The sequence below is a fragment of the Agarivorans litoreus genome (assembly GCF_019649015.1).
GTDB lineage: Bacteria > Pseudomonadota > Gammaproteobacteria > Enterobacterales > Celerinatantimonadaceae > Agarivorans > Agarivorans litoreus.
This window is the reverse complement of sequence record NZ_BLPI01000001.1, coordinates 2,297,129-2,758,501: the sequence shown is the minus strand read 5'-3', so window position 1 is coordinate 2,758,501 and position 461,373 is coordinate 2,297,129. Positions and strand designations below refer to the sequence as shown.

At 45.1% G+C, this 461,373-nt stretch carries 408 protein-coding genes, 6 tRNA genes, 3 rRNA genes and 1 riboswitch (2 of these 418 only partly in view); of the genes, 170 read left to right on the top strand and 247 right to left on the bottom strand.

Annotated elements, in window-relative coordinates; genetic code table 11:
• The 5 genes in view from K5L93_RS12770 to pilM are tightly spaced (at most 10 nt apart) and all read right to left on the bottom strand, a layout consistent with a single transcriptional unit that may run on beyond the window.
• Positions 1-1,749, bottom strand: partial view of a type IV pilus secretin PilQ gene (locus K5L93_RS12770; RefSeq protein WP_220720184.1) — the 5' portion only. The gene continues 324 nt to the left of window position 1, outside the view; only the first 1,749 of its 2,073 coding nucleotides appear in the window; the start codon lies at positions 1,747-1,749; the stop codon falls past the left edge of the window.
• Positions 1,750-1,759: 10 nt separating this feature from the next.
• Positions 1,760-2,284: a pilus assembly protein PilP gene (locus K5L93_RS12765; RefSeq protein ID WP_220720183.1), complete on the bottom strand. Its 525-nt coding sequence runs from the start codon at positions 2,282-2,284 to the stop codon at positions 1,760-1,762.
• Positions 2,284-2,880 carry a type IV pilus inner membrane component PilO gene (locus K5L93_RS12760; protein WP_220720182.1) on the bottom strand — a complete coding sequence of 199 codons (597 nt, stop codon included), beginning with the start codon at positions 2,878-2,880 and terminating at the stop codon, positions 2,284-2,286. The genes K5L93_RS12765 and K5L93_RS12760 overlap by 1 nt, the downstream gene beginning before the upstream one ends.
• The gene (locus K5L93_RS12755; RefSeq protein ID WP_220720181.1) at positions 2,880-3,455 is read right to left on the bottom strand and encodes a PilN domain-containing protein; all 576 of its coding nucleotides are present in this window, start codon (positions 3,453-3,455) and stop codon (positions 2,880-2,882) included. The genes K5L93_RS12760 and K5L93_RS12755 overlap by 1 nt, the downstream gene beginning before the upstream one ends.
• Positions 3,448-4,524, bottom strand: coding sequence for a type IV pilus assembly protein PilM (gene pilM, locus K5L93_RS12750; protein WP_220720180.1), 1,077 nt, complete (start codon positions 4,522-4,524; stop codon positions 3,448-3,450). Before pilM ends, K5L93_RS12755 begins: the two co-directional genes overlap by 8 nt.
• Positions 4,525-4,684: 160 nt before the next feature.
• On the opposite strand from pilM, the gene K5L93_RS12745 reads away from it, so the two are divergent.
• Positions 4,685-7,258: a penicillin-binding protein 1A gene (locus K5L93_RS12745; protein WP_220720179.1), complete on the top strand. Its 2,574-nt coding sequence runs from the start codon at positions 4,685-4,687 to the stop codon at positions 7,256-7,258.
• Here the strand turns inward: K5L93_RS12745 and oxyR are convergent.
• Entirely contained in the window at positions 7,255-8,145 is an 891-nt protein-coding gene (gene oxyR / locus K5L93_RS12740) for a DNA-binding transcriptional regulator OxyR (RefSeq protein ID WP_220720178.1), read from the bottom strand. The genes K5L93_RS12745 and oxyR overlap by 4 nt on opposite strands.
• Before the next feature lie 214 nt (positions 8,146-8,359).
• Here oxyR and K5L93_RS12735 point away from each other — a divergent pair, with 214 nt between their 5' ends.
• On the top strand, positions 8,360-10,906 hold the full coding sequence (locus K5L93_RS12735; protein ID WP_220720177.1) for an Ig-like domain-containing protein: 2,547 nt from the start codon (positions 8,360-8,362) through the stop codon (positions 10,904-10,906).
• 469 nt (positions 10,907-11,375) lie between these two features.
• Here the strand turns inward: K5L93_RS12735 and tuf (K5L93_RS12730) are convergent, their stop codons facing one another.
• The 37 genes from tuf (K5L93_RS12730) to rpsJ all read right to left on the bottom strand — a co-directional run bounded on the left by tuf (K5L93_RS12730) (position 11,376) and on the right by rpsJ (position 41,781).
• Entirely contained in the window at positions 11,376-12,560 is a 1,185-nt protein-coding gene (gene tuf, locus K5L93_RS12730) for an elongation factor Tu (RefSeq protein ID WP_220720165.1), read from the bottom strand.
• A gap of 66 nt (positions 12,561-12,626) precedes the next feature.
• The gene (gene fusA, locus K5L93_RS12725; RefSeq protein ID WP_220720176.1) at positions 12,627-14,720 is read right to left on the bottom strand and encodes an elongation factor G; all 2,094 of its coding nucleotides are present in this window, start codon (positions 14,718-14,720) and stop codon (positions 12,627-12,629) included.
• Positions 14,721-14,796: 76 nt separating this feature from the next.
• A complete protein-coding gene (gene rpsG, locus K5L93_RS12720) occupies positions 14,797-15,267 on the bottom strand; it encodes a 30S ribosomal protein S7 (protein ID WP_016404064.1) in 471 nt (156 codons plus the stop codon).
• 94 nt (positions 15,268-15,361) lie between these two features.
• Positions 15,362-15,736: a 30S ribosomal protein S12 gene (gene rpsL, locus K5L93_RS12715; RefSeq protein WP_016404065.1), complete on the bottom strand. Its 375-nt coding sequence runs from the start codon at positions 15,734-15,736 to the stop codon at positions 15,362-15,364.
• Positions 15,737-15,879: 143 nt separating this feature from the next.
• Entirely contained in the window at positions 15,880-16,155 is a 276-nt protein-coding gene (gene tusB, locus K5L93_RS12710) for a sulfurtransferase complex subunit TusB (RefSeq protein WP_220720175.1), read from the bottom strand.
• A 1-nt stretch (position 16,156) separates the two neighbouring features.
• Positions 16,157-16,516, bottom strand: a complete 360-nt coding sequence (gene tusC, locus K5L93_RS12705; protein ID WP_220720174.1) for a sulfurtransferase complex subunit TusC — start codon at positions 16,514-16,516, stop codon at positions 16,157-16,159.
• Positions 16,513-16,902 (bottom strand): sulfurtransferase complex subunit TusD, encoded by a 390-nt coding sequence (gene tusD / locus K5L93_RS12700; protein ID WP_220720173.1) that lies wholly within the window; start codon positions 16,900-16,902, stop codon positions 16,513-16,515. Before tusD ends, tusC begins: the two co-directional genes overlap by 4 nt.
• A gap of 3 nt (positions 16,903-16,905) precedes the next feature.
• On the bottom strand, positions 16,906-17,289 hold the full coding sequence (locus tag K5L93_RS12695; protein ID WP_220720172.1) for a RidA family protein: 384 nt from the start codon (positions 17,287-17,289) through the stop codon (positions 16,906-16,908).
• A 141-nt stretch (positions 17,290-17,430) separates the two neighbouring features.
• Complete coding sequence (gene rpoC, locus K5L93_RS12690) at positions 17,431-21,636, bottom strand: DNA-directed RNA polymerase subunit beta' (protein ID WP_220720171.1); 4,206 nt, start codon at positions 21,634-21,636, stop codon at positions 17,431-17,433.
• A gap of 82 nt (positions 21,637-21,718) precedes the next feature.
• A complete protein-coding gene (gene rpoB / locus K5L93_RS12685; RefSeq protein WP_220720170.1) occupies positions 21,719-25,753 on the bottom strand; it encodes a DNA-directed RNA polymerase subunit beta in 4,035 nt (1,344 codons plus the stop codon).
• Positions 25,754-25,978: 225 nt separating this feature from the next.
• Complete coding sequence (gene rplL / locus K5L93_RS12680; protein WP_220720169.1) at positions 25,979-26,344, bottom strand: 50S ribosomal protein L7/L12; 366 nt, start codon at positions 26,342-26,344, stop codon at positions 25,979-25,981.
• Positions 26,345-26,398: 54 nt separating this feature from the next.
• Entirely contained in the window at positions 26,399-26,893 is a 495-nt protein-coding gene (gene rplJ, locus K5L93_RS12675) for a 50S ribosomal protein L10 (protein ID WP_220720168.1), read from the bottom strand.
• Positions 26,894-27,134: 241 nt separating this feature from the next.
• Positions 27,135-27,836: a 50S ribosomal protein L1 gene (rplA, locus tag K5L93_RS12670; RefSeq protein ID WP_220720167.1), complete on the bottom strand. Its 702-nt coding sequence runs from the start codon at positions 27,834-27,836 to the stop codon at positions 27,135-27,137.
• A 4-nt stretch (positions 27,837-27,840) separates the two neighbouring features.
• Complete coding sequence (rplK, locus tag K5L93_RS12665) at positions 27,841-28,269, bottom strand: 50S ribosomal protein L11 (RefSeq protein WP_220720166.1); 429 nt, start codon at positions 28,267-28,269, stop codon at positions 27,841-27,843.
• A 124-nt stretch (positions 28,270-28,393) separates the two neighbouring features.
• Positions 28,394-28,939 (bottom strand): transcription termination/antitermination protein NusG, encoded by a 546-nt coding sequence (gene nusG / locus K5L93_RS12660; RefSeq protein WP_016404043.1) that lies wholly within the window; start codon positions 28,937-28,939, stop codon positions 28,394-28,396.
• Positions 28,939-29,316: a preprotein translocase subunit SecE gene (secE, locus tag K5L93_RS12655; RefSeq protein ID WP_016404044.1), complete on the bottom strand. Its 378-nt coding sequence runs from the start codon at positions 29,314-29,316 to the stop codon at positions 28,939-28,941. Before secE ends, nusG begins: the two co-directional genes overlap by 1 nt.
• A 54-nt stretch (positions 29,317-29,370) precedes the next feature.
• A tRNA-Trp gene (locus K5L93_RS12650) sits at positions 29,371-29,446 on the bottom strand.
• A gap of 186 nt (positions 29,447-29,632) precedes the next feature.
• Positions 29,633-30,817 (bottom strand): elongation factor Tu, encoded by a 1,185-nt coding sequence (tuf, locus tag K5L93_RS12645; RefSeq protein ID WP_220720165.1) that lies wholly within the window; start codon positions 30,815-30,817, stop codon positions 29,633-29,635.
• Positions 30,818-30,911: 94 nt separating this feature from the next.
• Positions 30,912-30,987 (bottom strand) — tRNA-Thr (locus tag K5L93_RS12640).
• Between the two features lie 4 nt (positions 30,988-30,991).
• Positions 30,992-31,066 (bottom strand) — tRNA-Gly (locus tag K5L93_RS12635).
• 37 nt (positions 31,067-31,103) lie between these two features.
• Positions 31,104-31,187 (bottom strand) — tRNA-Tyr (locus K5L93_RS12630).
• A gap of 42 nt (positions 31,188-31,229) precedes the next feature.
• A tRNA-Thr gene (locus K5L93_RS12625) sits at positions 31,230-31,305 on the bottom strand.
• 111 nt (positions 31,306-31,416) lie between these two features.
• Positions 31,417-32,379: a bifunctional biotin--[acetyl-CoA-carboxylase] ligase/biotin operon repressor BirA gene (birA, locus tag K5L93_RS12620; protein WP_220720164.1), complete on the bottom strand. Its 963-nt coding sequence runs from the start codon at positions 32,377-32,379 to the stop codon at positions 31,417-31,419.
• Complete coding sequence (gene murB, locus K5L93_RS12615) at positions 32,366-33,433, bottom strand: UDP-N-acetylmuramate dehydrogenase (protein WP_220720163.1); 1,068 nt, start codon at positions 33,431-33,433, stop codon at positions 32,366-32,368. Before murB ends, birA begins: the two co-directional genes overlap by 14 nt.
• Positions 33,430-34,383, bottom strand: a complete 954-nt coding sequence (gene coaA / locus K5L93_RS12610; RefSeq protein ID WP_220720162.1) for a type I pantothenate kinase — start codon at positions 34,381-34,383, stop codon at positions 33,430-33,432. Before coaA ends, murB begins: the two co-directional genes overlap by 4 nt.
• Before the next feature lie 69 nt (positions 34,384-34,452).
• Complete coding sequence (locus tag K5L93_RS12605; protein ID WP_220720161.1) at positions 34,453-36,657, bottom strand: GumC family protein; 2,205 nt, start codon at positions 36,655-36,657, stop codon at positions 34,453-34,455.
• A gap of 181 nt (positions 36,658-36,838) precedes the next feature.
• Entirely contained in the window at positions 36,839-37,084 is a 246-nt protein-coding gene (gene rpsQ / locus K5L93_RS12600) for a 30S ribosomal protein S17 (protein ID WP_016403503.1), read from the bottom strand.
• The gene (rpmC, locus tag K5L93_RS12595) at positions 37,084-37,275 is read right to left on the bottom strand and encodes a 50S ribosomal protein L29 (protein WP_016403502.1); all 192 of its coding nucleotides are present in this window, start codon (positions 37,273-37,275) and stop codon (positions 37,084-37,086) included. The genes rpsQ and rpmC overlap by 1 nt, the downstream gene beginning before the upstream one ends.
• Positions 37,275-37,685, bottom strand: a complete 411-nt coding sequence (rplP, locus tag K5L93_RS12590) for a 50S ribosomal protein L16 (RefSeq protein ID WP_016403501.1) — start codon at positions 37,683-37,685, stop codon at positions 37,275-37,277. The genes rpmC and rplP overlap by 1 nt, the downstream gene beginning before the upstream one ends.
• 11 nt (positions 37,686-37,696) lie before the next feature.
• On the bottom strand, positions 37,697-38,395 hold the full coding sequence (rpsC, locus tag K5L93_RS12585; RefSeq protein ID WP_016403500.1) for a 30S ribosomal protein S3: 699 nt from the start codon (positions 38,393-38,395) through the stop codon (positions 37,697-37,699).
• Between the two features lie 10 nt (positions 38,396-38,405).
• Complete coding sequence (gene rplV, locus K5L93_RS12580; protein WP_016403499.1) at positions 38,406-38,738, bottom strand: 50S ribosomal protein L22; 333 nt, start codon at positions 38,736-38,738, stop codon at positions 38,406-38,408.
• A gap of 11 nt (positions 38,739-38,749) precedes the next feature.
• On the bottom strand, positions 38,750-39,028 hold the full coding sequence (rpsS, locus tag K5L93_RS12575) for a 30S ribosomal protein S19 (protein ID WP_026959667.1): 279 nt from the start codon (positions 39,026-39,028) through the stop codon (positions 38,750-38,752).
• Positions 39,029-39,039: 11 nt separating this feature from the next.
• Positions 39,040-39,870 carry a 50S ribosomal protein L2 gene (gene rplB, locus K5L93_RS12570; RefSeq protein ID WP_220720160.1) on the bottom strand — a complete coding sequence of 277 codons (831 nt, stop codon included), beginning with the start codon at positions 39,868-39,870 and terminating at the stop codon, positions 39,040-39,042.
• A 12-nt stretch (positions 39,871-39,882) separates the two neighbouring features.
• Positions 39,883-40,185 (bottom strand): 50S ribosomal protein L23, encoded by a 303-nt coding sequence (gene rplW, locus K5L93_RS12565; RefSeq protein WP_016403496.1) that lies wholly within the window; start codon positions 40,183-40,185, stop codon positions 39,883-39,885.
• The gene (rplD, locus tag K5L93_RS12560) at positions 40,182-40,787 is read right to left on the bottom strand and encodes a 50S ribosomal protein L4 (RefSeq protein WP_016403495.1); all 606 of its coding nucleotides are present in this window, start codon (positions 40,785-40,787) and stop codon (positions 40,182-40,184) included. Before rplD ends, rplW begins: the two co-directional genes overlap by 4 nt.
• A gap of 15 nt (positions 40,788-40,802) precedes the next feature.
• Positions 40,803-41,438: a 50S ribosomal protein L3 gene (gene rplC, locus K5L93_RS12555; protein ID WP_016403494.1), complete on the bottom strand. Its 636-nt coding sequence runs from the start codon at positions 41,436-41,438 to the stop codon at positions 40,803-40,805.
• Positions 41,439-41,469: 31 nt separating this feature from the next.
• Positions 41,470-41,781: a 30S ribosomal protein S10 gene (rpsJ, locus tag K5L93_RS12550; RefSeq protein ID WP_014290685.1), complete on the bottom strand. Its 312-nt coding sequence runs from the start codon at positions 41,779-41,781 to the stop codon at positions 41,470-41,472.
• Positions 41,782-42,135: 354 nt separating this feature from the next.
• On the opposite strand from rpsJ, the gene K5L93_RS12545 reads away from it, so the two are divergent.
• The 4 genes from K5L93_RS12545 (at position 42,136) to K5L93_RS12530 (ending at position 46,022) form a co-directional block, all read left to right on the top strand.
• The gene (locus K5L93_RS12545; RefSeq protein WP_220720159.1) at positions 42,136-43,998 is read left to right on the top strand and encodes an ATP-binding protein; all 1,863 of its coding nucleotides are present in this window, start codon (positions 42,136-42,138) and stop codon (positions 43,996-43,998) included.
• A gap of 19 nt (positions 43,999-44,017) precedes the next feature.
• A complete protein-coding gene (locus K5L93_RS12540; RefSeq protein WP_220720158.1) occupies positions 44,018-44,515 on the top strand; it encodes a response regulator in 498 nt (165 codons plus the stop codon).
• Positions 44,516-44,766: 251 nt separating this feature from the next.
• Positions 44,767-45,126: an MmcQ/YjbR family DNA-binding protein gene (locus tag K5L93_RS12535; protein ID WP_220720157.1), complete on the top strand. Its 360-nt coding sequence runs from the start codon at positions 44,767-44,769 to the stop codon at positions 45,124-45,126.
• A 2-nt stretch (positions 45,127-45,128) separates the two neighbouring features.
• Entirely contained in the window at positions 45,129-46,022 is an 894-nt protein-coding gene (locus tag K5L93_RS12530) for an endonuclease/exonuclease/phosphatase family protein (RefSeq protein WP_220720156.1), read from the top strand.
• A 79-nt stretch (positions 46,023-46,101) separates the two neighbouring features.
• Here K5L93_RS12530 and argH read toward each other — a convergent pair whose 3' ends face one another.
• The 5 genes from argH to argC all read right to left on the bottom strand — a co-directional run bounded on the left by argH (position 46,102) and on the right by argC (position 52,032).
• Positions 46,102-47,979, bottom strand: a complete 1,878-nt coding sequence (gene argH / locus K5L93_RS12525) for an argininosuccinate lyase (protein WP_220720155.1) — start codon at positions 47,977-47,979, stop codon at positions 46,102-46,104.
• An 84-nt stretch (positions 47,980-48,063) separates the two neighbouring features.
• Positions 48,064-49,269, bottom strand: a complete 1,206-nt coding sequence (locus tag K5L93_RS12520; protein WP_220720154.1) for an argininosuccinate synthase — start codon at positions 49,267-49,269, stop codon at positions 48,064-48,066.
• 42 nt (positions 49,270-49,311) lie between these two features.
• Positions 49,312-50,226, bottom strand: a complete 915-nt coding sequence (locus tag K5L93_RS12515; RefSeq protein WP_220720153.1) for an ornithine carbamoyltransferase — start codon at positions 50,224-50,226, stop codon at positions 49,312-49,314.
• A 9-nt stretch (positions 50,227-50,235) separates the two neighbouring features.
• Positions 50,236-51,012, bottom strand: coding sequence for an acetylglutamate kinase (gene argB, locus K5L93_RS12510; RefSeq protein WP_220720152.1), 777 nt, complete (start codon positions 51,010-51,012; stop codon positions 50,236-50,238).
• 9 nt (positions 51,013-51,021) lie between these two features.
• Positions 51,022-52,032, bottom strand: a complete 1,011-nt coding sequence (gene argC, locus K5L93_RS12505) for an N-acetyl-gamma-glutamyl-phosphate reductase (protein ID WP_220720151.1) — start codon at positions 52,030-52,032, stop codon at positions 51,022-51,024.
• Between the two features lie 414 nt (positions 52,033-52,446).
• Between argC and ppc the strand changes: the two genes are divergently transcribed.
• The 3 genes from ppc (at position 52,447) to K5L93_RS12490 (ending at position 57,684) form a co-directional block, all read left to right on the top strand.
• A complete protein-coding gene (ppc, locus tag K5L93_RS12500; protein WP_246615046.1) occupies positions 52,447-55,086 on the top strand; it encodes a phosphoenolpyruvate carboxylase in 2,640 nt (879 codons plus the stop codon).
• A gap of 296 nt (positions 55,087-55,382) precedes the next feature.
• Positions 55,383-56,636, top strand: coding sequence for a hypothetical protein (locus K5L93_RS12495; RefSeq protein WP_220720150.1), 1,254 nt, complete (start codon positions 55,383-55,385; stop codon positions 56,634-56,636).
• A gap of 598 nt (positions 56,637-57,234) precedes the next feature.
• Complete coding sequence (locus K5L93_RS12490) at positions 57,235-57,684, top strand: hypothetical protein (protein WP_220720149.1); 450 nt, start codon at positions 57,235-57,237, stop codon at positions 57,682-57,684.
• A gap of 256 nt (positions 57,685-57,940) precedes the next feature.
• Here K5L93_RS12490 and metF read toward each other — a convergent pair whose 3' ends face one another.
• The 4 genes from metF to K5L93_RS12470 all read right to left on the bottom strand — a co-directional run bounded on the left by metF (position 57,941) and on the right by K5L93_RS12470 (position 63,202).
• Positions 57,941-58,843 (bottom strand): methylenetetrahydrofolate reductase, encoded by a 903-nt coding sequence (metF, locus tag K5L93_RS12485; protein WP_220720148.1) that lies wholly within the window; start codon positions 58,841-58,843, stop codon positions 57,941-57,943.
• Positions 58,844-59,029: 186 nt separating this feature from the next.
• On the bottom strand, positions 59,030-59,509 hold the full coding sequence (greB, locus tag K5L93_RS12480) for a transcription elongation factor GreB (protein ID WP_220720147.1): 480 nt from the start codon (positions 59,507-59,509) through the stop codon (positions 59,030-59,032).
• 66 nt (positions 59,510-59,575) lie between these two features.
• Positions 59,576-60,601 (bottom strand): substrate-binding domain-containing protein, encoded by a 1,026-nt coding sequence (locus tag K5L93_RS12475; protein ID WP_220720146.1) that lies wholly within the window; start codon positions 60,599-60,601, stop codon positions 59,576-59,578.
• A 273-nt stretch (positions 60,602-60,874) separates the two neighbouring features.
• The gene (locus K5L93_RS12470) at positions 60,875-63,202 is read right to left on the bottom strand and encodes a glycoside hydrolase family 9 protein (protein ID WP_220720145.1); all 2,328 of its coding nucleotides are present in this window, start codon (positions 63,200-63,202) and stop codon (positions 60,875-60,877) included.
• Positions 63,203-63,477: 275 nt separating this feature from the next.
• Here K5L93_RS12470 and K5L93_RS12465 point away from each other — a divergent pair, with 275 nt between their 5' ends.
• On the top strand, positions 63,478-65,769 hold the full coding sequence (locus K5L93_RS12465; protein WP_220720144.1) for a Tex family protein: 2,292 nt from the start codon (positions 63,478-63,480) through the stop codon (positions 65,767-65,769).
• A gap of 19 nt (positions 65,770-65,788) precedes the next feature.
• Here K5L93_RS12465 and K5L93_RS12460 read toward each other — a convergent pair whose 3' ends face one another.
• The 3 genes from K5L93_RS12460 to bioH form a co-directional block, all read right to left on the bottom strand.
• Positions 65,789-66,706, bottom strand: coding sequence for a putative metalloprotease CJM1_0395 family protein (locus K5L93_RS12460; RefSeq protein WP_220720143.1), 918 nt, complete (start codon positions 66,704-66,706; stop codon positions 65,789-65,791).
• Between the two features lies 1 nt (position 66,707).
• A complete protein-coding gene (locus tag K5L93_RS12455) occupies positions 66,708-66,941 on the bottom strand; it encodes a hypothetical protein (protein WP_016403471.1) in 234 nt (77 codons plus the stop codon).
• A gap of 67 nt (positions 66,942-67,008) precedes the next feature.
• The gene (gene bioH, locus K5L93_RS12450; protein ID WP_220720142.1) at positions 67,009-67,782 is read right to left on the bottom strand and encodes a pimeloyl-ACP methyl ester esterase BioH; all 774 of its coding nucleotides are present in this window, start codon (positions 67,780-67,782) and stop codon (positions 67,009-67,011) included.
• Between the two features lie 32 nt (positions 67,783-67,814).
• Between bioH and K5L93_RS12445 the strand changes: the two genes are divergently transcribed.
• Both K5L93_RS12445 and nfuA read left to right on the top strand, forming a co-directional pair.
• Positions 67,815-68,531, top strand: a complete 717-nt coding sequence (locus K5L93_RS12445; RefSeq protein ID WP_220720141.1) for a ComF family protein — start codon at positions 67,815-67,817, stop codon at positions 68,529-68,531.
• A 78-nt stretch (positions 68,532-68,609) separates the two neighbouring features.
• Positions 68,610-69,188 (top strand): Fe-S biogenesis protein NfuA, encoded by a 579-nt coding sequence (gene nfuA / locus K5L93_RS12440; protein ID WP_016403468.1) that lies wholly within the window; start codon positions 68,610-68,612, stop codon positions 69,186-69,188.
• Between the two features lie 51 nt (positions 69,189-69,239).
• On the opposite strand, the gene K5L93_RS12435 is transcribed toward nfuA, so the two are convergent.
• The 4 genes from K5L93_RS12435 to K5L93_RS12420 all read right to left on the bottom strand — a co-directional run bounded on the left by K5L93_RS12435 (position 69,240) and on the right by K5L93_RS12420 (position 72,065).
• Positions 69,240-70,148, bottom strand: a complete 909-nt coding sequence (locus K5L93_RS12435; protein ID WP_220720140.1) for a hypothetical protein — start codon at positions 70,146-70,148, stop codon at positions 69,240-69,242.
• The gene (gpsA, locus tag K5L93_RS12430) at positions 70,084-71,091 is read right to left on the bottom strand and encodes an NAD(P)H-dependent glycerol-3-phosphate dehydrogenase (protein WP_220720139.1); all 1,008 of its coding nucleotides are present in this window, start codon (positions 71,089-71,091) and stop codon (positions 70,084-70,086) included. Before gpsA ends, K5L93_RS12435 begins: the two co-directional genes overlap by 65 nt.
• Positions 71,091-71,567 carry a protein-export chaperone SecB gene (secB, locus tag K5L93_RS12425; RefSeq protein ID WP_016403466.1) on the bottom strand — a complete coding sequence of 159 codons (477 nt, stop codon included), beginning with the start codon at positions 71,565-71,567 and terminating at the stop codon, positions 71,091-71,093. The genes gpsA and secB overlap by 1 nt, the downstream gene beginning before the upstream one ends.
• Before the next feature lie 69 nt (positions 71,568-71,636).
• On the bottom strand, positions 71,637-72,065 hold the full coding sequence (locus K5L93_RS12420) for a rhodanese-like domain-containing protein (protein ID WP_016403465.1): 429 nt from the start codon (positions 72,063-72,065) through the stop codon (positions 71,637-71,639).
• Positions 72,066-72,317: 252 nt separating this feature from the next.
• Here K5L93_RS12420 and gpmM point away from each other — a divergent pair, with 252 nt between their 5' ends.
• The 3 genes from gpmM to K5L93_RS12405 are packed head-to-tail and all read left to right on the top strand — an operon-like array spanning position 72,318 to position 75,821.
• Positions 72,318-73,850: a 2,3-bisphosphoglycerate-independent phosphoglycerate mutase gene (gene gpmM, locus K5L93_RS12415; RefSeq protein WP_220720138.1), complete on the top strand. Its 1,533-nt coding sequence runs from the start codon at positions 72,318-72,320 to the stop codon at positions 73,848-73,850.
• 7 nt (positions 73,851-73,857) lie between these two features.
• Positions 73,858-75,045, top strand: coding sequence for a murein hydrolase activator EnvC family protein (locus K5L93_RS12410; RefSeq protein ID WP_220720137.1), 1,188 nt, complete (start codon positions 73,858-73,860; stop codon positions 75,043-75,045).
• Complete coding sequence (locus K5L93_RS12405; protein ID WP_220720136.1) at positions 75,033-75,821, top strand: divergent polysaccharide deacetylase family protein; 789 nt, start codon at positions 75,033-75,035, stop codon at positions 75,819-75,821. Before K5L93_RS12410 ends, K5L93_RS12405 begins: the two co-directional genes overlap by 13 nt.
• A 50-nt stretch (positions 75,822-75,871) precedes the next feature.
• Here the strand turns inward: K5L93_RS12405 and K5L93_RS12400 are convergent, their stop codons facing one another.
• The 8 genes from K5L93_RS12400 to K5L93_RS12365 form a co-directional block, all read right to left on the bottom strand.
• On the bottom strand, positions 75,872-76,105 hold the full coding sequence (locus tag K5L93_RS12400) for a YkgJ family cysteine cluster protein (RefSeq protein WP_220720135.1): 234 nt from the start codon (positions 76,103-76,105) through the stop codon (positions 75,872-75,874).
• A gap of 115 nt (positions 76,106-76,220) precedes the next feature.
• On the bottom strand, positions 76,221-80,519 hold the full coding sequence (locus K5L93_RS12395) for a pilus assembly protein (RefSeq protein WP_220720134.1): 4,299 nt from the start codon (positions 80,517-80,519) through the stop codon (positions 76,221-76,223).
• 424 nt (positions 80,520-80,943) lie between these two features.
• Positions 80,944-85,431 carry a pilus assembly protein gene (locus K5L93_RS12390; RefSeq protein ID WP_220720133.1) on the bottom strand — a complete coding sequence of 1,496 codons (4,488 nt, stop codon included), beginning with the start codon at positions 85,429-85,431 and terminating at the stop codon, positions 80,944-80,946.
• Entirely contained in the window at positions 85,431-85,826 is a 396-nt protein-coding gene (locus K5L93_RS20185) for a type IV pilin protein (protein ID WP_220720132.1), read from the bottom strand. Before K5L93_RS20185 ends, K5L93_RS12390 begins: the two co-directional genes overlap by 1 nt.
• Positions 85,827-85,830: 4 nt before the next feature.
• Complete coding sequence (locus K5L93_RS12380; protein ID WP_220720131.1) at positions 85,831-86,346, bottom strand: pilus assembly PilX family protein; 516 nt, start codon at positions 86,344-86,346, stop codon at positions 85,831-85,833.
• A gap of 3 nt (positions 86,347-86,349) precedes the next feature.
• On the bottom strand, positions 86,350-87,123 hold the full coding sequence (locus K5L93_RS12375) for a PilW family protein (RefSeq protein WP_220720130.1): 774 nt from the start codon (positions 87,121-87,123) through the stop codon (positions 86,350-86,352).
• The gene (gene pilV, locus K5L93_RS12370) at positions 87,111-87,629 is read right to left on the bottom strand and encodes a type IV pilus modification protein PilV (protein ID WP_220720129.1); all 519 of its coding nucleotides are present in this window, start codon (positions 87,627-87,629) and stop codon (positions 87,111-87,113) included. The genes K5L93_RS12375 and pilV overlap by 13 nt, the downstream gene beginning before the upstream one ends.
• Complete coding sequence (locus K5L93_RS12365) at positions 87,598-88,149, bottom strand: GspH/FimT family pseudopilin (RefSeq protein ID WP_220720128.1); 552 nt, start codon at positions 88,147-88,149, stop codon at positions 87,598-87,600. The genes pilV and K5L93_RS12365 overlap by 32 nt, the downstream gene beginning before the upstream one ends.
• A gap of 363 nt (positions 88,150-88,512) precedes the next feature.
• On the opposite strand from K5L93_RS12365, the gene K5L93_RS12360 reads away from it, so the two are divergent.
• The gene (locus K5L93_RS12360) at positions 88,513-88,935 is read left to right on the top strand and encodes a hypothetical protein (protein ID WP_220720127.1); all 423 of its coding nucleotides are present in this window, start codon (positions 88,513-88,515) and stop codon (positions 88,933-88,935) included.
• 20 nt (positions 88,936-88,955) lie between these two features.
• Complete coding sequence (locus tag K5L93_RS12355) at positions 88,956-89,330, top strand: acetyl-CoA sensor PanZ family protein (protein WP_220720126.1); 375 nt, start codon at positions 88,956-88,958, stop codon at positions 89,328-89,330.
• A gap of 48 nt (positions 89,331-89,378) precedes the next feature.
• Here the strand turns inward: K5L93_RS12355 and glpX are convergent, their stop codons facing one another.
• Complete coding sequence (gene glpX / locus K5L93_RS12350; RefSeq protein WP_220720125.1) at positions 89,379-90,386, bottom strand: class II fructose-bisphosphatase; 1,008 nt, start codon at positions 90,384-90,386, stop codon at positions 89,379-89,381.
• A gap of 71 nt (positions 90,387-90,457) precedes the next feature.
• The gene (locus tag K5L93_RS12345) at positions 90,458-91,063 is read right to left on the bottom strand and encodes a DUF4202 domain-containing protein (protein ID WP_016402261.1); all 606 of its coding nucleotides are present in this window, start codon (positions 91,061-91,063) and stop codon (positions 90,458-90,460) included.
• Positions 91,064-91,232: 169 nt separating this feature from the next.
• Here K5L93_RS12345 and ald point away from each other — a divergent pair, with 169 nt between their 5' ends.
• Positions 91,233-92,348 (top strand): alanine dehydrogenase, encoded by a 1,116-nt coding sequence (ald, locus tag K5L93_RS12340; RefSeq protein WP_220720124.1) that lies wholly within the window; start codon positions 91,233-91,235, stop codon positions 92,346-92,348.
• Between the two features lie 56 nt (positions 92,349-92,404).
• On the opposite strand, the gene K5L93_RS12335 is transcribed toward ald, so the two are convergent.
• Together K5L93_RS12335 and rpoH are read right to left on the bottom strand one after the other, a co-directional pair.
• A complete protein-coding gene (locus K5L93_RS12335) occupies positions 92,405-92,887 on the bottom strand; it encodes a DUF4357 domain-containing protein (protein ID WP_220720123.1) in 483 nt (160 codons plus the stop codon).
• Positions 92,888-92,985: 98 nt separating this feature from the next.
• A complete protein-coding gene (rpoH, locus tag K5L93_RS12330; RefSeq protein WP_220720122.1) occupies positions 92,986-93,834 on the bottom strand; it encodes an RNA polymerase sigma factor RpoH in 849 nt (282 codons plus the stop codon).
• Positions 93,835-94,179: 345 nt separating this feature from the next.
• On the opposite strand from rpoH, the gene cobA reads away from it, so the two are divergent.
• The 6 genes from cobA to K5L93_RS12300 all read left to right on the top strand — a co-directional run bounded on the left by cobA (position 94,180) and on the right by K5L93_RS12300 (position 102,803).
• Positions 94,180-95,028: a uroporphyrinogen-III C-methyltransferase gene (cobA, locus tag K5L93_RS12325; RefSeq protein WP_246615045.1), complete on the top strand. Its 849-nt coding sequence runs from the start codon at positions 94,180-94,182 to the stop codon at positions 95,026-95,028.
• A 10-nt stretch (positions 95,029-95,038) separates the two neighbouring features.
• The gene (gene nirB / locus K5L93_RS12320) at positions 95,039-97,588 is read left to right on the top strand and encodes a nitrite reductase large subunit NirB (protein ID WP_220720120.1); all 2,550 of its coding nucleotides are present in this window, start codon (positions 95,039-95,041) and stop codon (positions 97,586-97,588) included.
• Positions 97,589-97,599: 11 nt separating this feature from the next.
• Positions 97,600-97,944 carry a nitrite reductase small subunit NirD gene (gene nirD / locus K5L93_RS12315; protein ID WP_220720119.1) on the top strand — a complete coding sequence of 115 codons (345 nt, stop codon included), beginning with the start codon at positions 97,600-97,602 and terminating at the stop codon, positions 97,942-97,944.
• An 84-nt stretch (positions 97,945-98,028) separates the two neighbouring features.
• Positions 98,029-99,495: a NarK family nitrate/nitrite MFS transporter gene (locus K5L93_RS12310; protein ID WP_220720118.1), complete on the top strand. Its 1,467-nt coding sequence runs from the start codon at positions 98,029-98,031 to the stop codon at positions 99,493-99,495.
• A gap of 65 nt (positions 99,496-99,560) precedes the next feature.
• Positions 99,561-101,363, top strand: a complete 1,803-nt coding sequence (locus K5L93_RS12305) for a bifunctional protein-serine/threonine kinase/phosphatase (RefSeq protein ID WP_016402269.1) — start codon at positions 99,561-99,563, stop codon at positions 101,361-101,363.
• A 90-nt stretch (positions 101,364-101,453) separates the two neighbouring features.
• Positions 101,454-102,803, top strand: coding sequence for an MATE family efflux transporter (locus tag K5L93_RS12300; protein WP_220720117.1), 1,350 nt, complete (start codon positions 101,454-101,456; stop codon positions 102,801-102,803).
• A 400-nt stretch (positions 102,804-103,203) separates the two neighbouring features.
• Here the strand turns inward: K5L93_RS12300 and K5L93_RS12295 are convergent, their stop codons facing one another.
• The 5 genes from K5L93_RS12295 to ftsY all read right to left on the bottom strand — a co-directional run bounded on the left by K5L93_RS12295 (position 103,204) and on the right by ftsY (position 107,691).
• Entirely contained in the window at positions 103,204-103,590 is a 387-nt protein-coding gene (locus K5L93_RS12295) for a hypothetical protein (protein ID WP_220720116.1), read from the bottom strand.
• 96 nt (positions 103,591-103,686) lie between these two features.
• A complete protein-coding gene (locus K5L93_RS12290; protein WP_220720115.1) occupies positions 103,687-104,094 on the bottom strand; it encodes a hypothetical protein in 408 nt (135 codons plus the stop codon).
• 425 nt (positions 104,095-104,519) lie between these two features.
• Positions 104,520-105,479, bottom strand: coding sequence for a permease-like cell division protein FtsX (gene ftsX, locus K5L93_RS12285; protein ID WP_152783351.1), 960 nt, complete (start codon positions 105,477-105,479; stop codon positions 104,520-104,522).
• On the bottom strand, positions 105,479-106,156 hold the full coding sequence (ftsE, locus tag K5L93_RS12280) for a cell division ATP-binding protein FtsE (RefSeq protein WP_220720114.1): 678 nt from the start codon (positions 106,154-106,156) through the stop codon (positions 105,479-105,481). Before ftsE ends, ftsX begins: the two co-directional genes overlap by 1 nt.
• Positions 106,157-106,191: 35 nt before the next feature.
• Positions 106,192-107,691, bottom strand: coding sequence for a signal recognition particle-docking protein FtsY (gene ftsY, locus K5L93_RS12275; protein WP_220720113.1), 1,500 nt, complete (start codon positions 107,689-107,691; stop codon positions 106,192-106,194).
• 104 nt (positions 107,692-107,795) lie between these two features.
• Between ftsY and rsmD the strand changes: the two genes are divergently transcribed.
• Genes rsmD through K5L93_RS12260 form a run of 3 tightly spaced genes read left to right on the top strand, consistent with a single transcriptional unit; the run spans position 107,796 to position 109,977 of the window.
• Positions 107,796-108,410 carry a 16S rRNA (guanine(966)-N(2))-methyltransferase RsmD gene (rsmD, locus tag K5L93_RS12270; RefSeq protein ID WP_220720112.1) on the top strand — a complete coding sequence of 205 codons (615 nt, stop codon included), beginning with the start codon at positions 107,796-107,798 and terminating at the stop codon, positions 108,408-108,410.
• Between the two features lie 11 nt (positions 108,411-108,421).
• Positions 108,422-108,688, top strand: coding sequence for a DUF1145 domain-containing protein (locus K5L93_RS12265; RefSeq protein ID WP_220720111.1), 267 nt, complete (start codon positions 108,422-108,424; stop codon positions 108,686-108,688).
• Complete coding sequence (locus K5L93_RS12260; RefSeq protein ID WP_220720110.1) at positions 108,685-109,977, top strand: BamA/TamA family outer membrane protein; 1,293 nt, start codon at positions 108,685-108,687, stop codon at positions 109,975-109,977. Before K5L93_RS12265 ends, K5L93_RS12260 begins: the two co-directional genes overlap by 4 nt.
• Before the next feature lie 107 nt (positions 109,978-110,084).
• On the opposite strand, the gene K5L93_RS12255 is transcribed toward K5L93_RS12260, so the two are convergent.
• The 7 genes from K5L93_RS12255 to K5L93_RS12225 form a co-directional block, all read right to left on the bottom strand.
• Positions 110,085-110,675, bottom strand: coding sequence for a YhgN family NAAT transporter (locus K5L93_RS12255; protein ID WP_220720109.1), 591 nt, complete (start codon positions 110,673-110,675; stop codon positions 110,085-110,087).
• 90 nt (positions 110,676-110,765) lie between these two features.
• Positions 110,766-111,176: a phosphate ABC transporter substrate-binding protein gene (locus K5L93_RS12250; RefSeq protein ID WP_220720108.1), complete on the bottom strand. Its 411-nt coding sequence runs from the start codon at positions 111,174-111,176 to the stop codon at positions 110,766-110,768.
• 8 nt (positions 111,177-111,184) lie between these two features.
• The gene (locus K5L93_RS12245) at positions 111,185-112,363 is read right to left on the bottom strand and encodes a hypothetical protein (protein ID WP_220720107.1); all 1,179 of its coding nucleotides are present in this window, start codon (positions 112,361-112,363) and stop codon (positions 111,185-111,187) included.
• Positions 112,364-112,393: 30 nt separating this feature from the next.
• Positions 112,394-114,013 (bottom strand): methyl-accepting chemotaxis protein, encoded by a 1,620-nt coding sequence (locus K5L93_RS12240; RefSeq protein ID WP_220720106.1) that lies wholly within the window; start codon positions 114,011-114,013, stop codon positions 112,394-112,396.
• Positions 114,014-114,353: 340 nt separating this feature from the next.
• A complete protein-coding gene (locus tag K5L93_RS12235) occupies positions 114,354-114,599 on the bottom strand; it encodes a YecH family metal-binding protein (protein ID WP_016402283.1) in 246 nt (81 codons plus the stop codon).
• Between the two features lie 70 nt (positions 114,600-114,669).
• Positions 114,670-115,350, bottom strand: a complete 681-nt coding sequence (locus tag K5L93_RS12230; RefSeq protein WP_220720105.1) for a flagellin — start codon at positions 115,348-115,350, stop codon at positions 114,670-114,672.
• Between the two features lie 96 nt (positions 115,351-115,446).
• Positions 115,447-115,761: a putative signal transducing protein gene (locus K5L93_RS12225; protein ID WP_220720104.1), complete on the bottom strand. Its 315-nt coding sequence runs from the start codon at positions 115,759-115,761 to the stop codon at positions 115,447-115,449.
• 436 nt (positions 115,762-116,197) lie between these two features.
• On the opposite strand from K5L93_RS12225, the gene K5L93_RS12220 reads away from it, so the two are divergent.
• Positions 116,198-117,400: an ammonium transporter gene (locus K5L93_RS12220; protein WP_220720103.1), complete on the top strand. Its 1,203-nt coding sequence runs from the start codon at positions 116,198-116,200 to the stop codon at positions 117,398-117,400.
• A gap of 84 nt (positions 117,401-117,484) precedes the next feature.
• On the opposite strand, the gene K5L93_RS12215 is transcribed toward K5L93_RS12220, so the two are convergent.
• Entirely contained in the window at positions 117,485-118,990 is a 1,506-nt protein-coding gene (locus tag K5L93_RS12215; RefSeq protein WP_220720102.1) for a Ppx/GppA phosphatase family protein, read from the bottom strand.
• A gap of 53 nt (positions 118,991-119,043) precedes the next feature.
• A complete protein-coding gene (locus K5L93_RS12210) occupies positions 119,044-121,071 on the bottom strand; it encodes a methyl-accepting chemotaxis protein (protein ID WP_220720101.1) in 2,028 nt (675 codons plus the stop codon).
• Between the two features lie 234 nt (positions 121,072-121,305).
• Here K5L93_RS12210 and K5L93_RS12205 point away from each other — a divergent pair, with 234 nt between their 5' ends.
• The 4 genes from K5L93_RS12205 (at position 121,306) to K5L93_RS12190 (ending at position 126,017) form a co-directional block, all read left to right on the top strand.
• Complete coding sequence (locus K5L93_RS12205) at positions 121,306-122,571, top strand: esterase-like activity of phytase family protein (RefSeq protein WP_220720100.1); 1,266 nt, start codon at positions 121,306-121,308, stop codon at positions 122,569-122,571.
• Between the two features lie 153 nt (positions 122,572-122,724).
• The gene (locus K5L93_RS12200; protein WP_220720099.1) at positions 122,725-123,888 is read left to right on the top strand and encodes a GGDEF domain-containing protein; all 1,164 of its coding nucleotides are present in this window, start codon (positions 122,725-122,727) and stop codon (positions 123,886-123,888) included.
• Positions 123,889-124,009: 121 nt separating this feature from the next.
• A complete protein-coding gene (locus tag K5L93_RS12195) occupies positions 124,010-125,224 on the top strand; it encodes a M24 family metallopeptidase (RefSeq protein WP_220720098.1) in 1,215 nt (404 codons plus the stop codon).
• Positions 125,225-125,486: 262 nt separating this feature from the next.
• The gene (locus K5L93_RS12190; protein WP_220720097.1) at positions 125,487-126,017 is read left to right on the top strand and encodes an NUDIX hydrolase; all 531 of its coding nucleotides are present in this window, start codon (positions 125,487-125,489) and stop codon (positions 126,015-126,017) included.
• Here the strand turns inward: K5L93_RS12190 and K5L93_RS12185 are convergent.
• Complete coding sequence (locus K5L93_RS12185) at positions 126,014-126,451, bottom strand: PACE efflux transporter (RefSeq protein ID WP_220720096.1); 438 nt, start codon at positions 126,449-126,451, stop codon at positions 126,014-126,016. The two genes, K5L93_RS12190 and K5L93_RS12185, sit on opposite strands and share 4 nt — an antisense overlap.
• A gap of 98 nt (positions 126,452-126,549) precedes the next feature.
• On the opposite strand from K5L93_RS12185, the gene K5L93_RS12180 reads away from it, so the two are divergent.
• Complete coding sequence (locus K5L93_RS12180; protein WP_220720095.1) at positions 126,550-126,978, top strand: helix-turn-helix transcriptional regulator; 429 nt, start codon at positions 126,550-126,552, stop codon at positions 126,976-126,978.
• Positions 126,979-127,061: 83 nt separating this feature from the next.
• On the opposite strand, the gene recD is transcribed toward K5L93_RS12180, so the two are convergent.
• The 6 genes from recD to K5L93_RS12150 form a co-directional block, all read right to left on the bottom strand.
• Positions 127,062-129,125 carry an exodeoxyribonuclease V subunit alpha gene (recD, locus tag K5L93_RS12175; RefSeq protein ID WP_220720094.1) on the bottom strand — a complete coding sequence of 688 codons (2,064 nt, stop codon included), beginning with the start codon at positions 129,123-129,125 and terminating at the stop codon, positions 127,062-127,064.
• A complete protein-coding gene (gene recB, locus K5L93_RS12170; protein WP_220720093.1) occupies positions 129,115-132,831 on the bottom strand; it encodes an exodeoxyribonuclease V subunit beta in 3,717 nt (1,238 codons plus the stop codon). Before recB ends, recD begins: the two co-directional genes overlap by 11 nt.
• Positions 132,824-136,177, bottom strand: coding sequence for an exodeoxyribonuclease V subunit gamma (gene recC, locus K5L93_RS12165; RefSeq protein ID WP_220720092.1), 3,354 nt, complete (start codon positions 136,175-136,177; stop codon positions 132,824-132,826). The genes recB and recC overlap by 8 nt, the downstream gene beginning before the upstream one ends.
• Positions 136,178-136,287: 110 nt before the next feature.
• On the bottom strand, positions 136,288-136,683 hold the full coding sequence (locus K5L93_RS12160; protein ID WP_220720091.1) for a hypothetical protein: 396 nt from the start codon (positions 136,681-136,683) through the stop codon (positions 136,288-136,290).
• Between the two features lie 463 nt (positions 136,684-137,146).
• Positions 137,147-138,661 carry a YifB family Mg chelatase-like AAA ATPase gene (locus K5L93_RS12155; protein ID WP_220720090.1) on the bottom strand — a complete coding sequence of 505 codons (1,515 nt, stop codon included), beginning with the start codon at positions 138,659-138,661 and terminating at the stop codon, positions 137,147-137,149.
• Between the two features lie 78 nt (positions 138,662-138,739).
• Positions 138,740-139,156 (bottom strand): CBS domain-containing protein, encoded by a 417-nt coding sequence (locus K5L93_RS12150; RefSeq protein ID WP_220720089.1) that lies wholly within the window; start codon positions 139,154-139,156, stop codon positions 138,740-138,742.
• A gap of 310 nt (positions 139,157-139,466) precedes the next feature.
• Between K5L93_RS12150 and K5L93_RS12145 the strand changes: the two genes are divergently transcribed.
• Positions 139,467-140,237 (top strand): PEP-CTERM sorting domain-containing protein, encoded by a 771-nt coding sequence (locus K5L93_RS12145; protein ID WP_220720088.1) that lies wholly within the window; start codon positions 139,467-139,469, stop codon positions 140,235-140,237.
• Between the two features lie 98 nt (positions 140,238-140,335).
• On the opposite strand, the gene K5L93_RS12140 is transcribed toward K5L93_RS12145, so the two are convergent.
• Positions 140,336-140,896: a sugar O-acetyltransferase gene (locus K5L93_RS12140; protein WP_220720087.1), complete on the bottom strand. Its 561-nt coding sequence runs from the start codon at positions 140,894-140,896 to the stop codon at positions 140,336-140,338.
• 68 nt (positions 140,897-140,964) lie between these two features.
• Positions 140,965-141,411 (bottom strand): DUF192 domain-containing protein, encoded by a 447-nt coding sequence (locus K5L93_RS12135; protein WP_246615044.1) that lies wholly within the window; start codon positions 141,409-141,411, stop codon positions 140,965-140,967.
• Between the two features lie 17 nt (positions 141,412-141,428).
• On the opposite strand from K5L93_RS12135, the gene K5L93_RS12130 reads away from it, so the two are divergent.
• The 5 genes from K5L93_RS12130 to ilvA all read left to right on the top strand — a co-directional run bounded on the left by K5L93_RS12130 (position 141,429) and on the right by ilvA (position 147,347).
• Entirely contained in the window at positions 141,429-141,599 is a 171-nt protein-coding gene (locus K5L93_RS12130; protein ID WP_220720086.1) for a hypothetical protein, read from the top strand.
• A 318-nt stretch (positions 141,600-141,917) separates the two neighbouring features.
• Entirely contained in the window at positions 141,918-143,576 is a 1,659-nt protein-coding gene (ilvG, locus tag K5L93_RS12125) for an acetolactate synthase 2 catalytic subunit (RefSeq protein WP_220720085.1), read from the top strand.
• Complete coding sequence (gene ilvM / locus K5L93_RS12120) at positions 143,576-143,848, top strand: acetolactate synthase 2 small subunit (RefSeq protein ID WP_220720084.1); 273 nt, start codon at positions 143,576-143,578, stop codon at positions 143,846-143,848. Before ilvG ends, ilvM begins: the two co-directional genes overlap by 1 nt.
• Positions 143,849-143,884: 36 nt before the next feature.
• Positions 143,885-145,732 (top strand): dihydroxy-acid dehydratase, encoded by a 1,848-nt coding sequence (gene ilvD / locus K5L93_RS12115; protein ID WP_220720083.1) that lies wholly within the window; start codon positions 143,885-143,887, stop codon positions 145,730-145,732.
• A gap of 79 nt (positions 145,733-145,811) precedes the next feature.
• Positions 145,812-147,347, top strand: coding sequence for a threonine ammonia-lyase, biosynthetic (ilvA, locus tag K5L93_RS12110; protein ID WP_220720082.1), 1,536 nt, complete (start codon positions 145,812-145,814; stop codon positions 147,345-147,347).
• A gap of 124 nt (positions 147,348-147,471) precedes the next feature.
• Here the strand turns inward: ilvA and K5L93_RS12105 are convergent, their stop codons facing one another.
• The 8 genes from K5L93_RS12105 to K5L93_RS12070 form a co-directional block, all read right to left on the bottom strand.
• Positions 147,472-148,356: a PA4780 family RIO1-like protein kinase gene (locus tag K5L93_RS12105; protein ID WP_220720081.1), complete on the bottom strand. Its 885-nt coding sequence runs from the start codon at positions 148,354-148,356 to the stop codon at positions 147,472-147,474.
• 80 nt (positions 148,357-148,436) lie between these two features.
• The gene (gene rlmF / locus K5L93_RS12100; RefSeq protein ID WP_220720080.1) at positions 148,437-149,372 is read right to left on the bottom strand and encodes a 23S rRNA (adenine(1618)-N(6))-methyltransferase RlmF; all 936 of its coding nucleotides are present in this window, start codon (positions 149,370-149,372) and stop codon (positions 148,437-148,439) included.
• Between the two features lie 196 nt (positions 149,373-149,568).
• The gene (locus tag K5L93_RS12095; protein WP_220720079.1) at positions 149,569-151,977 is read right to left on the bottom strand and encodes a glycoside hydrolase family 31 protein; all 2,409 of its coding nucleotides are present in this window, start codon (positions 151,975-151,977) and stop codon (positions 149,569-149,571) included.
• Positions 151,978-152,116: 139 nt separating this feature from the next.
• Positions 152,117-154,366 carry a multiheme c-type cytochrome gene (locus tag K5L93_RS12090; protein WP_220720078.1) on the bottom strand — a complete coding sequence of 750 codons (2,250 nt, stop codon included), beginning with the start codon at positions 154,364-154,366 and terminating at the stop codon, positions 152,117-152,119.
• 438 nt (positions 154,367-154,804) lie between these two features.
• Positions 154,805-155,269 (bottom strand): GNAT family N-acetyltransferase, encoded by a 465-nt coding sequence (locus K5L93_RS12085; RefSeq protein WP_220720077.1) that lies wholly within the window; start codon positions 155,267-155,269, stop codon positions 154,805-154,807.
• Between the two features lie 86 nt (positions 155,270-155,355).
• Positions 155,356-155,760 (bottom strand): GNAT family N-acetyltransferase, encoded by a 405-nt coding sequence (locus tag K5L93_RS12080; protein WP_220720076.1) that lies wholly within the window; start codon positions 155,758-155,760, stop codon positions 155,356-155,358.
• A 377-nt stretch (positions 155,761-156,137) separates the two neighbouring features.
• Positions 156,138-156,575: a GNAT family N-acetyltransferase gene (locus tag K5L93_RS12075; protein WP_220720075.1), complete on the bottom strand. Its 438-nt coding sequence runs from the start codon at positions 156,573-156,575 to the stop codon at positions 156,138-156,140.
• 158 nt (positions 156,576-156,733) lie between these two features.
• On the bottom strand, positions 156,734-157,276 hold the full coding sequence (locus tag K5L93_RS12070) for a DUF1993 family protein (RefSeq protein WP_220720074.1): 543 nt from the start codon (positions 157,274-157,276) through the stop codon (positions 156,734-156,736).
• 68 nt (positions 157,277-157,344) lie between these two features.
• Here K5L93_RS12070 and K5L93_RS12065 point away from each other — a divergent pair, with 68 nt between their 5' ends.
• Positions 157,345-157,602: a hypothetical protein gene (locus K5L93_RS12065; protein WP_220720073.1), complete on the top strand. Its 258-nt coding sequence runs from the start codon at positions 157,345-157,347 to the stop codon at positions 157,600-157,602.
• A gap of 70 nt (positions 157,603-157,672) precedes the next feature.
• Here the strand turns inward: K5L93_RS12065 and K5L93_RS12060 are convergent, their stop codons facing one another.
• Complete coding sequence (locus K5L93_RS12060) at positions 157,673-159,028, bottom strand: DUF4397 domain-containing protein (protein WP_220720072.1); 1,356 nt, start codon at positions 159,026-159,028, stop codon at positions 157,673-157,675.
• Positions 159,029-159,470: 442 nt separating this feature from the next.
• On the opposite strand from K5L93_RS12060, the gene K5L93_RS12055 reads away from it, so the two are divergent.
• On the top strand, positions 159,471-161,777 hold the full coding sequence (locus tag K5L93_RS12055) for a glycoside hydrolase family 3 N-terminal domain-containing protein (RefSeq protein WP_246615043.1): 2,307 nt from the start codon (positions 159,471-159,473) through the stop codon (positions 161,775-161,777).
• Between the two features lie 62 nt (positions 161,778-161,839).
• Here the strand turns inward: K5L93_RS12055 and K5L93_RS12050 are convergent, their stop codons facing one another.
• The 5 genes from K5L93_RS12050 to K5L93_RS12030 form a co-directional block, all read right to left on the bottom strand.
• Positions 161,840-162,367 carry a DinB family protein gene (locus tag K5L93_RS12050; protein WP_220720071.1) on the bottom strand — a complete coding sequence of 176 codons (528 nt, stop codon included), beginning with the start codon at positions 162,365-162,367 and terminating at the stop codon, positions 161,840-161,842.
• A gap of 148 nt (positions 162,368-162,515) precedes the next feature.
• Positions 162,516-162,965 carry an inner membrane protein YiaA gene (gene yiaA, locus K5L93_RS12045; RefSeq protein WP_246615118.1) on the bottom strand — a complete coding sequence of 150 codons (450 nt, stop codon included), beginning with the start codon at positions 162,963-162,965 and terminating at the stop codon, positions 162,516-162,518.
• A 126-nt stretch (positions 162,966-163,091) separates the two neighbouring features.
• The gene (locus tag K5L93_RS12040; RefSeq protein ID WP_220720069.1) at positions 163,092-163,895 is read right to left on the bottom strand and encodes a DUF2145 domain-containing protein; all 804 of its coding nucleotides are present in this window, start codon (positions 163,893-163,895) and stop codon (positions 163,092-163,094) included.
• Positions 163,896-163,929: 34 nt separating this feature from the next.
• Positions 163,930-164,313: a hypothetical protein gene (locus K5L93_RS12035; RefSeq protein WP_220720068.1), complete on the bottom strand. Its 384-nt coding sequence runs from the start codon at positions 164,311-164,313 to the stop codon at positions 163,930-163,932.
• Positions 164,314-164,348: 35 nt separating this feature from the next.
• Complete coding sequence (locus tag K5L93_RS12030) at positions 164,349-164,654, bottom strand: hypothetical protein (protein ID WP_220720067.1); 306 nt, start codon at positions 164,652-164,654, stop codon at positions 164,349-164,351.
• A 113-nt stretch (positions 164,655-164,767) separates the two neighbouring features.
• Between K5L93_RS12030 and K5L93_RS12025 the strand changes: the two genes are divergently transcribed.
• Positions 164,768-165,508, top strand: coding sequence for a helix-turn-helix domain-containing protein (locus tag K5L93_RS12025; RefSeq protein WP_220720066.1), 741 nt, complete (start codon positions 164,768-164,770; stop codon positions 165,506-165,508).
• A 76-nt stretch (positions 165,509-165,584) separates the two neighbouring features.
• Positions 165,585-166,952, top strand: a complete 1,368-nt coding sequence (locus K5L93_RS12020; RefSeq protein ID WP_220720065.1) for an alpha/beta hydrolase — start codon at positions 165,585-165,587, stop codon at positions 166,950-166,952.
• 3 nt (positions 166,953-166,955) lie between these two features.
• On the opposite strand, the gene K5L93_RS12015 is transcribed toward K5L93_RS12020, so the two are convergent.
• On the bottom strand, positions 166,956-168,086 hold the full coding sequence (locus K5L93_RS12015) for a GGDEF domain-containing protein (RefSeq protein WP_220720064.1): 1,131 nt from the start codon (positions 168,084-168,086) through the stop codon (positions 166,956-166,958).
• A 287-nt stretch (positions 168,087-168,373) separates the two neighbouring features.
• Positions 168,374-168,706, bottom strand: a complete 333-nt coding sequence (locus K5L93_RS12010; protein ID WP_220720063.1) for a hypothetical protein — start codon at positions 168,704-168,706, stop codon at positions 168,374-168,376.
• Between the two features lie 364 nt (positions 168,707-169,070).
• On the opposite strand from K5L93_RS12010, the gene K5L93_RS12005 reads away from it, so the two are divergent.
• Entirely contained in the window at positions 169,071-170,636 is a 1,566-nt protein-coding gene (locus tag K5L93_RS12005) for an AbgT family transporter (protein WP_220720062.1), read from the top strand.
• Between the two features lie 403 nt (positions 170,637-171,039).
• On the opposite strand, the gene K5L93_RS12000 is transcribed toward K5L93_RS12005, so the two are convergent.
• From K5L93_RS12000 to K5L93_RS11990, 3 genes are read right to left on the bottom strand one after another with little or no spacing between them, the layout of a single operon-like run.
• Positions 171,040-172,989, bottom strand: a complete 1,950-nt coding sequence (locus tag K5L93_RS12000) for a DNA topoisomerase III (protein WP_220720061.1) — start codon at positions 172,987-172,989, stop codon at positions 171,040-171,042.
• A 51-nt stretch (positions 172,990-173,040) separates the two neighbouring features.
• Positions 173,041-174,186 carry a glycerate kinase gene (locus K5L93_RS11995; RefSeq protein ID WP_220720060.1) on the bottom strand — a complete coding sequence of 382 codons (1,146 nt, stop codon included), beginning with the start codon at positions 174,184-174,186 and terminating at the stop codon, positions 173,041-173,043.
• Positions 174,187-174,221: 35 nt separating this feature from the next.
• Positions 174,222-175,124, bottom strand: coding sequence for a LysR family transcriptional regulator ArgP (locus K5L93_RS11990; protein ID WP_220720059.1), 903 nt, complete (start codon positions 175,122-175,124; stop codon positions 174,222-174,224).
• 91 nt (positions 175,125-175,215) lie between these two features.
• On the opposite strand from K5L93_RS11990, the gene K5L93_RS11985 reads away from it, so the two are divergent.
• On the top strand, positions 175,216-175,827 hold the full coding sequence (locus K5L93_RS11985; RefSeq protein ID WP_220720058.1) for a LysE/ArgO family amino acid transporter: 612 nt from the start codon (positions 175,216-175,218) through the stop codon (positions 175,825-175,827).
• On the opposite strand, the gene K5L93_RS11980 is transcribed toward K5L93_RS11985, so the two are convergent.
• The 4 genes from K5L93_RS11980 to K5L93_RS11965 form a co-directional block, all read right to left on the bottom strand.
• Positions 175,824-176,369 carry a hypothetical protein gene (locus tag K5L93_RS11980; protein ID WP_220720057.1) on the bottom strand — a complete coding sequence of 182 codons (546 nt, stop codon included), beginning with the start codon at positions 176,367-176,369 and terminating at the stop codon, positions 175,824-175,826. The two genes, K5L93_RS11985 and K5L93_RS11980, sit on opposite strands and share 4 nt — an antisense overlap.
• A 27-nt stretch (positions 176,370-176,396) precedes the next feature.
• Complete coding sequence (locus tag K5L93_RS11975; RefSeq protein WP_220720056.1) at positions 176,397-176,927, bottom strand: hypothetical protein; 531 nt, start codon at positions 176,925-176,927, stop codon at positions 176,397-176,399.
• Positions 176,928-177,120: 193 nt separating this feature from the next.
• Positions 177,121-178,014 (bottom strand): DMT family transporter, encoded by an 894-nt coding sequence (locus K5L93_RS11970; protein WP_220720055.1) that lies wholly within the window; start codon positions 178,012-178,014, stop codon positions 177,121-177,123.
• A 129-nt stretch (positions 178,015-178,143) separates the two neighbouring features.
• Positions 178,144-179,490 carry a class II 3-deoxy-7-phosphoheptulonate synthase gene (locus K5L93_RS11965; protein ID WP_220720054.1) on the bottom strand — a complete coding sequence of 449 codons (1,347 nt, stop codon included), beginning with the start codon at positions 179,488-179,490 and terminating at the stop codon, positions 178,144-178,146.
• A 320-nt stretch (positions 179,491-179,810) separates the two neighbouring features.
• On the opposite strand from K5L93_RS11965, the gene K5L93_RS11960 reads away from it, so the two are divergent.
• Positions 179,811-180,086, top strand: coding sequence for a hypothetical protein (locus K5L93_RS11960; protein ID WP_220720053.1), 276 nt, complete (start codon positions 179,811-179,813; stop codon positions 180,084-180,086).
• A 167-nt stretch (positions 180,087-180,253) separates the two neighbouring features.
• Here K5L93_RS11960 and K5L93_RS11955 read toward each other — a convergent pair whose 3' ends face one another.
• Positions 180,254-180,865 carry a GNAT family N-acetyltransferase gene (locus K5L93_RS11955; RefSeq protein ID WP_220720052.1) on the bottom strand — a complete coding sequence of 204 codons (612 nt, stop codon included), beginning with the start codon at positions 180,863-180,865 and terminating at the stop codon, positions 180,254-180,256.
• A gap of 194 nt (positions 180,866-181,059) precedes the next feature.
• Here K5L93_RS11955 and K5L93_RS11950 point away from each other — a divergent pair, with 194 nt between their 5' ends.
• Positions 181,060-181,299 (top strand): GlsB/YeaQ/YmgE family stress response membrane protein, encoded by a 240-nt coding sequence (locus tag K5L93_RS11950; protein ID WP_220720051.1) that lies wholly within the window; start codon positions 181,060-181,062, stop codon positions 181,297-181,299.
• A gap of 64 nt (positions 181,300-181,363) precedes the next feature.
• On the opposite strand, the gene K5L93_RS11945 is transcribed toward K5L93_RS11950, so the two are convergent.
• From K5L93_RS11945 to K5L93_RS11920, 6 genes are all read right to left on the bottom strand, one after another.
• The gene (locus K5L93_RS11945) at positions 181,364-182,194 is read right to left on the bottom strand and encodes a carbohydrate ABC transporter permease (RefSeq protein WP_016401909.1); all 831 of its coding nucleotides are present in this window, start codon (positions 182,192-182,194) and stop codon (positions 181,364-181,366) included.
• A gap of 9 nt (positions 182,195-182,203) precedes the next feature.
• Positions 182,204-183,196 carry a carbohydrate ABC transporter permease gene (locus K5L93_RS11940; protein ID WP_220720050.1) on the bottom strand — a complete coding sequence of 331 codons (993 nt, stop codon included), beginning with the start codon at positions 183,194-183,196 and terminating at the stop codon, positions 182,204-182,206.
• A gap of 54 nt (positions 183,197-183,250) precedes the next feature.
• Entirely contained in the window at positions 183,251-184,510 is a 1,260-nt protein-coding gene (locus K5L93_RS11935) for an ABC transporter substrate-binding protein (protein ID WP_220720049.1), read from the bottom strand.
• Between the two features lie 86 nt (positions 184,511-184,596).
• Positions 184,597-185,700, bottom strand: a complete 1,104-nt coding sequence (locus K5L93_RS11930; protein WP_220720048.1) for an ABC transporter ATP-binding protein — start codon at positions 185,698-185,700, stop codon at positions 184,597-184,599.
• 319 nt (positions 185,701-186,019) lie between these two features.
• Positions 186,020-187,123: a helix-turn-helix domain-containing protein gene (locus K5L93_RS11925; RefSeq protein WP_220720047.1), complete on the bottom strand. Its 1,104-nt coding sequence runs from the start codon at positions 187,121-187,123 to the stop codon at positions 186,020-186,022.
• Between the two features lie 111 nt (positions 187,124-187,234).
• A complete protein-coding gene (locus tag K5L93_RS11920) occupies positions 187,235-189,316 on the bottom strand; it encodes a glycoside hydrolase family 52 protein (protein ID WP_220720046.1) in 2,082 nt (693 codons plus the stop codon).
• A gap of 563 nt (positions 189,317-189,879) precedes the next feature.
• Here K5L93_RS11920 and K5L93_RS11915 point away from each other — a divergent pair.
• Positions 189,880-191,007 carry an ISAs1 family transposase gene (locus tag K5L93_RS11915; RefSeq protein WP_220718649.1) on the top strand — a complete coding sequence of 376 codons (1,128 nt, stop codon included), beginning with the start codon at positions 189,880-189,882 and terminating at the stop codon, positions 191,005-191,007.
• 216 nt (positions 191,008-191,223) lie between these two features.
• Here K5L93_RS11915 and K5L93_RS11910 read toward each other — a convergent pair whose 3' ends face one another.
• The 7 genes from K5L93_RS11910 to ilvY all read right to left on the bottom strand — a co-directional run bounded on the left by K5L93_RS11910 (position 191,224) and on the right by ilvY (position 196,055).
• Entirely contained in the window at positions 191,224-191,733 is a 510-nt protein-coding gene (locus K5L93_RS11910) for a carbohydrate binding domain-containing protein (protein WP_220720045.1), read from the bottom strand.
• 42 nt (positions 191,734-191,775) lie between these two features.
• Positions 191,776-192,327, bottom strand: a complete 552-nt coding sequence (locus K5L93_RS11905; RefSeq protein ID WP_220720044.1) for a carbohydrate binding domain-containing protein — start codon at positions 192,325-192,327, stop codon at positions 191,776-191,778.
• A gap of 76 nt (positions 192,328-192,403) precedes the next feature.
• Entirely contained in the window at positions 192,404-193,141 is a 738-nt protein-coding gene (locus K5L93_RS11900) for a hypothetical protein (protein WP_220720043.1), read from the bottom strand.
• Positions 193,142-193,596: 455 nt separating this feature from the next.
• Positions 193,597-193,854 carry a ubiquinone biosynthesis accessory factor UbiK gene (ubiK, locus tag K5L93_RS11895; RefSeq protein ID WP_220720042.1) on the bottom strand — a complete coding sequence of 86 codons (258 nt, stop codon included), beginning with the start codon at positions 193,852-193,854 and terminating at the stop codon, positions 193,597-193,599.
• A 69-nt stretch (positions 193,855-193,923) separates the two neighbouring features.
• Positions 193,924-194,661, bottom strand: a complete 738-nt coding sequence (locus K5L93_RS11890) for a substrate-binding periplasmic protein (protein ID WP_220720041.1) — start codon at positions 194,659-194,661, stop codon at positions 193,924-193,926.
• A gap of 28 nt (positions 194,662-194,689) precedes the next feature.
• Entirely contained in the window at positions 194,690-195,163 is a 474-nt protein-coding gene (gene ybaK, locus K5L93_RS11885) for a Cys-tRNA(Pro) deacylase (RefSeq protein ID WP_016401925.1), read from the bottom strand.
• 10 nt (positions 195,164-195,173) lie between these two features.
• Positions 195,174-196,055: an HTH-type transcriptional activator IlvY gene (gene ilvY, locus K5L93_RS11880; protein ID WP_220720040.1), complete on the bottom strand. Its 882-nt coding sequence runs from the start codon at positions 196,053-196,055 to the stop codon at positions 195,174-195,176.
• Between the two features lie 214 nt (positions 196,056-196,269).
• Here ilvY and ilvC point away from each other — a divergent pair, with 214 nt between their 5' ends.
• From ilvC to K5L93_RS11860, 4 genes are all read left to right on the top strand, one after another.
• Entirely contained in the window at positions 196,270-197,751 is a 1,482-nt protein-coding gene (gene ilvC / locus K5L93_RS11875; protein WP_220720039.1) for a ketol-acid reductoisomerase, read from the top strand.
• Between the two features lie 871 nt (positions 197,752-198,622).
• The gene (locus K5L93_RS11870; protein ID WP_220720038.1) at positions 198,623-200,155 is read left to right on the top strand and encodes a KAP family P-loop NTPase fold protein; all 1,533 of its coding nucleotides are present in this window, start codon (positions 198,623-198,625) and stop codon (positions 200,153-200,155) included.
• Positions 200,156-200,230: 75 nt separating this feature from the next.
• Positions 200,231-200,641 (top strand): hypothetical protein, encoded by a 411-nt coding sequence (locus tag K5L93_RS11865; protein ID WP_220720037.1) that lies wholly within the window; start codon positions 200,231-200,233, stop codon positions 200,639-200,641.
• 465 nt (positions 200,642-201,106) lie between these two features.
• On the top strand, positions 201,107-201,886 hold the full coding sequence (locus K5L93_RS11860; protein WP_220720036.1) for a substrate-binding periplasmic protein: 780 nt from the start codon (positions 201,107-201,109) through the stop codon (positions 201,884-201,886).
• Between the two features lie 9 nt (positions 201,887-201,895).
• On the opposite strand, the gene K5L93_RS11855 is transcribed toward K5L93_RS11860, so the two are convergent.
• From K5L93_RS11855 to K5L93_RS11830, 6 genes are all read right to left on the bottom strand, one after another.
• The gene (locus K5L93_RS11855; RefSeq protein ID WP_220720035.1) at positions 201,896-202,309 is read right to left on the bottom strand and encodes a glycine zipper 2TM domain-containing protein; all 414 of its coding nucleotides are present in this window, start codon (positions 202,307-202,309) and stop codon (positions 201,896-201,898) included.
• Positions 202,310-202,520: 211 nt separating this feature from the next.
• The gene (locus K5L93_RS11850; protein WP_220720034.1) at positions 202,521-204,155 is read right to left on the bottom strand and encodes a methyl-accepting chemotaxis protein; all 1,635 of its coding nucleotides are present in this window, start codon (positions 204,153-204,155) and stop codon (positions 202,521-202,523) included.
• 509 nt (positions 204,156-204,664) lie between these two features.
• Positions 204,665-205,132 carry a carbohydrate-binding protein gene (locus K5L93_RS11845; RefSeq protein ID WP_220720033.1) on the bottom strand — a complete coding sequence of 156 codons (468 nt, stop codon included), beginning with the start codon at positions 205,130-205,132 and terminating at the stop codon, positions 204,665-204,667.
• Between the two features lie 351 nt (positions 205,133-205,483).
• Positions 205,484-206,599: a DNA alkylation repair protein gene (locus K5L93_RS11840; protein ID WP_220720032.1), complete on the bottom strand. Its 1,116-nt coding sequence runs from the start codon at positions 206,597-206,599 to the stop codon at positions 205,484-205,486.
• Between the two features lie 33 nt (positions 206,600-206,632).
• On the bottom strand, positions 206,633-207,049 hold the full coding sequence (locus K5L93_RS11835) for an HNH endonuclease (RefSeq protein ID WP_220720031.1): 417 nt from the start codon (positions 207,047-207,049) through the stop codon (positions 206,633-206,635).
• A gap of 60 nt (positions 207,050-207,109) precedes the next feature.
• Positions 207,110-208,144, bottom strand: coding sequence for an acyltransferase (locus K5L93_RS11830; protein WP_220720030.1), 1,035 nt, complete (start codon positions 208,142-208,144; stop codon positions 207,110-207,112).
• 172 nt (positions 208,145-208,316) lie between these two features.
• On the opposite strand from K5L93_RS11830, the gene K5L93_RS11825 reads away from it, so the two are divergent.
• The gene (locus tag K5L93_RS11825) at positions 208,317-209,723 is read left to right on the top strand and encodes a sensor domain-containing diguanylate cyclase (RefSeq protein ID WP_220721511.1); all 1,407 of its coding nucleotides are present in this window, start codon (positions 208,317-208,319) and stop codon (positions 209,721-209,723) included.
• 43 nt (positions 209,724-209,766) lie between these two features.
• Here the strand turns inward: K5L93_RS11825 and K5L93_RS11820 are convergent, their stop codons facing one another.
• Entirely contained in the window at positions 209,767-210,294 is a 528-nt protein-coding gene (locus K5L93_RS11820; RefSeq protein ID WP_220720029.1) for a DUF4136 domain-containing protein, read from the bottom strand.
• 417 nt (positions 210,295-210,711) lie between these two features.
• Here K5L93_RS11820 and tcdA point away from each other — a divergent pair, with 417 nt between their 5' ends.
• Positions 210,712-211,494 carry a tRNA cyclic N6-threonylcarbamoyladenosine(37) synthase TcdA gene (tcdA, locus tag K5L93_RS11815; RefSeq protein WP_220720028.1) on the top strand — a complete coding sequence of 261 codons (783 nt, stop codon included), beginning with the start codon at positions 210,712-210,714 and terminating at the stop codon, positions 211,492-211,494.
• Positions 211,495-211,860: 366 nt separating this feature from the next.
• Positions 211,861-213,495 carry a methyl-accepting chemotaxis protein gene (locus K5L93_RS11810; RefSeq protein ID WP_220720027.1) on the top strand — a complete coding sequence of 545 codons (1,635 nt, stop codon included), beginning with the start codon at positions 211,861-211,863 and terminating at the stop codon, positions 213,493-213,495.
• A gap of 69 nt (positions 213,496-213,564) precedes the next feature.
• On the opposite strand, the gene K5L93_RS11805 is transcribed toward K5L93_RS11810, so the two are convergent.
• Genes K5L93_RS11805 through K5L93_RS11795 form a run of 3 tightly spaced genes read right to left on the bottom strand, consistent with a single transcriptional unit; the run spans position 213,565 to position 218,363 of the window.
• Positions 213,565-216,636, bottom strand: coding sequence for an efflux RND transporter permease subunit (locus K5L93_RS11805; protein ID WP_220720026.1), 3,072 nt, complete (start codon positions 216,634-216,636; stop codon positions 213,565-213,567).
• Positions 216,637-216,647: 11 nt separating this feature from the next.
• Positions 216,648-217,769: an efflux RND transporter periplasmic adaptor subunit gene (locus tag K5L93_RS11800; protein ID WP_220720025.1), complete on the bottom strand. Its 1,122-nt coding sequence runs from the start codon at positions 217,767-217,769 to the stop codon at positions 216,648-216,650.
• 15 nt (positions 217,770-217,784) lie between these two features.
• On the bottom strand, positions 217,785-218,363 hold the full coding sequence (locus K5L93_RS11795) for a TetR/AcrR family transcriptional regulator (RefSeq protein WP_220720024.1): 579 nt from the start codon (positions 218,361-218,363) through the stop codon (positions 217,785-217,787).
• 166 nt (positions 218,364-218,529) lie between these two features.
• Here K5L93_RS11795 and rep point away from each other — a divergent pair, with 166 nt between their 5' ends.
• The 3 genes from rep (at position 218,530) to K5L93_RS11780 (ending at position 225,202) form a co-directional block, all read left to right on the top strand.
• Positions 218,530-220,557: a DNA helicase Rep gene (rep, locus tag K5L93_RS11790; RefSeq protein ID WP_220720023.1), complete on the top strand. Its 2,028-nt coding sequence runs from the start codon at positions 218,530-218,532 to the stop codon at positions 220,555-220,557.
• Positions 220,558-220,751: 194 nt separating this feature from the next.
• On the top strand, positions 220,752-221,852 hold the full coding sequence (locus tag K5L93_RS11785) for a protein kinase family protein (protein WP_220720022.1): 1,101 nt from the start codon (positions 220,752-220,754) through the stop codon (positions 221,850-221,852).
• Positions 221,853-222,127: 275 nt separating this feature from the next.
• Positions 222,128-225,202, top strand: a complete 3,075-nt coding sequence (locus K5L93_RS11780; protein WP_220720021.1) for an alpha-amylase family glycosyl hydrolase — start codon at positions 222,128-222,130, stop codon at positions 225,200-225,202.
• A gap of 164 nt (positions 225,203-225,366) precedes the next feature.
• On the opposite strand, the gene K5L93_RS11775 is transcribed toward K5L93_RS11780, so the two are convergent.
• Positions 225,367-226,107 carry a substrate-binding periplasmic protein gene (locus K5L93_RS11775; protein ID WP_220720020.1) on the bottom strand — a complete coding sequence of 247 codons (741 nt, stop codon included), beginning with the start codon at positions 226,105-226,107 and terminating at the stop codon, positions 225,367-225,369.
• Between the two features lie 527 nt (positions 226,108-226,634).
• Between K5L93_RS11775 and K5L93_RS11770 the strand changes: the two genes are divergently transcribed.
• Positions 226,635-227,825 (top strand): ROK family protein, encoded by a 1,191-nt coding sequence (locus K5L93_RS11770; protein ID WP_220720019.1) that lies wholly within the window; start codon positions 226,635-226,637, stop codon positions 227,823-227,825.
• A gap of 59 nt (positions 227,826-227,884) precedes the next feature.
• Here K5L93_RS11770 and K5L93_RS11765 read toward each other — a convergent pair whose 3' ends face one another.
• From K5L93_RS11765 to K5L93_RS11755, 3 genes are read right to left on the bottom strand one after another with little or no spacing between them, the layout of a single operon-like run.
• Positions 227,885-228,307, bottom strand: a complete 423-nt coding sequence (locus K5L93_RS11765; protein ID WP_220720018.1) for a DUF6691 family protein — start codon at positions 228,305-228,307, stop codon at positions 227,885-227,887.
• Positions 228,300-228,728 carry a YeeE/YedE family protein gene (locus K5L93_RS11760; RefSeq protein WP_220720017.1) on the bottom strand — a complete coding sequence of 143 codons (429 nt, stop codon included), beginning with the start codon at positions 228,726-228,728 and terminating at the stop codon, positions 228,300-228,302. Before K5L93_RS11760 ends, K5L93_RS11765 begins: the two co-directional genes overlap by 8 nt.
• 49 nt (positions 228,729-228,777) lie before the next feature.
• On the bottom strand, positions 228,778-229,074 hold the full coding sequence (locus tag K5L93_RS11755) for an ArsR/SmtB family transcription factor (RefSeq protein WP_220720016.1): 297 nt from the start codon (positions 229,072-229,074) through the stop codon (positions 228,778-228,780).
• Between the two features lie 154 nt (positions 229,075-229,228).
• Here K5L93_RS11755 and K5L93_RS11750 point away from each other — a divergent pair, with 154 nt between their 5' ends.
• The 4 genes from K5L93_RS11750 (at position 229,229) to K5L93_RS11735 (ending at position 235,449) form a co-directional block, all read left to right on the top strand.
• Positions 229,229-229,414, top strand: a complete 186-nt coding sequence (locus tag K5L93_RS11750; protein WP_220720015.1) for a YgaP family membrane protein — start codon at positions 229,229-229,231, stop codon at positions 229,412-229,414.
• Positions 229,415-229,500: 86 nt separating this feature from the next.
• Complete coding sequence (locus K5L93_RS11745; RefSeq protein WP_220720014.1) at positions 229,501-231,189, top strand: FAD-dependent oxidoreductase; 1,689 nt, start codon at positions 229,501-229,503, stop codon at positions 231,187-231,189.
• A gap of 55 nt (positions 231,190-231,244) precedes the next feature.
• Positions 231,245-232,264, top strand: a complete 1,020-nt coding sequence (locus K5L93_RS11740) for an efflux RND transporter periplasmic adaptor subunit (protein ID WP_220720013.1) — start codon at positions 231,245-231,247, stop codon at positions 232,262-232,264.
• 2 nt (positions 232,265-232,266) lie between these two features.
• Positions 232,267-235,449 carry an efflux RND transporter permease subunit gene (locus K5L93_RS11735; protein ID WP_220720012.1) on the top strand — a complete coding sequence of 1,061 codons (3,183 nt, stop codon included), beginning with the start codon at positions 232,267-232,269 and terminating at the stop codon, positions 235,447-235,449.
• Positions 235,450-235,510: 61 nt separating this feature from the next.
• On the opposite strand, the gene K5L93_RS11730 is transcribed toward K5L93_RS11735, so the two are convergent.
• Positions 235,511-237,835 (bottom strand): starch-binding protein, encoded by a 2,325-nt coding sequence (locus K5L93_RS11730; protein ID WP_220720011.1) that lies wholly within the window; start codon positions 237,833-237,835, stop codon positions 235,511-235,513.
• Between the two features lie 465 nt (positions 237,836-238,300).
• On the opposite strand from K5L93_RS11730, the gene K5L93_RS11725 reads away from it, so the two are divergent.
• Positions 238,301-239,935 (top strand): glycoside hydrolase family 13 protein, encoded by a 1,635-nt coding sequence (locus K5L93_RS11725; RefSeq protein WP_220720010.1) that lies wholly within the window; start codon positions 238,301-238,303, stop codon positions 239,933-239,935.
• 88 nt (positions 239,936-240,023) lie between these two features.
• Here the strand turns inward: K5L93_RS11725 and K5L93_RS11720 are convergent, their stop codons facing one another.
• Entirely contained in the window at positions 240,024-240,323 is a 300-nt protein-coding gene (locus K5L93_RS11720) for a DUF2498 family protein (protein ID WP_246615042.1), read from the bottom strand.
• A 79-nt stretch (positions 240,324-240,402) separates the two neighbouring features.
• Positions 240,403-241,293 carry a DMT family transporter gene (locus K5L93_RS11715; RefSeq protein WP_220720009.1) on the bottom strand — a complete coding sequence of 297 codons (891 nt, stop codon included), beginning with the start codon at positions 241,291-241,293 and terminating at the stop codon, positions 240,403-240,405.
• Between the two features lie 187 nt (positions 241,294-241,480).
• On the opposite strand from K5L93_RS11715, the gene K5L93_RS11710 reads away from it, so the two are divergent.
• From K5L93_RS11710 to yegD, 3 genes are all read left to right on the top strand, one after another.
• Complete coding sequence (locus tag K5L93_RS11710) at positions 241,481-242,356, top strand: AraC family transcriptional regulator (RefSeq protein WP_220720008.1); 876 nt, start codon at positions 241,481-241,483, stop codon at positions 242,354-242,356.
• Positions 242,357-242,372: 16 nt separating this feature from the next.
• Positions 242,373-243,275 (top strand): transglutaminase-like domain-containing protein, encoded by a 903-nt coding sequence (locus K5L93_RS11705; RefSeq protein WP_220720007.1) that lies wholly within the window; start codon positions 242,373-242,375, stop codon positions 243,273-243,275.
• A 467-nt stretch (positions 243,276-243,742) separates the two neighbouring features.
• Entirely contained in the window at positions 243,743-245,110 is a 1,368-nt protein-coding gene (gene yegD / locus K5L93_RS11700) for a molecular chaperone (protein ID WP_220720006.1), read from the top strand.
• Between the two features lie 4 nt (positions 245,111-245,114).
• On the opposite strand, the gene K5L93_RS11695 is transcribed toward yegD, so the two are convergent.
• A complete protein-coding gene (locus K5L93_RS11695) occupies positions 245,115-246,371 on the bottom strand; it encodes a sensor domain-containing diguanylate cyclase (protein WP_220720005.1) in 1,257 nt (418 codons plus the stop codon).
• 136 nt (positions 246,372-246,507) lie between these two features.
• Here K5L93_RS11695 and K5L93_RS11690 point away from each other — a divergent pair, with 136 nt between their 5' ends.
• Complete coding sequence (locus tag K5L93_RS11690) at positions 246,508-247,158, top strand: hypothetical protein (RefSeq protein ID WP_220720004.1); 651 nt, start codon at positions 246,508-246,510, stop codon at positions 247,156-247,158.
• Positions 247,159-247,218: 60 nt separating this feature from the next.
• Here K5L93_RS11690 and K5L93_RS11685 read toward each other — a convergent pair whose 3' ends face one another.
• Together K5L93_RS11685 and K5L93_RS11680 are read right to left on the bottom strand one after the other, a co-directional pair.
• A complete protein-coding gene (locus K5L93_RS11685; RefSeq protein WP_220720003.1) occupies positions 247,219-249,045 on the bottom strand; it encodes an ABC transporter ATP-binding protein in 1,827 nt (608 codons plus the stop codon).
• A 304-nt stretch (positions 249,046-249,349) separates the two neighbouring features.
• Entirely contained in the window at positions 249,350-250,243 is an 894-nt protein-coding gene (locus K5L93_RS11680; RefSeq protein ID WP_220720002.1) for a LysR family transcriptional regulator, read from the bottom strand.
• Between the two features lie 153 nt (positions 250,244-250,396).
• On the opposite strand from K5L93_RS11680, the gene K5L93_RS11675 reads away from it, so the two are divergent.
• The 8 genes from K5L93_RS11675 (at position 250,397) to K5L93_RS11640 (ending at position 256,887) form a co-directional block, all read left to right on the top strand.
• Entirely contained in the window at positions 250,397-250,753 is a 357-nt protein-coding gene (locus K5L93_RS11675; RefSeq protein WP_220720001.1) for a MaoP family protein, read from the top strand.
• Between the two features lie 36 nt (positions 250,754-250,789).
• Positions 250,790-251,695 carry a 30S ribosomal protein S6--L-glutamate ligase gene (gene rimK / locus K5L93_RS11670; RefSeq protein WP_220720000.1) on the top strand — a complete coding sequence of 302 codons (906 nt, stop codon included), beginning with the start codon at positions 250,790-250,792 and terminating at the stop codon, positions 251,693-251,695.
• Between the two features lie 30 nt (positions 251,696-251,725).
• A complete protein-coding gene (locus tag K5L93_RS11665; protein WP_220719999.1) occupies positions 251,726-252,748 on the top strand; it encodes a succinylglutamate desuccinylase/aspartoacylase family protein in 1,023 nt (340 codons plus the stop codon).
• A gap of 13 nt (positions 252,749-252,761) precedes the next feature.
• Positions 252,762-253,316, top strand: coding sequence for a mechanosensitive ion channel domain-containing protein (locus K5L93_RS11660; RefSeq protein WP_220719998.1), 555 nt, complete (start codon positions 252,762-252,764; stop codon positions 253,314-253,316).
• On the top strand, positions 253,309-253,734 hold the full coding sequence (locus tag K5L93_RS11655) for an ATP-dependent zinc protease family protein (RefSeq protein ID WP_220719997.1): 426 nt from the start codon (positions 253,309-253,311) through the stop codon (positions 253,732-253,734). Before K5L93_RS11660 ends, K5L93_RS11655 begins: the two co-directional genes overlap by 8 nt.
• A gap of 65 nt (positions 253,735-253,799) precedes the next feature.
• Positions 253,800-255,170 (top strand): magnesium transporter, encoded by a 1,371-nt coding sequence (locus K5L93_RS11650; RefSeq protein ID WP_220719996.1) that lies wholly within the window; start codon positions 253,800-253,802, stop codon positions 255,168-255,170.
• Positions 255,171-255,210: 40 nt separating this feature from the next.
• Positions 255,211-256,182, top strand: a complete 972-nt coding sequence (locus K5L93_RS11645; protein ID WP_220719995.1) for a magnesium transporter CorA family protein — start codon at positions 255,211-255,213, stop codon at positions 256,180-256,182.
• Positions 256,183-256,299: 117 nt separating this feature from the next.
• Positions 256,300-256,887 (top strand): P-loop nucleotide/nucleoside kinase family protein, encoded by a 588-nt coding sequence (locus tag K5L93_RS11640; protein WP_220719994.1) that lies wholly within the window; start codon positions 256,300-256,302, stop codon positions 256,885-256,887.
• Positions 256,888-256,937: 50 nt separating this feature from the next.
• On the opposite strand, the gene K5L93_RS11635 is transcribed toward K5L93_RS11640, so the two are convergent.
• From K5L93_RS11635 to K5L93_RS11620, 4 genes are all read right to left on the bottom strand, one after another.
• Entirely contained in the window at positions 256,938-257,075 is a 138-nt protein-coding gene (locus tag K5L93_RS11635; protein WP_220719993.1) for a hypothetical protein, read from the bottom strand.
• Positions 257,076-257,229: 154 nt separating this feature from the next.
• Positions 257,230-257,544 (bottom strand): DUF1840 domain-containing protein, encoded by a 315-nt coding sequence (locus K5L93_RS11630; RefSeq protein ID WP_220719992.1) that lies wholly within the window; start codon positions 257,542-257,544, stop codon positions 257,230-257,232.
• A gap of 302 nt (positions 257,545-257,846) precedes the next feature.
• On the bottom strand, positions 257,847-258,737 hold the full coding sequence (locus K5L93_RS11625) for an aspartoacylase (RefSeq protein ID WP_220719991.1): 891 nt from the start codon (positions 258,735-258,737) through the stop codon (positions 257,847-257,849).
• Positions 258,738-258,827: 90 nt separating this feature from the next.
• Entirely contained in the window at positions 258,828-260,006 is a 1,179-nt protein-coding gene (locus tag K5L93_RS11620; protein ID WP_016401987.1) for a XylR family transcriptional regulator, read from the bottom strand.
• Positions 260,007-260,289: 283 nt separating this feature from the next.
• On the opposite strand from K5L93_RS11620, the gene xylB reads away from it, so the two are divergent.
• The 6 genes from xylB to xylA all read left to right on the top strand — a co-directional run bounded on the left by xylB (position 260,290) and on the right by xylA (position 269,194).
• A complete protein-coding gene (gene xylB, locus K5L93_RS11615; protein ID WP_220719990.1) occupies positions 260,290-261,741 on the top strand; it encodes a xylulokinase in 1,452 nt (483 codons plus the stop codon).
• A gap of 134 nt (positions 261,742-261,875) precedes the next feature.
• On the top strand, positions 261,876-263,090 hold the full coding sequence (locus K5L93_RS11610; protein ID WP_220719989.1) for a XylR family transcriptional regulator: 1,215 nt from the start codon (positions 261,876-261,878) through the stop codon (positions 263,088-263,090).
• A 469-nt stretch (positions 263,091-263,559) separates the two neighbouring features.
• Positions 263,560-264,519 carry a transaldolase gene (tal, locus tag K5L93_RS11605; protein WP_220719988.1) on the top strand — a complete coding sequence of 320 codons (960 nt, stop codon included), beginning with the start codon at positions 263,560-263,562 and terminating at the stop codon, positions 264,517-264,519.
• A 27-nt stretch (positions 264,520-264,546) separates the two neighbouring features.
• Positions 264,547-266,550, top strand: coding sequence for a transketolase (gene tkt / locus K5L93_RS11600; protein ID WP_220719987.1), 2,004 nt, complete (start codon positions 264,547-264,549; stop codon positions 266,548-266,550).
• 197 nt (positions 266,551-266,747) lie between these two features.
• Positions 266,748-267,497: a substrate-binding periplasmic protein gene (locus tag K5L93_RS11595; RefSeq protein WP_220719986.1), complete on the top strand. Its 750-nt coding sequence runs from the start codon at positions 266,748-266,750 to the stop codon at positions 267,495-267,497.
• A 374-nt stretch (positions 267,498-267,871) separates the two neighbouring features.
• Entirely contained in the window at positions 267,872-269,194 is a 1,323-nt protein-coding gene (xylA, locus tag K5L93_RS11590; RefSeq protein ID WP_220719985.1) for a xylose isomerase, read from the top strand.
• Between the two features lie 57 nt (positions 269,195-269,251).
• Here xylA and K5L93_RS11585 read toward each other — a convergent pair whose 3' ends face one another.
• Positions 269,252-269,614 (bottom strand): GFA family protein, encoded by a 363-nt coding sequence (locus tag K5L93_RS11585; protein ID WP_220719984.1) that lies wholly within the window; start codon positions 269,612-269,614, stop codon positions 269,252-269,254.
• A 201-nt stretch (positions 269,615-269,815) separates the two neighbouring features.
• Here K5L93_RS11585 and K5L93_RS11580 point away from each other — a divergent pair, with 201 nt between their 5' ends.
• On the top strand, positions 269,816-270,661 hold the full coding sequence (locus K5L93_RS11580) for a DNA ligase (RefSeq protein ID WP_220719983.1): 846 nt from the start codon (positions 269,816-269,818) through the stop codon (positions 270,659-270,661).
• A gap of 6 nt (positions 270,662-270,667) precedes the next feature.
• Here K5L93_RS11580 and K5L93_RS11575 read toward each other — a convergent pair whose 3' ends face one another.
• The gene (locus K5L93_RS11575) at positions 270,668-271,204 is read right to left on the bottom strand and encodes a putative ATP-dependent zinc protease (protein ID WP_220719982.1); all 537 of its coding nucleotides are present in this window, start codon (positions 271,202-271,204) and stop codon (positions 270,668-270,670) included.
• Between the two features lie 120 nt (positions 271,205-271,324).
• Here K5L93_RS11575 and K5L93_RS11570 point away from each other — a divergent pair, with 120 nt between their 5' ends.
• A complete protein-coding gene (locus tag K5L93_RS11570; protein ID WP_220719981.1) occupies positions 271,325-272,065 on the top strand; it encodes a substrate-binding periplasmic protein in 741 nt (246 codons plus the stop codon).
• Here K5L93_RS11570 and thiH read toward each other — a convergent pair.
• The 9 genes from thiH to K5L93_RS11525 all read right to left on the bottom strand — a co-directional run bounded on the left by thiH (position 272,062) and on the right by K5L93_RS11525 (position 281,870).
• Entirely contained in the window at positions 272,062-273,174 is a 1,113-nt protein-coding gene (gene thiH, locus K5L93_RS11565) for a 2-iminoacetate synthase ThiH (protein WP_220719980.1), read from the bottom strand. The genes K5L93_RS11570 and thiH overlap by 4 nt on opposite strands.
• 12 nt (positions 273,175-273,186) lie before the next feature.
• Positions 273,187-273,954, bottom strand: a complete 768-nt coding sequence (locus K5L93_RS11560) for a thiazole synthase (RefSeq protein WP_220719979.1) — start codon at positions 273,952-273,954, stop codon at positions 273,187-273,189.
• An 11-nt stretch (positions 273,955-273,965) separates the two neighbouring features.
• Positions 273,966-274,169, bottom strand: a complete 204-nt coding sequence (gene thiS / locus K5L93_RS11555) for a sulfur carrier protein ThiS (RefSeq protein ID WP_016402001.1) — start codon at positions 274,167-274,169, stop codon at positions 273,966-273,968.
• Positions 274,166-274,951 carry a HesA/MoeB/ThiF family protein gene (locus K5L93_RS11550; protein ID WP_220719978.1) on the bottom strand — a complete coding sequence of 262 codons (786 nt, stop codon included), beginning with the start codon at positions 274,949-274,951 and terminating at the stop codon, positions 274,166-274,168. Before K5L93_RS11550 ends, thiS begins: the two co-directional genes overlap by 4 nt.
• A gap of 26 nt (positions 274,952-274,977) precedes the next feature.
• Entirely contained in the window at positions 274,978-276,504 is a 1,527-nt protein-coding gene (gene thiE / locus K5L93_RS11545; protein ID WP_220719977.1) for a thiamine phosphate synthase, read from the bottom strand.
• Positions 276,494-278,431: a phosphomethylpyrimidine synthase ThiC gene (gene thiC / locus K5L93_RS11540; RefSeq protein WP_246615041.1), complete on the bottom strand. Its 1,938-nt coding sequence runs from the start codon at positions 278,429-278,431 to the stop codon at positions 276,494-276,496. The genes thiE and thiC overlap by 11 nt, the downstream gene beginning before the upstream one ends.
• 107 nt (positions 278,432-278,538) lie before the next feature.
• A riboswitch (TPP riboswitch) is annotated at positions 278,539-278,653 on the bottom strand.
• Positions 278,654-279,042: 389 nt separating this feature from the next.
• Positions 279,043-279,585: a polysaccharide biosynthesis/export family protein gene (locus K5L93_RS11535; protein ID WP_220719976.1), complete on the bottom strand. Its 543-nt coding sequence runs from the start codon at positions 279,583-279,585 to the stop codon at positions 279,043-279,045.
• A gap of 14 nt (positions 279,586-279,599) precedes the next feature.
• Positions 279,600-280,787 (bottom strand): outer membrane beta-barrel protein, encoded by a 1,188-nt coding sequence (locus K5L93_RS11530; protein ID WP_220719975.1) that lies wholly within the window; start codon positions 280,785-280,787, stop codon positions 279,600-279,602.
• 186 nt (positions 280,788-280,973) lie between these two features.
• Positions 280,974-281,870 carry a 1,4-dihydroxy-2-naphthoate polyprenyltransferase gene (locus tag K5L93_RS11525; RefSeq protein ID WP_246615040.1) on the bottom strand — a complete coding sequence of 299 codons (897 nt, stop codon included), beginning with the start codon at positions 281,868-281,870 and terminating at the stop codon, positions 280,974-280,976.
• A 132-nt stretch (positions 281,871-282,002) separates the two neighbouring features.
• Between K5L93_RS11525 and K5L93_RS11520 the strand changes: the two genes are divergently transcribed.
• From K5L93_RS11520 to K5L93_RS11480, 9 genes are all read left to right on the top strand, one after another.
• The gene (locus K5L93_RS11520; protein WP_220719973.1) at positions 282,003-283,325 is read left to right on the top strand and encodes an isochorismate synthase; all 1,323 of its coding nucleotides are present in this window, start codon (positions 282,003-282,005) and stop codon (positions 283,323-283,325) included.
• Positions 283,318-285,048: a 2-succinyl-5-enolpyruvyl-6-hydroxy-3-cyclohexene-1-carboxylic-acid synthase gene (menD, locus tag K5L93_RS11515; RefSeq protein ID WP_220719972.1), complete on the top strand. Its 1,731-nt coding sequence runs from the start codon at positions 283,318-283,320 to the stop codon at positions 285,046-285,048. The genes K5L93_RS11520 and menD overlap by 8 nt, the downstream gene beginning before the upstream one ends.
• Complete coding sequence (gene menH, locus K5L93_RS11510; RefSeq protein ID WP_220719971.1) at positions 285,038-285,841, top strand: 2-succinyl-6-hydroxy-2,4-cyclohexadiene-1-carboxylate synthase; 804 nt, start codon at positions 285,038-285,040, stop codon at positions 285,839-285,841. The genes menD and menH overlap by 11 nt, the downstream gene beginning before the upstream one ends.
• Positions 285,825-286,670 (top strand): 1,4-dihydroxy-2-naphthoyl-CoA synthase, encoded by an 846-nt coding sequence (menB, locus tag K5L93_RS11505; RefSeq protein WP_220719970.1) that lies wholly within the window; start codon positions 285,825-285,827, stop codon positions 286,668-286,670. The genes menH and menB overlap by 17 nt, the downstream gene beginning before the upstream one ends.
• A gap of 217 nt (positions 286,671-286,887) precedes the next feature.
• The gene (gene menC, locus K5L93_RS11500) at positions 286,888-287,808 is read left to right on the top strand and encodes an o-succinylbenzoate synthase (RefSeq protein WP_220719969.1); all 921 of its coding nucleotides are present in this window, start codon (positions 286,888-286,890) and stop codon (positions 287,806-287,808) included.
• Positions 287,809-288,221: 413 nt separating this feature from the next.
• On the top strand, positions 288,222-289,214 hold the full coding sequence (gene xylF / locus K5L93_RS11495) for a D-xylose ABC transporter substrate-binding protein (RefSeq protein ID WP_220719968.1): 993 nt from the start codon (positions 288,222-288,224) through the stop codon (positions 289,212-289,214).
• A gap of 66 nt (positions 289,215-289,280) precedes the next feature.
• Positions 289,281-290,804, top strand: coding sequence for a xylose ABC transporter ATP-binding protein (locus K5L93_RS11490; RefSeq protein WP_220719967.1), 1,524 nt, complete (start codon positions 289,281-289,283; stop codon positions 290,802-290,804).
• A 5-nt stretch (positions 290,805-290,809) separates the two neighbouring features.
• On the top strand, positions 290,810-291,988 hold the full coding sequence (locus K5L93_RS11485; RefSeq protein ID WP_220719966.1) for a sugar ABC transporter permease: 1,179 nt from the start codon (positions 290,810-290,812) through the stop codon (positions 291,986-291,988).
• 67 nt (positions 291,989-292,055) lie between these two features.
• Positions 292,056-292,556 carry a hypothetical protein gene (locus K5L93_RS11480; protein ID WP_220719965.1) on the top strand — a complete coding sequence of 167 codons (501 nt, stop codon included), beginning with the start codon at positions 292,056-292,058 and terminating at the stop codon, positions 292,554-292,556.
• On the opposite strand, the gene K5L93_RS11475 is transcribed toward K5L93_RS11480, so the two are convergent.
• The 5 genes from K5L93_RS11475 to K5L93_RS11455 form a co-directional block, all read right to left on the bottom strand.
• Entirely contained in the window at positions 292,553-294,283 is a 1,731-nt protein-coding gene (locus tag K5L93_RS11475; RefSeq protein ID WP_220719964.1) for a putative bifunctional diguanylate cyclase/phosphodiesterase, read from the bottom strand. The two genes, K5L93_RS11480 and K5L93_RS11475, sit on opposite strands and share 4 nt — an antisense overlap.
• The gene (locus tag K5L93_RS11470) at positions 294,280-295,320 is read right to left on the bottom strand and encodes an extracellular solute-binding protein (protein ID WP_220719963.1); all 1,041 of its coding nucleotides are present in this window, start codon (positions 295,318-295,320) and stop codon (positions 294,280-294,282) included. The genes K5L93_RS11475 and K5L93_RS11470 overlap by 4 nt, the downstream gene beginning before the upstream one ends.
• 143 nt (positions 295,321-295,463) lie before the next feature.
• Positions 295,464-296,270 carry a CLCA_X family protein gene (locus K5L93_RS11465; protein ID WP_220719962.1) on the bottom strand — a complete coding sequence of 269 codons (807 nt, stop codon included), beginning with the start codon at positions 296,268-296,270 and terminating at the stop codon, positions 295,464-295,466.
• Positions 296,271-296,297: 27 nt separating this feature from the next.
• On the bottom strand, positions 296,298-296,669 hold the full coding sequence (locus K5L93_RS11460; RefSeq protein WP_220719961.1) for a DUF805 domain-containing protein: 372 nt from the start codon (positions 296,667-296,669) through the stop codon (positions 296,298-296,300).
• A 48-nt stretch (positions 296,670-296,717) separates the two neighbouring features.
• The gene (locus tag K5L93_RS11455) at positions 296,718-298,145 is read right to left on the bottom strand and encodes an ATP-binding cassette domain-containing protein (protein ID WP_220719960.1); all 1,428 of its coding nucleotides are present in this window, start codon (positions 298,143-298,145) and stop codon (positions 296,718-296,720) included.
• Between the two features lie 183 nt (positions 298,146-298,328).
• Between K5L93_RS11455 and K5L93_RS11450 the strand changes: the two genes are divergently transcribed.
• The 6 genes from K5L93_RS11450 to K5L93_RS11425 are packed head-to-tail and all read left to right on the top strand — an operon-like array spanning position 298,329 to position 303,349.
• Positions 298,329-299,456, top strand: coding sequence for a D-alanine--D-alanine ligase (locus K5L93_RS11450; protein ID WP_220719959.1), 1,128 nt, complete (start codon positions 298,329-298,331; stop codon positions 299,454-299,456).
• A 10-nt stretch (positions 299,457-299,466) separates the two neighbouring features.
• Positions 299,467-301,248 carry a bifunctional lysophospholipid acyltransferase family protein/GNAT family N-acetyltransferase gene (locus K5L93_RS11445; protein WP_220719958.1) on the top strand — a complete coding sequence of 594 codons (1,782 nt, stop codon included), beginning with the start codon at positions 299,467-299,469 and terminating at the stop codon, positions 301,246-301,248.
• Positions 301,232-301,744, top strand: a complete 513-nt coding sequence (locus K5L93_RS11440; RefSeq protein WP_220719957.1) for a DinB family protein — start codon at positions 301,232-301,234, stop codon at positions 301,742-301,744. Before K5L93_RS11445 ends, K5L93_RS11440 begins: the two co-directional genes overlap by 17 nt.
• Positions 301,745-302,533: an NRDE family protein gene (locus tag K5L93_RS11435; RefSeq protein ID WP_220719956.1), complete on the top strand. Its 789-nt coding sequence runs from the start codon at positions 301,745-301,747 to the stop codon at positions 302,531-302,533.
• Positions 302,530-302,964 (top strand): YHS domain-containing (seleno)protein, encoded by a 435-nt coding sequence (locus K5L93_RS11430; protein WP_220719955.1) that lies wholly within the window; start codon positions 302,530-302,532, stop codon positions 302,962-302,964. The genes K5L93_RS11435 and K5L93_RS11430 overlap by 4 nt, the downstream gene beginning before the upstream one ends.
• Positions 302,957-303,349 (top strand): hypothetical protein, encoded by a 393-nt coding sequence (locus tag K5L93_RS11425; RefSeq protein ID WP_220719954.1) that lies wholly within the window; start codon positions 302,957-302,959, stop codon positions 303,347-303,349. The genes K5L93_RS11430 and K5L93_RS11425 overlap by 8 nt, the downstream gene beginning before the upstream one ends.
• A gap of 29 nt (positions 303,350-303,378) precedes the next feature.
• Here the strand turns inward: K5L93_RS11425 and K5L93_RS11420 are convergent, their stop codons facing one another.
• The 4 genes from K5L93_RS11420 to K5L93_RS11405 all read right to left on the bottom strand — a co-directional run bounded on the left by K5L93_RS11420 (position 303,379) and on the right by K5L93_RS11405 (position 308,768).
• Positions 303,379-303,888, bottom strand: a complete 510-nt coding sequence (locus K5L93_RS11420) for a hypothetical protein (RefSeq protein ID WP_220719953.1) — start codon at positions 303,886-303,888, stop codon at positions 303,379-303,381.
• A gap of 694 nt (positions 303,889-304,582) precedes the next feature.
• A complete protein-coding gene (locus K5L93_RS11415; RefSeq protein WP_220719952.1) occupies positions 304,583-306,406 on the bottom strand; it encodes a sensor domain-containing diguanylate cyclase in 1,824 nt (607 codons plus the stop codon).
• 6 nt (positions 306,407-306,412) lie between these two features.
• Positions 306,413-307,381: an ABC transporter substrate-binding protein gene (locus tag K5L93_RS11410; RefSeq protein ID WP_246615039.1), complete on the bottom strand. Its 969-nt coding sequence runs from the start codon at positions 307,379-307,381 to the stop codon at positions 306,413-306,415.
• A 217-nt stretch (positions 307,382-307,598) separates the two neighbouring features.
• Positions 307,599-308,768, bottom strand: a complete 1,170-nt coding sequence (locus tag K5L93_RS11405; protein WP_220719951.1) for a multidrug effflux MFS transporter — start codon at positions 308,766-308,768, stop codon at positions 307,599-307,601.
• Positions 308,769-308,862: 94 nt separating this feature from the next.
• On the opposite strand from K5L93_RS11405, the gene K5L93_RS11400 reads away from it, so the two are divergent.
• Positions 308,863-309,801: a LysR family transcriptional regulator gene (locus K5L93_RS11400; protein WP_220719950.1), complete on the top strand. Its 939-nt coding sequence runs from the start codon at positions 308,863-308,865 to the stop codon at positions 309,799-309,801.
• A 27-nt stretch (positions 309,802-309,828) separates the two neighbouring features.
• Here the strand turns inward: K5L93_RS11400 and K5L93_RS11395 are convergent, their stop codons facing one another.
• On the bottom strand, positions 309,829-311,022 hold the full coding sequence (locus tag K5L93_RS11395; RefSeq protein WP_220719949.1) for a potassium/proton antiporter: 1,194 nt from the start codon (positions 311,020-311,022) through the stop codon (positions 309,829-309,831).
• Positions 311,023-311,169: 147 nt separating this feature from the next.
• Between K5L93_RS11395 and K5L93_RS11390 the strand changes: the two genes are divergently transcribed.
• The 4 genes from K5L93_RS11390 (at position 311,170) to K5L93_RS11375 (ending at position 316,662) form a co-directional block, all read left to right on the top strand.
• Complete coding sequence (locus K5L93_RS11390; protein WP_220719948.1) at positions 311,170-313,134, top strand: bifunctional 2',3'-cyclic-nucleotide 2'-phosphodiesterase/3'-nucleotidase; 1,965 nt, start codon at positions 311,170-311,172, stop codon at positions 313,132-313,134.
• A gap of 170 nt (positions 313,135-313,304) precedes the next feature.
• The gene (locus K5L93_RS11385; RefSeq protein WP_220719947.1) at positions 313,305-314,552 is read left to right on the top strand and encodes a methyl-accepting chemotaxis protein; all 1,248 of its coding nucleotides are present in this window, start codon (positions 313,305-313,307) and stop codon (positions 314,550-314,552) included.
• Between the two features lie 186 nt (positions 314,553-314,738).
• Positions 314,739-316,178 (top strand): MBL fold metallo-hydrolase RNA specificity domain-containing protein, encoded by a 1,440-nt coding sequence (locus tag K5L93_RS11380; RefSeq protein ID WP_220719946.1) that lies wholly within the window; start codon positions 314,739-314,741, stop codon positions 316,176-316,178.
• Positions 316,179-316,251: 73 nt separating this feature from the next.
• Positions 316,252-316,662, top strand: a complete 411-nt coding sequence (locus K5L93_RS11375) for a hypothetical protein (RefSeq protein ID WP_220719945.1) — start codon at positions 316,252-316,254, stop codon at positions 316,660-316,662.
• 23 nt (positions 316,663-316,685) lie between these two features.
• Here the strand turns inward: K5L93_RS11375 and trhA are convergent, their stop codons facing one another.
• Entirely contained in the window at positions 316,686-317,315 is a 630-nt protein-coding gene (gene trhA / locus K5L93_RS11370) for a PAQR family membrane homeostasis protein TrhA (protein ID WP_220719944.1), read from the bottom strand.
• Between the two features lie 323 nt (positions 317,316-317,638).
• Between trhA and K5L93_RS11365 the strand changes: the two genes are divergently transcribed.
• The 7 genes from K5L93_RS11365 to K5L93_RS11335 all read left to right on the top strand — a co-directional run bounded on the left by K5L93_RS11365 (position 317,639) and on the right by K5L93_RS11335 (position 324,771).
• The gene (locus tag K5L93_RS11365; RefSeq protein WP_220719943.1) at positions 317,639-318,787 is read left to right on the top strand and encodes an HIT family protein; all 1,149 of its coding nucleotides are present in this window, start codon (positions 317,639-317,641) and stop codon (positions 318,785-318,787) included.
• Between the two features lie 223 nt (positions 318,788-319,010).
• Positions 319,011-319,781: a hypothetical protein gene (locus K5L93_RS11360; RefSeq protein WP_220719942.1), complete on the top strand. Its 771-nt coding sequence runs from the start codon at positions 319,011-319,013 to the stop codon at positions 319,779-319,781.
• A 26-nt stretch (positions 319,782-319,807) separates the two neighbouring features.
• Complete coding sequence (locus K5L93_RS11355) at positions 319,808-321,778, top strand: hypothetical protein (RefSeq protein ID WP_220719941.1); 1,971 nt, start codon at positions 319,808-319,810, stop codon at positions 321,776-321,778.
• A 149-nt stretch (positions 321,779-321,927) separates the two neighbouring features.
• Entirely contained in the window at positions 321,928-322,263 is a 336-nt protein-coding gene (locus K5L93_RS11350) for a hypothetical protein (protein WP_220719940.1), read from the top strand.
• A 100-nt stretch (positions 322,264-322,363) separates the two neighbouring features.
• Complete coding sequence (locus tag K5L93_RS11345; protein ID WP_220719939.1) at positions 322,364-323,176, top strand: ion transporter; 813 nt, start codon at positions 322,364-322,366, stop codon at positions 323,174-323,176.
• Positions 323,177-323,415: 239 nt separating this feature from the next.
• Positions 323,416-323,649, top strand: coding sequence for a hypothetical protein (locus tag K5L93_RS11340; RefSeq protein WP_220719938.1), 234 nt, complete (start codon positions 323,416-323,418; stop codon positions 323,647-323,649).
• A 549-nt stretch (positions 323,650-324,198) separates the two neighbouring features.
• A complete protein-coding gene (locus K5L93_RS11335) occupies positions 324,199-324,771 on the top strand; it encodes a reverse transcriptase domain-containing protein (protein ID WP_220719937.1) in 573 nt (190 codons plus the stop codon).
• Positions 324,772-324,776: 5 nt separating this feature from the next.
• Here K5L93_RS11335 and K5L93_RS11330 read toward each other — a convergent pair whose 3' ends face one another.
• On the bottom strand, positions 324,777-325,877 hold the full coding sequence (locus tag K5L93_RS11330; RefSeq protein ID WP_220721412.1) for an ISAs1 family transposase: 1,101 nt from the start codon (positions 325,875-325,877) through the stop codon (positions 324,777-324,779).
• Positions 325,878-325,973: 96 nt separating this feature from the next.
• Here K5L93_RS11330 and K5L93_RS20065 point away from each other — a divergent pair, with 96 nt between their 5' ends.
• A complete protein-coding gene (locus tag K5L93_RS20065) occupies positions 325,974-326,996 on the top strand; it encodes a TIR domain-containing protein (RefSeq protein WP_373869975.1) in 1,023 nt (340 codons plus the stop codon).
• 280 nt (positions 326,997-327,276) lie between these two features.
• Here K5L93_RS20065 and urtE read toward each other — a convergent pair whose 3' ends face one another.
• From urtE to urtA, 5 genes are all read right to left on the bottom strand, one after another.
• Positions 327,277-327,972 (bottom strand): urea ABC transporter ATP-binding subunit UrtE, encoded by a 696-nt coding sequence (gene urtE, locus K5L93_RS11320; protein WP_220719936.1) that lies wholly within the window; start codon positions 327,970-327,972, stop codon positions 327,277-327,279.
• 11 nt (positions 327,973-327,983) lie between these two features.
• Complete coding sequence (urtD, locus tag K5L93_RS11315; protein ID WP_016403126.1) at positions 327,984-328,742, bottom strand: urea ABC transporter ATP-binding protein UrtD; 759 nt, start codon at positions 328,740-328,742, stop codon at positions 327,984-327,986.
• Entirely contained in the window at positions 328,735-329,931 is a 1,197-nt protein-coding gene (urtC, locus tag K5L93_RS11310) for an urea ABC transporter permease subunit UrtC (protein ID WP_152782985.1), read from the bottom strand. The genes urtD and urtC overlap by 8 nt, the downstream gene beginning before the upstream one ends.
• Positions 329,932-329,934: 3 nt before the next feature.
• Complete coding sequence (gene urtB, locus K5L93_RS11305) at positions 329,935-331,542, bottom strand: urea ABC transporter permease subunit UrtB (protein WP_220719935.1); 1,608 nt, start codon at positions 331,540-331,542, stop codon at positions 329,935-329,937.
• 156 nt (positions 331,543-331,698) lie between these two features.
• On the bottom strand, positions 331,699-332,928 hold the full coding sequence (gene urtA / locus K5L93_RS11300) for an urea ABC transporter substrate-binding protein (protein WP_246615117.1): 1,230 nt from the start codon (positions 332,926-332,928) through the stop codon (positions 331,699-331,701).
• A gap of 448 nt (positions 332,929-333,376) precedes the next feature.
• On the opposite strand from urtA, the gene K5L93_RS11295 reads away from it, so the two are divergent.
• From K5L93_RS11295 to menE, 9 genes are all read left to right on the top strand, one after another.
• On the top strand, positions 333,377-334,261 hold the full coding sequence (locus tag K5L93_RS11295; RefSeq protein WP_220719933.1) for an urease accessory protein UreD: 885 nt from the start codon (positions 333,377-333,379) through the stop codon (positions 334,259-334,261).
• Between the two features lie 20 nt (positions 334,262-334,281).
• Positions 334,282-334,584, top strand: a complete 303-nt coding sequence (ureA, locus tag K5L93_RS11290) for an urease subunit gamma (RefSeq protein ID WP_016403121.1) — start codon at positions 334,282-334,284, stop codon at positions 334,582-334,584.
• 22 nt (positions 334,585-334,606) lie between these two features.
• Positions 334,607-334,930, top strand: a complete 324-nt coding sequence (locus K5L93_RS11285) for an urease subunit beta (protein WP_220719932.1) — start codon at positions 334,607-334,609, stop codon at positions 334,928-334,930.
• Positions 334,927-336,633, top strand: coding sequence for an urease subunit alpha (ureC, locus tag K5L93_RS11280; RefSeq protein ID WP_220719931.1), 1,707 nt, complete (start codon positions 334,927-334,929; stop codon positions 336,631-336,633). Before K5L93_RS11285 ends, ureC begins: the two co-directional genes overlap by 4 nt.
• Before the next feature lie 11 nt (positions 336,634-336,644).
• Entirely contained in the window at positions 336,645-337,091 is a 447-nt protein-coding gene (gene ureE / locus K5L93_RS11275) for an urease accessory protein UreE (RefSeq protein WP_220719930.1), read from the top strand.
• Complete coding sequence (locus tag K5L93_RS11270) at positions 337,091-337,759, top strand: urease accessory protein UreF (protein ID WP_220719929.1); 669 nt, start codon at positions 337,091-337,093, stop codon at positions 337,757-337,759. The genes ureE and K5L93_RS11270 overlap by 1 nt, the downstream gene beginning before the upstream one ends.
• A gap of 26 nt (positions 337,760-337,785) precedes the next feature.
• Complete coding sequence (ureG, locus tag K5L93_RS11265; protein ID WP_152782974.1) at positions 337,786-338,421, top strand: urease accessory protein UreG; 636 nt, start codon at positions 337,786-337,788, stop codon at positions 338,419-338,421.
• Between the two features lie 23 nt (positions 338,422-338,444).
• A complete protein-coding gene (locus K5L93_RS11260; RefSeq protein WP_220719928.1) occupies positions 338,445-339,008 on the top strand; it encodes a HupE/UreJ family protein in 564 nt (187 codons plus the stop codon).
• A gap of 74 nt (positions 339,009-339,082) precedes the next feature.
• Positions 339,083-340,489, top strand: a complete 1,407-nt coding sequence (gene menE / locus K5L93_RS11255; protein ID WP_220719927.1) for an o-succinylbenzoate--CoA ligase — start codon at positions 339,083-339,085, stop codon at positions 340,487-340,489.
• Here the strand turns inward: menE and K5L93_RS11250 are convergent.
• A complete protein-coding gene (locus tag K5L93_RS11250; protein WP_220719926.1) occupies positions 340,459-340,668 on the bottom strand; it encodes a hypothetical protein in 210 nt (69 codons plus the stop codon). The genes menE and K5L93_RS11250 overlap by 31 nt on opposite strands.
• 285 nt (positions 340,669-340,953) lie before the next feature.
• On the opposite strand from K5L93_RS11250, the gene K5L93_RS11245 reads away from it, so the two are divergent.
• The 9 genes from K5L93_RS11245 to K5L93_RS11205 all read left to right on the top strand — a co-directional run bounded on the left by K5L93_RS11245 (position 340,954) and on the right by K5L93_RS11205 (position 350,379).
• Positions 340,954-341,337: a hypothetical protein gene (locus K5L93_RS11245; protein ID WP_220719925.1), complete on the top strand. Its 384-nt coding sequence runs from the start codon at positions 340,954-340,956 to the stop codon at positions 341,335-341,337.
• 49 nt (positions 341,338-341,386) lie between these two features.
• Positions 341,387-342,244 (top strand): LysR family transcriptional regulator, encoded by an 858-nt coding sequence (locus K5L93_RS11240; protein WP_220719924.1) that lies wholly within the window; start codon positions 341,387-341,389, stop codon positions 342,242-342,244.
• Positions 342,234-343,031 (top strand): LysR family transcriptional regulator, encoded by a 798-nt coding sequence (locus K5L93_RS11235; protein WP_220719923.1) that lies wholly within the window; start codon positions 342,234-342,236, stop codon positions 343,029-343,031. The genes K5L93_RS11240 and K5L93_RS11235 overlap by 11 nt, the downstream gene beginning before the upstream one ends.
• A 44-nt stretch (positions 343,032-343,075) precedes the next feature.
• A complete protein-coding gene (locus K5L93_RS11230) occupies positions 343,076-343,687 on the top strand; it encodes a tRNA-uridine aminocarboxypropyltransferase (RefSeq protein ID WP_220719922.1) in 612 nt (203 codons plus the stop codon).
• 116 nt (positions 343,688-343,803) lie between these two features.
• The gene (torE, locus tag K5L93_RS11225) at positions 343,804-343,974 is read left to right on the top strand and encodes a trimethylamine N-oxide reductase system protein TorE (RefSeq protein ID WP_220719921.1); all 171 of its coding nucleotides are present in this window, start codon (positions 343,804-343,806) and stop codon (positions 343,972-343,974) included.
• Between the two features lie 56 nt (positions 343,975-344,030).
• The gene (gene torC, locus K5L93_RS11220) at positions 344,031-345,212 is read left to right on the top strand and encodes a pentaheme c-type cytochrome TorC (protein WP_220719920.1); all 1,182 of its coding nucleotides are present in this window, start codon (positions 344,031-344,033) and stop codon (positions 345,210-345,212) included.
• Positions 345,213-345,225: 13 nt separating this feature from the next.
• Entirely contained in the window at positions 345,226-347,694 is a 2,469-nt protein-coding gene (gene torA / locus K5L93_RS11215) for a trimethylamine-N-oxide reductase TorA (RefSeq protein ID WP_220719919.1), read from the top strand.
• The gene (torD, locus tag K5L93_RS11210) at positions 347,695-348,312 is read left to right on the top strand and encodes a molecular chaperone TorD (protein ID WP_220719918.1); all 618 of its coding nucleotides are present in this window, start codon (positions 347,695-347,697) and stop codon (positions 348,310-348,312) included.
• A 378-nt stretch (positions 348,313-348,690) separates the two neighbouring features.
• Positions 348,691-350,379, top strand: coding sequence for an NAD-dependent malic enzyme (locus K5L93_RS11205; protein WP_220719917.1), 1,689 nt, complete (start codon positions 348,691-348,693; stop codon positions 350,377-350,379).
• Between the two features lie 488 nt (positions 350,380-350,867).
• On the opposite strand, the gene K5L93_RS11200 is transcribed toward K5L93_RS11205, so the two are convergent.
• The 3 genes from K5L93_RS11200 to K5L93_RS11190 all read right to left on the bottom strand — a co-directional run bounded on the left by K5L93_RS11200 (position 350,868) and on the right by K5L93_RS11190 (position 353,838).
• Complete coding sequence (locus K5L93_RS11200) at positions 350,868-352,160, bottom strand: TRAP transporter large permease (protein ID WP_220719916.1); 1,293 nt, start codon at positions 352,158-352,160, stop codon at positions 350,868-350,870.
• 25 nt (positions 352,161-352,185) lie between these two features.
• Positions 352,186-352,686 (bottom strand): TRAP transporter small permease subunit, encoded by a 501-nt coding sequence (locus K5L93_RS11195; protein ID WP_016403101.1) that lies wholly within the window; start codon positions 352,684-352,686, stop codon positions 352,186-352,188.
• Positions 352,687-352,764: 78 nt separating this feature from the next.
• Positions 352,765-353,838, bottom strand: a complete 1,074-nt coding sequence (locus K5L93_RS11190) for a TRAP transporter substrate-binding protein (protein WP_220719915.1) — start codon at positions 353,836-353,838, stop codon at positions 352,765-352,767.
• A 246-nt stretch (positions 353,839-354,084) separates the two neighbouring features.
• On the opposite strand from K5L93_RS11190, the gene K5L93_RS11185 reads away from it, so the two are divergent.
• From K5L93_RS11185 to K5L93_RS11175, 3 genes are read left to right on the top strand one after another with little or no spacing between them, the layout of a single operon-like run.
• Positions 354,085-355,518 carry a cache domain-containing protein gene (locus K5L93_RS11185; protein WP_220719914.1) on the top strand — a complete coding sequence of 478 codons (1,434 nt, stop codon included), beginning with the start codon at positions 354,085-354,087 and terminating at the stop codon, positions 355,516-355,518.
• Positions 355,515-356,138, top strand: coding sequence for a response regulator (locus K5L93_RS11180; protein WP_152782926.1), 624 nt, complete (start codon positions 355,515-355,517; stop codon positions 356,136-356,138). The genes K5L93_RS11185 and K5L93_RS11180 overlap by 4 nt, the downstream gene beginning before the upstream one ends.
• Before the next feature lie 22 nt (positions 356,139-356,160).
• Positions 356,161-356,352, top strand: coding sequence for a hypothetical protein (locus tag K5L93_RS11175; RefSeq protein ID WP_220719913.1), 192 nt, complete (start codon positions 356,161-356,163; stop codon positions 356,350-356,352).
• Between the two features lie 116 nt (positions 356,353-356,468).
• On the opposite strand, the gene K5L93_RS11170 is transcribed toward K5L93_RS11175, so the two are convergent.
• The 11 genes from K5L93_RS11170 to K5L93_RS11120 all read right to left on the bottom strand — a co-directional run bounded on the left by K5L93_RS11170 (position 356,469) and on the right by K5L93_RS11120 (position 371,482).
• Positions 356,469-356,699: a DUF2789 domain-containing protein gene (locus tag K5L93_RS11170; protein ID WP_220719912.1), complete on the bottom strand. Its 231-nt coding sequence runs from the start codon at positions 356,697-356,699 to the stop codon at positions 356,469-356,471.
• 38 nt (positions 356,700-356,737) lie between these two features.
• A complete protein-coding gene (locus K5L93_RS11165) occupies positions 356,738-357,715 on the bottom strand; it encodes a D-cysteine desulfhydrase family protein (RefSeq protein WP_220719911.1) in 978 nt (325 codons plus the stop codon).
• A gap of 57 nt (positions 357,716-357,772) precedes the next feature.
• Positions 357,773-359,452, bottom strand: a complete 1,680-nt coding sequence (locus tag K5L93_RS11160) for a flagellar assembly protein A (protein ID WP_220719910.1) — start codon at positions 359,450-359,452, stop codon at positions 357,773-357,775.
• Positions 359,453-359,764: 312 nt separating this feature from the next.
• Entirely contained in the window at positions 359,765-362,830 is a 3,066-nt protein-coding gene (locus K5L93_RS11155; RefSeq protein ID WP_220719909.1) for a S8 family serine peptidase, read from the bottom strand.
• 154 nt (positions 362,831-362,984) lie between these two features.
• Positions 362,985-363,644, bottom strand: a complete 660-nt coding sequence (locus tag K5L93_RS11150) for a hypothetical protein (protein WP_220719908.1) — start codon at positions 363,642-363,644, stop codon at positions 362,985-362,987.
• A 21-nt stretch (positions 363,645-363,665) separates the two neighbouring features.
• Positions 363,666-364,877: a flagellar assembly protein T N-terminal domain-containing protein gene (locus K5L93_RS11145; RefSeq protein ID WP_246615037.1), complete on the bottom strand. Its 1,212-nt coding sequence runs from the start codon at positions 364,875-364,877 to the stop codon at positions 363,666-363,668.
• A gap of 10 nt (positions 364,878-364,887) precedes the next feature.
• Complete coding sequence (locus K5L93_RS11140) at positions 364,888-365,646, bottom strand: flagellar basal body L-ring protein FlgH (RefSeq protein ID WP_220719907.1); 759 nt, start codon at positions 365,644-365,646, stop codon at positions 364,888-364,890.
• A gap of 753 nt (positions 365,647-366,399) precedes the next feature.
• Positions 366,400-366,515: ribosomal RNA gene (rrf, locus tag K5L93_RS11135) — 5S ribosomal RNA — on the bottom strand.
• 111 nt (positions 366,516-366,626) lie between these two features.
• Positions 366,627-369,514 (bottom strand): 23S ribosomal RNA (locus K5L93_RS11130).
• A 242-nt stretch (positions 369,515-369,756) separates the two neighbouring features.
• A tRNA-Glu gene (locus K5L93_RS11125) sits at positions 369,757-369,832 on the bottom strand.
• Between the two features lie 105 nt (positions 369,833-369,937).
• A 16S ribosomal RNA gene (locus tag K5L93_RS11120) occupies positions 369,938-371,482 on the bottom strand.
• The 16S, 23S and 5S rRNA genes sit together here with 1 tRNA gene alongside, the layout of an rRNA operon.
• A 631-nt stretch (positions 371,483-372,113) precedes the next feature.
• Here K5L93_RS11120 and K5L93_RS11115 point away from each other — a divergent pair.
• On the top strand, positions 372,114-372,650 hold the full coding sequence (locus K5L93_RS11115; protein WP_220719906.1) for a gamma carbonic anhydrase family protein: 537 nt from the start codon (positions 372,114-372,116) through the stop codon (positions 372,648-372,650).
• Here the strand turns inward: K5L93_RS11115 and K5L93_RS11110 are convergent.
• Positions 372,647-372,907, bottom strand: coding sequence for a DUF1488 family protein (locus K5L93_RS11110; protein WP_016400038.1), 261 nt, complete (start codon positions 372,905-372,907; stop codon positions 372,647-372,649). The two genes, K5L93_RS11115 and K5L93_RS11110, sit on opposite strands and share 4 nt — an antisense overlap.
• A gap of 93 nt (positions 372,908-373,000) precedes the next feature.
• Here K5L93_RS11110 and K5L93_RS11105 point away from each other — a divergent pair, with 93 nt between their 5' ends.
• On the top strand, positions 373,001-373,447 hold the full coding sequence (locus K5L93_RS11105) for a GNAT family N-acetyltransferase (RefSeq protein WP_220719905.1): 447 nt from the start codon (positions 373,001-373,003) through the stop codon (positions 373,445-373,447).
• On the opposite strand, the gene aroE is transcribed toward K5L93_RS11105, so the two are convergent.
• The 6 genes from aroE to znuC form a co-directional block, all read right to left on the bottom strand.
• On the bottom strand, positions 373,437-374,255 hold the full coding sequence (gene aroE / locus K5L93_RS11100) for a shikimate dehydrogenase (RefSeq protein ID WP_220719904.1): 819 nt from the start codon (positions 374,253-374,255) through the stop codon (positions 373,437-373,439). The genes K5L93_RS11105 and aroE overlap by 11 nt on opposite strands.
• Positions 374,256-374,346: 91 nt before the next feature.
• A complete protein-coding gene (locus tag K5L93_RS11095) occupies positions 374,347-374,736 on the bottom strand; it encodes a MaoP family protein (protein ID WP_220719903.1) in 390 nt (129 codons plus the stop codon).
• A gap of 113 nt (positions 374,737-374,849) precedes the next feature.
• Positions 374,850-375,788, bottom strand: a complete 939-nt coding sequence (hemF, locus tag K5L93_RS11090; protein ID WP_220719902.1) for an oxygen-dependent coproporphyrinogen oxidase — start codon at positions 375,786-375,788, stop codon at positions 374,850-374,852.
• A gap of 19 nt (positions 375,789-375,807) precedes the next feature.
• Entirely contained in the window at positions 375,808-376,383 is a 576-nt protein-coding gene (tsaC, locus tag K5L93_RS11085; protein ID WP_220719901.1) for an L-threonylcarbamoyladenylate synthase type 1 TsaC, read from the bottom strand.
• Positions 376,383-377,171 (bottom strand): zinc ABC transporter permease subunit ZnuB, encoded by a 789-nt coding sequence (gene znuB / locus K5L93_RS11080; RefSeq protein ID WP_152785446.1) that lies wholly within the window; start codon positions 377,169-377,171, stop codon positions 376,383-376,385. Before znuB ends, tsaC begins: the two co-directional genes overlap by 1 nt.
• A 3-nt stretch (positions 377,172-377,174) precedes the next feature.
• Positions 377,175-377,936, bottom strand: coding sequence for a zinc ABC transporter ATP-binding protein ZnuC (gene znuC / locus K5L93_RS11075; RefSeq protein WP_220719900.1), 762 nt, complete (start codon positions 377,934-377,936; stop codon positions 377,175-377,177).
• 118 nt (positions 377,937-378,054) lie between these two features.
• On the opposite strand from znuC, the gene znuA reads away from it, so the two are divergent.
• The gene (gene znuA, locus K5L93_RS11070) at positions 378,055-378,933 is read left to right on the top strand and encodes a zinc ABC transporter substrate-binding protein ZnuA (protein WP_220719899.1); all 879 of its coding nucleotides are present in this window, start codon (positions 378,055-378,057) and stop codon (positions 378,931-378,933) included.
• A gap of 28 nt (positions 378,934-378,961) precedes the next feature.
• Here znuA and hemN read toward each other — a convergent pair whose 3' ends face one another.
• From hemN to K5L93_RS11045, 5 genes are all read right to left on the bottom strand, one after another.
• Entirely contained in the window at positions 378,962-380,335 is a 1,374-nt protein-coding gene (hemN, locus tag K5L93_RS11065) for an oxygen-independent coproporphyrinogen III oxidase (RefSeq protein ID WP_220719898.1), read from the bottom strand.
• Positions 380,336-380,347: 12 nt separating this feature from the next.
• The gene (locus tag K5L93_RS11060) at positions 380,348-380,794 is read right to left on the bottom strand and encodes a DUF2489 domain-containing protein (RefSeq protein WP_246615116.1); all 447 of its coding nucleotides are present in this window, start codon (positions 380,792-380,794) and stop codon (positions 380,348-380,350) included.
• A 5-nt stretch (positions 380,795-380,799) separates the two neighbouring features.
• The gene (gene yihI, locus K5L93_RS11055) at positions 380,800-381,327 is read right to left on the bottom strand and encodes a Der GTPase-activating protein YihI (protein WP_220719896.1); all 528 of its coding nucleotides are present in this window, start codon (positions 381,325-381,327) and stop codon (positions 380,800-380,802) included.
• The gene (locus K5L93_RS11050; RefSeq protein ID WP_220719895.1) at positions 381,320-381,964 is read right to left on the bottom strand and encodes a methyltransferase domain-containing protein; all 645 of its coding nucleotides are present in this window, start codon (positions 381,962-381,964) and stop codon (positions 381,320-381,322) included. Before K5L93_RS11050 ends, yihI begins: the two co-directional genes overlap by 8 nt.
• A 109-nt stretch (positions 381,965-382,073) precedes the next feature.
• Positions 382,074-382,691 carry a c-type cytochrome gene (locus tag K5L93_RS11045; protein WP_220719894.1) on the bottom strand — a complete coding sequence of 206 codons (618 nt, stop codon included), beginning with the start codon at positions 382,689-382,691 and terminating at the stop codon, positions 382,074-382,076.
• A gap of 137 nt (positions 382,692-382,828) precedes the next feature.
• Between K5L93_RS11045 and yihA the strand changes: the two genes are divergently transcribed.
• Both yihA and K5L93_RS11035 read left to right on the top strand, forming a co-directional pair.
• Positions 382,829-383,464, top strand: coding sequence for a ribosome biogenesis GTP-binding protein YihA/YsxC (gene yihA, locus K5L93_RS11040; RefSeq protein WP_373869984.1), 636 nt, complete (start codon positions 382,829-382,831; stop codon positions 383,462-383,464).
• 261 nt (positions 383,465-383,725) lie between these two features.
• Positions 383,726-384,796, top strand: a complete 1,071-nt coding sequence (locus K5L93_RS11035) for a glycoside hydrolase family 43 protein (RefSeq protein WP_220719892.1) — start codon at positions 383,726-383,728, stop codon at positions 384,794-384,796.
• Between the two features lie 730 nt (positions 384,797-385,526).
• On the opposite strand, the gene polA is transcribed toward K5L93_RS11035, so the two are convergent.
• The 4 genes from polA to recQ form a co-directional block, all read right to left on the bottom strand.
• Positions 385,527-388,286 carry a DNA polymerase I gene (gene polA / locus K5L93_RS11030; protein WP_220719891.1) on the bottom strand — a complete coding sequence of 920 codons (2,760 nt, stop codon included), beginning with the start codon at positions 388,284-388,286 and terminating at the stop codon, positions 385,527-385,529.
• A 387-nt stretch (positions 388,287-388,673) separates the two neighbouring features.
• The gene (locus K5L93_RS11025) at positions 388,674-388,982 is read right to left on the bottom strand and encodes a DUF3630 family protein (protein WP_220719890.1); all 309 of its coding nucleotides are present in this window, start codon (positions 388,980-388,982) and stop codon (positions 388,674-388,676) included.
• Positions 388,970-390,391, bottom strand: coding sequence for a protein adenylyltransferase SelO (locus K5L93_RS11020; RefSeq protein ID WP_220719889.1), 1,422 nt, complete (start codon positions 390,389-390,391; stop codon positions 388,970-388,972). Before K5L93_RS11020 ends, K5L93_RS11025 begins: the two co-directional genes overlap by 13 nt.
• A gap of 26 nt (positions 390,392-390,417) precedes the next feature.
• On the bottom strand, positions 390,418-392,205 hold the full coding sequence (gene recQ, locus K5L93_RS11015) for a DNA helicase RecQ (RefSeq protein ID WP_220719888.1): 1,788 nt from the start codon (positions 392,203-392,205) through the stop codon (positions 390,418-390,420).
• A gap of 139 nt (positions 392,206-392,344) precedes the next feature.
• Between recQ and K5L93_RS11010 the strand changes: the two genes are divergently transcribed.
• The 3 genes from K5L93_RS11010 (at position 392,345) to rarD (ending at position 394,517) form a co-directional block, all read left to right on the top strand.
• Positions 392,345-392,809 (top strand): thioesterase family protein, encoded by a 465-nt coding sequence (locus K5L93_RS11010; RefSeq protein WP_220719887.1) that lies wholly within the window; start codon positions 392,345-392,347, stop codon positions 392,807-392,809.
• Positions 392,810-392,931: 122 nt separating this feature from the next.
• Positions 392,932-393,528, top strand: coding sequence for an AbiTii domain-containing protein (locus K5L93_RS11005; RefSeq protein ID WP_220719886.1), 597 nt, complete (start codon positions 392,932-392,934; stop codon positions 393,526-393,528).
• Positions 393,529-393,617: 89 nt separating this feature from the next.
• A complete protein-coding gene (gene rarD / locus K5L93_RS11000) occupies positions 393,618-394,517 on the top strand; it encodes an EamA family transporter RarD (protein ID WP_220719885.1) in 900 nt (299 codons plus the stop codon).
• Positions 394,518-394,713: 196 nt separating this feature from the next.
• Here rarD and uvrD read toward each other — a convergent pair whose 3' ends face one another.
• From uvrD to lptM, 7 genes are read right to left on the bottom strand one after another with little or no spacing between them, the layout of a single operon-like run.
• Entirely contained in the window at positions 394,714-396,888 is a 2,175-nt protein-coding gene (uvrD, locus tag K5L93_RS10995) for a DNA helicase II (protein ID WP_220719884.1), read from the bottom strand.
• A gap of 33 nt (positions 396,889-396,921) precedes the next feature.
• On the bottom strand, positions 396,922-397,641 hold the full coding sequence (locus K5L93_RS10990; RefSeq protein ID WP_220719883.1) for an HAD-IA family hydrolase: 720 nt from the start codon (positions 397,639-397,641) through the stop codon (positions 396,922-396,924).
• Complete coding sequence (gene xerC, locus K5L93_RS10985; protein ID WP_220719882.1) at positions 397,642-398,538, bottom strand: tyrosine recombinase XerC; 897 nt, start codon at positions 398,536-398,538, stop codon at positions 397,642-397,644.
• A gap of 6 nt (positions 398,539-398,544) precedes the next feature.
• Positions 398,545-399,246 (bottom strand): DUF484 family protein, encoded by a 702-nt coding sequence (locus K5L93_RS10980; RefSeq protein WP_220719881.1) that lies wholly within the window; start codon positions 399,244-399,246, stop codon positions 398,545-398,547.
• Complete coding sequence (gene dapF / locus K5L93_RS10975) at positions 399,243-400,073, bottom strand: diaminopimelate epimerase (protein WP_220719880.1); 831 nt, start codon at positions 400,071-400,073, stop codon at positions 399,243-399,245. Before dapF ends, K5L93_RS10980 begins: the two co-directional genes overlap by 4 nt.
• A 4-nt stretch (positions 400,074-400,077) precedes the next feature.
• Positions 400,078-401,331, bottom strand: coding sequence for a diaminopimelate decarboxylase (gene lysA, locus K5L93_RS10970; protein ID WP_220719879.1), 1,254 nt, complete (start codon positions 401,329-401,331; stop codon positions 400,078-400,080).
• Between the two features lie 28 nt (positions 401,332-401,359).
• Positions 401,360-401,488 carry an LPS translocon maturation chaperone LptM gene (gene lptM / locus K5L93_RS10965; RefSeq protein ID WP_016400069.1) on the bottom strand — a complete coding sequence of 43 codons (129 nt, stop codon included), beginning with the start codon at positions 401,486-401,488 and terminating at the stop codon, positions 401,360-401,362.
• Positions 401,489-401,562: 74 nt separating this feature from the next.
• Here lptM and cyaY point away from each other — a divergent pair, with 74 nt between their 5' ends.
• Positions 401,563-401,886: an iron donor protein CyaY gene (cyaY, locus tag K5L93_RS10960; protein WP_343212557.1), complete on the top strand. Its 324-nt coding sequence runs from the start codon at positions 401,563-401,565 to the stop codon at positions 401,884-401,886.
• Positions 401,887-402,012: 126 nt separating this feature from the next.
• Here the strand turns inward: cyaY and K5L93_RS10955 are convergent, their stop codons facing one another.
• The gene (locus K5L93_RS10955; RefSeq protein WP_220719878.1) at positions 402,013-404,487 is read right to left on the bottom strand and encodes a class I adenylate cyclase; all 2,475 of its coding nucleotides are present in this window, start codon (positions 404,485-404,487) and stop codon (positions 402,013-402,015) included.
• A 253-nt stretch (positions 404,488-404,740) separates the two neighbouring features.
• Here K5L93_RS10955 and hemC point away from each other — a divergent pair, with 253 nt between their 5' ends.
• The 4 genes from hemC to K5L93_RS10935 are packed head-to-tail and all read left to right on the top strand — an operon-like array spanning position 404,741 to position 408,775.
• Complete coding sequence (hemC, locus tag K5L93_RS10950) at positions 404,741-405,667, top strand: hydroxymethylbilane synthase (RefSeq protein ID WP_373869974.1); 927 nt, start codon at positions 404,741-404,743, stop codon at positions 405,665-405,667.
• 9 nt (positions 405,668-405,676) lie between these two features.
• Entirely contained in the window at positions 405,677-406,444 is a 768-nt protein-coding gene (locus tag K5L93_RS10945) for a uroporphyrinogen-III synthase (protein ID WP_220719876.1), read from the top strand.
• On the top strand, positions 406,431-407,606 hold the full coding sequence (locus K5L93_RS10940) for a uroporphyrinogen-III C-methyltransferase (protein WP_220719875.1): 1,176 nt from the start codon (positions 406,431-406,433) through the stop codon (positions 407,604-407,606). Before K5L93_RS10945 ends, K5L93_RS10940 begins: the two co-directional genes overlap by 14 nt.
• The gene (locus K5L93_RS10935) at positions 407,606-408,775 is read left to right on the top strand and encodes a heme biosynthesis HemY N-terminal domain-containing protein (RefSeq protein ID WP_220719874.1); all 1,170 of its coding nucleotides are present in this window, start codon (positions 407,606-407,608) and stop codon (positions 408,773-408,775) included. Before K5L93_RS10940 ends, K5L93_RS10935 begins: the two co-directional genes overlap by 1 nt.
• A 63-nt stretch (positions 408,776-408,838) precedes the next feature.
• Here the strand turns inward: K5L93_RS10935 and fre are convergent, their stop codons facing one another.
• The 6 genes from fre to trxA all read right to left on the bottom strand — a co-directional run bounded on the left by fre (position 408,839) and on the right by trxA (position 414,040).
• Positions 408,839-409,534, bottom strand: coding sequence for an NAD(P)H-flavin reductase (gene fre, locus K5L93_RS10930; protein ID WP_220719873.1), 696 nt, complete (start codon positions 409,532-409,534; stop codon positions 408,839-408,841).
• A gap of 4 nt (positions 409,535-409,538) precedes the next feature.
• Positions 409,539-409,811 carry a 2Fe-2S iron-sulfur cluster-binding protein gene (locus K5L93_RS10925; RefSeq protein ID WP_220719872.1) on the bottom strand — a complete coding sequence of 91 codons (273 nt, stop codon included), beginning with the start codon at positions 409,809-409,811 and terminating at the stop codon, positions 409,539-409,541.
• Positions 409,811-411,277 carry a 4-hydroxy-3-polyprenylbenzoate decarboxylase gene (ubiD, locus tag K5L93_RS10920; protein ID WP_220719871.1) on the bottom strand — a complete coding sequence of 489 codons (1,467 nt, stop codon included), beginning with the start codon at positions 411,275-411,277 and terminating at the stop codon, positions 409,811-409,813. The genes K5L93_RS10925 and ubiD overlap by 1 nt, the downstream gene beginning before the upstream one ends.
• Positions 411,278-411,306: 29 nt before the next feature.
• Positions 411,307-412,209, bottom strand: coding sequence for a hypothetical protein (locus K5L93_RS10915; protein ID WP_220719870.1), 903 nt, complete (start codon positions 412,207-412,209; stop codon positions 411,307-411,309).
• 38 nt (positions 412,210-412,247) lie between these two features.
• Positions 412,248-413,513 (bottom strand): transcription termination factor Rho, encoded by a 1,266-nt coding sequence (rho, locus tag K5L93_RS10910; RefSeq protein WP_220719869.1) that lies wholly within the window; start codon positions 413,511-413,513, stop codon positions 412,248-412,250.
• Between the two features lie 200 nt (positions 413,514-413,713).
• Positions 413,714-414,040, bottom strand: coding sequence for a thioredoxin TrxA (gene trxA / locus K5L93_RS10905; RefSeq protein WP_220719868.1), 327 nt, complete (start codon positions 414,038-414,040; stop codon positions 413,714-413,716).
• A 346-nt stretch (positions 414,041-414,386) separates the two neighbouring features.
• Between trxA and rhlB the strand changes: the two genes are divergently transcribed.
• Positions 414,387-415,673 carry an ATP-dependent RNA helicase RhlB gene (gene rhlB / locus K5L93_RS10900; protein ID WP_220719867.1) on the top strand — a complete coding sequence of 429 codons (1,287 nt, stop codon included), beginning with the start codon at positions 414,387-414,389 and terminating at the stop codon, positions 415,671-415,673.
• A 21-nt stretch (positions 415,674-415,694) separates the two neighbouring features.
• Positions 415,695-417,182 carry a guanosine-5'-triphosphate,3'-diphosphate diphosphatase gene (gppA, locus tag K5L93_RS10895; RefSeq protein WP_220719866.1) on the top strand — a complete coding sequence of 496 codons (1,488 nt, stop codon included), beginning with the start codon at positions 415,695-415,697 and terminating at the stop codon, positions 417,180-417,182.
• 3 nt (positions 417,183-417,185) lie between these two features.
• Here the strand turns inward: gppA and K5L93_RS10890 are convergent, their stop codons facing one another.
• Complete coding sequence (locus K5L93_RS10890; protein WP_220719865.1) at positions 417,186-417,980, bottom strand: transporter substrate-binding domain-containing protein; 795 nt, start codon at positions 417,978-417,980, stop codon at positions 417,186-417,188.
• A gap of 307 nt (positions 417,981-418,287) precedes the next feature.
• On the opposite strand from K5L93_RS10890, the gene purE reads away from it, so the two are divergent.
• From purE to K5L93_RS10870, 4 genes are all read left to right on the top strand, one after another.
• A complete protein-coding gene (gene purE / locus K5L93_RS10885; RefSeq protein ID WP_220719864.1) occupies positions 418,288-418,785 on the top strand; it encodes a 5-(carboxyamino)imidazole ribonucleotide mutase in 498 nt (165 codons plus the stop codon).
• Positions 418,786-418,796: 11 nt separating this feature from the next.
• Positions 418,797-419,873: a 5-(carboxyamino)imidazole ribonucleotide synthase gene (gene purK / locus K5L93_RS10880; protein ID WP_246615036.1), complete on the top strand. Its 1,077-nt coding sequence runs from the start codon at positions 418,797-418,799 to the stop codon at positions 419,871-419,873.
• 135 nt (positions 419,874-420,008) lie between these two features.
• Positions 420,009-421,082, top strand: coding sequence for a GGDEF domain-containing protein (locus tag K5L93_RS10875; protein ID WP_220719862.1), 1,074 nt, complete (start codon positions 420,009-420,011; stop codon positions 421,080-421,082).
• A gap of 52 nt (positions 421,083-421,134) precedes the next feature.
• Positions 421,135-422,034 (top strand): DMT family transporter, encoded by a 900-nt coding sequence (locus K5L93_RS10870; RefSeq protein ID WP_220719861.1) that lies wholly within the window; start codon positions 421,135-421,137, stop codon positions 422,032-422,034.
• Here the strand turns inward: K5L93_RS10870 and K5L93_RS10865 are convergent.
• Together K5L93_RS10865 and hemB are read right to left on the bottom strand one after the other, a co-directional pair.
• On the bottom strand, positions 422,020-423,327 hold the full coding sequence (locus K5L93_RS10865) for a YfiM family lipoprotein (protein ID WP_220719860.1): 1,308 nt from the start codon (positions 423,325-423,327) through the stop codon (positions 422,020-422,022). The genes K5L93_RS10870 and K5L93_RS10865 overlap by 15 nt on opposite strands.
• Positions 423,328-423,376: 49 nt before the next feature.
• The gene (gene hemB, locus K5L93_RS10860; protein ID WP_220721506.1) at positions 423,377-424,369 is read right to left on the bottom strand and encodes a porphobilinogen synthase; all 993 of its coding nucleotides are present in this window, start codon (positions 424,367-424,369) and stop codon (positions 423,377-423,379) included.
• A gap of 320 nt (positions 424,370-424,689) precedes the next feature.
• Between hemB and K5L93_RS10855 the strand changes: the two genes are divergently transcribed.
• A complete protein-coding gene (locus tag K5L93_RS10855; RefSeq protein WP_220719859.1) occupies positions 424,690-425,691 on the top strand; it encodes a LacI family DNA-binding transcriptional regulator in 1,002 nt (333 codons plus the stop codon).
• 6 nt (positions 425,692-425,697) lie between these two features.
• On the opposite strand, the gene K5L93_RS10850 is transcribed toward K5L93_RS10855, so the two are convergent.
• Positions 425,698-426,975: an NAD(P)/FAD-dependent oxidoreductase gene (locus tag K5L93_RS10850; RefSeq protein ID WP_220719858.1), complete on the bottom strand. Its 1,278-nt coding sequence runs from the start codon at positions 426,973-426,975 to the stop codon at positions 425,698-425,700.
• A gap of 35 nt (positions 426,976-427,010) precedes the next feature.
• Positions 427,011-427,748, bottom strand: coding sequence for a gamma-glutamyl-gamma-aminobutyrate hydrolase family protein (locus K5L93_RS10845; protein ID WP_220719857.1), 738 nt, complete (start codon positions 427,746-427,748; stop codon positions 427,011-427,013).
• A 335-nt stretch (positions 427,749-428,083) separates the two neighbouring features.
• Here K5L93_RS10845 and K5L93_RS10840 point away from each other — a divergent pair, with 335 nt between their 5' ends.
• Positions 428,084-429,061: a DUF2914 domain-containing protein gene (locus tag K5L93_RS10840; RefSeq protein ID WP_220719856.1), complete on the top strand. Its 978-nt coding sequence runs from the start codon at positions 428,084-428,086 to the stop codon at positions 429,059-429,061.
• A gap of 89 nt (positions 429,062-429,150) precedes the next feature.
• A complete protein-coding gene (locus tag K5L93_RS10835) occupies positions 429,151-429,396 on the top strand; it encodes a DUF6868 family protein (RefSeq protein WP_016400099.1) in 246 nt (81 codons plus the stop codon).
• On the opposite strand, the gene K5L93_RS10830 is transcribed toward K5L93_RS10835, so the two are convergent.
• From K5L93_RS10830 to K5L93_RS10790, 8 genes are all read right to left on the bottom strand, one after another.
• Positions 429,393-429,872 carry a DUF3299 domain-containing protein gene (locus K5L93_RS10830; protein WP_016400100.1) on the bottom strand — a complete coding sequence of 160 codons (480 nt, stop codon included), beginning with the start codon at positions 429,870-429,872 and terminating at the stop codon, positions 429,393-429,395. The two genes, K5L93_RS10835 and K5L93_RS10830, sit on opposite strands and share 4 nt — an antisense overlap.
• 11 nt (positions 429,873-429,883) lie before the next feature.
• Positions 429,884-431,110: an ABC transporter permease gene (locus K5L93_RS10825; RefSeq protein WP_220719855.1), complete on the bottom strand. Its 1,227-nt coding sequence runs from the start codon at positions 431,108-431,110 to the stop codon at positions 429,884-429,886.
• Positions 431,097-431,813: an ABC transporter ATP-binding protein gene (locus K5L93_RS10820; protein ID WP_016400102.1), complete on the bottom strand. Its 717-nt coding sequence runs from the start codon at positions 431,811-431,813 to the stop codon at positions 431,097-431,099. Before K5L93_RS10820 ends, K5L93_RS10825 begins: the two co-directional genes overlap by 14 nt.
• Before the next feature lies 1 nt (position 431,814).
• Positions 431,815-432,522, bottom strand: a complete 708-nt coding sequence (locus K5L93_RS10815; RefSeq protein WP_220719854.1) for a ZrgA family zinc uptake protein — start codon at positions 432,520-432,522, stop codon at positions 431,815-431,817.
• Between the two features lie 473 nt (positions 432,523-432,995).
• Entirely contained in the window at positions 432,996-433,814 is an 819-nt protein-coding gene (locus tag K5L93_RS10805) for a DUF2797 domain-containing protein (RefSeq protein ID WP_220719852.1), read from the bottom strand.
• A gap of 84 nt (positions 433,815-433,898) precedes the next feature.
• A complete protein-coding gene (locus K5L93_RS10800; RefSeq protein ID WP_220719851.1) occupies positions 433,899-434,615 on the bottom strand; it encodes a substrate-binding periplasmic protein in 717 nt (238 codons plus the stop codon).
• 61 nt (positions 434,616-434,676) lie between these two features.
• Complete coding sequence (locus K5L93_RS10795; RefSeq protein WP_220719850.1) at positions 434,677-435,621, bottom strand: chemotaxis protein; 945 nt, start codon at positions 435,619-435,621, stop codon at positions 434,677-434,679.
• A 35-nt stretch (positions 435,622-435,656) separates the two neighbouring features.
• The gene (locus tag K5L93_RS10790) at positions 435,657-436,532 is read right to left on the bottom strand and encodes a LysR substrate-binding domain-containing protein (protein ID WP_220719849.1); all 876 of its coding nucleotides are present in this window, start codon (positions 436,530-436,532) and stop codon (positions 435,657-435,659) included.
• A 104-nt stretch (positions 436,533-436,636) separates the two neighbouring features.
• Between K5L93_RS10790 and K5L93_RS10785 the strand changes: the two genes are divergently transcribed.
• Positions 436,637-437,254, top strand: coding sequence for a glutathione S-transferase family protein (locus tag K5L93_RS10785; protein WP_220719848.1), 618 nt, complete (start codon positions 436,637-436,639; stop codon positions 437,252-437,254).
• A gap of 43 nt (positions 437,255-437,297) precedes the next feature.
• Here the strand turns inward: K5L93_RS10785 and K5L93_RS10780 are convergent, their stop codons facing one another.
• Complete coding sequence (locus K5L93_RS10780; protein WP_220719847.1) at positions 437,298-438,293, bottom strand: NADP-dependent oxidoreductase; 996 nt, start codon at positions 438,291-438,293, stop codon at positions 437,298-437,300.
• Positions 438,294-438,416: 123 nt separating this feature from the next.
• On the opposite strand from K5L93_RS10780, the gene K5L93_RS10775 reads away from it, so the two are divergent.
• From K5L93_RS10775 to K5L93_RS10730, 10 genes are all read left to right on the top strand, one after another.
• Complete coding sequence (locus K5L93_RS10775) at positions 438,417-439,337, top strand: LysR family transcriptional regulator (protein WP_152785358.1); 921 nt, start codon at positions 438,417-438,419, stop codon at positions 439,335-439,337.
• A gap of 186 nt (positions 439,338-439,523) precedes the next feature.
• Entirely contained in the window at positions 439,524-440,633 is a 1,110-nt protein-coding gene (locus tag K5L93_RS10770; protein WP_220719846.1) for an ABC transporter ATP-binding protein, read from the top strand.
• Between the two features lie 18 nt (positions 440,634-440,651).
• Positions 440,652-441,698 (top strand): ABC transporter substrate-binding protein, encoded by a 1,047-nt coding sequence (locus tag K5L93_RS10765; RefSeq protein WP_220719845.1) that lies wholly within the window; start codon positions 440,652-440,654, stop codon positions 441,696-441,698.
• A gap of 23 nt (positions 441,699-441,721) precedes the next feature.
• A complete protein-coding gene (locus K5L93_RS10760) occupies positions 441,722-442,963 on the top strand; it encodes an ABC transporter permease (RefSeq protein ID WP_220719844.1) in 1,242 nt (413 codons plus the stop codon).
• Positions 442,964-442,965: 2 nt separating this feature from the next.
• Positions 442,966-443,823: an ABC transporter permease gene (locus tag K5L93_RS10755; RefSeq protein ID WP_152785353.1), complete on the top strand. Its 858-nt coding sequence runs from the start codon at positions 442,966-442,968 to the stop codon at positions 443,821-443,823.
• Positions 443,824-444,096: 273 nt separating this feature from the next.
• A complete protein-coding gene (locus K5L93_RS10750) occupies positions 444,097-444,825 on the top strand; it encodes a glutathione peroxidase (protein ID WP_220719843.1) in 729 nt (242 codons plus the stop codon).
• A gap of 71 nt (positions 444,826-444,896) precedes the next feature.
• Complete coding sequence (locus tag K5L93_RS10745) at positions 444,897-446,369, top strand: dihydrolipoyl dehydrogenase (RefSeq protein ID WP_220719842.1); 1,473 nt, start codon at positions 444,897-444,899, stop codon at positions 446,367-446,369.
• Positions 446,370-446,554: 185 nt separating this feature from the next.
• Positions 446,555-448,198, top strand: coding sequence for a GGDEF domain-containing protein (locus K5L93_RS10740; RefSeq protein ID WP_220719841.1), 1,644 nt, complete (start codon positions 446,555-446,557; stop codon positions 448,196-448,198).
• An 88-nt stretch (positions 448,199-448,286) separates the two neighbouring features.
• Entirely contained in the window at positions 448,287-449,480 is a 1,194-nt protein-coding gene (gene fabV / locus K5L93_RS10735) for an enoyl-ACP reductase FabV (RefSeq protein WP_220719840.1), read from the top strand.
• Positions 449,477-449,884 carry a GNAT family N-acetyltransferase gene (locus K5L93_RS10730; protein WP_220719839.1) on the top strand — a complete coding sequence of 136 codons (408 nt, stop codon included), beginning with the start codon at positions 449,477-449,479 and terminating at the stop codon, positions 449,882-449,884. The genes fabV and K5L93_RS10730 overlap by 4 nt, the downstream gene beginning before the upstream one ends.
• 688 nt (positions 449,885-450,572) lie before the next feature.
• Here K5L93_RS10730 and K5L93_RS10725 read toward each other — a convergent pair.
• Both K5L93_RS10725 and K5L93_RS10720 read right to left on the bottom strand, forming a co-directional pair.
• Complete coding sequence (locus K5L93_RS10725; protein WP_373869983.1) at positions 450,573-451,265, bottom strand: class I SAM-dependent methyltransferase; 693 nt, start codon at positions 451,263-451,265, stop codon at positions 450,573-450,575.
• Between the two features lie 110 nt (positions 451,266-451,375).
• The gene (locus K5L93_RS10720; RefSeq protein ID WP_220719838.1) at positions 451,376-454,543 is read right to left on the bottom strand and encodes an ABC transporter substrate binding protein; all 3,168 of its coding nucleotides are present in this window, start codon (positions 454,541-454,543) and stop codon (positions 451,376-451,378) included.
• 131 nt (positions 454,544-454,674) lie between these two features.
• Between K5L93_RS10720 and K5L93_RS10715 the strand changes: the two genes are divergently transcribed.
• Genes K5L93_RS10715 through K5L93_RS10700 form a run of 4 tightly spaced genes read left to right on the top strand, consistent with a single transcriptional unit; the run spans position 454,675 to position 459,081 of the window.
• Positions 454,675-456,456: a bifunctional glycosyltransferase family 4 protein/polysaccharide deacetylase gene (locus tag K5L93_RS10715; RefSeq protein WP_220719837.1), complete on the top strand. Its 1,782-nt coding sequence runs from the start codon at positions 454,675-454,677 to the stop codon at positions 456,454-456,456.
• 60 nt (positions 456,457-456,516) lie between these two features.
• The gene (locus K5L93_RS10710) at positions 456,517-457,422 is read left to right on the top strand and encodes a glycosyltransferase family 2 protein (protein ID WP_220719836.1); all 906 of its coding nucleotides are present in this window, start codon (positions 456,517-456,519) and stop codon (positions 457,420-457,422) included.
• The gene (locus K5L93_RS10705) at positions 457,419-458,243 is read left to right on the top strand and encodes a glycosyltransferase (RefSeq protein ID WP_220719835.1); all 825 of its coding nucleotides are present in this window, start codon (positions 457,419-457,421) and stop codon (positions 458,241-458,243) included. Before K5L93_RS10710 ends, K5L93_RS10705 begins: the two co-directional genes overlap by 4 nt.
• 28 nt (positions 458,244-458,271) lie before the next feature.
• On the top strand, positions 458,272-459,081 hold the full coding sequence (locus K5L93_RS10700; protein WP_220719834.1) for a hypothetical protein: 810 nt from the start codon (positions 458,272-458,274) through the stop codon (positions 459,079-459,081).
• On the opposite strand, the gene K5L93_RS10695 is transcribed toward K5L93_RS10700, so the two are convergent.
• The 3 genes in view from K5L93_RS10695 to K5L93_RS10685 are tightly spaced (at most 42 nt apart) and all read right to left on the bottom strand, a layout consistent with a single transcriptional unit that may run on beyond the window.
• Positions 459,082-460,008 (bottom strand): glycosyltransferase, encoded by a 927-nt coding sequence (locus K5L93_RS10695; RefSeq protein WP_220719833.1) that lies wholly within the window; start codon positions 460,006-460,008, stop codon positions 459,082-459,084.
• Positions 460,009-460,050: 42 nt separating this feature from the next.
• On the bottom strand, positions 460,051-461,157 hold the full coding sequence (locus tag K5L93_RS10690; RefSeq protein ID WP_220719832.1) for a DegT/DnrJ/EryC1/StrS family aminotransferase: 1,107 nt from the start codon (positions 461,155-461,157) through the stop codon (positions 460,051-460,053).
• Between the two features lie 37 nt (positions 461,158-461,194).
• A protein-coding gene (locus K5L93_RS10685; RefSeq protein WP_220719831.1) for a sugar 3,4-ketoisomerase crosses the window boundary here: on the bottom strand, positions 461,195-461,373 show its 3' portion. It continues 226 nt past the right edge of the window; only the last 179 of its 405 coding nucleotides appear in the window; the start codon falls outside the window, past its right edge — the gene reads right to left on this strand; its stop codon occupies positions 461,195-461,197.

Below are 461,373 nucleotides of genomic sequence, written 5' to 3'. Positions count from 1 at the left end.
TACTCGTAAGCTTAATACCGCTTTTTTGAAGGTAACCGACGTAGCGCCACTTGAGGCATTTTCTACATAAGGGATCTCACGACCCTGCTCAATGTAGGCAGCCTTCTGGTTAGCCGTGGTAATACGTGGGCTGGCGATCACTTCACCTTTATTTTCTTGCTCCAGCGCTGATAGCTCCAAATCTAGAATCTGGCCATTGGCTAATTTAGCCACTTGGAAGGCAATCGACCCAGCTGGATCCGCCACTGGTAAGTTAACGTTTAAACGATCATCTAAACTAGGAATGTTCCCTGCCAACACGTCATCAGCCCCTTCGAGGGTACCTGAGGTAATTCCCGTGCTACTACCTACCGAGCCAGAGTTAGTCACTCCCCAACGAATACCAAGCTCTTCACTCACATCATCGGTTACGGTAACCATGCGTGCTTCAATAACCACTTGCTTAACAGCAATATCAAGCTTCTTAACCATGGTTTTTATGTTATTTAGCGACTCTTCTGTATCTTTAATTAACAAGGTGTTAGTTCGTTCGTCAACGGCTACTGAACCTCGTTCAGATAACATAGAAGTTTGTTCACTCTTAAGTAATGCAGATAAATCCGAGGCTTTAGCGTAGTTAACTTCAATATACTCAGAATAAAGCGGAGCTAAATCAGCCACTTGCTGGGCACTTTCTAACTGCTGTCGCTCTTGCTCTGCCAACTCAGCAGCTGGTGCAATTAACAATACGTTATTGTCTAAGCGTTTATCTAAGCCTTTAACTTTAAGAATAATATCAAGCGCTTGCTCCCAAGGAACATCATCCATACGCAGAGTAATATTTCCGCGAACTGAATCAGTGGTAACTAAATTCAACTTGTTAAAATCAGCAATCAACTGCAAAACCGTACGCACTGGAATATCTTGGAAATTCAGGGAAATGGGTTTTCCTTGATACTCAACTTTGGCGCCTTCTTCGGTTTCAAGCTTCTTAACTTCAACTAAAAATAACTCACCTGATTGGTCGTAGCGGTAGTCAAATTCACCATCAATAGCGATTTTCAACTGAACTTTGGCATCATGTTTAAATACTTCAACACTCTCTACAGGAGTTGCGAAGTCATTCACATCCATGACATACACATTTTCTTCAGCGATGTCGGTATTATAAAAATCAACAATTAAGCTGTTATCTCGGCGCTTAATATCAGCCGCAATAGAGCTGTTATTAAGGTCTACCATAATCTGACCAGAGCCACCTTTACCGCGTCTAAAGTCTATGCCTTGCACCGTATTGATAGTCGCATGCTCTACACGACTGGCATTTTCGAATGCATCATCAACAGTACTTTGCGCCGCTGTGGCAGCCACTGGTAAAGCACCAAGCTTAACCAAAATTCGCTGCGACTCTTTACTCACTTGGTATGGAACTAAGCGCTCCAATGCAAGTACTAATTGTAAGCCTGACTCTGTTTGCAAACTCTGAACTTGCTTAACACCGCCACCATCAATGGGTAACGGATTAATTTTAAGAGCCGAACTAGCATTGGCCACATCAATCACAAGTTGATTTGGAGAGTACTCGAGATGGTCACTGACATTTTCGACGGGTCCATCAAACAGCAGTTCAATTTCAACTGCCCCCTTAACCATCGGATTAGTATTTAACTGAATAAGTTGAGCATTTGCCCATACCTGCGTTATGCAACAAAACACACCAGCCAACACTAAGCCGCTTTTGTATACTCCTTGCAGCATCTTTCCCTTCATGCCTATTTCCCTATTGATCAGCTTTCGAGAGCGAAAGCTGAGTAGTTCTTTCGTTCCAGCAGCCTTCGCCGTCTGAAACAACTTCTTGAATATCTAAACCTAGATCACTAACTTTAGTAATCACACCGTGATGCAATCCTAAATAGTAACCTTCTTTAACTCGATATAGCTCACCACCTGGCGCTTCAACAAGTGCCCAAAGACTGGGTCCGTCACCTAATATGCCTCGCATGGTCAAACTAGACAGCGAAAACTGTTCTAAAGCTTGTTTAGTTCGTTCAGCGTTTGGCGCTAAAGAGCATTCTTTCTCTGTGTTCAAAGCGGTATTAGCTGCTTCAGGAGCTGGGCTAGTAAAGGGGTTTCTCCGTTCACTCGCTTGATAAGCTAGGTGCTCAAAAGGTTTAATTTCAGGTACATCTTCTTTGATCGGAACTTTACGCGCCTTTACTTCCATTACGTATTGTTGCAAATCGTCCTTCGAACCTTCACAACCAAATAATGCAAGCAGAGTTAATCCAATAGCTAGTGCTCTCATTATTTCCCCTTAGCCGCCGGCTTTTCTTTGTAGCGGTAGGTTTTGGCTAGCATGGCCATGCTTAATGTCCCACCATCACCTTGTTTTTTCATGGTGATGTTATCCAAAATCACAATCCTTGGTAAAGCAGCAACAGCACTGACAAAGGCACCGAGTTGATGATAACTACCACTCACTTCTAATTTAATCGGAAGTTCAGTAGAAAATTCATGCTCAACTTCTGGCTCCCAGTTAATGCGACGGAATTCTAGGCCATTATCAATACCGATAAAACTAAGCTCATCTAACAAACCTGGGATTTCGTGCTTTTCAGGAAGCTGCTTTAGTAAAGAAGCAAAAGCTTTTTTCATTTCCTCAACTTGCTTTTGGTACTCAGGCAAGTTTCCTGCTAAAGCAGCTTTAACTTCAAATTTTTGGCGTAACTCTTGCTCTTTTGCCTCAAGCTGAACTAATTTGGTTTTTTCATCAGCGATCTGGTAATAGTAATAACCGGCGGCTATTAAGCCACAAACAACTACAACAAAGACGATTTTGGCCAGTTTTGGCCAAGTGCCAATACTTTCGAGATCTAGCTCATTAAGTTCTTGTAAGTCCATTACTTAGCCTCCTTTTTATCACTAGGAAGGCCTAGATTAACTGCGAAGTTCAGCTGGAATTTACTCAATTCCATGTCTGCTTGTTTACCAGGTAAAGCAACAATCGAACGAATGCTTGGCGTCCCTAGCCATGCACGTTGCTCAATATTACGCATCAAACTCGCTACACGATAGTTAGCTTCACTTTTACCATCTAAATTGATTGCAGAGTCTTTAAAGGCCAAACTGTCTAAGTACACTCCGGTTGGCGCAATCAAAGGCAAGTTATTAAATATCTTAGTGGGTATATTTCGACTCTCTTGCAGTGTTTGAATTAGAGCAATACGTTCTTTTAAACTTTGCTTTTGCTCTTTAATCTTACGAATTTCGCCAATTTGATGATCCAAAATAGCAATTTCTTTTTCCAAGAATTGATTTCGAGCATTTTGGCTGTCTTGTAAACCAGTGTAGTAGTTTTGCACCAATAAAAGCGCTAACACTGTTAGGCCAGCAGATGAAGCTAGAGCAAGCCAAAAATCACGTTTTTGTTTAGTTTTGACCTCTTCACGCCAGGGGAGCAGGTTAATGTTAGACATTATCAAAACTCCTTAAGGCCAACCCTAATGCAACCATATACTTCCCGCCTTCCTGACGAAGCCGCTCTCGATCAATCCCACGGTCAAATAAGCACTCATTAAATGGTTGTGCTTTAATCACTGGCATTTCTAAGTCGGTTTGCATCTGAAAAACTAGTTCATCAGATAAGGCACTACCACCACTTACTGCAATTGCGTCGAGAGATTTATAACCACTTGAGCTTAAAAACAGCGACACTTGACGGCGTACATTTTGAATAACACCACTAACAAATTGAGCAAACACATCTATTTCATAGTTTTCCGGTAAGCGGCCACTCACCTTCATCTCTTTAGCTTCTTCGATACTTAAACTATAGAAACTTGCTATTTGTTGGGTATATTGCGCACCACCAAAGTTTTGCGCTCGGTTATACACCACCTCACCTTTATCCAAAATGGCAAAGTTTAATGTGGTCTCACCAATATCGACTAACCCAATGATTTTATTTTCAGTGGGGTCGTCTTCTCGTTGACTTAACACGAAGTTCCAAGCTCGTCCCAGCGCGTGGGACTCCACATCTACAATCTTCGCCTCAAAATCGGCGTTTGCCAATACTTCGGCACGAATACTCACCGCCTCAGTACGGGCAGCACTGAGTAACACATTATTTCGATTAGGCTCACTTTCGTTAACGCCCAACACTTCAAAATCAAGACTAATTTCATCAATAGGAAATGGAATTGAGTTTTCTGCTTCAAGCTCAACTTGAGTCTCTAACTCTAATTCTGACAAACTACTGTCCATGTAGATTACTTTAGTAATTACATGACTACCTGCGACTGCGGTCGCCACCTGACGGCTGCGTGAGGATAGCTTTCGCTTTAATTCACGCAAAGATTCAGTAATCTCTTCCGGAGAAACAACTTGGTTATCAACTAACGCGCCTACCGGTGTCTCGACTTCAGCCACTGACTCAACTTTTAGACCTTTTGAAGATCTCGAAAGTAAAAGTCCTTTAATGGTGGAGGAACCAAAGTCGATACCTAGCAGAGCAGTCGATGTTTTTTTACCTATCCCTAGTACCATGACTCGCCAACTATCTTTTTTAAATTTAAACAGTTACCTGTTGTTGCAGAATAACGGGTTATTGATTTAGGTGCTAATAGTAATTAAGAAAGTTGTCGAAACAGGTCACAATTTGACGATATAATCGGCGATTCTTTAGATACAGAGTGCAAAATTCGGAATGAAATGGCTTAAAAGACTGTTATTTTTAGTGTTCTTGGGAACGAGCTTAGGCTTAGCAGCCGTCACCGCACTATATTTTTATTTTGCGCCACAATTGCCAGATGTCACAACATTGCGTGATGTCCAGTTGCAAACACCGATGCGAGTGTTTAGTGCTGATGGGGAATTAATTTCTCAGTTTGGTGAGAAAAGACGAATTCCTCTACAGATCGAAGAAGTACCTGAGCAAATGCTGCAGGCTTTTTTAGCAACAGAAGATGCCAGATTCTATTCTCATCCAGGTATTGATCCAATTGGCATTACTCGAGCAGCAGTAAACCTAATTGTTACCGGAGAAAAAAGCCAAGGCGCAAGCACCATCACCCAACAGGTAGCGCGTAATTTCTTTCTCACTCGTGAAAAAACTTACATACGTAAGATCAAAGAGATCTTCCTAGCGATAAAAATTGAACAAGAGCTATCTAAAGATGAAATTCTTGCCCTCTATCTAAACAAAATTCCTTTGGGTTATCGCTCATTTGGTGTGGGCGCCGCAGCTCAGGTTTACTATGGAAAAACCGTAGATCAACTAACCTTACCGCAAATTGCGGTCATTGCCGGTCTACCCAAAGCCCCCTCAGCGTTAAATCCAATTCGCTCGCCCGAGCGCGCTAAAGACCGCCGCCGCGTGGTTTTGGGCCGCATGTTAGAAACGGGCTATATCGATCAAGCAACGTTCGACGAAGCAAACCAAGCGCCAATCACCGCGACTTACCATGGAGCTGAAATTACTTTAGCGGCGCCATACCTAGCAGAAATGGTTCGTCAGCAAATACTTCAACAATTTGGTGAGGAAGCCTATACCTCCGGTATGGATGTTTACACCACCGTTACTGCAAAACGCCAAAACGCAGCGACACAAGCATTAAGAAGTAATCTAAAAAGCTATGACCAACGCCATGGTTTTCGTGGGGCCATTAACCAACTATGGAGCAGTGAAAAGCCTCAATTAGGCGCAGACGAAATAATTAAGCAGCTAAGTGCCTTTCCAAACTACGGCGAGCTTCGTGCAGCCGCGGTGACAAGTGTAGAAGATAAACAAGCCAGAATAATTGTAAAAGGCGGCTCTTTTGGCGTAATTGCCTGGGATGATATGAAATGGGCTCGGCGTTTTATAACTGATACTCGGCAAGGCCCTGCGCCAAAGTCTGCTCAAGAGATTCTTAATGTAGGTGATGTGATTTGGGTTGAGCCACTAGTAACTCAAGCAAATAGTAATGATGAAGTAAGCGAAGTAGCCTTAAGTAACGACGCAGAACAAAACATTAGTAACTACTCACTATCTCAATTGCCTGATGCCGGCGCAGCATTAATTGCTATATCTCCTTTAGATGGAGCGATCGAAGCACTGGTTGGTGGCTTTAGCTTTAATCAAAGTAAATTTAACCGAGTTACTCAGGCTAGTCGTCAAGTAGGTTCAAATATTAAGCCCTTTTTATACTCAGCCGCATTTGAGCAAGGCATGACCTTAGCAAGTTTAGAAAATGACGCCCCAATAAACCGTTGGGATAAGGCTATGGGTGTTGCGTGGAGGCCTAAAAACTCTCCTCCTGTATACGACGGCCCTATTCGCTTAAGAGTCGCATTAGCCCAATCTAAGAATGTCGTGTCTGTGCGATTAATGCGAGACTTAGGCGTAGATACCATTATTGATCATCTCGCTAAGTTTGGTTTCCCTAAAAACGAGTTGCCACGAAACGAATCACTATCGCTAGGTTCAGCATCGCTAACTCCGATACAAGTGGCCAGCGCCTACGGTTCATTTGCCAATGGAGGCTACCTAGTAAGCCCGTACTTTATTGATAGAATCGAAGACGGGGAAGGCAACATAATATTTCAACAGGTACCTAAGGTAGCTTGTGATAGCTGCTTTGAGATCATTGATAAAGCACCCAAACTTGAAGAACTGTTGAACCAATCAGGCGACCCGTTGAAGCAATGTGATATCTCTTTTGCCGATGAAAGCGATTTAGCACCAAGGATTATTAGTGCCGAAAATGCTTTCTTAGTCTCTCAGGCCATGAATAGTGCTGTTTGGGGTGGCGGTAGCTGGGCACATAACACCGGGTGGAACGGTACCGGCTGGCGCGCAGCCAAAGCATTAAAACGTCGAGACATTGCAGGCAAAACCGGTACTACCAATGATGCTAAGGATGCTTGGTTCTCCGGCTTTGGCCCCGACCTAGTGGTAACTTCTTGGATAGGCTTTGATGACTTTAACCGTGAACTTGGTGAAGCGTCGTATAATGCTAATTTAGACAAAAACCAAGTTACTGGGAAAGAGTTTGGCGCACGCACAGCTCTACCTGCTTGGATAGATTTTATGGAAGTAGGTTTAGCTGGTTTACCAGAGCAGGCTTGGCAAGCCCCACGAAATATCTCAACAGTGCGTATCGACCGCACCACAGGGTTACTGACGAAAGCCAGTGACCATACAACCCGTTTTGAATTTTTTGAAAAAGGCACCGAGCCAACAGAGTATGTAAAACAATCTGTTAACTCAGTGTTCGATAGCGAAGAAGAACTTTTTTAAACCAGCGCAGAATGCTGTTGAATTAGCTTAGCTAATTGATTAAAGCAGGGTCGTCGAACTGAGTTATTACGATATAACAAACTTATTCGACGACTCGGTTCTGGCGAGCTAAACCTCCTGTAGCAGATGCCACTTTGTTCCTCGGTGTCGGGAATTGCCAGTTTTGGTAACAAGGTAATCCCCATACCCGCTGCAACCATATGCCGCAAGGTTTCTAAGCTAGTAGCTTTAAAACTGGTATCTTCTTTTGCCCCAGCGGCAAAGCAATAGCCCATCGCTTGATCGCGCAGACAATGTCCATCTTCAAGCATAAGCACTTGCTCACCACTGAGCTCTGAAAGCTCCACTTCAGCTTGCTGTTGCCATTTATGGTTAGAAGGCATGGCCAACATTAATGGTTCATCAAACAAATCAATTGCACCAAAACGCTCCATTTCCGGAAGGTAGGCAAGTAGCAAACAGTCTAACTCCCCTTCTTCTAAACGCCGCAACAATACATGGGTTTGCTCTTCGTAAAGAAACAACTCCATCTCGCTAAATTCAGTGCGAATATGCGGTACTATCTTAGGTAACAAATAAGGTGCTACGGTGGGTATAAGGCCAACATGTAAGGGACCAGCCATGGGAGCTTGAAAGCTCTTGGCCATATCTTTGAGGCCTTTCACTTCCAGTAGAATAACCCGTGCTTTAGCTGCTAGTTCATCACCCGCATGAGTGAAAATAACTTTTCTAGATGTTCGCTCGATCAACAACAAGCCTAGCTCTTCTTCTAGCTTTTGAATTTGCCCACTTAAAGTTGGTTGGCTAACAAAACACTTCTCAGCAGCTTTACGAAAATGCTTAAGCTCTTGTAAGGCGACTAAATACTCTAAATCTCTTAAATTCATAACCACTCCCAAGATGAGCTCGTATCTTAACTGGAAGCAATAACAAGTGCTATCAACATCCAAAAACAAGTGATAAGTCGCTGCTTTTAAAAAACTTTGCAATTTGCTTCTCAATAAAGCGAACAGTAATGCCACTTGCTGCTTATATATGATATATAAGTAAATTATCAGGAAACCCGCGTACAAGGTTGTTGCGGTCAAGGAGGAATAGATAATGGTGTGGTTAAAACACTGCTTACTGATATTGATAAGTACTATGTTATTCGCATGTGGTGGCGACGGAAGTGTCGACCTAAGTGGTGGTGGGAATGACAGTGGAGGAGATGATGGAAGTGATGGGGGCTCAAGCTCTACTGCTTCGCTAGGGATCGCTCTTTATAGCTGTCCCGATGACATTGACACAGCATTAATTCCAAGTGGTTGTACTCAAACCAATACCGTGCCAAGCGACACAGACACTTACGTTGTTGTCACTCTCTCAAATTCCAGTTCTATAGCCAACGAGTTGGTCGGACTTAGTACTAGTAGTGCAGAGCTTAACGCAGAAACTATTCTTATTGGTGCTAATGGTGTGGGCCATACAACTATGAGTGCACGTACCGACGCAACAAACGCCGACTCTGTGACTGCTAGCTACAGCTACGACGATGAGAATGGTGATTCAGTCACCGTCACGGCGTCAGAGAATTACCAAGTGCAGATCAACTCTGGTACGGGCGGCGGCTCTAATGAGCTTTTGCTTAGCTTGTATGACTGTAACGACGTAGCTCGTGATCAAATTCCGGCTGGATGTAGTCCAACCAATAGTCTTTCAATTGAATCACCCATCACTGCTGTCGCTAGCTTAAGCTACACAGGCGGAACCCCGGCGAGTAATGAACTTGTTTCCTTGTCTACGACAAATGCAGATTTAAGTGCCGAGACCGTTTTAACTGACCAAAACGGCTTAGCTATTGCAACCTTATTTGCACAATTGGAAACCACCGGCGCAGACAGTATTGTAGCGAGTAATGACCAGCTTAGCGTTAGCGCTAGCGCTAACTATCAAGTCGGTCAAGCAAACTTAACGATGGAGCTAAGCTCCAGCCTTGCTAGCGGTGAAACATTAGGCTCTGACGCAACAGCTAGCTTTAGCGCAACAATTACCGATAGCGAAGGTGAGTTATACACAACACCAGTAGCAATTGGTTTTGCGTCTAGTTGCAGCAGCCTAGGGCTGGCAAACATCACAGATAGCGTGACCACCGTAAATGGTGTAGCAACGGCCATCTATCAGGCTGACGGTTGTAGCGGGAATGATACGATTACCGTAACTCCTAGCATTAGCGTGATAGACCCTCAAAATTACACTATTGATATTGCCACCACCAAAGCCAGTGGCATTACTTTTTCATCAGCCTCCCCACAAACAATCTTTTTGAAGGAGTCAGTCGGAGAAACCATCGCGGAGCTTAAATACGTGGTGACCGACGCAACTGGCAGCCCAAAATCGGGGCAAGAAGTTACTTTTGCTCTCGATTCAGATTTGCATGGGGTAACAATCAGTCCTTTAAGCGCTCAATCTAATGCCTCTGGAGAAGTTTTAACCCGTGTAACTAGTGGCAACATGTCTGGCTCAGTGGTTGTAAGCGCGAGTTTTACTGACCCCGATACTGGAGATATTATTTCAGCTACGTCAAATGCGCTTGCAATTCGAACAGGGCTAGCGTCACAGCAAAGTATGTCGTTATCAGCTTCCACGTTAGCCTTAGAGGCTTGGGGCGTTGATGGCGTAAATAGTACGATTACTCTGCGTGTCAGTGATGAAAATAATAATCCGGTACCAGATGGCACAGCAATTTTGTTTGAAAGTGACGGAGGCCAAGTTTCAGGCAATTGCATAACTAGCGGTCAGGACACAAACAGTAGTTGTTCAGTGAGCTGGGATAGTCAGAACCCGCGCCCCAAAGGTCACTTATACAACTTACCAGCTGGCAGCTGTAATGCGCCAGGATACATACCTGGTGACACTGTCAACACCCAAGGTAACAATCTCTATGGTGTAGGTCGAGCATCAGTCTTAGCCACTACAGTGGGTCAAGAGTACTATTCAGACGTTAACGGTAACCGCATATTCGATACTGGTGAGACTTTCACTGCACTCGGCGAAGCCTATGTGGATAGTAACGAAAATAATACTTATGACACAAGTGGCATCATAAATCATGACAGTGTCGACGTTGAAGAGCGATTCCGCGATTACAATCAGAATAATGAGTTCGACAACGCTACAGGTAGTAGTGATCCTTCAACCCCAGCGAACTCAGTGGTTGAGTTATTTAATGGCTTATCTTGTACAGTAGAAGCTGACGCTAGCGGAGCTTGCACCCGAGACTTAGTTGAAGTCCGAGATTCGGTTGTTCTTATCATGGCCACCTCTAGTGCTAACATTCTTATTTCGGATGCGACCAACAGTGTGCCTGTTAGCAGTGTAGATTTAACCGCTGTCTCTTCTCAAGGTCTAGTAATTACGGTTCAAGACCTCAATGGTAATCAGATGCCTGCTGGTACCACAGTATCTATCAGTACCAATAATGGAGAGCTATCTGGAGAAACCTCGTTTACTGTATCTGATGGGGTACGCCTGTGTGATTTAATTGGACTTAGCGTAATACAAGAAAGCAGCCCAAATAGTCGCACCGTTGGGACAATGACTGTCACTGTAACTAGCCCAGGAGAAGTCGTCACCTCCCGCTCTATAAGCATTATTGATGCGGGCTAAAACCTGCAATTAAAAGTCGAAAAATAACAAAGCTAAGTTTAGGCCGAACATGAGAATGTTCGGCCTTTCTTTTGCCTTTTGGCTAATTCGAAACTCACGTGTTCACGCGGCCTCTGACATAAGCTATCTAGGTGCTATTTGTAACAACCTTAAGTGACAGAGAGCCATGTGCGTCTCTTTCAATCAGGCGATTTAGGTTTGCTGAGCGAGCATTTGAAATTTTCTGAAGAGTACATATCTAATAGCAAAGTGATTAACGTCACTATTAGATCAGGAAGTTAGCTCGACTGTTATAATTGATATCCTTTATAAGCAAACTTAACTGACTACTTTTCTCATCACTATTCACAGCATTATTTAACTGCGGGCTGTTTTATTAGTTCCACCGAAGTTAGTCAATATCCCTCTGACTTTCACTAAAAACAAAAAAGGCCGCCTAAGCGACCTTTTTCTTGCTGTGCTAGTCTTCTTATTCGAAGATTTTAGCTACAACACCCGCACCTACTGTACGGCCACCTTCACGGATTGCGAAGCGTAAACCTTCGTCCATCGCGATTGGGCAAATTAGCTCTACAACAAATTTCAAGTTGTCGCCTGGCATTACCATTTCTACGCCTTCTGGTAACTCTACTGCACCAGTTACGTCAGTTGTACGGAAGTAGAACTGTGGACGGTAGCCTTTGAAGAATGGCGTGTGACGGCCACCTTCGTCTTTGCTTAGTACGTATACTTCTGCTTCAAACTTGGTGTGTGGAGTAATTGAACCAGGAGCTGCCAATACTTGACCACGCTGTACGTCATCACGCTTAGTACCACGTAACAAGATACCACAGTTCTCACCTGCACGACCTTCGTCTAGAAGCTTGCGGAACATTTCAACACCTGTACAGGTTGTTTTTGTAGTTTCTTTGATACCAACAATTTCAATCTCTTCTGAAACTTTGATGATACCGCGCTCTACACGACCTGTTACTACCGTACCACGACCTGAAATTGAGAATACATCTTCAATTGGTAGTAGGAATGGCTTGTCGATGTCACGCTCTGGCTCTGGAATGTAAGAATCTAGTGCTTCTGCAAGCTCAATGATTTTTGCTTCCCATTGCTCTTCGCCTTCTAGGGCTTTAAGCGCTGAACCTTGGATTACTGGAATGTCATCACCTGGGAATTCGTATTCTGATAGAAGTTCACGTACTTCCATTTCTACTAATTCTAGAAGCTCTTCGTCGTCTACCATGTCACATTTGTTCATGAATACGATGATGTAAGGTACACCAACCTGACGAGAAAGTAGGATGTGCTCACGGGTTTGTGGCATTGGGCCATCTGTAGACGCTACTACTAGGATAGCGCCGTCCATTTGTGCTGCACCAGTGATCATGTTTTTAACGTAATCGGCGTGTCCAGGACAGTCTACGTGTGCGTAGTGACGAGTTGGTGTGTCGTACTCTACGTGTGAAGTAGAAATGGTGATACCGCGCTCGCGCTCTTCTGGAGCGTTATCGATTGCTGCGAAATCTTTAGCTTCACCACCGTATACTTTTGCAAGTACGTTGGTAATAGCAGCTGTTAGAGTTGTTTTACCGTGGTCAACGTGGCCAATTGTACCAACGTTTACGTGCGGTTTTGAACGTTCAAATTTTTCTTTAGACACGATATGTACCTTCTTTTCCATTCCAATCTGCCTCACCCGAGACAGATTAATCATAGTTGAATTAGTTTACTTTGCTTCAACAATAGCATCAGCAACATTTTTCGGCGCTTCGTTGTACTCTAGGAACTCCATAGAGTAAGAGGCTCGCCCCTGAGTTGCCGAACGTAGATCTGTAGCATAGCCGAACATTGCAGACAGCGGCACCTTAGACTTAACAATCTTTAAGCCCGCAGCCCCATCGTCCATGCCTTCAATTATGCCACGACGACGATTCAAGTCACCCACTACATCACCCATCCAATCTTCAGGGGTTGTAACTTCTACTTTCATCATCGGCTCGAGCAGTACTGGATCAGCGTCCAATGCACCTTTCTTAAAGCCCATTGCACCGGCAATTTTAAACGCCATTTCGTTAGAGTCAACATCGTGGAATGATCCATCGAATAAGGTGACCTTAACATCAAGTAGCGGATAGCCAGCCAATACACCCTGATCCATCTGCTCTTTACAGCCTTTATCAACAGCTGGGATGTATTCTTTTGGAACAACACCACCAACGATTTCATTGACAAATTCGTAACCAGCACCTGGCTCTAGAGGTTCCATACGCAACCAAACATGACCGTATTGACCACGACCACCCGATTGACGTACAAACTTTCCTTCAACCTCAACCTTCTTACGGATTGCTTCGCGATAAGCGACTTGAGGTTTACCAACATTACAGTCCACGCTAAATTCGCGCTTCATGCGATCTACGATGATATCTAAGTGTAACTCACCCATACCAGAGATAAGGGTTTGTCCAGATTCTTCGTTAGTTTCTACGCGGAACGATGGATCCTCAGCAGCCAACTTACCTAAAGCTACACCCATTTTTTCTTGGTCAGCTTTGGTACGAGGCTCTACGGCAATCTGAATTACCGGCTCAGGAAATTCCATACGTTCAAGAATCACTTTACGGTTCATATCGCATAAAGTGTCACCCGTGGTTACGTCTTTAAGACCAATCGCGGCGGCAATATCACCAGCGCGAACTTCTTTGATCTCTTTTCGGTCATTTGAATGCATTTGCACCATACGACCTAGACGTTCACGTTTCTGTTTAACCGAGTTATACACCGCAGTGCCGGTTTCAACCGTCCCCGAATAAACACGCATAAAGGTTAGTGTACCCACAAATGGGTCGGTGGCAATTTTAAACGCAAGTGCCGCAAACGGCGCGTCGTCATCTGCCGGACAAGCAACTTCATTGTCCTTCTCGTCTGTACCTTTAATTGCTACAACGTGGTTTGGAGCAGGCAAGTATTCTACAACCGCATCAAGCACTGCTTGAACACCTTTGTTTTTAAATGCACTACCACAAGTCGCTAACACGATCTCATTGTTTAGGGTGCGCTTACGCAAACCAAACTTAATCTCGGCTTCAGTCAACTCGCCTTCTTCAAGATATTTATCCATTAACTCATCAGTAGCTTCTGCAGCAGCATCTACGAGTTCTTCGTGTAAAGCCTCTGCACGCTCTACCAAATGAGCAGGAATATCTTCGTAATTGAAGGTGGTACCTTGGTCTGCTTCGTTCCAGTTAATGGCCTTCATTTTAATCAGGTCAATAACACCAACAAATTCGTCCTCAGCGCCTATGTTCAACTGAATAGGTACACAGTTGGCACCTAAGCGATCACGGATTTGATCAATTACTCGTTCAAAGTCTGCACCAGCTCTATCCATTTTGTTCACGAATACCATTCGAGGAACAGAATATTTGTCAGCTTGGCGCCACACTGTCTCTGATTGAGGTTCAACACCAGATGAACCACAAAATACAACAACTGCACCATCTAATACACGCAATGAACGTTCAACTTCAATAGTGAAGTCAACGTGCCCAGGGGTATCGATGATATTAATACGGTGTTCGTCGTACTGGGCGTTCATACCACGCCAAAAGGTGGTAGTAGCCGCAGAGGTGATGGTAATACCGCGTTCTTGTTCTTGCTCCATCCAGTCCATAGTGGCTGCGCCATCATGCACCTCACCGATTTTGTGAGATAGACCAGTGTAGAAAAGGACACGTTCTGTAGTTGTTGTTTTGCCAGCGTCAACATGAGCAACAATACCAATGTTACGGTAGCGCTCAATTGGAGTTGTACGAGCCATTGTTATCCTCTTGCTAAGGAGTAATCCTTAGTCTCACATAGAAAGTAGCGCAGCTGCTAAGCAGCTGCGCAACCAATTACCAGCGGTAATGTGCAAACGCTTTGTTTGCGTCGGCCATACGGTGAACGTCTTCACGTTTCTTAACCGCAGAACCTTTGTTTTCGGCTGCGTCTAGGATTTCACCCGCTAGACGTAAAGCCATAGATTTTTCACCACGTTTACGTGCTGCATCTACCATCCAACGCATACCTAGAGTGTTACGACGTACTGGACGTACTTCAACAGGTACTTGGTAAGTAGAACCACCTACACGGCGAGATTTAACCTCTACCGATGGGCGCACGTTTTCAAGAGCAACTTCAAAAATTTCTTGGTGAGACTTGCCTGATTTATCAGCAGCAGCGTCTAATGCACCATATACAATTTTTTCTGAAATTGATTTTTTACCATCAACCATTACTACGTTGATGAACTTAGCCAGTAGTTCTGATCCGAACTTAGGATCTGGCAAGATTTTGCGTTGACCGATCACTCGACGTCTTGGCATTTTAATATCTCCGGTTTGCTTCAGGTTTCCCCAAAACGAATTTTAAAAAAACTTCGCTATAACTTAATGTTTGGCCTTACTTAACGGAGAGCCGTTATGACTTAGGACGTTTAGCGCCGTACTTTGAACGTCCTTGACGACGATCACTTACGCCAGCACAGTCTAATGCGCCGCGTACGGTGTGATAACGCACACCTGGTAAATCTTTAACACGACCACCGCGAATCAAAATTACGCTGTGCTCTTGTAGGTTGTGACCTTCACCACCAATGTATGAAGTTACTTCGAATCCGTTAGTTAAACGAACACGAGCTACTTTACGTAGTGCTGAGTTTGGTTTCTTTGGTGTGGTGGTATATACGCGAGTACATACACCACGACGTTGTGGACACGCAGCTAGTGCTGGTACGTTGCTTTTAGCAACCTTACTGGCACGTGGCTTGCGAACCAACTGGTTAATCGTTGCCATTCGAAATAGCTCCTGAAATTACATTTAAACATGTGAAAAAATCTACCCCAATTTTGGGGAGGCGAAATTTTATGCGCTTGCAGCTAAAGAGTCAAGGCTTGCGATGGTCACAAGCTTGATATTTTTGATGGTTGAGAGCTGTGTTACCAAGTCAGAGAGGGCGTGTATTGCTCGGTTAATGTTACCAAATCTTGGTAATCGATCAGTACGCTATCACAGACTTCAATACCCCGAGCACTCACATCGGCACTTAACACCGAGACTCTAGCGCTTTGCGCAAGAACCTTTAAACGCGTGTCATCTCGCAACCATGCGTAAACGGCATCTTCGATGAGTACTAGATGCCCACCGCTTTCAAGCTGATCAAGGCAGCGTTCATAGGGTTCACTTGCATAAGGATGTCGCATAATATGTAGCATGCTAAAACCTCAATATTGCATGAGCATGACAGCATTCTGAATAGAACTGTTTTGCTTGTTTAACTCTAACACTAATAGCCAGTTGTTCTAAAGAAAGGCCGCGTTCTTGTAATGATTGTTGATCAACGTAGATCTCTTCAACGTCATACAAATCTAACAAACCATAGGTAGGAAGCACATCTCGCTGCTTAATCTTAGTGGGATTTTGCCCTTTCAATAACTGATAAACCCCATCACCCTCAAAATACGCCACAATATCTTCCGATACAGCGGAGGCAGCAAGTGCGGCATCGAGCGCTTCTCGAGCTAAAGAATTGCCGTGTGGTGCGCGACTAAATACAAACACTAATGATTTGCTCACAGGTGCACCACTCTATCGCTACTTAACATAGCGGTAGCCATTTCGGCTAAACCAGACATATTAAACTCATTATGCATATTCGCCGACAATTGGTTTGCTGCAGCTGCTTCCTCACCAATAATTCCTCTGCGATATGCAGCAGCACTGCATACAAGAAGCGAACACGCGGATGCTTTTTTAATATCGAGCCAATGCTGATGGATATTTACTTCATCACTTGCTGGTAGAGATGTCGATAGGCCATTACTCACTCCATCCAGATAAAAAAACACCGTTTTTATCTGATGGCCGGCTTCAACTAACGCCTTGGCAAAGTTTAACGCCGAAGCACTCCCCTGCTTACCATACAAGGGGCTAGTAACAACCAAAGTATAGGTCAGGCTCATAAACTACTTAATATGCGCAATAGCTTCTACTTCAACCAACACATCTTTAGGTAAACGCGCCACTTCTACACAAGAGCGAGCAGGTGCACTTTCTGGGAAGTAACTCGCGTAAACATCATTAAAGGCAACAAAATTAGCCATATCACTTAGAAAGCAGGTAGTTTTAAACACTGTTGAAGCATCTGCGCCAGCAGCAGCTAATACCGCCATTAGATTCTCCATTACTTGTTTTGTTTGCTCGCTTATTCCGCCTTCCACAATTTCCATCGACTCTGGGTTTAGCGGGATTTGGCCTGAAGTGAATACTAACTCATCAATTTTAGTTGCCTGAGAATATGGGCCGATCGCAGCTGGAGCCGCCTCTGTAGATACAATTTGTTTGCTCATAAAATGCTCTGGATTTTGTTGTTTTAAAAATGGAGTCTGTGACGAACGACAACACTTGTCAAATATTTTACAGCGAGGTAATGAAACAGCGAACATTAAAAAAGGCAGCCAATGGCTGCCTTTTTGCTTTAGTAGAGTCTGCTACTCTGTATCACCGCCAGGGGCTGCATTTAATAGAGCTGCTAAGTTATCAGCGGCCTCATCTGCAGTAATTGGCGCTGGAGCTTCAGCTTTGTTACGGCGTTTCTCGTGGTAAGCATAACCAGTACCAGCAGGGATCAGGCGACCAACAATAACGTTTTCTTTAAGACCACGTAGTTCATCCTGTTTACCGCCCACTGCGGCTTCAGTAAGCACGCGGGTAGTTTCTTGGAACGACGCTGCCGAAATAAACGACTCTGTTGATAGCGATGCCTTAGTAATACCTAATAGCTCACGACGGAACACCGCAGGGCGTTTGCCTTCAGCAATCAACTGACGATTTTCGATATTCACACGGGCAACTTCTGCTTGTTCGCCTAGCAAGAAGCTAGAGTCACCAGCATCAAGAATCAAACACTTACGAAGCATTTGACGCACGATAGTCTCGATGTGCTTATCGTTAATCTTCACACCCTGTAAACGGTATACGTCTTGCACTTCGTTTACGATGTAGTTGGCTACAGGGCTGATACCACGCAAGCGTAAAATGTCATGTGGCGATTCTGGACCATCGGCAATAACTTCACCTTTAGCCACTTTTTCACCTTCAAACACGTTTAGGTTACGCCACTTAGGAATCATTTCCTCGTAAGCATCACCTTCTGCTGGCGTAATCACCAAGCGGCGCTTACCTTTGGTTTCTTTACCAAAACTAATGGTACCGGTAATTTCTGCCAAAATCGCAGGTTCTTTAGGTTGACGAGCTTCAAACAAGTCAGCTACGCGAGGCAGACCACCGGTAATATCCTTAGTACCGCTAGATTCTTGAGGAATACGAGCAATCGCGTCACCAACACCTACCTCAGCGTTATCTTCAAGGTTAACAATAGCCTTTGAAGACAAGAAGTACTGAGCAGGAATATCGGTACCAGCAATAAGAACGTCGTTACCAGAACCATCCACCAATTTCACCATTGGACGCATTTCTTTACCAGCGCCAGGGCGCTCGTTAGGGTCCAGTACGTGAATGCTAGATAGGCCAGTTAACTCATCAGTTTGGCGACTTACCGTTATGCCTTCTACCATGTCGATAAACTTAACTCGACCTGGTACTTCAGTAATAATTGGGTGAGTGTGTGGGTCCCAGTTAGCAACTGTATCGCCAGAGGCCACCGCTCCGCCATCAACCACTTCTAAGATACTACCGTATTGAAGCTTGTGGCTTTCTTTGGTTTGCCCCATTTCATCAATAATGGTTAATTCAGTAGAACGAGAAGTAACAACAAGCTTGCCTTCACTGTTGGTAACTACTTTAGCGTTGTGTAGCTTAATAGTACCTGCGTTCTTAACCTGAATGCTGTTCTCTGCAGCAGCACGCGACGCAGCACCACCGATGTGGAAGGTACGCATAGTAAGCTGAGTACCCGGCTCACCAATAGACTGAGCAGCAACAACACCAACCGCTTCACCACGGCCAACCAAGTGGCCTCGAGCGAGGTCACGACCGTAACATAGTGCACACACACCAAAGTCGTTTTCACAACTAATGACAGAGCGAACTTTCACGGTATCCACTGAGTTTTCTTCTAGAAGGTCACACAGTTTTTCGTCAAGTAGTGTTTTGTCTTTAAGCAGTACTTCGTTTTCGGTACCTGGCTTAATAACATCACCCACTAGTACACGACCTAGTACCCGTTCACGTAACGGTTCTACAACATCACCACCCTCAATATGAGGAGTCATGATGATACCTTCTTCGGTACCACAGTCAGTTTCGGTAACCACCAAATCCTGCGCAACGTCAACTAGACGACGGGTCAAGTAACCCGAGTTTGCCGTCTTCAATGCGGTATCGGCCAAACCTTTACGCGCACCGTGAGTTGAGATGAAGTACTGAAGTACGTTCAAACCTTCACGGAAGTTAGCTACAATCGGCGTTTCGATAATCGAACCATCCGGTTTAGCCATCAAGCCACGCATACCAGCTAGCTGACGGATCTGAGCTGCACTACCACGAGCGCCCGAGTCAGCCATCATAAAGATGCTGTTGAACGAGCCTTGCGTCTCTTCTTCGCCATCTTTGTTGATAACTGTTTCAGTAGACAAGTTATCCATCATCGCTTTCGATACTTTTTCGTTAGCCGAAGCCCAAATATCGATTACTTTGTTGTAACGCTCGCCTGCGGTTACCAAACCAGCTAGGAACTGCTCTTGAATTTCACTTACTTCGTCACTGGCTTCTTCCACGATGTCTTTCTTAGCATCAGGGATAACCATGTCATTAATACCTACAGAGGCACCAGACAAGGTTGCATAATGGAAACCGGTGTACATTAATTGGTCAGCAAAAATAACTGAGTGCTTAAGACCTAGTTTACGGTAACAGGTGTTTAGCAATCCTGAGATCTGCTTCTTACCCATTGACTGGTTAACTAAATCAAATGGCAAACCTGTAGGTACAATTAACCATAAAATGGCACGACCAATGGTAGTTTGCTTAATCTCAGTCTTTTCGATTTTAGAGCCGTCTTCGGCTACAACAACCTCGGTAATACGTACGTTTACACGTGCGTGAATACTGGCTTGTTTAGCACGGTATAACTTTTCTGCCTCTTTAGGACCAGAAAGGTACATACCTTCACCTTCAGCGTTAACACGTTCACGAGTCATGTAGTACAGACCCAATACAACGTCTTGCGAAGGAACGATAATAGGCTCACCGTTAGCTGGTGATAGTACGTTGTTGGTCGACATCATCAACGAACGTGCTTCTAACTGTGCTTCTAGGGTCAACGGTACGTGTACCGCCATTTGGTCACCATCGAAGTCGGCGTTATAAGCCGCACACACTAGCGGGTGTAATTGAATAGCTTTACCTTCAATTAGCACAGGCTCAAAGGCTTGAATACCCAAACGGTGCAAGGTTGGTGCACGGTTAAGTAATACTGGGTGTTCGCGGATAACTTCTTCAAGAATATCCCAAACTTCACCGCCTTCGCGTTCAACCATTTTCTTAGCAGCTTTAATCGTAGTCGCAAGACCACGCAGCTCTAGCTTGCCATAAATGAATGGTTTGAATAGCTCAAGTGCCATTTTCTTAGGAAGACCACACTGGTGTAGACGCAGTGTTGGACCAACGGTAATTACCGAACGACCTGAGTAATCTACACGCTTACCTAGCAAGTTCTGACGGAAACGACCTTGCTTACCTTTGATCATATCAGCCAAAGATTTAAGCGGACGTTTGTTAGAACCAGTAATAGCGCGACCACGACGACCATTGTCTAACAAGGCATCTACTGCTTCTTGCAGCATACGCTTTTCGTTACGCACAATGATGTCTGGAGCAGCTAGGTCTAATAGACGTTTCAAACGGTTGTTACGGTTGATTACGCGACGGTATAAATCGTTCAAATCAGACGTAGCAAAACGGCCGCCATCTAGTGGAACTAGTGGACGCAAATCTGGTGGAAGAACCGGCAATACGGTCATAATCATCCACTCAGGTTTGTTACCTGAATCGCGGAACGCTTCCATAAGCTTAAGACGCTTAGTGGTCTTCTTACGCTTAGTTTCAGAGTTAGTTGTTTGTAACTCTTCGCGCATTACTTCGATTTCTTGGTCAAGCTCTAAATGACGCAATAAAGCTAATACAGCCTCTGCACCCATTTTAGCTTCAAACTCATCACCGTACTCTTCAAGTGAATCAAGGTAGGTTTCTTCGGTAAGCATTTGACCGCGCTCTAAGCTGGTCATGCCAGGCTCAGTCACAACAAATGATTCGAAGTAAAGTACACGCTCAATATCACGTAAAGTCATATCTAGTAATAAACCAATACGCGATGGTAGTGATTTTAAGAACCAGATGTGAGCTACAGGAGAAGCTAGTTCAATGTGGCCCATACGGTCACGACGAACTTTAGACTGGGTAACTTCTACACCACACTTCTCACAGATAACACCACGGTGTTTCAAACGTTTGTATTTACCACACAAACATTCGTAATCTTTAACTGGGCCGAAAATACGGGCACAGAATAAACCGTCACGCTCAGGCTTAAAAGTACGATAGTTAATCGTCTCTGGTTTCTTCACCTCACCAAACGACCAACTGCGGATCTGATCTGGTGAAGCTAGGCCAATTTTAATGCCTTCAAACTCTTCGGTCTTGCTTTGTTGCTTAAGAAACTTAAGTAAATCTTTCACGTTTCTCTCCAGGTTGGAGTTAAACCTGGGGCGTTTCTAATGAAACGCCCGCCTTGCTTTTAATTCAGGTGAAGTCCTGTGCTTACAGCTCATCCAACTCAATGTTGATACCAAGAGAGCGGATCTCTTTGAGCAACACGTTGAACGACTCAGGCATGCCTGGCTCCATCTGGTGGTTACCATCAACGATGTTCTTGTACATTTTAGTACGACCGTTAACGTCATCAGATTTAACCGTTAGCATTTCCTGTAGGGTGTAAGCAGCACCGTATGCTTCTAGTGCCCATACTTCCATCTCACCGAAGCGCTGACCACCAAACTGTGCTTTACCACCTAGAGGTTGCTGAGTAACCAAGCTGTAAGAACCGGTAGAACGAGCGTGCATCTTGTCATCAACCAAGTGGTTAAGTTTCAACATGTACATGTAACCAACAGTTACTGGGCGCTCAAATTCTTGACCGGTACGGCCGTCACGTAACACGATTTGACCTGAATCAGGTAAGTCGGCTAAACGTAATAGCTCTTTAATTTCAGCTTCTTTAGCACCATCAAATGCTGGGGTAGCCATTGGCACACCGCCACGTAAGTTCTTAGCTAAAGTCATTACTTCTTCATCAGTGAAGCTAGCAACGTCAACTTTAAGCGCGTCATCACCTACGTTGTACACTTTCTGGATGAAGTCACGCAGTTTATCCATTTCGATTTCACGCTGAACTTTCAGCATTTCATCAATTTTTTCACCAACACCTTTAGCGGCTAAGCCTAAGTGGGTTTCAAGGATCTGACCGATGTTCATCCGCGATGGTACACCTAGTGGGTTCAAGCAGATGTCTACTGGGCGACCAGTTTCGTCATAAGGCATATCTTCACGAGGAACAATGGTAGAAATTACACCTTTGTTACCGTGACGACCAGCCATCTTGTCACCAGGTTGAATACGACGTTTAACTGCTAAGTAAACTTTAACAATCTTCAGTACGCCAGGCGCTAAGTCATCACCTTGGGTGATCTTACGGCGCTTAATGTCGAACTGTTTGTCGAATTCAGCTTTGATTTCGTCGTATTGCGCAGCAATTTGCTCTAGCTGCGTTTGCGCGTCTTCATCGCTTAATGCCGCTTCTAGCCACTCTGCAGGCTGCTGGCGATCTAAGTCAGCTTCTGACTTGCCAGCTGCAATCAATACAGATTTAGCACGAGCAAAGATACCGTCTTCAAGGATCTTGAATTCTTCGGTTAAATCTTTCTTCGCTTCTTTAAGCTGCATAGACTCAATTTCTTGAGCACGCTTGTCTTTTTCTACGCCATCGCGAGTAAAGACTTGAACGTCGATTACGGTACCAAATACAGAGTTAGGTACACGTAGTGATGTATCTTTAACATCAGACGCTTTCTCACCGAAGATGGCACGCAATAGCTTCTCTTCAGGGGTTAATTGTGTTTCACCTTTAGGGGTTACTTTACCCACTAAGATGTCACCTGGCTTAACTTCAGCACCTACGTAAACAATACCTGACTCATCAAGTTTGCTTAACGCTGATTCACCAACGTTTGGAATATCGGCTGAAATTTCTTCACTGCCAAGCTTAGTATCACGAGCGATACAGCTTAACTCTTGAATGTGAATAGTAGTAAAGCGATCTTCTTTAACTACGTTCTCAGAAATACCGATTGAATCCTCAAAGTTGTAACCGTTCCAAGGCATGAACGCTACGCGCATGTTTTGACCCAATGCCAACTCACCTAAGTCAGTTGAAGGACCATCTGCGAGTACGTCACCTTTAGAAACTGGCTCGCCAGCTTTAACCACAGGGCGCTGGTTGATACAGGTATTTTGGTTAGAACGGGTGTACTTAGTTAGCGTGTAAATGTCGATACCCGCTTCACCAGGAAGCATCTCGTCTTCATTTACTTTAACTACAATGCGGCTAGCATCTGCGTAGTCAACCGTACCACCACGTTTAGATACAACCGTCACACCAGAATCAACAGCCACCGCACGTTCAATACCAGTACCCACTAACGGTTTGTCAGCACGCAATGTTGGTACAGCTTGGCGTTGCATGTTAGAACCCATCAATGCACGGTTTGCATCATCGTGCTCTAAGAATGGAATCAACGATGCAGCAACAGAAATAATCTGTTGTGGACTTACGTCCATGTACTGAATTTGATCAGTAGGCATGTAGGTTGACTCACCCTTGTGGCGACAAGGAACTAAATCTGTTTCAAGTAATTTGCCATCGGCATCCGCTTCTGCGTTCGCCTGAGCGATCACATAAGTACCTTCATCAATAGCCGATAAGTAATCAACTTCGTCAGTGATTTGGCCTTCAATTACTTTGCGGTAAGGAGTTTCTAAGAAACCGAACTCATTGGTACGAGAATAAACCGCTAATGAGTTAATCAAACCAATGTTTGGACCTTCCGGAGTTTCAATCGGACATAAACGACCGTAGTGCGTTGGGTGTACGTCACGTACTTCAAAACCGGCACGTTCACGGGTTAAACCACCAGGACCTAATGCAGAAACACGACGTTTGTGTGTTACTTCAGAAAGCGGGTTGTTCTGATCCATAAACTGAGATAATTGGCTTGAACCAAAGAACTCTTTAACTGCAGCTGAAATTGGCTTAGCGTTAATAAGATCTTGTGGCATCAATGCATCTAGGTCACCAAGGCTCAAACGTTCTTTAACAGCACGCTCTACACGCACCAAACCAACACGGAATTGGTTCTCTGCCATTTCACCTACGCTACGAATACGACGGTTACCAAGGTGATCGATATCATCAACTTCACCGCGTCCGTTACGAATTTCGATTAGCGTCTGCATCACCTTAATGATGTCTTCTTTATCAAGTACGCCTGATACTGAACCATCTTCGCGACCAACGCGACTGTTAAACTTCATTCGACCAACTGTCGACAAGTCATAACGGTCGCTGTTGAAGAACAAGTTCTCAAACAGGGCTTCCGCTGCGTCTTTTGTTGGTGGCTCACCAGGACGCATCATGCGGTAAATCTCAACCAATGCTTCCAAGCGATTAGTTGAAGAATCTACACGCAGGGTATCAGAAATAAATGAACCCTGGTCTAGGTCATTGGTGTAAATAGTTTTTAACACCGTGTGGCCGGCTTGCGAAAGCGCAGCAATTAACTCTAGGTTTAACTCGCTGTTAGCCTCGGCAATTACTTCACCAGTCGTTTCGTCAACATACTCTTCAGCTAATACTTTATCAGCAAGGTACTCAACCGGTACTTCGATTTGCTCAACACCTGATTTTTCCAGCTGACGAATATGGCGCGCTGTTACTCGGCGACCGGTTTCAATCAGTACTTCACCGTTTAGCACAACGTCAAAGGATACAGTGTCACCACGTAAGCGGCTTGGCACAAGCTCCATCATCACTTTGCCGTCTTTCAATTCGAAAGTGGTAGTGTCGAAGAAGGTATCAAGAATTTCTTGCGTGGTCATTTCCAACGCGCGCAAAATAATTGAAGCAGGCAGTTTACGACGACGGTCGATACGGACAAACAAATTGTCTTTAGGATCGAATTCGAAGTCTAACCATGAACCGCGGTAAGGAATAACGCGAGCGTTATACAATACTTTACCGGAAGAGTGTGTTTTACCACGATCGTGATCGTAGAACACACCCGGACTGCGGTGTAATTGGGATACAATAACACGCTCTGTACCGTTGATAACAAAGGTACCATTACCTGTCATTAATGGGATTTCGCCCATGTATACTTCTTGCTCTTTGATGTCTTTAACCGTGCCAGCCGGAGCCTCACGATCAAATAACACTAAACGCAATTTAACGCGTAAGGGAGCAGAGTAGGTGACTCCACGAATTTGACATTCTTTAACGTCAAAAACCGGCTCGCCAAGACGATAGCTAACATATTGTAGCTCTGAATATCCTGAATAACTGGCAATCGGGAATACACTGCGGAATGCAGCTTCCAGCCCATACTCGCCTTCAGGATCGATCTCTATGAATTTCTCAAAAGAGTCAAGCTGTATTGAAAGCAGGTAAGGCGTGTCCACTACTTGAGGACGTTTTCCAAAGTCCTTACGAATGCGTTTTTTCTCTGTATAAGAGTAAACCATATGGTTCCTCAGCTCGCTGATAAGTGACCCACTCTGTCCGCAAAATCTGGGACAGTTCTTACATACCGTTTGTCATTGTCGAAGGGAATGCTTTCCCTAAGTTCTTTGCTAGACGCACCATCTAAAACGGTGATAAAAAAGACGGCGTCCTACAGCGCAAAAAGGCCGGTGGTTAAATAACCACCAGCCATAGCCTATAAAGGCTGCAATCTACTTATAGGTAGATTACTTAAGCTCAACAGAAGCACCAGCTTCTTCAAGAGCAGCTTTAAGAGCTTCAGCTTCTTCTTTAGATACAGCTTCTTTAACAGTAGCAGGAGCTGAATCAACAAGGCCTTTAGCTTCTTTCAGGCCTAGACCTGTAGCGCCACGTACTGCTTTAATAGCAGCAACTTTGTTTGCGCCAGCAGCAGTAAGAATTACGTCGAATTCTGATTGCTCTTCAGCAGCAGCACCAGCGTCACCAGCAACAGCAACAGCAGCAGCAGCAGATACGCCGAACTTCTCTTCCATAGCTTCGATTAGTTCAACAACGTCCATTACTGACATTTCAGCAACAGCTTCGATAATTTGGTCTTTAGTGATAGACATGACTCAAATTCCTAAATTCAATTAAATTTATAAAATAATGTAGCAACAAGCAAATTATGCTGCTTCTGACTCTTTTTGATCGCGTAGCGCGGCCAGAGTGCGTACCAGCTTGCCTGCAGAAGCTTCTTTCATAGTTGCCATTAACTTGGCAATTGCTTCTTCGTAAGTTGGTAGTTTTGCAAGAACGTTTACGTCTGCTAATGCACCTTCAAATGCTGCTGCACGTACTTCGAAATTTTCTTGCTCTTTAGCGAAGTCTGTAAATAGACGCGCTGCAGCACCTGGGTGCTCGTTAGAGAAGGCAATCAAAGTAGGACCAGTAAATGTCTCAGTAAGACACTCTAGGTCTGTGCCAGCTACTGCACGGCGAGCAAGGGTATTACGAACCACTTGCATAGATACGCCAGCTTCACGTGCTTTTGCACGAAGTGAAGTCATCGCATCTACAGTTACGCCACGTGAATCAGCAACTACTGCAGAAAGTGCACCTTTGGCAGCTTCGTTGACGCTAGCAACAATTTGCTTCTTGTCTTCGAGTCTTAAGGCCATTGGCTTTACTCCTGGATTCCAATACCAGATAAATCTGGTGTTTACTTCCCTCTAAATCATTAGATTTAGAGGCCTTTACGGTTTGGTTGTCCAGAATAAAAAATTATTCTTGGGTTTCCTCACCATCTACGTAGGAGATTAAGCTAGAAACTAGCACCTACGGTCTTGGATGAGGGCATAAGCCCTGACCCATAAATACAAAGCGCAAAATAATAGTATAAATTTTGCGCTTTGTAAATAATTAAGCTTGAGTATCTAAAGAAGTCACATCAATTGTTAAACCAGCACCCATAGTGGTTGATAGGCTAACTTTCTTGATGAATTGACCTTTAGACTGAGCAGGTTTCGCTTTTTTAAGAGCTACAACCAACGCTTCAAGGTTCTCTTTAAGCTTGTCAGCATCAAAATCGGCTTTACCAATAGTAGTATGGATAATACCGTTTTTGTCATTGCGGTAACGAATCTGACCCGCTTTAGCTAGTTTAACTGCGTCAGCTACGTTAGGAGTAACTGTACCCACTTTAGGGTTAGGCATTAAACCACGTGGACCTAGGATTTGACCTAGTTGACCAACAACGCGCATTGCATCTGGAGAAGCAATTACTACGTCAAAGTCCATTTCACCGGCTTTAACTTGAGCAGCCAAGTCGTCCATACCAACTACGTCAGCACCAGCTTCAGTAGCAGCTTCGGCGTTAGCGCCTTGAGTAAATACAGCAACACGAACGTTACGACCAGTACCGTGTGGTAGTACCGTAGCACCACGAACGTTTTGGTCAGATTTACGGGGGTCAACACCAAGGTTAACCGCTGCATCTACGCTTTCTAGGAACTTAGCTGACGCTAACTCTTTAAGAAGAGCAACCGCTTCGTTTACTGGGTATTCTTTTGTTGAATCAACTTTTTCGTTGATCGCACGCATGCGCTTAGAAAGTTTTGCCATCGTATTAGCCCTCTACAACCAAGCCCATAGAACGGGCAGAACCTTCAATTGAACGAACCATTGCCTCTACGTCAGCACCAGTCATATCTACTGCTTTAGTATTAACAATCTCTTCTAGTTGAGCGCGCGTTACTTTGCCAACTTTTTCTTTGTTTGGAACACCAGAACCAGACTTGATGCCAGCCGCTTTCTTCAATAAGTAAGAAGCAGGTGGAGTTTTGGTTTCAAAAGTGAAAGAACGGTCAGCATATACTGTAATAACTACAGGTACTGGTGCGCCTTTCTCAATTGAATCTGTTTTAGCGTTGAATGCTTTACAGAATTCCATGATGTTTACACCATGTTGACCTAGAGCAGGACCAACTGGTGGTGACGGGTTTGCGGCACCCGCAGCAACTTGAAGCTTGATATAAGCTTGGACTTTTTTAGCCATTTTAAATTTACCTTAATTTGGGTTCAAACGCCTTTCGCACTTGCGATTAGCTTCCCGATAGAACAAAGGGCAGCGGATTATAGTCGATCCCCTGCCCTAAAAACAACTGATTGTTTATTTTTTATCAGCCTTTCTCGATTTGTCCGAATTCTAGCTCTACTGGCGTAGCTCGGCCGAAAATCAATACAGATACTTTTACCCGGCTCTTTTCGTAATCCACTTCTTCGATAGTACCGTTGAAGTCGGCGAATGGGCCATCGGTAACACGAACCACTTCGCCTGGTTCGAATAGAGTTTTTGGTCTTGGCTTATCGCTGGTTTCATCCAAGCGATCCAAGATAGCTTTAGCTTCTTTATCTGAAATTGGTGCAGGGCGCTCTGCCGTTCCACCAATAAAGCCTAGTACCCGTGGCACACTTTTCACTAAGTGCCAGCTTTCATCATTTAGGTCCATTTGAACCAAAACGTAACCAGGGAAGAACTTGCGCTCACTCTTACGTTTTTGACCAGCGCGCATTTCAACTACTTCTTCAGTTGGTACTAGAATCTCACCAAAAGAATCTTCCATAGAATGAATTTGGATGTACTCTTTTAATGATTTAGATACGCGAGCTTCATAGCCAGAAAAAGCCTGAACCACGTACCAACGCAATTTGCGCTCTTCAGTCATTAGATACCTACCCCTGTAACAAAGGCAACTAGGCGAACCAATATCGCATCTAGACCCCACAAAATTAGAGACATGAATGCAGTAGCAGCTAATACAATCATGGTAGTTTGAATGGCTTCTTGACGAGTAGGCCAGATAACCTTGCGCACTTCCATACGCGACTCTTTAGCAAATTCGAAGGCTTGCTTGCCTTTATTGGTTTGCGATGCAATGCCTAAAGCAGCAATCACGGCAATCACAACACCGATTACACGCACCAAAATCGACATATCTGTATATAGGTAGTTACCTACAACAGCGGCGATTAAAATTAGAGCAGCTAATGCCCATTTTAGGCCATCTAACGACCCACTTTGGTTTTCAGTACTGGTACTCATCAAACAACCTACAAATAATCCCACAAAATCATAAATCCCTTCATATAGGGATAGTGGCAGGGGTGGAGAGATTCGAACTCCCAACATTCGGATTTGGAATCCGACGTTCTGCCATTGGAACTACACCCCTATAGCACGAAGCCCGACATTATAGGCACTTTGTTTCAAGATTGTAACCCTTGAATGTCGAAAAAACGCGACTAGGCAAACAATAAATTGCCCAGGTATTTATAACACCAGAGCAATACTTAAAGATCTTGCCTTTAAAAACAAAAAAGGCCGCTTACGCGACCTTTTTCTTGCTGTGCTAGTCTTCTTATTCGAAGATTTTAGCTACAACACCCGCACCTACTGTACGGCCACCTTCACGGATTGCGAAGCGTAAACCTTCGTCCATCGCGATTGGGCAAATTAGCTCTACAACAAATTTCAAGTTGTCGCCTGGCATTACCATTTCTACGCCTTCTGGTAACTCTACTGCACCAGTTACGTCAGTTGTACGGAAGTAGAACTGTGGACGGTAGCCTTTGAAGAATGGCGTGTGACGGCCACCTTCGTCTTTGCTTAGTACGTATACTTCTGCTTCAAACTTGGTGTGTGGAGTAATTGAACCAGGAGCTGCCAATACTTGACCACGCTGTACGTCATCACGCTTAGTACCACGTAACAAGATACCACAGTTCTCACCTGCACGACCTTCGTCTAGAAGCTTGCGGAACATTTCAACACCTGTACAGGTTGTTTTTGTAGTTTCTTTGATACCAACAATTTCAATCTCTTCTGAAACTTTGATGATACCGCGCTCTACACGACCTGTTACTACCGTACCACGACCTGAAATTGAGAATACATCTTCAATTGGTAGTAGGAATGGCTTGTCGATGTCACGCTCTGGCTCTGGAATGTAAGAATCTAGTGCTTCTGCAAGCTCAATGATTTTTGCTTCCCATTGCTCTTCGCCTTCTAGGGCTTTAAGCGCTGAACCTTGGATTACTGGAATGTCATCACCTGGGAATTCGTATTCTGATAGAAGTTCACGTACTTCCATTTCTACTAATTCTAGAAGCTCTTCGTCGTCTACCATGTCACATTTGTTCATGAATACGATGATGTAAGGTACACCAACCTGACGAGAAAGTAGGATGTGCTCACGGGTTTGTGGCATTGGGCCATCTGTAGACGCTACTACTAGGATAGCGCCGTCCATTTGTGCTGCACCAGTGATCATGTTTTTAACGTAATCGGCGTGTCCAGGACAGTCTACGTGTGCGTAGTGACGAGTTGGTGTGTCGTACTCTACGTGTGAAGTAGAAATGGTGATACCGCGCTCGCGCTCTTCTGGAGCGTTATCGATTGCTGCGAAATCTTTAGCTTCACCACCGTATACTTTTGCAAGTACGTTGGTAATAGCAGCTGTTAGAGTTGTTTTACCGTGGTCAACGTGGCCAATTGTACCAACGTTTACGTGCGGTTTTGAACGTTCAAATTTTTCTTTAGACATAATAGTCCCTCTGGATAAAGGTCATTGGTACAAAGCACCATTGGTTTACGCTTACCGACCGGTAAAAAGTAATAGGGAGACTAAAAAAGGAATGTGGTGCTGATAGGCAGATTCGAACTGCCGACCTCACCCTTACCAAGGGTGCGCTCTACCAACTGAGCTATATCAGCACTGTGGAGCGGGCAGCGGGAATCGAACCCGCATCATCAGCTTGGAAGGCTGAGGTAATAGCCATTATACGATGCCCGCATCAAACCTTTGGAAGACGACCTACTACCAAAATAAATGGTGGGGGGGGACGGATTCGAACCATCGAAGCTTTCGCGGCAGATTTACAATCTGCTCCCTTTGGCCACTCGGGAACCCCCCCACACTGTCACCTTTAATAAGGTGAAGCCTTACACTTAAGAGATGGTGCCGATTGCCGGAGTCGAACTGGCGACCTACTGATTACAAGTCAGTTGCTCTACCAACTGAGCTAAATCGGCATCGCTTAAGTGCTGCGCATTCTATGTAATGCATTTATTAAATGCAACAACCAAATGGAAAAAAAAACTAAGGATTGATGTGAACGCGCAAAAATCAGCCAGCGGGCTCAATTATTGGCCGCGTAGCGATACTTCACCGGCCATAAAGGCTTGATGTTGACCATCAATTTCAAGCAACAATTGGCCTTGTTTATCCACGCCTTTGGCGAGCCCTTTCAACTGCCGCTCCTCAGAAAAACGCAAACTCACCGCTTGATTGGCAAAAATATCATAGCGATTCCAGCGTTGCTGCAGTGCAGCGAAGCCCTGCAACCGAAATACCTCGAACATCTGATTCAAAGATTCAACAATAGCTATGGCTAATTCAGTGCGATTAATTGGTAATTTGGAATGACTTTGTAACTGCGCAAATGCTTGATCAATTAGTTCAGCCTGTAAACTTCCTACTTTAACGTTTACCCCCAAGCCCACCACTAAACTCACTTCACTGTTTGCATGGCCTTGTAGCTCTATTAATACCCCACCGAGCTTTTTACCTTGCAGGTAAATATCATTAGGCCACTTTAATCCTAGCTCTTTAAAACCGACATTTTCTAACGCCTCCACAATAGCGAGGCCTACCGCTAAGCTCAGTCCCATGGCAGCTTCAATACCATCTTGCAGACGCCACAGTAAGGACATACAAAGTTGACCCGCATAAGGCGTTTGCCATGCTCTACCTCGCCGCCCCCTACCTGCACTTTGATATTCAGCCAAAATGAGTTGACCGTGGTCAGTAGTATCTATGTGGTTCATTAACCATGCATTAGTGGAGTCTAACTGGTCGATAACTATAGGGCGATTTTGGGGAAGAGCTAGTTCTAGCCGGGCTGCGTTTAACAAAGAAAGTGAATCAGCTAAACGATAGCCTTTGCCCTTAACGCTATAAATGTCTAAACCAAGTCCGCTATATTGTTTGATATAACTAGCAACTGTGGTTCTTGATACTTTTAGTTGCTTAGCTAAACTTTCGCCTGAGCAAAACTCCCCCGGTGCCAGCGCTTTAATCAACTGATAAGGTTTACTCTCCTGCATCAGGCATTCCTAAAACAAGTGTTGGCTCAACCTCACCAATACTATTTATGAAGCGAACCTCCGGCTGCAATAGCACATCGAAACGTTGCCAAACTTGCTGGCGAATGTGACGACATAACGCAAGTAAATCAATCGCTTTTGCATTGGCTATATTTACTAAGACTAAAGCTTGATCTTGATGCACTGCTGCTCCGCCAACAGTATATCCTTTAAGGCCAAGTTGATCGATCAACCAACCAGCAGCTAGCTTAGACAGGCCGTTTGTAGCAGAGTAATTAGGCATATCGGGATAGCGACACAACAATTTAGCAAGCTGTTCGTTACTCACTAATGGATTCTTAAAAAAGCTCCCAGCATTTCCTAATACCTGTGGGTCAGGAAGTTTGCTAATGCGCATCTTACATACTTCATCAAAAATCGTCTGAGCACTAATATCTGCCTCTAGCTGCTTTAAACCACCGTATTCGCATTTGGCTTGCCAAGATTTATTCAGCTTAAAAGTCACGTGACTGATAATAACTTGGTCTTTTAAGGCGCTTTTAAAGATGCTATCTCGATAGGCAAACTGGCAATCTTCAGAGCTAATAACTTGTGTGCGGTTAGAGTGTATCGAATAATATTCAACCTCGGAACATACATCAGCCAGTTCCACTCCATAAGCTCCAATATTTTGTACCGGTGAGGCTCCTACCGTACCAGGGATAAGTGCCAAATTTTCTAAACCGGGCATTCCTTGTTCTACAGTCCATTTTACAAATTTATGCCAATCTTCACCCGCCGCTGCCCTAATAGAATAACTGTCAGCTGTTTCGCTCACTTCAATACCTCGCAGCTGGTTTAGCACCACTAGGCCCGCAAAGTCTTCAAGAAGCAGTAAGTTAGAACCTCCACCAATTACCATCCAAGGTAGCTGTTCAGCACGTATCCAACTCACCAACTCGCCAATATCGTTCGAATTTGTTAGCTCTACAAAATATTTGGCTTTAGCAGCCAAGCCAAAAGTGTTGTAGCTAGTTAAATCAACGTCGCGTTTAATAGCCGACACTACACTCATTTTCTTAATCTCACCCGGCTAACTTCATGGTTAGCACTTTTCTCTAGAATTAAATCTGCGCGCTCACGAGTAGGTAAAATATTCTCAATCAAATTAACGTAATTAATCGATGACCAAATTTTTTTAGCTACCTTTGATGCTTCAATGTCATCAAGCTGGGCATAGTGATGAAAATAGTTACTGGGGTGGGTAAATGCGCTGGCTCGTAACTTTTGAAAGCGTTCGATGTACCACGTTTCTAGTTGCTCGGGATCTGCATCGACAAAAATAGAAAAATCCAAATAGTCAGAAACAAATACCTGGCGAGGCTGGTTCGGATAATCACGTGCTGACTGCAGCACATTTAAGCCCTCCAAAATAACAATGTCGGGTTGCTCTACTTTAATCTGCTTGTCTTTTACAATATCGTAAGAGAGGTGGGAGTATACCGGTGCCGACACAGATTCTTCACCAGATTTTAACGCAGCTACAAAATCAACTAAGGCTTTTTGATCGTAACTTTCCGGAAATCCTTTGCGCTGCATTAAACCGCGCGCTTCAAGCTCTTCGTTAGGCAATAAGAAGCCGTCGGTTGTTACAATATCCACCTTAGGATGTTCTGGCCACCGTTGCAAAAGAGCTTGTAAGATCCGCGACGTGGTGCTTTTACCACCAGCTACACTACCTGAAACGCCAATAATATAAGGTACATGTTTTCCACTACCTAAAAAATTAGCTAATACTTCGCGGCGGTCTTGGCGCGCTTTAACGTATAAGTTGAGCAAGCGAGATAATGGCAGGTAAATATCAACAACCTGAGGCAAAGACAACGCTTCGTTGATGCCTCGAATGCGTTCCAGATCATCTTCAGTAAGAGTAAGCGGTACAGATTGACGGAGTGTTGACCAAGCTTCGCGTTCAAAATCTAAATAACTAAACGCATGCGGCGAGGTAGTGTAAGTTGCTGGCATGGGCCCTTCCTATATAGTGCGGCACAACCATATACCAAAACTAAATAACTCTCCAGCTTAAGGCAGGATTTAACCCTGTTTGCGAAACTTGTCTTCGTGTAAAGGAATGACTTTAGGGCTACGTTCAACTAGATGTACCGAAGGAAGGTCGTAGTCGTAAGCACGTTTATTGCGGGCGACTTTATTGAACACTACACCGGAAATTTCCAAGTCCATTCGCGCTAACTTGCTTAGCGCGTTTTCTATCGATTTACCATCGGTGCGTTCAGCTTGCACTACCAATAAGGTAGCATCAACCGACGGAGCAACCATTACCGCATCACTCACCTGCATCAATGGTCCAGTTTCAATAACAATCCGATCGTAATGCTGACGCAGACCCTTTAATAATAATTTGAACTTCTTCGATGCCAACAGCGAGGTTGAATGGCGGTCAATCAACCCAGCGGTAAGCACGTCAAAGCCCAATTGGTTATCGCGATGAATACACTGCGACACAGAATGAGTGCGCGCCAGCAAATGAGTTAAGCCCGGTTGCGATAATGGATAGTTTAAATAGGTAGAGACGGAAGCTCGACGCAAGTCAGCATCAATCAGCAATACTTTCTCTACATCACTACATGCAGAAGCTGTTTGAATGGTAATGCTCGTTTTACCTTCACCTTCTAGGGCTGAGGTAAACAATACGACTTGACCACGATTAGGTCGCATTTGTAGACGGGCTCGTAACGAGCGCAGCGGTTCCCCTAACCAAGGGTGAACGCCTTGCCTTAACCACTTGTTGCTTCGTACTTTTACTTTTGGGACTTCCGCGATGACTTCAACGTTGAGGGCAGTTTCTAGCTCATCTACAGTAGCGAAAGTGCGCGACATGGCTTGTTTAAGTAAGACAAAGACAACGCTAAGTATTCCAGCTAACATGCCTGCCAGTATCACGATAATCGCTTTCTTAGGTTTAATCGGTGACTCAGGGATCCGTGCGCTATCAACCAACTGTGCATAACCGCGATTAAAACCTTCTGCAGCCTCGGCTTCCTTAAATTTCTCAAGGAAAGTGTTATACAAACGAGTATTACTTTCGATTTCACGAGTAAGTTGGTTAAAACGGGTAGTTTTACGACTTAGGTCTTGATACCTCACCTTAGCTAAACGCAAGGATTCAGACAACGCAGCTTCACGTGCCACTGCAGACTGGTAGCTTTTCTCTATGCCAGAAATAATAAAATCGGTTTGGCTGCGCAGTTCAAGTTCAACCCGCGATATTTCTCCCGTTAACGACACCCTTTTAGGGTGCTTGGGTCCATAACGCTTAGCTAAATCAGCTTGCTCTAGTTCAAGCTCGATACGGCGTCGTTTTATATTTTGTACCATCGGGTCACGTTGGATTTCGCTTAAAGAGGTAAGCTTGTCCAAGTCACCTTTGGCCGTGCGTCGTACCAAATTCCATAGCGCACTGGCCTCACTTTTAATCCTTTGGGCTTCTAATTGTTGAGTAGTAAGCTGCTGCAGCTCTTTACCAATCAATCCAAGGATACCTTCTTGGTCAACCAGATTTTCTTGTTCGCGATACAGCTGTAATTCAACTTCAGAGCTTTGTAAGGCAGATTTCAACCTGTTCAGCTCTTGCAGCAACCAACCAATAGTTTGGTCGGTTGCTGCTTCACTGGAGCTACGATGGTACTCAATATACGCCTCAGCAACGGCAATAGAGACTTGTTGAGCCAGTAATTTGTCCCAGCTTCTGAAACTTATCTCTACTAGACGACTTTTAGGTAACGGGGTTACCGATAAGCGGCTTTTAAAAACCCTCAAAATCTGGGCTTCGCTGGGCGAATTAGCGGCACTAAACTGTGAGCTATAGCCAAGAGTAATGACCTGCCACCAGTAACGCCAAGGCGCGATCGGTTTGCGTAAAAATTCGGGATGATGCTGTAAATCTAATTGATGAATAACTGCGAGAGCTATCCGTTCAGAGCGAAGTATTTCAGTTTCGGTATTAAAGTAAGCTTCTGCTTGAGTATCAAAATTGTAAACATCTTCAACAGCAACCATTTTTGCTTGGCTGTAGCCGATCATTAATTTTGAAGAAGCTTGATATAAAGAAGGCAGTGCTTTTACGTACAGCATGCTTAGCAGCAATGTCATCATTACTGCCAATATAATGCTTAATTTTGCTTGCCACAAAGTAACAAAAAGATGACGCAAATCGATTTCTTTGCTCTCTCTATTTTGTGGCGACTTCTGCTCTTCCATGAACCTAAAGGTGGACTCCATTAGCCAAATCAATTTCCTACAACTGAATGATACTGCCAGCTCGGCGGGCTACATGCAATTAGGAAATATTGGAATTGTCGGTAGAACAAATGCTCCATGCTGCAAAAAGCAATAATAATATAATTATTATTAATAAACGAAAAAAGGCTCCCACTGGGAGCCTTTTTCATAGTTTTAAAGCTTAGGCTTTAACTACTACGTCTACCAAAGTCCAAGACTTAGTCTTAGAGATTGGAGCACATTCTCTGATGGTAACTACATCGCCTTGAGCGGCAACGTTAGCTTCATCATGAGCATGTAGCTTAGTAGTGCGTTTGGTGTATTTCCCGTAAATAGGGTGTTTAACCTGACGCTCAATAGCAACAACGATAGACTTGTCCATTTTGTCGCTAACTACTTTACCTTGCAATGTACGGATATCGCTCATTACGCACCTGCCTTCTGATTCAGAATTGTTTTCACACGCGCGATATCGCGACGTACGTTTTTAAGCAAGTGAGTTTGGGCTAATTGACCAGTACTTGCTTGCATACGCAAGTTGAATTGCTCACGAAGCAGGTTTAGTAGCTCAGCTTTAAGCTCTTCAACACTTTTATCTTTAAGTTCGTTCGCTGTCATTACATCACCGTCCGCGTTACAAAAGTGGTGCTAATAGGTAACTTACGCGCAGCAAGCTCGAAAGCTTCGCGAGCAAGACCTTCTGAAACGCCGTCCATTTCATACAGAACTTTGCCTGGCTGAATTTGGGCTACCCAGTATTCCACGTTACCTTTACCTTTACCCATACGAACCTCAAGAGGCTTTTGAGTAATCGGCTTGTCTGGGAATACACGGATCCAGATTTTACCTTGACGTTTAATGTGACGAGTCATCGCACGACGTGCTGCTTCGATCTGACGAGCAGTAAGACGGCCACGACCAGTCGCTTTAAGACCGAAGTCGCCAAAAGACACGTTTTGTCCTTTGCCTAAACCACGGTTACGACCAGTGTGTTGCTTACGGAATTTAGTACGTTTTGGTTGTAACATTCCCGGTTCTCCTATTTAGCGTTGCGCTTGTTACCGCGCTTCGGCTTAGAAGGAGCTTCAGGTGCTGCAGCCACTGGCATTCCGCCAAGTACTTCGCCTTTAAAGATCCAAACTTTAACGCCGATGATACCGTAAGTAGTCAACGCTTCTGAAGTTGAGTAATCGATATCAGCACGTAAAGTGTGTAGCGGTACACGACCTTCACGGTACCATTCAGCTCGAGCAATTTCTGCACCGCCTAAACGACCACTAACTTGAACCTTGATACCTTTAGCGCCTAGGCGCATTGCGTTTTGTACGGCGCGCTTCATCGCACGACGGAACATAACACGACGCTCTAGCTGGCTAGAGATAGAGTCTGCTACTAATTTAGCGTCTAACTCAGGCTTACGAACTTCTGAGATATTGATTTGCGCAGGTACGCCAGCTAATTTAGCTACGTTCTTGCGAAGTTTTTCAACATCTTCACCTTTCTTACCAATTACAACACCTGGGCGAGCAGTGTGAATAGTTACACGAATGCTCTTAGCAGGACGCTCAATAGTAATGCGAGATACAGAAGCGCTTTTCAATTCTTTAGTTAAGAATTGACGCACTTTGTGGTCGCTGTAAAGGTTATCTGCGTATTCACCTTTATCGGCATACCAGGTTGAATTCCATGGTTTTACGATACCTAGGCGAATACCATTAGGATGTACTTTCTGACCCATTGCTTATCTCCTAGTTATCAGACACAACCACAGTGATGTGGCTGGTACGCTTGATAATACGGTCGGCTCGGCCTTTAGCACGAGGACGAATACGCTTTAGAGTTGGACCATCATCTACGAAGATTTTGGTGATTTTCAACTCATCAATATCAGCACCTTCGTTGTGCTCAGCGTTAGCAATGGCAGATTCTAGAACTTTCTTAACAAGTCCTGCTGCTTTTTTGCTGCTGAATTGCAACGTAACAAGTGCTTTTTCAACTGGTAGACCACGTACTTGATCTGCAACCAGGCGAGCTTTTTGCGCAGAACCACGAGCAAAACGATGTTTAGCTAAAGCTTCCATAATTTAGACTCCTACTTCTTCTTCGCTTTCTTATCAGCAGCGTGGCCGCGATAAGTACGAGTTGGCGCAAATTCACCCAGTTTATGACCGATCATTTCATCGGTAACAAATACTGGAACGTGCTGACGACCATTATGGACAGCGATGGTCAAACCGATCATTTGTGGAATGATCATTGAGCGACGAGACCAAGTTTTCAATGGTTTCTTGTCCCCGCTTTCCACCGCTTTCTCTACCTTCTTCAACAAGTGTAGGTCAATGAATGGACCCTTCTTGAGAGAACGTGGCATGGCGATTCCCCTTATTTCTTAGAACGACGGCGTACGATATATTGATCCGTACTCTTGTTTTTACGAGTTTTGTAACCTTTGGTTGGAACACCCCATGGAGTAACTGGATGACGGCCACCAGATGTACGACCTTCACCACCACCGTGTGGGTGATCAACTGGGTTCATTACCACACCGCGAACGGTAGGACGAACACCACGCCAGCGCGTTGCACCAGCTTTACCAAGTTTACGTAGCATGTGCTCAGCGTTACCCACTTCGCCTAATGTAGCGCGACAATCAGATAAAACTTTACGCATTTCACCGCTACGTAGACGTAGAGTTACGTATGCACCATCACGCGCAACGATTTGAGCGTAAGCACCAGCAGAACGTGCCATTTGGGCACCTTTACCAGGCTTCATTTCAATCGCGTGCACAGTAGAACCTACTGGCATGTTGCGCATTGGCAAACAGTTACCTGCTTCGATTGGTGCATCAACACCAGTCATTAGCGGAGTGCCTGCTTTAACACCTTTAGGTGCCAAAATGTAACGACGCTCACCGTCAGCAAACAATACAAGTGCAATGTTTGCGCTACGGTTTGGATCGTATTCTAGACGCTCTACTTTCGCAGGGATGCCGTCTTTGTCATTACGTTTGAAGTCAATCAAACGGTAGTGTTGCTTATGACCACCACCGATGTGACGAACGGTAATTACACCGCGGTTGTTACGACCACCAGACTTAGACTTACTTTCCAATAAAGGAGCGTAAGGCTTGCCTTTGTGCAGGTCTTGGTTAACCACTTTAACAACGTGGCGACGACCAGCAGATGTAGGCTTACATTTTACAATAGCCATTTAAGATACTCCTTACTCTGCGGCACCGGTGAAGTCGATGTCTGCACCTTCAGCTAAGGTTACATACGCTTTCTTCACGTCGTTGCGGCGACCAAAACGTGCTCCGTGACGCTTAGTTTTACCTTTTTGGTTCAAGGTAGTAACACCAGTCACTTCAACTTCGAATAGTTTTTCAACTGCAGCTTTGATTTCTGCTTTAGTAGCGGTTTTCACTACTTTGAATACGATAGTGTTATCGGCTTCAGCAGACATAGTGCTCTTTTCAGAGATATGTGGAGCTACTAGAACTTTCAACAAACGTTCTTCGCTGATCATGCTAACCACTCCTCAATTTGTTTAACTGCATCAGCAGTTACCAACACTTTATCAAAGGCAATCAAGCTAACTGGGTCAATACCAGCTACGTCACGTACGTCTACTTTATATAGGTTACGTGCGGCCAAGAATAAGTTTTCGTCAACTTCAGGAGTAACGATTAATACATCGTTAAGATCGAAGTCTTTTAACTTAGCAACTAACTCTTTAGTTTTTGGCGCTTCAACAGCAAATTTCTCAACCACAATCAAACGTTCTTGACGAACAAGTTCAGACAAGATGCTGCGGATTGCGCCGCGATACATTTTCTTGTTAACTTTTTGGCTGTGATCTTGTGGCTTAGCTGCAAAGGTTACCCCGCCGCTACGCCAAATTGGGCTACGAATAGTACCGGCACGAGCTCGGCCTGTACCTTTCTGACGCCATGGTTTCTTACCACCACCTGATACTTCAGAACGTGTTTTTTGAGCGCGAGAACCCTGGCGAGAACCTGCAGCGTATGCAGTTACTACCTGGTGAATCAACGCTTCGTTAAAGTCACGTCCGAAGGTAGTTTCGGAAACTTCAAGAGCGCTTTGCGCGTCTTTCAATACCAATTCCATTACTATCTCCTAACGTTACGCTTTAACAGCAGGTTTAATGATCACGTCGCCATTGGTAGCGCCAGGTACGGCACCTTTAACCAAAATTAGGTTACGTTCAACATCAACACGTACAACATCTAGGTTTTGCGTAGTTACACGCTCAGCACCCATATGTCCGGCCATCTTCTTGCCCTTGAATACTTTACCTGGGCTTTGGTTTTGACCAATAGAACCAGGAGCACGGTGGCTCAAAGAGTTACCGTGAGTAAAATCTTGGGTAGCGAAGTTCCAGCGTTTAACACCGCCTTGGAAACCCTTACCTTTAGAAGTACCAGTAACGTCTACTTTTTTAACTTCATTGAACAAGTCAACTTTTAGCTCATCAGCTACATTAACTTCTTCACCTTCACCGTCTGCTAGACGGAATTCCCACAGGCCGCGACCCGCGTCAACACCAGCTTTAGCGAATTGACCCGCTTCTGGCTTGCTAACACGACTTGCTTTTTTAGCGCCGGTGGTCACTTGCAGAGCACGGTAACCGTCGCTGTCCTCAGTGATAACACGAGTAACGCGGTTTGGCTCACATTCGATTACGGTAACTGGAATAGAAGCACCATCTTCAGTGAAGATGCGAGTCATTCCAACTTTACGACCGATTAGACCAATCATTGTAAAAACCTCTTATTAAACAGACTCAGGCTTAGCCCAAGCTGATTTGCACATCTACACCAGCAGCAAGGTCAAGGCGCATCAAAGCGTCAACTGTTTTATCAGTTGGCTCTACGATGTCTACAAGACGTTTGTGGGTGCGAATTTCATACTGGTCACGCGCGTCTTTGTTAACGTGCGGAGATACTAGTACGGTGTAACGCTCTTTACGAGTAGGTAGTGGAATAGGACCACGAACCTGAGCGCCAGTGCGTTTTGCAGTTTCTACGATTTCCGCAGTAGATTGATCGATCAGACGGTGATCGAATGCTTTCAAGCGGATTCGAATTCTTTGGTTCTGCATTGACAGAGCTCCAAATAAAAAATAAAAGAACCTAACACACACCAACGACATCCGGTTCCAATATCTGGGGATGGTAGTGCATGCGACGAGTAACGTTTGCTTCCAAATCGGAAGCACTGTTAGTAGTTAACTGTTTAACCAATTAACTGATGAATTGCCGAAACAACTCAGCCACTAAATTAGTGAGCCGCGGTATTATACTCAAGGGCTATTAAAAAACAAGCTAATCTACAAATTTTGTTCATTCACTAACCAAATCACTTTCGCACAACGCTGCGAATCTTTAAGCAGCTCGCAAAACCTTAGCGCTTGTAAGCCTATAATATTCAACAACAAGCATTTAATAGAGCTAGTATGAATACTCAGCATAGCTTACTGATCGTTAGTCAACACTCTTGGCCAAAGCAGCTGGAGCATGAAGATGCGCCATGGATCTACTGGCAAGCTAAAACTTTTCCTAATTCTCAGCAACTCTCAAAACACCAGCTTGCGCTTGTCGTTGTAGACATAGCCTTACTGCAAAACGTCGCCAACAAATCCAGCCTGCAGCACTTGCTTAATCTTCCTACAACAGAAACCGCTAACGTGCTGTTTTATGCCGACAAGCTACCTAGTGCTAAACAATTATGTGAGTTAGTGAATCAGTTCACGCCGATGCATATCCTCTCTCCGGAAAACTCAGACAATGAGTTAATTGAACAACTACGGTTGCACTGGCCAATTGCCGAACATCACCAGCAGCAACGTTGGTTAGAAAAACAATTGGCCGAGCATGTAGCTCAGTTTCGCGCTAACTTTTTTGACTACACCTCACTTAGCGACCAAGAGCTATCCGACCAAGTTATTTCGGCACTGTATGCCTTTTTTAAGGATAACGATGAAGACCACTTGTGCCGGACTTACAGTGCCAACCATTTACTCACCCAAGAAGGAAAGGCCAATCAGTTTTTATGGTTTATTGCCAAAGGCGAAGTGGTTTTAAAGAAACAACAAGACCAACAAACCTTAGAAGTTGCCCGCATGCAGGCTGGGTCATTGGTAGGCGGCATGTCCTTTGTGACCGGTGAACTCGGTTTTACTAGCGCAGTGACCACCATGCAAACCGATGTGATTAAGTTAGATAGGGTCACGTTTGCCAAGGTATTGGATTCTAGCAGCCACTTACTGCCTTTGTTTACCAACTTGTTGTTGCGGCACTTTAATCGGCGTCTACAAAAAAGCATTCATACTAAACTTACCTTACAAAGTACGCTCAACTCTTTAGATTCTGCCCACGAACAACTCATAGAAAAAGAAAAGATGGCAGTGCTCGGTCAGCTCATCTCTGGCATTGCTCATGAACTAAATAATCCGGTTGCAGCCATTACTCGCGGCAGTGACACAATCGCGAAGCAATTGCCTAAAGTACTTAACAGCCCGCTTAGCGACCCACAGCAAGCGTTGGGCCAACAGCTACTTGAAGCCGCTTTTACCCTAACTCCTATGTCTACCAGCGAAATTCGTCAGCGTAGCAATAACTCAATAGATTTATTTGGTGATGCCATCACCGCCAGAAAGGCAGTAAGCATAGGCTTAGATAGACCAGACTTTAGACAACAGTATTTACAGTGTGCAAGTACCTCCGATAACGTGGAGTTAATTGACGCCTTATCTAGCTTCCACCAAATTGGTAACTTCTTACGTAATATTCAAGTTTGTGCGGCCCGTATCGCAGAGCTAGTTAAAGGTTTAAAGCACTACGCCGGACAAGACCCGGAGCAACCGGTATTGGCCGATTTAAATGAAGGCATAGCCGAAACGCTAGTAATCTTAGAAAACCGCTTACGCGGCTTCGAAGTAGAGTGTAACTACGGTTTATTGCCCGTTTATCGTTGCCACCCCATCGCCTTACAGCAAGTTTGGACTAACCTTATCGCTAACGCTTTAGATGCCATGGAGAGTAGAGGCAAGCTAAGTATTAGTAGTCAATACGTAGAAGCATCACCTAGCTATATCTCAATTATCATCGAAGACACTGGCCCCGGAATAAAACCAGAGATTATTGAGAAAATCTTTCAGCTAAACTTTACCACCAAGCGGGAAGGTAATTTTGGCCTTGGCATAGGCTTAACCGTTTGCCAACAAATAGTTACACAACATTTAGGCAGAATTGAAGTGGAATCTGAGCTAGGACAATTTACCCGTTTCATTATTACCTTACCCTTAAACCAACAATAGGACTTAGAGGAGTCAAACCATGGAACAACTACTGATTTTGTGTGTTGATGATGAACGCGAAGTATTGGATAGCGTTCTTCACGACATAGCCCCTTTAAGCCCACCATTTACTATTGATGGCGCCGAAAGCGTTGCTGAAGCACGCCAAGTGATTAAAGACTTTGAAGCGCAAGGCGGTAAGCTAGCCTTAATTCTTGCCGACCACATCATGCCCGATGAGTTAGGCATCGATTTCCTCATAGACCTCAACCACGCTAGTACCAGTGAATCAGCTAAAAAAATCCTATTAACTGGGCAGGCTGGCTTGCACGACACCATAGAAGCGATTAATCGAGGTGGACTAAATTATTATCTCGCTAAGCCATGGTCAGAAGAACAACTGCTTAGCATCATTAAAGAAAAGCTAACCGATTTTGTGATTGAGTATTGTGATAACCCTATGCCCTTTGCCCAAGTACTAGACGGAGAGCGGATCTTTAGTCATGTGAACCAACACCGCTTAGATCTAGGTAATTAACAAAATGTCAGTAGAGAATACTTACTGCTTAGAAAGATTCGTTTAATGGCTTTATTATAAAAGTAGGATTCTAGAGTTATACCAATCACGCTAGGTAAGTGATTAAAAATAACGCAGCAAAAATACTCGAGAATAAGGCAGGATTTTTCGCTAAGCAGTTATTCTACAATCAAAAATTCTAACGCAGTTATCGAGTATTTTGACCAGATAGAATGAACAGTTACTTAGTACGATTGGTATTAGGCAAAGTTATGGATTACCAACAACTAAAAGCGTATTTAATGGGCAAACCCGAGGTTACCCAAGATTTGCCCTTTGCCCCCGATGTGCCGGTATTTAAAGTTCGCGGAAAAATGTTCGCTCTAGTTGCTTGGAAAGACGGCGTAATGAATATGAACTTAAAATGCCAACCCGAGCAAATCGATGCGCTGACCGATATTTATCCCGCGATCACTCGCGGCTATCACATGAATAAACGCCACTGGCTAACTCTTTATTTTGATGGAAGTGACGCCGAACACGAAGCCTTGCGCTTAATTGATAACTCGTTTGAGTTGGTAGTTAAAGGCATGAACAAACAGGCTCAGCATCAACTGCTAGGTATAAGCTAATCGTGACTCAGCAGGTAAGGTTACTCTTTAAGCTATTGCTATTTAGCCTGATTCTGGCGCTATCTGCATGCTCCAGCAATGATAATAAGGCTGCCAGCTCAGTTCCCTTAAAAATCGCTTACTGGCCACACCCTGAGGTTAGCACCACACCTTTACCACAACTTAAAGTGGCTACGCTAAACCTTGCCCATGGGCGTAAACATGCACTCAACCAGCTATTGGTGAGTGGCGATACCACCAAGAAAAATTTGTTAAACATAGCCACTTACTTACAACAACAAAATATCGACATTGTTGCTTTACAAGAAGCAGACGCAAGTTCACCTTGGTCTGGCGGCTTTGACCATGTTGCTTACCTTGCTCAACATGCTGGCTATCGCTGGTATGCACACAGCATTCACAGCAGCAGTAAGTTGGCTAGCTACGGCACCGCGATACTTTCCAAGTACCCTATTAGTGAAGCGCTTGCGGTTCACTTTGCACCTAGCCCCCCCACCACCAGTAAAGGCTTTACCCATGCACGCATAAGACTTAACTCTGAACAAATCCTTGATGTGGTTTCTGTGCACTTAGATTTTTCTCGCGCCAGTATTCGCCAGCAACAGCTTGAACAACTCAATCAGCAACTAAAAGATACGGTAAATCACACCATTATTATGGGCGACTTTAATAGTGAGGGGCAGCTAGACACCCCCGATGAAGTAAACCACTTTCTTCAACATAGTCCTTACCGAGCATTTGAGCTGGGTAGCAAAGCCTTAGCCAGCTATAAAAACAAACGCTTAGATTGGATTTTTCTATCTAAAGACCTAAGTTTTATTGACTACCAGGTTGGACCAGACAGCTTATCTGACCATCGCCCAGTAATTAGTCTCATTCAAACTCCCGCACTATAAACGGCAATAGAAACGGCACGATAAACGGCAATAAAAAAGCCTCGCTAGTGCGAGGCTTTGGCAACACTAACGCTGACCCTTAAGCCACGTTTTGCTTATGAATAAGCGTGCTGCTATCAATGATGAACTCTAAAGCAACTTCATCACAAGCATGCTGACGAGGACAAATATCGCAGTCTTTCATCACTTTTTCTGGCAGCATGTTTTTAGAGGTTGGGCTAAAGCCTAACTTCATGAAGAATTCTGGCACACGAGTTAGTACAAACACCTTCTCGATTTCCATCTTCTTAGCTTTCTTCATTAGGTGCTGCACCATAGCTCGGCCTTGGCCTACACGTTGCGAACCAGGATTTACTCCTAGTGAACGAATCTCAGCTAATCCGGTATCGTAAAGATACAGCGAAGCACAGCCGGTAACTTTTCCAGCTTGCTCGCTAACCGTGAAGTCACCAATTGCCTGCACTAGCTCAGGGCGAGGACGAGGCAAGTTTTCACCGGCTTGTGACCAGTAGTTCACCATCTCTTCGATATTGTCTAAGTCGGTCATGCGGGCAGAGCGTACGTACAAACCTTTTACATTACGTTTTGATAAACGTACTTCGGCTTCGGTTAGAGCATGTTCTACTTGCTCTGGCGCTACGCCACCTAGAGCTTGGCGCTTCGCAAGAGTAGACTCTAACGACAGGTTTGGATAAACGTCGTCTTCAATCTCTGGTGCTAGCTCTTTAAACTCTGCCAAACTTAGTTCTTCTAGCGGCACACCTTTTTCAATGGCTTTAACTACCGCAATACCCACAATATGGTGAGCCTCGCGGAATGGGATGCCTTTAGCCACTAGATAGTCGGCAAGCTCGGTAGCGTTTGAATAACCACCCTTGGCAGCTTCTGTAGTGGTTTCTTCGTGCACATTCATATCATCAAGCACTAACTCAGCCATAGCTAAGCAGTCGCCCCAGGTATCTAAGGCATCGAACAAGCCTTCTTTGTCTTCCTGCATGTCTTTGTTGTAGGCCAAAGGCAATGCTTTTAGAGTCATCATAATGCCTGACAAAGCGCCGTAAACTCGACCAGTTTTACCACGAATAAGCTCTAGCGCATCGGGGTTTTTCTTTTGTGGCATTAGTGAAGAGCCAGAAGTCACCTGGTCAGACAAATCAAGGAAGGCAGACTCACCAGAATTATAGAAGATTAAATCTTCAGCCATGCGGCTTAAGTGAATCATGCTAATAGAAGCAGTAGAAATAAGCTCAACCACGTGGTCGCGATCCGATACCGAATCTAAGCTATTACGTGTTGCCCGGCGAAAGCCTAGATCTTTAGCAATTTGCTGGCGGTCCATTGGATAAGCGGTACCAGCCAAAGCACCACAACCCAGCGGACATACATCTAAACGACTTAACGCGTCTTGCAAACGCGAGTAATCACGCTCAAACATTTCTACATAGGCCATTGCCCAGTGAGAAAAAGTCACCGGTTGGGCACGTTGTAAGTGAGTGTAACCTGGCAGAACGGTGTCTTGCTGCTGGCGCGCAAATTTAACCAGTTTTTGTTGTAGCTTGTCTAAATGCTCAAGAAGCTCAACCCCTTGGCTTTTACACCACAACTTTAGATCGGTGGCAACTTGGTCATTACGGCTGCGGCCGGTATGTAGCTTTTTACCTAAATCACCCACCCGTTGAATCAGTTGAATCTCAACCCAAGAGTGAATATCTTCGGCATCGCTACCCAAAATTTGCTGTGGGTTTTCGGCAACTTGCTTACCTAAATCTAATAACGCGTCTTCAAGTTTGCTTTGCTCATCTTGTGTGAGAACGCCAACACTTAATAAGGCCTTAGACCAGGCAATAGAACCCGTTATGTCTTGCTCCGCTAAACGGTAATCAAAACGTAAAGAATCATTGAACTGCTTAAATCTGGTATCTGCAGCTTGGCTAAAACGCCCACCCCACAATGCCATTTTACTCTCCATTTATTATTGCAAAGACCTCAGAGCAACTTGCCTCTGAGGTCTAAGTATTCCTGCTTATTACTTCTGCCAATCTTACTTGCTATTTAAAGCGCGGATCCGGCTGGCTAGAGAGTATAAACGAATAAAGCCTTCAGCGTGCTTTTGATCGTAAACTTGGTCTTCACCAAAGGTAGCAAACTCTTCCGAGTACAAGCTATTTGGCGAACGTTTTTGCACAGCAACTGCTTGGCCTTTATAAAGCTTAATCACTACATCGCCATTGGCATCAGCTGCCATCGCTTCTGACGCGGCAATCAGTGATTTACACAGTGGCGTAAACCAACGACCGTCGTATACCAAGTGTGCCATTTCTTGACCCACTTTCTCACGCCATACCCGTGAAGTTTTATCTAACACTAATTCTTCAATCGCACGCAGTGCGGCAACAATCACCGTGCCGCCAGGAGTTTCGTAACAACCACGAGACTTCATACCAACAGTACGGTTCTCAGTAATATCAATACGACCAACACCATGAGCAGCGGCAATATCGTTTAGCTTCATTACTACTTGGTAAGGGCTTAATGCTTCGTCGTTAACTGCAACAACACGGCCTTTTTCTACTTTAAGGCTTACGTATTCTGGCTCGTTTGGTGCATCTACTGGATCAACGGTTAAGGTCCAAACACCTTTGCTTGGCTCGTTCCATGGGTCTTCTAGCTCGCCGCCTTCGTGCGAAATATGCCATGCGTTAGCATCACGGCTGTAGATTTTGGTGGCTGAAGCAGTCGTCGCAATGTTGCGCTCGGCTAGGTAGTCCAGCAAATCTTCACGGCTTTCCATGTCCCACTCACGCCAAGGCGCAATTACGGTTAGTTCTGGTGCTAGCGCAGCAAAACAGCTTTCGAAGCGAATTTGGTCATTACCTTTACCAGTACAACCATGACATACCGCGTCGGCGCCAACTTTACGGGCAACTTCTACTTGCGCTTTAGCAATAATAGGGCGCGCCATTGAGGTACCTAACAAGTAAGTCCCTTCGTATACTGCACCAGTAGCAATGGTTGGGTAAATGTAGTCGGCTACAAACTCTTCTTTAAGGTCAACGATGTAACATTCAGATGCACCAGAGGCTAAAGCTTTCTCTTCTAGGCCTACTAGCTCTTCTTCGCCTTGGCCAACATCGGCACAAAAGGCAACAATTTCACAGTTGTTGTAGGTTTCTTTTAACCACGGAATGATGGCCGAGGTATCTAGGCCGCCTGAGTATGCTAATACTACTTTTTTGATATCTGACATTTGATAATTCCTTGTTTAACTCAGCCTAGAGCTGAACATTCACTAACTTAATAAACTTACTAGTACGGCGTTTTGTGCATGCATACGATTCTCGGCTTGATCAAAAATCAAAGATTGAGGACCGTCCATCACTTCCGAAGTAATTTCCAACTCGCGATGAGCAGGTTGGCAGTGTAGCACGTGGTTAATACCACATTGTTGCATCAAATTCTGGTTAATTTGATAAGCCATAAACTTATCTTTTACTGATTGCAGTGGCGTATCGTCGCCCATCGATACCCAAGTATCACCATATACTACGTCGTAGCCTTTAATATCTTCAACGGTATTGGTCACTACAATTTTTCCGCCATGCGCTTTGGCTAATTGATTGGCTTTTTGTACTACTTGCGCATCTGGGCTTGAGCCTAGTGGGCAAACTGCAGCCACTTCCATACCTAAGATAGCGCCGCCTAACAATAATGAATGCGTCACGTTGTTGCCATCGCCTAAGTAAGCCAGCTTAACTTTACTTAAATCAGAGTAGTGTTCGCTAATGGTTTGGAAATCAGCCAAGCCTTGGCAAGGGTGGTACAAATCACACAGTGAGTTGATAATTGGTACCGACGAATGCTCACGCAAAGTTTGTAGGGTTTTATGAGAGAACACTCGCGCCACAATCGCATCAGCCCAACGGGTAATGTTAGAGGCAAAATCTTTCACACTTTCGCGCTCTCCCATCGCGCCATTTTGCTGGTCTAAATAAACCGCATGGCCGCCTAAACGATTAATGCCAATATCAAAAGTTACTCGTGTACGTAATGATGGTTTTTCAAACAAGGTTACAACACTTTTACCCGCAAGGGTTTGCCCATAATCTGCGGGTGTTTTTTTAATTTTAGCGGCCAGCTCAAGCAGCCCTAAAATTTGTTCTTGAGTTAGATCCTGCAAGCTTAACAGGTGTTTAAAATCACTCATCATCTTTCCTTAAACGGTAACCTGAGTCCCTACCGACTCACCTTTATATGTTTGTCCAGCTAACAAGCTGGCGAGTTTCGCAGGATCTTTCCATGACGCTAGCGAAACTGGTGTTTGTAAAAATTCGGCAGCCTCTAGAGCCGCTTTAACTTTTACCGTCATGCCATCGGTAATCACTCCATCGGCAATCAATTTGTCAGCCAATGCGCTATTTAGCTCAGCCACCAGCTGTTTATCTTGGTCGAGTACGCCGACCACATCGGATAATAACACCAATTGGCCATTCAGCAATTTACACACCGCTAACGCAGCTTGGTCGGCATTCACATTGTAAAGTTCGCCGTCTTCGCCAATACCAATTGAGCTGATTACCGGCACGTGGCCCAGCTCAATAAGGCTATTTAATAAAGCGGGGTTGCCTAAAGATGCCTCGCCTACATGGCCTAAACGTGCATCCATTTGGCTTACTTTACAAGAGCCTGCATCACTTAAACACAAGCCCACTGCCGACAAACCTGCTTTTAGCGCTTGCGCTAGCAACAGCTTATTACTGGTACCTGCTAAGGCCCCCACTACATAAGGAATCTGCTCTTTAGGTGTGATGCGCAAGCCGTCTAACTTTTCTGATACAAAGCCGGTTTTAGCTAATACATCTTCTACTACTACGCCGCCGCCATGCACCAATACAATGGGTTGCTTAACCTGCTGCAAAGCAGCAAACAAATTATCTAAGGCTAGGCTGTTATTTAAAACGGCACCGCCTAACTTAATCACTAATGGTTTCATTGCCTGCTCCTAAACCAGTGACTCAGTAAGGGCAAAGCCATTACGAATATTCAAACACTGGATAGCTTGGCTAGCAGCACCTTTTAATAGGTTATCTTCAGCCGACACCACAATTAAGTCTTCACCTTGTTGTTGCCAAGCCACATCAATAAACGGAGTATTTTCTACTTTGGCAATAGAGGGCCACTCACCTTCCAATATGCGCACAATGTTTTGGCCTGCATACGCTTGCTGATAAGCCGCGTTTACTTGCTCTTCGGTGGTGCCTGCTTTTAGCACCACATTAATGGTGGCTAAAATACCGCGTTTAAAGTTACCCAAATGTGGGGTGAAGATCACCGGATGACCTAAGTGGGCGGCAATTTCTGGTTGATGGCGGTGATTAAACACCCCATAAGGCGCTAGACTCACTTCGCAGAATGAGCTAGTTAACGAGGCTTTGCGCCCTGCACCACTTACGCCACTGGTAGCATTAATTACTGCTTTGTTGCTTGGCTCAATCAACCCAGCTTCAACTAATGGCTTAAGCGCGGTTAGTGATGCAGTTGGGTAACAACCCGCTACTGCAACTAAATCGGTTTGCTTAATTTTCTCGGCATTCCATTCAGCTAAACCGTATACCGCTTTTTCTAATAACTCAGGGAATTGGTGAGTAAAACCGTAGAATTTTTCATAAAACTCTGCGCTTTGAACACGGAAGGCACCAGACAAATCAAAGACCTGACAACCTGCATTTAAAAATGCTTCAGCTAAATCATGACTGACTTCGTGAGCAGTGGCTAACAAAACTATATCAATATCAGCAAAGTTTTTGGCGATATCAGCCACAATTAACGGTTGCACAGGCGCATCAACCACGCCGCGTAATTTGCCGTGCAGAGTAGATAACGCCTTGCCTGCGTCGACACTTCGCTCTGAAACATACAACCCGGCAAGTTCTAAATTCGAATGGCGACTTACATAGCCTGCCAACTCTGCTCCGGTGTATCCACTTGCACCAACAATCGCTGCCTTTAACATCGTTTCTTGTTCCCTTGAAATCTTATGGCATAGTGTTATTTATTGAGCTGCATTTTACTGACCAAATGAACAAAATGTCACGCTTGTCAGCTCAAAAAAAACTAGCTGTCTTTAATATAAACGGAGAATACCACAGGCAATTCTTTATGCAATAAAAATGAATTTTTATTTATTGTTAAATTTACGCATATAGGTTAAAAAGTAAGCCAAACAAAGTTGCTGTTATTAATATTTGAGTAACAATCTACCGATAGCAGCTTGATCCGAAGCAAAGGAATCGGCGTTATCTGTAATTTAATTACACGTATTTTGACTATATGCTCGGTCTTAGGTATGTTTTTGCCTTAGGACTAGGGTAATTTAGTAAAAAAATTTCAATAATCGCTAGCAAACGCAAACAGTGAAGGAAAGACAATGAGCCAGAATATGCCTCAGGAGATTAACGCCTCGTTACGAGGAAATGTGAGTCTACTCGGACAACTACTTGGTAACACAATCAAGAGCCATATGGGAGAAGCGTTTCTAGAGAAAGTAGAAACCATACGCCAGCTAGCTAAGGCCTCACGTAATAACGATGATGAGGCGCGCGAGCAGTTATTGGAGCTATTGCGTAACCTAAGTGATGACGAGCTATTGCCGGTAACCCGTGCCTTTAGCCAATTCCTAAACTTGGCAAATATCGCCGAGCAATTCCACACCATTTCACGTAACTGCGAAGGCAGTACCTGTGCCCAAGATCCTATCGACCAAGTTTTCAACAAACTAAAGCAAGAAAACTTAAGTGAAGCAGAGATCCACCATGCAGTGGCACAACTAAATATTGAGCTGGTACTTACCGCGCACCCAACCGAGGTGACCCGTCGTACCCTAATCAACAAACACGTTGCCATTAATAACTGTTTAGATTGGTTAGAACTCGACTTACCAGATCAAGAGCGCAGCCAATTGCTAAGCCGCCTAGAGCAGCTAATTAACCAAGCGTGGCACACCGACGAAATTCGCCAGCAGCGCCCTACTCCGGTAGATGAAGCTAAATGGGGTTTTGCGGTAATTGAAAACTCACTATGGCAAGCCGTGCCAGACTTTGTGCGCCAGTTAGACAAAAAACTTGGCCAGCACTTTGATATGCGCATGGCCTTAGATGCAGCGCCAGTAGTGTTCTCCTCTTGGATGGGCGGCGACCGTGACGGTAACCCATTTGTGACTTCTAAAGTAACCGAAGAAGTATTGCTGTCTAGCCGCTGGGTAGCCGTTGACCTTTACTTAAAAGAAATTCAAACCTTGGTTAGCGAATTGTCGATGAGCGATGCCAACGAAGCCTTGCTTGAGCAAACCGGTGACCAAAACGAACCTTACCGCGCCTTATTAAAAGTATTGCGCAGTGAGCTGCAAGAAACTCACGACTACCTTACAGCCAAGCTAAAAGGCCAGTACACCGAAGCGCGCGATATTATCACCAATACCGAGCAGCTACGTGAGCCACTAGAGCTTTGTTACTACTCGCTACAAGACTGCGGCATGGGCATCATTGCCGACGGTACCTTGCTAGATCTACTACGTCGTATTGCCTGTTTTGGCATCAACTTACTACGTTTAGATATTCGCCAAGACAGTGGCCGCCACGAAGAAGTGTTCTCAGAAATCACTCGTTACTTAGGCATGGGTGACTATGCACATTGGAACGAAACCGATAAGCAGCACTTCTTATTGCAAGAGTTAAACTCTAAGCGCCCACTGTTCCCTCGTGATTGGGAGCCTAGCGAAGCAGTACAAGAAGTACTAGACACCTGTGCAGTAATTGCCAAGCAAGAGCGCGAAGCCTTAGGCATTTACATTATCTCTATGGCGAGTGAGCCATCTGATGTATTAGCCGTACAATTGCTACTGCAAGAAGCCGGTTGTCCGTTCCGCTTGCCAGTTGCGCCTTTGTTCGAAACCCTAGACGATTTGAACAATGCACCCGCTACCATGAGCAAGCTATTATCAGTTGATTGGTACCGCGGTTACATCTCTGGCCAACAACATGTAATGATTGGCTACTCAGATTCAGCTAAAGACGCCGGGGTATTAGCAGCATCGTGGGCGCAATACCGCGCTCAAGAAGCGCTGGTATCTATCTGTGAAGGCCATCAAATCAGCTTAACCTTGTTCCATGGACGTGGCGGTACTATTGGTCGTGGTGGCGCGCCAGCGCACGCAGCCTTGTTATCACAACCTCCAGGCTCACTAAAAGGTGGCTTACGGGTAACTGAGCAGGGCGAAATGATCCGCTTTAAGTTCGGCCTACCTAAAGTTGCCATGGATAGCCTAAACCTCTACGCCAGCGCAGTATTAGAAGCGAACTTGATTCCACCCATGGAGCCAAAAGACGAATGGCGCGAAGTGATGGATCAAATTGCCGAAACCTCTTGTGAAGCCTACCGTGGCATTGTTTGGGGTGAAGAAGAGTTTGTGCCTTACTTCCGCTCGGCTACCCCAGAGCGCGAGTTGGCTAAACTGCCATTGGGCAGCCGCCCAGCCAAGCGTCGCTCAGACGGTGGTGTAGAAAGCTTACGTGCTATCCCATGGATTTTCTCATGGAGCCAAAACCGCCTATTGCTGCCAGCTTGGTTAGGTAGCGGTGCGGCATTCGAAGGTTTAATTAAAGAAGGTAAAAGCGAGCTGCTAACCGAAATGCGCGCGTGGCCATTCTTTGATAACCGCTTAGCAATGCTAGAAATGGTATTTATGAAAGCCGATACTTGGCTATCAAAAATCTACGACGAGCGCTTAGTGGAGCCAGAGCTACAGGAGCTAGGTGAAAAGCTTCGGGTTAAGTTAGAAGGCGCTAAAGCGGCCATTGTTTCGCTAGCACCAGACAACAAGCTATTGGCTAATCAAGCCTGGGTGGTTGAATCACTTAATCTGCGTAATCCTTACATCGATCCTTTACATGTATTACAGGTTGAGCTGCTAAATCGTTCTCGCGCTAATGAGGAACTTTGCCCAGTAGTTGATCAAGCCTTAATGGTAAGCATTGCCGGTATCGCTGCGGGTATGCGTAACACCGGTTAAATACATACCTATTTAACTGTAGCAACCCCGCTTTATGCGGGGTTGTTTGTTGTTATACCAATCACACTAAGTAAATGGTCAGAAATAACGCAGGAAAAACACTCGAGAATAAGGCAGGATTTTTCGGTAAGTAGTTATTCTACAATCAAAAATCCTAACGCAATTATCGAGTATTTTAACCAGTTAGAATGGTCAGTTATTTAGTACGATTGGTATTAGGCTAAGCTAATAGCTTACTTTACAGGGTACTTTTGCTGCTTGGCAGCGTTGGCTCATTGATAGCTAGGATGTCTTCAATGCAACAATACAAAGGGTGGTTGTTTCTTGCCTCGCTGCTACTTTACTTACTGTATGCCTTTGGCGTAATTGGCATTAGTTTAGCCACCGCAGTAACCTGGGCTGCCGCCTTGCTGTACTTACCTCAACTTAGCAAAGCCATTCGCATTCAGGCGGGTTGTTTGTTAAGCATTGGCATCGTATTGCTATTGATTGCAGCCAAGCAAAATACCTTGCTAAGTGCCTCCGACATACTCTCAATAAACCTTCCCTTGCTGGCGATGTTTAGCGCGGTATCTTTTCTCGCCTTAGCCAATCCAGAGAATCAACAAGACCCTTTACCTATTGGCAAACGCAGCATTGCCTCAACCGCGCTCGGCATGAACTTGCTGGGTGCGGTAATCAATCTATCGATTGTATTCATTGTCGGCGACCGCTTGGCCAAACAACAAGCTTTAGCTAATGCTCAGCAAAAAGTATTAATGCGCTGCTTTTGTGCCGCGGCTTGGTGGTCTCCATTTTTTATTGCCACTGCGGTTTCCATTACTTACGCCCCCGGTATGCAATGGTTAGATGTACTGCTGCCGGGCGCTTTAATGGCGCTAATTGCCTTGGCATTTACCACTGCCGAGGTATCGCTAAGAGAGAAAGACAGTTTTGCTGGTTACCCCTTACGTCGAGAAAGCTTAACCATTCCCTTTGTGCTCGCCACCAGCGTGATAGCTTTGCATTTCGCCTTCCCCGATTTCAGCATAATTTTAATGATTACCTGCCTAGCACCGATTGCAGCCTTAAGTTTTGCCAAAGGGAACTCAAAAGTGCTCATTGCCAGAAACTTTGTTAGCCATCGCTTATCTAATGTTGGCAGCCAGTACGTGCTGTTTTTAGCTGCTGGGGTATTCTCGGCGGGTATTAAAGCCTTATTACTGGCCTACCCAGAAACCTTAAGCTTGCACAACGTTGCTTTTACTCACCAAACCTTTGCTGTAGTGCTGGCAATGATGATCGTGGCCTGCATGTTTGGCATTCATCCAGTTATTAGCATTTCTTTAGCCAGCCCTTTGTTATTGCCGCTTAACCCAGAGCCAAGCCAACTTGGCTTTTTGTTTTTAAGCTCTTGGGCTATCTCCACCGGCAGCAGCCCGCTATCTGGCGTAGGCCTAACCATGATAGGCCGCTACCAATTCTCCACCAGCCAAATACTTAAAAACAACTGGTACTACGCCCTAATCATGTGGCTGATATGCTCTGGGGTAAATGCGCTGTTGATGTAACTGGGGTCGTGGCCATGTCGTTAGTTCGTTTGCATTTGACGTAAGCTTGAGCGTTCAACTTCTAGTTCACGATGTGGCATCTAGAGTCAAACTCATTGTTGCCCCTTTATGTGTTAGCTATAGAGTAAAAGCTTTCGCCTGCGGCGACGTCATTTTTCTTTGACGAGCAAAGAAAAACGAAGCAAAAAGAAAACTCGCCCTGCATTTTCTTAGGCCCTCCGTTGCGCATTCACAAGGGAGTTGAAGTAACTCGCTACGCTCAAACAGACTTCAACTCTGCTCCCTTGTTCATTTGCGCTACTCGGCGAAGATAATGGGATTGAAAAGCACAATCTTGGCTATCAAGTTTGTGAAACGCTCTTGCCCCGAAGTTAGCTAGAAAATGCCATTGCATGTTAAAGCTTTTACCTACTTATCTTTATTTAATTAGCTTATCAAGTGTATAAACACTGCCATTTAAACGTGTAAATGAATGCCTGCCTCTATAAAACCTTGCACTCTACAATGTTGGATTTATCATTACTGTAGTTGTTGTTGGTGGTGGCTAATGTATAAGTATAAAGTCAAAACTAACTTGTTTATTTTTTAGAGTGAAATCATGAGAATTATTTCAATACTTTTTGTTGCCTTGCTTGGCGGCTGTGGGATGCCACCAGAAACCGCAGAAGAATTTAGAAACTCTAAATATCCGCCGCTGACATTTAAAGTTAATTTAAGCGTTACTGAAGTTTTTCAATTACTAATTGATGAATATGCAAAATGCTACCAGGTTAACCATTCGACGTTACTCCCTATTGGCGATGCTTTTATTAGCTCTGATGAGTCTAAAACAGTTGAAGTCAGTCAGTTATCTGACCACCATTATCAAATTGCAGTAAGGAGAGAGGTTAACCTAAATAGTTGGTACGAAAGGATGATTGAGTTGCAAGGGAACAATGAGGTGCAAACGGAAATTACCGTTTACCAACTACCAGTTTACAACTCGAAAAATAAGACAACAATAGAACTATTCCTGTCAGGAGATAAAGTCTCAATTTGTGAGAATTAAATACAATTAAGTAAACATCATCACCAGCAAAAATATCGATGATGATGTTTATCTGAAGCACGGTTTTTGGCTCAAAAGTTAGTCATCATTCTTCGTTTGACCCATTTATGTCCAGCTCCGTGCTGATGGGGCAGAACACCGTAATGCAGATCTGTCCAATAGTTTTTTTGAAGACAAGCTACTTTTATTGACCGCCCTCCCCGATACAAAAAAGCCTAGCATTGCTAGGCTTTTTATCTCTCAGCTGTATTAGTCACTAAGCAGGTACGGCTTCAGCTGGGCGAACACCTAAGGTGTGGCAAATGGCATACGACAACTCCGAGCGGTTAAGCGTATAGAAGTGAAAGTCTTTCACTCCTTCGCGCGATAATACTTTAACCATTTCAATGGCTACACTGGCGCCGACTAGGTTTCGAGTAGTTTGGTCATGCTCTAAGCCAGTAAATTGATTGTGTAGCCATTTTGGCACTTTTACATTGGCAAAAGAGGCGAACTTTTTCAGGGTATTGTAGTTAGATACTGGCAAAATACCGGGTACGATTTCCCCTTCAATGCCAATGGCTGCACAGCGGTCGCGAAAGCGCAGGTAGCTTTCTACATCAAAGAAAAACTGGGTAATGGCGCGGTTGGCACCGGCATCCATTTTACGCTTTAAGGCCAGCAAATCAGCTTGGGCACTTTTTGCTTCTGGGTGAATCTCTGGGTAAGCCGCTACCGAGATATCAAAATCAGCTTCTTCTTTTAACAAAGCCACCAAATCGCTGGCGTACATTTGCGGCTTGGCGGAACCTTCTGGTAAATCACCTCGCAGTGCCACAATGTCTTTAATGCCACTGTTCCAGTAATCGCGAGCAATTTGGCGCAACTCATCGGGCGTTGAGTCGATGCAGGTTAAATGTGGTGCTGCCGCTAAGCCTGTGCGGTCTTTAATTGCTTTAATCACTTTGTGAGTGCGGTCTCGAGTACCGGAGTTTGCGCCATAGGTTACTGATACAAACTTAGGCTTTAAGGTTTGCAAACGCTCGATAGACGACCACAAAGTTTGCTCCATGGTCTCGGTGGTTGGCGGGAAGAACTCAAAGGACACGTTAATATCGCGGTTAAGCTCGCTTAAGCTTTGATTGAGTGTTTCGATTTGTTGCGCGTTGTGAAATCCCATTGACCTTCTCCGTTAAAGACTTTTAGACGTCTATACCGCTAGATACTAAAGAGAAGATTATTTAAGTCAACGCGATTCATCTTAAACATAGCTTTAAATGAATTATTTTCAACATGGGGATTTTAGCCGCTAACTACTGGTTAAATATGCATTAAGACAAATAGTTAGCTAACAGAATTAGCTCCGCTACTCGAAAGGAGTGTATTGAATAAGGTTAATCCACCACTCTTTAGTGCCAGAGGGCGTTTTTACAAACACATCATCGTCTACTTGCTTGCCGATAAGCGCCCGTGCCATGGGAGAGTCGATAGTGATGTAACCCAGCTTTGGGTCTATTTCATCGGTGCCTACAATGCGGTAGCGAACGATATCGCCTTCATCGTTTTCCAGCTCGACCCATGCGCCAAAAAATACTTTGCCGTTTTGTTGAGGGTGATGGTCTACTATTTCTAGCGCATCTAAGCGCTTGGTTAAGAACCTTAGTCGAGAATCGATGCGGCGAAGCTCTCGCTTACCTTCTTTGTATTCGGCGTTTTCTGAGCGATCACCCAGTGCTGCGGCTTCGGATACTGCTTGAGTTACTTGAGGGCGTTTAACCTTCCACAAGTACTTTAATTCTTTATCGAGTTTATGCCAGCCAGGGCGAGTGATTAGATTGGTTTTCATAGCTATTTAGTTAAGTCTGCCTAAGCCGATTATAAACGACTTAGGCAATAAACTCGCAAGCTTTAACTAGAGAGTATGTACTTGGGTGGTTTCTCGTTTCACCAATTCAACCGGAGGAATACGGAAGTTGTTGCTAGCACCACCATTTAGCATATCCAAAATGGTTAAGGCGGCAGCATAACCGGTATCAAATATGGGTTGGCGCACTGTAGTTAAAGGCGGAATGAAAAACGCCGAGCCAGGAACATCATCAAAGCCAATCACCGAAACCCGCTCTGGCACAGGTCGATTAGCTTTATATAGTGCTAACATTGCGCCATGTGCGGTTAAATCGTTGGCAGCAAAAATAGCACTAAATTGGCGCTTATTAGCCAACAGGCGTTGCACCGCTTCAAAGCCACCTTGTTCACTAAAGTCACCTTGCTCTACTAGCTGCATTTTCACCGGTAAACCCGCATGTTCCATAGCTTGGCAATAACCATTGTAACGCTGCTGGGCATCGGGGTGACCTTCTGCACCGCGAATATGAACGATCTCGCGATGGCCTAACTGAATAAGGTGATTAGTAGCCATGTAAGCGCCCACTGAGTTTTCAATCTTAATTGAGCGCAGTCGTGCGGCTTCTAGATCACGGCCCAGTGCAACAATCGGTCGCTTTTTAGAAAACTCAACGATTTGTTCGTCTGCTAAGCCACCGGTAACAATAATGATCCCATCCACAGAGCGCGATAACAGCAGCTGCATCGACTCCATTTCTTCTTCGCTATTCCAGTGGCCGGTTACGATAATATGCGAATAGCCCTGAGCCAGCAGAACTTCCTCAATACCTCTTAAAATTGAAGAATAAAATGGGCTGTCGGGATGTTGTACCAGTACCCCAATGGTCATAGTACGGCTACTAGCGCTGGCTCCTGTTTGCTGGCCAGGTTTATAGCCTAGCTCAACCATAGCAGCTTGAATTTGTTTACGTTTTGCATCAGACACATAGGTGGTTTGATTCATAAACCGAGATACGGTGCTAGGCGATACCCCAGCCAACGCGGCGACATCATAAACGGTTGAGCGTTGCTCCAATTTATTTTTATCTTTCACATTGATTCTCTGACAACTAACACGAGTTCGCATTTTACCTTTCCTCTGTGCTGCCAAGCTGAATTTAGCAGGCCAGAGAGGTAAAACTCCTGATACCACTATATACACCAACTCGGCCAAGAACTTGTTTTCAATGATATTGAGCGTTAGAACGCCGTTATAGATCACATTATCAGTGACTAACTGCCCCCAAGCATCAGTAATTACTTAATTTTTTGAAGCAATAAAGGCCGACATAATGTCGGCCTATGCTAATTGTTTATTACAATTTTCTTACTTAAGGCGGTGCTCATCCAATACTGTGGTAACCCAAACTAGGGGGGCATTCCAGTTGATGGTGATCTCATTTAAGGTCCAGGCACCAATCTCATCGGCAAAACAGGTTTGGCCAATACAGTTGCCTTTAAGGCCGGCTGCTACGGGGTCACTAAAGCTAATAGAGTTAGGCCCACCCGATAAGGCACCTGGTGCTGGTTTTGGTGAGTTGGCGTCGGCTTGATGCGCCCAAAAACGGTGGTGTGGATTCTTAAGAGGATTGCTACCATATCCGGTAATGTATGACTGATCTAGCGGGTTTCGCCCTAAGATGTAATCCATAGCATGCGCTAAAGTTTGCATGTACTTGCTGTCGCCACTGTAATCACTTGCATAGCTTAGGAATATGCCGCGATTCACCAAGTTTGAGTTAGAACCCCATGGGTATTGTTCGGCACTATAAGGGATGTGGTAACCCTCTTTGGCCATTAATGATGAATACGCATCGGCCGTAGCAATTATCTTAGCGCGCGCTTTATCACGAGTCGCTTGGTCTAGCTTGCTAGGTACTAAGGCTAGGCTTAAGGTTCCTGCAGAGCTTAAATCTTGCCAGAACAAATCCCCTTTGGCGGTTTCGTCACCCACTGGCGCAGCTAAAAATGCTGGAGAAGCTTTAGCTGCCTCTAAGAACTTAGCGTCGCCAGTTGTGATAAAGAGCTCTGCCGCTGCCCAATAAAATTCATCGGCTAAATCAGTATCACCATACGGGCCTGAGCCAGTAAAGTTATCGTAGGCATATACTTCTGGGTGCTTGTTAGCCGCTTGCCAAGCACGGTTTGCCGCAGTTAAACACTGAGCAGAAAAATCAGCATCGATGTCTTTCCAAATACGCGCACATTGTGCAGCTGTTGCCGCAAGGTTTAAAGTTGCCGCAGTGCTAGATTGGCCCACATAACGCTTTTGGGTATCTTTGTGAGGCGGTAATGGCATACCTGTCCACTTTTCGTCAGCCACCTTATGGAACGCCATACCAGAGGCATCAATTTCGGTGAGCTTAAGCGAGCGAATGTTTTCTTGTTGGTTACCCACAGGCACCGATACTTTGCTGCCTTCTGGGATTTGCATCGCCAACATGAACTCCATGTTCCAGCGCGCTTCATCCAATAGATCGTTTACACCATTACCCGCTTCTGGCATTGGTTGTTTACCATCAGCAAAAGGTTCGCCAGCACCATCAATAAATTGCGAGCGCTCGTAAAGGTTCATTAAGGTCCAGGTACTAATGCCGCCGTTTACCACATATTTACCGTGGTCACCTGCGTCATACCAACCGCCGGTGAGGTCCATGTCAAAATCACAACCTGGCCACTTGTTCCCTTTGTCGTCGGTTTTATCAAAACAACTCACTACATCTGGAGCATGCCCTGCTGGACGCGCCAAGTTTGGTCGCTGTACAAACTCTTGCTTAATCTCTACACCGCTACGGTTTTGGTAGAAGTAAGCTAAGGCATCATGTTTTAACTCGCTGTAGATATCATCAGCAATTTTGAAAGGATGGCTAGTTTGACCATCTACATCTAACACCAAGTTTTCATGCTTGGTCGTTAAGGCAGAAAAGTCTGCTTGATGCACTGTTTCGCCAGAGGCCGCATTCATCCCAAATACTTTGGTTTTACCGGTAAGTAAGTGATTGCCTTCGGCATCTTTTACGCGCCAAACCCGCGGTTGTTGCTCTTCACTGCTAATTACCGCAATCTTTTCGGCTTTAGGATAAAAGCCAATTTGGTTTAAGCGAATGTTAGGAATTTTGTTTACGATAACAAAAGACTTACCTTTCACCGATATATCGCTAAAACACAATACCGCTTCTTTTTGGGCTCCTAGCTGGAACTGAAACTCGGTTTTAGCATCACTCTTTTGATCTTGAGTGAACTTGAAGCTAAAGGCTTTTGGCTCAGTGCCAATCTCTAATACTTGATTAAAGTATTGCGTATATGGTGCACCATTATGCTGAATAAGTGCGGTAAAGGCGGTGTCTTTGTTGGCGCGCGCCACAAAGTCGATGGCATAGTCTTGGCCTTCTTCCAAACCAAATCCGCGCTGGCCTAAAATTACATCCCATGGGTTAGAGCCGGCACGCTTAATGTCCATGCAGGCTTCGCCGTCTTTGGCCACTAATTCAGCACCGCTTGACCACCAGCCGGTGGTGCCATTGCTAAAATCAGTATTACTAAGCATTTCATTACTGGCCGCAAGTGCCGGTGCACTCATTAAACTAGCCAATACAATGCTTTGGCTAACACGGCTTAAACTTACATTGAAAAGAGTCTTGTCGCTCGCGCTCATTTCGCTCTCCTTGAACTGAGGCATTAAAATCATCCTCACTCTAATTCAGTAACTGAATAATGTTTATGGCTTTAGCTCACATAACTATGACCAACAGCCTGCAACAAAACGTATCTATGAAGTGCTTATGAAAAATTTGTCACGCTGTGAAACAGTTTTCACGCTATTAAGTCTCTACATATTATTTTTTCTGCTTGATGCCTATTTATAAGCGAATAAGATAGAGGACACTTTTTCTGCTGCAACAAGCAGCGCATCTAAAATTACATAAGCCCATGCAAAATTTAGAACAACAAATTGCTACAGATATCAACGCACAAGCTCAACAAGTGAGTGCCGCCATTAAGCTTCTTGATGAAGGGTCAACGGTTCCTTTTATTGCCCGTTACCGTAAAGAAGCCACCGGCGGATTAGATGACGGGCAATTACGCTTGTTAGAGCAACGTTTAAGTTATTTACGTGAGATGCAGCAACGCCGTATTGCAATACTCAAATCCATTGCTGAACAAGACAAACTCACACCGCAATTAGAACAAGCTATTAATGCAGCGAGCAGTAAAACAGAACTAGAAGATCTCTACCTTCCTTACAAACCCAAACGCCGTACTAAAGGGCAAATTGCTATTGAAGCTGGCATAGAGCCATTAGCAGAGCTTTTGCTAAGCCAGCCAGATACCAGCCCAGAAAGCCTAGCCGAAGATTTTATTAATAGCGAAGCAGGCTTTGCCGACAGCAAAGCGGTATTAGATGGCGCCAAGTTCATACTGATGGAGCGCTTTGCCGTGCAAGCCCCACTGCTAGCGAAGCTTCGTTTATTCTTACAACAAAATGCCGTGGTAAAGGCGGAGGTTATCGATGGTCAGCAACAAAATGGTCAGAAGTTCCAAGACTATTTTGACTACCACGAAGCCATAGGAAAAATACCTTCTCACCGCGCTTTAGCCATATTGCGAGGGCGCAATGAAGGCATACTCAACCTAAGCGTAGAAGTTGAGCAAGAGGACGGGCGAAACCACCCTGCTGAGCAAATGATCCGCGACTATTTTGCTTTAGCCCCTAAAGGGCATGCTAGCGACCGCTGGATAGCCACCGTGGTGCAATGGACCTGGCGAGTAAAACTAAAACTACAACTAGAAACAGAATTGCTCAATCAACTGCGTGAGCGTGGTGAAGACGAAGCAATTAGTGTGTTTTCGCGCAATTTAAATGACTTATTGATGGCAGCGCCTGCAGGGCCTAAAGCCACCTTAGGTCTAGATCCAGGCTTGCGTACTGGTGTTAAAGTAGCGGTGGTTGACGCTACCGGTAAACTGGTCGCCTACGACACCATTTACCCTCACGCGCCACGAAACCAATGGCAAGACTCACTCAAAACGCTAGCGAGTTTAGTGGCTAAACACCAAGTTAAGTTAATTAGTGTGGGGAACGGCACTGCCTCGCGTGAAACCGATAAACTGGCCGCTGATCTCATAAGCATGTTGCCACCGCAAGGTTTGCAAAAAGTGATGGTGAGTGAAGCAGGTGCCTCGGTGTATTCTGCCTCTGAGCTAGCAGCGCAAGAATTTCCAGAGCTGGATGTTTCAATTCGCGGCGCGGTGTCAATTGCTCGCCGCTTACAAGATCCCTTAGCCGAGTTAGTTAAGATTGAACCCAAAGCGATTGGTGTTGGCCAATACCAACACGATGTTAGCCAAAGCAAGCTATCACAACAATTAGACAGCGTAGTTGAGGACTGTGTAAATGCCGTGGGTGTGGATGTAAATATGGCTTCGGCACCACTACTAAGTTTTGTGGCAGGTTTAAACTCCACCATAGCGCAAAACATTGTGGCCTACCGCGATGAGCACGGTGCGTTTAAGTCACGCGCAGCCATCAAAAAAGTGCCTCGTTTAGGGCCTAAAGCCTTTGAGCAAGCGGCGGGTTTTTTACGGATTAACCAAGCGAAAAATGCCTTAGATGGATCAGCCGTTCACCCCGAGGCTTATCCCGTAGTACAGGCCATTGCTCAACATAGCCAGTGTGAAGTTAGCCAGTTAATTGCCAACGGTGAGCGCTTAAACAAACTCGACCCAAAACAATTTACTAACGATAAGTTTGGTCTGCCCACAGTAACCGACATTATCGACGAGCTTAAAAAGCCTGGTCGCGACCCTCGCCCAGAGTTTGCAACCGCCACCTTTAAAGAGGGAGTAAATACCATTAGCGACCTAAAGCCGGCCATGCTGTTAGAAGGAGTTGTTACCAATGTCACTAACTTTGGTGCCTTTGTTGATGTTGGCGTGCATCAAGACGGTTTGGTACATATCTCCTGCTTAGCCAATCACTTTGTGAAAGATCCACATCAAGTAGTTAAAGCCGGCGATATCGTTAAGGTAAAAGTGCTGGAAGTAGAAGTACAACGCAAACGCATTGCCCTTAGCATGCGCTTAGATGAAGACGTCCGTTCTACCCCATCTACAAACAAAACAAAACCAACACCCAATAAGCCTCATTCGGCCACAAAGCCGCAAGCTAGTGCGCCGATCAATAGCGCCTTTGCAGATGCGTTCGCCAAAGCGAAAAAATAAATTAGAGCAGAGAAATAGATTAAGCTTGTAAACTTAGTTGAGATTGCGGCCTAAAGGCCGCAGCACTGCTATAGCGCTGTTCAATGGTTTGATTACGCTGCGCCATTTGCTGTGCGATATCGGGGTAGCGTTGCTGCAAAGCTCGAGCATTTTGCTGCTCTCGCGCTTGCTGAGTGGGTTCAAATTCGGCACCTTCGGCAGCAATGGCGCCAAAGGCTGAAGGTTGTTCGTCTGATGCCAGCAAACCAGGCGGTTGTGCATGATTAAGTTCGCGCTGTGCTTCGGCGGCTTTTTGTTGAGCCTGTGCGGCCACTTGCCGATCTTGCGAGGAAGGCTCTGCGGGTGCTAACGCCGCCCGTTGTACCTGCTCCATTTTAGCAATGGTAGCTTGTGGGTCGTCGGGGATTTCACTCACATCGATAGACACTTCACCGCCTACCGCATATTGCTTTCCATCTGGGCCACGTTCAAACTCAAAAGAGGCGGCACTGGCGTATTGCCCGCCTACCGCTTGATGTTGCGCTTCGTGGGTGCGGACCTCTTGGTCGCGCGCACTTAGCTCATCAACTTTCTTCTGTTCGCTTTCGTTAAGCTCATTTTGGCCTTTTTGTCTGGCACTGGGTTGATCTGACCCCGACTGTTCTTGACTGCCTTTTTGCTCGTTTTGTTTACCCTGCTGCTCGCCTTGTTGCTCGCGACCTTGCTGTGCTTCGCGTTCGTTAATCTTAGCTTGCTGTTCTTGAACCTGAGGATATTGAGCCGTGGCTTGTGGCTTGTTACGGTCTTTCTCAGTGCCTACCTCGGGCTCTTTGGCAAAACTAGCCACTTCTTTGGGTTGAGCTATCACCTGACGCAACTGATTATCGCGACGGGCTGAATCCGTAGGCGGAGTTAAGGTATTGGGGAAAACATTAGGCAAGCTAACATTGATATTCATACTAGGCCTCTACATCCAGTAAAGTGCCTAACATTTTAGATTCGGTTTGTATCACCTTAGCGCCAGCTTTAGCATAAAGCTCAGCTTGGCTAAGGCTCACCATGGCATCAACCACTTCGTTTTGCTGTGGTTCACGTTTTGCCGCTACTTCAGCAAGGGTTTGAGCACTTTCACTAACCTGCTGATTTGCGTTAGCAATAATTTGAAAACCGCTACTTGCCGCGCCAATTTGCATATGCCCTCCGCTTAGTTAGATGCTAGCTCGATCATAGTTAGCCTTAATTCTAGCAAATTGCTCACTTTTACACCACTATGCTGCGCGCGAAGCTGAGTACTTTTTCAGCAAATAGCTGCTTCTCAGAGATAAATGGTGCATGTGAAGAACTAGCAAATAAGTATTGAGTTGCCGCGGGGTGAAGCTCGGCATGTTGCTGCATAGCGGCCTTTGGTACCAGCGCATCGCTACGACCATATAGCTGTAACCAAGGCATTGAGATTTGCGCTAATTCATCACGTAAGTCTTGGCTTTGCAACAAAGCCAAGCCCTGTTCTAAAGCGCTAAGCTGGGGCAAAGGCCTAGTTGCCAGTAGCTCTCGAAGCTGCTTGATATCTTGCTTAGCTTGAACGCTCCCCATGGCTTGGATGGCCAAAAATTGCTGTAAGGTTTTCTTAAAATCTTGCTGTAAACCACTGGCAAAACCATCGAGCACTTTTGCCTGAATTCCCGGCCACTCCGATTTAGCAATAAAGTGGGCCGAGCTGGCCACAGTAATTAAACCAGCAACCTGCTGAGGCTGGTGAATAGCTGCATACTTTGCCACTAAACCACCTAAAGACCAGCCTAACCAAATGGCCCGCTCGGGCACCTGAGCACTAATAGCTTGCACCATGCCATCTAAGCTAAGCGGCTCAATAGCAGGCGAGTAGCCAAAGCCGGGTAAATCCACCAGATATACGCTGAATTGCTCGGCCAATAGCTCGGTTATAGGCTGCCAAACAGCACCGTTTAAGCCCCAACCATGAATAAGAATGAGCGCAGGGCCTGAGCCATGACGTTCAAAATGCAATTTACTCATCTACACTTAACTACTGATCAAAAAGGATGCTCATGTTAACTAGATTTCACGCGGCTTTAAACTCCCGCTTAGTTTTGTCTGAACACTGTGATTTTTGTTTCCAAAGTAAGAGGCTCGATCAGGCTTGTTGCGAGAGCTGCCGCACTCTACTGTTAACGCCAAACCAACACCGTTGTGAGACGTGTTATTTACCCTTAGCAGAGCCAGGAATATGCGGCGAGTGCCAAGGCAACGTGCCTTTTTACGATCAAGTATTCTGTTTAAGTGACTACCAATGGCCGATAGAGCCGATGATTAAAGCCTACAAATATGCCAAACAGCAACATTTGGCGAAGCCCTTAGGCCAACTTATTTGGCAGCATATTCAACACACTCAAGCTCCCATACCAGAAGCCTTTTGCCCAGTGCCCTTACATTGGTTTAAGCAGTGGCGGCGTGGTTTTAACCAAAGTGAGGTTTTATGTAAGCAATTGGCAAAGCACGCAGCTAAACCAATGCAAAAGCCGTTTACGCGCAAACATTATGGTTCAAGCCAGGCAGGGTTAACCCGCCGCCAGCGACAAAAAGCCTTAGCCGCCAGCTTTAGTTGCCAAAATACGCTTAACTATAAACACTGGGTAATAGTTGATGATGTTGTAACAACCGGTAGCACCGCTAACGTGCTAGCTAGGCAGCTTAAAGGTGTCGGCGCTGAACGAGTCGACATCTGGGCCATTGCCCGCACTCCAAAACCCTCACAACGAAGATAAGCTCTCGCAACACTAGCAGAGCGGTTTAAAAAGCCGTACAATAATCCCTAGTATTTTAGTCAGGTATCGAGGAAGCAGATGGTATCGATCTCAGAAACAGCGCAACAACACTTTGTTAAGCTGCTAGAACAACAGCCTGAAGGCACCCATATTCGTGTATTTGTGGTTAATCCTGGTACACCAAGCGCAGAGTGTGGTGTTTCTTATTGCCCACCAGAATCGGTTGAAGAGGATGATACCGCACTACAATTCGATGGTTTTAAAGCCATGGTAGATACTGCTAGCGCGCCATTTTTAGAAGAAGCTGAAATTGACTTTGTGACCGACAAAGTGGGCTCGCAACTTACCCTTAAAGCACCTAACGCCAAGATGCGCAAAGTAGATGATGACGCTCCACTGATTGAGCGTGTTGAATACACCATTGAAACTCAGGTTAATCCTAACTTGGCCTCACACGGTGGTAAAGTTAGCGTGATGGAGCTAACCGAAGAAGGCGTTGTTGTATTGCAGTTTGGCGGCGGTTGTAATGGTTGTAGCATGGTAGATGTTACGCTAAAAGAAGGCATCGAAAAGCAGTTGCTTGAAGCCTTCCCAGGTGAACTAACCGGTGTAAAAGATGTCACTGAGCACCAAGCCGGTGAGCACTCTTACTACTAGAACACTGGTTACTACTATTAGCAAAAAAGGTAGCTTAGGCTACCTTTTTGTCTATGGTGTTATTAACTGCCAATCGGCTACTTTGCTTTGTAAAAAGCCCGACTGTTGATAAGCCTGAGTGATAACCCCTTGGCGTTTTAATTCTGTTAACCCCATCTCTAAAGCCAAAAATACCCGGCGATTATCAATTGCTGACCGACTAATCACAAAGCGTCTCGAGTCTTGCAATGCAAGCTTAATCCCCGGCAAAGGTTTTAGGCTTACACCAAAGGCTTGTAAACTCATATCATCGCTGGCTTGAAAAGGGGCGAGTAAAGCATCTGCTCTGCCAATATCAACCATTTTTACTTGGCTCTGCCATTTAGTGGTATGAATGCGGTGATTAAAACCCAGCTGTTCTAAAGTACTCCAGTCTACCGACCATTGCTTGTTTGACACCACTTTTAAGCGTTTTATCTGCGATAGAGTTGGTGTTGCGCCCTGCAACAAAGGGCTACTGTCCTTGAGGTATAAACCCACTTCAAATTGCCCTTTCTCCACTACCGGCTGAGTTTCTAATAAATTTGGGTGTGCGCTTATATCACGAGTAAACATTGTTGTTGCACTTGCAACCACGTCCCCATGAGTTAACAAACGCATGGTGCGTTGATAGCTGTCTACCTTACTGAAATAAATTGGTTCCTTCCAACCACCAAGGCGCAGTGCTTGTATAAACAAAGCGACCTCTACCACATCTCTTCGGCTATGAGCCCCTGAAAAATCTTGGATGGAAACCGGATCGCGGCCAGCAAGGAATAACAAATAGTCTTGATAAACATCGGAGGGAACAACAACTTTAATGGCAGCAGCATCGGAAATACTGCTCACCAAAAACAAGGCTAAGGCGACTAAGGCCTTATTCGTCTTTTTGCGACCTTGCCAAAAGATCCATAGCGGCAGTTTGCACGGATTTGTTTTCATAAAGTACTTGATATATTTGCTCTACAATTGGCATTTCAACACCAACTCTTTCAGCTAACAAGTAAACTTCTTTAGTATTGCGGAAACCTTCAACAACTTGACCAATTTCTTGCTCAGCTTGTTGCTTGTTTTTGCCTTTACCTAAAGCCAGACCAAATCGCCGATTACGACTTTGATTATCGGTACAAGTAAGCACCAAATCACCAAGACCAGCCATACCCATAAAGGTCTCGGTATCAGCGCCTAAGGCTTTACCCAAACGAGTCATTTCACGCAGCCCTCGGGTGATTAAGGCCGTTCTTGCATTTGCGCCAAAGCCTAACCCATCGGCCAAACCAGCGCCAATCGCAATAACATTTTTAACTGCGCCACCAAGCTGCACGCCAATAATATCGTTATTGGTGTACACCCTAAAGCTTCGCTCACAGTGCATTACCTTTGCCAAATAGCGCACAAACTCAGCATCTGAAGAAGAGGCAGAAATCGCGGTAGGCAAACCTGCTGCAAGTTCTTTAGCAAACGTTGGCCCAGAGATCACCGCCAACGACACCTGCTCACCCAAGACATCAACAGCAACCTCAGACAATAAATGTCCGGTATTCGCTTCTAAACCTTTGGTTGCCCAGGCTACTCGTGATTGTTCGCTTAACATAGGCTTTATCTGACGCATTACATCAGCGAAGGCAAAACTAGGCACTACCACCAGCAGGTTGTCACTTTGCGCAACCGCAGTGGCTAAATCAGCTTCTAGTTCTAGGCTTTCAGGGAAAGCAACTCCAGGCAGGAAATCTTGGTTTTCACGGGCTGCATCAAGTGCAGCCACATGCTCAGGCTCATGACCCCATAACACGGTACGTTGTCCATTTCGGGCAATCGCAATTGCCAACGCGGTACCGTATGAGCCAGCGCCCAATACGGTCATAGTCGCCTTTGAGTTAACCATTAAGCGTCAGCTTTAGCCGCTTGTTGCTGTTCTGCTTGCTGTTGTACATAGTTAGCAAACAAAGCATCAAAGTTAACAGGCGCCAAGTTAATTTGTGGGAAAGAACCACGGTTAACTAGGTTAGATACCGCTTCACGTGCATAAGGGAAAAGAATATTAGGGCAGTAAGCGTTAATTGCGTGAGCAAGTTGAGGCTCTGGCATGTTACCTAGAGTGAAAATACCACCTTGGTGAACTTCACATAAGAACGCAGTTTGCTCGCCAACTTTAGCAGTAACAGTAAGTGTTAAAACCACCTCAAATACGTTATCAGCGAGTTTGTTGCTAGTAGTGTCTAGATCAACCTTAACTTCTGGTTTCCACTCTTGTTGAAAGATTTGCGGAGAGTTAGGTGTTTCAAAAGAAATATCTTTTGTGTAAATACGTTGAATTGCAAATTCTACTTGTGGTGCTTCAGTGGTAGCTGCTTCAGCCATGATAATTACCTTTAATACATTTATTTAAAATTGCTTAATCGCTAGAGCGCTAGCCATTAAAACTCGATCTTACTTCTTAGTGATCGGTAGGTTTGCTGATTTCCAATCGGTCATGCCGCCGCGTAGGTTATACACTTTCTCAAAACCGCCTTTAACCAGAGCGTTAGCCGCTGAGCCTGAACGCATCCCTGTTTCACATACAACGATAATGGGGTTGCCCTTTAAATTTTCAATAGGCTTAAAGTTATTAGCCTGTATTTGGGTTAAAGGAATGTGACGTGCGCCCGCAATATACCCTTTTTTGTACTCGTCGTTAGTACGAACATCCACCACAACTGCATCTTCTTTATTAATGAGCAATGTCGCTTCGTGATTGCCTACCGAGGTAACCTTCGACAGCATTGGTTGGATAAAAGTGTAGATAACGGCACCGAACAAACCGACCCAAGCGAATGAAATGATAGGGTTATTTCCGACAAATTCGACAACTTGCTGCATAGTATGACAATTCCAGTTAAGCAAATAGTTAGTGATATTGGGGCGAGAGTATACACCTGAGCGAGAAGAATAGCAGCTCTCAAGCGCGCCAAAGCTCGCAAATTGACCTAAGATTCATACACCAGAACAAATCTGAGCAAAAACAACTAATCTCGGTTGATTTGCGCTCAATCAGGTGACTCGAACAAAAAATGTAGTAATATTTCACTAATTCGTTTTTCACTTAAACATTTACCGATTGAGGAAATTGCAATGTCTGCAAGCAAAAAGCCTTTAGCACTCGTTATTATGGACGGCTGGGGCTACCGCCAAGACAGCGCCAACAACGCTGTAGCAAACGCCAACACACCAGTATTAGACAACCTTTGGGAAACTGCTGCTAGCACCCTTATCTCGGGTTCGGGCCTAGATGTAGGTTTACCAGACGGACAAATGGGCAACTCAGAAGTTGGTCACACTAACATCGGTGCTGGTCGCGTTGTATACCAAGAACTTACCCGTGTTGGTAAGTCAATTACAGACGGTGACTTTTTCACTAACGAAGTATTAGTAGGTGCGGTAGATAAAGCCGTAGCTGCCGGTAAAGCCGTTCACATCATGGGTCTACTTTCTCCAGGCGGTGTTCACAGCCACGAAGATCACATGCTAGCTGCGATTGAATTAGCCGCTAAGCAAGGCGCAAAAGAAATTTACTTACACGCTTTCTTGGACGGACGTGACACTCCACCACGCAGCGCGCAAGGCTCAATTGAAAAGTTCGATGCAAAATTTGCTGAAATTGGTACCGGTCGTATCGCTTCTTTAGTAGGCCGTTACTACGCAATGGACCGTGATAACCGTTGGGAACGTGTAGAAGAAGCTTATCAATTGCTTACCGAAGGTAAAGCTGAATACAGCTACGCTAACGCTACTGAAGCACTAGCAGCAGCTTACGCGCGTGACGAAAACGATGAGTTTGTTAAGGCATCAGTAGTAGGCGAAAGCGCAGCCAGCATTAACGATGGCGATGCGGTATTGTTCATGAACTTCCGTGCTGACCGTGCCCGTGAAATTTCACGTTGTTTTGTTGAGCAAGACTTCACTGGGTTTGAGCGCGCTAAAGTACCTGCATGTACCTTTGTTACACTTACCCAATATGCAGCGGACATTAAAGCTCCTTGTGCTTATGGCCCTACAGACTTAGTGAACACACTCGGCGAGTGGCTAGAAAAGAACAACAAAACGCAACTGCGTATTTCTGAAACAGAAAAATACGCCCACGTGACGTTCTTCTTTAACGGCGGTAAAGAAGAAGCCTTTGTAGGTGAAGACCGCGAGCTTATTCCTTCTCCAAAAGTAGCTACTTACGACCTACAACCAGAAATGAACTCGGAAATGCTAACCGACAAGTTTGTAGCTGCAATCGAGAGCGGCAAGTACGACGTTATCATTTGTAACTACCCTAACGGCGACATGGTTGGCCACACTGGCGTATACGATGCTGCAGTTAAAGCCTGTGAAGCCGTAGATAAGAGCATTGGCCGTTTGGTTGAAGCACTAGATAAAGTAGGCGGCGAGTGTTTAATCACAGCCGACCACGGTAACGCCGAGCAAATGGTTGACCCAGAAACGGGTGGCATTCACACAGCTCATACCAACCTGCCTGTACCTTTCATCTACTACGGTCGCGAAGCAACCCCAGTTGAAGGCGGTCGTTTAAGTGATATTGCCCCAACAATGCTAAGCTTGATGGGCATGGAAACTCCAGCAGAAATGACTGGCAAGGTATTGATGAATTTGAAATAATGGCTTGATGAAAGAGCCTATTTCAGCTTCGAAACAAGGCGCTAACAAGCGCCTTATTCGCCTGTTTAACGCCAGCCTTATTGCTGGCGTTTTGCTATTGCTCTGCCCGCCACTTCATGCCAACGAACAACAACAGTTGCTCGAGGTTCAACAGCAACTCAAACAGCAACAACAACAACTTAAAAAGCGCAAAAGTGACATAACTAAGGCGCAAGAGCAGCTAAGACAATATGAGTTGGCTCTAGCAGACTCCAGTCAACAACTGCGCAAACTTAACAATCAGCTTTCCCACTCCAAAATAGAACAACAAAATATTCAGCAGCAAGAGCAACAGCTAGAAGAAAAACTAGCTCAACAGCAACAAGCACTTAAAGCACAAATCAATAGCGCTTATCGCTTAGGTAATAGCGATTACATGAAGATGCTGCTGAACCAACAAAATGCCGCAGATTTAGAGCGGATGTTAAGCTACTACCAATATTTAGCCAAAGCCCGCAGCAAGGCCTTAGAGCAAGTCAGCTTCCAGCAACTAGAGTTAAGCAAAGTTCAAAGCCAACTGGCCGAGGTGCAAAAGCATTTAGAAGGCTTAGTCGCTCAGCAAAAACAAAAGCTGGACCAGCTACAGTCTCAACAAAATCAACGTAAGCAACAACTCGCTAAACTTAATAAACTGCAAAATACTGAGCAAAGCCGTTTAGAGCAGCTACAAATTAATGAACAGCACTTACAGCAAGTGATTAGTGACCAAATAGAACAGCAACAGCAACTTGCCCTCAAACAAAACTTAGATAAAGCGCCTCTTACTGGCCTCGCCAAGGCAAAAGGCAAACTTCCTTGGCCGCTCAAAGGCAAAGTACTGCACAGTTATAACAGTAAAAATCAGGGGCAAACACGCTGGCAAGGCATAGTGATCGATTCTCACCCTGGTACGAATGTGAAAGCAGTGGCTTCTGGTAATGTTGTATTCGCTGATTGGTTGCGTGGTTATGGCCTGGTCGTCGCTATCGATCATGGTGAGCAATACCTAAGTTTTTACGGCTACAACCAAAGCTTAAACGCGGAAATTGGTGAGCGAGTAAGCGCTGGCCAAACCGTGGCTTATGCGGGTAATACTGGCGGCCAAACGACCAATGCCTTGTTCTTCCAGATTCGCCATAAAGGGCAAACCCAAGACCCCAGTAAATGGTTAAAATAATTCTACTTTGCCTAGGTATGCTGGCAACAAGCTCAGCCATGGCTGCGCAGTTAAGCATCATCATTGATGATGTCGGAAATAGTGCTCGCGACTTTGCACTACTAGACCTACACCCCAATATTACCTTATCGGTACTTCCATCAAGCCCTTATGCCAAAGAGATTGCCGAACAAGCTCAGCAGCAGCAACGCGAAGTAATGTTGCATCTACCGATGCAAGGCAGCGGCACCATTGCTTTAGGCCCCTATGGACTACCCGATAATTTAGAAGAAGTAACTTTTAAGCAACGTGTAGAAGCAGCTATTAATGACTTTCCAGAAGCAACCGGCTTAAACAACCACATGGGTAGCCAACTCACCCAGCTGCCCACAGAAATGCATTGGTTAATGCAAGTACTGGCTAAACAAGAGCTATTTTTTGTGGATAGCCGCACCCACTTAGCCAGCATTGCCCAACAAACTGCTAGGGTGTATCAAGTGCCCAATTTAAAGCGCCATGTATTTCTAGATCACCAAGACAACCCAGTGGCCATTGAACGCCAATGGCAAAAGGCCCTAAGCCTTGCTCGAAAATATGGTCATGCAGTGCTAATCGCTCACCCCAGACCACACTCGGTGGATTTACTTAATCGGCTAAGTTTGCCAGAAGATGTGCAACTAGTTGGGGTAGCCCAACGCCTAGCTTTATTAGCACCAGAGCTCGAGAGTGAACCTAGCATTCGTTTAGTGGGTTCAGAAGAGCCGATTGTGCAGCCTGTGCACAACAAACAGCTCTAGGCAGTTGCATTAAAGCAAGCAGTACAAAGCCTTAATACCAAGCAATATTATTACGCGGTTTGCTTTTCTAAGTAGATGAGATTATCCATGGCTTGTTGCTGGGTAGTTCCACACAGCCACTCAACAGCTTTAAAATCACTGCAAACCTTAGGTCGCTCAGCTTTACCAAAGATAGCGCATAAATTATCAGCATTTAAATGAACACATCGCTCACCCGCTGCTTTATTTAATGAGCTAATAGATGGCGCAATGCAACAAGCACCGCAGCCTAAACGACACTGCATAACAGGCTCTCCAAAAAAGGGCGGCTAGTGTAGCAAAACACGCCAACATAAATCGACGTTTATTTGAACAAAAAAGCAGCCCTAGAGGGCTGCTTCTATTACGCTTTGCGGCTTACTAGTGTAAGCGGCGTAAACTTAATCGACCGGTTGGCGAGGTAAAGTCGTCAAAACACAACATGGTACCGTTACTTAAAGTAATGCAGTTTTTCTGATTAATCGAGCCATCGTGAACTGAACCATCACTAGGTAAGTTGGGATCAATAATTACTCCTGGCGAAGAAGGAATACCATCTTCCACCTTTTGATGGGAGCTATCATTATTAATCGTGTCGTTAGGATCGTTGGGATCAGTATTACCCTCGGTACCAGTGTTCCAGGTTCTGCCAGTATGTAAATTCAACTCCATATACCAGCCACTACCGCCAGAGGCACAAGTATCAGTATTGGGTAGCATAGTGGTAAAGCTAAGTTTATTGGCGAGCAATAAACTGTTACTTACCTGCCGTTCACCGTAGTTATTGGTATTGTTACTCTGGGTATTCACAAAATCCAAATACCAGCCGCTATGGGTATTCCAATCAATTGGATTATTGCTTAACAAGCGATTACTTGAATCCTCTTCGATAATGGCTTGCCGCAACAAACTCGCGTCATAAACATCTTCTCCACTCACTCTAGAGCGCTTAGAATTTACGGCTTCGCCGTTTAAACGATCCCAAATGACATAGATGCTTTGAGTATCTTGATCATCGGCATCGTTATCATCTACTTCGATATACTTACCCGTTCCAAAGGCTACTAACACACCTTGATTCAAGCCCATTGGATGAGCGCCAACCGACGGTTTGGTGGTAATTGGCTGCGCTTGATATTGCATGCTAGAGCCAACTAAGCGTTTGCTTGGGCTAGTTGCAGAAAACAATGGCGGCTTAGACCCAGCACTTTGAATGGTAGCGAGCTCCCAGTTGCTGGCTCGAGTATCGGATACATCAAATGCCCACATGTTTCCAAATAAGTCACCGACATAAATGCGATCGGCAACACCGTTACCCGTTAAGTCGACCACGGCGGGAGAAGCCAATGCGTTTGGCCGACCTTGTCCAGTAGGGTCCCCTGAGCTGCCCACTCCAGTGCTTAGCGCGGCAATTAAACTGCCGTCTTTTAGGTCGGCAACATATAGAGTTGCTTCATCATCTGCAGCGTTATAGCCATTTGAAAAAATCACTCCAGTTGTACCGTTGGCCAACTTAGCAATAGTAGGCTGCTCACGGCTATAACCTAGGCTTTCAAAGCCGTTGGTGGAACTATCAATTTCCCACTTAATGCTATTCTTAGTTGGCCAATTCATATTGGTAACATCTAATGCGTATAAGCCCTTCACGCCGGTGCCCAAAGTTCCCACTACAGTGGTTTTATCCGATTCATCGGTGTAGCCGGTAATAGCTCCATCGACAAAATACTTGTGAGTGTAAGTACTGCGGGTAAGGCTATTTAGATGTTGATAAACTTGGCTGGGTAAATAGGCCATTAGCTCCTTGCCCGTTTTAGCATCAACCACATGCACCATGCCATCGTTTGCTCCAAACACCAGCACTGGTTTATTCACTTTGTGGCCAGTAGCGAGATCCACATAATAGGGAATGGAGTTGATGACATCACCCAATGCAGTAGCGCGTTTTCGCATGGAAAACTGCAAGTCACTTTGCTCATAAGTGCGCTCACCTCGCAGGTAATTCACTACCGCCTGAAGATAATCTAACTTCAGAGAATCTGAGCCTGTTTGCCCTGCCAGCAAGGCGGAGATTTGCGATTGGCTAAAACCAATAGCGGAAGGCTGTAAACTGTTTGGTGCTGTAAACTCAAAGACCTCGCCGGACTCACCATTACGAGAGAAAATGGTACGCTGTTGATGAGGTATTGCATCAAGTTCTTTGGCTACGCTCCAAGTCTCAGTAGAGCTAAATCCACCTCCACTGGCCGCTTTAAATGCCTTTACATCGCCACTCCAGTATTCCCCATCAAATGACGATTGATACAAAAATGAGCTACTGCTTAAAAAATTGTTATTAAACACCGGAGGGCTAGCCGACTGGCTGCCACTGGCTATTTTCTCTAAGGCTTTGCCAATTTGCGCGCCTAGTTGCCCAGCGTTAGTTACCGGGAAATAGTTATCTGGCTGACCACTTTCTTCTTCGTCCCATTCGCCGTCATCGGGTATGCCGTTGTTATTGGTATCGGTAAAACCGCCCCACTTTGCCGCATACCAAAGCGGCGAAGGCAATAAGGTCGCAGCCTCAGAGCTTGAACTAGGAAAGAAATTCCGTTTACGAATTAGCGGTAAATCTGAGCTGTTGTTGCTAGATTCCCGAGAGTTATTTGGAAAAGCCGAATCATTTTGTAAAGGTGTATCTAAGTAATAAGTACGCTTATTTCCACCACGATCTTTCACATCTAAATAGATACCATCTTTGTCAGTACCGGAAATAACGTAACCAGCGTGTTGGTCAATACTGCCCGCGGCATAAATTGAATCTAAAGTTAATTGAACACCTAAGCGCTTACTACAAGTGGCCTCATTATCGTAGGCATTCTCACACAGCTGTTTTACTTCGTAGTGGTACTTCACGATCATGTCCATCTCGTGATCAGCACCTTGTTCAACATCCTCAAAGTTAATCCTAAAGGTTCCTTTTGTGGGAGAAAACTCTTCTACGTAGTAATCAACAATGGCATTTGTTGGCTGAAAATCCCCTTTATTGGTACTAATACAACTACCACTAGCACAGCCGCCTACCGACTTAGCAAACGGAACAATGATGATGGTTTCTCCGTCTACTTCAACTTCCACCTCAGGCAGTGGAGAAGATACAGCCACCACTGTGGTTTGAATATTTTGCTTACCCGGCTTGTTGGGGAAGATATCGGTTTTGTGACCATAATGCGCCACTGCAGCTACTGCATAACTGCCCTCTTTTGTTGGCTCTTGAGGAGAGAGGCCTCGAATCTCCGATAAAGTATTAACTTTTTTTGCAGTGGGTGCACTAGTGGTACCGGTAGTATCACTAACCGATTCACCAATGAAATAATCACCACCAATATTTTCGTATTTTGAAATATTATCTAACAAGTTTTTAAGGTGAAATCCGTCAAGTAGCGACCCTTGATAAGAACCTGCGTAACTTGGGTGAGCGTTAGGGATTTCATCAGAATCATAAGACGGGCTAATATCGCTAATCACCAAGTTATAGGGTGCTGCGCAATACTCTCGATGAGCAAAAGGATCGTCCCACTTTGCAAACGGCAAGCCTAGTTGACCATCGATAGTACCGCTGCCGCTTGAATATGAGCGACTAGCAAAACCTTCGCCGTGGAAATAACGTAAGCTTTCGTACAACATCTCGCCAATAGGGTTGCCCCATGAAGTACATTCGCCATTACGAATTGCACGATCGGTAATCCAGCCACAGCCATACTCATAGCTGCCATATTTAAAACCATAAATACGTAATTTATTGATTGTACTTACAATGCCGTTTACGCTGGTTTTAAACTGCCCGGTATTACTGATTAACTCGTCGCCAAAATGGGATACCGCTTTGCGCAAAACCCCACCTGATAAGTTTTTGTCGTAACTACCAGTAATAAGCCCAAACTCGATACTGCCGTCTTCGCCATAGTCATGCAGTAAGCCGGTAGGTTTGTATTGTTTGTTGGGATACTCTTTGCAGTTCGCCTCCAACTTGCCTTGTACACATACCTCAACCCTAATTTCATAAGATTCGCTGTAGCTCCCGGCTAGTACCGGACGCTCTGTAGTCGCCCATTCCCATATCTCACTGTTCTGGTTCTTTTTGATTCTTAGCTCCGGGGCACCGCCATCAGACCAAGACGCAGTGCCAAAAAAGTGCTTACGATTGCTATTAGGCTGAGACAATGGGGTGTAGTTATCGATGCGGTAACCATTCACCGCTTCCGAGGTATAACTTTTACCCCATGAGTGAGCATCCTGCGGAATGAATACCCGTTCCAATACCGTTGTGCCTTCACTGTCTATTGCTCTATAGCCGCCATACAGTACAGTGCGCAGAACATCCATACGTGACATGGTGAGGTAATTGAGAAAATCGCCACTCCACTCTCCTGAGCCAGTGCACGCTTTGGTATTGGCGTTCGCCTCAACGCCAGGGGTAAAACGTTTTTGCGAAGAATTATAGGTGTAGCAGCGCTCACTATTGAAGTAACCCGCATAGTCTACAAGCAAGGGGTTGTAGTTAATATCTAGGTCGTTATTGCCACTTAAGTCAGTAGCATCGTTATAAGCTTCATAGTAAAGGGTATGGTCCCTTCCCATTACCAACATCACCATTGGTGAAGGGGATGTTGCGACATATAAGGGGCTATCAGCCAGATTCAACTGGGCAGCTTTAGTTGCTAATGAAATAACACTTAGCAACAAGCCCATAGTCAAAACAAGGCAAGTAAAACGAATATATTTTTGCGCAAACCTGCAGCAACGCACTTGCGTAAATAGTGTGGCGAGAGTACTCAAAATTTTGCTTCCAACAACGTAGGCTGCAGTTACCTCAAACTGACTTGATGCAACAACTAACAACCATAGAAAACCTGCTGAAATTTTAATCTTTAAACAATCGAATTTTAGTGAAGCCCTAGACAATTTAAATTAGTAATATGTATAAAAAACATATATTTAAATAAACTGCCAACTAAAATATATAAAGGTCATATAAAGAACATAAAAATGCCCCCGATAGTAAATATCAAATAAAAAGGGAGCTTTATAAAGCTCCCTTTTTATTATCTGATTTCCTACCCAGACCTTAGTGTAAGGTTCTTAAACTTAAACGCCCTGTGGGAGATTGGTAATCGTCAAAACAAAAAACCGCCCCCGTACTTAAGGTTACACAGTTTTTGACAATAATTTCGTCGTCAGCATTACCGCTGTCTGGCGGAACAATAATTGTGGTAGGTGGTGAAGGAATACCATCTACTTTTTGATGTGACGAATCATTATTGATGGTATCCGAGGTGTCATCTGGGTCGGTATTGCCATCGGTGCCGTGATTCCAAGTAATACCAGAGTGTAGATTTAGCTCCATATACCAACCGCTACCACCAGAGGCACATATATCTTCATTGGGTAACAGCGTGGTTAAACTTAACTTATTGAACAACAGCAGGGTATTTGTCACCTGTCGCTCGCCGTAGTTGTTAGTATTGCCACCCTCAGAGTTAACCAAATCGAGATACCAACCCTTATGAGTCCCCCAATCTATTACATACTCAGTTAACAGTCGGTTTTTAGCGTCCTCTTCTATAATAGCCTGCCTCAATAAACTGCTATAGACCTCTTCACCGTCTACAGTTGAACGCGAATCGGAAACATAAGAGCCATTTAGTTTATCCCAAATAACATAAACCGATTGGGTAGCCTCACCAAGAGTATTGTTATCTGAATTTTCGATGTATTTACCTGTACCAAATGCCACTAGCACACCTTGAGAGAGACCATAGGGATGTGCACCTACAGAAGGCCGAGTAGTAATAGCTTGAGCAGTATGACTTAGTCCATCTAACTTAGTTGGGCTAACAGCTGTAAATAATGGCTTTCCATCGGTAGTGGCTAAGTCCCAATCGGCAGAGCTGCTACCAGTTAAATCAAATACCCACATATTACCGAATAAATCACCGGCATAAATACGATCAACGACACCATCACCGTCTTTATCCACTGCTGCTGGGCTTGCTAATGCATTAGGTCGGTTTTGGCCAGTAGGATCTTGGGCGCTTCCTACACCGGTTTTTAACGCTTTAATTAAGCTGCCATCCTCTAAATCGGCAATAAATATCTGCCCTTCATCATCGCTAGAGTTATAGCCATTAGCGAAGATCACCCCCACTTTGCCATTAGCCAGTTTAGCAATTGTTGGTTCTTCTCGGGTATAACCGATACCGGAATATCCAGTTGTGTCAGTGTCAATCTCCCATAAAATTTTATTTTTATTGGGGCTCGACATGTCACTAACATCTATCGCATACAAGCCTTTAAATCCGGTGCCTAAAGTACCAACAACGGTGGTTTTAGTCGTATTGCCACTTTCTTCACTAAAACCAGCAATCCCCCCATCGACAAAATACTTATGATTATAAGTACTTTTGGTTAGGGCATTTAAGCCTTGGTAAACCTGGCTTGGCACATAAGCCATGATTTCTTCACCAGTGGCAGCATCTGCAATGTGAACCATACCGTCATTGGCACCATAGACCAACACGGGTTTCTCTACTGCATGGTCATTGACCAAATCAACATAATAAGGCGTTGAGTTGATCACGTCTCCTAAGGCTGATGCTCTAGTGCGCATGCTGTAGGCTAAATCAGCTGCTTCATAGGTTCGCTCACCACGTAGGTAGTTGATTACTGCCGTTAAGTAAGCCAACTTAACCGCATCGCTGCCAGTTTGGCCGTCCAATAAGGCATTAATTTGCGATAAACTCAGTGAATTAGTAGCGCCATTTAGCGAATTTGGCACCACAAAATCAACAATTCGATTGCTCTCATTGTTGCGGGTATAAATAACTCTAGAGCTTGGCGTGACAGCATCTAACTCTTCAGCAGTACTCCAAGTTGCGGTTGTACTAAACCCACCAGCATCAGCGGCAGCGAAAGCTTTTATATCTCCGCTCCAATACTCACCATCAAAAGTAGATTGATAGAGAAAAGCACTAGCATTTAAAAAAGTATTATTAAACACTGGTGGATTAGCCGATTGTTCACCACTAGCAATTTTCTCTAATGCTTTGCCTATTTGCGCACCAAGCTGACCAGCGTTTGTCACTGGGAAAAAGTTATCAGGCTCTCCGCTTACATCATTATCCCACTCGCCGGCATCTGGTACTCCGTTACTATTAGTGTCATTAAACCCGCCCCATTTTGCGGCATACCACAACGGAGATGGTAAGTATTCTGCCTCACTTGTAGCGCTAGGGAAAAAGTTCCTAGTACGTTGATAAGGCAAAGGCTCTAGTTTTTCACTAGCGCTACCCGTTATCCTAGAATTATTTGGGAACGCACTATCATCTTGTAATGGTGTATCTAGGTAGTAATCCGTTGCGTCTTGTCGCGACCTCCCTTCACCATCAAGACCAAAATTCTTTTGAACATCGAGATAAATACCGTCTTTATCTGTACCTGCAATCACATAACCAGCATGTTGTCTAAAGCCAGTGGCAGTAAAAGTGGTTGCAAGCGACAGCTGTACACCAGTTCTTTTAGTCTCTCCTGGACAATGATTGGCGACATTATAGATAGGGCACAAATCATCGACTACTTCGTATTTGTATTTCACAATCATGTCCATTTCATGATCAGCACCCTGCTCAGCATCTTCGTAGTTGATGACAAATTCGCCTTTTGTCGGTTCCGATTCAAGCACATAGAAATCTACGATAGTATTAGTAGGTTGGTACGCGCCTCTATCTTTCACCGCAGTAGTCTGGTAATGCCCACCAACGGTTTTTGCAAAAGGCAAAATGGTAACTTCTTGGGCGTCGTCTCCAACCAGCACTTTAATCTCAGGTAAGGGGGAAGATATTGCTACAACGGTAGTATCGATAGCCTGTTTGCCGGGTTTATCACTAAACATATCTGTTTTATGCCCGTAATAAGCAGCCCCAGCGACAGCATAACTTCCTTGCTTAGTAGGCTCTTGTGGCGACAAGCCGCGAATATTGGCAAGTGACTCAACAACCTTAGCTGTAGGCGCAGTGGCAGTACTTAATAAACCGGTAACATCATCTGTCGATTCACCAATAAAATAGTTGCCACTAATGTTCTCATTGCTACTGCTCGATATAGTATTTAACAAATTCTCAAGGTGAAACCCGTTGAGCGCAGTAGTGCTGTAAGTTCCCGTATTAGAGTTATTTTCAGGAAAACTTACTACCCCTGGTAGCTCGTCAGAGTCGAATGAAGGGCTCAAATCACTAATCACCAAATTGTGAGCGGCAGTACAATAGGGTCTTGTTACCCCGTTAATCTCATCGTAAGGTTTGTCCCATGTAGCATAAGGCAAACCAATTGCTGCATCGATAGCTCCACTTCCAGAAGAATACTCAGGGCTGGCGTAACCTTCGCCATGAAAATAACGCAAGCTTTCATAGAGCATTTCACCAATCGGGTTACCCCATGACGCGCATTCTCCACTTTGAATCGGGCGATCATTAATCCAACCGCAACTCGTACTGACACCATCAACCTGATGGTTTCGAGGATAACTCTTGCTTCCATAGTCAAAACCAAAAATTCGCAAGTTATCAATCGTACTAACAATGCCTGTTACGTCTGCTTTAAACTGGCCGGTAGAAAGTTCGATTTCATCAGAAAAATCTGATACGACTTTACGCAGTACACCACCAGAGGCATTTTTATCAAAACTACCGGTAATTAAACCAAACTCAATACCGCCATCTTCTCCATAGTCATGCAGTAAACCGGTAGGTTTATAACTGCTTTGCACAGGCGCTTGCTCGCTTTTATATTCTCTACAATTATCTTCAAGCTTAGTTTCTACACAAACGGCCACTCGTACTAAATAAGAAGCATAATCATCAAATGGGTCACCATCATCCAGAACGGGTCTTCCTGTTGTAGCCCACTGCCAAATATCTTTATCTAGGTTTTGCAAAACTCTAAGCTCTGCTGTGCCTCCATCGGACCAAGAAGCTGTGCCAAAAAAGTGCTTGTTGTTGCCGGTAGGATTGGAATAAGGCGTGTAATCTTCAATCTTAAAACCATTGACAGCTTCAGAAGTATAACTCTTGCCCCAAGAATGGGCGTCTTGCGGGACAAAAGCTCGCTCTAATACCGTGGTTCCATTGTCATCGGTACTACGGTAGCCACCGTAAAGAACCGCTCTCAATACATCCATGCGCGACATGGTAAGGTAGTTTAGAAAGTCACCACTCCAACCACTGTTACAGGCTTTAGTATTGGTATCTGCTTCATCTCCAGGAGTAAACATGCCACTGCTATATGAATAACATCGATAACTATTAAAGTAACCAGCATAAGTGATGCTCGTTGGCTTGTAGTTTAAGTCTAAATCACCATCTCCGTCTAAGTCAGTAGCATCATTATAGGCTTCGTAATAAAGGGTATGGTCACGCCCCATCACCAACATCACCATAGGAGGCGGAGTGGTTGCTACATAAAGAGGTGCATCTGCTAGATCTAAGTCACCGGCCTGCGAAACACCGATTAAAGCAGAGAAAGTTAGAGCGTAAAGAGAGGGTTTAGTCAGATTAATCATTACCAACAGCCCCCCGTAGTGGGTTCTTTAAGACCAGTACTGGATAGACTCAAGCTTCCACAAGAGTCCCCAGTTTGAGAGCCTTTAGGCGTCGCAGTAAGCTTATAACCAGAAGAACTAACATTATCGGCTGTCAGTGTATAAATTTCGTTAAATTCGTTGCTAGGTGTGTAGATGCTTAAACTGGTTCCGGTAGCTGCGCTGGCATAACTTAAATGCATTGCATAATAGCTTTCCATTTGCTGAGCAGCTTCAACTAAGGTTCTTTTTGCTTCTTCTCGTTTTGTGCTTTGTACATGACTTAGGTAGCTGGGATAAGCAATACCAGCAAGAATGGCTACGATGGCAACGGTTATCATTACCTCTAACAGGGTAAATCCTTTTACTTGTTTCACTTCCTTACTCCATGAACGCTACGTAAGATTGTAGATAAGTTACCGCACCACCTTCGCCTTCCGCTTTAGAAGTAATACGTAAAAAGCGACGTTTAGGTACTTGAACGCCCAATACCAAACCGGAATCAACACCACCATCTTCGATAATGTAACGAGGTGAGCCAGCCAGTAAATTTCCGCCCGCATCTGTCACCACTGTCATTTTGTTGGCCGCGCTCCAATTGTTTTCGTCTTGCCACCAGGTATCAGAGTTAAAGGCTGGTGCCACTAGGTTGTTAGGAGTATCTGGGTTGAGCAGTGCATCGCTATGATAGGCTTGTTGGCGAACCACAAACTCCGCTTCATTAACGCCGGAAGTTGCGCGAGAAAAACTCATCGAGTGATCTTGGTGCACAGCGGAACTTTTACGGCCACTCGTCACCTGTTGGGCAATAGCGATACCAATCATCGCAATAATCACAACCATTATCAGGGACATGATTAGCGCCATGCCTTGTTGCTTAATATTATTCAAAGGCATAAATTAAGTTCCCATATTTAATAACAACACCGTTTCGCTAACAGCTTGTCGGATACTTCTATCATTTACTGCAACGGTTTTATCTAACACTTGGTAACTGTTGGTATTGCTTAAGTTACCCATCGATACTTCTTGAGAGACCAATAAGCCTACTTTAACGCGATTGATTTCATTCCAATCCGAGACTTCGGTGGCTGTGTAATACTTAAATTCACTGTCATCTACACTTCCGTATAGTACTTGCAAATTATCTATGCTTTCGTCGAATATGGTATCGCCACTTGCGTCGCGGCAAACCAATTGGTCACTAGTAGAAATAAAGAACACCAAGGTTGTTACCGTATCCGCCGCCAACTCAGAGCCGTCACAAGTATACATACTGGCATTTGGTGCAGCGGCTCCATAAAAACGAAAGGCAATAACATCAGTATCTGCTTTTGCGCCAGCAAAGGTAGTTTGGTCATTTAAACCTTGCACCATTTGAGCTTCATCCCAAGTAAAGCCAAAACTATCGGCGGTTGAAACCAGCGGCAATAAGGTATTTTGGTAAAGTTGGTTATAATCTCGAAAGCCTGCTTGTTGCAAATAAAGACGCAAGGTTTGAATGCTCATCCGATTTTTACTCACCAATAAGTGGCTTGCTCGAGTGGCCTCATAACTTTTTTGGTCACCAATTAGCGCGGCATACAACCCCCCCACCACAATCAGAGACAATACCAAGGCGATCATTAACTCAACTAAGCCAAAACCCGCTTGTTTACCCATCACCTTACCCATACTGCAACCTCACTACATTGGTGACCAGCACCACTGGTATCTGCAGAGCAATCAGAGGCACCTGCACCAGATAGATTGGCATCCCAAGTCATTTTCACGGTCACTAAGTTATTAGCATGTTGAATAGAGAAACGAAGCTGAGGAATGTAAGCCGAGTGACTAATAAACCAGTCTCTAATTTCATAAGCAGCAAACTGCTCTCGAGTGCAGGTTGTAGACGCAGCAAGACAATTTTCACTGGTTGGAACAGCACCATCGCTCAAGTTATCGGCATTAAATTCGTTATCAACAGTAGCCTCAGGCATGGCACTAAAGCGCTGCACAATATCAAGCATGGCAATGTTAGCCGTTTGCGCAAAACGGGCTTGATGGGCAGTATTTACCGACTGCACTTGCAAAGCCGCATGGCCAAGTAAACCAATAGCCACAATAACTACTGCTATCAGCAGTTCAATTAAGGTAAAGCCTTGTTGCTTAGTTGCAGTAAGTCGTTGATGGCGAAGCATATTCAACCCTCCCCATACGTGTAATGCTAATACGTTGATCGTCATAATCATTAGAGGGGGCACACACTGTCAACTCGCCCGCTGATGCATGACCAGTTGGGAAGAAGCGCACTAAGGTACTACCTGCCACAGAGGGGCTATATTTAAGCTCGGCAGATTGCGGCTTTGGGTGAGCAACAATAATCTGTTTTTCTGGATGACTACTGTCTAAACTACCATCTCTATTTGTATCAACATAAACTAACCAACCTTTGTTGGCACCCCAGGCTGCTTCACAACTCGTGCCATTAGTTGTGGGACAAACATAAGTAGAGAGGTTGTTTCGAATAGCTTCCTGCTGGGCCACAATTAAACTATTGGCCAATAGATCACGAGTGACCTTTTGTTTATTGTCTTGCATCAAGCCCTGCAAAGAAGGTACGGCAATCACCAACACTATTACCAAAATTGCCACAGCAATCATTAGCTCAAGCAGCGTAAAGCCTTTTGCAGCATAGCCTTGTTTGGAAATACCAAGCATTGCTTATCATCCATAACAGCAATAATCACAGCAAATAATGTAAAGTAAATCACTCACTCTACAAGTAACAAATTGATGAGACTATAAAGTAAAAAAATCAATAAATTAGCAGTCCATTTTGGCAAACATGTCAGGTATACACAATAAGCAGGACAGCAATAGTTGACAGATATCATATTTCCTACTAGCACGGCTGTAACGCGTGGTTGACAGCAAATTATATGACAATCAAATACTTAATCAGAAGCGGTAACTTTGACAGAAAAGTTGACTAACAATATCTTGTTCAGCTCACTGAAAAATGTTGGTTTGCGCGGGTAAAATGTGTAATCTAAATCCACCGACAATCAAGCAACTTACTTTATGAAACCTCAGTCTGTTCCTAGCTACGTTGATGACAATTATGTAAATAATGTTGTTGGCGAGTGCGTTAGTTTCATGAAAGGTAATGCACCGTGGTGGGTGCAGCAGTCGTGTTTAGATTGTCGTGAATCAAAGCAATTATTGCATCTGTTTTTGGTTGCATTTAGTACTTGGCGAAAACGTCGGGCACAGCCTAATCATAAGCGAAACATTGAGCCAAATAACCTATTTGACTTAGGTCCGCTAATTTATGACTTAAGTTACACCCTTAACCAATTAGCCAATCAAGACAGAGACTACCTTAACGAAAATTTAAAAAACGCCATTAAACTTATTCACCAAGATGCTCAGCATTTCTTGAAAAACTGGCACAGTCTCGATATTGAGCAAATCACCGATACCCCACTCTCTCAAGTTTCTTAATACATATAGTCTAAGGTTTTATGCGTTTATCTTTTCAAGCTATTGAAAACTGGCAACAATGCGCCAGTGATTTATCAAAAATATCAGCCAACCTTGAGTCTTCTCAATGGCAAAAATGGCAACAAACCGGTCAATTGTTTTGTTGTACATTTAATCAACGAGTGGTGGCATATTGTGTTGTAAGTTGTAATAAACAACAGTTGTTAGTGCAGCGCTTTCAGGTGCGAGATGTTACCCAACGCCGCGGCATAGGTTTGTTTATGTTTCAGCAATTATTACAGCTAGCTGCTCAACAAGACCTTGGTTATTTGGTTTTCCCCCATAGTAATGATCCTGCTGTTCTAGGCTTCTATCGCCACCTTGGTTTGAACAATCAGTTCACTTTTCAGCTATAAAAAAACCAGAGCAATGCTCTGGTTTTTAATCAATTCACTCAATATTAACTATAAAATAATCGACTTTAAGTTGTCGTTTTTACGGTCCAAGTAATGGGTTGATTGAATCTTGCGAATAGTACGCGTTTTACCACGAACCAATAGCGTTTCGGTGGTGGCAATATTACCTTGGCGATTAATACCTTCCAGTAAATCACCTTTGGTAATACCCGTTGCCGAAAATATCACGTTGTCGTTTTTGGCTAAGTCATTTAACTGTAATACGCTGTTTACTTGAATATCTTCGGCTTCACAGCGACGAATCTCTTCTTCACCAATGGCGCGATTTTCTGCTGTATCTTCTTTTACTTGGTGACGTGGAATTAAACGGCCTTGCATATCGCCACCTAAAGCGCGAATTACCGCCGCCGAAATAACCCCTTCTGGCGCTCCGCCCACACAGTACATCATGTCAACTTCACTAAGTGGCATACACGATAAAATCGATGCAGCGACATCCCCATCAGGAATAGCAAATACACGAACACCTAGTTTTTGCATCTCAGCAATCACCTTGTCATGACGAGGCTTAGCCAGGGTAATCACCGTCATATCGCTCAACTCTTTACCCAAGACTGACGCAACCATTTTAATATTGTGCTCAAGCGATTGGTTTAAATCGATGCAACCTTTGGCTTCCGGTCCAACAACCAACTTTTCCATGTACATATCCGGTGCACGTAAAAATGCGCCTTTTTCGCCTACGGCAAGCACGGCAACAGCATTGTTTTGACCCATTGCGGTCATACGGGTGCCTTCAATAGGGTCTACCGCAATATCTACACCTTCACCACCGGTACCAACATGCTCGCCAATGTAAAGCATCGGAGCATCATCAATCTCGCCTTCGCCAATAACCACTTCGCCATCAATGTCGATGTCATTGAGCATAATACGCATGGCTTCAACAGCTGCGTTATCAGCAATATTTTTATCTCCACGGCCCAACCACTTGTAACCAGCTAATGCTGCGGCTTCGGTCACGCGGGAAAAACGAAATGCCAGATCTCTTCTCATCAGATACGCCTAATCAACTAAAAATCGTGACGAATACTAGCACAAGATTATGTTTTATTCAGCCTGAAAAACTAGGCTAAGGCCTGCTTTACCAAGCTTAGTGCTTCGTCAGACAAATCTAGTGCGAGTGCTGCTTGCTGGCCTTGTTCAGACATTTTTGCCCAGGTTTTTTGCACAATGCTAATCACTTTCTCTTGAGCATGTTTATTAGCAAATTCAACAAAGTAGTACTTTAAGAACACTAAGCAAATAACATCTTCAAGGGCTTGGGTAAGCGGGTTACGCTTTAGCTTTTCTTTGCGTAATAAACTGGCAGTAGCATCGATGAGGGTTTCGTCTAAATTGTGCTTACGCATTATTTCTGCACACAGTTCAGCGTGTTTTTTACCTAAATCACTACGCCATTTTAAGTAGCCCGCTCGGCCTTCTGGGTAATCACTTCGTAATGATAACCAACGACCAATATGCTGAGCGCGAGCGGCAATTTGTAATTCTGCTGGAGGCGCTAACATAAAATCATGTAAGCAATTAGACATGCGCTTGCCATACAAAAATTCTTTGGCATGCTCGGTTCCTAACTCATCTATCTCCTTATTAGGGTCATTTAAGTTAAATTGATCAATATCGTTTAAAACCTGATTCAGAATATTTTGCTGCATGATTTGCGGTTTTCCCATAACTTTGTTTTATCCTTTAACAAGGGCACAACATATCCTACCGAAAAGCCAAAAACAACACAGACGGTTACACCAAAAAACAATTGCATTATCAGCGCATTTAACTATATGTTAATAATCAGAGCGGCATATATGACCAATATACATATATTAAAAGGAGTTAATCGCTATGCTGATTGGTGTACCTAAGGAAATAAAAAATCACGAATATCGTGTGGGAATGACACCCGCTAGTGTCAATGAGTTAGTTCAACATGGCCATCAAGTGATTGTTGAAACTCAGGCTGGTGCAGGTATTGGCTTTAGTGATGCTGATTACCAAGCGGTCGGCGCGAACATTTCAAACACAGCCGCGGAAGTATTTGCCGCAGCGGAAATGATTGTGAAGGTTAAAGAGCCACAAGCCGTTGAACGCGCAATGTTGCGTGAAGATCAGTTATTGTTCACTTACTTGCACCTTGCTCCCGACCCAGAACAAACTCATGATTTGATAAAATCTGGCGCAGTTTGTGTGGCTTATGAAACAGTGACCAGCCCTCGGGGCGGCCTTCCTTTGCTGGCGCCAATGTCAGAGGTAGCGGGCAGGATGGCGATTCAAGCAGGCGCACTTGCCTTAGAAAAATCTAAAGGTGGTCGCGGTGTATTGCTGGGTGGCGTACCAGGGGTAGAACCCGCTAAGGTTACCGTAATTGGTGGCGGTATGGTGGGTCGAAACGCTGCACAAATGGCAGTGGGCATGGGTGCAGACGTCACCATACTCGATCGCAGTATTGATGTGCTACGTAACATTGATGCTGAATATCATGGCCAACTAAAAACAGTTTATTCCACCGCCAGTAGCATCGAGCAACATGTACTAGAAGCTGATTTGGTGATTGGTGGCGTATTATTGCCTGGCGCAGCTGCGCCCAAGCTAATTACCAAAGACTTAGTTAAGCGAATGAAAGCAGGTAGCGCAATTGTTGATGTAGCCATCGACCAAGGAGGTTGTGCTGAAACCTCTAAGGCAACCACCCATCAAGATCCTATGTATATTGTGGATGATGTGGTGCACTACTGTGTAGCCAATATGCCTGGTGGCGTAGCCCGTACCTCAACCATGGCTCTCAACAACGCGACCTTGCCGTATATCATCACCTTAGCCAATAAAGGTTACAAACAAGCTTTGTTGGATGATGAGCATTTGCGCAATGGCTTAAACGTAATGCATGGCAAGTTAACGTGTGCCGAAGTGGGCGACGCCCTAGGCATTGAAACGGTCGAGCCTTTAGAGCTGCTGGTCTAAGTCACAAAAAAAGAGCGCTTTGGCGCTCTTTTTTCTATTTGCTTAGGTCACAAACCTTAACGCTTTTTACCATAGCCGCGGTCTTTAAGGCTACGCCCCCATTTATCTAGCCAAGCATCTAAACCACTGCGAGCGTTACCTGCGATTAAGCAAGCGGCGGAGCTGGGACTAGAGAATTGATAATCACGCATAAACTCGTAACCATCGCCTTGCCGGCACAGCACGGTATCCTCAAGTAACTGCTCTCGTAATGCTAACACCGCGGGGCGTAATGAATCAGCACCGCCACCATTGGCTGTTGAGCCCTTAACAACTGTAAAGCCTGGCTTATTTTTAGCACCAGTAGGGTAGCCATGTGCAACCGCCTGCTTAACGCTAAAAGAATACTCTGCCGAAATAGTATGCGCGCTACTTTCAACCACCAATTCACGTAAAGATAGCAATTGCTGATACAGCTCTATAGGTAAAATTGCAGCGGTTTTTCGGCCATCACCATCAATAACAAAATTAACTTTAGAAAGTTCGAATGGACCGTCCATGTCAGACCAAGTTTTAGAAAGTTTGTGCAAATTTAACACAGGCAAGCGGCAGATTTGAATATAAAAAAACCTCGCTGGGCGAGGTTTTTAATAAGTTTTTATTCCATGGCTGCTTTGAGCTTCTTCATGGCATTTTTTTCTAACTGCCTAATTCGCTCCGCAGAAACTTGGTAGTAGTCCGCTAACTCTTGCAATGTTGCCTTGTCTTCATCTAACCAACGACGCTGAACAATATGTGCATTACGCTCATCTAGCGTATTTAAAGCAGCACGTAAGCGATTAGCAGCGGCAACTTCCCAATTTTCTTTTTCAACATACTGGGCCACGTCAGAAGACTTATCTTCTAAATACTGAATCGGCGCAAAGCTGCCTTCACGCTCATCATCATCGGATGCTAAATCAAAGGCTTGGTCTTGGGCACTCATACGAGATTCCATTTCCAATACGTCTTTGGTGCTCACACCTAGGTTTTCAGCCACCATATTTACTTCATCGTTACTAAACCAGCCTAAGCGCTTTTTAGATTTACGAAGATTAAAGAACAACTTACGCTGTGCTTTGGTAGTAGCAATTTTTACCATGCGCCAGTTGCGCAGTACATATTCATGAATCTCCGCTTTAATCCAATGCACAGCAAAAGACACCAAACGAACACCCACATTAGGGTCAAAACGTTTTACGGCTTTCATTAAGCCTACATTGCCCTCTTGGATTAAATCGGCTTGCGGCAGGCCGTAACCTGCATAGTTTTTAGCAACATGCACTACAAAACGTAGGTGCGACATAACTAGTTCGCGAGCAGCTGTTAAATCACCCTCTTCATGGAGACGAGTAGCTAGCTCTTTCTCACGCTCAGGCGTGAGCATATCAGCCCGATTCACTGATTGAATATAGGCTTCAATGCTCCCTTGCGGGACTAACGCCATAGATGCATTTACTTGATCCATATCAACCTCTAAATATTACTCGGTCAACGAGTCTACCATAGCCTTTTCGCAAGATCTAACCCCCAATACTGCAGGCTGTAGGGCTTTGCGCAGCCTCACTTGTTTCCAGATATATGACGCATTAAATCAGAGTTAGTTCACATTTTTAAGCACTTTCTAGGTGCGCAATTTTACCAAATAGGTGCAAGTTATCCCTTAAGGAGTATAGACAGTTGAAGCTCAATAAAAATTTCAAAAACCTTTAACTGATTGATAAAAAATGATTTTAATCAAGTTTTAGTGTTTTTTTTGCTACTGGCACCATGATTGCGTCATAGCTGGCATAAGTAATTGCGAGACAGTGATATGAGCATACAAAGAATTAGCCAACATCCTAAAACGAGTCAAAAGCAGCCTATTGAAACAGGCATGGTTGACTTAGTGGGTGCTGGCCCTGGCGATCCAGAGCTGCTCACCTTAAAGGCCTTACGCAGCATAGAACAAGCAGACCTAGTGTTATATGACCGCCTAGTAAGCGAAGAAATCTTAGCGCTTATTCCTAGCAACACTAAAGCTATTTACGTAGGTAAAGCCAAAGCCAATCACTGCATCCCGCAAGAACAACTTAATCTATATATGGTAGACAAGGCTAAACAAGGTTTACGCATTTGTCGCCTTAAAGGTGGAGACCCATTTGTATTTGGTCGCGGCAGTGAGGAACTCATTGTTTTACATGAACATGACGTTCCTGCTCGGGTTATTCCTGGTATTACTGCAGCATCTGGCTGTACTAGCTACGCGGGCATTCCGCTTACTCACCGTGGTTTAGCCACTGGTTGTAGCTTTATTACTGGCCACAAACAAGATGGCAAATTAGATATCGATTGGGCCCAACTGGCGCAACTCGACCACACCTTAGTGTTTTACATGGGGCTGAGCAGCTTGCCTGAAATCAGCCAACAGCTACAACGTTTTGGAAAGAGTGCAAAGACACCTGCTGCATTAATAGAAAAAGGCTGCCAAAGCGATCAACGCGTTGTTACCGGCCAATTAGACCAGTTACCTACGCTCGCCAGTGAACATCAATTGCAATCCCCTACATTAATTGTAATCGGTGAAGTGGTATCACTGCGCGAGCAACTCAACTGGCTAAGTAAGTTAGACGCGAACCAGAACCAATTTGAATTAGAAAATAGCGCCGCTCTAAGCGCATAGGAGAGAGTACATGGAACGTATCATCGTTGTTGGTAACGGCATGGTTGGTCACCACTTTATTGACCAACTGATACAGCAAGACAAGTTAGGCCAAGTTCAGGTAACCACTTTTAGTGAAGAGTCGCGCTTAGCATACGACCGCGTGCAATTATCAAGTTACTTCTCGGGTAAAACCGCAGACGACTTGATGATGACCTCTCCTGAATACTATGACGAACATGGCGTTCAATACTTTGTAAACGACAAAGTTGTTGAAGTATTGCCTGAAGAAAAGATTGTGGTTACCGCTAGTGGTCGCCGCGAAAGCTACGACAAATTGGTGCTAGCGACCGGTTCTTACCCATTTGTTCCGCCAATTCCTCGTCCAGAGGATCAAACGGCACAAGAAAACATCTTGGTATACCGCACTATTGAAGATTTAGAAGCCATGACCAAGTCAGGCAAAAACTCAAAAGTAGGTGTGGTTGTAGGTGGTGGTTTACTTGGCTTAGAAGCCGCTAAAGCACTTAAAGACCTTGGTATGGAAACTCACGTTGTAGAATTTGCACCTCGCTTAATGGCTGTGCAAGTGTGTGACGGTGGCGGCGCAATTCTTCGCTCTAAAATTGAAGAGCTTGGGGTACAAGTTCATACCGAGAAAAATACCAAAGAAATTGTGGCCGGTGAAAACACTCGCTACCGCATGAACTTTGCAGACGGTAGCAGTTTAGATACCGACATGATTTTGTTCTCTGCGGGTATTCGCCCACAAGATCAGTTAGCACGCGAAACCGGCCTAGAGCTTGGTCCTCGTGGCGGCATTGTGATTAATAATCATTGTCAAACGTCTAACCCAGACATATACGCGATTGGTGAATGTGCCTTATGGGAAGGCAAAATTTTTGGCCTAGTAGCCCCTGGTTACAGCATGGCTAAAGTAGCCGTCGACCATATCGCAGGTGAGCAAACTAAAGCCTTTGAAGGTGCAGACATGAGCACCAAGCTTAAGTTAATGGGTGTAGACGTAGCCAGTATTGGTGACGCACATGCCAACACCGAAGGCGCCCTAAGTTACAGCTTGAGCGACGAAGCCCGTCAAGTGTACAAAAAAGTGGTTACCAACGCCGCTGGCGACCGTTTGTTGGGCGCAGTATTAGTCGGTGATGCCGACGATTACGGCAACTGGTTACAATTGTTCTTGAACGACATGCCATTACCAGTAGCACCAGAGTACTTACTGGTACCTTCATCTGAAGAAGGTGCAGCTTCGGCGATGGGTGTTGATTCACTGCCAGACAGCGCACAAATTTGTTCATGTTTCGACGTAACCAAAGGGCAAATTTGCCAAGCAGTACGCGACGGCGCAACCAGCATGGCTGATATTAAAGCCACTACGGGTGCCGCAACCGGCTGTGGTGGTTGTAGCGCATTAGCCGTTCAAGTGATGAACGCAGAACTAGAAAATCTAGGTGTTGAAGTTAGCAACGACATTTGTGAGCACTTTGCTTATTCACGTGCCGAGCTAGCCGACATTGTACGTGTTAAAAAAATCAAAACCTTTGAACAGTTGCTTAAAGAATACGGAACCGGTCACGGCTGTGAAATTTGTAAACCTGCCATTGGTTCAATCTTGGCGTCTTTCTGGAATGACTACGTGCTTACAGAGGACCACATTGCCCTGCAAGATACCAACGACATCTTCTTAGGTAACATGCAAAAAGATGGCACCTATTCGGTAGTACCTCGAGTAGCTGGCGGTGAAATCACTCCAGACAAGCTAATTGCCATTGGTGAGGTGGCTAAAGAATTCGACCTATACACCAAAATTACTGGTGGCCAGCGGGTTGATTTATTTGGCGCACAACTGCATGAACTACCAAAAATTTGGGGCAAGTTAATTGATGCTGGATTTGAAACGGGCCACGCCTACGGTAAAGCATTACGAACAGTAAAATCCTGTGTTGGTTCTACTTGGTGTCGTTACGGTGTGCAAGACAGTGTTGGCATGGCGATTCTGCTAGAAAACCGCTACAAGGGCCTACGCGCCCCGCACAAAATTAAGTTTGGTGTGTCAGGGTGTACTCGTGAGTGCGCTGAGGCACAAAGCAAGGATATTGGTGTTATTGCAACAGAGGGCGGTTGGGGTCTGTATGTTTGTGGTAATGGTGGTATGCGCCCTCGACACGCCGACTTATTCGCTACCGATTTAGACGATGTAACCCTAATGCGCTACATCGACCGCGTATTAATGTTCTACGTACGCACTGCCGACCGCTTACAGCGTACCTCGGTATGGTTAGAAAACCTTGAAGGCGGCCTAGCTTACCTAAAAGAAGTGGTTATCGACGACAAACTCAACATTTGTGAAGAACTCGAAGCAAACATGAATCACGTAGTGGAAAGCTACCAGTGTGAGTGGAAATCTACGATTAATGACGAGAAGAAACTGCAGCGCTTCAGCCAGTTTATTAACGCCGACGAGCCAGACAACAACCTGCAATATGTTCGTGAGCGTGGCCAACGTCGCCCAGCTACCGAAGAAGAACGTATTCAAACCATTGAAATTGTAGAAGCACCCTAACAAGGAGAGTGATGATGAGTGAATTAGCTACAGCAACTTGGACCGAAGTTTGTCGCAAATCGCAGCTTAGCCCAGGAACCGGTGTTTGTGCCTTAGTAAATGGTAAACAAGTCGCCATTTTCTGGGAAGGAATTAGTGACCAAATATTCGCCATAAGTAACTACTGCCCATTTGGCAAAGTAAACATGTTGTCTCGAGGCATTATTGGAGACTTCAAAGGCGAGCTAATGGTGGCGTCTCCCCTTTATAAACAACGTTTTAGTTTAAAAACCGGCCAATGCCTAGACGACGACAGCGTTACTATTCCTACCTTCCAAGTGAAGGTGGAAGGTGACAGCATCAAAGTCGCCGCTTAATAAAAAAACTTAATAAAAATAATACTAAACCACGCCGTTACGGCGGCGTGGTGGGTACCGCTTTACCTTTTTTGAGACATAATTATGAGTGCAGAGAGATTTAACCTTTTTTCCTTTAGCGGAAAAATGAAGATACTTCACATGAGCTGGATGGCTTTTTTCATTACCTTTTTGGTGTGGTTTAACCACGCGCCATTAATGGGTAGCATCGCAGCTAGCTTAGGCTTAACATCCAGTCAAATTAAAACCCTACTTATTCTCAACGTAGCCTTAACCATTCCTGCGCGAATTGTTATTGGCATGTTTACCGATCGCTTTGGTCCGCGCCTTACCTACTCTACCCTGTTGGCAGTATGTTCTATTCCTTGTTTCATGTTTGCCTTTGCCAATAGCTTTGAGCAAGCCGCTATTGCTCGTTTCTTATTGGGCTTTATTGGCGCTGGCTTTGTAGTGGGTATTCGTATGGTATCGGAGTGGTTCCCAGCTAAAGAGCTAGGTACTGCAGAAGGTATTTACGGTGGTTGGGGTAACTTTGGGAGCGCAGCAGCTGCGATGTTACTACCTACACTAGCCATTGTATTTGGTGGTGAAGATGGCTGGCGTTATGCAGTTGGCCTTACCGGTTTAATCAGCTTAGTGTTCAGTGTTATTTACTACAAAAACGTAAGCGACACGCCTAAAGGCTCTACCTACTTTAAGCCAAAAAATGTTGGCGCAATGGAAGTAACCACCAAAGGTGACTTTGTATTGCTGCTAATAATGAAGGTTCCAATGTACGCCACCCTTGCTTTGTTAGCATGGAAACTGTCTCCAGCAGGCGTAAAAATGCTAAGCCAAGAAGTGGTATATTCGTGTTACGCAGGCCTAGTAGCTTTATACGTTCTGGATTTTTGGAAAACTTACCAAGTAAATAAAAACATCTTTGTTAAGCCAGTTCCAGAAATTGAACAATACAAATTTAAGCAAGTAGCGGTATTAAACGTATTGTACTTCGCAACCTTTGGTTCAGAGTTAGCGGTAGTCTCTATGTTGCCATTGTTCTTTAGCGAAGTATTCGCATTAGACATGGTTTACGCGGGTTTACTCGCCTCAGCTTATGCCTTTATGAACTTAGCCTCTCGCCCAGGCGGCGGTTGGATTTCGGACCGATTTGGTCGTAAGAAAACCTTATTAGTATTAACCGCTGGTTTAGCCCTAGGTTACTTTGGCATGGGCCAAATTGACGGAACTTGGCCACTATTCCTCGCAGTAGCAATGGCAATGGCATGTTCATTCTTTGTACAAGCGGGTGAAGGCGCAGTATTTGCCGCGGTACCGCTAATCAAGCGTCGCTTAACTGGTCAAATTGCCGGTATGACAGGTGCATACGGTAACGTGGGCGCAGTATTCTACTTAACCGTGTTAAGCCTAGTAAGCTACCAAGCGTTCTTCTACGTGATTGGTGCCACTGCGGTGTTAGGTTTTATCGCCTTATTGCTTCTAGAAGAGCCAAAGGGCACTATTGCTGAAGTAGGCCCAGATGGCGAAGTAACGCTAATCAACGTTAGCTAAGCCAGCCCCGTATAGCGGCGTGCGCCTTAATTGGCCACGCTGCTTACCTCAAGGAAGCGATCTTAGTGTTAGAAGAACAACAAACTGCAGCGGCCACCCCAGCCAGCAGTAACCGAGTTAGTAACAGCGAAAAAGCATCCTCTGAAGCTAGCAACAAGTTGGAGGCGTCTTTTGGAGGCGCCTCCATTCCTGGTCCTAAACCAGAAAACCAAGATGCATGTGTCGCTAAAATCCCCGAGCCATGGACCCGATACTACAAAGGTGTTGTTGCAGTGCTGGCCGACGGTTTAAGCAGTGCAGAACATGCCAAAATGGCCGCCCAAATCTCGGTTACCCAATTTGTTGAAGACTACTACGCAACCCCAGAAAGCTGGTCGGTAAACAAATCTACCGCTCAAGTCGCCAAATCGCTGAACAATTGGCTATTCCAACAAGGTAAACAAACTGGCTCTTACGCCTGTACCTTATCAACACTAATTATTAAATCGCGGGTCGCCCACCTTTTTCATGTGGGTGACAGCCGCATCTATCGCTTTCGCGCAGGCAAACTACGCCAACTAACCCGTGACCATGTACAAATTCGCGGTAAACAAAAAAACCACCTCACTCGTGCTATGGGTGTGGATTCTAGCCTCGAGTTAGATTATTCCACTCGTACTGTAGAGACTGGCGATATCTTCATGCTAACCAGTGATGGCGTGCACGATGCGCTAAGTGAACAGCAACTGGTTAAGCTACTACAAGCTAAGTTTTCAAGCCTAGAAGAACAAGCCAGTGCCATTGTTAATGCTGCGGAATTAGCAGGCAGCGACGACAATATTAGCGCCATGCTAGTAAACGTTGATAACGTGCCTGAAGCAGAGCTTGATGAAAGCCGCGCACAGCTGCTGCATTTGCCTATTCCACCGGTAATGTCGGTTGGCAATAAAATCGACCAATACCGCGTTAGTGAGATCCTGCATACCAGCCCACGTAGCCATGTGTATTTAGTCGAAGAGCTAGATCAACAAGGTAATAGCAATGGTCGAGTACGTATTCTTAAAGCGCCCGATGCCAGTATGGCCGACGACCAAGAATACTTTGCTGGCTTTGCCCGCGAAGAGTGGGTTGGCCGCGTAGTTAGTAATCCTTATATCATGCGCACCTTCGAGCCTATTGGTACTCGCCGCTTTCGTTACTTAATCGCCGAATACGTTCCAGGTATTACCCTTCGCCAATGGATGGATAAACACCCTCACCCACCGATTCAGCAAGTGGTGCGCATGCTGCAAAAACTGGCAAAAGCCTTGCGGGCCCTACGCCGTTACGAAATGGTGCACCGCGATCTTAAACCCGAGAACATTATTATCACCGCCGACGACCAACTCAAACTGGTCGACTTTGGCACAGTGCAATCGGCCGAACAACTTGAGCAAGATGAAAAAAACACCACGCCGGTTGGCTCGGTGCAATACATCGCACCAGAGTATTTAGTGGGTGAAACGGGTCGCCATCGTAGCGACATTTTCTCGTTTGCGGTGATTGCTTACGAAATGCTCTCTGGCAAGTTGCCCTACAAACAAGCCAGCCGTGAGCAAATTGCTCAGCGAAATTACAGCGACTGGCACTATCAAAACATTCAGCATTTCCGCAACGACATGCCTGACTGGTTAGACGCCGCCTTAGAGCAAGGCTGCCACCCTAAACCGCAGCAGCGTTATCAGAGCTTGTCGGAACTGATTCATGACTTACAACATGCCAATCCCAAGCTTAAAGCCAGCTATCAAGCCAAACCCTTGATCGAGCGTAATCCGGTGCGTTTTTGGCAATCAACCACCTTATTTTTGCTGCTAGTGGTGATATGGCAGTGGGCCAGCCAACTTAATTAACTTTCATAAATATAAAGTTGATTTACATAAAGGCCTAGTGACTAGGAAGTGCCTAGTATAAGCGCAATTTCTTGCTAGTTTGTGGTCAGCATGTCGTCTACTACCCAGAGTAAAACCCTACAAAAAGGCCTGTTTGGAATGGCCTTGCCTATTTTTGGCGAATTCATGCTGAACATGTCGGTACCGGTATTTGACGCGCTATTCCTTAGCCAAGTATCTGATCAAGCCGCTGCTTCGGTAGGTGCAGTGATGCCTTGGTTCTCAATGGCCATTGTATTTTTCTCGGCCACTGGCATCGCTGGCGCAAGTTTGGCGTCGCAGTACATGGGCAAACAAAACTATCAACGGGCTAATTTGATTCTAGCCGGCTTGATAATACTCGGTGTACTAGCAGGGCTACTCTGCGGGCTATTCTTTGTAAGCCAAGCCAGCAACATTGGCCAATGGATGAGCCTTCCCCCAGATATGAGCTTATTAGCCGCCGAATACTTGGTGCTTGCTGGAGCAGGTGTGGGCTTTATGGGTTTACGCATGACCCTAGCCAACATCTGCAATAGCTATGGTCAATCTCATTGGAACACCATTTCCGCGGCGCTCATGCTGGTCACCAATATTATTGGCAATGGCGTGTTGGTATTAGGCTGGTTTGGCGCAACATCAATGGGCGTGACCGGGGTAGCTTTAGCCAGCTTAATTGCTTGGTTACTAAGCCTTAGCTTTAGTTTGTTAGTGGTATTGCTGTTAATAAAAGTGAAGCTGCCCTTAGCCCAGGCGATTAAACAGCCAGCTCTTAGCCTTAAACCTATTCTAAAAATTGCCGTACCTTCGGCGCTCGAACCTTTCTCTTACCAAAGCTTTGTGATGGTCATGAACTTAATGATTGTCCAGTTTGGCGAAACCTCGCTCACCGTGCGTATCTACGCACTAAACATATACGTTTATTGCACCATGATGCTAGTCGCCATAGGCATTGCTAATACCATGTTAGTGACCCAACTTGCAGGCGCCGGCCACTTTGAGCGTTGCCACCAACAAATGCGCCAAGGCATGCGCTGGGGCTTAATAGCGGTGGCTATTGTTGCCAGCATTATCTTTATCTTTCATCAAAGCTTACTGGGTTTATTTACCAGTAACCCTGAAGTACTCGCCCTAGGCGTGGTGGTATGTTTAATTCACAGCCTTAACGAGCCACTAAGGGCAATTAATATAATCAGCGGCAATGTATTGCGCGGTTGTGGTGATGCAGTGTTTGTTACCGGCAACGCCATCGCGGTGACTTGGCTATTCTCAGTACCACTGGCCTACTTTACTGGGGTTTATTTAGGTTATGGTTTATATGCGGTGCTTCTTGCAGGCATGGTAGACGAGTTTCTACGTAGCCAAATAAACTGGCGCCGCTGGAAGAGCGATAAATGGAAGCGTAAGTTAGCACCGGACTAGTAAGAGTTAACACCTTTAACTGTGGCAAGCGATAGCGAGTCTAGCCCAGCTGTTCTTTACTGGGCAAGGTAAGCTAAACTTGTTAGCTGTAAAGTTTGAGCCATGACTATGGCGCCCCTAAAACCAATGCAACCCAATAGTCTTTGCAGAAAATAGAAACTAACAAGCCTACTATAGATAAAAAACAAAATAGTCCAATTAGCCACCATACCCCGTCATTAGTCCATTGATACTGGATTTGTATATATGCCCCCACCGCGCAAAGGATACCAATTACAACGCTAACTACAAACAGTACGGGACGTTTCCAAACAGCTTCTCTCGGGCTGTAAACTCTCCTTGTCCAGCTTTCAAATTTGATAACCATGCTCATCATCAATAATTGCCGCTAACGCTACTATCATGTTGCAAGTTTCCGAGGCTTAACTTGATATGGTTTATAACCTTTCGACTGCCAATCCTCGTAAACAGTTTCAACTAACGTTTTATTAGAAGTAAAGTGAACATCACTTTCATGACAGACTTTAATTTGGCAGAGATCTGCTTCAATAAAAAAGTCACTCTCTCCAACCTTTAAAATGCCTTTCTTTTCATTCAATGCCATGTATTCGTAGATATCATTAACTTCAATTTCAGTATCTTGCCACATTTCGTCAATATCTAAATCGCATCCCAAGCCAAAAGAGGTCTTCACTTTTGTCACGTCATGCTCAAGTAGCAATTCGCAAAGAAGTTTTACAACAGCTTGGATTTCATCTGTTGAGAGTACTCGAGTTCTAATATCCATTTGACCTGCAACATAATGCTTCACTAATGGGCTGGCGAAGCCAGTCCCGTGGAGGCCGCGGTCTCTTTCGCGGCCGGAGTGTAATTGCGTGACTTGTTAGGAATACGTTTCACGCAATCTCAAGTCCAAGTTGCGAAACATAAACACCAAGGTGCTCTTTACTCCCTCTAGTTCCTTGCTATTAAGCTTATGATTGATTGTCACTTTATTGATGCCATCAAACCCATTTGCGTTCTCTTGGTTGAGACTGAGCTCTATAACTCCTGGATGAAACTCAACCTCTAGAGCGTCTATGTTTGCTGCGTGAATAAAGTCTCCATGCAGTAAGTAAACGGTACCAGAGTCCTCTTGAGGGTCTTGCTCCATGTATCTCTGAAGTTCAAAGAAGTACTCACTGGCCCGGCCTTGACCAACCTGAATGGTTACCACATCGGTTCCATCTTCGTCCCAAACCGGGTCACCACCGATTAGAGCCTTATCTGCGTCAAAGACCAACTGCATCAATAAGTATTCCTCTTATCTTACATTCTAAAATAACCAGATTATCACCTTTTCTAAGCTACATCAGTCACCTACTTCGTAAAATAACAAAAACATCAGCATAAAAGGATGCGAGCAGCTGTGGAAAGAAGGATATACAAATACTAAGTATATAGTCACAGTATCTTTACTGACTAAAAGATAGAAACGTTAAGGGTAATTAGATTTTTCAGGAGAGTTGCGCAGGCGCACTGAGTAACGAAAGATAAAAATAATGCAGGGCTATCTTTCTTTTGGCTTCACTAAGCTTTGGTCGTTAAAGCTTATGACGTCGCCGAGAGGCGAAACGTTATACAGCAGCCAAAGGTAACAGCTTATGTTAGCTGTCTTTTGGTCATTAAAACCGCTTGAAAAGAACAGACAAGTTTATTGCTTGCCTGCACACAGCACTAGCTCGGCTCTATCTGCTTAATATGGCGATTTACCGAGAACCACGATGCGCCTAAACCCAGCAAAGTTGCAAATAAGATTAACCAGCCAAACTCTTGAATGCTTAGACCCGAGAGGTAAATGTCTTGTTGGTACAACAAACCGATTTGCTGCAGGGCGTACTCGGTCCAAATAAGCAAAATATTACACAATACCCAAGCCATTAAGCCGCCTACAATGCCAAACCAAAATCCGGTATATAAAAACGGCCGTTGAATAAAGGCGTCGGTAGCGCCGACCAACTTCATAACTTCTATTTCGTTACGACGATTAAGAATGTTTAATCGCAGGGTATTACTTACAATTAAGGCCACTGCGGTGAGCAACAATATAATCAGCAGCCAAGCAGCTTGCTGCAGCATGCTTACAATGGTGTCTAAACGTTGAAGCCATTCAACATCTAAACGGCCTTCTTCAACCAAGCTATGCTCTTGCAAACTGTCGAGTAAGGTTTTTGCAGCGCTAGCGGAGCTGTACTCGGCACTTGGCAGCACCAGTAATACATCGGGCAAGGGGTTTTCTGGTAGTAAAGCGAGTACGTCTTCAAAGCCGCTGTTGGCTTGAAACTCGGCCAAGCCCTGTTGCTTGGTAACCAGCTCTACCGCAGCCACTTGCTGCATGCTGGATATATTTTTTTGCAATAAATCGCGCTGTTGCTCGGTAACATTTTGTTTTAGAAACAAACTGATTTGAGCGTCACTTTTCCAGTAGGCAGTAAGCTGTTGCACATTTTTAGTGGCCAAATAAAAGCTTGCTGGCAAAGCCAAACAAACGCCGATTACCGCTAAAGTAAGCATTGAGCTAGCAGGGGTGCGCCAAAGCTCGCCTAAGCTGGCAATACATTGCTGTAAATGGCGTACCCAAAACATCATAAAGCGTACCGGAAACGCGACTTTCACCTGCGGTTTAGCGCCAGCCATTACTGCACCTCCTCGGCTTGTGAGGCATTAAGCAACTGACCATTTTTGAGAATAAGTCGCTGATAGTGCATTTTGGCGATTAGGCTTAAATCGTGACTGGCGATAAGTACCGCTACCCCCACACGATTGAACTCTTCGAATAAGCGGAAAATCTCTAAAGACAGTGCCGGGTCTAAGTTACCGGTGGGCTCATCGGCGATCAAAATGGCTGGTTTGTTGACTACAGCGCGCGCAATGCCTACTCGCTGCTGCTCACCACCAGAGAGAATAACCGGGGTGCAGTTGGCTTTGTCTAGCAGCCCCACTTTATCGAGGGCAGCGGCAACACGGCGTTTAATATTGCCCATGCTATAGCCTTCAATGACTAAAGGCAGAGCAACGTTATCGAAGACCGTGCGATCCATTAGCAGTTTGTGATCTTGAAAAATCACCCCCATTTGACGGCGAAGATAAGGGATCTTTCGATGAGTAATGCGACTAATATCGTCGCCATTTACCCATACTGTACCGTCGCTGGGGCGCTCCATAGCGGTGATAAGTTTGAGCAAGGTACTTTTTCCTGCGCCAGAGTGGCCGGTTAAAAAGGCCATTTTTCCCTGTTCTAGTTGAAACGAGACTTTTTGTAAGGCTCGCTGACTACCTGGATAAATTTTACTTACTTGCTCAAACCGGATCATTCCTAGACCTTTTTTACTGTTTAGGCAGCGTTTAACTACGCCTCTTCACTCTCTTCGCTGCTAAATAGCGCATCAACAAAGGGTTGTGACTCAAACTCGCGTAAATCATCAATGCCTTCACCCACACCAATATAACGAATAGGCAAAGCAAACTTGTCGGCTAAGGCAAAAATTACCCCACCTTTAGCTGTGCCATCTAACTTGGTAAGTGTTAAACCCGTTAAGCCCACCGCTTGGTTAAATAAGTTAGCTTGGCTAATGGCATTTTGGCCAGTGCTGGCATCAATAGTTAACATAATTTCATGAGGAGCGGCATCGTCGAGCTTTTTCATTACTCGTACAATTTTCTTCAACTCTTCCATTAGGTGCGCTTTATTTTGCAAGCGACCTGCTGTATCGGCAATCAATACATCTACATTTCGTGACTTAGCTGCTTGAAAAGCATCGAAAATTACCGAAGCACTGTCGGCGCCAGTGTGTTGTGCAATTACCGGGATCTGGTTACGCTCACCCCACACTTGCAACTGCTCTACCGCTGCGGCGCGGAAAGTATCACCCGCGGCCAACATCACCGATTTACCCTGACTTTGATATTGTTTGGCAAGCTTACCGATGGTGGTGGTTTTACCCACACCATTAACCCCAACCATTAAAATAACAAACGGTCCGTCGCTACTATCTAAATCTAAAGGCGCTTCAACTTGATTAAGCATGCTAGCCATATCGAGTTTTAGTTGCTGGTATAAGGCTTCACCATCTTGTAGGTCACTACGTTTAACGTGACTGGTGAGGTTTTCGATAATCTTTAAAGTGGTATCAACGCCAACATCTGCCACCAACAACTGTTCTTCTAATTCTTCAAACAGCTCATCGTCGATCTTTCGCCCTTTAAAGAGAGAAAAGAAACCCCAACCAAAATTCTTACGGGTGCGCCTTAAGCCAGCACGCAAACGGGCAAACAAGCCCATTTTTTTCACTGGCTCAGCAGCTTGCGACGCTGCGGCTAGCTCGGCTTCTTGTTCAGCCAGTGCCGCTAGTTCGGCCTCTTGTGCTGCTTGGGCTTCGCGCTCTGCTTGTGCTTCTCGTTCTGCTTGAGCCTCACGTTCTGCTTGAGCTTCACGCTCTGCTTGGGCTTCACGCTCTGCTTGAGCTTCACGTTCTGCTTGAGCTTCACGTTCGGCTTGGGCTTCTCGTTCTGCTTGCGCTTCACGCTCTGCTTGCGCTTCACGCTCTGCTTGTGCTTCGCGTTCTGCTTGAGCTTCACGTTCTGCTTGGGCTTCGCGTTCTGCTTGGGCCTCACGTTCTGCTTGAGCTTCACGTTCGGCTTGGGCTTCACGCTCTGCTTGTGCTTCGCGTTCTGCTTGGGCTTCACGTTCTGCTTGCGCTTCGCGTTCGGCTTGGGCTTCACGTTCTGCTTGCGCGTCTAACTCAGCTTGCTGAGTATCTTGTTGTTCTGCGGCGGGATCGCTTGATTGTTGTTGCTCGTCATCTTTTTTTCGGCCAAACCAAGAAAATAGGCCCTTCTTTTTTGCCATTACTGCAAAACCTTTTTTACCAGTAAACGACGTTGGCTGTTACAATGCCAACGTCCAATCAATATTGCTCGGATATTATCACAGTTTCTCAATGGTCTAAGTAAATGGCACGGCTTTCCTCAAGAAAACATTCAAATCAAAGTAATAAATCTCATAATGGCAGTGGTCAGGTACGCATAATTGCTGGTCAATGGCGCGGGCGAAAGCTCAAGGTACTGAATAGCCAAGGCTTACGCCCTACTACCGACCGAGTTAAAGAAACCGTATTTAACTGGTTAAGCCCTTATTTGCACAACAGCCATTGCTTAGACCTTTTTGCTGGAAGCGGCAGCTTAGGTTTTGAGGCCTTGTCGCGTTTTGCTAGTTTTACCACCTTTGTGGAGAAGGATGCGCAAGCCGCTAAACAGCTTAAGGCCAATTTACAATTATTAGAACTTAACAGCGAGCAAGCAAAGCTAATAAACCAAGATGCCTTGCAGTGGTTAAAGCAAACACCAAGCGAAGCCTACGACATTGTATTTATTGACCCGCCGTTTCGCTGTGACCTACTTGCGCCAAGCTGCACGATGTTACATAACAATGGCTGGTTAAAGCCCGACGCCCTGGTTTATATTGAGTTTGAGAACGAAGCCAACGAGCCAAAGTTACCTGCAAACTGGCACTGCATAAAAGAAAAACAAGCAGGCCAAGTAAGCTACCGTTTATACCAACTAACTTAAGAGCGCTATTTATGTTTATTAAAATTGGCAAACTGTTTATGGCAGCCATGTGGTTAGCGATGTTGCTCAGCCCGATTATTTTTGTTCCACCCTACAATTGGATTTTACCGTTAGTGGGTGGTTTTTTGTTATTGTTGCACGGCGTTCAACTGTTATCTATTCGTGGCACTTTGCTTGAAGCAGGCGTATTGAAGAAGGGTGATAACTTACAAATTTTGTTCTTCGGCTTTTTTGCTATGTGGCAAATTCATAAACGTATGACTGGGAAAGAATCTTGATTACACGCCAAATATTAGTAACGAGCATTTGCCTACTAAGCCTACCTAGCTGGGCGATGAACGTTACTGTAATTAACGATGCCGAACATCAACGCAGTGAAGCTTGGACTCAAGTATTGCCCTATGCCTATTACACCGAGAACCTCCAGTGGGGGGTAGGTGCAGGGATTGGCGCTGCTGGGCACATTCAGCCAAGCTCGAGCGTAGTGGCAACCGCCACTGTAACCACTAATAACAGCTGGATGGGCTTTTTGTATACCGGTGATTATCAAATGCCTTTTGCCGATCGGATATTTTTTGATACCACCTTGTATCGCACTAATTTCACTCATGATCCGCAGTTTATTAATGGTAATCCAGACTATGTGGGCGAGCGTGCAGGTAGCAACGACTCAAGCCAAAACAACCATGTTTATACTCATAGTCAAGGCCAAGAATACCGTTTTAGATTTCGTTATTTGCTCCCATTGGGCCACGGTAAAAACTCAGCAATTCATACCTTTCGCGTGAATCGCGGTGAAGTAATGGAAGGCTATGAAGCTGGCGCAAAAGAATGGAACCCTCTCACCAGTGGGCGCACCATTATTCAAATCGAGCCTTTTTATTGGAAACAAGACGTTAGTGAATACAACCAACTGCAAGATTCTAATACCTCGGCGGGTCTTACCCTTGAGCTAGAATACGATAATCGTAATTACCATCAAAACCCAACGGCAGGCAGCCGACAACGTTTTGATATTACCCGCGATTGGGGAGATAGTGAGCGTTCTTCATGGACAATGTGGGAATTTTCGGCCTCTAAATACATTAGCTTGCCAAAAGCCAGTTGGGCCCAGAGCCAAGTGTTAGCCTTTGGCTTTGCCACCTCTGATACGCCAACTTGGAACCACAGTTCTTATAACAATGGCGAGCAACAATATCATCGTCCCGCATGGTTTGCCGGTTCACGCTTAGGTGGAATGGACAGGCTCAAAGGCTATGAAACCGCCCGTTACCATGATCGCTCGATGATTTACTACTCTGCCGAATACCGCTTTACGCCTAACTGGAATCCGCTGCCAAAGGTGCCAGTTATAAATTGGTTTAACGTACCTGCTTGGTACTGGGTCGCCTTTGCTGAACTTGGCCGGGTTGCTGACGAATACAACTTATCCACCCTACATCAAGATATGAAATACAGTGTAGGTGGCAGCCTTAGGGTAATGTTAGAAGGGGTGGTGTTGCGTGGAGATTTTGCCACCAGTGGCGATGACAGTACTTTTCGTTTAGGTATTAATCACCCCTACTAGGGTCTGATGATCTTTCGCTATTAAATATCGTTAAAAAATCAACAGGCTCTAATACACTTGCGGATTACCAACTTAAAGCTGGAATCCGCAAGGCTAACCATTCTGGTTTATAGTGATTGCCAATAATCGGCTATTCCATCAAGGAACATTTGCACCGCCAGCATAATAAGCAACATACCCATTAAACGCTCCATGGCTTTTAATCCTTTCTCACCCAGCAGTTTTAAAAGCACCCCACTAAATAAGAAAATCACTACGCTAATGCCCCAAGCAATGAGTAGCGCAAAAGACCAGTCTAGCATTCGGCTTCCATCTTGATTTGCCAGCAGCATTAACGATGCAAGCACCGAAGGCCCAGCAATCATGGGGATTGCCATCGGCACCAAAAAGGGCTCTTCACCGGCCGCCAGGCCAGCAACACCACCGGGCTGAGGGAAAATCATCTTCAAGGCAATAAGGAATAAAATTATCCCGCCAGCAAGGCTTACCGCTTCTTGTCGAAGATTTAAGAAACCGAGGATTTGCTCACCAGCAAACAAAAAGGCAAACATAACAGTAAGGGCAAACACCAGTTCTCGCAGTAAAACGATTCGCCGACGTTTTGGGTCAAGATGTTTGACCATGCTAAGAAACACAGGAAGGTTTCCTAGCGGATCCATAATCAAAAACAACATCACTGCTGCTGATAACATATCCATTGGCTAACTCACTAAATAACGACTACTTTGTCTAAGAAATAAAAAAGAGCCAGAGCATAACACCCTGACTCTTTTATAGCTTAGCTTTATTTACGGTTTGTAAACGACTTTTACAGCATCGGTTACATCCGCTTCGTCAACATAAGCTATAGCAGCCGCATTGCCAGCGACTTCTGATACCGCTACTGACGGAGACGCTGCCGTTTTAGGCGGCTTAGCTTTACCCGTAAAGATTAATTTTGACCAATAAGCTTGAAGCTGGGCTTCACTTTTACCGGTTGCCGCATCGTGAAAGCTAGCACGTAATGCGTCGCCTTCTTTATACTCAATCACCACCGGTGGCGTGCCATTAGGTAGCTTTTTAAGCTTGCCCAAAAACAGCTTTTTCACTTCCGCTTTTGATAAAGCGTCAGGGCCAGCTGGGTTTGCAATCACTACCGGAGCAGCCAAGCTACTAAGACTAAATACGCTCAAAGACAGAGCCAATAATAGTTTTTTCATGACTCCTCCTAAAATACGCCATCGAATACAATGCTGTAAACCGTAGTGCTATCTTCAGTTGCACCAGCCACTTTACTCGCTAATAAACCATTGGTATCGCCAAAGCCATTGACTAAGGTAGCGTCAAACTTAACCGCCAAATTCGATAGTAAGTCATAACGCAGGCCTAAAGAGTAAGAGGTACGTTTACCGTTGTAGATAAATGAAGAGTCTACAGGTACTAACGAACCACCGGGGCCAACAGGTAACTGAACATCCACGCGCTCATCATCATCCTGGGTTTTCATGCCGGCAACCGTGCCGTAAGGCATAGCTTTGCCAAAACGATAAGCCAAAGTGAGATAACCAGAATCTACATCAGAATAACCACCATCTACCGTTGCACGCGTAGCTTCCGAGACCACTAACAATGAACCATTGTCGTAGCTAAACCCAAGCCCTAAGAAGTCAGATTTATTTTTATCTTCAAGTACTTGAGCATCGGGTTGGTTGGTTGGCGACACCGTGATTTTGGTTACGCCGTATACCGCACGCAAGGTAAAGTCATCAATCGCCCAAGTTAGGTTAGCCCCAAAAATATCGTCGTAGTCTGTACCATCTTCTTCCGACTGTCCCCAAAAGCCCTGCAGAGTTAGGGTTGAGTTATCAAACTCAAAGTCGTAGCTCCCATCAACACCAACAAAAGAGTTAAATGGTACAAAACCATATACTTCTTCTGGTGGACGTGCCCACGGCTGAGCGTAACCCACTTCTAGGTAGTCTGAGTACATATACATAGGTAAGCGAAGTTTACCGCCACGCACTGTAATGTAGTTATCAAAAGTATGTTTTAAGTAAGCCCATTCAACATCTGGGCTAAAGTCATCTTCACCACGAGCCACCAGCTGCACTGTCACGCTGGTGCTATCAGCTAGAGCAAAGTCACCCTGTAGGCCCACCAAAGTAAGATTATTAAAATCGTACTCGTCAGTAGACCCAGCATAACCTAGGTTATTGTTAGCTTGATTAATACCAACGCTATAGAAACCGTTAAAACTGATCCTATCGAAGGCACTCTCTTGATTTTGTTCTCTTAGAACCTGCACCTCTTGCTCGAGATCATTAACTCGTTGCTCGAGGGCTTCGTCTGCCATTACAACGCCACTCAATAAGCATATTGGTAACACCTGCCACGCCCTTAAATCCATGGGGCCTCTCCTTTCTTTTATAGTTTTTATTTACACTTTAAATTGGCTAATAACTTCGCTTAATCGCTGAGTTACTTGCCTTACATCTTCGCTGACGTTGTCTATTTCGCTAGAACTTTTCGCCACCGCGAGAGATATTTGTTGAATATCATTCACGCTATTATGAATAAGATCAGAGGTTTTAGTTTGTTCTTCTGTAGCTGCTGCAATTTGTTCGTTCACCGCATGAATCGATTCCACCTTCCCGGTGATATCCATTAGTGATTTACCCGCTTGGGCAGATTGTTCAACACTTAAACCGGCTTGTTCAATACCACGATTCATAGCCTCTACAGCTAAACCAGATCCCTTTTGTAGCTCTTCTAGTACTTGCTGAATTTCTTGAGTGGAATCTTGGGTGCGTGAAGCAAGGGTGCGCACTTCATCGGCAACTACCGCAAAACCGCGTCCTTGCTCACCAGCACGTGCTGCTTCAATAGCGGCATTTAGGGCTAATAAATTGGTTTGCTCTGCAATGCCACGAATCGCATCTAAAATCACACCGACATTGCTGGTATAAGACTCAAGCTGATTAATCGCTTGTGCGGTACCGTTAACCTCTTCCGCTAAGTCGTTAATTACTGAAATGGTATTTTCTACAACTTGATTACCCTCTTGCGCGGTACTGTTAGCCGAAGAGGCCTCTTGAGAAGCTTGCGAGGCAAAATCAGCAATATGGTGCACACTGGCGGTCATTTCTTGAATTGCCGCACTTACTGCATCTACCGAGTGATTTTGAGACTCAATACTACTCGCGGTGTGTTTACTGGTTTCCATTAGGCGAGTAGATACATCTTGAAGAGCTTGTACGGTTTCGGTAGTAGTAGCAATGCTAATTTGCATCTTACTAATAAATTGGTTGAACCAATAAACCAGCGTGGCTATTTCGTCTTTACCGTCGTAATCAACACGAACAGTAAGATCTCCTTCACCTTCGGCGATTTCACGCAACGATGAAGTTACTTGGGCAATCGAATTAACAATACTGCGAGTGGTCATAATGCCGACGAAGATCACCACGACAATGGTCGCCACACCCAAAATAATACCGGTGGTTACCGCAGACTTAGAACTAGAAATGGTGCCATCTATGGTTTGGTTAAAGGCTTTCTCGGTATTCATCCGCAACCTAGCCAAACCTTCTGTTAGCTCTTGTAACACAGCAGCTGAGCGCTCAGCCTTAGCGGGTAAAGTGGCAAAGTCGGCACTGCCATCAACCAAGCTCATGGCAATGCCTCTAGCTTGGCCATAATACTTATTTTGTAGACTTTGCAATTGCTCTAGATCTTGCCTCGCACTCGGCAGTATTTTAATTAGCTGGTTTAGCTTATCGTTCAACAACTGATTTTGTTCATCAGCTGCATCTAGTGATTCTTCTTCACCGGTAGTTACTGCTGTTTGTAGCAATTGGTCTACGTTGTATAAGGTGTTTTGTGCAACCGTTGCGGTATCTAAAGCAGGAAAATACTGGTCTCTGATTTGCTCAATATTAAACTGGCTTTGTTGCTGAACTTGCATATTGCTTACCAAATAGACTGCAAACCCAACAACAGCAATTGCTGCTAAGATCCCAACCTTATGGCTTATCTTTAGACGTCTAGCCAAATCCATTTATACCACTCCATGTAAATACAAGTATCGATAACTTATGTATCGGCATCTTTAACTGAATGTTTAAACAACATCTCTGCTGTTAAATATATCCAAAACAATTAAAACATACGTTTAAACATTGTTAGAAATCTTATTAGGGTAAACAGCTTATTTCGTTCCGACTAAAAGCCTAGGCGCATAAGAAATTATAGATGTTTATTTCAGGCAAGGCGGGGAAACAGTGAAGAAAGATAAATTAAACACTATAGGGGCGATAAATAGCAAGTAATATCAGCTATAGCTAAATTATTAGTCGTTTATGTATAAGAAGGGCCTGAAGCGGCCCATAAAAGGCAGGTTATTTGTGAGAACAGATCTTTGATTCAGCAGTAGTAAAACCTTGTTTTGCTTCGATGAATTTACCGCGCTCTGCTAAAAACACGATTAATTGCTGGGCGTTCATGCCTTTTTGACGACAAGTATGGTACTCACTGTCTTCACCAAATGTTTCTTTCATTAGCGCCTCTAGAGAAGCTGAAGTGAAACTGCCACCTTGCTCCAACATCAACTGCATCACTTGATGCCCGTGAATCGACTGACTCATTATTACCTCCATTAAAAAACGGCGTTCACTTTACCAGTGCCACGCCGTTTTTTCGTTGCGTTAGAACAAGCTAAATAAGTTTCTCAATGTTCTTGGAGGCCAATTGTTGCTGATAAGACTGAATAGAACTTTGTAGCAAGACATCATTTTGCGCCTGCTGAGAAGTAGATTGCGCATAATTGGTATCTAAAATACGTGAACGCGCCGCGCTTTGTGCTTCAATAGCGGCTTGGGTAGAGCGATAAGCAGACTCTGCGGCATTGCTAGAAGCGCCTAGCTCAGCTTGATTGGCATCGGTAGTTTGCTGCGCTCCCTGCAACGCGGCTTGAGCTGTAGCAGGATCGTTAAGGTCAACGTTATCTACGCCAAGATCGGTGGCGTTGGGAATAGCCGCAGTATTGGCATCAACTTGAGCTTGCAAGGCGGCAATATCATCAGAGTTATAAATACCATTACCACTTTGTACAACTAAAGCTTGGTTCTGCTGCAATAGCTCGGTAGTGCCCTGAAGTTGAGCTGACTCTATATTGTTAATGCTAACTTGGTTTTGATAGATATTCGCGTAAGCTTCTTGCTCGCTAATACCAGTGGTTAAGCGATTAGAAATCTGTAAACCTGCAGGATCATCTGCCGCGGTATTAATACGCTTACCCGAAGCAAGCTTTTCATCTTGCTCTTCTTGGCGTTTCTTCGCTTGATCCATATAAAAATCGGATGGAGAAACGGAGCTTGAAACCTGATTGATAGCCATTGGATATCCTCAACGAAAGATTTACTAGAGTAGCCATCCTAGCTGTATACTTTTTAAGCATACCATTAAGTGCCAATAATCGCATCTTTTTGAGCGCTATTTTGTGCTTTTTTCTTGCTCGCAAGACCAGCAATAATCGAAGCTTCCTGGATTAATTTCTTGGCACTTATTACACGCCCACTCTGCAACGTTATTGACTTCATAGTCCTTAACTGCTTGCTTGGCTTTCTCCCACTGGGCTAACTCTACCATTAGCGTTACCTGTACAACGTCCATAGGCAGCTCACCAGCCGCCGCCATGGCGTACTCTCCATCAACACGACTCTCAATACCCATTTTGCTTAACATACCTTGTAGCAATCGCGCTTCTACAAAGTTGGCGGCTCGATAAAACTCATGCCATTGGCTCATTTATTCTCCTTAATAGCTACCACTAAGTGCTCAGTATAGGTGAGTTGCTTGTAGTATTGCTTGCTAACACAAAAACTTAGGCATTAATCCTTTTTTAAATAGACCTAGTGAGCGGGCATATTAGCTCAGCGCTCTTAGGTTTTTTGTTGACTAAACCTCAGCTTAAAAAGGCTCACTTAACAGCATGATGAGCCGCGCCGATCTAGCACCAAAATATAGCGATATCGCACCAATTTAGAACACAACCTATATAAATCAGATAAAATACCGCACCATTTTAGAGCCGAAACATGTAACCCTATTGTTATCATCAGGTTAAAACCCTTTTATTGCATCAACTTAGTGCTTGCCCACTATATTTATTTAACAAAAGGCCTGAAAATTGCTTCTTTTTGGCGCAAACCATATTAAAAGAAACAATTAGGGAGATTTTTTAATGGATAATATTAGTGACGCTATCGACGTATTGTCGCAAAGCGCAAACACTTTATTCATTCTGCTAGGTGCCATTATGGTTCTAGCCATGCACGCTGGCTTTGCCTTTTTAGAAGTAGGTACAGTTCGCCATAAAAACCAGGTAAACGCCTTAGTTAAAATTATCACCGATTTCGCATTTTCTGGTGTGGCTTACTTCGTTATTGGTTACTACTTAGCTTACGGTAGCCACTTTTTTAATAGTGCAGAAGTACTTGCTGAAGGAAACGGCTACGAGCTGGTGAAGTTTTTCTTCTTACTTACCTTTGCTGCTGCTATTCCAGCCATTGTTTCCGGCGGTATCGCGGAGCGTGGTAAGTTCTACCCATTCTTAATTGCTTCGTCATTGATTGTTGGTTTGGTATACCCGATTTTCGAAGGTATTATTTGGAACGGTAACTTTGGCTTCCAAGATTGGTTAGAAGCGCAGTTTGGCGCAGCCTTCCATGATTTTGCTGGCTCGGTAGTTGTACATGCAATGGGGGGCTGGTTAGCCTTAGTAGCCATCAAGATTCTTGGTGCGCGTAAAGGTAGAAAGCCGGGCGTAGCATTTGCACCCTCTAACATCCCATTCTTAGCTTTAGGTGCTTGGGTACTTACCGTTGGCTGGTTCGGCTTTAATGTAATGTCTGCCCAAACTATGGATGGCATTAGTGGCTTAGTTGCGGTTAATACCTTAATGGCCATGGTTGGCGGAACCATTGTGGCGCTGCTTGTTGGCCGCAATGACCCAGGCTTTGTTCACAATGGTCCATTAGCAGGCCTAGTGGCAGTTTGTGCAGGCTCGGACTTAATGCATCCTATTGGCGCTTTAGTGACAGGTGGCGTAGCAGGTGCACTATTTGTTTGGGTATTCACTTGGTTACAGCAACGCTCTAATTTAGATGACGTATTAGGTGTTTGGCCACTTCACGGATTGTGTGGTGTTTGGGGTGGTGTTGCCGCGGGTATCTTCGGTAGCCAAGCATTAGGTGGTTTAGGTGGCGTATCGCTAATCAGCCAGATCATCGGTAGCCTTGCTGGTGTTGCTGTAGCTTTAATCGGTGGTGTGATTGTTTACGGTATTGTAGACAAAGTTGCAGGCTTGCGTCTTTCTGAAGAAGACGAATTCCACGGCGCTGACTTAGCTATTCACAAAATTAGCGCAACTAACAAAGATCGCTAATAAAAAGGCCGCACTGCAGTGCGGCCTTTTCAACACCTAAAATGCAGTTCTGGTGACATTTACCTTTGAACTGCATTTTGCTTTTTAGAGCTCAATGATATCGAGTTTGTAATCTATCTGGCTCAAGTATTGTTGCTCATTTTCTAAATCTGCGCGGGTTAAAGGATTGTTTTGCAGCCATGCCTGCTCCAATAACAAGCTCATTTGTTGTCCAGCAGCTCTAAATTGCAACTCAGGCAGGGTTTGGCGGCGTTTACCACGGTTAAAAATCACCGATAAGCGAATGATCAAACACGCCTTAAGCAAGTCTACGTTTTCCATCGGAAACTGCTTAACTGGAATGCGCTTACGATGAGCCAACACCAAGGCAGCAAGCTGCTGTTGCTCTAAACGAGAAAAACCGGCCAAATCCACATGCTCAACAATGTAAGCACCGTGTTTATGATAGTCACTATGTGCGACATCTAAGCCCACCAAAAAGAGCTGTGAAGCCCAATTCAACAACTTGGCGGTTTCTACTTCATCTAAAGACCAAGTTTCGGCAACTTGGTTTAACAATAGCTGGCAAGTACTGTCTACCCGACCACTAAACTGAGCGTCTACATGGTAACGCTCAGCTAGCTTTTGCACACTAGCAGGGCGAATATCACTGTGTTCTAAACGGCCTTTTAACTCATACAGCAAACCTTCACGCAAGGCCGATTCTGCCGCATGCATAGTATCAATATTTAACGCTTGAAATAGAGCCCGTAGAACGACTACGCCACCCAAGAATACTGGCTGACGCTCTAGTGACAGCCCTTTTAAGGGTAAATTGCATTCGCCTGCTTCAAGGTAGCATTCAATAATGGCATCTAAACCCTTGAGCTGAATTTCACCATCACAAAATTGGTTCTCTGAACACACTTTAGCCACTGCTTTAATGGTGCCTGAAGCACCTAAGCACTCATTCCAGGTGTGCTCTAAGAAATCATCAGCCACTGGCAGCAGCTGTTGTGAACAATAGACACCGGCTTTAAGTAAACGGTTTTTAGTGACTCGACCACTTTTAAAGAAACGCTTGGTGATAGATACACAGCCCATATCTAAGCTTTCTTTGAGCTTTAGTTCCATGCCTTCACCTAAAGTGACTTCGGTACTACCGCCGCCGATGTCAATGACCATGCGCGGGCCATTGGTAGGTGCCATGTAATGTGCCACACCTAAATAGATTAAACGCGCCTCTTCTTCACCGGAAATAACTTCAACAGGGTGGCCAAGGCGTTGCTCAGCAGCTTGCAAGAATACATTGGAGTCAATGATGCTACGCAGGGTTTTGGTGCCAACCACTCTAACACTGCCAGGTTTAAATTCACGAAGGCGCTCACCAAAACGGTCTAAACATTCTTGGGCACGGTTCCAAGCTGCAGCGTCGAGGCTGCCGTCATCTTGCAGACCCCAACCTAAACGCACCATTTCTTTCACTTTATCGCGAACTTTAAGTTCGCCGTCTTCCCAGTCAGCAATAATTAGATGAAAACTATTGCTGCCTAAATCTAGAGCTGCCAGCTGTTGAGTTTTAGGACTCAACAAACGCGATAAATTGAACATAAACTAACCTCAGCGAGTCACTCGCAAAAGACCGAGCCAAAAGGCTCTTTAATTTACTTCAATATAAAGCGTTTTAACATAGTTTCTATGTCATTTACCTGTTGCTGTAGGGCTTCACTCGATTGAGCAACTCGCTCTATTTGCTCGAAATTATCCTCAGCCACTTCGGCAATCACATTGACGTTACGGGTAACTTCGCTGGCCACATGATGCTGCTCTTGCGCGGCAACACTAATTTGGTCGGTCATTTCACGCATTTGGCTCATATCGGAACGAATGGTCATGATCGCTTCACGTGATTTCTCGGCTAACTCTTTTGACTGACTCATTTGCTCACGACTAGCAGCCATTGCGTCAAATACCTGAGTTGATTCGCGTTGCAATGTCGTAATCATTGCCCGCACTGACTCAGTGCTTTTAGTGGTTTGACTGGCTAAACTACGCACTTCGTCGGCCACTACCGCAAACCCTCTGCCTTGCTCACCGGCTCGCGCAGCCTCAATGGCCGCATTGAGTGCGAGCAGGTTAGTTTTCTCAGCAATTCCGTCGATCACCTCAATAATTGATCCAATTTGTTTACTGGCATCTGCTAGCTTATCCACTTGGCCAGAAGTGCTTTGCAGCGCATCATCCAAACTATCTATCATCTCGATGTTTTGATTCATGACTTGCTGGCCTTGATCAATATTGTTTTCAACGGACATAGACAACTCGCGGCTGCTTTCGGTGTTTGAAGCCACCTCTTTAATCGCAGATTCCATTTCAGTCACGGCAGTTGCCACGCTACTCAACTCAGCGGTTTGTTTATCAAGCTTGGTTTTCACCACACTCGATGCCTCTTTATTTTTGCTCGACACATCACTAAGTTGGTGAGCGGCACTTTGAATTTGGCTAAATACATCTCGAGCCTGTTCAATCATTCGGTTAATGGCCGCCACTAAGACCGCAAACTCTCCTGAATAGGTGCCTTTCATGGTTTGGCTATAATCCCCCTCTGCCAATAACAAAATATGTGATTGAGTGTGCTCCAGAGGCTTACGAATCAAACTCGCTAGCCAATATGCAACAGCAATGGCAAAAACAATCACTAAAGGCACAACAACCGCAGTTATAGAGCGCGCATTAAGAATTAAACTTCGTCCCTGCTCACTGGCGACATCACTTTGCTGATTAGCTAAATCAACTATCTTAGTAACAGTTGAATCTAAACCAGAAAGCTGGCGATTAATGTCCGTTGTTTGGATGGTAATATTTGCAATGGTTTCTTGGCTATCTACGTAGCGCTCTACAATACCACTTGGATCGTTCACTTGGCGGTTAAACTCAGCGACCAAGTCTGCGACTTGAGGATCTGCCAAGCCTTCAACCTCATCAATTAACGAAGAAAAATCGTCGTTAAATACACGGTTGTTATATTGAATTTTTTTAACTAAATCGGCGATTTTTAGCGGGTCTCGAGTATTTACCATATTTGATAGCAAAAACTCCATCAAGCCAAACCGCTCCATTACCATGGTGAGAATATCTTCAATATACGAGTCTTCAGCAGCTGCAGGACTGGCAACTTTAGTCACTATTCTTTTCAGATCTGCAAGGCGAAATAAAAACTGGCTCAGGTCATCCCGCACTTTTTCATCTTGTTGCAAGTAAGTACTTTGCAACTGCGCTAATCGCTCACCTTGAGAGGTCAAAGTATCTTCTACATTGCCAACGTCGCTTAGATGTTGAGACAAGCCGCTAATATTGAACTTTTGGGCATGAGCTTCTAATTCTGACACATAGTGTTCAAGACCATTTAGAGATTCATCAGCTTGGCTATTAATGTTTTGCAACTCATCTAAGTCACTGGCCTTCTCCAAACTTAACAACAAAATACCTGCTCGAAGCGCTTGGCTGCCTACCTGGTTTGCAAGCAACTGTGTTCTTGCACTGTTTTCTGTAAGCGTACTGAAACTTGAGTTAATTTTCTGGGCCAACAAAAAAGCTGCCCCCCCGCCCATCGCTATCACCAAGGTGAGAACGGCAAACCCTATATATAAACGATGAACAACCGAGATTTGATTGATACTTTTTCCCAACATGCCTTGCTACCTTTTCCCAAAAGCTCGCTAATTCCCGTACTAGTAAGACTAGTAAGGATTTTCTTGATTATCTTTTTTAGTCGTTATTGTGCGAAGTTCCGCACATCAAAAAACTGTAAGCCATTATTAGTTTTGGCTTTTTTAGCTCATAGTTCGCACAAAAAAATGCGTAATAAAAGATTAACCTGATGTTTGTATTATTTTTTTATAAAACATCATAGCAAGGAAGCAAACATGAGCCCACGGCTGATTCTCCCCCTCTCTCTACTCTTGTTAACTAGCCCGCAAATATTAGCTAAAGATGAAGCATCTTCAGCAGCTTTGCCTTACCAAGTGTTAACAAGTATGGAAAACGGCACCGAAATCCGCAATGGTGGATACGGTTCTGCCATGACCGCCCATCCGCACTTGGCTGATCATTTTTATGCACTTACCGATCGTGGCCCCAATGCCAAATACCAAGGCCCTGAGGGTAAAGGCAAGATTTTTCCAACACCAGAGTACACGCCGCGCATTGGTTTATTTAGCTTTACCAATGGTGAGGTAAACCAAGTAAAAGAAATCTTGTTAAAAGACCCAAATGGCACGCCAATTTCTGGCTTACCAAACCCCAAAGGCATGGGCGATACCGGTGAAGTGGCCTACGCTAACGACAAGTCGGTACTACAAGCCGATCCTTTTGGTTTAGATAGCGAGGGTTTAGTTGCCTTAAAAGATGGCAGCTTTTGGGTGAGTGATGAATACGGTCCACATATTGTTCATTACAGTGCCACTGGTGTAGAACTAGAGCGTATAAATCCCTTTGGTACCGGAACTGGTGGCAGAAAGCTACCTGCGGTATTGGCGAATCGTCGCGCGAATCGCGGAATGGAAGGTTTGGCAATTAGCCCAGACGAGAAAGTATTGTTTGGCATTATGCAGTCGACACTTTACAACCCAAGTAAAAAGGCTATCAGCAATAAAAACCTCACTCGCATCGTGAGCTTTGATATTGCTAGTGGAAAAACCCAACAATACCTTTACCAACAAGAAGCAAATAACCTTTCTAACTCAGAAATTGTCGCCTTAAACCAGCAACAGTTTTTGGTTATTGAACGTGACGGTGGTTTTGCCGGTGCTAGTGGTAAAAAACAGGCCAAATACAAGCGTATTTATCAAATAGATTTAAGCCAAGCCACCGATGTAAGTGGCGACGTAGACGCCGAGCTGGGATTAACCTTTGCAGGGAAAACCCTAGAGCAAATGAGTTGGCAAGAACTCGCACAACAAGGGATCAAGCCAGTAACAAAAACCTTGGTAAATGATCTATTGGTAGATTTACCTAGCCCCTACCCACACGACAAACTTGAAGGCTTGTGGCTGCGCACCGACAATCAGTTAGCGGTACTTAATGATGACGATTTTGCCGTAACCGCTAAGGGCGAGCATGTTATCCAAAAGATACTACCGGCGAATCAAACTATCGATCGCAATACCTTATATCTGTTAAAAGGCCGATAAGCCAAAACGCCCAGAGTACTTTTATAGGTGTTCTGGGTTTCTTATATTTAATGCTGGTTTTTTGCTCGAACAGCACCGTCTTCAGAACATTCAATTTGTATAAATAAAACAGCCATCTACACTATGGGTGTAGCAGAAAGGAATCGCTCGTTAATGGTTGTTGATGGACTCACCTATTTTATTTTAACCACTTTAGTCACCGTAGTGTCAGCTATAGTGCTGACCCTCATTCGGATATTTCATGGGCAAAAAACCGCGCTAGATTGTTGGATTATGGCCTCCTACACTCAAGTGTGTGCCTTACTAATAGTGCTGTTATCTAAAGAGCCATCAGCCACCGAAGTATTACTACAAAGTATCTTATTTGTCGGCTCGTTCCTGCTGATTGTAGCTGGCCATCATAACTACTTAAAACAAGGCTTTAATCGCAACTTTTTGTCGATAGCGCTGTTATTGTATTGCGCATTAATGTTTTATTTTATCTCGATTGAGCCTTCTAGCCAGTCACGCATCACCATTTTATCGAGCACCATAGCACTATGCTGCTTCTATTGTGCTTACCTTTACTTTCGTTATTGGTTTCAGCAACGCAATCATGCCTTGTGGTTAGTCATTGGCTTGTATTTGTTCTTTGGTACTTGTTTACTGCTCAGGGTTTACATCACCATGCAACATACGCCACAAAATCAGGGTTTATTACTTGGCGTGCCTACCTTACTCTCGTTAGCCATATTCGCCGGAAACGCACTGCAAACTTACGTGTTTTACTTTTTACTGCATTGGCGGCAAATCATCCAGCTAGAACAGCTGGCTAATTATGATATTACTGGTGCCATGCGCCGCAGTTACTTTTTAAAACAGTTAGAAAAAATGACCAAACGCGCGCAGTTTTCTGGTGGTGAAATTAGCGTTGTATTTATCGATTTAGACCGCTTTAAAAGCATTAACGATGACTACGGCCACGACAATGGTGACTTAGCCTTAATGCACTTTTCAGAGATAGCCCTAGATAACCTGCGTGTCGGCGATTTATTTGGCCGTTTTGGTGGCGAGGAGTTTGTAATAGCGCTGAACGGAGCCAACGCGCAGCAGGCTAATGCACTAGCAAATCGGATCCGCATTCAACTCAATCAGCAAGCGCTAAAAACCAGTAAAGGCAAGCTCTACATGAGTGCCAGCTTTGGCGTAGCCTCAAACTTAAAAACTCAAGATCTCTCCAAACTGATTAAACAAGCCGATGAGGCAATGTACCAAGCCAAACGCCAGGGCGGGAACAAGGTCAAGGTGTATGCTCTAAATGAAAGCACCAGCAGCTAGTTGAAATATTTCACTACTTTTGCCTGTCAATTCCACTTTACCCGCTAAGCATTTCACCATACTCTTTAGTAAACCCTAGATAGCGCGACTATCTTAGCTAATCATGCAACAAGGAAAAACAATGACCATAGGGGTAGGTGGCAGTTCAGCCAGTGAACAATTGGCAGCATTAAGCAATATGTGTAGCGACATAAGTGGAATTAGTCAGGCCGAGTACCAACAGCGCCAGCAACGAGCATGTAAGTTAATGCAGCAACAAGGCATAAGCGCTATTTACTTAAACGCTGGCACTAACTTGTATTATTTCACTGGATTAAAGTGGAGTGCCAGCGAGCGCATGGTAGGAGCGTTGCTAACGGCCGATGGTCAACTGCACTATATTGCTCCGTGTTTTGAGCAAGACTCTTTAAACGACTTCATGCTTATTGATGCCCCCTTCCACGGCTGGCATGAACACCAAAGCCCTTATCAGTTGTTTTCAACGCTATGCTCGGATCTAAAACTTAGCGGCACCATTGCAGTTGACCCTAGCGCCGCGTTCTTTTTGGTAGACGGTCTGATTAATGCGAATCCTGAGTTAAATTTTGTAAATGGTGATGTAGTCACTCAAGCTTGCCGCGCTATAAAATCAGCCGCCGAAATTGCCCTGTTGCAACGAGCCAAAGACATGACAATGGAGGTGCAAAAAGCTGCAGCTAAAATTTTACGCCCCGGCATTAGCACTAACGAAGTGACCGAGTTCATCCACCAAGCCCACCAAAAGGTAGGTGCTAGCGGGTCATCTTTTTGTATTGTGCTATTTGGCCTAGCCAGCTCATTTCCACATGGCGTAAAAGAACCGCAAATCTTGCAAGAAAACGATTGGGTACTCATTGATACCGGCTGCCTATTGCACGGTTATAACTCAGACATAACCCGCAGCTACGCTTACGGTGAAGCTACAGAACAACAACGCAAAGCTTGGCAAAGCGAACATAACGCACAACAGGCTGCGTTTAATGCAGCGCAACTTGGCGCTAGCTGCGCCAGTGTAGATGCAGCCGCTCGCCAATCGCTAGAAGCGGATGGCTATGGGCCAGAATATGCCTTACCTGGCTTACCACATCGCACAGGGCACGGTTGTGGCCTAGATATTCACGAAGGGCCTTATTTAGTCGCGGGCGATGAGACCGCATTAGCTCCAGGCATGGTGTTTAGTAACGAGCCGATGTTGGTGATACCCGAACACTTTGGCGTTCGCTTAGAAGATCATTTTTATATCAGCGAATCAGGGCCAGTTTGGTTCACTCAACCAAGCCCAAGCATTGATGACCCTTTTGGCTACCAAACAGCTTAAATAAGCGCTACCAATAAGCCAAGCAGCTTAGCTTAGCCACTTTTAGTTTTAGGGCTAGGGTGGCTGTTACGAAAATCAGCCTCCAAAAAATTAGTATTCTACAAAATAAGGTTCAAAGGCCTTTCCGCTCGATTCATTAATACTTTTTAAGGCTTTAACCACCAGAAATTGATAAATTTGTATTTAAATTTTCAGTTTTTTACAAATACAATTATTTGCCGCTGCAGTAAGCTAAGTTTTTTGGCGCTAAAAGGATCCCGCTATGCAACAGCAAAGCCTACTAAAATGGCATTGTTTTGAGGTAACTCGCGAGCAGCAACGTCTGCCTAATCAACAGCAAAAAACCATTACCACACTTCGCCACCCTGGTGCAGTGGTAGTGCTAGCGATTAATGATGCGGGCAACATTGTTATGGAGCGCCAGTATCGCACTGCCATTCAAGACTGGTTGGTGGAACTCCCTGCTGGCACCATAGAGGCCGATGAACAAAGCGAGGATGGAATACTAGCCTGTGCTAAGCGCGAGCTGCAGGAAGAAGTTAATCTCGTCGCCAAGCAATGGCACAGCCTAGGTAAACTATATCCGGCGCCGGGCTTTTGTGACGAGATACAGTATTTGTTTTTGGCCAAGCAGCTTTCGCATCAAGCAGGTCAATGCGACGAAGATGAGTTTATTGAAGTATTTGAAATGAGTATTGAGGAGTTTGAGTTAGGCATCGTTAATGGAACCATCAACGATGCCAAAACCATTGCTTGTTATAGCCGCGCTAAGCTTGCGGGTTTACTCGACTAAACGCTAGTAAGCAGTTTACTGGCTTTGTTAATTGGAAATAACTTGTCATACGCCAGGTTATAAAAGTATGCAAAAAACAAGTAATAGATGATCATGGCTGCATCCATAATCAGCGCGTCTAGCAAACTAACATTTAGCCACCAAGCCATTACTGGAATAGTGATAACTAACAAACCCAACTCAAAACCAAAGGCATGGAAGATGCGTTGCTTTTGGCTTTTATCGCTGTGCCCCTGGCGTTTAAATAAAAAAATATCAAACCAGCGATTGTAGAAATAGTTCCACGCTGTAGCGATAACCGAAAAAAACAAACCCATCGCGCCAGAATGCATTGGGTCTACCCCAAACAGCACAGCCAGCAAAGGCATAGCTCCTAATAGGCCAACTAACTCAAAACCTACGGCATGGCGAATTCTATCGGATGTTTGTCTCATGCTTATCTCCCGTTCGATTCAATAAGGCTATTTTATCGGTATACGATTCCCTATACTGGAACAAAACACATCGCATTTTCCGCAAACAGGGAAAAGTTATGGGCAGCTCTGATCTAGACAGCATTGCCACAGGCAGTTTTGAATTTAAAGATATAAACGAGCGCGAATATCGCTTTATGCAAATCGACCGGATCGAGTCATTGCTAGCCTATTGCAAACTTAACCGTAATCAACTGGCCAAGCTAAGCGGCATTTCAAAAAGCGCCCTTTACAACAAGCTGGATAAAGACGGCAACGCTAACTTTAGCCTGATTGAATTGTTTAAAATTGCCAAAGCGTTAGATCTGAGTGTGGTGTACATATTACCGCTATCTCAACATGAGCGTGATTTAGTGAAAGGGCCACCCGTTCCCGCCAGTAGCCTGCGCTTTGTTGACGATATGCTGGGTGCGCGGCGCGACGAACTAGAGTTTTTACACGGCGTGCATAAGCTGTTTAAGGAATACATTCAACAACGTAAAAACTGACAACAGCAGTGTTCAACGAGCAGCTAAAGGCATTTAGCAATCTCAGGACGTCAACACACGCCCTGCCAAACCCTTTGTTTAAATCACTCGTTAACCCTGCCCAAGCGCTCTACCAAGCCCGAGCGCCGCTGGGTTTTATTCCGACATGCAGCACTTATGCTCTCAGCATCGGCATATAAACTAAAAGTAGTTTTTGCGCGGGTGATTGCGGTATACAACAACTCTCGATTTACCAAGGCTTGGGTGGCCGGCGGCAGCAACATACACACCTGTTTAAATTCGCTACCTTGGCTTTTATGTACCGTCATGGCGTAAACACTTTGGTGAGCAGGCAAGCGACTAGGTAATAACCAGCGCAAACCATTGGCGGATTCAAAAGCCACCATTAGCTGGCCACTTTCATCTTGCGCACAAATACCAATATCACCGTTATATAGTTGCTGCTCGTGGTCGTTTTGTTCAATCATCACTGGCCTACCGGCATACCACACGCTATCGGCATGTTTTGGCAGCGTAATAAAACCTTGCTGGTTTAGCCGTTTCTCGATGCGTTGATTAAGCCCAGTCACACCCAAATCACCATTACGAAGAGCAACCAATAGTTGAAACTGATGAAACTTGGCAAATACCTGTTCCATCGGTAAACCTTGGCGCAACGCTTCTAAATAGGGCTGATAAGCCTTAGCACTTTGCTCTAGCAAATCTTTATAGCTGTCTTGATTTAGCGTTTGATAGGGTAAGTCTTCGCGACGTGATTCCAGCAAAGCCATGGTTTGTTTAACTTGGCCTTGGTTTACCGCTGCCGCCAACAAACCGATGCCCGAATGCGCATCAAAGCGATAGCTTTTACGCAACAAACACAGCTTATCAGCTATCGGTAAAGGTTGCTTAGCTTGCCAAGCACTTAAGTTAAAACCACTGCTGGCTTGCAAATTATCCAGCAAAGTTTGGCTGTATCCCTGCTCAATAAAGGCACATAAATCCCCCAATACTGCCCCCGCCTCTACCGAAGCCAGTTGGTCCTTATCCCCCAACAATATAATTCGCGCCTGTTTAGGCATGGCCGCCAATAGCTTCACCATAAGTGGCATATCAATCATCGACGCTTCATCCACCACCAATAAATCTAAAGCTAAAGGGTTGTCGGCATGATGACGAAACTCCGCCCGCCCAGGTATAACACCCAATAGGCGGTGAATAGTTGAAGCTTGCTCAGGGATAGTTGCGATAGTTTGCTCGCTTGCATTAAGCTGCTGTTTTGCGCCGATAATAGATTCACTTAAGCGCGCGGCAGCTTTACCCGTTGGTGCAACCAACTGAATGTTTAACGCCGCTTTTCCTGCACTTAGTTGTAAATCTTGTAATAAGGCGAGCAAGCGCGTCACAGTGGTGGTTTTGCCGGTGCCCGGCCCACCACTAATCACTAGCCGAGGCTGGTAACAAGCTTGTAAGGCTGCCAACTTCTGCCAGTTTATCTTGCTAGCATTAGCCATTTTAGCGACTAGGCTTTGCAGTTCTGATACTTGTTCAATGCCAGCGAGTTTGCTTAAGAACTCGGCATTATTAAGCAAGTTCGCGTCACTTACATCCAAATATTGCTGGGCATATAAAGCCATCTGTTGCGGACTATAAGCGGCTTTAGCCTGTAATAGCATTTGCCAGTTAGGGCTAAACAATTGCTCCACTTGCTGTTGTATTTGGGCTAAGGGGTAATCACTGGTAAGTGAGTTTTCACCGAAGTAATCGGCAATTTGCTGCTCATAGTTCCAGTATCGATACAGATATAAGCGCCCATACTGCAATACCAATGGCTTAGCATCTCTGGATAATTCGGCTTGCATTACTGCCGCTGAAGACCCAAGTTGCACTTGCCAAAATTCAGGCTCAAGCGCGCCTGCAAGTGGGCAAGCGCCCAATTGTTCACAACGCTTGGCTAGGTTAGGCATATCGATACAAACATGGCCAGCTTGTAATTCATTACTTACCAGCGCGGCTGCCACCATCAAAACATCGGCCTGTTCGCTGCTTGCAAACGACTTAGCAAAGTGAAAATCTAAGGCGCTGATTTGTCCCTGCTGTTTTAACTGTTGGAGCCAATCAGTAATGCTTAGAAGGCTAATATCATTAACCAGTAAACTAGTCATCATTCGCCTCCACATGATTTAACTGCACTAATGTTTGATTAAGATCTTGCCCGGCAAATAGCTGATCAAGGTACTCAATAAATTGCGGATCTGGTCGGCTAAAATACACGCCATTACGCTGCTCGTTTTGACCGGTTTGGCTAGTTAACTCACCAGCCATTCCACGCAAAAATAAGTAATAAACCCCGCCAAAGTGCTGCTCATAGTCGTAGTCAGGTATTCGTTGCCCCAACCAACGGTGTAAAGCCAAACTGTACAGCTGATATTGGAAATCGTAGCGATGCTCAACCATAGCATCCATCATTGCCTGTTGTTGGTACTCACTTACTTCTGCCCCCAGATAATTCGACTTATAGTCCAATACGTAATAACGACCATCATGTTGATACACCAAATCGATAAAGCCCTTTAACATGCCTTGCACACTAGCAAAATCCAAAGGTTTAGCTTGGCGACTTAATGGGTCGAAATATTGAATGAGCTGATTAACTTGATTGGCTTGTAGGTCTGCAATTGGCAAGAAAAACTCCATTTCGACCAAGCGTTGCGCTGGGCTTAGTTGGCTTAAACTGTAAGCAGCAGCGCTCCCAGCATCATCCAAAGGCGTAGCACACACTTGTTGGAACATATCAGCCAATGGCGCTAACCATAACAACTCGCCTTGGGCGTCCAACTGATTATAACTAGAGGCCTGCAGTAAGGGTGCAATAGCCAGCTGAATACTCGCTAAATCGGCTTGAAAATCCACTTCTTCAAACAATAAGTGCAAAAAAGTACCAGCCTCTGCGCCACGAGGGAAATCAAAAATAGTCAGCGTTTGCGGCTGTTCAACTTGGCTTGGCTCAGCACTTAAACCTTCTGCTTCATCTAGCCATGCCATGTCGCTACTGGCATCAAAGCCTGCGCCATGACCTTGCTGGCGACTAAGCGCAGAGTAACTGGTTAGCCACCAATTTCGATTAAGCTGGGTAGTAAATTGCTTAGCAGCAAAACTTTGCTGCTCTTGGTTTAGCGGGCTATATGGCGCAAGTGTTTGCTCACTCACTGTTTGCCAACTCATGCAGGGAAGCTGAGCCAAATTGTCCAAAATAGCGCTAAGCGCACCAGCAGGTTGTGGCTGATTTTGTTGCAACAAGTAGCCTAGGGCGCTTTGATGCACGTCGGTATAACCTTTTTTGGCGTTACCTTTTTTCAGATCTGCCACACCTAAATAACAGCAATACACCGCTCGCGTCACCGCTACATAAAGTAAGCGCAAGTCTTCGGCCAAACGCTCTTGGCTGGCAGCCTCCATAGCTTGCTCACTGCCATTTAAATCGAGAATAAAGCGCTCGCCTTGGTGATAAAGCGCCTCGCTCGCTTCGCGATAAGCCAAAATAAACGGCAACATCACAATCGGATATTCCAAGCCCTTACTTTTGTGAATAGTGACAATTTGCACCAAGTTCGCGTCACTTTCTAAGCGCAGTTGTTGATCGTCGGCATTGCCATCGGGTTCGAGTAGTTGTTCGGCAAACCAGCGCATTAACGCTGCTTCACCATCCAACTCGGCGCTCTGGTTTTGCAGTAGCTCAGCTAAATGCATCAAGTTGGTAAGTAAGCGCTCACCATAGTTATCGTTTTGGCTGATCCAGCGCTCGCTAATGCCACGTTGGCTCATCCAAGAATAAAACATTGCCAGTACGCCTTGTTTATACCAAAGCTGTTGGTACTCGCTGTACTCTTGGGAATAGCGTTGCCAGCTGCGCTCGTCGGTATTTAGCTGGTCCAACTCGCTTAAACCTAAACCTAAGATTTTACAGGCTAAAGCTGCGCGCAGTTTTCGGTCGTTGTGCGGTTCTTGGCAGGCTAATAACTGCAAATAAAACTGATAGGCTTCGGGGCTTTCAAACACACTATCGCGGTTAGATAAGCTGACACTGGCAATGTTTTGTTTAGCCAATGCCGCAGCCACTTTTTCGCCTTCACGGCGAGTGCGCACTAACACCGCGATATCGCCCGCTTGCACTGTTTTTCCACTATCACCCAGAGTTGCACGCCCTTGTTGCCCAGCTTCTAACAAAGTCTGTATTTGCTGGGCACACTGTTGAGCCTGACCAACAAGATAATCTTCGCCGCGCACAAATTCTGCATTTTGCTGATACAAAAACTGCATGGCTGCCTGTGGCTCGCCGTTTATAACTAAACCACTCAGCTCTGCTTTAGCCGCATTCACTGGGATGAACTCAATGGCATCGTCAAAAATAAATGGCCGAGCATGGCACTCAAACAACTTATTGCATGCGTTCACCATCGCGCCAGTAGAACGCCAATTGGTTGGCAGGTTGTAACGTGCGGTAACCTTGTTGCGCGCTTGCATATAAGTGAAAATGTCGGCGCCGCGAAAACCATAAATCGCCTGCTTAGGGTCGCCAATTAGCATTAACGCGGTATCGGGCCTATCAATATACAGCTGAGAAAAAATCTGATATTGCTGAGGATCGGTATCTTGGAATTCATCAATCATCGCGACGGGATAGAGCTCGGCGATTTGCTTGGCTAGCACTTCTCCTTGAGGTGCATTTAGCGCCTTGGCCAAACCCGCCAATAAATCATCAAAGCTCAACAGCTGTTGTTGTTGCTTGAGTTCACTAAAACGCTGACGGATTTGCGGCAACAACTGGGCTAACAGCAAGTTTTTAATGTTTTGTTCTTCATCAAACAAGGTTTCTATTGCGTTAAACGCGGGGTGTTGCGGCGGCGTACCTTTAGCTTTTACGCCATTAGCTAGATTCTCTGGCGTGAACTTAGCCAAAGCTTCGCGCAATGGTTTGCTTAAAAAGTCACTGTCGGTTGCGGCGTCTGCAAACTGGTTAATTAAGCCCAACCATTTTTCGACCGAAGCTTTACGAAACTTATTGCCATTTAATGGCGCGGTTGCAATAAGTTCAGCAATCTCTGCCGCTGCAGGTTTCCAAAGCTGTTTAAAGGCATCAATGCGATTAATTTGTTGCGCAAAAAAGCGTTCTAAATCTTGCTCTTGCGGCACTCCTTGTAGCTCAAAATGGCTTTGATTTAGCAAGCCGCCCAACTCTTGATGTAAGTCGTAAGGGCTGGCCCAGCATTGCACTATTCGACCCACCAAAGGCACCGATAAGGGATAAAAGCGCTGACGCCAACAGTCTTGCACCGCTTGCAAACGCAGATGAATTTCATTGGTAAGAAACTCCATCTCAAAGGGCAAGCCCGATTCGAAAGCATGTTGCTTCAACATGCGTTGGCAGAAACCATGAATGGTAAACACCGCCGCCTGGTCCATGTTTTGTTCAGCCAACAGCAAACGTTGCGCCGCCTGCGGGTGGTCGTTAACCTCATCTAGCAGCTGACTAATAATGAAGTCATCGCTTTGGCCTCGTAAAAAAGCAATTCGCGCTTGATGAATTTTCTCGCGAATTCGCCCTCGCAGCTCCTGCGTAGCCGCTTCGGTAAAGGTAACCACCAATATCTGCTCAATAGTGAGCGCTACGTGCTCTCCAGCTTGGCTAAAAGCTTGCTCTGGTTGACGATAATGCCCTAGCAACAAACGCAGCACCAAAGCGCCAATGGTGTAGGTTTTCCCCGTACCAGCACTAGCTTCAATAAGCCGAGAGCCATTCAAGGGAAAGGTGAAAACATCTAAGTTATTATTCATCGCGCCGCTCTGCTGAGTAGCTTGGTTTAGATTAGACACCAGCAAACTCCTCTAGATGAGCTAACAAAGGTCCAAGCAAAGCTTTAGCGCTAGCTTCGAACTGCGGCCAAATGGCTTCTAAATCACTTATCTGGGCTTGAATATACGGATCTGCGCCTTCTGCCTGAGCAAACGGCCCTCCGTTAAACTGATTGCGTGCCGCCCGTCTTGCTTTATCTAGATTGGCCTCGCTGTACTCAATACTGCCGGTTTTCTTGTCTTTACATTGGCTTATCCACTGCCAAGCGCTTTCGATAGGTAGCAATATCGGCTGGTGTAAACCTTGTTGTAAGTGGCTTAGCCAAAGCGCTAAATACTCTTTTGCTTGTTCGGCACTTAATGGCAAAAGCTGCCAAGCCCCTTTACGACCAAGCACATAAGAGCTAAGCGCTTGCTCAGGTAAACTGGCGTGAAACACTAAGTGCCACAGCCAAGCAGCAACCAAATCTTTACCCCGAATACTGCCCGGTCGATAACTCACTAAACCTTGTGCGTATTGGTGTTTCAACCAAGCCGACAAACGACACTGCTGCAAACCATCTTCAAGCGAATACTCTAGTTCTAGTGCTAGCTGCTGGCGCTTAACGAGCCCTCCCGCGAGTAAGGGAAATAGGGCATCGGCCAAAGGTTCAAGATCTTGCCATTGCTGCTCAAACGATACCTCTCCAAAACCACCATGTGGCAAGCTACCGGCAGCATGTAACAGCGCAAATTGCTGCTTTTTATCTGCCTTGTTAAGTTGCTGTTCGAGTAAATATTGCTTCATAGAGAAACCCGCTAACCCTTCTACTAAAAAGGGTTCGGTTTCTTCTAATTGCTCACTTAAGCGCGGAAAACTCACTTTTAAGCGCCGCTGATAAAAATAAGCGATGGGCGAGCGACTAAAGGCAAGCAACTCGTCCATTTCAATATCCGCTATGTAACCTTCATTGATCAGCGCTTCTTCTATAGGCTCGGGCGCTTTGCTTTGTTGCTGGGCAGCCACCGCCGGCACCCAACGCTGCGCATAACTAAACTTATCGCTTTGGCTTTGATAATACTCGCTCGAGAAGGGTTGCAAGGGATGCTCACAACTAAGATGCGTTAACAAACGCTTGGCTGATTGATCCACATTTAGTTGTTCATCACCTTGTAGCACGCAGCTTTGGCCAATGTAATCACATAGCTCTGCTACCAACACCGACGGCGTTTGTTCACTGTTATCTTTGGCGCTATGGGCAATATAAGAGACATATAAGGTATCTTGGGCGGCCAGCAATGCTTCTAAGAATAAATAGCGGTCGTCATCTCGGCGGCTACGGTCGCCACGTTTAGCAGGATTTTGCGCCATTAAATCAAAGCCCATGCTAGGCACGGAGCGCGGATACTCACTGTCATTCATGCCCAATAAGCACACCACCTTAAATGGTATGGCACGCATTGGCAGTAAGGTACAAAAGTTAATTTGCCCTGCCAAAAAACGTTGACTACCACGCTGCGCATTTAGCTGATTACGGCAATAATCCAAAATGAGTTCTGGGCTGATAAGCTCCATAAAACCGCTACTGCGGCATTGCTCTACGAGGTTTTCAAACAGCTTATGCAGGCGCAATTGCTCGGTTTCGTCATCACTATCAAAGCTGTAAATATTGCTGAGAAGATCTTGTAAACGCAGTCGCCATTGCTCGGCGTTAACCGCACTCAACAACTGTTGTTCTAGCAACATTAGTTGGTCTATAAAGTCGGCTAGCTTGCCCACTGCTAAGGCAATTTTCCCTTGCACCTCATCGTAGGCTAGCACCCCTTGATGTAAACCCGCATCACTGGGCATCGCATAACCCAACAACATCCTCTTAAGGCCAAATAGCCAGGAGTGAGTTTCATCTTCTGGGGCCTGCCAGCGGCTGCGGTCACTGCCATCTAGCCCCCAACGCACCCCTGCTTCTCTCACCCATTGGCGCAGCGACTTAAGTTCGTCTTCTGCCAATTCAAAACGACGCATAATCGCCGGTACTTCTAATAACGCTAAGAGCTCTGCCGCAGACTTACGTTTTTGTGGTAGCGCCAATAGCTCCAAAAAGCTTAACAAAACAGGGTTTTCTTGAGTGGCACTGCGATCTGAAATAGCAAAAGGCAAGCGCGTTTCTGCACTGGTGCTGCCAAACACTGCCTGAATCATTGGCCCATAACGATTTACATCGGGCACCATTACAATAATATCGCGAGGGTTTAGTTCTGGGTTTTGCTCAAACATCGCCAGAAGTTGATCGTGTAATACTTCTAGCTCTCGGCGAGGGCTATGGCAAAGATGCAATTGCACACTGCAATCATCAGGCTCGATCTGGCGCTTGTGCAAACTGTTGTCAAACTTCTGATAATCAATGGGGTCTTGCAGCTTTAAGATATCGTCTTGAACCATTGCCAATAAACTTGGAGCCTGCTGCTCATTTACATTACTGGCAAAAATGTCGGTTTCTTGCTTATTTAGCGGGTGCAACAATTCAATGTAATCACGGCCTAACTTGCCCATAGACGCCAATAAAGGATTTCCTACTTGGCTGATATCGGATTGTTGTTTTAGCAGGGTGCTAACGTCTCGAACATCGCCCCAGTATTGCTCTGAAGGATTGGTAAGGAATAGATGAATTTCACAATGTAATGCTAAGGCGTCTAGGGCTTCAACATAGGCTGGCGGCAAGGCTGATATACCAAAAATAAACACCTGCTCGGGCAAACCTTCAGGCGCGGCACTGGCCACTCGCAACTGTTCAACAAAGTCGATATATAAGTTGCCCCGGTGATAAGGGGAGTCCATAGCGCTTACCGTGTCATCTACCAAGTCACGCCACAGTATCGGCTGCCAAGGCTGACTTTCGCTCACCTCGTTTAAGTCATCACCCGCTTCCCATGCACTGGTCCATTCGCTGCGATACACCAAGTATTGGTCGTAAATATCTGCAATTTTTTGTGCCAGTTGCCAAAGCTTACGACTGTCAATGTCCTCACTTTCTTGCTCACCCAACAGATAGTGCTTCAAGGCGTTAAATGCTGGCTCTTGCAAACGTTGTGGCAACAAGCGCATTAATCGCCAACTCATGGCTTCTTTATTAAAGGGACTTTGCTCGGGAACATCTTGCAGAACTAAGTGAAACATTTGCCAAATAAAGCTAGCAGGCAGCGGAAACGCCACATTTGCCACAATGCCTTGTTGTTCGGCTAACTGCAGTTTTAACCACTGCGCCATGCCAGGGCTTTGTACCAAGATCTGCTGTTGAGTAAATGGGTTTTCTGGCGCTTGCAAGGCCATCACCTTACTCAATAAAATTTGTAAGGTATCTAAATGATTACTTTGGTAAAGATATAACAAGAAGGCTGTTCCCTTGAACGAAGCAGCCTTTATTGTGCCAGAAAAAAACGCTTAAAAAAGTGTTGCTTAAACGATTTTCACTGGATGGCAGTAGTTAGCTGAACAGCTAACTACTTAGAGAAGATAATGCGACGCAGCGCAGAGTAGTCGAAACTGGTGTAACCGCCGTAACCGTTGCGTGCAACAAACATATTGTCGGCTTCATCACCACTAGGAAGTTTAAATTTGGCACCACTATGAGTAATAGCTACGTACTCATTTGAAACATAATAATATTTGTTATCGGCTTGAATAAACGCCAACTCACTCAGTGGCATAAACAGCGGTTTTCCTTGGCTATCTAAGGCAACAATGCGTTGTTGCAAACTGCCATCGGAGTTTTGGATTTGTAAATCTTGCATTTGCATCCATTGGGAATCGCTGCCAGATTGCAGCCAAATTCTTACATCTTGCGCATTGGCGGTACCAAACAATAGAGAAATGCCAATCACCATCCATTTCATCATAGTATTTCCTTCCTTCTTTTGAAGTGCGATAAGCTCTTTGCATACGGCCTATTCGCGTGCACTTTAAGTAGCAGTTTCACCCTTGTAAACGCCTGTTTGACATTTTTTCGGTCAAGGTCATATTTCTAACCTTACTGCCTTTATTTTTTATAATTTTATTATTGCTCTAATCAAGCGCCGAGCTGCGCCCTTCCTGCTAAGCGCTATCTATAACTCTGTGTTTATACCTTATATTGTACTTGAAAAACAGAAGCTTATGAAAACGTTATCTCCACGTCATTCTAATAAAGTGTCAATAATTTGAACACTAACAGCTATACAATTATCAAGCCATTTTGTTGTAGCAAAATGTTTACGTTAAGACAGAATGCCAGCTAAGCCCCGCCAACACTGAGATAATTCGTAATCAGGTGAGTGATTTATTAATCAATAGAGAAAGGAGAAATTCGACAAAATACAAACACTAGGCAGACAAACGCTTAAGTAAGCGATCCATTGCCCGATAGCTTAGAGCTTCCACAATATCGTTGCGTTGAATATCTTTTTGCTGCTTAAGATCGGCAATGGTTCTGGCTAAGCGCCAAACGCGATGAAATGCGCGAGCAGATAAACCTAATTGACTAATACTGCTTTCTAAAAACTCACTATTTTCAAGGCTTAAACTGGCATGCTGGTGAAGCTCTTTACCAGAGAGTTGGCTATTTAACTTACCACTACGCTCCAACTGCAGCTTGCGCGCGTTAATCACCCGCTGTTTTATCTGGGCACTAGACTCCCCCTGAGCATGCTGAGTTAAGCTGCCTTTGGGTAACTCAGCCACCTCAACACTTAAATCAAAGCGGTCTAAAAACGGCCCCGACAGCTTACCAAGATACTTTAAAATCTGATCGGGATTACTGCGTAGCTGCTGACCTTGATAGTAACCACAAGGTGAAGGATTCATTGCTGCCACCAACTGAAAGCGCGAGGGGAAACTTACCTGCAAAGCAGCACGAGAAATATGCACCTCACCCGACTCAAGCGGCTGGCGCAACGCATCTAAAGTACTACGAGCAAACTCTGGAAGCTCATCCAAAAAAAGTACACCATGATGCGCTAAGGTTATTTCGCCGGGCTTAGGGTTTGAACCACCGCCCACCAGTGCTACCATTGAGGCGCTATGATGCGGGCTCCGAAAAGGCGGAATGTACCATTGCTCTAGCTCTCGTTGCTGGGCGCTTACCGAATTAATTGCCGCCACCTCTATGGCTTGTTGCTCGGTTAAGCTGGGTAATATGCCCGGTAAGCGACTCGCTAACATGGTTTTTCCGGTACCGGGAGGTCCCATCATGAGTAAATTATGTGCGCCGGCGGCAGCTAGTTCTAAAGCACGTTTTGCCAGATGTTGACCTTGCACTTCGCTCATATCTAAGAGGCTTTCGTTACACTGAGGCTCAATAACCTGAGAGTCCTTCAGGTTAAAAGCACTTTGACCATTAAGACCAGCACTTAACTGCTGCAAGCTGGCACTGCCATGTACTTTAGCCTCTGGCACTCTAACCGCTGCGTCAGCATCTTGCTCGCTAGTCACCAAAGTTAAGCCCTGCTGGCTTATGGATAAGGCGGTAGCAATTGCCCCGCTCACCGGGCGAATGGCACCCGATAAAGCCAACTCACCGCAAAACGCCATGTCAACTAAACAAGCTAGAGGAACATCACCAGCAGCGGCCAAAATACCAATAGCAATTGGCAGATCAAAGCGACCTCCACTTTTGGGAACATCTGCAGGCGCTAGATTTACGGTAATGCGTTTTGCAGGAAAGGAAAAGCCACTATTGAGAATCGCGCTACGAACTCTATCTTTAGCTTCTTTCACCGAGGTTTCAGGTAAACCTACAATAGAAAAGGCTGGCAAACCATTGGCTAAATGCACTTCTACAGTCACATTTAAGGCTTCCATGCCCACTAAGGTACACGTTTTAACTATCGCTAAACCCATGTTATCTCCAGCTCTTAATAACAACTTACATAGTAGTAGTTATTTGCCAAAGTTGTTATTAAGTGACTGAAATTAGGTTTATTGTTTTACATTAAAGCATTGTTGCTGTTGTTGATGAAGTGCCGCTAATACCGCTTTACGCTCAATTAAACCGAGCAATTTTCCATTCTCAACAACGGGGTAACTTTTAGGTTTGTTGTCGGTCATGGTTTTTGCCAAATCCAGCACGTTTTCATCTGGACCAACACTCAGTACTTCACTGCGCATAATGTCTTTAACTAAAGCACTTTGATCGCAGTAGTAACCAGCTTGCAGCATTTGAGTTACGCAGTCTAGCTCCGATAACCAACCAATTAATGTGCCTTTAGCGTCAACCACTGGGGCACCAAGCTGGTGTGAATTAGTCAGCAGTTCGCTGGCCTCGTTAATGCTTTGCTCTTCGGTAAAACTCAAGAATTGAGCGCGCATGTAGTGTCTAACATTAAGCTGTTGCATAAGACCTCCTTCAAGGGCCTTTAAGATTACAGCTCAAATATAATACAAGCCAAGACAGATAAAAAATGGCTTATAACTATTAGATTGATAGGCGGCTTGCCACTTAACACCTCCTTGCTACTAACACCTCTTTCAGCAAGAAGAAAAACTAATCACCTAAGCCCGGCTGGAGAACATGTCAGAAAAGTTTACACAATACATAAATCGTTATATCAACACCTCCTCTCACACCATGTCATATAAGGCCTCAAGAATAAGGCATAACTCTTGCTTATGCAGGCCAGACAATTAAACATGGAAAACAAAGTTAATGAAAAAGCTAGTAAAAACAATTGCATTTAGTAGTCTACTTGCATCTTCTCTATTCTCTTTAACGGCTAATGCAGGTGTAATCGGCGTTTTTGGTAACAGCTCATCACAAGCAATAAGCATTGCAAACAACCAAGGCCACACCGCCGAACTTATCTCAGACTACTCAAACCTATCAAACTACGATGTTATTTGGGGATTAAATAGCAGTAATTCTGGCCATTCTTCACAGCTAAGCACCTACGCTACTGACATAGAGAACTATGTGATGAGCGGCGGTGTTTTTATGTATCATGATCGCTACGTGTCTAACACGAATAATGTATTGCCTGGTGCCGATAATTTTACATTTACACGCAACTTAAGCACCAATATCGATTTGGCCCAAGCTAACGGAGTAGCAGGTGCGGTAATCACAGATTCTACTCTAGACGGCGGCAACTCTTCGAGTCATGGTTATGTGGCAGAATCATCTATTGATCGTGCTTACACTGCCATCTTTGATGATGGAACTGATGGAAACTTAGTTGATTTTAGCTTCGAACTTGGCTTAGGCGATATCTATTACTCAAGCATCCCGTTGGACTATTACCTTTCTGGTTCTCGAGCATTTGCCACCATCTATGCTCCGCAAGTTATTAACTACGTAGTTTCTTTAGCTGAAGAGAATACTGGTAACGCCCCAGCTGTGGTATCGGAGCCAGCTACCATTGCCGTATTTTCCTTGGGTTTATTTGGTTTAGCCGCGCGCCGCTTTAAATCTCACGCTTAAGCTCCCTCGCGATATCAAACCAGCTACAGATTTAATCTCATTTGTAGCTAGTTTGATTGTCGTATAGCCCATCAAAAATAAGCTCAGTTATAGTTACTCTAGTCTTCGTGCTCGGGAATATCTCTCACGTATTTAGCCGGCACGCCGGCTACAACTGTATTCGCAGCCACATCTTTGTTAACCAAGGCTCCAGCGGCAATCACTGCGTTATCACCAATGCTTACGCCGGGTAGAATATTCGCCCCCATGCCAATCCACACGCGATCGCCAATAGTTACCGGTAAAGCCCGCTCTAATCCCTCGGTGCGCTGCTTAACGTTTAGCGGGTGAGTTGCAGTAGAAATATTCACAGAAGGGGCCAGCATCACATCATCGCCGATGGTGACAGGCGCACCATCAAGTATCACACAGTTATGGTTAGCATAAAAATTCTTACCGGTGGTGATGTTATAGCCGTAGTCGCAGAAAAAATCTGGCTCTATCCAAGGATCGAGACTGTTTGGCAACAGCTCGGCTAAAACCTCGGCGCGCAGGTCTTCTTCCGGGTGTAACAAATTAAGTTCGTAACATAGAGACTTAGCTTGGTTACGCTCTTCAACCAACTCTCCGTCAAAGGCTAAATACAACTCTCCAGCTAACATCTTTTCTTTTTCTGTCATGCTTACCTCTTCGAGAAACTGGCCGCCACTAGGACAAAACTGCAGCGAAATGTTTTATTTTCAGTAAGTTATTCTACAGGTTTAATCACTACTTTATCTCCGACTTGGATTGCATTTTTGGCAAACCAACCTTGATTCATCTCCCAAGCGTACATCACTTGAAAGCGCGATTTAGTTAGTTTGTCATCATTCGCTTGCATCTGAGTGATTTCGCTAATAGAGCCATCTTTGCGGATAAAAGCGACATCTAAAGGGATCACAGTATTTTTCATCCACATTTGAGCTTGTTTGCTGCGCTGAAAGTTAAACAACATGCCGCAATCGTTACACAAGTGCAGGCGATGCATTAAACCCAAGGCGCGCTGTTGATCACTGTAGGCATATTCCACCGTGTAGTGCTGTTGATTGACCTCCACCGCCACCGCTGGAAATTTCTCACTTGGCGTTGCAGCCCCCACATTTTTGGTGACAACCAGTAAAACCAATAGGACGTATTTATAAACGGATACATTCAAAGTTACAGGATTCCCAGGTGACTAAAACGGCGCTAAGTAAAACCATGTCAGATAAACAACTCACTAAGCAAGCCACCACTTTACCTTGCTTAAACGCAAATCAACGAAAAAAGTGCAATAATTTTAGCCAAATGAGCAATGAACAATCTGCTGTATATGCAAAATTTATCACCACTCAAAACAAATAAAACAGAGCATACAACCAATAATGAAACAAAATACAGATTAAGAAACCTTAAATTGTTTATTAAACGTACCGCAGGCAGAACAATTAGCAGCCAATGTGGACTTGAATCACATTTTATCCTGTGATACTTGTTAGCCAATGCTTTAGGAAAGTTTTAAATATGTCTCTTTCAGTTGCTCTAATTATTAGCGTCGTCCTTGTGGTGATTATTCTATCACCTCGCGGGGATGCGTTGTTGTAACTGAAACAAGCACACAACATCAAACCCCCGCGCTGCAAAGCTCGGGGGTTTTTTGTTAACGGTGGAAAGGAAGTAGTAATGAATGGTGCGCAACAAATTGTAGCGACTCTGAAACAACAGGGCGTTGAACAAGTATTTGGTTATCCTGGCGGGGCAATTATGCCTTTATACGACGCTCTCTACGACGGTGGTGTAAAGCACATGCTTACTCGCCACGAGCAAGGTGCGGCAATGGCAGCGGTGGGTTATGCCCGCGCAGGAGCAACTTCGGGCATAAAAGTTGGTGTATGTATCGCCACTTCTGGCCCTGGCGCTACCAACTTAGTCACCGGCCTTGCAGAAGCGCAGCTAGACTCCATTCCACTTATCGCGATTACTGGGCAAGTAGCCCAGCCTGTAATCGGTACCGACGCCTTCCAAGAAGTAGACGTATTAGGTATGTCGTTATCAGTCACCAAACATAGCTTTATGGTGACCGACGTTAAAGAGCTTAAACGCACCATAGAACAAGCTTTTGAGATTGCCACCAGCGGCCGCCCAGGCCCAGTGCTTATAGATGTGCCTAAAGATGTGCAATTAGCCGAAGTGGAAGAAAGCCTCGCTTACTTGGCTGCTGCCAGCGCTCCTGTAGAACCTGCCGCAGAATTAATTAGCCAAGCCAAGCAACTCATTGCCAGCGCTAAACAACCTATTGTATATGTGGGTGGTGGCGTAGGCATGGCCAATGCTGTGACTGAGTTACGTGAGTTTTTAAACTACAGCAAAATCCCAAGTGTGAGCACGCTAAAAGGGATTGGAGCGATCACCGAAGAACAACCTTACTACTTAGGCATGTTAGGCATGCACGGCACTAAAGCAGCCAACCTAAGTGTTCAAGAAACTGACCTATTGGTGGTGATTGGCGCGCGCTTTGATGACCGCGTTACCGGCAAGCTTGATGAATTTGCACCAAATGCCAAAGTGATTCACCTAGATGCTGATGCCAGCGAATTTGGTAAACGCCGCACCCCAGATGTTGCACTAGATAGCGACTTAAAGCTAACCCTACCCAAGCTACATTGCCAAACCGAGATTGATATCTGGCAAGAAAAAGTGGCACAACGCAAACATGATTTTGCTTGGCGTTATGATCACCCAGGCGGGCATATTTTTGCGCCAGCTATGCTTAGCGACTTAAGCAAGATGGTGGATAAAAACACCGTGGTAGCTTGTGATGTTGGCCAACACCAAATGTGGGTAGCCCAACATATGCAGTTTGATGGCCCTGAGAATCATTTATCAAGTGCAGGCCTAGGCACTATGGGCTTTGGTTTACCCGCAGCCATTGGCGCGCAGTTTGCTCGCCCTAACGACACCGTAATTAACGTCTCTGGTGATGGTTCATTCATGATGAATGTACAAGAACTCACCACCATTAAACGCGCTAAGCTGCCAGTAAAAATGCTGTTAATCGACAATAACCGCTTAGGCATGGTTCGCCAGTGGCAAAACTTATTTTTTGATGGCCGCTTTAGTGAAACGATTCTTGATGACAACCCCGACTTTGTAAAAATGGCCTCGGCTTTCGATATTCCCGGCGAAACCATTAGTAACAAAGTGGATGTACACGCAGCCTTGCAACGGATGCTAGACAGCAAAGGCCCTTACCTACTGCATGTATTAATTGATGCTGAAGAAAACGTATGGCCATTAGTGCCACCCGGTGTGGCCAACGACAAAATGATGGAGGACTGCTAATGCAACATTCACTAACCATTTCTACTCGCCAGCAAGCAGATGTACTTGAACGTGTATTACGACTGACACGTCACCGTGGTTTTTTAGTACAATCTATGCAAATTGAGCAGTCCAATGACCAAGAGCAGTCTGGATACCGTATTGAACTTAGTGTGACAAGTGAGCGTCCAATAGAGCACCTTACTAATCAATTAGTGAAATTGTTTGACGTTGAGCAAGTGCAATTAACCCAATTACAAGCAGTGGCTTCGCCAAAAGCGGCCATTGCCTAAACAAATAGCAAACACAGATTAACGGAGTAAACCGCAATGCCTAAACTGCGAAGTGCCACCACCACCGAAGGCCGTAATATGGCTGGAGCGCGCGCCCTTTGGCGAGCAACAGGAACCAAAGAAGAAGATTTTGGTAAGCCAATTATCGCAGTGGTGAACTCATTCACCCAATTTGTGCCGGGCCACGTTCATCTAAAAGATCTTGGTCAATTGGTTGCACGCTCTATCGAAGGCGCAGGCGGTGTTGCTAAAGAATTCAACACCATCGCTGTAGATGATGGTATTGCCATGGGCCACGGCGGCATGCTTTACAGCCTACCTTCACGCGACCTAATTGCAGACTCCGTTGAGTACATGGTAAACGCCCACTGTGCCGACGCCATGGTGTGTATTTCTAACTGTGACAAAATCACCCCGGGAATGCTGATGGCGTCGATGCGCTTAAACATTCCAGTTATCTTTGTTTCTGGCGGCCCAATGGAAGCCGGTAAAACCAAACTTAGCGACCAAATCATTAAGCTCGACTTAGTTGACGCCATGGTAATGGGTGCCGACAAAAACGTATCCGATGAAGACAGCGACAAAGTAGAACGTAGTGCCTGCCCAACCTGTGGGTCTTGTTCTGGTATGTTTACCGCAAACTCAATGAACTGTTTAACCGAAGCGCTAGGTTTAGCCCAGCCAGGTAATGGTTCAATGCTAGCGACTCACGCGGATCGTGAAAAACTGTTTGTAAATGCTGGTAAGCGCATTGTTGATTTGTGTAACCGTTACTACCAGCAAGACGACGAAAGTGTATTGCCGCGCTCAATTGCGACTCACAAATCTTTTGAAAACGCCATGACCCTAGATATCGCCATGGGCGGTTCTACTAACACCGTATTACACTTGTTGGCAGCAGCCCAAGAAGCTGGCGTAGATTACAATATGGACCACATGGATGAGCTTTCTCGTAAGGTTCCTCAACTATGTAAAGTGGCGCCATCTACCAACAAATACCACATGGAAGATGTACACCGCGCTGGCGGTATTATGGGTATTTTGGGTGAATTAGACCGTGCAGGTTTACTAAATCGTAACGAACCGAATGTAATGGGCGAAACCTTGGCTGATACCTTAGCCAAGTGGGACATCATGCAAACCCAAGATCAGGCAGTAAAAGAATTTTACCGCGCTGGCCCTGCAGGCATTCGCACCACTAAAGCCTTTAGCCAAGATTGCCGCTGGGATGACCTAGACGACGATCGCGCCGAAGGTTGTATTCGCAGTTTAGACAACGCCTTTAGTTTAGAAGGTGGCCTTGCTGTACTAAAAGGGAACCTAGCGCAAGACGGCTGTATTGTTAAAACCGCCGGCGTAGACGACGATAACCTAGTGTTTAAAGGCCCTGCCCGTATTTTTGAAAGCCAAGACGACGCAGTTGCCGGCATTTTAGACGGCACCGTACAAGCTGGCGAAGTAGTATTAATTCGCTACGAAGGCCCTAAAGGCGGCCCTGGCATGCAAGAAATGCTTTATCCAACCTCTTACTTAAAATCGATGGGTTTAGGTAAGAAATGTGCCTTGATTACCGATGGCCGCTTCTCTGGCGGTACCTCTGGTTTATCCATTGGCCATATTTCACCAGAAGCTGCGAGCGGCGGTGTGGTTGGCTTAGTTGAGCAAGGCGATATTATTGATATCAACATTCCTCAGCGCAGCATTGTGTTAGAAGTAAGTGATGAAGAACTGGCTAAACGTCGCGCCGCCATGGAAGCCAAAGGCAGCGATGCTTGGAGCCCAATTGGTCGAGTACGTGAAGTAAGCACCTCGCTGAAAATGTACGCCCACTTCGCCACCAGCGCCGACAAAGGTGCGGTACGCGATAAAAGCAAGCTAGATTAAACCGCGCGTCTTGCTTGTATAAACAGCCCGGTTCGCCGGGCTTATTTTTTATGTTGTCGCCAACATGTATAGGTAATTTATGATGCAACACTTGCCTAGTGCTAACGAATATCTTCGCCGTATATTGCTCTCGCCAGTCTACGAAATTGCCCAAGTTACCCCACTACAGGGTATGCCTAAGCTGTCGCAGCGCAGTGGCAATAATATTTTGCTGAAACGCGAAGACCGACAAAGTGTGCATTCGTTTAAATTACGCGGCGCCTACAACAAAATAGCCCAACTTAATCAGCAGCAGCGTGAGCGCGGAGTGGTTGCAGCATCGGCTGGCAATCACGCCCAAGGCGTGGCTATGTCGGCACAGCGACTTAACATTGCCGCGGTGATTGTAATGCCCACCACCACTCCCGATATTAAAGTGGATTCGGTACGCGCCATGGGCGCTGATGTACGTTTGGTGGGCGACAGCTTTGATGAAGCCTACCAATACTGCAAACAACTGGTTGAAGAACACGGTTACACACTGATCCCTCCTTTCGATGATGTAGACGTGATTGCCGGCCAAGGCACTATTGGCAAAGAGCTACTTGAACAAGACATGCACCTAAATGCGATATTTGTGCCGGTAGGTGGTGGCGGTATTGCCGCTGGTGTGGCGGTATACATTAAACAGCTAATGCCTCATGTGAAAGTGATAGGCGTAGAAGCCGAAGATTCCGCCTGTTTAAAAGCCGCTTTAGCTGCTGGGAAACCCACTCCCTTAGAACGGGTTGGGCTATTTGCCGACGGCGTAGCGGTTAAATTAATTGGCAGCGAAACCTTTCGCCTTTGCCAGCAATACCTCGACGATGTAATTACCGTAAACTCCGATGAAATATGCGCGGCAGTAAAAGACATTTTTGAAGATACCCGCGCCATTTCTGAGCCCTCTGGTGCACTGGCTCTGGCTGGCTTAAAAGCCTATGCCCAGCAGCACAAACTTGAGGGTGAGCGCTTAGCTGCTGTGCTATCTGGCGCTAACATGAACTTTCATAACCTGCGTTATGTGTCTGAGCGCACCGAGCTTGGTGAGAAAAAAGAAGCAGTATTAGCGGTACGCATTCCAGAGCGCCAAGGCGCTTATTTAGAGTTTGTTGAACACTTGGGCGGGCGAGTCATCACCGAGTTTAACTATCGTTATGCCAGCGAGCAACAAGCCAGCATATTTGTTGGCATTAAGGTGAGCAATAGCGATAAGGAGCTACCAGCACTGTTAGATAAGCTGGATAGCAGCGGTTATCAAGTGGCTAACTTAAGTGACGACGAGCTTGCTAAGCAGCACGTGCGTTATATGGTAGGCGGGCGACCAGGCACTCAGTTAAAAGAAAAGCTTTATAGCTTTGAGTTTCCCGAACAGCCGGGCGCCTTGCTTAAGTTTTTACGCACCCTTGGCCCCCATTGGAATATCACCTTGTTCCATTACCGTAACCATGGTTCGGCCTATGGTCGGGTATTAGCCGGGTTTGAATTACAAGAAAGCGACCAGCAAGCCTTTGGTAAACACTTAGAGCAGTTAGGTTTTGATTATCGTGACGAAAGCGATAATACCGCTTATCAATTCTTTCTGGCGCATGAGTGAGCGTAGGCTATATAACTCATTCTCACTGCAAGCCGAGCAAAACTATGCGGTAGAAAATTGGCTCATCAGCTACTGTAACTGCGCACAGGTAAATATTTAAACCCTGAATAACTGGGTAGAAACGCTAATCTGCCCAGTTAAACTTAGTTTCATCAACGCCTTGTTGAGCTTCTTTTAGCCTCTCTTTGCGGGCTAGTGCTTCTTCTCGGGCGGCATCTATTTCTTGCATAATGGCTGCAATATCGGCCACGGTATCTTGTTCTACAAATTTGCCGCTCAGCTCGGTGTCGGCAGTCAGCTCACCTTTTTCAAACAAGCTCCACATCTCTTTGGCGTATTCAGTCTTGGCTAAAGCTGGTGCAAATTGGCTGTAATAGTCACGCATGTTGTTTATATCGCGGGTCAGCATCCATTCAGCATTGTTGTTGGCGGCGGCATCTACTGCTTGGGGCAAGTCAATTATCACTGGGCCGTAGGCGTCCACCAGCACATTAAACTCAGATAAGTCACCATGAATAAGCCCCACACAAAGCATCTTTACAATGTAAGAGATGACTAGTTGATGATCTTCAAGCGCTTGCTCCTCACTCATCATCACGTCATTTAAGCGCGGTGCCACATAGCCTTCATCATCGGTGACAAGCTCCATAAGCAATACGCCATCAAAACAGCCATAGGGCTCTGGCACTCTCACCCCGGCAGCCGCGAGCTTATACAAGGCATCTACTTCAGCGCTTTGCCACACTTTTTCTTGTTGCTCACGACCAAAGCCCGAGCCTTTTTCCATCGCCCGAGCCCTGCGGCTATTGCGAACTTTACGCCCTTCGCGATACACCACCGCTTGCTTAAAGCTGCGCTGGCTAGCTTCTTTATATACTTTTGCGCAGCGGATCTCGTCGCCACAGCGCACTACGTAAACCGACGCTTCTTTGCCGCTCATTAGCTGGCTTTTCACTTCATCAACTAAGCCGTCATCAACTAAAGGCTGGATTCTTTTAGGCGTTTTCATTTATCTCATTTATTAAAAATCGATCGTTTATATAAGCATATTTGCCAAGCCACTTAGCAAAACATAAATCAAACTCTATGTTACAAAGAGGCTAGCCATTGCTTCTGTTGTTCTGGCGAATGATAAGACCACGCAACAAAGCGACTCACCTTGTTGCCTTGCCCCATTTTAATGGTTTCATATTGGCTCACTTTGGCTTGTTTAAGCGCTTGGTATATCGCCCTCAAGTTTGCCTCTTTCGATACTAAGCTGGTAAACCACAACACTTGTTGCGAAAACTGCTGGCTCTCTGCCACCATGTTTTTAATAAAACTCAACTCTCCACCTGGGCACCACAACTCATTGCTTTGACCACCAAAGTTTAGCTTTGATTTGTTTTTAGCATTAGCCTTTAAATTAGTTTGTTTTCTTTGGCTGCCCTTTTGGGCATCTGCAGCCGAGCGGTGAAACGGCGGGTTACACATGCTAAGCTCAAAACGCTCGTTCGCTTGCACAATGCCTTTAAAAATCGCTTTTTTGTTGCCTTGTAAACGCAGCGTGATATTTGCTTGTAAATGCGGATTAGCCGCTAAAATACGCTCTGCTGATTGTAAAGATGCTGCTTCGATGTCACTGCCCACAAATGACCAAGCGTATTCGCTAACCCCAACCAAAGGGTAAACACAATTCGCTCCCACTCCTACATCAATACAACGCACTGGGCTGTTTTTAGATAGGCTGCCACCTAAAGAATTAGCCAATAAATCGGCCAAGTAATGAATGTAATCGACACGACCCGGAATAGGCGGACACAAATTGTGTTTTGGAATTTCCCAACCTTTCACCCCATAAAAGTGCTGTAACAGTGCCTTGTTTAAACAGCGCACCGCTTCTGGGTCAAAAAAATCTACCGATGCATCTCCATATTGGTTTTTGGCCACAAAGCGTTTTAACTCGGGACATGACGCTATAAGCGCCGGGAAATCGTAACGCTGTCGGTGTTTGTTACGCGGGTGAAGTTGGCTTTTAATATTCAAGCAAGCACTCTTAATAAAGAAAATTGGGCTGTAAGCCTTAGCCTTACAGAAAGCCCAAACATTATAATGGGAAGCTAGATCGAAAGCTTGCTGTGATTATATCGAACTTCCAATATCAGGATCGCTTTTATTACTTCGCTTAAATCTGACCTTAACTAATAGGCAAGCAGGAACTTTTGCTTATTAGCTTTATCAATCACTCAAACTCAAGCAACCATTCGCCGCCTTGGCGAACGTCTACTTGCTGAGCGGGCAATAGAAAACCACTTGCGGTTTGCTTGCCTAACTCAATAGCCTGATCATTAAAATAAGCGGCCTTTATTGTTTTAGTTTTAACTAGGTTAGCTAACTCTAGCTGATAAGACTTTACACTTGGAGCATCTTGATACTGCCCTTTGGCTGGGTGAATGCGCACTCGTAAGCTATCAGTAAGTTCAGCACTAAACTGAGTTTCCTGAGTTGCTTGCTGTTGATAGGCGATAGTTACACCGTCATCTTCAATTAACTGACCTTTGGCTTGGCCACTGTCATCCAGCACCACCAGCAAATCCATTGCGTTGTTGTCACTGGCTCGAGGGATGACCTTGCCAGCTTTAACAAACAGCGGCAGACGATAAATCTCGTCGATATAGAGTACTTGCTTGAACGACTGGCCGCGGCTGCTGATCATCTGTTTACTGCGGTAGTCATACCAAAAGCCTTGCGGCAAATAGGCTTGCGTGCTGCGGGCGTTATCTTCGGCTACCAAAGCCACCAATAAGGCATCGCCCACTAACTTCATTGAGCCATTTCTTCTTGCTTTAGGATCTTGCTGGTAGCCATAAACTAAAGGGGCAACAACGGCTTTTCCTTCGCGCCACGCTCTGTGTGCAAGGGTGTAATAGTATGGATTTAAGGCATAACGCTGTTTAACATTAAACAAGTTGCTGGCGGTATCGCCAATTCTATCTGGCGCAGTTTCTTTGCAGTTACACAAGTTTTGAGTGTGTGGTCTTACCGGTAAATCAGTGAATAACGCCGCAGCAAACCATTGAGTATATTGCTCATCCCAAGCGGTGCCATGAAAGCCGCCAATGTCTGAACCAAAGTAATCAATGCCCGACAAACTCATGTGCATTTGCGCATTAAAGTGGCTACGTAAGTTAGCTAAATTAACCCCTATATCACCCGACCACATCGCTACGCCATAAGCTTGGCTGCCAGCTGTACCAGAGCGGCTCATGATGAACGGACGCTGCTGGCGCTGATTGCGTTGATAACCCTGATAAATACTGCGACTCCACAACAGGTTATACAAGTTATGTACACTTTGGTGGTCATGCTTTAGTTCGCCATCGATATTCACCCCGGCATACCAAGCTTTACGGTGGTAGAGCTCGGGCTCACCTAAGTCGGTCCAATGAGCAATCACGCCATCATCAATTAGCGCTTCACGGCGATAGTCATGCCAGAAGGCTGCGCCTTTCTCACTGGAGAAATCTAGCATGCCGCCCTTACCCCACCATGGATTGTCTTTTATATAAGCGGGCTCCATGCAAGGCGGCGCGCAACTGCGGGCTAATGCGCCTGCGTGAGCCAGTGAATAGTACTCATTAAGCTCACCACCAATATACGGTTCTTCAATAGCCATCACACCAATACCGCGCTGCTTTAATTCAGCTATTTTTTGCTGATGATTAGGGAAGTTTTTTTCGTCCCAAGTAAGTGAGCCCATTTGAGTATGTTTAGAGTTTTGTTTAATTCCGCCAAACCACTGCAGGTCGAGCACTACACCCGAAAGCGGAAATTGTGCTTTATGTAAGCTAGCCAGTTTACTGTCTAGTTCTTGCCAATTATCAAAACCGTATTCCGACAACCACAAGCCAAACATAGCTTTTGGCGGAACCGGCGGCTTGCCGGTCAACGCTAAGTAACGAGAGCGTAAATCAGCTAGGTTTTCACCGGCAATCAGAATGATTCGCGCTCGCTTACCCTTGCCTTGGATAGAATATGGCGCTTTTGTGAAATCAAATACCAAGGGCTGAACGTGATCAAAAAACAAGGCTAAGTTTTGTTTGCCCTCGCCCAATAAATACATAATCGGAATTTGGGTATTGCCTACCGCACCTTCACCCTGATACACCATAGCATTGCCCATGCGGTTGCCCGGAATACGCTTTCGGCCTAGCCAATCGCCGTCGGCATTACCTTGAGTATTGTGCTGCTGCCCAAGGCCGTAAATCTGTTTAATTCCAGCTTCACTTAAGCTTAATTTCCAACGATCTTTATTTTGTGATTCTAAACATATACGGCTAAGCGCCTGCTTGGAATGCGCAGCGTCTACTAGGGATAAACAGCGACCTTGTTCAACAAGCCTCAGTTGATACCAGGGGCTAGATAGGGGCTCGATAACAGAGAATAAAGGAAGCGCTTCGCGGTGCGAGGCTTCCAGCATTAAACTTGGGTGAAATACAGCATCACTGTTATCACCAACACTAATAACAACGGTATGTTCATCCAGCTTATTAGCCTGCCACAAGCTTGATGCGGCATGTACCTTAACAGTGAATAAGCAAGTTAACAGCAAGCCAACAACATGCAGCGGTAAGTAACGATATCCCAGCATTGTTCATCCCTAAACTAAAAAAGATCTTAGCCAGAACTGTAACAATAATTACTCGATTAATAATTAAAGTAATCAACAGGATGTGAACTGGGTAAGCCGCCCTGACAAAAAAGTATCTGCTGAGCGATTTTAGCGTAAGCTATTGATTTAACTGCCTCTTCAAACGCTGCACCACTTCTGCAGGTACCACCGCTTGTAACTGCAAAATACATAGCTGTGCCTTTCTATCTTTATGCCTTACCTTCATTTCGCACAAGGCATATAAATGCTGTGGATTACGTCCAGTATCGTAGGCTTTGTTTAATACTTGCTGCGCTTTAGCCAAGTCAAAAACTTCTACAGATAAGCCGTAAACATACCAATAATGAGCATTACTTGGCTCTAGCTCTGTGGCTTGAGCAAAATAGCTCACCGCTAGCTGCGCCTTTTTTTGCCTGAGTAAACTTAAACCCGTGCTGTAGGGAATGGCAGCACTGGCAGGCTGGGCTAAACGCCCTTGCTTAAGTACATTAAATGCGGCCGTTTCATTGCCTAAATGGCGATATAAATCGGCTAAATTAACGTAGCTGTAGGCAAAGTAGGGCTCTATTTTAATTGCTTGTAAATAGCTAGCTTCCGCCTCACTAAACTCGCCAATAGCAAGATAAACACCAGCTAGATTGTTCAATGCAAAAGCACGGTCGGCATTGAGTAATTGAATCTCTTGGTATTCCTTAAGTGCTGGCCTTAATTGCTGTTGCTGCTGCTTAGTTAAACTTGCCCAGCCTTTAACCAAGCTGGCAGCAGTTTCACTTCTTACTGCTAGGGTTGAGTCATCCAGTAGAGGGGACAATAAGCGCCAGCGCTCTGCAATCGGGTAATGCCGAGCACTACTTACAGCCCCTAAACGAATCAGCTCGTGCTCGCTGCTAACAGCTCGCGCAGTGGCAATCACACTATTACGCCCCGGAAACTGCGCCAGTCGCTCCAGAGCAGAGGCGCGAATAATGCTGCTTTCTAAGGGGTTTTGCGCCACGTATGCCAAGGCTTGTTCAGCAGAGGGTAAACCTTGGTCGGCGGCAAAAAATGCTTCAGAGAAATGATTGTTATCTAAGTAGTTTGATTTAGGAAACCATTGCCGCTGCCATTGAAGCGCCCAACTATTGTCTTTATCTTGGTGGCAGGAAATACACACATTTGGGGTGCCAATCGCCTGACTCAGATCGGGGCGCGGGACTTGCCAACTATGGTCTCGCCGCGGGTCTACCTGCATGTAAGTAGTGGCAGGCATATGACAAGAGCTGCACATTGCAGCTTCGCTACCCTCAGGGTGAAAACTATGCTTCTCTGCGCTGTATTCAGAAGCTACATGGCACTGCGCGCACAGTGCAGGTTCTGCCATTTTTAATTGCCCAGAATGCACATTATGACAATTACTGCAGCTTACTCCAGCATGCTTCATTTTTGACTGCTGAAATGAGCCCCAAACATACACTTCATCGTATATCTGGCCATCATCATGATAGAGCTCGGCGCTTATCAAGCTGGGCTGATAGCGATCGAGCAAAGATCCCGCCACGTAGTCATTGCTTTCGCTTATTTGCAAACGGCGGCTGTGGCACTGTTCGCAGACTTTAAGTTGCTGGCTTTGTTGGTGGCTGGCAGCGCTCAAAGTAGATTCACCAGCTTGGTAAGTCCATTTACTCACCGCCGCTTGTAGAGTACGAGAAAAGCCACTGTACTGGCCTAAACTGGCTAGTACAGCTTGCTTATTTTCACTTTGAGTCCATTTGATGTGGTCGCTGGCAGGGCCGTGGCAGGCTTCGCAGCCAACGTTGATTTCAAACCAAGTGGTATTGTAGGTATTGCTGCTGCCGTCGTAGCCCTTTTGCAAACTAGTTGAATGACAATCTGCACACATATAGTTCCAGTTCTGTCCGGCATTGGTCCAATAAAATTCATCTGTTTTTTGTTGATTGGGATATAGGTGAAACCAACGTTGGCCACCTTGTTGCTCGCTTCTGGAGTCCCAAGCAAAGGGAATGAGCTGCACGCGACCATCGACAAATTCCACCATGTATTGTTGCAGCGGTTCAAAGCCAAAGGTGTAAGTTATTTGGTAATCGGAAAATTTACCGTTAGGCCCCTCAATATTGACCCAATATTCAGCGCCTTTACGAAAGAAGCGGTTGGTTTTACCTGCAAACTCTAGGCTGGCATTGGCGAAGTCGCCTAGTATCGATTGCTCATCGGCATGGCGCATTGCCATATCATGATGAGAGCCCTGCCATTGTTGATATTGTGCTTGATGGCACTCTATACAGTTATTGGTTCCGACATATTCAGCCGCCGATATACATAAGCTTACACCTAGCCAAACAAATACAAGCCCAAACAGCCCCTGCCTCATGCCTACCCTTCTCCAAAACTATCGATTATCCAGTCATTAAACTTTGCTAGTACCAAGCTAAAATTACTTATCAAATCAAATATCTAGCAAGGTATAACTAAAAGTGTAGCAAGTCTTGAACAAATGACGTCACAGAGAAGGGCTAAACCACAGATAACTTAAAGAGACTTAAGGCTAGGGCCTGTTGATCTTTGGTGTTGAAATTTTATTCAAGATAAGCCGGCTTTAATCGCGGCGAACACTTTGAAACCTAATGGGCTAAGTGAAAAGCGTTCAACGAAGAGTAAAGTTCACTTATCTGAACCCTTCGGGCAGCATTTCTTAGCCATTTATTCAGTGTTAGCGAGTGATTATTAAGCCCACTTAACTTCACACTCACTGCCTTGCCTAAATGGCTAATAAATTGCTGTAAAAACCATCAGCAAAGATCAACAGGCCCTAGATGGACGCCAAGCTTTTGCTCATAAACTTACTGTAAGGATCAAGCTGGTAGTTGGCAAAAGGGCCGCAAAACTCAAAACCAAAAGACTGGTAGAGTGCCCACGCTGGAGCAAACGCGGCCATAGCGCCAGTTTCTAAACTCAGTTGCTGATAACCACTTTCTTGGGCATCTTTAAGAATATGTTTTAGTAGCCCAGCAGCCACGCCTTTACGTAAATGTTTGCTGGCAGTGCGCATAGATTTTAGCTCTGCATGCTTGGCGTCAAGCTGCTTTAAGGCGCCACACCCTGCTAGCTCATCTCCCAACCAAGCACACCAAAACTTCACGCCCTCGGCCTGCAAACCGCTCACATCCAATGCATGAACACTCTCTATTGGAGAGTGGCGCAACATGTCTTGATGGTGCTCTTCTAGCAATGCAATGACTTGCTCGCCTGTTACATCGTTTAAGCGTATATCCACTGACTATTTCCTAATAACTCAACAAGCCATTAGCATTGAATATATAGGCTTAAATTTCAATCCAATTAACAGTAAGGCGCTGCTGTTTAGCGTTCCATATAGAGGTTTGGATCAGAAATTTGGTTAAACCCAAAACCACGATATAGCTCATGAGCATCTTTAGTTGCGAGTTTAAATCGGCGTACATTCTGCAATTTAGGGTGAGCCATAATACGGTGCATCATGGCTTTGGCTAAGCCTTTGCCTCTATGCTCCTCCAATACAAAAATGTCGGCTAAATAAGCAACGGTTGAATAGTCAGAGACAACTCTGGCAAAAGCTACTTGCTGCTGTTTAAGGTCAAAAGCGGCAAAACACATGGAATTATCAATCGACGTTTTAACAGCTCCTTTAGAAATCCCCTTCGCCCAGTAAGAGCTCACCAACACTTCATGAATAAGTGCTAAATCGAGCTGTTCTTTGTTAGTACCAACATAGTATCCCTGTTGCATGCTCAGCCTTCCCTGATTAACCCACCCCACATTGATTGGCGTAAATCTAGTCAGCAATAAGCCAAGCCTCAAGCCCCTCAGGGTAACGTTTGGTAACTTTGCCAGCTGCATTTGTAACAATTTGGTAACATTATTTCTAAACACTTACAAGTTAAGGCTTTAGGGCATGCAAAAGAAAGATAAGCAAGATCGACCAAATACTCACTTATGCTAAAAGTGTGATTTAGATTGGTACTCTGCAGCGCTTTAACATCGGTTTAATGCAACTAGCTTCGATAGCTTAAGGGCAAGAATAAAGAACAAAACGCCGCAGAAAGCAGCGTAAAGTAGATATTAAAGACAAGTCGCAGCAACAGGCGACTTCAACATAAGATTTGTTAGTTTTGAGGAAGCAAATAGAAGTTTGGTTGCCAGCGCTCCATGTGTATTTCTGGATGAGCTAACTCGGTAAAACCAAACTGCTGATAAAGGCCATGTGCGTCTTGGGTCGCTAACTTAAAGCGGCGAATCCCTTGGAGCTTGGGGTGAGCCATAATGCGATGCATTAATGCCTTAGCCAAACCCTTACCTTGGTGTTCTTCTAAGACAAAAATATCGGCTAAATAGGCGAAGGTGCTGTAATCGCTAATCACCCGAGCAAAACCAACTTGCTGTTTTTGATAGTTATAAACAGCAAAACACAATGAATTATCAATGGATTGTTCAACCGTAGCGCGAGGGATACCTTTAGCCCAGTAAGACTTGGTTAATACACTATGAATCAGCGAGATATCTAACTCTGCTTGGTTAGTACTTATAAAATAATCTGGATGCATTGACGAATGTCCCCCTGATTGTTCTTACGCCTCTTAATCTCAAATAATCTACCGATTGTATTACGCTAACACAAGGTTTTAAGGTGTATTTGTTGCGCTTTACGAAATAATCATTAGCCCATTACCAAATCACACATTTTGTTTTTGAAGTAACTGTTTTAAAAGCTAAAACCTACAGGGTATTGATGGTAGCCATCAAAGTGTTGTTTACTCAAAGACATACCCTGCTGGCGTAAAATCGCATAGCTCACCGTGTAGTGGAAAAAGAAATTTGGCAGCATATATTGTTGCAGGTATTCACTTGGACTTAGCGATAATTCAGCAAACCCAGCCTGAGTAGAAATACTGCTCGGGGTACTTTGCTCAAATTGTTCAGCCTTTAACTGCTGCAAACACCTTACACTGCTGTGCAATTGGCGCTGCAAACTCTGATAAGAAATAGCCTCTGGGCTAAAGTTTTCGATTTCTCGGCCTGCTAAAGGCAAGCAACAACGCAGACTAAAAACAATGGCGGTGCTAATTTGTTGCCCCAATGGAAACATGTCGTCGGCAAGTTTAGCGGCTAATAACTGAGCTTCGCCTAAGCCCTGCTTCTTGGCAAATAACTGCATATCACTAAGCAGTAAATCAAGCTGATTTAAATAGTGTAAAAATAGCGGTACCGATAGCTGATAGAAATTATGGTGCTTACAATCTGTCATGCTGTAATCCTTATACTAAGCCTATGTTATAAAGGGGGTAAACTGATTAATAAAGGCAGAGTATAAACTTGTCGATTTGTAAGCGCGTTAAAAAAGCTGTAGCGAAACTCACTGTAGAGCAACAGCGAGTATGGATTGTTTCGCGTCACGATAGCTTAAGCCATCAAGATATTTATCCGCTCAGTGAATCAGATTTAGTGGGTAAAAACTGGCAACAACGTGGCTTTTCCAAGCATTACATAAACCAGATAGAAAGACTAAAACGCGGTGCTTTAATAGAAGTCCCTCAGCATACTCATTTGGTAACTATCATTCGAGTTAAATAGTTGCGTTGCCATGTCAGCCAAACCAGAAAAGGGCCTTACGGCCCTTTTTCTTTACTTAAAAACTATGTTTTTATGGTGCCATAGTATCTACATTTAACACCAGGTCAGTAAAATCATCAGTTGCCACAGCAGAGTAAACACCACCATTTTCAATGGTAGCCATAGTTTCAATCGCTGGCGAGTAAGTCATATCACTAGCGAGGATCACTGCGAAGGTATAAGTACCGCCAGGCACATTTAATACAGCGTTATCTTTGAAATCCACACCAGCCAGCACTACTGTGTCGGCGCTAAAGTTACCGTCTGCAGATGCATGAATATCAACAAGGCCTAAGTCACCTGCGGTTGGACTTGCATGCACTACACGGACTTTTGAGTAAAGCGCTACCGAGCGTAAGTCTTCACTAATTACCAATGGTTCGATGGTGCTATCAGTAACCGCGTTTAGTTTACCTACCGCATAGATACTGGTTTCGGCGCCCGCATCCAACATCACTCCTGGGGCATCAATTACCACTAAGCTGTTGTCTGCGCTGGCAGCAACACTTAAGTCGTAGCTGGCTGCAGGTAAATCACCACTGCGAAACTCTTTAAAGGCAATACCTGTGAATCCAGCCACTTGAGCACCGCTCGCCAATACATCCACCATTGGGGCATCATCTACAGCATGAACCACACGAATATGACTAGTCTCACCCATGTCTCGTACAACAGATACGGCACTGCCATCGGCCAACAACACATTTACTGGCGACACCGAGCCCATGTCGCTGTTTGGCACAGCCGTTAACATCAAATCGCTGCCACCAGCTAGCTCCACCTCGCCGCTATCAAATACCACTGTTTTGCTTCCAGTTCCGGTAATACGGATCCGGTAGGTATCGGCAGGTACGGTTACTGGTAAATCTGCGCTATCAACTTTAAATTCTAGGTTAGTAATTGCCGCGGCTTCGTTAGTAATATCAGCAGCAGTGGTCAAGTAAATATCCACCCCACCAACGTCTGGGTGACCATGCAATACATCGAGGCGTACGCTAGCTGCATCCACCGCGTCGCCGCTGCGGCTTAGCACTACAGGCTCGATAGAAGCCGCATAGTTGAGCGCAATAATGTCGTATTGCATGTCTGGCGAGAACTCTAAGTTTGCAGCTATCACCTCAGCATTATCACCCGGTAGTATGGCATCAACACTAATATCATAACTACCCGATGCTACTGGCACCCAAGCGCTGCCTTGACGGTAATCAACCATGCTCAAACCAGCAAAGGTTTCACCATTGGCTTTAACTTCTACCAATGGCGCATCAGCGCTAGCGTGAGTAACACGAACTGAAGACATTGGGGTTTCAACGTGATCATCATCACTACCGCAAGCGGCAAGTAACACGGCCGAACCAAGTAGTAATCCAGATTTAGCAAGTTTCATGTTCTTTTCCTTAAGTATCTCTGTAGTGGTATCAGCTTGGAAAACGCCAAAGAGACCAAATAAGATCACAAGAAAAACTGAGGTTTTTTCAAAATAGACAGAAATCGTTGAAACATGAAATCGAGAAGAACAAGCATAAGATATTGAATTTTAAATAATTTAACCAATTCTCACCTACAACTAAAAGCCCCAAAATTGTTATGGAAATGTTGCAGGTTGATAATTTAACCCAACAGACATTCTGAACGACTTACCGCGCTTTTTTTATTTGCCGCACTTATCTAAAAATATCTCCGCTTATTAAATCTGTTGTTGCTTTAACGAAATACAACAGCTGATAGGCGCGAATGTTAGCTAGCCCTCAAAAGCTCAAGCAACTTTCATGAAACCGCTTACTTTGAGATGAATAAGCCGCTAATTTAACTACTATAAGCAACATAATATGGATACTCAGCAAGCGATGATGCACAGCAACGCGCTAAACACTGAGCCACCGAATAAACCACAAGTTAATCAAAGGATCAGACGCATGTCGCAGCCTTACACCAATCCTTCGCTCAGCGTAGCCGAGCGAGTAGAGAACCTATTGTCGCTAATGAGCGTGGAAGAGAAAGTGGGCCAAATGCTGCAATTGCCCGCCAACATGCCAGAAAACCTCGACAAGCTTGAGAGCTGGAATGTGGGCAGTTATTTACACTGCACTGGCACAATGGTTGAAGAGCTACAACAGCGCGCCGCCAATACTCGCCTTGGTATACCGCTTATTTTTGGTATTGATGCTATTCATGGCCATTGTTTTGAGAACAACGGTACAGTATTTCCTACTCAACTGGCATTGTCTTGTGCTTGGAGTAAACAATTAAGCCAAAGCATGGCACATGTTACTGCAATAGAAACCCGCGCCTGTGGCCTGCATTGGACCTTTTCACCAGTATTGTGTGTAGGCCGTGATAGCCGCTGGGGCCGCATAAATGAAACCTTTGGTGAAGATCCATGGTTAATTGGAGAGCTGGCCGCTGCTGCAGTGTATGGTTACCAAGGTGATAACTTAGCCTCACACGATACCATCTTGGCCTGTGCCAAACACTATGTTGCCTATGGTGAAGCAACTGGCGGCCGCGATGCTTATGAAGCAGAAGTCTCACCTCGCAAACTTCTTTCACTATTTTTGCCGCCTTTTGAAAAAGCGGTAAAAGAAGCCAACGTTGCCACATTAATGGTGGGTTACCAGGCTATCGACGGCGTACCTTGTAGTGCCAACAGTTGGTTACTGCGCGAAGTGCCTAAAAACCAGTGGGGAATGGACGGCTTTATTGTTACCGATTGGGATAACATTGGTTCACTACACGACAAACAGCGGGTAGCTGAAGACCTACGCCATGCTGCAAAAATCGCGGTTGAGTCGGGTAATGACATGATCATGACCACGCCGTCATTTTATCAACATACCATCGACCTAGTTAAAGATGGTGAGCTAGATATTGCCTTAATCGACGACGCGGTATCGCGTATTCTTAAGTATAAATTTGAATTAGGCTTATTTGACGACTTTCGTTACACCGACCTCAGTAAAAAAGCACAAGTATTAGGTAACCCAAACCACTGGCACAAAGCACTAGAAGCCAGCCGCCAATCGCTAACCTTATTGCAAAACAACGGCATTTTGCCGCTGTCAGATGCTTCTAAACCTAAGATTTTATTATGTGGCGCTAACGCCGATGATGTTGTGGCGCAGCTGGGTGATTGGTCATTTGGCTCTATGCAAGCGGGCGCAGCCGATGATAGCTACCACCAAAAAGACGCCATAACCTTACGCCAAGGTTTACAAGCTGCTGCTGATGCAGGACGTTGCGAACTAAGCTACGTACGCGGTGCAGCACCAGCCGAAGCTGAGTTTGAAGAAATAAGCTGTGCAGTAAGCGCTGCCAACAACAGCGACATCATCGTTGCCTGTGTTGGCGATACACTTAGCCAGCATGGCGAATTTCACGACCGCGCCGATCTAGATTTAAGTGGTCAGCAACAAGCGATGCTAGAAGCTCTTAAAGCCACTGGCAAACCGCTAGTTGTGGTATTTATGGCCTCTAAACCACTTACCATTGGCTGGGTAAAACAACACGCCGATGCCATTGTTTGTGCCTTTAACCCTGGCGCGAAAGGCGGCCAAGCCCTTAGCGAACTGCTATTTGGCGAACTAAACCCTAGCGGTAAACTCACCATTAGCTTCCCGCAACATGTGGGTCAATCGCCGGTTTACTACAACAAATATGAAGGCTGGCACGCCCGTCTATCGGAGCGCACCAATAACCAAGAGCGTTATATTGATATGCCCTTGTTGCCTCTATTTAGTTTTGGTGAAGGCATTAGCTACAGTGAGTTTAGCTATAGCGATCTCGCCGTTAGCACACCTTGCTTAGCCGCCAACAAGGATCTAAGCCAAGGAGAGGCATTAAAAGTTTCGGTAAACATCAGCAATATTAGCCAACGCTCAGGTGTAGAAATTGCGCAGTTATATATTCATGACTGCGCCGCTTCGGTCACTGTTCCAGTGTTACAGTTACGTGGTTTTGAGCGAGTAGAGTTAGCACCAGGAGAAACGCAACGAGTGGAATTTAGCGTGCCCTTTGCTGATTTAGCCTTAATCAACGCGCAACTACAAAAAGTGGTAGAGCCAGGTGCATTTAAAGTATTTGTAGGGCCTTCGTCAAAAGCAGAAGATTTGCTCTCAGCCGACTTTAAAGTAGCGTAAATCAAAGCCTGTTAACGCAAAGCCTTCTAATACAAAGCCTCTTAAGCTAGCTTGAGAGGCTTTTAAGCATCAGGGATCTGCAATAGTAAATCTGTCACGCCAAGGTCGATTCCACATTGACTAAGCAAAGTAGAGACTTGACCACGGTGATGGGTTTGATGATTAAAAAAGTGCAACACCAACAACTCAAAAGGCTTTTTCTGCACCTCACCTTTGCTATTTGTGTAACTTAATCCCTGCTGCAAATACTCGGGGCTTAGTTGCTCTGCAAAAGCTATTATCGCCATGTCCACGGCAACCCTTGCTTGCTCTAAGCTGGAGAAATCTTCGTAGATAATCTCATTTAAGGCTTTAGGGCGAGGTAATGCTGCTATGTCCGTTAAACTACTAAATCCTTTGGGATGCTTAGCAAAACGCTGTAACCACAAGGTGTCGCCCACTAAAATATGGTTTAGCGTGGCAAAGATAGAGCCAAAAAACGCTTTTCTATCCTGCTTTAGTTGCTGCTCGTTGAGTTGAGCAGCGCAAGCATATAGTTGGCGATTCATTACTTGATTGTATTGCGCCATTAGCGCAAAAGCAGTGCTCATTGTAATTCCTTTAAATGGCAGCTAAGCAAACAATAGTTTTTACTCGTGGTTCGCAGTGAAAGTTGTCCATAAGCCTATAATGCTGACTTAAGCGCTGTTCATCAAATTCAAGGTTTAATAAACAACGCCTAAAAGCAGTGACTCAAAACTAGTGCTCCTCTTCTAACTCAGCTTCAAGCGCTTTGCTTGGTTCGTCGTCTGCAAAATAAGCCATGTCGCGGGTATTCTTTTGTACCGCAATGGCGGCAAACAAACACAATGCGTAAGCCATGGCATAGAAGCCCTTTTCACTTAAGGCTAACGTTGCGTTGAATAAGCCAATACTTAATAGCGCAACAGCTGCAGCTAATGAAAACCAGCTTAGGCCGTAGTAAATCGCAGTGACTTTAATGCCTTCAAGCTTGTCACGTACCGATTTCTGTAAAGACACCGAAGAAAACAGTCCAAATAACAACAAGGTAAAGTAGTACCCTTTTTCGTTTAGCTGCATGTCGGCATTCCACAAACCTATCAGATAAGCGCCTGCACCTAGCATCAACGCGGCCCATGAGGCACCAATAAAGGCGGAGGTTGGTTTTGCTAAAGATTGCGCTTTCATATCGTCATTATTCCTAAAGTTTAACGGTGCAGAATTACTATCCAATTGATTAATATAACCTAATTCTTTTTCTACTTGGTTCATATTCGTTCTCATATTGAATTTATTAAGATCTTGGTCAATCAATTAAAGTAAAGGCTTATAAGCATCATGTTGATAAAGGACTACCGAGTGCTCCAATAATTGCTTCTCATCTAAGTAGCGCGCAATGCTAGTAAAAGTGGCTGTTTGCGGCGTACCATCGTGATCTTTGGTGGTTACTTCGTCTAAAAACAAACCACCCATAAATAACTTAAAACGGTTTACCTTAATCGGCTGTGGGTTAAAGTCTGATTTAGCCAACCACTTCAGCTCTTCTCGGTCAGTGGTATCAAATATGCTGGCATTCAACATATCCAAGGTGTGCTCAGTACAATTTTGAAACTGTCCGTCGAATGGGTTCGCCAATACCGAGTAATTTGGGTTGTGTACTACATGATTACCGCCATTGTTTACTAGCGCTAATAAGCCAGCTTGTACTTCTTTATTTGGAATAATAATGCCAGCTTTTAAGCTGTGAGCTCCCCAGAAAAAGTCCACCGGATAATCGGTGACCAAGCTACTGTGGCCTAAATCCCCTTGGTTTTGGTACAAGTTATAAATTGCATAACCTTTGGTGGTCTCGCCAGAGTCGAGTGTAATGTTTGAGTACACAGCCAAGGCGGTGTGAGTAAATTGCACGCCTTTGGGTAAATCTTCCTGCGGGCGACCTACTCGCCCAATAATGAATACGTTGGCTCGGTGTTTAGCAGCATACTTTTCTACTTCTTTAGAAAACTTAGCAATGGCTTCTGGCTGATGCTTGGCATCTTCCGCTGGCGCGCTGCCAGCGTAACTACCCACATTAAATAAAATAGCAGAGGCTAAAATTAATAATTTAATCGCTTTCATAGTAAAACTCCTTTTTAACAATGGCTAAAGTGAATTAACGGATAAGAATGAACTCGCCAATTTCAAGCGGGACAGGAGCACCAACTGAGTCCGCCGCTACCGCAGCGCTAACCGTTGCGCCACTGCCTACCACTGCAACTGAAGCCATAGGTGCAGCAATTGGCAGAGCAACTGGACCACTAAGATCTTCAGCGACAGACACTCCTGTACTGCCAGCTACAGCAGCCGTGCTGCCTACCACCATTATTGGCATGGTTACCGCCGCTACGGCTACCTGACCACTGCCTTTTAGCCCTGTGGAACCCGCTAAGGCCGAATGCTTGGCTGATTGGTTAAAGTTCTGGCCCGACTCGGTAGCGACAACATTTAAGCTAGTAAGGGCGATAGAGGTGATTAAAAGTGATTTCCATAATTTCATTTGATAATTCCTTTGTTGTAACAATTAACAGCAGATTAGTGGGCAGCGCCAACAATAACTTCGTCGCCAATTTCAAAAGGCACTGGCACATTGGCTTCTTCAGCAATATGTTGCGTACCACTGGCCACACCGCGACTTACTTCTGCTACGCCACCACTTACCAACATAACCGGAGTAGCTACCGCGCTAACCGCAACTTGACCACTACCAGCTGCTCCAGCTGAAGCTGCCAATGCAGAATATTTTGCAGATTGACTTAAGTTCTCGAGAGACCCAACCGCTACAGCATTCAAGCTAGTAAGGGCGAGAGAGGTGATAAAAACTGATTTCCATAATTTCATAATAATTCCCTGCTGGTTAAGTTCGCATTAACCATAAAGTCCAGGAAATTCAGTGTAAACGGCGCTGTATTATGTTTATTATGAATAAACACTAAGTATAGTATTTGTATACCATGAGCCAGTTAAAGCAGATCCGCGACACCCTCAAACAAGTTTTTCGCCAACAAGGTTTAACCTATAAAGACGTTGCTCAGCGCTTAAATATGAGTGAAGCCAACGTAAAGCGTATGTTCTCTACCAATAGTTTCTCTTTAGAGCGTTTAGAAGAAATGTGCCACATTGTGGAACTCAACCTGATTGACTTGTTTCTACTGGCAGACCAAGAAAAAGAGAAACTTACCCATTTAACACGTGAACAAGAGCAAGAGCTTATCGACGACCATAAACTGTTTTTGGTGGCGGTATGTGTGCGGGATTCTTGGACCTTCGATGAGATAATTCAGCGCTACGACTTAAGCGAACATGAATGCATTCGTTTAATGGCGCGCTTGGATAAACTTAAAATGATCCAACTGCTACCAAACAATGCCTATAAGCTACTTATCGCTCAGGATTTTCGCTGGCTGCCGAATGGCCCGCTAGAGCGCTTCATGGAACAAATTGTACTGGCCGAGTTTATGAATTCACGCTTTAACGGCGACGATAGCTTCCGCTTTTACCTACGTGGGCACTATTCACAAAGCTCTATTGAGATTATTTTACGCAAACTTAATCAACTAACTAAAGAAGCCGCTACGCTCAACCAGCAAGATGCCTCGTTACCCTTAGATAAACGCCGCCATACCGGCATGTTGTTAGCGCTGCGGCCTTGGGAGATTTCAATTTTTGAAAAGCTGGAGCGGGATGCTAATTAGGCTAGTTAAAGCCAGCGCATAGACATACACTATTTAACACTATCACCCAAGGTGAACCACAATTTAAGGATGAGTAATGCTTTGTTTAACCGACCTTTTTCGCAAACCCGCTAGTTTATTGCTAGGGGTTGTAAGCTTGGGCATTAGCTCGTTGAGCATGGCACAAGGCTTCACTGAAAACTGTGTAAACATTAATTCTCAGCAGCAGTTAATTGAGCAATACATTGAACAAGCTCCCTATCGCCAAGCCCTTCCAAGTAAAACCGCTACCTTTTCTTATTCTCAAGAGCAAAGCTACCAAGCCTATTTAGATTATGCCCAGAACCTGATTGCTCAACGCAACCCTCGGGCAATGATGAGCTGCCCGCTCTCTAGCCAAAGCTATCAGTTACTCGCCAAGCAACAACAGTGGTTAGGCACGCCAAAAGTGCTACAGCTTATCGCCCCCTTTGAACTTAGCCACACCGATAACAGCAAAGCCGTGTTGCTCATTCACGGCTTAACCGACTCACCTTATCATTTTCACGATTTAGCCTGGCATTTTTACCAACAAGGTTACGATGTAAGAACACTGCTACTTCCTGGGCATGGCACTGCACCTTCAGATTTAGTCAAAGTTACTTATAAGCAATGGCAGCAAGCGGCTGACTATGCCATTGAGCGCACAGCAAAAGATTATCAGCAGGTTTATCTAGGCGGATTCTCTACTGGCGGAGCGCTAATTCTTAACCACCTTTTGGAACAACCAGACAATCAATCAACCATTAAAGGCGTGATGTTGTGGTCTCCTGCCTCGCAAGCCAGCAGCGACGTAGCATGGATGGCAAAATATGTTAGCTGGTTAAGCACGTGGTTAGATAAAGAAGGGGACATCGATTTTGCTAAATACGAGTCTTTTCCCTACAACGCTGGCGCTCAAGTTCATGGCTTAATGAAACGCATCAACAAGCGCTTGGCAAAAACCGACACGGTTCCAAATATTCCCTTGCTAGTTGTTGCCAGCGAACACGACCAAACCATTAGCACCGCTGCTACCCTAGAACTATTAGGCCAATGGCAAAGCAAACAAACTGGCGCAGCTAAGTCTGCCAATCATCTCGTTTATTATGGGGAACAAAGCAGTATTCCAAAAGCGCTTAACAGTAAGGTAATGGTAGAGTTTCCAAGTTGCACCACGGCCTCTTGTTCAGCAGTAAAAGACGTTGCCCATACGGCTACTATTAATGCACCAAGTAACCCACATTATGGGGAAAATGGTCACTACCGCAATTGCAGCCATTACTTAGCCGATCTGCCAAGCTACCGCCAGTGTAAACAAGCTAAGAGCGTGGTGAAAGGTGAAAAAACTGAGTATAACTTAGCGCAATACCCCTATTTACAGCGCTTAAGTTACAACCCCTATTATCAGCAAATGCTTCGCAGTATAGATAAGTTCATGCAATAACAACTATACCTGTACGTCTGCGGGCATTTGCATGCCTTCCGGAAGCTGGTAATGATTATGCACTTGATATTGATTGCGACCACTGCGCTTGGCAATGTATAAGGCTTTATCGGCGTACTTACACAGCGATGAAAAGTCATGATCGATTGCCGAACTGGCCACTCCAACGCTACAGGTAAGATACATAGAACTTAAGGATTCTGGATGGGCAATATGCAGCTCTTCCAGCTGTTGTACAATTTTCTGCGCTAAACTGCGGGCTTGCTGCTCAGTCATGTAACCTGCCAATACAAACTCTTCTCCGCCCATTCGCCCTACCACCAATTCATGAGGTTTTGCTAGAGCATTCAGCAGTTTTCCAAAACGTTTTAAGGCTTGGTCTCCCATCCCATGCCCCATACTATCGTTAAGCAACTTAAAATAGTCTAAATCGCAATACAAAACCGAAAAGGCGCGTTGACCACTTTGAGCTAACAAAGCTTCAGCTTTTTCATCAAAGGCGTGGCGCCGCAAACACAAACTCAACTGATCGACCTCGGCAATGTATTTTAACTGCTTACGTTGATTAATTAGTTGATTAAATACGCCCACACGGTGACTAAACAAAATCAACGATACTATCGAGCTCATACCTAAACCAAAGGCAAAGTGTACTACCGTGTTAGTGTCTTGCTCCATTTGCACTACCAATGTTGACCAACTAGCAGCAGCTACCAATAAAGCCATAAGTAACAGGGTACGTTCTACCATAAAGCCCCCCATTGCCACGACGACCAACATCAAGGTACTACTTTGAATAATGTCCTTAGTAAGTGCCATGTGGGTTAAAGAGTTCGCCAGCATTAATGCCACCACCACCAAATGCAAAGCGGTCGTCGCCGGATTGACAATGTTGGGCAAATAACGAGTACTCAAATAAATCGTCAAGCTAGAAGCGAAAGCCATACTTGCCAGTACCCAACGTTGAAACGGCTCATCAATAATCAGAAGATGAGAAAGCCCAAGAATTAAGTACACAGTGCTCACCACATAAGCCAAGCGCAGGCTTTGCGGCAGTGCCAGCTCTTGTTGCTGTTGATATTTTTCTTTGCTGTAAGGCTGAAACAATCCTAAATTTTTGAATTTCTCTAGCAATCTATTAACTCCGATAGCTCACTGGTGCCTAGTATAAACTGTAGCAATGAATAAGCTTTCTACTTGGTAAAACCTTACCACTGGTAAATGGATTGCGGAGCTTAACCGAATCAGCGACTAGGCTGAACATAACCTAGTCAATAACTTAAGAAAAATATCAAATTTGGTTGTACAGCCTCATTTTTTTCTACTTTGTCGCCTAGAAGCGACAACTTTTAAACGAAAACCCTGCTGCGGGCGTGGATTGAGCAAGTTTTCGCCAAGCCTTTAATAAGCCTAAACCATGACTAAATAAACCAATGCTCATGCCTAACATTGGCCAAAAAAAACCACCATGCCCCTCCAGTTAGCCAATCAATCAAAAACAACATGCAGCTAATCGAAATAAAACTACCGGCATGAATTTTAAAAGCTAAGTGTTTTTTCCATTGCGCGCGTCGCTGTTGTTGCTGCTGTTGCCACAACTTGAGTGCAGCTTCGGTTTGTTTGGCATCCAATCCAGATTGCTCCGCAATATCAAACAGTTCAGACTCACTAACACAATTTTGTTGGTCTTGTTGCTGGCGTAAGGCCAAAGCAATAATTTGTTCTAACTGTTGCGGCGAATAGCTATTGTTCATGTTGGTGTCCTAGGCTTTATATCTTTAAGTAAACATAACGCGCCAGCTTATGCCCCTCTGTGTTTTGTGACCAAGTGTTTAAATCCCTGATAGAAGGTTATATTGATGGATAAGCAACACCAAAAAAGTGACTGCAAACAGTTGTCCTGCAGAACAAACCGAGACAAAAAAAATAACAAAAACAAGTTAAACAAAGCATTAAACTGCAATTTTGTATAAAATAGGATTTATTAACTTAAATCAAAGCAAATAGAAGCCTCATTCTCTATGCTGATTTGATGAGTTTATTTTTTGGTCACTTTAGGTGATTAATCACAACGAAAACTAACTAAACCGGAGAGTTTAGAAAAACCTAGAGGTATATATGAGTTCTACCACTACCAGTGAGCCAGCCCCAAATAAGGGTGGTATCGCACGCTTCTTAGACACGATTGAGCGTGTAGGTAACAAATTGCCCGATCCAGCAATGTTATTCCTTGGATTGATGTTTTTTGTATGGCTACTTTCAGCCGGCCTATCTTATATAAGTTTCAGCGAAATTGATCCTCGCAATAGCGAAACCATTTTTATTAACAACCTACTTAGCGCCGAGTGGCTTACCACTTGGATGACCAGCATGGTAAAAATCTTTACCGGCTTCGCCCCATTAGGCGTAGTGCTGGTTGCAGTGTTAGGGGTGGGCGTAGCTGAGCGCTCTGGTTACATTAATGCAGCCTTAAAAGCGATGTTAAAAGTAACGCCAGCCAAAATGATTACTCCCGCAGTAGTATTGATTGGCGTTATTTCTAGTGTGGCTACCGATGCAGGTTACGTAGTGGTTATTCCGTTAGCTGGGGTAATTTTCCACGCTATGGGTCGCCACCCTATTGCAGGTATCACCGCTGCCTTTGCCGGTGTATCTGGCGGTTTTTGTGCTAACTTCATCCCTTCAGGTTTAGATCCTTTACTTCAAAGCTTTACTCAAAGCTCGGCGCAATTGTCAGATCCAGACATGATGGTTAACCCGCTAAATAACTGGTTCTTTGCTTCTGCTTCTTGTTTACCGATTGTGGCTACCATTTGGTACATCACCGATAAAATTGTTGAACCGCGTCTACAAAAAAATAGCCCGATATCCAGCGATCTAGAAGTCGCTTCCGACATGCATTCTACCAGCAAGCAAGAAACCTTCGCGTTTCGTGTAGCAAGCTTGGTAATGCTAGCCTTAATCGGCTTATTGGTTGCAGCAGCATGGGGAGAAGGTTCAAGCTTGCGTGACGCGAACGGTTCGCTCACCAGCTTTAGCGCCCCCATGATGCAAATCATCGTGCCTCTCATCTTCATCTTCTTTGTGATCCCAGGCGTGGTATTTGGCTACTTAAATGGGAGCTTCAAAAACTCTGACGACGTAGTGGCAGCCATGTCTAAAACCATGGAAACCATGGGCCACTACATTGTTATGGCCTTCTTCTGCTCTATGTTTGTATGGGCCTTTGGCCAATCTAACATTGGCGTACTTATGGCAGTGAAGGGCGCCAACTTCTTGCAAGCTATTGGTATGGGCGCGCCCGCAACCATTGTAGGCATGATTGTGTTGGTGGTTTTAATTAACTTAGCAGTGGGCTCTTCATCAGCTAAATGGGCATTAATTTCGCCAGTTCTAGTGCCAATGCTAATGCAAATGAACATCTCACCAGACTTAGTGCAGGCCGCTTACCGCGTGGGTGATTCTAGCTCTAACATTATCACTCCCTTAATGCCTTACTTCCCATTAGTGGTGGTGTATTGTCAGAAATACGTAAAAGGTACCGGGATCGGCACTTTAGTGGCAACCATGTTGCCATACTCTATCGCTCTGGCTGTATTCTGGACCTTGTTCCTACTAGCTTATTGGGCACTAGGTTTACCATTAGGACTTGGTGCTAGCTACATATACCCTGCGGCTATGTAATGGCAAAAAAATTCTACATTTGAAACTAAAAACGCGCCCAAAGGCGCGTTTTTCATTAGGGTCTGTTGATCTTTGGTGTTGAAATTTTGTTCGAGATAAGCGGGCTTTAATCGCGGCGAGCACTTTGAAGCCTAGTGGGCTAAGCAAGAAGTGCTTAACAAAGAGTAAAGTTCACTTATCCGAACCCTTCGGGCAGCATTTCTTAGCCATTTATTCAGCGTTAGCGAGTGATGATTAAGCCCACTTAACTGCACACTCACTGCCTTGCCTAAATGGCTAATAAATTGCTGCAAAAACCATCAGCAAAGATCAACAGACCCTAACTACTCTCAACAAAATTGCTTCTTGCCAAGCGCTCCAAACCTAGATGAGATTCACCGTTGAGCAATATAAAAAGCTGCCTCTAAGTGGCAGATTTAGCGTTAGTTTTGCTACGAGAACCCTTTTTATAAGCCTTGGTACTGCGTTTTTTGCGGTAAGGCTTTTTACCAGCAGGCTTGGCTAAACCGGCAAAAGCCTGTGCGTTAACACTGGCACTTTGCTCAACCAATTGGCTCAGCTGGCCTTGCATGCCTTGCATAAAACCTTGGTAGCTTTGGGCTTTTTGACTAATGGCATTAAGCTGGGTTTCCCAGTGGACGGTCATGTCTGGCCAAGTGCACAATGCAGGCAGCGCATTGATTAATGCCTTGCCACTATCACTAGCATGAATTTGTTTAGCTTGGCGCAGTAAAAAACCACGCTTGAATAACAGTTCAAGAATGCCTGCTCGCGTAGCTTCGGTGCCTAAGCCATCGGTATCTTTTAACACCGCTTTTAAGCTGGGATCTTGCACGTATTTAGCAATGCCGGTCATAGCCGCTAGCAAGGTGGCATCGGTAAAGGCTTTAGGAGGATGGGTTTGTTTATCTAGCACTTTGGCATCCACACACTGCAGCACTTGTCCTTGCTTTAGCGGCGGCAGAGTAGCCATGTCTTCTGCCGACTTTTTCTGGGGAAATAATGCCTTCCAACCTAACTCTTTAATCTGGTTAGCGGTGGCTTTAAAGTGCCCATCGGCAATAACAATATTGGCCTCGGTATGGGCGTACTGATAATGCGGATAAAATTGCAGTAGGTATTGGCGGGCAATCAGCTGATACACATTGCGTTCGGCCTCTCCTAATTTCGCCACTGCACAACGTTTTTCGGTAGGAATAATCGCATGGTGGGCGTCAACCTTGGCATCATTCCAAGCCTTGCTGCGTTTTGTTAAATCGGCGTCTACACAGGCCTTTTCTAAGTGCTGACTATTAGCCTGAATAGCAGCCACTACCTTAGGCGCTTCGGCATGATGCTGCTTGGGTAAATAACGGCTGTCGGAGCGAGGGTAAGTAATTAGGTTATGTCGCTCGTACAAACCCTGGCATATATCCAAAACTTGTTTGGCGCTATAAGCAAAACGCTTGGCTGCATCAATTTGCAAACTGGATAAATTGTAAGGCAGCGGTGGCGCTTGTTGTTTATCTTGCTGTTTAAGTGATTGCACCAAGCCCGCTTGCTGATTCACCCGTTTAACCACATGCTCAGCTAAAGGCCGGCTAAGCACCCGCCCTTCATCATCTTGATAAGGCTGGCAAGCTTCGCTAGGTTGCCACAGCGCGGTAAAAGCTTCTGCTTGCTCGGTGTGCAGATGGGCTTCTACTTGGTAATAGGGTCGGCTAACAAATTCGGCGATCTCTTGATCACGCCGTACCACTAAACCCAAAATAGGGGTTTGTACTCGCCCAACCGACAATACTCCCGAGTAACCTTGCTGCTGGCCTTTTAGGGTATATGCGCGAGTTAGGTTAATACCATATAACCAATCGGCGCGAGAGCGCGCCAACGCAGAGGTAGAAAGGGCTGAGAACTCTTGATTGGATTTTAGCTGTTTTAAGGCACGACTTACTGCCGCTGGGTTTAAATCACTAATCAACAAGCGCTGGCATTGCTGTTTAAGTGCCACTTTGGCTTTGCAGTGTTCAATTACTAAATCCACCAGCAATTGGCCTTCACGGTCAGGATCACCAGCATGCACAATACTGCTGGCTTGTTTCACTAAGCTTTTAATCGCTTTAAGCTGCGAGGCAGTTTTAGATTTGGCTTTCCACTGCCATTTGTCGGGGAAAATAGGTAAGTGTTCTAAGCGCCATTGTTTAAATTTAGCGTCGTAATGTTCTGGTTCGGCTTGCTCCAACAAGTGACCAATGCACCAAGTTACGCAATCGCCATTGGCCAGCTGAATATAGCCATTCTGCTTTTGTTGGGGTTTAGGCAATACCGCGGCGATGGCGCGGGCAAGGCTGGGTTTTTCGGCAATATATAAACGCAATGGACTACAACAACTGTGATTTTATACAGTTATTGTAGTCACTTTTAACACTTAGCCAAGCATTTGTTGGCTAAGTTTGAGGGTAGCAGCCACATTTTTAGCAGAGACAAATAGGTTTTGCTCGGCTTCGCTTAATGCTTGAGAAAGATCGCAAGGCCCAGGCACTACCGAAAATACCGCATCAATGCCGTGTTCATGCACCACTTCATAACCGGGCAACATCGCCCCCGCTAAAGCAATCACCGGCACGTCAAATTGCATGGCTATTTGCGCTGCGCCATAGGGGGTTTTACCGGCAATGGTTTGGCTATCAATTCGCCCTTCACCGGTTATCAATAAATCCGCCCCTTCTAAACTAGCCGCTAAGTCCACGGCTTCGGTAACAATTTGCACACCGGGGCGTAATTCTGCCTGCATGAAAGCTAATAAGGCCGCGCCCATACCACCAGCAGCGCCACTGCCAGCAACATGCATAATATCAATGCCAAATTGGCTAAATACTACCGATGAAAAGCGGCCTAAAGCTGCATCAAGCTGACGAATCATCTCGGGGGTTGCGCCCTTTTGGGGGCCAAACACCGCACTAGCACCGTGTTCACCACACAGTGGATTGTCTACATCACAGGCTACTTCAATATCTACGTCGGCAAGGCGTGGATCTAAGCCCGAGATATCAATGCTTTCTAAATCAATTAACTCGGCACCACCACGTTTTAAAGGCTTGTTAAATTTGTCATAAAACTGCGCACCTAAGGCTTGCAACATACCTACGCCAGCATCGTTAGTTGCGCTGCCACCCAAACCAATAATTAACTTGGTTGCCCCAGCATCTAAGGCAGCGCTAATCAGCTCGCCAGTACCATAACTAGAGGTTTTGCGCGGATCTCGCAAGGCTGGTTCAACAAGATGCAAACCTGAGGCTGCGGCCATTTCAATCACCGCGGTTTGTTTATCACCTAATACACCAAAAAAGGCTTCTACAGGATTACCCCTTGGACCGGCGGCCAACACTGGCATGATTTGCCCATTGGTGGCATCAACCATGGCTTGTACGGTACCTTCGCCGCCATCGGCCAAGGGGACTTTGCAATATTCGGCATCGGGGAATACTTGCTGGAAGCCCTGTTCTATCATTTCGGCCGCTTCCATGGCGCTTAGGCTTTCTTTAAATGAATCGGGCGCAATTACTATTTTCATCGGCTTTCCTTTTCAATCTGTAGGCTGGCTGCAAGTTACTGCTGGGGCAGACAATTTTGGGTATAACTGCGGATCTGCTCACTCAGTTGTTTCATTAACTTACCTGCTAATTGCCAGTGATGCCAGTACAACGGCACCCTAACTTGTAGGCTAGGTGTAAGGTTAATTAAACTGCCATCGTCCAGATGTTTAGCCACTTGCAAGCTTGAGTTAAGGCTATAGGCTCCACTGGCTAAAGCCAGCTCCATAAAGGCTTCAGAAGAGCGTACTGTATGGCAAGGGTATTGCCCCGGACTTAAAGAAAAATGCTCTAACAAAAATTGAATATGCATATCATCGTGCTGGTCAAACGACATGCCCGGTGCATGGCTTAAACTGTCTCTGTTCACTCCCTTTGGAAAAAATCGCTGCACAAAATCAGGTGTAGCCACACACAAATATTCCATGTAGCCCAAAAAATGACTATCACTGCCAGCAACGGGAGTAGCATGGCTAGTTACGCAAGCCAGCACTTCGCCACTGCGCATCCGCTGCCAAGTACGCGATTCATCTTCCACGTATAAATTCATCTCTACCCGTTGCTGCTGCAAAATAGGTGTAAGTGCCGGAATTAGCCAGCTAGCAAGGCTGTCGGCATTTACCGCTAAAGGCAAGGCCTGCACCCGAGTTTCCCCCTCGCTCAATTGATTAACTAGCTCGGTTTCTAGCTGTACCACGCGCTGATAATGCCCCAGCAGTTGCTGGCCTAACTCTGTAGGCATAAGCGGCTGAGAGCGAATTAACAACGGTTGGCCCACTTGGCTCTCTAGTGCTTTAATCCGCTGAGAAATAGCCGACTGGGTAAGATGCAAACGTTGAGCGGCGCGCTCAAAACTCTGCTCAGTTAACACCGAGTCCAAGGCTTTTAACAACTTATAATCAATATCACCCAGCTTCATTAGTAAAACTTATTTAGCATTAAAATTATTAGATATATTAAAGCAGCTCTTATGGTTATAGTCCTGCCATTGTTTTTAACGAGCTTAACTCATGATTGCGACTTACTTCACCGGCCTTAGCTTAATGGCCACTCTGATCATGCCCATCGGTATGCAAAATGCGTTTGTACTAAACCAAGGCATTCGCCGTCGCCATCACTTGTTAGTGGCGAGTTTTTGCTCTTTGGCCGATGTGTTTTTTATGTGTTTAGGGGTGTGGGGCGGCGCCAAACTGTTTAGCGCCTACCCTTGGTTGCTGTACACCATTAGCATACTAGGCGCCGGCTTTATGATGATGTATGGCTTTCAGTGTTTACAACGCGCTTGGAAAGGTGAGAGCAGCTTGGAGCAAGGTGAAGCCAAACATGAACTAAAAGCGATTATTCTGGCCTGCTGCGCCTTTACCTTTTTAAACCCCCATGTCTACATCGATACAATTGTCATCTTGGGTGGATTTGCCGCTAACATTAGTGTGGAACAGCGACCGATATTTGTCGCCGGCGGAGTGAGTGCTTCATTTTTATGGTTCTTTGGTTTAGCGCTACTAGGAGCCAAATTAGCCCCTTGGTTAGCCAAACCGCGCGCCCAGCAAGTTATCGACAGCTTAATTGGTTTAATGATGTTTGGTTTAGCCATTTACTTGCTCAAGTTTGTATTTGGCTAAATCTGATAATTCTCCCGCTTGCCAATGTCGTAGTGCATTGGCTGGCGACATTTCTGGTAAGCAATATAAATAGCCAAGGCTGCAATACTCAATAACAACAAACCACGCAAGCTTAACCAAGGGCTAAAACGCAATAGGTAGTCAACAATTAACAAGGCGCCTAACCAACGAAGCCAGCCCAGTTGAAAACAAAAGCTCTCTTTAAATGCCAAGGCACTTATCACCAAGTAGAAACAAGCCAGCGCGGCATGAGAAAGCACTGGCCAATGCCACAAGTAAAATGCCATTGCTAACCATAGCCCCAGCCACGCAGCCCCTTGCACTAAATAACGAATAGCTTTGCTATATAAGTGTAAATTAAAGGCTTGTAATGCAATGGCTGCAGCCAATAACCACAAGGGCTGCCACATTACACCAAGCACCAAGGCTTGATAGGCCGCAGCAGCAAAACTAAGACACAGCAATAGCCAACCAACACGATAGAGGCTCACGCTAATTTTATCGATAGTATCTAGCTGTTCTTGATGCCCTACATCGGCCATGGTGTACTCCTTTACCCTACTAACGGCTTAATGCCTACTTAAGTCTCTGGCTAAAATTAGCGCCAAGCCAATAATTTGCAGAAACAAAGCTAAGTTACGTAGGCTAGAGATCCAGCCCATTTGCTCGGTGTAATCATCCATCAAATCGAGATTTTGCAAATACCAATTATCAATTCGATTACGTTGTTGATCTTGGGCTTTAGCGATTTGCTCATCTAGCTGCGGAAGGTTCTCTAGATCAAGAGAGGGCAACGATGCCATATCTAACCAATATTTTAAATCGTTTTGCAGCAAAGCTTGAACTTGGGACGGAATAGTTTGCTGATTGTGAGCAGCACTGGTGAGTAAACTTAAAATAAGCTCTCGTTTGCGTTCTAAGGCATCTATTTGCAACCAAGTTTGTCGAATTAAATTATCGTTGGCGGTTTGTTGCTGTACCAATTTGTGAGCGTCTTGGCTGACTCGGTCGATATAAAAGTTGGTCATTAGCGCAGCCACCACATTGAATAGCAATCCAATAGAAACCAACACTTGTGTGCGTGTGATTGACCAAGCCATAACCCTTCCCTTCGCCACTAAGAAGCTCAAGCTAAGATACAACAAGCACCTCTGCTAGCTGCCCGCTTAGTTGCTTGGCTACCTTGTTAGTTTAAACCTATCAACTAAGACCAGCTTTAAGCGGTTTGCATTTCTTACCTTCGCTTGAGCTTAAGTATGGTTAGGGCTTTGATTTATTACTAGGGTCTGTTACTTAGCGCAATTTGGATTTACGCGCGGCAAACACTTGTCGAGGTGAAAAGCCGGTGACTAAAGCGGTGCCTAGCAGGATAACCATGGTGCCAACTACTGTGCTCCAGCCAATGCTTTCTTGCAAAAACACACTGCCCCAGAAAATGCCAAAAATAGGAATTAAGAAAGTAACCGTTAACGCCGACGATGCACCAACATCACTAATTAGGCGATAGTAGAGCAAGTAAGCCACTCCGCTACACACCACGCCTAAAAACACTACCGACAACAACAAAGAACTGCTTGGCGTTTCAACGACCGGAAAAAACAACAAAGTGGGCAATACCAAAATGGTTGACGCCCACATGCCACCATGGGCATTAGCAAAAGGCTCAACCGATTTAGCCGAGTGTGCATAACTACTGGCAATGCCATAACACACGGCAGCGCCAATAGAGGCAGCAATGGCCAATTTAGCGCCAGGCTCAAGGCTGGCGTTATCAAACCCCACTAAAATAGCCACCCCCACTACACCAATCAGTAAGCCACAGACCTTTTTCACCGGTAGCGCTTGGCGCAGCCATAGGGCCGAGATTATTGCTCCCCAAATCGGGGCGGTGGCATTAAGAATAGACAACAAAGAAGCCGACAAGGTTTGCGCGGCATAGGCCAGCAATAAAAATGGCAGGGCGGAGTTGAAAAAGCCCAAGATGAAGTAGTGCCGCCAGTGCTGCATAAGCTGCAGTTTCTTTTTTAAGAAATAGCCCACAACCAATAAAAACAAGGCCGCAAAACCCACCCGCAACTCAATCAGCATGGCAGGGCCAAGCACTGGCGCGGCAATGCGCATAAACAAAAACGAACTTCCCCAAATCGCCGAGAGCAACAACAAGCGAATAACACTGGCTAGTTCCATTTAGCTTCCCTAATCCTTAAATCAAAAATGCAGTGTGCAACAAACTAAAATAACAAGCGACCCGATAATTGCTCACAACAACAAAAAAAAAGCCACCCAAGGGTGGCTTTTAGCAAGTAAGCAAACAGCTTAGCGAGCGGCTTTAATGTGATCCGCAATTAAGAATGCCAACTCCAAAGCTTGGTCTGCATTTAAGCGTGGGTCACAGTAGGTGTGGTAACGCTGGGCTAAATCATGTTCAGTGATCTGGAAAGCGCCACCGACACATTCGGTCACGTTGCGGCCAGTCATTTCAAAGTGAACACCACCCGCGTAAGTGCCTTCGGCTTTATGAATTTGGAAGAACTGCTGAACTTCACGTAGTACGTCATCTACGCGGCGCGTTTTGTAACCATTTGGCGCTTTAATGGTATTGCCGTGCATTGGATCAGAGCTCCACACCACGTTTTTACCTTCGCGCTCAACCGCTTGAATTAACGCAGGTAAGTGGTCTGCCACTTTATCTGCGCCCATACGTACGATTAAGTTCAAACGACCCGCTTCGTTGTTCGGGTTAATAATATCGATAATGCGTAATAGCTCTTCTGGGTCAGTAGTAGGGCCGGCTTTTAGGCCAATCGCATTTTCTACGCCACGTAAGAACTCGATGTGAGCATGGTCGATTTGACGAGTACGATCGCCAATCCATAACATGTGTGCCGAACAGTCGTACCACTTACCAGTAAGGCTGTCACAACGTGTTAAAGCTTGCTCGTAAGGAAGCAACAAAGCTTCGTGTGAAGTGTACAAGTTGGTTTCACGCAACTGCGGCGCAGTAGCTGGGTTAATACCACAGGCGCTCATAAAGGCCAGTGACTCTTCAATGCTGCTAGCTAATGCTTCATAACGCTCACCTAGTGGGCTTTTCTTAATGAAGTCCAAGTTCCATTTATGTACTTGGTTTAAATCAGCTAAACCACCTTGAGCAAAGGCACGTAACAAGTTCAAGGTTGAAGTTGATTGGTTGTAAGCGTCGATCATACGCTGCGGATCAGGCACACGACTTTTCTCGTTAAAGTCGATGGCGTTGATAATGTCACCACGGTAAGAAGGCCAGCTTTCACCATTAATGGTTTCCATGTCTTCACTACGCGGCTTTGCAAACTGGCCGGCAATACGGCCAATTTTAACCACCGGTTTTTGACCACCAAAGGTCAAAACCACAGCCATTTGCATTAGTGCTTTAAAGGTATCGCGAATATGACTGGTACGGAACTCATCAAAACTCTCAGCACAATCACCACCTTGTAGTAAAAATGCTTCACCCTTGGCTACTTTGGCTAAGTCTTCACGTAAAGCGCGCGCTTCACCAGCAAAAACTAGCGGCGGCTGACCAGCCAAATACTTCTCGGTTTGTTGAAGCTTTTCTTGATCAGGGTAAGTGGGTAATTGTTTTACTGGTTTGTCTCTCCAGCTTGAGGGTGTCCATTGCGTCATGTTGCGTTCCCGAGAGTGCTCTAAAAAACTCCCATAATAGGCATTCTAGAGCGCATGAAAAGCGCTAATTTTAGTTTTTTTATGCAAGCCTAATTTTTTATGACTTCACTGCAGCAATAAATCGTAGATTACCATCGCCAAAACCAACTGAAACAGTTCACATTTTCATACAAACCTACACTTTCTATCATAGAAGGAGCTTGGGGTATTCATCATATTTTCAATAAGATAATAGCTTTCACGATACCTGTGAATTAAACATCAACAGCCTTAAGAAACGTAGCCAAAGTAGCAGGAGTAACGAAAAATAGGGCGTACAAGTGGTGACAAAGACAGCCAAGGTTGCTGAAAAGACATGGATTAAATTTGAGAAAGCAATTACAAACTCTGAAGACTTGCCAAATAGCAGCACTCAACAATTAGCTGGTTGCAAACCTTCCACCTTAACATCTATCTCAGTTAGTACCTCCTTACATACCATTTCTAAAATTGCAGAAGGCATTGGGAAAGAAGCAGCGAAGCAAGGCTTCACCTCATCAATCTCAACAATTAATGAGCTAAACCACAATGCTTGCAATCAAGTAATCGACGATTAAATCATCAATATCACAGTCACCCTCAGCAAAACAAAATAGCTCCAATTAACGATACCGAAGATATCAGTAGCGCTTATAGGCAAACAAGCAGCTGGCTAGACACATTGCTTAAAGCGGTTAATCGATAGCCTCTGTAAAAAGTCTTTCAGCATTTCACTCCTGCTGGCTTAAGCCCTTGGCGAATAGCACGCTAGCTTGTGTTGTAAGCTCCGCTTCACCGTGGGCCACTCATGATTAGTGATTGAAAACACCACCGTGTCACGATAACACCCTTGATCATCCACACTATGATTACGCAAAACGCCATCTTGCTTGGCACCTAAACGGGCAATCGCGGCGCGCGATACTTGGTTATGCCAGTGGGTTCTAAATTCTACTGCAATCGAATCTAGCTGCTCAAACGCGTAGCCTAACAGCAGCAACTTACATTGGGTATTCACCGCCGAGCGCTGGTAACTTTTAGCGTACCAGGTATAGCCAATTTCCAAGCGTTTATTCACCACATCGGCATTGCAAAAACGGGTTGCACCAATCAATTTATTTGAGGGTTTATCCAGCACTACAAAGGGCAAAGCCACACCTTGCTGCTTTTGCAACAAAGCATTATCTAAATACGCATCTATATTGCTGGCGTTAGGCACGCTGGTATACCACAACTCACTCAAATTGCCATCGGCTTCGGCGCTGAGTAAGGCATCACGATGGCTTGGCAATAAAGGGCTAAGCAATACATCTTTACTGGCTAACTCGGTTTCAATTAAGTAAGGCTGTTGACTCATTGGGCATTCCAAATGGGGTACTTAGTACAACTCAGATTAATACGCAAGCAGATGAATAGAAAGCAAAAAGCGTGGTTAAAAATCAAACTACAGGCGCTGTTGTTTTGACTACACTTAAGCGTAGTGATTGCAGCATGGTTACTCTTTATTGTTGGCTGCAACAAGCAAACTTTCACAACAAACTAAGGATCATTATGGGCATCATTATTTGGTTACTGATTGGCGCGGTAGCGGGTTGGTTAGCTGGCAATATTATGAAAGGCGGCGGCTTTGGTATTGTAGGTAATATTGTGGTGGGTATTGTTGGTTCGGTAATTGGAGGCTTTGTCTTTGGATTACTGGGCTTTGGCAGTACCAGTATGTTGGGTTCGCTGATTACCGCAGTAGTGGGCGCAGTGATATTGCTCTATATCGTGAGCATTGTGAAAAAATAAGCCGCAAAAGATGAAACAAAAAAGCCAGCTAACAAGCTGGCTTTCATTATTACTTAAAATTTGTTTAACCTTTCACAGCACCTGCTGTTAGGCCGTCGATCAACTTACGAGAAGTCATCACAAACAAGATCATTAATGGTACTACCGCAATGGCGGCACCGGCACAAATTGCCCCCCACGGTACCTGACCTGTACCTTGCAGCGCACGTAGTGCTAGCGGCACGGTAAACATCTTCATGTCATTCATTACAACCAATGGGCCCATGAAGTTGTTCCACTGACCAATAAAGGTAATAAGACCAAGCGTACCAAAGGCAGGTGTAATAAGTGGAACCACTACACGCCAGTAAATAGCAAACTCGTTACAACCATCCATACGAGCCGCTTCAATTAGCTCTTTTGGAATCGCACTTGAGATGAACTGACGCATCATAAAGATACCCATTGCACCACAAGCCATTGGAATGTAAAGCGCACGTGGTTGGTTCATCCATTCCAGCTTAGACATGATCAACGCGGTTGGAATCATGCCCAAGAATGGAGGTAATAACATGGTGCCCATAATCAAAATGAACATTAAGTTACGGCCTTTGAACTCAAACATGGCAAATGCATAACCCGCCAACGAACAGAAGAATAAGTTCAGTATTGTAGTAATTAAGGCTACGTAGAAACTCAAACCAATGTTGTGCCAAAAGTACGGCAATGCGTCTAACAAAATACCCACGTTGTTAATGAACTCTCCACCAAACCACACTGGGGGTGGCACCGACAAAATCGATGAGTTGGTATGCGTTGCAAATACAAACATGAAGTAGAACGGGGCCAACATGATGATTGAGCCCATCCCCACGATGAAATAAGCAATAATATGGCTTTTAGTTAATTTATTCATAATTCGGTCCTACTTCTTCTCACCGAGCAATTTATTGTTACCCCAGGTGAGGAAGGCAATCAGAGCAAACAGAATCCAAGAGATAGCTGATGCAGTACCAAAGTCACCCTCTACGAATGCGGTAATGTACATGTGCATTGCGGCAGTTTTACCTGCTTGCTCAATACCACCCGTACCACCGGTAATAATGAACGGTTCTTCAAACAACTGCAGGTTACCAATAATGGTTAAGGTTACCGCGAAGAACATCATCGGCTTAAGCATAGGCACAGTGATGTACCAGAATTGTTGCCAACGTTTAGCGCCATCCACAGTGGCCGCTTCATATAAATCTTTTGGAATGGTTTGCATTGCAGATAAGTACAATACGGTGTTCCACCCCACATAGCGCCAGAACACTACGAAAGCAATCATCGTTTTAGTATATTCAGGACGGTTCCAATCAATATTGGCCGTCGGGAATAACCAAGCCAAAGGTTGAATGTCGCCTACTGTCCAGTTACCTGCTGAAGTGAACAGCATGTTAATCATGCCGAAGTCACGCGAGAACAAGGTAGTAAATACCAAGGAAATCGCTACCGACGAGGTAATGAAAGGCAAGAAGTACATACCCACTACCGTATTACGGCTGCGTTTAAAGCTGGTATGTAAAAAATAAGCCAATGGAATAGCAACAACGTGCTGGGGGATACCCGCAGCCAAGGCTATCCAAATAGTGTTATAAACAGACGTTTGGAACCAACCATCGGTTAAGGTAAAGGTAAAGTTCTCGATACCTACCCATTCCATAGCACCTAAACCAGCTGCCGGCTCCCAGTAATGAAACGATAGAAATAAAGAAAACAGTAAGGGAAATAACCCAAACACAGCAAAAATAACAAAAAATGGACTGACAAATAAGTAAGGAGCCCACTTATAGCCACTAGCATTTAGTCGCTGCTTTAGGGTCCGCTTTCTAATTTTAACTACTGGTGGTCTTACGGCAGACTCGACAGAAGACATCTTTAACTCCCGACAAAAAGAAAGAGAGGGAGGCCAGCTCCCTCAGTGTTAATATTAACGTCTAGCGCGACGTTTGATTTGTTTTGCAGCGTCAGCTAACACAGTGTCAATGTCAGCGTCACGCTCAAGTACAGCTTCTAGAGCATCATTGATGATTTGCTCTGCAACTGGATCATGCTTGTGTACGTCCATTGCTGGAATACGGTCAGCAGCTTCTTTCCACTGAACACGTGCAACTTGGCCACCTAAGTACTCAATTGGTTGATTAACAAAATCATCGTTTTGCGCTTCAACAAGAGCAGGGAAAGCGTCTAAGTCACGGAATGCAGCAATTTGCATTTCTTTGTTCATAGTCATGAATTTAATGAATTCCCAAGCCGCTTCTTTGTTTTTAGCTTTCTTAGGAATAGCGTAGAACGAACCACCCCAGCTTGCGTATGCGCCAGCAGGTAGTTGAGATGAACGCCATAGACCTTTACTGTCTGGGGCAATCCAACCATTTAAGTGGCCACCTAACCAAGCACCCATCATTTGAGAAGCGATAGTGCCGCGACGTAGACCTTCGGTCCACTCTGAGCTCCATGCACCCACTTGAGCATCGATACCCGCTTCACGAACTGCTTTAGCTAAACGGAACGCTTCTTTAAAGCGGTCAGACTCAACAGTAATCGTGTTGTCTGCATCAAAATAGATACCTTGGCCATCTTTTAATCCACTACGGATTACAATGTCTTTAATATCTGTTGCACTTGAAACAAGGTAAGAACCTGTCGCTTCTTTAATTTTTTTACCCGCAGCAATGTAAGAATCCCAGTCCTTAGTTAACTCTGCGTGAGTCACACCCGCTTTTTCCAAGATGTCTTCACGGTAGAACAACGCACCAGGACCGATGTCCGCAGGCATTGCAGCTAAGGTACCACTACCACCGGTAGCTAAAGGAATAGTAAATTTAGAGAATAGTTTTTCGTATTGCTCGGCGCTGTAAGGCGCTGCACGTAGATCTTCCAAGCCACCAGAAGCTGCAAAGCGGCCAATGTAACCATATTCAATACCCATTACGTCAGGCAGGTTACCGCCAGTGGCTAGAGCAGTGGTCATTGCATTGTGGTGGTCACCATAAGCAAGTGATACTAATTTGATTTCTACTTCTGGGTGAAGCTTTTTGTATAGCGGAATTGCAGAGTTTACCGCTTGGTCAAAGCTTGGGAATGAAGCAACTGTTAAGGTAGTTTTTGCCCATGCTGACGTTGCAGTTAACGCCAGCGTAGTGCCTAGGGCTAACGCTACTGTTCCAAGTTTCTTTTTATTAAACATCCTATTCTCCTAAGTACATGAACTTTATTATTATTCAATGTCGCAATTGGCTAGTGCGCCTACGCTTTTTCAAGCGCTGGGAGTAACTAGTTCATTTTTGGCAAGATTGCCTTTCCGGTTTCATTACTAAACAAGTGGATCCGCGAAATATCGAAGAACAACTCCACTTTATCGTCCATATCAGCGTTTACATCGTCAGCAATTGCCACTTCAGCAATAAAGCGTGCACCATCTAGCTCACATTGCACGTGGTAGGTAGCACCTAAAAGCTCGACGCCGATAACATCAGCTTTCACGCTACCAATGGTTTCTGATTCAATAGAACGTTGATGTAGATACAGGTCACTTGGACGAATGCCCAAGGTACATACTTGGTTGTCTTCGCTGTACATCGCTGGTAAGTCGATGTGTTGGTCAGAGAATACCAAGCTTGATACTGTGCCAGCCTTCTTGATGGTTGCTGGGATCATATTCATTTCTGGGGCACCAATGAATGAAGCCACAAATTTGTTAGCTGGCTCTTCAAAGATTTGTTTTGGTGTACCCACTTGTTCAATGTAACCGTCTTTAAGAATCACGATACGGTCGGCCAAAGTCATCGCTTCAACTTGATCGTGGGTTACATAGAGGGTAGTCGTGCCTAGCTTGTCGTGCAGGGTTTTAATCTCAGCACGCATAGAGCCACGAAGTTTGGCGTCTAAGTTAGATAAAGGCTCATCAAACAAGAATACTTCTGGTGTACGTACCATTGCGCGGCCCATTGCCACACGTTGACGCTGACCACCGGATAACTCTTTAGGTTTACGTTGTAGTAGCGGTGTTAGCTCCAACATGTCTGCCGCGTATTTAACACGCTTAGCAATCTCATCTTTTGCTACGCCGGTCATTTTCAAACCAAAGGCAATGTTTTGCTCAACGCTCATGTGTGGGTATAAGGCATAGCTTTGGAACACCATGGCGATGTTACGTTCCATTGGGTGTAGGTCATTAACTAATTCATCAGCGATGAAAATTTCACCTTCTGAAATATCCTCCAAGCCAGCCAGCATTCTTAGCGTTGTTGATTTACCGCAACCAGAAGGGCCAAGCAAAACCACAAACTCGCCATCATTAATGTGCAAGTCGAAGCTTTTCACTACTTCCGTTTTACCAAAACGTTTTTTCAAATTATTAAATGTAACTGCTGCCATGATGTTTCATTTCCATAAGTTTTAATGTGGAGAGGCGTTAATATGAGCCAACAGATTCGCTCCGTTTCAAATCCCATGTAAGCGCTTTCTTGGAATCAACTTTAGCTAAGCCTGAAAAGGTCTTCAAACGAATAAAGGTTAAGATTTGAGGCCTGTCATAAAAAAAGCCAGTATCATGACAAATAGCAACAATTAAACTATAAAACATAATATTTACTGGCTAAAACCGCTGTCTTTGCGCGATAAAGCGACCAAAGAAAACTCATTTATATGCCTTAAGAAAGGCTTTCATAGTGTGAAAGACTACGTCAGAGGGGGTTCACGCAAACTTTTGTCTGTATTGGTTAGGAGTCATCTCCATCTCCTGCCGAAACAAATAGTATAAATAGTGCTGATTAGAGAATCCTGCGGCATCGGCGATGGCATCCACCGAAGAAGTGGTTGAAGTCAGCTGCTGCTTAGCAAATTCCATACGTACTTGATGTAACTGCTGGTGTACCGTTTTACCAAGAACTTGCTTGAATCGTGTTTCAAGAGTTTTGCGAGATACCGCACAATAGTCGACAACTTGCTCTACTTTGATCCGTCGATGAAAATTGCTATTCAAAAAAAATAGTGCCTTAGTGATCAATGGATCCATTTGAGTAGCATTATCAGCAGAAGCGCCACTCACTAACTCAGTAGCGGGCACCAATACTTCACGTGCTGGCTTACCTTCGATTTGTTCTTGCAGCACCGCTAAGGCCTGTTCACCAATTTGCCGGATAGGCAATACCGCAGAGCACAAAGAGATAGGTGATAAAGCGCTTTCAGTAGGGTCAGCATCAATACCAATTAATGAATAGTGCTCGGGTACACTGATGTTTTGATCATTGCATAGGCTGGCAAACTGCCTGGCCTGAGTATCAGATGCGGCTACCACACCCACTGTACTCTCTGGCTTCACCAATTCAGGTACCGTTAACTCTACGTATTCAAGGCGGTATTTAAGGGCGATTTTAGCGAGAGCAAATTTACGCTCTTTTACCCATGGTGCAGTAAATGCTGGCACCCCGCTAAAGAAGCCAACTCGGCGAATACCTTTCGCTAAAAACGATTGTACGATTAACTCGACAATGGCGAAGCTATCGGGGCTCACTCTGGCTAAGTGAGCTTGTGAGGGAAGGCTTAAACGCGAACCAGAGATAGCCACTAAGGGCAGTGAAAGTTTTTCACAGAAGGCGGCTACACCGGGCTTATCAAAATCGGCAATCACCCCACAAAAGCGATCAAGCTTCACTAAGTTGGCTTCTGAAATAGTCATTACTTCTGGCTGCATCCAACGAGCCATAGGACTAGGATTATGCGTAATGCCCTGCAATATTTCTCGGTCATAGGGATGTTTAACATCCAGTAATAACAGTACAGCGTTATTGTTACGCATTTTAAGGCTCCTTTGCTCCCCACTAGCCGCCAATACCAGTATAAGAGTATTAGTACCTACAACTTGGCTTAGCGGCTAGCGCTAAGCCAAGAAAATTTGCGGTGGTACTAACTATTCGTTCAACCACAAGATGTTGGTCACACAGCGCGGATAATACAAACTACCAATAGGTTTGCCCGAGCTAAACTGATCACAACATGCATGCTTGCTTGCACCTAATGTTTGCCAACGTTGATGAGCGGCATCGGCCTCTATGCTATTGGCTAGGTCTATGTTTAATACTTTACGCGCAACGTATTGGTTTAAATAAATTTTACTAACCCAAGAGTTATCGGCGGTAGATGAGAGCTTCCATGCGCCATCAGGGTACAAGCAATGCTCATCGTTTAATATATATTTTAGATGCGTTTTAAGTACTTTAATGTATTCCCCATAAGGGCCTTGTTCTGACACAGCCTCTAGCAAGCCCATTTCATAAGGGTAAACTAAGGCTTCAATAGCTGGAATAATCGCGCTGGTAGAGTGGCCATCCAGCACTGCAGGTATATAGCCGAGTTGCGTATCAAAGCTGTTGCTTAACTTATCGGCGCAACGTTTAGCCGCAGCTAGGGCGGTCTCTGCTTGCTCGCTTTCACCCAGATCTTGCAACACCTTAGCTATGGCTAAATAGGCCGCCCAGCTCTTACCTGCTAGGTAAATATTGCCACGCGCTTGGCCTAAACTGTGATCAAGTGAATCGTAGGTGGTAATCTCGCCGCCTTGCTCGGTGCGAGCCGACTCAAAGCTCATGATACCGTCACGTAATTCAGCATCAGGGTGGTCGCGATTAAGCAAAGACTGCAAACAATCGATTAAAGTACCGCGCTGCTCGGTGGCAAAGCCTTGGTCATTGGTTTTACTAATATAAACACCACAACACAATACCCAGTTAGTTAACTGCTCGTAAGTCATGTGGCTAAAGCACAAACGATCTAAACCGGCAACCTCGTAAGAACTTTGACCTTTTGGACTCCAGTTATTCGATACACCCATATCATGCGTAAATGAGATACCACCTTTATAGTTCTGCTCCGGATTAGCTGGGTCAAAGATTTCGTCATAGAAACTATATTGCTTGAGGAATTGCTCTAGGGTGTTTTTCACCGTCCACGGGTTTTGCTGCATCTCAAAAAACAGCATATCAACAGTAAGGTCGAGGGTGTTCATCATTAAATACTCGCCTTCATTCACTACCCACACAGACTCTGTTCCATCAAATAACCACTGGGTAGAACCGTAATAACTGCGAGTAGCATGCGCTAACAAGAACTGCTGATGACTATTAAGCTTACTAGCACGTAGCTGCTTGTCTGAGGCTTCAGCTATCGCTGCATAACTGTCAAAGTGCTCTAGGCCGTAAGCAAGCACATCGGTTAAGCCAGTAAAATGCTGGGTGTAGTAATATTGCATTGCACGGTTAAAAGTAACATTTCCACCCAAGTAAAAACCTAGCGCTAAACGCAGCGTAACTGTTTCACCGGCTTTCACGTCAATCATTACCCCCGCAGTGGGGCCTAACATAAAGCAGTCATTATTTCCGATTTTGCTCAAGGCACTTTGCACTGAAAAGTGGCTAAAAGCACGTGCGCCCGAGCTTTGCGTGGCAATACCTATGCTGTCACGGCAGGTTACCCCAATCATGCCATTGTCATCGCCATCTACTAGCTTGTTCCAGCGTAACTCGTCACCTTGCAGGGCAAAAAAACCGGTCCAGTCTTTATCGGAAGTATTATTAAAACTAAGCTCCACATATACCGCAGGACAGCTAGCTTGCTTAAGCTTTTTGTGTTCTGCCAAGCTAGGATCAGGCACTTCAAAAAACGGACTCAACACCTTAAAAGAAATACCCGGTGCGGCAAAAGTATCACTGCCCCAAGCATAATCACGCTGGATATCATCAAATAAGCGCTCAGTTAAGCTGGAAGTGTCGTCTTTTTGTACATAACGCTCGCTTTGGTCGTTGGCGCCTTTATAAAATGGAAACGCATTAACTACGCCTTCACCATCTTGATAACCCACATATACGTTACCGGCAAAGGGCGCACCTAACTCCAGCCCCATTCCTCCATGCTCGCCAAACTCCCCTATTGTAAAACTCGCTAATGCGCCCATAGGCGAGTGATGTGCATGAAAAAACTGCTGATTTTGTTCCATAATAACTCCCAAGGAATAAAGGCGCTGGCAAGCTAAATTACACCAATTACTTTACATAATTAGCGAAATCCGAGCATTTTAGCGACCAAGACTATTAAAACTGCTAGCGCCAACAAAGTGAAAACAGTGTAAGCGCTTTCATGAAGTTTAATCTACCCAAGCTAGATAAGTGATTCAAAGAAATAAACAACAAGATTTGAGGCCTGTCATAAAAAGCCGAGGCTTTATGACATTAGGAAATAGCAGAGTAAAAAAACGTAAATCCATGTGGTATATCAAACACCATAGGAGCATTAACTTCACAGGGGGAAAAGAACCATCGAATCAGCACGCTGGCAAGAAAGGTCTCTTATACCAACCACACTAAGTAAGTGATCAGAAATAACACAGGAAAATGCTCGAGAATAAGCCAGGATTTTTCGATAAGTAGTTACTCTACAATCAAAAATTCTAATGCAGTTATCGAGTATTTTAACCAGGGCGAGATCATGAACGCTTTCGCCCTTTGATTTGACGCCGATCGCCGTCTGTGATCATATGCTCTCTTTTTGGGAGCCCTCACCATGCACATCAAATCGTTTCAGGAACACTTTAAGCCCGTCGAAGACCCTCGCCAAGGAGCCAAGGTGCGTCACCCGCTGTTCGATGTGTTGTTTGGTACCTTGTGTGCGGTGATTTCCGGCGCAAAAGGCTGGCACGATATTCGTGAATACGTGCTTGGCCACCACGACTGGTTTAGGGACCACGGGCTTTTTAAACTCGGTGTTCCTGTCGATGACACCTTTGCCCGGATCATCTCAAGCGTTGAACCTGAACAGTTCAGAGAGAGCTTTCTGGTGTGGATGAAAGCGGTACATGAACTAACTGAAGGCAACGTTGTTGCTATCGATGGCAAAACGCTCCGAGGCTCCTACAATCGCGACGAACGCAGTAGCGCCATCCACATGGTCAGCGCTTATGCGTCAGCCAATAAGTTGGTTCTCGGACAGCTAAAAACCGACAGCAAGAGCAACGAAATCATCGCAATCCCGGAACTGATAAAGATGCTTGAGCTGCGTGGCGCACTGGTCACCATTGATGCCATGGCATGCCAGACCAAGATCGCTAAAGCCATTGTTAAGCAAGGTGGTCACTACCTGCTGGCGGTAAAGGGCAATCAGAGCAACCTGGCAAAAGCGGTACAGGCAGCATTCAGTAAGCAGCGCGGGCAATCACCTGACGCACAAGAGCTTCAGACTGAAACAGGTCGGGGACGGATAGAATCCCGAATCAGCCACGTACTCAGAGCAGATGCGCTGGAAGGCGATTTCAGTAACTGGTGCAGCCTGAATACCATTGCTATGGTTGAGAGCTATCGCACCGAAAAAGGCAAACCGACCAGCCTTGAGTACCGTTACTACATCAGTTCTAAAGAGATGACAGCGACGCAAATTGCCACTGCTGTTCGCGAGCATTGGGCCATTGAAGCGATGCACTGGGTGCTCGATGTCAGTTTGCAGGAAGACGCCTGTCAGATATTTAAAAAGAACGCAGCGGAAAACCTAGCTTGTCTGCGCCATATGTCATTGAACATGCTGCGCTCTGAGCCGACTAAGGCCAGTATTCCGACGAAGCAGAAGCGCTGCTGGATGAAAACTGAAAACCTCGAGAAGGTGTTGGTCGCCGGGTTCTCAGCAATGGCTGATAGCTAAGTTTCGACGCAGACAATCGGTCAAAAAACATTCATGCGCTTGCCCTGGTATTTTAACCAAGTTAAGAGCTTAAATAGAGAAAAAAAACCCGCAAAAGATGCGGGGAGGACACTAAATTACAGGCTAAGTAATAGCTGTTGCTAAATCAGCTATTACCTAAGTTGTCGGAGTTTGCTTTTGGGATTATTAGCAAGGTGCCTGCAGTGATGTTAAATCTTAATCCGCACTCTTTAGGCGAATATTTTTAAAGCTATAAGTCACACCAGGTTTACCGCCACCAACAAAAAATGCAAAGGCTGCCTTGGAGTCACTTGCTGGCGCTTTAAAACTTAAATTGAACGTTTGCGCACTTGGATTTACTGATAACTCTTCAGCATAGTAAGTGGCATAATCACCGGAGTCTTTTTGCACAATAATAGTTAATGGGCTTTTCTCAGTAGCGGTTACTTCAGCAGTAATATTGTATGTTTGGCCTTTTTCCAACTTTACTCTTGGACGCTTAAGCTGAATATGCCAAGGGTTACTGGCTTTATCATTAACGGTTACCGTAGCGGTTTCACCATTAAAACTAAAACTGCCAGAGCCATCACCCCACCCATCATCACCCGCATTAACTTGGTCCCATCTATTCCCACTGTCCAAATTAATATCTAGGCTTGCTGCTGTTACACCTGTTGCAAGGGTGAATAATCCGGCTGCTAGGGCTAAGGATTTAAGTAATGTCATGGTTTATTCCTTTACTGTTAACGCTGTCTAATTAAAAAATGACTAATAGGTGGAATTCAATTTAATGTCACTAAGGCTGTAGCTAACTCCCGAGTCGCCTTCGCCAAACATAATAGAGAACGTTCCCTTCCTTTCATCACTAGGCATGGTGAATTCATAAGTGTAGAGTTTGCTTTCAGTACCAACTAATTCGGTACGGTAAAAATAGGTTATGTATTCACCGTAGTTTTGCTGAACAGCAATCACCATATTGCTTGGTTCGCTGGCCGAAGCCTCAACACTTAATTCGTATTTCATATCTTCCAATAAAGCAACTGGGCGCTTTAATTGGACATGCCAAGGGTTACTGGCTTTCTTTTTGATTTTAATATTGGCCTGTTCATTCGCTAAACTGAAATCTGCAACACCATCTCCCCAGCCTTGTAAGCCTGCGCTCACTTTTTCCCAGCCTTTGCCGTTGTTAAGGGTGTAGGTGACCATCATTGGAATTGCGAACTGATCATTTTTGCCGGTGCTATCAGAGCTTTCGGTGCTGGCACAGGCCGCTAGAAAACAACTTGCAACGGCAGTAAAAAAAACATAAAAACCTTTCATTTTCATATTCCTTATGAGCCATATATCCATAAAACGCGCACGGTAATGCTACTGTGCGCGTTCAATCTAGCTGATACTATTCACAATCCCACACAACGGCACCCTCTGGCGCAGTAGCTGATTTACTCAAAGCGACTTTACCTATTTCATAAGTAACTGAATCATTGTTACGAATATCAAATCGGAACAAGTCGTCTACTTTGGCGATATCAAAAGTGTCGCTTGCTTGGAAGCAGCTCATTGGCACTGCGATTGTGTTAAAGCCAGCAGATTCTATTGCAGCAAGGTCTGATTGGTTAAAATATTTCACAGTACGATTTAAGTAACCAGTACTATTATCGCCAAGCTGACTTTGCATAATAAGTTGGTGGCCAGTAGAACTTGGATCACCCGCGACAATTACAGACAAATCAAATGTTAATAAGCCTGCTGCATATTCGGTCAAATCCATCTCGGCAGCGTCGCTACCCACAACAAAATAAACTTCACTACCAGCAGGGTTAGCTGCAGCTACAGTATCAATGTCCCAAGCATACGAGCTATCAGCAGGGTTAGTGGTAGGTGCGGCTTTAATTGCGGCCATGTCAGTATTTGCTGTGCCCCGTGTTAACACTGTACGAGCATAACTATCGGTGTTTGAGCCAATAATAACGCTCAAGCCTTCTGCAGGATTACCATCAGAAATAATAACAAGTTCGTCACCCACTGGTGGCTCTACTGGTGGCTCTACTGGTGGCTCAATGGTATCGGTACAACCTGCTAGTGCTACTGCGCCAGCCAACATCGTGATTTTAAAAATTGCGTTTTTACTCATGCTCATCTCCCTGTGAATTTGCTAAGGCAACAGGTCTGTATTCCTTGTGCCCATAGAAATTATCCTAGGGTTGGCCAGCAGCTAAAAAAACGATAATGATCACAATGTAAGCGCTAACACGGCACAAAATTCAATATCAATGAGTACATCAACAAAAACCTGAAAACAATGAAACAAATGTCAAAACCACCATCGGAAACATAACGCATTGTTTTAAAAAAATTTTTTATTTAACAAATGTGTGAAATCATTAACCATATTGATATTTAATCATCAAAAACCCTGAATAATGTAGGAATATAAATTCACAATGCATTTACTAAAAATCACAGTATTCGAAGGGTATATTTCGCAACTTTCATAGTGTGAAATAATTTTCATAAGCTCAAAACAAAATCAAGAAACAAAAAAAGCAGAACTAATAGTTCTGCTTTATCAATAAGTTAATAGAATTATTATTTAGTGTTTACGCTTAGTTTTTCTTCTAATTCCGCGACTTTTTGCTCTAAGGCAGTCAGTTTTTCACGAGTGCGCAATAGCACTTGAGTTTGTACATCGAAGTCTTCGCGATTAACCACATCAAGTTGATTCAACTTTGCCTGAATGACTTGCTTTATTTTACGCTCAAACTCATCGCCCGCATTTTTCAATCCTGGCGGTACCATATCGCTAACTTGTTTAGCAATCTCTTCTATCTTGGCCGGGTTAATCATGGTTATCTCCTTTATTTGGCCTCATTGTATAGAAGCTATTTTATTGGCTCAAGCGGAACAAAATAGTACTTAGTGGTAATTAGCCAACGTACCGTCTAGAGCAAAAATGTTATCTAACACCCCTCCTTCCCTTAAGCTAACTAACGCTTGTCTTAAGCGCTTTGCTTGCTCCTTTTGCACGGACGAGCGCGACCAATACAAATGCCCATAACGCGTAGCTAAATGATAAATAGGTGTTATGCGCTCCGGCTCAATATGTAATTCATGCAGGGCGTAGTTAATCGCATAATTAGTGGCAACCATCACATCTATACGCTCTAGCAGCAACATTTGAATGCCTTGGGCGGTATCATTAAAGCTAACCCTTTCAATATCTGGGTTATCGTCAATATCTGGGCCATAGGCTGAACCACGAATCACTCCAACTCTTTTCCCTTTTAACTTATCAATGCTATCTATCGGCTGCCCTCCCGCATTGGCAATAGCAACCACTTTAACCGTGACCACCTTGCCCAAATCCACGGCTATCTGCTCAGCCTTAGGGCTAGCAAACATTACCGCAAAATCAGCAGTGCCAGATTTAATTTCCTTGATCACTCTTGGGTAAGGGCGCATTTCATTACTAAAAGAAAGCCTAGCTTCGGCAGTAAGTGCGCGCGTAAATTGAACCAATAAACCCTGTTCATGCAACTCAGCGTTTTTAAAACCCCAAGGCTTCACCATGCTGGTTGAAAACTTGGCAGGTGCAAGCTCTGTGGCTAACACATTCCAATTCACAATTAACAGTAAGCAACACAGTAGCCGCATCCAAACCCTTATATAGTCATATCGCCTGTTATTGGCTAAGTTTAGCAAACTGCGCTCCCAACACAGTTTGCAACACACTGGCTTTAAGTTGCAAAGACAATCCTCGTTTACCAGCACTGACCACTACTTCAGCAAATTGCTCGGCACTACTATCAATAAACGTAGGCAATCGCTTTTTTTGACCAAAGGGGCTAATGCCTCCTTTAACGTAACCCGTGGTCCGCTCGGCAATTGGCACTTCTGCCATGCGCATCTTCTTAATGCTAGCCGCTTTCGCCAGCGCCTTTAGATCAAGTTGGCCACTTACCGGAACTATCGCCACCACCATGTTTTTGGGGTTACTGTCGTCACAGGCCACTAAGGTTTTAAATACCAGCTCTTCGGCTAAACCCAATTTTTCAGCGCTGGCTTGGCCAAAATTGGCTTGCTGCGGGTCGCTCTTGTATTCCAGCAACTGAAAGTCTTGTTTAGCTTTTTTAAGTTGTTGTACTGCGGGAGTCATTGCTACTACCTTAATTTCGTGCGGCTATTTGCCAAAATCGCTGCATCAGCGGTTCGTGCAACCTTCTTGATAACATACAGATCCCCAAATCAAAAGGTTCAAGCTCCACCCCTACAGCAATACTTTGAATACGCTCGCGAACTGGGCTGTTATCTACCACTACCTCTGGCGCAATACCCACTCCACTGCCCAAGGCCACCATGCTCACAATCGCTTCATGACCAGCAACCTTGGCATACACATTAGGGGTAATACGCATCGCTTTAAACCAATGATCAATACGCGCTCGCGCTGGGCCATGCTCCGGCAAAATAAAGGGGACCTGATCCCAAGGAATAGGGTTACGCTCTAACAACTTACGCACATTACACGACACGGTAGGGCCAATAATCGATAAAGGAATTTTACTAATACTGGCAAAGGCCATGTTTAAGGGTAACTGCTCTGGCCGCGCCGCAATTGCAATATCGACCTCACCATTGGCTACCTTATCTACCGCCATAGCTACATCACCGGTGGCCAACTTAATGTCGGCATTCGGGCAAGATAAACGGTACTTATCTAAAATGTCTGGCAAGTGGCTATAACTGGCAGTAACCGAGCAATATAAGGTGAGTTCACCAGCCAACTCGCTAGACTGCAAAGACAAATCCATTTGCAACATACGCCATTGCTCTAACCAATTTTCGGCAAAGCTACGAAAGCGCTGCCCCGCTTGCGTGAGGTGCACGCTACGTTTATCGCGAGTAAACAAGGCACTGCCTAGCTCATCCTCAAGCCGCTGAATTACTCGGCTTAAAGTTGACGCACTCACATGCATAGACTGGCTAGTTTTAGCAAAGTGCAAGCTGTGGCTTAAATGCAAAAACAGCTCTACGCTTCGAACATCCACGGCATACTCCTTAACTAATGCAGGAATTCACTATTTCATTTTCTGCAATACAATATCCCAAAATCATCATTTTACGCAATGCGCCTTTCGGTTTATATTGAGCCCATCACGAGACAGGTATAAAGAAACGCACTCAAAAAAGAAGTGCATCGGGATCTCGTAAACACAACAACACCATCATCATTTGATTAACGCTATTTTTACGGAGTCGAACATGGCTAATTATTTCAACACCCTAAGCCTACGCCAAAAGCTAGAGCAATTAGGTAAATGTCGTTTTATGGATCGCAGCGAATTTGCTGATGGTTGTAACTTTATTAAAGACTGGAACATCGTTGTAGTGGGTTGTGGCGCTCAAGGCCTAAACCAAGGTCTAAACATGCGTGATTCTGGCCTAAACATTTCTTACGCTTTACGCGATGCTGCCATTAAAGAGAAGCGTGCTTCTTTTGTTCAAGCAACCGACAACGGTTTTAAAGTAGGTACTTACGAAGAGCTTATCCCACAAGCGGATATGGTTCTTAACCTTACTCCAGACAAGCAGCACAGCAACGTTGTTGAAACTGTAATGCCACTTATGAAGCAAGGTTCTACCCTAGCTTACTCACACGGCTTCAACATTGTTGAAGAAGGCATGCAAGTACGTGAAGACATTACCGTAGTAATGGTTGCACCTAAGTGTCCAGGTACTGAAGTACGTGAAGAATACAAACGTGGTTTTGGTGTTCCAACCCTAATCGCTGTTCACCCAGAAAACGACCCACAAGGTAACGGCCTTGCGATTGCTAAAGCTTACGCTTCTGCAACCGGTGGCGACCGCGCTGGTGTTCTAGAATCTTCTTTCGTAGCTGAAGTAAAGTCTGACCTTATGGGTGAGCAAACCATCCTTTGTGGTGTGCTACAAACTGGTGCCATCTTAGGTTACGACAAAATGGTTGCCGAAGGCATTGAGCCAGGTTACGCCGCTAAACTTATCCAGTTTGGTTGGGAAACAGTAACCGAAGCACTTAAGCACGGTGGCATTACCAACATGGTAGATCGCCTATCTAACCCAGCTAAAATCAAGTGTTTTGATCTAGCCGAAGAACTTAAAGACCTAATGCGCCCATTGTTTGAAAAGCACATGGACGACATCATTGAAGGCGAGTTCTCATCAACCATGATGAAAGATTGGGCCAACGACGACGTTAATTTGCTTAAGTGGCGTGAAGAAACTGGCGAAAGCGGTTTTGAAAATGCACCAGTATCAGACGTAGAAATCACTGAACAAGAATTCTTCGACAAAGGCATTATCTTAGTTGCCCTAGTTAAAGCCGGTGTTGAACTAGCATTCGAAACTATGGTTGCTGCAGGCATCATCGAAGAAAGTGCTTACTACGAGTCACTACACGAAACTCCGCTAATTGCTAACACCATTGCCCGTAAGCGTTTATACGAAATGAACGTAGTAATCTCTGATACTGCAGAATACGGTTGTTACCTATTCTCTCACGCTGCTGTGCCACTATTGCGCGACACCGTGAACAACATCAGCCTAGAGTACATTGGTAAAGGTTTTGAAGAGCAAAGCAACGGCGTTGATAACGCTCGCCTTATCGAAGTAAACGAAGCGCTACGTAGCCACCCTGTAGAAATCGTAGGTAAGAAACTTCGTGGCTACATGAAAGACATGAAGAAAATCGCCGTAGGTGGTTAATCTTCTTGCTTTTGGCTAATGACGATTAGCTAATGGTGGATGTAAAAAGCCCTGAGCAATGCTCGGGGCTTTTTTGTTTTCTATTATTTGGCATTAGCTAAAATGCTTTCGCGTTCAGCCTATCTGGAGCCAAGACGAACCCCGCACAACCAATACGCCACGATGTGTAACCAGAGTTGCAATCTAAAAGCAGAGCTTTCGCCTGCGGCGACGTCATTTTCTTTGAACAGCCAAAGAAAACGAAGCAAAAGAAAGGCTGCCCTGCATCTTCTAAAAACCTGCGTTGCTCACTCACTAGGGCGTTGAAGCAACTCGCTACGCTCACACAGGCTTCAACTTATTTCCCTAGCTCATTTCCGCTACTCGGCGAAGATGATGGGGAAGCCCCCACTTGAATAGTTATTGAGGTTTCTTTTATTGAATGGATTTGTGATTAATAATTCTTAACTTCAAATGCGTGCATTTAGAGCTCTTGATTTCGCTAAGCTAAATATATTTTAAGTATCTGTTATAAAAGCGCCGCAACACAAAGCGTCATCTCTTTTCATACCTTCATTATCGCTGAGTAGCGCAAGTGTCTAAGTGATAAAGTCGAAACCTGTTTGAGCGTAGCGAGTTTTTCGACGCACTTAGATACGAGCAACGCAGGAAGAAGATAATGCAGGGCGAGTTTTCTTTTCGCTTCGTTTTTCTTTGCTCGTCAAAGAAAAATGACGTCGCCGTCAAGGCGAAATCTGCACAACCAGCTAACCCAAAAATCAATTATTACTCAGAAGAAAAAATTTGTGGAACCACCATTAACTAGAAAGTAAGCCACAAATATGCAGGCTTATGATAACTTTACTCAATAAGAGTTTACGGAGTGGGTTAAGTGGCAGATAAAAAATATAACTTTGATTGGAGTACCCCTTTAATAAAGGAAAATGATGAAGAGTTTTCTGCCGACAAACTTAACCGCGCTACTTACGCTGAATTTCTAACCCAGTTTCTCCTTGCCCATTCTTCCACAGGCTACGTGCTCAATCTCAACTCTAGTTGGGGTACAGGAAAAACCTACTTTCTAAAACGCTGGCAAGCATCTATCCAAGAAACGCACCCCACGGTTTATATCGATGCTTGGAAACAAGACTTCTCTGAAGATCCAATGATGACGGTAGTCGCTTCTATTACCGCTCAACTTCGCGACCAATCACAAGATAAAGATGAACAAGCAATAAGAAAAATAGGAAGTAAGGTGTGGGGCTTTTGCAAACACGCCGCGCCAGAGATAACCAAAGCCTTAATCAAAAAAGCCAGTGGTGTAAACCTAGACGAAGTAATAGAAAAAGGCACTAGTGGCAACTTCACCAACAGCCCCGAATTTACCGATGCAGCGGGTAAAATCGTCGCAGCCATGTTTAAAGACCACGAACAAAAACTCAAAAGCATCGACGATTTTAAAACCAGTATCACCGCCTTTATCGATGCAGTAAAAAGCTGCTCAGGTAAGCAAAACCCTACTTTTATTTTTGTGGATGAATTAGATCGCTGCCGCCCCTCTTATGCGGTGGAAATGCTGGAAGTCATTAAACACTTCTTCGATATGCCTGAAATTATTTTTGTTGTGGCTACCGATACCGAACAATTACAACATGCAGTTAAAGCCGTTTACGGTAACGGCTTTGAAGCGGGTGTTTACCTAGGACGCTTTTTCAAACGTCGCTGTACGCTAAAAGAACAACCACGCTTAGAATTCATCTCCAACCACCTTACTTATTTAACCAACGAGCAAACAGATGAGTTCTTTCCAAAAATATGGCCGCAATTAGATGGCGATAAAGACTACTTTTTCGAGTTGTTAGCTTCCATATCAGATATCTATGTTTTGCCTCTACGAGAAACTGAACAACTAGTTGATAAAATTCTCGCTATCCTAGTCAACCTTCGTGATGACAAAATCGACTTATTGCTACTTGCTTCACTAATGATTATTCATGACCATTATTACGAGTACTACGAATGCATAATGGAAAATCGTTTGATGAAAGATAGCAAATTTGAACTCCATAGTTCTGACTCTATTCTGCGAGCATTAGAAGGCGCTCGATTAACAAGCAACATTTCAATAGAAATTGACGCTTCTAATACTTTTCCAAATTTAAAAAAGGTAATTAATAAACAACCTTACCCCATTGATTTTGAGTCTAAACGCTACCCTGTGAACTATAGGACTTTATTATCACAAGAAATCGCGGCTCTCATGGGAAAAAATAGTCAATTTGAACAATCACTAGACAATGCCATTATCAAAAAATCTCCCATACAGGCTTATTATATGACGGCCGTGGAGATCCAAAATGTTATACCAAACCACCAAAAGACAAAATATAGGGATTGGATCGAGCTAGCCACGAGCTTTGAATAACACCGATGCTAGACGCATCAGTCCCATCATCTTCGCCGAGTAGCGCAGTCAATCAGCGATAAAGCCGAGCATTGTTTGAGCGAAGCGAGTTGCGCAGGCGCGCTGATTGATGAGCAACGCAGGATACAAGAAGATGCGGGGTGGCCTTTCTTTTGTGTACTTTTCTTTGGCCACGCAAAGAAAAGTACATCGCCGTCAAGGCGAAACCTGCACGACCAACGCGCCATTATATGTAATCAAACTTGCAATCTAAAAGCAGAGCTTTCGCCTGCGGCGACGTCATTAAGCTTTGAGCGAGTGAAGCTTAACGAAGCAAAAAGAAAGCTCGCCCTGCATTATCTTCTTCCTCCGTTGCTCGTATCCAAGTGCGTCGAAAAACTCGCTGCGCTCAAACAGGTTTCGACTTCATCACTTGGCCACTTGCGCTACTCAGCGATAATGGAGGAACTAAAAAGCAGCTCCGAGTTATGCTTTAAGATCATTTAAACTAGGTGTTAAAAGTACTCTTTTGATGTTGAAATCCAACTCTAATCAAATATTCCGCGGGTGCCCCAAGTAAGGTAGCGATGAAAACAACAACACGGAACAATCCCCATCATCTTCGCCGAGTAGCGTAAATAAACAAGGGAAAAAAGTTGAAGTCTGTATGAGTGCAGCGAGTGACTTCAACGCCCTTGTGAATGTGCAAAGCAGGATTTAGAAAGATGCGGGGGTCTTGGTTATTTGCCGTCAACGTTCACTAATAGCCCAATTAGCCTGTAGTATTTAGTCAGTTGCTATCACTATAATCTTCATCCATTAATATTTTTTCCTCATCAACACAATTGAAATCACTAGGGTGAACCGAATCATAAAATTTGTGCCACAATTTAGATGTCAGTTCAGCAAACCTATTTTCATATAAATCAAGAATTCAAGGTATTGCCAGCTTAACTATAAGGGATACAACGTTTGAGGATTGCCGCTTATTGCTACTTGGCATTGCTTTGGTTTTGCGCTGAGGTCTCAGCGCAAGAGCTAACGATTGCCACCGGAGAACATCCACCTTTTACCTCTCATTACCTAAACGACCATGGCTTCATTAACGCTGTCATTAAAGCTGCGTTTAAAACCAGCAATATACATGTTGAGTACCGTTATTTACCTTGGCAACGCGCTTTAAGCGCTAGCCAAGCTGGAACCTACTCTGCTACGTCTTACTGGGCAAAAAAACAACAAAGAAACAGCCATTTTTTGCATTCTGATCCATTGTGGTACGGAGGAAGTATCTTAGTAAGTTTGTCCAAAAATGGCGAATATAACAGCTTATCCTCACTGCAAGGGAAAGTGATAGGGGCTGTAAGAGGCTATACCTACTCTGAAGAATTTTGGCAATTGGGCAAAGAGCAAAAATATGAAATACAAGAAGTAAATTCTGACTTACAAAACCTTAAAAAGCTCCTCGCAGGCAGAATCGATGCCTTCATCATTGATAGTGTAGCCGCCTCTGCGCTAATAAAAAACCAGCTAACTCCCCACCAACAAGCCGCAATATCAGTGTCCAAGAACTACATTATTACCGCCAGTGTGCACTTGCTGATTTCCCGCAAAACTCATCGCGCAGATCTATTATTGAAGAGTTTTAATAAAGGGCTGCAACAAATTGTTAGCGACGGCACCTACCATAAAATTAGCTTACGTTATCCGATGATAGAACACGGCTTACTGAAGCCAGTTACTGGCTTAAAATAAAACTAATAATTAGGGTAATACATTAATCCGCTCACGCCCATTAGACAGGTTCTCCACCACTACTTTGGCGCCAATTGGCTGGCGTTTAGTTTTGGTTTCCAAAATGAATTTTTCACCGTCGTCCATTTGAACAACATATTGATAATGCAACTCTTCGGTTTTTGTTACTTGGTGCCCGGCTGCACCACCAGCTACCGCGCCAGCAACAGTGGCTACAGTTTTACCGCGGCCGCCGCCAACTTGGTTGCCTAACAAACCGCCAATGGCTGCACCACCTACTGTCGCTAAACCGCTAGATTTAGTTTTAGAAACCGTTTGTTCGCTAATCACTTCCCCGTGAGAGGTGCGCAATACGGTAATCGGCTCAGAGGCACAACCTGCAAGAACAAAGCTACAAAAAAGCAATAAGATGAAGTTTTTCATGGTGTTAAGAGTCTCGTTTTTTTGCCGATTATACCCAAGCAAAAAACCAAGAAAGGCAAACAATAATCATATTTAGCTCACCTAAGCTCAAAACAACAGCAAGCTATTACAACAGTTACAACAAAAAAGCCCAGCAACTTAGCTGAGCTTAACTTCTTTGCCATCAAGGGCAATGACGGCAGCAATTACGCTAGCTACGCATAGCCTGTTATTACTGGACTTTAAAGGCGCTAGTCACTTGATGCAAGTGCACCGCCAAGCTTGAAAGCTCTTTGCTAGCCGCTGAAATTTGCTCGGCACTCACTGCGGTATGTTCGGCAACTGAGCTAATCGCCACTACATTTTCTTTAATATCATTGGCTACTTGAGTTTGTTCGTATAAGGAACTAGACACTCGCTCGCTCATATCGCTAATGATATTAACTCCTTGGTTCATGCCATCAAGTGCAGTCTTCACTTGCTCCATTTGAGCCACACTTTGATCAACATTGGTTTTGCTTTGCATCATCACCTTAACCGCATTTTGCGAGCCATTTTGTAAACGCTTAATCATTGATTCAATTTCGCCAATTGAGTCTTGAGTTCGCTTAGCTAGGGTTCTAACTTCATCGGCTACCACCGCAAAACCACGGCCTTGGTCGCCGGCTCGGGCAGCTTCAATGGCAGCGTTTAGCGCCAGCAAATTTGTTTGTTCGGCAATGCTGCTTATAACAGTAAGGATTGAGCCAATATGCTCACTCTCTTGCTCTAAACCTTGAATAACTTGGGCGGCTTGCTCTACATCGTCGGCCAATTGGCTTACCGATGCACGCGCCGCCACTACGGTACCAAATCCTTGGTTGGCTTGATCCATGGTTTGCTTCGTTTGAGCAGAGGTATTATTGGTATGCTCCGCAACATCATCTACCGATACACTCAGCTGCGATACCGCTGTAGCGACTTGGTCGATTTCGGCAGCTTGTTGCTTGAGGCCTTTGCGGGAACTGTCGGTAATCACTGAGAGCTCTTCCGACGAACTTGATACTTGGCTTACCGCCGAAGCCACTTCTTGAAGACTAAGATCAAAGCTGTCGAGCATATTGTTGAAGGCCTTGCCCATGGCACTCACTTCCTGCCCGCCGGATTCAGCTGCGCGAACAGTAAGATCTTTGTTTTGTGCAACTTGCTGCATTACCGCTAGCAAACCTTGCACCGGCTGATAGATACCTTTACCTATTACCCAAGCACCGCCACCTAATACCACTAAGGTTAAAAGCCAATAAACTAGTGAAGAAAGTAACTTTTGCTGGAAAATAGCATCAACATCATCAACATAAATGCCAGTAGCCACAAGCCAGTTCCAGCCTTCAATACCTTTGGCATAGGTAACCTTATCACTTAATTCCGTTTGATTAGGCTTGTTCCATTGATAGTTAACTTGAGCAACACCATTGGCGTTAACTTGCTTCCACATCTCTTGAATGAGATACACGCCATTGGGATCTTTAACTTGAGACCAATTGGTGTTTTCTTTTTCTAAATTAACCCCGTATGCCAGCATTTTCATGCTTTTATCTACAACAAATAGGTATTGACCACCTTCATAACGTAAGCCTCTAACTAAAGATAAAGCTTGGCCTTTTGCCTCTTGCTCGCTTAATTTACCGCTTAAGAAAAGCTGGCGATAGTATTCAACACTGTCAGTGGTAACTTCAACTAACGCTTTTAATTTGTCGATACGATCATTTAACAAGCTGCGTTTAAGTTCTTGCATAGAAAGAAGCTGTAAAGCCACTAATACCGATATGGCTAAGCCCACCAGCATATAAAGTTTTTGACGAATAGAGAAAGATTTAAAGTATTCCATTACTTACCTTGTTTAATGTTGTCATCTTTACCGAAAATCGAAGCAGATAGGCTTCAAATCGCACCTTTTAAACGATGCTTCAATAGCTTGGCGGCATTCTAATGACATAATCAAGGCATGAAAACTCAATAGTAATATAAACCATTCACATGATTACTTATTGCACCAAATGAGTATAAAAAACAAACGAGAAAGTCATTTAGCGCCTCGAGTTACCAAGCGCCAACAGACTCAATGCAGTTTATATACACATGATTTGAAAACTTTTAGTAAACGCATGGGCATGTAGCCTCTTTAGTGTGTTAACAACACTTGTCTCACCCTTAGTGGCATGACTAAAAGCATCTCACCACCAATCGATGAGCAATATTAATCAAACGACCTTTGTAGTGAGCTAAAGGGTGAGACGCAGGAGCGGTTAACTTATTTGCCATTTATCTGCAAATATTTAAGCCTTGCGCATTAGCAAGGCTTAAATACCAATGAGTCATGCTTTTCATCGGTAGCAGCTATTTTGCGCTTAACTCAAACCAGTTAATGTTAAACAAATAGCCTGATGAACCTTTAAAGTTAAAACGTAAGGTTTGCGCACCGGCTTCTAGCTTAAGGGGATTCTCTAGAGTAACCCAGTTTTGCCAACCGCCTGTTCCTTTTACCTTTACCGTGGCTTTTTCGGCGTTATTCGCTAATACAACAAAACGCCCGCCATCTGTATCGCTGGCTACTCGCACTGCAAAAGTATACTCGCCCGCAGCGGGTACATCGATGGCATATTCCACCCAATCGCCATTTTCAATATAACCGACATTATTGCCACCATCAGCATCAGCTGTAGGCTCTGTTTGTACCCCTTGCTGCTGGCTAAAATTTTCGGCCTTTACTTTTATTGCAGCATTAGCCACCGTGCTTAGGCTAGCCATGGCAACCAGGGCCGATGTCAGTAGTAGGTTTTTAATATGCTTAGGTAATACGCTCATAGATTTGTTCCCTCATTATCTCTATCAAATTATGTTCTACGACCAAATGTCGACATGGCTTGATACTGCACTAAGCGAATGTTCAAAATTCGGCCTAAGACCCAAATTACCCACATTTATTTCAACAGTTAAATTTATTTAATAGAGATTATGTTAGCGCTCACACTCGCTGCTTAATTTAGTAAACGCTTATAAGAAAACTACATAGAAATTGATCAAGAATACCGCAGGAAGTTTGGGACGATAACAGCAATTTACACCAGTGAAATTCGCCGTGACTCCCGCCCAGATAGTATAATAACTAAAGCGCTCTAGTGAAAACGAGTCTGCTTTAATTGCAGCACTCATACTTTAAGTATTAAGCGTGAAGGCTAATCGTGCCCGCTCTTGGCCATTAATATGAATAGCAACAAAATGCTCACCTGGGTAATAGCAACGGGTAGAAATTACTTTAAAAGAATGGCTTTTCTCCATCGCAAACATTTCGCCTTGAGCTAAGCTCACGTTTTTTAGCTTAAATACCTTTGCTGCGGTATTGCCGTTAGCCTTCATAAAGTGAATGGCGTAATCCAGCACAAACTTTTGTTGAGGTTTTTGGGCTCGCAAGGCCACGGCAAAGCTAAGAGTTTCGCCCATTGTTAGCTCACTATTGAGCAATACAAACTCCTCAATATCTACCTGTGGCTCAGCGGTATAACCTAATAATGGAAAACTTTTAGGGTGGCCCTGCTTAACTAAGCTTCGTGTGGCATGTTTTATTAACCACTGTAGATCGGCATTTGCACCTTTTTGCCACACTTGGCAAAGATCCAGAACTAACTCTGGATGGTCTTTAGCGATGTCATTTAGATTATTTGCCACTGAACGACGAACATACAAACTACTATCATTTTTAAGCGCTTCGAGGATCGGTAAAATTGGTGCGGGGTCTGCGATCAACTCTTTTAGTTGCGCTCCCCAAGGAAGGCGCGGCCTACAACCTTCGCTCGCTAAGCGTCGCAAGTGTTCATCGTCACTGGTTGTCCAAGCAAGTAACTGCTCCCAACTTTGTTCAGGATACTTTTCAATAAATGGACGAATAGCAAATTCCGCACTAAATAATGGGCTTAATGCAGCCAAAGCCTTAAAGGCATGCTGAGGATGCGCTATTCCGGCCACTGCAACGTAGTCGGTGACCGGCCAAATAGCAAAACCGCGTAGGCTGTCGTCTGGGTCACCGCGATCCCAATGATGCGGTAGAGCGGTGAGTAATTTGCAGGTTTGTGAAAAGTCTTCAGGCAGAGTTTGTTGTAATACCCCAATAATATGATTAACCCGCTGCTTAAGTTCTAACTCCTCTAAACCATCAAGAGCTAAATCAACAAATTGTTCACAGTCGAACTTGGGATAGACCGCCACAATCCCTTTGGCAATGCGCTGCACCGCAGGTTCTGCGAGGCCGTTTTTCATTAGCATTTGTTCAGTCATGTTGCTCTCTTAAATTGATGCAGCTTGAGCAGTTTAACGCCATTGCTTCTCAGATTTATTAGACTTGCCCATATTGCACAGGTCACACAGCACTTGTAGGTTATCTAGCTCCAGTTCTAGCTCGGGATACAACGAACGGGGCTTAATGTGATCCACATGTAAAGTCGCTCCATTGTCTGCGCCTCTACCGCAACAAGCACAACGGTTTCCATATTGACTTAGGGCTTTATAACGTATATCTAACCAAGCTTGACTGCGATAAAAATCACTCGCTTTACCAGTAGCTTCTGGAACATCACTGGCATTAGTAAAGCTTATTGGTTCTTGATCGGGGCCATAGAGCATAACCAAGGTATGGGCACTTTCTGGATATTTTTGAAACCATTTTCGAATGGCTCGCATCGCTCCCGATTTAGTTTTATACGGCTTTCGCTGTACCTTATCGTTCACCCTAAAACTTACGCTATACACCACTGGCCTCTACAAATACTAGTTTAAAGCTATTCAACATTAAGGCACCAACCAGCGGGTTAGCGACGAGCGAGTTAGCAGCCAACTTAGCACAAAGGCGAGCCCCAAGGCAGCAGCACTAATCACCACAAGTGCAATGCTAGAGTGGCCAAACCATTGATAAATGCCATAGTCGGGATTACGCACCGGAATTAAAAACAAAGGATGGACTAAATAAATCCCAAAGCTGTATTTTGAGATAGTTTTAATAAATGGCCTAAAGCCTTGTGGCACTCGCTCGGCGTAAGCTTTTATTAATACAAACAAGCTCATGGCAATCACCGCAGTATTCAAGCTTTTATAACCCATGAATACACTGCTGTATTCCCCCTGCTGCCAAATATAAAAGGCACTGCCTAATACATTAAATGCCAGCATCGCCCCACCGGTTGCCAACCAAAACTTCAAGTGGGCTTGCTGGTCGTTATTAAACAAATACCAACCCATTATTAGGTAACCGCTATACAAAATAATGTTTTGACGTAATGGCGTTTCTACTTTGAGCCAGTGCATTAAAGTAAGCACTAACCAAGCGGCTAGTAGCAGCAAAATACGTTGTTTCTCCATCTTATAAAGTAGGGGAGCAAGCAAGGGAATCACGAAATAGAGAGGGATGAAGTCGTAAAAGAACCATAGGTGATACCAAGTATGCTCGTTAGGCGAATGCTCCAACAAAGTCGCTGTTGCTTCCCACGACCAAGCCCCTTCTTGATAACCGCCAACAAAAGCATAAATCACCGTCCAAGCCAAAAAGGGCACTAGCACCTTGGCCAGTCGCCTTGGTAAATAATGGGCTGCATTAAATGGCCGCTGATCCGACATCAGCAAAGCACCACTGATCATAATAAAAATAGGTACCGCCCAACGGCTAATAGCATTAAGAGAAATAGCAGGAAGCCACTCGTGCCAAGCCAGTTCAGGCACCATATCTCGATAAGGGCCAAGTACGTGAATACCCACTACCGCTATGGCAGCGATAAAGCGTAAACACTCTATATAAAATAGCGACGGTCGAGCCGCTTGATTATTAGTCATTAGAATATTAACCTTTTTGTTACTACAAGGGCGACCCGCAGCAGTTTGGTTGCCTAAGAATTACATTAACTTTACACTAAGATCTTGAATAAAGGCCAGTTTGCAAGGAGCACAGGTGCCCATATATAGTCCATGGAATGACAAACGTAAGTTTGTTTTTGGCTTATCTTTTATGCTGTTGTGCGCCTTTTGGCTAACCTCATGGTTAAGCTACCAAGTTGCCCATACTTCACTAAGAGAGCAAATTGAATCTAATCACCTGCCGTTAACTAGCGATACCGTTTATTCGGAAATTCAACGAGACTTATTACAACCGATCTTTATTTCATCATTAATGGCGCAAGATACCTTTGTTCGCGATTGGGCGATTTCCGGCGAAAATGACGCTCAACCAATGATTCGTTATTTGGACAACATTCAACGGCGCTACCAAACGATTACTAGCTTTTTTGTTTCTAGCCACAGTGGCCGTTACTACCATCCCTCTGGAATAGTAAAAACCATCTCCAAAGACGATCCAGATGATGCTTGGTTTTATCGCGTCAGCCAATTACCCCCTTCCCAAGAGTACGAAATCAACATTGACTACGACACTGCAGACCAAAGCAGAACAACAGTTTTTGTAAATTACAAAGTATTCGATTTTGAAGAAAAGTTGATTGGTGTAACCGGGGTTGGGCTTAACATCGAGTTTGTAAAAGAGCTTATTCAAGTCTACCAAACACGCTATCAACGCAGCGTTTACTTCATCGATGCCTTAGGCAATGTCACCTTAAGTGGCGCTAACTACCAAGGCCCTAGAAACATTAGCTTGCGCAAAGGTTTAGCCTCTCAAGCAGCCTCATTACTTAGCGGAGCTAAAAACAGCTACCGCTTTAGCGAAGACGGTCAACAGCACTATTTGAATGCTCGCTATATCCCAGAATTTAATTGGTACCTAATTGTTGAACAGCAAGATGTTCCAGCGATTCAAGATCTAAAACACACGCTTTGGATAAACTTAAGCATTAGCCTGCTAGTTACGGTTTGCATGTTAATTGTGGCTAACTTTACCCTAGGCCGCTATCAACGCCGCTTAGAAACGCTGGCATCCACCGACAAATTAACCGGTATCTATAATCGTCAAACCTTTGAAGGTCGCTTAGAGCAAGTTATAGATATTCAACACCGAGCCAACAGCCCCTGTTCCATCATCATTTTCGACATCGACCACTTTAAGCAAGTTAACGATAAGTATGGCCACTTAGTGGGTGATAAAGCCTTAAAAAAAGTAGCCGAAATAACCCGCCAGTATATTCGCCAATCGGACATTTTATGCCGTTGGGGCGGTGAAGAATTTATTGTTTTGCTGCCTAACTGCGATGCATTAGCAGCCCTAGAAGTGGCCGAAAAGATCCGTTTAGCCGTGAATCAAAGCGAACTCGATATTGATGGCAACTTACTTACCATGAGCATTAGCTGTGGTATTGCCCAAATAAAAACCCATGAGATCCTTGCCAGCCTATTGGTCGATCGCGCCGATAAAGCGATGTATCGCGCCAAGCAAAATGGCCGAAATAGAAGTGTATTAGCAGAATAAAACTTGCCCGCTAAATAGGCTATTTAGCGGGTGTTTTAATCTATTAGTTGGCTTTGGGCGGGTAGTTTTCTAACATCAAGGCGACTTGTTCATTGATGAACTTAGCACGACTTTCTGGCCCCATGGTTTCACGTAGTTGGCTTTGTGAAATCGAACGCCAAACCAATGTCTTGGTTTTTGGGTCAAAAAACTCTACCACCAGTTTTCCGTACTTACGTTCCTTATAACGGTCGGGTGAACTCACCCCTATTGCACCATGACGGCGACCTACACCTATTGAGAATGAACCGCCATAAGATTCTAGCTCAGTAGCCACATCAACCCGATAATCAACTAGCATGTCGGCCTCTTCCACCGCTACGGCTTGCATGCCTTTAGCTTGTAATTGAGTGGTTAATTCTCGCTCAATGCGTTGACCATCAATCGTCACCACCGCATCTTCTGGCATAGGCGCAAAGGCAAAATCTTTGAACTGAGAGAAATCTTGATCAACGTTGTAATCTAGCGCTGGTTTTACCGTGCATGCAGCGGCCATAAAAGACAAACACGCAATCGAAAAAATTCGAAACATAGTTCACTCCAAGTGCTTATAAGCACAAATTTCAATACCTTAAATCTAACACAAGTACGCCAATTTACCCCACCCCTTATTGCTGTGACTAGGGGCTGTTAATCTTTGGTGTTGAAATTTTGTTCGAGATAAGCGGGCTTTAATCGCGGCGAGCACTTTGAAGCCTAGTGGGCTAAGCAAGAAGTGCTTAACAAAGAGTAAAGTTCACTTATCCGAACCCTTCGGGCAGCATTTCTTAGCCATTTATTCAGCGTTAGCGAGTGATTATTAAGCCCACTTAACTGCACACTCACTGCCTTACCTAAATGGCTAATAAATTGCTGCAAAAACCATCAGCAAAGATCAACAGACCCTAATGCTTAAACAAGCACCTTGGCTTTGCTATAATCGACGCCGTTATTTTTATAGTGGTTTATCATGTCTCAATTTGAACAACGCTTTGGCGGCATTGCCCGCCTTTACGGTCGCTCGGCGCTCAACACCTTCCAACAATCCCACGTATGTGTAATTGGCATTGGTGGTGTCGGCTCGTGGGCAGCAGAGGCTTTGGCTAGAAGTGGCATTGGTAAAATCACCCTGATAGATCTCGATGACATCTGCACCACCAATACCAATCGTCAGATCCATGCGATTACTAACACTGTTGGTCAGTCAAAAACCGAGGTAATGCGTCAGCGTATTTTGCAGATCAACCCAGAGTGCCAATGCCTAGAAATTGAAGATTTTGTCACTAAAGATAACCTTAGCGAATACATCACCAAAGACTTTGATTATGTGATTGACGCCATTGATAGCGTAAAAGCTAAATCAGCCTTAATTGCTTACTGTAAACGCAACAAAATCAAACTCATAACGGTAGGTGGCGCAGGCGGGCAAATAGATCCTACGCAAATCCAAATTACAGATTTGGCCAAAACCATTCAAGATCCTCTAGCAGCCAAAGTCCGCAACGAGCTGCGTAGATTCTACAACTTCAGCAAAAACCCAAAACGTAAGTTTGGGGTAGATTGCGTGTATTCTACCGAGCAACTTATTTACCCAAGCAGTGATGGTGAAACCTGTATGGCTAAGCCCGACGCAGGCGGTAGCATGCGCATGGATTGCAGCAGTGGCTTTGGTGCGGTCACTCACCTCACCGCGAGTTTTGCCTTTGCAGCGGTGTCTCGAGTGCTGAAAAAACTGGCCAGCAAAAGCAACTAAAACGTCTAAACAATATTCACTAAGCCTTAAAAAACTAAAGGATTACCTCGTTTTTTTAGCTTGCTGTTCTATGCTTAAGTCACTAGGGGCTGTTTATCTTTCGAGCTGATTTTTGCAGCTGTTTGTGGCTTATTAATACAAGGCAGAAGCTTTAATGTGTAGTGAGCCTACATGAGAAGCTGATAACGCAGTAGAAATAAGCCACAAACGCTCCCCGAAGGGTTCGGCTAAAATCGTTTTATGCTTTGTTAAGGCGTATTTACCTAGAATGCTAGGCGACACACGCCTCGCCGCGCTTAAAACGATTTTGTCTCGAACAAAATTTAGCCGCGAAAGATAAACAGCCCCGAGCAAAGGAGAGCAAAAATGTCTTGGGATAAAACCAGCCTACGCTTCAAAATACTGTCGGTTCTTGTTGCTTCGTTAGTGCTGCTTATGGCGGTAGCCATATACACAGCGCTGCACCTAAGAGAAACCGCAAACAGCTTTGATAAACTCACCCGTAACGAAGTACATCTTGAAGAAGTGGCTCTGCTGTCCCACATAGCATTTAAAACTCAAATCCAAGAATGGAAAAACGTGCTTTTGCGTGGTCACGACCCTGAGCAAAATAAAAAATACTGGGACCGCTTCCAAGAAAAGCAACAACAAGTACAAGAACAAGTGCGGCAACTCGTTAGCGAACTAAAACAAGCTAACTATCCAGAGCTTGTCATTATTGCCGAAGAATTTTTAACCTCACATAGAAAACTAGGTTCAGCCTACGCCAAAGGTAAAGCCGAATACGAAGCTGCAGGCTTTGATTTTAAAGTTGGTGATAATGCGGTAAAAGGCATTGATAGAGCACCGTCAAAATCAATGGCGCAGCTTAGCGACCAACTTAAATCGATAACCGCCGTATTGGTAGAGGAAAATACTGAGCGAGCTCATCAAGTGAGTAATATTAGCTTCATTATCATTGGTATTAGTAGCTTACTCGTTATTGTGGTCAGCTTCTTATTTATGGAGAAGCAATGCATTAAACCCATCAACTCATTGGTTAAAGACATCGACGTATTAGCCAATGGTAAACTCAACATTAAAGTGCATCTTGAACGCGGTGACGAACTTGGCAAGTTGGCCAGTGCCACTCGAAAACTACAACAGTTTTTGCTCAGCACCGTATCTGATTTAACTCAATCAGGGGAACAATTGCATAACTCATCCAACATGTTAAACAACATGTCAGAAGATCTCGCGAAAGGAACTCACCAACAACGTGAAAGTTCTGATTTAGTGGCCACTGCCATTCAAGAGATGTCGCACTCGGCCAACGAGGTATCGCAAAATGCCGCCAATACCGCCGATACCACCCATAATACCGACTTAACCGCACACAATGGCGCCGCAGCGATGAAGCAGGTGATAGCCAGCATCAATACTCAAGTTGCTGACATTAGCCACGCTGGTGAGGTGGTTAAAGATTTAGCCGCCGATGCCAATAACGTGGGTGCGGTTCTAGCTGTAATTAAAGGTATTGCCGAGCAAACTAACTTGCTGGCACTTAATGCGGCCATTGAGGCAGCGCGCGCCGGTGACCAAGGGAGAGGCTTTGCCGTAGTAGCCGATGAAGTAAGAACCTTGGCGCAAAAAACTCAACAAAGCACTAGCGAAATTCAAAGCATTCTCGAGAAGATTCAAGGTGGTGCTAACAACGCAGTAACCGCCATGGAGCAGAGCCAAAGCCGAACCGACGAAGTTGTAGAACAAGTAGAAACAGCAGAAAGCTTGTTGTCGGAAATTGTTACCTCTATAGGCAGCATTAACGAAATGAACTTACACATTGCCTCTGCCGCAAAAGAGCAAACTACTGTTGCTGGCGAGATTGCTTCTCTGATTGAGCGTATTGCCGATGTGGCCGCGCAAAACTCTCAGCAAGTGGATGAATCTAATCAAATTAGCGGTCAGCTCAACCAACTGGCCGATGACTTTAATCAGCAATTAAAACGCTTTGAGTATTAAGCTATTTGTATCGCGATTATAAAAAAGCCCAAGCAATTGCTTGGGCTTTTTACTAGCGACAGTGTTGGCTTAGTCGGCCACCGTATCACCCACCAAGTGATCAACACTTGGCACAGGTTTATGGTTTGCGCCTAAGTAAGAGTAAATCACTGGTAATACGAACAAGGTAAATATCGTACCAATAGATAAACCCGCACAAATAACCATACCAATATCAAAGCGCGCTGCAGCACCTGGACCAACAGCAAGCAGCAATGGCACCAAGCCCGCCACCATTGAGATGGTGGTCATCAAAATTGCTCGCAAACGAATTCGAGCAGCATGACGAATCGCGGTGATCTTATCTTCACCTTTCAAGATTTGACGCTCTTTAGCCACTTCACACATCAAAATACCGTGTTTGGTAATCAAACCGACTAAGGTAATCATACCAATCTGAGTATAGATATTGAGTGAGGCTAAGCCCCAGCCCATCATCAGCAAGGCACCACAAATCGCTAGCGGTACCGACACCATAATCACAATGGGGTCGCGTATGCTTTCGAACTGCGCTGCCAACACCAAGAAGATAATCGCCAATGCTAAACCAAAGGTGGCATACAAGGCCGAACCCTCTTGCACAAACTGACGAGATTCACCTTTGTACTCAAAGCCATAACCCTTAGGTAAAATCTCAGCAGATTTTTGCTCTAAGAACTTAAGCGCATCTCCCATGGTTTGGCCTGGCATTAAGGCCCCATTTAAGGTTACCGAGTTAGTTTGGTTCATTTGTAGTAGCGAACTTGGCTGACCGGTTAAGTCCCATTCAATTAAATTAACCAGCGGTACCGGGCTACCATCAACGGTTTTCACATAGAACTGGCCAATTGCCTCAGGGCTTAAACGGTCTTCGCGCTTAACCTGAGGAATCACCTCATAAGAGCGACCATCATAGTTAATGTGGTTGATGTAACCATCGCCCATTAAAGTACCTAGTGTGCTGGCGATGTCGGCCATTTTCACCCCATAGGCACCGGCTTTATCACGGTTAACTTTAATATCTAAGGTGGCCGTTTGGAACTTAGTATCTAAGTCGGTAAATACAAAGTAACCACTTTGCATAGCAGCTTGTTGTAGCTCCTGCGCTAGGCCCACCAAAGTGCGGTAATCACCGGTACCTTGCAATACAAACTGCACCGGGAAACCACCACTGGCACCGGGTAAAACCGGCAGCGGGAACGAAGCTACCGATACACCAGCGATGTCGCCAGTTTCGGCTTGAATCGCTTTAACCAGCTCATCTTGGCTCATGGTGCGATCTTCCCACAAAGTGGTGTTCAAGAAGCCTAAACCCTGAGTCGCACTAGGTATACCCGCCAAAGTAAATGCACTGGCAATATCGTCCAAAGCCATGCCTCGTCGGCCCACTTCGGTGGTGTATTGATCCATGTAATCAATGTTTGCACCGGCTGGGCCATTAGTCATAATCATCGCTGCACCTTTATCTTCGGCAGGTGCGAGCTCGGAAGGAATAATCTTAAGCAATGGGTACAAAGAGCCCATCACAATAATGGCGAAGATCACCACTACAGGGCGGTACTTTAATACCCCACCAACAAGTTTGTCGTAGCCACTGTCTAAACTATCTAGGAATTTATGAACGCCTACTTCAAAACGGCCCGGATTAGGGTTGTGCTTAAGCAGTACCGAACACATCACCGGCGATAGCGTTAAGGCAACAAACCCCGACACTACAACCGCTCCGGCAAGGGTAAGGGCAAACTCTGCAAACAATACGCCGGTTAAACCTTCTACCATGGCGATCGGCGAGTAAACTGCTGCTAAGGTAATGGTCATCGAAATTACCGGCAAGGCAATTTCTCGGGTACCAACAATGGCAGCATCAAAGGGTTTCATCCCTTGTCGAATATGCCGATCAACGTTTTCCACTACCACAATGGCATCGTCCACCACCAAACCAATAGCCAACACCATGGCCAGCAAGGTGAGTAAGTTTAGCGAGAAGCCTAGGGCTTGCATCGCCAAACACACCCCAATCAGCGATAACGGAATCGCAATAACCGGAATCAATACTGCCCGCAAGTTACCCATGAACAAGAAAATCACTACCACTACAATAATGGTGGCTTCCACAATGGTAGTAAGTACTTCATTGATCGATGATTCAATGTATTCCGTTGAATCATAAAGTACTTTCATGCCCATGCTATCTGGAAGGTTAGCTTCTAGCTCTGGCAACATTTCCGTAATCAATTTTGCAACGGTTAGCGGGTTGGCGGTGGGTGTTGGGTCAATCGCTACTACAACCGCCGTTTGTGCATCGGCTTTCGCTCGCACGGTTTCACGGGCAGAGCTTAGCTCAAGTTCAGCGACATCGTTTAAGCGAACAATGCCACTTTCACTGCGCGCAACAATCAACTGCTCAAACTCAGCACGGGTTTTAAGATCAGTATCTGCTTCCACGTTATATAAGAAGAAGCGGCTTTTAGCCTGACCTGGTGCTGACCTAAAGTTATTATTTTGTAAGGCGCTAACCACTTCTGCCGCAGTAAGTTTATGGTTTGCCAATTTTACTGGATCTAACCAAACCCGCATTGACAATTGCGGCCCGTAAACATTGGCCTTGGCAACGCCCGTTACCGTAACCATTTGCGGCTGCACATTACGGTTTACATAATCAACAATTTGCGCCGCTTTTAGCTCATCACTGCTAAAGGCGATGTACATAATCGAAGTACTAGAACCAGTTGAGCGCGAAATATTGGGATCTAAGGCTTCACTGGGTAAACGCGCACGTACTGCGTTTACTTTAGCCATAATCTCCGACAGCGCGGCATCTGGGTCGGCACCTGTCTTCATGTAAGCCGTAATGGTACTACTGCCCATAGAAGAGTTAGATTCCAAGAAATCTAAGTTATCCGCCTCGGCAATCGACTGCTGCAATGGCTGGGTAATAAAACCCTGAATAACTTCTGCAGGTGCACCATAATAAGCGGTGCTCACGGTAATAACCGTGTTGGTTAGCTCTGGATACTCACGAATTTGCAGCTTAAATACTGATTGAATACCAATAATCAGCAGCAGCAAACTTAAAGACAGCGCTAATATCGGTCGCCGAATAAAAATATCGGTAAATCTCATGACCTACGCTCCTAATCTTTTGGCAAGTTTTGGTCGCGTTGTACGAAGCTATCTTCAACAATACGAACCAGCGCCCCGTTGCGTAAACGCACTTGGCCAGAAACCACCACTTGCTCCCCTGCCTTCACGCCTTTATCGATAACCGCAACATCGCCGCGACGTTCACCCACCGTTACCGAGCGCTGTTTAGCTATTAAGGTTTCGCTGCCGTCGTCTGCAGTTGCTCTTTCTAACACGTAAATAGATTCACCGTACAAGGAGAACGAAATAGCCTGCTGCGGCACCACAATTTGATTAGGCTTAACCGCTTGCCAAATACGTACACTAGCGTACATGCCAGAGCGCAAAAGCCCTTCAGCATTAGGAATGGTAGCCTGTACCTGAATCACACCACTTTGTGGGTCAACGGTTGGTTCAATGGTGGTGATCTTGCCTTTAAACCACTGCGCAGGATAAGCATCAGAGTTAAGCTCAATCTCGGTACCAACATTAATTAGCGATATATCTTTTTGCGGCACAATAAAGCGCAGCAACATATGATCGAGGTTCTCTAAACGAGCAATGTCATCACCCGCTTGCAAGTATTGACCAAGGTTGATTTGGCGAATGCCCATTACACCGTTAAACGGAGCGCGAATATCGCGGCGCTCAATGGTGGCTTTAAGAGCTTCAATATCACTGACCAAGGCAAGGTAGTTAGCTTCCGAATCATCAAACTGGGTTTGCGAAACCGAACCACGCTCCAGCAAGGTTTTATTACGCTCCATTTGGCGCTTAACCGCCGGAAGCTTAGCCTTAGCACTAGCTAGGTTAGCTTTTTCAACGTCCGCTTCTAGGCTCACTAATAGCTCACCCGCTTTTACCGTATCACCCGATGAGAAATGAATTTTGGTCACTAAGCCCGCTACTGAGCTACTAATATTCACACCTTGGTAGGGCTCAATAAATCCAATTGATTCAATCGCTGGCTGCCAGTCTTCCGCATTCGCCATAGCGACTTCTACTGGCATTTCTGGCACCGGACGATTAGCCATAAATTCGGCAATCATCTTTTGCTTAAACAAGTAAAATCCAAACACACTGCCAAACAGAATCACTGTTATGACTAGCATGATTGCCATCCATTTTTTCATTTCCCACTCCAATCACTAAGGGTGTATGGTAATAGCATCCCAGCTAGCTAAAAGCGCGGCATCCATGTCTTGCTTTGTAAAATTCACTTCTCGCAGTTGAGAAAAGCGACAAATTTCGAGTATTTGGCCAAAGGCCAAGGCGTATAACATTTCACTTGGTAAAGGTTTAAAGCAGCCTTGCTCAACCCCTCTACTAAAAAAAAGTTTTACTGGTTTAAATAATTCTTGGATAAGCGCTCTATGGCGAGCATTTTTCGGTAAGGTTTCTAAATGCACCCACAAGCGTTGAACGTTTACATTCTCTTGATGGTAATGTAATGCATTTAGCCACAAACAACGGTGACTAGCCTGCAAGCTTTGCGACTCATCAACACCGGCTAAAAATGCCTCAGCAAACAAGCGTAAATTACGCTCATGCAGCTCCGCCATCAATTCGTCTTTGTCTTTAAAATACAAATAGATAGTGCCAGTGGCTACTTTTGCTTGCTTGGCCACACGATGAATAGACACCGCTTCAAGCCCTGATCTATTAATCAGCGCCTCAGCAGCCATCAATATACGTATACGTTTATCTGAAATCATAAAAATGAACATTTGTTCAGTCTTTTCGCGATTATATTCCTCATCAAAAAACAATCAATGAATAATTGTTCATTTTACAAAATCTTACCTTTGTTAAAGAATATGAAAGCAACAAGGCAGCGTAGATCAGCCCTCTATGATCGGCTAGAATGCACGGCCCGTTTAGAAGGAAAGCTTCGTGAAGTTAAATCCCGCACAAGATAAAGCCGTTAGTTACGTCTCTGGCCCCTGCTTAGTATTAGCAGGAGCGGGCAGTGGTAAAACACGGGTTATTACCAACAAAATTGCCCATTTAATTCAAAACTGTGGCTATAAAGCCAAAAACATTGCCGCGGTAACCTTCACCAATAAAGCCGCCCGCGAGATGAAAGAGCGGGTTGGTCAAACCATGGGACGTAAAGAAGCACGGGGATTACGGGTATGTACCTTCCATACCTTGGGTTTAGACATTATTCGTCGTGAATACCGCAGCCTAAAGCTAAAACCCAACTTCTCGTTATTTGATGACCAAGACCAAATGGCCTTGCTTAAAGAGCTCACCGAAAAACAGCTCGAAGGCGACAAAGACTTACTCAAGCAACTGCTAAGCTGCATCTCTAACTGGAAGAATGATTTGGTATTACCGGCGCAAGCGGTGGCAAGAGCTACTGGCCAAAGCCAGCAAGAGCAATTGTTTGCCCACATGTACCAAGCCTATCAGCGTCAGCTTACCGCCTATAATGCACTAGACTTTGATGACCTAATTTTAATGCCTACGCTACTGCTCACTCACGACGCAGCAGTGCGCAAACGTTGGCAAGATACCATTCAATATTTATTGGTAGATGAGTATCAAGATACCAATACCAGCCAATATCAATTAGTAAAATTAATTACCCAAGAACGCGCCTGCTTCACCGTGGTGGGTGACGATGACCAAAGCATTTACTCTTGGCGCGGGGCTCAGCCTAAAAACCTGATGCAACTGCAAAAAGATTTCCCCGCTTTAGAAGTGATTATGCTGGAGCAAAACTATCGCTCAACCCAGCGGATATTAAAATGCGCCAACATCCTTATCGAAAATAATGAGCACATTTTTGAGAAGTCGTTATTCTCCGAGTTAGCCTATGGCGAACCGCTTAAAATCCTCTTTGCGAAAACCGAAGAGCAAGAATCAGAACGCGTAGTGGCCGAGCTAATTGGTCACCGCTTCATGAATAACGCTAGCTATAAAGATTACGCCATTTTGTACCGCGGAAATCACCAGTCTCGATTGCTCGAAAAAACCTTAATGAACAATCGGGTTCCCTATAAAATTAGTGGTGGTACTTCGTTTTTTGCTCGTGCTGAAATCAAAGACATCATGGCCTATTTACGGGTACTGGTGAACCAAGATGACGACAACGCCTTGCTGCGTGTCATCAATACGCCACGTCGCGAAATTGGCCCAACTACCTTAGAAAAAGTGGGCACCTACGCCAACGAGCAACAAATCAGCTTGTTTGCAGCCACTACCCACATAGCAATGACCAGCATTTTACCCACTCGGGCCCTTAATGCAGTAAATCAATTTAGTGAGTGGCTATTAGCATTAGCCGAGCGCGTTGAGCGAGGAGACGCTCAGCAAGCTGTACGCGACATGATCCGTGATATTCACTACGAAGATTTCCTCTACGAAACCAGCCCTAGCCCTAAAGCCGCTGAAATGCGCATGAAGAACGTCTCTGAGTTATTTCGCTGGGTGAGTGGCATGCTCGAGGGCGATAATGACAACGAACCCATGACCCTGCCGCAAGTGGTTAATCGGCTGATTTTACGCGACATGATGGAACGTGGCGAAGAAGACGAAGAAAGTGACCAGGTTCAATTAATGACCTTGCACGCCTCAAAAGGTTTAGAATTTCCTTACGTGTATCTCATCGGCATGGAAGAAGGTTTATTGCCCCACCAAAGCAGTATTGATGAAGACAATGTAGAAGAAGAACGTCGCCTTGCCTATGTAGGGATTACTCGTGCCCAGCGCGAACTCACCTTCACCTTAACTAAAGAGCGTCGCCAATTTGGTGAGCTTATCAAACCAGAACCAAGCCGTTTTTTATACGAACTGCCACAAAACGATTTAGTGTGGGAGCAACGCCGTAAAAAAGAAACCGCAGAAGAACGCCAAGAAAAAGGCAATAAGGGTATTGCCGCACTGCGGGCAGCATTAAACAAAAACAACAGCTAACAGCACACTCTTCAATAGCCGTCATCGTTCACTCACATTTAAGAACAACGATCTTAAATGTGATCCTGCGCTAATTCCCTTCTATAGGCGCATATTATTTGTGATCGAAACGGTTTTCATCCCACAAAATCCGCTTACTCAGGCCTTTTATGAGAATAAACTCACAAAGTAGAATACAAGGATGGAGAGCAAGGATGAATGCAATTGTTGAACAACGCCAACAGGCGCAACTGCATTTTCAACAAGGTGAGCAGAATATTGTGGTGGGAGACCCGACAAACTGTCCACTGCCTCCCGAGCAGTTAGCCTCGTTAGAATTAGACTCTCCTTATGTTGTTGAAGTGTTTAACGGTGGTTTAACCGCTACGGTTATCCACTTATGCATAAATGGTCGCCATTACAATTTAAAGAGGCGTCGCCCTCAAGCTTTAGTGCACAACATTGATGGCGAAACATCCTTCCTTAACGAAGTGCAGCGCCGTCGTGATATTCAAGCATTAAAAGATCAACCAGTTACCGCTAAAGCCTACCAACACATCGTTGCTACTTTGTATGCCGATTACCGTTTAGGTTTCATTTTGTCACCTTGGATAGACGGCAAACCAATTTGCAGTTTTAGTCGTGAAATTTTTCGTCAAATTTTTGCTACACAGTTTGCATTAGAACAAGCGGGTTTAATGGAATGGGACATGTCACCAGGCAATATTTTGTATGACGGTCGCCACATTCACCTATTTGATTTTGGTTATATGTACCCCTTCGACCCCCTTGAGCACTATAACAGCGATGGTCTAAGTGCCCCCGAATTTCATGCTGTTGAACGTCTTGAAACGCGCAATGTATTTGGTTACCTGTTGCGCTATCAAGACGTGATGACCGCTGCAGACCAACTAGCGGTATATCGCGAGCTAAAAGAAGCCGCATTAGATATCTATACTCAAAAGCTCATTTGGCTAAAACAAAACTATGCTCAACCTGCAATTATCCAATGGCAAACAGAAATTATTGAACGCTGGGAATATGCGTTAGACAACGAGCGCTCACTGAAAAATCTATTTATTGCTGAAAGCTTCCGCTCCCACTGTTTAGACATTGCCGACGACATTAGTGGCAAGAGTTGCACCCCAATGACCTTAAAGCGCATCGACAAAGTCATCACCATGGCTGCCACTGTCTACTTACAACTTCAAAACAACGGCGCGCTGTTGTTTGACAACGCAGAGCTAGAGCAGGTCGACCTAATCAAAAAATACCAAGATTACCGTCAACTAGCGGCCCAGTACCAACAGAAATAAATCCTACAATTCAAACCGTTAAGCTTTATTTACAAAGGCATCAACTTATCTTGATGTCTTTGTGATGACAGGCTCACACTTCTATATATTTTTTATCCTGCGCTTATGTTTTTTCTCTAACATTGCTATAGCCATGGCCAGCAGAATGATCTGCGCTGTGGTCGAACAACTATAACAATGATTAAAAACCACTAGCGTTGAGCGAATTTACAAAATTTTCGCCATAACCGGGTGGTTAAAAATACAGCAAGAAAAACAGTATAAGGAAAGGATCCATGAACAAGTTAACAATCGCTCTCGCGGGGGCGACGTTGCTGTCTGCGCCTGTGGCAGCCGAATGGAACTTTAGGGGTACGCCAAACCAATGGCAATCCACTCCCCTTGCGGTAGTTTCAGGAACCGAATACACCACTTGCCAAAGTTTTGGTAGCAATGATCCACGTTTTAAAATCGATCGCTTTGGCGACTGGAACGAAGCTTACCCAAGCGCAGATGTGCGCGTAGACGCCAATAAAAACTACGAAATTCGCTTCTTTAGCGACAGTAAAAACATCACCACCACAGAAGTAGCCACTTGCGGAGATGTAGAGCCACCAGAGGATAGCTGGTTCTATCGCGGTACTTCCAATGGTTGGGCTGCCACAGCCATGACCAGCAGCGATAACCTAAACTTTTGTACTACCCAGAGTTTTGCTAACGATAACCCACGTTTCAAAATCGACCATTATGGCGATTGGAACGAAGCTTACCCAACAGCAGACTTTATAGTAACTGGCAATGCTAGCTACCAGATTTGTTTTAACGCCGATTCAAAACAAATCACCGCAACGCCAACCACGACAGAAGATACTCAAGCTCCTACAGTAAGCGCTAGTCCTGCAGCGGGCTCTTACACCCAAGCTCAGCAAATCAGTTTGAGTGTGAGTGATAATCAAGACAGCGCACCCAATATCTACTGCACTACCGATGGCTCAATACCTACTCAAGCTTCACCGCTATGTAACAATGCAAGCTTTACTGCTAGCGATGTAGTAAGCGACGGGGTAGATTTAAACTTGAAGGTATTTGCGGTTGATGAAAGCGGTAACTCCGCAGTGAGTATTTTTGATTACACCATTAGCGACGCCCCAGCAGATACTTGGTACTTCCGCGGCACACCTAATGGTTGGCAAACCACTCTAATGGCCAGCAGCGACGGTAATAACTACTGCACCACGCAAAGCTTTGGCAGCAACAATCCGCGTTTCAAAATTGATCATTTTGGCGATTGGACCGAAAATTATCCAAGCGCTGATGTATTAGTAGACGCTAACTCTACTTACCAAATCTGTTTCAACGCCAACACCAAAGCAGTAAGCACCGTTAAACAAGGCTGCGAGCCTAACTGTGGTAGCAACAGTGAAACCTTAGGTGCGGTTTACTCCGCAGAAAGCACCACCTTTTCAATATGGTCGCCAGAGCATAGCAATGTAAAAGTGGTGGTTGATGGAGTTGAACACACGCTACAAGCAGTGCCTGATTTTGCCGGTTACAGCCAAGTTTACCAAGTAACCGTTGCAGGCGACTTGCACTTAAAACCTTATACCTTCCTTATCAATGGCGTTCAGGTTCGCGACCCATACGGGAAGATGTCACAACCTGGTACTGGCGATTACGAAGCCATTAACATTGTGATGGACATGTCGCGCACCGAGCCAGTTGGCGGCTGGGCTGCTCGTCCTGCCTTAATTGAACGTGAAGATGCAGTGATTTATGAAGTGCACGTACGCGACTTTACTATCGACTCAAGCTCGGGTGTAAGCGCGGGTAACAACGGTAAATACTTGGGCATGGTTGAAACCGGCACCACAATTAATGGTGTTAAAACCGGAATTGACCACCTAAAAGAGCTAGGCGTAACCCACGTACAACTATTGCCAGTGTACGACTTTGCCACCTGTGATGGCCTGCCAGACAGCGACCCTTGTTACAACTGGGGTTATGACCCACGCAACTTTAACATTCCAGAAGATCGCTACTCAGCCGTTCCAACTAACTATGAAGAGCGAGCGCGTGAGTTCAAAACCATGGTGAACGAGTTCCACAAAGCTGGGATTCGAGTCATTATGGATGTGGTATACAACCACACCTTTGATGATGAAATGTTTGAGAATATTTCTGCTCAATACTATACCGCCAGCGACTTGTCTGGCACTGGTAACTCGATTAATGCAGATGTACCAATGGTAAGCCGCATGATCCAAGACTCTTTAGAGTATTGGGTAGACGAATACGGCATCGACGGTTTCCGCTTCGACTTAATTGGTATTTTTTCTTATCAGGAAGTTGAAAAATGGGGGCGCCACTTAAACGATACCTTTGCAGACCGCAAGTTATTGATTTATGGCGAACCCTGGAACGGTTACGCAACAGATCCTCTAGAAGGTCAGCGAGTTCGTTACGGTACCACTCACCATCTAGTTGATGAAAACATTGGGGTATTTAATGGCGCTTTCCGCGAATCATTAAAAGGCTCAAATGACGATACTCGCACTGGTTACATGTTTAATAATGTAGCTGCTGCTGAATCTGGCTGGGCGATTTACGATGGTTTTCAAGGTTCGCCCTACAATCCCAACGATGGTCGTAACAGCACTTGGTTCCGTAATTACGCGGCCGATCCAGAACAAAGCATCAATTACATTTCGGCCCACGATAACTTTGGCCTTTGGGATAAGGTGTATTTAAGTACTTCAAGCAATGTGCAGCAAAATAGCTCGCATCAGGTGATTAGCTTTAATCCACCTAGCGATTTAACCTACCCTAAACGAGTGGTTAATTTTGGCATGGGCATGATACTTACCAGCCAAGGCATACCTTTTGTGCATGCCGGCGACGAGTTCCTGCGCACCAAAACCAATAACCAGCAAATTAGTAACCCATCAGCTTGGAACTATGGCGCCCATGGCGGTACGCATAATACCTACAACGCACCAGATAGTTTCAATGCAATTCGTTGGTCTAACAAAGCAGATAACATCGCCACCTTTAATTACTTTAAACAACTTATTGAATTGCGCCGTAAACATGCGGGCTTGCGCATGAATACCAGCCAAGAAGTTGCACAGTACTTAAATGTTAGCCGCCCGGACCAATTTGGTGGACAGGTGATAACAGGCCACATCACCGACCCTAGCGACAGCCATAACCTGTTTATTGTGTATAACAGTGGGAATAACCAAACGGTAAGTTTACCTGCAGGTAGTTGGACTAAGGTAGCCGATGCCAATGGAGCCGTTAACACTAGCAACGTGTCAGGTAGCACCGTGGTAGAAGGCACCGCAGTTACCATGTTTACTCAAGCCAAATAAGTAACACTAGCCCTTAACACTCAAAGCCCAAGTGATTCACTTGGGCTTTTTACTTAAAAAACAGTTTAAAATAACCAGCTAAAAAACAATAAAAATCAAGGAGATAGATCTAACCATGCAATAGAAAAATAACGATCCGGATTTGCTTGGCTAAGCTGTCTATTCTAAATATTACGGGAAGCATGATCATGACCCTCATGGTCCTGATGCTCATAAGACTTTTTACAATTACGCAAAGCGGAGTTAAATCGCCGTAAAAAGTTTGGATGGAGCGCTAGCCATGCCGTTGAGAAATAACTACTTAAATCTGCTTGGCTAAGGTGTCTGATTTCAATGTTGCGAGTAACGTGACCATGACTTTTCTCATATTCATAGATTTCATCGGGCCCCACAATCGCGTCGATGCGCCCTAACTGCAGCAGCTCAAATAAAATGTGGTAATCATGTCGAGCATGTATATTGGGGTAATCGTGCTCGATTAACCAATTATGCATTGCGGATTTATACAATACACCTATCTTTAATTCTTTCATCGCTGCACTGTGTAGCTCTACATCCACTTTATTCACGCTAAATAGGCTGCGATAAGTAACAATCAAAGGCTCGCTTGCGGTTGCAAAACGGTCTCTTTCGGCAGTACGATTTAAAACAAAAACACCATCAAACTGGCCTGATTTGAATTCTTTAATTGCACGCCCAATCGGTCTTAGGTCAAGCTCATAGTCTTGTTCTATTGCGGTTAAGCTACATTGCATTAAGCTAACCATAGAGCCACTAACAACATCATGTTCTAGTTCTTGATAAGGCGGTAAGTGATGAGTCACCAAACGCAAGGTATGAGCATGGCTCCATGATGAAGCCAATAAAAACAATGCAAACCAGCACCACTGTATACCTTTGTACACAAAAAAATCCTTATGCTTATTAATGCGGCCTATTAATCCTAACCGTTAAATGCGCGCATACTTAATGAATCGTTTCGCGTGTCGGTTTTTCATAACGTGACCGCTACCACGCTTAAAAAATCTGTTAATAGAACAACCAAGTTTCGTAATTTCTTGTAACAAGTTTAACGCATAAACTTTAATCAACTTGAACATATTGCAAATAAATTGAGCTTTAGGGGTAATTTGTTTAAGTGCGAAGTGAACGCCGTTCTCTTCAGGCCTGGTAATGTTTCCTTGCATTACTAGTAGCATTTTCCTTTCCTTTCTGGATGAATTACCAAGCCCCGCCTTTTATGGCGGGATTTTTTTGTTGAAGCGCAATGTTATTTACAATATCGTCATTATACTCTTTGGCAGGTTTAGCTCAGCCCTTGACAAGGAATTTAGATAAGCGTGACAGATCTAACAAATCCCCAAGAAAGAGATTCTTATTCCCTTTAAAACGCGTATTTTTGAAATGGAAGTAGTTACTTAGCCGATTTAGCATGAAAAAAATCACCGACACCGAACTTATAAGAAGTGCCAACCGCCGAGACATTATTCAAACTCTGCGCATCCATGGTGAGCTTGCACGTGTAGAAATTGGCGAACACACCAAATTAAGCCCCGCTACCATTACATCGATCACCTCTGAGCTAGTTCAACAAGGAGTAATGATTGAACAGAGTGTTGTACTAGAACCCAGCAGTGGGCGCGGGCGGCCAAAAGTAAAACTACAACTTAACAACCAAGCTGCATTTTACTTAGCGATAAAACTATCGATTAATGAAGTACGTTTTATGCTGGGTAATACATCGGGCGCCATAGTGGCTCAGTCTACCCAAGCCATGTTAACTGTCACGCTAAATCAAAAACAGCTGGTTGATGCCTTATCTAAAGCCATCGAAGAATTTATTCAACAGCATGAGATTAAACACAGTTTATTACGTGGCCTAGGTTTAGCTGTACAAGGGGTGATAGAAACTGCAGGTAAAGGCATATTGTGGAGTCCCGCTGTAAAAGGCAAGCAGCTAAATTTAGTTGAGCTGTTGCAGGAAAAAATCCAATTACCGGTATATATTGCCAACGACGCAAACTGCCTAGCGGTTGCCTTAACCCAGCTACCTAAATACCGAACATTGGATAATTTAGTCGCTATCCAGCTTGGTTATGGTGTGGGTATGGGGCTAATTGTTAACGGCGAGCTTTATCAAGATGCCAGCGCAGCCACTACCGAATTTGGCCACACTAAGTTTAGCCTAAACGGCCCGCAATGCCGTTGTGGTGGTCGAGGCTGCATCGAGGCCTATGTAGGTGATTACGCCATTTACCGCGACGCAAGTGCCATTTACAACTTGCCACCCACAGACATGCTGCACCCCTCAGAAAAACAGATGCTCGAACTAAACCAACTGACCGAACAAGACAATCCAGCAATGGCGCAGATTTTCTCCCAAGCTGGTACCGTTTTGGGTATGGGTCTTGCGAATATCATGGCGCTATTTAACCCGCAAAAAATTGTCATATCCGGCCCAGGTATTCGCGCTTATAAATACATGAGTAAGTCGATGCATAGTACGCTAACCGACAACCTCCTGCCCTACCATAAAACTGAAAATGTGGTTGAAAAACACGACTGGGATGAAGACATGGCAGGCCTTGGCATGATAACCATTATCCAACAGCATACCGACTAACCAACTTTTCTAGCCAAAAGGGGGCTTTAAGCTCCCTTTTGGCTTTAGTAGCACTTAGTTTAAGCGCGAGAGAATAGACGTTTGCTTAAGTAATGCCCCAATAACATGCTCAACAAGAACCAATAAATAGCGGCTTCACCCCGCAGCAAACTCGCCACTGCGGGCCCTGGGCAAATACCTACCATACCCCAGCCAATACCAAATAGTACCGAGCCACCGATCAAACGCTTAGTAATAGCCTGATTGGTTGGCACACAACGATACTCATCACCATTAATAGCGCGTCCTCTGGGTTTTATAATCAGGTGGTAAAATGGTGTAAATACCAATAGTGCTCCGCCAATAACAAAAGCCAAGCTTGCATCCCAAGCACCAAATACATCTAAAAAGTTAAGTACTTTATTGGGATCTACCATTTGCGAGATATTCATTCCCAAACCAAATAACAGCCCTGTAATCAAACCAACTATTATTTTATACATAACCTGCTCCTAAATAGGCGCTCACTCCAACCACGAGAGCGGCGGTTATCATAAACACCCCAGTGGCAACTATCGAACGAGGTGAAAAGCGACCAATACCACATATACCGTGCCCACTGGTACAGCCATTAGCCAACTGAGTACCTACACCAACGGCAAGCCCGGCAAACACTATCCACGCTAGAGAGTAATTTGGCAGTACAGGCACGCTAACACCAAGAGGCTGAGTCACCAATACGCTGGCAGCCATGGCTCCAACAAATGCAACCCGCCAAGGCCATTCACTTTTGGCTGCACCAAAAATTCCTCCCAATACACCGCTGATACCTGCGGTTCTGCCACTTAACAGTAATAATAGAGACGCAGACAAGCCCAAAAGCATGCCCCCCAACAGGGCGCTCCATGGGGTAAAATTACTCATAAATAACTCCAAACGTTTAAATCAAAAAATAGCTTAAGGCGGTCGCAGCTTAACGACAAAATTGTTGTTGTAAGCTATTCAGCAGTTGCTTGATACGCGGGTCAGCAAGACAATAATAGACGTTTTGTGCTTCTTTGCGCACTTCCACTAAACCACTTTCTCTTAGCACCTTTAGATGCTGAGAAAACGCTGATTGGCTGTTCTGGCTGAACCGACGTAATTCAGTGACGCCCATTTCACTATCACTTAGCAAACACAATACTACTAGGCGATCTGGGTGAGCGATGGTCTTTAGTAGTTCACTCACCAACTTTGCATTTTCTCGCATAACCAACACATCTTGCATACAGCCCCCTTGTTACTTGCCGCCATTATACAAAGCACAATAAATTAGTCAAATCTAATTTAGATTAAAATAATTTAGATTAATTTATATTAGCTGGTTGCGAATTAGATTTTACTAATATATAGTGATGACAGACTTAACAAGGAGAACGATCATGTCATTAGAAAATGTTGTTCGTATTTTTGCAGGAGCGATGGTGCTACTTTCACTGGCATTAACCCAGTGGGTTCACCCAAACTTTATTTGGTTTACGGTTTTTGTCGGTTTTAATTTGATTCAAAGTGCAATCACCGGTTTTTGCCCAGCCGCGATGGTATTTAAGCGCCTAGGGTTTAAGTAGTAAATCATTGATATAAATCATCTTTATAATTAGTTTTTGTTCTGCCATTGAGCAGCGCAGCTATAGTTAAATTTTTGGAGTTTGTTATGCGTAAGATTGTTATCGTAGGTGGTGTTGCTGGAGGCGCATCCGCGGCTGCCCGAGCTCGCCGCTTAAGTGAAACCGCCGAGATTGTTATGTTAGAGCGAGGCCCGTTTATTTCTTTTGCGAACTGCGGCCTGCCCTACCATATTGGTGGTGATATCGAACAACGCGATGCATTATTACTGCAAACTCCGGAGAGTTTTAAAGCCCGATTCAACGTTGATGTAAGGGTGATGAATGAAGTCATCAGCATTGATCGAGAAAATAAAACGGTCACTATTCGCGATCTGCTAAACCAACAAGACTACCAAGAAAGCTACGATGCTTTAATATTAAGCCCTGGCGCGGCCCCCATTGTACCGCCACTTCCCGGCATTCAAAACAATCGCACATTTTCACTGCGCAATATTCCTGACATGGATAAAATTATTGCTAGCATCGACACCAACAAACCTAAACATGCCACCGTTGTGGGTGGCGGTTTTATTGGTATCGAGATGGCCGAAGCTTTAATTCAACGCGGTATAAGTACCAGCCTGATTGAATTATCACCACAGGTTATGGCCCCTGTAGACCCAGAAATGGCCAGCCCTTTACATCAAGAGCTTCGCCACCACGGGGTTGACCTTCATTTAGGTGTTGCGTTAGAAGCGGTATTTCCATCAAACCATGAGAAAGAGGATGAATTAGCCAACCTTGATCCTCAAGCCTTGGAGTTACGCCTAAGTAACGGGGACATACTAGAGACTGAATTACTAATTATGGCAATTGGGGTTAAACCCGAAACCACATTGGCCAAACTCGCCGGACTTGAGCTAGGCGAGCTAGGTGGTATTAAAGTAAATAGTCAATTACAAACCTCTGACCCGGCTATTTACGCAGTGGGTGATGCGATTGAAGACCCTGATTTTGTCACCGGGGACGCTGCGCTAATCCCACTGGCAGGCCCTGCCAATCGTCAAGGCCGCATGGTCGCTAATAATATCTTTGGTGCTAACGAGCACTATCAGCGCAGCCAAGGCACCGCTATTTGTAAGATCTTCGATATTGCCGTGGCCTCTACCGGCTTAAATGAAAAAACCTTAAAGAGAAAGGGACTTGATTATCAAAAAGTATACCTGCACGCGGCCAGCCATGCGGGTTACTATCCTGGCGCACATCCGATTAATCTCAAGCTATTATTTCATCCGCAAAGTGGTTTGATTTATGGTGCTCAGGCAGTGGGTAAAGACGGTATAGACAAACGTATCGACGTACTTGCAGTAGCCCAGCGCGCCGGAATGACAGTATTTGACTTACAACATCTAGAACTGACTTATGCTCCACCTTTTGGCAGCGCCAAAGATGTGGTTAACCAAGCAGGCTTTGTTGCGGCCAATAGTATTGAAGGCACAACTCACTTGTGCCACAGCGAAGAGCTTAATCAGCCCACTGATCAGCAGCTCATTTTAGATGTGCGTAACCCTGGTGAGCTAGAAAAACTAGGCGCAATCCCTGGCGCGATAAACATTCCGGTAGACCAACTACGTGACCGCATAGCTGAGCTACCTAAAGATAAAGAAATTTTAGTTTATTGCATGGTGGGCTTACGTGGCAATGTTGCCTATCGCCAACTGGCTAATCATGGCTTCAAGGCTAAAAACTTAAGTGGTGGTTATAAAACATGGTTAGCCAATCAAGCAACTAAATAGCATTAAACCGGCGCTCTATAACAGCGCCGTTTTTTTACCAGGAGGGTAATCAATAATGCAAACTCTAGTCACTGTTTTTCTTGGCCTGCTATTGTTTGCAGCCAATACCGCTGGGGCAGCACAAGCTGAGCTCGAAAACTTCACCGTAAGCTCACAAGCGATCCCGATTACCGTTGAGCTAGATGCCGTTATTGAAGCGGTTGACGCCGCAACACTAGCCGCACAAACATCAGGCAGAGTGCTTAAGCTCTATTACGACGTAAATGATTTTGTTGAAAAAGACTCGGTCATTTTAGAAATCACGAGCACTCAACAATCTGCCTCTTATGCTTCGGCTAATGCCCAGCTTAGTCGTGCTATTGCACAAAACAACGAAGCCCAACGTCAATGGCAACGACTGCAAAAACTTTACCCCCAAGGGGCGGTGTCAAAGGGTCAGCTAGACCAAGCAGAAACTGAAGCCAAGGCGGCCCAAAGCGCCGTTCACGCGGCAAATGCAGCATTAATTCAAGCAAAAGAAACCTTAGATTACACGGTAATTAGAGCACCTTTTTCCGGCATTGTGACCCAGCGGCATGTGCAGTTAGGCGAAACCATTTCTCAAGGTCAGCCACTATATTCTGGCTACTCATTAGAGAACATGCGAGCGATTGCTCATATTCCGCAGCGCTATCTTGATGTGATCAATAGCGATACCCAGTTTTTTGTTACACTTGCCGGGCAAACAGAGCTGCAGTCAAACAATTTCACTATTTTCAGACATGCCGATCCGCAGTCCCACTCGTTTAAAATTCGCCTCAACCTGCCTACAGACAATGCCGTTATGTACCCCGGCAGCTGGGCCAAACTGGGTTTTAGTTATGGCCAACGTCAGCAAATATGGGTGCCCCGCTCCACGGTGCTAGAACTTAACGAACTGAGTGCCGTCTACTTAAAAACCAGTCAAGGTTATCGTCTTAATCAAGTGCGCTTAGCCGATACTAACGCAGACCAAGTTCAAGTGCTTTCGGGGCTAGAAAATGGTGATGTCATTGCGTTGTCAGCCTATCAAGCAATGCTAGATAAGGAGCAATAGTCATGGGCATAGCTGGACGCATTGGAGAGCGTTTTCTGCACTCGCCAATAACCCCATTGTTAGCCTTAGTGGGCTTATTAATGGGGATATTTTCGGTAATCATCACCCCCAAGGAAGAAGAACCGCAAATTGATGTGACTTTTGCCGATGTTTACATCCCATTTCCGGGTGCAAGCCCCAAAGAGGTTGAGCATTTAGTCACCCTACCTGCTGAAAAAATAATATCAGAGTTAAATGGTATCGACACTTTGTATTCCTTCTCTCAACCTAATGGTGCAATGCTCATTGTGGTGTTTGAGGTAGGCGTTAAGCGAAACGATGCCATTGTCAGTTTATACAATCAAATCTACGCTAATTTAGACAAATTACCTACCGGCGCAGGTGTTGGCCACCCCTTAATTAAACCACGAGCGATTGACGATGTACCCATCGTAAGTCTGTCCCTTTGGGACGAGAGCCAGCAACTAAGTCCCTTCGAATTAACCAAAGTTGCTCACACTCTAGAAACCGAACTGAAACGGATCCCAGGTACTAAAGATGTGTACACCTTGGGCGAGCAACCGTTAGTTGCTTCAGTGCGCATTGATCCGGTCAAACTAAATGCTTATGGTGTTGAGTTTAAGCAAATCGCTCAGCAGCTTCAGGCAAATAACCTGCAATCAGACTTGGTTGAGCTAATTCAAGACAATCAAGTGATCAAAGTGCAAACTGGACAGTTTTTACAAACCGCCAGTGAACTAGAAAACTTGGTAATTGCAGTCCGCCAGCAACAAGCGGTATACCTCTCAGATGTCGCAGAGGTCAGCCTTAGTGCCGAGCTGCCCAGCCAAAGCGTGTGGCTGGTAAACCAGCAAGGTAGCTTCCCTTCGGTGACCATTGCCATTGCCAAACAAGCCGGTACAAATGCGGTGCAACTGGCTGAACAAATTGAACAGCGCATCAATCAACTAGACAACGTGTTGATCCCTCATCAAGTGAGCCACCAGCTTAGCAGAAACTATGGTGCCACCGCAGCAGACAAAGCCAATACGCTGATAGCTAAACTCATTTTCGCCACTGCCGCAGTGGTACTTTTAGTATTAATTACCATGGGCTGGCGCGAAGCAGTAGTGGTAGGCATTGCCATTGTAATTACTCTAGCCATTACTCTTTTTGCCTCTTGGGCGTGGGGCTTTACCTTAAATAGAGTGTCGCTTTTTGCGCTTATTTTCTCCATTGGCATACTCGTTGATGACGCCATTGTGGTGGTAGAGAACATCCACCGACACATGGGGCTAGCGGCCAATGACCCAAATAAACCCGATTTATTAAGCATTATTCCACAGGCAGTAGATGAAGTTGGTGGACCCACTATTTTAGCCACTTTTACGGTAATAGCCGCCCTGTTACCCATGGCCTTTGTCTCCGGCTTAATGGGGCCTTACATGAGCCCTATTCCGATTAATGCCAGCCTCGGGATGCTTATTTCCTTGTCAGTTGCCTTTGTGTTGTCACCTTGGCTCAGCGCCAAGCTACTGAAAAGTAGCGCCCATGGCGGAGCTGAGCCATCAAAAGAATCTAAATTACAGCGTCTCTTTGAAGGCCTAATTGGTCCGTTTCTGGATAAACAACATGGCCGAAAAGCCCGTGGTTTATTGTGGTTAGCAGTAATACTCATGATAATCGCAGCAATTGCCTTGCCGCTAAATAAGCTGGTGGTAATGAAGATGCTGCCCTTTGATAACAAATCTGAATTTCAGGTAATGGTCGATCTGCCAGAAGGGCGCAGCTTAGAGCAAAACCAACGCTTATTACTCGAGCTTAGTGATTACCTCATGACAGTACCTGAAGTTGCTGATTTACAACTGTATGCCGGCACTACCGCTCCGATAAACTTTAATGGTTTAGTGCGCCACTACTTCATGCGTAACAGCCAAGAACTCGGAGATATTCAAGTAAATCTGGTTGATAAATCGGAACGAGATCGCGATAGTCACAGCATCGCTAGTTCTGTACGTAAACAATTACAAGCAATAGGCTTACCTTATCAAGCCAATATTAAGGTGGTAGAGGTACCGCCCGGCCCACCGGTTTGGTCGCCCATCGTAGCGGAAGTATATGGCCCTAGTGACGAGATTCGCCAGCAAGCCGCCAATGCCTTGATGCAGCATTTCCATAATACCCCAGACATCGTTGATATCGACATCATGCTACCTGACCCACAAAGCCAATGGCGGGTAACTATAGATCGCTCTAAAAGCTCACTACTAGGGATTAACTATAGCGACATTGTAGAAGTAATTAGCACTGCCGTTGGCGGTAGCGATGTGAGCTACCTACATAGCGAGCAACAACAATACCCAGTGCCGATCCGCTTGCAGCTACAAGAGGGCGATAAACTAGATTTAGAGCAAGTGCTTAATCTACGTTTAACTAACCTACAAGGCCAAGCAATACCTTTAAGTGAGCTAGTGAGCATTAAACAGGGTACCATTAACTTACCAATCATGCATAAAAATGCCATTCCCATGGTTATGGTCATGGCCGACATGGCAGGCGAGTTAGACAGTCCATTATATGGCATGTTTGATATGGCGCTAAGTGCTGAAGAGGCAGGCTTACCCTTTGCTCAACATTATATAAAGCAACCTGACGGGCTAAGTGACATTGCAATTTTGTGGGATGGCGAGTGGAAAATCACCTATGAAACATTCCGCGATATGGGCCTAGCTTATGCGGTAGGTATGATCATGATTTATCTATTAGTAGTTGCACAGTTTCGCTCTTATTTAGTACCGCTGATTATTATGGCTCCAATTCCACTAACCATCATTGGGGTGATGCCTGGACACGCTTTGTTAGGAGCACAGTTTACTGCTACCTCGATGATTGGCATGATTGCATTAGCGGGGATCATTGTGCGAAATTCGATTTTACTGGTCGATTTTATTAATCAGCAAACCGCTGCAGGCATGCCATTTTCTAAAGCAGTAATTAGCTCGGGTGCGGTAAGAGCCAAGCCGATAATGTTAACAGGCTTAGCCGCTATGATTGGCGCATTGTTTATCTTAGACGACCCAATTTTTAACGGGCTAGCGATTAGTTTAATCTTTGGCATATTGGTGTCGACCTTGCTCACCTTAATCGTGATTCCGGTTTTATACTTCGCCTTAATGCGCAAACACCAGCCAAGCGAAATAGCTTAAGCTTTACTCATAAAAAAGCCCGGTGTAAACCGGGCAAAAAGCTGAGACGCATAAAAACAATTTACTGCGCGTTTACCGTAATATCTTTGGTAGCGCTATTGAAGTTGATGCGATAAGTAGTGTTGTCAGACACTTGGTAATCCGCATTTGGATACGCTTCTGTCCAGTTACCACTATCTATTTTAAAGCGTGCTGGCGCTTCTTCACCATTAAAGCTTTGAACGGTGTAGTACAAACCACTAGCACTATCGTAATCAAGTTGAGTTGTCCCCCAAGCATTTGGCGTACCGCGGAAGTACCATACTTCGTCGCCGCCATTGTCAGGGTTTCCGCCAACACAGTTAGTTGCAGCTACCCAGCTACCTTGGGCATAACACAATACATCGCCTGTAGTATTTAGGTCTGCGCTTTGATTGGCGCCACTATCATTAAAGATAATGTTTAAGCTGCTTAGCTTAGTGCCAAAGTCGTGACAGTAGTAAGCACCTTTTTGCACCATTGCCACACCTGGCCATTGCGCATTAGCAACCGAGGTTTCAGCTGAAACCGACCAGTAGTAAAGTGTTGGATTACTAAAGCCAGCTTGGTTGTCGTAGCAAACTTCTGTGCCACCTACAGGATCTGGATTCGAGTCGCTAATGTCAAAGCCACAAGCCTCTAGGCTGCTCCAGCTACCGTCTTTATAACAACCGGCACCCGCTGCAGTTAAGTCAGCCGTTTTATTAGCGCCGTTGTTGCTGAAGATAGCATTGATACTGGTAAGTGAGACCCCTAGATCATGACAATAGAAATCGCCGTTCTTCTGCATGGCTACACCAGGCCATGTTGCATTGGCAAGGCTGCCAGCAGGCTGTGCTCCCCAGTAGTACAAAGTAGGTAAGTTTTCCGATGTACAAATAGAGCTAGCCGCTACTGGGGTAGCTGGCTCTGGGTCAGTTCCACAGTTAGAAGTGCATGGGCAATCAGCACCAGTACAAACATCACCAATTTTTGCACCAACATGAATTGCTGCAGCTTGGTCGCCGCCCACAGTAAAGTTAGCTTGACCACCACTCACCGTAATCACCGATTGGCCGCTTGAATCAGCAGCAGCGTTACATTGGCCAGTGCTCTCATCAAAGTTAGCTTCGATAATGTTACAGTACTGCCCGTCTGGCATGCCTGTATCAAAGCTTTGATTAATTGAGCTACCGGAACGTTTGTTGATAACAACAAAACCTAAACCGCCACGACCGAAGGCTATTTGGTCGTTACCACCTTGCCACCAGTTGGTAATACTCCACTCACCAGCAGTATGGTTACGGAAACCCACCATGTTAGCAATGCCGCGCCACTTGTGCTCACACACCCAGTTGCCGCCGTCAAAACCACAAGCATTACCAGTATGTACGCCGCTGCTAGGTGGACCTGCATCAAAGTCACCGTTGAAGTAGTAACCCGACATGATTTTTGGGTAACCATAAGGGTAGGCTAGCGCAAAAATATTCGCTAAGAAGTAGCCGTCACCTTGAACACCATGCCAGATTGGGCCACCTGGATTATGACGCTCTTCATCGTGGTTGGTCACAAAGGTCACCGCATCGGCGCTAGATAGCTCCATTTGGTTGCCTAAATCAGGTAACCACGCAATATTGCTATCACGAAAAGCAGGACCTAACTTACGGGCAAATTCAAACTCAGTAACATCACCAATGTAAGTATATTCGCTTGGACGAACTGGCTCGCCTGGCGCGCCAATCACTTCTTGGAAGATGTAAGGGTTACCGTTTAACTTGCCTTTAATCGCGGCAATATCACCTGCCGGGATGTGCTTGGCTGCATCAATACGGAAACCTGCTACGCCCATACTTATCGCATCATTCATGTAATCTGCAATTTTTTGGCGCACATACTCTGAGCCAGTTTTAAGATCATTTAGCCCCACCAAATCACAGTTTTGTACCTGCCAGCGATTTCCGTAATCGATATCACTGGTACAAGAATTAAAGTCATTTGGTCCGTAAGGTACTTCAGGGAAGTTTCTATCGTAAGCTGCCATGTGGTTAATTACGGCATCTACGTAGATATCTACCCCAACGTTTTTACAACGCTGTACCATATCTTGGAATTGACCACGGCTACCACTGCGTCCTTCAAAGGAATAACTAACTGGTTGGTAGCGGCTCCACCACGCGCCAGCGTTGTGAGATTTAGTTGGAGGTGAGACTTGCACCGCGGCAAATCCTTTTGGTCCTAGGAAGGTTTCACACTCTTGTGCAATGTCTTCCCATTTCCATTCGAAGAGGTGTACAAAGGCGGTCCTAGGTGCCGCCGTGACGCTGGACGCATAGCCCAACGCCGCACCAGCTAGCAGAGCGCTAGTGGCGAGTTTGCTGAATTTTCTCATTGTTACTTTCCCATGTAATCTTAGAGCGTCTCTTTAAGACTCAACTCATCACCACTCTTTGGTGTTTTGCGATGAGGGGCAGACTAACCACTGGAAAGAACCACAAGTAAAACACAACCTTAACTATCCATAGTTAATTTACCGCTTTTTTAATCTACGCTTAATTTTTGAACGATGAAGATAGGTACTCACTTATTGAGCATCGGCTCACAAAGATCTTTGTTTTTGGTTAATGATGTTTGACAGCGATCAAAATTCAAACAATTACCCTTCTATTAAAGATCTTCAATCCCCCTTGCAAACTAATCATCTGTAAAGAAAACACTCCGAACCAGCTTATAAACAGCCTTACAGGCGGCATAAACACTGAGCTTAATAATGATTAGCATTAAAAATAGCAAACTATTCTAATCAAATAAGAGGGTTTACAATGCAAGTAATTCGTAGCAGTAAAAGAATTTAATCATGAACCAACAATGGTGGCATTCGGCGGTTGTTTATCAGGTTTACCCACGCAGTTTTTGTGATAGTAGCGGCGATGGCAACGGCGATTTAAAAGGCATTATTAGCAAGCTAGATTATCTGGAAAAGCTGGGCATCGACCTTATTTGGCTATCGCCTGTTTATCTTTCTCCAATGAAAGACAATGGTTACGACATTGCCGACTATCAGGCCATAGATCCGCGCTTTGGGAACATGAACGACATGCGCCAGTTAATCCATCAAGCTAAACAGCGTAACATCGGCATAATGATGGACTTGGTACTTAACCATACCTCCGACCAACATCATTGGTTTAAGCAAGCAAAACAAAGCCGAGATAACCGCTACCGCGATTATTATATTTGGCGAGACCAAACTAATCAGATCCGCTCCATTTTTAGTGGCCCTGCCTGGCAATATGATCCCGTCACTAGCCAGTATTACTTTCACCTGTTTGCCGATGCTCAGCCCGATCTCAACTGGGAAAACCCAGCCGTAGCAAAAGAAATTCATCAAATGATTTCTTGGTGGGTAGAGCAAGGCGTGGCGGGCTTCCGTTTAGATGTGATTGATTTAATTGGCAAACAAATTGACCAAGGTATTACCGAGAATGGTCCGCGTTTACACCCGCTATTGCAGCAAATGCATCAAGCTTGTTTCAAAGATAAAAAGCTGGTGACCGTGGGCGAAACTTGGGGGGCCACACCCGAGATAGCCAAGTTGTATTCCGATCCGCGTCGCGAAGAGCTGTCGATGGTATTTCAGTTCGAACACGCCGCCCTAGATTGGCACCCCGAACATGGAAAGTGGCAAGTACAAGATTTTGATTTAGTTGCCTTAAAGAAGGTGCTTAGCAAATGGCAAACCGCCTTTGATGGCGATGGCTGGAACGCCTTATTCTGGAACAATCATGACTTACCACGCATTGTTAGCCGCTGGGGCAATGACGGAGAATACCGCGAAGCCAGTGCCAAGTTGTTTGCAACGCTGCTGCATGGCATGCAAGGCACCCCGTACATTTATCAAGGCGAAGAAATCGCCATGACCAACGTACAATTTGACGAGTTAAGCGATTACGATGACATAGAAATTAAAAATAGTTACCAAGAAAAAGTGGTAGAGCAGCAAAGCTTAAGACATCAACAATTTATGCAAGGTGTCTATCAAAGCGCCCGTGATAATGCCCGCACTCCCATGCAGTGGGATAACTCTGACAATGCTGGCTTTAGTTGTGGGCAGCCGTGGCTCAAGCTTAATCCCAACTATCAGCAAATAAATGTTGCTGATGCGCTTGCCAATCAACACTCGGTGTTTTATCACTACCAACGCTTAATCGCACTGCGAAAATCCAGCAAATTTAGCGATACCTTAATCTACGGCAGTTACCAATTATTATTGGAAGAGCACCCTCATATATTCGCGTATATTCGCCAATATCAGGAGCAAAGGCTGCTAATTGTCGCCAATGTCAGCCAACAAACTCAAGCCTTGAGTTTAGATTACAAGCTTGCAGAAGTGGTGCTGGATAACCTTCAGCCGGAGGATGAATCAGAAGTAGATTTAGCTCAGCTTAACTTAGCGCCCTACCAAGCCATTATCTATTTGCTAGCGGATTAATTAGCGATACAAAGACCAGCTAAGCCATTGCCTTTACAATACTTAGCGCCTTAACAGGCGGTAATCGATGCGCTAAATAGCTAAAAGCTTATTCGCTAAGGGTGTATTGCTCTGATAGGCGATGACACAGCCATTTGTACAAGTTAAAAGCTTTTGGGCTATTACTTGTAGGTAATAAATCATCGTCTAAAAAGGCTTCACCCTTAAAGGTAAGCACATCACGCTGTTGTGATACTTCGCGAACTTCTATTCCAGGAATATAGTCTTCGTGCTCGCGCAGTAGCTGATTGGCCAGATCAATCAAATCTTGTTGGCTTATTGCTTGTTTAGTCATCACACCATGAGTATTTGGGTAAATATGAATTTTAGCATACACAGATGTGGCCACTTACCCTAGCGTCAAGATCAAAACTTGTGGCGCTTTTCTCAGCTTAAAAAACTGAGATAAAACGCAATAAGCCAAGTAGCTAAACCGCTTGTTTTTTACCGCGCCATTGTTGTATCAATAAGCCACTAATAATTAACACTAAACCTAAGTATGTTGCAGGCTCTATCACTTCGTTCAAAAAATAGCTGATAAAAAACAGCGACAAAAATGGCGATATAAAAATCAGGTTGCTGATACGAGCAGTATTGTTAGTAAATTTTAATGCCAATACCCAACAAACAAAGGCAATGCCCATTTCAAACAAACCTACATAAGCCGCGCCCAGCCAAGCCTTTGCATTAAAGCTGGGTAAGCCATCACTCCACCAACAATAGGCTAGTACCATTGGCAGGCTAAAACAAAAGGCCACCAGCAAACTCGCCACTGGGTCGCCAGAGTTACGGGTATTAATAATCCAATAGCCTGCCCACAACAAGGTGCTAAACAGTGCCAGCAGAACGCCTAGCACACTGTCAAATTGCATGCTGAGCAAATCACCACGGGTCGCAATTACTAACACCCCAAAATAGCCTAAGGCCATGGCAAGCAGATCTTGCTTACGCAACTGCTGCTTTAAAAAGGGGACCGCCAGCAAAGCTAAGGTAATTGCCCAGGTATAATTAAGTGACTGAGCTTGCTGAGCAGGCAATAAGTCATAGGCTTTGAACAGTACTAAATAATAAAGGAAGGGATTTATAGCACCTACCAGCAAAAAGAAGCCGGGTCGCTGCTTAGCGTAGCTTAACGCTAAAGGCAGTTTGCGTTGCCATAACAACACACCACTTAACAGCAAAATTGAAGTTACTGAAGCCAGCAATACCAATTGAATGGGGCTTAACCACTGCAGCGCTAACTTAAAAGCAGTGGCCACCGTAGACCACATTAACACTGCACTTATGCCAAATGCATAGGCTTTAGTTTGTGTATTCATTATTACTTTACTATTTCCGACCAAGGGGCTCAGTGTATTCGGCATAACTGGCTAGAACAAGCCTTTAAAGTTTCAACGTGTGCGGCGAAATGCTTGAAGAATTAAGCTTAAGCAATGCGCAAGAATGGAAAAGAAAATAACTCACAAACTGGCTACACTGATTTGAAGTCAAGTAATTGAGTCCAACATGGCAAGCCAACAACAGCGAATCAATACGGTTAAAAGACAAGTAGAACAAACTCTTGATAGCCAACTGGATATTGATCAGCTGGCTGCCTTAGCCTGTGTTTCACGCTTTCATTTTTGTCGACTATTTCATGCCTATGTCGGCGAAAGCATTTATGCTTATCGCAAGCGTTTGTTGCTAGAGCGTTCGTTAAATCACCTAAGGTTTAGTCAACAACCCTTAGTCGATATCGCCAGTCAAAGCGGCTATCAAAACCAAGCATCCTTTAACAAAGCGTTTAAACAACAGTTTGAGCAAACACCGCTTCAAGTAAGAAATCAGGGCTGGCTTCCGCCTTCTCCAGAACAATCTAACAAGCTTACCCCTAAAGCTGTTAGCCAAGTTGAGGTAATCGATCTCGCGCCACAAGCGGTATTGTGTTCACGCGAACGAGGTCCTTACGCGCAGGCTGCCCCCAAAGCCTGGCGCCAGCTATTTAGCACTTGCAATAAAGTGGGTTTAGATACTCAGCAAAGCACTATGATTGGTGTCTCCTACGATGATCCTAAGGTTACCCATCCGGAGCAAGTGCGCTTTGATGCTTGCCTAAGTTTACCCATTGAACAAACAAACCACGCCCGCTTGCCCTGCACTTCACAACTTGCCGAGCTGGGTATTCAACAAATCACCTTAGCAGGCGGTAAGTTCGCTAAGCTGCGCCACCACGGAGGCTACGCCAGCATCGCTAACAGCTATCAAGTGCTGCTGCGCGACTGGCTGCCGCAGTCAAGCTATCAGCTTCGAGACGCCAATTGCTTAGAGATCTACCACCATAAAACAACCGATAGCGTCCCGGAAAAAGCCCTAATAACAGACCTTCTACTGCCCATTAACTAGCCAAAGGCAAGCACCCATGACCTCTTCAATTGATTACGCCAGTTTTAGTGAGTTTAGCGACCCCAAAAGCTATTTGTCGCAACTGCCAAATTGCCAAGCGGATATCGCCGAACTGGTTAAGTGCGTGCAAAACAACTTGGTTCATCCCTATTGGTTGCAACACTACCAACTCAACCCAGATTTCACCCAGCGCCTAGACGAAATGCAAACTCGCAGCGTGCAGCAAAAGCTAAAGCGCTTAAGCAATACCGAAGGGCCGCTGCTTGCGGACAAACCTGCTAGCCAAAGAATGCTTGGGAACTGTCGAGATTTTGCCTTACTGCTCTGCACGTTATTACGCGCTCAAGGTATTGCAGCGCGCTTGCGTTGTGGTTTTGCCGCCTACCTCGGCATGCACCCTTACGAAGACCATTGGATATGTGAGTATTGGCAGAACAAGCAACAACGCTGGATAAAAGTAGACGCCCAGCTTGATGCCAAGCAACAAGCCCTATTAAACATTAGGTTTGATCCACTAGACCTGCCAGATGAGCAATTTATTTACGCAGGCTCTGCCTGGCAATTATGCCGACAAGAACCAGAACGTGCCCAGCAGTTTGGCATTTTGAGCATCACTGGCTGGCCATTGCTGCAAGGCAATTTACTGCGCGACATATTTGCCCTAAGTAAAATCGAGTTGCTTGCCTGGGACAGCGGCTGGGGACTCAACAAACACTATTTTGAATACAGCCAAGTCCCCCAAGAGCTAAGTCTTCTTGATCAACTGGCAGGGGCAAGTGCCAACTCACAGGCAGTTCAAGCTTACACACTTAGCCAGCATTCATCGCTAGCTCTCCCCCAAGATTGGCAATGGCAACAGGCACCCAGCATCCAAACCTTGTTGCAACAAGTAGCAAACCCAACAAACACGATAAGCTAACGCCGCTATTTAGTTTAGTGGCCTGTAATAGCAACACCCCTTTCACCGTTGAAGCTCAAGTCCCATATTGCCGCTGCTCTTTAAACACCCCTGCTTGCTATCCGCTAACGCTTAATAGAGAGCAGATAGCAAAGCGAGAGAATGTAAGCAGTTAGTCTTTCAAAGCTGCATTGCCTCTAGTGAGCGCAGACAAATGCCAGCTTATGTCGAAGTTAACCAAGCCTCTACCCTTCTGGTAGTTTTAAACAACCACAAATACAGGCTAATTTCCGCCAGAGCGCATCTTGCCTATCAAGTTATTGACGGCAATAACTACTTACGATAGCAATCAAGAAAACTATCTATTTACCATAATTAATGCTGACTTAAACGAGTAACCCCAAGGCTTACAGTGGCAGAAACGCTATACTCAAGACCTTAATTTTGCTACTCTGCGCGACCTTTTTTGCAGGTATAAGGCGTAGCTTATGAGTCATTTAATTGCAGGTTTCGATTTTGGGACTTCTAACTGTGCAGTCGGTGTAATGCAGGGAGAACAAGCGCAATTAGTTAGGCTTCCCGAGCATGGCAATTATATGCCCTCTACCTTATTTGCTCCCCAATCAGAGATGATTTGCGGCTGGTTATATCAGCAACTAGACACCCAAGGTAAGGCCCAGGCTTATCAGCAAGCACGTACTAACCAGCTAAGTGCTAGCTTACGCGCCTTAAAAGAACTCAAGCTAGATGGTTACGATGAACACCTAAGCTTTGGCCAACAAGCGCTAACAGAATACCTAGTCGATCCCGCCGATTGTTATTACGTACGTTCCCCAAAGTCATTTTTAGGTGCCAGCGGTATTCGCGAGCGTCAACAACAGCAGTTTGAAGATATTGCCGCCGCCATGATGTGGCACATAAGCCAGCAAGTGAAACAAAGCAGACAGGCCGACATGGCTAAAGTGGTGATTGGTCGCCCGGTTAACTTCCAAGGTTTAAATAGCGAAGTGAGCAACCAACAAGCCATTAGCATTCTTAGCAATGCCGCCCATTTTGTAGGCTTTAAGCAGGTAGAGTTTTTGTATGAGCCGATGGCCGCTGGTTTAAGCTATCAACAGCAATTACAGCAAGAGCAGCGAGTATTAGTCATCGACATCGGCGGCGGAACTAGCGATGTATCGATGCTAATTATGGGCCCAAACTACCTAGCCACACGCGATCATAAAGAATTAGTGCTCGGATACAACGGTGAACGGATTGGCGGAAACGACTTCGACATCGCGCTAAATTTTGAAACCCTGATGCCTAGCCTTGGTGCCAAACTAAACTTAGCCAGTGGCCAGCCAATGCCAATAAAACCCTTTTGGGATGCTGCTGCCATCAATGACTTCCCTGCGCAAACCCGCTTCTACGAAAAAGATACTCGCTTGTTATTGCAGCGCTTACTTAAAGAGCCGCAATTAAGCTCCCTAAGAGGTTTATTGCGTTTAAGCGAAGAGCGACAAACCTATCAATTAAGTGCCTGCGCCGAGCGAGCCAAAATTGCGTTAAGTGAAGCGAGTACGACTACTGTGGATTTGTCTTACTTACTGGAGCAACTAGAAGTAAACGTCAGCCAAGAGGCTTACCAGCAGGCAGCTGAACGACTGCTTAACAGCATTGCAGCACTTAGTGACGATGTTATCGCGCAAGCAGGTTGCCAACCCGAAGCAATATTCTTAACTGGCGGCAGCGCTAATTCACCCATGATTAAAAACTTCTTGGCCAAACGCTACCAAGCACCTTTAATTAGCGGGGATAACTTTGGTAGCGTAACCAGCGGCTTAACCTTGTGGGCCGACCATATCTTTGAATAAGTACCTATAGCTCATAAACTTGCGGGGCTAATTCCACCCGGTTTTTGCCGCGCTCTTTGGCAATATACAAAGCGCTGTCGGCCCGAGCAACCAGCGCTTCGGGGCTAGAATCATAGCTAGTTAACATTGCCAAGCCCATGCTAACGGTGGTGCTAAATTTATGCTCATCTTTAGTCACTTCAAGCTCGGCTAAATGCTCTCGGACTCGATTGGCTATTAGTAGTGCCTGCTCTTGCACTGTATTAGGCAACAATAACAAAAACTCCTCTCCGCCCCAGCGACATAAATAATCACCATTGCGCAGCACCTTAAGACTCTCGATGGCAAATACGCGCAAGGCTTCATCGCCAGAAGGGTGACCAAAGCGATCATTAATTTGTTTAAAGTTATCGATATCTAACAAAATACAACACAATGGGTGTAGCGAGCGCTTACTGATGGCAAACTCTTCGGTAAGAGTCTCGCTCATAGAACGGCGATTCATTAAACCCGTCAGCGGGTCATGGTTAGCTTGAAACTCCAAACGACGCTGATCATGATGTTGTTGCGTCACATCCATCATCACTGACTGCACCGCTGGTTTGCCATTCCAACTCACTACCGCTTCACTAATGTGCAACCAAGTAGACGTTCCATCCCGGCATACATACTCGGTTACCAATCTGTTGCTCTCAACCTCGCCTTGGATTAGTTGTTCATGCAGTTGTATCGCTTTGGGCTGATTTCCCTCAGGAATGAGTGACAGTAAACTGTCTAAAACTAACACCGCTTCAGGGCTATCATAACCTAGAATATTGGCCATCGCTTGGTTGCAATAAAGCGGCTCGAAAAAGCGGTGTACCACAATCCCCTGCAAAGAAGACTCTGTTAATAAACGATAACGTTGCTCACTTTGCTGTAGCTTTTTCTCCGCGGCAATTTGTGATGAAAAATCCACTAGAGTAATTTGTAAAGCAGGTTTACCCTGCCATTCGGTGAGGTGATCAATAGTTAACACCGAGAATTGCTCACCGTCTCGATTATAGTTTGCGTAGACTCTTACTTTAGGCCTCGCCTGACCACTCATTACTGCCTCGTAAGCGCTAATCGCTTCGTCGCGATCATCTTCAGCTATTAGATCCAGTAAAGAGGGCAAGGCCATAATATCTTCAGCACTATCGTAGCCGAACATCTGAGCATAGCGTTCGTCAGCGAACAGCGGCACAAAGTCCCGGTGGATCACGATTCCGTAATAAGCACTAATGTCAGAAACTTTGCCCATGCTTAACCATATTCAACTAAGGTAACTTAAGCGTAGTCAGGCAGGCTTATGAACTCAACTGTCAGTGGCTAACTACCACTAAATTAATAGTGCTGTTACATTGCTACTAGCTTTGCGATAAACCTGAGGAAAACCAATGAGAACCCTGTTAACAGTCGGCTTGTTAATACTCGGCCTAAGTCATCTCACCCTAGCCAGTGCTAATGAGTCTTCAGCCATGCTTGAGTCAAATTCTCCACAACTAAATATGCAATTACAGGTAGAAGTAGTAGGGATTGATAAAGCAGCGGCTCAGGCATCACAAGCTTTACGAGACATCGCCGATAGCGTTAATCAACTTGCTAGCAATCCAAAACTTAGCCCAGAGCAGCAACAGCACTTTCAGCAAACCCTTAACGCGGTAGAGCAGCTAAGCCAGCAGTTAGATAGCAGCTTGAAACAACTGCCCGATACCGTAGCGCAAAGCACCAAACCCATTGTGAACTTAGCTGATAAGTTATCCAGTGAAGTGCAGTTTTGGGTAATGATCATCTTAGTCAGTTTAGTGATAATCATTATTGTCGCTTTGTTAGCAATCTACTTTAGTGTGCTGGCACCAACTAGCCGAGCAGTGCTTAGCGCCACCGGGCAACTTAACCAACTGGCCTCTAGCTTAAAAATAACGGCAGAGTTAGTCGAGAAAACCGCCGCTCAAAATCAACATTTGCTGGAGCATTTAACGCCAGCACCACAGCGATTTAGCCAGCGCCAGCGCCAGCGCCAGCGGGCTAAAGCTGCTATTAAATAACTAACCTGTACAACAAAAAAGCCAGCATTTCTGCTGGCTTTTCGACACAAGCGATCAGGCTTAGTCACCCAAAAAACCACCGGTTTGATGCGCCCATAGCTGACTGTAAATACCATCACCCTTGATTAACTCGGCATGGCTACCTTGTTCTACAATCTCGCCTTTATCTAGCACGATTAAACGGTCCATGGCGGCAATCGTTGATAAGCGATGAGCTATTGCAATCACCGTTTTACCTTCCATCAGCTGATTCAAGCTAGTTTGAATTGCCGCTTCGACTTCCGAGTCCAATGCCGAGGTGGCTTCATCTAAGACCAAAATAGGCGCATCTTTTAGCAGTACCCGAGAAATCGCAATTCGCTGACGCTGACCGCCCGAAAGTTTAACCCCGCGCTCACCTACATGGGCATCGTAACCAGTACGGCCGTCTTGATCGCTAAGGCTTAAGATAAACTCGTGGGCTTTAGCTTGCTTGGCCGCTTCAATCATTTGCTCTTCACTTGCGTCAGGACGCCCATACAATATATTGTCGCGCACTGAGCGATGCAGCAAGGAAGTATCTTGCGTCACCATACCAATTTGCGCCCGCAGGCTATCTTGGCTCACTTGGCTAATATCTTGATCGTCGATCAAAATAGCGCCGCCTTCCACATCGTGAAAGCGCAGCAATAAATTAACCAAGGTGGTTTTCCCAGCTCCCGAGCGCCCCACCAAGCCAATTTTTTCACCCGCTTTAATTTGCAAGTTAAGCTTATCAATCACGCCGCTTTTTTCACCATAATGGAAACGAATATCACGGTAATGAATGCGGCTTTCGGTCACTTTAATCGGCTTAGCATCTTTTTTATCGGTAATGGTTTGCTCGGTGGTTAGGGTAGTCATGCCATCGGCCACGGTACCAATATTTTCAAACAAGGAACCAATTTCCCACATAATCCACTGCGCCATGCCATTAAGACGCAATACCAAGGCAATCGCTACTGCAATTGCACCTACCGATACATCACCTAGCGTCCAGAGGTAAATAGACAAAGCTGCAATACCAAAGGTTAGTAGGTAATTAGACAGTTGTACCGAGAAGTTAAGCCCTGTCACCAAGCGCATCTGTTTATGTACCGTCACCAAAAATTCGTTCATGCCTTCTTGGGCATAATCGGCTTCTCGCTGACTATGCGAAAACAGCTTTACGGTCGCAATATTCGTATAGCTATCTACGATTCTGCCACTCATTAACGAGCGGGCATTGGCCTGCTCAGTAGATATGCGCTTTAAACGCGGCACAAAATAAAACTGCACCCCAATATAAACCGATAACCACACTAGCATAGGCCAAATTAGTCGAATATCTGCTTGCGCCACCAATACCACCATGGCGGCAAAATAGACCAAAATGTACACCATCAGGTCGAGCAACTTCATCACTGTTTCGCGCACTGCGAGTGAGGTTTGCATAACTTTAGTTGCCACTCGCCCGGCAAAGTCATTGGCAAAAAACGACACACTCTGGCGTAACAAATAACGGTGAGCCGACCAACGAATCGCCATCGGGAAATTACCCAGCAAGGCTTGGTGAATCAATAAAGAATCCAGCAGGATCAGCAGCGGCATTACCACCAGCAAAGTGAGCCCCATCATCCATAAGGTTGCAGCCTCTTCACTAAAAAAGGTAGCAGGATCTTTAGTGCCCAACCAATCAACCAATTGCCCCATAAAGCCAAATAAGGCGACTTCACAAATGGCAATTAACGCTGCGATAATCGACATAAATAACAATGGTCTACCCATGCCTTGGCAGTAATGACGGCAGAACTGATACAAGCCTTTGGGTGGCTGTTCAGGCTCTTGTTTTGGGAAAGGAACGGTGAGCCGTTCAAAAAAGCTAAACATCTGGATATTCCTTGCAATAATGCTTGGTGTTACAACGAATTGGTTGGTGTTTGTACTCTAGCCTACTTTAGCGTCGTTGCGCAGCCCAATAGAGCAATAAACCCCAAATAAGAAAGGAGCGGCGGGTAACCTCATAGACAGAAGATAGCAAGTTAAGTGGAATAAAGCGCTGTGACTAAAACAGCAGGTTTACCACTAACTCTATGTCTCTCAGCCAGCGACATTCCAACATTTAGCTGCTGCATTAAGGAGATCCAACACAAATTAAGCAAGCTCACTGTAGCCAGCCTAATCAACAGAGTGCTTATTCCGCTGGCGGATTTTCTCCTGCTTGCTGCAATACGAAAGGACTGGTGGGTTCGCTGTTATCGAGTAATTTTTCTACTTGCTTAATTTGCGCTAACGCGGGTGAATCTTTGCGATAACTAAAGTAAATAGATCTTATCCACGGCTCAGAGCCTTCCACCAAATACAGCTGCTCACCTTCGACAAAAGGCGCCACTATCGAAGCTGGTAAATAACAAGCACCACTTTTTTCCAAAATAAAATCTAAAGCAATACGCCCAGTTGAAGTGCGTAAAAATGGTGGTGGCATTTTACTATGACGGGCCGCATGCTCTGACGCAAACCGGGTCCCCCAATCTACATAGACGTAGCCCTTGTCTAGGGCTTGCTGCTGATTTTGCACCACCGTAGAGACCATCACCAATTCAAGCTCAGCAACTTTACTGCAGTTTAATTCTTCCGACTTTAAAGGATCTAAGCCCACTGCAATATCAAGCGTACGCTCTAATAAGGCTCTCTGCATGTGCTCGCGCCCCAAGGTTTCGGCACTAAAAGCATAACCATCGAACACATCCGTAATAAGGCCTAAACAATGTTGCAAATAAGCATCCCATACATTGGGAGTACCGGCTAAAGCTAGCTGGATGGCATGCGCTTTAGTTAACAGAAGCTCGGCTTTAGATTGTTCCAGAGTACGTACCATATTCTCGGCATAGGCAATCAACTTCTCGCCAGAACTGGTAAGCTTGATTGCATTACGGTCACGGATAAACAGTTGGGTATCAAAAAAGCTTTCTAGCTGTTTAATGCGGGCGCTAACAGCGGCTTGAGTAATATATAAGTTCTCTGAAGCACGTCCAAAATGCTTTACCTTGGCCACTTCCAAAAACGTGCGAAATACTTTTACATCCATCTATTTACTTCTCCTCAGCTAAACTGAGGTTAACAAACAAATTTTGTTGTTACGACAAAAACAATTCGTTTTCTTGTTTGGTCAATAATCACTAACTTGCAGCCAACTTATCCCGCTGCCTAAACAGCCTTATTTCTCAGTTGGAGTGACCTCATGAATATCGATTTTCGCTTTGGCAACAAACGTTTTTATGACGACAAGCGCTTTAAACGCGGTTTTAGTAAATCTGGCGATTTCACCTTGATGGAATCAGAATTACTTAGCTTATACGGCGAAACCATGCGTGCCCTAGATGCTGGAGAAATTCTCCCGGAAGGAGAGCAAGAGAAACGTTTTTTATTAGTATGTAGCCAACAGATAGAGCCAGAGGGTAGACTAGAGAAGATATGGATGAAGTACAAAAAATTGGCACAAACTCGTCGTCGCTTTCACACCTTAAATAGTCGCGGTAAACCAAGCGCTGATAATTTCCAAAGTGAAGATGACACATTTATTATTGAAGATGACTAAGCAACTCACTGAACTTTTAACTACTAGGACTAAATTATGCGTATAGCAATTTTATCTCGAGGCGAAAACCTCTACTCCACCCGCCGCTTAAAAGAAGCTGGTGAAGCTCGTGGGCACCAAGTAGACATTATCGATACCTTGCATTGCTATATGGATATTACCAGTAGCAAACCCACTGTTCGTTATAATGGTGAAGTTTTGCCAAGATATGATGCGGTCATTCCGCGTATTGGCTCATCAATTACCTTTTATGGCACGGCTGTCGTTCGTCAATTTGAAATGATGGGCACCTTTTGCGTTAACGAGTCGGTGGCCATTAGCCGCTCACGCGACAAGCTGCGTTCGCTACAGTTACTGTCACGCAAAGGTATTGGCTTACCGCGCACGGGTTTTGCGAGCAAGCCTGATAAAATTCAAGATGTCATCAAAAACGTAGGTGGCGCTCCGCTGGTAATTAAACTGCTAGAGGGCACCCAAGGCATAGGCGTTGTGTTAGCCGAAACCAACAAGGCAGCCGAAAGCGTGATCGAAGCCTTTATGGGTCTAAAAGCCAACATTCTAGTGCAAGAATTTATTAAAGAAGCGGGCGGCGCCGACATTCGTTGTTTAGTGGTAGGCGGTAAGGTGGTTGCAGCAATGAAACGCCAAGCGGCAGAAGGCGAGTTTCGTTCAAACTTACACCGCGGCGGCGCAGCAAAATTAGTGCGCTTAAGCAAAGAAGAGCGCGCCACCGCGGTTAATGCGGCTAAAGCCATGGGCTTAAATCTATGTGGCGTAGATATTTTACAGTCAAACAATGGGCCAGTAGTGATGGAAGTGAACTCTTCGCCAGGTTTAGAAGGCATAGAAACATCCACCAAAAAAGACATTGCCGGTATGGTATTTGAATTTATCGAAAAAAACGCTAAACCTTTCGCAACTAAAACCCGTGGTAAAGGCTAAATAGCCAAGTATTAAATAAAGAGGCAAACCATGATTATCGCTGGAACGGAAATAAAACCGGGAGAGCAAAAGCAGCTCGAGATCTCGGTGGCTAAGTTGTACACAGACACCAATATTTCGATTCCAGTGCTAATTACCCGCGCCAAACGAGCCGGCCCAACAGTATTTATAAGCGCAGCAGTGCATGGCGATGAACTAAATGGCATAGAAATTATTCGCCGCTTAACCCGCTCACCAAGCTTTAAAATCACTAAGGGCTGCTTAATTGCTGTGCCAATGGTAAATATTTATGGGGTGCTAAATCAAAGCCGCTATATGCCAGACAGACGCGACTTAAATCGTTGTTTTCCTGGCTCGGAAAAAGGCTCGTTGGCTGGACGTTTAGCGCATATTTTCTTAAATGAAATCGTTGCCCATTGCGATTACGGGATTGATTTACACACCGGCGCGATTCATCGCTCAAATTTGCCACAAATCAGGGCTAATTTGAAAGACCCTGAAACTAAACTCTTAGCCGAGGCCTTTGGCGTACCGGTACTATTAAATGCCGATTTACGTGATGGTTCGTTACGTGAAGCGGCGGTAAATATCAATACTAAGATCCTGCTTTACGAAGCCGGAGAAGCGCTGCGCTTTGATGAGTTATCGATTCAAAGCGGGGTAAAAGGCATCCTAAAAGTACTGTCACATTTAGGTATGGTTAAAAAGCGTCGTAGCACTAAAAAAGCTGCGCCATATATAGCCTACAGCAGTTCGTGGCTGCGTGCCTCAGCCAGTGGTATTGTAAATGAATATGCCCAGCTGGGTGATTTAGTCGAGGTAGGTGATATATTAGCCGAGATTAATAGTCCTTTTGGTGAGCTAATTAATAAAGTAACCGCAAAACGCTCAGGCATTGTGATAGGCAAGCAAAACATCCCCTTAGTACAAGAGGGCGATGCCATGTATCACCTTGCGTATTTTGGCGCGGAGCAAGATGAAGTGGCCGAACAGATTGAAAACTGGCAAGAGTCTATTAGTCCTGCTAGCAGTACTGTTCATCATCCTCAATAGGAGAGGCTAGGTAATGAGCATTAATAGCTTTTTGATAATTGTTGTCGCATTTGCGATTTTTTATGTCACTCAAAGCAAAGTTAATACACTGGTGCTTAACTTCGGCGCGGCACGCAATATTGCTAAAACAAGAATTCACTATGTTAGTTGGGTACTGCGCAGTGTTCTAATATTAGTATTAGTAATGGTGGTTAGCCTTATTGGTGATTTGGGTTTTAATGATTTTGGGGTGTTTTTATCCTCGGTATTTGCGGTTGTTGGTGTAGCCTTATTTGCCCAGTGGTCGATTTTAAGCAATGTTACCGCCAGTATTGTGGTGTTTTTCTTTTTCCCTTACCGCGTTGGCGATCACGTAAAAATCTTAGATGGAGACAACTCGGTTGAAGGCCGTTTAGAAGAAATCACCTTGTTCCATGTGATTCTACTGGCCAAAAATGGCTCTAAGCTCACCTTTCCCAACGCCATGGTTTTTCAAAAAGCGGTAGTAATAGGTGAGCACCAACCTACTCGCGCGGTGGAGGCAAAGCCTAAATTACAAGGTAATGAAGAGGAAGAAGTCAGTGAATAAACTGGTAATTGGCAATCTAGAAACCTGTAATCTGCCAGATTTAGGCATTACCGATTTGCAAGTTAGGGTAGATACTGGCGCTAAAACGTCGGCGCTACATGTGGATAATCTTGAACGAAAAAAAGTAGATGGCAAACCACACATTAGCTTTGATTTACACCCTGATATCTATAACCTTGAACGGGTTTGCCGTTGTAGCGCGCCCATTTATGACACCAGAAAAATCAAGTCATCCAATGGTGACGTAGAACAGCGCTATGTTATACAAACGCGCTTTCAACTGGGTGAGCTCATTTGGCCGATTGAAATAACCTTAAGCAACCGCCAAGATATGACCTACTTAATGCTATTAGGTCGACAGGGGATGGGCGATAAAGTGTTGGTAGACCCCGCTCAAAGCTTCTTGGTAAATAACTAATACTAACTAGCGACATAATGAGGAACACCAACACCCAGTAATTTGCAATAACAAGGACATCGTCAATGACCAGCGAAAACTTAGCAAGCTCCAACCAACAAACTTTTGATGGTCATCATGATGCGGCGCTTCGTCGTGTTTTGGACATTCTGGAACACGAATTACCCGTAACTGAACTCAGCTTTATTAGCCAATATGACAATGCCATATTGGCTAACTTGCTTGAATCGTTGCCCGACAACTACCGCCAACAAATCTGGCCTCACTTAGCAACCGAGCGCTACTGGGACATATTGCACCTAATGCAATATGAGACCGTTAAGCACTTGTTCGAACTCTTTAATCAGTCGCAGCTAAACGCCTTACAGCAAACCATTAACGACACTGAAATCGTTGAATTTGCTGACTTTCTTCCAGAATCAATGGTGGAGGTTTATCTTGAGCAACAAGATGAGCTTAGCGCGGCACAACTGCAAGATGCACTAAGTTACGACGATGAACAAATTGGTCGTTATGTTGATACCCACATATTGCGTGCTCGCCCCAACTCAACAGTGGCTCGCATTAAACAACGCTTAAGCGCCCAAACCGACAAACATGTGGCGGTATATTTGGTGGATGCCCAAGGGCAATTTCAAGGTGCTTGCAGCTTGACTGATATAGCCAACGCCAGCGACAACATTCGACTGAGTGAACTTAGCCAACATATCGAAGTTTTTGACCACCAACAAATGCTGGCCGATGTATCCTTATCACTGAATGTGGTACCTGGCCATGCTTGGAACCCAGTACAAAAAGACGGAAAAATTGTAGGCGCCATTGCCTTATCAAACATTGTGCAATGGCTACAAGAACGCAGTTTAGATGTGGCGATTATTGATACACCATCGGATGAAGAAGATCTGTTTACCCCGGTACCTACCGCGGCCAAAATGCGGGCGATTTGGCTAACCACCAATTTAGCCACGGCATTTTTGGCCTCATGGGTAATTGGCTTATTTGAAGGCGCGCTCCAACAGCTAGTAGCGCTGGCGATATTAATGCCGGTGGTGGCCAGCATGGGCGGCATTGCAGGCAGCCAAACATTGGCGGTCGCCTTGCGCGGTATAGCGCTTAATCACTTACAACAAAGTAACCTAAAACTATTACTTAACAAAGAGTTAAAAATTGCCGCATTCAACGGCTTAGCCTTAGGTCTAGTCATCGCGCTTGTGGTTAGCCTGTGGTTTAAGTCTGCTGCCTTAGGCGCGGTTATCTTTGTAGCCATTGTGCTTAATAGCTTAGCTGCAGCAGCGTCTGCCACAATGATCCCATTTATACTGAAAAAGATGAAAATAGACCCAGCCGTTGCTGGCTCGGTCATTTTAACCACTGTCACCGACATTGTCGGTTTTGTGGCTTTTCTTGGCCTAGCTTCACTATTACTCATGAACTAAGCCAACAACACCAGTGCAGTACAACCCCTAAGGGCACACTATGATTAGAACTTGGTTAAGCCAAAAGGACGAAACTCCTCAGCAAGGTGATGAGCAACAAATTGGCAAGTGGTTAGAGCAAGAGCAAGGCAATATCTGGATAGACATTAATTTGAGTAGCTTTAGCCATGCCAAAGCAGAGCAATTACTTAAACGCTTTGACTGCCACCCCTTAGCAATCATCGATACTTTTCGCTCTCGCCACCCGCCTAAAATAGAGCTCTTCGATCAACAAATCTTCATGCTTTATCGAGGCATTCAACGCTGCATCGGAGATTTAAAATTTGAACATATGCAGCTGGCCATGTTTGTAGGCAAAAACTATCTGATTACCCTGCATGATGGCCAATCGCAAGGCATAGAAAACCTCTTGCAACAGCCCTTTCATAAATATCTCCAGCACCCTCTAAGTTTAGCTAGCCGGATCATGCACAGTGCTTCAACTTTATATTTAAACCAATTACTCGAATTTGAAGATCAACTGAGTGGGTTAGAAGAGCAATTAAGTAGCCATGGTGACGACCAATTACTCGGCACCATTACTCGCTATAAAACTGACATTCTTCGGCTCAACCGAATTTTTAGTTACCACCTAAGCCTAAGTAAAAAGCTGCTGCATCTAGAGCAAGAACAAAGTGTAAACGACATAGCGATCGATCAACCGGTGCTGCAAGACTTGCACGAGCGCTTCGAACGATTGCATAGCCTTAGCAGCATGTATTACGACATTTGCGGTGATTTAGTGGATGGTTACTTATCGATAAGTTCGCACAAACTTAACAACACCATGCGGGTATTAACCTTAATTACCGCCATCTTTGTCCCTTTAAGTTTTTTAGCCGGCATTTACGGAATGAATTTTGAAGTGATACCCGAACTTCATCACCCAAACGGCTACTTCATTTTGCTTGGAACAATGCTGCTAATTGCAGTATCACTAATTGCCGTATTTAAATGGAAGCGCTGGTTTTAACCAGCCCCACCCGCAGTTAATTAGCAAATTAATGATTAACGTTAGCAATAGAAAAGCAACTTTCAGTCTCAATTACATGGGCTTCTCTGAGGCCTCTAATTAAATTACGGAACGATAATGAAACGACTAATTTTGGTAACGTCACCTCCGGCCAGCGGGAAAACCTACATATCTAAACAACTAGCCAAAGCGCTTAAGCACGTTGTGTACTTAGATAAAGACACCCTCATTGTGTTATCACATCAAATTTTTAAACTCGCAAATGTCGAGGTGAACCGCAGTTCCGAGTTCTTTGAGCAACACATACGTAACTATGAATACCAGGCCACTCTAGCACTCGCCATGGAAGCCTTAGACTATGACGATATCGTTTTAATAAATGCGCCATTCACCCGAGAAATTAGAGATACGGCCTATATCGACAACTTAAAACAGCAGCTGCTAGAAAAAAATGCACGACTTACGGTGGTTTGGGTAGAAACCGATGTGGAAGTCGTTAAACAGCGAATGATTGAACGAAACTCACCAAGAGATAGCTGGAAGCTAGCTAATTGGGATGAGTACATTGCAGGCGTAGACTTCTCTATTCCTCATTGTATCGACAACCCAGAGGTAGTAGATGACTTGTTACTATTTAAGAATTCAAATCAGCAACAATATCAACAATCGATGCACGATATCTTACAGGTTTTAGAAGCCAGCTAGATCTTACGAGTAAATGCTAAAAACCCGCTTCAAGGCGGGTTTCTTGTTATTTAGTTTAACGAAACACATACTCGCTTATTGTATGGCATTGCTGCCAATACCGCACTGGCCATTACCAGCAACACTAACAGCAAAAACTCTACGATTAAGTTCGCCGACACGCCTTCACGCAGCCCCATTTTCAGCATAATCACACCTAGACCGGCGTAAAAAGACAACCTTACCTATCACGCTCTACACCATAAAAAACAAGGGTGAAAACGAAACATCTAGCATGGGAATAGTGCTAATCACACTCGCCATTGAGTAAACCCGCGCAGTTATTCAGTATTAGCGCTACACTTAACGATCCCACATCACATCACAGTGTTTTTTAGCCGCTGAGCTTAATAGCTCAATTAAGGGCTGAGCACGAGTATTTAAGCTAATCGCAGGTTCTAACTCAGCATCGTTCTCATTAGCTTGAGATTGCTCTGCTTGAGCCTTAGCCGCTAGCTCAAGCCCAGCTTTTAACTGGCTTAATGCTTCGGCAACATCTTCGGCCCGTATCGCTCCCGGCACACTGCCACTGTGCCCCATCATTTTTAATAACGCTAAACCAATATCGCCAAACATGGTGACATTTGCATAAGCTTTGCAGCTGAATGTAATTAACATGGCCATTTACCTATTAATAAACGAAGACAACACTAGCAGCATAAAACGAATCGCTTAGGCTTTCTTTAAGCTAAACGACATAGTTGCCACAAACCAAAATTAAAAGGCTTACGGTCTCTTCTTGGTCTGTGCCCCATGCTTGAGACTAACAAGAAAGGTATCGAATCAGACCTCTGCACACTTACGCTTGATTTGCTAAACCATTCAATAATAGCGGATGGGTTCTTGGAAAATCGTCACAAAATAAATCCGCGATAAAGCAACTCACAACAGCGCCAAATTAGCGCTCTTGTTAAGCGGTGTTACTCAAGCTCCAAATACACTTTATCCAGCAAGGACATGGCTAAATCGTTATCGTAATAAGCCGCTTCGTTAATAAACGCTGGGTATACGGTTTTCTCGCCTTGATAACAAATGTCTTCGCCCATAAAGGTTCTAAAAATGGGGTCACCAGGATTAATTGGCTGGTAGTCATTGTCTTGCACATTGCTGTGCACCATCGCTAGTCGTTCACCCTTGTCGTTAAGCGGCAGTTTAATGCTATCGAGATACAAAAAGGCCTCTACTTGTTTGGGAAGCTCGGGTAAATCTTGTTGGTTATGCAGCTCGACAAAATCAAGAATATGCCCGGTCATTTGCTCCATTTGCTCCAACACATCTTGGCGCAATACCGATTGCGGCTGCGGCCCTACCTCAATTAAAACGCCGTATTTACCACAACTTGCGAGGAAGCGATGATTACTCATATCCTCTTCCGGCTCATCCAGAAACACCACAGCTTCTGGCATCCGCATAGTGACGTAAGCGGCAAGTTGTTTGTAGAAAGACGTCTGCTCTAACAAGATAAGGGTAGGTCCCATGTTAGAGGTAGTGTTGTGCAAGTCGATAACCAAATCCATGTTCGGTTTTGATTTAGGGCCAAGCTGCTGGTGCAGCGCTTTAGCGCGTGATTGCTCATAATTGGCCAAACTAAAATCAGCTAGGTTAGTAGCGCTAAATTGGCGATTTAAATCGGCATCAATGTAGCGTTTGTTTTCACCATGCGCTTTAGGGTTGGCAAATACAGTTTCTACTTTGAGGCTAGGACGGGCAATAAGTTGAGGATGTTGCTGCCATTTATTTATTAAGTACACCCCACTAAATTCATTACCGTGGGTGCCACCTACAATGGCAACATTATTAATCTTCGACAAGTGCAGCTCTCCTTTTATACCAACCAGCAAACAGCCTTGAGCTTAAAAGGAAATGCGCTTTGACTCAAGCCAAAGCGCCGTTGCTGCTGACTATTCTTCTTGCTCTTGTTTACTAATACGGTAAGCCTTAGGCGTTAACTCTAAGTCTTTCTTAAATACCGCATACATGTATTGCAAAGAAGGGTAACCACATAGCTCCGCAATGTCGGAGGTGGAAAGCTCGGTATTACGCAACAAACTCATGGCTTGTTCTAACTTAGCACAGTGAATTTCTTGATGAACCGAGTGGCCAATATCATCTTTAAAACGCTTTTCTAGGTTTGAACGCGAGACTTTTACATAATCTAATACTTGCTCAACCTTAATGCCTTTACAGGCGTTATGGCGAATAAAGTGCATTGCTTGAATAACGTAAGGGTCTTTTAGCGCTTTGTAATCGGTAGATTGGCGCTCAACCACTTGCTCTGGGCCTACCAGCTCACGTACTTTACGTAATTCTTGGCCTTGTAGTTGGCGGTGTAATAGCTTGGCCGCTTGGAAGCCCATTTTACGACAACCTTGCGCCACCGAACTCAAAGATACTCGGCTTAAATGGCGAGTTAAGTCTTCATCATCAATACCAATAATCGACACTTTGTCTGGCACGATGATCCCCAAGTGATCACACACTTGCAGCAAGTGGCGCGCTCGCGCATCAGATACTGCAACAATGCCTACCGGCTTAGGCATAGATTGAATCCAATCCGCCAGGCGATTCATTGCATACTGCCAAGACTCAGGGGTGGTTTCCATGCCGCGATAAACCGCACACTCGTAACCATCACCTGCTACCAATTGTTGGAAAATAGCTTCACGCTCCATCGCCCAACGGTTGCCCTCATTAGGCGGCATGCCGTAGTAAGCGAAATACTCCAAACCCTTGGCTTTTAAGTGCTCATAAGCTGAATTAACCAAAGCACGGTTGTCGGTAGCCACGTAAGGAAAGTCAGGGTATTGCTCTGGGTTTTCGTAAGAGCTACCCACAGCCACCACTGGCACACGCAGGCCAGTTAGGGCTTTTTCAATTTCTGGGTCGTCGAAATCGGCAATAATGCCGTCGCCTACCCAATGTTGTAGCTTGCTGATCCGACAGCGAAAATCTTCCTCTAGAAATATATCCCAATCACATTGTGATGCCTGTAAGTAGTCGCCAATACCTTTAATAATTTGGCGGTCATAAACCTTATTTGCGTTAAATAACAATGTAATTTTGAAACGTTTATCAAACATGGGGGCTCCTAAAAGCACGCGGCCGATCAATATTTAATTTAATATCTAAAAAAAATTAACGAAGCGCCACTGTGAAAAATCGTAATGTGATTATGATCATGCACATTTCAAACGAAACTGTGAACTCAGGCACGCCATGGAAAAACGCTATTCCTCTGGTAATTTTCGTAATTGAGCCAAGTTTCCAATCCGCGGCAGGATGAGCTCATATTTAAAACACTTTTGCTGCCGCTTAATTACAGTGTAGTTTCGCCGAGCAGCTCGCGTCCAATAAGGAACTTCTATGTATATCGGTATTGATTTAGGCACCTCTGGAGTAAAAGTTGTGCTGCAGGCTGAAAACGGTGACATTTTAAGCCAAGCCACCGAAAGCTTAACAGTATCTCGCCCTGCACCGTTGTGGTCTGAGCAAGCTCCGCTAGACTGGTGGCAAGCCACTCAAGATGCACTTAGCGCATTAAGCAAACAACACTCGCTAGCAGACGTTAAAGCAATTGGCCTAAGTGGCCAAATGCATGGCGCTACCTTACTGGACGCCCAAGGCGAAATTTTACGCCCAGCCATTTTATGGAACGACGGCCGCAGTGCAGCTCAGTGTGAAGAAATCGAGCGCGTAGTGGCTAATTCTCGCGATATCGTAGGCAATCTGATGATGCCAGGTTTTACCGCGCCTAAACTACTTTGGGTTAAGCAAAACGAGCCGGAAATTTTTGCCAAGGTAGACAAGGTACTGCTGCCTAAAGATTACTTGCGTTACTTGCTGTCGGGCAACTTTGCCTCTGATATGTCAGATTCGGCCGGCACCATGTGGTTAGACGTAGCCAAGCGCGACTGGAGTGATGAAATTCTAGCGGCCACTGGCCTTAGCCGTGAACACATGCCTGAGTTATTTGAAGGCAGTGAAGTTACCGGTAACCTTAAAGCAGAACTCGCCGAGCGCTGGGGCATGCCCGCCGTGCCATTAGTAGCAGGTGGTGGCGATAACGCAGCAGGCGCGGTAGGTGTTGGCATCACTAAACCAGGCCAGGCGATGTTGTCTTTAGGCACCTCGGGCGTTTACTTTGCGGTAAGCGACGGCTACCTAAGCAACCCCGAATCAGCCTTACATAGCTTCTGTCATGCCTTGCCTGGTGCTTGGCACCAAATGTCGGTCATTCTTAGTGCCGCTTCATGTTTAGATTGGGTAGTTAACTTAACCGGCCAAGCAGACGTACCTAGCATGTTAGCCGCCGTAGAAGCCGCGCCAGAAAGTGATAACCCAGTGTACTTTTTACCTTACTTATCGGGCGAACGTACTCCGCACAATAACCCAGAAGCCAAGGGCGTATTCTTTGGCATGACCCATTCAACTGGCCCATTAGATTTATGCCGCGCGGTCTTAGAAGGCGTGGCTTACGCCTTTGCCGACGGCTTAGATGCATTGCATGCAACGGGCTTAAAACCAGAAGAAATTACCTTAATTGGTGGTGGTGCGCGCAGTCAGTTTTGGCGTCAAATGCTGGCCGACGTTTTTGGCCAAGCAGTAAGCTACCGCTTAGGCGGCGAAGTAGGCCCAGCACTTGGTGCTGCCCGTTTAGCCCAACTAGGAGTAACCGAGAACCCAGATCTAGCCGCCATTTGCCCAGTGCCAGAGCTAGTTGAAGTTCACCAAGTGAATGCCGAGCGCCATGCTGTTTACGCTAAACGCCGCGAAACTTACCAAGCGCTTTACCCAAAACTAGCACCACTTTTTTAAGCAATAAACCCAACGAACAGCCATAGCCTTGCTATGGCTGTTCTGCCAACTAAGTGAACACATCTGATAAATCCGCATTTATCACATGTGCTCACCCCGGCCCATTGAACGTAGTAATACGGAAGACAAATACTATGGCAAACAACTATCGCGTAGCGCTTCTTTTGAACGCTAACATGGCTTACGACCGAGGCATCATTACCGGCATATCGTCATTTGTGAAAAATGGTGCTCCTTGGAGTTTGTTCATCGGAGAACAAAATCTATTTTCGGTGGACGATTTTAGTAAGTGGCAGGGTGACGGCGTAATTGCCGACTTTGACCACCCAGAAATTCGCGATGCGATTAAGTCTCGAAATATTCCAGTAGTAGGCATTGCCAGTAGCGAAACCGTAGCCAATACCATGCAAGATTACCCGGTGGTGATGTCTGACAATAAACAGATCATCAATATGGCGGCACGTTTCTTAAAAATGCGCCGTTATACCCATTTGGCATTTTGTGGTTACCCCAACCGCCCCTTTAATGACTGGTCGGCCAACCGCGAGCAGCTGCTGCGCGATTGGTGTGAGCGTAACCAATGCGCCTATAGCCAGTTTAGCGCTAAAGACAACATTGATACCTGGGACAGTGACTTACAGTGTTTAGTAGATTGGCTCAGCCGCCTACCTAAGCCAGTAGGGATCATTGCTGCCAACGATGTGCGCGCTCGCCAACTGAGTTACGCCTGTCAGCAGGCTAAAATAAACATCCCCGAAGAAGTCTCTATCATGGGGATCGACGATGACGAGCTAAACTGCACTTTAAGTTTACCAACTCTAACTTCGGTTCGCCAAGGTACCCGAGCCATGGGCTATTTAACTGCCTCGCTTCTGCAGCCGTTAATGGATGGCAAAAACTTGGTTAAACGCCACCACTTTGTGCAACCTGAACGGGTTATTGGCCGCGATTCGACCGACTTTTTCCATTTTAAAGACAACCTAGTACGGGGCGCCTTAAGCCTTATTCGAATTAACCAAGGCAATATTAAGGTAAAACAAATTCTGGCCGAACTAGGCTGCTCTCGTGGCGCCATCGACAATAAATTCCATGAAGAGTTAGGCATGTCGCTGCACGCTTACTTGCTGGATACACAGCTTAATTTGGCGCTAGAGCTATTGGTGGATACCGAGCAAACCTTAAGTGAGATAGCTAAAGTGGTGGGCTTTAGTAGCCCGCAATATTTGTCTTGCGCAATTAAGAAACGCTGGAACATGACTCCAGGCATGTTGCGCGAACAAAAAGGTGTAACAAACCGAGAGCTAGCTCCACTAATTGAAGATACCGAAGAGTTAATCGAACAAGCCTAGTTTCATCAAGCTGGCATAATTAGCTGCCACTATAAGCGAGTAAGCGCAGTGATAGCCTAGCTTGTTGAGTCATTACGCTATTCCAGAGCACAACCAAGAGCTGAGGGTTTGGTAAAAACGTAACCCAACAGATCTGGTGAAGATCAAAAAAACATCATCACTGTTATTAAAACTCTGCAGTGGTGATGCGTTTCTTTTTTCAACAAATCAGCGCACCATGCAAGGGAGTGTGACAACAACATGAAGCTTGCGTGGCCCAATTCAACAAAATGCTTAATAAAGCGTGATCTGGATCAGGGCTGCGAAAATTCAACATTAGCGCTAAAAAAAGCGTAATTGCGCTTAATTGCCAGTCTGGCACTTTAATACGGACATGAAGCTTAGCTTTGGTCAATGACCTTCAACCAATAATGAAGGCTCGCCAAACAAGCCGCACAATTAGTTTTCATTACAAGGGTCTATACATCTTATGAGTTCTCTACTTACACAGCTAAAACAATACACCACGGTTGTTGCCGATACCGGCGACTTAGACACAATGCGCAAATTCTCACCTGAAGATGCCACCACAAACCCATCGTTAATTGTTAAGGCCTTAGGTTTACCTGAGTACTCAAGCCTACTTAAAGACGTAGCCGACTGGGCCAAAACCCAATCAAACGACCAAGCCGAACAAATCGAAATGGCTGCCGACAAACTGGTAGTAACCATTGGTTGTAAGGTACTTGAGTTAGTACCGGGTCGTATTTCTACCGAAGTAGACGCACGTTTGTCATTTGACACCGAAGCCAGCATTGCTAAAGCACGCCGCTTAATTGAGCTTTACCAAGCGGCCGGCATTAACAAAGAACGTGTATTGATTAAGTTAGCCTCTACTTGGCAAGGTATTCGCGCCGCCGAGCAACTAGAAAAAGAAGGCATTAACTGTAACCTTACGTTGTTGTTCTCTTTTGCCCAAGCCCGCGCTTGTGCCGAAGCTGGCGTATTCCTTATCTCACCTTTTGTTGGCCGTATTCTTGATTGGTACAAAGCTAAAGACGCTAACGCAGACTTTGCTGGCGCTAAAGATCCGGGTGTTATCTCGGTATCAGAAATCTACAGTTACTACAAAGACCACGGCTACAACACTGTAGTGATGGGCGCAAGCTTCCGTAACATTGGCGAAATTGTAGAACTTGCCGGTTGTGACCGCCTAACCATTGGTCCAGCCCTACTTGAAGAGCTAGACCAAACCGAAGCGCAACTAGAGGTTCGCCTACAAGATAAAGGTGTTAGCAAAAACCGTCCTGCAGCAATGACCGAAGCAGAATTTTACTGGGCGCATAACGAAGATGCCATGGCAACGGAAAAACTGGCAGAAGGTATTCGTGCCTTTGCAGTTGACCAAGTGAAGCTAGACAACATGCTAATTGAAGCGCTGCAAGCTTAAGATTTATTAATTATTAGGAACTAGAAGATGACTCACCCTCGTCAACAATACGCTAACGCAATCCGCGCTTTAAGCATGGACGGTGTACAACAAGCTAAGTCGGGTCACCCTGGCGCACCTATGGGCATGGCAGACATTGCCGAAGTACTATGGCGCGACCATTTAGCGCATAACCCTAGCAACCCAAGCTGGAGCAACCGCGACCGCTTTATTTTGTCTAACGGCCATGGCTCTATGCTGTTGTACTCGCTACTTCACCTAAGCGGTTATGCTTTGCCAATTGAAGAACTTAAAAACTTCCGTCAGTTACACTCTAAAACGCCGGGTCACCCAGAATATGGTTACGCTCCTGGTGTTGAAACCACTACCGGCCCACTAGGCCAAGGTATTGCTAATGCTGTGGGTATGGCACTAGCAGAGAAAATGTTAGCCGCGCAATTCAACCGTGACGGTCACGATATTGTTGACCACTTCACTTACGCCTTTATGGGCGACGGTTGTTTGATGGAAGGTATTTCTCACGAAGTATGTTCATTGGCCGGCACCCTAGGTTTAGGTAAGCTAATTGCGTTTTGGGATGACAATGGCATCTCTATTGACGGCCACGTTGAAGGCTGGTTTAGCGATGATACTCCGGCACGTTTTGAAGCTTACGGCTGGAACGTAGTTCGCGATGTTGATGGCCACGATCCTGAACAAATTAACGCAGCCATTGCCGCGGCTAAAGCCGACATGACTAAACCTACGCTAATTTGTACTAAAACCATTATTGGTTTTGGTTCACCAAATAAGTCTGGCTCGCATGATTGTCACGGTGCACCACTAGGTGATGAAGAAATTAAAGCGGCTCGCGAATTCTTAAACTGGCCACACGCCGCGTTCGAAATCCCAGCCGATGTTTACCAAGCTTGGGATAACAAAGCGAAAGGCAGCGAGCAAGAAAAAGCTTGGAACGACAAGTTTGCCGCATACAAAAAAGCCTACCCAGAGCTAGCTGCCGAATATGCACGTCGCGTAGAAGGCCAGTTGCCAGAAAACTGGAAAGCTGAAACTCAAGCTTTATTGCAACGCTTGCAAAACGAGCCAGCAAACATTGCTAGCCGCATGGCGTCTAAAAACACCCTTGATGTAATTGGTAAAATCTTACCTGAATTACTGGGTGGTTCTGCCGACCTTGCACCATCAAACCTAACCTTCCACGCTAGCTCTAAATCAGTAAGCGCAGAAGATGCCTCAGGTAACTACTTACACTACGGTGTACGTGAGTTTGGTATGTCGGCAATGCAAAATGGTATTGCTTTGCACGGCGGTTTTGTTCCTTACTCAGCCACCTTCTTAATGTTTATGGAATACGCCCGCAACGCGGTACGTATGGCAGCATTAATGAAGCAACGTTCTATTTTTGTTTACACCCACGACTCAATTGGTCTTGGCGAAGATGGTCCTACTCACCAACCGGTTGAGCAAGTGGCTAGCTTACGTTTAACACCAAACATGGAAACATGGCGTCCTTGTGACCAAGTTGAATCAGCAGCGGCTTGGATCAATGCAGTAGAACGTATTGATGGCCCGAGTTCGTTAATCTTCTCTCGCCAAAACCTTGCTCAACAAAAACGTAGCGGTGAGCAACTGGAGTTAATTAATCGCGGTGCTTACATTCTTAAAGACTGTAGTGGCACCCCAGAGCTTATTCTTATCGCCACTGGCTCAGAAGTAGAGCTAGCCGTTGAAGCCGCAGCCAAGTTAAGCGAGCAAGGTAAGCAAGTACGTGTTGTATCTATGCCTTGTACCGAGCGTTTCGACAAACAAGATGCTGCTTACCGCGAAGCTATACTGCCAAAAGCTGTTCGTGCTCGCGTAGCTGTTGAAGCACTACAAGCCGACTTCTGGGGCAAATACGTTGGCCTAGATGGCGTAACTGTAGGTATGACAAGCTTTGGCGAATCGGCACCTGCTGGGGAGCTCTTCAAACTATTTGGCTTTACTGTAGAAAACGTAGTAGACCAAAGCTTAAGCTTGCTCAATAGCTAAAATTTTTACCTATCGAGCTAAAGGCGTTGATGATTCAGCGCCTTTTTTTTCATCTTCAAATGATGTTAATTGACAAGCAAAGCCGAAAAAGTAAGACTCAACTCACCAAACCAAAGTATTTGCTCTAGCTAAACAGCTGATCTTAAACAGCTGTCTATACTTGTTATTACAATTAAACAAAACTTAAAAGGATAGTTTTGCAGCTACTTTCAAGGGTGCTTATAACGTTTACCGTTAGCTTGCTTGTTTCCCAAGTTCAAGCCGCTCCTTTACGTTTAGTTTATCCAAATTTTCCTCCTTATACTTATGCCAGTGATGAACAACCAGCCGCTGGTAATTTTCTGGTCGAAAAAATCATGCAAGTGTTGGAACAGCCATACAAAATGGCGCCGGTACCCAACTACAAACGCGCACTTAACGATGTGCAATATGGCGTAGCCGATGGTTTTTTCTTTGCATCTCAGAACAGCCAACGCGATGCTATTGCCGAGTTTTCTAAGCCCATTGTTTACAACAATTGGAGTTGGTTTTTCCGCTATGACAGCTATTTCGATCCAGACGCCAACGACTTTAAGACCGATGTAAAAGTAGCCTCAATTGAAGGTACCAACACCTTACGCTGGCTTAATACTCATCACTTCAAGGTTGTTGGCAAGCAAAAAAATGTCGCGAAACTTGCGCAATTACTGTTTGACCTAAAGCGCATAGACGCCGCATTTTTGTCGGCCGATGTATTTAAAAGTAGCCATGTTCATCCCAACCTAGTCAGTGGTGAATACATTGAAGTTGTGCAGCGCTCCGCCCCCTTTGGTATCTACATTTCCAAGGTTTACTTGGAACAACACCCAGGCTTTATGCAGCGCTTAAATCAAGCTATTAGCCAAGTGCAAAACAAATACTTAGACAATACTTACTCGTTGTCGGGACTAAAGCGCAACGCTGATTAAGTGCCCTTATACACTCAATAAATCAAACACTCGCAACGAATGGCTGCAATTAACTCATACCAGCATTTACCGCTAGGCGAACATGGGTTTCATGCCATACAAGATAAGATGAATAGCTTTTCATCCAGTGTTTACCGCTATAAACCTCCACTTAAAGCATTATGAAATTTCACACACCCGCAATGTTTTTGCAGAATTGAAGAAAATTCCTGAATAAAGCTTGGTTTAAAACGCGAGTTAGCGCACGAAAAGTAAATAGCTGAAAAAAGTCTGCATTTTTCATAATTGAGAGAAAGCTAAGCAAGGCTAACAATAAGCTCACAGAAGGAGATTGGTTCTCCGATGAAAACGCATTCTTTTTTAGGAGTAGTTCCATGGCTCAATATTTTGACCAGTTTGAAAAAATCGCATACGAAGGACCAGAGTCCACTAACCCACTAGCGTTCCGTCACTACGACGCGAAAAAAGTCATCATGGGTAAAACCATGGAAGAGCACCTACGTTTTGGCGCTTGTTACTGGCATAATTTCTGCTGGGATGGTTTTGATATCTTCGGCTCAGGCACTTTCGACCGTCCTTGGCAGAAGCCTGGTAACGCGCTTGAAATGGCTAAGATGAAAGCTGACGTAGCCTTCGACTTCTTCTCTAAGGTAGGCACACCTTACTACTCGTTCCACGACGTAGACGTAGCTCCAGCAGGTAACTCTATTAAAGAGTACGCTGAAAACATGAAAGTAATGATGGACGTGCTTGCTCAGAAGCAAGACGAAACCGGCATGAAACTTCTTTGGGGTACAGCAAACGCATTCTCAAATGCACGTTACATGTCTGGCGCTGGCTCTAACCCTAACCCAGAAGTATTTGCTTACGCTGCGAGCCAAATTTTTACTGCTATGAACGCAACCAAAATGCTAGGTGGTGAAAACTATGTATTATGGGGCGGCCGTGAAGGTTACGAAACATTGCTAAATACCGATCTACGCCAAGAGCGCGAGCAGCTAGGTCGCTTGTTCCAAATGGTAGTTGAGCACAAACACAAAATTGGCTTTACCGGCACAATCTTAATTGAGCCAAAACCAGCCGAGCCTACTAAGCACCAATACGACTACGACACAGCCACTGTATACGGCTTCTTGAAGCAGTTCGGTCTTGAAGACGAAGTGAAAGTAAACATCGAAGTTAACCACGCAACTCTAGCGGGTCACTCTTTCCACCACGAAATTGCGACGGCTATTTCACTAGGCCTATTTGGTTCTATTGATGCTAACCGCGGTGATGCGCAACTAGGTTGGGATACTGACCAATTCCCTAACAGTGTTGAAGAGTGGACACCGGTAATGTACGACATTCTGCGCTCTGGTGGCTTTAAAGATGGTGGTTTGATGTTTGATACTAAACTACGTCGCCAAAGTATTGATCCAGCTGACTACTTCCACGGCCACATTGGCGGTATGGACACTTGTGCATTAGCACTTGAGAAAGCAGCTAGCCTAATTGAAAGCCAAGAAATCAGCAATATCGTTGCAGATCGTTACGCGGGTTGGAGCGGTGACCTAGGTAAAGCCATTATGACTGGCGATTACAGCCTAGAAGCTCTAGCAACTCAAGCCATTGGCGACAACATTGATCCTAAACACGTATCAGGTCGTCAAGAAGAGCTAGAAAACATTGTTAATAAACACATTTTTAGCAAGTAATACCTAGTACAATTGCTTATTTGTATTAAGTTAGCCGACGCTTAGCGTCGGCTTTTTTTATTTTGGTTCAGTAGACAACTCCGCACCTTTTACCAAACTCACCGTTAAGCTCAATGGGTCGACGCCTTCCAAACAACCCGCATTTACCCGAGTAAGCTCTGGCGCAGATCGCGGGTTGTGGAAAGTATAAATGCCGCAGTATTTACAAAAGTAATGCTTAGCTATTTGGGTATTCCACTGATACAAACTTAAGGCCTGCTCACCTTGCAACAGCTCAAAACTGTCTTCTTCCGCGGTTAGCATTACAGCTCCCTTACGCTTACACAAACTGCAATTACAACGCAGCGCAGACTCTAGACTGGTGCGTAGGCTAAATTTAACCGCACCGCAGTGGCACTGGCCTTGATAATGTTGAGCCATTTTCTTCTCCTTGCTACTAAAGGCAAACATAAACCGAACCGTTTGGGCGTAGTCACAATAAAGCCCAACTAAATAACCTGAGCTCGGGATAAAGAAGTGACGATAACTCTGCAACCCAGTACTTAATCTAGCTTCATGTTTCTAGCGAGACACCTTAAATTGCACTACCATTAATAACAATTAACTCACTAAAGGTGAAATATGGATCGTTCGTTTAGCACCAAGCTTAGCCTATGTATGCTTTTTTTTAGCTCGTACCCGCTATTAGCAAAATCTCCGCAACCACCAGCACTGGTATTAGCTAGCGATTACCAGCAGGATTTAGACCTGCAAGATTACTGGGTATGTGAAAAATACGATGGCGTAAGAGCCTATTGGGACGGCAAGCAATTATTTAGTCGAGCGGGCCACCTGATTAACCTTCCCAGCGCCTTAAGCAAGCAACTACCGGAGGTGGCGGTAGATGGTGAGCTTTGGTTAGGCAGAGGTCAATTTAGTGATTTAGTCAGCCTAATCAAACAACAGGATGTGAGCTTGAACAAGTGGCTGGAAGTTCAATTTATAGTATTTGATTTACCCCACCACCCTGGTTCTTATCAGCAGCGCTACCGTCATTTGCAAACCCTTAGCAGTGCAAGCAACTTTATGCGTGTGCCAGCTTATCGCGCCTACCCTGGGCGACCAAAACTAGAACAGCAATTGGCTAAAATCAGTGCCGAGGGTGGCGAAGGACTAATGCTGCGCGACCCTAAATCGATGTACCTTCCAACGCGCAGCAATGCGCTAATAAAATACAAAAGTTACCAAGACGCCGAGGCTAAAGTGATTGCCTATAGTGACGGCAAAGGCAAATACCGAGGCATGCTTGGGGCTTTGGTCGTTCAAGACCAACAGGGCCGGCAGTTTAAAATAGGCAGTGGTTTAAGCGATCAATTGCGCGCCGATCCACCACCTATCGGCAGCTTGGTTGAGTATCGTTATAACGGGCTCACTGAGCATGGCAAACCCCGCTTTGTGCGTTTTGTTAGGGTTCACCAAACCTTATAATTGAGGCTATTTCAGGTTTTTGTTGAGCTCAACATCGACCAAGTAATCACCTTCTAGCCAGTTACGGCCAATCAGCAATTTGTAATGCATTTTGCTGCGATCGCGTAAATTAACATCTACGGTTTTTGCCTGTCCTTGCCAAGCAATCGCCAAAGCAACTTTATAGCGAATTTCTAAACCTTGAGAGTTGCGCACCGCTGCAACATCGGTAATTAAGGCTTTACCTTGGTGCTTTTCACCATGTTCGTTCTCGGTGGTAAACTGCAAATACTTGCCTATATTCTTACGCATCAGTGGCCGCACCACCGACTTCTGTTCGGCCTCGCTGTAATCAGCAGGATCAATATTTTCCCCGTCGATAACTCGCATATCTTCTGCATGCAAAGAAGTGCTAGCCGCTCCGGTATCAATTCGAGTTAAAAAGCTTAAGTTGGCTTCTACTACTTTTACATGCTCGGCGGCGCCTACTGTTTGCTTCTCGGCCATTGCGCAACTTACTACAGCAAGTGCTAGCGTTACGGCTACCAGTAATTTCTTTAACACATTCCACCTCTTATATTGTCACGAAAACAGCACACTAATGGACTAATTACGGCTGTTTAAAGTCGCATACCTTAGCATGATTATCTATAATTTGCCGTAAGCTCAAGGATGAGGACTCTCATGAAGTTACTCGCAGTTTTCTTACTAATTATTAGCTCTGGCCTGTGCCAAGCGAAAACCATCGAAATACAAGGTTTTGTTTTTCCTCCTTACATCATGCTTAACGATCAGGGTAAAGCCGAGGGCATTATTGTTGAATTAGTTCAGCGAAGTTTAGACAAACTTAATGTTGAAGCCGACTTTCAAATCAGCAACTGGGCACGCGCATTTGCTAAAGTAAAAAGCCACCAGAGCCAAGGCTTAATTCCCACCATGCGAACCGCTGATCGTGAGGCTTATTTCTACTACCCCGACACAGCATTTTTATTGCTAGACCAGCATTTAATCGCACAAAGCTCATGGCAAGAAAGCCGCTTTTCCGGTGACTACGCAGAGCTCGACGATTACCGCATTGGCAAGGTGCGTAATGCCCGCATATCACCAGACTTTGACCAGGCACTTAGCGAGCAAGTATTCGACGTAGAGAAACACAATAGTGTAGAAGGATTGGTGAAATCATTATTGCGTGGACGGCTAGACATGATTGCAACCGACAGCCGACAAGCTCAGCTAATTGCGACTCAGGAAGGCCAGGCCGAAGCAATTAAGCTGATTAAACCGGCCTTGGGACAAGTACCGGTGTATCTAGCCTTTAGTAAGCAACAAGTAGATCAAGAGTTTGTAGAGCGATTTAACCAACAACTTAAGCTGCTACTTGAGCAAGGGGCTCTAGAACAGCTAGAAGCAAAATATTTGCATTAGCCTAGTACCCGATCCCAATCTTTCCACACCACTTGATAACCAGCTTGCTTTACCGCTTCGGCGACCACTTCTGGGCGGCGTTCATCGCTGATTTCAAATTGTTCTAAGGCTTTCTGGCTGTCGTCTGCATAACCACCAGGTTGAGTGCTCGAAAATGCACTCATGCTGGTAATGCCAAGTGGAATTGCATGATTGCGGAAGTGCTCAGACTCACGGGTAGATAGCGACAGCTCAACATCTGGGTTAAACAAACGGTAAGCACAAATTAGTTGGACTAGTTGTTTGTCGGTCATCACCGATTTTGGCTGAAAACCGCCTTCACAAGGGCGCAAACGAGGAAAAGAAATTGAAAACTTACTCCGCCAATATTTGCGCTCTAAATATTGCAAATGAGCAGCCACGTAAAAACAGTCACTGCGCCATTCATCCAAACCAATTAGTGCGCCAATGCCCATTTTGCGAATACCGGCTTCACCTAAGCGCTCTGGAGTTGCAAGGCGAAAATCGAAATCGCGTTTTTTACCCTTAGGATGAACCTCGGCATAACGGTGGCGATTATAGGTTTCTTGATAGACCATCACCGCATCTAAGCCAAGGCTAATCAGCTCTTGATACTCGTCTTGTTCAAGTGGCTGAACTTCCATAGAAACATGAGAAAAACGCGCTTTAATTCTTGGCAGAACTTGGCGAAAGTAATCCATACCCACTTTACGTTCTGACTCACCGGTAACCAATAATATGTGGTCAAAGCCAAGCTGCTTAATAGCTTCTAGTTCAGCGTCTAACTGCGCCATATCTAAGGTGACGCGACGAATCTTGTTGCCCATAGAGAAGCCGCAATAGTCACAGACATTGCTGCACATATTGCTGAGATATAAAGGGATATAGAATTGCTGAGTTTTGCCAAAGCGCTGCTGGGTTAAACGCATGCTGCGCTGCGCCATAGGCTCAATATATGCTTCAGCAGCCGGTGAAATAAGCGCCTGAAAATCATCAAGGTCCAACTTATCTTTGGCCAGCGCGCGCTCTACATCAGCAGCGGTTTTACTGTTAATCGCTAAATGAACAGCAGCGTTATCGTATTGGGCAAGTTGCTCGGCAAAACTCATGATGTTCTCTATTTACAAAGTATCTAAAAAAGCCGTTAACGGACTCGATGCCTCGGCGTGACGAAGCTCTGCGCCTAAACCCGCAAGGTAAGCGCTACGCCCAGCTTCAACCGCTTGAGCAAAGGCTTTAGCCATGGCCACCGGATCTTTTGCCACGGCCATCGCGGTATTAACCAACACCGCATCTGCACCTAATTCCATAGCCAGTGCAGCATCTGATGGCGCTCCAATTCCCGCATCAACCACTACCGGTACATTGGCTTGCTCAATAATAATCTCTAAGAAATCGCGGCTACGCAGACCTTTGTTGGTGCCAATAGGCGCGCCTAAAGGCATCACTGCAGCACAACCAACATCTTCAAGGCGTTTGCATAATACTGGGTCAGCATGTACATAAGGCAACACCACAAAACCTTGCTCCACTAGCTTCTCTGCTGCGGCTAAGGTTTCGATAGGATCGGGCATTAGGTACTTAGGATCTGGATGAATTTCTAATTTTAGCCAATTGGTGCCCAGGGCTTCTCGGGCTAATTGGGCAGCAAATATTGCTTCTTCTGCGTTACGTGCCCCCGAGGTATTAGGCAATAGGTTCACCCCTGCTTGAATAAGCGGAGCCAGAATATCGTCTTGCTGATCTTGCGCATCGACACGTTTCATCGCCATAGTAACCAGCTGGCTACCGCTGGCTTGAATACTTTGGCTCATTAACTGTGGGGTCGCAAATTTGCCAGTGCCGGTAAACAAACGGCTGGTAAAACTCTTATCTGCAATCTTTAACACAAGGCTTCCTCTTATCCGCCAGCAATGGCGCGAAATACTCTTACTTTGGCTTGGTCTGCCAGCTTGGTGCTTGCCCATTCGCTGCGAGTCACAATGTTGCCATTAAGCACCACCGCAATGCCTTCGGGTGCTTGCTGGTGTAATGCCAATAGCTGCTCAATGTTGAGCTCAGCATCAAGCGACTGTGCTTGACCATTAAATTCAATATTAATCATGATATTTGTTTATCTTTTCCACATACCGGACAGTTTGCATCGGCGCTCACTTTAAGGTGAAACCATTCAAGGCTATGCGCATCAAAGCTGGAAAAACGACCGAGTTGGGCAGAAGGAATGCCCGCAATCAACTTAATCGTTTCTAAGGCTTGCAAGCTACCAATGGTGCCTACAACTGGACCAAGAATACCGGCATTACTGCAGTTGAGTTGCTGTTCACTGGCATTAGGAAACAAGCAGTGATAGCAGCCTTGCTTTGCCTGGCGAAAATCAAACACCATTAACTGTCCATCAAAGGCTACCGCCGCTCCGCTAACTAGTGGCACTTTGGCCTTAACACAAGCTTGGTTTACCGCATAACGGGTAACGATGTTGTCACTGCAATCAAGCACTACATCGGCTTGAGCCACTTCCATGGCCAGCAACAGCTCATCCATTTTACGGTTAACGGTTCGCACCTGAATGTTTGAGTTTAGAGCTTGCAAATGCTGCTTAGCCGCCACGACTTTAGGCTGTTTAATATCGTCTTCTCGGTACAAGACTTGGCGCTGTAAATTAGAGCTGTCTAGTTCATCAAAATCTGCCAACACTAATTTGCCAACACCAGCCGCAGCCAAATACAAAGCGGCAGGCGCGCCCAATCCGCCCATGCCAACCAGCAATACCTGCGCACTCTTTAACTTGAGCTGCCCCGCTTCACCAACATCCTTAAGTAACAGATGGCGGCTATAACGAAGAACTTCTTGATCGCTTAAGGTTGATTGCTTGCTGGTTTGGCTCATAGTGCTTCCTAATGCTGACTGGCTATTTATTGGCTAACAATGGCTTCTAGCTCAGCAACTGCCGCAACCGGATCGGCTGCTTCGGTAATTGCCCGTACCACTGCCACACTGCCCACACCACATTGCCAAACTTGTTTCGCTCGAGGCAAGTCGATGCCTCCAATGGCTACCAAGGGATAGTCTTGCATCAACTGAGCATAACGGCTGAGTTTAGCTAAACCTTGCGGCTTAGATGGCATATCCTTGGTTGTAGTAGGGAAAATGTGTCCAAGTGCAATATAACTTGGTTGCAGCTGGCTAGCACGTAGCAATTCAAAATAACCATGGGTACTAATGCCCAAACGCAAACCTGCGGCAGCAATTTGTTGCAAGTCGGCCACTTCTAAATCTTCTTGGCCTAAATGCACACCATAAGCACCATGCTTAACCGCCAGTTGCCAGTAGTCATTAATAAACAAACGCGCTTGATGTTGATGCCCTAAATCAATGGCCCGTTTAACATCAGCTTCAACCTCAGCATCAGCTTTGTCTTTAATCCGTAGTTGAATGGTTTTAATGCCCATATTTAACAAGCGCTCAATCCATTCAACACTGTCTACAACAGGATAAACACCCAGCTGATTAGTGTCACAGCGCGCAAAAGGCACAGCCTCTGGCCAAGACTCGCTTAAGCCAAATTGCTTACCCAATTCGGTTTGTGCCGACTCTACCCGAGGGAAGTTTACCCGCTCTATAGGCCAACCAAGATGGGCTAGATTGCCACGTCCAGTAACTTGCTTTAGGCCTTGATAAACATAGGCTTTAGCAATCACCAAAGCGTCTTCCATGAAAAAATCATGCGCTAAGGCAGAAGCTAAGGCAGAGGCTAAAGTACAGCCGGTACCATGGGTATGCGGTGCGTCAATCAACTCGCTCGACAATACAATTTCACGCTGGCCGTCGGTGAAGTAGTCCAAAGCTACTTTGGGGGTTAACGCTAAGTGCCCGCCTTTAGCCCAAACCGCTTTAACGCCCTGCTTAAGCAAAGCTGCACAAGCTTGTTTTAGCTCGGCCACACTGTTTAACGCCACGCCACTTAAGGTTGCTAGCTCTGAGGCATTAGGTGTTAGCACATCGGTTTGTGCCAATAGTACCGGTAAGGCTTGCATTAGGTCATCCAAGGCTAGGTTTGCCCCTGAACTAGCAACTAACACTGGGTCACACACCACCAACGGAGGCTCGGCCCAAGTCGCCTTGTAAGTGGCAATTTTATCTGCCACAACACGCACTAATTCTGCACTGCCCAGCATGCCAATTTTAATCACTTTGGCGGGATTAGTAGCCGCAAGCGCATCTAGCTGCGCCGCTAACAATTCAGGCGAAGACGGCTCAATCGCCGTTACTCCCTTAATGTTTTGCGCAGTAATAGCAGTTACTGCGGTAGCGCACTCCACCTCAAGATCATGGGCAGTTAACAAGTCAGCTTGCAAGCCTGCACCCGCACAACTATCGCTACCTGCGATAGTCCAAATTTGCGGGCGCAAACCTTCAGCGGTTTCCAGCTTAAACTTCATCGCTGGTCTCGGCGCGCAGTGGCGAGTGGTAAATCTCGGCACCTTTGTTTCTAAATTCAGCAGATTTTTCTGCCATCCCCTCGGCCACAAAACCTAAATCGGCCAATGGTTCGTCAATCATCTTAATTTCCAAGTCTTTGGCATAATCACGCACTTCTTGAGAAATTTTCATTGAGCAGAACTTAGGTCCACACATTGAACAGAAGTGAGCCACTTTAGCCGACTCTTGCGGTAAGGCTTCATCGTGGTAGGCTCTGGCAGTGTCTGGGTCTAAGGCTAGGTTAAATTGGTCTTCCCAGCGGAACTCGAAACGCGCTTTACTCATCGCATTATCACGAATTTGCGCGCCAGTATGGCCTTTGGCTAAATCAGCCGCGTGCGCAGCGATCTTGTAAGCAATCATGCCTTGCTTCACGTCTTCTTTGTTAGGTAAACCTAAGTGCTCTTTAGGGGTTACGTAACACAACATGGCACAGCCAAACCAACCGATCATTGCCGCACCAATACCTGATGAGAAGTGATCGTAGCCAGGAGAGATGTCGGTGATTAATGGACCAAGCGTATAGAATGGTGCTTCATGACACTCTTCTAATTGCTTTTCCATGTTCTCTTTAATCATTTGCATTGGCACATGGCCAGGGCCTTCGATAATCACTTGAACATCGTATTCCCAAGCCACTTTTGTTAGCTCACCTAGGGTTTCTAACTCAGCAAACTGGGCTTCATCGTTGGCGTCGGCAATCGAACCAGGACGCATGCCATCACCTAGCGACAGTGATACATCGTAGGCGGCACAAATTTCACAAATCTCACGAAAACGCTCATACAAGAAGCTTTCTTTATGGTGGGCTAAACACCACTTAGCCATAATTGAGCCACCACGCGACACAATACCAGTAACTCGCTTGGCGGTCATTGGTACGTAACGCAGCAATACACCGGCGTGAATCGTGAAGTAATCCACCCCTTGCTCGGCTTGCTCAATCAGTGTGTCGCGGAACACTTCCCAAGTAAGGTCTTCGGCAACGCCGTTCACTTTTTCTAAGGCTTGGTAGATAGGCACGGTACCGATTGGCACAGGAGAGTTACGAATCACCCATTCGCGGGTTTCATGAATATAACGGCCAGTTGATAAATCCATCACCGTATCGGCGCCCCAACGGCTTGCCCATACTAGCTTTTCAACTTCTTCTTCAATCGAAGAGGTTACCGCTGAGTTACCAATGTTGGCGTTCACTTTAACCAAGAAGTTACGACCAATAATCATTGGCTCGGCTTCGGCGTGGTTAATGTTAGACGGAATAATCGCCCGACCGCGTGCCACTTCATCACGAACAAACTCACCAGTGATGTGCTCTGGCAATGAAGCACCAAAGGAATGGCCTTTTTGTTGCTCGGCTAACAGCTCCTCACGGATTTTGTCGCGGCCCATGTTTTCACGAATAGCAATGTACTCCATCTCTGGGGTAACGATGCCTTGGCGAGCATAGTGCAGCTGGGTGACAGTTTTGCCTAGTTTAGCTTTGCGTGGCGTTGGTAGGTTTTCGAAACGAATATGATCAAGGCCTTCATCTGCCAAGCGCTGCTGCGAGAAGTTAGAGCTTAAACCTGCTAACTCTTCAGTATCGCCACGCTCTTCAATCCAAGCTTTACGCAGTTGTGGCAAACCTTTATGTACATCTAACTCTGCGTTTTCGTCAGTGTAGATACCAGAAGTATCGTAAACACGTACCGGCTCGTTAGGCTCAAAGGTAGGTTCTTCTTTGGTGCCGCCAACTAAACTGTCAGACAGATTAATTTGGCGCATGGCTACTTGGATATCGTCACGACTTCCCTGAATATAGATTTTTTCTGAATTTGGAAAAGGTTGGCCTTGCAGGTTATTAATGTATTGTTCTGCTGCAGCTCGAGTTTCGCGTCTTGACATGACTGGCCTCTAAATAAAAATTTAAGTAATGAGGCTTGTCGGATGTAGGAAAAGTAACCAAATGTTAGACCAAGAGTGCATTTTTACACTAGTGGTAACAGAAGGAATTGATTACTTATCTTGTTCCCTGCGCAGGCATTATCCTGATCAAGTTATACGGATCCCACACAACGTAGCTTAGCTAACCGTGGTCTCAGCCTTTCGGCACTCCGACAAGAGAGCCGAGTATAGGGCTGATAAAACTAAACCACAATAGTGATATTAAGAAAGCCAATGATGATATTCGCTATTTTGCTTAAAACTAGACTAGGGTCTGTTGATCTTTGGTGTTGAAATTTTGTTCGAGATAAGCGGGCTTTAATCGCGGCGAGCACTTAGAAGCCTAGTGGGCTAAGCAAGAAGTGCTTAACAAAGAGTAAAGTTCGCTTATCCGAACCCTTCGGGCAGCATTTATTAGCCATTTATTCAGCGTTAGCGAGTGATTATTAAGCCCACTTAACTGCACACTCACTGCCTTGCCTAAATGGCTAATAAATTGCTGCAAAAACCATCAGCAAAGATCAACAGACCCTAACAATTAGATAGGCATTTGGCCTAAGCCAACAATGGGGTTAGAAGAAACTTTGCGGAATATTAAGAACATCACCAGCAGAAACACGATCTTCAAGGCTCACTCGCTCGCGCTCATCGGGGGTGGCGCCTTCTGCTTGAATCGTGATTTTGCTTTTACCGGCCCGCTCAGTAAACCCACCAGCAAGGGTAATTGCACGATTTACCGTTAAGCCAGGTTGATAAGGGTAGGCGCCGGGGCGAGCAACTTCACCATTAATAAAAAAGGGGCGGTATTCAACCATGGTAACTTGCACCATCGGGTCGACTAAATAGTCACCCTTTAGGCCATTTTGAATACGTAGCTGCAATTCAGTAAGCGTAAGACCGCGTACTTTTATTTCACCCAAAAATGGGTAACGAATAAAGCCATCGTCAGATAAACGGGTTTCCAAGCTAAGCTCAGGTTCACCGTAAACACTTACTCTGAAGGTATCGCCAGCCGCCAAACGGTAATTACTCACCGTTTCTGCATGTGTAGAAAAACACAGCACGCCGACTAATAAAACTAGTCTTAATTTAAGGCGCGCAATGTGTTTTCGCATAACTTAATCCTTGATCATAAACTCAGTCTCAATTTAAGACTGGTAACTTGCTTATCATAGGTAACGGCCTGAAGCGTAGAATCTTTATCTCTCCATAGCTGCCAGAGTGAAATTTCTAGCCAACGACGGAACTGGTAACTTACGCCAACTCGGCCTTCATAAATTTTATCTTGGCGAGTAATGCCCTGATAATCATTATTGTCGTACCCCACGGTTAGGTAAGTGGCCAAGCGCTCTTGCCAGTAATGCTCCCAATCTAAGGTGATATTGGTATTGTCGATAACATCGCCGCCTTGCTCCGGTGCCTTGGCTTGGCGTCCCCCTTCAATACTGAAAGTGGAGTATGAACGAGGCGACCAATCGGCAGCTAACGACCAACTTAAATCGCTAAATTTTTCACGCTCTCCTTCTTTAAAATCACGTTGCTGCCAACCAACTTTTGCCCGCCCTTTAGTTTTTCCGGTAATCGCCCAGTCTCCACCAACAAAACCCAGTAAGTCGTTAAAGTCTCGACTGGCACCGCCAGGCTCAGTGGTTTTGTAGTCGCTTTTTCCCGCTTTAAGTTCAGCCAACAAACGGGTGGCCGACGATACTCGATAAAAGAAACGTGCGCTGCCGTCGAGAGCATTGCGATCGCGATACTGGGTAACTTCGCGAAAGTTTTGGTAATCCAGCTGGCGAGCATTGGCTTCTAACTCAATCTGCGCCGTTGCACTCTTAGCGCCAAATCCATATAAACCATGGCCCCAATGCAAGTTATATTGCACAGGTTCGTCAATTACACCACCTACACCCGCAGAAATACCTTCACCACGTTGATCATGATTACGACGAAAATCGTAGCGTAATTTAGCCCGATGACGCGCGCTAAAGTCCCATTCGCCGTTTAAACGTAAGTGGTGATCGATAAAGTTATCTTCTGAGCTGTCAAAATACTCGCCCCACACCAAGCGATATGCTGCATAATAAGTGCTTTTTTCTTGTTCAGAAATCGCCGCAATGGCTGGCGAAACGATGGTTCCCCAGGAAGATATTTGATTGCTATTACTGTTAGTAAGGTTACTGTCGTATAAACCCATTATTTCAATACTGGGTACAATTCCTACTCCGTCTGCACTATACCACTTGGCAGGCTGCATGTCGGCCAAACTTGGGCCTGCAATTGCTAGGGCTGGCAGCAAGATGGTCCCTATCTTGCGCATCGATAATCCTCCAAAACATCTGTAGCTACCTTAGCAAAGGCCAAGGACTAGGCTCAACGCTTTTTATCCACCTGGCGTAGATTAAATGCGAATATTGTGTGTCATTTGGCGATAAGGCTTTAGCAGCTGTTGATCTTTCGAGCTGATTTTCGCGAGCAAAACTTTACCGCGAAAACTCAACAACCCCTAATAATGAAACTGCAAACCAAGACTAAACAACAAGGCGATAAAAAAACTTAGTTTGGCGGTGAGCTGCAATTGCTTGTCCAATAGCTGATGCTGGCGCTCCAGCATAACGGTTTTAGTTACCTTCATAAGAGCTAAAGCAGGCAACAAACACAACCAAGCGAAACTAGCGCTACTTTGCCAAATAACAAAGCTGGCAAATAACAATAAAGCCAGCACCACTAATACTAAATGGTAACAACGGGCATTACGCTCACCTAAGCGCACTGCCAAAGTCAGCTTTCCGGCAGCCTTATCAGGAGCAAAATCACGGAGATTGTTTATGTTAAGCACCGCCGTGGCTAACAAACCATTGGCTGCGGCTATCATCAGTACCGGCCAGCCCAGAGTTTGCGTATGCAAATAATAAGAGCCCAATACTCCCAGTAAGCCAAAAAACAAAAATACACTTATATCGCCAAAGCCACGATAACCGTATGGCCGAGCTCCCATGGTGTAGGCCATAGCCGCAACAATCGACAGCCCACCCAAGCCCATAAACCCTAACCAAGCCTGTAGATTGCTGCCCAAACTTACTGCCAGTAGCGCAATACCACTTAACACTGCCAGCAGGGCAACCAGCGTAATTGCCCGAAACATTTGCTGCTTAGTCAATAATCCAGCTTGAATCGCGCGAGCCGGGCCCACTCGAGTGTCATCATCAACACCACTTACCGCATCGCCATAATCATTGGCTAAATTGGAAAGAATTTGCAGCAACAAGGCCGTTAGCAAGGCCAGCAGCAATACTGGCCAAGCAAAGCGTCCCTCAGAATATGCCAGTGCAGAACCCAAAATTATCGACGCGCTCGCTAAAGGCAAGGTGCGTAAACGCGCCGCATGAAGCCATGATTTCAAAGTAATATTCAACATTAAGATAAGAACTTAGCGCCTATTATTGCTCAGCATCAAGGCTGAGCCAAATCTGACTATAAACTTGTAACAAAAACAGCTACATTGAACCAGTGTCATTGAGCAGGAATAGTTAAGGTGAGACTCACTGCTAGCCAGTTTAAAAATGCGATGGACCAGCTTAGGCTATTGCCGCAGCAGGGGTTTCAGCAGGTTTGTATAAAGCTGCCAAAGCTCGAGCTTCTCGCCTGGCTTAACCAACAACAACACACCACCCGCGGTTACTGGAAAAACAAACGCCAGCAACAAGTTGCCTTTGTGGGTGCGGCTAAGTCGGTACTCGATTTGGAGCAACTGCAATCGGTGTGTGACCAACTAGACCCACACAATAACCAGCTGCGCTTTTATGGCGGCATTGCCTTTGCTCGGCAAAGCGCCCTGTGGTCAAGCTTTCCGCATCGCCGCTTTATTCTGCCCCGCTTTGAAATTCGTTGTGACGGCGAATATACCCGGTTGTTCATCAATGCTAATTTTGAACATCAACCAGAGCTAGAGTATCAGCGCATCGAAAAGGCCTTTGCTGCCTTAAAACCAGTACAAGCCCTGCAACACACACAACTTAAAGCCTTGTCTCGCCAAGACCAACCCAGTCGCGAACAATGGCAGCACTTGGTTAAGCAAGTCACCAGCGAAGATTTTCAACAACACACCGCCAAAGTGGTGCTGTCTCGGCAAACCAATTTGCAACTAAATGCCGAAATAAACGCTTTTTCTTTGCTACAACAATGGCAACAAAAAGAACGGAACTGCTACAGCTTTTTATTTCAGTTTGATGGAGTAACTAGCTTTTTGGGCTGCAGTCCCGAGCGTTTGTATTCTCGTGAAGGCAGCCAATTGGTCAGTGAAGCCTTAGCCGGCACTGCGCCGCGTGGAGAAACTAGCGAGCTAGATGCTCAACTGGGCGAACAGCTATTAGAAGACGCCAAAAATAAGCTAGAAAACCAACTGGTAGTGGATGATTTAACCCGCCGCTTAAAAGAGCTAAGCCTGCATGTGCGCACCTTAGATAATCTAGAATTGCTAAAGCTAGATAGAGTGCAGCATTTAAAACGGCGGATTCAGGCCCGCATTAGCCCTGCCTTAGATGACCGCTCGTTATTGCAAGCCTTACACCCCACCCCTGCAGTAGGTGGCTTGCCACGTTCTTCTGCGGTGCAATATATTCTTAAAAACGAAGGCTATGCCCGTGGCTGGTATGCTGGCGCAGTAGGCTGGTTAAGCGGTGCGCAAAGCGAGTTTTCGGTGGCCATTCGTAGCGCCTTAGTTACTCCGCAACATTTAAGTACCTTTGCTGGTGCAGGCATTGTGGCAGGCTCACAAGCCGAGCAAGAATGGCAAGAGCTTAACCACAAAATCGCCACGGTATTGCAGCTGGTAGATAAGGACCTACTCCTTGATTAAAAACATTAACATTGCCTGGGCTGAGTGCTTAATAGAAGATTGCATTCGCCACGGCATTGAACACTTTTGTATCGCCCCCGGCTCTCGCTCTACGCCATTAACCCTAGCGGTGGCTAAACACCCTAAAGCCACTAGCCATTGCCACTTTGACGAACGCGGTTTAGGCTTTTTTGCTTTAGGTTTAAGTAAGGCTCGCCAGCAAACTGTCGCCATTATTACCACCTCGGGCAGTGCGGTTGCTAACCTTTACCCGGCGGTGATTGAGGCAAAGCAATCAAACATTCCATTGTTAGTGCTTAGCGCCGATCGGCCACAGGAGCTGGTTGCTGTTGGAGCTAATCAAGCCATTGAACAGCAGGGAATATTTGCCAACTACCCGGTATATAGTGGCCAACTAGCCGAACCCAGTGTTGATGCTTCACTCGCCAATATGCTTAGCGAGCTGGGGCATGCCTTAGCGCTGCAGCAACAAACACCTGGCCCAGTGCATTTAAATTGTCCTTACCGTGAACCCTTCTATCCTGAACAAGCTAAACAAGATTTAACTGCGCTTTATAAGCAACTTGAAGCTTGGATAAACAGCGGCTCGCCCTATTACCAACAACATCCTAATAGCTCCCAGCCTGTCGTTAGTCAGCAGTGGTCAGAGCTAGTCGAAAAGTCCAAAGTATTGGTAATAATAGGCCAGCAAACCGCCGAGCAAAGCCAAGCCATTATAACTTGGGCGCAGCAAGCAGGCTGGCCAGTAGTAGTCGATTGCCAAAGCCATTGGCAAACCGCACAAGAGGGTGCTGGGCTGATTCAACACGCTGAGTTATTACTCGCCAACTCGCGATTTACCGAACAAGTACAAGCCGAACTGATAATTCAGTTTGGCGGCAAGCTGGTGTCGAAACGCCTCAACCAATGGCTGGCCAAGAGCTCAGCAAAGTATTATTTAATTGATCAATCAGCGCAGCGGGTAAACCCCGGCCAAAGTATCCAGCAGCGCTGGCAATGCAGCGCCAAAGCTTGGCTACACGCTCATCCGGTTAAGGCAAGCCCCACTAGCCAACAGTATCTAGAGCGATGGACCCAAGCTCAACAAGCCATTAGCGAGGAGGTTAATGCTGCCTTACTCGATTACTCCGAGCTGGCAATATGCGCACAAATTTCGGCACAGCAAAAACCACAATCAGCCTTGTTTATGGGCAATAGCATGGTCGTGCGTTTGTTTGAACTACTTGGCCAACCTTGCCAAGCGGAGCATTACTTTGCCAACCGCGGAGCGTCGGGCATTGATGGTTTATTAGCCACCAGCGTAGGAATTGCCGAAGGTCTGCAACAAGCATGTACTTTAGTGATTGGCGATACCTCGTTATTGCATGACTTAAACTCCTTAAGCCTTGCCGCTAATAGCCAGCAAAATCTAGTGATAGTGCTGTTTAATAATAACGGCGGTGAAATATTTAACCTATTGCCTGCGCTATCAACAGGCCCGCAGGATCAACAGCTAAGCAAACAGTATTATCAGTTACCTCATCAGGCCGACTTTGCCGCCGCCGCAGCCACCTTCAATTTAGCTTATCAACAGGTGGTAAATTTCGAACAATTCGGCCATGCTTTTGAGCGTGCACAGTACCAAGCCGGAGCCAGCTTGATTGAAGTCTGCTTTACTCCAGGCGATGCCAGTGCGCGTTATCAATCTTTAATTAGTCAGGTAGCCAGCCACGATGCACTTTAGCGTTTATGGACAAAGCCAACATCCCTGTTTAGTTTTTTTGCATGGATTTCTAGGTAGCGGTAGCGACTGGCAAGCGCAAATTGCAGTGCTTAGCCAGCACTACTATTGTGTAACCGTAGACATTGCCGGCCATGGCATGAGCGCCCAGCAGCGGCTTAAACCACGCAATGCCTTTAAAGATTTTAGCCACCAGCTCACCGCATGCTTAAAGCGCCTTAAAATCGCCCATTACCATTTAGTGGGTTACAGCCTAGGAGGCCGCTTAGCGCTGCAACATGCTTTACTCGCCCCCAAAGGTATTGAACGATTAGTTATCGAATCTGCCAATACTGGTTTAAGTGATGAAGATGCACGCCAACAACGTTTAGTGCACGACAACCGTTGGGCAGACCGCTGGTTAACAGAGCCCCTGGATACGCTAGTCAACGAATGGTACCAACAAGCGGTATTTGCCAACCTTAGTAGCGAGCAGCGGCAGCAGCTTATTCAACGCCGCCAACATCAAGACCGCCAGGGCATTGCCGCAACGTTGCGCGCAACCAGCTTGGGTTTGCAGCAAGATCTGAGTCGGCAGCTTGGTCAATTAAAAATGCCGCTAGATTTTATTGGTGGAAGCCTAGACAATAAATACCAAGCGCTAGCCAAACAGCTACAACAAGATTACCCACGCCTTAAATGTCACATCATTGAAGGCGCTGGGCACAATTGCCATTTTGAACAACCGACACTGTTTCTCGAACAACTGTCCAGTGTCCTAAATAATGATAGAGAAGAGAATGACCCAAATAGATAGCTCAGCAGTAACTTGGCAGGATGCCGACAATGGATACGAAGATATTCGCTACCATAAGTCCGCCTGCGGCATCGCCAAGATCACTATTAACCGCCCGCAAGTTCGCAACGCATTTCGTCCTTTAACGGTTCAAGAGATGATGCATGCCTTAAATGACGCCCGCATCGACCCAGAAGTGGGTGTGATTATTCTTACTGGCGAAGGCGAACTGGCTTTTTGTTCTGGCGGCGATCAATCGGTACGTGGTGATTACGGCGGCTATAAAGATGACCAAGGGACCCATCACCTAAATGTATTAGATTTTCAACGCCAAATTCGTACCTGCCCTAAACCTGTGGTAGCCATGGTAGCCGGTTACGCTGTAGGTGGTGGCCATGTATTACACATGATGTGTGACTTAACCATTGCCGCCGACAACGCCAAATTTGGCCAAACTGGCCCTAAAGTAGGCTCTTTTGATGGTGGCTGGGGAGCCAGTTACATGGCGCGCATAGTCGGCCAAAAGAAAGCGCGCGAGATTTGGTTTTTATGCCGCATGTATGATGCGCAAGAAGCACTTGATATGGGCTTAGTGAACACCGTAGTGCCGTATGCAGATCTTGAAAAAGAAACCGTGCAGTGGTGTCGTGAGATGTTGCAAAACAGCCCTATGGCTTTGCGCTGTTTAAAAGCTGCACTCAATGCTGATTGTGATGGCCAAGCTGGTTTACAAGAACTCGCGGGCAACGCCACCATGCTGTTCTACATGACAGAAGAAGGCCAAGAAGGTCGTAACGCCTTTAACGAAAAACGCCCGCCTGAGTTTAGTAAATTTAAGCGTAATCCTTAACGGCAATGGTGAAGGGCAGAATCCTCGTATGCTTTAGCGAGTATTCTACCCCACTCTTCATTTAACCTAGTCCACTCGCACCACTCAACCAGCTTAAAAACACCCACTAAAGCATAATAATAAATCGCATATTTGCTATTGCGACTGCTCTGTACAAAGTGATAGATTTGCAGAGTGATGAGTGCTTCATCACTTCTAGTATTTGAGAGGTCTCAGCATGCTCTGTAACTGGCAAAGTGCTACCTTAAGTCGCTATACCCAAGCATTTGTTGACCCCATACAGCTTGGTTCTCTAAAACATAAGCAACGCCAAGGTCTTTACCTCGAAATTCGCTTTCGTGATGGCCGCTTGGGACGTGGAGAAATAGCCCCACTACCCGGATTTAGCGAAGAAACATTAGCGCAAGCAGAGCAGCAAATTACCGACTACTTACAAGGGCATGTTCAGCGTAAGCTGTATCCAAGTGTTGCCTTTGGTATCGACTGTGCGATGGCAGGGCTACCACTAAGTACTCCCATTGTTTCTGGCTACCCGCTACTTAACGGCGATTTCGCTCACTGCCAACAAATTCTGGACTCTCAATCTGGTCATCTAGCCAAGCTTAAAGTGGCTCGCCAATCCCCCAAACAAGATCTAGAACTAATTCAACAATTACAACACAGCTATCCTGATTTACAGCTACGTTTAGATGCAAACCGAGGCTGGATATGGAACCAAGCTATTTTTGTTTTAGAGAGTATCGATCTTAGCCGCATCGACTATATTGAAGAACCGCTAATGAATAGCCAACAATGCGAGTTGTTAGCTCAACGCACTGGCGTAGGCATTGGCTTAGATGAAACCCTACAAGACAGCAGCTACCGCTATCATTACTTCGAAGGTTTGCGCTGCTTAGTCATTAAACCGAGTTTACTTGGCCCTTGGCGAACCTGTGCCAGCATTATCGACCAAGCACAAGCTAACCAAGTAAGTTGTGTGCTTAGCTCAGCTTACGAAAGTGCGTTAGGTTTGCAGTGGATCAACGCCATCGCCAAACAATACACCCCAGGGCAAGCTCCAGGTTTAGATACGCTAAAGGCATTTAGTGAGCAAGCGGCTCAAATTGAGTTAATCGGCGAGTTTCAACATCACAGCTAATGTGAGCTTTACCTGCGTTTTAAGTGAAACTAAAGCTTTCACTTAAATCTCTTTGTGGAAAATGACAATATCTTTATTTTCAGCAGCTTATTACAAAAATTTCAAATCTTCTTCCACCGCCCTTTTATTAATTTTATTATCAAATTAATAAAATATAAGTAAAAGTGTGACTCAACTATAGTGCCAAGTTTTAGTAATTCTTAAAAAACGCCCGCCAAAGGAAAACGTTTTCTTGAGACTTGTCACATAATGACATTTAATGTGAATAAACATTATAGCTGTACAAAAAAGCATCATTGGTGAGTATCCAAATTGAGCCTAATCTGGTTGACGAGGAATGAGTTTTTGGGATTACCTCTACACCCTACAATTAGCTAAAAATAACAAAAAGCTATATAGCAAGGAGCCAAAACATGAAAAAGCTGATCACTCTATTGTGCACAGTCGCGTTAGCCGTTTCCGCCCCAGCATTTGCCAAAACCGTAAAAATCGGCTTGGCCATCGATGATCTTCGCCTAGAGCGCTGGCAAAAAGACCGAGACTTTTTTGTTGAGAAAGCCGAAGAACTTGGTGCCAAAGTGTATGTTCAATCGTCCAACAGTAATGAAACCGCCCAGATTTCTCAAATTGAGAACATGATTTCTCGTGGCGTAGACGTACTAGTGATAATTCCCTATAACGGAAAAGTATTGTCTAATGTGATCGCCGAAGCTAAATCTGAGGGCATTCAGGTACTGGCTTATGATCGCCTAATTAACAATGCCGACATCGATTTTTACTTATCTTTCGATAACGAAAAAGTAGGTGAACTACAAGCCGAAGCATTAATTAAGCACAAAGCCGATGGCAACTTTTTTCTAATGGGCGGTTCGCCAGTTGATAACAACGCGAAGTTGTTCCGCCAAGGGCAAATGAACATCCTACAGCCACTGATCGACAAAGGTGATATTAAAGTAGTAGGTGACCAATGGGTTGATGGCTGGTTAGCCGAGAATGCCCTAAAAATCATGGAAAATGCCTTAACTGCTAACGACAATAACATCGACGTAGTTGTTGCCTCTAACGACTCTACTGCAGGTGGTGCTATTCAAGCATTAGACGCACAAGGGCTAGCTGGTAGGGTATATATCTCTGGTCAAGATGCCGATTTAGCCGCCAGCCGCCGCGTAGTAGCCGGTACCCAAACCATGACCATTTACAAGCCAATTAAACTGCTCGCCACCACTGCAGCAGAGCTGGCAGTGCAAATGGGCAACGGCCAAATGCCAGAGTCGAACTCTAGCTTAAACAACGGTACTAAAGACGTACCTTCTTACCTACTTACGCCAATTCCTGTAGATAAATCGAATATTGATCAAACCGTGATTGCCGACGGCTTCCACAGCAAAGCAGACGTATATCAGTAAGCGCTATTTACTACGCAGTAACAAAAGGGCGGGGCCATCGCCTCGCCCTTTCTATTAGGAGTTAAGATGAGCCAAAGCAGCTTATTGATGATGTCTGACATCGTTAAAAAATTCTCCGGAGTGATTGCGCTTAATGGGGTAAGTTTCAACTTAGAACGTGGCGAAGTTGTCTCGCTTTGCGGCGAGAACGGGTCTGGGAAGTCCACCTTAATGAAGGTGCTAACCGGCGTTCATCCCCATGGTAGTTATGAAGGACAAATTATTTATAAAGGCGAACCGCTTGTTTCGCGCAATATTCGCGATAGCGAGGCAAAGGGCATTGCCATCATTCACCAAGAGCTCACGCTGGTTAAAGAGCTGTCTATTTTAGAGAATATTTTTCTTGGTGCCGAAATCACCAGTTATGGGGTACTTGATCACAGTGCCATGTTTAAGCAAACCGAAGATTTGCTTAAACGGGTAAAACTAGATGTTTCACCCGACACGCTTATTCGAGAATTAGGGGTTGGCCAACAGCAACTGGTAGAAATTGCCAAAGCCTTATCTAAAAAAGCCGAAGTATTAGTGCTGGATGAACCTAGTGCGCCTCTAACAGAATCCGAAACACGGGTGTTGTTAGACATTGTTAAACAGCTACGCAGTGAAGGCGTAAGTTGTGTTTACATCTCTCACAAACTCAATGAAGTAAAAGAGATATCTGACCGAATTTGCATCATTCGCGATGGTGAACATATCGGCACTCAAAACGCCAACATCATGAGCACCGACGACATAATCAGCATGATGGTGGGCCGTGAACTTAAACAACTGTTTCCTCGCGAAGAGCATCCTATTGGCGAAGTGATCCTCAAGGTTGGGCCGGTTAATGCCCAATTAAGCAAGTCGTCCAATCTTAAACAAGTAGACCAAGTGAGTTTTAGTCTACGTAAGGGTGAGATTTTGGGCGTAGCTGGTTTGGTGGGTTCGGGCCGTACCGAACTTATGCAGTGTTTATTTGGTTCTTACGAAGGCATTTATCAATGCCCTGTGGAGCTAGATGGAAAACCGATAAAAATTCGCCACAATCGCGATGCTTTAAATCACGGCATTGCTATGGTGCCCGAAGATCGTAAACGCCATGGCATTGTGCCAATTATGGGAGTAGGCCAAAACATTACCCTAGCCGGTTTAAACATGTTTAGTGGCTTAGGCCAAACCGTCAATGAATCAGCTGAACAAACAGCCATTGAACAATCCATTCAACGCCTTAAAGTAAAAACAGCGTCCCCAGAGTTGGCCATAAAAAGCCTAAGTGGAGGCAACCAACAAAAAGCCATTTTAGCCAAATTCTTATTATTACAACCGCGTATTTTGATCCTTGATGAACCCACTAGAGGCATCGATGTAGGGGCAAAATATGAAATTTATAAGTTGATGTATCAATTGGTTAAACAAGGGATCAGCATCATTATGGTGTCCTCCGAATTGCCGGAAGTATTAGGCATTAGTGACCGAGTATTAGTGATGCATGAAGGTAAATTGAAAGGCCTTCTAGACAATCAAAACCTGAGCCAAGAAATGGTGATGGACTGCGCGTTGGCCGAGGAGTAACAAACATGTCTAGTCAAGAAACAACCATCAATAGCACCACAAACAAGGTGAACTTGATGAGTAATTTAAAGAAAATGAAGTTACAAGTATTGGTGATGTTTGCCGCTATTGCGGTAATTATGCTGTTTTTCTACTTTGCCACCGAGGGCAGCTATCTTACCCCACGTAACATCTCTAATTTACTACGCCAAACGGCCATAACCGGGATACTCGCTATTGGCATGGTGTTTGTGATCATCTCGGCAGAGATTGATTTATCAGTTGGCTCAATGATGGGCCTATTAGGCGGCGCAGCTGCCATTATGGATGTGTGGTGGCAATTGCCTTTACCACTCACCATTGTGCTTACTTTAAGTGCTGGCTTTTTACTCGGCCTGTGGAATGGTTGGTGGGTAGCCTACCGCAAAGTACCATCGTTTATTGTTACCCTAGCCGGCTTACTGGCCTTTAGGGGGATTTTAATCGGCATTACTGGCGGTAGCACGGTTGCTCCAACAACCCCAGATATGGGCATTATTGGCCAAAGCTACTTGCCAGACATGTTCTCACTAATCACCACCGTAGGTGCGCTGGCAGTCTTTTTTGCTTGGCAAGGAAAACTGCGTAAAACTCGCTCGGAGCACAAACTAAGTAATAAGCCCGTCACTGGAGATATATTCAAGTTTGGCCTGATTGCCATCTTCGCCCTAGGCACGGTATTACTATTAAACGACTACCGCGGTGTTCCTACTCCAGTATTATTGCTGGTAGTGCTGATGTTTGCCGCTGCCTTTATGGCCAAGAAAACCGCCTTCGGTCGCCGTATTTACGCTATTGGTGGCAACCTTGAAGCCAGCCGTTTATCTGGCATCAACGTTGAGCGCACCAAGCTATCTGTATTTGCAATTAATGGCTTATTGGTGGGCGTGGCGGGCTTAATTTTGGCTTCACGTTTAGGCGCGGGTTCTCCATCTGCTGGTAACATTGCTGAGTTAGACGCCATTGCGGCCTGTGTGATTGGCGGAACCAGTTTAGCCGGTGGGGTGGGCACAGTATTTGGCGCAGTGATGGGCGCATTTATTATGGCCAGCTTAGACAACGGCATGAGCATGATGGATGTACCAACATATTGGCAATCCATCATCAAAGGTAGCATCTTGCTATTAGCGGTTTGGATGGATGTAGCCAGTAAGAAGCGCGCTTAAACTGATAATTTACCTAATAAAAGCCGGCCCTAGCCTACAAAGCAAAAGGCTGGCTTAGCTAACAATCTTGGCTAAACTTAAACATTATCAACTAGCCAACATCTCTATGAGCACAGAACCACTTCACGGCGACTACCAGCTATACCTGCTCGACAATTTACTAATTGCCAGCGCTCAAGGCGCGTGGAATCAAGCTGTTAGTGAGCACTTTGCTGAAGACTTTAAACGTATTGGGCAATCACTATCAGCACCTTGGGCACATTTAGTATTGTTAGAACAATGGGAATTAGCTGTGCCGGAGGCAGAGCTGGCAATCAGTGAACTACAGCAATGGTGTATTCAAACTGGAATGAGCCATGTTGCGCAAGTATTTAGCTTTTCGCCGCTCAAACAATACCAACTTAGGCGGATGCTACCTGCGGAACAACATTATACTAAACAGGTTTTTGTTGAAGTCACTAGCGCAACGCAATGGTTAAACCTACAAGGCTTTAAGGCAGCTAAAAATTTCGAGCTAACAAACAATAAACCCCAGATGATGCAACGCCATTTTGATAGGGTGGCCTAACCTATTGCAGAAGGTTCATCTAGAGCATAATAACTAAATTGATTACGGCCATTAGACTTGGCTTGATACATCGCCGCATCGGCATTACGCACTAATAACTCTGGGTCGTTGCCATCTGCTGGGTACATACTAATACCTACGCTGGCATAAACTGGCTGAATATGCACCCCCAAACTAATTTCCTGAGCCAAGCGGCGTAGCACAGTGCCAACCACTTCATTGGTCTCTTCAGGCTCGGAAATTGACTCTAGAGCCAGCATAAATTCATCACCAGCAAAACGGGCTACCGAATCCCCCGAGCGAATGGAATCGCGCAACACCATTGCGACCTGTTTTAACAAGAGGTCACCCGCTTCATGGCCCAAATTATCATTAACTTGTTTAAAATTATCCAAATCAATGAACACCACTGCGAGGCTATGCTGTGCTACCTCGGCACGATGAATTGCAGCACGCAGTTGCTCTAAGAATAAACTGCGGTTTGGCAACCCCGTTAAACTATCGTGACTGGCCATATAGCGTAGATTAATCTCATTATCTTTAAGCTCAACTATTTGTTTGTTAATTTGCCGCGACATCGCTTTAAAGGTATTGGCCAATAAACCAATTTCGTCCTTTCGCTCACTAGGCAATAGTTGCGCAGCTGGTAGCTTACCTTTAGAAAATGAGTTTACCGCTATCACCATATTACGAATAGGCTGAGACAACACCTTGGCAAAGAATAATGAGGTGAATAGCCCCAGTAAGCTTAAAGCTAAACATACCTTAATCATTGAGCCTGCAAGGGAATCAATAATATGACTTAGCGTAGGTAAAGGGCTAGCCAATCCAAGCACCGCCATTTTAGGGCTAGACTTTGGTCCATAAAATAATGGAGTAAAAGACACTGCTCGCTCATACTTGTAGACTGCAGAGGGGTCCAGTACAAAAGTAATTGGCTGCAAATCGCTAAATAGCACCTCCATCTGCGGAAAGTCACGCTGCATTAAATAGCGGTGGCCAAAATGAAAACCAAACTGTTTATCAGGATTAGGATTAACTAAGTAATCGCCTTTTTGGTTGGCTAAGTAGATGGCAACCCCTTCAGGTAAATCGGCCTGCATTTGGCTAAACAAACGCGTCAAGCCCACATTCACCACCACCAAGCCAAGGGCTTTCCCCTCTACATATACCGGCGAAGCAATTTTTAAGGTAGGTTGATGCAAGCCCAGTTCGACGCCTTTCTCATTATGAATGTCTACATCCGACAAATAGCTTTCGCCTACATTTAATCGCAATGTGCGGAAAACATAAGGATAATGAGCTTTTTCTTCTAAGCTCGCATCGGGAATAGAGACCAAGCCATCACTCAGTCTATCAACTCGAATTAATTCACGACCAAAGTTGTCGGCGCCAATAAAACGCAACTGAAAATAAGAAGGATTTAAATTGAGCTTTTGCTTAAAAATATCCTTCAGCTGCTTAGCAAGTTCATCTTGATTAGAGGCGCCAAAATAACCCACGGTTTGAGGAATAGAGCTTAAAAACAATACATCTTTGGTTATTTCTTCAATGCTAGTTCCAAACTCCCGAGCTAAGATCTGAGTGGTGGTTGCTAATTCTCGCTCTGCGCTTTCGGCTAACAACCCGCGGCTCTCATGGTAACTAACCGCAGCAGTAACCACCGAGGCCAAAATACCAAAGCCGGCAAACCAAAGTCCAAAACGCAGAGAAATTGAATTGATCATGGCAAACTCATCATTTGCAAGGTTTTGCCGCTAAGAATGTTTTCCCAAAACTCACTGCGCAGCTGATGATCTTCCACCTCCTCTAACCAAATGATTTTGTCTTCAGCAACCGAGCGGTTATCTTGCACAATGGTATTCGCTAAGCCTTGGCGCTCGGTAAGTAACTGACTAACCCAAGGCTCTAGGGTGAAATCAATCCATTTATGGGCGAGATCTTTATTTTTAACTCCGCTAGACAGTGCCCAGCAATCTAACCATGCTAAGGCTCCCTCTTGGGGAATAACATAACTAATATCGGCTCCAGCATCTTGTAACTGCTTAAGTTGCTGGGCGCCATAGTTAGCAAATACTAAAGCGACCGACTCTTGATTATAAAACTCAGAGGCTTCTTCTGGTGAACTATAAAAAGTAAGCGCATTACGCCTAAGCGCCAACAATAATTCGGTGCTTTTGTTAAATTGCTGGTTAGATTGTTGAAAAGGGTTATCAAGGCCTTGCACCATACCAGCTAAAGAATAGTTGTGGGCACTCCCATTGTATGCCAGCACCTTACCTTGATATTGTGGGTCCCACATGATTTTCCAACTGGTAGGCGGCTGCTCAAAATAGTTTTTATTGTAGATGAGGCCCATCTCAGAATAGGTATAGGGAATAGCATAAACCAGCCCATCGCGAGTGACTCCAGGGATCTCTTCTAAAGTAGCAAACCGCGGTAACTGTTTGGCTATATTGCCGATGGCCTGGGGATTTAAAGGCCTAGCCAGTTTGGCATCAATGTAGCGCTGTAACTCGGCAGTATTTACCGCAAAAACATCGTAGTTCTCGCCGTTTTTATGGCCCATTCTCAGCCACATTTCATCATCACTGGTAATGTAGCTGACTTTAACTTTAACCTTATAACGCTTTTCAAAGTCAGCCACCATATCAGCATCGGCGTAACCCGGCCAAGCGAGTACACGCAAATCCACTTTTTCTTGCGCGAAGGCAGCATTAAACCAAGTAAAAGCCAATAAAACGATAGATAATAGTCGCAACATTCCCTGTTCCCTAATTCCCTAGGAGTCTTGTTAAATTTCATTAACAAGACCAACAAGTATACGATCCTTGATTAATTTGTGAATAGAAAACTTATTTAGCATCGGCAGAGATGAAACAATTCAAAGAGTTTTCAACAAATCTTCTATGCTCTGAATCCTAGTGCGCGCCCCAATGTTTCGAAGTATTGCAACGCACTATCACCTATCAGCAATAGATGCCGATCATCGGGATAGGCTCCTTGTTTGGCTAATTCAGTTTGCTTGGTACCACTCACTAAGTAGCTGTTTTTGATATCGTTACGACTTTGAATCCATGCTTCAAACGCCCGCGCCATCATTTCTGTAGGCAAGCTAAAATAACGCAGCCCGAGTTGCTTATCTAAGGCCACTGAGCGGCTTACATAAGGATGTAGATTTTGCCCTTGCTCGCTTAAAAACACCGCAGCAAACAGCTGATCAAGTAACTGGTTTAAAGCATGGGGATGCTGCTTATCATCGGCCAGCCAGCGAGTCGAAGCAAACTCGTTGCGCTCGGCAGGCTGGCAAAATAATTTTGCGGCCATGTAGTTGTCGAAAGCATGCCACCACTCATGAGCTAGAGCGCCAGCGCCAGCATTTTTAGCAAGTGCGAGAGTTTTACTCGCAGGGGCATAGTGAGCTTGAACATTAGCTTGACCACCGGTGCCAAAAGCCAAATTTAAGCTACCTCTTAAACCTAGTGCGACCGGAGGCAAATTAAGCAAAAATGCCAAATCGGCTAAGGCATCAAAGATTAGCTCTGCAGCACGTTGTTTCTCTTGTTTATTAACCCAAGCGCCTATCGCTAAACCAGCAAAGCCAAAAGTATGCTTAATATCGACAAAGTCTACGCTATCACCATGGCGGTAATCAGGGCCACGCCGATAGTATTGGCGATTTAGCCCTACACCACTGGTTTCATTTGCATGCATTTATTGGCCAACACCACATAGTAAACGTTAAACAGCTTGAGCTTTAGGGTTTTCCCCATAAGCATTGGCTGCACTTTCGCTGTCAGACAAAAAGAAAAATAACAGCACTAATACGCCAATAATTGGCAGGAATAATATAAACAACCACCAGCCACTGCGCCCGGTATCATGTAGCCTACGCACCGCCACCGCCAGAGAAGGCAGCAAGACCGCCAAGGTATAAATACTGCCCAATACCCCTAAGCCAGATTCAAGATTAACGGTTCCGGTAACTTGGTCAATTAAACTTAGTATCACTCCGATGATGCTGTTGAAAAGCACAAACATCCAATATTCTTTGCGTCGAGCGCGCCCATTAAACACCAAGTATTTTTTAAGAACCGCTATATACCAACTCATCTTATTACTCCTGTGGACTAGAGATTAATTTGCAGCATAGTGCCACGCTCAAAGCGTACTTAGATGCACCGCGCCATCGGTAAAATCGATAAAGTGTTTAATGCTCGGTAAGGCATCATCTTGATGGTGAGTAACATACACTAGCTGACTAAGATTGTGTTTAGCCACCAACTCTAAAGCCTTTAACACGGTATTACGTTGTAAAAAATCTAAGCCTTGGCAAGGCTCGTCCAACAATAATAGTTGCGGCCCTTTCACCAAGGCGCGAGCAATAATCAACAAACGCTGCTGCCCATAAGACAAGCTTTTAAAGTCGTGTTTTTCTAAGTGAGCCAAACCAAATAGTTGTAACCATAAACGTGCTTGTTCAAGCTCAAGTTCACTGGCTTGTTGATAAACACCAATAGAGTCGTACAAACCCGACAACACCACTTCAAGGGCGCTACAGTTGACCCGATACTGTAAATGCAAGGCGGCCGATACCATGCCAATATGCTGCTTAACTTGCCAGATGCTTTCACCGCTACCACGGCGAAACCCCATCACCTCTATTTGGTTACTGTAACACTGCGGGTGGTCACCAAAAATCAGATTCAACAAGGTGCTTTTTCCACAACCGTTGGGGCCACGAACTTGCCAGTGCTCGCCGCGCTGTATTTGCCAATCTAAGTCACTAAACAATGTCTCACCGGCATAACTCACCGAGCCTTGAGTAATCGCGAATAAGGGTGTAACCGGTTCTACTTGCTGAAATTCGCGCAAGGCCTGCACAATAGCCAAAGATTGTTGCTCAGCTTGCTGTACCATTTGCTGACGCTCGGGATGCTGTAGCCATTGCTCAATGGTGAGTTGCTGGCTTAAGCCTTGTTCATCAAGCACCGCTACGTGACTAATTGAGCTAGGCAACTCATCATCACGCGAGCTAATAATCAATAACTGACACTCTTTGGCTAGTTGTTCAAGCAGAGCGAGTAATTGCTGTTGGTGGCGGAGATCTAAGCCGGCAAAGGGCTCGTCTAAAATTAACAATTGTGGTTGCTTAATCAGTGCTAAAGCCAGCATCAGGCGACGCGTTTCGCCCGTTGATAACAAACGAAAACCGCGCTTAAGTAAATGTGTTAAATCACACTGTTGGCTCACTCGCTCAAGTAAACGCGGCTCGCAACAGCCAGCTTCAAGCAACGCAAGTACTGTGTGCCCGCTATCTATTTGATCGGTGAACTCACTGTCATCGTCGGCGAGCTCGCGTTCAAGCAAAGCCTGTTGCTGCTCTAAAGAGACTAAAGCAATACGCTGCGGTTGTTGGCTGAAGGTGGCCCGCTCGGCTACTAAGTCTCCCACCAACCAAGCACCCAACAAAGATTTACCACTACCACTGTGACCAAAGATCGCCCAGTGCTCGCCAGCTTTTAACTCCCAGCGTTTTATCGCTAACTGATGCTGACCAGCCAGTAAGTGTAAATCTTCAATAATCATTCAGCGCAACCATCCGAAAGTCTTACATTTATTGGTAACTATTCTCGCTTAGACAGGAGCTTTATAACACCGCATTGAGTCATTAATTGAATGAACTAGACTGAATTTAACGGAGATTGAATTATTTATCGCAATACACAGGTCTGTTAGTACAGATAAAAAGCAAAAGGAAGTGCCGTTACTGTGACTGAACAAACAAATACCAAACCCTCTGCACCTTACGTATCCCCCGGTATGCCGGCCTTGGATATGAACGGAAAAACCACTTCTTTCTTTGAATTTTGGCCAACTTGGGCAGTATATATTCCTGTGGTATTACAATGGATAGCCTTGGGCATTCGCCATCGCTCGTTTACTTTACCACTAATAGCCAACCCTAAGTTGCCGCTAGCAGGCATGGTAGGTGTAGGCAAAAGCGAACTGTTGGCTCAAGCTACCCGGTCATGCGACGATGCTGTCCTTGCCTGGATGAAGGTCAATCGCACCGGCGCACCTTTAGCACGTCAAGTAGAAGACTTATTAGAGCAAATGCAACAACGCGGCCTCGAGTTTCCAGTTGTAGGTAAGCCAGATATTGGCTGCCGTGGTGCGGGAGTAAAGTTACTGCATAACCGTCAAGAGCTGCAAGATTGCCTAGAAAACTATCCGCTTAATGCAGCCATGTTGATTCAAAAACTGGCCAGCTATGAAGCCGAGGCAGGCGTGTTCTTTGTACGCCACCCCGACCAGCCACAAGGTAAGATTATTTCTTTGGCATTAAAGTACACGCCTTATGTAGTGGGTGATGGCCAGTCCACTCTAAAACAGTTGATTCAAGCAGACCCTCGCGCTAGCGAACTGCAACACCTCTATTTAAGTCGTCATCACGACAAACTAGACAGCATTATCGATCAAGGCCAACCCTATAAATTGGTGTTTTCGGCCAGTCATTGTCGTGGCGCTATCTTTCGCGATGCCAATGACTTAATCACTCCAGAATTAAACCAAGCGATTAACCAAATAATGGCCGATTTGCCCGAGTTCTATTATGGACGAATGGACATTAAATTCGCCGACATCACCCACTTACAACAAGGAACCAATCTGGAGATTGTCGAAATAAATAGCGCTAGCTCTGAATCGCTGCATATTTGGGATCGCAAAACTCCCTTTCGCGAAGCCATGCGCTCGTTATTGTTTCAATACAAAACCTTATTTGAACTAGGTGCTGCCAATCGCAAACGTGGTTATCGACCACCTAAATTTAAAGAGCTGCTAGTACGCTGGAAACATGAGCGTGAACTCACTGCTTGTTATCCAGAAACGGATTAAGGAGTAATCCATGCAGGAAAAAAATAATCCATTTAGGCTGAGCATGCGCCCACAGTGGTTAGCTAGAGTGATAGAAAAGATCTTGGGCTTAAGCACTTTAGCCAAGTACTACGATGCTGCTCCTAAGTTTGTAGATGACAGCCAAACAGCACAACAGTTTTTGCGTCATACCATGCGCCGCTTAGATTTCTCGCTACTCGCCAACAACCCTGAGGCACTTAAAAATGTGCCGCAAGAAGGTCCGCTACTGATTGTGGCTAACCATCCTTTGGGCGGCTTAGAAGGCGTAGCAATGAGCGAATTATTGCTACAAGTGCGCCCCGACTTAAAAGTGCTCACAAATGAACTGTTAGCCAATATAGAAGAGTTTCAAAATCTGTTTATTGGCGTAGACGTGCTCTCACAGCAAGCCGCCAAGAAAAATGCCCGCGGTATTCGCATGTCTTGCCAGCACTTATCTAAGGGGGGAGCATTAATGATTTACCCCGCTGGCATGGTGTCAGCCATCAATACCGAAACGGGTCAAATAGAAGATCGCCAGTGGAACAATTTGGTTGGGCGTTTAGCCAAACGTTATAAGGCGCACGTATTGCCTTGTTTTGTTACAGGGCGTAATTCCAAGTTGTTTTATCTCGCTGGTTTATTGCATCGCCGTTTACGTACAGCCCTTCTACCAAGAGAACTAATAAACAAACGTGGTCGTGAATTTACCATGCAAATTGGCGAGGTTATTGACCCTAAAGATTATCAAAACTTAAGTAATGAACAAGCCGTTACCGATTACTTGCGGGTAGCGACTGATTTACTGAGTTTACCTAACAATAAAAAAGCTAAAGCTGCGCCCAAGCACCCGCCGCTGAACTTAGTTGAATGTTTGCCTAATGGCCGCCAAGAACTACGTAAGCAGTTAGATACTTTAGAAGACTGCATCTTAGTCAGCCACCGAAACTTTAGTGTGTATTGCGCCCCCTACCCACGCTTAGGGCCGATTATGGATGAGATAGCCTTGGCGCGCGAAGTCACCTTTAGAGCTGCTGGAGAGGGCACCGGGAAACACTTAGATAGTGACCAGTTTGACCCTCATTATTTACACTTATTTGTTTGGGATAACGACGCCCATTGCTTGGTGGGGGGCTATCGCTTGGGCCAAGCCAACGAAATTGTTGAGCAACATGGCATCAATGCTCTTTATAGCCGCTCACTATACGATTTTGACCAAGCCTATTTAAAACGCATGGGCGACTGTTTAGAAATGGGCCGCTCCTTTGTGGTGCCTAAATACCAGCGCCATCCTCGAGCGCTCGATTTGCTGTGGCAAGGCATTGGTCACTACGTGGCAGAAAACCCGCAATACCACACCTTATTTGGTTGTGTGAGTATTTCCCAAGAGCATTCCGAGCTGGCTCAAGCCTTTATCTCAGATTCGATGATTTCGGCGTTTCGCGCAGAGCAGCGCTACCTAAACGATGTTAAGCCGATTGTGCCTTTAAAGGTGAAAGGCAAAGTATGGTCGAGCAAGGTACTCGCATCGCTTAGCAATATTGCCATTCTGAATAAACTGGTAGGTCAATGTGAACCGGGTAAATCGATCCCCATATTGCTGCGCCACTACTTAGCGCTTAATGGCCGCTTTGTTTGTTTTTCGCTGAACAACAGTTTCAACCAATCGCTAGATGGACTCATTATTGTTGATTTAAGAAAAACCCCTGAGAAATATTTACGTCGTTACCTCGGTCAAACTGGTAGTGAACGCTTTTTAAATAAATGGAGAACCAATGAAGCAGCTGCGTGAAGCTACCGTAGAGGCACTTCAACAAGTGCAACAATTAGTTGAAGCGAGTGATGGAGCACTCTACAACCAGCCCTCTGTTCACAGTGAATCAGGCATTGGCCGCCATGTACGACACATTCTAGATCACTTCCTAGCACTACAACATGGTTTAAATAAAGGCAGTATTGATTACAACTCGCGCCATCGCGACAGCGATATCGAGAATAACCCAAGCTTAGCCTTACAACTGATCAATCAGTTGTGTAACTGGTTCCTTCACCCACAATCCAGCATTGATGAACGCCCGATTAAGGTGGAATCAGAGATTTCCTTGAAGCAGCAACAAAGCATGCAGTTTGATAGCAGTTTAAGCCGCGAACTATGCTACTTAATTAACCATACCGTACACCATGTTGCGTATGCCAAATTAGTGGCAAAAGAGCTGGGTTTATCGATAGACAATAACATGGGCATCGCACCTAGCACTGCGAGTTACCTGCGCCAACAAGGCAACTAAATGTGTACTGTTAGTGTATTGCGCCTTGGCCAACAAACCGTAATTACCATGAACCGTGATGAAGCCCGTCATCGCCATGAAGCAGGCATAAAGCAACAGCATAATGGTGATACGGTATTGGTTTACCCCGTTGATGGACAAGCTGGTGGTACCTGGTTTGGCTTTAACAATCATGGGGTTGTATTAGCGCTATTAAATCGTTACCAAGATCCACAGCACGCAGGTGCGCCCACACGCGGACAAATCATTCCCCAAGCCTTGGCGTTAGGCAGTAGCCAACGCCTTGAGCAACACTTAGCTACGCAAGATTACCAGCACTTCAACCCTTTTGATCTATTAATGATATCAGCCAATGATTGCCAGCACTTTTCTTGGAGTGGTAAACAGCTTAGCCATCATCATCTTAGCGACAAGGCCATTCAGCTCAGTTCATCCGCCTTAAATACCCAACAGGTATTGGCTAGCCGAAAACGCCGCTTCCAACAATGGCTGAAACATAAACCTAGCTCTGCCGAACGAGTACTTAGCGATATTCACCTGCAGCAATGCCAACAGAACCGCAGCCACTCGGTACTTATGGACAGAGATGAAGCCCACAGCAAAAGCATTTGCCAAGTACGCCTAAGTGCCCAAAATAGCGAATTTGATTACTACCCAGAAGCTAGCCTACAAGCGTGGCGACAGCAACTTAGCCAAGCTACTCAGCCCTTAGATGCAAGCTTACTAGAGAAACAACAACGCCAACTTTCCATCATCCGTTCTAATTTAATCGACGAGGTAACCCTATGAAAAAACTAATGCTCGCCTTACTATTTGTCTCCGGATACAGCTTTGCTGCAGATCCCATCTATACCTCTTGGTTTAATAACCTAGCCATCAAAGGTTACGATAGTGTGGCTTATTTTACTGAAAACAAACCAGTAGAAGGCAAAGAAAGCTTTGAATATGAATGGCAAGGCGCAACCTGGCGCTTTAGTAGCGCAGAAAACTTAGCCATGTTTAAAGCCGAGCCAGAAAAATATGCGCCACAATACGGTGGGTACTGCGCCTATGCGGTAGCCAAAGGCAAAACAGCCAGCATTGAACCAGAGCAGTTCACCGTGCTCGATGGCAAGCTTTACTTAAACTATAACGCCAGCGTGCAGCAAAAATGGACGGCTAATCGCGATGATTTCATTGTTAGTGCCGACAAAAACTGGCCAGCAGTGCTAAATGATTAATAACTACCGCAAGCTAGTTAACCGACTTAGCCCTTGGCAAATCGCCTTACTTGCAGCCTTGGTGTATGGCGCTTGGGCTGCCTTTGTGAATAGCGAACACGGTAACCAAGTTGCCTTAAAAGCGGGCTTAGTTCAGGGCAGTTATGCTTTTGTATCAACCTGGTTAATTAGCTTTATCGCTAAATCAATGCTGGCTTATTGGGGTTATAGCCAAGCAATGCGTTGGTCGGCGATGTCGGTATCTTGGTTAGTCATGCTGGCGATCCCAGTCTTGTTACATACTTGGCAGAAAACACCCGATTTATTAGAAGCCATTCTGCCTGGCCTGGCTATCGGTAGCCTCTACCTTTGGAGCTATTGCCAACAACTACAAGAACCCGCTTAACCAAACAATTTGTTCTTGTGATTTCAAGGCTAATGACCCTCTTTACCTGAGTGCTCAGCATGCTGCTCATTGGTGGGTGGCACAGCGCTTAAATAAGCGTAATCAATCTTATCTTGCTCTTCTTTGGCGCGGCGTCGTTGTATTTGATATTGCTGTAAGCGCTTCACTTTCGTGTTTTGTGGATTGGTCCAAGCGACATATACCAGTAAACCTAGGCTCATCATACTGGCCGCACTAAACAAAGCCACTATAGAAGACTCCACCAAACTGGTTGCAAAGATCATATTTAGGATATGCACAACCGCAATCCCGGTAAGTAACAAGCGGCCATGTAAACTGTCGTGCAGCAAGGAGTAACTAGCGAGTAAGCTAAGAAACAGCAGCACCAAAGCAAACTCAAACCGTAACGGAAAGATCCAAACTCGCTGGATTATATGATAATCAGAAAAGCCGCCACTAAAGGCGGTCGCCAAAAATGCCAATAAAGCACAAGCAACATAGGCACTGATCGCCAGTTTAAGCATTCTTGTATGGCTCATATTCAAGTCCTTAATCCTTGTTGGCCATGTTTATATTATAAAACATAATTACCGACTTACTGACAAATGAACAATTAACAATGTAGCTGGTGAAAATTCTATGGCTATTCTGTGACATCACCAGCGAATACCAGCAGCAACTCCGCAGCCAGTGCGGTTGGGCAAAGAGCCATGCCCGCCAACACAACAATACCTAAATACTCAGGGTCTGTTGATCTTTGCTGATGGTTTTTGCAGCAATTTATTAGCCATTTAGGCAAGGCAGTGAGTGTGTAGTTAAGTGGGCTTAATAATCACTCGCTAACGCTGAATAAATGGTTAAAAAATACTGCCCGAAGGGTTCGGATAAGCGAACTTTACTCTTTGTTAAGCACTTTTTGCTTAGCCCACTAGGCTTCTAAGTGCTCGCCGCGATTAAAGCCCGCTTATCTCGAACAAAATTTCAACACCAAAGATCAACAGACCCTAGTGAGAACAATGCTTAAAGCCAGAACATTGAGTATGCCTTGGTTCATGGTATTTCTCCCTACAAGCGGTAAGTACAATCACCATTGTGGAGAAAACAAGCACCAATAAATGCGACCCACTTCACCGCTTGGTAGGGAGAAATTAAGATCCTCTTTAACTTTGATTAGGAACAAACCAGGGCTCGGTAGCTGCCAGAAAAGCTTATATTTTTGAACTAACGCAGCACTTAAACATCCAGATCTAACACTGCTTGATTACGCCCCTGATGTTTTGCCTTATACAAACACGTATCGGCAAGCTCTAACAGCTTGGTAGGGTCAATAACATCATCAGGTTCAATTAAAACGCCGCCGACACTAATTGTTAATACCGAGCTTACTTGCGAATCTGCATGCTCAATTTGTAATTTGGCAACCTCTTTAACCAGCCGCTCAGCCATTTTGGGCAGCTCGTCTTGGTTGGCATCAGAGACTAAGATGGCAAACTCTTCACCACCGACCCGCGCCACACAATCTTCACTACGCTTTACCACTTCGTTCAGAGCTTTGGCTACTAGCTTTAGGGCTTCATCACCTTGCACATGTCCGTAGTGGTCGTTATAAGCTTTAAAGTAATCGATGTCGGCCATTAGCACTGCCAACTGGGATTTGTGCCTTCTGGCACTGGTTACAGCGCGGTTTAATTCTCGCTTAAACGGCCTACGGTTAACCAAACCTGTTAGTTCATCGGTTTCAGCTAGTACCTGCAAGCGTTCATTCACCTGCAGCAGTTCGTTTTGCAGACGATTCATTGCCTGATCGTTTTTTTCATTAATTAACAAACCACTAATGGCAGCGGCAAATTGACTTAACAATACAACTTGGTAATCATCCCAAATTGCGCAATAGCTCAAGCTCACACAATTCAGTAAACCAAAAGCCTTATTACCATCACTTAAGGGAATACCTACAAAGGACTTAATTCCGTAGTGAGTAAGTAGCTGATATTCGGCGGGGGCTTGCCGTTTAAGCTTTTCCACATCGTTTACAACTATAGGCGCTACACTCACCAAACGCCGCTTTAGCTCACTAAGTTGGCTTAAGTCCACCGGCTCTATAGGCGCTAAATGCCCAGGCACACTCCATACATCGCGATAAATCGCTTGCTGGCGCTCAAATTCCAAAACCACCACCCGCTCTACTGGGAACAAACTGCCTATGGCTGAGGTGGCTCGCTGTAACAATGCTTTTGAATTACTGGATGTTTGATTTAAAAAAGACAGGGATATCTCGGATAGCAATTGATTGGCCTCGGTTTGCCAATTAAGCACCGAGGTGCGTTGTTCAACGGTTTCTTCTAACGCCTGCCGGTGCTGATGCAACTGCTGCTCGGCTTCTAAACGGGCATTTAAGCCACGTTGCAAACGTTGTTGTAGCTGTTGCATGGAGCTGGCCACTAGGCCAATTTCATCATTACGTTTTAGTAGCTTACTAGGCAACTGAACAATCTGCTGCTCTTCGGTAAATATCTGATCGGCAGCCTCGGCTAAACGTCGTAAGTCGCCTGTCACAATACGCCCCACAAGCAATAAAATAATCATGCTCATTAAAAAGGTTTTTAAGCCATTGGTTAGCAATATAACTAAAGCTTGGGCTTTTATATCTTGCTTGATCAAGGATAAGTCTAGGCCAACCGTAAGTTTGCCCAGCGCAGTGCCTTGGTGGTCGAGTGAATAAACATAAAATTTCTGGCTTAAGTCTGCTTCACCAACGCCCGAAGCCATACCTTCGTCGGTTGAGAAATGAACCGATGACACGTATTGCTGCCGAACAAAACCTTGCAGCAAATCATCCAGCAGCTGGTAATCAATTTCCCATACTGCTCGCTCTATCGCGCTCAAGTTAGCTTGGTTGTATTCATCAACCCACTGCTCAGCGTTTTTAACTGCGCCAGAAAAATTAAACGCCAGTTGCACCGCCACAGATAACAAAGCAAACAAGGTGCTAGCGCTTACGATTAAAATAACTAATCGTTTGGCAATAGGAGTGCGAAGTTTAAAAGCCCCTTTCATAACAACCTACTCAGTAAACTGAAAGCTAAGCGGATTACCGGCTTCTAGCAACAAGTTCTCAAACATCACGGCATCCCAGTTTTTTTGTTTTACTGTATCAAAAGCCTCTGTCCCTGGCTGCAACATGACAAACAAGGGAATATTCACTTTACTTGGCAGTGTTTGTCCTTGAATATGCCGGTGAATCAAGCTCAGTCCCCAACCTGCAGCGGTAAAATGGCCACCTGCCAAGGCGCTAATTTCTCCCTGTTCACGCATTAATAGGGCTTGTTGGGAGGTATTCACGGTGCCAACAATCACATCTCTACCTGGTTGCTTTCCTAATTCTTTAATCGCTTTAATACTACCAAAAGCCATGTGATCATTAGCTGTCCACAGGTATTTCAAATCGGGGTAACGTTTCAGTAAAACTTTGGTTTGTTGGTAGCTTCGTTGCTCATCCCAATGGCCATAAATAACTTGCTTTAAGTCAATACCGGCTTGATGTTGAAAAAAATCGGCAGCACCGGCGGTACGCTCTACTGAGGCAGGGGTGGTTTTATCTCCCGAGATAATTACCGCTTCACCAACCACTTGTTCGGCATTTAAATACATGGATTGGGCCGTTTGATAACCCGCCCACAAATTGTTAGGCACGATGCAAGACAGCAAGTAATGTTGCCAATGGGGGTTATTATTACGAAGCTGTTGTTGTTCGACACTCACATCATTAAGCAACACCAATACATAAACCGGTTGTCCTTCTAGCAGACTAAGCATACGTGGCAAGGCTTGCTTCTCATTCACTAGCATGAGGTAATCGGGCAGCCGCTGATTATTGATCATCCATTCGATGTGCTTAATCATTGAGTAATGATTACGCTCTCCATGAAAAGTACGGTAATCAAGCGCTAAACGCTTAGCGGCAGCATTAGCAAATAAATCTACGTCTTGCCAAAAGCTTTCTTCAGCTTTACCGGGGTTTATAAAAACCACCGACGCTTTTCCCCAAGCTATAGGACAAACCAACAACAAAAGTAGTAGGATTTTCACGTGCTAACTACCAACGCGACTAAATTTCACTTACTTAAAATATAAACCACCCGCCAGATTTAGCGCGTCTAGTTAGCTAAAAAAGCCGCTTAAGTGAAAATAAAACTAAAAAAGCGCCAACTAGGCGCTTTTTAAAAAATACTACTGCTAATTCAACTAGCTAATTACTGGTTTCAAACCGTAAGCCACCTTTGCAAATGGCTAGCGTCATGGCCGCAAATGGCAGCGCCATTAACAAGGCAAGTTGCTCGGTATTGGCTAAACCACTTACACCTAAGATGCCCACTAAACTTGCAGAACCGGTCATTTGTACAAAGCCCAATAAAGCAGAAGCCGTGCCCGCTTTGTCACCAAAAGGTGCCAAGGCGCTACCGGTTCCCACCGCAATTAACAGACAAAAGCCAATGCTAGAGACAAATACCGGAGCCATAAACGCCAGCGGATGCAATACTTGCTGGCCTAGTACTAAGGCAATGGCCGCGCCTGCCATTAAACTTGCGCCAAGCCAAAGGCCTGCTGTTTGACCAATCTGTTTAATGACTTGAGGGGCCAAAAACGCAGCTACAATGTTAATGGCAGCGTTGCAGCCAAACCACAAGGCATAGTCGGCACTAGAGAGCTGCATATCCACCATTAAACGGCCAGCAGATTGCGAAACATAACCAATAATCATCGCCATGCCCAGCATCACCAACAAGGAATAAAAACGAAAGCTAGCCACCGCAATAACCGAATAATAACGACTAAAAGAATATAAGCGCCCGTTAAACACCTTAGCTTGAGGTTTAGTTTCTTTTAAACCAAATAGCAGCACCAAAAATACCACCAGCGCAAATGCCACCATAAACCAAAAGTTTGCTGCCCATGACCACCAATGGGTGAGCACGCCACCTAACAAGGGTGCCAATGCGGGGACAATGCAAATCACACCGTTTAAATAGCTAAATATATTTTTTGAGCGCTCGGCACCAAATACATCACGTACCCCAGCAAATGCCGCCACCGACAAACAGCTAGCGGCAATACCTTGCGCTAAGCGCGCTAGCATTAACAGCTCATAACTACTGGCTATCGCCGCCAAAGCAGAGCTTGCCAAATATAACAGCGCACCTACCAAAGCCACTGGCCTACGGCCATAGCGGTCGGCCAATGGGCCCACTAACAACTGGCCAATACCAAAGGAAAACAAAAATACCGGAATAGCTTGAGCAATCCATGCCACTGGCACATCAAAGGCCTGTGCCATTTGTGGAATAGCGGGTAAGAAGATATCAATCGCTAAAGGTGAGAACAGCACCATTAACATGAATAGGGGTAAAGGCTTCGACATAACATGCTCCAAAAACTAGGTGGGCATTGTAAATCCTGCGATTTATGAATCATAATGATAGTTTAGGTTCACTCATAGTCCTCACAGGAATATCATGTCTCAGCAATACGATCTTAATCTACTGCGAGTTTTACTCACCTTGCTTGAACAGCGCAGTGTTTCAAAAGCGGCAGATAAGCTATTCCTCACCCAATCGGCAGTGAGTAAGCAATTGGCAAAATTGCGTCAACAACTAAACGATCCCTTATTTATTCGCCACGCCACTGGCTTGAGCCCAACCCCAAGGGTGCGCAACCTAGAACCCAAATTGCGACAGTGGCTGCAAAGCGCTAATGAAATGATTGAAGCAGAAGGCTTTGAGCCAGCACTTAGCCAACGAAACTTTCGCTGCTGCCTTAATGAAACCTGTTTTGCCACCTTATTACCGCGTTTTTTTGGCAAGCTTATGCAACAAGCGCCAGGCCTAAAGCTAGATACTCACCGACTAGAACCAGGCAGTATCGACGGTCTGCAAAAAGGGGAATTTGATTTAGCTATTGTGGCTCGCGATAACGACGAGCGCACGCCTAGTCATTTTCATGTTAAACAATTACCCGCTCAAATTAATAGCTTTGAGTTATTTAGAGATGACCATGTTTGTTTAGTGAGAAAAGGCCACTCAGCCTTAAATCAACAATGGGATTTAGACAGCTACATGCAACAAGCTCATTTAAGCTGTGAGTGTGAGGTTGGCGATCGTTGGTTATTGCACTCGGTACTTGCAGAGCAAGGGCTGCATATTGAAAACAGCTCCCTTACCGCCGATTTTTTTGCCGCGGCTCTGCTCTGTCAATCTAGCGACTTGGTGTTTACCTGCACCCGCAGCTTTGCCCAGCAAGTGATAAAGACTCACCAACTAGAGTTGCTGCCTTTACCGGTTTACATGGCTCCGTTTAGCTACTTGCTGGCTTGGCCGCAACACCTAGAAAACGACCCCGCACACCGCTGGCTGCGAGAGCTGATTATCGAGCATTGTCATAAAACCACACCTTAGCGCCTGCGAATATTTAGTTAGGCTGGCCTACGATTCGCTTTGATTGAGCTGGAGTTTTTTCGCCAACGGTTCGATAGCTGCACCTTGAATAAACACCGAATAAAGCACTACAAAAAACACCATGTGCATCATCTCTAATGCACCTTCTACACCGGCAGCGGCGGGGATCAACGCAAACACAATCGGAGTAGCCCCTTTTAAACCAATAGATGAAATAAACAAACGCTTCTTCCAAGTGGCTTGGCGAAATGGCAGATAACAAAGTTGCACCGCAAGAGGGCGTGCCACCAACATCAAAATAGCGCTTGGAATGGTAGCCACCCACAATACATCTAGTAATTGTTGCGGGAATATTTGCAGCCCTAGAATAATAAACATCACTGCTTGGGCTAACCAAGATAAGCTATTAAAAAAGTGTTTATTCACCTCTTTACCACGCTTCAAGCCATTACCAATTACCACACCGCTCACGTAACAAGCTATTAGCACGTTACCGCCAGCTAACTCACTGCCATAAGTAGCTAAGATAAAACAGGCCAATACAAACACCGGAATTAAGCCATATTCTTGCAAGCTAATTTTACGTAGCGCCAACACACATACCTTGCCCACAATAAAGCCAATCGCTAAGCCGCCAATGACTTGAATTGCCAAAGTTTGGCTAATCTCCATAGCCGATACGCCGCTGTCAGGTGACAAAGACAACGCGGTAAGAATCACCACCATAATTAGCGCCACCGGATCGTTAGTGGCTGATTCAAACTCCAACACCGTATCGGTACTTTCTTTTAGTTTGAGCTTTTTCGATTCTAAAATTGAGAACACCGCAGCAGCATCGGTAGACGACACCACCGCAGCAAACAGCAAGCAATAGACAAAGTCATAATCAAATATTAGGTAAAAAATAGCGGCAAAAATAATCGAGGTTAACACCACCCCCAGCGAAGATAGCACTCCGCCTTCTTTATAAGCGACTTTAATACTCTGTAAAGGCGTATTAATACCGCCTACAAATACAATGATGTTTAAGGCAAAAGACCCCACCAGCGAAGTAACCGCCAGATTATCGTAAACAAAATTGAATTCGCCATTACCAATGGATAAACCCACCCCCATAAAAATCAGCAGCGAAGGAATACCTAAGGTGCGCGAAGGGTGATGTAATAAGATGCCAATAGCTATAAGACTAGCAAGGCCAAGTAAAATCCACTGATAGGGCATAGCGTCTCCGAATTTTTTGCCTATTTTATCATAGCTAAGACCATGAATTATTATTGAAAAGTATCTTTATTTTGCTATTGAGAGCGCCACCTTGCACCGCTCTGCTATGGTTTACTTTATTGTTTACTGTTTCCAAGCGGAGCCACCATGAATAGTTTAAAAATACTCCTTTTCACCTGCCTATTTATTAGCACCTATAGCTACGCTCACGACTCCACAATTAAACTAAGAATCATCGAAACCACTGACATTCACGCCAACATAATGGACTTTGACTATTACAAGGATAAACCCTCCGCCAAAATAGGTTTAGTGCGTACTGCGACCCTCGTTAAACAAGCCCAAGCAGAAGTGGACAATAGCGTGCTGGTAGATAATGGCGACCTGATACAAGGCAGCCCAATGGGCGACTATATTGCTGACCGAGGGTTAACTGGCCAACAAGTTCATCCGGTTTATCAGGCGATGAACAACCTCGATTACGATGTAGGCAATATAGGTAATCATGAGTTTAATTATGGCTTGGACTTTTTAGACAAAGCATTAGCGGGCGCTGCCTTTCCCTACATCAATGCTAACGTAATCCGCAGCGACAACCAGCAAAACTACTTTAGCCCCTACCTAATAAAAGACTACAGCTTTAAAGATACAGCCGGTCAAAGCCAAAACCTCAAGATTGGCTACATTGGTTTTGTTCCCCCACAAATTATGATTTGGGATAAAGCCAATTTAGAAGGCAAGGTAAGCGCGCAAGACATTAAACAAAGTGCCGAACGTTGGGTGCCAAAAATGAAGGCCGAAGGCGCCGATATTATTGTCGCCATTCCCCATTCAGGCCTATCTACCGATCCTTACAAGGTCATGGCCGAAAACTCGGTTTACTATTTATCTGAAGTCGCTGGCATTGATGCCATTGCCTTTGGCCATGCTCATACGGTGTTCCCCGGCAAAGGCTTTGATAACTTGCCAGGTGTAGACAACCAAAGCGGCACCATTAATGGGGTGGCGGCAGTAATGCCGGGGCGTTGGGGCAGCCATGTTGGCATTATCGACTTAGAGCTACAGCATACCCAAGCAGGCTGGCAGGTGACTAAAAGCCAATCCACCAACCGAGCTATCTTTGACAGTGCCAATAAAAAATCTCTGGCTAAGGCTGATGCAGCCATGGTGGCCGCTGTAGCAGAAGATCACCAAGCCACCCGTGATTTTGTCAATCAGCCTTTGGGTAAATCTAGCGACGTAATGTATAGCTTTTTAGCCTTAGTTCAGGACGACCCCACCATTCAAATTGTTAACTTAGCGCAAACCGACTATGTAAAAACCTTGATTCAAGGTGACCCCGATTTAGCCGATTTACCGGTGCTTTCGGCCGCAGCCCCCTTTAAAGCAGGTGGGCGTAAAAACGACCCTAGCAACTATACCGAAGTAGAAGCCGGCGAACTCACCTTTAGAAATGCCGCCGATTTATATTTGTATCCCAATACTCTGGTGGTGTTAAAAGTGACCGGCGCAGAAGTGAAAGACTGGCTAGAATGCTCGGCTGGGCAGTTCAACCAAATAGACCCAAACCAAGCCACCCCGCAAGCGTTAATCAATTGGGACGAGTTTAGAACCTATAATTTTGATGTGATCGACGGTGTTACTTACCAAATTGACGTAAGCCAAGCCGCCCGTTTTGACGCAGACTGCAAACCACTCAACCCAGAGTCTGAACGTATCAAACAACTTCACTACGCCGGCAAAGCGATTGACCCAAGCCAAGAGTTTTTAATGGCAACAAACAACTACCGCGCCTATAGCGGCGGTTTTGCCGGCACCGGCGAAGACAAAGTGGTGATTCAAGCACCCGACGAAAACCGCAGTGTATTAGCCAACTACATTAAGCGAGTAAGCAAGGAAAAAGGGCAAATTAGCCCTAGCGCAGACAACAACTGGCGCTTTAGCCCTCTTGAGTCAAAAACAAAAGCCAAGTTAAACATTTTCTTTGAAACCTCACCCAGCGACAAAGCTGCCGCATTTATCGCTGAGAAAGCCATTTATCCCATGCAAAAACTTTCTGTAGATGATGTTGGTTTTGCCCTTTACCAAATAGACCTACAAAGCCAACCTTAAACCTCCACTCCGCTGCGCCCACTACGCAGCGGATTTTTGCTCACTAAGATCTTCTCAAACCACCAAGAAAGCAAAAAATTCACTTGTTGTTCAACAATATGTGAGGAAAGTTGAGCGCCAAATTCAAAAGTATGCGATTGTAGCGACAGACGGGTTCACGGAGGACTAAAATGGCAACACTGTCGTTTAAATTAAAACTACTTATTAGCATCACCCTATTATTTATCTGCGTGCTTACTAGCATGTTGATGTTTGGTAGCGCTTCACTTAGCGCCGAACAAGCCGCTGCTGCCACTCAGCTAAATGCAACTGAGCTACAAGCTCTGTTTGCAGAAACAGCAGCAGAAGCTCGCGGCACCATGATCTTAGTGTCTGCCGCTGTGGTTATCATTGCGCTGTTTATTGTGTCGCAATTGGTGCAAGGTTTCTTAGAGCCTTTAAGCCAAATCACCCGTCGGATCGGTTACCTAGCCGGAAATGATGGCGATTTAACCATGAAGCTAGATGTGCAAAAACACCAAGAACTGGTAGCCATGGCCACCCAGTTTAACGCCTTTACCGAAAAACTACGGGTAATGGTAAATCAACTACAGCAGCAATCAACTCAGCTTACCAATGGTTCACAAACCCTGGCTAAAAATGCCGAGTCGGCGGGTGAAGCAAGCCGCTTACAACGCAATAACACCGACAGTGTAGCCGCCGCTGTGAATGAAATGTCGTCGACAGCTAGTGACGTAGCAGAGCTGGCCAATGGCACCGCAACCAACGCTCAAGAAGCAGAGAAACAATTAAGTCAAACTCAACAAGAATTCCAAAGCTCTGTTGAACAAATTCGCGATATCTCTGGCAGTATGGAAGGCATTAGTGAGCGTATCACCCAAGTAGCAGGTCGTAGCCAAGACATTAACAGCATCTTGGAGACCATTCGTGGAATTGCCGAGCAAACTAACTTACTAGCACTAAACGCAGCGATTGAAGCCGCACGTGCCGGTGAACAAGGCCGAGGCTTTGCGGTAGTAGCTGACGAAGTAAGAAACCTAGCAGGCAGAACCCAAAGCTCTACCGAAGAAATTAACCAACTGATTCAAGCACTGCAAAGTGATGTGAATGCCACAGTAGACTTAATTAGCACCAGCCGAGAAAAAGTGAATACCACCGCGGTAGACACCGAGGCTAGCTACGAGCAGTTACATAAAGTGGTAGAAAGCATTGCCGCCATTAACGATAACGCAGCTCAAGTTGCTACTGCCGCACATCAACAAAGCCATGTGAGCGAGGATATTAACCGCAATATTAATGGCATTGGCGAAGCCGCAGGCGTGCAGAATAGTTTGGCCCACGATATCGAAAGTATTAGCGCTGAATTGTCGCAAGTGGCAAAGGCGCTTGATACTCAGCTATCAACACTAAAAGCCTAATCTGCGCTTCATCTCGTCAAAGGCTGCCGTGGCAGCCTTTTTATTGCCTTCAAAACCTAAACCACTCCAGCTCACGCTTGCTCCATTTATTTAAAAGCCTTAAGCACTCCGTTAACTAAACCACACATTCACAGCTGCAGCTGAACTACACTTGATCTAGGCCTTGTTTGAAGAAGGACTGATATCATGACCATGACCTTACAGTTTCTTGGTGCTGCCGAGGAAGTAACGGGCTCTTGTCACCTACTTAGCGTAAATGATAAACAAGTGCTACTGGATTGCGGACTAATTCAAGGCGGTAAAGCCGACGCCATGCGCAACTACCAAGCGTTCCGATTTGAGCCTGCACAAATTGATGCGGTGATTCTTAGCCACGCGCACATAGACCATTCAGGCAGAATACCGCAGTTGGTAAAATCTGGTTTTAATGGTCCAATTTATACCCATAAGGCCTCGGCTGAACTGTGCGCCATTATGCTAAAAGACGCCGCTATGCTGCAGCAACGCGATACCGAACGGCTTAACAAAAAGCGTTTAAAAAAAGGCCTAGAACCCCTACAAGCCTTATTTGATGAGCAAGACGTAGAGCAAACTATCCAGCAATTTAAGCCGCTTAATTATGGCGAAAGCATCCAGATACTTCCTCAACTTACCCTACAACTCTCTGATGCAGGGCATATCCTTGGCTCGGCTATTGTTGAGTTATGGATCAACGAAATAGGCACCCGTAAAAAAATTGTCTTTAGTGGTGATTTAGGTCGCAAAGGCATGCCTATTTTAGATGATCCTGAAATCATCAAAGAAGCCGATTTAGTGTTAATGGAAAGCACCTACGGCAATCGCTTACACCGTAGCTGGCAGCAAACCATCGATGAACTGGAGCAAATATTTGCAGCGGCAATTAGCGGTAGCCAGGGTAATATTCTATTGCCTGCTTTTTCGGTAGGGCGCGCCCAAGAACTGCTCTATTTATTTCACCTCTACGCCAAGCAATGGGACCTTTCGCGCTGGAGAATTTGTTTAGATAGCCCCATGGCTATCGAAGCCACCAAGGTATATATCAACAATTACCCGGTGATGGATGACGATTTTAAGCGTTTTACTCGGCAGCATCCGGGAGAGCATCCACTGCTATCAAATGTAGAGTTTATTCAAAGCACCGAACAATCCATGGAGCTTAATGACATAAACCAAGGCTTAATTATTATTGCGGGTAGTGGCATGTGTAATGGCGGGCGTATTCGCTGCCACCTAGAGCACAACCTATGGCGCCCCGAATGCGATGTTATTATTTGTGGTTATCAAGCCATTAGCACACCAGGTCGCATGCTAGTAGATGGGGCTGACTATCTCACTATTCGCGGCAAACCGGTTAAAGTTGCCGCCAAGCTACATACGATTGGCGGGCTTTCCGCTCATGCCGACCAAGCAGAGTTGATCCACTGGTACCAACAATTCGATAACGCTCCTCCGCTAATACTGGTGCATGGAGAGCAGCAAGTACAACAAGATCTGCTGGCAGCCATTCAAGCCTCACTATCCCAACCAGCAACAATGGTCGCCGCCCAACAAGGAGACAAATTGGATTTAAGCGCCTTGCCAAAACTGGTTTGGCTAGGAGAGTAAAATCACCTAAGCATTTGACCACCCAAAGCTTAACTGATAGAAAAGTAACTAAATGTATTTGCCTGGTACAAACATGAAATTATCTATTTTGTTACTGCCTTTATTATTAACCAGCGGTTTACTGCATGCCCAAGATGCAATAAATCCAGATTCGCTAATTGGTTTGTGGGGAAGCTCTGAAGATCAAGGCCAATCCATTTGGGGTTACGACCAGTACAATGCCGACGGCACCATTAACAGCTGGGGAACCTTTCCCGACAGCATTGCTGATTTTAGAATAGATGGCCGTTACGAGATTTCTGGCGAGTTGGGCACGACGATTTGTTTAACCATTAGCCGAACATCCCACCCAGACATATTGCCAGTTGGTACACAATGGTGTGACCAAATCATTTCGATTAGTGAAGATGAATTTGTCTACCAAGATCCCGATGGCGAACAACATGTGGTTTATCGCCAAAAGGTAGGCGAGGCATATTATTAATATCAAGCTGACTAAGTTAAGCGCTAAACGATATAGCCGTAAACCGTAGCAAAATGGCAAGCACAACCTGCGACTACAAAAACATGCCAGATAGCATGGGTGTAAGGTTTATGTTTAGCCACATAAAACAGCGCACCAACGCTAAACAACACTCCGCCTGCAGCTAATAGCCACAAACCTTCGCCCGCAATATGCTGATACATGGGATAAGCTAACGCCAAAGACAACCACCCCATCGCCAAATAAGTACTCAGTGATACTTTGGGAAAACGGGTGCCTGTGAGCAACTTAAAACCCACGCCAAAAGCCGCTAATGTCCAAATTACAATCATCGAAATTAGCGATAACCAACCGTCAAAAGACACCAGCAATATTGGTGTATAAGTGCCGGCTATTAACAGATAAATCGCTGAGTGATCAAACAGCTTTAAGCCAGCCTTCCAGGCGCTATAGCTAACCGCATGGTAAAGAGAAGAGGCCAAAAACAACAAGACTAAAGACCCGCCATAAATACTTACAGCCACCACTTCAGTTAGGCCTTCGGCTTTGCTCAGTAACATAAACAAACCCACCACAGAGATAAGCAAACCAATCAGGTGAGAAACTACATTCAGTAATTCTTCTTTCGCGCTGTAGTGCTTTGCAGCCTGCATGTTGTTACCTAAATTTAACAAGTCGCCGACCAGCTTATTATTTCAGCGTACACTTGTACACTGAAAAATTGTAATGCTTTTATTACAAGCTGGTTCACTTTAACCAAAGCAGCGCTTTTAAGGCTTAAACTCACCTTGTTAAGCCTCAGAAAGGCTTCCACTTTTAGAGTTTTACTTTCCATTTACATGCAAAGACCAAGCGCTGCCAGTTTTTGTTTCAAGCAAGCAGCATTAATCCGCGCGTCGCAAGTTCATCACCTATAATCAAATAGCCGTGCAAGTCTTACTCATTTCTTTTTGGATTAAGCAAACAAGGATCGTCAATGAGCAAACAGTTACCTCTTGCCTTAGCAAAATCGCTTGCCTTAAGTGAAGATCTTGACCAGCTTCAATTTCATCACTTACTAGAAAACATTAGCCAAGATCCGCAACTAAAACAGTTTGCTCCAGACGGCGTTTGTCAAATTGACCCACGCAACGGTAACTTAGTGATTTATAACTCTGCCCGCGCTAAACGGGTTCACACTACAGCGCAACCTACTGCAGTTAAAGAAGATGAGCATTGCCCTATTTGTGAAGGCTTAAGCGCCGATATTCTCGATATAGCCGAGCACAGCGAGGGATTTACTTTTATCAACAAAAACCTCTACCCCATTTTTCACCCTATCGAAGATATTCCTTTAGAAAACGCCGACTACTTCCTCCACCAAGACCCAGAACACCAAGGCCGTGCATCCTATGGTTTTCATCTATTGCAATGGACTTCTTCACTACACGATAAAGATTGGCATAACCTACCATTCTCCGATGCGCTGATTAGCTTTCAGCGTTTAGCAAACCTAGAAAAGAATCTGTTATGCCAACCCACCGACTTTATGGCGCGCTCAGAGACCAAAGTGAATCAAGACGTAGTAAGTGGCTACGTGTCTATTATTAAAAACTTTGGCGCTACGGCCGGTGCATCTTTAGTGCATGGCCACCAGCAAATCGCCTATAGCAATATTTTGCCGCAGCACTTTTTCAATAACTTGCGCTTTAGAAAACGCCACAACAAATCCTTTAGCCGCTACATGTTAGAAGAGAACCCCAGCGAATTATTGGTAAAAGACTATGGCGAATTGCAGCTAATCGTGCCGTATTTTATGAAGCGACCTTTAGACATGCTGCTAATTGTGAAAGACAGCGACAAACGCTACTTGCATCAGCTCAACAGCATAGAGCAGCACCAATTGGTGGAAGGGATGCAGCAAGCCATACAAGCTATTCTTCATCTCATGGAGCAAATGGGCATTCCGCCTGCTTACAACATGATTATTAACAATGGGCCAGGCTGTGGGTTATATCTTGAGTTTTTACCTAAAACTCAAATGATGGGTGGTTATGAGCAAATAGGCTTATTTGTCTGCCAAGCTAATGCTGCCAATTCAGCTGAGTTGTTGCGTCAGCACATTAGCCTACCCAAAGAGAAGTGACAAAATTTTCCACTGCATAAATACTAATGCAGCGCTCAATAATACAGCCCTAAAATCAATCAAAAGTCATATAAATCAAAGCAATGACATTTTTTTGAATATTATAATAATCTTTAGTTTAAGCGCATTGTTAGTGTAATATTCTTCCCGCAAAATCTGCGCACATGGGCGTTTCGCGTCCATTTTTTGAGTTAACTAGACCAATTGCAGTAGCGAGAACAGAATGGAAATATCTCACCCAACCACCATTAGAGTGGGCAATAAAGATTATGACTACAACATCATTTCAGTCACAAAAATATACGGTGGAGCAAAAGTTTATAACGACGGCACCAACATTTATTTAGAAGATGAAAATGGCAAAGTTGAAACCATGGGCATCGACTTTAAGCCCGATATTCCACCCTCAACGCGGATGATTTCAACCCTATGGGGCGAAGACAAAAAAACCAAGAAAACCTTTCGATTTGGGTATTACATTCATTCCAATGATTTCTTAGGTTACACCACGAACCAACAAAGCATAAATGCTGCTAAACGGATTATTCCGCTACAAGGATTTGCCGCAAAACTAGAAAAATGGAGCACATTCATTATTGGCATGTTGGCGATACTGTTTGCTTGGAACGCCTTTTGGGCGGGCGCTGGCATTAGCCACTATGGCATATTGTCCTTTTTTACAGCCATCCCCTATGTGTTACTTGATACTCCGTACTTAATTGCCAACTTTTCTGATGTTGCACACAGTAACAGTGTTAGCTATGGCTGGGCATTTTTAGGGCTAATTGTCGGATTTGTTATTGGCAAGCTAACGATTGGGTTAACTGTTGGTCGTCTGCGCAGCAAACTACGTCTGGCATTTGGTGGTTCATTAGAAGAACAGCTTCCTAAGATTTTTGCCAAAGCAAACCAAGCCGTTGCAGCAACGCCTAGTTCTGAAAACACAAGTGCAGAACCGAAAACCGACGCCGACGGCTACCAAACTCTTATTTAAACCAAGATATCGTTTAAGGAACTAACATGTCTTTTGAACATGGCTCACTCGACTTAGGGATCCGCAATCCCTTCCGCTTTGAAGGCACGCTGCGTGCCATTCGAGGCGGCATCACAGCGCTGCTAGGTTTACTCTCATTATTAAACGTAGCAAGTGCAGTACAAACCCACCCAATTACTGGGTGGACCTTCGCCATCATCGGCTTTGTGTTAATGGCCAACGGCCTATGGACACTAGGGCGTGGCTTAATGCAGGTAATGCGTTTTTACGTGGGACGCTCAGCGCCTACTTCACTGTCTTATAACCATGCAACGTCTGAACAAGATAGCGCACGACGTGAACAAAATGACGTTGCCTACGACCAGCAGCAAATTGAATCAATGTTGGTGGGCAGTAAAAACTACACCTTTAAAGAACCCGTGGGTTTAGTAGCCAGAATGCTGCACACCCTGTTCCCCAAAATCACCTTTGTGCCTTACCCAATTCAAAACTTGGCGCAGCGCATTGTTGGGGCATTAGTACAAACCTTGGTGGCGCTATTTGCTTTTGCCATTTTAAGCTTTGTTACTTCGGTGGGTTTAGCTGGCGATAAAGCCACTATCTTAATGCCATTTTTTGCCTTTACCTTACTCTGCTACGTAGCCTTAGTATGGTTTAAAGCTGGCCGCCCACTTAACCGCAGCTTAGGTCGTGGTATCGAAACCGTAAGCGCTTTTGGCTTTGTTAAAATGGTGGCGGTATGTGTAAGTGTGCCAGTACTGGTTAATATGCTTCTAGGCAAACTCTTTGCTTACGAGCTAGGCCAATACCAAGATGTTATTGCCGCTCAACTACGTGGTTTAGAGATAGAAGCAGAGCTAAGCGAGGGCATGACTTGGGCAACCCAAATGCTAGATTTGGCCTACAACAGCTATAGCAACTCTACCTGGTTGGGTTTAATTTTTGTATTTGCAATCATTAGCTGTGGTTTAGTTTTAGGATTAACCGCCTTACGTGCCAAACAAGCTAACCCAACGACCGAGATCACCGACAAACTGCCTCGCACCAGCGAAGTAGGCGCTCGCCCAATGGATATATTCAACGAGTTTACCCACCAAGTGATGGAGCGCCGTCGCTACAAAAAGGTGCCAAACCGTGTTTATAAACCTTTGAGTGCTCGTCAAAATCCTAACAATGGAGAATTTGATGGCGAACTGATTCAAGAAACTCAACCAAAAACTGTTGAGAAAAACGACGAACCAGTAAGCAAACAAATGCGTATTGCTTCAACCAGTTTGGCTCAGGCTTTACTGCTAATCGCCAGCTTATTGGTGTTTTACGCACTCACTCCGCTAACCACTTACACCAACTTCTTCGACGGTGTGGTGTTTGAGCTACTGGATGATGAAACCGGACCAGCATTTGTTCAAACTACCATTGAAAGCTTCTTTACCATTCTTACCTTGTTAGTTGCTGCCACCATTTGTGCCATTTTTGGCCGTTTGCTTAGCAACCTAAGCCATCCGTTTTGGAGCGAAATTCAGTTTGAATCAAGCTTGGTTTACTTCAAGTGTAAAGGCACGGTAAAAGAAGATACGCGCACCTTTGGTAAAGGGTATAACGACAGCACTAGCCTAGAAACCAGCGTGTTCACCTCAACCATTCAGCCACGTTTGTTTGTAACTCGAGTCATTAGCTCTACCTTTGCTGGCATTGGTAGCACTAACTTAATGTTCCCTCGCCATATTATGACCATGCATGGTGACGAGAACTTAGCCGACGAACTTCATCACGAACTAATGCACAGCATTGGCAACCGCGCAGGCACCGCTGCTATGAACGACGAGCAGCGTAAAGTAGTAGATGAATACAATAGCTCTAACCTACAAATGAAAGCAGAATCGGCCCCAGAGCGCTTAGCCAACCGCAGCAGCGAGCTAAGCCTAGATGCGCCCAAAGCTCAAGCCGCACTAGCGCAAAAAGAAGACCATGAGGCAGAAACTAGCTTAGAAAACTAAGTTTGTTTTGCTAAACCTAAAAAAGCCGCTTTGTTTAAAGCGGCTTTTTTGCAGCCTAATTTGCTAAGCAATCATAAGCATCTACTCTGGCTTGAACTGCAAACACTTTTCGCTAAAATGCTCTCTTTAAACTCACACAAGGATCTAGTGTGGCCGCTTTCAAAACCATAGTCTTTATTCCACTCTTTACTCTATGGCTAGCCGCTTGCCAAAGCCCCCAACAAACAGCCTCAGTTAATGAGCAAAAATACCCTAGTGAACACTACAAGCAATACGGCTTAAACGATTTTCAAGCGCGCCAAATGTCGATAGTGGGTGTGCCGCCGCGCTACGCCAGTCGCTATTTAGAAGGGGCATTTACCTTTTCAGATATCAAACATTGCCTTAGCACAGCCGAAAAGCACAACATCGACCTTAAACTGCAGTTCGACAACGTACTGGTAGCCTACAATCAATGCCAAGAGCTTTATCAACAAACCCATTAATAGCGCTTAACACGCTAATCTTCATCTTGAATGCTTGAGTTAACGGCCAAGGTTGCTGCAAAATCACTTACAGTATTTCTTAACACTGCAGTAACAAACATTGACCACAAAAAGCCAAAACCTACAAAGCCAATTTGAACGCCTTAAAAGTAACAAGCTATTTGAGTTGTTTGTGATTTCAGTGATCTTGGTCTCCGCCCTGCTAATTGGCGCAAAAACCTACTCGCTGCCACCTAAAGTTATTACTGCCACCATCATACTCGACTACCTCATTACCCTGTTTTTTGTGGTCGAAATTAGTATTCGCTTTATTGCCGAGCCCAATAAAAAGCACTTCTTTAATAACTTCTGGAATGTCTTCGATACCCTAATTGTATTGGTAAGCCTAGTCCCTATCGAAAACTCTGAACTAGCCGTAGTTGGTCGCCTAATTAGGGTATTTAGGGTACTGCGAATGGTGTCTATTATTCCCGAGCTGCGTATTTTGCTTACCTCGCTGGTTAAAGCCCTGCCGCAACTGGGTTACGTAATGCTGCTAATGTTCATCATTTTCTACATTTACGCCGCCATTGGTAGCACCCTGTTCGAAACCATTAACCCAACACTGTGGGGCGACATTGCCATTTCTATGCTCACCTTGTTCCGAGTGATGACCTTTGAAGATTGGACCGACGTAATGTACGAAACCATGCAGGTATACAGCCTAAGTTGGATTTACTTCCTTAGTTTTATCTTCCTGTCGGCATTTGCCTTTCTTAATATGGTGATTGGCATTGTGGTAAATGTGATGGAACAAGAACACGCTAAAGTACGTGAAGAAAAAAGCCTCGCCGAAGGCACCAACGAGCCGAGTCTGCGAGAACTACAGCAAGAGCTAAGCGAGATAAAAGCGCTGATTAAGCAGCAAAAATAGTAGCGTAATAAGCGAGCTTAAGGGCAGATAAGCCCTTAAGCCTTGTTGCTCCAAGCAATAATACCAATCGTACTAAGTCACTGTTCATTCTACCTGGTTAAAATACTCGATAACTGCGTTATTTCTGATCACTTACTTAGTGTGATTGGTATAAAAGCGAACAAACATCAAACAAAACCTTGCTCCAAGCTCAACGATAGTTAATGATAACTATTCGCAACAAGTGTTTGGACATAACCATGAAACATCACTCTGCAACACCACCAAGGATCCAGTTAAGCCTCTCGGTAGATAAGCTACAACAATTGCTTGCTCAGGGAGCAATTTGTATCAATGACTTGGCCGATATACAGCCAGAAGCTAAGCGCGTGCTATGGAAGCTTTGCCTGCAAAACTGCCAATCCGGCGCCTGTGAGCGGCGAGCAAAAGCGGTGAATGATGAAGAAAGGCTTAAGGTTAAGAATGTAGACTAAATTAAATGATTAGCTCTAAGCTGATAAATAATTTGGTTTTAATTAACGCGTTAGTGCTCCTCTACGTGTTAGAGCTCACTCAAAACTAATCTTAATAAACCTATGTACCCATAATTTTTCTACTTTTCTGAACAAAGCACTGTGCTTATAGACATATAAATAGTGATTCCTTTTATCCACAAAGGCTTGCATTCTTTGTGCTGATGTTTTTGTTATTTTTCGAGCTAGGTAGCTGATACAGCTTAGGAAAGGTGATAATCTGGGTTTTATCAAATGTATGATAAGAGGAAGAATCCCCTGTTTAAACAAGGAATTTTTCCTCTTAAGAAGCTGTTAGCACGATCCAAAATTCACTACCAAAATTTGAACATGTTGTGTACGCTGTGCTTGGTTTCAACCCAAAATGTCTGAAGTTGTTACTGCTTCGGACTTGGAACTCCGGGTAACATATGCTCGGCTACAACTGTATCTGATGTTATCGATTTGCTCGATGGCTCAAATGGCGCAAGGTGATTGGGTTGAAACCATTTATTAAAACTAGTTATTTCGATGAGTAACCTTTTTAACAAGTTACTATTCAGTATCGCATCCTTTGAACCTGAAAAAGTTTCAAACAACGGTTCGCACAATTGGAAAAATCCAAAGCTATCTCCATTTTTAACGAGAGATGTTGAGATCGCTAAAGAGCGTTTTATTGGGCTTAAAAGTGACAATGATGTTGCTAACATACTTGAAATCCCTGTTGGTCAACTTCTACACATTCTCTACTCTCAAAACCCAAACTATGAATCATTTACCATCATAAAAAAATCTGGAAAGAAAAGGGTTATTGATAGCCCAAAGAAGTCTATAAAAATACTACAAAACAAAGTTAGGCCATTAATTGAGGCTCACTATCGTGTTAAAAAACCAGTTCATGGATTTGTAGGAGGTGGCAAAAGTATTATTACCAATGCTGAACAACATAAGAAAAAGAATTATGTTCTCAATGTTGATCTTCAAGATTTCTTCCACTCAGTAAATTTTGGTCGCGTACAAGGGATATTTAGAAATACTCCTTTTAATATGGGGGGGCCTGCAGCCACAGTATTGGCTCAATTACAGGGCGGGAGCATACTTTGATGGATTTATAACCCAAAGAAGACTCTTGCCCTATAATCATCGTTCCAACCCGCTTTCTTCAGCTTCACTTTTTGGCTCGGCGCACCACATTCGCATTGCTTGAGCATATTCATCACAAAACGTCTAGATAACGCAATGTTTTCAACGGCACCATCTAAAGTAATACGAGAGCTATCTTCTTTAAAAACAACATCTAAAACATAATGTTGGCTGTTCTCAATCCGCCAATGCTGGCGAATATAATGGCCCAGTAGTTTGTGGTTTGGCGACAAAGAACTAATGTAGTAAGAGGTATCTACAGTACCTTTACCATTGATCACACGATGGCGTTCCACTGCTATGATGCTTCTTATCGTCGGCCATTTCTTCGCCAATTCGTCGGGCAATTTGGCCTTTATCTGAAATACGTATCGCTCTTCGCTGCGACCATGTTTTTTCTCTTTGACCTCGGTGACTATTTTCTCTTTACCTGCATCAAAAATCGCTTGGAACTGCTCCACAACAGCCGCTCTAAGCTTGGGCTGATTATTCTTAACCTGGACAACAACATGCGCTTGTTTTTCTTTGATTTTTTCTAGTGTTTCACGCTGGCAATGCAGTGCATCAACCGTGACAACACTACCCTTTACATTAATGACATCAAGCATTTGACGAACAATGCTTATTTCACCATTTTTAGTCTCAGTCGGCTTTTGGCTTAGAACGAGGCCACGCTCGGTGTCGTAAGCCGTGACCAACTGCAATGCTGTTTTCCTGTCGTTACGATAGGAGCCCCGTAGAACCTTTCCGTCAAAAGCGATAATGGGTTTGTTCTGAGTAGTTCGTTGTTCGTTAATCCAAAGAGCCAAAGCTTCAAGCAAAGATTCCGCAACAACGGAACGCAAGATGCGAGCTATCGTGTGTCTTCGAGGGATGCCATGCTCGAATGGTCGATATTTTCTTAACCAGTCGAGTTTTTCTTCTCCAAAAAATTCAATGTCTTGCCAACCTTCGCATCCCGATGCGATAGCGCTGATCACAAGGAACATAACATCAATAAGGTTGTGTTTCTGGTTGATGTCCGATCGAGTATCTTCTACAACAGATAAGTGTTCAATAAGGTTCAAAATGACTGTGCTGCTGAGGGTTTGGCACAATTAGATCATATTAGTTAACAAAGTGCGATCCCGCCCTGGGCTCAATTATGCACTCACAATGGTCGTTTGCCACAAGGCGCAAGTACCTCGCCTATTTTGTCAAATTTAGCTGCTACATCACTAGATAAAAAGCTTGTTCAAATAGCTAAAAAGTTTCACTTAACGTACACAAGATATGCTGATGATCTTACATTTTCTAGCAATAAGCCGTTTCCAAGTATCTTAGTTGAACGCAAAACTCAAGATAACGGACAAGATAAACATCGCGTTGGAAAGTTACTAGAACAGGTTATTAAAGATGCTGGTTTTGAAATTAGCCATGATAAAACAAGACTACAACACAAGTCTCAGCGACAAGAGGTTACTGGGCTGGTTGTAAACGAGGGCGTTAATGTAAACCGTAAATTTGTTAGAAAAACACGCGCCATGATAAACGAGTGGGGTAAAGATTTACGAGCTGCAGAAATTCGTTTTATTAAACACAGATACCATGTGACTGACTCTGAAATTAATATGGAAAATCTCGATGGTTCTATTTATAAACGAGCAATTTATGGAAACCTAAGTTTCATCAAGATGGTTAAAGGTGAAGAGCACTCTCCATATTTAAACTTATGTAAGAAAGTGCTAGAGCTAGAGAGTAATCCTCCTGAATTTATAAAAAAGTTAAAAGGTGTATTCGATATGTACGATATTTTTATCTGTCACGCTAGTGAAAATAAATCTGATGTGGCTTTACCGCTACATGCTGCATTAGCAGAACGAGGGATAAATGCATTTGTTGATTGTTTTGAAATTAAATGGGGTGATTCCCTTGTTGCTAAAATCAACACTGCTTTACAGAAGTCTAAGTATGTAATTGCTGTTATATCTGAAGAGTCGGTAAAAAAATCATGGCCTATGAAAGAGTTAAATGCAGTGTTGTCATCTGAAATAGGTTCCGAACAAACGAAGTTACTACCTCTAATGGTCGGTGATGACGAATCTTTATTAAAACAACTGCCGTTATTGGGAGATAAACTTTTTGTTAATTTTGATGACAACATTGAGGAAATAGCAGGAAAAGTAGATTCGTTACTCCGTGGATAATAGTGCTAACAAGTTACTCCAAGCGACACATTTTGCTACGCCGTTTTTGTGCAAGTGTTGCAAGCTATAATTTTTGCACAAAAACACTACACAAAATGTGCGCCTGAGTAAGGCGTTAGCTCCAACTATTCCATACTTCCGCTAATCCGAAATACCTTTGCACAAGTGACAACTCAAACACGTTTTGTCCATCAACCAGTTAAGGTGTGAATACAGGCTATCAGCACGAACAAAAAAAGCCGCTCTACTGAGCGGCCATATCATTAACGCGAGTTAAGATCTAAACACTCATCCAACGTTTCACATCGGCTTCATCTACTTCGTCTTTGCTACCCTGCAATACCACATTGCCGCGATCTAATACGGTGTAGTTGTCGGCAAGCGCTACCGCAAAATCAAAATACTGTTCTACTAATACAATCGCCATTTCGCCGCGATCGCGCAGTAGTGCCAATACCTTTTGGATGTCTTTAATAATTGAGGGCTGAATCCCCTCGGTAGGCTCGTCTAGCATCAATAACTTAGGGCGCATGATTAAAGCACGCGCTATCGCTAATTGTTGCTGCTGACCACCCGATAAATCTCCGCCGCGGCGCGCCAGCATTTGCTTTAGCACTGGGAACAAACGAAAGATTTCGTCGGGAATAAAACGCTCCGATTTAGGCAATACCGAAAACCCAGTTTTAAGATTCTCCAGCACCGTTAGTTGGCCAAATATCTCACGCCCTTGCGGTACAATCGCAATGCCTTGTTTAGCACGTTGCGCCGCCGACATTTTGCTAATGTCTTTACCGTTAAACATAATGCTGCCGGCGCTAATGCTTTGCTGACCCGCTAGCGCTTTTAGCAGCGTGGTTTTACCCACACCGTTACGCCCGAGTACACAGCTTATTTTGCCCAGCTCGGCACTTAGGCCTACATTGTAAAGCGCTTGGCTAGCCCCGTAATGACTATCTACTTTAGAAAGTTCTAACATTCCTTCGCCTCCTAGCGCCCTAAGTAAACTTCGATGACTTGCTGATTTTGCTGCACTTGCTCAAGGGTGCCTTGGGCCAATACCGAACCTTCGTGCAATACCGTTACTGGGCAATCTAGCGCTTTTACAAAATCCATGTCGTGCTCTACCACCACTAAAGAGTGCTTTTTAGCTAGCTCTTTAAACAGCTCGGCGGTGAGGGCGGTTTCTTCGTCGGTCATACCGGCGGCGGGTTCATCAATGAGCAATAACTGTGGCTCTTGCATAATTAACATGCCAATCTCTAGCCACTGTTTTTGACCATGCGACAAAGAGCCAGCTAACCATTCTTGCTTATCTGCTAAACGAATCAGCGCCAAGGTGTCGCCAATTTGCTTGTTGTCGCTAGAAGACAATTTATGCATCAAAGATTCAAACACACCACGGCGTCCGGCCAAGGCTAATTCGAGGTTTTCGAATACTGTTAGGTTTTCGATTACCGAGGGTTTTTGAAACTTACGACCAATGCCAATATTGGCAATTTCGGCTTCGTCGTGCTGGGTTAAATCGATATCGTTATTAAAAAATACCGTGCCTTCATCGGGGCGAAGCTTGCCAGTAATTACGTCCATCATGGTGGTTTTACCGGCACCATTGGGGCCAATAATCGCACGCATTTGGCCAGGCTCTAAAATTAACGACAAACTATTTAAGGCTTTAAAACCATCGAAGCTTTTGGTTACACCATCTACATACAAGATGGTGTCTTGAGGAATATGTACACTACGCATTTACTGCACCCTCCGCTGGATCGGCTTTTTTCTCGGTTGCTGGAGTTGGCTCAGTTACAGCAGCAGTGCTTACTTTAGTTGCTGCTCTTTCTTGCAACTTAGCTTTGATACTGCCATACAAACCCACCACGCCTTTTGGTAACCACAAAGTCGTTACCACAAACAAGGCGCCTAAGAAGAACAACCATAGTTCTGGGAATGCACCGGTAAACCAAGACTTACCAAAGTTAACCAGCAGCGCACCAAATACCGCGCCAAACAGAGTGCCTCGGCCACCAACGGCTACCCAAACAATACTTTCGATGGAGTTAAGCGGCGCAAATTCACCCGGGTTAATAATGCCCACTTGCGGCACATACAAAGCACCAGCTACGCCAGCTAACATTGCCGAAACTACAAACACAAACAGCTTAAAGCGCTCTACGCGGTAACCGATAAATCGGGTACGGCTTTCGCTGTCGCGCACTGCAATTAATACTCGACCAAGTTTTGAATTCACAATCCAGCGGCACAATACATAAGCGCCGGCTAAGGCTAGTGCACTTAAGGCAAACAACACCGCACGGGTTGAATCTGCTTGCAAGCTAAAACCTAGAATGTCTTTAAAATCGGTTAAGCCGTTGTTACCACCAAAACCCATGTCGTTACGGAAAAATGCCAACATCAGCGCATAAGTAAGGGCTTGGGTAATAATTGACAAGTACACACCGGTTACACGTGAGCGGAAGGCTAAGTAACCAAAGATAAAGGCCAAAATGCCCGGTGCCAAAAACACCATCAACATAGCAAAGGGGAACATATCAAAACCCAGCCAATACCAAGGTAATTCCGACCAATCGAGGAATACCATAAAGTCTGGCAATTCTGGGTTAGCGTATACACCACGGTCACCAATTTGGCGCATTAAGTACATGCCCATGGCGTAGCCGCCCAGTGCAAAAAAGGCACCGTGACCTAAACTCAAAATACCGCAATAACCCCACACTAAATCCACTGCAATGGCGAGCAAGGCATAACATAGGTATTTACCCAACAAAGTTACCCAGTAAGAACTAAGGTGCAAAGGGTTCTCGGGGCTAAGCGCCAAACTCATTAACGGCACCAAAATCGCCGACAATAACAAAGCCAGCAACATGGCGTTGCCCACTTTGTCTTTCACTAAAAATCGAACTAATACAGATTTAGGCATGCTTTAGTCCTCCACCGTACGACCTTTCAAGGCAAACAAGCCTCGAGGACGTTTTTGAATAAATAGAATGATGAACACTAGAACCAAGATTTTGGCTAATACGGCACCGGCAAACGGTTCCATTAGCTTGTTAGCCACACCTAAAGTAAGTGCGCCAATCACTGTGCCAAATAGGTTACCCACGCCGCCAAATACCACTACCATGAAGGAATCGATAATGTAGTTTTGGCCAAGGTTAGGGCCTACGTTAGTTAACTGACTTAATGCCACACCAGCAATACCGGCAATGCCAGAGCCTAAACCAAAGGTCATGGCGTCTACCCAGCTTGAACGAATGCCCATAGAGTTAGCCATTGGGCGATTCTGAGTTACCGCACGCATTTGCAAACCAAAGAAGGTTTTACGCAAAATTGTCCACAGTAGTGCCACTACCATAAAGCTGAAGATGATGATGTAGAGACGGTTGTAGGTAAGAGACAATACGCCGTTAATTTCTAGTGAGCCGCTCATCCATTGCGGGGTAATTACCGCTTGGTTTAGCGGACCAAAAATACTGCGAACCGCCTGCTGTAGAATAAGGCTTAAACCAAAAGTGGCTAATAGTGTTTCTAGCGGGCGACCGTATAAGAAACGAATCACGCCACGCTCAATTAATACACCTACCAAACCAGACACTAAAAAGGCGGCAGGAATTGCCACCAGCAACGACCATTCAATGTTGTTTGGCATTAATTGCTGCACCACATAGGTGGTGTAAGCACCCAGCATGATCATTTCGCCGTGGGCCATGTTAATCACGCCCATCACCCCAAAGGTAATCGCAAGGCCTACCGCTGCCAACAACAGTACCGCACCTAAGCTCAAACCAAAGTAGATGTTCTCGGCCACGCTGTTTATTTGTAACAGCTGATCATTGGTAGCAATGGCTTTATCAATGGCGGCTAGTACTTTAGGCTCTTGCTCGCTAGCTTGCTGCTTAACTAATACGTTACGAGAGGCAGGATCTAATTGACCTGCCAGTAGCTCGGCCGCAGCTAAACGCTTGGCGGTGTCGCCAAATTGCAGATTAATAATCGCCTGCATTTCTTTTAGTTTGGCAATCACATCTTTGTCTTGCTCAGCAACCAAACGCTGCTCGATTAGTGGTGTGTATGATTGGTCAGCATCATTCATTAACGAGCGAATGGCTGCTATACGGTCGGTAGCTTGTTCAGCATTTAAGCCAATAAGTGCTAAACCATTGCGCAGTTGCCGACGAATTTTGTTGTTAACGGTAATTTTCTTAATCTTAGATTTTTTAACCGTGCCTAAATCAGCGCCATCAATCACTGAACTTAAGTGATAAACACCGCCATCTTCAGCCGCTACTACTACTTTTTTATCTGATTTTTGGTAGTACAAATTGGCGCTTAATAAGCTTTCGAAGATCAAACTATTACGTTTGTCTCCGCTAGCAATTAGCTGTTCAATAGCTTGTTGTTTTTGACTATTTTTTTTTGCAGTTAAGGCCTGCACTGCCTGCTCCCAATCACTTGCTGCAGCTGGTAATACCCAAAGCATGAGTAAAACACCGGCCAACAAGCGTGCAAAGCGAGATATGTATATGCTCAAAACAATCCCTACTCTTGATTGATTCAATACAAAAAAGGCGCTACCGATATTACTCAGCCGCGCCTTTTAAAAAGTGCCCGTAGGCACTTAGCTGTTTACGCGTACCTAGGTTCTATTTGTCTTTTGGGCTGTTGAGCTCAAAAGCGCAACAGTTCCTTAGTAGTTTTGACCAGAACATTGGCCAGTTTTAATATTGAAGTTGCCACACTTAATTGGGGCAGTCCAATCAGCAACAATAGTAGCCGATTCAGTTAGGTGGTCTGTCCAAGCATCACCAATTACGCCGCCGCTTGTTTGCCATACAGTGTCGAACTGACCATCAGCTTGAATCTCACCAATAAGCACAGGCTTAGTTAAGTGATGGTTAGTGTTCATTACTGCATAACCGCCAGTTAAGTTAGGCACAGTGATACCGTACATTGCTTCACGTACAGGGTCGGTGTCGGTAGTACCGGCTTTTTCAACGGCTTCAGCCCACATTTGGAAACCAATGTAAGTGGCTTCCATTGGGTCGTTAGTTACACGCTTGTCGTCGCCCGTGTAGGCTTTCCAAGCTGCAATAAACGCTTCGTTTGCTTCGCTGTCTGCACTTTGGAAGTAGTTCCAAGCCGCTAAGTGACCAACTAGAGGGGTTGTATCAAAACCAGATAGTTCTTCTTCACCTACAGAGAAAGCAACAACTGGGATATCTTCAGCCGAAATACCTTGGTTAGCTAGTTCTTTGTAGAAAGGAACGTTGGCGTCACCGTTAATGGTTGAAACAACCGCTGTTTTCTTACCTGCACCACCAAATTTCTTCACATCAGAAACGATAGTTTGCCAATCAGAGTGACCAAATGGCGTGTAGTTAATCATGATGTCGGCGTCGCTTACACCTTTAGACTTCAGGTAAGCTTCTAAGATTTTGTTAGTAGTACGTGGGTATACGTAGTCGGTTCCGGCTAAAACCCAACGCTCTACTCCTTCTTCGTCCATTAGGTAATCAACCGCTGGAATCGCTTGCTGGTTTGGCGCAGCGCCAGTGTAGAATACATTTTTAGAGCTTTCTTCACCTTCGTACTGAACAGGATAGAAAAGCATACCGTTTAGCTCTTCAATTACCGGAAGAACAGACTTACGAGATACCGAAGTCCAACAACCGAAGATAACGTCTACTTGCTCTTTATCCAGTAGCTCACGTGCTTTCTCGGCAAATAAAGGCCAGTTAGATGCTGGGTCAACCACTACAGGTTCTAGCTTCTTACCTAATAAACCACCCTTTTTGTTTTGCTCTTCAATCATCATAAGCACGGTGTCTTTCAGTGTTGTTTCACTGATAGCCATGGTGCCTGATAACGAGTGCAATACGCCTACTTTAATGGTTTCTGCGGCTTGAGCTGCATTCATTGAGAAGGCAAGTGCTACACCACTTGCAACCGTTGCGATCTTCTTCCATTTGCTATGTTGTGTCATTGCTATATTTCCTATTTTTTATAGTCCTTTAGAGCATGCGGTACCTCATGCAATGCTAAACAAGCTAGAGCATCGACTATGCCAAGTAGAAAATAATAATTAAAAACAATAACTTACATAAATAATACATGTGTCATTAATAATTCTACGCACAAAACATGAGCGTTTGCCTCAAATAAACGCACCAAAATGATCGTACAATAAACAAACACCAAAAAAACGCACCATTTTGGCCATTACGCACCAAAATGATCCACCGCAAGCTGCTGATTTTACGTTATTTTGAATAGGAGCCGCTCTTAGGTTAGCTCGATAAAACTGGTTTAGTTCTTGCTCTATTAAGCAGAGAAAAATCACTCCCAGCCATCAAAGAAGGATAACAGTGAGTCAGCAAGAGCAAACCGCATGCAGCAATTCGCACGCCCCCATTAAGCAAGGTTGGGTAGCCACCCTTGATTTGGGCTTTGCCCCTATCGCTAATAAAACTCGCTTAACCTTAAATCAAAGCCAAGGACCATTGCGGGTACAACGCCCTTTTCACCCAGAACTGGCAGCACCAGATTGTTGCCATGTGTATTTATTACATCCACCCGGTGGCTTAGTGGCGGGCGATCACCTGCTGATGAATGTGGAATGTTTGGCTGGCAGTAAAGTGGTACTTACTACCCCAGCATCAGGCAAGTTATACCGCTCTAACTTGGCCCGCCAACAGCAACGCCAAGAGCAGCGATTTCATTTACAAGACAACAGCAGCTTAGAGTGGCTGCCGCCAGAGACCATTGTATTTAATGGCGCGCAAGGCCGCTTAGACAGTCACTTCATGTTGCAAGGTAATGCTCAACTAATCGCTTGGGAAATTACCTGCTTAGGCCGTAAAGCCAGTGACGAAGACTTTGACCACGGCGAGTTGATGCAATCTATCAAGGTGTATCGCGAACAGCGCCCATTGCTGATTGAGAATACCCGCATCGATAACGCCAATACTGCTGCTAACCCAGCAGCCTTGGCTGGCAAACACGTATACGCCTGCATGTTAGCCACAGTAGATTTGCTCAGCGAATTAGCCCAAAAGCAGCTATTAGAAGATTTACGCGAACAACTAGCGTGTGCAGAGGTGGGCATCACATTAGTGCGCAGCCTTATCATTTTGCGCTATTTAGGGGATAACGCTGAACAAGTAAGGCAAGAGTTTGAAGCGGCTTGGGCGCTTATTCGCCCGGTTACCCTAGGCCACTCAGCGGTACGCCCCCGAATTTGGAATACTTAATTTAATACTACGAGGCAGACATGGAATTAACCCCAAGAGAGAAAGACAAGTTATTGCTGTTCACCGCCTTTTTGGTCGCCGAGCGACGTAAAAACAAAGGGCTAAAACTGAACTACCCCGAAACCGTGGCTTATCTCTCGGCCAGCATCGTAGAAGGCGCGCGTGAAGGGCGCAGTGTTGCCGAACTAATGAGCTGGGGACGCACCTTGCTAAGCCGTGACGACGTAATGGATGGCATTGCTGAAATGGTGCACGAAGTACAGGTGGAAGCCACCTTCCCCGATGGCACCAAACTGGTCACCGTGCATAACCCAATCCCTTAGGCAACGAGTAGAGGAACAGCAAATGATACCCGGAGAACTAATCATTGATGATGGTGACATTGAGCTAAACCAAGGTTTAGCCACAGTGACCATAGATGTTGCCAACAGTGGCGATCGCCCAGTGCAAGTAGGCTCGCACTACCACTTCGCCGAAACCAACCCAGCCCTGCATTTTGACCGTAAAGCCGCTTTAGGTTTTCGTCTTAATATTGCCGCCGGCACCGCAGTACGTTTTGAGCCAGGCCAAAGCCGCCGCGTAGAACTGGTTGCCTTAAGCGGCAGGCGCGAAGTATACGGCTTTAGAGGGGAAGTAATGGGCAAACTAAGTGACGAGGAACAAGCATGAGCAAAATGGATAAACGCGCCTATGCCGAAATGTTTGGCCCAACCGTGGGTGACAAAGTACGCCTTGGCGATACCGAGCTAATCATTCAAGTTGAAAAAGACTACGCCCAATACGGCAGCGAAGTAAAATTTGGTGGTGGTAAAGTAATTCGTGATGGCATGGGGCAAAGCCAAGCTAGCTGTGCCATGGTGCCAGATACCGTGATTACCAACGCCCTTATTTTGGATCACTGGGGTATTGTAAAGGCCGACATCGCACTTAAAGACGGTCGTATTCAAGCCATTGGTAAAGCGGGTAATCCCGATATTCAAGACAACATTGATATCGAGATTGGTGCCGGTACCGAGGTAATTGCCGGTGAAGGCCAAATTGTGACTGCCGGCGGGGTCGACTCACACATTCACTATATTTGCCCACAGCAAATTGAAGAAGCCTTAATGTCGGGCACTACCACCATGTTAGGGGGTGGCACCGGCCCCGCAACCGGAACCAATGCAACTACCTGTACCCCTGGCGCCTTTCACTTAGGCAAAATGCTGCAGTCGGCAGATTGTTTCCCAATGAACCTAGGCTTTTTAGGCAAGGGCAACGCTAGCCTACCGCGTCCATTAGAAGAACAACTAATGGCCGGCGCCATGGGCTTAAAACTGCACGAAGATTGGGGCACTACTCCGATGTCTATCGACAACTGTTTAACCGTTGCCGAAAACTACGACGTGCAAGTGGCCATTCATACCGACACCTTAAATGAATCAGGTTTTGTAGAAGATACTATCGCTGCCTTTAAAGGCCGAGTCATTCATACTTACCACACCGAAGGCGCAGGCGGCGGCCACGCTCCCGACATTATTACCGCCTGTGGTTTAGATAATGTGTTGCCATCGTCTACCAACCCAACTCGCCCCTACACCATTAACACCGTAGACGAGCACTTAGACATGCTAATGGTATGTCACCACCTTGATCCGGCTATTCCTGAAGACGTGGCTTTTGCTGATTCGCGGATCCGTAAAGAAACCATCGCCGCCGAAGACATCTTGCACGATTTAGGCGCATTTTCGATGATCGCCTCAGATTCGCAAGCCATGGGCCGAGTAGGCGAAGTAATCACCCGTACTTGGCAAACCGCCCACAAAATGAAAGTGCAACGCGGTTTATTGCCAGAAGATAAAGAAATTGGCTGCGATAACTTCCGTGCTAAACGTTACATTGCCAAATACACCATTAACCCGGCCATAACCCACGGTATTGCCCATGAAGTAGGCTCGGTTGAAGTGGGTAAACTGGCAGATTTAGTATTGTGGAAGCCTGCCTTTTTTGGCGCTAAACCCTCGTTAATTATTAAAGGGGGCGCGATTGCTGCCGCACCAATGGGCGACCCAAATGCGTCGATCCCTACGCCACAGCCAGTACATTACCGCCCAATGTTTGGCGCTTACGGCAAGGCGATGAGCGAAACCCGCGTCACCTTTGTAAGCCAAGCGGCTTTAGATGCAAAAATTGATGAAACCTTAGGCCTCACTAGTCGCCTTGTGGCTTGTAAAAATACCCGCAGCATTAAAAAGCAAGACATGGTGCACAACCACTACCAACCGCACATGGAAGTGGACTCGCAAACCTATGAAGTACGTGCCGATGGCCAATTGCTTGAATGTGAACCCGCTGCCGAGCTACCACTCGCTCAGCGTTACTTTTTATTTTAAGGAGAGAATGAATGTTAAAGGTGTATCAAACCCTCCATCACTATCACGGCCCGGTGCATCACCAAGTGGTATTGAGTTACGAATTGCGTAAAAAAGCCCGCATTAAGGCGCAAACCGAAGCCAAACAAGATATCGGCTTTTTCCTTGAGCGTGGCCAAGTGCTGCAAAATGGTCAAAAGCTCGAAGCCGACAATGGCGAAGTGGTTGAGATTAAAAGTGCCGACGAGTTGGTAACCACCGCCTATAGCGATGACCCACTAATGTTCGCCAAGGTGTGCTACCACTTAGGCAACCGCCATACACCGCTGCAAATAGGCGAAGGTTGGGTGCGCTTTCAACCCGACCACGTATTGCAAGACTTAGTGGAGCTTTACGGGCTACGAGTAGAACAGCACCAAGGGCCTTTTGACCCAGAAACCGGTGCTTATCACAGCCACTTGCCAGGACATAGCCACTAATGACTAGCATGGCGCAACTTCAGCTAATGCGTTTGGTTAGCCCCAGCTTACCGGTAGGTGGTTTTGCCTATTCGCAGGGTTTGGAATACGCCATCGAAAACGGCTGGGTGAATAACCCTCAGCAGCTAAAAAGCTGGATTAGCGGTTGTTTAGAGGCAGGGCTAGCCTGCCTCGACATTCCGATGCTGGCGGCACTTTATCAAGCCTGCAAAGCGCAAGACTTTGCTAAGTTTGAGAGCCTAAATTTAGAACTTATTGCCAGCCGAGAAACCCTTGAGTTGGAGCTAGAAGATGTGCAAATGGGTAACGCCTTACGTACCTTGCTTAGCCAACTCGATGAGGCAATTACCGCCCCGCTCAGCCAAGAATCGATGAGCTGGACTAGCATGTTCGCTTTGGCAGGTGTGCATTGGCAAGTAGCGCTTGATGAATTAGCCGATGGCTACCTATGGACTTGGCTAGAAAACCAATTAGCGGTAGCCGGTAAAACCCTACCGCTTGGGCAAACTGCCTGCCAAAAATTATTGAGTGAGTTACTGCCACTACTGCCACCGGCACGTGAATCGGGACTCACTCTACCTTTAGAACAAATTAGCGGGTCGTTACCAGCCTTAAGCTTGGCTAGCGCCCTTCACGAAACCCAATATTGTCGGCTGTTTCGCTCTTAGCGTAGCCACAAAAAAGAGGAACTATAATGAGCATAAAACAAACCTTACGTGTAGGTGTCGGCGGCCCGGTTGGCTCAGGCAAAACAGCCTTACTTACAGCGCTATGTCGCGAACTAAAAGACCGTTTCAACCTAGCGGTTGTGACCAACGACATCTATACCAAAGAAGATGCCCAATTTTTGCTGCGCAACGATGCCCTCGCTGAAGACCGCATTTTAGGTGTAGAAACTGGCGGCTGCCCACACACCGCCATTCGCGAAGATGCGTCGATGAACCTAGCGGCGATTGCCGAGCTTAATCGCCGTCATCAAGGCTTAGATTTAGTGCTAGTAGAAAGCGGCGGCGATAACCTAAGTGCCACTTTTAGTCCCGAGTTAAGTGATTTAACCCTTTACGTAATCGACGTAAGTGCCGGAGACAAAATCCCCCGTAAAGGTGGCCCAGGCATTACCAAATCTGACTTATTGATCATCAATAAAACCGATTTAGCCCCACACGTTGGTGCCTCGCTAGAAGTCATGGATCGCGACGCTAAAAAAATGCGCGGCGAACGCCCATTTGTATTTAGTAACCTTAAAACCAGCGAAGGCTTACAAACCATTATCAACTTTATTATTGAGCAAGGCATGCTAGAAGAATCTAGCCCTGCTACTGCCAACTAGTTTTAAATTACAAGGAACCTACCATGAAAAGACTACTTACTTTGGCTGCAGGCCTACTCATTAGCTTGCCCAGCTTTGCCCACGAAGGACATCACCATGGCTTAAGTGAAGGCTTGTTACACCCACTTACTGGCCTTGACCATCTAATTGCCTTAAGCCTAATTGGTTTATTAGCTAGCCAAACTGGCAAACTTAAGTTGAGCTTGGCGCAAAGTGTATTTGCGTTGATTGTGGCAGCGGTTGTTGCCAGCATGGGTTTTGTACCACCAATGTTAGAGACAGGCTTAGCTATTTCTCTACTGGTTATGGCGGTATTAGTGGCTAAGGTATTGCCAAAAGCGGCTAGCCTAGCGGGTTTAGCAGTATGTTTAGTGGCAGCCTTACACGGTGCAGCCCATGGTAACGAAGTGCCTGCTGGCGCAGACATGAAGCTATTCTTTGCAGGCTTTATTGCTAGCTCAATTGCCCTTATTAGCGGCGGTTACTTGCTAGGTAAAGCTGTGCAAAAATCGACTTACGGCCAAAAAATCACTCGCACTATTGCTGGTTTCGCTGGTGCCTTTGGTGTAACTGCACTGCTTGCATAAGCCCCACAAAAACTGCGCCGCTGGCGATATTTGCCAGCGGCGACAAGCTTCACAATTTGCGGCATAATGCTGCTATGAGCGCCCATTCTTTGTCTACCCACGCACTGCAACTGCAAAGCCAACTTCGCCCAGAACATATTGCCCTGAGCATTGGCCAACAGCAGCTTAGCTATCAGCAGCTTTATGTCATGGTAAAAGCCACGGCTGAACAGTTGCGTCTGCAAGGCGTAACACAAGGCTCAAGAGTGTGCTGTTTTGGCGAAGATCCACTGCGTATGCTGCTGTTGCAGCTAGCTAGCTTGGAGCTAGCCTATATCTTTTGCCCACTTAATCATCATCACCCGCTCCCGCAATTACAGGCTTTAAGTGAAACCGTAGACTGTCAGTTTTATTGGAGTGATTTAGATTACAGCTTACAGCACGCGAAGCGAGTAGAGTTTAACCCGCACCAAGAGCTTAGCTGCTCTGCCGGTATTGAGCTCGACAGCGAAGCCCCAATCAGTATGGTGTTTACCTCCGGCAGCAGTGGCCCGCCTAAAGCTGTGGTGCACTGCTGGCGAAATCACTACTACAGTGCTCAGGGCTCGCAAGCGATGATCCCTCTCAAGCACCAAGACCAATGGTTATTATCTTTACCGCTTTACCATATTGGCGGCCAAGCCATTGTATGGCGCTGCTTGTTAGCTGGTGCGCGCATCGTTGTGGCACAAAACAAAGGGCGAGTATTTCCGGATTTACTGGGTAGCAACACCACCCATGTATCATTGGTGCCTACTCAACTTTATCGGCTACTCACCCAAGCAAGATTTTGGGCGCATAGCCTTAAGCTCAAACACATCTTAATTGGTGGCGCAGCTTGTAACGACAGTTTATTGGAAGAAGCCATTAGCCGCGGCTTTCAAGTTTATAGCTCCTATGGCAGCAGTGAAATGAGCTCGCAAATCGCTACCCGCCATCACCGCTTAGGCCAAAGTGCTTATCAAATTTTGCCGCATCGCCGCGCCAAGATACATCAAGACGAGATTTACCTACGCGGTAAAACCTTGTTCTTGGGTTACTGGAAAAACGGCGAAATTTTAAAAGCCTGTGAACCTGACGGCTGGTTTAACAGCGGGGATAGAGGGTTAATTGAAGGTGCGCACTTACACACACTAGGGCGTAGCAATAATATGTTTATTTGCGCCGGTGAAAACATTCAACCGGAAGAAATAGAGCTGGCATTATTGCAACACCCAATGATCAATCAGGCGGTGGTAGTGGCACAACAAAACAATGAATACGGCCAATGTCCGGTGGCGTTTATTAACGCAGAACAAAAGCTAAGTAAGCAGCAGCTGAATCTGTTTTTACGTCAGCAGCTTGCGGCGATCAAACTACCGATCGCCTATTTTGAATTACCGGCTCACAACTCGCTGAAACCTTCGCGCAACGAGTTGAGCACATTGGCTAATCACAAGTCTAGTTGTTGTGACCAGTGTTGAAGTTCAGAAATGCTAATCCAAGATTGTTGATAGGCGTGTTGTAAGGCACTGTGTTGCTGCTCTTTAAGGCTTAAGTGTGAGTCAGGAACAAAGCAGCATGCTCCTTTTAAAAACTGTTCTCTTTCTGCTAAGTAACGGCTTAGCAAGCCGGTATTGGCGAACGCTTGTTCTGTTCTCATAAGCACTCCTTACGACTAAAAATAGCTAGCGCTTAGAAGCTGAAGAGCCAAAGAAAATCACTCTCAACAACTTCGTAAAGTAGTCGACCAACAATTGGAAACAACCACTTAGCTTACATTTAGCATGCATTTACCCCCTCAACAAGCACTATTTCGCAGCAATTGATCAAATTAGCTTAGCCCGTCACGATATCACCACCAAGCTGTCGATAAAGCCACTAAACAGTAGTTTATCTTGCAAATAGCTGACTATAGAATCCTGAGTATTCAATATTAGAGGTAAAAATGAAAATTACAGTATTTATTGCTAGCGCACTTTGTTTGGTAGCACTTTCGAGTAATGCCAATCCCGAGCTTGGGGTAATGGTGGGCAGTGACAATGGTATTAGCGCTCAATTTAATGATATTCGAATGAGTCTAGGGCTTAACGATTTCTCTTTAAGTGGCGATAAAATCATTGGTTTTCCTGAGCAACAATACTTTTATTACGGCTTTGGCGGTAAATGGAGTGATAACAACCGGCATAAGTTAGGCGCTAGAGCGGTGTTTGGGGCGCATACTGTAGTTGATAAGTTTCGTTTCTTTGCCGAGCTACAACCGATTGTGTATGTAGTTGACGACTTTGAGGTTAAGCTCGAGGCCAGTGCAGGTGTTCGCTACATGTTTTAACAGCTCAGCTATTCTCTGCTAGCCTTAAAAGATACTAAGATCATGGCCTATGAGAATGCAGCACACGGATATTGGCTTGCTCAGTCGGTTTGTTAAAGCCTATGAGCAACGCCACCATTACCCAGAGATGACCAGTTCTAGCAGCAGAAGAAAGATTTTTTCTGACTTAGAGCAATCATTAAACTGCACGCTATTCGACCCCGATTACCGCCGCTTAAACGAACAAGGCCAGCAACTTTACCAACGCGCTAAACAGTTGCAACAGCAACTAGATAACTTTCTGCAAAGCCCGGTAGATAAAGTACAGCCTCAACAAATCTTTATTGGTTTGGATGAATTTGTACCTAGCCAGAACTTGTTACAATGCTACCCACGCTTTATTAGCGAGCTTTCACTGCAACAACTAAAATTGGTGCAATTAACTAGCGGCCAACTCCAACAGCAATTAGTAAACGGTAATATCGACATTGCATTGCGGGTGGCTCAGCAGAGCAAACCGCCTAAAACTCATTCACGCCGCTACTGTAATTTAAGTTTAGCTCTGGCCTGCGCCGCTCGCCATAGTTTAAGTAAACATCAGCAGCTCAGCGTAGAGCAGTTACAGCGCCATCGCCAACTCTGTTTAAGCCATTTGCCCTCAGAGCTACAACTTAATCGCGTAAATTGCTGGCAACTGAGTCACCGCGAAATGCTGCACGATTTGCTAGTACTAGGAATGGGCTGGGCGATCGCTCCACGCCATTGGTTGGAGTCCAGTTTTCGTAATGGCAGCTTAATAGAATTACACTTAAGTAATTACTTCTCACCGACCAAGCTGGAAATAGAAATCCTTTGGTTAAACAGTCAACACAACAGCCAAGTCGCGCAATGCTTAAACCTATTAAGTTTGAGTGCCTATGATGGATGAACAAGCCAAACAAGCAGCCTTAGAAGCCTTTGTTTGCCTCGCCAAACATGGCAATTTAATAAAGTGTGCCGAGCAACTTAAGTGCACCGAGATACAGGTAATACAGCGGATTGACCAACTAGAAAAACAACTCGTCTGCTGCTTGTTCAACCAACACGCGGCACCTTTTCCACTAAGTTCAGCAGGACTTGCCTTAATAGAGCAGGCTGAGTTAATAGTAAGCCGCTATCACGAACTACAGCGCCACTGCCGCCATTTACAACTAGGCAAGAGCCTCAAGTTAAGCATTAGCTATCAAGCCTGGTTTCCTAGTCCGTGGCTTACCTTGTTAGCCAACCAATTACAGCGCTTTGATCCCTTACTGGATTTGCATTTCAGCGGTAATAGTCAGCAACATGTTCACTTTAGCTTTTCTGCACAAAGCCAACAGCACAATACTCAAGTGCTTAGTTGGCGCCCAGCCAAGTTGATAAAAGTAGCTCACCCTAAGTTGGTTAATCATCAGCAGCGCTTTGATGGCCATTTAAAGCTGTTTGATATTCGCGAGCCTCAGCAAAATAATTTGTTTATTGGAGAGACCTTGTTGCTGGATGCGCTAGAAGCCGCTTTAGGCTGGGCAATTTTGCCACAAATAAGTGTCGAATCTCGGCTCGCTGAAGGGCAGCTAAAGGCTTGGCCAGATTTACTGGTAGAACTGCCAACTTACTTGCACTTGTCACATCATTGTCCGGATGACATCCATAGCTGGCTGCTGCAACAACAAGCAGAGTATTGTGAATTACCCTAAACAATCGCTTATAATTGACACGCCTTTATTAACCTAAGAAATCCATGAGTCGAGTTCGTTGCCATCGCTGCTTGCGCCCTCAAAGCCACTGCTTATGTGCAGATATCCCCAGTTGTTCACATCAGCATCCGGTAATTATTTTGCAACATCCCAGCGAGCAACAGCACGCCAAAGGCACTGCGCATCTTGCTTGCTTGGCTCTCGACAATGCCAAGATAATAGTAGGCGAAACCGCGACGGATTTTGCCGAGTTAAAGCAACAAGTTGAGCTAAACCCGGATCAATTTTTACTCATCTATCCCAGCGAAACTAGCCAAGCTATTGAACATAAGATGAATAGCTCAAATATACGCCCTCCAGTAACGGACTCCACCACAATTTTGCTTCTTGACGGCACTTGGCGAAAAGCCAAAAAGCTGTGGCACCTTAACCCTTGGCTGCAGCAATTAGCGCAATTTCACTTCGACCATGCTCCCAAAGGCCAATACAAAATACGAAAAACATCTGTCGATAGCGGCTTATCTACTATAGAGGCCATCGGATACGCTCTTAATCAGTTAGAAATGTTTGACCCCACCCCTTTAGTAGAGGTTTTACATGTTCTGGCAAACCAACAACTCTCAGCCATGCCTGCGGCGGTAAAAAAGCGCTACTAATTTGCAGTGGCTCAATGACACAGATAAGCACAAAAAACAGCCGTAAAACTGGTCAAGCTTACCTATCAAGACTACGTTAAGTTTAATACATAGCATTAATGTAGGAGCGCTTTAGCATGTCTAAAAATAATGTGGTGGAAGACAACCCCAGCAGAATGGATGAATGGAAAGTATTTTTATTTATCGCTGTTGTGCTTTTTCCTGTTTTGGCAGTAATAACAGTGGGTGGTTATGGCTTTATTGTGTGGATGTTACAGCTAATTATGGGCCCTCCTGGACACGGCTAATAACTAAGCTCCTCCTTTTTAACGATTAATCATTCGCAGCAATGTGAGACACCACCATGAAAAATATGCTGAAGAAATTTTGGTCAATAGTGAGCAAACCAAGTGTGCATTTAAGCTTCGGTTTTTTGACTATTGGCGGATTTGTTGCCGGTATCATTTTCTGGGGCGGCTTTAATACCGCACTAGAAGCCACCAATACCGAAGAATTCTGTATTGGCTGCCACGAAATGGCCGACAACGTTTATGTTGAACTGCAAGACACGGTGCACTGGAAAAACAATTCAGGTGTACGCGCCACCTGCCCAGATTGTCACGTACCCCATAATTGGACTGACAAAATCGCTCGCAAAATGCAGGCATCGAAAGAAGTGTACGGCAAAATTTTTGGCACCATCAGTACCCGCGAAAAGTTCCTAGAGAAACGTGGTGAACTAGCCCAGCACGAATGGGACCGATTCACAGCCAATAACTCTTTAGAATGTAAAAACTGCCATAACTACAACAGCATGGACTTTGCCTCCATGTCTGAGCGCGCCCAAGTGCAAATGAAAATGGCCGCCGAGCGCGACCAAAGCTGTATTGATTGCCACAAAGGGATTGCCCACGAACTACCAGAAAACATGAATTCCGGCGAAGGCACCCTAGCCAAACTCGAAGAGATGGCGACATCGGGTTACAAAAAAGGCGAAACTTACTACAGCGTGCGCCAACTGCCAATGTTCACCAATCAAGAGCTCAATGAAGAGGCAGGCCAACTTAATGCAGCCACGGCAGTGAAAATTATCGAAGTGAAAGGTGATGCCATAAAAGTAGAAATAGACGGCTGGCGCAAAACTAAAGGTTTTGGTCGAGTACTGTTTGAAGACTTTGCCATGAACATTAACGATGGCTTCTTAACCAAAGAAGTGGCTCAAAACGACAGCATATTTAAAAAAGGGGAAACCAAAGAGGACGATTTAACTGGTTTGCCATGGCAAAAGGTATCGGTAGAGCTATGGATGCGTAACGGTTCACTTACCGACTCACGCGATACCCTCTGGCAGTTTGCCAAAACCACTTATGACACAGCCTGTAGTGTATGTCATACCCAGCCTGCCGAAAATCACTTCGACACCAACACCTGGCCAGGTATGTTTAACGGTATGTTGTCGTTTGTGAATTTAGACGGTGATACTCAAGCGCTGGTATTGAAATACCTTCAAAAACATTCATCAGATTTTTCTGACGCTGGCCACTAACAAGGAGATTAACATGGCAATTACTCGTCGCGGTTTTCTCAAAGGCATTTTAGCCACCAGCGCTAGTACTTTGATCGGCCCAAGTTTATTGGCAGTATCTAGCGATGCTGCCGCTGCTGAAACAGTCGGAAGCTGGAAGGTTTCAGGCTCACACTGGGGCGCGTTTCGTGCCCGCGTGTATGCAGGCAAAGTGCAACAAATAAAACCCTTTGAAGCTGATAAATACCCCACCGAAATGCTCAAGGGCATTAAAGGTATTTTGTATAGTCCTTCTCGTATTCGCTACCCAATGGTGCGCTACGATTGGTACCTAAAACGCAACAAAAGTGATACCTCGCAGCGCGGTGATAATCGCTTTATTCGGGTCACTTGGGACGAAGCTCTAGACCTGTTTTATCAAGAATTAGAACGCGTACAAAAAGACTATGGCCCTTGGGCCTTACATGCCGGCCAAACCGGTTGGCGTCAAACCGGTCAAGTTCACTCCTGCGGTAACCACATGGAACGCGCCGTTGCCATGCATGGCTTCTCAGTCAAGAAAGTAGGCGATTACTCTACCGGTGCAGGGCAAACCATTATGCCCTATGTGCTAGGTACTACCGAGGTTTATGCGCAAGGTACTTCTTGGCCTTTGATTCTCGATAACAGTAAAACCGTGGTGCTTTGGGCCACCGATTTAATGAAGAATCTGCAAGTAGGTTGGGCCTGTGAAACTCACGAATCCTTCGAGTACTTAGAGCAACTCAAGGACAAGGTGGCGAACAAACAAATTAGAGTGATTAGTGTTGACCCAGTCCGTACTAAAACCCAAAAGTACTTAGACTGTGAACAGCGCTATGTAAATCCGCAGGCCGATGTGCCATTCATGCTTGCCATCGCCCACACCCTTTACAAAGAAGAGCTTTACGATAAAGAATTTCTCAATACTTACGCCCTAGGTTTTGAAGACTTTATTCCTTATGTCACTGGCGAATCTAAAGATAAGGTAGAAAAAACTCCAGAATGGGCCGAAGCCATTTGTGGCGTGCCCGCAGAAGAGATCCGTGAATTTGCTCGCTTGCTGGCAAGCGACCGTACTCAGATTATCTTTGGTTGGTGTATTCAGCGCCAGCAACATGGCGAGCAACCTTATTGGATGGGCGCGGTTATCGCAGCCATGTTGGGACAAATTGGTTTACCGGGTGGCGGTATATCTTATGCTCACCATTATAGCTCTATTGGCGTTCCTTCTACCGGTGCTGCAGCTCCTGGCGCGTTCCCACGTAATCCAGATAAACCTAATGAGCGGGTCCACATGAACCAAGACTTTAAAGGTTATAGCAGCACCATTCCGGTAGCACGCTGGGTTGATGCGATTATGGAACCCGGTAAAGTGATAAACGCCAATGGCGCAAAAATCACCTTACCCGACATCAAGATGATGGTGTTCTCTGGCTGTAACCCTTGGCATCATCACCAAGATCGCAACCGCATGAAGAAAGCCTTTCAGAAACTAGAAACTGTGGTCTCGGTAGATTTTACCTGGACCGCCAGTTGCCGCTTCTCAGATATTGTATTGCCAGCGTGTACCCAATGGGAGCGTAACGATTTAGATCTCTACGGTTCTTACAGCAACCGCGGCATTATTGCCATGCACAAATTGGTTGACCCACTGTATCAATCTAAAACCGATTTTGAGATTTTCACTCTACTCACCCAACGCTTTGGTAAGAGTAAAGAATACACCCAAGGTAAATCCGAAATGGAGTGGGTGAAGCAACTTTATGATGAGTGCGCCGCGGCCAATAAAGGCAAGTTTGATATGCCAGACTTCATGACCTTTTGGCAAGAAGGCTGGGTAGACTTTGGCAAAGGCGAAAACTGGACCCGCCAAGCCGATTTCAGAGAAGATCCTGAAATTAACGCTTTAGGCACCCCGTCTGGCTTTATAGAGATATTTAGCCGCAAGATCGATCGCTACGGCTACGACGATTGCCAAGGCCACCCAATGTGGTTTGAAAAAGCCGAACGCTCGCACGGCGGCCCTGGCTCAGAAGAATTCCCCATTTGGCTGCAATCTTGTCACCCCGACAAACGCCTGCACTCGCAAATGTGTGACTCAGAAGAGTTTCGCGCGACCTATGCGGTACAAGGCCGCGAGCCATTGTATATCAACCCAGAAGATGCCAAGAAGCGGGGTATTAAAGATGGTGATTTAGTTCGAGTGTTTAACAAACGTGGGCAACTGCTGGCTGGCGCAGTAGTGTCTGAAGACTACGCCAAAGGTGTTGCCCGCCTGCAAGAAGGTGCTTGGTATGGCCCGGTGGATGAAACCATAGGCTCACTCGATACCTATGGCGATCCTAATACCCTAACCATGGATATTGGCAGCTCGCAATTAGCTCAAGCCACCAGCGCAAATACCTGTTTGGTTGAATACGAGAAATTCACCGGTAAAGTACCTGCGGTAAGCGCCTTTGGCGGCCCTAAGGAGATGTCGTAGATGACAATCGCTGCTAGCGTTAGCCAAGAGAACGAAATTCGTGCCAGCATCTATTGGTGGTTTGCAACGGTTTTTACCAAAGAGCTGGATAAGCAACAACTTGCTTCGTATACCTCTGGTGAAGGAGCACAGTTGCTTAAGCAATTAGCAGACACGGCCGAGCTAAGCTCGGCTGTTACCATGATTAAAAATCATTTAGCAAAGTTGAGCGCCTTTAAACACCCAGAGTTAGAACTCGCAGCAGACTTTTGCCAGCAGTTCTTAAGTGACAGCAAAGTAGGTGCACCACCTTATGCCTCGGTTTACCTGTCGGCCAACAAGCTTATGTTTCAAGAGCCGCATGAAAAAATGCGCGCCTTGCTAGTAAGCCAAGGGCTGCAAGTTGACCCTAATTTTAATGAGCCAGCGGATCATCTTGCTATTCAGCTCGATTACCTTGGCAATTTAATTTTGCGCGAAGCACCAGCGCAGCAACAAGCTGATTTTATTAATCAGCACCTGCTGTGTTGGTTGCCACTATGGCTTGATACCTTACGCAAGGTTAGTAAAGGCGGCTTTTACCAAGGCTTTGCCGAATTACTCGTAGGCTACTTAAAATTAGAGCTTAGCGAGTTATAAGTTAAACGTGACTAGCTAGTCGCTCACTTAAAGCCATTACTCTTTATATGGCTATAGTAAGTCCTGTTGCCCACTGTCGATATTTCATACACTTAGCCGAGCAAACGCCATCAAGTTAACATTTTCACAACATTTATCTCGCATTACAGGCAAACTATTTTATAGTTAAATTAAGTCGGTTGTCGCTTCTAGATGCTCGGGCGGTAATACCTCAACTGTTAGGCGTTACGCCCCTCCTATCTTTTAGCGGTGCCGGCTGGCCTATTTCTAAGGCCCCATAAAGCAACAATTTATCTCCATTGCTTTGGTATAGTTCATGACCTAAACACAAATCTGTGAAAAAATACCGCTTCTTAGCCGCAGCAGATGAGCTTTACCATGGATGATAAAAAACGCCCGCTCTATATTCCTTACGCAGGTCCAGCATTACTTGAAACCCCCTTATTAAACAAAGGCAGCGCCTTTAACCAAGAAGAGCGTATTTTCTTCAATTTAGAAGGGCTGTTGCCAGAGACCATCGAGAGCATCGATGAACAAACTGAGCGTGCTTATCTGCAATATCAAAGCTTTACTAATGACTTAGACCGCCACATTTACCTGCGCAACATTCAAGATACTAACGAAACCTTGTTTTACCGTTTGGTAGAAGATCACATCAGCGAAATGATGCCGATTATCTACACGCCTACCGTGGGTGCGGCCTGTGAGCAGTTCTCTAATATTTACCGCCGCTCACGTGGTTTGTTTATTTCTTACCCTAACCGCCACCGTATCGACGAGCTGCTAAACAATGCCACTCGCCACAATGTGAAAATCATTGTAGTGACCGACGGCGAGCGGATCCTCGGCTTAGGCGACCAAGGCATCGGCGGCATGGGCATTCCTATTGGTAAATTATCACTGTACACGGCTTGTGGCGGTATCAGCCCAGCTTATACTCTGCCAATTGTGTTAGATGTAGGCACCGACAACCAGCAACTACTCAATGACCCCATGTATATGGGCTGGCGCCATCAACGAATTAGCGGCGATGAATATAGCGAATTTGTAGAATTATTCATGCAAGCGGTTAAAGTCCGCTGGCCAGATGCGCTGATTCAATTTGAAGATTTCGCCCAGAAAAATGCCATGCCTTTATTGCAGCGTTACAAAGATCAATTCTGCTGTTTTAATGATGATATTCAAGGCACCGCCGCAGTAACCGTGGGTTCTTTATTGGCAGCCTGTAAGGCAGCTGGATCTAACTTAGCCGAACAGCGCGTTACCTTTGTTGGCTCCGGCTCAGCAGGGTGCGGTATTGCCGAAGCGATAGTGCGGGCGATGGTGGAAGAAGGCATTAGCGAAGCGCAAGCCCGCAGCCAAATCTTCATGGTTGACCGTTGGGGCTTGTTGCAAGACAACATGCCTAATCTACTCGACTTCCAACAAGCTTTGGCGCAATCAGCCGATATTCAGCAAAAATGGGGACTTAATAGCGATGCTTTGTCGCTGTTAGACGTAGTGGAGCATGGCAAGCCTACGGTACTTATTGGTGTATCTGGTGCACCAGGCGTGTTTACTCAGCAAGTGATTGAAGGCATGCATCAGCACTGCAAGAAACCTATCGTATTGCCGCTATCCAATCCCACCAGCCGGGTTGAAGCCTTGCCTGAAGACATACTGCGCTGGACCAATGGCGAAGCCTTGGTAGCGACTGGTAGTCCGTTCTCGCCGGTGAAGTTAGGCGAAGAGACCTTCCCTATCGCCCAGTGTAACAACAGCTATATTTTCCCAGGTATTGGCTTAGGCGTACTAGCCTGTCAGGCCACCAGAGTGAGTGACGAAATGCTCATCGCCAGCAGCCGCGCCTTAGCCGAATGCTCGCCATTAGCTAACGATGGTGAAGGAGCCTTACTGCCACCGCTTGAAGAAATTCAGCTAGTGAGCAAGCACATCGCTTACGCGGTAGCCAAAACGGCCATGCAACAAGGCTTAGCGGTAAACACCACCGACGAAGTGCTAATGCAAACTATTGAAGCAAGCTTTTGGAAACCTGAGTATCGCCACTACAAGCGGACATCGTTTTAAGAATGCTACGGCTCAAATCATATCACCAAGGACTAACTAAATGAGTATTGAGCTTCACTCGACGCTATTAACGATGTGAGGGGGGGTATTCTTAGTATGCTTTGCTCTAATGTTCGCTTTCTTCATCACTGTACACAGTCAATTTTTCAAGCTGCTTAAATTATTTACGCACTGGCTTCCCTGCCGTCTACAAGGACTTAGGGGAGCCAAGCCTTTTTAATTCAAGTATAAAAAATCAAACCAGAGTCCTGAAGTTCATTTTCAAGAAGGAATATGCGCTACTAGATAACCATCAAATTGAAACATTAGGAAATCGATTACGAAAAACATATAAGATAAGCTTTATCTTGGTCTCTACCATGTTTCTGGCGTTCTTCTTAACAAGCTATTTAGACTCGATTATTCCTACTTACTGAAAAATCGTTGACTTGCTCTTCCATTTAAAAGCCGCCTCAAAGGCGGCTTTTTACTATCTGTAGCTATAGCGTTTACATGCCAAAGCCGTAGAAGTCTGGGAATACCAATATCGAGGCTAATACCAATATCTGCAAAATAATAAATGGCACCACGCCTTTGTAGATATCGGTAGTTCGCACCTCAGGCGGGGCAACACCTTTGAGATAGAACAGACTAAAGCCAAAGGGCGGTGTGAGGAACGAAGTCTGCAAGTTCATCGCAATTAGAATCGCAAACCAGGTTAAATCAATACCCAAAATCTCGGCTACTGGGTACAACATAGGCACCACAATAAATGAGATTTCAACAAAGTCGATAAAGAAGCCCAAAATCAAAATCACAATCATGGTTAAGATTAAGAAGCCCCATTTCTCACCCGGTAAGCTAGTCATCACTTTTTCAATAACTTCTTCACCACCGGTGTAAGAGAACACCATAGAGAAGGCCGTTGCACCAATGAAGATAGCAAATACCATCGAGGTAACTTTTACCGTTTCTATAGCGGCTTCGTAGATAATTTTCCAAGAAAACTGGCGGTAGATTATCGATAAAAGAATTGCACCAATGCCGCCAATAGCAGAAGACTCGGTTGGCGTAGCAATACCGTAAAAAATCGAGCCAAGTACTGCAATCATTAGGGCTAAGGGTGGAGCAATGGCTTTAAAGGCATTCCAACAAGGTTGCACGCCATGACCTGCAGCTTCATCTTTAGGTAAAGCAGGAGCGGCTTCTGGGCGAATAAACGATACGCCTAGAACATAGATGATGAAGGCGCCTACCAATACTGCGCCAGGCAGTAGTGCAGCTTTAAATAAATCACCTACCGGCACGCCCATTACATCACCAAGAATAATCAAGATGATAGAGGGAGGAATAATTTGTCCAAGCGTACCCGAGGCACAAATTACCCCGGTGGCTAAACGCTTATCGTATTTATATTTGAGCATTACTGGCAAGGAGATAACTCCCATTGCCACTACAGACGCACCTACCACACCGGTAGACGCGGCAAGCAGCGCACCCACCAAAATAGTGGATACCGCCAAACCACCACGCACCCGGCCAAACAATTGGCCCATGGCTTCAAGCAGCTGTTCAGCAAGGCGGGTTTTCTGCAATACAATGCCCATGAAAATGAACAGTGGTACAGCCATTAATACCGAGTTTTGCATGATGCTCATTATGCGATAAGGCATAAAGGCAAATAGATCGATACCTTCGGCAAAGATACCAAAGACTAGTGCAACACCGCCAAATACAAAGGCGACTGGAAAACCAGTGAGCAGCATTAGCAAGGCCACGAAAAACATGACAATCCCAATCATGACAACTTCCTTTTCTTGTTATGAGCTAGGCGTTATTTCGCAGCTGAATGAGGTTTTTGAGTAACATTCCAAAGCCACTTATGGCGAGGCATATAGCCGAAATTGGAATCATTGATTTAATTATCCAGCGGTAAGGTAAGCCACCCGGATCGCCGCTGGTTTCTCCTAAGTTGTAAGCTTCTAAGGCAAAGTCGTAACCGTACCAAGCAATCAAGCCACAAAAAGGGAACAAGAAAAATACGACGCCTAGGCTGTCAATCCAAGCACGTTTACGCGCCGCTAACTTGTCGTAGATAATATCTACCCGCACATGGCCTTCGGCCTGCAGCGTAGAGGCAATGCCTAATAAAAACATGGCTGCAAACAAGTGCCATTCTAACTCTTGCATACCAATAGAACTGGAGCGAAAAAAGTAACGCATGACTACGTCATAAAAAATGTTTACTAACATTAGCAGCATTAACACCGCGGTGAGGCCTGCTATACCCTTGGAAAATCCATCTACCGCTCGTTGCAAACGCAACATCCCTAGCCTCCCAAGCAAAGTAATTGCTTTTTTGGTTTAGCTGATGGAGCTACAGCCAAGCTGCAGCCCCATTCTCTACTACAAACCTTCAGTACTGTTTAAGTAACCTTGTTCTGAAATTGCAGTGTAGGCACGAACTTGTTTCATGTATTGCTGTTGTGACTCAATGATCTTAGCGGCCATTGGGTCTGCAGCGGCTTTCTCTTTTAACAAGTCATCATTTGCGGTTTTAAGCGCTTTGATAACTTCGGCAGGGAAAGTTTTAACCTGAATGTTCGGGTACTCTTGCAACATGGTTTGCCAGTTCTTAGCACTTTCTGCGTAAGAATGAATGAACATGTCATAGGCAGCTTTACGCATTGCTACTGCTAGAATTGCCTGTAAATCTTCTGGCATTTTTTCGAGTTTTTTCTTGTTAGCAATAAACATCAACTCGGTAGCTGGCTCGTGCCAACCCATGTAGTAGTAAGGGGCGATTTTGTGAAAGCCCATGCGTAAATCTAGAGAAGGCCCAACCCACTCAAGAGCGTCGATAGTATTACGCTCAAGTGCAGTGTATAACTCACCTGGCGGAATGTTTACTGGGGTAGCACCTAACTTAGCTAATACTTCACCGGCAAAACCTGGAATACGCATTTTTAGGTTTTGTAGGTCTTCAACTGAGTTAATCTCTTTACGGAACCAACCGCCCATTTGCACCCCAGTGTTACCGCCAGGGAAAGGTACCAGGTTATGCTCAGCGTAGACTTGATTCATCAAGTCTTGGCCGCCACCATACTGCAACCACGCGTGTTGCTCTGGTGCATTCATACCAAATGGCATGGTGGTGAAGTAAAGAGTGTTTGGCACCTTACCTTTATAGTAATAAGATGCGGTGTGGCCTAAGTCGTACTGGCCACTTTTAACCAAATCAAATACCCCAAAAGGCGCTTTGTGTTTGTTTGAAGAGTCAACGCGGATCTTTAAGCGGCCGTTAGACATTTCATCGGCCATTTTCACCATGTTTTTTACTGCATCGCCAAAAACTGGGAAGTTAGGGCCCCAGGTTTCAGCCAGTTTTAGTTTGTATACTTTGTCGGCAGCTACGGCAGCCGAACTAAACGCAATAATCGCAGAAGCCAGCAGGGTTTTACTGCAGAGGGACTTAAGCATGTTGTTCTCCCTTTCGTTGTAAGTTCCATTGTTGGTTAGATGTTTTAAATGTAAACCAACTGCTTAATGGTCACCCTTAATGTTAGCGAGTTGTTACAATAAAACCTATCCGGCAATACACGGTTTTTTTCTACGTAAGATCACGTACAGGCTAGACTTTGGTATAATCGAGAGCCAGATCACTATTTTTGAAAAATCGCATAGATTAACATATAGTTAACATTCTCTTAGTTAGGCCGTCACGAGATGTGGTCCCTCAAATTTAAAATTATCCTGTTATCTATTGTTCCTTTGCTTTGTGTTACCGCCCTCATTGCCACCTTGGTTTTTAAACAATCTTCCATCCTCACTGAGCAACAATTAGCGCTGATTAAAGAAAACATCATGCGCAGCAAAACCTTAGAGCTGCAAAACCACATAGACCAAGCTTTTGCCAGCATTCGTGACATATACGAGCCTGCAGCAGCCGACGATGAGAGAGCCAAACAACAGGTAAGAGAATTGCTCAACCGTTTACGCTTTGCCGAAGACGGTTACTTCTTTGCTTACACCCTTAAAGGCGTTAACTTGGTTCACCCTATTCAGCCTGAACTAGTGGGGCAAAATTTATGGGACTTTAAGGATTCTGAGGGCACCTACCTCATTCAAGACTTAATTGCACAAGCCAAAGCAGGCGGCGGTTTTAGTAACTATTTGTGGGAAAAACCCAGCACCGGAAAACGCACTAAAAAACTGGGTTATGTAGTAATGCTAGATAAATGGCAATGGATGTTTGGCACTGGCGTGTACTTAGATGATGTAGATGTCGAGCTAGCAAAGCTTGAAGCACAAACCCAAAACAACATTAATCGCACTTTTATTTGGTTATTCATAATTACCACCATTTCGGGGATTTTAATCGCCTTTTTGGGGGCATCTTTGAATATTTCAGAGCACAAGCTGGCCGACAAGAAGCTCAAAGAACTCACCCAACGAATTATTGATTCACAAGAACAAGAGCGCCAAAGGGTATCGCGCGAACTGCATGACGGTATTAACCAATTATTGGTTTCCATTAAGTATCGCTTAGAAAGCGCCACAGAATGTAACAGCACCCCTAGCTCGGTCAGTGACAGCCTCAACCAAGGATTACATACCATTAACGAAGCGATTGGTGAGATACGTCGTATTTCAAAAGACCTACGCCCCAGCGTACTGGATGACTTAGGTTTAGCCGCCGCATTAGGAGGTTTTTGCCAGGAATTTGAACACCGTACAGGAATAGATGTGTTTTTAGAGTGCGACATTGATAATCTAAACCTTCCATCTACTGTGGAAACAACCTTCTATCGGATTACCCAAGAAGCCTTACAAAATGTCGAAAAACATGCGCAAGCAGATACAGTAGACATAGTGCTAAGCCAGCAAGCTAAATTGTTAGTGATGAAAATTAGGGACAATGGCACTGGTTTTGTAATGGGCAAAAAGGTACGACGCCATTCGATAAAAGAGCTTACCCGGCGCCCAGAGCTGGCCAGTAGCGGTTTGGGTTTACGCAATATTTTTGAACGGATTGCCCACATCGATGGTCAAGTAGATGTAGATAGCAAATTAGGAGAAGGGACACTGATCACCATAAAAGTACCGCTATATGAAGTAGAGAAAACCTTACCCGCCACAATTCAAGAGCAAACGGTATGACCTCAATTCTATTGGTGGACGATCACCCCTTAGTACAAGACGGCCTCAAAATGCGACTAGAGGCTAACCCTGGCTTTTCCGTTGTAGGTACAGCCGCTGACGGCGAGCAAGCGCTTACCATGGCGCAACAACTGAACCCAGACATAGTATTAACCGACATTAATATGCCCAAATTAAATGGCATTCAGCTGTTAGAGGCCCTTTCCGAACAAAGCCCTAACAGCAAAGTGGTGATGTTAAGCATGCACGACAATAAAGAATATGTGCAAAACGCCATGCGTAATGGCGCTAAAGGTTACTTGCTCAAGGATATTGCGTCTAGTGAACTAATTAGCGCTTTGGAAGCAATCGCCAATGGCGGGCGCTACATTAGTGCTGGTGTGTCGAAGCTGTTATTTGATAACGAGCCTAGCGCTAGCAAAGCGAGTTTAACCAAACGCGAACAGCAGGTATTACGCTTACTGGCCACCGGTTGTGGCAATAAGAAAATCGCTGATAGCCTGTCGATAAGCATTCGAACCGTAGAAACCCATACTTTAAAAATTCGTAGAAAGCTGGAATTAGATAGCAGTGCAGCCATGATTAAATACGCCATAGAGCACTATGGTAGCGATAGTTAATTAAGCACTTTAAGGGGCAAGCTTGAATCAATCCGTAAAAATTAGGCCACAGTTTGAAGAGCCGCCAGTTACCCAGCAGCCAAAGCAGCAAGTTCACTTCGTGAGTGGGTCTTGTAAAGCAAGCGCCAGCAATACTCTCGCTTGCGACTTTAGCACCACCCTAGAGCTGGCTTTGCGTTGTTTAGAAAAACACAAAAACACAACTAGCTACTAGCGCAGTATGACATCCTATTGGCTTATAAGCTCCGTTCGATCGACAGCTTGTTCTACAGCTTCCAGTAACAAGGCAGATTGGCTCTTGGCCTAGCCTCAATGCCAATAAACGCTATGCTAGCGCAGCATGACATCCAGTTGGTCTACAAGTTCTACCCAGTCAGCATCTTGCTGCACCGCTTCTAATAAAAAAGCAGCCTGAGTGGGTGTCCAAAAAGCCGCTTGATGCAATGGCACTTCACTCGGTATCGGGGCATGTTCTGCCACAAACTCAGCGATGGCATTAATTGAAGGATCTAAACCAAGCTGGGCAAACAAGTCACTTAAGGTGTGAATAGCAGATTCCATCACTTACTCTCCTTTCTCTTATTTGAATTTAGTCGGCATTAAGATAACAAATCATCAGCATAAGCGAACAATGCGGGTGTTCCACCGGTGTGCCAAAACAATACGTTTTGATCAGATCTATAAGCCCCTTGACGCACTCTAGCAATTAAACCCGCCATCGCTTTAGCGGTATAAACTGGGTCTAATAAAATGCCCTCGGTTTCAGCCAGTAGCATAATCGCTTCGCGTTCTGCGTCGCCAATTATGCCGTACCCTTCACCGAGGTAGTTGTCATCCAAACAAACCTCATTAGCGGTAAAACTCTTATCCAAGGCAAATTGTTTAGCCGCACTATTAGCTAAGTCGGCAATAGTTTGATTAAAGCTTTGCTGCTCATGGTTTAGCTTGTCGATATTAATGCCACGCAAGTTTACATCTAAACCTAACTCAGCCTTAGCCAACATTAAACCTGCCTGGGTTGCACCTGAGCTAGAAGCAAATACTATTTCATCCAGCTCTTTGATTTGCTGATGTAGTTCATGAAGTGCGGCTGCAAACCCCAAGCAGCCTATGGCATCTGAGCCACCATAAGGAACAACATAGGGCTTCATGCCTTTTTGCATAAGTTGTTGCGCTAGCTCTTCAATGCCTTCGCCTTTACGCTGTTGGCCGGCCCAAATAATGGTTGCTCCGAAAAGCTTGTCTAACAACACATTACCTTGAGCGAGGGTTGGTGCGCTGCCACCTAGCAACAAATAACAGGGTAAATTAAGCTTAGCCGCAGCAGCAGCCGTTTGACGGCAATGGTTAGATTGAGCAGCACCTGCGGTAATAATACAATCAGCTTCTTTGTGCAAAGCGTCACCTAACAAAAACTCTAGCTTGCGCACTTTGTTGCCGCCTAAAGCCAAGCCACTTAAATCATCTCGCTTGATATAAATTTGCGGACCTTCAAGATGTTCTGACAGATTACTTAAAAGGTGAACAGGTGTAGGAAAGAAGCCCAAGGACTGCCTAGGCTGATGTTGCCAGTTCATGCGAATTCCCTTTTGCTAGGTTTATCTTACTTAAGCCTTTAAAAGAGAAAAGAGCAACTATTTTTTCCCTGGGGTTAAGGGCGTAAAGGTGATTTTACCGTTTTCATATTTAGTTTCTGTGGGGCCGTATTCACGGTTAGTAAATAACTTATGACCAACAATATCTAAACGCACATTAGGATGAAGTTCTTTTTTTACCGTAAGCCTAGCATTGGAAAAGAACTTATCTTCCATCTGTTGATTGTAATCTAGTGCAAAATCAATTTGAACCAACTCCTGACGAGTGTGATGCAGCGTTGCCGAGAGCTTGTCTGCCATGCCCGCTTCGCGATCTTCCTGTTTAGTTGAACCCAACTTCATTTGAGCGTCGAGTACCTTGCTCAGTTTTTCGTGTAAGGTGTGCTTGATATTTTTTAAGCTACGCCGCTCTTCTTGAATATCATCAAAATCACCAGAGATAGTAAGTTGCGTAGCTGTGCCTGCAGTGGCACCTAAAACCACTGCGCTAATTTCCCCGCCTGCTTCAATGGAACCTCCCACTAAGGTGCCACGAAGTCCGCTAGCATCACTCACCGTTACTTTACCATCGGTTTCTATTTTACTATGCAGTAGCTGACTGGTAATAGTGACATCTTTAGCTGCGTTGATATGCGAGTACTGAACAAAAGTAGCATGTAACTCGCCTTTCGCATTAATACTGCAAGAGTAGTTTTGGTCTCCTTCCATCAGTCGATGGCCAATCACACCCTTACCAACCACTACATCGCCACCGGCGGTGATGTTAGCAGATTCAACAAAGCCATTAATGTGCACATCGCCCGATGCTTTCACTTTCATGCCCTCACCAACATTACCGGTAATTAGCACGCTACCTGCAAAATCTACATGGCCATAAGTAACGTCTACACTTTTTATCGACAAAACATCGTCAACCTTCATGCCATTTTCTATTTCTAGAGGCAGACCGGTTCTATCGGCCAGTAACAAGTTAGCGTCATCTACTGCTATTGTGGTGCCTTCACCCACAGTAAAGGGAATTTCGTGTCCTTGTTTGAATGGCAGTTCTTCACCACAAACATTTTTCCCCGCTTTACCGTGAGTATGAGGATGACGCCGCATCAACTCAACACCTGGCTCTACCGTTTCCAAATTACCTAAATCGCGCATGTCCACACGACCATCTTCGGTTTCTTTAGGCTTTAATAAACGTTCTTTCGGGGTAGCGACAAATCGTTCAAAGCGGCTGTCTTCACCATCTACAGATTGACGCCCAAGGGCAACCACTTTCTTAATTTTCACGCCAGGATCGGCTTGTTTTGCCGCAGCTAATAAGGCCAAAGCTCGTTGCTTTTGCAAGCCAAACACCACACCGGCTTCTTGCATCGCGCTAACTAAATCTCCCTGAGAAATAGGGTTACCACCATAAGCAGCAGTAATAGTGGCTCGAGCTACCATTTTATCTTCTGAAACGTCGATAATCACTTCGGCATTGCGAATGTTGGCTAACTTAACAAAAGTCTGCCCCCATTGTTGAATTAAATCTGGAGATTCACGTAATTCGGCGAACTTAGCAACGGCGTCATCTATCGCCTCTTCATCAACTAAGTAATCACCAAAATTAGAGCGAAGAATTAAAGCCTTCACGTCGCTAACGCTTACGTGTGATTCTTGAGGTGTTATCTCAATTAGTGCCGCTAATTTATCTTGGGATAAACGTAAACAGCTTAACTCCAGCATTCAATCCCCTTAATTTAATCCCTAGCTGCCATATAAAAAATACCTAAGACAGCGCTTTCAAACTCATTATGCCTTGCAGCAGCTTGTTAACCAATACTAGCCTAAGCTTTAGTTTTCAACTAATTGAGCTTGATCTGAATTTATTTATTTGAATGATTACCCTACCGTAAAAAGCGGCCAGCAGAAACACATTAAGTAATTTGTATGTCAAATATGAGGCTTATTTAAAGGTACTGCGATAAACAAAAAACCGCAAACCAACGGGTAAGTTTAGCCTTGTTCCTAGAGCGAACAAGGCTGGCAAACAAAAGGCTAGTCTTTAAGTAACTTATAATTTAACACTTGGTTAGTTAAGTCTTCTGTGGTGATCGGCTCCACACTTAAATTCAAACCCGAGGTATCTTCCGTCACCAATATCGGTGTTACATCATTTCGTACTGGATATGCACCACACAACTCACCTTCGTCGCAAATACTGTAATCATTGTCATGATCACTGCCCACTGTTAACTCATATTCACCAGAAAGCACCTCGGCGAAGCTAAAGCTAAACTCACCATTATTCATGTTTACCGATTGCTCATAGTAGCTGGTGCCGGTTTCGGGGTCAGACAACAAAATATAAACCAAACCATTATCGCCAGCCTGTACATTGCTCACGTTCATTGAGACAGCTAGGGTAAGTTCACTGCCATTAGATACGCTAAACACCACACTGGCGCCATAATTGCCATCGCTTAAACCGTTACGGTTTACACTAAGTAAGTAATCTCCAAGGCCGTTTGCATCTACATTTTGCGGGCTTACCGTTAACCAACTAGCATTGCTCTGGACACTGTTCACCGACAAACTCACACTGCCAATAAGCTCTACGCTAACTTCAGCACTATCCTCTAAAAAGCTTAAACTAACTTGATTAGTGCTCAAACTTAAAGTGCTTCTATCTGGCTGGTCAGCATCTAATTGCGAACGTACTGCTTTTTCGGCATTAATTAAGCCAAAACCGTAAAACTGATCGAAACCATCACTGCCAATGTCATCGCTCATATCACTCTGAGCAAGCAAGTTCATCACATCATCAGTATTAAGTTCTGAATTTAGTTGACGCATCAAGCCAATAACTCCTGCCACATGTGGCGCGGCCATACTGGTCCCGTTCAAGTACTGGTAACTGGCAGAATTACTACTGCCATTTTCTGCCACATAAGTGCTATAAACGCCATCTCCGTAACCATCACCATTTAAGTCGGCACTGCCATCTCCACCTGGCGCAGCAACATCTATGTATGAGCCATAATTAGAATATGAAGTGAGGTCTTTTGCAGCGTCTACCGCACTAACACCAATAACATTGGCAAATGCCGCTGGGTAACTAAACTGTGAAGTACTTTCGTTGCCTGCAGCAGCAACTACAATCACACCGCTGGCAATGGCTTGCTGGGTTACCGAGTCAAAGGCGCGGTCGTAACCACTTCCACCTAAGCTCATATTAATTACATCAGCGGTTTGGCTAGGCAAACGATTTGAGATATTACTTAAGCCTGCTGCATATAAAATGGCTTGGGAGATATCAAAAGTTGTGCCTCCATAACGACCAAGCGTACGTAGATTCATAATTTTAGTATTGGGCGCTACGCCCGCTACACCGAGGGCATTATCGGTTTGTGCCGCGACCGTGCCCGCCACATGGGTACCGTGCCAAGAAGAACCGCCGCCCGGGCTAGTCAAGTCTCCAGGATCTTCAGGATTAGCATCAATACCATCGCCATCTAAAGCATTAGACGCATCGGAAATAAAGTCGTAACCATCACTGGTTAACTGATCCTTTAAATCGGGATGACTCTGAAAAATACCGGTATCAATAACCGCTACTACCACATCATTTAAGGTGCTGTTTTGCATGAGCTGCCAAGCATTATCTAAATTGATTTGTTCGTAGTGCCACTGACGAGAAACCAAAGGGTCGTTAGACAAAGCAAAAGGTTGGTACAAATAGTTAGGTGAAACTGATTGTTCCACCCCACCTAATTGGTAATGAAGGCGCTTAATTTCCAGCAAAGTACTGCGCTTGGCGGCATATTCATCACTAAACTGCGCTCCTAAGCCATCTCCAGCGGTACTATTTAAGGCCACTGCTTGTTGGTTATTGCTTTGGTAAAGGCTCATGCTTACCGAAGATTGTTTTTGCCTTAGGCCTAAATCTTGGGAGCTAAGTGCTACGGCTCGCCCCGCCTGATGCATAACCACCATTTGCTTGGCTACAAAATTTTGTTGAGTACTATAATGCTTACTCTCTAGCAGCGCAGCAGAGTTTTGGCCAATCAAACGTAAGGTGTAGTTCCCCCTGTATGGCTCTGTGCTAAAGGTCGTATAAGCTTCCACAACAAGATAATAGCTACCAGGTTGCTCTACGGTTAACAACTCGGTTTTGTTAATGCCTAACGAAGCGCTAACTTCAAACATGGTGTCTGCATTTATCAGACGTAAATCAAAATCGTTGCCGCTGGTTTCCCAATCGGCAATTTCTAAAAACAAACGTTGATTAGCTTGTAAATCCACCCGGTATACGTCGCGTTCATCGGGTTCATTTGCAAAGCGATCTTTGGCATCGCCTGTCGCATGACTGGCTAAATAACCACTCACTGTAGCGATTGGAGGAATGGTTTGCGCCTCCGCATAGCTGTCGTTTGCAATGTACTCATTAGCGACATCGTTAACATCGCTATCAACGACTGTATTAACTGCTGTGGTTACCGTGCCGCTCACAGAATAGGTTTTGCCATCGAGCACTAATACCCGAGCCTCTGCAACTTGCTCTTGACCTTCAAAATCACGGGACGCGCGAACCATAAAAACGCCTTCACTGACATAGGTATGGGATACCGTACTGCTGCCAAATGAAGTGCTTGAATTGCCGTCACCAAAATCCCAAGTCACTTGCACATTTGTTAAGTCACTTGCAGTAGAGATTGCTTGAAAATCAACAGCTAAGGGAGGAATGCCGGCACTTTCTGAGCTTAAAATAGTTAAGGCGGAAGCAGCGTCATTAGTAATCTGAATTACGGTGCTAGAGGTAGAGCTTAGATTATCATTATCTAATACTGTTAAACGGACCGTATAGTTGCCTTCGCTGGCATAGCTTTTAGAAACATTGATTCCGTTTGCGCCGCTACCGTCACCAAAGTCCCAAGTATAATCAACAATAGTACCGTCATCATTCGAGTCACTGCCATCAAATTGAATAAACTGCCCAATAAGCGCTTCACTGCGACTAACGCTAATCACTGAGTTGGGCGAACCAGTAATTGACTCTGAACCCCCGCCCCCTCCACAAGCAAGCAAAGCTATGCTAAGTAATACCGTTACTATCGCTTTCATATAATCCCTTACATCTACTCTTCAGCGCTGTGCACATACTACGCAATATATAATCACAATTATATTAGGGCTTATGTAAAGAAAATGAAAATTTCCCAAATCCATTCAGCATTGTAGTGACCAGAGTCCACCATTTAAGCCACTCAACTTGCTATCAAGCTTTTGCCTTTTCTTGCTGTAATAACTCATCATTCTGAACGGTATTACCCGCCTGCAACATAGCCTTTGGAATAGCCCCTTTAGTAGGAACACTTTTGCCCTCTTGGCTAACGCCGCTTGCAGCGCTGCCAATTTGGCTTGCAGCAGCTACTTGCTGGCTACCCTCGGCAACAATCCCCGCACTTGCTAATGCAGCTTGCTCGGCCAGCTCTTCGGCAGTAGGTAATACTTGAGTGGCACTAGGATCACCCGACATACCAGCAATAAGAGCAGCAGCAATACCTTGGCCTAGCTCAGTAAATTGCTTTTCAATATCGGCACGCAACACGCTTTGCAATAAATCGGTGCCCGCTAAGCCTGCCGCTACTGGATTACCGGAAGCTAAACCCATGCCAATATTCATAGCCGCAGGAGCAACATCCATAATGCCAACATCCACCGTACCCTCGGCTTTGTCGCCAGTGTTCGTAGCTGTCGCCAGCGCTTGTGTGTTTAGCTGGGTATCACTTTTTAGGCTTAAAGCATCTTGTAGCTTTTGAGTAAAACCAGAGCCTGTTTTTACTTCGCTGGTTTGCTGATTGTTCACCTCAATCAAATTAGGCTTATAATCTAAGCTATTGGTTGCCAGTGGGGTGTTGCTATAAGAAGTTGTCATATCCTTCTCCTTTAATATCTATTATTGCGTGCTTTCGGTAAGAGCAAACGGATCATTTGTAACCGCCACCAATACATCACGAATCTGTATGTTGGCCATATCCGAATAGCGCTCAGTCGCTAATACTGCGCGATCAGATTGCACCGATACTACCGTTAGTTGGGTTTGGTCTGCGTTAAATATCGGGCCGCGCAGTCCACCATCTAAATGCATTAAGTATTGCTGCCTAACCAGCTCAAACTTATCACCTTTACGTACACCATTCGTTTGTCCAATGTTGATTACCACCTGTCCGTTATACAGCCCAACTACCGTTGCCAAACTTTGGCGGCAATAGAGTGCACCTTCAACGTCACTAACTGATTGATCAATGTAGGAGTCAATCAACTTGCCATACTCTGAGGACCAAAAGGTTTCACCTGTAACGTCCAACTTCATCGTCACGTCGAATGGCCATTCTCGATTAGACCCGTAATTTTTACGGAGTACTGTTTCACCATTGATACCGTCAATCACGTAGAGCTTTATTTGAAAGTTGCGCAGCTTAACCGTGTTTTTCATGCCGAGTATGTTAGTAGTGGTTTCGTTGTAGCTCGACATATCATTGATCTTGCCAAACAAAATATATTGCACGTCGTACTGTTGAGATAAGCTGCGTGCTACTTTGAGCATTTGCGGTTCTATGTCATTAGCATAGCGACCATCAAACGCTATTTGGCGAGTCATTAAGTGCCGGGCATCAACCCTTTTACTCTTTGATTTAAATCGGTGAAATAAGCGCTGCGAGACTTCTTCTGGTGTTCTATAAACCCCGCCAAGCTGCGCATGTTCGCGCTTCTGCAATTGAAAAGGCCCTACAAACAGTGTTTTAGCGTAGCTATCTTTCTCGCAGGTATTTAAAGGAAATATGTCAGCGGCTACTTTGACCGTCATTTGGTCATCAATGATGGTCTCAACTAATAACTTCATGTCATACACTTCGCCATTAGTACGCACCGTTAGTTCATCGGTTTCTAACACGCCAGACTTCACCACTTGCAGTGACTTTACACTGGCACCGCCGCGGTACATTAAGGTTAACAAAGCATCTTGGATAGCCTGCTGACGAGCTTTATCTACTTGGCCATCGACGATCTTCGCTTGGCCCTCACCTTCCAACCAAATGGCGTAACTGGGTAAAGTAATGCCCATTAGCGTCAGCAGACAAACACAAACTCGTAAAAATTTAGACATAATTAACGTCCTACAGTGGCCACATACTTCCGCCTAGGAATGAAGATAACCAGCCTTGAGTTTGCACGTCAGCGTGATCACCAGTACCACTAAACTCGATGCGAGCATCAGCGACTTGATAAGAGCCAATCGAATTGTCTTCTCCTACATCTAGCGGTCTAACTATACCGGTGAAGCGCATGTACTCTTTACCATTGTTAATAACTAGCCACTTCTCACCGCGTACCACCAAATTTCCGTTGTTAAGAATGTCAACAACCGAAACCGTAATTCTTCCCGACAAACGATGGCGTTGATTAGCATCTGAAGATCCATCGAAATCTTGTTTTTGTTTCATTTCGAGCTCGACCACACGCCCATTGATCGTTAAATTTCCGCCTGGCACTTTAACGGGATCGAGCTTATAGCTATTCTCTTTACCAAGATTTGAACTGGCAGATTTAGTCGCCGTAGCCTCTTCCTCTAATAAAATCGTAATAGTGTCACCAAGCGCAAAAGGCGGGGTATAACTATATAAACTGCGTGAAGTATTGCTGTTGAACATTGAGCCCGTAACAATCACCGGATCCGCTGCCGGGCTGGGTTCGATAGGTGCATAAAAAGGATCATCAGGAATTGGAGAACGGCTATCTGTGCTTACTGTGACTTGCCGTTGATTACGGTCTTCACGTTCTTGAACGCTATCTGCGACTTCCTCAACACCATCTACAATTGACGAACATGCTGACAGCAAAATTACATTGCACAGCATAAAAACTCGGATAATCATTGGGTCTATTCCTAGTTACGTTAGCTTCCGTTTACCGTTCTCTTTCCACTTGCTTTAACCTAGGCCCGAGTTTTATCCCGTTTATTGCAATTAGATACCTAAGGAAACCATAGGCCACAAATAGCAAAGCAAATGCAACTAACGCCAGTAGAAACATATCCTTACGATAATCTAGCTGACAAATCTTCACCTAACCGACAACAATCCGTCGTTTTTGCCGTTTTTAGCTAAGTACGACACAAAATGCAAATTAAATGCCATAAAACACAACAAACTCAGTATTTTATAATGTTTATACAAATTGATATAAATTTTAATTCACTGCAGCCGATACGGCCTAAGCTGAGCTACAAGCTAAGTTTTAGTCAAATAGTCGGTAAACTACGTAAAACAGGATAAAAGCAGCCTTTTTGATTTACTATCTAGGCAAAGATTGCCCACCAACTCTTACCTTGGTTTTAGAAACCAACAGACTTAAAGTAAAAAACAGTTAAAACAATCGGTTAAATACAGCTTCAACGAACTCAATTTTTGCATCTCAATCAAGCTGGATCACTTAGCTCGGAGTTAGCCTTCCAGCAACTACAAACTTCACGCTTACAAGTGGCTTGAGCACTACAACCATCAAGCGCGACCAATGATGAAAGCGCTCTTTAATAAAAATGAGAGATGGTGAAGGGGATGATACGCCTGAGAGACTAAATCGCAGGCAATAAAAAAGCCCTCGTCGTTAGACGAGGGCTTAGTATAGGAGCCTGGCGGTGACCTACTTTCACATGGGGAAGCCCCACACTATCATCGGCGCAGTTGCGTTTCACTTCTGAGTTCGGCATGGAGTCAGGTGGGTCCACAACGCTATTGCCACCAGGCAAAAACTGTTGTCTTTAACATTCGAAAAAGCTGAAATACCTCATGAGCACTAACAAGCATTCATGGTTTCTAAAATAAAGTATCTATAAGCAACACCCTTTAGGTGTTGTATGGTTAAGCCTCACGGGTAATTAGTACAAGTTAGCTCAATGCCTCACAGCACTTACACACCTTGCCTATCAACGTTGTAGTCTCCAACGGCCCTTCAGAGGACTTAAAGTCCTAGTGAGAATTAATCTCGAGGCCTGCTTCCCGCTTAGATGCTTTCAGCGGTTATCAGTTCCGAACGTAGCTACTGGGCAATGCTATTGGCATAACAACCCAAACACCAGCGGTTCGTCCACTCCGGTCCTCTCGTACTAGGAGCAGCTCCCCTCAATTCTCAAACGCCCACGGCAGATAGGGACCGAACTGTCTCACGACGTTCTAAACCCAGCTCGCGTACCACTTTAAATGGCGAACAGCCATACCCTTGGGACCGACTTCAGCCCCAGGATGTGATGAGCCGACATCGAGGTGCCAAACACCGCCGTCGATATGAACTCTTGGGCGGTATCAGCCTGTTATCCCCGGAGTACCTTTTATCCGTTGAGCGATGGCCCTTCCATACAGAACCACCGGATCACTATGACCTACTTTCGTACCTGCTCGACGTGTCTGTCTCGCAGTTAAGCTGGCTTATGCCATTGCACTAACCGTATGATGTCCGACCATACTTAGCCAACCTTCGTGCTCCTCCGTTACTCTTTGGGAGGAGACCGCCCCAGTCAAACTACCCACCAGACACTGTCCGCATCCCGGATAACGGGACAACGTTAGAACATCAACACTACAAGGGTGGTATTTCAAGGTCGGCTCCACGTCATCTAGCGACAACGCTTCAAAGCCTCCCACCTATCCTACACATGTAGGGTCAATGTTCAGTGTCAAGCTGTAGTAAAGGTTCACGGGGTCTTTCCGTCTAGCCGCGGGTACACCGCATCTTCACGGCAATTTCAATTTCACTGAGTCTCGGGTGGAGACAGCTTGGCCATCATTACGCCATTCGTGCAGGTCGGAACTTACCCGACAAGGAATTTCGCTACCTTAGGACCGTTATAGTTACGGCCGCCGTTTACCGGGGCTTCGATCAATAGCTTCGCTTGCGCTAACCACATCAATTAACCTTCCGGCACCGGGCAGGCGTCACACCGTATACGTCATCTTTCGATTTAGCACAGTGCTGTGTTTTTAATAAACAGTTGCAGCCAACTGGTATCTGCGACTGCCAGCAGCTTAGGAAGCAAGTTCCATCACCGCCGGCAGCGTACCTTCTCCCGAAGTTACGGTACCATTTTGCCTAGTTCCTTCACCCGAGTTCTCTCAAGCGCCTTGGTATTCTCTACCCAACCACCTGTGTCGGTTTGGGGTACGGTTTCGTATAATCTGAAGCTTAGAGACTTTTCCTGGAAGCAGGGCATCAACCACTTCGTGTCCGTAGACACTCGTCATCAACTCTCAGCGTATTGTAAACCCGGATTTGCCTAAGTTTACCGCCTACTGCCTTTCACGTGGACAACCATCGCCACGCTGGCCTAGCCTTCTCCGTCCTCCCATCGCAATTATACGAAGTACAGGAATATTAACCTGTTTCCCATCGACTACACTTTTCAGTCTCGCCTTAGGGGCCGACTCACCCTGCCCTGATTAACATTGGACAGGAAACCTTGGTCTTTCGGCGAGGGGGCTTTTCACCCCCTTTATCGTTACTCATGTCAACATTCGCACTTCTGATACCTCCAGCATGCCTTACGACACACCTTCAACGGCTTACAGAACGCTCCTCTACCGAGCATGCAAGCATGCTCCCGTAGCTTCGGTGGTATGTTTAGCCCCGTTACATCTTCCGCGCAGGCCGACTCGACCAGTGAGCTATTACGCTTTCTTTAAATGATGGCTGCTTCTAAGCCAACATCCTGGCTGTCTAAGCCTTCCCACATCGTTTCCCACTTAACATACACTTTGGGACCTTAGCTGACGGTCTGGGTTGTTTCCCTTTCCACGACGGACGTTAGCACCCGCCGTGTGTCTCCCGAGTAGTACTTGATGGTATTCGGAGTTTGCAAAGGGTTGGTAAGTCGGGATGACCCCCTAGCCTTAACAGTGCTCTACCCCCATCAGTATTCGCTCGAGGCGCTACCTAAATAGCTTTCGAGGAGAACCAGCTATCTCCCGGTTTGATTGGCCTTTCACCCCCAGCCACAAGTCATCCGCTAATTTTTCAACATTAGTCGGTTCGGTCCTCCAATTGGTGTTACCCAATCTTCAACCTGCCCATGGCTAGATCACCGGGTTTCGGGTCTAATCCCAGCAACTATGCGCGCAGTTAACACTCGGTTTCCCTACGGCTCCGCTATTCGCTTAACCTTGCTACTGAAATTAAGTCGTTGACCCATTATACAAAAGGTACGCAGTCACCCCACGAAGGGGCTCCCACTGCTTGTACGTATACGGTTTCAGGTTCTATTTCACTCCCCTCACAGGGGTTCTTTTCGCCTTTCCCTCACGGTACTGGTTCACTATCGGTCAGTCAGGAGTATTTAGCCTTGGAGGATGGTCCCCCCATATTCAGACAACATATCACGTGTGCCGTCCTACTCGTTTTCACTTAAAGTAGATTTTCATGTACGGGGCTATCACCCTGTATCGCCATCCTTTCCAGAATGTTCCACTAATCACCTAAAAGCTTAAGGGCTAATCCGGGTTCGCTCGCCGCTACTACCAGAATCTCGGTTGATTTCTTTTCCTCCGGGTACTTAGATGTTTCAGTTCCCCGGGTTCGCCTCGCAACGCTATGTATTCACGTTACGATACTGCATAAAATGCAGTGGGTTTCCCCATTCGGAAATCCATGTCTATTACGTCTTTTATCGACTTAACATGGCTTATCGCAGATTAACACGTCCTTCATCGCCTCTGACTGCCAAGGCATCCACCGTATACGCTTAGTCACTTAACCATACAACACCTAAATGTTGTCGCTTAAATCACTTGAATGGTCAGGCTGTATAAATCCTGCCATTCGAGTACGATCACCTTATTTTTGAATACCAAGAACACTTGTTATTAAACTCATATTCTTGAGATATTTTTTTATCAGCTTTTCCAAATTGTTAAAGAGCAATTGGTTCCTTAGAAACCAAAGCTAAGCACTGTATCAATCAACGCTTAGCTTTGTATTCTCAAACCAGTGAGAGAAAATGGTATCCCGTAGGGGATTTGAACCCCTGTTACCGCCGTGAAAGGGCGGTGTCCTAGGCCTCTAGACGAACGGGACACTGCAGTAGCTGTTCTCGTTGGTTCTACACCACACTAGAACTTCTCTCTTTTCTTTTTCATCAAGCAATCTGTGTGAACACGTCACAAAACCTAAGCATCATAATAAGGAGGTGATCCAGCCCCAGGTTCCCCTAGGGCTACCTTGTTACGACTTCACCCCAGTCATGAACCACAAAGTGGTGAGCGTCCTCCCGAAGGTTAAACTACCCACTTCTTTTGCAGCCCACTCCCATGGTGTGACGGGCGGTGTGTACAAGGCCCGGGAACGTATTCACCGTAGCATTCTGATCTACGATTACTAGCGATTCCGACTTCACGGAGTCGAGTTGCAGACTCCGATCCGGACTACGACATGCTTTTTGGGGTCCGCTTGCTCTCGCGAGTTCGCATCCCTCTGTACATGCCATTGTAGCACGTGTGTAGCCCTGCCCGTAAGGGCCATGATGACTTGACGTCGTCCCCACCTTCCTCCGGTTTATCACCGGCAGTCTCCCTAGAGTTCCCACCATTACGTGCTGGCAAATAAGGATAGGGGTTGCGCTCGTTGCGGGACTTAACCCAACATCTCACGACACGAGCTGACGACAGCCATGCAGCACCTGTATCTGAGTTCCCGAAGGCACTAAACCATCTCTGGTAAATTCTCAGTATGTCAAGGGCAGGTAAGGTTCTTCGCGTTGCATCGAATTAAACCACATGCTCCACCGCTTGTGCGGGCCCCCGTCAATTCATTTGAGTTTTAACCTTGCGGCCGTACTCCCCAGGCGGTCTACTTAATGCGTTAGCTGCGTTACCCACGAGTTAAACTCACAGACAACTAGTAGACATCGTTTACGGCGTGGACTACCAGGGTATCTAATCCTGTTTGCTCCCCACGCTTTCGTACATGAGCGTCAGTTTTTGTCCAGGTGGCCGCCTTCGCCACTGGTATTCCTTCAGATCTCTACGCATTTCACCGCTACACCTGAAATTCTACCACCCTCTACAAAACTCTAGCTTGCCAGTTCCAAATGCCATTCCCAGGTTGAGCCCGGGGATTTCACATCTGGCTTAGAAAGCCGCCTGCGTACGCTTTACGCCCAGTAATTCCGATTAACGCTCGGACCCTCCGTATTACCGCGGCTGCTGGCACGGAGTTAGCCGGTCCTTCTTCTGTCGCTAACGTCAAAGATAGTAAGTATTAATTACTACCCCTTCCTCACGACTGAAAGTGCTTTACAACCCGAAGGCCTTCTTCACACACGCGGCATGGCTGCATCAGGCTTTCGCCCATTGTGCAATATTCCCCACTGCTGCCTCCCGTAGGAGTCTGGGCCGTGTCTCAGTCCCAGTGTGGCTGATCATCCTCTCAAACCAGCTAGGGATCGTCGCCTTGGTGAGCCATTACCCCACCAACTAGCTAATCCCACTTGGGCTAATCTTTACGCGAAAGGCTCCGAAGAGTCCCCTCCTTTGGTCCGAAGACATTATGCGGTATTAGCAGTCGTTTCCAACTGTTGTCCCCCACGTAAAGGCATATTCCCAAGCATTACTCACCCGTCCGCCGCTCGTCAGCAAAGTAGCAAGCTACTCTCTGTTACCGCTCGACTTGCATGTGTTAAGCCTGCCGCCAGCGTTCAATCTGAGCCATGATCAAACTCTTCAATCAAAAGTTTTTTCGCTCAAAGTTAAAAACTGAAATTATTACTGTGTTTTACAGTGCAAGACTCCAGTTCACTTAAGCTTAATTTTTTCGCTTAAGGCCCTGTGAGTGCTCACACAGATTGCTTGATAAATTGTTAAAGAGCGTTGCTTCTTGCCGAAGCGAGGTGCGCATTCTACGCTTTCCTCCGTGGCTGTCAACCGCTTTTTAAAAACATTTTAAAAAGAAGTTTGAGAGCCGGCTAACTTAGCCCTAGGCCTTGCTAACCCTGACGTAGCCTTGCTTCGCTTTAGTGCGCTGCGTGCCGTGTCAGTGGAGGTGCATTATAGGGATCAGATTTTATAGCGCAAGCATTTATTACAGAAAAATGAAAATAACTGCCTTTATGAACAATATTCGCTCCAAACGCTTATTAATTACACTTTAATCGCCATATTCAGTCCCTAAGGAACAAGATAAGTACCCAAAATATACCTTTCGTTTTCGCCAATGAGCCATTTTTTATCTAACTATCTAGATAGTCATGGCTTAGCTAATTAGTCGTATTACTCTTATTTAAGTCTATCTCACTATTTGTATTGGAGAAGGGATGTCGTAAGCTGGGTTTTATATATAAGGACCGACAGCGGAGTAAGCAATGAGTGTGAAGTCATTTTCTGGATTTAGCCCTATTTTAGGTAAAGAAGTATGGGTAGACCCCAGTGCTGTATTGTACGGTGAGATAAAACTTGGTGATGACGTAAGTATCTGGCCTATGGTAGCGGCACGTGGTGATGTGAATCATATTCAAATTGGGGCGCGCTCTAACGTTCAAGACGGCAGCGTTTTGCACGTAACCCGTAAAACAGAAAATCCACCTTATGGCTACCCTTTGATTATTGGTGAAGATGTCACCGTAGGTCACAAGGCCATGCTACATGGATGCACCATTGGCAACCGTGTATTGGTGGGCATGGGCGCAATAGTATTAGACGGTGTGGTGGTTGAAGATGATGTAATGATTGGAGCAGGTAGCTTGGTACCGCCTCATAAACGTTTGGAGTCTGGTTACTTGTATATGGGCAGTCCGGTTAAACAAGCTCGCCCTTTAAATGAAAAAGAAAAAGCCTTTTTAAGCGAGTCGGCCGACAACTACGTGCGCCTGAAACAACAGTATCTAGAAGAACAGGCTTAAACAATAATTTCGCCATTAGGCTCGAAGTCTTCCTGCTGTAGCTTTTGCTCTAGCAGTTCTTCAATATCAAATTGAACACTGTGATAAGCCTCGAGCATTTTATCGTCGTTAGTTAGCGGTAACCCCACCAAATGCTCGAGGGTAGATTTACGTACAGCGCATTGCACTCGCGCTCCCATCACCTGAGCGCTAAATTCAACACACTGATTGACTGCCTGCCAACGTTGATCGTCACTTATTATAATGGCTTGATTCATAGTTTATTTACTCCGGCAACGGACTAGTTGTTTTTTCTGCGTGCTGTTCTTAAAGTGTTGCCATTGAACCGACAAACTGCAAGTGAAAATTAGATGATAACTTGGCAATGCTTAGCCTTTAATCAACTTAGTACCCTACAGCTTTATCGAATGATGATGCTGCGCGAAGAAGTGTTTGTTGTTGAACAAAACTGCCCCTATCAAGACGCCGATGGAAAAGATTTGCAGGCGAAGCATGTAATGGCCTATCAAGATGCGGAACTAGTAGCTTATGCGCGTATCTATACCAGTGAGCCATTAAGTGCTCATATCGGCAGAGTTGTCACCAAAGCCAGCGCAAGGGGAAACGGGTTAGGGCAACAACTTATGCAACAAGCTATAAGCCAATGCCAACAACACTGGCCCAACGCTACCATTCACATTTCAGCACAACGCTATCTGGAAGATTTCTATCAAGGTCTTGGTTTTGTTATCTGCAGCGAACCCTACCTTGAAGACAATATTCCACACATAGGTATGGAAATAAGAGCTAACGACTAAGGTTGCGGCGTAATTCGCGCAACACCTGACGAAAACCAGGACGAATACCTCGCCAAACGGTGAAGCTTTCGGCGGCTTGGCCCACCAGCATGCCTAAACCGTCAACCACTTTTGTTGCTCCTTGCTCTGCAGCCCAAGCATTAAAGGCGGTAACATCAGCTGAGTAGGTCATGTCATAACATCGAGTGGTAGCTTGAATTAGCTCTGCCTTTAATGGCGGGAGCTGCCCCTTAAGGCCTGCCGAAGTAGAGTTAATGATAATATCAAACTGACCTGACAAATCTTCGAATGAACGACTAGAGACCTTACCAAACTCACTAAAACGCTCGGCAAGCGCTTCAGCTTTAGCCACCGTGCGGTTAACAATTACCAGCTCGCTAATTTGCTCATCTAATAAAGGGCGGATTACCCCACGCGCAGCACCGCCCGCGCCTAACAGCAATACTCGCAAATCTTTTAGCTCACCGAAGTTGGCAATTAAATCTGCAACTAACCCAGCGCCGTCGGTATTATCGCCAAGAATAATACCGTCATCGGTCAACTTTAGCGTGTTCACCGCTCCAGCTAATAAAGCCCGCTCGGTGTGTTGCTGTGCAGCTTGAAAAGCTTGCTCTTTAAATGGTGCAGTAACATTGCAGCCCTTCCCGCCTTCCTGCCAAAATTTAGCAAGAGCATCTGCAAAACCGTCTTCTGCTGGTTCAATGGCGGTATAACTTAACTGCTGCTGGGTTTGGCGAGCAAACAAGGTATGAATGAAAGGTGACTTCGACTGGCTAATTGGGTTGCCAAATACTGCGTATAAATCCATTAGGTGCGCTACTAAAACAAATAATAACGCACCTTAACAAGGCTTTAAGAAAAAGCCAAAGTACAAAGTCGAAAAATTACCCCTGTAACCGCTAATCTTCGTCGTCGATATCAGGACCATCATCATCAACATCAACATCAACATCGTCATCATCGCTGTTGGCGGCTGTTTCGGTCACACTGGCTTTGGGTGGATTGCTCACTAAACCATGAAATGCTTTGCGACCAGTTAGCTTTTTATATTTAAGCCAGACCTTTTGCTCGGCTGTTTCAGGTTCGGCATCGCCGCGGCACACCGATACAAAGTGAGATTCAATATCATCCACAGGTTCGCGGATAGATTCATCAAGCTCTTTAAACGCGCTACCACAGCGCTCAAGTAACTCGGCTTCTTTAATGGTGAATGCGCCGCTGCGAGAAAAGCCGCGGCGAAAGTTTTTATCATCTGCAAATCGGCGTTTTGCCGAAAACGATCCATTCATAGCTCAAACTCAACTAAAAAAAAATCATCAAAAGTAGGGGCTTAAACCCGACAGTTAAAATAATTAATCCATTGTCGACATTCTTGCAAGAAAATAAGTCGTTTTTTTAGTGTTTAGTTCGCCAACTCTAACCAATTTTGCGGTACCAAATAACGTTGATATAAACGCTCTTCGGGGCTGCCCGCTTCTGGTTGCCAGTTATAGCGCCATTTCACCAAGGGCGGTAAGGACATTAAGATAGATTCGGTGCGGCCACCCGATTGCAGGCCAAACAAGGTTCCGCGATCGTAAACCAAATTGAATTCAACATAGCGGCCACGGCGATACAATTGAAAGTCTCGTTGCTGCTCGCTAAACGGGCTGTCTTTACGTCGCTCTACAATCGGCAAATAGGCATTTAAGAAGCCCTCGCCAACAGCTTGAGTAAAGGCAAAACTCTGAGCAAAACCAGCTTCATTGAGATCATCAAAAAATAAGCCTCCTACCCCCCGTGTTTCGTTACGATGCTTTAGGAAGAAATAACGGTCACACCAAGCTTTATATTTAGGATAAACATCTTCACCAAAGGGTTGGCATAAATCAGCTGCGGTTTGATGCCACCAGATACAGTCTTCATCAAAACCGTAATACGGGGTTAAATCGAAACCACCACCAAACCACCAGATAGGCTCTTCGCCTTCTTTTTCTGCCACAAAGAAGCGCACGTTAGCATGTGAAGTAGGTACCATTGGATTGTTTGGGTGAATCACCAACGAGACCCCCATCGCTTCAAAGTGACGGCCTGCCAACTCTGGACGCTGTGCGGTAGCGGAAGCTGGCATTTCTTTGCCACAAACGTGAGAGAAGTTGACTCCCGCTTGCTCAAATACCTTACCATTAGTAAGCACCCGAGTACGGCCTTCGCCAGTTAAGCCTTTATGCTCGGCTGGGTCACGCTGCCAATCATCATGCAAAAATGTTGCTGCACCATCTTGTAATTCCAATTGCTGACAGATGGATTGTTGTAGCGTGAGAAAGAATTGGCGAACAGCTTCAATATCAACGTCTTGCATAAGGCTTCCTGTATTTAATCTAGGCGCGGATCACTTGCCCAGTAAAAATGTCTTTTATTTGGCTAGTTTGTTTAGCGGCGCCCAACGGTCGGTCTAATGCTAAACCCAAGCCTTGCAACTTAGCTGCTTGCTGCGCAGTTTCGGCCGGGGCTTCGCCACTGTAATTGGCCGAGGTTGACACAATCGGCTTACCCAAACCGGCGCACAGCTTTGCAACAACCGGATGCTGAGTTAACCGCACCGCCACTGAGCTAAACTGGCCACTAATCCACTTTGGTGTTTTGGCAGATACTGGCACCAACCAAGTGGTTGGCCGCGCTTGAACACTCACTAACAGCTGCTGCTGTTCGACAGATAACGCAGCATAATCGATGTAAGGCAATAAGTGCTCTAACTCGGAGGCGAGCAATATAAGTCCCTTTTCAACAGGTCGGCGTTTTATTGCTAAAATTTGTTCTACCGCCGCTTGCTTATCGGGGTCACAGCCAAGGCCGTAAACCGCTTCTGTTGGGTAGGCTAATACCAAGCCTTGCTTAAGTGTGGCAACGGCTTGCTCAATTGAATCACTTACTGGAGTAACTAAAGAGTCGGTCATTATTTTTGCACTTTAACTAAACTATGAACTAATAAAAACTGCAGCGCGGCGCATACCACTACCGATGGCCCCGCAGGGGTATCTTGATACCAAGACAAACACAAACCAAGCACTACTGAGATAGCGCCAAAGGCGATGGCAAACAGTGCCATTTGCTCGGGAGAGCGGCTTAAACGACGCGCCGTTGCAGCAGGAATTAACAACAGCGAACTAATAATTAATGCGCCAACTATTTTCATGGCGATTGCAATAACCACAGCCAATAATAACAACAGCAGCGCTCGCATCATGCCCACGTTTACGCCTTCCACCTCGGCAATTTGCTCATTCACCGTGGCCGACAATAGCTTGTTCCACTGGCTCAGCAATAAACCAAGCACTAAGGCACCGCCGCCCCAAATCCACAATAAATCTTGTTGAGTTACCGCTAGCAAATCACCAAACAAATAGGCCATTAGGTCAATGCGTACATTGTCCATTAAAGCAACCACGACTAAACCTAAAGACAAAGCCGAATGCGCCATAATCCCCAATAAAGTATCGCTGGCTAACTGCTTGTAGCGTTGCAGCGATAACAAAATTATAGCCAGCATAACCCCGCTAAAAACTACCGCTATCACCGGGTTGATTTGCAACCATAAACCTAGCGCTACACCTAATAACGAAGCATGCGCTAAGGTATCGCCAAAATAAGCTAAACGGCGCCACACCATAAATGAGCCCAGCGGCCCCGCTAATACCGCAATACCTAAGCCTGCCAATAAAGCATTTACTAAAAAATCGTCCATGTGCTAGTTGTTCTCTTCAGTGCTTGGCTGATGATTGTGGTTATGGTTATGGTCGTGATCGTCACAAACATGGTGATGGGTATAAACGGCAAGCTGTTGGCGTTCGTTTTGCGCAAAAAGCCGTGCGAATTCTGGATGTTGAGCCACGCTCTCGGGCTCCCCATGGCAACACACATGGTGATTTAAACAAATTACATGGTCGGTGCCCGCCATTACCAAGTGCAAATCGTGAGAGACCAACAGCACCCCGCACCCCATTTGCTGGGCGATATCAGCAATCAATTGATAAAGCTCTATCTGCCCAGAGATGTCGACTCCCTGCACGGGTTCGTCTAATACCAGCAGTTGCGGCTCGCCTAACAAGGCCCGCGCTAACAATACTCGCTGCATTTCGCCGCCAGACAAACGCACCATTTGCCGCTTTAGCAAGCTATCAATACTAAGCTGGCGAATCACCTTAGTTAAACCTAGCTTAGAAGAATGCCGCGCTAGCTTAAGAAAGCGTTCCACGGTGAGGGGGAACGATTCATCTAAACTGATTTTTTGCGGTACATAACCAATACGTAGCTTTGAAGCACGAGTTATATCGCCAGAGTCTGCGGAAATAAGGCCCAAAATAACCTTAATCAAGGTGCTTTTACCAGCACCGTTAGGGCCAATTAATGTGGTGATTTGACCACGGTTCAACTCCAACGAGACATGGTCGAGAACCATGCGCTGGTCAAAGCTAACGCAAATATTGTTAAGCGAAACTAAAGTGGTCAATCCTGCATCCTATAGATAACTAGCTGAATAAACCCCAGTGGCGTTTACTAGGGCGCGCTATTCTACACTAGATGTTACACTATCGTATTATTTTACCAAATCACTCTCAAAATCTTGTATGCGTAACCTGCTTTTTGTTCTGATGTTCTTCGCTATACCAAGCTGGGCCACTAGCCCAAACATCTTAGTTAGTATTAAACCTTTGCAACTCATTGTTAGTAGCTTAAGTGAAGGTGAACTCAATGTTGATTACCTAGTAAGCCCCAACGTATCGCCACACGATTATGCGCTGCGCCCATCGGATGTGCGTGCGCTGCGTCAGGCCGATTTAGTTATTTGGGTCGGTGATGAGCTAGAGCCATTCTTAAGTAAACCGCTTAGCCAAACCAGTGCCAGCCAGCTAGCGCTGCTAGACATACCCCAGCTAGAACTCATTGATGGCGATGAAGGCCACGATCACCACCATGGTGACCACTACCATGAAGTAGACCCGCACATTTGGTTAGGCCCCAATGAAGCTAAGCTTATTGCCGCTGCAATTACCGAGCAGTTAATTGCTAAAATGCCCGAAGATAAAGCCAAATTAGAGCAGCAGCTCGAACGCTTTAATCAAGAGCTAACAAAGGTAGTGAGCAACATTAATCTGCAACTCCAAGCGGTTAAACAGCAAGGCTATTTTGTTTTTCACGATGGCTATAGTTATTTTGAACGCGAGTTTGGCTTAAATCGTTTAGGTGAATTTACCATTAACCCGCAGCGTCGTCCTGGCGCTAAAAGCTTGCTGAATATTCGCCAGCAGTTAGAGCAAGGCAAAGCCAAGTGTATCTTTGCTGAACCACAATTTGATGGCGCATTGCTAGAAAGCATTAGCCAACACAGTGGTGCGCAAATTAGCTTGCTCGACCCTCTAGGAATTAGTGTAAGCAATGGCAAAAATGGCTACTTTAAATTACTGCAGCAACTGGCCGACTCTTACCACGAGTGTTTAAGCCACTAACAAAAAGCGGAGCCTAAGCTCCGCAATGTTATATCACTCTTGAAAATTGCTGGCGCCGCGCTTGGCTTCTAAAGTACACATCAAAGCACATGCAAATGTTACGAATCAGCAAGCGCCCTTTGTTGGTCACCTGCAAGGCATCGGCACTTAAACTAACTAGACCATCTTCAACAAAAGGTTTTAGCAGCTGCATATCTTCGGCAAAGTATTGCTGAAAATCTAAATCAAACTGCTGCTCTATATCTTTAAAGCTCAATTGAAAATTGCAGATCAGGGTCTTAATCAATTCGCGGCGAATTAAATCATCTTGGTTTAGTGCAATTCCCTTCCATTGTGCATGCCCTTGTTGGTCGATTTGCGCGTAGTAGGTTTTAAGATCTTTCTGGTTTTGGCTGTAAGCGTCACCCAACATCGAAATAGAAGACACCCCTAAACCCAGTAAATCGGCTTCGCCTTGGGTGGTGTAGCCCTGAAAATTACGATGTAACTCACCCTTACTTTGAGCAATGGCAAGTTCATCATCAGGTTTGGCAAAATGATCCATGCCAATAAACTGATAGCCGTGAGTAGTTAAAAACTCGATGCTATCGCGCAAAATGCCTAAGCGCTCATCGCTGCTTGGCATGGCGCTTTCATCTATTTTACGCTGCGCGGCAAAGCGACTGGGCAGGTGGGCATAATTAAATACCGACAAACGATCAGGGTCTAACTCAAGCACGCGACTTAAGGTTTGTTGGAAACTCGCACGTGTTTGATGCGGAAGACCATAAATAAGGTCAATATTTACCGAGTTAAAACCAACTTGCTTAGCCCGCTCTACCAAGGCAAAAATAAACGCTTCGTCTTGTTCGCGATTAACCGCCTGTTGCACTTGCTTGTTGAAATCTTGCACCCCAAGGCTTAAACGGTTAAAGCCCAACTCGGCTAACAAGTTAATCGTAGAAAGCTCGATTTCTCGCGGGTCCACCTCAATGCTTACTTCGGCATTGTCAGCAAAATCAAATTGGCTAAACAGCTTACTGGTTAAGCGCTTAAGCTGCTCTGGCTCTAGATAAGTTGGCGTACCGCCGCCCCAATGCATTTGGCTTACTTTACGTTGCTTAAAACGTGGCGCTTGCAGCTGAATTTCTTGTTCTAGGTAGTCTAAGTAAATGTCGGCCTTATGCTGATGACGGGTAATCACCTTGTTACAACCGCAGTAGTAACACAACTTATGGCAAAACGGGATGTGCACATACAGCGATAAATCACGTTCAGGAAACTTATCACAAGCAATGCCAAACTCTTGCTCACCAAAGTCTTCGTTAAACTCAAGGGCAGTGGGGTAAGAGGTGTAGCGGGGGCCCGAGTAGTTGTACTTCTCGATCAGTTGCTGATCCCAATCCACCATTGATACTGACATTCGAGTTCTCTCCTAGAGCGCGCTAGCACTGAGCTGTACCAGTGCTTCGGCTTCTTGTAATATTTGTTTCTCTAAGGCTTTTTCTTCTGCTTCACGCTGCAGATCTTGGCGCATACGCTGCTGCAAAGGCAGTTTGTTGCGCGCCTCATGAGTGGGTAACTCTTTTACCGCATTATATAACTGAAAAACAGCAGGGTAGCGCTGTGACCAATCAATTAGCTGCGGAGTTTGCAAAGCAATCAACAGATTGCTGATGCGGATCACACCCTCAGATAAGCCACAGCGATCTTCCTGCATGGCTTTGGCAATGTAACGAATATCAGTCACTAAATTCTCGTTACGCTTAGCAACCGCGTTTTTAATCACTTTTTGTTGCCCCATTAAGCGCCCTACTAATAAGGCGGCATAAATGGCTAAGGCTGACACAATAATAACTGCGGCTACCGCTAACCAAACCATCAAAGCTAATCCTTATATTGATCCAAGGAAGAACTATTTAACGAACGCCATAATTGCTCATCATCATCTAAAGCTTCCACTTCTTCGGCTTCTTCTGACAAACCTAGTTCGGCTAGCAATTCAGCGTGACGTGCTAGTTGTTCGTCCACCCACTGCTGCTCTTGCTTGCTAATTTCACCGCCTTCATCTAACACATCGATAAGACTTTCAAGACGCGTATCGGCTTCTAACATCGCCAATTCTTTCTCAGGGGTTAGCTCTACTTTGGCTTTTGCTTTAGCGGGTTTAGCTGCAGGTTTAGCCGCAGGCTTGGCAACACCGAGTACTACAGGCTCTTTACTGCCGTGACGCGGATCTTTTTTCTGGACATTAGCGGCTTGCTGCTGCACCAACTCTGCTTCTTGCTGACGACTGCCAGAGGCTTTTCCCTTACCAATTTTTTTACGATCCGGCGCAGTAACACGTTTAGCTTTAAAGTCAGGGTCTTTACGCACCCCAATTAAGCCGCCTTTACGATTCTTTTTTCTAGACATTTTGTTTACCTCTGTGAAATAGCGCCACGTCGGGGCCAACTATCTCCAATCTCATCTGATAATGATTAGCTAACCAAGTAAAGGTTTTATCACTGTAAAACGCTACGTGGGTAGGATCATTTTTATAGTGCCATTGGGGGAACACTTCGGTTCCCCAATGGCGTTTAGTCATTACGGCCAATAACCCCGTTTCAGCCACTAGGCCTGTTAACAGCTTCCAAGACTGAGCTGGGTGGTTAAAATGCTCCACCACTTCGCTGCTAGTGACCAAGCGATAAGTCTCGGTTAGGCGCTGCTCATCGGGGTAATATATTGGATCATAGTTCAGTAACTGATGCCCTGCTTGCGCCAACAATTCACACAGTGCAGGCCCTGGGCCACAGCCAAAATCTAAGCCAACAACCGGCTCTGTCAACTGGCCAATAACCGGCTCACTTAAACGCCGTAAAAAGTTTAAATAGCCTTGGTCTTGCGGGTCATTATTATGCAAGTCATATTGGGCTTTTTCAGCTTCAGTACTGAGTACATCGTCAGGGTCTACAAAGATCAAATCACATTCTGAACAATGCCAGTATTGGCAGCGTTTATTGCGATAAAAATCCTTGGATGATGTGGCACTACAGAGTGGGCATTTCACCAATCAACACCTTGCCGTATTTTTTAGGGGCGCAAGTGTAACACTTAGAACGAAGATGGCGAATAATAAATCAAAAACAGCTGGGCAGCGGGCGCCGCCCAGCTAAATCTTAGTGTAAGCCACCTAAGTATTGCGACAATATTTCGATATCTTTATCACTGAGTTTAGCGGCAACATCACGCATCATACCGTTTAAGTCGTTAGCACGTTCACCACTGCGGAACATTTCCAGTTGCGATTTAATGTAACCAGCATATTGCGACGAAATTCGAGGGAAACCAGCTAAGCTTTGGCCAACACCTCGTGGGCCATGACAGGCTGTACAAGCAGCAATGCCACGCTCTAAATCGCCACCCATATAAAGTTGCTGACCTGCTTCAACATATTCTGGAGCAGTGGTGTTAGGGCTCATCGCTTGGCCTGAGTAATAAGCGGCTAAATCTTCCATGTCTTGCTCAGACAATGGCATTGCCATACCACCCATTACGGCGTTGTTACGTCCTTCGGTACCGCCGCTAATTGCGCCGGCTTTAAATTCTTTAAGCTGCTTAAGCAAATAACCAGCGTGTTGGCCTTCTAATTTAGGATAACCTGCAGCTTCGCCTTGCTCGTTATGACAAGCTTTACAAGTAGCAGCTTTTTGCTCTCCGGCAGCAGCGTCTCCCTTTGCCCAAACCGGACTGGCAACACCCGCCATTAACATTAAAACTAAGGTAAGTTTTTTCATGACATTCCATTTATTAGTATTATTCCAAACCACACACTGGTGCCCGTGATACACTTAGCGAGTCCAGTAACGGCATTATTTTACACAATTTTGCCAAAAACGTAATGTATTACCCTAATTTCCTTGTGGAGCTCAACATAACCATGGCGCAATATCATTTTCAAAACACCCACTTCATCACTAGCGCGCCTAATATTCAGGCTATGCCTGAAGATAGTGGAATTGAAATCGCCTTTGCTGGACGCTCAAATGCGGGTAAGTCTAGCGCTTTAAATACCCTTACTCGTCAAAAAAGTTTAGCGCGTACCAGTAAAACACCAGGCCGCACTCAGTTAATTAACGTTTTTGAAATATCCGAAGGTTTTCGCCTAATTGACTTACCCGGCTACGGATTTGCTCAAGTACCAGAAGAGGTTAAAAAGCAGTGGCAAAAATCACTGTCTGAATACTTACAAGACCGCCAAAGCTTAAAAGGCATCGTGGTATTAATGGATATTCGCCATCCATTCAAAGATACCGATGCTGGTTTAATCCAGTGGGCTGTAGATTGTGAACTGCCGGTACTCGCGCTATTAACTAAATCAGACAAGTTAAAACAAGGCGCGCGTAAAACAGCGATTTTAAAAGGCCGTGAGACCGCCAAAGCATTTGGTGGCAATGTTCGAGTAGAAGCTTTTTCCTCTTTGAAAAAACAAGGTTTAGACGTGCTCCAAAACACCCTAATAGCATGGTTTGATCAACACCTAGAAAATTCCCCAAGCGACGCTGAATAAACTGACGGACTAAGCTCGCGGCTTCAGCGAGCTCCTCATCACCTTCCAACCTTCATCCCTTTTAAAGCAAACCAGCCCATCATAGCGCGCGTCATTTATTTCACAGAGTTTCATGAAATATCCCACCGCTTGTGCACTTGATCATAGTTTAATGACAAATTGTGCTTGCGGGACAAATTTTACAATTGGGCTACCGAAGAACGTAAAACTTATCAAGTTTGAGATCGTTATACTGACGCAAAAACTTAATGAGGAAATACCATGAGCGTGAATGACGCAACCAAGACTAGGGTAGAAGAACCTAGCGAGATCAGTGATGCGGAAGCGGTAACCGCAGCAGATAAAGCGCGTGCCGATCAGCTAAAGCCGATTAGTGGCGCCTTAGTGACGCATATGTATACCGCCGATCCTTCAGCCCATGTATTTAACGGCAAACTTTACATATATCCCTCTCATGATGTAGATAACGGTCAGCCACTAAATGACAATGGCGATCACTTTGACATGCGTGATTACCATGTTTTCTCATTAGACCGTCCTTTTGGCGTAGTCACCGACCATGGTAACGCGCTAGATGTAAAAGACGTGCCTTGGGCAGAGAAACAAATGTGGGCGCCAGACGCTGCAGAAAAAGATGGCAAGTACTACTTATACTTCCCTGCGCGCAACTACGATGGCATTTTCCAAATTGGCGTAGCAGTTGGCGATCAGCCTGAAGGACCTTTTACTCCCCAAGCAGAACCAATTAAAGGCAGCTTTAGCATCGACCCTGCGGTATTCAAAGACGAAGACGGTAGTCACTACATGTATTTTGGCGGTTTATGGGGCGGCCAATTACAAAACTGGCGCAATGGTGAATTTGGTGAAGAACAATTTCCCGCCGACGACCAACCCGCGCTAAAACCCTTAGTGGCTAAAATGAGCGACGACATGCTGGAGTTTGCTGAAACACCAAAAGAAATCGAAATTGTCGATAAGAATGGCGATGTGCTACTAGCAGGTGACAACGAACGCCGCTATTTTGAAGGCCCATGGATGCACAAGCACAACGGCCGCTACTACTTCTCTTACTCTACTGGCGATACTCACAAAATTGCTTACGCAAGCAGTGACTCACCTTATGGGCCGTTCCGCTACGAAGGCGTTATCTTAGAGCCTGTATTAGGTTGGACAACCCATCACTCAATTGTTCAATACCAAGACAAGTGGTTTTTGTTCTACCACGACAGCACGTTATCAGCCGGTCAAACCCACTTACGCAGCATTAAGATGGCTGAGCTAAATATTGATGATAACGGCAAGATTGAAGCGATTAAGCCTTACTATGAGTAAGCAAGTTATTCGCTAAATTCAAACGCCACTTTAACGTGGCGTTTTTCTATCCAGAGCCTAAACCAACACCTCTCAGTACTAAACAGCAGGCAAAAAAAAAGCCCCATCGTCCGATGAGGCATGATAAGAAAAGAAATTCTTAAAAACTGAAAGCACTATTCCAATTGCATTAATTATGACTCTCTGAAAATCGATTAGTTCACAAAATTTTCTAAAAATGTGCAATTTTCTTTCATAGAAGCTTTGTTATTCACCCAGCCCTTAGGCCAACAGCAATCAAACACCATCAAGCAGTGGCATTTTGAATACGAAATTCCCAAATATCGTAATTTAGCAACCAAATATCAGAAAATAAGAAACAACAGCTAGAGCCCCCTCTTAGACAAGGAGCATAAATGAGTTTAAAAATTAGGAGAGAAGGCAGGCAATCACTGGCATTAAGACAAAAAAACGCCCCGATGGAAACCCATCGGGGCGGCAAAATAGCCTTTTTCAACTACGTGAAATAAAGGTCTGAAAGATAGAACATCTTACCTCTGTACCCTACAAGAGTTACTCTAGAGCATCATCGATGAAAAATAAAGCACTTTTTGTAAGGAAATTTCACTTTAGAGGTATATGTTGGTTTTTAAATTACGCGAAAAGGTTTTCATAATTACATAAATTCGCAAAATCTTGAGGAAAAAAAAAGAGGCCATCGCCTCCTTTTGCTATCTTCCACTATTTAGCTCTAGTGGGCTTCATCCCAGTTTTCACCAATACCTGATTCGGCAACTAATGGTAAATCTAGTGTCACTGCCTGCTCCATCAGCTCGGTAAGCTTCGGTACAACTTTATCCAACTCGCTTTCTAATACTTCAAATACCAGTTCATCGTGAACCTGCATTAACATCTTACAATGCTCACTGGGTTGAGTATCTAGCCATTGGGCAACCGCAATCATCGCCTTTTTGATAATGTCGGCAGCGGTTCCTTGCATTGGCGCGTTTACCGCAGCACGTTCGGCAGCTTTTTTACGCATACCGTTACGCGAATTAATTTCGGGCAAATACAAGCGGCGGCCAAACAAGGTTTCTACATATCCGTGTTCTTGGCAAAAATCTCGGGTGCTGTCCATGTAGTCCAACACCGCAGGGTAGCGCTCAAAATAACGATTCATGTAGTTTTGCGCATCGGCTCGAGCAATGCCTAACTGCTTGGCTAAACCAAAGGCGCTCATACCGTAAATTAGGCCAAAGTTAATCGCTTTGGCACTGCGGCGCTCATCGCCGCTCACTGCCTCTAGCTCTTTACCAAATACTTCTGCAGCAGTGGCTTTATGAATGTCTTCTCCGGCAGCAAAGGCTTTTAGCAAACCAGCATCCTGAGAAAGATGCGCCATGATACGCAGCTCAATTTGTGAGTAATCTATCGCTACCAGTTTGTAACCATCGGCAGGTACAAAAGCCTGACGTACTTTACGTCCTTCTTCATGGCGAATAGGAATATTCTGCAAGTTAGGATCGGTAGATGAGAAACGTCCCGTTGCTGTTACCGCTTGATGATAAGAGGTATGCACTCTGCCAGTGCTTGGCTCTACCATTTTAGGCAGTTTGTCAGTGTAAGTAGATTTTAGTTTAGACAGGCTTCGATACTCTAAAATCACTTTTGGCAAACTGTAATCTAACGCCAACTCTTGCAGCACTTCCTCGGCAGTAGACGGCGCACCTTTTGGGGTTTTCTTAATGATCGGCAATTCCATTTTTTCAAACAAAATGGTTTGCAGCTGCTTAGGAGAACCTAAGTTAAATGGTTCACCGGCTAGTTCATGCGCTTGCTTCTCTAAACCGTCGATACGCTCGCCTAAAGACAAACTATGCTGCGCTAAGCGCTGGCTATCAATACGCACACCTTGACGCTCGGTTTGCGACAAGATGCCCACTAAAGGTAACTCTACTTCTTCGAACAAGCTTTTCAGCTTTGGCTCTTTCTCTAACTTGGCCCACAGAGTTTGGTGCAAGCGTAAAGTAACGTCTGCATCTTCTGCCGCATAAGGTGCTGCCGTTTCAAGTTCAATTTGATTGAAGGTAAGTTGTTTAGCGCCTTTACCTGCAATGTCTTCAAACTTGATGGTTTTGTGTTGCAAGTACTGCAACGACAACGAGTCCATATCGTGGCGAGTAATGGTGCTATTGAGCACATACGACTCCAACATGGTGTCGTACTTAATGCCTTTGAGCGTAATGTCGTAACGCGCAAGCACACTAGCATCGTACTTAAGGTTTTGGCCAACCTTCGCTTTATTAGGGTCTTCCAATAGTGGTTTAAGCTGCGCTAATACCCAGTTTCGCTCTAGCTGCTCAGGCGCATCTAAATAATCGTGAGCGACTGGTAAGTAGGCAGCTTTGCCTGCTTCAACGGCAAAAGATAAACCCACGAGTTCAGCTTGCATGTAGTTAAGCGAGGTGGTTTCGGTATCAATAGCGATAAGCTCAGCGTTATTTAAGCGTTCAAACCAATCATCAAACTGCTGCTTGGTTAAAATGGTTTCATATTCACCTTTAAGCTCAACAGCAGGAGCAACCACTTCGGCCTCAGCATTTGGTTCTGCTGCGGCGCTGTTACTTGATGGGCTAAGCGCTTCACTCAGCCAGCGCTTAAACTCCAATTCACCAAATAATTTAATCAGCGCATCTTTGTCTTCTTCGGTACGCAACATGTCATCCATGCTAAAACCGACTTCAACGTCACATTTAATGGTGGCTAATAAATAGGATAAACGGGCATCTTCGGCATGTTCACGCAGCTTTTTAGGCATGGTTTTAGAGCCGCGAAAACCTAATGGTGCAACCGCGTCTGGGTCGGCTAATAAATCATCCACGCCACCAATGCCTTGCAACATGGCCAAAGCAGTTTTCTCGCCCACCCCAGGTAAGCCAGGAATGTTATCTACTTTGTCGCCCATTAGCGCTAAATAATCAATAATCAGCTCCGGTGGTACGCCAAACTTATCGATAACGCCAGCACGATCCATAACTGTGTCGGTCATGGTATTAATCAAGGTGATATTTTCATCCACCAGCTGCGCCATGTCTTTATCGCCAGTGCTAATCACTACCGCTTTGTTCTCGGCCGAAGCTTGCTTAGCTAAGGTACCAATAACATCATCGGCTTCAACACCTTCAATGGCCACTAAAGGCAAACCCATTGCTTTAATTACCGCGTGTAAAGGGGCAATTTGACTGCGCAAATCATCGGGCATAGACGGGCGATTGGCTTTATATTCTTTATAGATGTCGTCACGAAAGGTTTTACCCTTGGCATCAAACACCACCACAATATGCTCTGGCTTAAATTGCTTAAGTAAGCTGCGCAGCATGTTAACCACGCCATAAACTGCGCCGGTGGCTTCGCCTTTAGAGTTAGTTAGATGAGGAGGAGCGTAGTAAGCGCGATATAGATAAGAAGAGCCGTCAACAAGCACTAAGGGTTGGTCGGGAAGGGTTGCCATTACCGTGATCCATCGTTCAGATTTTCATTGCGCTCGATGATGCCACAGCCACCCTAAATGCACCAGAGTTAAGCGTTATCGGCCGCAACAAATTGTGGATAACTCTGTTGACAAACAGCAGTAATTCTCTCGCGAAAAAATAACAAGCTAAATAGAAAACGACAAATAAGTTTTAATTCAGTAACTTACAGATAAAGAAAGGCAAGAAATTGGAGCGGCAAACAGTTCCCTTATTGTGGAAAACATCATTCCATGACATTGCTTTTCGCGGCCTTACGGTGAATTAATAAACAACTCAACGTTGGCAGGTGGATTAATATAGAAGATAAGCCTGTGGGAAACCTTGTAATGGATCACATTTTAATCAGCCTAAAAATATAATTTTGTTTAGTCAAAACTGGCATGATTTAAGGCAGCCAATAATGGGGCAGAGCTCGTGTGAAAATGCTCACTATTGGCGCATTCAAACCAAGCGCCCTGACTTAGTGCATCATAACGAAACCACCATAATTGTTGTTCAATATAAAAACCTAAAACTTGCCAGTCGGCGCCTTGTTCAACAAAAGCCTGCTGCCATTGTTGCTGCTTTACAAACTGCTGCGCACTAGCCAAAAACTGTGATTCGGAGAACTGCTTAGCAATAGTAACTACCGCATGCTCCGATAATACTTCTATGCCATTTGCTAGCTGCTGCATGATATCTCCAAGCACTTGCCCCAAGCCGGTGGTGGAGCCGCAAAATGCTGAGCATCAACTTGCTCAGTAAACGGGGTATTGAGTACCTGATGCAGCTGGCGCAACTGTGCATAACTGCCATCTTCCGCTTGTTCTATCGCCTGCTGCGCCAAATAGTTGCGCAATACGTATAAAGGCACATGCTGCTGAATACCTGATATCCGTTGTTGTTCATCAACATCACTTTGCTGACAGCGCTGGCGGTATAACTTCAACCAAGCCTGCCAAACATCAGGCAATTGTTTAGTTAACTGATTTTGGTCCTGCGCCAAGGCACGCAGGCTTTGGTGGTAATCGGCCTTTTGTTCGGCGATAACTTTAAGCAGCAAACCTAAAAGTTGCTCATCGTCATCTTGCCACTGGCTTAAACCTAACTTATTCAGCATCAACTGCTGGTAATGTTGATTGATTTTCTGCTGATAGCGTATCCAAAGTGGCTCGGTTTTAGCGCTGGGTACATAGTCAGACAAGGCTTGTGCCAAACGCTGTAAGTTCCATAAGCCTACGGCTGGCTGCTGGTTAAAGGCATAACGTCCATAATGGTCGCTATGGTTACAAACGTGTCTAGGGTTGTAGTCATCTAAAAACCCATAAGGGCCATAATCGATGGTTAAGCCCAAAATCGACATGTTGTCGGTATTCATTACGCCATGACAAAAGCCTTCGGCCTGCCACTTAGCAATCATCAACGCGGTGCTATCCACTACTTGTTCTAACATAGCTAGCACCGGATTTTCGGCAGTTAAACAATCGCTAAAATAATGGCTTAAGCAAAAATCTACCAAGCGCTTTAATGGTTGAGTTTGTTGCTGGTAATACAGGTATTCAAAATGACCAAAACGAATATGGCTAGGCGCCATACGTAGCAGCATAGCTTCTTTTTCAAAGCGTTCACGCTGCACTAAACCGCTACCTACCGTTAAGCTTAATGCGCGGGTTGTTGCGATGCCTAAAGCGGCCATGGCTTCACTGGCTAAAAACTCGCGAATGCTAGAACGTAATACTGCTTTACCATCGCCTTGGCGAGAGAAAGGCGTTAAACCCGAGCCTTTAAGTTGCAGTTCCCAGTACTCACCTTGCTCGTTTACTGTTTCACCAAGTAGCAAGGCTCGACCGTCACCCAGCTGCGGAGAATATCCACCAAACTGATGGCCAGCGTATACCGTTGAGGCAGGCTGCATGCCTTCGATAAGTAACTTACCAGCGCTTAGACCAAGCGCCAGCTCTCCCTGCATAAACTCACTATCTAGGCCAATTAACTCAGCAGCGGCCTGGCTATATGCCACCAACTCAGGATCTTTTAGCGGCGTAGGCTGCTGCTGATGGCATAACTCGGGTAGTTCATTGGAAAAACGATTCACAAATTCCATCTGCGATCCTTAAATCGGGCGGCGTCTTAACTGGCCTGATACTGGTCGATTAAACCTAAAAACTGGTAACCGTAGCGTTCTAGCTTCTTCAAACCAACGCCACTTATGGCTAACATCTCGTGCTGGGTTTGTGGCTGCTGCTGGGCCATTTCTATTAATGTGGCGTCGTTAAACACCACAAACGGCGGCACCGATTCTTCGTCGGCTAAACGCTTTCTTAAATTACGTAACAAAGCGAATAATCGTTTATCGTAAACACCGTAACTGGTGGCTTTTTTACTTTGCTTAGTGGTATTTAAGCGCGGCACAGCCAGTGATAAGGGCTGCTCACCTTTTAAAAATGGTCGTGCTGCTTCAGTCAATTGTAGTACCGAGCTACGCGCAATGTTTTGCTGCAACAAACCCAAATGAATAAGCTGACGTAGCACACTCATCCAATGCTCGTGACTGGCGCTTTTACCAATACCATGAGTAGAAAGCTTATCATGGCCCTGTTCTAAAATACGCTGGCCCATGCTGCCACGCAGCACTTCAATCACATAACCAATACCATAACGCTGGCCAAGCCGATAGACACAAGACAAGGCTTTTTGCGCATCTTGTAAGCCATCATATTGCTTAGGTGGATCTAAGCATACATCACAGTTTCCACAGGGCTTGGCGAGGTATTCACCAAAGTAGTTAAGCAATACCTGACGCCGACAAGTTTGCGCCTCGGCAAAGGCGACAATAGCGTTAAACTTATGACTCTCAACCTGGCGCTGTTGCTCATTTTCGTTTTCATCGATCATTCGCCTTACCCAGTTGGCATCGGCGGGATCATACAAAAACACCGCTTCGGCTTCGGTACCATCGCGGCCAGCACGGCCGGTTTCTTGATAGTAGGCTTCTATGTTACGAGGAATATCATAGTGAAAAACATAGCGTACATTGGGTTTATCAATGCCCATCCCAAAAGCAACGGTAGCCACAACTACCTCTACTTCATCACGCTGGAATTGCTCTTGCACTAATTGGCGCTGCTCGATCGGCAAACCAGCATGATAAGCCGCACTGCGAATACCTTCTGCACTAAGTTTTAAGGCTAATTCTTCAACCCGTTTTCGGCTACTGCAATAAACAATGCCGCTATCTTCCTTACGGCGTTTTACATAATCGCTAAGCTGCTGCCACGGGCGATACTTTTCTTGTAGGGTGTAGCGAATATTCGGTCGGTCAAAACTTGATACTAGAGTGAAGGCATCAGGCAAACCAAGCCGCTGCAGTATGTCTTGGCGGGTGGTATCGTCAGCGGTAGCCGTTAAGGCCACTAAAGGCACATTAGGAAAGTTTTGTTTTAAGCAACCAAGGGCATTATATTCTGGCCGAAAATCGTGCCCCCACTGAGAAATACAATGCGCTTCATCAATGGCAAACATCGCCAAAGGCATCGCTTGTAAGCGCTCAATTAAATCGCCATTGATCAACCGCTCGGGAGAGATGTATAACAGTTTTAAATCGCCCTGCTGCAAACTACGATAGATTTGAAACTGCTGCTCACGCTCTAAACTTGAATTTAAATACGCCGCGCTAACACCATTATGTTGCAGGCTATCTACTTGGTCTTTCATTAAGGAGATAAGCGGCGACACCACTACGGTTAAACCCGGCTTAACCAACGCGGGGATCTGGTAACACAGTGATTTTCCGCCACCGGTTGGCATAATCGCCAAGCAATCTTTGTTATCTAACAAGCGCTCGATCACCGCAGCCTGCCCAGTTCTAAACTCGGCAAAACCAAATACATCTTGTAAAACTTGCTGGGCGCGTTGCATTAAGGCTAGAAATCCAAAAACAGAGTGTGGCTAATCGGTCGCACATTGTAATCAAGCTATGGCGGCTTGTCTTGGTTTGCCTTTATTCTTTTCTCGCTATACAGTATTTAAACGAGCGTTTAATTTGTATGGATACAGCATGACCAGCCCAAGACAACAAAAGTGGCGCCAAGCCATCGCCGACACCTTCATCAATCAAATGCCTTTTAATCAATTACTTGGCATCGAACTAGTGGATTACAGCGCGACCGGAGTAAAACTAAAACTACCCATGGATCCCAAATTAGTGGGCAATCCGATTCATGGCATCTTGCATGGTGGCGCCACCGCAACCATTTTAGATGTAGCCGGGGGAATGACCGCAGCAGCAGCGGCAGTAAAACGCTTAGAAAACCTATCCAGTAAAGAGCTGTCTGCGCGCATCTCCAAAACCGGCACCATTGATCTGCGCATCGACTACCTGCGTCCAGGTATTGGTGAAGTGTTTTACGCCACTGCCGAGATAATCCGCTCCGGCAATAAGGTTACCGTTGCACGTATGGAGCTGCATAATCAAGAAGGCACTCACATCGCCTTTGGCACCGGTACTTACTTAGTAGGTTAGTGCAGCAAACTTGCCATCAAAAAAACAATTTTTGTCGAAATATCAATTCAATGTTGATGGTTTCCACTCAGTTAGGGCTATACTTAATTAGGACATCGACTGCGGCACAGGCTAGTAAAATAATGAGCACAACTTACAGCTCCTCTTTGTTAATCAATACTTTAAATAGCGTGTTACTAGAAGTAAAAAAGATTAATGCCGACATACAGCTAGAAGACTTGGACCAATGGCTAGAACACGAGCTAGAAGGTTATGGCGATTTTGCCCACTTCCCCGACTACCGCATTGTTGAATGTAAGCAACTAGGAATCTTTGAGAAGCCAGAGCAAGACTTACAGCATTTCGAACAAATCCATGATGATTGCCTAAACGAGCGCGATCGCTGCCTATTGCGTTACCTACATATCCAACAACCCTTACTAGAATGTTTGAATACTCAAGATGAGATTCAACGCCCTTGGCCAATGCGCATTTTATCTAGCTACGCGAAAGACATTATTCCCGGCTATAGCTGTGTTCGAGCTTGGCAAAGCTATCACGAGCCCTTAAACGAACGTTTTGTGCATGGTGTATTAGGTCATCTGCTTCATCTGTTGCTAGAAGCACAACATAGCCAGAGCAAAACCATCATTCAGAAAATCGACACATTGTGCCAAGCAGAACCACAACTACATACAGTTTGGAGCAAGCTATATTGCGAAGCCGCTTCGGCAGTCTAGCTCGCTGACAAAACTTAGACTGCTAATATATGGCTGCTTAACCACCTGCCTGATACACTACCCTGACTTTTCTTCCTTTTTCATTATTTATGCCTAATCAAGCCACTAAACACGGCGTTATGTTTGCTCTCGCCGCGTACATTATGTGGGGTTTTGCCCCTATTTATTTTAAGAGCTTAAGTGCTGTACCTGCATACGAAATTTTAGCGCATCGGGTGCTATGGTCCTGCGTTTTTGTTGCGGTGATGCTAGCCGTAGGTAAACAGTGGTCGGCGGTGAGCGCCGTAATCAAGCACCCCAAGCAATTGGCAATATTGGCACTAACCTCGGTACTAATTGGCATTAATTGGCTAATTTTTATTTGGGCAGTGAACAACGATCGTATGCTCGATGCCAGTTTAGGCTATTACATCAATCCACTATTTAACGTGATACTGGGCATGCTGTTCTTGGGCGAACGTTTTCGTCGTGCTCAATGGCTTGCCATTGGTTTGGCTTTGATTGGTGTATTAATTCAAGTAATTAGCTATGGCTCCCTACCTTGGATTGCAATCAGCCTAGCGGTAAGTTTTGGTTTATACGGCTTGTTACGCAAAAAAGTTAACTTGGGCGCTTTACCGGGTTTGTTTGTAGAAACACTATGGCTATTACCTTTGGCCGCCGCGTATTTGTGGATATTTGCCGATTCTTCTACCAGTCACTTAGTTAACAACAGTTTAGGTTTAAATGCGCTACTGCTTAGCGCAGGCATTGTCACAACTCTGCCGTTGTTATGTTTTGCAGCCGCAGCCACCCGCTTACGCTTATCAACCATTGGCTTTTTTCAATACATTGGCCCATCACTGATGTTTATGCTGGCCACCAGCGTTTATGGTGAACCGCTTGAGCCAATGAAATTGCTCACCTTTGCCTTTATTTGGTTGGGTTTAGCGGTATTTACTTGGGACGCTGTTGGTAACAAACGCAAACAAAAAAAGCAGCCGAGTTAGGCTGCTTGGTTCACCGTTAATTGTTGGCTTAGTTATACCAATCACACTAAGTAAGTGGTCAGAAATAACGCAGGAAAAATGCTCGAAAATAAGGCAGAATTTTTTCGATAAGTAGTTATTCTACAATCAAAAATCCTAACGCAGTTATCGAGTATTTTAACCAGTTAGAATGATCAGTTATTTAGTACGATTGGTATTAAATGGCTTCCAGTCTGGCGTAAGCCAATACCAGCCATTTGGCGCCAGCTTCTTCAAACTGCACCTGCACACGACTTTGCTGCCCAGAGCCTTCGTAGTTAAGCACAATACCTGCCCCAAACTTAGGGTGCGATACACGCTGGCCTAAGCTAAAGCCACTATCATCAAAAGCGGCTTGTTGAACTTGCGAAGAAAACCGCCCTTGTTGAACCGGTCGGCTTACCGCTGTATTTAAGCGTACTTCGTCCAAACATTCGCTGGGTAATTCTCTTAAAAAACGCGACGGAGGATGAAATACTTCTTTGCCCCACAAACGGCGACTTTCGGCATGACAGAGGTAAAGCTTTTCCATCGCACGGGTCATGCCTACATAACAAAGGCGGCGCTCTTCTTCCAAGCGACCAGATTCTTCGGCCGACTGCTGGCTTGGGAACATGCCTTCTTCAACGCCCACCAAAAACACCACTGGGAATTCCAAACCTTTAGCGCTGTGCAAGGTCATTAACTGCACCGCTGCTTCATCGGCTTCTGCTTGATTGTCGCCTGCTTCTAAGGCGGCATGAGATAAAAAGGCTACCAAAGGAGAAAGATCTTGGTCTTCTTCCATTTGGGCAAACTGCTGAGTAGCGGTAACCAGTTCGTCTAAGTTTTCTACTCGAGCTTGGGCCTTTTCACCTTTCTCGGCTTGATACATCGCCAATAAGCCAGAGCCTTTAATCACGTAATCGCATTGCTCACCTAAGGCCATTTCTTGAGTTTGTAGTTTTAATTGCCCTAGCAACTCAACAAACTGCTTCACCGCATTGGCTGCTCGGCCAGATAAGGCATTTTGTTGCAAACAATAGTCTACAGCCTGCCACAAGCTAAGCTGTTGCTCACGTGCAGCTTGACGCAACAGCTCAATAGTACGTTGGCCAATGCCACGGGTTGGAGTATTTACCACTCGCTCAAAGGACGCGTCATCATGGGGGTTACTAATTAATCGCAGGTAGGCGAGCGCATCTTTAATTTCTTGGCGCTCGAAGAAGCGTAAACCGCCATAAATTCGATAGGCCAAACGCTCTTGCATCAAGGCTTCTTCCAATACCCGAGACTGGGCATTATTACGATACAAAATGGCACAATCTGCCAAACTTGCGCCGTGTTGTTCTACTCGCTGTTGAATACGCGCTACCACAAAGCGCGCTTCATCGATGTCATTAAAGGCGGTGTAAATCGAGATTAACTCGCCTTCTTTGTCATCGGTCCACAGACTCTTGCCCATCCGCCCTTGGTTATTTTCAATTAGCTGGTTAGAGGCTTTAAGAATATTGGCGCTGCTTCGATAGTTTTGCTCTAGGCGAATTGTATTCACCTTTGGCACATCTAATTCAAAGCTTTGAATATTTTCGATTTTTGCACCACGCCAGCCATAAATAGACTGGTCATCATCACCCACGATGGTGATGTTATTATGCTCGGTAACCAACATGCGTAACCAAGCATATTGAATGGTGTTGGTATCTTGAAACTCGTCGACCAAGATATGGCGAAAACGCTGTTGGTAGTGCTGCAAAATATGCGGCTGTTTTAACCACAATTCGTGAGCGCGTAGCAATAGCTCGGCAAAATCCACCAATCCGGAACGATCACAAGCCTGCTGATAGGCTTTATAAATTTCTAGTTGCTGCCGCTCAATCGGATTATTACTGTAATCTACATGTTCGGCGCGCTGCCCCTCGTCTTTGCGCGCATTGATATACCATTGCACTTGCTTGGCTGGCCACTGCTTTTCATCTAAGTTCATGGCTTTAATTAAACGGCGTAGCAGGCGATATTGATCGTCGGAATCAATAATCTGAAAATCTTCTGGTAAACCGGCATCGCGATAATGCGCACGCAATAAGCGATGTGCTAAAGAGTGGAAGGTGCCCATCCACATACCTTGAAAGCGGCTGCCCACCAGTTTTTCTACTCGCGAGCGCATTTCAGCCGCGGCTTTGTTGGTAAAGGTTACCGACAGAATAGATAGCGGCGATACATTCTCAACCTGCATTAACCATGCAATGCGATGCACCAATACCCGTGTTTTGCCACTACCGGCACCGGCCAGAAGTAACATATTGCTTGGCGCCGCAGCAACGGCTTCACGCTGCTTTTCATTAAGGCCGTCTAACAGCTCGGAAATATCCATGGAATTCTCTTGAGGGGTAAAAACACCTGTATATTATAACAGGTGTTGCAGTTGTGCCAGTTGGCTTATTTCAATATCGGGAAGCGCTTGTAGTTTTCGCGCTTGTTGGCTGTTTTGATTTAACCAAATGGAACGGTAGCCTGCTTTGGTAGCGCCTGCTACATCGGTAATACAATGGTCGCCAACGTGAGCGATTTGTTGTGGTGCAAGCTGTAATTGCTGACAAGCAAACTGGTACATATCAGCTGCGGGTTTAGCTCTAAATTGGCCGCCAGCTTTAAGCTCTAATTCAAATAATCCACCTAAGCCAATTTTAGCAATATCAACATTACCGTTAGTTATGGCGACTAAGCGGTAACGCTGCGCCAAGGCTTGCAACAAAGCAAGGCTCTCTGCAGGTACCTCAAAATCACTACGCACCGCTAAAAACTGTTGAAAGATCTCTTGAGCGAGCTGGCTAGCTTCACTGTCGGCCATGCCATGTTCGGTAAAAGCGAGGTGTAACCAAGCTACACGGCAAGCACTTACATCCCCTTTTAAACGCGGATCTCGCTTAATCACCCGTCGCTTGTAAGCTTGCCACTGACTAAGCGTAAGATGCGCAGTCTCGTGTACCTGCTCTTTGAGATAGTCAGTCAACCATTGCTCGGCTCGCTTAATGTACGGCCAGTTATCATAAAGGGTATCGTCTAAATCAAAAGACAAAGCCTGTACTGGCGACCAACTTCGATAGAAAATCATGGAATCACTCACTTAAGATTTACGTTTTGCGCGCGGGTGGGCGGCATCGTAACTGGTGGCTAGATGGGTAAAATCAAGATGGGTATACACTTGAGTGGTGGCAAGGTTAGCATGACCCAATAACTCTTGAACCACCCGCAAATCTCCACTGCTTTCTAACAAATGGGTTGCAAAAGAATGGCGCAATTTATGTGGATGCAAGGTACTAGATAACTGCATTTGTTGCGCCCAATGCTGCAAACGTTTTTGCACGGTACGATGACTAATTCGCTGCTGCCTTACGCTCACAAATAGTGCTGGCTCTTCTTCATCCATCACCAATAGTCGGCGTTGTTTAAGCCAGTGTTTGAGGGCCTGCTCCGCTTTGCTGCCAAAAGGCACCCAACGCTGCTTATTGCCTTTACCGGTAACAATTACCTGCCGCTGCTTAAAGTCGATATCTTGTACGTTTAGACTTACTAACTCGGCTAAACGCATACCGCTGGCATAAAACAATTCCATCATCGCCAAATCTCGGCTAGCGACTAAATCATCTCCCTGCATTGAAAGCAGTTGGTTAAGTGAATCAACATCAAGGTTCTTGGGTAAGGGCTTGTTTTGTTTGGGTGCAGAAACGCCAGCGACCGGATTAAGGCTTACTTTTTGTTGCTGAAGTAAATAATTGAAGAAACTGCGTAAAGCTGACAGTTTATTGGCCATGGATCGTGCCGATAAACCACTGGTTTTAAGCTTAAGTAATACACTACGCACCTTGGCGCTGGTCACCTCAGGCCATGAACTACAGCCTAGATTTTCTAGCAGTTTACTTTGTTGTAATAAACTTCGTTGGTAAGAGCTTATAGTGGCAGGGCTGTAGCGACGCTCCACTTCTAAATAGTGAAGGAAGCGTTCTATATCATCCTGCATCATCAGATTTTACTGCTCTGACTGAAGCGGAACTAATCGTAATAACAAACTGCTGATAACCTGACAAAGCTGAGTAAGCAATAAACTGTCCATGCCCGCTACATAATGGTCGGCGTCACGGCTAGCGGCCACAAAAAAGCCCAGCTCTGCGTTATTGCCCAAAGGCATTAGTGCTACCGAAGCAATGTCGTCGGTGTTATCAAATAACAACTCCAGCTCACCCTTGGTCATACGGCCAAAGTAATGTGGCTGCTGGCTTAAGCGTGTCACTCTTACTCGCTCAATCTGCTCTTTCTCTAAGCCATATTCCGGAGAAAGATCTTCTAAGTTGAACTGGTGGCTTAAGCGCAGTGATACACGCTCTACACCAAGGTCATCCACCAATGCTCGACTTAAGCGATGTTGTAACTCGGCAAACGAATCACAAGCCATTAAGTCTGGCAATAAATCTACATAAACATGGTAAATACGCTCATTGAGGCTAGCCACACTCATTAGATCGGTGATTTCTTGCTCTAAGCTCAGCACCTTGTCACGCAATCGCTGGACCTGAAGCTCGACCAAAGACACCGCGCCTTTTTCTTTGTGCGGTAAACGCAGCTGCTTAATCAAGTTAGGATGACGCGCAAAGAAGTCTGGATTGTCGAGCAGAAACTCGACTACCAAGCTTTCATCGATTAGCAGCGGCTGGGATAGGTCGAATTCACTCATATATGCACCTGACCGTCAAAAACCATTGTTGCTGGTCCGGTCATTTTCACCGGTTTACCCTCTCCAGCCCATTGAATACGCAAACGCCCACCGGGCAAGTCTACATTTACTGTTTCTGCTAACTTACCTTGCTGACGCCCCACCACCATGGCGGCACACGCACCAGTACCACAAGCAAGGGTTTCACCAACACCACGTTCAAATACCCGCAGCTTAATGTTTTTGTCGTCGATAATTTGACTAAAACCCACATTCACTTTTTGTGGAAAACGCTCGTGTTTTTCTAAGCGCATCCCCAAGGTTTCTAGTGGCGCTTGGCTGATGTCGTCTACTTCCAAAACACAATGAGGATTGCCCATTGAAACAACGCCAGCAAATACAGTTTGCTCTTCATCACGCAAAATATAGGTTTTTTCGGCTTTTTTAGCTTTGAACGGAATTCTGCTCGGCTCAAACTCTGGCACCCCCATATTCACTGTCACCTGGCCGTCGTTCTCGATATGCAAAACGATTTTGCCAGACTTAGTGCTTACGCCAATACTGCGTTTATTGGTTAGCCCTTTGTTTACAACAAAACGGGCAAAGCAACGTGCGCCATTGCCACACTGCTCTACTTCACTGCCATCAGCATTAAAAATACGGTAGTGAAAATCTAATTCTGGATCGTAAGGTGGCTCAACCACCAAAAACTGATCGAAGCCAATACCAAAGTTGCGATCAGCCAAACGGCTAATCACTTCTTGGTTAAAAAACACGTTTTGAGTGACATTGTCGATAACCACAAAGTCATTTCCCAAACCGTGCATTTTAGTAAAGTTTACTAGCATTGGCTTATCCTTCAGGCAGCAGCGTTTCGCCGGCCCAAAGTGATGCTAGAACCTCTCGCTCACGTATTAAGTGAGCCTTATCGCCGTCCACCATGACTTCAGCGGCACGACAACGCGAGTTGTAATTAGAGCTCATGGTAAAACCGTAGGCTCCGGCAGAGCGCACTGCAATGTAATCATTAGGTTCGATGGCTAACTCTCGATCTTTACCCAAAAAGTCGCCGGTTTCACAAACTGGTCCCACTACATCGTAGCTGGCCATAGCCAGTTCCGGCTTGTTAATAACAGGGACAATTCGCTGCCAAGCGCTGTATAAGGCAGGGCGCAATAAGTCATTCATTGCGGCATCAACAATGGCGAAGTTTTTACTCTCCGACATTTTTAGGAACTCAACTTTAGAGACCAAGATGCCAGCATTGGCCATGATTGCACGACCAGGCTCAAACAATAACTTGAGTTTACGATCACCTAAACGCTCGGCTAACGCACTGGCGTAATCGGCAGGCTCTGGCGGTACTTCATCATCGTAATTAACGCCTAATCCACCACCTACGTCTAGGTGCTCAATCACAATACCTTGCTCGGCTAATTGATCGATGAGAGCTAGCAACTTATCAATGGCTTCTACAAAAGGAGAAATCTCAGTGAGCTGAGAGCCAATATGACAATCTACACCAACTAACTTCAAGCCCGGTAAACTGGCCGCATAAGCGTAAGCTTCAAGAGCACGCTCAATGGCGATGCCAAATTTATTTTCTTTAAGGCCAGTAGAAATATAAGGGTGAGTACCCGCGTCGATATCTGGATTAATACGTAAAGAAATTGGCGCTTGTTTGCCAAGGCTTTGAGCCACGCGACTAATACGGTCTAGCTCTGGCTCAGACTCAACATTGAAACAGTGAATGCCGTGATTAAGTGCATCAGCGATTTCGGCTTCGGTTTTTGCCACACCAGAGAACACAACTTTACTTGGGTCGCCACCCGCTTCAATCACTCGGGCTAATTCGCCGCCTGAGACAATATCAAAACCCGAACCCATGCGAGCCATAATGTTCAATACTGCCAGGTTAGAGTTAGCTTTTACTGCATAACAGATCAAATGTGGACGTTCGCCCGCCGCTTTATCAAAAGCCTTCCAATGACGCTCAATAGTGGCGCGCGAATATACGTATAGAGGCGTACCATAAGTACTTGCTAAATCAGCTACCGAGCATTGTTCTGCATGTAAGAGCTCGTTTTGATAACTAAAAAAATCCAATGATCTGTCCTTAATTGTGTTGCGTTGCTTACTCGCTTGGCGTTACTTGCTCGGGAGCGCTCTCTGGCTCGGCTGGCGGGTGGACTAAAGGTCCTTTTTGACCACATCCACTTAGGCCGATGCTTAGCAAAATAACGGCAATTGCTTGTTTGTTCATGATTAAGCCATGATTCTTTTTTGAATGCCCTCTATAATCCGCATTCGAAGCAAGAAAAGCAATAGGACAGGATGATTGTGATGAATGATAGCCAATATCACCAGCTAGTAGATGATGCCTTTGAACGTATCGAGCAAACCATGGACAGTGACGACTTCGATATTGAGTGTGACATCAATGGTGGCGTGCTAACACTTGAGTTTGAAAACCGCAGTAAAATGGTGATTAACAAACAAGAGCCTTTGCATCAGCTTTGGTTAGCCACTAAGTTTGGCGGCTACCACTTTGAGTGGCATGAAGCCGAACAGCAATGGATATGTAATAGAAGCGGTAACGAGTTTTGGAGCCTGTTGGTGGAGTCAATCACCAAGCAAAGCGGTGAAGAACTGAGCTTCTAGTAGCAGGCGCTACAGCAATAAGATCAACTTGCCACTAGCCATAGACGACAGCAGGATTGTTATGTTTAGGTTTAGGGATAGCGGCAAGTTAGTATTAGGCTTTTTATAAAGAAGGAAGAAAAACCTTTAGCTACTGCGGTAAGACTCAACCTGCCACTGACCATCTACAGCAACAATGTCGTAAAACTGCGGCAAATTGAAATTCACCACTTCATGACGGGTACCATATTGCTCGCGAGAAGAGGTGTAAAAACGGTTAATGCCCTGCACCAATTCTTCTTTACTGCCTTCAAAATCTTGATACATTTCGATGCGATTATGCTCATCTACAATGTAAATATTGAAACCGGTCGTGAGGTTTTCAAAGAAGTACTGAACCAAACCTTCACTGGCATGCGCTTCTACAACATTAGGCACTTTTTTGGTATTACCAGCATTTAACTGCAAGGGCAAACGTTGCAATTTATTGTTTGAAAGCTGGCGGTAAAATTCTACGCCATTCTCTAGCTTTTTCACCGATACGCCACGGTCTTCAATAAACAAACCGTATTTCTCGCTACCCAATACAATAGTTTTGACTATCCGTTTATCCAAAGGCTGCAAACGGCTTTTAATGCTCTCGACCAGTAGTTGCTTAAAGTTAGCCCCGATTTGCTCAGGCAGGTTTTCGCTATAACAAAATACATCAATGTGTTCGGGGATATTTGCGTCGCGGTGCATCTTGCCCAATATGGTAGTCAGCGCATCTACCACTGCACTATCACCCGAGAAATGCAGCGTTCTAATTTCGTTCCAAGTATTGCGATAAACCAAATCGACCGAACCTACTAGGCAATCGGAGTCTCGACCAAAACTAAATACATCGGTAGAAATGGCATCAAACTCAATCACCTTGCCACCCCAGTTAGCGGTGGGATCTTTTTCAAGATTAATAAACACCCCAAGATGGCGAATTTCACAAGGTCGAGTTAAAGCTAAGTTACTGGCTGCATCTACGTTTACTGGAAAGGCGCGACGTAAATCTTCGGCAAATTGATTAAGCGTAGCTAAATTTAAATCGCCCGGATGAGTATGCAAACTCAGCTGGGTTTGGTCAGTTTTAAGCTGATTGAAATAACTCCACGCCAATAACTTAGAAATATAGGTTGCATGCTCTAAAGGTTGCTGCCCAACAATGGCTAGGCCCGTTAATGGCTGCTTATACAAATACCAGCCTTCGGCGCAACTACGCCCCTTACCTACATAAATAAAACTAAGATTAGCTTCTGATAGATCGGGAGAAATCTGCGGGTTAATTAGAGTAACTTTACCAGGCAAGCTTTCAAAGGCAGCGTAGAGTTTACGCGATAAAATGCCGATATCTTCTGGGTTAATTGACTCACTAATGTCGTTACGGCGAGCAAAGCGAATTAGGTTGCGATAGCTTAGCATCAGCGCATCAAGTAATTCGCTGTGGGCTAACCGCACATCTTGCACCTTCCAAGCACGGCGCAAATTTAAATGCTCAATTTTTTGTTGTGGCCATTTCCACTGTTTAACCAGCTTAGCAATAAAACGCTGTTGCCAAGTAAGCGAGCGAACATCCAACAGGTCACTAGGCAGCGGGCTACATTCACAGTTTTTCAAATAGAAACAACGACGCACTAAATCGAGGCGAGCAAAGTCTTCGATAGATTCAAGGTATTGGGTAACCTTAGTAAGCATCAAATAGTAGGCGTCTTGCTCCAAACTAAACGCTTCGCCCTGTTGCATCAAACGCTTAGCTTCTACCGCTAGTAGGCTAGGCTTTGGATAGTCTGCAGAATAGGCTTCCATCAACATGGTTTTAAGTACCGCTTTATAGGGCGAATCAATACCCTTATATAGCTGCCATAAACCTGAGCCAAAATACTCTTCAGCAGGAATGGTATCTAAACCGCCTAAATCGAGCCATTGCTCATGATTAAATACACCTAGCTCAAATTGCTGCTGCACAAAACTGTCATAACTTTGCTCTAAGTCACTAGGTACCGCAAACCACACCAGCTGCTTACCCGCTAGTGGTAGAGCTGTGCGATAAAACTCATCAAGTAACAGAAGGTGCTGGGCACTGCCGCAATTGTCTTTCGACAATTCGCTAATAGAACCGGTTTTAAACTGGTTCTCCTGCACCATGAAGAAGTTAAGCTCAACGCCCTGATGGGCAGCCCAAGAGGAAATTTGCTCACACTTTTCTGCCAATAAAACAACCCGCTCGGGCGCTAAATCGGTGTTGTGACATACCCAAATATCCAAATCACTAGATTCTGTTTGACCCACTGTGGCAGTACTGCCCATAGAATACAAACCAAGAATGTCGCAATGTTCAGGTTCTTCAGGACTACATAAAAAGTGCTGCTGTAAGTAAATACCATGGCGGGCACTTGGCGCAAACTGGCATACACCGCTGGGTACATCGCCTTCAATAAAGCCAGGAATACAAGGGTGCGAGTAATGCAACATCGAAGGCAGTAGTTCAAATACCTGCTGCACAGCAGCTGGCATAGTTTGCAATGCTAGCTGCTTCCGGTGTTGATTGAATTGGGTAGCCTTCTCTAACAGAGAGGCAATTGTATCTCGCAAGTTTAAGTTACCTAGCTTTAACGCGTTTGTATTTAATGTAATTTAGACATCACTAAAGTGTGATCATCTTAACAGTTAGTATAATAGTGGTAAACAGATACGCACACTTTTAGTGGGTATATTTTAAGCAAATTCTCTATGCAAATACCTAAGCTAAAACAAACTTTTGGCTATTTTAAAGCCAATAATGCTTACTTGGGCTATAAACTAACTGGTGATACTATCTCTGGATAAATAAAAGAGGTAAGTGTTTGTGAATAAAGTCAGAATTGCCACGCGCAAAAGTCCATTAGCCATGTGGCAAGCCTATTTTGTGAAAGCTGAGTTAGAGCGTCATCACCCAAGCATTGAAGTAGAACTTCTGCCAATGAGCACCAAAGGCGACAAAATACTCGACACCCCTCTAGCCAAAATTGGTGGTAAGGGGCTGTTCATTAAAGAGCTGGAAGTAGCAATGTTGGAAGGTTTGGCCGATATTGCAGTGCATTCGATGAAGGATGTGCCGATGGAATTTCCCGAAGGTTTAGGCTTGCACTGCATTTGCCAGCGCGAAGATCCACGCGATGCCTTTGTCAGCAACAATTACCAAAACCTTGCAGACTTACCCGAAGGTGCGGTAGTGGGTACTTCTAGCTTACGCCGTCAATGCCAACTAAAGGCGCAACGCCCAGATATTCAAATCAAAGATTTGCGCGGCAATGTTAATACCCGATTAGCCAAACTAGATGCCGGTGAGTATGACGCAATCATCTTAGCCAGCGCGGGTTTGTTGCGCCTAGAGATGCAAGACCGCATTAAAGCCTATATCGAACCTGAGCAAATTTTACCTGCTGGGGGCCAAGGCGCTGTAGGCATAGAGTGTCGTAGCGACGACCAAGCCTTACTTGCATTACTTGCCCCTTTAAATCACTCAGCAACGGCAGCTCGAGTGACTGCTGAACGGGCGATGAACCGCCGTTTAGAAGGCGGCTGCCAAGTGCCTATTGGCTGCTACGCAGAGCTTAAAGATGATCAATTATTTGTTCGCGGTTTAGTGGGTGCCGTTGACGGCTCCACCGTGATAGAGAAACACATTACTGGCAGCAGCCAACAAGCGGAACAGCTTGGTTTGCAACTTGCAGAACAGCTGTTAGATGCGGGGGCTGAACCGATCCTTAAGGCGGTTTACCAACAACAGTAAGAGGTAGCGGTGCAGGTACTTGTAACGCGGCCCGAGCCGCATAATCAACGTTGCGTAAGCATGTTACACGCCAATGGCTATCAAGCCATTGCTGCGCCCATGGTTAAGATAACTGCCAGTGAGCAAATCGGGGATTTACCAGCACTAGTTAAAACCGTTAACCAGCAACACTTAATCATTGCTGTTAGCCAATATGCCGTTGAAGCTTGCCAATCTTATCTTGCTGAACACGCCCTTAGTTGGCCACAAAACTGCCAGTATTTAGCGGTAGGTAAAGCCACCGCTGAGTGTTGGCAGCAATATGGGGTAAACGCCAAGATCCCTGTGCGCCAAGACAGCGAAGGCATGCTTGAACTCATTGAAACCCAATTGCAAGACATCCAGCAGGCGCATATCCTGCGAGGGCAGCAAGGCCGAGAATGGCTCGCTGAACAACTACAAAAACAAGCCATTGAGGTTAACTATCTGACTTGTTATCAACGCCATATACTGCACTATTCTTCACAACAACTTGATCAATGGCAGTCACAGATCAACACTATTGTGGCAACAAGTGGTGAAATTTTGAAACACCTTACTACCCTTATGAGTGAACCAAAACAGCTAAGGTGGTTAAAAAACACTACGCTATTGGTACCCAGTCAGCGTTTGCTTGAATATGCAAACAGCTTAGGTTTCAAGCATACAGTTTTGTGCGACGGCGCATCAGATAAGGCTTGCATCGACGTGTTAGCGCGAATCCAGTCATCGGCAAGGAATGAAAATGACCAAAAATAAACAATCAGATAGTCAAACAAAGGCTACCGACATGAGCGATTCTAGCAGTGCTAAAGAACAAACAACCAGCAACGCTACCGCTACGCCTCTCCCTAGCAACACCCCATCAGCTCCCGCCAACGGCGACAAACTAGCAAAGATATTGGCAATTATTGCGATTATTCTCAGCCTATCCATTGCCTCAGGTTTATATTGGCATGGGCATCAATTTAGGGAGCATGCAGATACTCAGCTACAATTATTAAAAACCACTTTACAAGCCAAAGAGCAAAACTTACTCAGTGCACAAGCTAGCAACAGCAATCAGATAAAAGAGTTGTCACAAGACATATCTGGGCATAACCAAATAATGGCAGCTTTACAAGCTCAACTAGAATTAACCGAACAACACCGCAAAGCCATTGAACGCCAACTCGCCTTACTGAATATTAAAGATGCTAATCATTGGCGACTCAACGAAGCAAATTACTTATTGCAATTGGCTGCATACAAATTATGGTTAGAGCAAGATCCTGTCACTGCCATTGCCCTGCTCATTGAGGCCGACAACAGTATAAACAACGCTGAAGACCCACACTTATTGCCACTACGCCGCGCCATCAATGCCGATATACAACTACTAAAAAGCATTCCACGAGTAGATAAAGAAGGCATTGCATTTCGCCTAGAAGGCATATTCCAACAAGCGGAAAACCTACAACTAGCGGAAATTGAACTGCCAGAAGCGGTAGCAGAGAAAGACAATCAACTGAGTACTGATAGCGCCGACTGGCAAGATAATTTAGCCAAAAGCTGGCGTAAGTTTAGCGAAAACTTTATTACAGTGCGCCGCCGCGATGGCCAGGTAGAAGCGCTAATAGAACCGAAGCACGCTTGGTACTTAAAAGAAAACTTAAAACTTCAATTACAACAAGCCGAGCAAGCATTGTTCCGCTCGCAAGGCGAACTATTTAAAGCCAAATTGCAGCGCGCCGAACAATGGGTGGGAGAATTTTTTATTCAAAATACCCAAGCTAAAGCAATGATTGAAGACTTAAAGCAGCTACAACAACTAGAAATTGTCGATAAACTGCCTGAACAACTAAGCAGCCTAGATGCTGCCGAACAAGCGATTAAAGAGCGCCAGCAACGCTTATTGCCTTCCCTAGAAGGAGCTGAGTAATGGTTAAAATCATCGTTCTTTTAATGTGTCTAGCGCTGGGTTTAGCGCTAGGCCCGCAATTAGCGGGCAACAAAGGCTACGTACTAATTGCCTTTGATAATTACACCATTGAAATGTCGGTCACCAGTGCATTATTCCTTAGCTTTATTTGCTTCTGTGTATTGCTATTCAGCCTATGGTTCGCTCGGTGGTTATGGTTAGGTTTCTCCCGCAGTGGGACTTGGTGGGGCAACCGTCGTAAGCAAAAAGCCAATAGCCATACCCAACAAGGTATGTTGGCAATGATGCGTGGCGATTATCAAAATGCGGAAAAGTTAGTTAGCAAAGCAGCCAATTTAAGCGATGCTCCAGCACTAAATTACTTAACCGCAGCTGAAGCAGCCCAAGAGCAGGGGCAAGACAAAAAACGTGATAAATATCTCGAGCAAGCAACCCGCATCACCCATAACGACGCCGCAGTATTAATCACTCAAGCACGCTTGCAGCTTAAACAACAAAACTACAGTGCGGCGTTAACCAGTATTGAGCAACTGCCGCATGAAAACCTCAAGCAAGATGCAGTAAAACGCATGTTACTAACTATTCTTCCTGAGCTTAGCCTTTGGCAACGCTATATCGATTTACTTCCATTAGCGCTAAAAGCTGGCTTAATCGACAACAACTATTATCAAACGCAGCTGTCTAGTGCCTACAAAAGCTTGTTTTTAGAACTGGCCAATAGCCAAGGCTCTGAAGCCGTAGCCCAGCACTGGAATGGTATGCCGCGTAAACAAAAAAAACAGATGGCCATTGCTGCAGCTGCTTGCCGAGCCCTAATTAGCGCCGGCGATAATGCTGCAGCTTATCAATTACTTGGTGATCTAATTAACCGAAACCTTGATAGTGAGTTATTGGATGTTGCGGGTGAGTTACACCTCAGCGATTCACATCCGTTATTACAACAGCTCTTAGGTTTACGTCGTAAGCACCCAGAAAATGCCGCTTTATTGCGTTTAATTGCTCAGTTACACCTGCAACAACAACAATGGGAAGAAGCAAAAGCGCTGTTTGAAGAAAGCATGAAACTAGCGCCAAGTGCAGAGTGTTATCAAGGTTTAGCCGAGGTACACCGCCAACTCGATGACCCCGAGCAGGCAATTCATTACTACCGTCAGGCACTGGCTATTTAAAACACTAAAACTAAAAACGAAAAAAGGCGAGCTTAGCTCGCCTTTTTGGTTCAAACAGAACACTTAAATAAATTCGTAAGCATCGCCATGTAATTGTTCAATCGGCAAGCCCTGCTTAGTAAACGCAGTACGGGCCACATCTGCCATCTCAAACCGTCCAGCAATATATACTTCTAGACCACTCATATCGGGGAAGTCTTCTAGCACAGCTTCATGCACTAAGCCCTTTTTCCCCGTCCATTGCGGCATTGCTTGCTCAAGTACCGGCACAAACTTAAGCTGATCTAACTCGTCCCATTGGTAGGCCAACTCATGCAGATATAAGCCGCCTAAGTTACGCCCGCCCCAATACAAATAAATTTCGCGGTCTTGCTCGGTATCAACAAGATGTTCAACGATCGATTTAGCATAAGAGAAACCGGTGCCGCCCACCATAATCAGAATTGGTCGTTGACTAGTTTCATCAAAGCCGGCATTGCCAAATGGCATTTCAATTTCGATTTCACCACTTTTCTTTAATTTATCAATTACCTGCCTAGCATAGGGATTCCCTTCAGGGGCACCAATATGCAACTCTAGTACATCGCTTTGCTCGGGTGAACTGGCTAATGAAAACGGTCGTTTATCATCTTCCGCCATAACAATTTGCAGATACTGACCAGCCACAAAGCTCTGGCTCTCTTCAGGTTGTAATTCTACATTAAAAATATCATCTAAAATCGGCGAGACCGATGCAACCTTACAACTAATGCGCTTCATACTTTCACCCTTCTAAACTTATATTCAAATCTGATTTTGCACTGGCTAAGCAAGCTAAAAACCAACCTTTGGCTCGTTCGGCTTCACTTAGCATTGGCGCCATTCCATGGTAAATAATCTCACCGGATTTACACCGGGCTAAGCAACTACAGCAAGCACCTTGACGGCATCGATGTGGCCAATCAATGCCCTGCGCTAAAGCGGCTTCAAGAATACTTTGCTGAGGCCCAACACTAAATACTTGCTGCGCTAATGTTACTCGATACTTGTTGGCCATTAATCTATGCCTAATTGCTCCCATATACTATCTACACGCTGTTTCACTTCTGGTGCCATTTCAATTACTTCGCCCCATTCTCGGTTAGTTTCACCGGGCCATTTATTGGTTGCATCCATGCCCATTTTTGAGCCTAAACCTGAGACTGGTGATGCAAAATCTAAGTAATCGATAGGGGTATGATCGATCAACGTAGTATCGCGTGCTGGGTCCATTCGGGTAGTAATAGCCCATATTACATCCTGCCAAGAGCGGGCGTTGATATCATCATCACAAACAATGACAAACTTGGTGTACATAAACTGTCGCAAGAAAGACCATACCCCTAACATCACCCGTTTAGCATGCCCCGGGTATTGTTTTTTAATGGTGACCACCGCCATACGGTAAGAACAGCCTTCTGGTGGCAAGTAAAAATCCACAATCTCTGGAAACTGCTTTTGCAAAATTGGCACAAAAACTTCGTTCAAAGCAACGCCCAACACAGCTGGTTCGTCAGGCGGACGACCGGTATAAGTACTGTGGTAAATAGGATCTTTACGCATGGTAATATGAGTAATAGTGAATACCGGAAACTCATCAACTTCATTGTAGTAACCGGTGTGGTCACCATAAGGGCCTTCTGGCGCCGTTTCATTGGGCTCTAAATACCCTTCCAAAACTATTTCAGCGCTGGCTGGCACTTCTAAGTCATTACTTATACATTTAACCGTTTCGGTTCTACCACCTCGCAATAAACCGGCAAAAGCATATTCCGATAGGGTATCGGGGACTGGCGTCACGGCTCCTAGAATGGTTGCGGGATCGGCGCCCAAGGCCACCGACACTGGATAGGGTTTTCCGGGATTGAGTTCTTGGAACTCGCGAAAATCAATAGCACCGCCACGGTGCGATAACCAACGCATGATAAGCTTATTCTTAGCTAGTTTTTGCTGGCGATAAATACCTAGGTTCTGGCGCTTTTTATAAGGGCCTCGGGTAATAGTTAAGCCCCAAGTAACCAACGGTGCTATATCACCTGGCCAACAGTGCTGAATCGGCAACTTGTCTAAGTTCACCTCATCACCACTCCATACAATTTCTTGGCAAGGCGCAGAACGTAGCTTTTTAGTGGGCATATTAAGCACTTGCTTAAATATAGGCAGTTTTTCCCATAACTCTTTTAGCCCTTTAGGCGGCTCAGGCTCTTTTAGATAAGATAACCAAGTTCCAACTTCGCGTAAGGCAGACACAGACTCTTGGCCCATGCCCAAAGCTACGCGCTCTGGGGTACCAAACAAGTTACCTAATACTGGCATTGAGTGGCCTTTAACGTTCTCAAACAATAAGGCTGGACCACCGGCTTTTAGGGTTCGGTCGCAAATCTCTGTCATTTCCAGTTCGGTAGATACTTCTAGGCTGATTCGTTTGAGCTCTCCACGTTGCTCTAACAAATCAATGAAATCTCTCAAGTCTTTATATTTCATTGTAATAACCTGGTTTTTGGCTGACGGAATTATTGAGACTGCATCTCAATCATTACCATTGCAGCCAACTCTTGGTGTTCTGACTCTCTAAACTGCGCCAAAATAAACTGGGCAGCAGGAGGATATACTCGACCCAAACGGGCTATAGCACTGTATGAAAAATACAACAGTTCTGGATTATCTGCTGCTCCACGCAGCAATTTGTATGCACGCTCTGCCGGTAGCTGCTGAATAAGCCATTCAAGCAAGGACACACTATATTGGTCCATTGGCAAGCTCAGTACTTCTGCCAAGGCTTCATCACTACCAATACCTATTGCCATAGCAACTCGCACGTTATTATCTGGGAAATACAAACGGCTAGGCATAGTATGTTTTACATATTCAAGTTGTTCTGGATTTAACTGCCTAAAAGCTCGCATCACGTCCAGCTGTTGCGTCAATAATAACGGATTGTTTTTTCTAAAGATCAATGACCATTGAAATTCATCACGCAACAGTTCACTTAAATAAAGCTGTGAGCGCTCTGCTGATACTTTATTAAGAATTAAACTTCGCGCCAGAGCTGGGTAGTCAAAACTAGGGCGAATAACTTCATAACCGTCAATTACTGCAGCTTCGCGCACCGTTGGTCGCTCGGAAGCCAGTTCTAGTAACCAGTTTTTTAGGGTTTGATCTGGAATATGTTTATTTTGATGCAAGTAACGCAGGCTTTCAAAAAGCAAGGCTTCTCGGTCATGAGGTCGTAAATAAGGCAGTAGATCTATCACCCAAGCGGGTTGATTTTGCATTAAGGCATCAACACTGCGCTGCAAAATCATTAGCGGCACATCTTGATAAAGCGGTTGCGAGGGCGGGTTAGGGCCTTGCTGCTCCGCTTGAGCAGACAGGTGAAATAATAGCCCAAGAAGTAGCAGTAAGCGTCTCATCATCCAAAACGAAACTGGCCGAATTAACGGCCAGTTTTAACTTACTTCTTCTGCGCTTTCATCGCGTCAAAGAATTCATCATTGGTCTTGGTCATTGCCAATTTATCAATTAAGAACTCCATGGCGCCAGTTTCATCCATAGGATGAACAATCTTGCGCAAAATCCACATTTTTTGCAGTTCGTCAGCGTTGGTTAATAGCTCTTCACGGCGCGTGCCGGAACGGTTAATGTCGATAGCGGGGTATACGCGCTTCTCGGCAATCTTACGGCTTAAGTGCAGCTCCATGTTGCCGGTGCCCTTAAACTCTTCGTAAATAACTTCGTCCATCTTCGAACCTGTATCTACAAGCGCAGTAGCAATAATGGTTAAGCTGCCACCTTCTTCAACGTTACGGGCCGCACCAAAGAAACGCTTTGGACGATGTAAAGCATTAGCATCAACACCACCTGTAAGAACCTTACCTGACGAAGGTATTACTGTGTTGTAGGCACGCGCTAAACGAGTAATAGAATCTAGCAAGATGATTACATCTTTCTTGTGTTCAACTAAACGCTTGGCCTTTTCAATTACCATTTCAGCCACTTGCACGTGACGGCTAGCAGGCTCGTCAAAGGTAGAAGCAATTACTTCACCACGAACCAAGCGCTGCATCTCGGTTACTTCTTCCGGACGCTCATCAATTAGCAAAACGATTAATTCACACTCAGGGTGATTAAATGCCACATTTTGCGCAATGTTTTGCAGCAACATGGTTTTACCCGCTTTTGGCGGAGCAACAATCAAACCACGCTGACCTTTACCAATTGGTGAGGCTAAATCAAGTACACGAGCGGTAATGTCTTCAGTCGCACCGTTACCACGCTCCATACGCAAACGATCGTTGGCGTGCAGCGGAGTAAGGTTTTCAAACAAGATTTTGTTGCGCGAGTTTTCTGGCTTGTCGTGATTAACTTGGCCAATTTTTAACAATGCAAAGTAACGTTCACCTTCTTTAGGTGGACGGATCTTACCTTCTACCGTGTCACCGGTACGCAAGTTAAATCGACGTATTTGACTTGGAGAAACATAAATATCGTCCGGACCAGCCAAGTACGAGCTGTCGGCGCTACGCAGAAATCCAAAGCCATCTTGCAAAATCTCCAGCACACCATGACCAAAAATGGCTTCGCCGCTTTTTGCGTGAGCCTTTAAGATCGAGAAGATAATGTCTTGCTTGCGTAAGCGGGCTAGATTTTCTAAGCCCATTGATTCGCCTAGCGTAATCAGTTCATGGACGGGGGTGTTTTTTAGCTCAGTTAAATTCATAATGGTGAGTTTCAATTTTTATCGAAGTAGGCTGACAGCAGCATGAGTTAGGTATAGTAGAGAAGCTTACTCGACTGTTTAGTCGGCCAAGAGGTAACCTTTAGTTACGGGCGTAGGAAAATTCGAAAATAAAATTAGCACTAATATGGAGAAAGATCCAGCAAAAGCAGGCAACGAATGTCGACCTGCTCACATTGTTACTACAGGTTTTCGTCTAAAAACGCTGTTAATTGGGCTTTTGATAGTGCGCCAACCTTAGTAGCAGCTACTTTACCGTCTTTAAACAGCAGTAACGTTGGAATTCCGCGAATACCAAACTTTGGCGGTGTACCAGCGTTTTGGTCGATGTTTAGCTTACCTACCACTACTTTGCCATCATATTCTTCAGCAACTTCGTCAAGGATAGGTGCAATCATTTTACAAGGTCCACACCATTCAGCCCAGAAATCTACTAATACTGGTGTGCTTGAGTTTAGTACGTCTGCCTCGAAGCTGTCGTCGCTCAGCTGAACTAATTTATCGCTCATTTAATACTCCAAAATTCTATGTTATCTGTCTCGATAATTTCATGACTATTTGAAATGATCCGACCAATGAATGCAAGCCTAAGCTCATTCCAAGGAAATCTAAGCTACTACCAATTAACATAAGTAGTAGCCACTATTCGCTCATCTTAATTAAGCGCTAGCCGAACGGCACTAAATTTAGAAAGGGAATTTGACTTTATAATTACAGCCAGCTCCCGCTTATTTCCATATAAATACAGCCAATTGGGCGCGAATACTGACTGCAAAGATCGCAGCACCTAACAACTCAACACATTTACTAAGAATGGGTGCTGGTAGTGCCACTTAGCTGTGATATGCTTACGCAATGAGCAAAACACATTTAACTGAACTTAGATTTGCCGAGTTAGGACTGCAAGATAAGGTATTAACAGCCTTAGAGCAGCACGGCTATCACAATTGTACCCCTATCCAAGCGCAAAGCCTCCCTATCTTAACTAAAGGTAAAGATATTGCAGGCCAAGCTCAAACAGGTACGGGGAAAACTTTAGCCTTTTTAGTGGCCACGTTTAATCACCTGTTAACCACAGCCGTGCCTGAAACGCGCCAACAAAATCAACCTCGGGCAATTATTCTCGCGCCAACTCGCGAGCTAGCAATACAGATCCATAACGATGCGCGTTTGCTAGCTAAAGCCACCGGCCTAAAATTGGGTCTAGTATACGGTGGTGAAGGTTACGCAAGCCAACGTGCTACCTTAGATGAAGGTGTAGACATTCTTATCGGGACAACCGGACGAATGATCGACTACTTCAAACAAGGTGCATTCAGCCTAAATGCCGTACAGGCTATGGTATTAGATGAAGCGGATCGCATGTTTGACCTTGGCTTCATTAAAGACATTCGTTACTTAATGCGCCGTATGCCAGAACCAAAAGCGCGTTTAAATATGCTGTTCTCCGCCACCTTATCTTTCAAAGTTAAAGAGTTGGCTTTTGAGCACATGAACGAACCTGAACACGTTATTGTTGAGCCTGAACAAATGACAGGCGCTCGCATTCAAGAAGAGCTTTTTTATCCGTCTAACGACGACAAAATGGCCTTATTGCAAACCCTAATAGAAGAAGAGTGGCCAGAACGCGCCATTATTTTTGCTAACACCAAACACCGTTGTGAAGATATTTGGGGTCACCTAAGTGCCGACAATCATCGAGTTGGCTTGTTAACGGGTGATATTCCTCAGCGAAAGCGAGTGCAGATACTTGAACAATTCACCGAAGGTAAACTCGACATATTAGTCGCAACCGACGTTGCAGCCCGAGGCTTACATATTCCGTTAGTAACGCATGTCTTCAACTATGACTTACCTGACGATGCTGAGGATTACGTGCACCGTATTGGCCGAACTGGTCGAGCGGGTGAAAGTGGCCATGCCATCAGCTTAGCTTGTGAAGAATATGTATTTAATTTACCAGCCATTGAAGAATACATTAAACACCCAGTACCGGTTAGCCAATACGATTCGGAAGCCTTGATGCGTGATTTACCCAAGGCGCAGCGGATTCATCGTGCCAAAGGGAATAACCGTGGCAACAGTCGGAATAACAACCGCAGTAATAGCGGTCACTCTAATCAGCGACGCCAGCGTCACTAAGCAGTAATATCAAGGAACAACGTGTCTAAAGTTTCACCCCTATATGCAGCCATTGATTTAGGTTCTAACAGCTTCCACATGTTAATTGTGCGTGAGTTGAGTGGAAGTGTGCAAACCATTGCCAAGGTGAAAAGAAAAGTGCGTTTAGCCGCTGGCTTAGATGCCAACGACAAACTGGACCATGCTTCCATGGTACGGGGTTGGCAATGTCTAAGCCTATTTGCGGAACAACTCCGAGACATCCCTGACGCTCAAATCAAAATTGTAGCCACCGCTACTTTGCGCCGCGCGACAAATGCCAATGAGTTTCTGCAGCAAGCAGAAAAGATCCTAAACCACAAAATTCATATTATTAGTGGAGAAACCGAAGCCAAAATTATTTATCGTGGCGTAGCACATACCAGTAGCGGCGGTGGTAAACGTTTGGTTATTGATATTGGCGGAGCCAGCACAGAGTTAGTGGTGGGCGAGCAAAGTGAGGCTTTGCTGCTAAATAGCCTAGACATGGGATGTGTCACTTGGTTAAAGCGTTTCTTTCAAGAGCAATTGAGTGAAGCTAACTTTGAGCTGGCAATAAATGCTGCCAAAGACGTGATTTACCCTGTGCTTAGTGATTATCGCCGCCTAGGTTGGCAAAGCAGTGTGGGGGCCTCTGGTACCATTCAAGCACTATTAGAGATAATCACAGCTCAAGGTTTAGATGAGCGCATTACCTACCAAAAATTAAAGGCGATTCAACAACAAGTCGTTGCTTGCGGCACACTTGAAAAACTTGAGATTAAAGGTTTGCTCGAAGAGCGAAAACCGGTATTTGCATCTGGCTTAGCCATTTTAATTGCGCTATTTGAAACACTACAAATTAAATCACTGTCATTAGCGGGCGGCGCTTTACGCGAAGGTTTGGTGTACGGCCTGCTTAGCCAAAAAGAGACCAGTAGCGTAAGAGCTCGCACTGTAGAAAGCTTTGTGAAACGCCACCGTATCGACAAACAACACGCCGAACGAGTGGCAAATTGTGCCTTAGCGATGGCACAACAAATCACACCCCAACTGAGTAATCGAGCCTTAAGCTTATTAAGGTGGGCAGCTATGTTTCACGAGGTAGGGTTAAATATTGAGTTTAAAAAAGCCCCACAGCATGCAGCTTATATTATTGACCACTCAGATTTACCCGGTTTTAGCACCGCACAAAAACACTTTGTATCCTGCCTGCTTTTAAACCAACGCGGAGATTGGCAAAGCGCGCTACTCGCCCAACAAAACGCCCTAGAAAAACCCGAGGCGCAAGTGCTGGCAAGATTATTGCGGATTGCCATTATTATTTGTATGCGCAGAACCGAAGGCAGCGTACCCAAAATCAGCGTGTTTCAAGCTGAAGACGATTGGCGGCTGTGCTTTCCTCCAGCCTGGAACGAACAACACCCTCTGCGGGCGGCCGAGTTAGAGTTAGAAGCAAAAGTTCAAAGCCAAGCGGGTTACCCTTTAGAGATTATTGAGGCACTTTGTTAAGCACTATTTAGGTGTTTCCAGCTCAATTTTTACCCGTCGGCGATAATTAAGTAAATCAAAGTCTTCTCGCCAGTATTCTTCAATCAGCTTATCCAACAAACCACTGTCTTCAGCCTTTTTTAAAGCGTCTTCAATAATGGCCGCTAATTCAGGCTGAGAATTACTCACGTAAAACTGAAAATCACGCTCATACTGCAAGATAAGGTAAGGTTCTATGGCTAAGTAAGGATGTTGTAGCGAGTCATTAACGATCTCGGTAAAGCCACGTGAGAAATAGTCTATTCCACGTTTATGGTTAGCCACCATTTTATATAAACGGCGCCACTCACCATCCACTTCAACGGTTTTTAACTGGTTAGCTTGCCATACATCTACATCAAACCAATTTTTACCAAAACCACCAGTTTTATTCAGCTTTTGAAAGTCTTCTAGTGTATTTACAAAGCGATAAGCGTCAACCTCCGAACGCGGCACCAACAACAACCTGTGACCAATTAAGCCATTAGTTAAGCCCACTTTAACGGGCGTAAAGTTTGGGTCTTTATCGCGTTCTGCCGAGGCCAACAACCACACTAAACTTAGCTGCCCATTACGCAACATCGATTCAGCTCGCTTTTGCGGTAAATTAGAGGAGGGAACATCAATTACCGGCTGGTGCCCAGCTTCAAGCAGGGCTTGCTCTAATAGTTCATGATAAAAAATGTGTGAATCATCGGAATAAGCAGGCAAACGCAACTCCACGTTGGCTGCCATTAGCGGGGCACTGAGTAGAGATAAAATAACCACAAGTTTCCACATTGCTTCTCTCCTTAGAGGCTAATGAATTCTATTGTTAGCTATAGGCTACTGTACTCATTTAACAGTAGTCCAAATCAACTCAATTCGTATTGATTAAGCAGTAAACATCACAAAAATAGCAAGCACCTGAACTTTTATCCAAACAAAGCACTGTACAGCTAGAACAAAATTCGATTTTGCTGGCTAACACTGCGCTAATATTGACCTTAGCGGGTAAGGCTGGCAAACTGCGCGCGCAAATAGACAACAATTTTGTTGCCGCTCAGAAACGTGTTACCACTGTGCTATTTAAGTCGAGGAGAATACAATGCCACAACCACAAGTTGCCATCATCATGGGGTCAAAAAGTGATTGGCCAACTATGGAAAACGCCGCCGAAGTACTACAACAATTGGGCGTTGAATTTGAGGTTGAAGTGGTTAGTGCTCACCGCACTCCCGACAAATTAATGGAATTTTCAGCCAATGCTGCCGACCGCGGCATCAAAGTGATTATTGGTGGTGCCGGCGGCGCAGCTCACTTGCCAGGCATGGTGGCGTCTAAAACCCGTTTACCGGTACTTGGAGTGCCAGTTCAAAGTAAAGCCTTAAACGGTATGGATAGCTTGTTATCGATTGCCCAAATGCCAAAAGGCGTAGCAGTTGGTACTCTTGCCATTGGCACTGCTGGTGCTTATAACGCGGGATTGTTTGCTGCACAGATTTTAGCTACTACTAACCCAGAACTAGCTGAGCGTATCGAGGCTTTCCGCAGCGCCCAAACTGAATCAGTATTGGCCCATCCAGATCCTCGCGTAGCGGAGTAGTGGTAAGCAACATGAATAAGATTTGGATTTTAGGCGCCGGCCAATTGGGAGCAATGCTAAAACACGCAGCGCAACCATTAAACATTGAGGTTCGCCCAGTAGAAACTGACGAAACTGATACCTTTGATATCGCTGCCAACGACATTATTACCGTTGAGCGCGAGCACTGGCCGGTAACGCCAGCCACCGAGCAACTTACTCAACACTCAAGCTTTCTTAACGGCCCGGCTTTAGCTCAGCTAGCTGACCGAGCAAGCCAAAAGAAATTGCTCGACAGCTTAGGCTTAGCCACCGCCCCTTGGGTAGATGTAAAACAAGGACACAGTGCAGAACAACTGTTTGCTGAGTTAGGCGAACGAGTATTGCTAAAGCAGCGCTCCGGCGGCTACGACGGCAAAGGCCAGCATTGGTTAAAGCTTAGCGGCAACGCTGAACAACGTGCCATTCCACAAGACTGGTTAGATCATTGTATTGCCGAACAAGCGATAGGCTTCGACGAAGAAGTATCACTTATTGGTATGCGCCACGCCAACGGTGACACGGCATTCTACCCACTAGCGATTAACCAGCATCATGAAGGTATTTTATTAGCTACGGTATCACCGGTTGCCAGTAAAGCGAGCCTTCAGGGCCAGGCTGAAAATATGCTCGGTAAGCTAATGGACTCGCTAGATTACGTGGGTGTAATGACCATGGAATGCTTCCAAGTTGGCGATAAGTTACTGATTAACGAGATAGCACCTCGAGTACACAATAGCGGCCACTGGACTCAAGCAGGCTCTAGCCTTAGTCAGTTCGAGGCACATATTCGCGCCGTGGCAGATTTGCCCTTAGTACAACCTTTAGTTAAAACCCAAAGCGTGATGCTTAATCTGATTGGTGTTGAATATAATCATCAATGGTTATGCGTGCCTGGGGTGGAAGTATTTTGGTATGGCAAAGAGGTTCGTCCAGGGCGTAAAGTTGGCCACATCAACATCAGCATTGCAGAGCGTTCACAATTACTAGCAAGTTTAGCGAAATTAGAACCACTGATGACGCCTGTATACGCCGACGCAATAGCGTGGTTAATTAAGCACCTAGATTAAGTAACTTGGCAATGTAACCAGGGTTACATTGCCAAACTTGCGTCTAAACAGTCACGATCGAAGCTAATTCACAGTAGTTTTCGTTTTTCAGGTATACAATCATTTTTATTTGAGTATTAACTGTAAGGAACACGGTTGCTCAACAAGATACTTAACATAGGCACCAGCAAAGGAAAGCGTCACGCCGTTCGTATGACCAATCTATTTGTGGTTATAGGTATACCTTTGCTGATCCTAAATGTTATTGCTCAAGCGCTTGAATACAAGATTACTGTTGCCGAGTTTTGGGTAATTAATAGCCTAGTGGTACTTGCTTACACCGTCACCATCTTTCTAAACTGGCTAAATCAAAATGATTTAGCTAGAGCATGGATGTTAGTGGTATTTGTGCTGGATATTACCTTTGCCTCTACCCGTTGGTTTGGTGTTGAATCACTGATTTTCTTCCACCTTATCGTGATTTACCCAGTAGCATTTTTGTTATGGCAAGATAGGCCTTCTACACGCAATGCCATTTTAGCGCTAATAAGTGTGGCTTTTTTAGCGGTATTTTATTGGCCCTGCGCACCGATGTTTCCGAGTAATATAGAACAAAAGCAAAGCTTAATGGCGTTAGTTTTCATTAACTGCGCCATTCTATTAAGTATTGTGGCCAAGCTGTTTTCTATCGATACTCAGCGCGCTCATCGCCACCTTGCAGAGCAAGCGCGCATCGATCCGCTCACCAACATCTTGAATCGCCGAGAGCTAGAGCGCCAGCTTGATACTCAATGTGAGTCGGTATTAAGCATGGCAGTGATGCTGTTTGATATAGACAAATTTAAACAGATTAATGACCAATACGGCCATCACACTGGTGATGATGCGCTAAAGCATGTTGTGGCCTGTGTTAAACAACAACTCCCTGAAGAGGCAATGTTTGCCCGATTTGGTGGTGATGAATTTTGTATATTGTGGGCCAATTGCCAGCGCCAACATGCGCAAGACTTAGCCAATATCATTGTCCAACAAGTTGCCGAAAAACCTTGCTCGGTGAACGGCCAACACCTCGCCATTAGCATTAGCATGGGCATTGCCTTTGAAACCCAAAGAAAAGATTTGTCCCGTTTGTTGATTGACGCCGACAATGCCATGTATGCTGCCAAGCGCAAAGGTCGCAATACCTTTGTCACCACTTGGGCACAGCCAAGCCAAGCGGTCTCCGCCTAAGTTAACTCAGCGTTTCACTTAGCCCTCTCTTATTGCGTTTTAGGAGCATAGATTGAGTTATGAATGGTTAGCCTTGCTGGCCGCTGCGCTTTGGGCCTGCACCAGCTTAATCTCAGTAACCCCTAGCCGAGTGATGGGCGCTTTTGCCTATAGCCGTTGGCGCATGGGTTTAGTGAGCCTAATGCTGCTTAGTGCCGCTTTATACAATAACCAATGGCAAATGATTAGCCTATCGCAAGCGGGGTTGTTTGCTTTATCGGGCTTTATTGGCGTATTTGTTGGTGACACCGCCTTGTTTGCCTGCATGAACCGTCTAGGGCCCCGCCGCGCCAGCTTGTTATTTGCCTGTCACGCCGCTTTCTCTGCCTTTTTAGGGGTATGGCTATTTAATGAAGATTTACTTGGTTGGCCGCTACTGGGCGCCGCCTGTTTGTTCTTAGGTGTGATATTAGCTGTTAGTTTTGGTCACCGTAGTGAACAGCACAGCTGGGAAAAGATTAGCGGCTCAGTCAGCATAGCAGTCGCTTTGGGGTTAACGGCCGCGCTCTGCCAAAGCCTTGGAACTGTAATGTTAAAACCGCTGATGAGCGCCCCAGAATACAGTGCTATTGACCCAGTCGCGGGCTCGGCATTACGAATGCTAAGTGCTTTTTCTGCCCACTTTTTGTTATGGCTAAGCGGTTACAAACTTGCGCGAACACTTAAGCCAATTAACTCAAAACTATTTGTTATGGTCGCCGCCAACGGCTTTTTAGCCATGGCAGTAGGAATGACATTAATGCTGTTTGCCCTACGATATGGCGATGTATCAGTGGTTGCCCTGTTATCATCAACTTCACCGGTATTGGTGCTGCCACTGCTATGGATAGTCACCAAACAAGCGCCCACACGCTCGGCCTGGGCTAGCGCAAGTTTATGTATATTGGGCAGCGCATTGTTAATCTTTGGCTAGGGCTGGTGAGAAAACCGGTAAATGAGCAATGCGCTGATCGATAAAAAATACCTTTTGCTGATACAGCTCAGAATCAGTTGAGCCATAGACTTGGGCGAAACTTTGCTCACTAATGCCTTCGGCTAAATCATCTATTCGTGGGAAAAAGGCCTGTTCAGAGCGTGCAGAGCGCATCGCAGTCAAAAACATTTCCGCTTTATCGAGATTCTTCGCCGATTCGGCAAACTCAATGCCAGTGCGATCAGCCGCTAAATCGGCAAAACTAAAACCACTGCCGCCCTCTAAAGAATCAAATAGCTCTTTAAACTCACCAATAGAGGCACTAAAACCTTGCTCTGCAGCCATGCTCAAGCCCGCCGAGTAGACAAAGTGCAGTAGTAAGTCTCTGCGCCCTGCAAGGGTCACGTTGTTTGGAGCGGCTTCTAGGGTCAGGTCATCAGCAAAACGTTGCGCCATCACTTTTTGAAATGTACCTTGGCTAAAGAAAATCGCCATCGCCCACACTAAGGCCTGTTGCTCTTGTAGAACATCGCTTTGCTCACCACGCATTGCCACATCAAAGCTCAGCGGGTACAGATAGTCATATAAAGAGATTGCTTGCTGTTCGCCATACTGCTTTCTTAACTGGCTTAGCTTTTGGTAGTAAATCGCCACTGGTAAGCTGGCTAGCTGCGGATCTTTCAACTGATTGAGGTTCTTATAAGCACCAGCGACTTTTAAACCTAAATCCTCTACTGGCTCAACCTTAAACTGCACCTGCTGCTGGCTAACGTCTACTGCTTTAATGCTAGCCAATAGCTCATCGGCTTGTAACTCTGGGAACAAACGCGCTGCCAAGCGCAGCGCTATATGTTGCGCCATGCTGCCCGGTAAACTTAGTTGGCCTATCTTCCATTGACCAAACTGCAAGCCTTGAGTTGAGGAATGTAAACTAATTTCACTATTTATAAAGCCCTCATAAATGCCCTCAGGCAAGGCGATGCTGCCACGCAGGCGTAACTCAGATTCGGCAAACGCAACTTCAGCATCTAAGCCACTAAAAGCTGTGGAAGATAAAGCTAACAAGCCATCTAACTGCTGTTGGCTAAGTTGAATATCAACCGATTGCTGCCCGCCACGAAAAAGCTGCAAGTTTTGTTTAAGCCAGTGTTTAGCATCGGCCACTTGCCGAGCACTCACCGAAGGAGGAGTGAGCACAGCAGCTTGCTTAGATACCATCAACGCAAAGGCGATTAATACCGCCAGAGCAAGCAATAAACTAAGGCTGAGTAGAGCAAACAGTATTTTCTTCATATTACAATAAAGCCCCTCGATGGGGGCTTAGCAACTACCTAATAAGGTTTTATTTAGATTCGGCTAACCACTGCGCTACGTCTTTAGCGAAGTAAGTTAAAATGCCATCGGCACCGGCACGTTTAAAGGCAAGTAAAGATTCAAGCACTACTGGGCGCTCGGCTAACCAGCCATTCTCAATAGCGGCTTTATGCATCGCATACTCGCCACTTACTTGGTAAGCAAAGGTAGGCACCGCAAAGGCATCTTTAACTTGGCGAACCACATCTAAATAGGGCATACCTGGTTTTACCATTACCATGTCGGCGCCTTCTTCAATATCTAAAGCCACTTCGTGTAGTGCTTCTTGACCATTGGCAGGGTCCATTTGGTAAGTCTTTTTATTGCCACCTTTTAGGTTACCAGAACTCCCCACAGCATCGCGGAATGGTCCGTAGTAACTAGAGGCATATTTGGCTGAATAAGCCATAATCATGGTGTTGTGATAACCCGCTTCTTCTAGCGCGTCTCGAATTGCGGCAATTCTGCCGTCCATCATATCCGATGGCGCAACAACATCAGCCCCTGCGGCGGCGTGAGATAAGGCTTGTTTAACCAGAATCTCGGTGGTTATATCGTTTTGCACATAACCGTCATCATCGATAATGCCGTCTTGGCCATGAGTGGTGAACGGATCCAATGCCACATCGGTCATCACTCCAAGCTCAGGCAACGCTTGTTTAAGTGCGCGCACCGCTCGTTGCGCTAGGGCATCATCGGCATAGGCTTGCTCAGCCAACAGTGACTTTTGCTCAAGCGGCGTTACCGGGAACAGGGCAATCATCGGCACACCTAAGGCCACTAATTGCTCAGCTTCTTTTAACAGCAGATCGATGCTAAAACGCTTTACACCAGGCATGGACGCAACTGTTTCTGTTTGGTTTTCCCCTTCAATCACAAACATTGGGTAAATCAAATCATCAACACTTAACTGGTTTTCACTGGCTAGGCGACGAGAGAAATCATGACGGCGAATTCGACGCATGCGGGTGGCAGGGAACATTCTTGATACGCTCACTCAGCGCTCCTTAATTATGTTGCTGTTAGCATCTAGCGCTACTTTAAGCGGCTAATGCTTAGCGAGCAAGTGTATGTAACAGTTTTTCTTAACAGTTTCAGCACAGCTCAAAGCCTGCTACCACAGCAAAAAAGCATAGATAATATGTGATTACACCCGCGTTCAAAGGAAAACGTTTCCACATTTGATTTACATTTGTTAAATTATAGATACTACATCGCCTAGTCACTGGTCGTGACGCCAGCACATCTTATAGCTAGTGTTTTCAACTTAGTCACAAGCAAAACCGTTTTCTTGGAGTATAAATGGCCACAATTAAAGACGTAGCAGCTGCCGCCGGTGTTTCTGTCGCCACCGTATCTCGGGTGGTCAATAATGGCCCCAAAGTAAGTGCCAAAAACCGCGACCTTGTAAAAAAGGTGATGTTAGAGCTAGGCTACCGGCCTAACGCCAATGCCCGGGCTCTGGTTACCCAAACCAACCCTACTTTAGGTTTAGTGTTTAGTGAGCTAACAGACCCATTTTTTGCCACGCTAGCTGGCGGGGTAGAAAAAGTAACCCGCAACAACAATATCCAGTTGTTGATCAGTAACGGCTTAGTCAGTGCAGAAAGTGAAAAGCGCGCCATTGAAACCCTTTTAGAACAGCGTTGTCAGGCCTTGGTGGTGCACTCTAAAGCCTTAAGCAATCAAGCCTTAATTGACTACGCAGAAGCCGTACCTGCCATGGTGCTAATTAACCGTTATATTCCTGAAATTGCTCACCGCTGCGTATGGTTAGACAACCAAGCCGGCGGAGAAGCAGCCGCTCGTCACTTGTTATCATTAGGCCACAAAAATATTGCCTGCATAACGAGTAGCTACGACATCGAAGATCCACGCTTGCGTTTGGAAGGTGTTAAGTCGGTATTGAGTGAAAAAGGCATGCCCTTAGCTGAACATGCCATTGCCTCATCTGATCCTAATGAAATTGGCGGTGAGATTGCGGCGCAAAACCTATTAGCGCGCGGCTTAGATTTTACCGCCTTAATTGTTTACAACGACTCCATGGCATCAGGCGCTATCACCGTGCTTTGCGACAACGGCTATCGAGTACCCGAAGATGTATCGGTAATAGGCTTTGATGACGTATTACTCTCTCGCTACTTGCGCCCAAAACTCACCACTATGCGTTACCCTATTGAGATGATGGCGATGGAAGCTGCTGAGATGTCTTTAGCGTTAGCCAGTGGCGAAAGTGTTGCACCTATTCATAAATACGTGCCTACGCTGGTAAAACGCGATTCGGTAAGCCAACCTAAAGACTAAGCCAGCTTAAATACCCAGTTTGTCTCGCAGGTTGTAATACACCGCACCCAGTGCGGTGAATGGCACCTGTAAATGCCGCCCTCCCGGAAAACGATAGTGATTAAGCGAAGCAAATACATCAAAACGCTGCGCTTGGTCACTAAGCACTTCGGCTAACAGCTTACCGGCCAAATGAGTACAGGTTAAGCCATGGCCGCTGTATCCCTGCAAGTAATAAATGTTGCTATCGAGCCTACCAAACTGAGGCATTCTCGAGTAGGTAAGCAAGAAGTTTCCGGTCCATGCGTAATCAATCGCGGTCCCTTTTAGTTGAGGGAACAAGGCTTCGAATTTAGGCCTGATTTGCTTTTCTATGGAAGCCAAAGGCTTAGCGCCATAAACCACTCCTCCACCAAACAATAAACGTTTATCTGCGGTCAACCGATAGTAATCAAGTAAGTAGTTACAATCTTCCACACAGTAATTTTTTGGTAGTAGTTGCTGACACAGCTCATCACTTAAAGGCTCAGTGGCTATTACTTGAGTGCCGCAGCGTATCGCCTTATCGCTCAGCTTTGGCTCAAGCTCACCCAAGTAGGCATTTCCGGCAAACAATAGATAGCTGGCCGTAACGCTGCCATGTTCGGTAGTAACTTTAGCTGGCTCTCCTGCTTGGTAGTTTAGCACTGCCGATTGCTCATAAATCTCACCACCTAAACCAAGTACTGCTTCGGCTTCACCTAGAGCAAGATTAAGCGGATGAATATGCCCACCTTGCATGTCCAATAAGCCACCTTGGTAGGCAGTGGTGCCTACTATTTGTTCTAACTCCGCTTTATCTAACAATTGCAATTGGTGATTGCCAAAGCGCTCCCAATTGGCTTTTTGCTCCTGTAGGCCTTTAAACTGCTTAGGGTTGTTGGCAGCAAAAACGCCACCGGCTTGGTAGTCACACTCAATATTATATTGGGCGATGCGAGAACGGATGATTTCTCCGCCCTCAAAGATCATTTCATTCAAGGCTTGGGCGGTATTTTTGTCATAGCGCTGCTCAATCACGTCCACGTCGCGACTATAACTGTTAACCACTTGTCCGCCATTACGTCCAGTTGCGCCAAAGCCCACCTTAGCACTCTCTAACACCACCACATGGAAACCTTTCTCGGCGAGGTGCAAGGCCGAAGACAGACCACTAAAACCAGCACCAATAATGCAAACATCACAACGAATATCTTGATTTAACTGAGGAAACTCTCGTTGGTTATTTGTGCTGGCAGCGTAATAAGACGAAGTGTGTTGTTGCATGGTGCTCTCCAATGATCTGTTGACCCTAGTAACTGCTACGCAGCACGGCGTTTTGCTGCTGCCACAAATTGGCTAAAAATGGCTTGTGATACCTTATTTTCGCTGGCTCGCCACTCGGGATGCCATTGCACAGCATAGAAAAATGGGTGTTCAGCAAGCCGAAACGCTTCTACCAAACCATCCTCTGCTTGCGCCTCGACCAACAAAGATTCAGCTAGTCGATTAATGCCTTGGTTATGTAAGGAGTTAACCTGAATCGTATCACTATCTAACCAATCGCCCAGCCAACTGTCTTTAGCAAGCTGCAACGAGTGCTGATCAGCATACTTTTTAGTGAAGTCTTCGGTATCGGGTTCTCGGTGCTCTACACAACCACCAAGTTGATAGACTTTGTGATGTAGGCTGCCACCTAGGGCGACATTCATCTCCTGAAAACCGCGACAAATTCCCAAAACAGGTAAGCCATGCTGTTTAGAATATTCAACAATAGAGAATGCCAAGCTATCGCGCCCTCGATCTAAGCGCGGCTCTAAATGCTTAGCGCCATATAACTCAGGGTGCACATTAGAATGGCTACCGGTAAATAATACTCCATCTAGGCCATCCAATACCCGTTGCAAACTACTCCCTTTTAGCTGGTGTGTCAGTAATACCGGGGCTGCGTTATAGCTTTCCAAAGCGTTTAAGTAAAACTCATTAACACTTTGCACCTGATATAAACCTTGCGGTTTATGGCAGCTTATAACGCCAATGAGAGCTTGTTTATGTTCCATATCCTCTGCAAAACCTCGTCAAAATTTAGCAAATTTGATTAAAGCTAAATTGGCACACAAAAGACAAAATGTAAAATATATTTAACACCCGTTATTTAGAGTCGCCCCATAAAACCTAGATAATTCCGAAGATAAAACAAATTTTAAGACGAAATGCTGAGTTTTCAGCCTAAAGCTAACTAGTGATGAACGCTTTTACTAAACAGTAGACGGAAGACATAGCGCAAGCACACAACAGCAACGACCAGATTTAAGGTAAATCAATGGCAGCGATGGCGCATAATCGGTAAAATCGCCCAGCAGTTTTAATTGGAGTATGGGGCAAATCCTCAGTCATGGCAGAGCAACTAAGCATCAAGTTACATTTCAATTCATCCGCAGACCAAGCGGTGACTTTGGATAAAATTCCCGCGCCAAAGCCCCCCTTTGACTTACGCAAAGTTTTTGCCGCATTGATGGTGCTTGCCTTAGTTATATTCGCTTTGCTGCATTTAATGTGGCCAGCTAAAGCAGAACCTACAGCCGAGTTGAATGCCACCACAAACCAACAAAGCAGCCAAGTTGAGAGCAATTCCTATCAGACAGAATTACCAGCTTTAGAAGCCTCATCTGAGCAAGCTAATGCCGAAAAGACTGAAGAGATTGCAGCTGAAAGTTCGCCTATAGCGGTTGCAGAAGCACAACCGCTGCAGCCCTCAATAACGGAACAGGCAGTTAATGAGCCGCTAGCCGCTGCAGCAAAAAACACTTCAAACACACACCAAGCTCAGCCGAACACCGATACTGCACAAGCTAAGCAACAAGCTGATCACTTAACCAGCACCATGCCTAGCACTTCAGAACAAGCAGAGCTTACTAACGAGCAAATAAGCACACCTGCCGCTCAAGCTAATGTTGTCGTAGACCCGGCAGCAAGCAAAATAGAACCATCTACCAATGAAGAGGCTATTGCGGCCGAAAATATTGATAAGGAGCAGCAAACCAATAAAACATCGAGCCAAGTCGCTCGAGCCCAGCTAAGTTCTGCCATTAGCCAACGAGAGCCAGTGGATAATTTAACTCGGGTTGAGCTCAGTAAAATTCAACAGGTTTACTTGTTTATGGAGTTGCGTGAGATGCAAGGCCAAAGCATTCAAGTAAACTGGTATCGCCAACAGCAACTTCAAGCTTCGGTAAACTTAAACATCGGGGGGCCACGTTGGCGTACCAATGCCAGTAAGCGTTTTGACTTAAACAGTCGCGGTGACTGGCAAGTAGCGATATACAATCAACAGCAAGTACGCATTTTTGAACAAAACTTTACTGTGGAATAAGCCAATAGGCTTGCAGTGACACTAAGCAATGGTAAATTGATTAAGTGGCTTAGTTGCTTTCAAATAATTAAAGATATGCAGGTGACATTATGGAACTTGAGTTAATTCGCAGCGCGTTAGGCTGGGGAGCCATTATCAATATTGCGGTATTGCTGTATTGGTTTGCTTTTTTAACCCTAGCTCACGACTGGACCTACAAACTGCACTCTAAATGGTTCAACCTTAGCGTAGAGAAGTTTGACCGCTTTCATTACCTAGGCTTGGCACTGTATAAAACCGCTATTATTGCGTTTTACGTAGTGCCATATATTGCCCTAGGTATTGTGTTAGATTAATCGGTATACAACACGATCGACTCAGGTTCGCTGATTGAATAGCCAGCGGTGGCTACCCCTTCAACAGTTTGAACTTGAGTATTGATGGTTCCTTCAACCCAAACAGGTTCCCATAAGTCTTCTAGCTGTAAACCTTTTGAGTGAGTAACATAAACAATTTGGTTTGGCGGTGGTGGCGGATAATGCAAACAAGCGCCAAAGTACGGCACCAATAGAAACTCCTTCACCAACTCCCCTTCGGTATCCAGCGGCACTACAAAGCCCGGAATACGGATTGGCTTGCCGTCCAACTCTTTATTTACACTCACATTAAGATTTTGCTGACCGGCTTGGTCCAGCGGTATGTTGTGATCAATTTCAGGCATCGGCATGTTGCGTTCATTTTCTGGCAGCAACTCGTTCCAAACGTCTACGCCATTGGCCTGTAGGTTCATGCTAACCAGCAATAAACCCACTACGTAATAAGCTAGTTTCATGTTTACCCTTACTAAATTTTTATGCTCATGCCATCGCTAAGCGAATAACGATAAGCGCGCCAAGCAGGTAGTACGCCAGCAAAAAAGCCCACCACAACTACGGCCAACAATAAGTAGCATTGCTCTACCGTAGGCCAGTTTAACACTAAATAGAAACCAAACTGATTAAGCAGTATCGGTTTCGCTGCCCCCAAAATTAGATACATGCTGGCTAAGCCAAGCAAAGCGCCTAACGCACTCAATAACAAGGCTTCAATGAGTAACAAACCAAAGATATGTCGCGGTTTAGCCCCTACCGAGCGCAAAATTGCCATCTCTCTACGGCGTTCTTTTAAGCTCACCATCAAGGTGCTTAACATGCTCATTAAGCCAGTGATAACCACACAAATGGATACCGCTAACAAAGCACTTTCGGCAATGCTTAAAATGCCCCACAGTTCTTGCAAAGCCACGCCTGGCAAAATCGCTAACAGCGCTTCATTTTTGTATTGATTAATCTGCCGCTGCAAATTAAAAATTTGTAAGCGTGATTGTGTGCCCAGCATCATTGCGGTAATGCTTGAAGGCGTAAGCTGCGCTTCACTAAATGGTAGAGCTTGTGGCGGTAAGTGAATGGCTTCGATGCCGGCGAGCGAGGTAATCACTGTTCTATCAACCGGCGTGCCCGTAGCTTTTAGAATACCGCTCACTACGAAAGGGAACTGGTCATGATTAACAAAACTTACTGCTGCAATTCCGTGCGCCACTACAATTTTGTCACCCAGTTTATAACCCAACTTGCGGGCAACTTCGGCACCTAATACTACTTCAAAGGTATCGTTTAGCTGCTGGCCTTCGGCAAACTCTAAAGCTTGTTTATTGGCATATTGATAGTGCTCAAAAAAGCTATTGGTGGTGCCCATTACGCGATAGCCGCGATGCGAATCCCCCAAGGAAATAGGAATCGACCATTTTACCGACGACTGACCTGCAATTTCTTGGTAACTGTCCCAGCTAATATTATTGGTGGCATTACCAATGCGAAATACCGAATAAAGCAGTAATTGAGTAGGGCCACTGCGCGCACCTACAATTAAATCGGTGCCAGAAATGGTTGAGGCAAAACTCGATTTAGCTTGAGTACGTAGATTTTCCACACCTAGTAAAAGGGCCACACTAAGGGCGATGGTCAATAAACTAAGTAATGCGGTACCACGCCTTGCCCACAAACTATGCCAAGCCAATTTAAGCAAGCTCATGTTGACCTCCCAAATTAAGTGCTGGCAAATCAACCACCTGATGGAAACGATTAGCTAGCTCTTGGTCGTGACTCACCAATAACAAGCTGCTATCACAGTGCTCTAACTCAGACATCAACAGGTTCATAAAATGTTCGCGATTGGTTTTATCCAACGCTGAGGTGGGTTCATCGGCAATAATTAACTCTGGAGAGCCGATCATTGCGCGAGCCGCAGCCACCCGCTGTTGTTGGCCAATGCTCAACTGGCCAACTGGCTGATTAAGCTGCTTATCAGGCAACTGCAGATGCGATAATAATCGACGCGCTTCATCCAATACCGACGACGAGCGGCTTAAAGCTCGCTGCCGACGTAACTTAGAGAACTGACAAGCCAAAGCGACATTCTCGAGTACCGACAAGTAAGGCAACAGGTTGAACTGCTGAAATACGTAGCCAATATGATCGGCTCGCAGTTGGTCACGTTGCGCTGCTTTTAAGCTGGCACAATCTTGCCCCATAAAGCTTAACTTGCCCTGTTGCGGGCTAATCACCCCAGCAATCAAGCTGAGTAGTGTAGATTTACCACAGCCGCTTGGCCCATGAATAAAGGTATGGCTAGCCGCAGCAATAGTTAAATGAGGAATATGAATGGCCGGGTGTGTTTCACCCGGCCACGCAAATACCACTTCTTCTAGGGCTAATAGAGAAGCAGACTGGCTCATATTATAAGTTCACCTTGTTCTGCGCTGGCGTAACATCAAACGCTACTTGGCCACGCTCACTAGCACCTTGTACTTGGATTTTTTCCATACGAGGGAAAAGCTTAAACAGCTCTAGGTCGAAGCTTTTCAGTTCATCTAAGTGATGACAGTGGAAGTGGTAAGTTAAGCGCACGTCCTCGTGGCTAGCGTGAGCAGCGTGGTCATGATCGTCATGCCCTTTGTGCTCATCGTGTGCTGCGTGGTCATGATCGTCGTGACCTTTGTGCTCGTCGTGCGCAGCATGGTCATGATCGTCATGGTCTTTGTGCTCATCGTGCGCAGCATGGTCATGATCGTCATGCCCTTTGTGCTCGTCGTGCTCGTCGTGTGCAGCGTGGTCGTGGTCTTCATGCTCTGCATCCGCTTGGTCTAAGCTTCCCCAATGCTGAGTAACTTCTTCAAGCTCACATTCGCCACCGGCAAAGCTAAACAAACTCATAGCCTGCGCAACTTGGCTTTTTGCGTCGTCCAATATCTTGTGCTGTAGCTCGTTTACTGGTGCATGCTCAAAACCAAGAAAATTATCGGCCGGAGAATGGATTTCAATCTCTAGCTCTTCACCACTGGCGGCAAAAAAGAGCTCGGCAACACCATGTTGGTGAGCAGACTGGGCGCTAGCTGCGCAAGAAAACAGGCCAAAGGCGGCCGCATATATAGGCGTTAACTTCATTATAAGTATCCATGATTTTTAAAAAGTAAGTGACTAAATCAATCAATACCAATCTAACTAAACTGGCTAACAGCAAGGAGCAAGCCTAAGCGTGTTGGCTTAACGTTAACCATACTCAGCTGTATTGCGAGATTCAAACCTTGTTTAGCTAAATTAGCAACTCATGGACGGTGGAGAGCGGGCACTAGCAGCGAGCGCATGCTGGCTAGTGTATAAGTAAGCTGTTCTAACAAAAACTTGGCGACGTTTAAGCAATACAATCAGCGGTACGCTACTTACTATCGCCGTTGCCAGTTTTTTTAAATTAAAACAGAGTTGACAATGTAGCTCGGAGTGCTCTGGATCAAGCCGTTCAACTTGATGTTCAGCCCAAGCAAAGACAAACCAAGACACTGATAAAATCAGTATGCATGTAAGTCTCTTTTGCCAAGTCTGTAAGATCATGTTGTTTCCGATACTGCTAGTAAATTGGCTTATTCAGACAATAGTTTTATTTCGTAAGAGCCAAACTTGCGAATATTTATCACACCATTGTTAAAGATTAAATACTGGCCTTTAATTCCTTGCAGCTGCCCTTCTACCAAGGGATTTTTATCTAAGTTAAAACTGCTTATTTTGCTTGGATATTGAGCAACAGGAAAATGTAAATCAATCACCTGCTCATCGGGCAATTCACTTATGGCTTCTAAGCCAAAGCGCTCTGCTAAATCGGCCAAGGCCTCACCAATTTGTGGCAACAAACGTTCACGTTCGGCTATCAAATCTAACTCTATCGCATCGCCTTTTAACATAGCTCGCCAATTGGTTTTGTCTGCCACCAGCTTAGCTAATTCTATTTCTACCAAACCAGAAAGCTGGCGCGTGGCAACTTTAAATATTGGTAGGGCTTGAGTAGCACCTTGGTCAATCCAACGTGTTGGTATTTGGCTATGGCGAGTAATGCCCACCTTTAAGCCAGACGTGTTTGCCAAGTAAACATAATGAGGAATCATGCAATTTGCTTCTCCCCACTCTGGCTCACGACAGGTGCCTTGGGCATAGTGGCAGGTTTCAGGCTTCATAATACACATATCGCAACTGGCCAGCTTACGCATGCACACAAAACAATGGCCCTGCGAGTAACTTTTCTTGGTGGCTTTACCACAGCTTCGGCAGTTTATTTTACCGGTAAATTCGAAAGCTAAAGATTCACCAATTAGTGGATTAAGGTGTAATTCTTGCTCACCAATAGGCAAATAATACTGAACTTGTTCGCCCAGTTCTGCTCGCATTTTTGATAGATGTCCCTGCACGGTCCGCCACTCTCTGAAGTCTTATTATGGCTGAGCAGTGTAAAGCAAAGCAGGCAAGGGGAAAAGTGTTACACCAAGCAATGTTTAGTAGGGATAATCGGCATCGCTCTCAACTTGCTCCATCATGATTTGATGGAGCTCGCCACTTTCAATTAGCGAAGGTATTACTTGCTCAAACTGAATGAGCAGCTGAGCCCCTTTTTCGCTAGCAGCAAAACAAAAGGTCGAATCATAGCTGAGTACCGATTCAATGATGCTCAGCCCATCAGCCAAATCTGGCGCAACGGCCAACAAGGCTTCGATATCGGCACGATAGTCTAAAATGGCATCAACTCTTCCCTTCTTCAACAACTTAATCATCTGAGTTAAGTCAGAGTACTCGCGATAGTTGGTGCCCTCTGGTAACAAGTCAGCCCAATCATAACCTAGGTGAGACACTACTTGCTTTCCCACTAAGTCGTTTAAAGATCCATAACGGCGATAAAAAGATACTAAAACCAGCATATCGGTTCTATCAGTTTCGAGAACATATTTGGAACAGAGAGCATTCTCAAAATCATCTTCCGCTGCACCAAAAACCAAATCAACTTGCAGCTTGTCTAACATAGCAATAGAGCGGGAATAGGGCATGAAGTGAAAAGAGTAACTATGTTCGGGGAATACCCGTTTAAGCACCGCAAAATAATACCCGGTGCCATCTTTACTGCTGTAACCTTCCCATAAGTCGGTAGCAACATTAATATCTTTTGCGTAAAGAGCAAAAGAATGCAGCAAACAAAAAAAGATACAAAAGCGCTTCATCAATGCATCAATCCTTGAGTAAGGTTTTAGCGAATTGTAGCAGAACAACGGTTCTTACGCGCTAAAACATCCCCTCAAGGATTCCGGTCTTTTTTGCTAAACCAACCTTAGTTATATCGTCAGATACCCGCTCGGCACCACGCAACATAGCGTCGATCAATTCGCCTGCATCAAACTTGGTTAAGGCTTCATCGGCACCCACTTGGCTAGCTCTATCAACACTAATTTCACTGGACAGTGAGGTGTGTAAAATAATGTAGGCGTCAGCAACACCAGGATCGCTACGAACCTCAAAAGTAAGCTCATATCCATCTAGACCCGGCATCTCAATGTCACTCACCAGCACATCAATTGGCTTCCCCTGAGCAGCTGCTTGCTGCATCATTTTAAAAGCAGTTGCGCCGTCACTGGCCATTTCATAATCAATTTCTATGCTGTCTAAGGCACTGGCCAATTGTTTACGAGCAGTGGCCGAGTCATCTACTAGCAAAATTTTAAGCTGAGCAAGAATCGCTTGATCTGGCAAGCTAACCGATACGCGCACTCGGTCTTCATCATCGGGGAAAACCGTGGCAATTAGCTTTTCTATATCCAGCAGTTGCACCAGCTTGTCATCAACCCGAGTCACTCCGGTTACATAAGCATCTTTACCTAAAGACCCAGGCGGTGGATCGATATCACGCCAGCGACATTCTGTGATTTTTTCAATACCTCGCACCAAAAAACCAACGGTTTGGCGACTTACATCAGTGATAATAATCGAACAAGATTCACGCTCATCTGCGGTAATAGGTCGATAACCAACAGCAGCAGCCATGTCGATCACCGAAATTGTTTGACCACGCAAGGACGCTGAGCCCAGTACATATTGGTGAGAATGCGGCAGAGCGGTTAGTCGGGTATAGGGTACTATTTCACGTACCTTTAAGGTGCCAATCGCAAATAGCTGATTTAGGGACAGCCTAAAGTGCAATAAACCTTGGGTTTGACTAGTGGCGCTACTCATGAAGCATCCTTACTCTGTTTAAATAACTTTCAACGTTATACCGCTTCAGCTGGCGTGTCTAATAAATAGGCATCTTGCTGGCGAAACCGCTGACAAATTTGTTTTACTGTTTCACTGCTACACGCCGTATGAGGTTGGGTGGCAGCAACAACTACAATATCAATTGCTGGCAAGGGAGGCATTGTTTTAGCGCACAGTTCTTGTAATTCACCCTTGCTAGAACGCGCAATAGCGGCTACGGCTAATCCTTGCGAGACCAATCCATACAGGCCACTATGATTGGCACTGGTTGCGAGCAAACGATAAGGTATGTCTGCCTTATCTAATCCATCAATCGCGCTGGCGTGAAACTTACAATCAGTTTCATATAAGGCTAATGGCATAGGCCGTAATTGACTTAAATCGCGGTCTTTATGGCTTACCCAAACGCCTTGGTCATGGCGTAATAAATAACCTTCATCACTATCTGGGCTGCGAGTAAGAATGGCCAAATCAAGTTCGCCTTGATCCAAGCTTTCTCTTAATTTCACACTGGGTGCAGCAGACAAACGTAAACACAAATTAGGAATGGTTTGCTGCAATAACTCGCACAATAAAGGCAACACCGACACACTATAATCGTCTGGGCAACCAATCCGTAAATCCACTCTATCGTGACTGTGCTTCAACTCTGTGACAGCTTGGTCGTGCAAACTGATAATGCGCCGCGCATAGCTCGCTAAGGATTGACCAGCGGGGGTTAGCACTAAACTACGGCCTTCTTTTTCAAACAAAGGGCTAACGCTTTCTTGCTGCAACTTTTTCATTTGCGCACTAATCGCAGACTGAGTGCGAAAGGTTTGGCTAGCCGCTCGGGTAAAACTTCCACTTTCTACAAAAGCCACTAAGCTGCGTAAAGCATCAATGTCCATATCAACCCATCACCATCGTTAATAGTTGCCATCAAAAATAATCGTTATTAAAACTACAAGCAACTTGTCACACTAGCCATAATACCTAAGCACAAGGATTCGCTATGATTTTGCACGACTACTTACCCTCTGGAAACGGCTACAAAATTCGCTTATTGCTTAGCCTACTAGGCCAACCCTATCAACTTAAAAGCTATGACATCGTGAAGGGTGAATCACGCACTGCTGAATTTTTAGCATTAAACCCTAATGGCAAAATACCTGTGCTTGAATTTGACGATGGACGCTGCTTGGCAGAATCCAATGCTGTATTGTTTTATTTAGCCCAAGGAACACCGTTTTGGCCACAAGATGCTTGGCAGCAAGCTCAAGTTATAAAATGGATGAGTTTCGAGCAATATAGCCATGAGCCAAATATTGCCAGCCCTCGCTTCTGGCTTACTCACGCTGGCGTAACACCAGAGCGTCAAGCTCAGTTAGCCGATAAACAACAGCAAGGCTATGCAGCATTAGCAGTAATGGAGCAGCACCTTAGCCAGCATGATTATTTTGTGGGAAACCGTCTTACTATTGCTGATATTGCCTTGTACGCCTATACCCATGTAGCTGAAGAAGGCGGATTTGATTTACAGCAGTTTCCTGCGGTGCTTTCTTGGTTGGGGCGCATAGCCCAGCAAAACAACTATGTGAGCATTAACGATGATTCTGCCCTGATTAACTAACGGAGCAAAAAAGACCAAGCCGAAAATCGGCTTGGTCAAACGCTTACAATTTAACTAATAATTTGCCTTGATTATCACCACTAAACAGCAAATTAATGCCTTCGATGGCTGAATCTAAGCCTTCTAGAACATGAACACGATACTTTAGTTTACCTGCTTGCAAATAGCAGCTTACTTGCTGCATTAACTGTGGAGCTTTATCGAAATGGTCCGGCATGGTAAAGCCTTGAATAGACAAACGCTTTTTAACAATGGGGATCCAATTAGGGCCAGCCGAAGGCTGCTCGGTGTTGTAATCGGCAATCATTCCACACACTACGATGCGGCCAAAAGCATTCATGTTATCAATGGCCACTTGCTGGATTTCACCACCGGTATTTTCGAAATAAATATCAACACCATTGGGTGTTAGCTCAGCTACTTTTTTGGCAATATTGTCGGTTTTATAATTCACTGCACCGTCAAAACCTAAGTCCTCTACTAGCCAGCGACATTTTTCATCGCTACCTGCCACACCCACTACGTGCAAACCTTCGGCCTTGGCTATTTGCCCAACTAAAGAGCCTACCGAGCCAGCGGCCCCACTTACCAATAAGGTTTCACCCGCTTTGGGTTTAGCAATTTCTAGCAAGCCTTGGGCAGCAGTCATGCCTGGTAAGGCTAATACTGCTAACACCGCTTCGGCTGGCAAACCAGGCGGAACAATATTCACCCCAGCACCAGAGCTTACAGCTTGCTCGGTCCAGCCAAACATGCCCATTACCGTAGCACCTACCGGAAACTGCGCATTGCGAGATTCGATCACCTCAGCAATACCGCTAGCGCGCATTACTTCACCTAAAGCGACCGGAGGAATGTAACTATCGGTGTCAGCACTCATCCAACCGCGCATGGCAGGGTCTAGCGACATATGGGTTTGCTTAACCCTAAACTCACCATCTTGCAAAGCCTCTACAGCGTTGCTGCGGCTTTCAAAGCAACTGGCTTCAATGTTTGTAACAGGGCGCTTGACCAAATGAATTGATTGATAGCTCGACATGCAGGCTTCCTTAAGTGAATAGTATTCATCATTATTTACGCTTTCATTGTAAATAGCTTTACAAATAGGAATAAATAGCCCTTTAAGCTAAACTTTATTGCCTTTTAGACAAAAATGACCCTAATGGATAAGTTACGCGCCCTGCAATATTTTGCTCACCTTGCTGAATCTGGCAGCTTCACCAATACTGCTAATGCCTTTGACGTGCCGCCCTCCTCGGTATCACGACGGATTGCCGATTTAGAAGCCTTGCTTAAGCAACAATTGCTGCACCGCAGCACTCGCCAGGTAAAACTTACCGAGTTGGGCGATTTATACTATCAGCAGATATTACCGGCCTTACACAGCTTAAGTGATGCAGAAGACCTGCTAAAACAACAGCAACATCACCCCAGTGGTTTACTGTCAATTAGTGCGATGCCAAGCTACGGGGAGCTATGTTTAACGCCTATTTTGAGTGAATTTTCACAACGTTACCCAGACATCGTGTTAGATCTGCACTTTAGTGATCAGCTAAGTAACTTGCGCCGCGACCAAATAGATATCGCAATTCGTGGCGGCACAGCACCCGATGAGCGCATTGTTGCCAAAAAACTTTCGAATAATCATTTTGTATTGTGTGCATCGCCAGAATATTTAGCGCGCAATGGCCAACCACAAAGCCCTCTCGAGCTTAATCAACACCCCAGCTTACGCTATCGAAGCCCAGAAAAAGTGCTGCCTTGGTTATATAAAGAACAACAAAAATGGCAAGAATTACATCCACCTATTCGCTTAATTAGCAATCATGGTACAAGCTTAGTCAACGCAGCAAAAAGTGGTGATGGCATTGCTTTACTACCAGAGTGGGGAATTAGCCAACAACTTGCCGAAGGCAGTTTAGTGCGCTTTTCAGTAGGCCAAGATATTCGTGTATCGCCTGCTGAAGCTACCGGCATTTATCTTTTGTACCAAGGGCTTAAGTATCAAATTCCTAAGGTAAAGGTAGCGGTAGACTTTATCGTATCGCAACTAATGCAGCAGCCTAGTGAATACTTAGGTTAACAAACAAAGCAGCCAATGGTTTAACCGCCACAGCTTAAATATTCAGCATATTGTGCTAATGTTTTCACTAAGTTGTTCAAAATTTGCACTTTTCTCTGCAAACTTGTTTGTTAGGATAATGTTACGCTAATTTTTCGATTAATTGGTCTACTTATAGCAACAAGCTCTTAGCAAAAGGAACTGTTTATGGGCGAGCCGGTCAGTGACCAACAATATGTGCGCTTTGTTGACGTTAAAAAAAGCTACGATCAACGCAGCTTAGTGGTAAAAAACTTTAACCTTGATATTCGCAAGGGTGAGTTTGTTACCTTACTAGGTCCTTCAGGCTCTGGCAAAACCACTTGCTTGATGATGCTCGCCGGCTTTGAAGATGTCACCAGTGGTCAGATTCTGGTAAATGGCCAAGCGGTTACCAACGTAGCACCTTACAATCGAAATATCGGCATGGTGTTCCAACACTACGCATTATTTCCCCACATGACAGTAGCTGAAAACCTGGCTTATCCCTTAGTGGTACGTAAACTTCCCAAAGAAGAAATTAACCGCAGAGTTGTTGAGTCGTTAGCTCTAGTGGAGCTAGAAAGCTTTGGTAAACGCTACCCAGGGCATTTGTCTGGCGGCCAAAAACAACGGGTTGCTTTAGCCCGCTCACTTATTTTTGAGCCTTCGATCGTATTAATGGATGAACCACTAGGCGCCTTAGATAAAAACCTTCGCGAGCAAATGCAGTTAGAAATAAAACGGCTACATGAATCTATCGGCTTTACTGCTATTTATGTCACCCACGACCAAACCGAAGCCCTCACCATGTCAGATCGCATCGCCGTATTTAACGATGGGGTTGTGCAACAGTGTGCCGCACCAGATGTGCTTTATGAGCGCCCCGAAAACGCCTTTGTCGCTGACTTTATCGGTGAAAACAATCACCTCAAAGGTAAGGTACTCAATCGCACTCAAGGCTTGGCTAAAGTAGAACTCAGTGATGGTAGCGTGGTTAGTGGCCAAGCCATGGATTGCCCCGAGTCTGGCAACGCTTGTGTGCTAGCCGTACGCCCAGAAAATCTATTTATAGAAAGCGATAAACATCGCTTTGATAACCGAATTGAAGCAGAGTTTATTACGCGCCTCTATGTGGGCGACTTTATTCGCTACTTCTTTAAGCTTCGTGACAAAACCGAGCTCATGGTAAAAGTGCTCAACGATCACGACGCACCACAAATTGCCGCTGGCACAATCACTAAACTAACGTGGTCCGTTAATGACGGGTTAGCTTTTAATCCACCCCCAAGCTCTTAATGGTAAAGGATGGTACCTATGAAACGTTTACTTCCAGTTCTTGCTCTTGCCTCGGTCTGTAGCATTGCCAATGCCGACCAACTCACCGCCGTATCCTTTGGTGGTGCGTATGGCGCAGCCCAGCAAAAACACATGCTAGACCCTTTCATGAAAGAAACCGGCCACAAAATTTTATTTGAAAACTACTCCGGTGGTATTGCCGAAATTAAAGCCCAAGTAGAGAGTGGAAACATTCTTTGGGACGTAATTGACGTAGAGGTAATTGATCTCGAACGCGCCTGTTCAGAAGGCCTATTAGAAGTGATTGACCACGACAGCCTACCACCTGGTGACGACGGCGTGCCTGCAGCAGAAGACTTTAGCGAAGCAGCACTCGCCAATGAATGTGGCGTGGGTAACATTGTTTGGACGGTGCTTTACGCCTACAACAACGACACCATTAAAGGCGGCCAACCTAGCTCTATCGCCGACTTCTTCGATACCAAAACCTACCCCGGAAAACGTGCTTTACGTAAGCGCCCACAGGTAAATTTAGAATGGGCACTGATTGCCGATGGTGTACCAAAAGAGCAGGTTTATGAAGTATTAGAAACCGACGAAGGCCAAGCTCGCGCCTTTGCCAAGTTAGCCACCATTGCCGACGACATCGTTTGGTTCGACAGCTGGTCACAAGCGCCACAATTACTCAATGATGGTGGTGCCGTGATGGTTCAATCGGCCAACGGGCGGATCTTCGACGCCATTCAAAGCGAAGGAAAGCCTTTTGAGATGGTGTGGGATGCTCACCTATATGACTTAGACGTTTGGGCCATTGTAAAAGGCACCAAGAAAAAAGACTTAGCCATGGAGTTTATCCGTTTTGCTACCAGCTCAAAACCATTGAGCGGCATGCCTGAAGTGGCTTACGGCCCTACTCGTAACTCATCTTACGCTTATGTAGATAAAGCGGTTATTCCAAAACTGCCATCTTCACACCTAGATAAAGGTGTAAAAGCATCTGGAGAGTTTTGGGCTGATTATGGCGAATCCTTAGGTGAGAAATTTAACGAGTGGCTGCTGAAATAACAGCAACTTAGTTAGAGGTGAAGATGGATAACAACAGCCTTAGCGTTGAAGAAATACTCGAGAGCAAACGCTTGCTTAAACGCAAAAAGCGCATGCTGCTGGCATTTACCATGCCGCTGTTGATATTTGTCTTCATCACCTTTATCTCTCCTATTGCCACTATGCTATACCGCAGTGTTTACCACCCTACGGTTAGCCAGTTAATTCCTTTAAGTTTGGCAGAACTAAGCACTTGGGACGAAGCTGGCGACCAGCTTCCTAATAGCCAAGCCCTCAAGCAATTTGCCATTGAGCTGCAAGGGCTCTCTAAAGAGCGCTTATCAGGCAAGCTAGCCGAAGAAGTGAATCGGCTTAAACCTGGTAGCTCTAGTTTAATTAAATCTAGTGCCAGAAAACTTAAGAAAAAATCTCTCGAAGAATTACAGCAAAGTGGCGACACCTTGTTGCTTGGTTATTCCAAAAAATGGCAAGACATCAATTTATGGCGTGCGGTGAAACGCTCTGGGCAAGCCTTTACCGACAGCTACTACCTTACAACCTTTGATTTAAAGCGTAATCCCGCTGGAGAGATCGAGCAGCGCGATACTCAAATCTATTTAAAGCTATATTGGAAAAGCTTAAAAATAGCGCTAATTATTACCTGTTTAACCGCTTTGTTAGCCTATCCTTTGGCCTACTACTTGGCCAATGCGCCCAGTAAAATTGCCAATCGTTTAATGGTATTGGTTTTATTGCCTTTTTGGACCTCACTACTGGTTCGCACCACTTCTTGGATCGCCATTTTACAAACCAATGGCGTGGTCAACTCAACCCTGCAAGCCTTAGGCTTGATTGATGAGCCCTTTGAAATGCTCTACACCCAATTTGCCACCATCATTGCTATGACCCATATTTTGCTGCCATTTATGATTTTGCCTTTGTATAGCGTGATGAAAAATATCGACCCGAGTTATTTTCGCGCAGCGCTGTCTTTAGGGGCAAGGCCAGTGCCGGCTTTTATCAAAATCTACCTGCCAATGACCATCCCAGGGGTAAGTGCCGGTGCTTTATTGGTATTTATTATTTCTATTGGCTACTACATTACCCCAGCCATAGTCGGCGGTACCGAAGGGCAGATGATTTCTAATATTATTGCCTTCCACATGCAGTCTTCCAATAACTGGGAACTCGCAGCAGCACTAGGCTCGTTATTGCTAGCCTTAATCATTGCTCTGTACTGGGTTTACGATCGCTTTGTTGGCGTAAACAATATTAAGTTGGGCTAAGCATGAAAAGTTATCCTAAATATTTCACCTTCTGGCATATCTTAGCCCACTATGGCCTGCGCTTTTGCTCGTTATTAGTGCTGGCGTTTTTGATGCTGCCAATCATGGTGATAATTCCGCTCTCGTTCAACGTAGAGCCCTTTTTTAGTTTTACTGAAGGCATGTTGGCGCTAGAGCCCGAGGCCTACTCTTTGAAATGGTATGCCGAAATCTGGCACGACGATAAGTGGCTATTAGCAATTAAAAACAGCTTTTTTATTGGGATATGCGCCACCTTAATTGCTACCGTATTAGGCACCTTGGCGGCGATTGGTTTAAGCAACCCAGCGATGCCCTGGCAAAAGCTTTGGATGGCTATTTTATTGTCGCCGATGATTGTGCCACTCATCATCACAGCAGCAGGAATGTACTTCTTTTATAGCCAGCTAAACTTGGCAGGTTCTTACCTCGGCGTGATTTTAGCGCACGCGGCCTTAGGCACACCTTTTGTTTTAATCACCGTAAACGCAGCATTGTCTGGCTTTGATTATTCCTTAGTTAATGCCTCGTTAGGCCTTGGCGCACGCCCACTCACCACCTTTTTTAAAGTGATTATGCCGCTCATCCGCCCTGGTGTAATATCTGGCGCCCTGTTTGCTTTCATTACCTCATTTGATGAAGTGGTGGTAGTGCTGTTTTTAGCCGGGCCAGAGCAACGAACCATTCCGCGACAAATGTTCTCTGGTTTACGTGAGCAAATTAACCCCACCATTTTGGCAGTAGCCACTTTGTTGATTGTGATTTCTGCCATGCTGCTATTTACTATTGAGTATCTACGTGCCCGTAGCGAGCGAATTCAAAGCGGAGAACTAGATAGCTAAGCTATTTATTACAACAACTTACATACGTTTATTTTATGTTGATTGTTTCACAGATATAAATTGATCATAAACAAGCAATTCACCACTATCCTCTGATCTAACTCCCTATATTCACGTTTTAGCACCTATTATTGCTGTGCTAATTCTTTGAATTTAATTCAATAGCAATCACCTATCATAAAGATAGATTCAATCGTTTTTACAAATCACTGCGAAGAATTGATACTAGACCCATCAAACGAACACACCTTATTAACGTTTACGGAGAAAGATATGTTAGAGAATCGCGAAGGCCAAAATGTACCAAGTGTTACTTTTCATACTCGTCAAAACGACGCTTGGGTAGACATTACTACTGAGCAGATATTCAAAGATAAAACCGTGGTTGTTTTTGCCCTACCGGGTGCATTTACACCAACTTGTTCATCAACACACTTACCACGCTACAACGAGCTAGCTGGTGTTCTAAAAGAGAACGGCGTTGATGACATTGTATGTTTAAGTGTTAACGATACGTTTGTAATGAATGCATGGTTAGCAGACCAAGAAGCTGAAAACATTACTGTAATTCCAGACGGAAACGGTGAGTTTAGCGAAGGCATGGGCATGCTAGTGGGTAAAAACGACTTAGGTTTTGGCAAACGCAGCTGGCGCTACTCTATGTTAGTGAAAAACGGCGTAATTGAAAAAATGTTTATTGAGCCAGATGTTGCAGGCGACCCGTTTGAGGTATCAGATGCCGACACCATGCTTAACTACATTAATGCCGACGCTAAAAAGCCTTCTGCAATTAGTGTAATTAGCAAGCCAGGTTGCCCTTTCTGTGCCAAAGCTAAGCAATTGTTGCATGACAAAGGCATAGCTTTTGAAGAAGTAATACTAGGCACCGACGCCACCAGCGTAAGTCTTAAAGCGATTAGCGGCCGCAGCACTGTTCCACAAGTATTTGTAGACGGAAAACACATTGGCGGTAGTGAAGAGCTAGAAGCTTACTTAGCTTAAGCAATAAAAATTCAGGCGAGACGGTCTACTCGCCTGAACAACCCAATTCGCAGGTTTCAAAGGTAGTTATCATGTCAAATTCAGAAGTTAAGCAATCTGTAGATGTAGCCATTATTGGTGGCGGAACCGCAGGTTTAGCCGCATACCGCGCCGCAAAAGAGCATACCGATTCGGTATTAATGATTGAAGCAGGCCCCTATGGCACTACCTGTGCGCGGGTAGGTTGTATGCCAAGTAAATTGCTTATTGCCGCTGCTGAGAATGCCCATCAATATGAAAAGTCGGCCCAATTTGGAGTTAACTTGGGTAAGCCGAAAATAGACGGCCACGCCGTGATGCAACGGGTAAAGTCTGAACGCGACCGCTTTGTTGGTTTTGTATTGGAGTCTGTAGAAGGCATCGATGCTCAGCACAAGCTAGATGGCTACGCCGAATTTGTGAATGAGAATCAACTTAGCGTTAAACACAGCGATGGTTCAAGCACTCTAGTTGAAGCTAAGCGCATCGTTATTGCTAGCGGTTCCCGCCCAACTTTTCCAGCGCCTTGGGCCGAGTTAGGTGACTGCTTGTTAGTAAATGACGATATTTTTGAATGGGATACCTTACCAGAATCGATTGCGGTATTTGGCCCAGGCGTAATTGGCCTAGAGCTTGGTCAAGCCTTACATCGTTTAGGTGTAAAAGTACTGATGTTTGGTGTGGGTGGCGCAGTTGGCCCACTTACCGACCCAGCCTTAACTGACTATGCCAACACCGCTTACGCCGAAGAGTTTTATTTAGATTCAGACGCTAAGGTTGAGTTAATTGAGCGTAGTGAAAATGGGGTCAAGCTTCGCTATATCGATAAACAAGGTACCAGGGTTGAAACTGAAGTTGACTATCTAGTTGCTGCCACCGGGCGCAGACCTAATACCGATAAACTGGGTTTAGATAAGCTGGATATTCAGCTTGATGAACGCGGTGTGCCGGTTGCCGACCACTACACTTTGCAAACATCGATAAACCATATTTTTATTGCTGGTGACGCTAGCAACCAGATCCCTCTACTGCACGAGGCCGCCGACCAAGGCAAAATTGCTGGCGATAACGCCGGACGTTGTAAAGAAGTTCGCGCTGGTTTACGTCGCACGCCTATCGCCGCAGTATTTAGCGATCCGCAAATTGCTATGGTGGGCGAAAGCTACCGCGATATAGAAAAACGCTTAGGCTCTTGTGGTTGCTTTGAAGTTGGCGAAGTAAGCTTTGAAAATCAAGGCCGCAGTCGAGTGATGTTAGTAAACAAAGGTATTGCCCACTTATACGGTGAGCAAGGCACAGGCCGCTTTTTGGGAGCAGAAATTATCGGTCCAAATGCCGAACACTTAGCTCACTTATTAGCTTGGGCGCATCAAGCTAAAATGACGGTTTCACAAATGCTGGATATGCCGTTTTATCACCCCGTGATTGAAGAGGGCGTGCGTACAGCATTACGCGACCTAAACGCTAAGTTGCACCTTGGTCCAGAAATGATTGATGCCTGCATGGAGTGTGGAGTGGGTAGCTAAACCCTTAAAAACGCTACAAAACAAGCCCTGTGGTTAAACGCCATGGGGCTTTTTTCATTTAAGTGACTAAAAAATCAATAAATATGTTAGCATCCAACTATTGCCAACAAAGCTTATCATTATCGGTAGTTTGCTCTATGCTATTTGCAGCTTTGTTGAAACAAGGATGAACGATACAAACGCTTATGTCTGCTTTTAGATTTTTTATTAGCTTAGCGCTAACTTTATATTTGGCCTGTTATAAGCCTGCAATTGCTGCCGATTTGAATGCCAGTTCACAGCAAATCTACTTAGCAGAAGACCAACAAGTATTACCGCACCGCTATAGCGATATACCCAGCTGGCTAAATAAACTTAGCCAAGTTGATCGGGTAAAACTTAGTGGCGGCAGCTATTGGCTAGTAAAAAAGATAAATATCTCTCAACCAAATCAATGGATAGCCAGCGTAGACGGCCCAATTATCGAAAACATTGATTACTACCTTTATTCAGAAGGTAACCAAATACGCCATCTTAGCAGTGGTTACCTACATCCTTATGAGTACTTATTTAGCTATGCCCGCCACATTGATACACCCAGTTTAGGTGGATACTGGCTGATTACCCGCATTTCTAGTCAATATTATACCGAACAACCGCAGCTCAGCTTTGGTCACAAATCGGCCATGAGCCAGCTATACCACTGGCGAGCGAGTGTGATTACCTTGTGCTTAGGCGGTTTACTGATTTTGGCCATCTACAACGGTGCAGTTGGCCTAGTGCAGCAAGATCGCGTATTTGCCTACTTCAGCGGCTACTTATTTTCCATTACTCTAGCTTTAGCCTTGGTTTTCCATGTTGCTGCGCACTTATTGCATCTACGCATTACTCAGGTACACCTATTACCCGTGCTATTGATTCCAATCTTTAGTGTGTTGTTTTACTGCCGTTTTCTCAGTTTGCAGCAATATGCACCGAAGCTGTGGCTAGCAAGTCGCTACCTAATTGCACTGTGTTTACTCAGTATTCCGGTTGCTGTTATTTGGGTAAATTGGGCGGTAGTTTTGGTCTACTGCGTGATCTTACTGTGGGTGGTATTAGCGCTTTCTAGTGCTTTACAATGCTGGCGTCAAGGCTCGAAGCAGGCGCAGCTTTTCATACTATCAACCCTGCTATTACTAATACCCGCATTACTGTTAGCAATGGCCGTTGTGCCTAAAAACACCACCACCTTGTTGGCGGCCGACTTATCCATTCTACTGAGCTGTATTTTTAGTACTTTGTTCATGTCACTGGCGTTGCACTACAAATTTAAGCGACTCACCTTAGAGTCCTTATTAGTCGCTAAGCAGCTGAGTGAAGAGCGCGATGCTGCACGTTTAGATGCCCTAACTGGCTTAAAAAACCGCTATGCCTTTAACGAGTATGTAAGCAACATTAAATTTGATGAAGAGCATCACACCAGCCTCGCCTTAGTCGACATTGATTATCTAAAAAGCATTAATGACCATGCTGGCCACCAAGAAGGCGACAAGCTAATTAAGTTAGTGGCTGAAGCGCTCAACATGGTGCTTAGCGACCAAGTGAAGCTTTACCGCATTGGCGGCGATGAGTTTGCGGCCTTTTCCGACACCTTATCTTGCAGTGAGATTGACGAAAAACTGGCCATTGCCGACAAAATCATCCAACTAAATGGCACCGCGCAAAGTGGCATTAGCTTTGGCAGCGCCAGCACCGACGATTGCCAAGACGCAGAGCAGTTGTTTTACCGAGCTGATATGACCATGTACCAACAAAAAGCCCAGCGTAAACGTAAATCCAAGTTAGTAGCAATTAATCAACAGCCATAAAGCATTCGAGCGTTAGCTTGATATGGTGTAACTTACTGGTTTAAGTCATCCATTACACTTGTTGCATTACTTTTTCATGGAGTCGACCATGCTTATTTCTCCACAACTCACTGGCAATATCGCTCGCAATTGTCATCCGTCAGGTTGTAAAGCCTATCTGCAACAACAAGCAGAATATATACAGCAACAAGCGCCAATAAACGGCGCCAAAAAAGTGCTAATTTTGGGAGCGTCTTCTGGCTTTGGTTTAGCCTCTCGCTTGAGTTTAGCCTTAGCAGGAGGAGCCGATACCATTGGCGTATCCTTCGAGCGCGGCCCTAATGAAAAAGGCTTAGGCAGTGCCGGCTGGTACAATAATATCTATTGTAGAGAGCTTGCCGAGGAACAGGGTTTAATCGCCAAAAACTTCATTGGCGATGCTTTTGATCCGGCTATGCGCAGCCAAGTTATTGAGTACATTAAGCAAGAGTTTGGCGGCAAAGTAGATTTGGTGATTTACAGTTTGGCTACGGGTAAGCGCAAAACCGAATCTGGCCAATGGCAATCAGTACTAAAAACCACCGACGCGCCACTACATGGCTTAAGCATTAACCTAGAAACCGAACAGCTAGAACCACAAACTGTAGAATTGGCCAATGCCGCAGAAGTGGAAGCCACCACTAAAGTCATGGGCGGCGATGAGTGGCGAAACTGGATAGATGCACTGCAACAAGCCGGTGTACTAGCCCAAGGCTGCAATACCATTGCTTATTCCTACGTAGGACCAGAACGCACCGCGGCAATTTATCGCGATGGCACCATTGGCCGAGCTAAACAGCACCTACATGTCACTGCACAAGAGCTGGATAAACAGCTACAAACGCAGGTAAGCGGCCATGCCTACGCTTGTGTATGTAAAGCCTTGGTAACGAAAGCCAGTGTCTATATCCCAGTAATGTCGCCCTACATAGCTTTACTGTACAAAGTAATGAAAGAGCAAGGCAGCCACGAAGAATGCATTGAGCAGGCTTATCGGCTATTTAGCCAACACCTCTACCCACAAGATGGTCAAGTTCATTTAGACACGTTAAATCAACTACGTATTGACGACCTAGAGCTAAGTCCACAGGTGCAACAGCAAATAGACTTACGTTACCCTACGATTACAGCAGATAACTTCAAGCAAACCACCGATTTTGACGGTTACAAAACAGCGTTTTTACGACTAAATGGCTTTGCAGTAGCTGGGGTAGACTATCAGCAAGCTTGCGATGTAGAAGCTTTAAGCAAGCTCAAACCATGATAGACATTCACACAATTAGCGCTGAACAAACCCTAGTAATTCGCCAACAAGTACTATGGCCAAGCCATGATTTAGCTTTTTGTCGAGTACCTGAAGATGACACAGGTGAGCACTATGGTGCTTACCTTAATGGCCAACTCATCATGGTGGCTTCGTTATTTACTAGTGGAAACGAGATTCGGCTGCGTAAATTTGCCTGTTTGCCCGAGCACCAAGGGAAAGGTTACGGGAGCGAAATGCTCAACTACTTGGTTGAGCAACAAGCGGGTAAACCATTAACCAGTTTTTGGTTTGACGCACGTTGCAGCGCTATAGGTTTTTATCAAGGTTTAGGCTTTTTGGTAACTAGCGAAGCCTTTGATAAACACGGTGTTGCGTACGTAAAAATGGCGAAAGCGCTTTAGGGTCTGTTGATCTTTGGTGTTGAAATTTTGTTCGAGATAAGCGGGCTTTAATCGCGGCGAGCACTTAGAAGCCTAGTGGGCTAGAAGGGCTTAACAAAGAGTAAAGTTTGCTTATCCGAACCCTTCGGGCAGCATTTCTTAGCCATTTACTCAGCGTTAGCGAGTGATTATTAAGCCCACTTAACTGCACACTCATTGCCTTGTCTAAATGGCTAATAAATTGCTGCAAAAACCATCAGCAAAGATCAACAGACCCTAGTAACAACCTCCCTACAAATTGCAGGCGAAAAAAAAGGAGAAGCAATGGCTTCTCCAATTTTTCTGTCGGTCAACAAAGGTCAGATCTTATTTCTTTCGATATCGCGCCAATCCTTGGAACGATGGAAATAGAGTAATGATAGCGTTTTCTTGATGCAAGCATTTTCCCAGTCAATCACAAGAAACTAGATCAAGCTCACTTAAATTAGATGCATCCGTGATCTAGATCAAGGAATCGAATCATTTACCTCTAAGCAATGATAAGCCCCTGTTTTTTAAAAATAATTAACCTAAACAATCAATTATATTCAGTTAAAAACAGCTTCGAATTCCTTAAGAAAGTTGAGCAATATCAACAGATAAACCGATTATCTTGGGGTGACAGCGTGGTCGCCCCAAGATAGTTACAGGGTAACTAACAAAGCATGACTTAAATAAGGGAATAAATATCGAAGCGGTGAGTTTTAGTACTTAAATGATTATGGGCAACTTTACCTGCTAGAGGTTCTGCATAATTTGGTCTTTTAACCACTACCCGTTTTTTTGCAACTTTCAATGCTTGCTCCAACAACAAGTCTGCATCTAAGTCTGCGCCTACCAGTAGCTGAAAAACTCGCATTTCTTTTTTTACTTGTGCAGATTTTTTCCGGTGAGGATACATGGGGTCTAAATAAACCACGTCGGCCTGTAATTGTTGATGAGCTAGATCATCAATACTGCTTGCGTATATCAAGCGCATTCGCTCTGTAACCCAAGAGCCAATGTCGGCGTCTGCTCTGGCACGCCGCAATCCGTCATCAAGTAAGGCTGCCACCCAAGGGGAGCGCTCTAACATGGTGACCTCACAGCCAAGATTAGCCAATACAAAAGCATCTCGGCCTAAACCCGCCGTGCCATCTATAACACTGGGGCGCTGACCTTTTTTTACGCCAACCGCTTTACTCACCGCTTCCGCACCACCATATTGACGACGGTGGGCAACCCGCCCGGCTAGAAAATCGACTTTAACGTCGCCCAATTTAGCCTCATCACAGTAGCGCAAGGCTAAACTCTCACCATCAAGCACCAAACAAAAACCAGTTTCAGGCAACTGTTCACAGCGCTGCATGGCGAAACGCTCTATTAGCTTATTGGCATAGTCATTGTCGGCGGTTGGCTCACAATATAAGCGCGGCTGCAGGCTATCCAAGGCGGGGCTCCAAATAGAAATAAAACAAGTGTAACAAATAATACTTAGTTCAAAACCAGCATCTCAATAGGAACCGGCTTGCCAAAGTGATACCCCTGAGCATAATCAACACCAATATCAGCCAAAACCTTGTTAATGGCTTCGTTCTCAACAAACTCAGCAATGGTCTTCTTACCCATCACATGGGACATCTGATTAATGCTTCTTACAATCGCGGCATCCATCTGATCGCTTGCTAAGTCACGAATGAAAATACCGTCGATTTTGAGGTAATCGATCGGCAAGTTTTTCAAATAGCCGAAAGAGGATAAACCCGAACCAAAATCATCAAGTGCAATTTTACAACCCAATTTACGCACTTTATTAAAGAACTCGGTGGCAACATCCAAGTTCGCAATAGCCACGGTTTCGGTTGTCTCAAAACAGAGCTTATTCATTGGTAGCGCACTATCTTCCAGCGTTTGCAATAACCACGCAACAAACTCTGAGCTACCTAGCGATTGCCCAGACAGATTCATCGAACACATGTTAAGACGAGTTAAATGCCCGGGATTTTCAGATAACCACTGCAATGTTTTTTGAATTACAACTCGGTCAATTTGATCGGCAAGGTTGTAGTTTTCTGCCGCGGGTAGAAACGCCCCAGGAGGCACAACTCGGCCTTCTTCGTCGATCATTCTTAATAGTACTTCGTAGTGAAGGTAATCACTCTCACTCGGTTTAACCGGCACAATAGCTTGCGCGTATAGTAAGAATCGTTCTTCACGCAGCGCTTTTTGGATACGGGTTACCCATTCCATCTGCCCTTGGCGCTCAAGCAACATCTGATCGTCCATTTGATATAAATAAACGCGGCTACGGCCTAAAGATTTAGCTGTGAAACATGCGTTATCAGCTTGTGCCAATACCTCTTGTGAAGAGCCCTGTTGCTGCTGGAATAGGGTTACGCCGATACTACAACCAAAGCTGAACATTCGTTCATCACGGACGTAGTGAGTATCATTTAGTCGGTCAATCACCAAGTTAGCAAAATCTAAGCAGCCCTGTTGCGAGCTATCTTCAAGCAAAATGGCAAACTCATCACTGCCCAAACGTGCCACTACGGCAGACTCTGGGATCATTTGTTCCAATACTCCGGCGACCTGCTTCAAGGCCTGATCACCCGAACCATGACCAAAGGTATCGTTAATTACTTTAAATTGGGCTAAATCGATAAAGAGCAAGGCGTGCAGCTGCTCACCAGACTGCGAAGAATTAAGCAACAATTCTAATCGTCGCTCAAAAAACCCTCGATTATAGATGCCTGTGAGCAAGTCAAAATTGGCATAAAAATCTAATTCTTCAGCTAAATTACGCGTGGCTGTAATGTCCTCACATACCAACATGTACAAGTCTTCTTCGGCCATCCGAACAAAAGATTCTTTAAACCAAAGTTGCTGATTGTCACCCGTTTTATAGGCAATTTGTCGGGTAACTTTGCTACTGCCAATGCCTTGGAGATACTCTAACAAGGACATCTGCTGTAATTGCTCGGCATACAAACTACGCAGCTGAGACAACTCAAGCTGTTTTTTATCCATACCAAGATGTTTAGCCGCTACTTGATTACAGCAAACAATTACCCCTAAACGATTCACTAGCATCAATAGGGCTGGGCTTTGTTCAAACAACAAACGATAGTGTTGTTCGCTTTGTTTAAGCTGACGATGCTCTAGCTGAATTAACTCTAAGTCCCGCAGCTCCAACAATACTTGTTCAACAATCCCCTTGGTAGCACTTTGTGGACTTAGCGCAAAATCATAAAGTACCTTACGACCATTAAGGTTTAATTCAGCCTGAAATCTAACTTTTTCGCCGGCTAAACTTTTCGCGATAGCATCTCTCAATTGCTGTTTTACAGGTTCTTGATGTTGCCACATATCACTATCAAGCAAAGAATTACCAATAATGTAATTAGCTCGCTCGCCAAGCAAATCCATTAAGGCTTGATTTAACAGTTTTACATGACCATTCTCATCTAACAATGCGCTGGCTTGCTCGGTAAACACAAATACCGAGTCTAACTGCTCACCCTGTTCAAACAGTTCTAGCTTGGTTCGGGTTAATGCTCGCCACTGGGCATACAAAAGCAAACTCGCCAGCAAGAAAGTAATGCCAACCAACAATGCCCCTTGATAACGCTGCGGCAGCGTTTTATAAGCTTGCTGGTTAAGAAAACGACTATTTTCTGCCAAGTTAGCGCGCGGTACTTTCCAACGGACTAGCTGCTTGTTATCAAATAAATAGGTTTGAGGACCACGAGCACTAATAGCAATGTCACGCACATCGGTGCCTTGTAACACTTGCAACACGGTGTCACCGATCGCCTGTCCAAGAGGCTGAGGTAAGCTAACAAAACCACCCACAGCACCATTACCGATTGCATGCTCCCATAAACTATAAATAGGTGCTCGTGATACCATAGATAGAGACTGAATAGCTTGCTCTGTGAGCTGAGTATTGCCAATTTGTGATTGTTGCAACGCTCCTAACAATACGGCTTGCTTGGCACTTAACAGCGAGGTCTTTGCTTTTACTTCTTCATAATCTTGCTCTTGCCATAGGGTATAAGGAATCGCAAATTGCTCGGCCAGCTGCACAAACTCTTTCACAATACCCTTGCTAGATAGACTATCGCCTGCCAATAGGTGAATAGCTTCCAAATCAGGGATCAACTGACGGATCAACAGCAGATTTTCACGCATTGGTAGCTGCTCATGAATGCCCGTTATACGCCGTTCTCTAGGTCCCATATAAGCTGATAAATCAGCACCAGCAGCCACAATTGGCGCTTGAAGTATCGCTTCATCTTGCAGGGCTAAAGCAGTGTGTAAGGCTTGCTCGCCCACAGTCACCACTAAATCAAATTGGTAATAAAGAATGATCTCATTGAGCAAATCGAATTGGGCTAAACGATAACTTGGATCTTGCGAAGGGCTTGGCTGTATTCGGTGATTATACAACCACACCGAGCGATTACCGACTTGTTGGCGCAGTCCTCTATCGAAGCTAGCATCCCATTGTAAACCGGCAGGATAAGAGTTAAGCATTAGTACCCGAGCAGTACGCGCTTCGGCCTTTAACGAGACCATCGCCAAGCTTAACAAAATGAGCGGTAAGATTGGCTTTAACACTTTAATCAGTGAACAGACTCTTATTAATGAATTACTCACAATAATAAACGGCCACCCTTCACATTTGTTCTCAATTATTAAGCCTTTATAGACCTTGATACTATCACTAGGCGTAGCCAAGTCACTTCTGTAGAATATGTTACCAAATTGCAGCAAGGTCTATCATATTTATGAATATTTTGATGGCTCTATCACAACTCGAAGTGACTGGAGCCGAAGTCTACGCCACCCAAGTTGGCGATCGACTCACTCAACGAGGTCATCAAGTATGTTATGTATCAGATACCTTAAGCTGCCCACATCAAGGCAAGCACTTTCGCTTGCGCTTTAACAAACGTAGCCTGCCTCGCAGAGTATGGCACGTATTGTATCTTATCTACTTAATTCTTCGATATAAAATTCAACTGGTACATGCACATAGCCGTGCTTCTGGATGGTCTTCTTATATCGCCTGCAAACTAACCAATACGCCAATGGTGACCAGTGTGCACGGTCGCCAACCAGTGCACCGCTCGCGCAAAAAGTTTCACGCACTGGGTTATCACGCTGTTGCAGTATGTGAAAACATCGCCCAGCAAATTATTCGTGACCTAGGCGTGCCCAGCGAGCAAGTAAGCGTGATTCGCAATGGCGTTGATAGCCAACAGTTCTTTCCACTGCCTGCCGCCAACAACAGTAAACCTGTCATCCAAATCATTGGTCGATTAACCGGCCCCAAAGGCGAGTTAGTTTATCAATTACTCAAACAGTGCATTGATTTAGACACCAACCAAGTACAAATCATTAGCGGCAGCAAAGTAGATACTCGCTTTGTTGAGTTTGAAGATAAGGTGGAATTTTGCGGATACAGCGACAACATTCGCTCTACCATTGCCCAAGCAGATCTCATTATTGGTGCGGGTCGAGTGGCCATGGAAGCGTTATTATGTAAAAAGCCGGTATTTGCAGTGGGTGAAGCCAAAGCACTCGGCTTCATAACTACAGAAAACCTGCCCGCAGCCCTTGCTAGTAACTTTGGCGACGTTGCCGATGACGGAAAAACAGAGTTAGACATAGATTACCCACAACTAGCAAAGCAATTGGCAAGCTTTAACGAACAACATCAAGTAAGCGAGCAATTAATCAACGCAATAAAAGCCGAATACGACCTAGATGCGGTTTGCCAAAAGCTTTTACAGACCTACCAAAGCGCTTACGTTTATACCAAACAACGTGAAGTACCTATCATCATGTATCACCGAGTTACCCAAGATGATAGCCAAAGTGGAGCCTATGGCACCTACGTTACCGTTGCGCGTTTAGAAGAACATTTTCAAACCATTAAACGCATGGGTTTAACTCCCATCACGTTTAGTGAATTAGCCAGCATCGGTTTAGAGCATCGCTTTAATCATGGTAAGCGCTACATTATTCTCACCTTTGACGATGGTTACCAGGATAACTTCGACTTGTTATTACCACTGCTGAAAAAATATCAGTTCAAAGCGGTTATTTACGCAGTAACAGGCACCGATCACAACCGCTGGGATGTTCAGCACCCCACTAAACCAGACCAACGTTTTGAGCTAATGAGCCATCAAACTATGCGCGACATTGATCAAAGTGGCTATGTTGAAATCGGTGGACATACACTCAACCACCCAAAACTGGCAGAGCTAGATGAAAATGAGCAGCAAAAAGAGATCGAACAAAACAAAGCTGAGCTAGAAAACCTATTGGGCAGAGAGCTAACCACCTTTGCTTACCCTTACGGAAATCACAATCAACAAACCAAACAGCTGGCCAAGCAAGCTGGCTATACTTTTACAGTAGCTACTGATTCAGGGCCAATCGGCATGCACCAAGATCTACAACAAATTCGCCGAATTGTAATGTTCCCCAGCACCACCAAGTTTGGATTGTGGCGGAAAATCAAAGGGGACTATACTTATAAAAAGTGTATAAAACGCTAATGCAAATGAATTCCATAGCTATTTCTCTTAAAATCCCTTTTCTAAATTTAGGCTAACTGTATGAACATTTCGATTGTAATGATCAATTACAACTCAAGCGCACACACTCTTGATTGCTTAAAATCGATTACAGACAGTAAGCCAACAGTATCATTTGAAGCCATTGTTGTAGACAATGCCTCCCGCAATGACGACTTACAAAACCTAGAATCAAATATTGGCGCTTATCCTTGGGCCAAGTTAGTGAAAAATGAGTTTAACCTAGGTTTTTCAGGCGGGAATATGTCTGGCTTTGCTTACTGTCAGGGGCAATATATTTTTTTTCTAAACAATGATACACGCGTTCTTCCAGGCAGCTTAGATGCAATGTTTCTGTTCATGGAACAACACCCAGACACCGCATTATGCAGCCCCACAATTTATAGCGAAGAAAACCAGCGTACAGCTTCATTTGAATACATCCCCACTGTTGCCAATAAGCTACTTGGTGCCTCGTTACTAAGAATATTTAAGCCCGCTAACTACCCCAAACGTAAAACGCATTACCAACATCCAATTGCGGTACCGGTTGTTAGCGGGGCTACCATGTTTTTTAGGCGTAGCGATTTTGAACAGCTAGGTGGTTACGATACTGAGTACTTCCTATACTGTGAAGAAGAAGATTTTGCGATTCGTTTGCACAAAAAAAACAAACCCATCTACCTATTAAATAACGCCAAAGTGATTCATTTAGGTGGTGGAAGCACCGAACGAGATCTCGCGATTGAAAAAGAGTTTTACATTTCATTTTGGCGATTACTGCGCAAACACTACCCAGTTTACTCAAGAAGCATAATCAAAAGTGTATACTTATTGAAAGAGTGCAAACGAGCCATAACAAAACCTAACAGAAGGCCACTTCTAAAATTCTTATTAAAAGGCTGTCCCAAAAACCAGTCACTAAGATATAAGCAAGGTAACCAATGAGTCATTCTTCACCCAAAGCAAGTGTGATTATTTCAATCTATAAAGACGTTGAGGCTTTAAATGCCATTTTATACGCTTTAAGCCAACAAACAGAAAAGCAATTTGAAGTGATAATTGCTGAAGATTGTGAAAGTGAAGCTGTGCAGAATTACCTAAGCCAACAAGGCTTTAATTTTCCAATTCAGCATTTAAGCCAAGAAGATATTGGCTTTCGTAAAACCAAAGCAGTCAACAGGGCGATAGCAGCAGCCAAAAGCGATTACCTTATGTTTTTAGACGGTGACTGCCTACCTCATAGCCACTACGTAGAAGAGCACCTTTTGCAGCGCGAGAAAAACAGAGTATGCACAGGAAGGCGAGTGCATTTAGGGCCTGTAGTCTCTGCTTGGCTAAGAAAAAAGCCTCAACTACTCTCGCTATTAGAGAATCGTTTGATTTATACCTTGTTAGGTATTCCGCTTCTATTTGACCACACCAAAAACTATGAAATAGGCTTTCGCTCTAAGTTATTACACAAAAGACAGCAAGCAAAATATTTAACCATTGTTGGCTGCAACTGGTCCGTAGCTAGAAAAGACATGCTGAAAATAAATGGTTACAACGAAGACTTACCTGGTGTTGGCGGGGAAGATGACGATCTTGGTTGGCGCTTTAACGGCAAAGGCATTCATGAGAAAAGCGTAAAATTTGTGATTCCTGTTTATCATTTACACCACCAAGAGCGGCGTGCCGACGTTAATATCAATCTTCGAATTATCAAAGAAAACACCGCCAAAAAACTATACTATTGTGAAAATGGCATAGATAAGTACCTAGATTAAACCTAAATAATTGCCTACAGAATATGTCATGAGTAATCCAGTGAACGCTAAAGAAATTGACCAAATTAAGCATAACTACCAATTTGCAGTATGCACCCTAGTTACCGACCTCTCCGAATACCAGGGCATGTTAAAGTCTTTTGCATCGGTTGGCTTTTCTGAAGAAAATACGCAATTCATTTATGCTGATAATAGTAAAAGTAATAAATTAGATGCCTATCAAGCAATTAGGAAGTTTCTTACTCACTCCGATGCTAATTACATTATTCTTTGTCACCAAGATATTCTTTTAAACTTTGATGATAAAGAAAAACTTGAAAGCGAATTGAGAGAGCTAGACCAAATAGATCCCAATTGGGGCTTGTGCGGTAATGCTGGATATATTGACTTTAAACACTATGCCATGCGTATTAGCGATCCGCATGGTGAAAATATTAATGTTGGAAACTTCCCTGCACAAGTTAAAAGCTTGGATGAAAATTTTATAATTGTAAAAAAAGAATCCGCACTATCTATTTCTAAAGACCTATCAGGTTTTCACCTATACGGAACAGACATGTGTATTATTGCTGAAATATTAGGCTTAAGATCTTATGTAATTGACTTCCATTTACTACATAATAGTGGTGGGAACATTAATAAAAGTTTTGAAGTGAGCAAAAAAGAATTATTAAATAAGTACGCTAAGGCTCTAAGCAACAAGTATATAAGAAGTACTTGTACCAAGCTTATCATCACCAACATAAGTTGGCTAAACACTTTATTTAATAGAAGTATTATTTACAGTTTACGTAAACGTTTAGAGTCATTTTCCTCTTCTCATAAAAAATATAAATAACTATTTAGAGACGACTCTTTTTATTATCGATTTTTTTAGGGATCCATACCTCCTAAGTAGTAAGCAATCTATATATTTAATCATATTAAACAGAGACTTACGTTCAAAGCTATCGAGCACCTCATTGAAATATAAACATCTTAGTTCATAATAACTAAAGTCACGCTGGCTTATTATGTTTTTCATCAGTCGAACATGATCTTTCTGAAGTAAAGGGTTGACGGTGCTCTGATTGCTAAGGCCATGAGTACTATACAGAAGTGTAGGCTTTTTGAGTAAATGTATTTTAATTCCTTTAGAAATCGAGCTTACATAAAACGGGAAATCTTCCATTAATCGATACGATTCATCAAACATTCCAACAATATTAAATACATCACGGTGATAATAAGTCGACGCACCTGAAATAATATTATTTTTTAAACACAACTGCTTATAAAGTGAAGCTTGGTTGCTTTGCTCAAACATATAATGATATTTACATTCTGGCATCACTTTTTCTTTATACGGCACACCATCAACAACAGGAATCCGGAGGCCCGTTAGTAAGAGTGCATCATTAAAATCAAAGTAGTTAGTAATATCTTTTATCACCGTATCGTTAGCAAGACTATCGTCACCAGCCAGTGGAATGATGAGATCACCATTACTGCTTTTTATTGCCCGATTAAAGCTTGCCACAGTACCTATATTCTCAGAATTTTGTTTGATACTAAATGTATACTTTTTATCGATGCCATACTGTTCTGCCATAGTCTCAATAGCATTGACATTAAAGTCGATACTGCCATCATCTACAACAAAGTACTCTATAAAGACACCTTTCGGTAACTCTTGAGTACTCAATGATAAAAATGCCTGTTCAAGTAAACGCCAATTATTATAAGTTAATGTAATAATTGATATTTTTTTAATTCGTTTTTCCAAAGCTGATATAACCTACCGAATAAAAAAGAGATGCACTTATTCTTAAATTAAAGAAAAGCTGTTTACTGCATTTACTACCAATTTCAAATCGTCTCGAGATAGAGTTGCTCCCATTGGTAACGACAACACCTGCTGATGAATAGATTCGGTTAAAGGAAAAGACAGGTGATTAAACTCCGCATAAGCATCTTGTTGATGAGGAGGAGTTGGGTAATGAATCAAACTTTGAACCCCTTTGCTCGCTAAGTGAGCCTGTAACCGCTCCCTATTATCGCAACGAATCACAAATAAATGCCACACATGCGAGGACTCATCATCACAAACAGGTAAGGTGACCAATGGGTTTTCTATATGCTCACGATAGTAACTTGCTACACTGCGCCTAGCTGCAATTTCATCGTCAAGATGAGCCAACTTAACACTTAACATTGCTGCTTGTATTTCATCTAAGCGACTATTCATTCCTTTATATTTATTCAGGTACTTTTGATGGGAGCCATAGTTTCGTAGCGCCCTCAATACATTGGCTAACTCATCATTATTAGTAGTAACAGCGCCACCATCACCCAATGCTCCCAAGTTTTTACCAGGATAAAAGCTAAACCCACTAGCATCCCCCCAAGCACCAGCTTTTTTGTCATCGACCATAGCGCCATGAGCTTGAGCAGAATCTTCTAACACTAAAAGATCATGTTGTTTGGCTAATGTTACCAGCTCTGGCATTGGAGCTAACTGGCCGTACAAATGAACAGCCATAATTACCTTGCTACGAGGAGTAATGGCTTCTGATACATTTTCTAGTGATAAGTTAAAAGTGAGAGGGTCTGGTTCAACAAAAACAGGAGTAAGACGACTTTCTGTGATAGCCAACACCGAGGCAATATAAGTGTTAGCTGGCACTATTACTTCGTCCCCTTCTTTCAGCCAGCCCATTTCGATCCAAGCTCTTAGCACTAAAGTTAGAGCGTCTAAACCATTTGCAACACCAACAGCGTGCTTACAGCCACAATAATTAGCAAACGCATTCTCAAAATCAACGAGTTCATTACCTTGCAAATACCAGCCGGAATCAATAACTCTTGCACAAGCCTGTTTTAACTGTTCAGCGTATTGAGCATTCACAGTCTGCAAGTTTAAAAAATCAACCACTTAAATCACCATTATTTTGCAATCAACAGGCAAAACTTTAGCCTGCGTTAACTATCTCTAAAAAATCATCGTAACTACGGATGTAGTCAGCTTCATCATAATGTTCGCTAGCAATGACCATTAAGACACAGTCATCAGAAAAGTTATGCATTTCACGCCAAACGATGCCTTCAATCAAAATACCTTTTGTCGAACTATCTAAAGTAATTGTTTCTC

Coding starts and splice junctions, on each gene's coding strand:
- ubiD (WP_220719871.1), bottom strand. CDS start 411,277: ATGAAATATAAAGACTTGAGAGATTTCATTGATTTGTTAGAGCAACGT.
- K5L93_RS11200 (WP_220719916.1), bottom strand. CDS start 352,160: ATGATTGGGATTGTCATGTTTTTCGTGGCCTTGCTAATGCTGCTCACT.
- K5L93_RS10790 (WP_220719849.1), bottom strand. CDS start 436,532: ATGGACATTGATGCTTTACGCAGCTTAGTGGCTTTTGTAGAAAGTGGA.
- K5L93_RS11820 (WP_220720029.1), bottom strand. CDS start 210,294: ATGTTTCGAATTTTTTCGATTGCGTGTTTGTCTTTTATGGCCGCTGCA.
- K5L93_RS12445 (WP_220720141.1), top strand. CDS start 67,815: ATGTTAACTAGATTTCACGCGGCTTTAAACTCCCGCTTAGTTTTGTCT.
- K5L93_RS11905 (WP_220720044.1), bottom strand. CDS start 192,327: ATGAAAGGTTTTTATGTTTTTTTTACTGCCGTTGCAAGTTGTTTTCTA.
- K5L93_RS11475 (WP_220719964.1), bottom strand. CDS start 294,283: ATGATCAATTCAATTTCTCTGCGTTTTGGACTTTGGTTTGCCGGCTTT.
- fusA (WP_220720176.1), bottom strand. CDS start 14,720: ATGGCTCGTACAACTCCAATTGAGCGCTACCGTAACATTGGTATTGTT.
- K5L93_RS11890 (WP_220720041.1), bottom strand. CDS start 194,661: ATGCGGCTACTGTGTTGCTTACTGTTAATTGTGAATTGGAATGTGTTA.
- K5L93_RS11725 (WP_220720010.1), top strand. CDS start 238,301: ATGAACCAACAATGGTGGCATTCGGCGGTTGTTTATCAGGTTTACCCA.
- birA (WP_220720164.1), bottom strand. CDS start 32,379: ATGCAGGAGAGTAAACCTTATCAGTTGATTAAAGCGCTGGCACCGGGG.
- K5L93_RS11750 (WP_220720015.1), top strand. CDS start 229,229: ATGTCATTAGAAAATGTTGTTCGTATTTTTGCAGGAGCGATGGTGCTA.
- K5L93_RS11745 (WP_220720014.1), top strand. CDS start 229,501: ATGCGTAAGATTGTTATCGTAGGTGGTGTTGCTGGAGGCGCATCCGCG.
- tcdA (WP_220720028.1), top strand. CDS start 210,712: ATGTCTCAATTTGAACAACGCTTTGGCGGCATTGCCCGCCTTTACGGT.
- K5L93_RS12755 (WP_220720181.1), bottom strand. CDS start 3,455: ATGTCTAACATTAACCTGCTCCCCTGGCGTGAAGAGGTCAAAACTAAA.
- gpmM (WP_220720138.1), top strand. CDS start 72,318: ATGTCTGCAAGCAAAAAGCCTTTAGCACTCGTTATTATGGACGGCTGG.
- rplL (WP_220720169.1), bottom strand. CDS start 26,344: ATGTCTATCACTAAAGACCAAATTATCGAAGCTGTTGCTGAAATGTCA.
- K5L93_RS12235 (WP_016402283.1), bottom strand. CDS start 114,599: ATGAGTCAGTCGATTCACGGGCATCAAGTGATGCAGTTGATGTTGGAG.
- hemB (WP_220721506.1), bottom strand. CDS start 424,369: ATGTTCCCTGCCACCCGCATGCGTCGAATTCGCCGTCATGATTTCTCT.
- K5L93_RS10745 (WP_220719842.1), top strand. CDS start 444,897: ATGTCAAATTCAGAAGTTAAGCAATCTGTAGATGTAGCCATTATTGGT.
- K5L93_RS12185 (WP_220720096.1), bottom strand. CDS start 126,451: ATGAGACAAACATCCGATAGAATTCGCCATGCCGTAGGTTTTGAGTTA.
- K5L93_RS11230 (WP_220719922.1), top strand. CDS start 343,076: ATGAGTCGAGTTCGTTGCCATCGCTGCTTGCGCCCTCAAAGCCACTGC.
- urtA (WP_246615117.1), bottom strand. CDS start 332,928: ATGAATGCAGCTCAAGCCGCAGAAACCATTAAAGTAGGCGTATTGCAC.
- K5L93_RS12205 (WP_220720100.1), top strand. CDS start 121,306: ATGAGCCCACGGCTGATTCTCCCCCTCTCTCTACTCTTGTTAACTAGC.
- hemN (WP_220719898.1), bottom strand. CDS start 380,335: ATGTCAGTATCAATGGTGGATTGGGATCAGCAACTGATCGAGAAGTAC.
- K5L93_RS12145 (WP_220720088.1), top strand. CDS start 139,467: ATGAAAAAGCTAGTAAAAACAATTGCATTTAGTAGTCTACTTGCATCT.
- K5L93_RS11170 (WP_220719912.1), bottom strand. CDS start 356,699: ATGGAATCTGCTATTCACACCTTAAGTGACTTGTTTGCCCAGCTTGGT.
- K5L93_RS11920 (WP_220720046.1), bottom strand. CDS start 189,316: ATGGAACAAAATCAGCAGTTTTTTCATGCACATCACTCGCCTATGGGC.
- K5L93_RS11110 (WP_016400038.1), bottom strand. CDS start 372,907: ATGAATCAAGCCATTATAATAAGTGACGATCAACGTTGGCAGGCAGTC.
- tsaC (WP_220719901.1), bottom strand. CDS start 376,383: ATGACCGACTCTTTAGTTACTCCAGTAAGTGATTCAATTGAGCAAGCC.
- znuA (WP_220719899.1), top strand. CDS start 378,055: ATGCGTAACCTGCTTTTTGTTCTGATGTTCTTCGCTATACCAAGCTGG.
- trhA (WP_220719944.1), bottom strand. CDS start 317,315: ATGCAGGCTGCAAAGCACTACAGCGCGAAAGAAGAATTACTGAATGTA.
- menC (WP_220719969.1), top strand. CDS start 286,888: ATGCTCTGTAACTGGCAAAGTGCTACCTTAAGTCGCTATACCCAAGCA.
- thiH (WP_220719980.1), bottom strand. CDS start 273,174: ATGAGTTTTGCCGAGCAACTTGCCCAATACGATAACGCTGCTGTTCAT.
- K5L93_RS11365 (WP_220719943.1), top strand. CDS start 317,639: ATGAGCAAACAGTTACCTCTTGCCTTAGCAAAATCGCTTGCCTTAAGT.
- aroE (WP_220719904.1), bottom strand. CDS start 374,255: ATGGATTTATACGCAGTATTTGGCAACCCAATTAGCCAGTCGAAGTCA.
- tuf (WP_220720165.1), bottom strand. CDS start 30,817: ATGTCTAAAGAAAAATTTGAACGTTCAAAACCGCACGTAAACGTTGGT.
- K5L93_RS11695 (WP_220720005.1), bottom strand. CDS start 246,371: ATGGGCAAAGTTTCTGACATTAGTGCTTATTACGGAATCGTGATCCAC.
- K5L93_RS12515 (WP_220720153.1), bottom strand. CDS start 50,226: ATGAGTGATTTTAAACACCTGTTAAGCTTGCAGGATCTAACTCAAGAA.
- K5L93_RS11245 (WP_220719925.1), top strand. CDS start 340,954: ATGAAAATTACAGTATTTATTGCTAGCGCACTTTGTTTGGTAGCACTT.
- K5L93_RS10770 (WP_220719846.1), top strand. CDS start 439,524: ATGGGCGAGCCGGTCAGTGACCAACAATATGTGCGCTTTGTTGACGTT.
- K5L93_RS11150 (WP_220719908.1), bottom strand. CDS start 363,644: ATGACAACTTCTTATAGCAACACCCCACTGGCAACCAATAGCTTAGAT.
- K5L93_RS11535 (WP_220719976.1), bottom strand. CDS start 279,585: ATGCGAAAACACATTGCGCGCCTTAAATTAAGACTAGTTTTATTAGTC.
- K5L93_RS10730 (WP_220719839.1), top strand. CDS start 449,477: ATGATAGACATTCACACAATTAGCGCTGAACAAACCCTAGTAATTCGC.
- ubiK (WP_220720042.1), bottom strand. CDS start 193,854: ATGATTAACCCGGCCAAGATAGAAGAGATTGCTAAACAAGTTAGCGAT.
- K5L93_RS11440 (WP_220719957.1), top strand. CDS start 301,232: ATGAAGCAGCTGCGTGAAGCTACCGTAGAGGCACTTCAACAAGTGCAA.
- coaA (WP_220720162.1), bottom strand. CDS start 34,383: ATGCCAGCAACTTACACTACCTCGCCGCATGCGTTTAGTTATTTAGAT.
- K5L93_RS10765 (WP_220719845.1), top strand. CDS start 440,652: ATGAAACGTTTACTTCCAGTTCTTGCTCTTGCCTCGGTCTGTAGCATT.
- gpsA (WP_220720139.1), bottom strand. CDS start 71,091: ATGGTTAACTCAAAGGCGACTATGACCGTATTGGGCGCTGGCTCATAC.
- oxyR (WP_220720178.1), bottom strand. CDS start 8,145: ATGAATTTAAGAGATTTAGAGTATTTAGTCGCCTTACAAGAGCTTAAG.
- ftsE (WP_220720114.1), bottom strand. CDS start 106,156: ATGATCCGGTTTGAGCAAGTAAGTAAAATTTATCCAGGTAGTCAGCGA.
- K5L93_RS11935 (WP_220720049.1), bottom strand. CDS start 184,510: ATGTTTAATAAAAAGAAACTTGGAACAGTAGCGTTAGCCCTAGGCACT.
- K5L93_RS12025 (WP_220720066.1), top strand. CDS start 164,768: ATGAGCCAGTTAAAGCAGATCCGCGACACCCTCAAACAAGTTTTTCGC.
- K5L93_RS12605 (WP_220720161.1), bottom strand. CDS start 36,657: ATGGAGTCCACCTTTAGGTTCATGGAAGAGCAGAAGTCGCCACAAAAT.
- glpX (WP_220720125.1), bottom strand. CDS start 90,386: ATGAGAAGAGATCTGGCATTTCGTTTTTCCCGCGTGACCGAAGCCGCA.
- K5L93_RS11830 (WP_220720030.1), bottom strand. CDS start 208,144: ATGACTAATAATCAAGCGGCTCGACCGTCGCTATTTTATATAGAGTGT.
- rimK (WP_220720000.1), top strand. CDS start 250,790: ATGCGTATAGCAATTTTATCTCGAGGCGAAAACCTCTACTCCACCCGC.
- rpoB (WP_220720170.1), bottom strand. CDS start 25,753: ATGGTTTACTCTTATACAGAGAAAAAACGCATTCGTAAGGACTTTGGA.
- greB (WP_220720147.1), bottom strand. CDS start 59,509: ATGAAAACCAATCTAATCACTCGCCCTGGCTGGCATAAACTCGATAAA.
- rpsJ (WP_014290685.1), bottom strand. CDS start 41,781: ATGCAGAACCAAAGAATTCGAATCCGCTTGAAAGCATTCGATCACCGT.
- nirB (WP_220720120.1), top strand. CDS start 95,039: ATGGAACGTATCATCGTTGTTGGTAACGGCATGGTTGGTCACCACTTT.
- uvrD (WP_220719884.1), bottom strand. CDS start 396,888: ATGGATATTTCCGAGCTGTTAGACGGCCTTAATGAAAAGCAGCGTGAA.
- K5L93_RS12230 (WP_220720105.1), bottom strand. CDS start 115,350: ATGGCTATCAATCAGGTTTCAAGCTCCGTTTCTCCATCCGATTTTTAT.
- K5L93_RS11580 (WP_220719983.1), top strand. CDS start 269,816: ATGGATCGTTCGTTTAGCACCAAGCTTAGCCTATGTATGCTTTTTTTT.
- K5L93_RS11005 (WP_220719886.1), top strand. CDS start 392,932: ATGAGCACAACTTACAGCTCCTCTTTGTTAATCAATACTTTAAATAGC.
- rpsG (WP_016404064.1), bottom strand. CDS start 15,267: ATGCCAAGACGTCGAGTGATCGGTCAACGCAAAATCTTGCCAGATCCT.
- K5L93_RS12300 (WP_220720117.1), top strand. CDS start 101,454: ATGTCGTCTACTACCCAGAGTAAAACCCTACAAAAAGGCCTGTTTGGA.
- K5L93_RS11650 (WP_220719996.1), top strand. CDS start 253,800: ATGACCAGCGAAAACTTAGCAAGCTCCAACCAACAAACTTTTGATGGT.
- K5L93_RS11940 (WP_220720050.1), bottom strand. CDS start 183,196: ATGTCTTCTGTCGAGTCTGCCGTAAGACCACCAGTAGTTAAAATTAGA.
- K5L93_RS10740 (WP_220719841.1), top strand. CDS start 446,555: ATGTCTGCTTTTAGATTTTTTATTAGCTTAGCGCTAACTTTATATTTG.
- cobA (WP_246615045.1), top strand. CDS start 94,180: ATGAGCATACAAAGAATTAGCCAACATCCTAAAACGAGTCAAAAGCAG.
- K5L93_RS11190 (WP_220719915.1), bottom strand. CDS start 353,838: ATGCTTAAGTCCCTCTGCAGTAAAACCCTGCTGGCTTCTGCGATTATT.
- K5L93_RS11705 (WP_220720007.1), top strand. CDS start 242,373: ATGACCTCTTCAATTGATTACGCCAGTTTTAGTGAGTTTAGCGACCCC.
- K5L93_RS11660 (WP_220719998.1), top strand. CDS start 252,762: ATGAGCATTAATAGCTTTTTGATAATTGTTGTCGCATTTGCGATTTTT.
- K5L93_RS11840 (WP_220720032.1), bottom strand. CDS start 206,599: ATGACTGAACAAATGCTAATGAAAAACGGCCTCGCAGAACCTGCGGTG.
- K5L93_RS11855 (WP_220720035.1), bottom strand. CDS start 202,309: ATGAAAAACTTCATCTTATTGCTTTTTTGTAGCTTTGTTCTTGCAGGT.
- xylB (WP_220719990.1), top strand. CDS start 260,290: ATGTATATCGGTATTGATTTAGGCACCTCTGGAGTAAAAGTTGTGCTG.
- K5L93_RS11915 (WP_220718649.1), top strand. CDS start 189,880: ATGCACATCAAATCGTTTCAGGAACACTTTAAGCCCGTCGAAGACCCT.
- K5L93_RS11975 (WP_220720056.1), bottom strand. CDS start 176,927: ATGGCTTGGTCAATCACACGCACACAAGTGTTGGTTTCTATTGGATTG.
- K5L93_RS11485 (WP_220719966.1), top strand. CDS start 290,810: ATGTCTAGTCAAGAAACAACCATCAATAGCACCACAAACAAGGTGAAC.
- K5L93_RS11470 (WP_220719963.1), bottom strand. CDS start 295,320: ATGTTGCGACTATTATCTATCGTTTTATTGGCTTTTACTTGGTTTAAT.
- K5L93_RS11770 (WP_220720019.1), top strand. CDS start 226,635: ATGAAAAAAATCACCGACACCGAACTTATAAGAAGTGCCAACCGCCGA.
- K5L93_RS12030 (WP_220720067.1), bottom strand. CDS start 164,654: ATGAAATTATGGAAATCAGTTTTTATCACCTCTCTCGCCCTTACTAGC.
- pilV (WP_220720129.1), bottom strand. CDS start 87,629: ATGCTTCGCCATCAACGACTTACTGCAACTAAGCAACAAGGCTTTACC.
- K5L93_RS12375 (WP_220720130.1), bottom strand. CDS start 87,123: ATGGGTAAGGTGATGGGTAAACAAGCGGGTTTTGGCTTAGTTGAGTTA.
- K5L93_RS12225 (WP_220720104.1), bottom strand. CDS start 115,761: ATGAGCCAATGGCATGAGTTTTATCGAGCCGCCAACTTTGTAGAAGCG.
- K5L93_RS11910 (WP_220720045.1), bottom strand. CDS start 191,733: ATGACATTACTTAAATCCTTAGCCCTAGCAGCCGGATTATTCACCCTT.
- menH (WP_220719971.1), top strand. CDS start 285,038: ATGCACTTTAGCGTTTATGGACAAAGCCAACATCCCTGTTTAGTTTTT.
- K5L93_RS11380 (WP_220719946.1), top strand. CDS start 314,739: ATGACCATGACCTTACAGTTTCTTGGTGCTGCCGAGGAAGTAACGGGC.
- dapF (WP_220719880.1), bottom strand. CDS start 400,073: ATGCTAGTAAACTTTACTAAAATGCACGGTTTGGGAAATGACTTTGTG.
- K5L93_RS12190 (WP_220720097.1), top strand. CDS start 125,487: ATGCAACAGCAAAGCCTACTAAAATGGCATTGTTTTGAGGTAACTCGC.
- K5L93_RS10815 (WP_220719854.1), bottom strand. CDS start 432,522: ATGAAGTTAACGCCTATATATGCGGCCGCCTTTGGCCTGTTTTCTTGC.
- ureG (WP_152782974.1), top strand. CDS start 337,786: ATGAGCATAAAACAAACCTTACGTGTAGGTGTCGGCGGCCCGGTTGGC.
- K5L93_RS10855 (WP_220719859.1), top strand. CDS start 424,690: ATGGCCACAATTAAAGACGTAGCAGCTGCCGCCGGTGTTTCTGTCGCC.
- K5L93_RS11375 (WP_220719945.1), top strand. CDS start 316,252: ATGAAATTATCTATTTTGTTACTGCCTTTATTATTAACCAGCGGTTTA.
- K5L93_RS11715 (WP_220720009.1), bottom strand. CDS start 241,293: ATGAATACACAAACTAAAGCCTATGCATTTGGCATAAGTGCAGTGTTA.
- K5L93_RS11020 (WP_220719889.1), bottom strand. CDS start 390,391: ATGGAATTTGTGAATCGTTTTTCCAATGAACTACCCGAGTTATGCCAT.
- K5L93_RS12060 (WP_220720072.1), bottom strand. CDS start 159,028: ATGAAACTTGCTAAATCTGGATTACTACTTGGTTCGGCCGTGTTACTT.
- K5L93_RS10775 (WP_152785358.1), top strand. CDS start 438,417: ATGGATAAGTTACGCGCCCTGCAATATTTTGCTCACCTTGCTGAATCT.
- yegD (WP_220720006.1), top strand. CDS start 243,743: ATGAGTCATTTAATTGCAGGTTTCGATTTTGGGACTTCTAACTGTGCA.
- purE (WP_220719864.1), top strand. CDS start 418,288: ATGCCACAACCACAAGTTGCCATCATCATGGGGTCAAAAAGTGATTGG.
- K5L93_RS12400 (WP_220720135.1), bottom strand. CDS start 76,105: ATGCAGTGTCGTTTAGGCTGCGGTGCTTGTTGCATTGCGCCATCTATT.
- K5L93_RS10915 (WP_220719870.1), bottom strand. CDS start 412,209: ATGATGAGACGCTTACTGCTACTTCTTGGGCTATTATTTCACCTGTCT.
- rpsS (WP_026959667.1), bottom strand. CDS start 39,028: ATGCCACGTTCTCTCAAGAAGGGTCCATTCATTGACCTACACTTGTTG.
- K5L93_RS11430 (WP_220719955.1), top strand. CDS start 302,530: ATGAAAAAACTAATGCTCGCCTTACTATTTGTCTCCGGATACAGCTTT.
- K5L93_RS12455 (WP_016403471.1), bottom strand. CDS start 66,941: ATGCAAATTGGCGCGGCAAGTAGCGGTTTTCAAATTATTGCTAACGCA.
- K5L93_RS11395 (WP_220719949.1), bottom strand. CDS start 311,022: ATGCCCTATCAGTGGATTTTACTTGGCCTTGCTAGTCTTATAGCTATT.
- K5L93_RS11045 (WP_220719894.1), bottom strand. CDS start 382,691: ATGAAAAAACTTACCTTAGTTTTAATGTTAATGGCGGGTGTTGCCAGT.
- ftsY (WP_220720113.1), bottom strand. CDS start 107,691: ATGGCAAAAAAGAAGGGCCTATTTTCTTGGTTTGGCCGAAAAAAAGAT.
- rplA (WP_220720167.1), bottom strand. CDS start 27,836: ATGGCAAAACTTTCTAAGCGCATGCGTGCGATCAACGAAAAAGTTGAT.
- K5L93_RS12105 (WP_220720081.1), bottom strand. CDS start 148,356: ATGAAAACGCCTAAAAGAATCCAGCCTTTAGTTGATGACGGCTTAGTT.
- K5L93_RS12215 (WP_220720102.1), bottom strand. CDS start 118,990: ATGTTCAATTTATCGCGTTTGTTGAGTCCTAAAACTCAACAGCTGGCA.
- K5L93_RS10935 (WP_220719874.1), top strand. CDS start 407,606: ATGGTTAAAATCATCGTTCTTTTAATGTGTCTAGCGCTGGGTTTAGCG.
- rpsQ (WP_016403503.1), bottom strand. CDS start 37,084: ATGAGCGATATCCGTACATTGCAAGGTAAAGTAGTTAGCGACAAAATG.
- K5L93_RS11740 (WP_220720013.1), top strand. CDS start 231,245: ATGCAAACTCTAGTCACTGTTTTTCTTGGCCTGCTATTGTTTGCAGCC.
- K5L93_RS11620 (WP_016401987.1), bottom strand. CDS start 260,006: ATGTTTGATAAACGTTTCAAAATTACATTGTTATTTAACGCAAATAAG.
- rplV (WP_016403499.1), bottom strand. CDS start 38,738: ATGGAAGCTTTAGCTAAACATCGTTTTGCTCGTGGTTCTGCGCAAAAA.
- urtD (WP_016403126.1), bottom strand. CDS start 328,742: ATGCGTAGTGTACATATTCCTCAAGACACCATCTTGTATGTAGATGGT.
- ilvA (WP_220720082.1), top strand. CDS start 145,812: ATGATGCAACACTTGCCTAGTGCTAACGAATATCTTCGCCGTATATTG.
- K5L93_RS11460 (WP_220719961.1), bottom strand. CDS start 296,669: ATGAGTTGGTATATAGCGGTTCTTAAAAAATACTTGGTGTTTAATGGG.
- K5L93_RS10925 (WP_220719872.1), bottom strand. CDS start 409,811: ATGGCCAACAAGTATCGAGTAACATTAGCGCAGCAAGTATTTAGTGTT.
- ppc (WP_246615046.1), top strand. CDS start 52,447: ATGAGCCAGAATATGCCTCAGGAGATTAACGCCTCGTTACGAGGAAAT.
- K5L93_RS11760 (WP_220720017.1), bottom strand. CDS start 228,728: ATGAGTAATTTTACCCCATGGAGCGCCCTGTTGGGGGGCATGCTTTTG.
- K5L93_RS12355 (WP_220720126.1), top strand. CDS start 88,956: ATGCGTTTATCTTTTCAAGCTATTGAAAACTGGCAACAATGCGCCAGT.
- rpmC (WP_016403502.1), bottom strand. CDS start 37,275: ATGACAGCGAACGAACTTAAAGATAAAAGTGTTGAAGAGCTTAAAGCT.
- K5L93_RS12070 (WP_220720074.1), bottom strand. CDS start 157,276: ATGACAGATTGTAAGCACCATAATTTCTATCAGCTATCGGTACCGCTA.
- K5L93_RS11010 (WP_220719887.1), top strand. CDS start 392,345: ATGACCAGCCCAAGACAACAAAAGTGGCGCCAAGCCATCGCCGACACC.
- pilM (WP_220720180.1), bottom strand. CDS start 4,524: ATGGTACTAGGGATAGGTAAAAAAACATCGACTGCTCTGCTAGGTATC.
- rplJ (WP_220720168.1), bottom strand. CDS start 26,893: ATGGCCTTAAGACTCGAAGACAAGAAGCAAATTGTTGCTAGCGTCAAC.
- K5L93_RS11930 (WP_220720048.1), bottom strand. CDS start 185,700: ATGGCAGCAGTTACATTTAATAATTTGAAAAAACGTTTTGGTAAAACG.
- K5L93_RS11585 (WP_220719984.1), bottom strand. CDS start 269,614: ATGGCTCAACATTATCAAGGCCAGTGCCACTGCGGTGCGGTTAAATTT.
- xylA (WP_220719985.1), top strand. CDS start 267,872: ATGGCTCAATATTTTGACCAGTTTGAAAAAATCGCATACGAAGGACCA.
- K5L93_RS12265 (WP_220720111.1), top strand. CDS start 108,422: ATGTTTATTAAAATTGGCAAACTGTTTATGGCAGCCATGTGGTTAGCG.
- rplB (WP_220720160.1), bottom strand. CDS start 39,870: ATGGCTATTGTAAAATGTAAGCCTACATCTGCTGGTCGTCGCCACGTT.
- nirD (WP_220720119.1), top strand. CDS start 97,600: ATGATGAGTGAATTAGCTACAGCAACTTGGACCGAAGTTTGTCGCAAA.
- K5L93_RS10800 (WP_220719851.1), bottom strand. CDS start 434,615: ATGAAGCGCTTTTGTATCTTTTTTTGTTTGCTGCATTCTTTTGCTCTT.
- rpoH (WP_220720122.1), bottom strand. CDS start 93,834: ATGGATCAAGTAAATGCATCTATGGCGTTAGTCCCGCAAGGGAGCATT.
- K5L93_RS11900 (WP_220720043.1), bottom strand. CDS start 193,141: ATGAGTAAAAACGCAATTTTTAAAATCACGATGTTGGCTGGCGCAGTA.
- K5L93_RS10755 (WP_152785353.1), top strand. CDS start 442,966: ATGAAAAGTTATCCTAAATATTTCACCTTCTGGCATATCTTAGCCCAC.
- K5L93_RS12390 (WP_220720133.1), bottom strand. CDS start 85,431: ATGATTAATCTGACTAAACCCTCTCTTTACGCTCTAACTTTCTCTGCT.
- K5L93_RS12545 (WP_220720159.1), top strand. CDS start 42,136: ATGAATACTCAGCATAGCTTACTGATCGTTAGTCAACACTCTTGGCCA.
- K5L93_RS12460 (WP_220720143.1), bottom strand. CDS start 66,706: ATGAATATCAATGTTAGCTTGCCTAATGTTTTCCCCAATACCTTAACT.
- rhlB (WP_220719867.1), top strand. CDS start 414,387: ATGAGCAAAACACATTTAACTGAACTTAGATTTGCCGAGTTAGGACTG.
- murB (WP_220720163.1), bottom strand. CDS start 33,433: ATGAGTGTAGTGTCGGCTATTAAACGCGACGTTGATTTAACTAGCTAC.
- K5L93_RS11445 (WP_220719958.1), top strand. CDS start 299,467: ATGCAGGAAAAAAATAATCCATTTAGGCTGAGCATGCGCCCACAGTGG.
- K5L93_RS12040 (WP_220720069.1), bottom strand. CDS start 163,895: ATGAAAGCGATTAAATTATTAATTTTAGCCTCTGCTATTTTATTTAAT.
- K5L93_RS11800 (WP_220720025.1), bottom strand. CDS start 217,769: ATGAAAAAATGGATGGCAATCATGCTAGTCATAACAGTGATTCTGTTT.
- K5L93_RS11335 (WP_220719937.1), top strand. CDS start 324,199: ATGAGTAACCTTTTTAACAAGTTACTATTCAGTATCGCATCCTTTGAA.
- K5L93_RS10865 (WP_220719860.1), bottom strand. CDS start 423,327: ATGAAGAAAATACTGTTTGCTCTACTCAGCCTTAGTTTATTGCTTGCT.
- K5L93_RS11810 (WP_220720027.1), top strand. CDS start 211,861: ATGTCTTGGGATAAAACCAGCCTACGCTTCAAAATACTGTCGGTTCTT.
- K5L93_RS10825 (WP_220719855.1), bottom strand. CDS start 431,110: ATGAGCTTGCTTAAATTGGCTTGGCATAGTTTGTGGGCAAGGCGTGGT.
- K5L93_RS11780 (WP_220720021.1), top strand. CDS start 222,128: ATGAACAAGTTAACAATCGCTCTCGCGGGGGCGACGTTGCTGTCTGCG.
- rplW (WP_016403496.1), bottom strand. CDS start 40,185: ATGATCAGCGAAGAACGTTTGTTGAAAGTTCTAGTAGCTCCACATATC.
- K5L93_RS12250 (WP_220720108.1), bottom strand. CDS start 111,176: ATGAAAAAACTATTATTGGCTCTGTCTTTGAGCGTATTTAGTCTTAGT.
- K5L93_RS12295 (WP_220720116.1), bottom strand. CDS start 103,590: ATGGATATTAGAACTCGAGTACTCTCAACAGATGAAATCCAAGCTGTT.
- yihI (WP_220719896.1), bottom strand. CDS start 381,327: ATGTCTAGAAAAAAGAATCGTAAAGGCGGCTTAATTGGGGTGCGTAAA.
- ilvG (WP_220720085.1), top strand. CDS start 141,918: ATGAATGGTGCGCAACAAATTGTAGCGACTCTGAAACAACAGGGCGTT.
- K5L93_RS12410 (WP_220720137.1), top strand. CDS start 73,858: ATGAAAGAGCCTATTTCAGCTTCGAAACAAGGCGCTAACAAGCGCCTT.
- K5L93_RS11710 (WP_220720008.1), top strand. CDS start 241,481: ATGGCAAGCCAACAACAGCGAATCAATACGGTTAAAAGACAAGTAGAA.
- bioH (WP_220720142.1), bottom strand. CDS start 67,782: ATGAGTAAATTGCATTTTGAACGTCATGGCTCAGGCCCTGCGCTCATT.
- K5L93_RS11950 (WP_220720051.1), top strand. CDS start 181,060: ATGGGCATCATTATTTGGTTACTGATTGGCGCGGTAGCGGGTTGGTTA.
- rho (WP_220719869.1), bottom strand. CDS start 413,513: ATGAATTTAACTGAGCTAAAAAACACCCCCGTCCATGAACTGATTACG.
- nusG (WP_016404043.1), bottom strand. CDS start 28,939: ATGACTGAAGAGCGCAAATTGCGTTGGTACGTGGTTCAGGCTTTTTCT.
- K5L93_RS10795 (WP_220719850.1), bottom strand. CDS start 435,621: ATGAGTAGCGCCACTAGTCAAACCCAAGGTTTATTGCACTTTAGGCTG.
- argB (WP_220720152.1), bottom strand. CDS start 51,012: ATGAAACCATTAGTGATTAAGTTAGGCGGTGCCGTTTTAAATAACAGC.
- K5L93_RS11970 (WP_220720055.1), bottom strand. CDS start 178,014: ATGGAACTAGCCAGTGTTATTCGCTTGTTGTTGCTCTCGGCGATTTGG.
- ureE (WP_220719930.1), top strand. CDS start 336,645: ATGTTAAAGGTGTATCAAACCCTCCATCACTATCACGGCCCGGTGCAT.
- K5L93_RS11635 (WP_220719993.1), bottom strand. CDS start 257,075: ATGCTGAAAATGGGGCTGCGTGAAGGCGTGTCGGCGAACTTAATCGTA.
- K5L93_RS11270 (WP_220719929.1), top strand. CDS start 337,091: ATGACTAGCATGGCGCAACTTCAGCTAATGCGTTTGGTTAGCCCCAGC.
- K5L93_RS11755 (WP_220720016.1), bottom strand. CDS start 229,074: ATGCAAGATGTGTTGGTTATGCGAGAAAATGCAAAGTTGGTGAGTGAA.
- urtC (WP_152782985.1), bottom strand. CDS start 329,931: ATGCCTAAATCTGTATTAGTTCGATTTTTAGTGAAAGACAAAGTGGGC.
- K5L93_RS12695 (WP_220720172.1), bottom strand. CDS start 17,289: ATGAGCAAACAAATTGTATCTACAGAGGCGGCTCCAGCTGCGATCGGC.
- K5L93_RS12095 (WP_220720079.1), bottom strand. CDS start 151,977: ATGCTGGGATATCGTTACTTACCGCTGCATGTTGTTGGCTTGCTGTTA.
- K5L93_RS11980 (WP_220720057.1), bottom strand. CDS start 176,369: ATGGCCGATGTAGGGCATCAAGAACAGCTAGATACTATCGATAAAATT.
- K5L93_RS12050 (WP_220720071.1), bottom strand. CDS start 162,367: ATGAGCACTGCTTTTGCGCTAATGGCGCAATACAATCAAGTAATGAAT.
- K5L93_RS12470 (WP_220720145.1), bottom strand. CDS start 63,202: ATGAGCGCGAGCGACAAGACTCTTTTCAATGTAAGTTTAAGCCGTGTT.
- K5L93_RS12405 (WP_220720136.1), top strand. CDS start 75,033: ATGGTTAAAATAATTCTACTTTGCCTAGGTATGCTGGCAACAAGCTCA.
- K5L93_RS12760 (WP_220720182.1), bottom strand. CDS start 2,880: ATGGACTTACAAGAACTTAATGAGCTAGATCTCGAAAGTATTGGCACT.
- K5L93_RS11610 (WP_220719989.1), top strand. CDS start 261,876: ATGGCAAACAACTATCGCGTAGCGCTTCTTTTGAACGCTAACATGGCT.
- ilvM (WP_220720084.1), top strand. CDS start 143,576: ATGCAACATTCACTAACCATTTCTACTCGCCAGCAAGCAGATGTACTT.
- menE (WP_220719927.1), top strand. CDS start 339,083: ATGAGCGCCCATTCTTTGTCTACCCACGCACTGCAACTGCAAAGCCAA.
- K5L93_RS11685 (WP_220720003.1), bottom strand. CDS start 249,045: ATGTTTAGCTTTTTTGAACGGCTCACCGTTCCTTTCCCAAAACAAGAG.
- torA (WP_220719919.1), top strand. CDS start 345,226: ATGGCAATTACTCGTCGCGGTTTTCTCAAAGGCATTTTAGCCACCAGC.
- K5L93_RS11965 (WP_220720054.1), bottom strand. CDS start 179,490: ATGACGCAATGGACACCCTCAAGCTGGAGAGACAAACCAGTAAAACAA.
- K5L93_RS11420 (WP_220719953.1), bottom strand. CDS start 303,888: ATGAGCCATACAAGAATGCTTAAACTGGCGATCAGTGCCTATGTTGCT.
- torE (WP_220719921.1), top strand. CDS start 343,804: ATGTCTAAAAATAATGTGGTGGAAGACAACCCCAGCAGAATGGATGAA.
- rplK (WP_220720166.1), bottom strand. CDS start 28,269: ATGGCTAAAAAAGTCCAAGCTTATATCAAGCTTCAAGTTGCTGCGGGT.
- K5L93_RS12490 (WP_220720149.1), top strand. CDS start 57,235: ATGAGAATTATTTCAATACTTTTTGTTGCCTTGCTTGGCGGCTGTGGG.
- K5L93_RS11180 (WP_152782926.1), top strand. CDS start 355,515: ATGACCTCAATTCTATTGGTGGACGATCACCCCTTAGTACAAGACGGC.
- tusB (WP_220720175.1), bottom strand. CDS start 16,155: ATGCTACATATTATGCGACATCCTTATGCAAGTGAACCCTATGAACGC.
- K5L93_RS11455 (WP_220719960.1), bottom strand. CDS start 298,145: ATGATTATTGAAGATTTACACTTACTGGCTGGTCAGCATCAGTTAGCG.
- K5L93_RS12745 (WP_220720179.1), top strand. CDS start 4,685: ATGAAATGGCTTAAAAGACTGTTATTTTTAGTGTTCTTGGGAACGAGC.
- secE (WP_016404044.1), bottom strand. CDS start 29,316: ATGAGTACCAGTACTGAAAACCAAAGTGGGTCGTTAGATGGCCTAAAA.
- K5L93_RS11205 (WP_220719917.1), top strand. CDS start 348,691: ATGGATGATAAAAAACGCCCGCTCTATATTCCTTACGCAGGTCCAGCA.
- argH (WP_220720155.1), bottom strand. CDS start 47,979: ATGGCATTGTGGGGTGGGCGTTTTAGCCAAGCTGCAGATACCAGATTT.
- K5L93_RS11850 (WP_220720034.1), bottom strand. CDS start 204,155: ATGGAATACTTTAAATCTTTCTCTATTCGTCAAAAACTTTATATGCTG.
- K5L93_RS10780 (WP_220719847.1), bottom strand. CDS start 438,293: ATGTCGAGCTATCAATCAATTCATTTGGTCAAGCGCCCTGTTACAAAC.
- K5L93_RS12055 (WP_246615043.1), top strand. CDS start 159,471: ATGGATACTCAGCAAGCGATGATGCACAGCAACGCGCTAAACACTGAG.
- K5L93_RS11845 (WP_220720033.1), bottom strand. CDS start 205,132: ATGAGCGTATTACCTAAGCATATTAAAAACCTACTACTGACATCGGCC.
- K5L93_RS12240 (WP_220720106.1), bottom strand. CDS start 114,013: ATGGATTTGGCTAGACGTCTAAAGATAAGCCATAAGGTTGGGATCTTA.
- K5L93_RS11415 (WP_220719952.1), bottom strand. CDS start 306,406: ATGAAAGGGGCTTTTAAACTTCGCACTCCTATTGCCAAACGATTAGTT.
- rplP (WP_016403501.1), bottom strand. CDS start 37,685: ATGTTACAACCAAAACGTACTAAATTCCGTAAGCAACACACTGGTCGT.
- K5L93_RS11105 (WP_220719905.1), top strand. CDS start 373,001: ATGATAACTTGGCAATGCTTAGCCTTTAATCAACTTAGTACCCTACAG.
- xerC (WP_220719882.1), bottom strand. CDS start 398,538: ATGATGCAGGATGATATAGAACGCTTCCTTCACTATTTAGAAGTGGAG.
- K5L93_RS11985 (WP_220720058.1), top strand. CDS start 175,216: ATGATTGCGACTTACTTCACCGGCCTTAGCTTAATGGCCACTCTGATC.
- K5L93_RS12180 (WP_220720095.1), top strand. CDS start 126,550: ATGGGCAGCTCTGATCTAGACAGCATTGCCACAGGCAGTTTTGAATTT.
- K5L93_RS11165 (WP_220719911.1), bottom strand. CDS start 357,715: ATGAACTGGCAACATCAGCCTAGGCAGTCCTTGGGCTTCTTTCCTACA.
- K5L93_RS11185 (WP_220719914.1), top strand. CDS start 354,085: ATGTGGTCCCTCAAATTTAAAATTATCCTGTTATCTATTGTTCCTTTG.
- znuB (WP_152785446.1), bottom strand. CDS start 377,171: ATGGACGATTTTTTAGTAAATGCTTTATTGGCAGGCTTAGGTATTGCG.
- K5L93_RS12245 (WP_220720107.1), bottom strand. CDS start 112,363: ATGGATTTAAGGGCGTGGCAGGTGTTACCAATATGCTTATTGAGTGGC.
- K5L93_RS11490 (WP_220719967.1), top strand. CDS start 289,281: ATGAGCCAAAGCAGCTTATTGATGATGTCTGACATCGTTAAAAAATTC.
- K5L93_RS10835 (WP_016400099.1), top strand. CDS start 429,151: ATGGAACTTGAGTTAATTCGCAGCGCGTTAGGCTGGGGAGCCATTATC.
- fabV (WP_220719840.1), top strand. CDS start 448,287: ATGCTTATTTCTCCACAACTCACTGGCAATATCGCTCGCAATTGTCAT.
- torC (WP_220719920.1), top strand. CDS start 344,031: ATGAAAAATATGCTGAAGAAATTTTGGTCAATAGTGAGCAAACCAAGT.
- K5L93_RS10760 (WP_220719844.1), top strand. CDS start 441,722: ATGGATAACAACAGCCTTAGCGTTGAAGAAATACTCGAGAGCAAACGC.
- K5L93_RS11825 (WP_220721511.1), top strand. CDS start 208,317: ATGCTGTTGTGCGCCTTTTGGCTAACCTCATGGTTAAGCTACCAAGTT.
- lptM (WP_016400069.1), bottom strand. CDS start 401,488: ATGAACAAACAAGCAATTGCCGTTATTTTGCTAAGCATCGGCCTAAGT.
- K5L93_RS12540 (WP_220720158.1), top strand. CDS start 44,018: ATGGAACAACTACTGATTTTGTGTGTTGATGATGAACGCGAAGTATTG.
- tal (WP_220719988.1), top strand. CDS start 263,560: ATGAGTTCTCTACTTACACAGCTAAAACAATACACCACGGTTGTTGCC.
- thiE (WP_220719977.1), bottom strand. CDS start 276,504: ATGAAGTTTAAGCTGGAAACCGCTGAAGGTTTGCGCCCGCAAATTTGG.
- K5L93_RS11570 (WP_220719981.1), top strand. CDS start 271,325: ATGAAGTTACTCGCAGTTTTCTTACTAATTATTAGCTCTGGCCTGTGC.
- K5L93_RS12495 (WP_220720150.1), top strand. CDS start 55,383: ATGCAACAATACAAAGGGTGGTTGTTTCTTGCCTCGCTGCTACTTTAC.
- thiC (WP_246615041.1), bottom strand. CDS start 278,431: ATGTCAAGACGCGAAACTCGAGCTGCAGCAGAACAATACATTAATAAC.
- K5L93_RS12140 (WP_220720087.1), bottom strand. CDS start 140,896: ATGACAGAAAAAGAAAAGATGTTAGCTGGAGAGTTGTATTTAGCCTTT.
- K5L93_RS11785 (WP_220720022.1), top strand. CDS start 220,752: ATGAATGCAATTGTTGAACAACGCCAACAGGCGCAACTGCATTTTCAA.
- thiS (WP_016402001.1), bottom strand. CDS start 274,169: ATGATTAATATTGAATTTAATGGTCAAGCACAGTCGCTTGATGCTGAG.
- K5L93_RS12010 (WP_220720063.1), bottom strand. CDS start 168,706: ATGAACAATAGCTATTCGCCGCAACAGTTAGAACAAATTATTGCTTTG.
- K5L93_RS12765 (WP_220720183.1), bottom strand. CDS start 2,284: ATGAGAGCACTAGCTATTGGATTAACTCTGCTTGCATTATTTGGTTGT.
- xylF (WP_220719968.1), top strand. CDS start 288,222: ATGAAAAAGCTGATCACTCTATTGTGCACAGTCGCGTTAGCCGTTTCC.
- K5L93_RS11630 (WP_220719992.1), bottom strand. CDS start 257,544: ATGTTAATTACATTCAGCTGCAAAGCTTATGCAAATGTCACCATGTTT.
- torD (WP_220719918.1), top strand. CDS start 347,695: ATGACAATCGCTGCTAGCGTTAGCCAAGAGAACGAAATTCGTGCCAGC.
- fre (WP_220719873.1), bottom strand. CDS start 409,534: ATGAAGCGCATTAGTTGTAAGGTTGCATCGGTCTCGCCGATTTTAGAT.
- ald (WP_220720124.1), top strand. CDS start 91,233: ATGCTGATTGGTGTACCTAAGGAAATAAAAAATCACGAATATCGTGTG.
- K5L93_RS12420 (WP_016403465.1), bottom strand. CDS start 72,065: ATGCAGCAAGTTGTCGAATTTGTCGGAAATAACCCTATCATTTCATTC.
- menB (WP_220719970.1), top strand. CDS start 285,825: ATGACCCAAATAGATAGCTCAGCAGTAACTTGGCAGGATGCCGACAAT.
- K5L93_RS11405 (WP_220719951.1), bottom strand. CDS start 308,768: ATGTCGAAGCCTTTACCCCTATTCATGTTAATGGTGCTGTTCTCACCT.
- K5L93_RS12310 (WP_220720118.1), top strand. CDS start 98,029: ATGAGTGCAGAGAGATTTAACCTTTTTTCCTTTAGCGGAAAAATGAAG.
- K5L93_RS11730 (WP_220720011.1), bottom strand. CDS start 237,835: ATGAGAAAATTCAGCAAACTCGCCACTAGCGCTCTGCTAGCTGGTGCG.
- K5L93_RS10785 (WP_220719848.1), top strand. CDS start 436,637: ATGATTTTGCACGACTACTTACCCTCTGGAAACGGCTACAAAATTCGC.
- K5L93_RS10705 (WP_220719835.1), top strand. CDS start 457,419: ATGAGTCATTCTTCACCCAAAGCAAGTGTGATTATTTCAATCTATAAA.
- K5L93_RS12195 (WP_220720098.1), top strand. CDS start 124,010: ATGACCATAGGGGTAGGTGGCAGTTCAGCCAGTGAACAATTGGCAGCA.
- K5L93_RS11250 (WP_220719926.1), bottom strand. CDS start 340,668: ATGAGAACAGAACAAGCGTTCGCCAATACCGGCTTGCTAAGCCGTTAC.
- K5L93_RS11240 (WP_220719924.1), top strand. CDS start 341,387: ATGAGAATGCAGCACACGGATATTGGCTTGCTCAGTCGGTTTGTTAAA.
- K5L93_RS11390 (WP_220719948.1), top strand. CDS start 311,170: ATGAATAGTTTAAAAATACTCCTTTTCACCTGCCTATTTATTAGCACC.
- K5L93_RS12080 (WP_220720076.1), bottom strand. CDS start 155,760: ATGCAACAGGGATACTATGTTGGTACTAACAAAGAACAGCTCGATTTA.
- tusD (WP_220720173.1), bottom strand. CDS start 16,902: ATGAGCCTGACCTATACTTTGGTTGTTACTAGCCCCTTGTATGGTAAG.
- K5L93_RS11260 (WP_220719928.1), top strand. CDS start 338,445: ATGAAAAGACTACTTACTTTGGCTGCAGGCCTACTCATTAGCTTGCCC.
- K5L93_RS12005 (WP_220720062.1), top strand. CDS start 169,071: ATGAGTTCTACCACTACCAGTGAGCCAGCCCCAAATAAGGGTGGTATC.
- K5L93_RS11355 (WP_220719941.1), top strand. CDS start 319,808: ATGTCTTTTGAACATGGCTCACTCGACTTAGGGATCCGCAATCCCTTC.
- K5L93_RS12380 (WP_220720131.1), bottom strand. CDS start 86,346: ATGCCTTTGAATAATATTAAGCAACAAGGCATGGCGCTAATCATGTCC.
- K5L93_RS10890 (WP_220719865.1), bottom strand. CDS start 417,980: ATGTGGAAACTTGTGGTTATTTTATCTCTACTCAGTGCCCCGCTAATG.
- K5L93_RS12335 (WP_220720123.1), bottom strand. CDS start 92,887: ATGGACGGTCCATTCGAACTTTCTAAAGTTAATTTTGTTATTGATGGT.
- K5L93_RS11925 (WP_220720047.1), bottom strand. CDS start 187,123: ATGCGTAACAATAACGCTGTACTGTTATTACTGGATGTTAAACATCCC.
- K5L93_RS11385 (WP_220719947.1), top strand. CDS start 313,305: ATGGCAACACTGTCGTTTAAATTAAAACTACTTATTAGCATCACCCTA.
- K5L93_RS11955 (WP_220720052.1), bottom strand. CDS start 180,865: ATGAGTCAACAGCCTTACTTAATTGAAACCGAGTTAGCCAGTAAAGAT.
- K5L93_RS12535 (WP_220720157.1), top strand. CDS start 44,767: ATGGATTACCAACAACTAAAAGCGTATTTAATGGGCAAACCCGAGGTT.
- K5L93_RS11805 (WP_220720026.1), bottom strand. CDS start 216,636: ATGAGATTTACCGATATTTTTATTCGGCGACCGATATTAGCGCTGTCT.
- trxA (WP_220719868.1), bottom strand. CDS start 414,040: ATGAGCGATAAATTAGTTCAGCTGAGCGACGACAGCTTCGAGGCAGAC.
- ureC (WP_220719931.1), top strand. CDS start 334,927: ATGAGCAAAATGGATAAACGCGCCTATGCCGAAATGTTTGGCCCAACC.
- ilvD (WP_220720083.1), top strand. CDS start 143,885: ATGCCTAAACTGCGAAGTGCCACCACCACCGAAGGCCGTAATATGGCT.
- K5L93_RS11795 (WP_220720024.1), bottom strand. CDS start 218,363: ATGTTCATTTTTATGATTTCAGATAAACGTATACGTATATTGATGGCT.
- K5L93_RS11035 (WP_220719892.1), top strand. CDS start 383,726: ATGAGCGTGAATGACGCAACCAAGACTAGGGTAGAAGAACCTAGCGAG.
- K5L93_RS11690 (WP_220720004.1), top strand. CDS start 246,508: ATGAGAACCCTGTTAACAGTCGGCTTGTTAATACTCGGCCTAAGTCAT.
- K5L93_RS11060 (WP_246615116.1), bottom strand. CDS start 380,794: ATGGTTTGGTTAGCGGTAGCCGCAGTTATTATTGTGTCAGCCTTAGCC.
- K5L93_RS12160 (WP_220720091.1), bottom strand. CDS start 136,683: ATGATGAAATGGATGGTGATTGGCATTTCTCTATTGTTTGGTACCGCC.
- polA (WP_220719891.1), bottom strand. CDS start 388,286: ATGGCAACCCTTCCCGACCAACCCTTAGTGCTTGTTGACGGCTCTTCT.
- hemF (WP_220719902.1), bottom strand. CDS start 375,788: ATGCAAGACGTTGATATTGAAGCTGTTCGCCAATTCTTTCTCACGCTA.
- K5L93_RS11425 (WP_220719954.1), top strand. CDS start 302,957: ATGATTAATAACTACCGCAAGCTAGTTAACCGACTTAGCCCTTGGCAA.
- rpsC (WP_016403500.1), bottom strand. CDS start 38,395: ATGGGTCAGAAAGTACATCCTAATGGTATTCGCCTAGGTATCGTAAAA.
- rplD (WP_016403495.1), bottom strand. CDS start 40,787: ATGGAATTGGTATTGAAAGACGCGCAAAGCGCTCTTGAAGTTTCCGAA.
- tkt (WP_220719987.1), top strand. CDS start 264,547: ATGACTCACCCTCGTCAACAATACGCTAACGCAATCCGCGCTTTAAGC.
- K5L93_RS11160 (WP_220719910.1), bottom strand. CDS start 359,452: ATGCTGGAGTTAAGCTGTTTACGTTTATCCCAAGATAAATTAGCGGCA.
- K5L93_RS12075 (WP_220720075.1), bottom strand. CDS start 156,575: ATGCATCCAGATTATTTTATAAGTACTAACCAAGCAGAGTTAGATATC.
- K5L93_RS11155 (WP_220719909.1), bottom strand. CDS start 362,830: ATGAAAGCGATAGTAACGGTATTACTTAGCATAGCTTTGCTTGCTTGT.
- K5L93_RS11675 (WP_220720001.1), top strand. CDS start 250,397: ATGAATATCGATTTTCGCTTTGGCAACAAACGTTTTTATGACGACAAG.
- K5L93_RS11765 (WP_220720018.1), bottom strand. CDS start 228,307: ATGTATAAAATAATAGTTGGTTTGATTACAGGGCTGTTATTTGGTTTG.
- K5L93_RS10840 (WP_220719856.1), top strand. CDS start 428,084: ATGGCAGAGCAACTAAGCATCAAGTTACATTTCAATTCATCCGCAGAC.
- K5L93_RS11095 (WP_220719903.1), bottom strand. CDS start 374,736: ATGAATGGATCGTTTTCGGCAAAACGCCGATTTGCAGATGATAAAAAC.
- K5L93_RS11680 (WP_220720002.1), bottom strand. CDS start 250,243: ATGGATGTAAAAGTATTTCGCACGTTTTTGGAAGTGGCCAAGGTAAAG.
- K5L93_RS10700 (WP_220719834.1), top strand. CDS start 458,272: ATGAGTAATCCAGTGAACGCTAAAGAAATTGACCAAATTAAGCATAAC.
- K5L93_RS10820 (WP_016400102.1), bottom strand. CDS start 431,813: ATGAGCCAGTCTGCTTCTCTATTAGCCCTAGAAGAAGTGGTATTTGCG.
- K5L93_RS11530 (WP_220719975.1), bottom strand. CDS start 280,787: ATGCGCAAGATAGGGACCATCTTGCTGCCAGCCCTAGCAATTGCAGGC.
- K5L93_RS11435 (WP_220719956.1), top strand. CDS start 301,745: ATGTGTACTGTTAGTGTATTGCGCCTTGGCCAACAAACCGTAATTACC.
- ybaK (WP_016401925.1), bottom strand. CDS start 195,163: ATGACTCCCGCAGTACAACAACTTAAAAAAGCTAAACAAGACTTTCAG.
- K5L93_RS11645 (WP_220719995.1), top strand. CDS start 255,211: ATGATTAGAACTTGGTTAAGCCAAAAGGACGAAACTCCTCAGCAAGGT.
- K5L93_RS11735 (WP_220720012.1), top strand. CDS start 232,267: ATGGGCATAGCTGGACGCATTGGAGAGCGTTTTCTGCACTCGCCAATA.
- K5L93_RS11115 (WP_220719906.1), top strand. CDS start 372,114: ATGAGTGTGAAGTCATTTTCTGGATTTAGCCCTATTTTAGGTAAAGAA.
- K5L93_RS12210 (WP_220720101.1), bottom strand. CDS start 121,071: ATGTTGGGAAAAAGTATCAATCAAATCTCGGTTGTTCATCGTTTATAT.
- K5L93_RS12365 (WP_220720128.1), bottom strand. CDS start 88,149: ATGCTTGGTATTTCCAAACAAGGCTATGCTGCAAAAGGCTTTACGCTG.
- K5L93_RS12220 (WP_220720103.1), top strand. CDS start 116,198: ATGGATAATATTAGTGACGCTATCGACGTATTGTCGCAAAGCGCAAAC.
- K5L93_RS11235 (WP_220719923.1), top strand. CDS start 342,234: ATGATGGATGAACAAGCCAAACAAGCAGCCTTAGAAGCCTTTGTTTGC.
- metF (WP_220720148.1), bottom strand. CDS start 58,843: ATGGGATTTCACAACGCGCAACAAATCGAAACACTCAATCAAAGCTTA.
- K5L93_RS12150 (WP_220720089.1), bottom strand. CDS start 139,156: ATGCAACAGCTTAATGTTAGACACTACATGCGCGCTCAATTCTTGAGT.
- rsmD (WP_220720112.1), top strand. CDS start 107,796: ATGGCACGGCTTTCCTCAAGAAAACATTCAAATCAAAGTAATAAATCT.
- ureA (WP_016403121.1), top strand. CDS start 334,282: ATGGAATTAACCCCAAGAGAGAAAGACAAGTTATTGCTGTTCACCGCC.
- recD (WP_220720094.1), bottom strand. CDS start 129,125: ATGATGACTAGTTTACTGGTTAATGATATTAGCCTTCTAAGCATTACT.
- K5L93_RS10750 (WP_220719843.1), top strand. CDS start 444,097: ATGTTAGAGAATCGCGAAGGCCAAAATGTACCAAGTGTTACTTTTCAT.
- ilvC (WP_220720039.1), top strand. CDS start 196,270: ATGGCTAATTATTTCAACACCCTAAGCCTACGCCAAAAGCTAGAGCAA.
- K5L93_RS11195 (WP_016403101.1), bottom strand. CDS start 352,686: ATGTTGCGTTTGCAACGAGCGGTAGATGGATTTTCCAAGGGTATAGCA.
- K5L93_RS10710 (WP_220719836.1), top strand. CDS start 456,517: ATGAACATTTCGATTGTAATGATCAATTACAACTCAAGCGCACACACT.
- rpsL (WP_016404065.1), bottom strand. CDS start 15,736: ATGGCAACGATTAACCAGTTGGTTCGCAAGCCACGTGCCAGTAAGGTT.
- K5L93_RS12735 (WP_220720177.1), top strand. CDS start 8,360: ATGGTGTGGTTAAAACACTGCTTACTGATATTGATAAGTACTATGTTA.
- K5L93_RS11360 (WP_220719942.1), top strand. CDS start 319,011: ATGGAAATATCTCACCCAACCACCATTAGAGTGGGCAATAAAGATTAT.
- K5L93_RS10980 (WP_220719881.1), bottom strand. CDS start 399,246: ATGAGTGAATTCGACCTATCCCAGCCGCTGCTAATCGATGAAAGCTTG.
- K5L93_RS12200 (WP_220720099.1), top strand. CDS start 122,725: ATGGTTGTTGATGGACTCACCTATTTTATTTTAACCACTTTAGTCACC.
- K5L93_RS12465 (WP_220720144.1), top strand. CDS start 63,478: ATGCAAAATTTAGAACAACAAATTGCTACAGATATCAACGCACAAGCT.
- K5L93_RS11025 (WP_220719890.1), bottom strand. CDS start 388,982: ATGCAGCAGCTAGCAAATGGCATAGAAGTATTATCGGAGCATGCGGTA.
- K5L93_RS10940 (WP_220719875.1), top strand. CDS start 406,431: ATGACCAAAAATAAACAATCAGATAGTCAAACAAAGGCTACCGACATG.
- argC (WP_220720151.1), bottom strand. CDS start 52,032: ATGTTAAAGGCAGCGATTGTTGGTGCAAGTGGATACACCGGAGCAGAG.
- K5L93_RS11995 (WP_220720060.1), bottom strand. CDS start 174,186: ATGAAAATAGTAATTGCGCCCGATTCATTTAAAGAAAGCCTAAGCGCC.
- secB (WP_016403466.1), bottom strand. CDS start 71,567: ATGGCTGAAGCAGCTACCACTGAAGCACCACAAGTAGAATTTGCAATT.
- recQ (WP_220719888.1), bottom strand. CDS start 392,205: ATGCAACGCGCCCAGCAAGTTTTACAAGATGTATTTGGTTTTGCCGAG.
- K5L93_RS12360 (WP_220720127.1), top strand. CDS start 88,513: ATGAAACCTCAGTCTGTTCCTAGCTACGTTGATGACAATTATGTAAAT.
- K5L93_RS10845 (WP_220719857.1), bottom strand. CDS start 427,748: ATGGAACATAAACAAGCTCTCATTGGCGTTATAAGCTGCCATAAACCG.
- ftsX (WP_152783351.1), bottom strand. CDS start 105,479: ATGGCTGGCGCTAAACCGCAGGTGAAAGTCGCGTTTCCGGTACGCTTT.
- K5L93_RS12520 (WP_220720154.1), bottom strand. CDS start 49,269: ATGTCAGATATCAAAAAAGTAGTATTAGCATACTCAGGCGGCCTAGAT.
- rplC (WP_016403494.1), bottom strand. CDS start 41,438: ATGATTGGTCTAATCGGTCGTAAAGTTGGAATGACTCGCATCTTCACT.
- K5L93_RS12020 (WP_220720065.1), top strand. CDS start 165,585: ATGCTTTGTTTAACCGACCTTTTTCGCAAACCCGCTAGTTTATTGCTA.
- K5L93_RS12035 (WP_220720068.1), bottom strand. CDS start 164,313: ATGAAATTATGGAAATCACTTTTAATCACCTCTATCGCCCTTACTAGC.
- nfuA (WP_016403468.1), top strand. CDS start 68,610: ATGGTATCGATCTCAGAAACAGCGCAACAACACTTTGTTAAGCTGCTA.
- K5L93_RS11990 (WP_220720059.1), bottom strand. CDS start 175,124: ATGAAGCTGGGTGATATTGATTATAAGTTGTTAAAAGCCTTGGACTCG.
- K5L93_RS12090 (WP_220720078.1), bottom strand. CDS start 154,366: ATGAGGCAGGGGCTGTTTGGGCTTGTATTTGTTTGGCTAGGTGTAAGC.
- K5L93_RS10850 (WP_220719858.1), bottom strand. CDS start 426,975: ATGCAACAACACACTTCGTCTTATTACGCTGCCAGCACAAATAACCAA.
- K5L93_RS12155 (WP_220720090.1), bottom strand. CDS start 138,661: ATGGGTTTAGCGATAGTTAAAACGTGTACCTTAGTGGGCATGGAAGCC.
- yiaA (WP_246615118.1), bottom strand. CDS start 162,965: ATGAAAGCGCAATCTTTAGCAAAACCAACCTCCGCCTTTATTGGTGCC.
- K5L93_RS11640 (WP_220719994.1), top strand. CDS start 256,300: ATGAAACGACTAATTTTGGTAACGTCACCTCCGGCCAGCGGGAAAACC.
- K5L93_RS11140 (WP_220719907.1), bottom strand. CDS start 365,646: ATGATTATCCGAGTTTTTATGCTGTGCAATGTAATTTTGCTGTCAGCA.
- K5L93_RS12435 (WP_220720140.1), bottom strand. CDS start 70,148: ATGAAAACAAATCCGTGCAAACTGCCGCTATGGATCTTTTGGCAAGGT.
- urtE (WP_220719936.1), bottom strand. CDS start 327,972: ATGTTAGAACTTTCTAAAGTAGATAGTCATTACGGGGCTAGCCAAGCG.
- K5L93_RS12255 (WP_220720109.1), bottom strand. CDS start 110,675: ATGGATATGTTATCAGCAGCAGTGATGTTGTTTTTGATTATGGATCCG.
- K5L93_RS10830 (WP_016400100.1), bottom strand. CDS start 429,872: ATGAAACTAGCTTATTACGTAGTGGGTTTATTGCTGGTTAGCATGAAC.
- K5L93_RS11550 (WP_220719978.1), bottom strand. CDS start 274,951: ATGAGCCAAACCAGCAAGCAATCAACCTTAAGCGATCAAGAAGTTCTT.
- K5L93_RS11340 (WP_220719938.1), top strand. CDS start 323,416: ATGAAACATCACTCTGCAACACCACCAAGGATCCAGTTAAGCCTCTCG.
- K5L93_RS10715 (WP_220719837.1), top strand. CDS start 454,675: ATGAATATTTTGATGGCTCTATCACAACTCGAAGTGACTGGAGCCGAA.
- K5L93_RS11285 (WP_220719932.1), top strand. CDS start 334,607: ATGATACCCGGAGAACTAATCATTGATGATGGTGACATTGAGCTAAAC.
- purK (WP_246615036.1), top strand. CDS start 418,797: ATGAATAAGATTTGGATTTTAGGCGCCGGCCAATTGGGAGCAATGCTA.
- K5L93_RS12345 (WP_016402261.1), bottom strand. CDS start 91,063: ATGGGAAAACCGCAAATCATGCAGCAAAATATTCTGAATCAGGTTTTA.
- rarD (WP_220719885.1), top strand. CDS start 393,618: ATGCCTAATCAAGCCACTAAACACGGCGTTATGTTTGCTCTCGCCGCG.
- K5L93_RS11945 (WP_016401909.1), bottom strand. CDS start 182,194: ATGAATAAATTAACTAAAAGCCATATTATTGCTTATTTCATCGTGGGG.
- K5L93_RS11400 (WP_220719950.1), top strand. CDS start 308,863: ATGTCTCAGCAATACGATCTTAATCTACTGCGAGTTTTACTCACCTTG.
- K5L93_RS11145 (WP_246615037.1), bottom strand. CDS start 364,877: ATGTCTAAATTTTTACGAGTTTGTGTTTGTCTGCTGACGCTAATGGGC.
- K5L93_RS11665 (WP_220719999.1), top strand. CDS start 251,726: ATGATTATCGCTGGAACGGAAATAAAACCGGGAGAGCAAAAGCAGCTC.
- K5L93_RS11465 (WP_220719962.1), bottom strand. CDS start 296,270: ATGCATGCAAATGAAACCAGTGGTGTAGGGCTAAATCGCCAATACTAT.